This is a genomic window from Larkinella terrae, from assembly GCF_009668025.1.
GTDB lineage: Bacteria > Bacteroidota > Bacteroidia > Cytophagales > Spirosomataceae > Larkinella > Larkinella terrae.
In genome coordinates, this window is record NZ_WJXZ01000001.1 from 288,828 (window position 1) to 750,200 (window position 461,373).

385 protein-coding genes, 2 tRNA genes and 2 pseudogenes (1 of these 389 cut by a window edge) are annotated in these 461,373 nt (G+C 51.3%); 167 read left to right on the forward strand and 222 right to left on the reverse strand.

Annotation, left to right across the window (positions count from 1 at the left end):
* Nucleotides 1-460 precede the first annotated feature (460 nt).
* Both GJJ30_RS01190 and GJJ30_RS01195 read left to right on the forward strand, forming a co-directional pair.
* Nucleotides 461-549, forward strand: a tRNA-OTHER gene (locus GJJ30_RS01190).
* Between the two features lie 222 nt (nucleotides 550-771).
* Complete coding sequence (locus GJJ30_RS01195) at nucleotides 772-1,815, forward strand: trypsin-like serine peptidase (protein WP_170299091.1); 1,044 nt, start codon at nucleotides 772-774, stop codon at nucleotides 1,813-1,815.
* A 117-nt stretch (nucleotides 1,816-1,932) separates the two neighbouring features.
* Here the strand turns inward: GJJ30_RS01195 and GJJ30_RS32500 are convergent, their stop codons facing one another.
* The 13 genes and pseudogenes from GJJ30_RS32500 to GJJ30_RS01255 form a co-directional block, all read right to left on the reverse strand.
* The gene (locus GJJ30_RS32500; protein ID WP_262885356.1) at nucleotides 1,933-2,091 is read right to left on the reverse strand and encodes an SOS response-associated peptidase family protein; all 159 of its coding nucleotides are present in this window, start codon (nucleotides 2,089-2,091) and stop codon (nucleotides 1,933-1,935) included.
* Complete coding sequence (locus tag GJJ30_RS32255; protein WP_262885357.1) at nucleotides 2,045-2,350, reverse strand: SOS response-associated peptidase family protein; 306 nt, start codon at nucleotides 2,348-2,350, stop codon at nucleotides 2,045-2,047. The genes GJJ30_RS32500 and GJJ30_RS32255 overlap by 47 nt, the downstream gene beginning before the upstream one ends.
* A 50-nt stretch (nucleotides 2,351-2,400) precedes the next feature.
* Nucleotides 2,401-3,189 carry a hypothetical protein gene (locus GJJ30_RS01205; protein ID WP_154172316.1) on the reverse strand — a complete coding sequence of 263 codons (789 nt, stop codon included), beginning with the start codon at nucleotides 3,187-3,189 and terminating at the stop codon, nucleotides 2,401-2,403.
* Nucleotides 3,190-4,710: 1,521 nt separating this feature from the next.
* A complete protein-coding gene (locus GJJ30_RS01210; RefSeq protein WP_154172318.1) occupies nucleotides 4,711-5,553 on the reverse strand; it encodes an alpha/beta hydrolase in 843 nt (280 codons plus the stop codon).
* 167 nt (nucleotides 5,554-5,720) lie between these two features.
* Nucleotides 5,721-6,488 carry an alpha/beta fold hydrolase gene (locus GJJ30_RS01215; RefSeq protein WP_154172320.1) on the reverse strand — a complete coding sequence of 256 codons (768 nt, stop codon included), beginning with the start codon at nucleotides 6,486-6,488 and terminating at the stop codon, nucleotides 5,721-5,723.
* Between the two features lie 393 nt (nucleotides 6,489-6,881).
* Entirely contained in the window at nucleotides 6,882-8,843 is a 1,962-nt protein-coding gene (locus GJJ30_RS01220) for a sigma 54-interacting response regulator (RefSeq protein ID WP_154172322.1), read from the reverse strand.
* Nucleotides 8,844-8,852: 9 nt separating this feature from the next.
* Nucleotides 8,853-11,297, reverse strand: a complete 2,445-nt coding sequence (locus GJJ30_RS01225; protein ID WP_310588152.1) for a histidine kinase dimerization/phosphoacceptor domain -containing protein — start codon at nucleotides 11,295-11,297, stop codon at nucleotides 8,853-8,855.
* Between the two features lie 231 nt (nucleotides 11,298-11,528).
* A pseudogene (locus tag GJJ30_RS32260) lies at nucleotides 11,529-11,827 on the reverse strand (integrase core domain-containing protein); the annotation flags it as partial.
* A gap of 78 nt (nucleotides 11,828-11,905) precedes the next feature.
* Nucleotides 11,906-11,974 (reverse strand): annotated as a pseudogene (locus GJJ30_RS32650) (hypothetical protein); the annotation flags it as partial.
* 191 nt (nucleotides 11,975-12,165) lie between these two features.
* Entirely contained in the window at nucleotides 12,166-13,494 is a 1,329-nt protein-coding gene (locus GJJ30_RS01240) for a ferredoxin reductase family protein (protein ID WP_154172326.1), read from the reverse strand.
* Nucleotides 13,495-13,548: 54 nt separating this feature from the next.
* Nucleotides 13,549-14,523, reverse strand: coding sequence for a quinone oxidoreductase family protein (locus tag GJJ30_RS01245; protein WP_154172328.1), 975 nt, complete (start codon nucleotides 14,521-14,523; stop codon nucleotides 13,549-13,551).
* An 82-nt stretch (nucleotides 14,524-14,605) separates the two neighbouring features.
* Nucleotides 14,606-15,184, reverse strand: a complete 579-nt coding sequence (locus GJJ30_RS01250) for a Crp/Fnr family transcriptional regulator (RefSeq protein WP_154172330.1) — start codon at nucleotides 15,182-15,184, stop codon at nucleotides 14,606-14,608.
* A gap of 262 nt (nucleotides 15,185-15,446) precedes the next feature.
* A complete protein-coding gene (locus GJJ30_RS01255) occupies nucleotides 15,447-16,550 on the reverse strand; it encodes an outer membrane protein assembly factor BamB family protein (protein WP_154172332.1) in 1,104 nt (367 codons plus the stop codon).
* A gap of 322 nt (nucleotides 16,551-16,872) precedes the next feature.
* Here GJJ30_RS01255 and GJJ30_RS01260 point away from each other — a divergent pair, with 322 nt between their 5' ends.
* Nucleotides 16,873-19,314, forward strand: a complete 2,442-nt coding sequence (locus tag GJJ30_RS01260; RefSeq protein WP_154172334.1) for an ABC transporter permease — start codon at nucleotides 16,873-16,875, stop codon at nucleotides 19,312-19,314.
* 15 nt (nucleotides 19,315-19,329) lie between these two features.
* On the opposite strand, the gene GJJ30_RS01265 is transcribed toward GJJ30_RS01260, so the two are convergent.
* The gene (locus tag GJJ30_RS01265) at nucleotides 19,330-20,274 is read right to left on the reverse strand and encodes a Vgb family protein (RefSeq protein WP_154172336.1); all 945 of its coding nucleotides are present in this window, start codon (nucleotides 20,272-20,274) and stop codon (nucleotides 19,330-19,332) included.
* A 415-nt stretch (nucleotides 20,275-20,689) separates the two neighbouring features.
* Here GJJ30_RS01265 and GJJ30_RS01270 point away from each other — a divergent pair, with 415 nt between their 5' ends.
* The 10 genes from GJJ30_RS01270 (at nucleotide 20,690) to GJJ30_RS01315 (ending at nucleotide 38,675) form a co-directional block, all read left to right on the forward strand.
* Nucleotides 20,690-22,714: an alpha/beta hydrolase domain-containing protein gene (locus tag GJJ30_RS01270; RefSeq protein WP_310588153.1), complete on the forward strand. Its 2,025-nt coding sequence runs from the start codon at nucleotides 20,690-20,692 to the stop codon at nucleotides 22,712-22,714.
* Between the two features lie 145 nt (nucleotides 22,715-22,859).
* Nucleotides 22,860-26,171, forward strand: a complete 3,312-nt coding sequence (gene treS / locus GJJ30_RS01275; protein ID WP_154172337.1) for a maltose alpha-D-glucosyltransferase — start codon at nucleotides 22,860-22,862, stop codon at nucleotides 26,169-26,171.
* Nucleotides 26,172-26,372: 201 nt separating this feature from the next.
* Nucleotides 26,373-28,574, forward strand: a complete 2,202-nt coding sequence (locus GJJ30_RS01280) for a bifunctional alpha,alpha-trehalose-phosphate synthase (UDP-forming)/trehalose-phosphatase (RefSeq protein ID WP_154172339.1) — start codon at nucleotides 26,373-26,375, stop codon at nucleotides 28,572-28,574.
* Between the two features lie 56 nt (nucleotides 28,575-28,630).
* The gene (locus GJJ30_RS01285) at nucleotides 28,631-29,302 is read left to right on the forward strand and encodes a response regulator transcription factor (RefSeq protein WP_154172341.1); all 672 of its coding nucleotides are present in this window, start codon (nucleotides 28,631-28,633) and stop codon (nucleotides 29,300-29,302) included.
* 45 nt (nucleotides 29,303-29,347) lie between these two features.
* The gene (locus GJJ30_RS01290; protein WP_154172343.1) at nucleotides 29,348-30,703 is read left to right on the forward strand and encodes a sensor histidine kinase; all 1,356 of its coding nucleotides are present in this window, start codon (nucleotides 29,348-29,350) and stop codon (nucleotides 30,701-30,703) included.
* 318 nt (nucleotides 30,704-31,021) lie between these two features.
* Nucleotides 31,022-31,309, forward strand: a complete 288-nt coding sequence (locus GJJ30_RS01295) for a hypothetical protein (RefSeq protein ID WP_154172345.1) — start codon at nucleotides 31,022-31,024, stop codon at nucleotides 31,307-31,309.
* 142 nt (nucleotides 31,310-31,451) lie between these two features.
* Entirely contained in the window at nucleotides 31,452-32,534 is a 1,083-nt protein-coding gene (locus GJJ30_RS01300; RefSeq protein ID WP_154172347.1) for an efflux RND transporter periplasmic adaptor subunit, read from the forward strand.
* A gap of 25 nt (nucleotides 32,535-32,559) precedes the next feature.
* A complete protein-coding gene (locus GJJ30_RS01305; protein WP_154172349.1) occupies nucleotides 32,560-35,766 on the forward strand; it encodes an efflux RND transporter permease subunit in 3,207 nt (1,068 codons plus the stop codon).
* On the forward strand, nucleotides 35,756-37,192 hold the full coding sequence (locus tag GJJ30_RS01310) for a TolC family protein (protein ID WP_154172351.1): 1,437 nt from the start codon (nucleotides 35,756-35,758) through the stop codon (nucleotides 37,190-37,192). The genes GJJ30_RS01305 and GJJ30_RS01310 overlap by 11 nt, the downstream gene beginning before the upstream one ends.
* 88 nt (nucleotides 37,193-37,280) lie before the next feature.
* On the forward strand, nucleotides 37,281-38,675 hold the full coding sequence (locus tag GJJ30_RS01315; protein WP_154172353.1) for a GntP family permease: 1,395 nt from the start codon (nucleotides 37,281-37,283) through the stop codon (nucleotides 38,673-38,675).
* 88 nt (nucleotides 38,676-38,763) lie between these two features.
* Here the strand turns inward: GJJ30_RS01315 and GJJ30_RS01320 are convergent, their stop codons facing one another.
* Nucleotides 38,764-39,456, reverse strand: coding sequence for an MIP family channel protein (locus GJJ30_RS01320; protein ID WP_154172355.1), 693 nt, complete (start codon nucleotides 39,454-39,456; stop codon nucleotides 38,764-38,766).
* 180 nt (nucleotides 39,457-39,636) lie between these two features.
* Nucleotides 39,637-40,320: a 3-keto-disaccharide hydrolase gene (locus GJJ30_RS01325; protein WP_154172357.1), complete on the reverse strand. Its 684-nt coding sequence runs from the start codon at nucleotides 40,318-40,320 to the stop codon at nucleotides 39,637-39,639.
* A gap of 124 nt (nucleotides 40,321-40,444) precedes the next feature.
* On the opposite strand from GJJ30_RS01325, the gene GJJ30_RS01330 reads away from it, so the two are divergent.
* Nucleotides 40,445-40,726, forward strand: a complete 282-nt coding sequence (locus GJJ30_RS01330; protein ID WP_154172359.1) for a hypothetical protein — start codon at nucleotides 40,445-40,447, stop codon at nucleotides 40,724-40,726.
* Between the two features lie 79 nt (nucleotides 40,727-40,805).
* On the opposite strand, the gene GJJ30_RS01335 is transcribed toward GJJ30_RS01330, so the two are convergent.
* Entirely contained in the window at nucleotides 40,806-42,596 is a 1,791-nt protein-coding gene (locus tag GJJ30_RS01335; protein WP_229312886.1) for a family 43 glycosylhydrolase, read from the reverse strand.
* A gap of 532 nt (nucleotides 42,597-43,128) precedes the next feature.
* Here GJJ30_RS01335 and GJJ30_RS01340 point away from each other — a divergent pair.
* Nucleotides 43,129-44,820 carry an ATP-binding protein gene (locus GJJ30_RS01340; RefSeq protein ID WP_154172363.1) on the forward strand — a complete coding sequence of 564 codons (1,692 nt, stop codon included), beginning with the start codon at nucleotides 43,129-43,131 and terminating at the stop codon, nucleotides 44,818-44,820.
* Between the two features lie 13 nt (nucleotides 44,821-44,833).
* Here the strand turns inward: GJJ30_RS01340 and GJJ30_RS01345 are convergent, their stop codons facing one another.
* From GJJ30_RS01345 to GJJ30_RS01380, 8 genes are all read right to left on the reverse strand, one after another.
* Nucleotides 44,834-47,392, reverse strand: a complete 2,559-nt coding sequence (locus tag GJJ30_RS01345; protein WP_154172365.1) for a T9SS type A sorting domain-containing protein — start codon at nucleotides 47,390-47,392, stop codon at nucleotides 44,834-44,836.
* Nucleotides 47,393-47,558: 166 nt separating this feature from the next.
* On the reverse strand, nucleotides 47,559-49,631 hold the full coding sequence (locus GJJ30_RS01350; protein ID WP_154172367.1) for a sensor histidine kinase: 2,073 nt from the start codon (nucleotides 49,629-49,631) through the stop codon (nucleotides 47,559-47,561).
* Nucleotides 49,632-50,430: 799 nt separating this feature from the next.
* Entirely contained in the window at nucleotides 50,431-51,315 is an 885-nt protein-coding gene (locus tag GJJ30_RS01355; RefSeq protein ID WP_170299093.1) for a T9SS type B sorting domain-containing protein, read from the reverse strand.
* 146 nt (nucleotides 51,316-51,461) lie between these two features.
* Nucleotides 51,462-52,031 (reverse strand): hypothetical protein, encoded by a 570-nt coding sequence (locus GJJ30_RS01360; protein WP_154172371.1) that lies wholly within the window; start codon nucleotides 52,029-52,031, stop codon nucleotides 51,462-51,464.
* A gap of 525 nt (nucleotides 52,032-52,556) precedes the next feature.
* Entirely contained in the window at nucleotides 52,557-55,289 is a 2,733-nt protein-coding gene (locus GJJ30_RS01365; protein ID WP_154172373.1) for a glycoside hydrolase family 78 protein, read from the reverse strand.
* A 104-nt stretch (nucleotides 55,290-55,393) separates the two neighbouring features.
* Nucleotides 55,394-55,690 (reverse strand): Dabb family protein, encoded by a 297-nt coding sequence (locus GJJ30_RS01370; protein ID WP_154172375.1) that lies wholly within the window; start codon nucleotides 55,688-55,690, stop codon nucleotides 55,394-55,396.
* A gap of 205 nt (nucleotides 55,691-55,895) precedes the next feature.
* Nucleotides 55,896-56,765: a TIM barrel protein gene (locus GJJ30_RS01375; protein WP_154172377.1), complete on the reverse strand. Its 870-nt coding sequence runs from the start codon at nucleotides 56,763-56,765 to the stop codon at nucleotides 55,896-55,898.
* Between the two features lie 49 nt (nucleotides 56,766-56,814).
* Nucleotides 56,815-59,568: a PQQ-dependent sugar dehydrogenase gene (locus GJJ30_RS01380; protein WP_154172379.1), complete on the reverse strand. Its 2,754-nt coding sequence runs from the start codon at nucleotides 59,566-59,568 to the stop codon at nucleotides 56,815-56,817.
* A gap of 95 nt (nucleotides 59,569-59,663) precedes the next feature.
* On the opposite strand from GJJ30_RS01380, the gene GJJ30_RS01385 reads away from it, so the two are divergent.
* Nucleotides 59,664-60,437, forward strand: coding sequence for an NUDIX hydrolase (locus tag GJJ30_RS01385; protein WP_154172382.1), 774 nt, complete (start codon nucleotides 59,664-59,666; stop codon nucleotides 60,435-60,437).
* 32 nt (nucleotides 60,438-60,469) lie between these two features.
* On the opposite strand, the gene GJJ30_RS01390 is transcribed toward GJJ30_RS01385, so the two are convergent.
* The 5 genes from GJJ30_RS01390 to GJJ30_RS01410 form a co-directional block, all read right to left on the reverse strand.
* Nucleotides 60,470-61,684, reverse strand: a complete 1,215-nt coding sequence (locus GJJ30_RS01390) for an acyltransferase family protein (RefSeq protein ID WP_154172384.1) — start codon at nucleotides 61,682-61,684, stop codon at nucleotides 60,470-60,472.
* Nucleotides 61,685-61,774: 90 nt separating this feature from the next.
* Complete coding sequence (locus GJJ30_RS01395; protein ID WP_154172385.1) at nucleotides 61,775-62,779, reverse strand: glycoside hydrolase family 43 protein; 1,005 nt, start codon at nucleotides 62,777-62,779, stop codon at nucleotides 61,775-61,777.
* A gap of 88 nt (nucleotides 62,780-62,867) precedes the next feature.
* Nucleotides 62,868-64,364 (reverse strand): DUF1501 domain-containing protein, encoded by a 1,497-nt coding sequence (locus GJJ30_RS01400; RefSeq protein ID WP_154172386.1) that lies wholly within the window; start codon nucleotides 64,362-64,364, stop codon nucleotides 62,868-62,870.
* A gap of 4 nt (nucleotides 64,365-64,368) precedes the next feature.
* Nucleotides 64,369-67,116 (reverse strand): DUF1553 domain-containing protein, encoded by a 2,748-nt coding sequence (locus tag GJJ30_RS01405; protein ID WP_154172387.1) that lies wholly within the window; start codon nucleotides 67,114-67,116, stop codon nucleotides 64,369-64,371.
* A 636-nt stretch (nucleotides 67,117-67,752) separates the two neighbouring features.
* The gene (locus tag GJJ30_RS01410) at nucleotides 67,753-68,775 is read right to left on the reverse strand and encodes a S66 peptidase family protein (protein WP_154172388.1); all 1,023 of its coding nucleotides are present in this window, start codon (nucleotides 68,773-68,775) and stop codon (nucleotides 67,753-67,755) included.
* A 185-nt stretch (nucleotides 68,776-68,960) separates the two neighbouring features.
* Here GJJ30_RS01410 and nagB point away from each other — a divergent pair, with 185 nt between their 5' ends.
* The 4 genes from nagB (at nucleotide 68,961) to GJJ30_RS01430 (ending at nucleotide 76,952) form a co-directional block, all read left to right on the forward strand.
* Complete coding sequence (gene nagB / locus GJJ30_RS01415; RefSeq protein WP_154172389.1) at nucleotides 68,961-70,919, forward strand: glucosamine-6-phosphate deaminase; 1,959 nt, start codon at nucleotides 68,961-68,963, stop codon at nucleotides 70,917-70,919.
* Nucleotides 70,920-71,194: 275 nt separating this feature from the next.
* Nucleotides 71,195-72,340 carry an acyltransferase family protein gene (locus GJJ30_RS01420; RefSeq protein WP_154172390.1) on the forward strand — a complete coding sequence of 382 codons (1,146 nt, stop codon included), beginning with the start codon at nucleotides 71,195-71,197 and terminating at the stop codon, nucleotides 72,338-72,340.
* 65 nt (nucleotides 72,341-72,405) lie between these two features.
* Nucleotides 72,406-75,276 (forward strand): M16 family metallopeptidase, encoded by a 2,871-nt coding sequence (locus GJJ30_RS01425; RefSeq protein WP_154172392.1) that lies wholly within the window; start codon nucleotides 72,406-72,408, stop codon nucleotides 75,274-75,276.
* Nucleotides 75,277-75,377: 101 nt separating this feature from the next.
* Nucleotides 75,378-76,952: an FG-GAP repeat domain-containing protein gene (locus tag GJJ30_RS01430; RefSeq protein ID WP_154172394.1), complete on the forward strand. Its 1,575-nt coding sequence runs from the start codon at nucleotides 75,378-75,380 to the stop codon at nucleotides 76,950-76,952.
* 110 nt (nucleotides 76,953-77,062) lie between these two features.
* On the opposite strand, the gene GJJ30_RS01435 is transcribed toward GJJ30_RS01430, so the two are convergent.
* Together GJJ30_RS01435 and GJJ30_RS01440 are read right to left on the reverse strand one after the other, a co-directional pair.
* The gene (locus GJJ30_RS01435) at nucleotides 77,063-78,892 is read right to left on the reverse strand and encodes a RagB/SusD family nutrient uptake outer membrane protein (protein WP_154172396.1); all 1,830 of its coding nucleotides are present in this window, start codon (nucleotides 78,890-78,892) and stop codon (nucleotides 77,063-77,065) included.
* Nucleotides 78,893-78,907: 15 nt separating this feature from the next.
* Entirely contained in the window at nucleotides 78,908-82,048 is a 3,141-nt protein-coding gene (locus tag GJJ30_RS01440) for a SusC/RagA family TonB-linked outer membrane protein (RefSeq protein WP_154172398.1), read from the reverse strand.
* Between the two features lie 463 nt (nucleotides 82,049-82,511).
* Between GJJ30_RS01440 and GJJ30_RS01445 the strand changes: the two genes are divergently transcribed.
* Nucleotides 82,512-83,330, forward strand: a complete 819-nt coding sequence (locus tag GJJ30_RS01445; protein WP_154172400.1) for a DUF6597 domain-containing transcriptional factor — start codon at nucleotides 82,512-82,514, stop codon at nucleotides 83,328-83,330.
* Nucleotides 83,331-83,425: 95 nt separating this feature from the next.
* Nucleotides 83,426-83,866, forward strand: coding sequence for an ester cyclase (locus tag GJJ30_RS01450; RefSeq protein WP_154172402.1), 441 nt, complete (start codon nucleotides 83,426-83,428; stop codon nucleotides 83,864-83,866).
* Between the two features lie 87 nt (nucleotides 83,867-83,953).
* On the opposite strand, the gene GJJ30_RS01455 is transcribed toward GJJ30_RS01450, so the two are convergent.
* The 8 genes from GJJ30_RS01455 to GJJ30_RS01490 all read right to left on the reverse strand — a co-directional run bounded on the left by GJJ30_RS01455 (nucleotide 83,954) and on the right by GJJ30_RS01490 (nucleotide 92,835).
* Nucleotides 83,954-85,426, reverse strand: coding sequence for a transglutaminase-like domain-containing protein (locus GJJ30_RS01455; protein WP_154172404.1), 1,473 nt, complete (start codon nucleotides 85,424-85,426; stop codon nucleotides 83,954-83,956).
* 48 nt (nucleotides 85,427-85,474) lie between these two features.
* Nucleotides 85,475-86,941, reverse strand: coding sequence for a transglutaminase-like domain-containing protein (locus GJJ30_RS01460; RefSeq protein WP_154172406.1), 1,467 nt, complete (start codon nucleotides 86,939-86,941; stop codon nucleotides 85,475-85,477).
* Between the two features lie 34 nt (nucleotides 86,942-86,975).
* Entirely contained in the window at nucleotides 86,976-88,829 is a 1,854-nt protein-coding gene (locus GJJ30_RS01465; protein WP_154172409.1) for an O-antigen ligase family protein, read from the reverse strand.
* A gap of 118 nt (nucleotides 88,830-88,947) precedes the next feature.
* On the reverse strand, nucleotides 88,948-89,121 hold the full coding sequence (locus GJJ30_RS01470; protein ID WP_154172411.1) for a hypothetical protein: 174 nt from the start codon (nucleotides 89,119-89,121) through the stop codon (nucleotides 88,948-88,950).
* Nucleotides 89,122-89,154: 33 nt separating this feature from the next.
* Nucleotides 89,155-90,429, reverse strand: a complete 1,275-nt coding sequence (locus GJJ30_RS01475; protein ID WP_154172413.1) for an RNA polymerase sigma factor — start codon at nucleotides 90,427-90,429, stop codon at nucleotides 89,155-89,157.
* A gap of 50 nt (nucleotides 90,430-90,479) precedes the next feature.
* Nucleotides 90,480-90,830, reverse strand: coding sequence for a YciI family protein (locus GJJ30_RS01480; protein ID WP_154172415.1), 351 nt, complete (start codon nucleotides 90,828-90,830; stop codon nucleotides 90,480-90,482).
* A 54-nt stretch (nucleotides 90,831-90,884) separates the two neighbouring features.
* Nucleotides 90,885-91,337 carry a carboxymuconolactone decarboxylase family protein gene (locus GJJ30_RS01485; RefSeq protein WP_154172417.1) on the reverse strand — a complete coding sequence of 151 codons (453 nt, stop codon included), beginning with the start codon at nucleotides 91,335-91,337 and terminating at the stop codon, nucleotides 90,885-90,887.
* A gap of 322 nt (nucleotides 91,338-91,659) precedes the next feature.
* The gene (locus tag GJJ30_RS01490; protein ID WP_154172419.1) at nucleotides 91,660-92,835 is read right to left on the reverse strand and encodes a CPBP family intramembrane glutamic endopeptidase; all 1,176 of its coding nucleotides are present in this window, start codon (nucleotides 92,833-92,835) and stop codon (nucleotides 91,660-91,662) included.
* Nucleotides 92,836-93,003: 168 nt separating this feature from the next.
* Here GJJ30_RS01490 and GJJ30_RS01495 point away from each other — a divergent pair, with 168 nt between their 5' ends.
* The gene (locus GJJ30_RS01495; protein ID WP_154172421.1) at nucleotides 93,004-94,080 is read left to right on the forward strand and encodes a hypothetical protein; all 1,077 of its coding nucleotides are present in this window, start codon (nucleotides 93,004-93,006) and stop codon (nucleotides 94,078-94,080) included.
* A gap of 12 nt (nucleotides 94,081-94,092) precedes the next feature.
* Nucleotides 94,093-95,589, forward strand: a complete 1,497-nt coding sequence (locus GJJ30_RS01500) for an MBOAT family O-acyltransferase (RefSeq protein WP_154172423.1) — start codon at nucleotides 94,093-94,095, stop codon at nucleotides 95,587-95,589.
* 6 nt (nucleotides 95,590-95,595) lie between these two features.
* Here the strand turns inward: GJJ30_RS01500 and GJJ30_RS01505 are convergent, their stop codons facing one another.
* Both GJJ30_RS01505 and GJJ30_RS01510 read right to left on the reverse strand, forming a co-directional pair.
* On the reverse strand, nucleotides 95,596-95,958 hold the full coding sequence (locus GJJ30_RS01505; protein ID WP_154172425.1) for a winged helix-turn-helix transcriptional regulator: 363 nt from the start codon (nucleotides 95,956-95,958) through the stop codon (nucleotides 95,596-95,598).
* Nucleotides 95,959-96,230: 272 nt separating this feature from the next.
* On the reverse strand, nucleotides 96,231-96,587 hold the full coding sequence (locus GJJ30_RS01510; RefSeq protein ID WP_154172427.1) for a VOC family protein: 357 nt from the start codon (nucleotides 96,585-96,587) through the stop codon (nucleotides 96,231-96,233).
* Between the two features lie 403 nt (nucleotides 96,588-96,990).
* On the opposite strand from GJJ30_RS01510, the gene GJJ30_RS01515 reads away from it, so the two are divergent.
* Complete coding sequence (locus tag GJJ30_RS01515) at nucleotides 96,991-98,130, forward strand: amidohydrolase (RefSeq protein ID WP_154172429.1); 1,140 nt, start codon at nucleotides 96,991-96,993, stop codon at nucleotides 98,128-98,130.
* Between the two features lie 271 nt (nucleotides 98,131-98,401).
* Nucleotides 98,402-99,280 (forward strand): c-type cytochrome, encoded by an 879-nt coding sequence (locus GJJ30_RS01520; RefSeq protein ID WP_154172431.1) that lies wholly within the window; start codon nucleotides 98,402-98,404, stop codon nucleotides 99,278-99,280.
* A gap of 16 nt (nucleotides 99,281-99,296) precedes the next feature.
* Here the strand turns inward: GJJ30_RS01520 and GJJ30_RS01525 are convergent, their stop codons facing one another.
* Nucleotides 99,297-100,265: a sterol desaturase family protein gene (locus GJJ30_RS01525; RefSeq protein ID WP_154172433.1), complete on the reverse strand. Its 969-nt coding sequence runs from the start codon at nucleotides 100,263-100,265 to the stop codon at nucleotides 99,297-99,299.
* 242 nt (nucleotides 100,266-100,507) lie between these two features.
* On the opposite strand from GJJ30_RS01525, the gene GJJ30_RS01530 reads away from it, so the two are divergent.
* A complete protein-coding gene (locus GJJ30_RS01530) occupies nucleotides 100,508-101,233 on the forward strand; it encodes a glucosamine-6-phosphate deaminase (protein WP_154172435.1) in 726 nt (241 codons plus the stop codon).
* A gap of 139 nt (nucleotides 101,234-101,372) precedes the next feature.
* Here the strand turns inward: GJJ30_RS01530 and GJJ30_RS01535 are convergent, their stop codons facing one another.
* Entirely contained in the window at nucleotides 101,373-101,606 is a 234-nt protein-coding gene (locus tag GJJ30_RS01535) for a type II toxin-antitoxin system MqsA family antitoxin (RefSeq protein WP_154172437.1), read from the reverse strand.
* Nucleotides 101,607-101,627: 21 nt separating this feature from the next.
* Nucleotides 101,628-103,556: a hypothetical protein gene (locus GJJ30_RS01540; RefSeq protein ID WP_154172439.1), complete on the reverse strand. Its 1,929-nt coding sequence runs from the start codon at nucleotides 103,554-103,556 to the stop codon at nucleotides 101,628-101,630.
* Nucleotides 103,557-103,693: 137 nt separating this feature from the next.
* Here GJJ30_RS01540 and GJJ30_RS01545 point away from each other — a divergent pair, with 137 nt between their 5' ends.
* Together GJJ30_RS01545 and uvrA are read left to right on the forward strand one after the other, a co-directional pair.
* On the forward strand, nucleotides 103,694-104,773 hold the full coding sequence (locus GJJ30_RS01545) for a ferredoxin--NADP reductase (RefSeq protein ID WP_154172441.1): 1,080 nt from the start codon (nucleotides 103,694-103,696) through the stop codon (nucleotides 104,771-104,773).
* Between the two features lie 245 nt (nucleotides 104,774-105,018).
* A complete protein-coding gene (gene uvrA, locus GJJ30_RS01550; protein WP_310588156.1) occupies nucleotides 105,019-107,916 on the forward strand; it encodes an excinuclease ABC subunit UvrA in 2,898 nt (965 codons plus the stop codon).
* Between the two features lie 273 nt (nucleotides 107,917-108,189).
* Here the strand turns inward: uvrA and tnpA are convergent, their stop codons facing one another.
* From tnpA to aat, 6 genes are all read right to left on the reverse strand, one after another.
* Nucleotides 108,190-108,648 carry an IS200/IS605 family transposase gene (gene tnpA, locus GJJ30_RS01555; RefSeq protein ID WP_154172443.1) on the reverse strand — a complete coding sequence of 153 codons (459 nt, stop codon included), beginning with the start codon at nucleotides 108,646-108,648 and terminating at the stop codon, nucleotides 108,190-108,192.
* Between the two features lie 103 nt (nucleotides 108,649-108,751).
* Complete coding sequence (gene rbsK, locus GJJ30_RS01560) at nucleotides 108,752-109,672, reverse strand: ribokinase (RefSeq protein ID WP_154172445.1); 921 nt, start codon at nucleotides 109,670-109,672, stop codon at nucleotides 108,752-108,754.
* Nucleotides 109,673-109,759: 87 nt separating this feature from the next.
* The gene (locus GJJ30_RS01565) at nucleotides 109,760-110,737 is read right to left on the reverse strand and encodes a sterol desaturase family protein (RefSeq protein WP_229312890.1); all 978 of its coding nucleotides are present in this window, start codon (nucleotides 110,735-110,737) and stop codon (nucleotides 109,760-109,762) included.
* A 150-nt stretch (nucleotides 110,738-110,887) separates the two neighbouring features.
* A complete protein-coding gene (locus GJJ30_RS01570; protein WP_154172449.1) occupies nucleotides 110,888-112,138 on the reverse strand; it encodes a glutamate-5-semialdehyde dehydrogenase in 1,251 nt (416 codons plus the stop codon).
* A gap of 14 nt (nucleotides 112,139-112,152) precedes the next feature.
* Complete coding sequence (gene proB, locus GJJ30_RS01575) at nucleotides 112,153-113,181, reverse strand: glutamate 5-kinase (protein ID WP_310588157.1); 1,029 nt, start codon at nucleotides 113,179-113,181, stop codon at nucleotides 112,153-112,155.
* A gap of 95 nt (nucleotides 113,182-113,276) precedes the next feature.
* Entirely contained in the window at nucleotides 113,277-113,903 is a 627-nt protein-coding gene (gene aat / locus GJJ30_RS01580) for a leucyl/phenylalanyl-tRNA--protein transferase (RefSeq protein WP_154172452.1), read from the reverse strand.
* A gap of 362 nt (nucleotides 113,904-114,265) precedes the next feature.
* Here aat and GJJ30_RS01585 point away from each other — a divergent pair, with 362 nt between their 5' ends.
* The 5 genes from GJJ30_RS01585 to GJJ30_RS01605 all read left to right on the forward strand — a co-directional run bounded on the left by GJJ30_RS01585 (nucleotide 114,266) and on the right by GJJ30_RS01605 (nucleotide 120,715).
* Nucleotides 114,266-114,973, forward strand: coding sequence for a GNAT family N-acetyltransferase (locus tag GJJ30_RS01585; protein WP_154172454.1), 708 nt, complete (start codon nucleotides 114,266-114,268; stop codon nucleotides 114,971-114,973).
* Nucleotides 114,974-115,166: 193 nt separating this feature from the next.
* Complete coding sequence (locus tag GJJ30_RS01590; protein WP_154172456.1) at nucleotides 115,167-116,372, forward strand: argininosuccinate synthase; 1,206 nt, start codon at nucleotides 115,167-115,169, stop codon at nucleotides 116,370-116,372.
* Between the two features lie 87 nt (nucleotides 116,373-116,459).
* Nucleotides 116,460-117,710: a glycosyltransferase family 4 protein gene (locus GJJ30_RS01595; protein ID WP_154172458.1), complete on the forward strand. Its 1,251-nt coding sequence runs from the start codon at nucleotides 116,460-116,462 to the stop codon at nucleotides 117,708-117,710.
* Entirely contained in the window at nucleotides 117,707-118,690 is a 984-nt protein-coding gene (gene argC, locus GJJ30_RS01600; RefSeq protein ID WP_154172460.1) for an N-acetyl-gamma-glutamyl-phosphate reductase, read from the forward strand. The genes GJJ30_RS01595 and argC overlap by 4 nt, the downstream gene beginning before the upstream one ends.
* Nucleotides 118,691-119,008: 318 nt before the next feature.
* Nucleotides 119,009-120,715 carry an AMP-binding protein gene (locus GJJ30_RS01605; RefSeq protein WP_154172462.1) on the forward strand — a complete coding sequence of 569 codons (1,707 nt, stop codon included), beginning with the start codon at nucleotides 119,009-119,011 and terminating at the stop codon, nucleotides 120,713-120,715.
* Between the two features lie 36 nt (nucleotides 120,716-120,751).
* On the opposite strand, the gene GJJ30_RS01610 is transcribed toward GJJ30_RS01605, so the two are convergent.
* Entirely contained in the window at nucleotides 120,752-121,198 is a 447-nt protein-coding gene (locus GJJ30_RS01610) for a LytR/AlgR family response regulator transcription factor (protein ID WP_229312892.1), read from the reverse strand.
* Between the two features lie 229 nt (nucleotides 121,199-121,427).
* Here GJJ30_RS01610 and cysM point away from each other — a divergent pair, with 229 nt between their 5' ends.
* The 4 genes from cysM to lolA1 all read left to right on the forward strand — a co-directional run bounded on the left by cysM (nucleotide 121,428) and on the right by lolA1 (nucleotide 126,822).
* Complete coding sequence (gene cysM, locus GJJ30_RS01615; protein ID WP_154172464.1) at nucleotides 121,428-122,303, forward strand: cysteine synthase CysM; 876 nt, start codon at nucleotides 121,428-121,430, stop codon at nucleotides 122,301-122,303.
* Nucleotides 122,304-122,424: 121 nt separating this feature from the next.
* A complete protein-coding gene (locus tag GJJ30_RS01620; protein ID WP_154172466.1) occupies nucleotides 122,425-123,468 on the forward strand; it encodes a quinone-dependent dihydroorotate dehydrogenase in 1,044 nt (347 codons plus the stop codon).
* 15 nt (nucleotides 123,469-123,483) lie between these two features.
* Nucleotides 123,484-126,003 (forward strand): FtsK/SpoIIIE family DNA translocase, encoded by a 2,520-nt coding sequence (locus tag GJJ30_RS01625; protein ID WP_154172468.1) that lies wholly within the window; start codon nucleotides 123,484-123,486, stop codon nucleotides 126,001-126,003.
* A 189-nt stretch (nucleotides 126,004-126,192) separates the two neighbouring features.
* A complete protein-coding gene (lolA1, locus tag GJJ30_RS01630) occupies nucleotides 126,193-126,822 on the forward strand; it encodes an outer membrane lipoprotein periplasmic chaperone LolA1 (protein WP_154172470.1) in 630 nt (209 codons plus the stop codon).
* Nucleotides 126,823-126,832: 10 nt separating this feature from the next.
* Here the strand turns inward: lolA1 and GJJ30_RS01635 are convergent, their stop codons facing one another.
* The 6 genes from GJJ30_RS01635 to bshA form a co-directional block, all read right to left on the reverse strand.
* A complete protein-coding gene (locus GJJ30_RS01635; RefSeq protein WP_154172472.1) occupies nucleotides 126,833-128,206 on the reverse strand; it encodes a DUF418 domain-containing protein in 1,374 nt (457 codons plus the stop codon).
* A 112-nt stretch (nucleotides 128,207-128,318) separates the two neighbouring features.
* A complete protein-coding gene (locus GJJ30_RS01640) occupies nucleotides 128,319-132,239 on the reverse strand; it encodes a PAS domain S-box protein (RefSeq protein ID WP_154172474.1) in 3,921 nt (1,306 codons plus the stop codon).
* 302 nt (nucleotides 132,240-132,541) lie between these two features.
* On the reverse strand, nucleotides 132,542-133,891 hold the full coding sequence (locus GJJ30_RS01645; protein WP_154172476.1) for a hypothetical protein: 1,350 nt from the start codon (nucleotides 133,889-133,891) through the stop codon (nucleotides 132,542-132,544).
* A 10-nt stretch (nucleotides 133,892-133,901) separates the two neighbouring features.
* Nucleotides 133,902-134,651, reverse strand: coding sequence for an ABC transporter ATP-binding protein (locus tag GJJ30_RS01650; protein WP_154172478.1), 750 nt, complete (start codon nucleotides 134,649-134,651; stop codon nucleotides 133,902-133,904).
* A gap of 184 nt (nucleotides 134,652-134,835) precedes the next feature.
* Nucleotides 134,836-135,525, reverse strand: coding sequence for a phosphoribosylformylglycinamidine synthase subunit PurQ (gene purQ / locus GJJ30_RS01655; RefSeq protein ID WP_124875393.1), 690 nt, complete (start codon nucleotides 135,523-135,525; stop codon nucleotides 134,836-134,838).
* 260 nt (nucleotides 135,526-135,785) lie between these two features.
* Nucleotides 135,786-136,925: an N-acetyl-alpha-D-glucosaminyl L-malate synthase BshA gene (gene bshA / locus GJJ30_RS01660; RefSeq protein WP_154172480.1), complete on the reverse strand. Its 1,140-nt coding sequence runs from the start codon at nucleotides 136,923-136,925 to the stop codon at nucleotides 135,786-135,788.
* 212 nt (nucleotides 136,926-137,137) lie between these two features.
* Between bshA and GJJ30_RS01665 the strand changes: the two genes are divergently transcribed.
* Both GJJ30_RS01665 and GJJ30_RS01670 read left to right on the forward strand, forming a co-directional pair.
* Complete coding sequence (locus tag GJJ30_RS01665) at nucleotides 137,138-138,037, forward strand: geranylgeranylglycerol-phosphate geranylgeranyltransferase (protein WP_154172482.1); 900 nt, start codon at nucleotides 137,138-137,140, stop codon at nucleotides 138,035-138,037.
* Nucleotides 138,038-138,115: 78 nt separating this feature from the next.
* Complete coding sequence (locus tag GJJ30_RS01670; RefSeq protein ID WP_154172484.1) at nucleotides 138,116-138,814, forward strand: TapB family protein; 699 nt, start codon at nucleotides 138,116-138,118, stop codon at nucleotides 138,812-138,814.
* Between the two features lie 129 nt (nucleotides 138,815-138,943).
* Here GJJ30_RS01670 and GJJ30_RS01675 read toward each other — a convergent pair whose 3' ends face one another.
* On the reverse strand, nucleotides 138,944-139,507 hold the full coding sequence (locus tag GJJ30_RS01675) for a hypothetical protein (protein WP_154172486.1): 564 nt from the start codon (nucleotides 139,505-139,507) through the stop codon (nucleotides 138,944-138,946).
* Nucleotides 139,508-139,675: 168 nt separating this feature from the next.
* Here GJJ30_RS01675 and GJJ30_RS01680 point away from each other — a divergent pair, with 168 nt between their 5' ends.
* Entirely contained in the window at nucleotides 139,676-140,056 is a 381-nt protein-coding gene (locus GJJ30_RS01680; RefSeq protein ID WP_154173450.1) for a MerC domain-containing protein, read from the forward strand.
* 16 nt (nucleotides 140,057-140,072) lie between these two features.
* Here the strand turns inward: GJJ30_RS01680 and GJJ30_RS01685 are convergent, their stop codons facing one another.
* The 7 genes from GJJ30_RS01685 to GJJ30_RS01715 all read right to left on the reverse strand — a co-directional run bounded on the left by GJJ30_RS01685 (nucleotide 140,073) and on the right by GJJ30_RS01715 (nucleotide 147,209).
* A complete protein-coding gene (locus tag GJJ30_RS01685; protein WP_154172492.1) occupies nucleotides 140,073-141,167 on the reverse strand; it encodes a cytochrome-c peroxidase in 1,095 nt (364 codons plus the stop codon).
* A 136-nt stretch (nucleotides 141,168-141,303) separates the two neighbouring features.
* Nucleotides 141,304-141,771, reverse strand: a complete 468-nt coding sequence (locus GJJ30_RS01690; protein WP_154172494.1) for an HAD family hydrolase — start codon at nucleotides 141,769-141,771, stop codon at nucleotides 141,304-141,306.
* A 131-nt stretch (nucleotides 141,772-141,902) separates the two neighbouring features.
* Nucleotides 141,903-142,280: a hypothetical protein gene (locus GJJ30_RS01695; protein ID WP_154172496.1), complete on the reverse strand. Its 378-nt coding sequence runs from the start codon at nucleotides 142,278-142,280 to the stop codon at nucleotides 141,903-141,905.
* Between the two features lie 26 nt (nucleotides 142,281-142,306).
* Complete coding sequence (locus GJJ30_RS01700; protein ID WP_229312894.1) at nucleotides 142,307-143,086, reverse strand: MbnP family protein; 780 nt, start codon at nucleotides 143,084-143,086, stop codon at nucleotides 142,307-142,309.
* 37 nt (nucleotides 143,087-143,123) lie between these two features.
* Complete coding sequence (locus GJJ30_RS01705) at nucleotides 143,124-144,320, reverse strand: sialidase family protein (protein ID WP_154172500.1); 1,197 nt, start codon at nucleotides 144,318-144,320, stop codon at nucleotides 143,124-143,126.
* 36 nt (nucleotides 144,321-144,356) lie between these two features.
* Nucleotides 144,357-146,723 carry a TonB-dependent receptor gene (locus GJJ30_RS01710; protein ID WP_154172502.1) on the reverse strand — a complete coding sequence of 789 codons (2,367 nt, stop codon included), beginning with the start codon at nucleotides 146,721-146,723 and terminating at the stop codon, nucleotides 144,357-144,359.
* A 111-nt stretch (nucleotides 146,724-146,834) separates the two neighbouring features.
* A complete protein-coding gene (locus GJJ30_RS01715; RefSeq protein WP_154172504.1) occupies nucleotides 146,835-147,209 on the reverse strand; it encodes a hypothetical protein in 375 nt (124 codons plus the stop codon).
* A gap of 132 nt (nucleotides 147,210-147,341) precedes the next feature.
* Here GJJ30_RS01715 and GJJ30_RS01720 point away from each other — a divergent pair, with 132 nt between their 5' ends.
* Entirely contained in the window at nucleotides 147,342-148,541 is a 1,200-nt protein-coding gene (locus GJJ30_RS01720) for a hypothetical protein (RefSeq protein WP_154172506.1), read from the forward strand.
* Nucleotides 148,542-149,111: 570 nt separating this feature from the next.
* Here GJJ30_RS01720 and GJJ30_RS01725 read toward each other — a convergent pair.
* The 6 genes from GJJ30_RS01725 to GJJ30_RS01750 all read right to left on the reverse strand — a co-directional run bounded on the left by GJJ30_RS01725 (nucleotide 149,112) and on the right by GJJ30_RS01750 (nucleotide 155,072).
* The gene (locus GJJ30_RS01725) at nucleotides 149,112-149,594 is read right to left on the reverse strand and encodes a hypothetical protein (RefSeq protein ID WP_154172508.1); all 483 of its coding nucleotides are present in this window, start codon (nucleotides 149,592-149,594) and stop codon (nucleotides 149,112-149,114) included.
* 72 nt (nucleotides 149,595-149,666) lie between these two features.
* Nucleotides 149,667-150,074: a hypothetical protein gene (locus GJJ30_RS01730; protein WP_154172510.1), complete on the reverse strand. Its 408-nt coding sequence runs from the start codon at nucleotides 150,072-150,074 to the stop codon at nucleotides 149,667-149,669.
* Between the two features lie 74 nt (nucleotides 150,075-150,148).
* On the reverse strand, nucleotides 150,149-150,574 hold the full coding sequence (locus GJJ30_RS01735) for a DUF6331 family protein (protein WP_154172512.1): 426 nt from the start codon (nucleotides 150,572-150,574) through the stop codon (nucleotides 150,149-150,151).
* A 259-nt stretch (nucleotides 150,575-150,833) separates the two neighbouring features.
* The gene (locus GJJ30_RS01740; protein ID WP_154172514.1) at nucleotides 150,834-151,208 is read right to left on the reverse strand and encodes a nuclear transport factor 2 family protein; all 375 of its coding nucleotides are present in this window, start codon (nucleotides 151,206-151,208) and stop codon (nucleotides 150,834-150,836) included.
* Between the two features lie 237 nt (nucleotides 151,209-151,445).
* Nucleotides 151,446-153,542, reverse strand: coding sequence for a M16 family metallopeptidase (locus GJJ30_RS01745; RefSeq protein WP_154172516.1), 2,097 nt, complete (start codon nucleotides 153,540-153,542; stop codon nucleotides 151,446-151,448).
* A 93-nt stretch (nucleotides 153,543-153,635) separates the two neighbouring features.
* On the reverse strand, nucleotides 153,636-155,072 hold the full coding sequence (locus GJJ30_RS01750) for a M16 family metallopeptidase (protein ID WP_154172518.1): 1,437 nt from the start codon (nucleotides 155,070-155,072) through the stop codon (nucleotides 153,636-153,638).
* Nucleotides 155,073-155,263: 191 nt separating this feature from the next.
* Between GJJ30_RS01750 and GJJ30_RS01755 the strand changes: the two genes are divergently transcribed.
* Nucleotides 155,264-155,656: a hypothetical protein gene (locus GJJ30_RS01755; RefSeq protein ID WP_229312896.1), complete on the forward strand. Its 393-nt coding sequence runs from the start codon at nucleotides 155,264-155,266 to the stop codon at nucleotides 155,654-155,656.
* On the opposite strand, the gene GJJ30_RS01760 is transcribed toward GJJ30_RS01755, so the two are convergent.
* The 6 genes from GJJ30_RS01760 to GJJ30_RS01785 form a co-directional block, all read right to left on the reverse strand.
* The gene (locus GJJ30_RS01760) at nucleotides 155,653-156,831 is read right to left on the reverse strand and encodes a cation:proton antiporter (protein ID WP_154172520.1); all 1,179 of its coding nucleotides are present in this window, start codon (nucleotides 156,829-156,831) and stop codon (nucleotides 155,653-155,655) included. The genes GJJ30_RS01755 and GJJ30_RS01760 overlap by 4 nt on opposite strands.
* Nucleotides 156,832-156,909: 78 nt before the next feature.
* Nucleotides 156,910-158,454 (reverse strand): phytoene desaturase family protein, encoded by a 1,545-nt coding sequence (locus GJJ30_RS01765; protein ID WP_154172522.1) that lies wholly within the window; start codon nucleotides 158,452-158,454, stop codon nucleotides 156,910-156,912.
* Between the two features lie 50 nt (nucleotides 158,455-158,504).
* Entirely contained in the window at nucleotides 158,505-159,383 is an 879-nt protein-coding gene (locus GJJ30_RS01770; RefSeq protein ID WP_154172524.1) for a PE-PGRS family protein, read from the reverse strand.
* 173 nt (nucleotides 159,384-159,556) lie between these two features.
* Nucleotides 159,557-160,216 carry a hypothetical protein gene (locus GJJ30_RS01775; RefSeq protein WP_154172526.1) on the reverse strand — a complete coding sequence of 220 codons (660 nt, stop codon included), beginning with the start codon at nucleotides 160,214-160,216 and terminating at the stop codon, nucleotides 159,557-159,559.
* Between the two features lie 69 nt (nucleotides 160,217-160,285).
* Nucleotides 160,286-160,870, reverse strand: a complete 585-nt coding sequence (locus tag GJJ30_RS01780; RefSeq protein WP_154172528.1) for a hypothetical protein — start codon at nucleotides 160,868-160,870, stop codon at nucleotides 160,286-160,288.
* Nucleotide 160,871: 1 nt separating this feature from the next.
* The gene (locus GJJ30_RS01785; RefSeq protein ID WP_154172530.1) at nucleotides 160,872-161,225 is read right to left on the reverse strand and encodes a PadR family transcriptional regulator; all 354 of its coding nucleotides are present in this window, start codon (nucleotides 161,223-161,225) and stop codon (nucleotides 160,872-160,874) included.
* 226 nt (nucleotides 161,226-161,451) lie between these two features.
* On the opposite strand from GJJ30_RS01785, the gene GJJ30_RS01790 reads away from it, so the two are divergent.
* Entirely contained in the window at nucleotides 161,452-163,278 is a 1,827-nt protein-coding gene (locus GJJ30_RS01790) for an ABC transporter ATP-binding protein (RefSeq protein ID WP_154172532.1), read from the forward strand.
* Here the strand turns inward: GJJ30_RS01790 and GJJ30_RS01795 are convergent.
* Complete coding sequence (locus GJJ30_RS01795; RefSeq protein ID WP_154172534.1) at nucleotides 163,275-164,336, reverse strand: zinc-binding metallopeptidase family protein; 1,062 nt, start codon at nucleotides 164,334-164,336, stop codon at nucleotides 163,275-163,277. The two genes, GJJ30_RS01790 and GJJ30_RS01795, sit on opposite strands and share 4 nt — an antisense overlap.
* A 680-nt stretch (nucleotides 164,337-165,016) precedes the next feature.
* Between GJJ30_RS01795 and GJJ30_RS01800 the strand changes: the two genes are divergently transcribed.
* Nucleotides 165,017-165,613, forward strand: coding sequence for a TetR/AcrR family transcriptional regulator (locus tag GJJ30_RS01800; protein WP_154172536.1), 597 nt, complete (start codon nucleotides 165,017-165,019; stop codon nucleotides 165,611-165,613).
* An 11-nt stretch (nucleotides 165,614-165,624) separates the two neighbouring features.
* A complete protein-coding gene (locus tag GJJ30_RS01805) occupies nucleotides 165,625-166,767 on the forward strand; it encodes an FAD-dependent oxidoreductase (protein WP_154172538.1) in 1,143 nt (380 codons plus the stop codon).
* Here GJJ30_RS01805 and denD read toward each other — a convergent pair.
* Both denD and GJJ30_RS01815 read right to left on the reverse strand, forming a co-directional pair.
* Nucleotides 166,764-167,720 (reverse strand): D-erythronate dehydrogenase, encoded by a 957-nt coding sequence (gene denD / locus GJJ30_RS01810; RefSeq protein ID WP_154172540.1) that lies wholly within the window; start codon nucleotides 167,718-167,720, stop codon nucleotides 166,764-166,766. The genes GJJ30_RS01805 and denD overlap by 4 nt on opposite strands.
* A gap of 140 nt (nucleotides 167,721-167,860) precedes the next feature.
* Entirely contained in the window at nucleotides 167,861-168,697 is an 837-nt protein-coding gene (locus GJJ30_RS01815) for a glycosyltransferase family 2 protein (RefSeq protein WP_154172542.1), read from the reverse strand.
* Between the two features lie 256 nt (nucleotides 168,698-168,953).
* On the opposite strand from GJJ30_RS01815, the gene GJJ30_RS01820 reads away from it, so the two are divergent.
* The 5 genes from GJJ30_RS01820 to GJJ30_RS01840 all read left to right on the forward strand — a co-directional run bounded on the left by GJJ30_RS01820 (nucleotide 168,954) and on the right by GJJ30_RS01840 (nucleotide 176,786).
* The gene (locus tag GJJ30_RS01820) at nucleotides 168,954-169,943 is read left to right on the forward strand and encodes a ribonucleotide-diphosphate reductase subunit beta (RefSeq protein WP_154172544.1); all 990 of its coding nucleotides are present in this window, start codon (nucleotides 168,954-168,956) and stop codon (nucleotides 169,941-169,943) included.
* Nucleotides 169,944-170,108: 165 nt separating this feature from the next.
* Complete coding sequence (locus tag GJJ30_RS01825) at nucleotides 170,109-172,121, forward strand: M13 family metallopeptidase (protein ID WP_154172546.1); 2,013 nt, start codon at nucleotides 170,109-170,111, stop codon at nucleotides 172,119-172,121.
* Between the two features lie 182 nt (nucleotides 172,122-172,303).
* Nucleotides 172,304-174,865 carry a DUF5686 and carboxypeptidase-like regulatory domain-containing protein gene (locus GJJ30_RS01830; protein ID WP_170299095.1) on the forward strand — a complete coding sequence of 854 codons (2,562 nt, stop codon included), beginning with the start codon at nucleotides 172,304-172,306 and terminating at the stop codon, nucleotides 174,863-174,865.
* A gap of 88 nt (nucleotides 174,866-174,953) precedes the next feature.
* A complete protein-coding gene (locus GJJ30_RS01835; protein WP_154172551.1) occupies nucleotides 174,954-175,853 on the forward strand; it encodes an NmrA family NAD(P)-binding protein in 900 nt (299 codons plus the stop codon).
* A gap of 12 nt (nucleotides 175,854-175,865) precedes the next feature.
* Nucleotides 175,866-176,786 (forward strand): helix-turn-helix domain-containing protein, encoded by a 921-nt coding sequence (locus tag GJJ30_RS01840; protein WP_154172553.1) that lies wholly within the window; start codon nucleotides 175,866-175,868, stop codon nucleotides 176,784-176,786.
* A 31-nt stretch (nucleotides 176,787-176,817) separates the two neighbouring features.
* Here GJJ30_RS01840 and GJJ30_RS01845 read toward each other — a convergent pair whose 3' ends face one another.
* The 6 genes from GJJ30_RS01845 to GJJ30_RS01870 are packed head-to-tail and all read right to left on the reverse strand — an operon-like array spanning nucleotide 176,818 to nucleotide 184,079.
* A complete protein-coding gene (locus GJJ30_RS01845) occupies nucleotides 176,818-179,700 on the reverse strand; it encodes a glycosyl hydrolase (protein WP_154172555.1) in 2,883 nt (960 codons plus the stop codon).
* 34 nt (nucleotides 179,701-179,734) lie between these two features.
* Nucleotides 179,735-181,408 (reverse strand): sensor histidine kinase, encoded by a 1,674-nt coding sequence (locus GJJ30_RS01850; RefSeq protein ID WP_154172557.1) that lies wholly within the window; start codon nucleotides 181,406-181,408, stop codon nucleotides 179,735-179,737.
* A 5-nt stretch (nucleotides 181,409-181,413) separates the two neighbouring features.
* Nucleotides 181,414-182,424 carry a SpoIIE family protein phosphatase gene (locus GJJ30_RS01855; RefSeq protein WP_154172559.1) on the reverse strand — a complete coding sequence of 337 codons (1,011 nt, stop codon included), beginning with the start codon at nucleotides 182,422-182,424 and terminating at the stop codon, nucleotides 181,414-181,416.
* Nucleotides 182,417-182,830, reverse strand: coding sequence for an anti-sigma regulatory factor (locus GJJ30_RS01860; protein ID WP_154172561.1), 414 nt, complete (start codon nucleotides 182,828-182,830; stop codon nucleotides 182,417-182,419). The genes GJJ30_RS01855 and GJJ30_RS01860 overlap by 8 nt, the downstream gene beginning before the upstream one ends.
* Nucleotides 182,811-183,185, reverse strand: coding sequence for an STAS domain-containing protein (locus GJJ30_RS01865; RefSeq protein WP_438821587.1), 375 nt, complete (start codon nucleotides 183,183-183,185; stop codon nucleotides 182,811-182,813). The genes GJJ30_RS01860 and GJJ30_RS01865 overlap by 20 nt, the downstream gene beginning before the upstream one ends.
* A 30-nt stretch (nucleotides 183,186-183,215) precedes the next feature.
* Nucleotides 183,216-184,079 carry an STAS domain-containing protein gene (locus tag GJJ30_RS01870; protein WP_154172565.1) on the reverse strand — a complete coding sequence of 288 codons (864 nt, stop codon included), beginning with the start codon at nucleotides 184,077-184,079 and terminating at the stop codon, nucleotides 183,216-183,218.
* A gap of 368 nt (nucleotides 184,080-184,447) precedes the next feature.
* Here GJJ30_RS01870 and GJJ30_RS01875 point away from each other — a divergent pair, with 368 nt between their 5' ends.
* The 3 genes from GJJ30_RS01875 (at nucleotide 184,448) to GJJ30_RS01885 (ending at nucleotide 188,140) form a co-directional block, all read left to right on the forward strand.
* Entirely contained in the window at nucleotides 184,448-185,911 is a 1,464-nt protein-coding gene (locus GJJ30_RS01875) for a PhoX family protein (protein ID WP_154172567.1), read from the forward strand.
* Nucleotides 185,912-185,977: 66 nt separating this feature from the next.
* Complete coding sequence (locus tag GJJ30_RS01880) at nucleotides 185,978-187,807, forward strand: cytochrome c peroxidase (RefSeq protein WP_154172569.1); 1,830 nt, start codon at nucleotides 185,978-185,980, stop codon at nucleotides 187,805-187,807.
* Nucleotides 187,808-187,834: 27 nt separating this feature from the next.
* Nucleotides 187,835-188,140 (forward strand): hypothetical protein, encoded by a 306-nt coding sequence (locus GJJ30_RS01885; RefSeq protein ID WP_154172571.1) that lies wholly within the window; start codon nucleotides 187,835-187,837, stop codon nucleotides 188,138-188,140.
* Between the two features lie 27 nt (nucleotides 188,141-188,167).
* On the opposite strand, the gene GJJ30_RS01890 is transcribed toward GJJ30_RS01885, so the two are convergent.
* Nucleotides 188,168-189,286 carry a DUF5005 domain-containing protein gene (locus GJJ30_RS01890; protein ID WP_154172573.1) on the reverse strand — a complete coding sequence of 373 codons (1,119 nt, stop codon included), beginning with the start codon at nucleotides 189,284-189,286 and terminating at the stop codon, nucleotides 188,168-188,170.
* 93 nt (nucleotides 189,287-189,379) lie between these two features.
* A complete protein-coding gene (locus tag GJJ30_RS01895) occupies nucleotides 189,380-190,669 on the reverse strand; it encodes an OmpA family protein (protein WP_154172575.1) in 1,290 nt (429 codons plus the stop codon).
* 347 nt (nucleotides 190,670-191,016) lie between these two features.
* On the opposite strand from GJJ30_RS01895, the gene GJJ30_RS01900 reads away from it, so the two are divergent.
* Nucleotides 191,017-194,898 (forward strand): hybrid sensor histidine kinase/response regulator transcription factor, encoded by a 3,882-nt coding sequence (locus GJJ30_RS01900; protein ID WP_170299096.1) that lies wholly within the window; start codon nucleotides 191,017-191,019, stop codon nucleotides 194,896-194,898.
* 129 nt (nucleotides 194,899-195,027) lie between these two features.
* Nucleotides 195,028-197,967 carry a T9SS type A sorting domain-containing protein gene (locus tag GJJ30_RS01905; protein WP_154172579.1) on the forward strand — a complete coding sequence of 980 codons (2,940 nt, stop codon included), beginning with the start codon at nucleotides 195,028-195,030 and terminating at the stop codon, nucleotides 197,965-197,967.
* 131 nt (nucleotides 197,968-198,098) lie between these two features.
* Here GJJ30_RS01905 and GJJ30_RS01910 read toward each other — a convergent pair whose 3' ends face one another.
* Nucleotides 198,099-199,571, reverse strand: coding sequence for a serine hydrolase (locus tag GJJ30_RS01910; protein ID WP_154172581.1), 1,473 nt, complete (start codon nucleotides 199,569-199,571; stop codon nucleotides 198,099-198,101).
* 24 nt (nucleotides 199,572-199,595) lie between these two features.
* Nucleotides 199,596-199,889: a hypothetical protein gene (locus GJJ30_RS01915; RefSeq protein WP_154172583.1), complete on the reverse strand. Its 294-nt coding sequence runs from the start codon at nucleotides 199,887-199,889 to the stop codon at nucleotides 199,596-199,598.
* A gap of 253 nt (nucleotides 199,890-200,142) precedes the next feature.
* Between GJJ30_RS01915 and GJJ30_RS01920 the strand changes: the two genes are divergently transcribed.
* The 5 genes from GJJ30_RS01920 (at nucleotide 200,143) to GJJ30_RS01940 (ending at nucleotide 202,727) form a co-directional block, all read left to right on the forward strand.
* Nucleotides 200,143-200,322, forward strand: a complete 180-nt coding sequence (locus tag GJJ30_RS01920; RefSeq protein WP_154172585.1) for a hypothetical protein — start codon at nucleotides 200,143-200,145, stop codon at nucleotides 200,320-200,322.
* Nucleotides 200,323-200,362: 40 nt separating this feature from the next.
* A complete protein-coding gene (locus GJJ30_RS01925; protein WP_154172587.1) occupies nucleotides 200,363-200,656 on the forward strand; it encodes a pentapeptide repeat-containing protein in 294 nt (97 codons plus the stop codon).
* A gap of 169 nt (nucleotides 200,657-200,825) precedes the next feature.
* Entirely contained in the window at nucleotides 200,826-201,050 is a 225-nt protein-coding gene (locus GJJ30_RS01930; protein ID WP_154172589.1) for a hypothetical protein, read from the forward strand.
* 76 nt (nucleotides 201,051-201,126) lie between these two features.
* A complete protein-coding gene (locus tag GJJ30_RS01935; protein ID WP_170299097.1) occupies nucleotides 201,127-201,858 on the forward strand; it encodes a Nif3-like dinuclear metal center hexameric protein in 732 nt (243 codons plus the stop codon).
* A gap of 173 nt (nucleotides 201,859-202,031) precedes the next feature.
* Nucleotides 202,032-202,727 (forward strand): class I SAM-dependent methyltransferase, encoded by a 696-nt coding sequence (locus tag GJJ30_RS01940; RefSeq protein ID WP_229312902.1) that lies wholly within the window; start codon nucleotides 202,032-202,034, stop codon nucleotides 202,725-202,727.
* Between the two features lie 34 nt (nucleotides 202,728-202,761).
* Here GJJ30_RS01940 and GJJ30_RS01945 read toward each other — a convergent pair whose 3' ends face one another.
* From GJJ30_RS01945 to GJJ30_RS01955, 3 genes are all read right to left on the reverse strand, one after another.
* Nucleotides 202,762-203,226: a regulatory protein RecX gene (locus tag GJJ30_RS01945; RefSeq protein ID WP_154172594.1), complete on the reverse strand. Its 465-nt coding sequence runs from the start codon at nucleotides 203,224-203,226 to the stop codon at nucleotides 202,762-202,764.
* A gap of 91 nt (nucleotides 203,227-203,317) precedes the next feature.
* Nucleotides 203,318-204,250: an RraA family protein gene (locus GJJ30_RS01950; RefSeq protein WP_154172596.1), complete on the reverse strand. Its 933-nt coding sequence runs from the start codon at nucleotides 204,248-204,250 to the stop codon at nucleotides 203,318-203,320.
* 125 nt (nucleotides 204,251-204,375) lie between these two features.
* On the reverse strand, nucleotides 204,376-205,308 hold the full coding sequence (locus GJJ30_RS01955) for an RraA family protein (RefSeq protein ID WP_154172598.1): 933 nt from the start codon (nucleotides 205,306-205,308) through the stop codon (nucleotides 204,376-204,378).
* A gap of 231 nt (nucleotides 205,309-205,539) precedes the next feature.
* On the opposite strand from GJJ30_RS01955, the gene GJJ30_RS01960 reads away from it, so the two are divergent.
* On the forward strand, nucleotides 205,540-207,012 hold the full coding sequence (locus tag GJJ30_RS01960) for a mandelate racemase/muconate lactonizing enzyme family protein (protein WP_154172600.1): 1,473 nt from the start codon (nucleotides 205,540-205,542) through the stop codon (nucleotides 207,010-207,012).
* An 88-nt stretch (nucleotides 207,013-207,100) separates the two neighbouring features.
* Here the strand turns inward: GJJ30_RS01960 and GJJ30_RS01965 are convergent, their stop codons facing one another.
* The 4 genes from GJJ30_RS01965 to GJJ30_RS01980 all read right to left on the reverse strand — a co-directional run bounded on the left by GJJ30_RS01965 (nucleotide 207,101) and on the right by GJJ30_RS01980 (nucleotide 212,094).
* Nucleotides 207,101-209,020, reverse strand: coding sequence for a DUF3857 domain-containing transglutaminase family protein (locus tag GJJ30_RS01965; protein WP_154172602.1), 1,920 nt, complete (start codon nucleotides 209,018-209,020; stop codon nucleotides 207,101-207,103).
* The gene (locus GJJ30_RS01970) at nucleotides 209,017-210,975 is read right to left on the reverse strand and encodes a DUF3858 domain-containing protein (protein ID WP_154172605.1); all 1,959 of its coding nucleotides are present in this window, start codon (nucleotides 210,973-210,975) and stop codon (nucleotides 209,017-209,019) included. The genes GJJ30_RS01965 and GJJ30_RS01970 overlap by 4 nt, the downstream gene beginning before the upstream one ends.
* Before the next feature lie 62 nt (nucleotides 210,976-211,037).
* A complete protein-coding gene (locus GJJ30_RS01975) occupies nucleotides 211,038-211,724 on the reverse strand; it encodes a DUF1684 domain-containing protein (RefSeq protein ID WP_229312903.1) in 687 nt (228 codons plus the stop codon).
* On the reverse strand, nucleotides 211,642-212,094 hold the full coding sequence (locus GJJ30_RS01980; RefSeq protein WP_154172609.1) for a hypothetical protein: 453 nt from the start codon (nucleotides 212,092-212,094) through the stop codon (nucleotides 211,642-211,644). The genes GJJ30_RS01975 and GJJ30_RS01980 overlap by 83 nt, the downstream gene beginning before the upstream one ends.
* 525 nt (nucleotides 212,095-212,619) lie before the next feature.
* On the opposite strand from GJJ30_RS01980, the gene GJJ30_RS01985 reads away from it, so the two are divergent.
* The 3 genes from GJJ30_RS01985 to GJJ30_RS01995 all read left to right on the forward strand — a co-directional run bounded on the left by GJJ30_RS01985 (nucleotide 212,620) and on the right by GJJ30_RS01995 (nucleotide 217,683).
* Nucleotides 212,620-213,174 carry a DUF4142 domain-containing protein gene (locus GJJ30_RS01985; protein WP_154172611.1) on the forward strand — a complete coding sequence of 185 codons (555 nt, stop codon included), beginning with the start codon at nucleotides 212,620-212,622 and terminating at the stop codon, nucleotides 213,172-213,174.
* A gap of 169 nt (nucleotides 213,175-213,343) precedes the next feature.
* The gene (locus GJJ30_RS01990; protein WP_154172613.1) at nucleotides 213,344-214,210 is read left to right on the forward strand and encodes an alpha/beta hydrolase; all 867 of its coding nucleotides are present in this window, start codon (nucleotides 213,344-213,346) and stop codon (nucleotides 214,208-214,210) included.
* 1,364 nt (nucleotides 214,211-215,574) lie between these two features.
* Nucleotides 215,575-217,683: a peptidylprolyl isomerase gene (locus GJJ30_RS01995; RefSeq protein WP_154172615.1), complete on the forward strand. Its 2,109-nt coding sequence runs from the start codon at nucleotides 215,575-215,577 to the stop codon at nucleotides 217,681-217,683.
* 69 nt (nucleotides 217,684-217,752) lie between these two features.
* Here the strand turns inward: GJJ30_RS01995 and rdgB are convergent, their stop codons facing one another.
* The 4 genes from rdgB to GJJ30_RS02015 form a co-directional block, all read right to left on the reverse strand.
* Nucleotides 217,753-218,328 (reverse strand): RdgB/HAM1 family non-canonical purine NTP pyrophosphatase, encoded by a 576-nt coding sequence (rdgB, locus tag GJJ30_RS02000; RefSeq protein WP_154172617.1) that lies wholly within the window; start codon nucleotides 218,326-218,328, stop codon nucleotides 217,753-217,755.
* A 66-nt stretch (nucleotides 218,329-218,394) separates the two neighbouring features.
* A complete protein-coding gene (locus GJJ30_RS02005; RefSeq protein ID WP_170299098.1) occupies nucleotides 218,395-219,294 on the reverse strand; it encodes an FKBP-type peptidyl-prolyl cis-trans isomerase in 900 nt (299 codons plus the stop codon).
* A gap of 111 nt (nucleotides 219,295-219,405) precedes the next feature.
* Nucleotides 219,406-220,317 carry an FKBP-type peptidyl-prolyl cis-trans isomerase gene (locus GJJ30_RS02010; protein WP_154172621.1) on the reverse strand — a complete coding sequence of 304 codons (912 nt, stop codon included), beginning with the start codon at nucleotides 220,315-220,317 and terminating at the stop codon, nucleotides 219,406-219,408.
* Nucleotides 220,318-220,498: 181 nt separating this feature from the next.
* Nucleotides 220,499-221,515, reverse strand: a complete 1,017-nt coding sequence (locus GJJ30_RS02015) for a DHH family phosphoesterase (RefSeq protein WP_154172623.1) — start codon at nucleotides 221,513-221,515, stop codon at nucleotides 220,499-220,501.
* A gap of 109 nt (nucleotides 221,516-221,624) precedes the next feature.
* On the opposite strand from GJJ30_RS02015, the gene GJJ30_RS02020 reads away from it, so the two are divergent.
* Nucleotides 221,625-222,044: a nucleoside-diphosphate kinase gene (locus GJJ30_RS02020; protein ID WP_154172625.1), complete on the forward strand. Its 420-nt coding sequence runs from the start codon at nucleotides 221,625-221,627 to the stop codon at nucleotides 222,042-222,044.
* 143 nt (nucleotides 222,045-222,187) lie between these two features.
* On the opposite strand, the gene nth is transcribed toward GJJ30_RS02020, so the two are convergent.
* The 3 genes from nth to GJJ30_RS02035 form a co-directional block, all read right to left on the reverse strand.
* Nucleotides 222,188-222,826, reverse strand: a complete 639-nt coding sequence (nth, locus tag GJJ30_RS02025) for an endonuclease III (RefSeq protein WP_154172627.1) — start codon at nucleotides 222,824-222,826, stop codon at nucleotides 222,188-222,190.
* A 133-nt stretch (nucleotides 222,827-222,959) separates the two neighbouring features.
* Nucleotides 222,960-223,196, reverse strand: coding sequence for a hypothetical protein (locus GJJ30_RS02030; RefSeq protein WP_154172629.1), 237 nt, complete (start codon nucleotides 223,194-223,196; stop codon nucleotides 222,960-222,962).
* On the reverse strand, nucleotides 223,171-223,770 hold the full coding sequence (locus GJJ30_RS02035; protein WP_114405445.1) for an RNA polymerase sigma factor: 600 nt from the start codon (nucleotides 223,768-223,770) through the stop codon (nucleotides 223,171-223,173). The genes GJJ30_RS02030 and GJJ30_RS02035 overlap by 26 nt, the downstream gene beginning before the upstream one ends.
* A gap of 435 nt (nucleotides 223,771-224,205) precedes the next feature.
* Here GJJ30_RS02035 and GJJ30_RS02040 point away from each other — a divergent pair, with 435 nt between their 5' ends.
* Nucleotides 224,206-224,898 (forward strand): YjjG family noncanonical pyrimidine nucleotidase, encoded by a 693-nt coding sequence (locus GJJ30_RS02040; protein ID WP_154172631.1) that lies wholly within the window; start codon nucleotides 224,206-224,208, stop codon nucleotides 224,896-224,898.
* Between the two features lie 21 nt (nucleotides 224,899-224,919).
* Here GJJ30_RS02040 and GJJ30_RS02045 read toward each other — a convergent pair whose 3' ends face one another.
* On the reverse strand, nucleotides 224,920-225,306 hold the full coding sequence (locus GJJ30_RS02045; protein ID WP_154172633.1) for a DMT family transporter: 387 nt from the start codon (nucleotides 225,304-225,306) through the stop codon (nucleotides 224,920-224,922).
* A gap of 310 nt (nucleotides 225,307-225,616) precedes the next feature.
* Between GJJ30_RS02045 and GJJ30_RS02050 the strand changes: the two genes are divergently transcribed.
* The 5 genes from GJJ30_RS02050 (at nucleotide 225,617) to GJJ30_RS02070 (ending at nucleotide 231,532) form a co-directional block, all read left to right on the forward strand.
* Nucleotides 225,617-226,198 carry an RNA polymerase sigma factor gene (locus GJJ30_RS02050; protein WP_310588161.1) on the forward strand — a complete coding sequence of 194 codons (582 nt, stop codon included), beginning with the start codon at nucleotides 225,617-225,619 and terminating at the stop codon, nucleotides 226,196-226,198.
* The gene (locus tag GJJ30_RS02055) at nucleotides 226,191-227,519 is read left to right on the forward strand and encodes a hypothetical protein (RefSeq protein ID WP_154172635.1); all 1,329 of its coding nucleotides are present in this window, start codon (nucleotides 226,191-226,193) and stop codon (nucleotides 227,517-227,519) included. Before GJJ30_RS02050 ends, GJJ30_RS02055 begins: the two co-directional genes overlap by 8 nt.
* Nucleotides 227,520-227,655: 136 nt before the next feature.
* Nucleotides 227,656-228,543: a sterol desaturase family protein gene (locus GJJ30_RS02060; protein WP_154172637.1), complete on the forward strand. Its 888-nt coding sequence runs from the start codon at nucleotides 227,656-227,658 to the stop codon at nucleotides 228,541-228,543.
* The gene (locus GJJ30_RS02065; protein WP_154172639.1) at nucleotides 228,540-231,059 is read left to right on the forward strand and encodes a DUF5686 family protein; all 2,520 of its coding nucleotides are present in this window, start codon (nucleotides 228,540-228,542) and stop codon (nucleotides 231,057-231,059) included. The genes GJJ30_RS02060 and GJJ30_RS02065 overlap by 4 nt, the downstream gene beginning before the upstream one ends.
* Before the next feature lie 14 nt (nucleotides 231,060-231,073).
* On the forward strand, nucleotides 231,074-231,532 hold the full coding sequence (locus GJJ30_RS02070; RefSeq protein ID WP_154172641.1) for a DUF2147 domain-containing protein: 459 nt from the start codon (nucleotides 231,074-231,076) through the stop codon (nucleotides 231,530-231,532).
* On the opposite strand, the gene GJJ30_RS02075 is transcribed toward GJJ30_RS02070, so the two are convergent.
* Both GJJ30_RS02075 and GJJ30_RS02080 read right to left on the reverse strand, forming a co-directional pair.
* Nucleotides 231,516-232,265 carry a DUF3291 domain-containing protein gene (locus GJJ30_RS02075; RefSeq protein WP_229312904.1) on the reverse strand — a complete coding sequence of 250 codons (750 nt, stop codon included), beginning with the start codon at nucleotides 232,263-232,265 and terminating at the stop codon, nucleotides 231,516-231,518. The two genes, GJJ30_RS02070 and GJJ30_RS02075, sit on opposite strands and share 17 nt — an antisense overlap.
* 54 nt (nucleotides 232,266-232,319) lie before the next feature.
* Entirely contained in the window at nucleotides 232,320-232,880 is a 561-nt protein-coding gene (locus GJJ30_RS02080; RefSeq protein WP_154172643.1) for an RNA polymerase sigma factor, read from the reverse strand.
* A gap of 207 nt (nucleotides 232,881-233,087) precedes the next feature.
* Here GJJ30_RS02080 and GJJ30_RS02085 point away from each other — a divergent pair, with 207 nt between their 5' ends.
* The 3 genes from GJJ30_RS02085 to GJJ30_RS02095 are packed head-to-tail and all read left to right on the forward strand — an operon-like array spanning nucleotide 233,088 to nucleotide 239,331.
* A complete protein-coding gene (locus GJJ30_RS02085) occupies nucleotides 233,088-234,179 on the forward strand; it encodes a FecR family protein (protein WP_154172645.1) in 1,092 nt (363 codons plus the stop codon).
* Nucleotides 234,180-234,218: 39 nt separating this feature from the next.
* Nucleotides 234,219-237,803, forward strand: coding sequence for a SusC/RagA family TonB-linked outer membrane protein (locus tag GJJ30_RS02090; RefSeq protein WP_154172647.1), 3,585 nt, complete (start codon nucleotides 234,219-234,221; stop codon nucleotides 237,801-237,803).
* 25 nt (nucleotides 237,804-237,828) lie between these two features.
* On the forward strand, nucleotides 237,829-239,331 hold the full coding sequence (locus GJJ30_RS02095) for a SusD/RagB family nutrient-binding outer membrane lipoprotein (RefSeq protein WP_154172649.1): 1,503 nt from the start codon (nucleotides 237,829-237,831) through the stop codon (nucleotides 239,329-239,331).
* 261 nt (nucleotides 239,332-239,592) lie between these two features.
* On the opposite strand, the gene GJJ30_RS02100 is transcribed toward GJJ30_RS02095, so the two are convergent.
* Entirely contained in the window at nucleotides 239,593-240,444 is an 852-nt protein-coding gene (locus GJJ30_RS02100) for an aldo/keto reductase (RefSeq protein ID WP_154172651.1), read from the reverse strand.
* Between the two features lie 147 nt (nucleotides 240,445-240,591).
* Between GJJ30_RS02100 and GJJ30_RS02105 the strand changes: the two genes are divergently transcribed.
* The 3 genes from GJJ30_RS02105 (at nucleotide 240,592) to GJJ30_RS02115 (ending at nucleotide 242,157) form a co-directional block, all read left to right on the forward strand.
* Nucleotides 240,592-241,278, forward strand: a complete 687-nt coding sequence (locus GJJ30_RS02105; RefSeq protein ID WP_154172653.1) for a hypothetical protein — start codon at nucleotides 240,592-240,594, stop codon at nucleotides 241,276-241,278.
* Nucleotides 241,279-241,371: 93 nt separating this feature from the next.
* Complete coding sequence (locus GJJ30_RS02110) at nucleotides 241,372-242,016, forward strand: flavin reductase family protein (RefSeq protein WP_154172655.1); 645 nt, start codon at nucleotides 241,372-241,374, stop codon at nucleotides 242,014-242,016.
* Nucleotides 242,017-242,157, forward strand: a complete 141-nt coding sequence (locus GJJ30_RS02115; protein ID WP_154172657.1) for a DUF2256 domain-containing protein — start codon at nucleotides 242,017-242,019, stop codon at nucleotides 242,155-242,157.
* 12 nt (nucleotides 242,158-242,169) lie between these two features.
* Here GJJ30_RS02115 and GJJ30_RS02120 read toward each other — a convergent pair whose 3' ends face one another.
* Genes GJJ30_RS02120 through GJJ30_RS02130 form a run of 3 tightly spaced genes read right to left on the reverse strand, consistent with a single transcriptional unit; the run spans nucleotide 242,170 to nucleotide 243,626 of the window.
* The gene (locus GJJ30_RS02120; protein WP_154172659.1) at nucleotides 242,170-242,814 is read right to left on the reverse strand and encodes a DUF2306 domain-containing protein; all 645 of its coding nucleotides are present in this window, start codon (nucleotides 242,812-242,814) and stop codon (nucleotides 242,170-242,172) included.
* 38 nt (nucleotides 242,815-242,852) lie between these two features.
* Nucleotides 242,853-243,254, reverse strand: coding sequence for a group III truncated hemoglobin (locus GJJ30_RS02125; RefSeq protein WP_154172661.1), 402 nt, complete (start codon nucleotides 243,252-243,254; stop codon nucleotides 242,853-242,855).
* Between the two features lie 24 nt (nucleotides 243,255-243,278).
* On the reverse strand, nucleotides 243,279-243,626 hold the full coding sequence (locus GJJ30_RS02130) for an ArsC family reductase (RefSeq protein ID WP_154172663.1): 348 nt from the start codon (nucleotides 243,624-243,626) through the stop codon (nucleotides 243,279-243,281).
* 188 nt (nucleotides 243,627-243,814) lie between these two features.
* On the opposite strand from GJJ30_RS02130, the gene GJJ30_RS02135 reads away from it, so the two are divergent.
* The 5 genes from GJJ30_RS02135 (at nucleotide 243,815) to GJJ30_RS02155 (ending at nucleotide 249,271) form a co-directional block, all read left to right on the forward strand.
* The gene (locus tag GJJ30_RS02135) at nucleotides 243,815-246,673 is read left to right on the forward strand and encodes an alpha-L-rhamnosidase (RefSeq protein ID WP_154172665.1); all 2,859 of its coding nucleotides are present in this window, start codon (nucleotides 243,815-243,817) and stop codon (nucleotides 246,671-246,673) included.
* Between the two features lie 63 nt (nucleotides 246,674-246,736).
* A complete protein-coding gene (locus tag GJJ30_RS02140) occupies nucleotides 246,737-248,017 on the forward strand; it encodes an alpha/beta hydrolase family protein (RefSeq protein WP_229312949.1) in 1,281 nt (426 codons plus the stop codon).
* Between the two features lie 89 nt (nucleotides 248,018-248,106).
* Nucleotides 248,107-248,310 (forward strand): hypothetical protein, encoded by a 204-nt coding sequence (locus GJJ30_RS02145; protein ID WP_154172669.1) that lies wholly within the window; start codon nucleotides 248,107-248,109, stop codon nucleotides 248,308-248,310.
* Nucleotides 248,307-248,759: a PIN domain-containing protein gene (locus GJJ30_RS02150; RefSeq protein ID WP_154172671.1), complete on the forward strand. Its 453-nt coding sequence runs from the start codon at nucleotides 248,307-248,309 to the stop codon at nucleotides 248,757-248,759. Before GJJ30_RS02145 ends, GJJ30_RS02150 begins: the two co-directional genes overlap by 4 nt.
* A gap of 26 nt (nucleotides 248,760-248,785) precedes the next feature.
* Nucleotides 248,786-249,271 carry a methyltransferase family protein gene (locus tag GJJ30_RS02155; protein WP_154172673.1) on the forward strand — a complete coding sequence of 162 codons (486 nt, stop codon included), beginning with the start codon at nucleotides 248,786-248,788 and terminating at the stop codon, nucleotides 249,269-249,271.
* A 36-nt stretch (nucleotides 249,272-249,307) separates the two neighbouring features.
* Here the strand turns inward: GJJ30_RS02155 and GJJ30_RS02160 are convergent, their stop codons facing one another.
* On the reverse strand, nucleotides 249,308-250,156 hold the full coding sequence (locus tag GJJ30_RS02160) for an FtsZ/tubulin family protein (protein WP_154172675.1): 849 nt from the start codon (nucleotides 250,154-250,156) through the stop codon (nucleotides 249,308-249,310).
* Nucleotides 250,157-250,482: 326 nt separating this feature from the next.
* On the opposite strand from GJJ30_RS02160, the gene GJJ30_RS02165 reads away from it, so the two are divergent.
* Nucleotides 250,483-251,616, forward strand: coding sequence for an ATP-binding protein (locus tag GJJ30_RS02165; protein ID WP_154172677.1), 1,134 nt, complete (start codon nucleotides 250,483-250,485; stop codon nucleotides 251,614-251,616).
* Nucleotides 251,617-251,631: 15 nt separating this feature from the next.
* Here the strand turns inward: GJJ30_RS02165 and GJJ30_RS02170 are convergent, their stop codons facing one another.
* Together GJJ30_RS02170 and GJJ30_RS02175 are read right to left on the reverse strand one after the other, a co-directional pair.
* On the reverse strand, nucleotides 251,632-253,002 hold the full coding sequence (locus GJJ30_RS02170; RefSeq protein ID WP_229312905.1) for a DUF3748 domain-containing protein: 1,371 nt from the start codon (nucleotides 253,000-253,002) through the stop codon (nucleotides 251,632-251,634).
* Between the two features lie 169 nt (nucleotides 253,003-253,171).
* Entirely contained in the window at nucleotides 253,172-254,038 is an 867-nt protein-coding gene (locus GJJ30_RS02175) for an AraC family transcriptional regulator (RefSeq protein WP_154172679.1), read from the reverse strand.
* A gap of 235 nt (nucleotides 254,039-254,273) precedes the next feature.
* Here GJJ30_RS02175 and GJJ30_RS02180 point away from each other — a divergent pair, with 235 nt between their 5' ends.
* The 5 genes from GJJ30_RS02180 (at nucleotide 254,274) to GJJ30_RS02200 (ending at nucleotide 261,834) form a co-directional block, all read left to right on the forward strand.
* The gene (locus tag GJJ30_RS02180) at nucleotides 254,274-255,872 is read left to right on the forward strand and encodes a sodium:solute symporter family protein (protein WP_154172682.1); all 1,599 of its coding nucleotides are present in this window, start codon (nucleotides 254,274-254,276) and stop codon (nucleotides 255,870-255,872) included.
* 168 nt (nucleotides 255,873-256,040) lie between these two features.
* Entirely contained in the window at nucleotides 256,041-257,012 is a 972-nt protein-coding gene (locus tag GJJ30_RS02185) for a dihydrodipicolinate synthase family protein (protein WP_154172684.1), read from the forward strand.
* A gap of 149 nt (nucleotides 257,013-257,161) precedes the next feature.
* Nucleotides 257,162-259,183, forward strand: a complete 2,022-nt coding sequence (locus GJJ30_RS02190) for an SUMF1/EgtB/PvdO family nonheme iron enzyme (protein ID WP_154172686.1) — start codon at nucleotides 257,162-257,164, stop codon at nucleotides 259,181-259,183.
* A 196-nt stretch (nucleotides 259,184-259,379) separates the two neighbouring features.
* Nucleotides 259,380-260,339, forward strand: coding sequence for a nitrilase family protein (locus GJJ30_RS02195; protein ID WP_154172688.1), 960 nt, complete (start codon nucleotides 259,380-259,382; stop codon nucleotides 260,337-260,339).
* Nucleotides 260,340-260,367: 28 nt separating this feature from the next.
* Complete coding sequence (locus tag GJJ30_RS02200) at nucleotides 260,368-261,834, forward strand: glycoside hydrolase family 28 protein (protein WP_154172690.1); 1,467 nt, start codon at nucleotides 260,368-260,370, stop codon at nucleotides 261,832-261,834.
* 194 nt (nucleotides 261,835-262,028) lie between these two features.
* Here the strand turns inward: GJJ30_RS02200 and GJJ30_RS02205 are convergent, their stop codons facing one another.
* A complete protein-coding gene (locus GJJ30_RS02205; protein WP_154172692.1) occupies nucleotides 262,029-263,198 on the reverse strand; it encodes a sialidase family protein in 1,170 nt (389 codons plus the stop codon).
* A gap of 122 nt (nucleotides 263,199-263,320) precedes the next feature.
* Between GJJ30_RS02205 and GJJ30_RS02210 the strand changes: the two genes are divergently transcribed.
* On the forward strand, nucleotides 263,321-263,938 hold the full coding sequence (locus GJJ30_RS02210) for a trimeric intracellular cation channel family protein (protein WP_154172694.1): 618 nt from the start codon (nucleotides 263,321-263,323) through the stop codon (nucleotides 263,936-263,938).
* On the opposite strand, the gene GJJ30_RS02215 is transcribed toward GJJ30_RS02210, so the two are convergent.
* Nucleotides 263,932-264,396, reverse strand: coding sequence for an Lrp/AsnC family transcriptional regulator (locus GJJ30_RS02215; RefSeq protein ID WP_124875013.1), 465 nt, complete (start codon nucleotides 264,394-264,396; stop codon nucleotides 263,932-263,934). The genes GJJ30_RS02210 and GJJ30_RS02215 overlap by 7 nt on opposite strands.
* Nucleotides 264,397-264,612: 216 nt before the next feature.
* On the opposite strand from GJJ30_RS02215, the gene GJJ30_RS02220 reads away from it, so the two are divergent.
* Nucleotides 264,613-265,575 (forward strand): NAD-dependent epimerase/dehydratase family protein, encoded by a 963-nt coding sequence (locus tag GJJ30_RS02220; RefSeq protein WP_154172697.1) that lies wholly within the window; start codon nucleotides 264,613-264,615, stop codon nucleotides 265,573-265,575.
* An 88-nt stretch (nucleotides 265,576-265,663) separates the two neighbouring features.
* Nucleotides 265,664-266,866 carry a glycine C-acetyltransferase gene (gene kbl / locus GJJ30_RS02225; protein WP_154172699.1) on the forward strand — a complete coding sequence of 401 codons (1,203 nt, stop codon included), beginning with the start codon at nucleotides 265,664-265,666 and terminating at the stop codon, nucleotides 266,864-266,866.
* A gap of 295 nt (nucleotides 266,867-267,161) precedes the next feature.
* Here kbl and GJJ30_RS02230 read toward each other — a convergent pair whose 3' ends face one another.
* Nucleotides 267,162-267,950, reverse strand: a complete 789-nt coding sequence (locus GJJ30_RS02230; RefSeq protein WP_154172701.1) for an alpha/beta hydrolase — start codon at nucleotides 267,948-267,950, stop codon at nucleotides 267,162-267,164.
* A 220-nt stretch (nucleotides 267,951-268,170) separates the two neighbouring features.
* Here GJJ30_RS02230 and GJJ30_RS02235 point away from each other — a divergent pair, with 220 nt between their 5' ends.
* A complete protein-coding gene (locus GJJ30_RS02235) occupies nucleotides 268,171-268,446 on the forward strand; it encodes a hypothetical protein (RefSeq protein ID WP_154172703.1) in 276 nt (91 codons plus the stop codon).
* A gap of 27 nt (nucleotides 268,447-268,473) precedes the next feature.
* Here the strand turns inward: GJJ30_RS02235 and GJJ30_RS02240 are convergent, their stop codons facing one another.
* The gene (locus GJJ30_RS02240) at nucleotides 268,474-269,088 is read right to left on the reverse strand and encodes a Crp/Fnr family transcriptional regulator (RefSeq protein ID WP_229312906.1); all 615 of its coding nucleotides are present in this window, start codon (nucleotides 269,086-269,088) and stop codon (nucleotides 268,474-268,476) included.
* Between the two features lie 440 nt (nucleotides 269,089-269,528).
* Here GJJ30_RS02240 and GJJ30_RS02245 point away from each other — a divergent pair, with 440 nt between their 5' ends.
* Nucleotides 269,529-270,749 carry an NADP-dependent isocitrate dehydrogenase gene (locus GJJ30_RS02245; protein WP_154172705.1) on the forward strand — a complete coding sequence of 407 codons (1,221 nt, stop codon included), beginning with the start codon at nucleotides 269,529-269,531 and terminating at the stop codon, nucleotides 270,747-270,749.
* Between the two features lie 148 nt (nucleotides 270,750-270,897).
* On the opposite strand, the gene GJJ30_RS02250 is transcribed toward GJJ30_RS02245, so the two are convergent.
* Together GJJ30_RS02250 and GJJ30_RS02255 are read right to left on the reverse strand one after the other, a co-directional pair.
* On the reverse strand, nucleotides 270,898-272,793 hold the full coding sequence (locus tag GJJ30_RS02250; RefSeq protein WP_154172706.1) for a YgiQ family radical SAM protein: 1,896 nt from the start codon (nucleotides 272,791-272,793) through the stop codon (nucleotides 270,898-270,900).
* 245 nt (nucleotides 272,794-273,038) lie between these two features.
* Nucleotides 273,039-274,139: a Kelch repeat-containing protein gene (locus GJJ30_RS02255; protein ID WP_154172708.1), complete on the reverse strand. Its 1,101-nt coding sequence runs from the start codon at nucleotides 274,137-274,139 to the stop codon at nucleotides 273,039-273,041.
* A gap of 265 nt (nucleotides 274,140-274,404) precedes the next feature.
* Between GJJ30_RS02255 and GJJ30_RS02260 the strand changes: the two genes are divergently transcribed.
* Complete coding sequence (locus GJJ30_RS02260) at nucleotides 274,405-274,752, forward strand: hypothetical protein (protein WP_154172710.1); 348 nt, start codon at nucleotides 274,405-274,407, stop codon at nucleotides 274,750-274,752.
* 6 nt (nucleotides 274,753-274,758) lie between these two features.
* Here GJJ30_RS02260 and GJJ30_RS02265 read toward each other — a convergent pair whose 3' ends face one another.
* The 11 genes from GJJ30_RS02265 to GJJ30_RS02315 all read right to left on the reverse strand — a co-directional run bounded on the left by GJJ30_RS02265 (nucleotide 274,759) and on the right by GJJ30_RS02315 (nucleotide 285,025).
* Nucleotides 274,759-275,583 (reverse strand): glycosyltransferase family 2 protein, encoded by an 825-nt coding sequence (locus tag GJJ30_RS02265; protein WP_154172712.1) that lies wholly within the window; start codon nucleotides 275,581-275,583, stop codon nucleotides 274,759-274,761.
* A 24-nt stretch (nucleotides 275,584-275,607) separates the two neighbouring features.
* Complete coding sequence (locus GJJ30_RS02270) at nucleotides 275,608-277,275, reverse strand: hypothetical protein (RefSeq protein ID WP_154172714.1); 1,668 nt, start codon at nucleotides 277,273-277,275, stop codon at nucleotides 275,608-275,610.
* Nucleotides 277,276-277,360: 85 nt separating this feature from the next.
* Nucleotides 277,361-277,858, reverse strand: coding sequence for an NADH-quinone oxidoreductase subunit C (locus GJJ30_RS02275; protein WP_154172717.1), 498 nt, complete (start codon nucleotides 277,856-277,858; stop codon nucleotides 277,361-277,363).
* A gap of 8 nt (nucleotides 277,859-277,866) precedes the next feature.
* The gene (locus tag GJJ30_RS02280) at nucleotides 277,867-278,214 is read right to left on the reverse strand and encodes a hypothetical protein (protein ID WP_154172718.1); all 348 of its coding nucleotides are present in this window, start codon (nucleotides 278,212-278,214) and stop codon (nucleotides 277,867-277,869) included.
* Between the two features lie 34 nt (nucleotides 278,215-278,248).
* Complete coding sequence (gene nuoB / locus GJJ30_RS02285) at nucleotides 278,249-278,809, reverse strand: NADH-quinone oxidoreductase subunit NuoB (RefSeq protein WP_154172720.1); 561 nt, start codon at nucleotides 278,807-278,809, stop codon at nucleotides 278,249-278,251.
* 93 nt (nucleotides 278,810-278,902) lie between these two features.
* The gene (locus GJJ30_RS02290) at nucleotides 278,903-279,373 is read right to left on the reverse strand and encodes an NADH-quinone oxidoreductase subunit A (RefSeq protein ID WP_154172722.1); all 471 of its coding nucleotides are present in this window, start codon (nucleotides 279,371-279,373) and stop codon (nucleotides 278,903-278,905) included.
* A gap of 112 nt (nucleotides 279,374-279,485) precedes the next feature.
* Nucleotides 279,486-280,106, reverse strand: coding sequence for a sterol desaturase family protein (locus tag GJJ30_RS02295; RefSeq protein ID WP_154172725.1), 621 nt, complete (start codon nucleotides 280,104-280,106; stop codon nucleotides 279,486-279,488).
* Nucleotides 280,107-280,222: 116 nt separating this feature from the next.
* On the reverse strand, nucleotides 280,223-281,554 hold the full coding sequence (locus GJJ30_RS02300; protein WP_154172727.1) for an NAD(P)/FAD-dependent oxidoreductase: 1,332 nt from the start codon (nucleotides 281,552-281,554) through the stop codon (nucleotides 280,223-280,225).
* A gap of 132 nt (nucleotides 281,555-281,686) precedes the next feature.
* A complete protein-coding gene (locus GJJ30_RS02305; RefSeq protein ID WP_154172729.1) occupies nucleotides 281,687-282,610 on the reverse strand; it encodes a metallophosphatase in 924 nt (307 codons plus the stop codon).
* Nucleotides 282,588-283,349: a 5'-nucleotidase C-terminal domain-containing protein gene (locus tag GJJ30_RS02310; protein ID WP_154172731.1), complete on the reverse strand. Its 762-nt coding sequence runs from the start codon at nucleotides 283,347-283,349 to the stop codon at nucleotides 282,588-282,590. Before GJJ30_RS02310 ends, GJJ30_RS02305 begins: the two co-directional genes overlap by 23 nt.
* Before the next feature lie 8 nt (nucleotides 283,350-283,357).
* Nucleotides 283,358-285,025: a M1 family metallopeptidase gene (locus GJJ30_RS02315; protein ID WP_154172733.1), complete on the reverse strand. Its 1,668-nt coding sequence runs from the start codon at nucleotides 285,023-285,025 to the stop codon at nucleotides 283,358-283,360.
* A 428-nt stretch (nucleotides 285,026-285,453) separates the two neighbouring features.
* Here GJJ30_RS02315 and GJJ30_RS02320 point away from each other — a divergent pair, with 428 nt between their 5' ends.
* Together GJJ30_RS02320 and GJJ30_RS02325 are read left to right on the forward strand one after the other, a co-directional pair.
* Nucleotides 285,454-287,385 (forward strand): tetratricopeptide repeat protein, encoded by a 1,932-nt coding sequence (locus GJJ30_RS02320; protein ID WP_154172735.1) that lies wholly within the window; start codon nucleotides 285,454-285,456, stop codon nucleotides 287,383-287,385.
* 71 nt (nucleotides 287,386-287,456) lie between these two features.
* Nucleotides 287,457-288,083, forward strand: coding sequence for a response regulator transcription factor (locus tag GJJ30_RS02325; RefSeq protein WP_154172737.1), 627 nt, complete (start codon nucleotides 287,457-287,459; stop codon nucleotides 288,081-288,083).
* A 32-nt stretch (nucleotides 288,084-288,115) separates the two neighbouring features.
* Here GJJ30_RS02325 and GJJ30_RS02330 read toward each other — a convergent pair whose 3' ends face one another.
* From GJJ30_RS02330 to ruvX, 6 genes are all read right to left on the reverse strand, one after another.
* Nucleotides 288,116-288,754 carry a Uma2 family endonuclease gene (locus GJJ30_RS02330; protein WP_229312907.1) on the reverse strand — a complete coding sequence of 213 codons (639 nt, stop codon included), beginning with the start codon at nucleotides 288,752-288,754 and terminating at the stop codon, nucleotides 288,116-288,118.
* A 115-nt stretch (nucleotides 288,755-288,869) separates the two neighbouring features.
* Nucleotides 288,870-290,186 carry an adenosylhomocysteinase gene (gene ahcY, locus GJJ30_RS02335; protein ID WP_154172739.1) on the reverse strand — a complete coding sequence of 439 codons (1,317 nt, stop codon included), beginning with the start codon at nucleotides 290,184-290,186 and terminating at the stop codon, nucleotides 288,870-288,872.
* Between the two features lie 84 nt (nucleotides 290,187-290,270).
* Entirely contained in the window at nucleotides 290,271-291,488 is a 1,218-nt protein-coding gene (locus tag GJJ30_RS02340; protein ID WP_154172741.1) for a pyridoxal phosphate-dependent aminotransferase, read from the reverse strand.
* 123 nt (nucleotides 291,489-291,611) lie between these two features.
* A complete protein-coding gene (locus tag GJJ30_RS02345) occupies nucleotides 291,612-292,385 on the reverse strand; it encodes an amidohydrolase (protein WP_154172743.1) in 774 nt (257 codons plus the stop codon).
* Nucleotides 292,386-292,390: 5 nt separating this feature from the next.
* The gene (gene def, locus GJJ30_RS02350; protein WP_154172744.1) at nucleotides 292,391-292,963 is read right to left on the reverse strand and encodes a peptide deformylase; all 573 of its coding nucleotides are present in this window, start codon (nucleotides 292,961-292,963) and stop codon (nucleotides 292,391-292,393) included.
* The gene (gene ruvX / locus GJJ30_RS02355; protein ID WP_154172746.1) at nucleotides 292,963-293,376 is read right to left on the reverse strand and encodes a Holliday junction resolvase RuvX; all 414 of its coding nucleotides are present in this window, start codon (nucleotides 293,374-293,376) and stop codon (nucleotides 292,963-292,965) included. Before ruvX ends, def begins: the two co-directional genes overlap by 1 nt.
* An 82-nt stretch (nucleotides 293,377-293,458) precedes the next feature.
* Here ruvX and GJJ30_RS02360 point away from each other — a divergent pair, with 82 nt between their 5' ends.
* Nucleotides 293,459-293,950 (forward strand): NUDIX domain-containing protein, encoded by a 492-nt coding sequence (locus GJJ30_RS02360; RefSeq protein WP_154172748.1) that lies wholly within the window; start codon nucleotides 293,459-293,461, stop codon nucleotides 293,948-293,950.
* 97 nt (nucleotides 293,951-294,047) lie between these two features.
* Here the strand turns inward: GJJ30_RS02360 and GJJ30_RS02365 are convergent, their stop codons facing one another.
* From GJJ30_RS02365 to GJJ30_RS02375, 3 genes are all read right to left on the reverse strand, one after another.
* Nucleotides 294,048-294,419, reverse strand: coding sequence for a VOC family protein (locus GJJ30_RS02365; protein WP_154172750.1), 372 nt, complete (start codon nucleotides 294,417-294,419; stop codon nucleotides 294,048-294,050).
* Nucleotides 294,420-294,431: 12 nt separating this feature from the next.
* Nucleotides 294,432-294,887: a GyrI-like domain-containing protein gene (locus tag GJJ30_RS02370; protein ID WP_154172752.1), complete on the reverse strand. Its 456-nt coding sequence runs from the start codon at nucleotides 294,885-294,887 to the stop codon at nucleotides 294,432-294,434.
* A gap of 163 nt (nucleotides 294,888-295,050) precedes the next feature.
* The gene (locus GJJ30_RS02375; RefSeq protein ID WP_154172754.1) at nucleotides 295,051-296,013 is read right to left on the reverse strand and encodes a helix-turn-helix transcriptional regulator; all 963 of its coding nucleotides are present in this window, start codon (nucleotides 296,011-296,013) and stop codon (nucleotides 295,051-295,053) included.
* Between the two features lie 193 nt (nucleotides 296,014-296,206).
* Here GJJ30_RS02375 and GJJ30_RS02380 point away from each other — a divergent pair, with 193 nt between their 5' ends.
* Both GJJ30_RS02380 and GJJ30_RS02385 read left to right on the forward strand, forming a co-directional pair.
* Nucleotides 296,207-297,388: a hypothetical protein gene (locus tag GJJ30_RS02380; RefSeq protein ID WP_154172756.1), complete on the forward strand. Its 1,182-nt coding sequence runs from the start codon at nucleotides 296,207-296,209 to the stop codon at nucleotides 297,386-297,388.
* Between the two features lie 206 nt (nucleotides 297,389-297,594).
* Nucleotides 297,595-299,037 (forward strand): hypothetical protein, encoded by a 1,443-nt coding sequence (locus GJJ30_RS02385; RefSeq protein ID WP_154172758.1) that lies wholly within the window; start codon nucleotides 297,595-297,597, stop codon nucleotides 299,035-299,037.
* A 217-nt stretch (nucleotides 299,038-299,254) separates the two neighbouring features.
* Here GJJ30_RS02385 and GJJ30_RS02390 read toward each other — a convergent pair whose 3' ends face one another.
* Nucleotides 299,255-299,662, reverse strand: coding sequence for a DUF3052 family protein (locus GJJ30_RS02390; RefSeq protein ID WP_154172760.1), 408 nt, complete (start codon nucleotides 299,660-299,662; stop codon nucleotides 299,255-299,257).
* A gap of 313 nt (nucleotides 299,663-299,975) precedes the next feature.
* Here GJJ30_RS02390 and GJJ30_RS02395 point away from each other — a divergent pair, with 313 nt between their 5' ends.
* Together GJJ30_RS02395 and GJJ30_RS02400 are read left to right on the forward strand one after the other, a co-directional pair.
* Entirely contained in the window at nucleotides 299,976-300,260 is a 285-nt protein-coding gene (locus tag GJJ30_RS02395; RefSeq protein WP_229312909.1) for an ArsR/SmtB family transcription factor, read from the forward strand.
* Between the two features lie 74 nt (nucleotides 300,261-300,334).
* Nucleotides 300,335-301,426 (forward strand): alkene reductase, encoded by a 1,092-nt coding sequence (locus GJJ30_RS02400; protein WP_154172762.1) that lies wholly within the window; start codon nucleotides 300,335-300,337, stop codon nucleotides 301,424-301,426.
* 101 nt (nucleotides 301,427-301,527) lie between these two features.
* On the opposite strand, the gene GJJ30_RS02405 is transcribed toward GJJ30_RS02400, so the two are convergent.
* The 9 genes from GJJ30_RS02405 to GJJ30_RS02445 form a co-directional block, all read right to left on the reverse strand.
* Nucleotides 301,528-302,820 carry a glucuronyl esterase domain-containing protein gene (locus tag GJJ30_RS02405; protein ID WP_154172764.1) on the reverse strand — a complete coding sequence of 431 codons (1,293 nt, stop codon included), beginning with the start codon at nucleotides 302,818-302,820 and terminating at the stop codon, nucleotides 301,528-301,530.
* Between the two features lie 41 nt (nucleotides 302,821-302,861).
* The gene (locus GJJ30_RS02410; protein WP_170299101.1) at nucleotides 302,862-304,754 is read right to left on the reverse strand and encodes a serine hydrolase domain-containing protein; all 1,893 of its coding nucleotides are present in this window, start codon (nucleotides 304,752-304,754) and stop codon (nucleotides 302,862-302,864) included.
* A 264-nt stretch (nucleotides 304,755-305,018) separates the two neighbouring features.
* Nucleotides 305,019-305,288, reverse strand: a complete 270-nt coding sequence (locus tag GJJ30_RS02415) for a hypothetical protein (RefSeq protein WP_154172768.1) — start codon at nucleotides 305,286-305,288, stop codon at nucleotides 305,019-305,021.
* A 79-nt stretch (nucleotides 305,289-305,367) separates the two neighbouring features.
* Nucleotides 305,368-305,892: a hypothetical protein gene (locus GJJ30_RS02420; RefSeq protein WP_154172770.1), complete on the reverse strand. Its 525-nt coding sequence runs from the start codon at nucleotides 305,890-305,892 to the stop codon at nucleotides 305,368-305,370.
* A gap of 123 nt (nucleotides 305,893-306,015) precedes the next feature.
* The gene (locus GJJ30_RS02425; protein ID WP_154172772.1) at nucleotides 306,016-307,428 is read right to left on the reverse strand and encodes a hypothetical protein; all 1,413 of its coding nucleotides are present in this window, start codon (nucleotides 307,426-307,428) and stop codon (nucleotides 306,016-306,018) included.
* The gene (locus GJJ30_RS02430; protein ID WP_154172774.1) at nucleotides 307,415-307,966 is read right to left on the reverse strand and encodes an RNA polymerase sigma factor; all 552 of its coding nucleotides are present in this window, start codon (nucleotides 307,964-307,966) and stop codon (nucleotides 307,415-307,417) included. Before GJJ30_RS02430 ends, GJJ30_RS02425 begins: the two co-directional genes overlap by 14 nt.
* A 76-nt stretch (nucleotides 307,967-308,042) precedes the next feature.
* Complete coding sequence (locus tag GJJ30_RS02435; protein ID WP_170299102.1) at nucleotides 308,043-309,224, reverse strand: Ig-like domain-containing protein; 1,182 nt, start codon at nucleotides 309,222-309,224, stop codon at nucleotides 308,043-308,045.
* 245 nt (nucleotides 309,225-309,469) lie between these two features.
* Nucleotides 309,470-311,188, reverse strand: a complete 1,719-nt coding sequence (locus tag GJJ30_RS02440; RefSeq protein WP_154172778.1) for a GMC oxidoreductase — start codon at nucleotides 311,186-311,188, stop codon at nucleotides 309,470-309,472.
* 106 nt (nucleotides 311,189-311,294) lie between these two features.
* A complete protein-coding gene (locus GJJ30_RS02445; RefSeq protein ID WP_205880519.1) occupies nucleotides 311,295-311,885 on the reverse strand; it encodes a gluconate 2-dehydrogenase subunit 3 family protein in 591 nt (196 codons plus the stop codon).
* Nucleotides 311,886-312,200: 315 nt separating this feature from the next.
* Between GJJ30_RS02445 and GJJ30_RS02450 the strand changes: the two genes are divergently transcribed.
* The 4 genes from GJJ30_RS02450 (at nucleotide 312,201) to GJJ30_RS02465 (ending at nucleotide 314,500) form a co-directional block, all read left to right on the forward strand.
* A complete protein-coding gene (locus GJJ30_RS02450) occupies nucleotides 312,201-312,851 on the forward strand; it encodes an RNA polymerase sigma factor (protein WP_154172780.1) in 651 nt (216 codons plus the stop codon).
* A 12-nt stretch (nucleotides 312,852-312,863) separates the two neighbouring features.
* The gene (locus tag GJJ30_RS02455; RefSeq protein ID WP_154172782.1) at nucleotides 312,864-313,181 is read left to right on the forward strand and encodes a hypothetical protein; all 318 of its coding nucleotides are present in this window, start codon (nucleotides 312,864-312,866) and stop codon (nucleotides 313,179-313,181) included.
* A gap of 52 nt (nucleotides 313,182-313,233) precedes the next feature.
* On the forward strand, nucleotides 313,234-313,689 hold the full coding sequence (locus tag GJJ30_RS02460; protein WP_205880520.1) for an HMG-box domain-containing protein: 456 nt from the start codon (nucleotides 313,234-313,236) through the stop codon (nucleotides 313,687-313,689).
* 166 nt (nucleotides 313,690-313,855) lie between these two features.
* The gene (locus tag GJJ30_RS02465; protein WP_154172784.1) at nucleotides 313,856-314,500 is read left to right on the forward strand and encodes a hypothetical protein; all 645 of its coding nucleotides are present in this window, start codon (nucleotides 313,856-313,858) and stop codon (nucleotides 314,498-314,500) included.
* Nucleotides 314,501-314,507: 7 nt separating this feature from the next.
* Here the strand turns inward: GJJ30_RS02465 and GJJ30_RS02470 are convergent, their stop codons facing one another.
* The 11 genes from GJJ30_RS02470 to GJJ30_RS02520 form a co-directional block, all read right to left on the reverse strand.
* Nucleotides 314,508-314,942: a hypothetical protein gene (locus GJJ30_RS02470; RefSeq protein ID WP_154172786.1), complete on the reverse strand. Its 435-nt coding sequence runs from the start codon at nucleotides 314,940-314,942 to the stop codon at nucleotides 314,508-314,510.
* A gap of 117 nt (nucleotides 314,943-315,059) precedes the next feature.
* Nucleotides 315,060-315,959 (reverse strand): SDR family oxidoreductase, encoded by a 900-nt coding sequence (locus GJJ30_RS02475; protein WP_154172788.1) that lies wholly within the window; start codon nucleotides 315,957-315,959, stop codon nucleotides 315,060-315,062.
* Between the two features lie 19 nt (nucleotides 315,960-315,978).
* On the reverse strand, nucleotides 315,979-316,692 hold the full coding sequence (locus GJJ30_RS02480; RefSeq protein WP_154172790.1) for a peptidylprolyl isomerase: 714 nt from the start codon (nucleotides 316,690-316,692) through the stop codon (nucleotides 315,979-315,981).
* Between the two features lie 50 nt (nucleotides 316,693-316,742).
* Complete coding sequence (locus GJJ30_RS02485; protein ID WP_154172792.1) at nucleotides 316,743-317,186, reverse strand: GNAT family N-acetyltransferase; 444 nt, start codon at nucleotides 317,184-317,186, stop codon at nucleotides 316,743-316,745.
* Nucleotides 317,187-317,212: 26 nt separating this feature from the next.
* Nucleotides 317,213-318,136 carry a hydroxymethylbilane synthase gene (gene hemC, locus GJJ30_RS02490; RefSeq protein ID WP_154172794.1) on the reverse strand — a complete coding sequence of 308 codons (924 nt, stop codon included), beginning with the start codon at nucleotides 318,134-318,136 and terminating at the stop codon, nucleotides 317,213-317,215.
* A gap of 243 nt (nucleotides 318,137-318,379) precedes the next feature.
* On the reverse strand, nucleotides 318,380-318,949 hold the full coding sequence (locus tag GJJ30_RS02495) for a Crp/Fnr family transcriptional regulator (protein WP_154172796.1): 570 nt from the start codon (nucleotides 318,947-318,949) through the stop codon (nucleotides 318,380-318,382).
* Nucleotides 318,950-318,953: 4 nt separating this feature from the next.
* The gene (locus tag GJJ30_RS02500) at nucleotides 318,954-319,766 is read right to left on the reverse strand and encodes an oxidoreductase (protein WP_154172798.1); all 813 of its coding nucleotides are present in this window, start codon (nucleotides 319,764-319,766) and stop codon (nucleotides 318,954-318,956) included.
* A gap of 346 nt (nucleotides 319,767-320,112) precedes the next feature.
* Nucleotides 320,113-321,015: a 30S ribosomal protein S6--L-glutamate ligase gene (gene rimK / locus GJJ30_RS02505; protein ID WP_154172800.1), complete on the reverse strand. Its 903-nt coding sequence runs from the start codon at nucleotides 321,013-321,015 to the stop codon at nucleotides 320,113-320,115.
* 66 nt (nucleotides 321,016-321,081) lie between these two features.
* Nucleotides 321,082-321,558 (reverse strand): ATP-dependent zinc protease family protein, encoded by a 477-nt coding sequence (locus GJJ30_RS02510; protein ID WP_154172802.1) that lies wholly within the window; start codon nucleotides 321,556-321,558, stop codon nucleotides 321,082-321,084.
* Nucleotides 321,555-322,700 (reverse strand): DNA polymerase III subunit, encoded by a 1,146-nt coding sequence (locus GJJ30_RS02515; protein WP_154172805.1) that lies wholly within the window; start codon nucleotides 322,698-322,700, stop codon nucleotides 321,555-321,557. The genes GJJ30_RS02510 and GJJ30_RS02515 overlap by 4 nt, the downstream gene beginning before the upstream one ends.
* Before the next feature lie 8 nt (nucleotides 322,701-322,708).
* Nucleotides 322,709-323,923 carry a putative sugar nucleotidyl transferase gene (locus tag GJJ30_RS02520; protein WP_154172807.1) on the reverse strand — a complete coding sequence of 405 codons (1,215 nt, stop codon included), beginning with the start codon at nucleotides 323,921-323,923 and terminating at the stop codon, nucleotides 322,709-322,711.
* 164 nt (nucleotides 323,924-324,087) lie between these two features.
* Between GJJ30_RS02520 and GJJ30_RS02525 the strand changes: the two genes are divergently transcribed.
* The 3 genes from GJJ30_RS02525 to nagA all read left to right on the forward strand — a co-directional run bounded on the left by GJJ30_RS02525 (nucleotide 324,088) and on the right by nagA (nucleotide 326,617).
* On the forward strand, nucleotides 324,088-324,636 hold the full coding sequence (locus GJJ30_RS02525; RefSeq protein ID WP_154172809.1) for a hypothetical protein: 549 nt from the start codon (nucleotides 324,088-324,090) through the stop codon (nucleotides 324,634-324,636).
* Nucleotides 324,637-324,699: 63 nt separating this feature from the next.
* Entirely contained in the window at nucleotides 324,700-325,452 is a 753-nt protein-coding gene (locus GJJ30_RS02530; protein ID WP_154172811.1) for a shikimate dehydrogenase family protein, read from the forward strand.
* Nucleotides 325,453-325,459: 7 nt separating this feature from the next.
* Complete coding sequence (gene nagA / locus GJJ30_RS02535; RefSeq protein ID WP_154172813.1) at nucleotides 325,460-326,617, forward strand: N-acetylglucosamine-6-phosphate deacetylase; 1,158 nt, start codon at nucleotides 325,460-325,462, stop codon at nucleotides 326,615-326,617.
* Nucleotides 326,618-326,688: 71 nt separating this feature from the next.
* Here the strand turns inward: nagA and ribD are convergent, their stop codons facing one another.
* Nucleotides 326,689-327,708, reverse strand: coding sequence for a bifunctional diaminohydroxyphosphoribosylaminopyrimidine deaminase/5-amino-6-(5-phosphoribosylamino)uracil reductase RibD (gene ribD, locus GJJ30_RS02540; RefSeq protein ID WP_229312911.1), 1,020 nt, complete (start codon nucleotides 327,706-327,708; stop codon nucleotides 326,689-326,691).
* A 116-nt stretch (nucleotides 327,709-327,824) separates the two neighbouring features.
* On the opposite strand from ribD, the gene prmC reads away from it, so the two are divergent.
* On the forward strand, nucleotides 327,825-328,670 hold the full coding sequence (prmC, locus tag GJJ30_RS02545; protein ID WP_154172817.1) for a peptide chain release factor N(5)-glutamine methyltransferase: 846 nt from the start codon (nucleotides 327,825-327,827) through the stop codon (nucleotides 328,668-328,670).
* Between the two features lie 78 nt (nucleotides 328,671-328,748).
* Nucleotides 328,749-329,723 carry an AAA family ATPase gene (locus GJJ30_RS02550; RefSeq protein ID WP_154172819.1) on the forward strand — a complete coding sequence of 325 codons (975 nt, stop codon included), beginning with the start codon at nucleotides 328,749-328,751 and terminating at the stop codon, nucleotides 329,721-329,723.
* Nucleotides 329,724-330,210: 487 nt separating this feature from the next.
* On the opposite strand, the gene GJJ30_RS02555 is transcribed toward GJJ30_RS02550, so the two are convergent.
* The 10 genes from GJJ30_RS02555 to GJJ30_RS02600 all read right to left on the reverse strand — a co-directional run bounded on the left by GJJ30_RS02555 (nucleotide 330,211) and on the right by GJJ30_RS02600 (nucleotide 341,698).
* Nucleotides 330,211-331,683 carry a GDSL-type esterase/lipase family protein gene (locus GJJ30_RS02555; RefSeq protein ID WP_154172821.1) on the reverse strand — a complete coding sequence of 491 codons (1,473 nt, stop codon included), beginning with the start codon at nucleotides 331,681-331,683 and terminating at the stop codon, nucleotides 330,211-330,213.
* Nucleotides 331,684-331,737: 54 nt separating this feature from the next.
* Nucleotides 331,738-332,361 (reverse strand): Uma2 family endonuclease, encoded by a 624-nt coding sequence (locus GJJ30_RS02560; RefSeq protein WP_154172823.1) that lies wholly within the window; start codon nucleotides 332,359-332,361, stop codon nucleotides 331,738-331,740.
* 33 nt (nucleotides 332,362-332,394) lie between these two features.
* Nucleotides 332,395-333,894 (reverse strand): MBOAT family O-acyltransferase, encoded by a 1,500-nt coding sequence (locus GJJ30_RS02565; protein ID WP_154172825.1) that lies wholly within the window; start codon nucleotides 333,892-333,894, stop codon nucleotides 332,395-332,397.
* Between the two features lie 117 nt (nucleotides 333,895-334,011).
* Nucleotides 334,012-334,959: a glycosyltransferase family 2 protein gene (locus GJJ30_RS02570; RefSeq protein ID WP_154172827.1), complete on the reverse strand. Its 948-nt coding sequence runs from the start codon at nucleotides 334,957-334,959 to the stop codon at nucleotides 334,012-334,014.
* Between the two features lie 51 nt (nucleotides 334,960-335,010).
* Nucleotides 335,011-336,702, reverse strand: a complete 1,692-nt coding sequence (locus GJJ30_RS02575) for a hypothetical protein (RefSeq protein ID WP_154172829.1) — start codon at nucleotides 336,700-336,702, stop codon at nucleotides 335,011-335,013.
* Nucleotides 336,703-336,710: 8 nt separating this feature from the next.
* Nucleotides 336,711-337,451, reverse strand: coding sequence for a dolichyl-phosphate beta-glucosyltransferase (locus GJJ30_RS02580; protein ID WP_154172831.1), 741 nt, complete (start codon nucleotides 337,449-337,451; stop codon nucleotides 336,711-336,713).
* A gap of 5 nt (nucleotides 337,452-337,456) precedes the next feature.
* A complete protein-coding gene (locus tag GJJ30_RS02585) occupies nucleotides 337,457-338,899 on the reverse strand; it encodes a DUF6056 family protein (RefSeq protein WP_154172833.1) in 1,443 nt (480 codons plus the stop codon).
* Nucleotides 338,900-338,914: 15 nt separating this feature from the next.
* A complete protein-coding gene (locus GJJ30_RS02590) occupies nucleotides 338,915-339,850 on the reverse strand; it encodes a DMT family transporter (protein WP_154172835.1) in 936 nt (311 codons plus the stop codon).
* A gap of 86 nt (nucleotides 339,851-339,936) precedes the next feature.
* Nucleotides 339,937-341,013, reverse strand: coding sequence for an LptF/LptG family permease (locus GJJ30_RS02595; protein ID WP_154172837.1), 1,077 nt, complete (start codon nucleotides 341,011-341,013; stop codon nucleotides 339,937-339,939).
* 31 nt (nucleotides 341,014-341,044) lie between these two features.
* Complete coding sequence (locus GJJ30_RS02600) at nucleotides 341,045-341,698, reverse strand: metal-dependent transcriptional regulator (protein WP_154172839.1); 654 nt, start codon at nucleotides 341,696-341,698, stop codon at nucleotides 341,045-341,047.
* 234 nt (nucleotides 341,699-341,932) lie between these two features.
* On the opposite strand from GJJ30_RS02600, the gene GJJ30_RS02605 reads away from it, so the two are divergent.
* The 3 genes from GJJ30_RS02605 (at nucleotide 341,933) to GJJ30_RS02615 (ending at nucleotide 346,492) form a co-directional block, all read left to right on the forward strand.
* Nucleotides 341,933-343,246: an Nramp family divalent metal transporter gene (locus GJJ30_RS02605; protein WP_154172841.1), complete on the forward strand. Its 1,314-nt coding sequence runs from the start codon at nucleotides 341,933-341,935 to the stop codon at nucleotides 343,244-343,246.
* A gap of 174 nt (nucleotides 343,247-343,420) precedes the next feature.
* Nucleotides 343,421-345,364 carry a KUP/HAK/KT family potassium transporter gene (locus GJJ30_RS02610; protein WP_154172843.1) on the forward strand — a complete coding sequence of 648 codons (1,944 nt, stop codon included), beginning with the start codon at nucleotides 343,421-343,423 and terminating at the stop codon, nucleotides 345,362-345,364.
* Between the two features lie 66 nt (nucleotides 345,365-345,430).
* Nucleotides 345,431-346,492 (forward strand): NAD-dependent epimerase/dehydratase family protein, encoded by a 1,062-nt coding sequence (locus GJJ30_RS02615; protein WP_154172845.1) that lies wholly within the window; start codon nucleotides 345,431-345,433, stop codon nucleotides 346,490-346,492.
* Nucleotides 346,493-346,545: 53 nt separating this feature from the next.
* Here the strand turns inward: GJJ30_RS02615 and GJJ30_RS02620 are convergent, their stop codons facing one another.
* The 4 genes from GJJ30_RS02620 to GJJ30_RS02635 form a co-directional block, all read right to left on the reverse strand.
* The gene (locus tag GJJ30_RS02620) at nucleotides 346,546-347,826 is read right to left on the reverse strand and encodes a BamA/TamA family outer membrane protein (protein ID WP_154172847.1); all 1,281 of its coding nucleotides are present in this window, start codon (nucleotides 347,824-347,826) and stop codon (nucleotides 346,546-346,548) included.
* Between the two features lie 150 nt (nucleotides 347,827-347,976).
* Nucleotides 347,977-349,353, reverse strand: coding sequence for a hypothetical protein (locus GJJ30_RS02625; protein WP_154172849.1), 1,377 nt, complete (start codon nucleotides 349,351-349,353; stop codon nucleotides 347,977-347,979).
* 104 nt (nucleotides 349,354-349,457) lie between these two features.
* On the reverse strand, nucleotides 349,458-350,015 hold the full coding sequence (locus tag GJJ30_RS02630; protein WP_154172851.1) for a PepSY-like domain-containing protein: 558 nt from the start codon (nucleotides 350,013-350,015) through the stop codon (nucleotides 349,458-349,460).
* A 201-nt stretch (nucleotides 350,016-350,216) separates the two neighbouring features.
* Nucleotides 350,217-351,383 (reverse strand): PAS domain-containing sensor histidine kinase, encoded by a 1,167-nt coding sequence (locus tag GJJ30_RS02635; protein WP_154172853.1) that lies wholly within the window; start codon nucleotides 351,381-351,383, stop codon nucleotides 350,217-350,219.
* A 183-nt stretch (nucleotides 351,384-351,566) separates the two neighbouring features.
* Between GJJ30_RS02635 and GJJ30_RS02640 the strand changes: the two genes are divergently transcribed.
* Nucleotides 351,567-352,205 carry a histidine kinase dimerization/phospho-acceptor domain-containing protein gene (locus GJJ30_RS02640; protein ID WP_154172855.1) on the forward strand — a complete coding sequence of 213 codons (639 nt, stop codon included), beginning with the start codon at nucleotides 351,567-351,569 and terminating at the stop codon, nucleotides 352,203-352,205.
* Nucleotides 352,205-353,266, forward strand: a complete 1,062-nt coding sequence (locus GJJ30_RS02645; protein WP_154172857.1) for a response regulator — start codon at nucleotides 352,205-352,207, stop codon at nucleotides 353,264-353,266. Before GJJ30_RS02640 ends, GJJ30_RS02645 begins: the two co-directional genes overlap by 1 nt.
* 58 nt (nucleotides 353,267-353,324) lie before the next feature.
* On the opposite strand, the gene GJJ30_RS02650 is transcribed toward GJJ30_RS02645, so the two are convergent.
* From GJJ30_RS02650 to GJJ30_RS02660, 3 genes are all read right to left on the reverse strand, one after another.
* Nucleotides 353,325-354,887 carry an Rne/Rng family ribonuclease gene (locus GJJ30_RS02650; protein ID WP_310588164.1) on the reverse strand — a complete coding sequence of 521 codons (1,563 nt, stop codon included), beginning with the start codon at nucleotides 354,885-354,887 and terminating at the stop codon, nucleotides 353,325-353,327.
* A gap of 396 nt (nucleotides 354,888-355,283) precedes the next feature.
* The gene (locus GJJ30_RS02655; protein WP_154172862.1) at nucleotides 355,284-356,126 is read right to left on the reverse strand and encodes a tetratricopeptide repeat protein; all 843 of its coding nucleotides are present in this window, start codon (nucleotides 356,124-356,126) and stop codon (nucleotides 355,284-355,286) included.
* 81 nt (nucleotides 356,127-356,207) lie between these two features.
* The gene (locus GJJ30_RS02660; protein ID WP_124875949.1) at nucleotides 356,208-356,513 is read right to left on the reverse strand and encodes an HU family DNA-binding protein; all 306 of its coding nucleotides are present in this window, start codon (nucleotides 356,511-356,513) and stop codon (nucleotides 356,208-356,210) included.
* Between the two features lie 142 nt (nucleotides 356,514-356,655).
* On the opposite strand from GJJ30_RS02660, the gene mutY reads away from it, so the two are divergent.
* The 4 genes from mutY to GJJ30_RS02680 are packed head-to-tail and all read left to right on the forward strand — an operon-like array spanning nucleotide 356,656 to nucleotide 361,072.
* Nucleotides 356,656-357,744 (forward strand): A/G-specific adenine glycosylase, encoded by a 1,089-nt coding sequence (gene mutY, locus GJJ30_RS02665; protein ID WP_154172864.1) that lies wholly within the window; start codon nucleotides 356,656-356,658, stop codon nucleotides 357,742-357,744.
* A gap of 53 nt (nucleotides 357,745-357,797) precedes the next feature.
* Nucleotides 357,798-358,343 carry a single-stranded DNA-binding protein gene (locus GJJ30_RS02670; RefSeq protein WP_154172866.1) on the forward strand — a complete coding sequence of 182 codons (546 nt, stop codon included), beginning with the start codon at nucleotides 357,798-357,800 and terminating at the stop codon, nucleotides 358,341-358,343.
* Nucleotides 358,344-358,375: 32 nt separating this feature from the next.
* On the forward strand, nucleotides 358,376-359,707 hold the full coding sequence (gene gldE / locus GJJ30_RS02675; RefSeq protein WP_154172868.1) for a gliding motility-associated protein GldE: 1,332 nt from the start codon (nucleotides 358,376-358,378) through the stop codon (nucleotides 359,705-359,707).
* A gap of 12 nt (nucleotides 359,708-359,719) precedes the next feature.
* Nucleotides 359,720-361,072, forward strand: a complete 1,353-nt coding sequence (locus tag GJJ30_RS02680; protein WP_154172870.1) for a PrsW family glutamic-type intramembrane protease — start codon at nucleotides 359,720-359,722, stop codon at nucleotides 361,070-361,072.
* Between the two features lie 21 nt (nucleotides 361,073-361,093).
* Here the strand turns inward: GJJ30_RS02680 and GJJ30_RS02685 are convergent, their stop codons facing one another.
* Nucleotides 361,094-361,555 (reverse strand): RES family NAD+ phosphorylase, encoded by a 462-nt coding sequence (locus GJJ30_RS02685; protein WP_154172872.1) that lies wholly within the window; start codon nucleotides 361,553-361,555, stop codon nucleotides 361,094-361,096.
* 26 nt (nucleotides 361,556-361,581) lie between these two features.
* Nucleotides 361,582-362,007: an Xre family toxin-antitoxin system antitoxin gene (locus GJJ30_RS02690; RefSeq protein ID WP_154172874.1), complete on the reverse strand. Its 426-nt coding sequence runs from the start codon at nucleotides 362,005-362,007 to the stop codon at nucleotides 361,582-361,584.
* A 209-nt stretch (nucleotides 362,008-362,216) separates the two neighbouring features.
* Between GJJ30_RS02690 and GJJ30_RS02695 the strand changes: the two genes are divergently transcribed.
* A complete protein-coding gene (locus GJJ30_RS02695; protein WP_154172875.1) occupies nucleotides 362,217-363,776 on the forward strand; it encodes a M20/M25/M40 family metallo-hydrolase in 1,560 nt (519 codons plus the stop codon).
* 28 nt (nucleotides 363,777-363,804) lie between these two features.
* Here GJJ30_RS02695 and GJJ30_RS02700 read toward each other — a convergent pair whose 3' ends face one another.
* From GJJ30_RS02700 to GJJ30_RS02715, 4 genes are all read right to left on the reverse strand, one after another.
* Nucleotides 363,805-364,128, reverse strand: a complete 324-nt coding sequence (locus GJJ30_RS02700) for a hypothetical protein (protein ID WP_154172877.1) — start codon at nucleotides 364,126-364,128, stop codon at nucleotides 363,805-363,807.
* Between the two features lie 105 nt (nucleotides 364,129-364,233).
* Entirely contained in the window at nucleotides 364,234-365,217 is a 984-nt protein-coding gene (locus GJJ30_RS02705) for a nucleoside hydrolase (RefSeq protein WP_170299103.1), read from the reverse strand.
* A gap of 33 nt (nucleotides 365,218-365,250) precedes the next feature.
* The gene (locus GJJ30_RS02710) at nucleotides 365,251-366,354 is read right to left on the reverse strand and encodes an LBF_2804 family protein (protein WP_154172879.1); all 1,104 of its coding nucleotides are present in this window, start codon (nucleotides 366,352-366,354) and stop codon (nucleotides 365,251-365,253) included.
* Between the two features lie 79 nt (nucleotides 366,355-366,433).
* A complete protein-coding gene (locus GJJ30_RS02715) occupies nucleotides 366,434-367,732 on the reverse strand; it encodes a Gfo/Idh/MocA family protein (protein ID WP_154172881.1) in 1,299 nt (432 codons plus the stop codon).
* Nucleotides 367,733-367,944: 212 nt separating this feature from the next.
* Between GJJ30_RS02715 and ubiE the strand changes: the two genes are divergently transcribed.
* The 3 genes from ubiE (at nucleotide 367,945) to GJJ30_RS02730 (ending at nucleotide 369,561) form a co-directional block, all read left to right on the forward strand.
* Entirely contained in the window at nucleotides 367,945-368,670 is a 726-nt protein-coding gene (gene ubiE / locus GJJ30_RS02720; protein WP_154172883.1) for a bifunctional demethylmenaquinone methyltransferase/2-methoxy-6-polyprenyl-1,4-benzoquinol methylase UbiE, read from the forward strand.
* Nucleotides 368,616-369,356, forward strand: a complete 741-nt coding sequence (gene porT / locus GJJ30_RS02725) for a type IX secretion/gliding motility protein PorT/SprT (RefSeq protein WP_229312913.1) — start codon at nucleotides 368,616-368,618, stop codon at nucleotides 369,354-369,356. Before ubiE ends, porT begins: the two co-directional genes overlap by 55 nt.
* Before the next feature lie 130 nt (nucleotides 369,357-369,486).
* Nucleotides 369,487-369,561: transfer RNA gene (locus tag GJJ30_RS02730), tRNA-Val, on the forward strand.
* Between the two features lie 166 nt (nucleotides 369,562-369,727).
* Here GJJ30_RS02730 and GJJ30_RS02735 read toward each other — a convergent pair.
* From GJJ30_RS02735 to GJJ30_RS02750, 4 genes are all read right to left on the reverse strand, one after another.
* Entirely contained in the window at nucleotides 369,728-372,457 is a 2,730-nt protein-coding gene (locus GJJ30_RS02735; RefSeq protein WP_154172885.1) for an ABC transporter permease, read from the reverse strand.
* Entirely contained in the window at nucleotides 372,445-372,783 is a 339-nt protein-coding gene (locus GJJ30_RS02740; RefSeq protein WP_154172887.1) for a PadR family transcriptional regulator, read from the reverse strand. The genes GJJ30_RS02735 and GJJ30_RS02740 overlap by 13 nt, the downstream gene beginning before the upstream one ends.
* Nucleotides 372,784-373,136: 353 nt before the next feature.
* Nucleotides 373,137-373,460 (reverse strand): nuclear transport factor 2 family protein, encoded by a 324-nt coding sequence (locus GJJ30_RS02745; protein WP_154172889.1) that lies wholly within the window; start codon nucleotides 373,458-373,460, stop codon nucleotides 373,137-373,139.
* A 28-nt stretch (nucleotides 373,461-373,488) separates the two neighbouring features.
* Nucleotides 373,489-374,280 (reverse strand): SDR family oxidoreductase, encoded by a 792-nt coding sequence (locus GJJ30_RS02750; RefSeq protein WP_154172891.1) that lies wholly within the window; start codon nucleotides 374,278-374,280, stop codon nucleotides 373,489-373,491.
* Between the two features lie 142 nt (nucleotides 374,281-374,422).
* On the opposite strand from GJJ30_RS02750, the gene GJJ30_RS02755 reads away from it, so the two are divergent.
* Nucleotides 374,423-374,809: a winged helix-turn-helix transcriptional regulator gene (locus GJJ30_RS02755; protein ID WP_154172893.1), complete on the forward strand. Its 387-nt coding sequence runs from the start codon at nucleotides 374,423-374,425 to the stop codon at nucleotides 374,807-374,809.
* Nucleotides 374,810-375,047: 238 nt separating this feature from the next.
* Here GJJ30_RS02755 and GJJ30_RS02760 read toward each other — a convergent pair whose 3' ends face one another.
* A complete protein-coding gene (locus GJJ30_RS02760; RefSeq protein ID WP_154172895.1) occupies nucleotides 375,048-375,875 on the reverse strand; it encodes a helix-turn-helix domain-containing protein in 828 nt (275 codons plus the stop codon).
* Nucleotides 375,876-376,245: 370 nt separating this feature from the next.
* Between GJJ30_RS02760 and GJJ30_RS02765 the strand changes: the two genes are divergently transcribed.
* Nucleotides 376,246-377,565, forward strand: coding sequence for a vanadium-dependent haloperoxidase (locus GJJ30_RS02765; protein ID WP_154172897.1), 1,320 nt, complete (start codon nucleotides 376,246-376,248; stop codon nucleotides 377,563-377,565).
* Between the two features lie 384 nt (nucleotides 377,566-377,949).
* Here the strand turns inward: GJJ30_RS02765 and GJJ30_RS02770 are convergent, their stop codons facing one another.
* The 10 genes from GJJ30_RS02770 to GJJ30_RS02815 form a co-directional block, all read right to left on the reverse strand.
* A complete protein-coding gene (locus GJJ30_RS02770; protein ID WP_154172899.1) occupies nucleotides 377,950-378,246 on the reverse strand; it encodes an antibiotic biosynthesis monooxygenase family protein in 297 nt (98 codons plus the stop codon).
* A 53-nt stretch (nucleotides 378,247-378,299) separates the two neighbouring features.
* A complete protein-coding gene (locus GJJ30_RS02775; protein WP_154172901.1) occupies nucleotides 378,300-379,061 on the reverse strand; it encodes an oxidoreductase in 762 nt (253 codons plus the stop codon).
* Nucleotides 379,062-379,169: 108 nt separating this feature from the next.
* Nucleotides 379,170-379,775, reverse strand: a complete 606-nt coding sequence (locus GJJ30_RS02780) for a Crp/Fnr family transcriptional regulator (RefSeq protein ID WP_170299104.1) — start codon at nucleotides 379,773-379,775, stop codon at nucleotides 379,170-379,172.
* A gap of 400 nt (nucleotides 379,776-380,175) precedes the next feature.
* Nucleotides 380,176-380,460 carry a hypothetical protein gene (locus tag GJJ30_RS02785; RefSeq protein ID WP_154172905.1) on the reverse strand — a complete coding sequence of 95 codons (285 nt, stop codon included), beginning with the start codon at nucleotides 380,458-380,460 and terminating at the stop codon, nucleotides 380,176-380,178.
* A gap of 143 nt (nucleotides 380,461-380,603) precedes the next feature.
* Nucleotides 380,604-382,382 (reverse strand): NRDE family protein, encoded by a 1,779-nt coding sequence (locus GJJ30_RS02790; RefSeq protein ID WP_154172907.1) that lies wholly within the window; start codon nucleotides 382,380-382,382, stop codon nucleotides 380,604-380,606.
* A complete protein-coding gene (locus tag GJJ30_RS02795) occupies nucleotides 382,370-382,876 on the reverse strand; it encodes a DinB family protein (protein WP_154172909.1) in 507 nt (168 codons plus the stop codon). The genes GJJ30_RS02790 and GJJ30_RS02795 overlap by 13 nt, the downstream gene beginning before the upstream one ends.
* 57 nt (nucleotides 382,877-382,933) lie before the next feature.
* Nucleotides 382,934-383,332 (reverse strand): DoxX family protein, encoded by a 399-nt coding sequence (locus GJJ30_RS02800; RefSeq protein ID WP_154172912.1) that lies wholly within the window; start codon nucleotides 383,330-383,332, stop codon nucleotides 382,934-382,936.
* On the reverse strand, nucleotides 383,329-383,745 hold the full coding sequence (locus GJJ30_RS02805; RefSeq protein ID WP_229312915.1) for a YHS domain-containing (seleno)protein: 417 nt from the start codon (nucleotides 383,743-383,745) through the stop codon (nucleotides 383,329-383,331). Before GJJ30_RS02805 ends, GJJ30_RS02800 begins: the two co-directional genes overlap by 4 nt.
* Nucleotides 383,746-383,785: 40 nt before the next feature.
* Nucleotides 383,786-384,253 carry a YHS domain-containing (seleno)protein gene (locus GJJ30_RS02810; protein WP_154172916.1) on the reverse strand — a complete coding sequence of 156 codons (468 nt, stop codon included), beginning with the start codon at nucleotides 384,251-384,253 and terminating at the stop codon, nucleotides 383,786-383,788.
* Between the two features lie 52 nt (nucleotides 384,254-384,305).
* Nucleotides 384,306-385,592, reverse strand: a complete 1,287-nt coding sequence (locus GJJ30_RS02815) for a spondin domain-containing protein (RefSeq protein ID WP_154172918.1) — start codon at nucleotides 385,590-385,592, stop codon at nucleotides 384,306-384,308.
* Nucleotides 385,593-385,731: 139 nt separating this feature from the next.
* Between GJJ30_RS02815 and GJJ30_RS02820 the strand changes: the two genes are divergently transcribed.
* Entirely contained in the window at nucleotides 385,732-386,436 is a 705-nt protein-coding gene (locus tag GJJ30_RS02820) for a response regulator (protein WP_229312917.1), read from the forward strand.
* The gene (locus GJJ30_RS02825; protein WP_154172922.1) at nucleotides 386,437-387,906 is read left to right on the forward strand and encodes a HAMP domain-containing sensor histidine kinase; all 1,470 of its coding nucleotides are present in this window, start codon (nucleotides 386,437-386,439) and stop codon (nucleotides 387,904-387,906) included.
* Between the two features lie 272 nt (nucleotides 387,907-388,178).
* On the opposite strand, the gene GJJ30_RS02830 is transcribed toward GJJ30_RS02825, so the two are convergent.
* The gene (locus GJJ30_RS02830) at nucleotides 388,179-390,137 is read right to left on the reverse strand and encodes a right-handed parallel beta-helix repeat-containing protein (protein WP_154172924.1); all 1,959 of its coding nucleotides are present in this window, start codon (nucleotides 390,135-390,137) and stop codon (nucleotides 388,179-388,181) included.
* 359 nt (nucleotides 390,138-390,496) lie between these two features.
* Here GJJ30_RS02830 and GJJ30_RS32265 point away from each other — a divergent pair, with 359 nt between their 5' ends.
* The 20 genes from GJJ30_RS32265 to GJJ30_RS02925 all read left to right on the forward strand — a co-directional run bounded on the left by GJJ30_RS32265 (nucleotide 390,497) and on the right by GJJ30_RS02925 (nucleotide 414,333).
* Nucleotides 390,497-391,759, forward strand: a complete 1,263-nt coding sequence (locus tag GJJ30_RS32265) for a tetratricopeptide repeat protein (RefSeq protein WP_229312919.1) — start codon at nucleotides 390,497-390,499, stop codon at nucleotides 391,757-391,759.
* Nucleotides 391,717-393,009, forward strand: a complete 1,293-nt coding sequence (locus GJJ30_RS32270) for a sensor histidine kinase (protein ID WP_229312921.1) — start codon at nucleotides 391,717-391,719, stop codon at nucleotides 393,007-393,009. Before GJJ30_RS32265 ends, GJJ30_RS32270 begins: the two co-directional genes overlap by 43 nt.
* Before the next feature lie 362 nt (nucleotides 393,010-393,371).
* Nucleotides 393,372-395,357, forward strand: coding sequence for a sigma 54-interacting response regulator (locus tag GJJ30_RS02840; RefSeq protein WP_154172926.1), 1,986 nt, complete (start codon nucleotides 393,372-393,374; stop codon nucleotides 395,355-395,357).
* A gap of 135 nt (nucleotides 395,358-395,492) precedes the next feature.
* Nucleotides 395,493-396,083, forward strand: coding sequence for a Crp/Fnr family transcriptional regulator (locus GJJ30_RS02845; RefSeq protein ID WP_154172928.1), 591 nt, complete (start codon nucleotides 395,493-395,495; stop codon nucleotides 396,081-396,083).
* A gap of 75 nt (nucleotides 396,084-396,158) precedes the next feature.
* Nucleotides 396,159-396,746 carry an NAD(P)H-dependent oxidoreductase gene (locus GJJ30_RS02850; RefSeq protein WP_154172930.1) on the forward strand — a complete coding sequence of 196 codons (588 nt, stop codon included), beginning with the start codon at nucleotides 396,159-396,161 and terminating at the stop codon, nucleotides 396,744-396,746.
* A 61-nt stretch (nucleotides 396,747-396,807) separates the two neighbouring features.
* Nucleotides 396,808-397,032 carry a 2TM domain-containing protein gene (locus tag GJJ30_RS02855; RefSeq protein WP_154172932.1) on the forward strand — a complete coding sequence of 75 codons (225 nt, stop codon included), beginning with the start codon at nucleotides 396,808-396,810 and terminating at the stop codon, nucleotides 397,030-397,032.
* Nucleotides 397,033-397,044: 12 nt separating this feature from the next.
* Nucleotides 397,045-397,614 (forward strand): cupin domain-containing protein, encoded by a 570-nt coding sequence (locus GJJ30_RS02860; protein WP_229312923.1) that lies wholly within the window; start codon nucleotides 397,045-397,047, stop codon nucleotides 397,612-397,614.
* A 17-nt stretch (nucleotides 397,615-397,631) separates the two neighbouring features.
* Nucleotides 397,632-398,201 (forward strand): carboxymuconolactone decarboxylase family protein, encoded by a 570-nt coding sequence (locus GJJ30_RS02865; RefSeq protein ID WP_154172934.1) that lies wholly within the window; start codon nucleotides 397,632-397,634, stop codon nucleotides 398,199-398,201.
* Between the two features lie 328 nt (nucleotides 398,202-398,529).
* On the forward strand, nucleotides 398,530-399,357 hold the full coding sequence (locus GJJ30_RS02870; RefSeq protein WP_154172936.1) for an alpha/beta fold hydrolase: 828 nt from the start codon (nucleotides 398,530-398,532) through the stop codon (nucleotides 399,355-399,357).
* A 167-nt stretch (nucleotides 399,358-399,524) separates the two neighbouring features.
* Nucleotides 399,525-400,409: an antibiotic biosynthesis monooxygenase gene (locus GJJ30_RS02875; protein ID WP_205880521.1), complete on the forward strand. Its 885-nt coding sequence runs from the start codon at nucleotides 399,525-399,527 to the stop codon at nucleotides 400,407-400,409.
* A 55-nt stretch (nucleotides 400,410-400,464) separates the two neighbouring features.
* The gene (locus GJJ30_RS02880; RefSeq protein WP_154172940.1) at nucleotides 400,465-401,292 is read left to right on the forward strand and encodes a DJ-1/PfpI/YhbO family deglycase/protease; all 828 of its coding nucleotides are present in this window, start codon (nucleotides 400,465-400,467) and stop codon (nucleotides 401,290-401,292) included.
* A gap of 142 nt (nucleotides 401,293-401,434) precedes the next feature.
* Nucleotides 401,435-402,073 (forward strand): NAD(P)H-binding protein, encoded by a 639-nt coding sequence (locus GJJ30_RS02885; protein WP_154172942.1) that lies wholly within the window; start codon nucleotides 401,435-401,437, stop codon nucleotides 402,071-402,073.
* 121 nt (nucleotides 402,074-402,194) lie between these two features.
* Complete coding sequence (locus tag GJJ30_RS02890) at nucleotides 402,195-404,489, forward strand: histidine kinase dimerization/phosphoacceptor domain -containing protein (protein ID WP_154172944.1); 2,295 nt, start codon at nucleotides 402,195-402,197, stop codon at nucleotides 404,487-404,489.
* A gap of 492 nt (nucleotides 404,490-404,981) precedes the next feature.
* The gene (locus GJJ30_RS02895; protein ID WP_170299105.1) at nucleotides 404,982-406,355 is read left to right on the forward strand and encodes a TolC family protein; all 1,374 of its coding nucleotides are present in this window, start codon (nucleotides 404,982-404,984) and stop codon (nucleotides 406,353-406,355) included.
* A 48-nt stretch (nucleotides 406,356-406,403) separates the two neighbouring features.
* A complete protein-coding gene (locus GJJ30_RS02900) occupies nucleotides 406,404-407,432 on the forward strand; it encodes an efflux RND transporter periplasmic adaptor subunit (protein ID WP_154172948.1) in 1,029 nt (342 codons plus the stop codon).
* Between the two features lie 6 nt (nucleotides 407,433-407,438).
* Nucleotides 407,439-410,483, forward strand: a complete 3,045-nt coding sequence (locus GJJ30_RS02905) for an efflux RND transporter permease subunit (protein ID WP_154172950.1) — start codon at nucleotides 407,439-407,441, stop codon at nucleotides 410,481-410,483.
* Nucleotides 410,480-412,591 carry a cbb3-type cytochrome c oxidase subunit I gene (locus tag GJJ30_RS02910; RefSeq protein ID WP_154172952.1) on the forward strand — a complete coding sequence of 704 codons (2,112 nt, stop codon included), beginning with the start codon at nucleotides 410,480-410,482 and terminating at the stop codon, nucleotides 412,589-412,591. The genes GJJ30_RS02905 and GJJ30_RS02910 overlap by 4 nt, the downstream gene beginning before the upstream one ends.
* Before the next feature lie 18 nt (nucleotides 412,592-412,609).
* Entirely contained in the window at nucleotides 412,610-413,617 is a 1,008-nt protein-coding gene (locus GJJ30_RS02915; protein WP_154172954.1) for a cbb3-type cytochrome c oxidase subunit II, read from the forward strand.
* A 49-nt stretch (nucleotides 413,618-413,666) separates the two neighbouring features.
* On the forward strand, nucleotides 413,667-413,939 hold the full coding sequence (locus GJJ30_RS02920) for a hypothetical protein (RefSeq protein ID WP_154172956.1): 273 nt from the start codon (nucleotides 413,667-413,669) through the stop codon (nucleotides 413,937-413,939).
* Nucleotides 413,929-414,333: a cytochrome C gene (locus tag GJJ30_RS02925; RefSeq protein ID WP_154172958.1), complete on the forward strand. Its 405-nt coding sequence runs from the start codon at nucleotides 413,929-413,931 to the stop codon at nucleotides 414,331-414,333. Before GJJ30_RS02920 ends, GJJ30_RS02925 begins: the two co-directional genes overlap by 11 nt.
* 514 nt (nucleotides 414,334-414,847) lie before the next feature.
* On the opposite strand, the gene GJJ30_RS02930 is transcribed toward GJJ30_RS02925, so the two are convergent.
* The 5 genes from GJJ30_RS02930 to GJJ30_RS02955 form a co-directional block, all read right to left on the reverse strand.
* Nucleotides 414,848-416,803: a hypothetical protein gene (locus tag GJJ30_RS02930; protein ID WP_154172960.1), complete on the reverse strand. Its 1,956-nt coding sequence runs from the start codon at nucleotides 416,801-416,803 to the stop codon at nucleotides 414,848-414,850.
* A 119-nt stretch (nucleotides 416,804-416,922) separates the two neighbouring features.
* On the reverse strand, nucleotides 416,923-418,230 hold the full coding sequence (locus tag GJJ30_RS02935) for a sialidase family protein (protein WP_154172962.1): 1,308 nt from the start codon (nucleotides 418,228-418,230) through the stop codon (nucleotides 416,923-416,925).
* A 131-nt stretch (nucleotides 418,231-418,361) separates the two neighbouring features.
* On the reverse strand, nucleotides 418,362-418,901 hold the full coding sequence (locus GJJ30_RS02940; protein ID WP_154172964.1) for a response regulator transcription factor: 540 nt from the start codon (nucleotides 418,899-418,901) through the stop codon (nucleotides 418,362-418,364).
* Nucleotides 418,902-419,051: 150 nt separating this feature from the next.
* The gene (locus GJJ30_RS02950) at nucleotides 419,052-419,798 is read right to left on the reverse strand and encodes a carboxypeptidase-like regulatory domain-containing protein (RefSeq protein WP_154172966.1); all 747 of its coding nucleotides are present in this window, start codon (nucleotides 419,796-419,798) and stop codon (nucleotides 419,052-419,054) included.
* A gap of 46 nt (nucleotides 419,799-419,844) precedes the next feature.
* Nucleotides 419,845-421,179, reverse strand: coding sequence for a glycosyltransferase (locus tag GJJ30_RS02955; RefSeq protein ID WP_154172968.1), 1,335 nt, complete (start codon nucleotides 421,177-421,179; stop codon nucleotides 419,845-419,847).
* 431 nt (nucleotides 421,180-421,610) lie between these two features.
* Here GJJ30_RS02955 and GJJ30_RS02960 point away from each other — a divergent pair, with 431 nt between their 5' ends.
* From GJJ30_RS02960 to GJJ30_RS02980, 5 genes are all read left to right on the forward strand, one after another.
* Entirely contained in the window at nucleotides 421,611-422,186 is a 576-nt protein-coding gene (locus tag GJJ30_RS02960; RefSeq protein ID WP_154172970.1) for a cupin domain-containing protein, read from the forward strand.
* Between the two features lie 77 nt (nucleotides 422,187-422,263).
* Nucleotides 422,264-423,616: a hypothetical protein gene (locus GJJ30_RS02965; protein ID WP_154172972.1), complete on the forward strand. Its 1,353-nt coding sequence runs from the start codon at nucleotides 422,264-422,266 to the stop codon at nucleotides 423,614-423,616.
* A 130-nt stretch (nucleotides 423,617-423,746) separates the two neighbouring features.
* The gene (locus GJJ30_RS02970) at nucleotides 423,747-424,802 is read left to right on the forward strand and encodes a sensor histidine kinase (protein ID WP_310588172.1); all 1,056 of its coding nucleotides are present in this window, start codon (nucleotides 423,747-423,749) and stop codon (nucleotides 424,800-424,802) included.
* A 160-nt stretch (nucleotides 424,803-424,962) separates the two neighbouring features.
* The gene (locus tag GJJ30_RS02975; protein WP_154172974.1) at nucleotides 424,963-425,739 is read left to right on the forward strand and encodes a LytR/AlgR family response regulator transcription factor; all 777 of its coding nucleotides are present in this window, start codon (nucleotides 424,963-424,965) and stop codon (nucleotides 425,737-425,739) included.
* A 134-nt stretch (nucleotides 425,740-425,873) separates the two neighbouring features.
* On the forward strand, nucleotides 425,874-426,167 hold the full coding sequence (locus tag GJJ30_RS02980; RefSeq protein WP_154172976.1) for a hypothetical protein: 294 nt from the start codon (nucleotides 425,874-425,876) through the stop codon (nucleotides 426,165-426,167).
* A gap of 308 nt (nucleotides 426,168-426,475) precedes the next feature.
* Here GJJ30_RS02980 and GJJ30_RS02985 read toward each other — a convergent pair whose 3' ends face one another.
* Both GJJ30_RS02985 and GJJ30_RS02990 read right to left on the reverse strand, forming a co-directional pair.
* Nucleotides 426,476-428,479 (reverse strand): sensor histidine kinase, encoded by a 2,004-nt coding sequence (locus tag GJJ30_RS02985; protein ID WP_154172978.1) that lies wholly within the window; start codon nucleotides 428,477-428,479, stop codon nucleotides 426,476-426,478.
* 147 nt (nucleotides 428,480-428,626) lie between these two features.
* Nucleotides 428,627-429,343, reverse strand: a complete 717-nt coding sequence (locus GJJ30_RS02990) for a LytR/AlgR family response regulator transcription factor (protein ID WP_154172980.1) — start codon at nucleotides 429,341-429,343, stop codon at nucleotides 428,627-428,629.
* 162 nt (nucleotides 429,344-429,505) lie between these two features.
* Between GJJ30_RS02990 and GJJ30_RS02995 the strand changes: the two genes are divergently transcribed.
* The 5 genes from GJJ30_RS02995 to GJJ30_RS03015 all read left to right on the forward strand — a co-directional run bounded on the left by GJJ30_RS02995 (nucleotide 429,506) and on the right by GJJ30_RS03015 (nucleotide 432,841).
* Nucleotides 429,506-430,393 carry an SGNH/GDSL hydrolase family protein gene (locus GJJ30_RS02995; protein WP_170299106.1) on the forward strand — a complete coding sequence of 296 codons (888 nt, stop codon included), beginning with the start codon at nucleotides 429,506-429,508 and terminating at the stop codon, nucleotides 430,391-430,393.
* Nucleotides 430,394-430,560: 167 nt separating this feature from the next.
* Complete coding sequence (locus GJJ30_RS03000) at nucleotides 430,561-431,052, forward strand: cupin domain-containing protein (RefSeq protein WP_229312924.1); 492 nt, start codon at nucleotides 430,561-430,563, stop codon at nucleotides 431,050-431,052.
* A gap of 26 nt (nucleotides 431,053-431,078) precedes the next feature.
* Entirely contained in the window at nucleotides 431,079-431,606 is a 528-nt protein-coding gene (locus tag GJJ30_RS03005) for a hypothetical protein (protein ID WP_154172984.1), read from the forward strand.
* 53 nt (nucleotides 431,607-431,659) lie between these two features.
* Entirely contained in the window at nucleotides 431,660-432,127 is a 468-nt protein-coding gene (locus tag GJJ30_RS03010; RefSeq protein WP_154172986.1) for a lipocalin-like domain-containing protein, read from the forward strand.
* A gap of 12 nt (nucleotides 432,128-432,139) precedes the next feature.
* Complete coding sequence (locus tag GJJ30_RS03015; RefSeq protein ID WP_154172988.1) at nucleotides 432,140-432,841, forward strand: hypothetical protein; 702 nt, start codon at nucleotides 432,140-432,142, stop codon at nucleotides 432,839-432,841.
* A gap of 530 nt (nucleotides 432,842-433,371) precedes the next feature.
* Here GJJ30_RS03015 and GJJ30_RS03020 read toward each other — a convergent pair.
* Together GJJ30_RS03020 and GJJ30_RS03025 are read right to left on the reverse strand one after the other, a co-directional pair.
* Nucleotides 433,372-434,160, reverse strand: coding sequence for a LytR/AlgR family response regulator transcription factor (locus GJJ30_RS03020; RefSeq protein WP_154172990.1), 789 nt, complete (start codon nucleotides 434,158-434,160; stop codon nucleotides 433,372-433,374).
* Nucleotides 434,161-434,242: 82 nt separating this feature from the next.
* Nucleotides 434,243-436,006: a histidine kinase gene (locus GJJ30_RS03025; protein ID WP_170299107.1), complete on the reverse strand. Its 1,764-nt coding sequence runs from the start codon at nucleotides 436,004-436,006 to the stop codon at nucleotides 434,243-434,245.
* A gap of 339 nt (nucleotides 436,007-436,345) precedes the next feature.
* Here GJJ30_RS03025 and GJJ30_RS03030 point away from each other — a divergent pair, with 339 nt between their 5' ends.
* The 6 genes from GJJ30_RS03030 (at nucleotide 436,346) to GJJ30_RS03055 (ending at nucleotide 442,222) form a co-directional block, all read left to right on the forward strand.
* Entirely contained in the window at nucleotides 436,346-436,684 is a 339-nt protein-coding gene (locus GJJ30_RS03030) for a hypothetical protein (protein WP_154172994.1), read from the forward strand.
* A 35-nt stretch (nucleotides 436,685-436,719) separates the two neighbouring features.
* Complete coding sequence (locus tag GJJ30_RS03035; RefSeq protein ID WP_154172997.1) at nucleotides 436,720-437,349, forward strand: cupin domain-containing protein; 630 nt, start codon at nucleotides 436,720-436,722, stop codon at nucleotides 437,347-437,349.
* Between the two features lie 118 nt (nucleotides 437,350-437,467).
* Nucleotides 437,468-438,316 carry an alpha/beta hydrolase gene (locus GJJ30_RS03040; RefSeq protein WP_170299108.1) on the forward strand — a complete coding sequence of 283 codons (849 nt, stop codon included), beginning with the start codon at nucleotides 437,468-437,470 and terminating at the stop codon, nucleotides 438,314-438,316.
* A 130-nt stretch (nucleotides 438,317-438,446) separates the two neighbouring features.
* Nucleotides 438,447-438,857, forward strand: a complete 411-nt coding sequence (locus GJJ30_RS03045; RefSeq protein WP_154173001.1) for a RidA family protein — start codon at nucleotides 438,447-438,449, stop codon at nucleotides 438,855-438,857.
* Between the two features lie 393 nt (nucleotides 438,858-439,250).
* Nucleotides 439,251-441,491 (forward strand): CocE/NonD family hydrolase, encoded by a 2,241-nt coding sequence (locus GJJ30_RS03050; RefSeq protein WP_154173003.1) that lies wholly within the window; start codon nucleotides 439,251-439,253, stop codon nucleotides 441,489-441,491.
* 191 nt (nucleotides 441,492-441,682) lie between these two features.
* A complete protein-coding gene (locus GJJ30_RS03055; protein ID WP_154173005.1) occupies nucleotides 441,683-442,222 on the forward strand; it encodes a GNAT family N-acetyltransferase in 540 nt (179 codons plus the stop codon).
* A 278-nt stretch (nucleotides 442,223-442,500) separates the two neighbouring features.
* On the opposite strand, the gene GJJ30_RS03060 is transcribed toward GJJ30_RS03055, so the two are convergent.
* The 4 genes from GJJ30_RS03060 to GJJ30_RS03075 all read right to left on the reverse strand — a co-directional run bounded on the left by GJJ30_RS03060 (nucleotide 442,501) and on the right by GJJ30_RS03075 (nucleotide 445,159).
* Entirely contained in the window at nucleotides 442,501-443,103 is a 603-nt protein-coding gene (locus tag GJJ30_RS03060) for a dihydrofolate reductase family protein (RefSeq protein WP_154173007.1), read from the reverse strand.
* A gap of 67 nt (nucleotides 443,104-443,170) precedes the next feature.
* On the reverse strand, nucleotides 443,171-443,596 hold the full coding sequence (locus GJJ30_RS03065; RefSeq protein ID WP_154173009.1) for a YybH family protein: 426 nt from the start codon (nucleotides 443,594-443,596) through the stop codon (nucleotides 443,171-443,173).
* Nucleotides 443,597-443,951: 355 nt separating this feature from the next.
* A complete protein-coding gene (locus GJJ30_RS03070) occupies nucleotides 443,952-444,722 on the reverse strand; it encodes an SDR family oxidoreductase (RefSeq protein WP_154173011.1) in 771 nt (256 codons plus the stop codon).
* Between the two features lie 71 nt (nucleotides 444,723-444,793).
* Nucleotides 444,794-445,159, reverse strand: coding sequence for a helix-turn-helix domain-containing protein (locus tag GJJ30_RS03075; RefSeq protein ID WP_170299109.1), 366 nt, complete (start codon nucleotides 445,157-445,159; stop codon nucleotides 444,794-444,796).
* Between the two features lie 184 nt (nucleotides 445,160-445,343).
* Between GJJ30_RS03075 and GJJ30_RS03080 the strand changes: the two genes are divergently transcribed.
* The gene (locus GJJ30_RS03080) at nucleotides 445,344-445,772 is read left to right on the forward strand and encodes a VOC family protein (protein ID WP_154173015.1); all 429 of its coding nucleotides are present in this window, start codon (nucleotides 445,344-445,346) and stop codon (nucleotides 445,770-445,772) included.
* Between the two features lie 137 nt (nucleotides 445,773-445,909).
* On the opposite strand, the gene GJJ30_RS03085 is transcribed toward GJJ30_RS03080, so the two are convergent.
* Genes GJJ30_RS03085 through GJJ30_RS03115 form a run of 7 tightly spaced genes read right to left on the reverse strand, consistent with a single transcriptional unit; the run spans nucleotide 445,910 to nucleotide 458,076 of the window.
* Nucleotides 445,910-447,184, reverse strand: a complete 1,275-nt coding sequence (locus GJJ30_RS03085) for a polysaccharide pyruvyl transferase family protein (RefSeq protein WP_154173017.1) — start codon at nucleotides 447,182-447,184, stop codon at nucleotides 445,910-445,912.
* A gap of 52 nt (nucleotides 447,185-447,236) precedes the next feature.
* Nucleotides 447,237-448,538 (reverse strand): polysaccharide pyruvyl transferase family protein, encoded by a 1,302-nt coding sequence (locus tag GJJ30_RS03090; protein ID WP_154173020.1) that lies wholly within the window; start codon nucleotides 448,536-448,538, stop codon nucleotides 447,237-447,239.
* A 10-nt stretch (nucleotides 448,539-448,548) separates the two neighbouring features.
* The gene (locus GJJ30_RS03095) at nucleotides 448,549-449,859 is read right to left on the reverse strand and encodes a polysaccharide pyruvyl transferase family protein (RefSeq protein WP_154173022.1); all 1,311 of its coding nucleotides are present in this window, start codon (nucleotides 449,857-449,859) and stop codon (nucleotides 448,549-448,551) included.
* Nucleotides 449,860-449,865: 6 nt separating this feature from the next.
* Nucleotides 449,866-452,112, reverse strand: coding sequence for a polysaccharide lyase family 8 super-sandwich domain-containing protein (locus tag GJJ30_RS03100; protein WP_154173024.1), 2,247 nt, complete (start codon nucleotides 452,110-452,112; stop codon nucleotides 449,866-449,868).
* A gap of 48 nt (nucleotides 452,113-452,160) precedes the next feature.
* Nucleotides 452,161-453,606, reverse strand: coding sequence for a RagB/SusD family nutrient uptake outer membrane protein (locus GJJ30_RS03105; RefSeq protein ID WP_154173026.1), 1,446 nt, complete (start codon nucleotides 453,604-453,606; stop codon nucleotides 452,161-452,163).
* A 14-nt stretch (nucleotides 453,607-453,620) separates the two neighbouring features.
* Nucleotides 453,621-457,067 (reverse strand): SusC/RagA family TonB-linked outer membrane protein, encoded by a 3,447-nt coding sequence (locus tag GJJ30_RS03110; protein WP_154173028.1) that lies wholly within the window; start codon nucleotides 457,065-457,067, stop codon nucleotides 453,621-453,623.
* A 22-nt stretch (nucleotides 457,068-457,089) separates the two neighbouring features.
* Nucleotides 457,090-458,076, reverse strand: coding sequence for a FecR family protein (locus GJJ30_RS03115; RefSeq protein WP_154173030.1), 987 nt, complete (start codon nucleotides 458,074-458,076; stop codon nucleotides 457,090-457,092).
* A gap of 143 nt (nucleotides 458,077-458,219) precedes the next feature.
* On the opposite strand from GJJ30_RS03115, the gene GJJ30_RS03120 reads away from it, so the two are divergent.
* Together GJJ30_RS03120 and GJJ30_RS03125 are read left to right on the forward strand one after the other, a co-directional pair.
* Nucleotides 458,220-458,807: an RNA polymerase sigma-70 factor gene (locus GJJ30_RS03120; protein ID WP_154173032.1), complete on the forward strand. Its 588-nt coding sequence runs from the start codon at nucleotides 458,220-458,222 to the stop codon at nucleotides 458,805-458,807.
* Nucleotides 458,808-459,463: 656 nt separating this feature from the next.
* Nucleotides 459,464-461,373, forward strand: partial view of a hybrid sensor histidine kinase/response regulator transcription factor gene (locus GJJ30_RS03125; protein ID WP_170299110.1) — the 5' portion only. Its footprint extends 1,999 nt past the window's final position; only the first 1,910 of its 3,909 coding nucleotides appear in the window; the start codon lies at nucleotides 459,464-459,466; the stop codon falls past the right edge of the window.

Here is a 461,373-nt window from a genome sequence, read left to right on the forward strand (position 1 = left end):
GAACATAAGGCATGTTCCAAATACCATAACGGATGTTCCATTTTGCTAAACCGGACCAAAAATCGCCGGAAAAGAGGGCGGCATCCGGGGAGAAAAGCCCTTTGGAGCCACTTGACGGGGTATTCTGAAAAACCCTTTCTAAAAAGATTTATCTAAATCGCTAACTGCGATGAACGGTACCGCTACAACGGCAAGCGATTCAAAGTCTTTCAGCCTCACCCCGACGGACATCCCTTGTTCTCCTTTCGGCATGAGTTTACTATCGAAAATGGACAGGTTATTTAGCCTGTGAAGGCAATACCCGGAAGTTAGTCGCCGACGGTAACGAAGCCTACATCATTGCCGGCACGTTCGGCGAAAGCAGTACTAGCCATAATGGAAAGGCAATACGTTGGCGGGCGTTCGAATCGTTCCAGGTGTGCCATTTTGTCGGCGTTGTTGATCCAAAAGCTGTTGATTCTGTTCTGTGGCTCAATTGGTAGAGCGTCTGAACGGTTCGCCGTCGCGGTTTGGTTCAGAAGGTTTCAGGTTCGATCCCTGACGGGACAACATACAGAGAGGTGGGTGAGTGGTTTAAACCACCCGTTTGCTAAACTGACAGGCGGCAACATCTCGCGGACGGTCGGCCGCTGCCGTTCAAATCCCGATCTCTCAAACAATTACGGTTACCGAAAGATAAAAAACTCCTAGAATTTAGCCCACATTGATGCTATCTTTTCAATGCCGACTAACGTCAGTAGAATCGTAAGTTCAATAAAAGATAAAACAAAGATGGGATCCAGACGCAGAGATCGTGATAGGAATCGGAATTGGGATCGAGAAAGGCCAGAGGCACCGCTCACCATTGATCAGGAACTTAAAATTGGCGACCAGATCGGTGAGCCGAATTGGTTTGAACTAAACCGGTTGCGCGATACCAACAAGGAGTACGCGAAGCCCGCCGGAAGTGTGGCGCTCGACGTAAAAATGCTGGAGAATAAGAGCCTGCGTTCCATTGACGACTGGTCGCCGAAGAACGCCGAGGTGATTGTCGGTGGGCCGCGTTCACTCGGGCGTCCATCTTCATATAGGCTCCGTAGATTCAATGGAACTCCAGTCGAACCGGCGGTATTCACTCAGATATACGACGGCGAGAGTCGACAGGTCTATTCGACGACGAGTGCACCTTGGGTCCGGGTCGGTCAGCTGGTAACCAGCCTCAGCGGTAGTGGTAGTGCAGCACTGGTTGGCAAGTCGACTATCCTGACTGCATCGCATGTCGTCAAGAACTCCTGGTCTCCGGGTGGCCCGGTTATGGGTAGTGTCACCTTCACGCCTGGCATGTTTGACGGCACGTCAGTGCTCGGTCCGACGTGGACAGCAAACGTTATTGGCATCGCGGCTTGGGAACAATTCGTGGGTCAGGACGGCTATGATATGGCCATCTGCCAGCTAGAACAGCCGTTCGGAAACTGGCTTGGCTATTTCGGTTGTCGTACCTACAACGACGACTGGGAGGATCTGCACGCCTGGGCGCATGCTGGCTATCCGTATGATCTGAGTGTAACTGGGAGCCGTCCTTGCTACGAGCTCGGGATTTCTGTCCATGACGACGACAGCGATAGTTACGACACATTAGAGCTTGAGACTCGTGCGGACATTGCGAGCGGTCAATCCGGCGGTCCGCTGTGGGGGCGTTGGGAGAACGGAGGGCGACAGATCATCGGTACCCTGAGTGGCCGCGAAGACAACTTCGCCGAGGAAAAAAATAGTCTCTTTGCGGGCGGTAACGGCCTAATCAATCTCGTAAAGTGGGGCCGGGACAACTGGGGCTGACATTCATTTAATGAAAACGTCTTTCGAAATGCAGAGCACTAACATGACAACGTAGCTATTTTGTCGAGTCCAGGCGATAAAATAGCTTTTACGATATTCGAACTAATCCATTGTAAGTCATTTTTCAATCACCTCTGCCTTCATCTGATTCTCATCCAGCGGGTGCATCATCCCGATAATTTCGTCTTTAGTCAGTTTGGGGTCGAGCCAGCGTCGTTCCTCCTCCCGACTAAACATCATGGGCATTCGCTTTTTGGTGTTGTGAATAAATTCCATGAGGGGATTGGCGGCCGTTGTGACAATTGAAAAGGCTTTTCGTCGGCCAGCCGGATGTAATAGGGAATCTTCTTGCCATCCGCAGGCGCCATTCATAAAAACCGTCAACCAGCAGCAGGCAGCGCATTTTGGTAATACTGTCCCGGAACGACGGCAGTTCAAAAATGGTGTATTCACGAGCATTCAATGTCGCTTTCGCAATTTCTGCCGCCTTTAGATGACACTCTCCTAGATCATTCGGCCGGTTGTTTGCTTCCATTGGCGGTCATCTTCAGCCACCTTCAGGTAGTTATCCTTTTTGCGGACTGATCATTCGCCAGTCTTGTCATTTAGATTGTCACCCTGATCCAAAGCAGGTGCTGGAATTCTTTCCAGATGCTTGCGCCAGAATGTTCCAATTAATTGAGCCTCTTCCCGCGTAACAACTCTATTTCCCTTGCCCTCGACGTAGATATTGATATTTTCAATATGTATCTCTTGCTTTTCGTCGGGCTTGGTCAGATCATGTATTGCCATTAAAATGGTTACTACGTTAGCTAGAATAGTCGAAACTTCAATGATGCCGTTGAGCACTTTTCTTACTGGTATGCTTTTCTGGATATTTACGTCAGATTTTGTATAGTTTGGATAGCCCGTCTCCTTGTTTTCAGCGATAGCACTTAAAAAACCCTCAGCTCTGCCCGCAAGAGAGCATACCATCTCCATCAACATCTTGATATTATTGTAAATCTCGTCGGTCTTGACTGCACAAGCGTGTTTAGCCGATTCGATTTTATCACGAACATAATTTAGAAGTTCCTGAGCAGGTGGAGGGCCCTGGTAGTTAAGGTGGCGAAGAATCGCACTGTTGACCGGTACAATAATATCTTCGAAGTCTTTTTTGGATATGGTTTGTTGCTGGGATTGCTTTTCATTATTCCGTACCCATTCCCAGAAGGTATCCTCAACAAGCAAATGGTTGAGGCTTTTACAGGCCAGCGCGCTTGCTCTAACCAATAAGAAATCAACATGCCTATCGTCAAATCCATTTTTTTCGCGATCTCTCAGTAGGCTTGAAAGTTCATTCAAATCTTTTACGTACCCTTTGTATTTTAGCATAGTAGGGAGGATTTAAGACCAAACTTTAGAGTAATTGATATTAGGCATTAGTAATTTGCCCAATATCCTGAAAGAGAGGGAATTGTACAAGTCTCTCGATAAACGGTATCAACATTTCAATCAAAATAATTTGCTTTGTTCGCTCTTTAACTGTGTAGCTTTTTTTCGAGCCGGACAATCGTCTCTCTCAGGCATCCAATCTGGTACTAGGCAGCTATGGGCTTATATTGCCTAACTATATCCGCGGACCTGTAGGACTTCTTATCGGGCTGGCAGAACAACTTGGCAATAAATAAGTAGAGTTATTTTTGGCAATAATCTCGTAGGTTCGGTCGATTTGGAAAGAAAAATGTTGAATGTAAGAAATGCAGCACTGCAAAACATTTAATTTTTTCTCGTTTGTGCAGCCGTATCGCCTGGATAGCCTGGAATAGTTTGCCCTTTGCCGTTTTAAAGCCTGAGCGGTTCAACTCAACCGCGATGATTGCAAAGGCCTTGCTATGGCCGGAGCATCTCGATAATACATCCAGTCGTTAATGGTAAATGGCTAGTGTTTTTCATATCGCGGCACAGCAAAATTACTTTTGCCGGTTTTGCCGGTAAGCCACCTAACGTTTGTTGAAAAAAATGGGTCAGAGGGTGATTTCTCTGACCATGACCAAACCAAGTAACCTGTAATAGACACCTTCTGAACAAATATTTTCGCATTCGTCCCCTAATCCGTCCCCTCCTATTAAAATTAAACATTAATATATTGAATATCAAAGCATTAACCCTGATAGTTCAACTCCCGTAGGAGGCTCATTTTTCAAAAGGCTAACTCAGTTCAGAGCAAAAATGCTCAAAATGACTGAGTTAGCCTTTTTCGTTTATCAATCCTAATCATTACTAATACGGTTTTGTAAAGTAAAGCCGTCACTAATTCCGTCACCTTGCATTGAGAATTTCCGTATCTGGTAGTGACCAAACCCGGTACTGTCCATGAAACGATTACCAAGAAGTCGGTAAAGTTGATGCTCAACAATGCACCTTCTGACCAGCCGACGACTATTTTCCTGGTTTGTCGTTATGATAATAAACGGTTTTTGACTTCGACAGGTCAGACATTCTTCCATCTGACTGGAATGTCTACAGATAACGGGCCATGAACAAGAGGCTTCAGCGTCAAACCAATGCGCAGTTGGTGCGGCAGCGATCGGCGCTACTGAAAGTTCTCAATCTTCTCAACTAGCTCAGATGCTGTTCGATTCTGAAACATCAATCAACACCTGGATAAGGCGCTGGAATGGATAAAAAAGGTAAAGACCATTGAGGCAAAGATCGAAAAACTGCATGAATCCATTGACCGATTTGTTCAAGAGGCCTACTCTGGCAAACGACTCAATGCTAAAAGCGAGGTCCTCCCGGATTTGCAATGCCCACTTTTTAGGGCCAAGGTCAATTGTCTAATAGACTTCTGCCGTCATCGGACATTATAGGGTTACATATCTCTTCACCAAGCCCGTTTGGAAGCAGTTTATATCAGTTCGTTCGTTTGTTTAGCCAATTGAGAATATCGGTCATGACAACCTCCTTGTCCAGGTCATTCAGTAAATCGTGATAATGTCCCTCATATAATTTTAGCGTTTTATCCGTGGACGACGCATGATCATAAAAATACTGACTTCCGGCAGGCCTGGTTGCTTTGTCGGCACTACCGTGAAGAATCAGCAGGGGGAGTTGGATGGTAGCCATTTCGGTCTTCAACCGTTCGTCAGCAAGGGATAATTGCTGTACGGTTTTCGTCGGCTGAACTTCATCGGCGATGAGCGGGTCGTTATTCATAAAATCAACGACGGCCTGATCGCGGGAAAAATCTTCGTTTTTTAACCGCAGCACATGAGCGTGCGGAAACACGTGGCTCAGACCCCGTAAAACGGCCACGGCGAAATCGGGGGCAGGTACCTGAAACGCGAAACTTTCGCAAATAAACCCGCTGAGCTTGTTCTGATGCTCCAGGGCATAAATACAGGACAAAACACCGCCTGCACTGTGCCCTAGTAAAAAGATGGGTAACCCTGGATGAGCCGCTTTTGCAATGTCTATTAACTTATCAAGCTCTTTAACAAACTCCTCATAGTCAGCCATGTAATACCGTTCACCGTCTGATTCTCCCCTGCCCGGAAAGTCAATCCCGTATACGTCATACTGCTGGGCGGTTAGCTGTTCGGCCGGCCATTGAAAATAGCCGCTGTGCGAATTAAAGCCGTGAGCAAACACCACTACCGCTTTGGGCGTATCAGCTGCTTTCCAATGTTTATAAGCGACATTCAATCCTTGTTCCGAAATGAACGTATTTGTCTGTACTGGGTTAAGGGCGTGCATACGCTTTGCGGGGTTTGGTGGCTAAAAACTACTGATTCACTGGGTACATTATCCGTATAAAGCAACCATCCTGCGAAAACTAACCAATCCATTTACACCCGAAAAATAGTAACCGGGTATATCAGGGATTGGTTAATTCTATCCAGGTTTAAGCGAACCTGTTCAGCTTAGTTAACAGCCTGGCTGGCCGCTTCCAGAATCACCTCCAGAACCTGGTTGGGTTTAGACAACATGGCTACGTGGCATGATTTCAGAATAGTTGTTTTGGCCTTTGCCCGCTGAGCCATTAAGCGTTCCAGATCGGGGTTGATGGTCTTGTCTTCCGAAGCCACAATATACCAGGAAGGTTTCTGTTTCCAGGCCACTTTACTCGCCACCCCCTTAAATACGTCTGGGGAAGTCGGCTGTTGTACCGCAAAAACCAACTCCTGTTCCTGCGCCGAAAGATCATTGGCAAATACCTTCGATATGCCTTCTTTGGTAAGACTAATGAACCCACCTTCTGCCTGAAAAAAGGAGGCAAGTTGGGTCGGTGCCGCTTGTTCACTTAATGAGGGAACCGTTTCATCCTTTTCGGGGGCGTAGGCCGCCACATAAACCAAGGCTTTTACCTTTGGATGATCGCCGGCTTCCGTGATCACAAACCCTCCCCAGGAATGACCAACCAAAACGACATCACCACCGGCAATAGCGATAGCCCGTTGGGTAGCCGCAATATCGTTCTCGAGTGTGGTAGTCGGGTTCTGTACGGATATAACTTTAAACCCTCGGGCAACCAGGAGCGGGATGACTTTGTTCCATGACGATCCATCGGCCCATAAGCCATGCACAAAGATAATAGTGGGTTTTGTTGCTTCCATTTTTTTTGTCTGAGCGTTTGAAGTGGAAATAGATACGATTACCGCCGATAATAGAAGTAGGGCTGCGATTTTCATAAGATGCTGGTTATTAAGTGGAAGAGATAGTAAGGACGATCACAAACAGGTTGCCAGTTGCCGAACGGTTGTCCGAACGTAAGTATCAACAGCTTGGCCCTCCCTGTTGCGAAAAACGGATGTCGTTTGGGCTTTTCCTGAATTCATGAAACGTATTGTAAACAGCTTGTCCTTGATAAAAAGGGCTGCAAACAATTTCGTACCAGAAAATCATTGAGAAGAAGAAAATATGAGCAATTGACGTAATTAATTAATTTTCAATGCTTTGGGCTATTTTATTGAAGCGCTAAAATAAAAAACGGAACCTTCCCGCTCCACTATTTTTGGAGGCTATAAAATCCGACTCCTAAACTTTTGGAGGGGATATGAGCAGGCATAACCTGTAAGGTCCTGTCAGTTGCCTAAATCGCCCCGCTGAATACCTAACTTCGCTAGTCTGGCTTCCAGAGTTGTCGGCTTTATTTTCAGTAATTCGGCGGCCCCATTGGCCCCCCGTATAAGGCCGTTCGTTTTTTTGAGAACGGAGATAAGGTACTCCCTTTCTGTCTCCTGCTGGATGCGCCTGACATCCCCGAGTGTTTCGATCTCAGCCTTGCCGGCTGCTCGGTCAGCTGTCCCCAAGAGGCTTTGCTTTAATTCCAGTTCAGATTGACCGTCATTGAGGATCACCGATCGTTCCAGTACATTCTCGAGTTCACGAATGTTTCCCGGCCAGCTATACGCCTGCAATTCGGCTATCATGGCGGCCGATAGACCGTTGAAATTCTTCTTGAACTCGTTGCAGAACCGGTTGGCAAAATAAACGGCCAGGGCTTGTATATCGCTTTTGCGTTCGCGCAGGGGCGGTAAGGTGATCGGAAACACATTAAGCCGATAATACAGGTCAAGCCGGAACCGGCCTTCGGCCACTTCACGTTCCAGATTTCGGTTCGTAGCGGCTACAATGCGCACATCGACTTTCCGGGGCGACTTGCTCCCGACCGGATCAATTTCCTTTTCCTGTAAAACCCGCAGCAACTGCACCTGCATGTCCAGCGGCATTTCGCCGATCTCGTCTAAAAATAGCGTCCCTTCATGAGCTTGTTCAAACTTTCCTTTTCTCTTTTCGATAGCGCCGGTAAAGGCACCTTTCTCATGGCCAAACAGCTCGGACTCGATTAGGGAAGCTGGAATGGCGGCACAATTCACTTTGATGAAAGGACCGTCTCGGCGTGCAGAGAGCGAGTGAATGGCCTGGGCGATGCTTTCTTTTCCGGTACCGCTTTCGCCAAGCAGTAACACTGACGTTTTGTACGGCGCCACCTGCGTTACCAGATCTAAGGCGGCCAGCAAAAGCGGATGATTCCCGATTATGCGTTTAAATTCAGAAACAGTGCCCTGGTGATCCTCGGCTTTCTCCTGCTGCCTATCGGCCGACAGCGGCATCGTGGATGTGAAGGATGGGACAGACCGGACTAGTTTTTCGGTAACGCTGGTCAAGCCGCTTCCGAAATGAGTCAACGCGGCCAGGTGACTTTGCGTGTACAGGGCAGGCCGACGACTATAAAACGAATAATGAACCCAGGAGCCATTGCTCAGAGCAACTGGACATACCAGATAGGATTCTAAGCTGAACGTGTTTAACCAAATCGTTTGCATTGGCGTCACGGGGGCAGCATCGGTCGTGACTCCGTTGTAATAAGTAGCCACAGAGGGAGCTATATCGCTGTTTTCCTGCATTGTGGATAAGGCGTCGCTTTTTAAACCGGAGATTGTTTGTAGCTCTTCCTTTCCAATAAACTGATATTCATCAAACCCAACGCGCAAATAACCGTAATCACTACCCGAAAGTGGCCGGGTTTCGCACACGATGAGATCAAACGGTATAAACGGTCGTAGGGCCCGGGCGATCTTTAAAAACGTCTGCTTACCGTCCGAGTCTTCCTGGCTAATCTCCAGCAGTTGTTTTTCCAGCAGTGCTTCCTGCTGCCATTTTGATTCGAGCTTATTCTTGTGGAGATACACGGCAATATCCAAGGCCACCAGCAAATCCTTCTCCCTGAATGGCTTGACGAGAAAGCCATAGGGTTCCGTTTTTTTCGCTTCTTCGAGTATCTTTTGGCTTGAATTGGCGGATAAATAAACAAAGGCAATGTTTTCAGCCTTGAGTTTTCGGGCCAGATCAATGCCCGATTCGCTTCCATTCAACCGGATGTCCAGCAGCACGAGGTCGTGTTTATCCCGTTGCAGATTCTCATAAGCCTGCTCAGCCGAAGTGGCGATACCGCTCACCGTGTAGCCGGCCTTCCTTAAGAGTAGCCGCAGCGAATTGGCTACCACAAACTCGTCTTCAACAATCAGAATCCTGGTGCTCATAGCCGTTGGTTACGAAATGTTTTCGGGCAGGTTTGTCGGCGAGTAATGCCTGCTTACGGGAATAAACCGGACGGTCACAAGCACACCGGTACTGCTTTCAATCGTGAAGGACCCGTTCAACTGCCTGGCAAGCCCCTGCATCAGCTCAAGGCCAAGGGAATTTGACTCCTTTGTGTCAAGACTTGTGGGGAGGCCAATGCCGTTATCCGCAATTTTCAATACAAAATAATCGGGTCCGTCGTGCTGTAGCTCGATACGCACAACCCCTTTCTGACCCTGTAGAAAAGCATGTTTCATGGTATTGACAATACTTTCGGTGACGATCAGCCCCAGCGGAATTGCCTGTGATACATCCAGGAATAAGGGCTCAATCGTCTGTTTGAACGTAATCTGGCCGCCCTCATCGAAGCTCTCCTGCAAATAACTTATCAGCTCGTTGATGTAGTCAGGCATGGACAGGCTAGACGTATTTTCATCCTGGTAGAGCTTTTGATGAATCAAGGCCATCGCCTGCATCCGGCGCAGGCTGTCCGTTACGGCCAGTTTGGCTCTTTCATCCTGCAAATACATCGATTGTGAATAGAGCAGGCTGGTTACCATCTGAAGATTGTTTTTAACCCGATGATGAACTTCCTTCAGCAACCATTCTTTTTCTTTGAGGAGTTTGTCCTGCTCGGTAGTCAGTGTTTCCAGGAAATTATTTTTCTGATCCAGTTCCCGCTGATTCGCGACCAGTTTGCTGTTCGTTCGTTGTTTGATGATATACCGGTTGACTAAGAGCGCGATAATGATCAGTAGGAGTACCAGACCCGCTACCACTATATTTCTGGTCCGGTGCGCCTGCTCCGTCCGCAAACGCTCCAGCTGATTCTGGCTGTTGAGTAACTGGATATCTTTATCTTTTTTCTCAGCCTCATATTTCACCAGTAATTCCTCGGTTCGTTTTCGCTGTTCATGACTAAACAGTGAGTCGGTAAACTCGTAACTATGCTTCAGGTGCCTGATCGCGTCCAGATGACGCCCCTCTACAGAATCAATTTTGAACAGATTATAATAATAATTATCCTTAGCCAGTATATCAAATGAAGATATGTAGCCTTTCCCCCGCTCAAGATAGTCCCTCGCTTGCCGGGTTTTCCCGATTGTGCGGTAAAAGGAAGAAATCTGAAAAAATGCCGCTGGAAATTCGTCATGAACATATTCCACCGGAAATTTTTCCGCCATCGTCAAAAATACCTGGTAATTGGTTTCCGCAAGACTGAACTTCTTTAAACTCTCATAGGACCTTCCCAGCAGCAAGGCGAAATGCATCCTGTGAAAGTGCGTGTTTGGCGGATAGAGTCGCTGGGCTTCCTTTAGCAGCGATAAGGCGTCTTTGGCTCTGCCCATGTCGTTCAGCGTCAGCACTTTGCCGATCAGCGCACTGTACCAGAATAATCTTGTTCCAGATGACCGATGCTTCAACCCTTTATCGTACCAGAACAGGGCTTCATTCAACTTCAGAAGCCGTGCATACACTTGCCCCCTTCGGGTGTAAAAGTAACTGATAAAGGTAGAATCGGCTCTGGAGGCCAGGCCTGCCAGACTTTTGTTGGAATAGGTTAGCGCATCAGTCTGCGTTCCTTTTCGGGAAGCCAGCCAGGATAAGGCATCGTAGGGGTATTGCTGTTGTCGAAAGTTGATCCGGGCCTGGAGGTTGACAATCGTGCGTAAGTAATCTTCGGCTACCTTATATTTTTTAGCGACAAAGTATTCAATGTTTATCAGAGACAGGGTTTCTATTTCCTTTACTTTATCATTGACTTTCCGAAAAATGGCCAGGGCTTTTTCAAATTTCTTAAGCCTCTCAGGGTCTCCGTAATGAAGTTGTTCTCCGGCGCGCAGGAGCAGGTTGGCGGATGCCCGTTCGTTTCCTGCCCGATCGCATCGGGCGATCAGGTCATCGAATACGCGCTGACCCTCGGTAGCAAAGCCCGACTGATGAAGCCAGTAAGCCCGGAGTGTCCTACTGGCAACCTGCCATTGAAGAGGTGCTTTCTGACTCAGCCGTATAGCTTCGTCGATGTATGTTGAGGCCTGATCGAGGTCGGCCTTTTCGGTGCCCGGCTTAAAAACAAAGTAACTGCCCAAGTCCAGCAATAACGGCAGCCGTGCTTCCTGCCGCAGTTTGCTGAGCAATACGCTGGCATCTGCTACTTTTCCGACATCCAGCAACCGGCTCCCCACAGTCGGTTTTCCGTCGCTGTATGCCTCATTGTAAGCCAGCAGCGGGCTTAACTGATACACCTTGCAGGGAATCTGTATCGAACTGTCCATATCCAGTTGCCCCTGACTAACCGTATGGATGTATTGCGCTGTAATGCGGATCAGCAATCGCTGTCTGGCCACGTCGTTGTACTCCGCCCGGCTACGTTGCGCCCTGGCGTAATAGCCAGAGATGGCAACGATGACCACTGTGCATACGATAAGTTGTCCAGGACGTGTAAGGAGAGACTTACAGTTCATCAGAAGCGGATAAGTATGTCGACATAATCAAACGTATCTCACTATCAATCCCATCAGTTAAAGGTAATGACTAAACAGACAACTAGTAGGTTGAGGATTCTCCGTTTTTCAAAAGCCTCTATACTCTTCAACTGTGATACATATTGTTTGAGGTTGAGGTCCTCCCGAAAAGCGTACCGGTCAAAGATTGAGGATCAGACGTTCATTTGTTGATTTTTCATTCCCCTCTCCAACCGACCGGCGGCCCGGCTCATTTGGCGTTAGTCCTCCGAGTGAGCTATGGGGTCGGAAGTTATTGTATTCCTGCCGCCAGTGTTCAATTTTTTCCTGAGCATCTTCCAGCGACAAGAACCAGTGAGCGTTCAAGCACTCATCCCGGAAACTGCCGTTAAACGATTCAATAAAGGGGTTATCAGTGGGTTTGCCAGGACGTGAAAATCGAGCGTCACCTTATCATCATACGCCCATTTATCTAAGGCAAGTAAATTCACTGCCGTTATCAACCGCCGGGCGGCCCCGTTCCAGTTGTAATAGGTAGCCACGCTAATCCCCATTTTGCGGCATATTTCTGCCACAGCCACTCCAGTCTCAGATTGCTTAAGAGCAAAGACAATGGCTCCGGCCACCCGGTTGCGCTTCAGTGAACTTTGTTTTCTTCATGACGATTTGTTTGATTTAAGTTAATCCAAATCGCCCGATTTCTCTACTTCAGACTGGAACGCTTTTCCGGGGGGACGTCAAGATAAAGTTTGTAGATTATGCTTGCACTGTGAAGGTCAGGAGAAGAAAGACAGTAACTATGCTTTAGCGCATTGCTTTAGCGCATTTCGAATCGGTCAAAGTGAAATCGGCTTTCATCGAAATTGTAGCTTGAAAGTCCTTTCAGAAGGCATTCGGCAAAAGAAGAGGGACCACAAAACCAGATATCGGTATCTTCTAAACTGCCAACCGACTCATGTAATAAATCAGCGGTGAGATATTCTTGTTCCAGGGAATTCAAATGATAAAACTGCACTCCGGAGCGCCTGCATAATTCCTCTAATGAATCCGGAAACATGACGGACTTTTTACCTCGCATAGAATACCAGAAATCAATAGGCCCGTCTGTTCCACCACGCGCAGATAAATAGTCCAGACGTGCCATAAATGGCGTTATGCCAATGCCACCTGAAACCCATATTTGCCTGGTGCTTCCTATTTTGAAGGTAAACTCGCCATAAGGGCCTTCAATAATGATGTGCGCTCCGATTACGGCATGATTGGCCAGATCAGTCGTAAAATCTCCCAGTGACTTGATGGCAAACCGCATGGAGAACGGATCATCTCCTGAGGATGCGATCGTAAACGGGTGTGGTTCGGGGTCATTTGGAAAACGCAAAAATGCATATTGCCCTGGTTCATGTTTAAATGGTTTTTGAAGCGAGAGCCGCAGATCGAGTATCCCGTCGGCATGATTATAAATCTGATCAATTGTCGCTCGTGTTTTGCGGGGAGCGCCGATCCGTTGAAACAGACAGAGTAAGGCAGCGACCACGCCAAGGGTGATCAATACCAGTAACAAATAGCCCGCTGGTGTGTCCAACCAATGTTCTTTAAGTTGAGCAGTTGCTCCGTGAAATGCCGCGAGCAAAAATAAAACGGGAAAAACCTTATGTGTTTTGCGGAACAACCGGTAAGGAATTTTCTTGAACAACGCGATAACAACCAAGACAACTGAACCGTAAAAAGCGAATTCCGCCATTGTCACACCTGCCTGGAAAAGCGTGATTTCCAAGTCAGAAAAACGGGAGCCGTCGGTCAACTCGCCCGGATTGGGAACCAACCCCAGTTCAACCAGCCACTCGGGTACAAGCTCGCATAGCCAATGAAAAATGAGTACTAACGTCGTACCTATTCCCGTCCATTTGTGAACAACATAGGCTTTGTCCAAGCCTTTCATAAGCCCGTTCATCCACGGCGTGCGTATGGAAATGACCATCGATAACACCATCAGTGACATTGCCGAGACGCCTGTCAGAAAAACAAGTTGTTCTCGAAGTTCCCATCCGTCAGGGTGCGAAATAAAATGTGCAGGGCCGGGTGATAGGATATAAATCACACCAGCCCACACCAGTGCGCCGGTGATCCATTTCGTTGATAAACTCATGTGAACCTGGGGATCAGATAAAAGACGAATCGATTTTTGAATAGGTGATACACCCTAGTTAAGGGTAACAACCAGCCGTTTTCCGTCTGTTAACGGAACATCATAGATGGATTCAATTTCAGCCAGGGGAACTGTCACTGTTTCAATGTGAAGTTTGTCGTTTGTGGCCAATTGAAACATTTCTGGCAGGATCACTGTAAAGAGTTTTTTAACATCCTCACGGGTCCAACTTCCAAGCCCCGATCCGCTAAGCAATAGATTTACACTGCGCAAATTCGCAGCTGATAAAGCAATCGTATCACCAGCCACGCTACCGACCGACACAAATCGGGTTTGCGCCGTAAAGTTTCCCTTACCTTTCAATGCGAGAAACAGCAGCTCTGCCGAATGGCCCCATAAATAGTCGATGATTACATGAATGGGAGTAAGCTGATGTACGGCCTGAATTTGGGCGATGAATGCTTCGTCAGACTGCTGCAATGAGATTACTTCGTTAGCGCCTAAGGTGAGCAACGTCTTCAACGATTCCGGATCGCGACCTGTTGCGATTACTTTTTGGGCCCCGTAATATTTAGCAATTTGAACGGCAACGCGACCTGTAAAGCCGGTGGCTCCGTTAATTAATACGGTGTCGCCAGGCTGCATATCGGCGCGAAACCGCAGCCCCATGGCCGCTCCGATTACAGCATTTGGAAGGGCCGCGGCTATGACATGATCCAAACCCTGTGGCACGGTAACCATCCGATCTTTATCTACAACGGCATACTCGGCGGCCATACCACCGACGCCCAATGCATAGACACGTGTCCCGTCGGCTAACAAGCCAACGCCATCTCCACCTATGATCCGGAAGTCACCAGCCTTCTTGGTACTCGAATAATGGGTTCCGCTTGCCCGACTTCGGTCAACATGCTTAATGGCAGCAGCCAGCATCTGGATCAGTACTTCGTCTTCATTTTGTATCGTAGGATTGGGAACTTCTCTATACTCAACCCCTCCGGTTTGCGTATTTATGACGGCGGCTTTCATCCTGCTTACAGTTAAATTGTAAGGCAAAATTAGGGGTCAATCCTGTAGTCAAACGATAACATTTGTTATCAAATACTATCGTTTACGATGCTTTTCGGGCAATTCTTGCCTTGATCCGGCTGAGGTGAACACTGCTTATTCCCAGGTAGGACGCGATATAATGTTGCGGGACGCGCTGGACCACATAGGGTTTTTGTTCCAATAGGTTAAGGTAACGTTGTTCAGGCGTGTCGCGAATAAAGGAAAGAAAATGGTGCATGTAGTTGATTGTTCGTTCGAACATCGTATTTAGGATTTGCTTTCGCATGGCCGGTATGGTGATGACCTCGTTTAAAATCCTTTCAATATCGGTCTTGTCAATCCACCAGAGAGTGCAGGCTTCGACTGTTTCAATGGAAAATTCACTGGGTAAGCCTTTTGTAAAGCTTTCGATCGAAGACACGGTGCTATTCTCAAAGAAGAACTGAAAGGTGACATCAGTGCCATTCTTGTCAAATGAAACGCGCAGACAACCTTTTTCAATTAGATAAGCTTTGTGTGAAATGTCACCTTCTTTTAAGAGGATTGTTTTGGGGGCCACCTGCATGCGCTTAAAACAACTTATATAATCATCCCATCTGTCGTGTAGTAAAGGGAAGTTTGCTTTTAATCGTTCCAGCATTGAGATTGCTTATTTATCCAAATAACTTTATACAACTTCAGTTTACGCAGATAATTGGCAAGCTGCAATGGGTAATATAAACAATAACTCGCAAAAACTACATAACAAAGGATTAATCAGCCTACGAGCGTAAAACTTCAAAATCAACTGATTAGCCTTTTTAATAGTAAGCCTTCAGTGATGACCTGATCGAGTACTCAACAACCAGAACCGGGTTTAGGCTGAAGAGTCCAGACAGGATCCGTACGGGCGGGCAAGCCGTTTAGTTGCGGTTACCCCAGTGGACAACGGCCCCGGTTTTGGTCACCACGCAGGGGCTGCTTTGGGTTTCTGCATTACTCCCGCCGGTGAAGAAAGACCATTTGCCAGTACCGGTGGCCGCATCCACTGCATAGAGCTTGGTGGGATCGCCGTTCAAATAAAGCACTCCGTTGCTCACCGTCGGGCTGCTGATATTTTTACTACCCGAAACCGACAGGTCCCATTTTTTGGTACCCGTGGCCGCATCCAGGGCATAAAGCTTGCCGTCAGCACTGCCAATATAAACCAGCCCGTTGCTCACCGTCGGGCTGCTATCAATCCTCCCTCCGGTCGTAAAATCCCATTTCTTGGCGCCACTGCCAGCGTCCAGAGCGTAAAGTTTTTTGTCACCGCTCCCGACATAGACGATGCCGTCGCTCACCATCGGGCTGCTGCTTACATCACTCCCGGTCGTAAAATCCCATTTTTTGGCACCGCTGATCGCGTCCAGGGCGTAAAGCTTCTTGTCACTACTGCCTACGTAGACGATTCCGTTGCTCACCATCGGGCTGCTATCGATTCTGGCTCCGGTCGTAAAGTCCCATTTTTTAGTACCGATAGCCGCATCCAGGGCATAGAGCTTCTTGTCAACGCTCCCTACATAGACGAGTCCGTTACTCACCACGGGGCTACCCGGTATATAATCTCCGGTCGTAAAGTCCCATTTTTTGGTCCCGGCCGTCGCATCCAGGGCGTAGAGCTTCTTGTCATAACTCCCTACATAGACGATTCCGTTGCTCACTACCGGGCTGCTATCTACAAAACTGCCGGTCGTAAAGTCCCATTTTTTGGCGCCGGTGGTCGCATCCAGGGCATAGAACTTTTTGTCACCACTTCCGACATAAACGAGCCCGTTACTCACGACCGGGCTGCCAAATACCGGAGCTCCGGTGGGAAACTCCCATTTTTTGGTGCCGGTAGCGGCATCCACCGCATAGAGCTTCCGGTTTTCACTACCCACATACACCACGTCGTCGGTACTGGCGTTAGGATCCTTTTGCTGACAGGACAGCAGGCAACCCATCAGTCCGAGGGCAGCCAGTAGGGAAAACAGGATGTTTTTCATTAGGGTTGTGATTTTTTTTCACCCAATATAATTCGTTGGCTAACTACTTGTTACAGGTATCTATTTAGCGGTTTTTCGCAGAAAGGTCAGTGGCTCAAAAAGGCCTTTGAACGTCATTGCTCCTTCGTCCCATTTTTAGCCCTATTTACCCCATTTTTTCATTCGGCTTGTGCCAGTCCGGTATTTTGCGGTAGATTACCCGTGCCTGCTTCGATAAGAAGCAGGATAGGCTCGGAACTAATCTACTGCATCGATGCCTTCCGGTTTTCCGCAAGGTAACTGGTGCAAATTCCCAAACTTGTTAACCTTTTTCAACCGGATCATGATCGGAAGCTACATCAAAACATCGAGACGCAACTTACTGCGCAATAAGCTGTTTTCGGCCATCAATGTCGTTGGCCTGGCCATCAGCATGTCCGTCGGGTTACTGCTGATCGCGTTCGTCCTCGACCTGCATTCATACGACAAGTTCCACAAAAACGGGGAGCGAATCTACCGGATCACCAACGTAGTGACCGAAACTAGTAAACAAAGCCGGTCGCGGCCCGGCGGCAAGTTTGCGACCACCTCCCTGAAAACCGGTAAGCTGATCCGGCAGAAAGTGACCGGCGTGGAGGAAGTAGCGATTTTACGCAACGACTTTTCGCAGGACGCGAAGATTGGTAACAAAGTCCTGCCCATCAAGGGTTTCTGGGCGGACCCGTCGCTCTTCAAAGTGTTTACGTTTCCGATGCTGGAAGGCAATCCCGAAACGGCGCTGAAAGATCCGTACTCGATTGTTCTGACGGAAACGGCCGCGAAAAAGCTCTTCGGCAGCGACGACGCACTGGGCAAAGTGATCCGGTTTGATACGCTTGATTACCAGGTAACCGGCGTTATGCAGGACGTTCCGTTCTTTTCGCACCTCAGTTTCGAAGCGCTGGTCTCGCTGTCGACAGCCGAGCAGCTCAACCGGAAGAACCTCAACTTCGCCAACTGGACCAACATGTCGTCAAACTTCGTGTACGTTCGGCTGACCGAAACCGCCGACCTGGCGTCCATCCAGTCGCAGCTTAACGCTGTTGCCAGGGAGGAAAACCGGGCCGACGAGAATACGAAAATTCAGCTCGAGCTGCTTCCTTTGTACAATATCGTGGTCGGAGAAAGTTTCCGGGCCTCGGAGGGCGGGCCGGGCTCCGTGGGTCCGCACATGCCGCCGGTGGTGCTCTGGCTTGTTGGCGGGCTGGCCCTCGTGGTGATCCTGTCGGCCTGTTTCAACTACACCAATCTTTCGATCGCCCGGGCCCTGCGCCGTTTCAAGGAAGTGGGTCTGCGCAAAGCAATCGGTGCCGGCAAGAATCAGGTCCGGCAACAGTTTCTGGTAGAAGCCATCATGATTTCCCTGGCCGCTCTGCTGCTTTCCTTCATCCTTTTTCTCGTTTTGCGGCCACTGCTGATCAATCTGGCGCCGGAGATGCAGGGCATGGTGAAGCTCGCGCTGACGCCGTCGATGGTCATCGCCTTTCTCCTCTTTTCGGTCTCCGTGGGCGTTTTGGCCGGTTTTCTGCCTGCTCTGTTCTTTTCGAAAGTCAGCGCGATCAGTGCGCTCCGAAATGTATCGACGGTGAAAGTCTTCAAACACGTCAACCTCCGGCGCGCTCTGGTGGTGATTCAATACACGCTCACCCTGATCTTCATCACCACCACCGCCATCGGCTACGTGCAGTACAAAAACATCCTTTCGTTCGACCTGGGATTCAATACCGAAAACATTCTCAACATTCCGATGCAGGGCAATAAACCCGATGCCTTTCTCAACGAACTGCGGGAGATGCCGGAAGTGACGGGCGTATCCCGGTCGATCATCGTCACCAGCGTCGGGAATGCCTGGGGCGGTTTTATCAAATACAAAGACTCACGCGACTCGGCGCTGGTCATGACCAACAACGTCGATGAAAATTACCTGGCGCTGCACGAATACAAGCTCATTGCCGGTGGAAATTTCAGGGCTAGGCCCACAACCGCTAAAGCCGCAACAGAAGTGATCGTGAACCAGCAATTCCTGAAACGATTTAACATTGCGGGCAATGATCCCGGGAAAGCCATCGGGGAGGAAATCACGTTCACCAATTTCAGCGTAAAGGGGCGCCGGATGACCATCGTTGGCGTCATGAAAGACTTTCACTATGGTAAGGTCGACAATCTCATCGAGCCGGTTGCCTTCATGTTCTGGACACCCGAAGACCAGGCCACCCTGAACGTCAAAATTCAAAGCGCCGATCCGCTGGCCACCCGGGCCAAAATCGAGTCGGCCTGGAAGAAAATCGATCGTGTTCACCCTTTCAAGGCTAAATTCTTTGACGAAGCAATCGAAGAAGCCTACAGCGAATTTTCCATTCTGATCAAAATCATCGGTTTTCTGTCCATTCTCGCCATTTCGATCGCATCGATGGGCCTGTTCGGCATGGTGGCCTACACGACTGAAACCCGGCTGAAGGAAATCAGCATCCGCAAAGTGATGGGTGCCAGTTCGGGCAACCTGATCTACTTATTGAGTCGTGGTTTTCTCATTCAACTGGCGATCTCGGCCCTCATCGCGCTGCCCGTCACGTACCTTTTCTTCGAAAAATTTGTGCTCACCAACTTTCCGTATCACACACCTGTACGAATCATAGAGTTGTTCGTTGGCCTGCTGGCGGTATTGCTGGTTGCGTTCCTCCTGATCGGATCGCAGACGATGAAGGCGGCCAAAAGCAATCCGGCGGACGTTCTGAAGAACGAATAGCGGTCCAATACTTGATCAGGGAATGGTTACACGGGATATGCTAAAGGGTAAAACCGGTGGTGTTGGTCCCGAACGACGGTTGAGCTGGCCATTGACCACCAGAAAATAAGGCCCCGCTTTGGCCATCGTGGTGTTAAACAGCAAATTATCGCCAAAACCGGCACCGACAGTTCCCTGCAGATAATCACCGCTAAGCGTTACCGGAAAAATCTGATTGGTTACGTTTCGGGAAACATACAGGGTTTGGTTTTCCAGCCACAATCCATCCCCGGCGTTCACGGGCGTGTTCAACTGGATTTCAGCAATGGCTTTCGTACTGGTATCGATCCGGTATAGTTTTCCGGAAGAGGAAATGACCACGATCAGGTAGTTTCCGTCGGCGGTCAGCACAATGCCGTTGGCATTGACGCCCGGTGAGGTATACGGAATCTGCTGATCGGTAAACGTCAGCCACTGCTCCATGTCGCCCGGCTGGGCCAAGGCTACACTGGTGCGGTAGAGTTGTTTATTCTGAGAATCCGTAAAATACACGTATTTATCGTCCAGAATGCAGTCATTGATAAAACCGGTTGCCGCAAAAGCCGACAGGTCCCAGTTCTTGAGTAAAGTCCCGTCCGGATTGAGCACCTGGATTTTATTCTGCGTACCTCCGCAGACCCACAAACGTCCTTTTGAGTCGAGTTTTAAGCCGTTGCAGGTTGGGCGGTTTTGGGCGGCACCGGCGGCAAACAGGCTGGTCTCACCAGTCTGAACATTCACTTTCAAAATATCGCCATTGCCGATGCTGCCGGTATAAAAGAATCCCTGGCTGGCATCGTAGGCAATTCCTTCCGGGAAAAATGTGTCACCGGGAATGGGGTACGTTTCCTGCTTCACTTCGATTGGTTGGACAATATGGTCTCTAAAACAGGCACTGCAAACGGCCAGAAGCACCAGTAACAGGGAGAAAGAACGGTTCATAATGTGGATGAGTTAGCGATTATTCATCCAGTAACTGCCAACTCCGAAAAGCGTTTGGATTCCGGCGCTGAATCTTAGCAAAACCGCTGAAAACATACTGTACGGCCTTTACCGATGCATTTATTCTAGAAGTATTAATTGAGAATCCGGGGATTCTGATACCATTTTCGGTAATACATGGAGATTTTATGTGGCGGCAGGAACCCGTTCCTGGGCAATCGGCCGGAACTCCGATCCGACTCTCCGAATACTCATTTTAGTTGGCTATTCTTTTCGTAAAAACGATAAACCCTAAACCGCTTTTAATGAATTTATCCGCCGGAATTAATTTGGATTCAGCCCGTTGGTCATGGGTATGATCGACCGAAGGACGTCTTTTGTTGACAGTCTTGTTCGACCGTAACCTTCCCGCGCAGTGATCTTCCGTCTGAGTCAATCGCTTCTTTTCCTGTTGGTTAGCGCCCTGGCCGTGCAGGCCCGGATTGTCCGCATCGAGATTAGCAGTCGGCAGACACCTACATTTGAGGGGCGCGTGTTCGGGTCGGTGGGCGCGTATGAAAAACTGCGCGGAAAAGCGTACGGCGAGCTTGATCCGAATCTGCCGCAAAATGCCGGGATCACCGACATTCGGCTGGCCCCCCGCAATGCCCGGGGAATGGTCGAATACGCAATGGATATTTACATTCTGAAACCGGTTGACCTCAAAACCGGTAATCACAAACTCTTTCTGGAAGTCAACAACCGGGGCGGCAAACTTTTCGGCGGATTAAACAACAGCACCGGCGGCAACGACCCGACAACGGCGGCCCAGGCCGGGGAAGGGTTTCTGATGAACCGGGGCTACACGCTTGCCTGGAACGGCTGGGACCCGTCGGCCGCTGCCGTCAATAACAACCTGACCATCAGCATCCCCGTTGCCCGGCAGGCCGACAGTTCTGCAATTACCGGGCCTTCATACGAGTACATTTCCTTTGACAATGCCACCACCGGTTCCTACGCGCTGGCGTACCCGGCGGCTAATCTCGACAAATCCCGGGCGGTTTTAACGGTTCGCGATCAGTTGCAGGATGCCCCCACCCCGGTTCCGGCCGACGGCTGGGAATACGTCAATGAACGGACCATTCGGCTGACACCCGCCGGAGCGGCTTTTCGGCAGAGTGCGGTGTATGAGTTTGTTTACCTCGCCCGCGATCCCATCGTTGCGGGCATTGGCTTTGCCGCCACCCGGGATTTTGTGTCGTTTCTGCGTTACGCCAAAACCGATGATTTTGGCCACCCGAACCCACTGGCGGACGATGTTCAGTACACGTTTTCGTACACGCTTTCGCAGCCCGCGCGGTATCTGAACGATTTTCAGACGCTGGGTTTCAACGCCGACGAGCAAAACCGGCGCGTGATCGACGGCATGGAAAACTGGCTGGGCGGAGGCAGTGGCATTGGCCTGAACGTGCGGTTTGCCCAACCGTCGCGCACCGAACGCAACCGGCAGAATCACCTGTATCCGGAAGGCGTTTTTCCGTTTGCTTACCCGGTTCTGACCGATCCGCTTTCCGGGAAAACCGCCGGGCGCGGAGCGGCCTGTTCCGCTACGAATACCTGCCCGAAGGTTTTTGAGATCAATTCGGCCAACGAATACTGGGTGAAAGCCGCTTCGCTGCTGCATACCGACGGGCAGGGAAACGACCTGCCCGATCCCGAAAACGTGCGGTTTTTTCTGGTATCGGGTGCCCAGCACGGCACCGGGAACGCCACTTCTCAGGGCATCTGCCAGCAATTGCAGAATCCGACCAATGCCGAACCCCTGCTGCGGGCGCTTTTCGTTGCGCTGGACGAATGGGTGACGAAAGGCACCAAACCACCCGAGAGCGCGGTTCCGCGTCGGTCGGATGGCACGGCGGCCGTGGCGGTTTCCCAACCGGGCCGACAAACCGGGCTGGTTCCGCGGGCGGAGCTGGGTTGGCCCACGATTCCGGGCGTGATGTATACCGGTCTGATTACCACGCGCTATCAGCTCGATTTCGGTCCGGCTTTCGCGAAGGGCATTGTGGCGAATTACCCGCCCAGTGTAACCGATCGACCGGTTTATGTAAACTTCGTATCGAAAGTCGATCAGGACGGAAATGAGGTGGCCGGAATTCGGCTGCCGCCGGTTGCAGTGCCGGTGGCAACAACCACCGGCTGGGCGCTGCGTCAGGGCGGTTTTGCCGAAAACGAAGGTTGTGAGGGGTCCGGGCAATACATTCCGTTTAAAACCACCAAAGCCGAACGGCTGGCGGCCCACGACCCGCGTCTGTCGTTGCAGGAACGTTATCCGACGCACGCCAGTTACGTCGAAGCAGTCCGGAAAGCCGCCCAGAACCTGGCCAAAAAGCGTCTTTTGCTGGACGAAGACGTTCAGAAATACACCAAAGCCGCCGAAGCCAGTCTTGTTTTGAAGTAAAAATGGCCCCGCAAAACCGGCTAATTCGTCGTCTTTAACTGAATTTAGCAAAACAACTCGCTCCCGTACAGGTTAAAAATATACGCATCCTCGGTCTGGCTGCGGAATTCATTGTAGTTGAACCTGGAACTTTGAAGCGAGAAATATGGTGACGAAAAAAAAAGTTTTAGACGATAAACTTCATTGGTACAAAGACGCCGTCATTTACGAGTTACATATTAAAGCCTTCCGCGACAGCAGCAGCGATGGCATCGGCGACTTTCAGGGATTGCTGGAAAAGCTGGATTATTTGCAGGATTTGGGCGTTACGGCCATTTGGGTTCTGCCTTTTTATCCCTCACCCCTGCGCGACGACGGTTACGATATTGCCGATTATTACAGCATCAATCCGTCGTACGGTAACATCGAGCAGTTTCAGGAATTTTTGCAGGAAGCCCACAACCGGAACCTGAAAGTCATCACGGAGCTCGTTATCAATCATACCTCCGATCAGCATCCGTGGTTTCAGCGGGCCCGAAAAGCCCCGAAAGGATCGCCTGAACGAGATTATTACGTCTGGACCGACGACCCCAACCAATACAAGGATGTCCGGATCATTTTCCAGGATTACGAAGCTTCCAACTGGACCTGGGACCCCGTGGCGCAGCAATATTACTGGCACCGGTTTTTTCACCACCAGCCCGATCTGAACTACGACAATCCGCTGGTGCAGGAAGAAGTTTTCAAAATTCTCGATTACTGGTGCGCGATGGGCGTCGACGGTTTTCGGCTCGATGCCATTCCCTATCTTTTTGAGCGGGAAGGCACCAACGGCGAGAATCTGCCGGAAACTCACGCTTTTCTAAAGAAACTGCGGGCGCACGTCGATAAAACTTACCCCGAAACCGTGTTGCTGGCCGAAGCGAATATGTGGCCGGAAGACTCGGCTTCGTACTTCGGCGACGGCGACGAATGCCACATGAACTACCATTTTCCGGTCATGCCGCGCATGTTCATGGCCGTTCAGATGGAAGATCGATATCCGATTACCGACATTTTCGACCAGACGCCCGAGATTCCGGAAACCTGCCAGTGGGCGATTTTTCTCCGGAATCACGACGAGCTGACGCTCGAAATGGTGACCGACGACGAGCGGGATTACATGTATAAAATGTACGCCAAAAACCCGAAAGCGCGCATTAACCTGGGAATCCGGCACCGGCTGGCTCCACTCATGGACAACGACCGGCGCAAGATCGAGCTGCTGAACAGCCTGTTGTTTTCGCTGGCCGGGACACCGGTTTTGTACTACGGCGACGAAATTGGAATGGGTGATAACGTCTATTTGGGCGACCGCGACGGCGTTCGGACCCCGATGCAGTGGTCGCCCGACCGAAATGCCGGTTTTTCGGTTACCAATCCGCAGAAACTGTATCTGCCGGTCATTCTCGATCCGGCCTACCACTACGAAGCCGTCAATGTGGAAACGCAGTGGCAAAATACCTCTTCGCTGTTGTGGTTTACGAAACGGATGATCAACATGCGGAAACGCTACAAGGCGTTCGGTCGGGGAAATCTGACGTTTCTGAACGTTGAAAATCCGAAAGTACTGGCGTATACGCGCAGCTACGAAGACGAAACGCTGCTGATTGTGGTCAATCTGTCCAAGCATTCGCAACCGGCGGAAGTGGATCTGAGCAATTACAAGGGATATCGGCCCGTGGAGGTGTTCAGCAAAAACCGCTTTCCGCTCATTCAGGAAAACGACACCTATCCATTTACACTGGCACCCTATGATTATCAGTGGTTTGTGCTTCAAAAAGTGCATTCCGATGTCGATCTGGAAAGTACGCTTCCGTCGCTGACGCTGACCAAATGGGACGACCTGACCTCGCTTAAAGGACGGACGGCACTCGAAAACGACGTTCTTCCCGGCTATCTGTCGAAAGCCACCTGGTTTATCGGCAAGGGGCGCGAGATCGATAGTTTCACCATTGCCGATCAGTCGATTATTGAGCTGGATGACAAAACCGGTACGCTGCTGCTGGTGGAAGTTTCGTACGAACAGGGACTACCCGAACTGTATCAGGTTCCGGTAACGTTCGTGCAGGGCGACCGGGCCAGCCAGATCACGACGAGTTGTCCGCAGTCGGTTTTGGCCAGATTAAAGCTCGGCGAGGAAGAAGGTTTGCTCTGTGACGCGTTTTTTACCGGCCGCTTGCAGCAAATGCTGTTTAGCAAACTGACGGCCAGTCAGGCGGTTTCGGCCAAAAAAGGCAAGCTGGTGTTTACGGGCAATGAAGCCCTGAAGAAATACGAACCGGCGGCCGGGGAGATCAAGTCCAAAATGCACACCTCCGACCGGGAATATACGGCCATTACCTACGACAACCGGTTTTTCCTGAAAATGTACCGGAAGGTGGACTGGAACATCAATCCGGATGTGGAAATAACCCGGTTTCTGAGCGAAGAAGCCGGTTTTGAATACGTTCCGCCGTTCATCGGGACCATCGAGTGGCAGTCGGAAAAAGGTACGATTGCGCTGGGAATGATGGAAGATATGGTGGAAAACCACGGCGACGGCCACGGTTTTATGCTGGAACGGATTCAGAACTACATCGAGCGGATTCTGGCCCGGAGCAAGGAAACGCTGGCGTCCATCAGTCGGCAGGGAAGCTGGATCGAACCGCTCGGCTTGGAAGACCTGACCGCCGAAAGCCGGGAATTGCTGGGGAGTTCGGCTTCGGAACAGGCGCGGTTACTGGGCATCCGAACCGCCCAAATGCACCTGGCGCTGGTGTCGAAAACAAACAAAGATTTTACGCCCGAAGAATTTTCCCTGCACTACCAGCGGTCGCTGTTTTCGGGCATGCAATCGCTCGTTCGGGAAAGTTACCAGAGTCAGCATAAAAATCTGAAGAACCTCCCGGAAAGCAGCCAGCAGGAAATCGAAGACATTCTCGACAAAAAGCAGGCGGTTCTGGACGCCATGAAGCGGATTTACGATCACAAGATTGACGCCTTAAAAATCCGCATTCACGGGAATTATCACCTGGGGCAGGTGCTGCTGACGGGGAAAGACCTTGCTATTCAGGACTTTGGCGGCAATCCGCTGCGGAGTTTCAGTACCCGGCGGATCAAACGGTCGCCGTTGCGGGATGTAGCCGCCATGATCCGGTCGTTCTATTACGTGGCCTACGAAGGCGTCCGGTCGACGAGTCAGGTCCCGAAAAAAGAGGTCGAAAACCTGCTGCCGTACGCCGAATGGTGGGCTTTTCAGCTCAGCCAGATTTTCATCAAAGCGTATTTCGATACGGTTCAGGAAGGCGGTTTTTACCCGGAAAACAAGAACGATCTGCAAGTTATGCTGGAAGCTTATTTGCTGGAACGCGCCATTTTTGACCTGAATTATGAATTGCAAAACCGTCCGGATCATGTACTGGCACCGGTACGGATAATCAAAACCATTATTGAATAAGTACGAATTTTAAGGCATACAGTTATACAGGAAAAAACGTTCTTATATAACTGTATGCCACTATTTTACTCCACGCTCTTCTCCTATTTTCAGTCGTAGAAACCCGGATTAGAATTCCTCAAATTACCCGGCTTCCCGAACCATTCTGCGCCGAATAACCTTATTTAAGTACTCAACCTGATTCGTATAAAACCGTACGTTATGAAGAACAATCGACTCATTATCGTATCCTATCGGTTACCTTTTGCTTTCGAAACCGTTAACGGCAGCACGACCTTAAAAGCTTCATCCGGCGGGTTGGTAACGGCAATGAAATCGCTGGATTTTAGCAATGCGGCAGAAAAACCGGTTTGGGTGGGGTGCGCCGACTTTTCCCGCCGTACCTGGGAAAAATACAAGCATCTGGTCAACAGTGATTTTGAATACATCCCGGTTTTTTTAGATCGCAAAATTCAGCAGGATTTCTACAACGGTTTTTCCAATTCCGTCATCTGGCCGCTTTTTCACTATTTCACGACCTATGTGGATTACCAGGAAAAGGATTTTGTGGCCTACCAGAAAGCCAATGAAGCCGTGAGCGAAACCCTCGCGCAGTTGATGAAACCGCAGGACATTGTCTGGGTTCATGATTATCATTTCATGGGTTTGCCCAAACTAATCCGCGAAAGGCAGTCTGATGCAACCATTGGTTTTTTCCTGCACATTCCGTTTCCTTCCTACGAACTGATCCGGATTTTGCCCCAGAAATGCAAAGAATACCTACTCACTGGTCTGCTTGGGGCCGATTTGATCGGTTTTCATACGAACGATTACAACATCCATTTTCTCCAATCCATCCAAATCAACCTGGGTGTTCAGCACAAAATCTGGAAAGTCAATTACCAGAACCGGTTTATTCAGTCGGATGCGTTTCCGGTCGGGATCAATTATTCGCTCTACCACGATTCCTACGATAACGCCGATGTAGTGGAAGAGCGGGCGGCTTTGAAAAACGCCTACAAAGGCAATAAAATTATATTTTCGGTCGACAGATTGGATTATACCAAGGGCGTTATGCAGCGGCTCGACGCGCTGGAAGCATTTTTCCGGAAATACCCCGAATGGACCGAAAAACTGACTTTTATCCTGGTGGTGGTGCCTTCGCGAGATGAAATTCTGAAATACGGTGAGCGGAAAGTCATGATCGAGCAGGCCGTCGGCCGGATTAACGGAAAGTACGGAACCCTGATCTGGCGACCGATCGTTTACCGCTACGGTTCGGTGCCTTTTCCGCAACTGGTGGCCCTTTATACGGCCTGCGATGTAGCCCTCATTACGCCCATTCGCGACGGGATGAATCTGGTGGCCAAGGAGTTTGTAGCCTCCCGCAAAGACCACCAGGGCGTGCTGATTCTCAGCGAAATGACCGGTGCCGCCAACGAACTCAGTACGGCTTTGCACATTAATCCGTTCGACGAAAACGACGTGGCCGACAAGATGCGGATTGCGCTCGAAATGGAACCGGAAGAACAGGCCCGGCGAATTGCCATCATGCAACGGCGGCTGAAAGAATACGATGTAAAAAAATGGGCGAACAGTTTCGTCGAATCTCTCCTGAACATGCACAGCGCACAGCAAGTCGAACCGACCCCTTTGTTGAAACTCGAAACCAATTTCTCGCTGCAGGAACGCTACGCCCAGGCCCGGTCGCGGTTGCTGCTGCTCGACTACGACGGCACGCTGGTGAACTACAAAACGAAACCGGAACAGGCTGCCCCTCCGCTCGAAGTCATCAACGTGTTGGGGCGGCTGGCGAGTCGGCGGGAGAATTACGTGGTGATTATCAGCGGCCGCGACCAGCAAACGCTTGACGAATGGCTCGGTTTCCTGCCCATCGACATGGTGGCCGAACACGGCTCGTACATCAAACAGCAGGGCCTGTGGCGACGCGATATCCTGGACGACGGTTCCTGGAAACAGATCGTCAGCCCGGTTTTGATCGATTTTGTGACCCGCTGTCCGGGTTCATTTGTCGAAGAAAAAAGTCATTCGCTGGCCTGGCATTACCGCAGTGCCGAATCGGAAACCGGTTTTGTTCGTTCCCGCGAGCTGATCAATACGCTGGAAAATCTGCTGCCGTACCAACTGCGGGTGATCGACGGCAATTGCGTAGTCGAAATCAAAAGCACGGAAACCGATAAAGGCAAGGTTGCCAAGCAGTTATCCCTGGCTCGGCCTTACGATTTTGTGCTGGCCATCGGCGACGATCGCACCGACGAAGACATGTTTTCGGCCCTGACGCTGGAAAACCAGTATACCGTCAAAGTTGGCCCCGGCACCACCAGTGCCGCCTACCGGGTCGAGGGCGTTCGCGAAGTGCTGGGTTTATTAAAAGACTTCACATCGGAAACCGTACCGCAGTAGATTGGCTCCCTTGCGTATCTTTGCACCATTGGACCCGCACGAATCAATATCTTTTCATGAAAATCCTTTTGGTTGAAGACGAAGAGCGGCTGGCCTCCTTTATTCGCAAAGGGATGCTGGCCGAAGGCTTTGATGTCGACGTTGCTTACGACGGCCAGATTGGTCTGCTGTTGTTTCAAAAGGAAGTTTACGATATTATCGTCCTGGATGTCAACCTGCCGCACATGAACGGCATTGAGCTTTGTCGGCTGATTCGGTCGGAAAACGAAACCGTACCCGTTCTGATGCTGACGGCTCTGGACAGCCTGGCCGACAAATCGGATGGTTTCAACGCCGGAGCCGACGATTACCTGGCCAAACCCTTTGAGTTTCAGGAGTTGCTGCTGCGGGTCCGGGCCTTGACGCGACGCAACAGTTCCCGACAAAAGCAGATTTTAAGGCTGGCCGATTTGGAGTTAAATCTGGATACTCAAACCGTCACCCGGGCGGGCAAGCCCATCGACCTGACCACCCGCGAGTACGCGCTGATGGAATACCTGATGCTCAACAAGGGCAAAACCATCTCCCGGATCGAGATCAGCGAGCGGGTCTGGAATCTGAACTTCGACAGTAACACCAACGTTATCGACGTATATATCAGCTATTTGCGCAAAAAAATTGACAAAGGTTTTTCGCCCCGGCTGTTGCATACCATCGTTGGCATGGGATACGTTCTCCGGGAGGGGTAATTCCCTCTTTTGCCCCGAAAACCGGCTTTTTTTTTAACCATTTTCATGCTCATTCGAAACCGCCTGACGATCATTTTCACCTTGCTGGCAACGGCCATTCAGGTTACGCTGTCGCTGCTGGTGTGGTATTTCTATTCGCTGTACCGGCAGGAGGAGTTTTACAGCCGACTGGAAGGAAAAGCCCGCGTTACCGGCCGGGTGCTGATTTCCCGGCGGCATTTGCACGATGATTTTTTCAAGAACATGGTCCGCACCGACCTGCTGTCCATCGTGGAAGAACGGATCAGCATTTACGACAGTCGGCGCCATCTGGTGTTTACCAACCGGCCGGTAACAGAATCCGATTTTTACAAAGAAAAAATACCGCAGCTGGCCACCAATTCGCTGCTTGAATTCAAAAGCGGCCACCTCGAATCCATCCTGATTCCTTACGAAAACCGCGGGCAGCGGTTTTACATCTTTGCCTCGGGTTACGACCGCATCGGTTTTGCCAAGCTCGCAACCCTGCAGCAAATCCTGATTCTGGCGAATTTGCTGGGTTTTACGCTCATTGTACTGGCCGGCTGGTATTTTTCCGGGCGCGTGCTGAAGCCCATTTCCCAGATTGTGGATGAGGTGGAACAAATTACCGCCGTGGATTTACACAAGCGGGTGCACGAAGGAAACCGGCGCGACGAAATTGCCCAGCTCGCCATGACCTTTAATCAAATGCTGTTTCGGCTGGAAGATGCGTTTGTTTCACAACGGAGCTTTGTTTCCCACGCTTCCCACGAACTGCGCACCCCACTCACCAATACCTTGGGTACGCTCGAAACCTCCCTGCGCTACGACCAGAATCCGGCCGAATGGCGCGAAAGCATGGAAGTCGCCGTTGAAGAACTAAAAAAAGTTATTTCCCTGACCAATAGCCTGTTGGGACTGGCCAAAGTTACCGGCGGCACCGTGGCGCTGGCGCCGGTTCAGGTGGACGATTGCCTGCTGACCGCCATCGAACAGGTCCAAACCAAGTATCCGGGCCGGAGTCTGCCCCTTCAGTTTACGACGGGTGAGGAAGATTCGCTCGCCGTGAAAGGCAATGCAACGCTGCTGACCACCGCGTTTCTGAATGTGCTCGACAATGCCTGCAAATATTCCGGCGAAGCGGTTTCGGTGGAATTGCAGGCCAAAGAAGATCAGATTACCGTAACCGTGACCGACCAGGGGCGCGGTATTACCGAAGCCGATACCGCTCACATTCTGGATCCGCTGTACCGGGGAAAGAATGTGGCGGGCGTGCCCGGTTACGGTATTGGGCTGGCCATTACGCAGAAAATTATCGATTTTCATCAGGGCTTCATTCAGATCGCATCCAAAGTCGATCAGGGAACTTCCGTGACCATCCGCCTGCCGAGTCTGGCTTAATCTTTCTAATTTTTTGCGTTTACAGATCACCGGAAGGTGAGAAAAGCTTATTATGCAACAAATGTGAGTAGACGGTATCTTGTCACATTAACATATTAAATAGAACTTTTTCATTATTGCAATTTTCCCAGAAAGCGGTTTTTTCTAAAATATTCTTCAAATCTTCCAGATTTAATCAATTTTACGGAGATAATCCCGAAATACTGCTTGAGGAGCCGCAAAGCGGTTTTAAACTTTTCTAATATCTTCTAATTTCCTTTTCATACCATTTTAATGTCTTAGCGATTGCTTTGTCTCAAAGCAACACAGACATTAGCTATGCATCGCCGGAATTTCCCCTCCATTTTGCTCTACGGCTTTGGGCTGGCACTGGCACTTTCGCTGGTGTTCAATGGCTTTCTCCTGTATCAACAAAACCATCGAAGAAGCCTTTCCGAATACGAGTTGGATCACTCTGTCAATCTCCTGGATCACGACGAATTTCAGCAACAGTTGTCCGACTGTATGCGCGCTAACCAACAGAAAGACAGCTTAATCCACCAATTGGAACACCCGCCCAACCCGACCGGTTCGGCGGTATTGGGTCAGCATCCTGGTTCAAATTAATGAGTCCCTAAACCGTAAACCACCGACCGGAAGTCGCCGTTTGAAGCCCTTCACGCCAACACAATAAACCAAACCGAATGGGCTTTCGCCCGAATCTTACTTACTAATTGTCAGTTCAGTTCCGCTAAAAAATAGAATCAAAATGAAAAGATTTCTCATGTTCCTCAGTTTGTGCGGCTTGTTGTACACGACAGGTTGTACGCACAAAGAGGAAGAAAAGGAAGAAGAAACCAAATTTTTGGTTACCAATCCGCTAAAAAATGACACGACGATCACAAATCAGTACGTGTGTCAGGTTCGGTCGATTCAGCACATCGAATTAAGAGCCCTGGAAAAAGGCTATTTACAGAAGATTTTTGTGGATGAAGGCCAGGTTGTGCAACAGGGACAAATCATGTTTCAAATTCTGCCGATCCAGTATCAGGCCGAACTCCAGAAGGCGCAGGCTGAAGCCAATTTTGCGGAAGTTGAATACAAGAATACCAAATCACTGGCCGATAGCAACATTGTGTCGAAGGCTGAACTGGCCCTGGCGAAAGCCAAACTGGACAAGGCCAATGCCGAAGTAACCGTCGCGAAAGTCCACCTCGGTTTTACCGAAATCCGGGCGCCCTTTACCGGCATCATGGACCACTTTTATGTGCGGGAAGGAAGCTTGTTGAACGAAGGTGATTTGCTGACCACCATCTCCGACAACAGTAAAATGTGGGTGTATTTCAACGTTCCGGAAGCCGAATACCTGAATTATAAAACCCACGCGCAGGAGGAAAACCTGGACCACGTCAACCTGCTGATGGCTAACCAGCAGGTGTTTGATTATCCCGGCGTGGTGAAAACCATCGAAGCCGACTTTAACAACGAAACCGGTAACATTGCTTTCCGGGCGACGTTCCCGAATCCGAAAGGGCTGCTCCGGCACGGCGAAACCGGCAATATCCAGATGACATTGCCGCTTAAAAACGCCCTGATCATTCCGCAGAAAGCCACCTTCGAAGTGCTGGAAAAGAAATACGTGTACGTGCTGGATAAAGACGACAAGATTCGGTCACGGGAAGTAGCCATCGCAGCGGAATTGCCGCACATTTTCGTCATTAAAAGTGGTCTGAAACCGGATGACAAAATCCTCCTGGAAGGCTTGCGTCAGGTGAAGGAGAACGAAAAAATCCACTACAAGTTCCTGAAGCCGGATTCGGTCATCAACAATTTAAGTCTCTATGCCGAATAATCAGCGATTCTAAACAGCAGAAGACATGTTTAACAAATTCATACGCCGGCCCGTATTCGCTATCGTGATTTCAATCATGATCGTCTTTATTGGGATCCTGGCGATCAGACAGTTACCTATTTCCCAATTTCCGGATATTGCGCCGACCACCGTCAATATCTTTATTGCCTATCCCGGTTCCAGTGCCGACGTTCTGGTGAAATCCACGCTGATTACGCTGGAACAGGCCATTAACGGGGTGCAGGACATGCGGTACATCGCGACGGATGCCACCAGTGCGGGGGAAGCCACCCTCCGGATCATTTTTGAGCCCGGCACCGACCCGAACGACGCCGTTATCCGGGTGAAAACCCGGGTGGACCAGGTGATGCCGCTGCTGCCCGAACTGGTTCAGCGGGAAGGGGTTATTATTACGCCCATCCAGCCTTCGATGTTGATGTACGTCAACCTCTACTCCAAGGAGAAGAGCATGGACGAAAAATTCCTGTTTAACTACGCTACCGTTAAAATGATCCCCGAAATCCAGCGGACCCGGGGGGTTGCACGGGCGCAGATCCTGGGTAGCCGCCGGTACGCCATGCGGATTTGGCTCAACCCCGACCGCATGCGGGCGTACAGCATCTCCACCGAAGATGTAATGAAAGCGGTTGGCGAACAAAGTATCATTGGTCGGCCGGGTCGGATCGGGCAAAGCTCCGGTATTGCCGCCCAGTCCCTGGAGTATGTACTTACCTACAAAGGACGATACAGTGACCCGAAGGAGTACGAAGATATCATCATCCGGGCCAACGCGCAGGGGGAAAGTATTCACCTGAAAGATATTGCCACGGTTGAATTGGGAAGTGAGTTTTTTGACATTTATTCCAACCTGGACGGCCACCCGTCGGCCGCTATTGTATTGCGGCAAAACTACGGCAGTAACGCCAGTGAGGTTATTGAAGAAGTAAAAAAGAAGCTCGAAGTGATGAAGGAGTCCTTTCCTCCGGGCATGGATTATCAGATCAGTTATGACGTTTCCAAATTTCTGGATGCGTCGATCGAGCAGGTAATTGACACCTTACGGGATGCATTTATTCTCGTCGCGCTGGTGGTTTTCGTGTTCCTGGGCGACTGGCGGTCCACGCTGATCCCGATTCTGGCGGTTCCGGTTTCGCTGATCGGGGCGTTTTTCGTGATACAGGCGTTTGGGCTTTCCATCAACCTGATTACGCTCTTTGCCCTTGTGTTGGCCATTGGTATTGTAGTCGATGACGCCATTGTGGTGGTGGAAGCCGTGCACGCCAAAATGGAGGAAGAACCGCATCTAACGCCCTTTGGCGCGGTCAAAAAGGTATTAGGCGAAATCAGCGGAGCCATTATCGCCATCACGGCCGTCATGGTTTCGGTATTCCTCCCGATTTCCTTCATGTCGGGTCCGGTGGGTACGTTCTACCGGCAGTTCTCGATTACGATGGCCAGTTCCATTGTGATTTCGGCGCTGATCGCCTTGACACTGACCCCGGTTTTGTGCGCCATGCTGTTGAAAAACCACCACGGGCACGTCAAAAAGAAAAACCTGTTGGACCGCGCGATTGGCAGTTTCAACCGGGGCTTTGATAAAATGACCGGCGGATACGTCGGTCTCCTGAAACGGATCGTCAACCGGCGCGTTGTTACGTTCCTGGTCCTGGCCGCTTTTTGCGTGGGAATTGTCTATGAGAATCAGATTCTGCCTGCCGGTTTTATTCCGAACGAAGACCAGAGTACGATTTACGCCATTATCCAGACTCCTCCCGGTTCGACGCTGGAAAAAACCAATGAGGTTTCCCGGCGTCTTCAGAAAATCTGCGAGGAAGTGCCGGGCATCGAGTCGGTTTCTTCCCTGGCGGGTTACGAGATCATGACGGAAGGTCGGGGTTCCAACGCCGGTACTTGTCTGATCAACCTGAAACCGTGGTCGGAGCGCGATCACAACGTGAAGGAGATCATGGAAGAACTGGAGGTAAAATCCAAAGGACTCGGCGCGACGGTCGAATTCTTCGAACCACCAGCCATTCCAGGCTTCGGTACGTCGGGCGGTTTTTCGATGCGTCTGCTGGACAAAACCACCGATACCGATTACCGCGAATTCGATAAAATCAACAAGGATTTTATGGAAGCTTTGGGCAAACGGAAAGAGCTGACCGGTTTGTTTACCTTTTTTGCCGCCAACTATCCGCAGTATGAACTGGAAATCGATAACAAACTGGCCATGCAGAAAGGCGTGTCGATCGGAAAAGCGATGGACAACCTCAACATCATGATCGGTAGTACGTACGAACAGGGTTTCATCAAGTTCAACCAGTTCTTCAAAGTATACGTACAATCTGATCCGAGCTTCCGACGGCTGCCGACGGATCTGTTGAAGCTGTTCGTAAAGAACGAAGCCGGTGAAATGGTGCCCTACTCGTCGTTCATGCGGCTGAAAAAAGGCCAGGGTCCCAACGAAATTACCCGGTTTAACCTCTACAACTCGGCGGCTATTCAGGGACTTCCGGCCAAAGGCTATACCACGGCGGATGCGATTCAGGCAATCCGGGAAGTGGCCGCCAAAACGCTGCCGAAAGGCTACGACATCGCCTTTGAAGGTCTTTCCTATGATGAATCGATTCGGGGTAATGAGTCGCTGTATGTGTTCCTGGTGGTGGTAGCCTTCGTCTACCTGGTGCTGGCCGCTCAGTACGAAAGCTTTATCATTCCGCTGGCGGTTTTATTCTCGCTGCCGGTCGGGATCTTCGGTTCGTTCCTATTGCTGAAACTGATGGGGCTGGAAAACAACATCTACGCCCAGATTGGTCTGATCATGCTCGTCGGTCTGTTGGGGAAAAACGCCGTACTGATCGTCGAATTTGCGGTGCAGAAGCGCCAGCAGGGCGACACGATTCTGAACGCAGCCATCGAAGGAGCCAAAGTTCGTTTCCGTCCGATCCTGATGACGTCCTTTGCTTTTGTGGCCGGTTTGATTCCGTTAATCATTGCCAAGGGCGCCGGAGCAATTGGTAACCGAACCATTGGTGCATCGGCCATGGGCGGCATGCTTTTCGGAACCGTTTTTGGGGTCATCATCATCCCTGGCCTATACTATATATTTGGCAAATTGGCCGATGGAAGGAAGCTGATTAAGGGTGAAGAAGATGACTCGTTGACCGACAATCTGGTCCATTCAGTAGACAGTTTTCCCCAACTTGAAGAAAGTGAAGTCAATGAGAAATAATAGAATCTTGAATGGGCTGGGGGTTGTGTTTGCCATTACCCTGCTCAACGCGGCCTGTACCGTCCCGCGCGTGGTTTCGAAAACGGAGAATAAAAACGTACCTGCGAGCTACAATGACTCGCAGGACACGACGAATTCCGCCAGTACGAAGTGGCGGGATTATTTTACCGACCCCAATCTGGCGGCCCTGATCGACACTGCGCTGTATAACAACCAGGAATTAAACATTACGCTTCAGGAAATTGCGATTTCCAACAATGAAATTCTGGCCCGCAAAGGGGAGTATTTACCGTTCGTAACGGTGGGCGGTGGCTCCGGCGTCGAAAAGGTTTCCCGCTACACCAGCCAGGGTGCCGCCGACGCCGTAACGGACATCAAACCGGGCAAGGCGACGCCGGATGTATTGCCGAATACCTACGTGGGTGCCTTTGCGAGTTGGGAAGTCGATATCTGGCACAAACTGCGGAATGCCCGGAAAGCGGCCGTTTCAAATTACCTCGCTTCTATCGAAGGGCGGAATTTCCAGGTCACGAATCTGGTATCCGAAATCGCCAATTCGTATTACGAACTGCTGGCGCTGGACAGTCAACTGGAAATCATCCGGCGCAACATCGACATCCTGAACAACGCGCTTTCGATCATCAAACAGGAAAAAGAAGCCGCGAAGGTAACCGAGCTGGCCGTTCGTCGATTTGAAGCGGAAGTTTACAAAACGCAGAATCTGCGGTACGACATTCAGCAAAAAATTGTGGAAGCCGAAAACCGGATCAACTTTCTGGTGGGGCGGTATCCGCAACGCGTTCAGCGCAACTCCCAGAATTTTGTCGAGCAGCCCCCGGCCAGAGTCAGTATCGGAACGCCGGTGCAATTGCTGGAAAACCGCCCGGATATCCGCCAGGCCGAACGCCAGCTGGAAGCGGCCAAGATCAGTGTCAATGTGGCCCGGGCCAACTTCTATCCTTCGCTGCACCTTTCGGCTTCGCTGGGTTTCATGGCCTTCAACCCGATTTACCTGTTCAATGCGCCCGAATCCCTGATCGCGTCGCTGATCGGCGATCTGGTGGGGCCGGTTGTCAACAAGAATGCCATTACGGCGACGTATAAAAGTGCGAGTGCGAAGCAAATTCAGGCCGTTTACAACTACGAGCGCACGGTTTTGAACGCGTATATCGAGGTGGTCAATCAGTTGTCGAACATAAATAACCTGGAGCAGAGTTACAGCACGAAAAATAACCAGGTGCAGGCGCTGACGCAGTCTACCAGCATTTCGCTCAAGCTTTTCACCTCCGCCCGGGCCGACTACATGGAAGTATTGCTGACCCAGCGTGACGTGCTCGAATCCCGCATGGAGCTGATCGAAACCCGCATGCGGCAAATGAATGCGCAGGTCAACATGTACCGCGCATTGGGTGGTGGCTGGCGGTAATACCGCAACGTAGTTAGGTACAAAAAAAGGGCAGTAAAATACAAGGGTTTTATTCTTTGGTAGGGTGATACGTCAAGCAAACCCACCGATGGATGTCCTCCTTGTTTTACTGCCCTTGGCTTTTTTGATTTTTGTAGCCTACCGGGGATTTAACGTCATCTTGTTTGCGCCGGTTGCCGCTTTGCTGGCGGTATTACTAGCCGATCCGGCGCTGGTTCTGCCGTTTTTTTCGGGTGTTTTTCTCGATAAAATGGCCGGTTTTATCAAGCTCTATTTCCCGGTCTTTATGCTGGGGGCCGTTCTGGGAAAACTGATCGAAATGGCGGGGTACGCCAAATCCATTTCGGTGGCGGTTATCCGGTTGATTGGTAAAGACCGGGCCATTCTGGCGGTGGTGCTGGTCGGTGCTATTCTGAGTTACGGCGGAGTTTCCCTGTTTGTGGTCGTCTTTGCGGTTTATCCGTTTGCGGCCGAACTCTTCAAAGCCAGCGACATTCCCAAACGACTGATTCCGGCCACGATTGGCCTCGGCGCGTTCACGTTTACGATGGATGCGCTGCCGGGAACCCCTCAGATTCAGAACATTATTCCGACTACTTTTTTCAATACCGATGCCTGGGCCGCTCCGTGGCTGGGCGTTTCGGGCAGTATTTTCGTCCTTGCAATTGCTCTTTCTTATTTACAATGGCAACGAAATCTGGCGGTTAAACGGGGCGAAGGGTACGGAAAAAACCACATCAATGAACCGGAAAACCGGGATCAGAAGGCTTTACCTTCCATCTATCTGGCGGTTTTACCACTGCTTATCGTGACGGTTTTTAATAAAGTCTTTACGTGGGGCATTCCACAGGTCTACGGAAAAACGTTTGACTTTGCGAGCCTGGGGATGGACGCGATACCGGCCATCGACATTTCAAAACTGACCGCCGTCTGGGCCGTCGAAGGAGCGCTGATTTTGGGAATAATTACCGTGCTGGTTTTTGCATTTCGGGCGATAAAAACCGGTTTTACGACCGGACTGAATCTGGCCATTGGCGGTGCGTTGCTGGCGACATTAAATACGGCATCCGAATACGGTTTTGGGGCGGTTATCGCGGCTCTTCCCGGTTTTAAAGTGGTGAGCGCGGCAATTGCTTCGGCCTTTACAGATCCGCTGATCAACGAAGCCGTTACGACGACAACGCTCGCCGGCATTACCGGTTCGGGATCGGGCGGTTTGAGTATCAGCCTGGCCCTGATGGGTAAAACGTATCTGGAACAGGCCACCCAACTCGGAATCGACCCGGAAGTGCTGCACCGCGTGGCGGCAATGGCCTGTGGCGGTATGGATTCGCTGCCGCACAACGGCGCCCTCATCACGTTGCTGGCCGTCACCGGTTTAACGCACCGACAAGCTTATAAAGACATTTTTATCCTGACGCTCGTCAAAACCGCAGCGGTCTTTTTTGTCATTGCACTCTATTATTTGTTCGGGCTGGTCTAGAAACAGGAAGAAGGGAAAAACGAAATAAGGGAAAAAAGGCGAGGCAACTCCTTCTCTCCTTTACATCCCTTTTCCCTTCTTGCCTTTCTTAATTTTCAAAAACGCTCTTATGGACTAATGCGGCCACCACACCACCAACGATGGGAGCTACAATGAACAACCACAATTGTTTCATGGCCAAACCGCCCGCAAAAATCGCCGGGCCAAAGCTTCGCGCCGGATTGACGGACGTTCCCGTGACCGGAATTGCCACCAAATGGATCAGAACCAGCGTCAAACCAATGGCCAGACCGGCCATTGTGCCATTGCCAAAGCGGGATGTCGTGTTGAAAATAACCGTTAAAAACAGGAAGGTCATCACGGCTTCGGTAATAAAAGCGGCAGTCGTATTATAAGCCCCGAGGTAACCCGGCCCCCAGCCGTTGGAGCCCAGTGCCCATTCGCCCAGCGTAAAACCGGGGGCACCATCTTTAATCAGATACAGAACGCCCACGCCCAGCGTAGCACCGATAAACTGGGCAATAATGTAGGAAACAGCGTCACCGGTTTTTATTTTTCCTGCCACCAGCATTGAAATGGTGATGGCCGGGTTGATGTGACAGCCCGAAATTGGCCCGATGGCGTACGCCATTACCACCACTGCCAGCCCGAAAGCAAATGAAATTCCCAAAAGACCGATTCCGGCGGGACCAGTAGAAGAAATGCCGGAAATGGTGGCGGCCCCGCATCCAAAAAGAACCAGCGAAAAGGTGCCGACGAGTTCGGCCAACGGCTTTTTCATACGAAAGTTTCGAGTTTAAGAGAAAGGATTATTTTAGTTTCTCTTTTGACCTTGAAACCCGTATAAAGTCACAGAAGAAAAAGGAATGATAAATATTAAATGATGAATGGTGAATGTAAAAGTGTCGGACTAGAAAAACTTTTACATTCACCATTCATCATTTTACATTTATTATTCCCTTTATTTCAGTTCTTTAATCTTCATATTCTTGAAGTAAATCGGAGCACCGGCGTGTTTGCCCTGGAAGCCGACATAGCCTTCGTTCGGTAATTCGGCCCAGGGTTTGTTAAGCCAGTTCGGGATGGTCGAACCGTCGGGGTTGTTTTTGCCGGACGTCCACAGGCTCATGTCGATCTGGTTGACCAGCTGTCCGTTGAGCAAAACCGTAACGTTTTTTCCCTGACATGTGATCGTGTAGCGGTTCCACTCGCCCGCCGACTTAACGACTTTGGGCAAAATAGCGGGTTTATGACCAAAAAACGCTCCGCACTGCCACGAAGCCGGAGCTTTGGACCACTGATCGCTGTAGTCGTCGGCAATCTGAATTTCCACCGAGTTCGGAATAAAATTGGCGGTATCGCTGCAATAGACGAAAACCCCGCTGTTGGTACCCGGCGCGTTTTTAAATTCGAGGTCCAGAATGAAGTTTTTATACGTTTTTTTCGTCCAGATCGGAATGTCCTGCGTGGCCGTCAGCACGCCGTTCTCGACACTCCAGATGCCTTTCGGAAAACCGGCATCGGACAAATCAGCGGCAAAAAGCGGTTTCCAGTCTTTACCGGACGTATCGGGATGTTTCTGGGCAGTTTGGGCAAACGTCAGACCAGTCAGTAAGCAGCAGATCAACAGGAGAATTTTGTTCATGGGTCAATTGGTTACAAAATAGATTAGTCCCCCGAAGTTGCCGGTCTTTTTCGAAAAAGAAAAGTTTTATTAAACCATCCGGCGGTACGGGTGTTTACTATTGACCAATCAACGTTCGAAAAACATGGATAAGGCACAGAAATTTGAGTTAATGAATAAAGTCGTTCGTGAACTGGAAGACCTCCAAAACAGCCAGACGGCGCTGATCACCAAAATCAGTCAGATCGAGGTCGACAACATGAACGGTCTGAACGATTCCTTTCTGGAAAAACAACTGGACGATATGCACGCTAAAATTGCGGACAATGTCGATACCATCAATACTATTTTCAGTCACTTTGAAGGCACCCGCGACGATTTTGCGAAAGCAAACAACCTGGGGGCAGAAGCCGAAGAATCAGTATAGAAAGCAATAAATAAAAGAGGTGAGACAAGAGAAGTGAGAAAAACTTAAAGATATTCTCACTTCTCTTGTCTCACCTCTTTTATCTATTTACTACCTCGCTCACCGCCGAAACGCCGTTTTCGTTGAAACTTTCAATCGCGAAATAATACGGCACTCCGACGTTCAAGGCTCGCAATTCCAGCTTATTCGGCTGATCGTTCCAGATCTGATACGTTTGATACAGCTTATCCTTGGCGATGCCCCACAAAATATTGTACCCCACGGCGCCGGGGACTTTCTCCCACGAAATATCGGCATTCCGCTGGTCTTTTTGCCGCACCACGGCCAGCTTGGCGGGCGTCGCCGGGGCTTTTCCCAACCCGTTGCCAAACACCCGAAAACCGTTGATCGCAACGTACGGCCCGGCGGTATAGACGTGCTCATACCGCACATACCGGGCGCGAACCGGCGCAGGCAGTTCAACGTAGGCACAGGCCCGGTCGCGTTTGGGTTGTTCGGTCAGGTCCGCAATTTTAGTCCACTTTTTTCCGTCTCTTGACGCATACAGCCGGAACTGCGTATAAACCGTAGAGTCACTGTCGAAAACCGTATTCTTGTGATCCACATAATTAACCTGCACCGCCCGAACATCGTGCTCGGCACCGAGATCGGAAGTCAGGGTTTCGCCCGGTTTGTTTTTCGTCGGGACCCAAAACGTACGCGGATTTTCATCCACGGCCAGTTCGGCACGCAACGTATCCAGTGTCGACGAAGCCGTGACCGGTTTTTTGTAATTCAGCAACATCCAGCCGGTAAACAGTTCGTTACTGTTCGTCCACTTTTTCGTGGTCAGGTGGTGCGGAAAATCGCCGAAACGCGTGTTGGCATATAGCTGATCGTCTTTGTCGAAACCGGCGGGATGCATCACAATCCGCCGTTCCATGCCCCAGACGATGCCCAGCCAGGTGGTACCGGTATTCCAGTAATTCCCGAAATGATCCTGAAACGTATTGCCATGACCGGTACCGGTGGCGTAACCGCCCGGTTTGTAGGCAATGGGGTTGTAAGGGGCGTATTCAAACGGCCCCAGGGGATCTTTTCCGACGTAGGTTCCGTTGGCGTACACGTTGTATTCGGTGCCCGGTGCCCCGTATTGGAGGTAGTATTTGCCGTTGTATTTAGTCATCCAGGCACCTTCCGTAAAGGGTTTGATCGGATCGGAATGGTTCGGCCCGAAGCGTTCCCAGCCATGTTGCCACGGATCGAGCCAGAACATCGGCTGATAGGCTTTCGACGGTTCGGGATTCAGGTAGGTCAACCGGCGACGGTGATCGAGTTCGGCACCAAAAATGGGGTACACGTTCGAAGAACCCCAGTACATGAACCACCGGTCGGTATCGGGATCATGAAAAAGTGCCGGGTCCCAGGGGCCGATGTCTTTGGGCAGGCGCGGAAGCCAGCGGTTGTAAAACTTCAATTTGCCCTTTTCCGGCTCGGTCGAATAAAAAATCGGCCGTTGCTCAAACGTTGACTGGAACAAAAACAGCGTATCGTGCACCGACAAAGCCGCCGGAGCGCACATGTCTTCCATCGGCCATTTATCGGGCACTACGTACTGCCAACTGACCAGATCCTTTGATTTCCACCAGCCACCCGATATGGTTACAAACAGGAAATACTCACCTTTGTGGTTGATAATCACCGGGTCGGCGCCGGAACGGTAGGAAATCCGCTCGTTCAACTGCTCAAAATTATACCGATAGCTGATGTCCATCGGATTGCAGTACGTCCGCTGCTGAGCCAACACGGACGGTATTCCGAACCAGGCGAGGCAAATCCACAGCGTATTGATCAGCACGGTTTTTTTCATGACATTTTCTTTCGCTTCCATTTCATCCAATCCTGCTGTCTTTGTTCTTGGACCCGGTTTGCGTTAGCCAAAACAGTCCCAAGGGGACAAAGTCTTTGCAGGCAGAATGCTAAAACAAATTGAGTTCCAAAGGAACGACATCTCGTTCATAAGGCTGGCGGGTCAGATGTCGTTCCTCCGGAACTCTAAAAGCAAACCGCTTCTTACTGAATAGCCAATCTGGTAATATTATCTTATTAGTTAGTAATAAAAGAACAAAAAAAAATACCAACTGAAGAATATTTAAAAAAAGCCCTCCAAGCTTAATACATTAATTATCAGACTATAATCTCACCTATATATTTACTCAAAAATGAAACAAAAGCAATAAATCAAGGGTTTTAACAGACAAAACGATTAACTTTTGGTGCTTTTATACGCACGTTTTTTGCCTGAAGTATCAAAATGGTTTCTTTGATTTTGTATTGTTTGTTCCTTGGCAACGGCACTTTAAAGGCCATCGTTTATTGAATGGACAATAGACTTCAGTGGTAGTAGCTGAACTGTCAACGTTATGTATAAACTGGCCGAATTTCCCTTAAACTATGAACAGGACCTGGTTTTGGTGCATAAACGTGCCCTAAAACTGGGTGAACTGGCCGGGCTTCCGCTGATGACCCGAACCACTTTTGCCACGGCAGTTTCTGAAGTTTCGCGCGATGCCCTGCAGTACGGTATCGACGCTTCCCTGACCCTGGGTATCACCCCGGAAATTGAGTCCAAGCGGTGTATTGTAGCTAAAATCAACGACCACGGACACCAAATTGCCAGACAAAAAAGCAAACGACTCGATTCGGCTACCCGGCTGGTCGATGATTTTAGAATTTCGAAATCCGGAAACGGATTGGAAGTTCGGTTGTATATCCGGTTTCCAGCCAGTCAATGCGTGAATGAGGACAACATTGAGCACTGGAAAAAACAATTTAATACCGAATCGACCGAATCGCCAAACGACGAAATCAAGCGTAAAAATAGTCAGTTGCAGGATCTGGCCGAGCGGTTTCGGACGAGCGAACGGCAATACCAGCTCTTGACGGATTCGCTTCCATTCCTGATTTTTACGGCTACTGCGGAGGGTAAAGTCCTGAATGCCAACAACTGGCTGAAAAAATATACCGGTGAGTCGGTGGCCCAGCTCAACAAAACCAAATGGGCAACGGTCATCCACGAAGATGATGCGGACGATTGGTGGAGTCACTGGGGCGCAACCGCTCCGGCCGGCAATACGTTTCGGACTGAGATCCGAATCAGAAATGCGGAAACCGGTGCGTATGCCTGGCATCAGGTGACGGCTACGGCCTTACGGGGCGAGAAAAATACGATTCTCTCCTGGAGTGTGGTCCTGATGGATACTAATGCCCAGAAAATGGTTGAACGCACTCTGAAAGACAATCAGGAGTTGATTGAGGCCAAACAGAAACTGGAGCAATCCCAGCACGAACTGAAATTGAATATCGGTGAATTGAATCGCAGCAATCAGGAACTGGCCGAATTTGCGTACGTAGCTTCCCACGATTTGCAGGAGCCACTGCGGAAAATTCAGTCGTTCGGCTCCTTGCTCGTTGAGCAATTTACCCATGAATTAAGTCCACCCGCGCAGGACCTGGTTCATCGGATGCACGTTGCCGCCGAACGGATGCACGTGCTGATCAAGGATTTACTGACGTATTCCCGGCTGAACACGCATCATCAACCTTTTAGCCTGGTCGACCTCAACGTCCTGCTCCAGGAAGTGCTGGAAGATCTGGAGATGACCATTCGCGAAAAAGAAGCCCGAATTGAGTTTAAATCATTGCCGAAGATCCAGGGGAACCCGGTACACCTGCGGCAAATGTTTCAGAACCTGCTCTCGAACGCGATGAAATTCATGTCCCCGGATCGAACACCACACATTCGGATTTTTGCCCAGGAAGTATCTATTTTCGAGATTCCCGCCCCCATGCGGCAGCGGGAGCCGTCGTATCTAGCCATTAGCATCGAAGACAACGGTATCGGTTTTGATGAACGCTACCACAATCGAATTTTTCAGCTTTTCCAGCGACTTCACAGCAAGGACCAGTATAGTGGCACGGGGATTGGGCTCACGATCTGCAAAAAAGTGGCCGAAATGCACGGTGGGACCATTGCGGCTCTTTCGCAACCGGGCCAGGGAACAACCTTTACGGTTTATTTACCTCAAAGTGTGGTGGTTACCGTTGAGAAATAAGCCCGTAAGGTCGCTAAAATTTAATAAAACACTGACTGACCGGATCGCCCTGATCGGGTTGAACAACCAGCAGATACGGGCCAATGGGAAACCGCTGTACATCCAGTCGGGCTTCCGTAGAATGGGTTTGCGTGTCCAGAAGCAAAGCCCCGGCAATCGAATAGACCTTCAGGCGCCCTCCCGCAGTGGACATTTGCACGTGTAATTCGGTAACAACCGGGTTAGGGTATATTTTCACGAGATCCTGCGACTGTTCGTTGCCATCAGAAAGGCAGGACGCTGTCGCCACTGATGCGTGGTTTACCCGGTCCAGGGCTACATCGCTCACATCCCCCGAATTGGTCAGACGATGATTACAAACCAGGGTGTTGTAACTGCCGCTGTTCAAGTACAGGCCGTGGTCGCAGTTGATCGCCGTGTTGTTCTCGAAAATGCTTCCCAAAATTACCGGAATCTGCTCGTCCACGTAATTCGCCGTCGGGTGATATTCCAGGTAATTCAAATACCCTTCCGGAAAATTCGCATCCACCACCGCGGGCACGTTCGGCACTCCCCCCCGCACTGTGTTGCCCCGGACTTCCAGCCCCACTACCGAGGTTCCAAACGTCTTTGCCTCCCGGTGTTGAACGGAATGTACGCCAATGAAAACGCCGTTGCTCCCGTCTGTATTCAACACCGAATTGCCAATAATCTGGTTGTTATACATCGGGATAAACTGCTGACGGCCATTGTATTGCTGCTGAATCGGCGTCAAATCGATCGAACCGCTGTTGGTCAAGGTATTGTTGACCACCGCCACATCCGCCGTCGCGTTGTGGTAAAACGTGATACCCCGGCGGTTTCCCTCCAGCCGGTTGCCCGACACCAGCCAGTTGCGCGAACCCCAGTTGAAAATCGCGTAATGACTTCCTGCGCCCGGAATCACATCCCAGGCCCGGTCCAGTTCCAGCGTTTTACCGCTCCGGCGGGTAATGCTGCGCCACTGGCCCATGCCCTTTCCGCTGACGATGGCTACGACCGGCAACCGCCGAAAACCGCCCCAGTTTTTGTTCTGGTCTTCCAGCGTAGTAGCCGAGGCTCCGGTGACGGTTCCAGCTTCTTCGTCAATACGATCGCTCGCTCCGCCCTCGCTGATGATGGTTTCGCCGTCGTTGCTATTTTGGGCCGGACCGTTGATAACCTTGAATTCGTTGTTGAGAATGGCCAGATTCTGCGTAAAATTGACAATCAGCACGTGGTGAATAGTCGTGGTCGGGTAGCGGGCCGAACCGTCGCGATACACCCGGTTATTTTCAAAAACCCCCTCATGCGTTTCGTTCAGATTCAACCCATCGACGGCATACGTGAAAGTATTGTCCCGAATCACGAAATTACTGCACCCGTTCAACTGAAGTGGGCCGTGGTAATTAAAATTATTGTCGACGCCCTGGTTAATGTCGGTATTGGCAATAACGAGTTTCTCGCTATTGGCCAGCCACAGCCAGTCGCTGCGGTTGAGGTCGAACCGCACCCGCTGCAGAAAAATCTCCGTGCCCTGTCCCCGGCTGCTGTTGAGCAAAGGGCTACCGGTTTCGTCCACGTTCAGGAAAGATAAATCGGCCAGCCCAGCCTGCCGAACCGTTGGCCAGTCAAGCCCGATGTGCGCCACATTCGTTTCGTAACCAAACTTGATGATCGTCTGGTCTTTCCCCGCTCCCTGAATCACCACCCGGTTACGCATTTGCAGGTATTCAAAGTTCGGATGAAGCAGTTTATACGTACCGGCGGGCAGATAAACGATGCCGCCCCCATCGGCTGCCGCCCGTTCGATGGCTTGTTGAATAGCGGGCCGATCGTTGGCCTGACCGTTTCCGACGGCTTTTAGGTTCAGACGGGGATCGGTTTTGACGTTGTATACATTATTATAGAAGTCGAGTTTGGTTGCCCAGCCCACTCCCAGCTGGAAAAAATCCGCTCTGGGCGAGGTGGCCGTGAGTATCAGTCCCATCGTGGTCGCGTTCGTCGCACCAGCCAGACCGTTGGTCAGTTGCACGTTATAGTTCCGCCCAAATGGCAACGTGCTGGGAAGTTTTAAACTAAGTTGGTAGGCATTGCTTTTACTGGAATCAACCGAAGCTTCAAAGACGGCAGCGGAACTCTGATCGACCAGCCGCACGCGGGGCATCACGCCGGGAAACTGCAGATTACGGCCAAAAATGCGCACCGAGCCGCCGGGGATAACCTCGGGCGAATCGAAATGCATGCCTTTGGCCTGGTTGACAAAAACGCTGGGGCTTCGTTGGCCCTGATCCTCCACCCAGATTTCGTAGAGTTCCCGATTGAGTTTAGCCGGAATCTGCACGGTCGCGTGGTTGGCGCTCTGCACCAGAATGGGCAGGGCTAAAGGGGTAGTAGCGGTTCCGGAAAGCAGGAACGCTTTGACCGTGGCGCCGAAGTTCCCCTGCAGGCTGACGGCTTCGCCGGGTTGCGCCGTAGGGCTGGCATTAAAAATAACGGTTTGGGCAAAGGCCGTTTGAAAACCGCTATAACTTCCAAGCAGAATGAATAATAGAACGAGTAAACGGTGGGTCATTGAACAAAAAGATTTGCATCTCACATCGCGCGTGTAACGAATTCCATTGGCAGGCAAATTCTTGAAGTTCTAACCACCCGAACTACCTGAATTTACCCGCTTCTGTAAAAGTACACATACGCGACCACAAAATGCTGAGAATCTTGCACGTACTACCCACGGTTTTTTACGTTAGAGGCAATTCGATGTAAAAAGTGGTTCCCCGGTTTTCTTCACTTTCAAACCAAAGTTTACCCTTATGGGCTTCGATGATCTGGCGGGAAATGGCAAGCCCCATACCGAACGGTTTTTCGTTCCAGGTTCCGGGCCGTTGCGCTTCGGTGAACAGCTCAAAAATGCTATCCTGCAAGTCTGCACTGATGCCAATTCCCTGGTCTTTTATGGATATCTGAACGAGATCAGCCAGCTTTTTCATCCGAATCGTGATCGTGGTTTTGGGCTGACTGAACTTGATGGCATTGGTGAGAATATTGCTAACAACCTGCCAGATTTTCTGGCGATCTACAAAAAGATGAATGATTTCCGTTTTAAGATCAATCGATTGCTTCTTTTCAATGGCTTTCAACGTCAGCATCGCAACACAGGACGTTAAGAGTTCCTGCAATTCGACCAATTCTTTTTTATTGAGCTTAACCGTTCCTTGCAGCAGGCTGTCGATCAGACTAAGGGAGTTCGCCGAAGACGACTTGATCATTTCCAGAAAAAACCGTGGTTTACTGGTTTTTGTTTGCTCATCCAGCAGCAGATCGGCGGCCATGCTGATAGCCCCAATCGGCGCCCGCAGATCATGCGCAACAACCTGCAGCAAGCGCGTATTTTCCTGCTGACTTCGTTCCAGTACAGTTAAGGTAAGTTGAAGCTGAGCATTTTGACTGGTAATCTGCTGATTCAAAGCCGCCAGCTCACGCAGGTTTTTGCGGGTTTTCCGCCAGCTATACCCAATCAAAAAGGCAATGACGACGGCCATAACTGTAATTGTAACCGTTCCCAGCAAATAAAAGCGGTTCAGTTCTTCTTTTTTATTTAACAGCTCAAGTTCATGTACATTCTCCATTTTCTGTAAAGCCTGATCCAAACGCGCAAAATTCCGTTGAGAATTTTCCGCTGAATCTTTCATTGCCATATAGTCCTTCAGGTATTTCTGTGATTTACCGATCTGGTTTACTTTTTCCCAATATTGCCATTCCAGATTATACCAGCGTAACTCAGCATCCGGATGAGTTAAAGTGTCGAGCGAAATCCGCAGATCCTGAAGCACTTTATGAGCTTTTTCCAGTTGATTATCAATCAAATAAATTTCAGAAAGCGTGGCCTGAGAAAACTGAGCATCTCGGTTGGCACGTCCTTTCTGGCTATTAATCAGTATACTCTCCTTCGCCAGGAATTCCGCCTGTTTAAAGTCTTTTTTCTTCTTATAAACAACCGCCAGATTGCCTAAAATTACTCCTCTGGCTACCGATATATAATCTCGTCTATTAGCATATTTTTTTTCATTTAATCGAATAAAATGCAGAGCCTGATTGTAAAAATACATCGCAATATCGGTTTTATCCAACGCCGAATAACATAAAGCGATATTACACAAATAACCTTGCGGATTCGCAAACATATCGTCAAATCCTGATGTCTCTGTACATTTTATAACTTCATCATAGGCATGTTTATACAATGTAGCCGCCGAGGTATAATCTCTTTCCGAATATTTTATATTTGCCATTCGAGAAGTAAATTGACTATTCAAGCAGCTATCTACAGCTTCCTCTACCAACATTTTTCCCCGGTGTAAATAACTAAATGCCTCATCGTACTTTTTTTGATGATACAAGGCCTCTGCTCGTAATAAATGAAGACGAGCATACTCTTTTTTATATTTCTTCTTGTTATCACCTCGATCAATTAGATAAAACATACTGTCGACATAGCTCTCACATTTATCGAAATTAGACTTATAATAAGTCGATTCATAGAGCCCTCTCAAATAATCATATTTACTAAATAAATCCCGAAAACCGGCTTCCGGAAAATGAGCATAAGCAGAGTTCATAAACTGCTTCGCCCCCTCATTTCCATATATCTTTTTTACAGCATCTGCCTGGCGGATCAAACTATCAACTTTATCCGGGTGATTAACATCTTTGACCAAGTCTTGATCGCAGGAAATGGCATTAATCAGGAGAGATAGTATTATTAATTTTATGTTATAGAATGAATTAATTTTGTTTTTCTTAATTGGATACATGGAATTATATTCTAATCATAAAAAGTTAAAAATTTCATCTTACTATTCGGGCAATAAACTTCAAAAAACCACGATTATGTTAAAATTTAAAATCATTCATCATTACAAATAATCTCCTAAAATAAAAACACCACTGTTACTCCCTGTACATTCGTTAAAAAATGTTCCATTTCAACAAAGCCACTTTCGACTGAAAATGACAGGTGCTACTAAGGCGGTTTTACAAGACGCCGATTCACCAAACCGTATGGTAGAGATGCGTTTGAGAATGATCTCGATTTATTCTCAAAGTACGGATATATAAACATGACAATCCTGTCAAAACACTGAGGTAATCCCGCCATAACGCAGAAAACAGAAAGTTTTGTGAAGCAATTTAACAGGCAGAAACCAGAAGAGGGTCTGATGAGAGACTTACGACGGAGATTATCGCAAGTGATCACAATTCAATGATATCGGAGTTAAAATCTCTTGTTAGCTTACTCAGCTACTAACGATCATTCGAGTGGTTTCGGTTTGATGACGAATCTTCAGCGCCATCCCGGGCGGATAACCGATAGTCCTAAACGTTCGATCAGTATGGTTTTTATTCGTATTTGGCAGCGGTTTTTCGTTGTTCAATCTGGTCGGGAAGCCAATCCAAATGTGAATGATGAAAGAATCAGTAAGCAAAATAAAAAGCAATCAAGTGGACTACCCTTATCGCGGCATCCTTGATTGCTTTTATTTTTAATTTAATTGATGAGGTAACTTTAAGCGGTATTCAGTCAACTATCCTCAATTATAATAGAAATATGGCTTAACGTGAAAGAGTAAATGAACGGGTAAATTTCCGACCATCGCTCAGCCGAATGCTATAGAAGTAGGTTCCGGTTGGTAAATTTTTATTGTTATCACGGCCATCCCAATCATTCTGATAGTTTTTCACTTCGTAAATCACTGTACCATTGCGATCGAATATAGTTATTTCTGCAGTTAGCTTACCTAAATTTCGAACTATAAATTTATCATTCAGACCATCACCATTCGGCGAAAAACCTTCTGGTATTACCAGTTCACCTTCCGATTCCGGATTTGTTCCAGTGCACAGTTCAGCCAACGATTTGATAGTCAGATTTTCAAATACACCGCCAGCTTTTGCGACATATGTATCATAATCAAATTCGGTCGTATTTTTCTTTAAAACTATTTCACTAAGCCCAGTTACGGGAAAAGATTTGTCATCATTCCATTCAATAACCGTCCCGGTTTTCGACTTTAAATCAACCAAATCAAACTGCAGCGTGGCAACCGAAAGCCAACTTGTTCCTACCGATGCGGCATTATGTTCCGAACCACTATAAATAATATTGAGCGAAACGATTCCTTTGGTTGCCCGTTCGGCAGACCCATTTAGCGATAAAGGATTGTAATTAAGGCTGGGATTCGACCCTGTGCTGGTAAAATTGACCTGATCAACGATGGCCGGATTTTTAATAAGCTGGGCGTCGTACGAAAAACGAAAATTAGCGTTTCCCATCAGAAATGAACTACTTTCATCGTGCGCTTTTACCTCAACGGCGACGAGCAATTTCTGACTGGAACAATCCACTTTTTTAAGTTGTAAACGCACATCGAAACGACCATTTTGAGCTTTGGCAATGAGTGTCGAACAAACCGCTAATAGAAAAAGAAACCGTTTCATATTCATTGATTTTGTTAAATCCTGGTCAATAGTCAGATTCGAATAAACAGCGGGCCAACATGAACCGTTGGCCCGCTGTTTTCCTTAATGTGGTACTTTAGAATAGCGACCGTTATTCTTTTTCCACAACACGCTATCGGAGAAGTTCACATCCGCATCCATGTTGAAGTCACCATACTTGTACTGATCGAAAATACCGCTTTCGTCCTTCCACAATTTGGAAAATCGGCGGGTTTATCGGTGTGCCATACAATCGGAAAGCAGTTATTCTGAATTAACTGGGTATTGACAATGTTGAACTGAATCGTCGTGGTCGTGATCCAGTTGGTTCCGACGAGTGCCGCACCGGTTCCTGAACCGCCATACGTGGTGTTCAGCGAAACCGTGCCTTTCGTGGGGCCGAAGGTGCTGCCGTTCAGATTCTGAACGCCGTAACGCGCATCACTGGCGGGCGCCTGACTGGAAAAATTTTCCTGCGTCAGAATGGTGGGGTTATTGATGATTCGCGGGTCGTAGTCGAACCGGTAATTGGCATCACCCATGAGAAACGTGCTGTCAGCGCTACTGGCTTTCACCTGCACGTTGATCACAGCTTTTCCGGTGTTGCAATCAATGGTTTTAACTAAAAAGCGGACGTGGAACCTTCCATGCTGCGCAAACGAAGTGCTTACCAAAAACAGGAGAAGACCCACCAGGAGGTAGAATTTTTTTTTCATATTCATCAACGACTTACTGCTACAATTGCTATAACCCCAACTTGACTTACAACTCGCTTAACCCCTCCAAAATGAGTCCTGACGCATTTCTGGATGTCCGTTACGCGCGACTTTGTTTATGTAGACTGCTGATCCCAAAAAAAGTCACACTCGATTGGAAACTAAGAGTTGAAGAAGAAAAAACCGGGGCTAAAAAGTGCGGATTACGACCGGTGGGTGACCCTTTCGGTCCGGTTTGGCGAGAGGAAAAACCAAAAAAATCCCCGGTGAGCGATCGAGTAGTAAATCGAATGCGGGTACTTTATTACTGCAGATACCAGGCCGACTCCCGACAGGTTGGCGCAGGGTGTTCCTGTTCAACAAAGCTGGCTACCATCTCTATTATAAAAGCCCGGACCATCCATCCGGGCTCTTTCACGCCTGATCCATCCACGACCGCCCGCGCATTGCCCAACCTGGTTGAACGGAGGAAAACGGAAGAAATAAATGTACAATACGCCAGCGGAAAGAACTTCCGGGCAAGCGTTACTTCCCGACCGGCGCACTGAACCGGTATTTGCCGGAACCGACTTTCAACACGACATACGCGCCTTCCGTCCCCGACACCTGCACCCCTTTGACCGACGCCAGCGCAGCCCCGCTTTCAGTAACGACATCGGCGCTGGTTGCCGGAACGTACACCGCTGCGGTGGTATTGGCCGGGATTTCGATCGTCAGCAGCAGTTGATCCCCTTCCCGTTTCCAGCCCGACGCAACTTTTCCGTACATCGACTCAAACGTGGCTTCCGCCGAGCTCAGCCCACCGCCGGGGTGCGGTTTGATGATCGTTTTTTTATACCCGGCCTCCTGTTCGTCGGTGTCCAGCCCGGCCACATCGCGGTAGAGCCAGTCGCCGACTGCCCCGTAGGCATAGTGGTTGAACGAGGTCATGCCGGGGTCCTGGAACGTGCTGTCCGGTTTCTGCGAATCCCAGCGTTCCCAAATTGTGGTGGCTCCCATTTTTACCGGAAACAGCCACGACGGATACGTATCCTGCAGGAGGAGTTTATAGGCCACGTCGGTTTTGCCGAACCGGGTCAGAACGGGGGTCAGAAAAGGTGTCCCTAAAAAACCGGTGGTGAGGTGGTAGTTGTAACTTTTGATGTTGGCTTCCAGCCGGTCGACGGCCTGTTGCCGCCGGTTTTCGGGCAACATATCGAACTGCAACGCCAGAATGTAAGCGGTTTGCGTTTCGGAAATCAACCGGCCCGAAGCCGTCATGTATTCCTGCTGAAAGGCGGTTTTTACACGTTGCAGCAGGTTTTCGTAGTCATTCACGTCATCGGTTTTCCCCAGCAGCTTCGCCGATTTGATCATCAGGCCGATGGAATACGCGTAGAAACACTGCGCCACCATATAATTATCGGTGATCGCCGATTTCTGCCCAACCATGCCTTTGGAGTCATCGACGCGGTAGGAAAGCCAGTCGGCAAATTGAAATCCGGTATTCCAGAGGTCATTTTTAGCCTCATTCCGCATGTAACCAAGGTAAGCTTTCATGCTCGGATACTGGGTTTCCACGATTCGTTTATCGCCGTAGACCACGTACATATTCCAGGGAATGATGATGCCCGCGTCGGACCAGCCAGCCGCACCGACGGGTCGGCCGAAGAAAGTACCTTTCAGAATGTCCGGAATCACAAACGGAATGGCACCGTTGTCGTATTGCTCGGCCGCAACGTCTTTGAGCCATTTGGCAAAAAAGTTGTTGACGTTGAAATTGTAGGCCGCCGTTCGGGAAAAAACTTCGGCGTCGCCGGTCCAGCCCAGCCGCTCATCGCGCTGCGGGCAATCCGTCGGCACGTCCAGGAAATTCCCTTTTTGCCCCCACTGAATATTTTTCTGCAACTGATTGACCAGCGGATTCGAACTGGTAAATGTGCCCGTCGGCTTCATGTCCGAATACAGCGCGATAGCCGTAAAATCCGCCGGATTCAGCGGGCCGCTGATGCCTTCGACCCGAACAAACCGAAAACCGTGGAAGGTGAAATGCGGCTCAAACGACTCGCGGCCCTGCCCCATTATAATATAGGTGTCCTGAGCCTTGGCGTTGCGCAGGTTGTCGAAATACAGATTCCCGAACTTGTCGAGCACCTCGACGTGCGACAGCACGATTTTGTCCCCGGCTTTTCCCGACACGGTCATGTTGACCCAGCCCACCAGATTCTGCCCGAAATCCAGCACCTGCTCGCCTTTGGGCGTCGTCAGGACCCGGATCGGTTTGAAGGTTTCGTGCTTCCGGATCGGTTCGTGATTGGCCGCAAAGACAGTGGTTTTGGTGAAATCCTTCACGACGGCGGCCGACCATCCGGCCTCATTAAAGTCGGCCGATGCCCAACCGGTTTTTTCCAGCCGGGCGTCGTATATCTCTCCATCGTAGATTTCCGACATTAGGATGGGCCCCAATGCCACTTTCCACGAACCGTCCGAACCGATTTTTTCACTACTGCCGTCGGCATAATGGATCACCAGTTGAAACAGCAGAGCGGTTTCGGTGCCGTAGGTCTGGGTTTTCTTTTCCCAGCCCAGTTCGCCCCGGTACCAGCCATTGCCAACCCGCACGCCGACAGCATTTTTGCCGCTTTGGAGGTGCTTCGTCACATCGAACGTCTGGTACAATAACCGCTTGTTGTAGGCCGTCCAGCCCGGCGTCAGGTAGGCATCGCCCACCCGTTTTCCGTTGATGTACGCTTCGTAAACGCCTTTTGCGGTGATGAAGGCCGTGGCCGATTCGATCTTTTTAGTGGTCGAAAACTGCTTCCGGAACTGGGGAACAATGCCGTAAGCTGTATCGGCTTTCAGTCCCGACGAAATCCACTGCGCCGAAAACTCCTGCGCCGGATTGAGCAAACCCATCTGCCAGTTTGCCGGTGCCGACCAGGCCGACTGGTTGCCCTGATTGTCCCACACCCGAACCTGCCACGAATACCGCTTCCCCGATTGCAGCGATTTTCCGGCATACAGCACGTGAACCGACGTTTCCGCCAGTATTTTCGACGAATTCCAGACGCTGTTTTTCCCTTCTTTGACCTGAATCTCGTAGGCGGTTTGTTTCACCTCCCGCTTATCGGAAGTCAACGCCCAACTGAAACGCGGTTTTTCCACATCCAGCCCGACGGGACTGGTCTGGTTTTCGGTGCGCAGGTTGGTCACGCTGAGTTGCGCCCATGCGGTCAGGCTCAGCAGGAAGAAAGCGCTGAAAAACGACGTTTTTTTCATGAGAATAGAGATAAATAATCCGGCTAATTCAGTCTTTTTGGGCAAAAACCGGTATGGCAAATAACGCAACGAACAGGCTCAGCAGGAATCGGATTTTCACGATTTTATCCGGGGTAAGGCGTGTAATCGATTTCCAGAAACTCCGCGACTTCGTTGACCCAAAACCGCTGCACAAACTGAACATGGTCAGGATGGTTGTTGTAGTGATCGTACACTGCCGGATTGGCGAACTCCATCGACAGGCCAAAATCGTACGGATTTTTCGAGCTGACCTGCTTCAGGCATTCGAAGTTTTCGACCCCGGCAATTGCACTCAGTTTGCGGGCTTCATGCAAAAAATGCTGTTCTTCCGCCGAACCGGCGGGGTGTTTCAGTTTGAAAACAACGGTATGACAGATCATAAAGCGGTTAAAGATTGATTCACTCCCAAATTAAAGGGGAGAAGCGGTTATAGGGAAGTTTCTGGTCGCGTAGCGACCGAACAAATTGGGGAGGTGTTCGGACTCTACGCGACCAGGTGGAATGCGTATCCAAGATCTTTCTACAAACATTGAGTCGCTATGCGACCGGAAACCGCTCCAAAATCAAGGAATCTCTAACAAAGCCTCAACCCCAGCTTGCTTTCTGGATGTTGTCGATGCTGATTTTGATGCTTTCCAGCGGGGGGCGCTTGCAGACGTCCTGCTCCACAAAATAGTGCTTCATTCCGGCCTCACTGGCTTTGGCAAAGATGGCGGCAAAGTCAATCGAACCCGTCCCGACTTCGGCAAATTCCTTTTCCGGCGTTTTGGCCATGTCCTTGACGTGCCAGAGCGGGAAACGACCCGGGTATTTGGCAAAATAATCGGTCGGATTCTGACCGGTTTTGCTGATCCAGTACAAATCCATTTCCATCTGGACAGTCGTATTTTTCAGAATCAGTTCATACGGCATCTGGTCGTCCACACGCTCGTTGAACTCAAAATCGTGGTTGTGGTACCCCAGCGTCATCCCGGCTTTTTTCACCACTTCCTGTCCTTTCCCCAGCAGATCGACCAGTTGTTTGTAATCGTCCGGCTTGCGTTCGTCGGGAAACAAAAAGGCAATAATCACGTATTCCTGCCCGATGGCGGCCGCATCATCCACCACCCGTTGCCAGTTGCTGGTGAGTCCGTCCATGCCTTTCACCTGCGCCGAACGCGCCGTCAGGGTGTGACCGCTGGGGGCTTTCAGGCCGTTATCTTTCAGAATTTTCAGGTATTCCGCCGGGGTTTTCCCGAAAAATTTCCCGCCGTTGTACCCAAAATTTTCGACTTCCTTATACCCCAGCTTGGCAACCTGCGCCAGGATGGGTTCAATTCCCTCTTTCTGAATCTGCTCCCGAAGTGTATAGAGTTGAAGACCAACGGGTTTAACTTTTGCCGCACAGGCATTTACTCCAAGCACCGAGAGCGCCCCGAGTCCTAACGAGGTTCCAAGAAAGTTTCTGCGATTCATGTTTATCTGGTTTGTTGTAATGGATGATCTAAAACAAATTGTAGCTGAGTTACGGAATAAACTGCACGGTTACCGGAACAAAAAGCATCCCCTTGGCAACTTTATCATTTTTAAAAACAAAATACAGATCGTGCGCTCCGCTGGTTGGCGTCAGTTTCGCCTTTACCATCTCAGCCTTAAACATCGCGGCCCCGGCATGTTCCCTGGCGGGAACAATCTCGTCGGTTTGCGCCACCAACGGACCCGTCGGCGAATCCAGCCGAACCTCGATTCGCCCGCCCACCGGGCTAATCTGCGACGGCGTGCTGACGGCAAAGGCCAGCTCCCGAATGCCCGTCAGGTCAAGCTGGTTGAATTTCACGTACGTATCCGACGCCTGAACAATGACGTTGGGATACGGCTGAGCGCCCATTTTAAACAGCATGATGTTCTTCGACTGGCTGTCGGCCGCGCCCATTGCCACGGTCGGATTGCGGAGCGACAGCACGGTTTCGGTCGTTTGCGCCGGTAATCCATTCGCGCCTTTATCGGTGTACGACGCCCGGAACACCAGGTTTCCTTTGGCCTGCTCATCGAGGGCGTATGTGCCCTGAATCGGCAGGGTCGGGCGGACGGTTTTCTGGTTCGACAGCGTCAGAATGTATTTCACCATTTCACCGACATCGGCCGGAGACAGTTGCGGGTGCGCCGTCATGATCGCATCGCCCCAAACGCCCCCGCCCCCTTTGATAATCTTGTTCGACAGGCTCGCTACGGCATTCGCATCGCCTTTGTACTTCCGGGCCACCTCCACAAATGCCGGGCCGACCGATTTTTTATCGACGAAATGACACGCCTTGCAATCGCTTTTTTCCATAAGACTTTGTCCGGTGGATAAATACTCAGCTTCGGCGTATTTATGACCGGATTCGGCCGGGGCCGCGCCTTCGTCCTGATAAGCCGCCCGAACCGCCACCTGTTGGGGCAAAATGCGGCCATTCGCCAGGCTGCCATCTTCTTTGTCTGAAACCGTCACCTGGTAATCAATCGGTTGCCCGGAAAAATAAAAACTCCGGTTGCCTTTTGTCAGCAACGAAACCTGCGGGGGCTGGTTGCCCGCCATAATCCCGATTTCCCGGGTTTCTTTCAGTCCTTTGGCGTCGGTCACGGACAAAACCGCCTTGTACTGACCCGGTTTTCTGAAGGTAAAAACCGGATTCGCTTCGTTGAGCACGACCGGCTGACCACCGGTTTTCGGACTGATTTTCCACTGATACGTGAGCGGATCACCGTCGGCGTCCTGCGTTCCGGCCGACGATAAATGCACCGTCAGCGGCACCGCACCGGCTTTCTGATCGACGGTGGCCTGCACGGCCGGTTTGCGGTTGCCGCCGTTGTATTCGATCCGCACCAGCCGGGAATCGTCATTCTGGGTGAACCAGCCCGTCCCGTATTCCAGCACGTACAGATCGCCGTTGGGGCCAAACGCCATATCGATCGGGTGGCTCAGCGGCAGGTCAGGCAAAAACCGCTCGATGTTGGTCATATCACCTTTTTCGTCGAACGAAACCGTCAGCATCATGTCCCGCATCCACTCGAACAGGAACAGTTTACCGTTGTAATAGTCGGGAAAAGGTCGTTTCGCGTTCGGAAAATCGGACTTGTAATAAACCGGTCCGGCCATCGCGCTGCGACCACCGCTGCCCATGATCGGAAACTTTTTGCTTTCGGAGGCCGGATACGAAATCAACGCCGGTTGGGCCGCCGGTAAGTCCCGCAAACCGGTGTTGTTCGGCGATTCGTTGACCGGATGCGCCGGATCGAAAACCGGTCCGGATTTGTTGGTGGCGAAATCCACCTCGTTGTAGGCTTTGTTGGCACCCACAAAATAGGGCCAGCCGAAATTTCCCGGCTTTTTGGCCTGATTGTATTCATCCTCGGCCGTTGGTCCGACATTGACCGAATCGACACCGGCGTCGGGCCCTACATCGCCCCAATACAAATAACCGGTGTGTTTATCGACCGAAATCCGGTACGGGTTGCGGTGGCCCATCGTGTAAATTTCGGGGCGCGTTTTCGGAGTTCCTTTCGGGAAAAGGTTGCCGTCGGGAATGGTGTACGAACCGTCGGCTTCGGGATGGATGCGGAGCACTTTACCCCGCAGATCGTTGGTATTTCCGGAGGATTTCTGGGCATCCCAGGGGCCGCGGCCCGGCCGCTCGTCGATGGGGGCGTAAAGCGTTGCGCGCGGGCTGGTGTTGTCGCCCGTCGACAGATACAGATTACCATCGCGGTCCCAGTCGATGGAGCCGCCCGTGTGGCAGCACTGTTCGCGCTGGGTGATCACCTCCAGCAATACCTTTTTCGACGCCAGCACCAGTTCATCCCCGCGCAGTTCGTACCGCGTCAGAATATTCTTATCGACTCCGGGTTCGGAATAAAAAAGGTAAATCCAATGATTCTGATTAAACTTCGGGTCCAGATTAAGTCCCAGCAAACCGTCTTCCGCTTCCGTTTCAACGCCTTCCTTGTCCTTGTATTTGGTACTGACCGGAATGGTCGCAATCGTTTTGAGCTGCTTCGTCGCGGGCGTATATAGGCGAACCGCCCCGTGCCGTTCGATGAACAAAACCCGCTCATCGGGCAAAACCGCCATTTCCATCGGCTCATTCAGTTTTTCAGCCAGCACCACTTTGGTAAAGCGATTGGGTTCGGGAGCTTCTCCGCCAAAAGTCCGCAGGGGCCGTGCCGAATACGCCCACAATCCAATCGCGCCCACGCCCAAACTTAAAACCAGAACGGTTGATTTTAGTGAAGAAATCATTGGTTTCTGCTATTAATGCGTATTTTTAACACAATGATACAGTATTTTTTCATTGTGTCTATCTTACACACTATAAATAATTTAATTTTTTCAGCATGGAGTCCAGAAAAGAGGCTGATTTACTGACCAAATGGGATGGCAGCGCGTTTGTCCCCCACGTTTCGATTGATCTCGTCATTTTCGGTTTCCACGACGGCCAGTTGAAAGTGCTGCTGCTGCACTGGCGAACGGGAACGGACTGGCTCCTGCCGAGCGGTTTTATTCACCACGACGAAAACATGGACGACGCGGCCCACCGGAGTTTGCAGGAGCGCACCGGTTTGCAGGCGGTTTTTCTGCAGCAGTTCCACACCTTCGGCGAAGCCGTTCGGTTCAAGCATTTTACGAAACAGGAAACGATGATCCGGCTCGGTTTTCCGGGCGATATTGACGAACCGCTGTTCCGGCGGCACGTCTCGATCGGGTATTATGCGCTGGTGGAATTTTCGGAGGTGGTGCCCACGCCCGACCAGTTTACGGACGAATGCCGCTGGTGGGACGTTGATGAGGTACCGCCCCTGCTGTTCGATCACAACGACATGATCAAACTGGCGCTGAAAACGCTCCGGCGGCAGCTCAGCTACCAGCCCATCGGCTACAATTTATTGCCCGAAAAATTCACGATGCCCGAGTTACAGCGGTTGTACGAAACCATTCTGGGCCAGCCCCTCGACCGCCGGAATTTCCAGAAACGGGTGTTAGGCTACGATATTCTGGAACGATTGGAAGAACGAAAAACCGGTGGCGCCCACAAAGCCCCGTACCTGTACCGCTTCGATAAAGCCAGGTATGAGAAAGTCCTGGAAGATGGAATGAGTTTTGTAGGCTGAGGTAGCGTCCAGAGGAACGGCGACTTTTCACTTCAAAAACCGGTCACAGCCGCCTGATCCGGTTTCTCTTTTTTTCGGCCACTCCACGGCCAGAAGCGGTTAGCCGTTTGCAGCCCACGGGCGTAGCGACGTTCCACGAACTGAAATAGCAACATGGCCGCGAACAGGCAAACCGGAAACATCAGCAGGCGGGTTACGGCGCCGTACAGCAGGTTTCGACCCGGCAAAAAGTTCGATACGGCAAAGTTGAGCAGGTGAATCACCGAGACATGGGTGAGAAACAGCGAAAAAGAACGCTCGCCCAACCAGACGAATAAGGGGCGTTCAAACAACCGCTTCAGGCGGTTTTCCTGGAACATCAGGACGATCATTCCCGCATACACCAGACCACAGCCTGCATATCCAAAGGGCAAAAAGAACCAGGAAGCCGCAATTAACAGAATCCCCGCCAGAATGAACAACACAGCTTCTTTCGGATTACTGTCGGAAGCGGCCAGGTATACGCCCAGCAGAAAACAGATGGGGTAATCGATGAACTTGTAGAAGATAAGCCGGGTGGCGTGGTAGGAATAGATATGAGGGTGAGTGGCGTCCAGATATACCTGTGCGCAGGTGGTGAGTAGCAGCGTCAGGGTGATGAGTAGCCATAGCCTGCGATACGAAAACCGCCGGGCGGCCGCGAATCGGTGGATAATGACGGGCACCAGGATGTAAAACAAGATTTCAATCTGCAGGCTCCACCAGGCGATGTTGAAATAGACCCCGTCGAAGTTGAAGATGAATGCCTGCTCGACCAGTTCGCGGAAGGAAAAGGGCAAAAGTTCCTCCGAATACCAGGTTGGAAAAGCGAGAATCACCCAGACGACAGCCGCCCCGAACACCAGTGCTGCGGCATAAGGCGGATAAATGCGCCGGAACCGCCGGTAATAGAAGTTCTTCACGTCCAGCCTGCGCCCGGAACGCAGGTAGGGCCGCAGCAGCACCACGCCACTCAGCACAAAGAACAGTTCCACGCCCGATTGCGTGAAGGTAAGCAGCAAAAAACCGGGTACCGACCAGCCGTGCTGGTCGAGGAAAGCGACAATATGAGTCGTAAAAGTATGATGGATGACGATCAGCAGCGAGGCAATACCGCGCAGCCCGTCGAGGAAATGAAATCGTTCCGTGTTGGATGGCATGAATACGTAATGGATGGGCAAGCCTTTTTTGACTCCGTTGACAATCGTAGAAATGGCTACAAAAGTCATGCTCCATTTTTCGGTATTCAGAATAAGTGGAATGTCAGGTGTTCCGTGGTGTGAAGAACCTGCTTATGGCCCCAAAAGTGGCCCGCTGCGTTACGGCAGATACGGTTTTCCAACCACCAGTTTGTCGCCCGAAAAGTCTACTTCGAATAAATGAGGGTAGCGCATCGTCCGGCCGTTGACGCTTTTATGGCTGTGCACGGACATCAGCCATTTGCCCTCCAGCGTCTTGAACAGCATACCGTGGCCGTAATTCGGGGGCGTAATCGGTTCTTTTTCCTGTACCCAGGGACCATCCAGCGTGCCACTTTTTGAGTAGGCAACGCCCTGCGTGTACACGTCGTAGATCCAACTGGTCCAGATCATGCCCAGCCGACCGGTTCCGGTGCGGAAGAGCCAGGGACCGTCAGTCACTTTGTTCGGTGCAATCTTGGCTTTGTCTTTCGAATTTTCCCGGCTCCACGGGCTGTCGCTGGCCCGAAAAAGCAGTTTGCTTTCGCCAACCGAACCGCTTAAATCCGGCTTCAGCTCAATCTTTTCGATGGTTCCATTGAGGTTCTGCAGCCATTCGTAGCAATACACCATGTACGGTTTTCCGTCAGTATCGACCCAAAAAGTACCGTCCAGCGTCGGTTTATCGGCGGGCAAATACATCGGATCTTTCATTGGCACGTACGGCCCCTCAGCTTTGTCGCTGACCAACACGTGGCTGGCCCGGCGCTCAATGATGTTTTCGCCAACCGTGTCAATTTTCACCGCCCGGTTGGTGAAGGTGGCAAAGTAGTAGTATTTGTCCTTGTACTGGTGCAGTTCGGCGGCCCAGATCATCGGCATAGGTCCCATCCAGGAGTTGGGATCCGTCTGCGCGATGGCAACCGGGCCGGTCCATTTTTTCAGATCTTTGCTTTTCCAAAGCATACCGCCGGTACCGGTCATGTAGTAAGTGGCGTTTTTTTTATCCGCCAGAATACACGGGTCACTCAGGCGAATGGAATCCAGGGGAACGTCCTGCCGAAATACCGGCACCCGGTTTTGCGAAAAACCGGAGGTCAGCGCACCGACAATCGATACAGCCAGCAAGAACGCTTTTTTTACCATTGACTTTTGATTCAGACATTCAAGGCTCAAACCTATCAGGTCTTCGAGACCTGATAGGTTTGATAGTCAGCATACCGTAATCGAATCGCTACGCCAAAACCGGTTTGACGACCTTCCCCGCCACGTCCGTCAGCCGGAACGGGCGACCCTGAAACTGGTACGTCAGCTTGGAATGATCGAAGCCGAGCAGGTGCAGAATCGTGGCCTGCAGGTCGTGCACGTGGACTTTGTCTTTCACGGCATAATACCCGATCGGGTCGGTTTCGCCGTAACTAAAACCGCGTTTCGCACCGCCACCGGCCATCCAGACCGTGAACGCATCCAGGTGGTGGTCGCGGCCCATGAACGGCAGCGTCTGGCCGTCGCGGTTTTCCTGCATCGGCGTGCGGCCAAATTCACCGCCCCAAACCACCAGCGTTTCGTCGAGCAAACCGCGCTGTTTCAAATCCTTCAGCAAAGCCGTTACGGCCTGATCGGAAGCAGTGCATTTATCGCGCAAACCGGTTTCAATCGAACCGTCCTTGCTGGTGCCGTGTGTGTCCCAACCCCAGTCGAACAACTGCACAAACCGTACCCCACGTTCTACCAACCGTCTTGCCAGCAAGCAGTTACGCGCAAACGAACCTTTGTTCGGGTCGACGCCATAGGAATTCAGAATGTATTCGGGTTCGCTCTTGATGTCCATCGCATCCGGCACCGACATCTGCATCTTGAACGCCATTTCGTACTGCGAAATCCGGGTCAGAATTTCCGGATCTTTCACGTCCTCGTACTGCTGACGGTTCACTTCATTGATGGCTTCGATGGTTTGCTTCCGAATGTCGCGGTTCATGCCCTGCGGATCGGAAACGTACAAAACCGGGTCGCCGTCGGTGCGGCACTGCACGCCCTGATAAACCGTCGGCAGAAAACCGCTGCCCCAGACCGACTTACCCGCATCCGGTTGTTTACCACCCGACGCCAGCACGATAAATCCCGGTAAATTATCATTTTCGGAACCCAACCCGTACGTCACCCAGGAGCCAATGCTGGGGCGGCCCAGCCGGGCGGCACCGGTGTGCATCAGCAACTGCGCCGGAGCGTGGTTGAACTGGTCGGTGTGCATCGATTTGATGAACGTGATCTCGTCGGCGACGGTCTGCAAATGCGGCAGGTAATCGGAAATCCAGGCACCCGACTGGCCGTGTTGCGCAAACTTGCCCTGCGGCCCGAGCATCTTCGGAACGCCCCGGATGAACGCGAATTTCTTGCCTTCCAGCAACTCCTGCGGACAGTCTTTGCCGTGGTATTTCACCAGTTCCGGTTTGTAGTCGAACAGCTCCAGCTGCGACGGCGAACCGGCCATGTGGATGTAAATCACTCGTTTAGCCTTCGGCGAAAACTGCGATGGACGGGGCGTCATCGGCTCGCCCGATTGCGACGGAGCGGCCGCCGTTTGCGCTGTTTTCTTATCGAAAAAACCGCAACTGGTCAGCGCCGAACCCAACGCCATCGCACCTAGCCCCGTGGTGCAGGTGTGCAAAAAATGCCGCCGGGTTTCGCGTTGCAAAGCCGCTTCCTGAAGTTCTTTAAGGAGTTTGTTCATCGGTTTATTCTTTCGTAATCACTTCATCCAGATTCAACATCGTATTGGCCGTCACGGTCAGAGCCGCCAGTTGCGGAGTCGCTTCTTCGCAGGCCAGTAACTTTTGCGCTTCTTTCGGATTTTGACGGTAATAGGTTTCGGTATTGCGATACAATTTCGTTAAAACCGCCAGCTTTTTCGGTGCCAGATTTCGGAGCATCACCAGCCGAAAACCGGCCTGAATCTGCTGTTCCGGCGTATTTCCGCGTAATTTCATTGTCTCGGCCAGTCGCTGGGCGGCTTCCACATACACCGGATCGTTCAGCGTCACCAGGGCTTGCAGGGGCGTGTTGGTCCGCAGCCGCCGAAGCTGGCAAAACTCCCGACTCGGGCTGTCGAACGTAATCATCGACGGATACGGCGCGGTGCGTTTCCAGTAGGTATACAGCGCCCGTCGGTAGCGGTCTTCGCCCTGGCTCAACAGCCATTTTTCTCCACTGTACGGTGACTGCCAGATACCGTCGGGTTGGGGCGGCATCACGCTCGGACCGTAGAGTTTGTTACTGAGCAAACCGGTTACGGCCAGTGCCTGATCGCGAACCTGCTCGGCCGCCAGCCGGACGCGGGGGCCGCGGGCCAGCAATTTATTGAAAGGATCTTTGGCCAGTAAATCGGGCGAAACGTCGGATTGCTGACGGTATGTGGCCGAAATGACCATTTTCTTCAGTAATTTCTTGACGCTCCAGTGATCGGTTTCCATGAAATCGGCGGCCAGCCAATCGAGCATTTCGCGGTGCGTCGGCGGAATGCCCTGTGTACCAACGTCCTCGACGGTTTCCACAATACCGGTTCCGAACAACTGTTCCCAAAACCGGTTGACCGCCACCCGCGCCGTCAGCGGATGCTCGCGGCTCACCATCCATTTCGCCAGACCCAGGCGGTTTTTGGGCAATTCCTTCGCCATCGGTGGCAGCGATTTCGGCACGTCGGGCTTCACTTCCTTGCCTTTCACCAGCCAGTTTCCACGTTGAAAAACGAATGTTTTCCGGGCCAGATCGCCGGTTCCGTCCTGCATGATCGGCGTTGTTTCGGGCCGGGTATTCAGGATTGCCATCAATTTCAAATCCATTTCGCCCAGTTCGGTTGCCGGTTGACCGGGCAATGCAGACTGAAACGACACCCACTTGACCTGAACCCAGTCTTTCGGCTCATCGGGATTCACCAGCGTCATGTACAGATCGTGTCGTCCCGAAACCGCCGGGAGCGCAAAAATCATGGTGGTATCCCGGCCGTTGGTAGGCGTTGGCGTGGCCAGTAAAACCGGACCGGTCAGGCTATCCTGGCGCAGGGTAAAAAAGGCTTTTTTAACCTTTGTACTCCATTGCATGATCAGGCGGTTTTTGCCCGTTAGATCGATGTTTTTCATTCGGCCGGAACCACCATCGCGAACCCCGAAAAATTTGGCATCAATCAGCGATGCGTTGACGTATTCGTCGAAGTCGTGCGAATTGATTTTCGGCTCGGTAATCCGGACAAATTTCATCATGTCCTGCGCCTGTTGGGGTTGTTTCGCATGGCCCTGCAACCAACTATTCAATTCCGCCACTTTCAGCGAATCGTCCTGTTTGTAAAACCGCAGCGTCGGCGTTTCGGTCGTCACGTCCTCGTCGCGGGAGTTGTTGAAGAACGCCAGGTATTTGTAATATTCTTCGTTGACAAACGGGTCGTAGGGATGACTGTGGCATTGCACGCAGCTAAAGGTCGTTCCCTGCCAGACATCCCAGGTCGTATTGACGCGGTCGATGACGGCGGCCACCCGAAACTCTTCGTCCTGCGTTCCGCCTTCGTCGTTGGTCATCGTATTCCGGTGAAACCCGGTCGCAATCAGTTGATTATCCGTCGGCTTTGGCAGTAAATCCCCAGCGATTTGTTCAACGGTAAACTGGTCGAACGGTTTGTCCTCGTTGAAGGCTTTGATGAGCCAGTCGCGATACCGCCAGATGGTACGGCCCGGGTCCCGTTCGTACCCTTTTGTGTCGGCGTAGCGCGCCAGATCGAGCCACATGCCCGTCCAGCGTTCGCCGTACGCCGGTGAGGCCAGCAAGCGATCAACCACTTTTTCATACGCGTTGGGGGACTTATCGGCCACAAAATCAGCGACTTCTTTTTCCGACGGCGGCAAACCGGTCAGGTCGAGCGACACCCGACGAATCAGCGTGGCGCGGTCGGCTTCGGCAGACGGTTTGAGGCCCTCCGGTTTGAGTTTGTCGATGACAAAATGGTCGATTTCATTTTTTGCCCACTTCAGTTCGTCGTTTTCGACGATGCCCAGCCGCGACCAGAACGTCCCGATTTTCGGCACATCCGGTTTTTCGACGGATTGGTACGCCCAGTGATCCCCCCATTCGGCACCCTGGTCGATCCATTTCCGCAGCAGTTCGATTTCTTCCGGTTTGAGCGGGGGCGCTTCGAGTGGCATCCGCTCGTCGTGATCGGTGAGCGTCAACCGGCGGATCAGTTCGCTGGCATCGGCGTCGCCGGGCACAATGGCCAGTTTGCCGGATTTGGCGGGCGCCAACGCTTCGTGCTTGAAGAGGAGACTGTAATTGGAAGCCTTCTTGACACCCCCGTGACAGGCAATGCAATTCTTGTTGAGCAGGGGCTTGATTTGGGTATTAAAATCCACTTTATCCTCGAAAATTCCGAGGAACGAAGAGAGTGTAAGCGCAACCACCACGGCCAACCCGCCAACTACCAGGAGTTGAGGTTTCATACGTCAGGATTCAGGTTTCAATTGATCAACTCTTTATAAAGAGTTTGCAACGGGTAATGTACTGTATTCTACTACAAAAATTATAAATTTTTCGGACTTATCCGCGATAAAATGCAGGAAAAACTGCAGTTCCGCTCCCCCAAGCCCGAAGTCCAGCCGCAATCCATCACCATAAGACACAAATAATCGCAGAATAGACCAACCCTAACGGGGTTGACCGTGGATAACCCCGGATGAAATCCGGGGACAGGGGAGCATGACAAGTGACGGTAACAATCGTAAAATAGACCAACCCCAACGGGGTTGACCGTGGATAACCCCGGATGAAATCCGGGGACAGGGGATAGGGGACAAGGGGAGCAGGACAAGAGCAAGCTCAGGATACCCCAACCCCGACGGGGTTGACTCAGCTATGGCTGGTCTAAACAGTCAACCCCGCTGGGGTTGATGCATGATGGATTACTGGTTGCGCTCCGGCCTCTGTCCCCTGTCCCCTGTCCCCTGTCCCCGGATTTCATCCGGGGTTATCCACGGTCAACCCCGCTGGGGTTGGTGCCCGATCGATTGCTGGTTGCGCTCCCCGAACTTTGTTCGGGGTTATCCATCGGCAAGCCCTTCGGGCTTGGGGTAGCTGCGCTAGCGGACGGCCGGTTCGAGCAGATGGAGTGTTCCGGCGTCGGCGTCGATTTCGGCCTCGATACCCAGCGGAACCGTGAATTTGTGCGTGATGTGGCCAATCATGGCACCGGAATAAGCGGGCTTTTTCAGCGGGACGATGTGGTCGCGGAAAACATCTTCCAGGGTGAGCGAACCGTAGCCTTTGCCGGGTTCGCAGTCGGTGCATTTTCCGAAAACAAAACCGCTGATCTGATCGAGCACGCCCGCCAGTTTAAGCTGCGTGATCATGCGGTCCATCCGGTATACATCTTCGCCAATGTCTTCCAGAAACAGAAGGCAGCCGGTCCAGTCGGGTAGGTATTTCGAGCCCATCAAATGACTCAAAACCGTCAGGTTTCCGCCCACTAACCGGCCGCGTGCTTTGCCGGGATGCAGCGTCATCACCCGGTCTTTGACCTGCGCCAGCAAGTCGCCCTTGTCGTGCGGATTTTCCATCAAAACCGCCTGGGCATCCACCAGCGTTTGCCGGAAATAATTGACGGTAAATGGGTTGAACGTCGCCGATCCCACCGCGCCGTGCATCGTGACCAAACCGGTTTGGGCGTAAATGCCCAGCAGCAAAGCCGTAATATCGCTGTAGCCCACCAGAATTTTTGGGTTCCGCCGAATCAGATTGTAATCGAGCAGCGGCAACAAACGGGCGCAGCCCCAGCCGCCGTGCATCGCCATGATGGCGTTGACGCCGGAATCCGCAAACATTGCGTTGAGATCGGCCGCGCGGTCGGCGTCGGTTCCGGCGAGGTAGCCGTAGCGATCGAAAACGTGTTTGGCAATAACGGTTTTGAAGCCCAGCGCCTGCAGGGATTCAACCGCGATCTGCACGGTTTCGTGCGTGAAAGCCGGAGCCGCCGGACCCACCAGCGCGACGGTATCACCCGGTTTCAGCCGGGGCGGTTTGATGATCGAAACCGGCGGACGCAAAGCCGTTGAAGCTGCCGCAACGGTGAGGGTTTGCAGAAAATTTCGGCGGGAAAACGACATGTTTGGCGGGAGCAGTAGGACGAATGAGACAAAAAACAGTACAAGATAAGGCAGAATACGCAGCGATTCCTTACTTTAGAAGGGATTCGTGCATTTTTAAAAAATTTTAAAATATTTTTATTGGTGTTACGAAGAAGTATGCCGAATTTTGCCGCACCGCACGAACCACATTCTACTATTTCGTTATGATTTCTGAACCTTCCGTTGTTGAAAACGCGTCGGGTCGCAAACCGGGCGAGCCAGTCCAGTCGGCCATCACGTATGAAAAAATTCCAACGCACATTTACGCCGATGCGAAAGATGCGTCCCGCGCCGTAGCCCAGGAAATTGCGGCCCTCATCCGCGAAAAGCAGCAGCAGGACAAATTATGTGTGCTGGGTCTGGCCACCGGCTCATCCCCTAAAACGGTTTATGCCGAGCTGATCCGGCAGCACCGCGAAGAAGGTTTGAGCTTTCGTAACGTGGTGACTTTCAACCTGGACGAATATTATCCGATGGAGCCCGATTCGCTGCAAAGCTACGTTCGGTTCATGAAGGAACATCTGTTCGATCACGTCGACATTCCGGAAGGCAATTACTTTATTCCCGACGGCACCGTTCCGGCCAATAAAGTGGCCGAGTTCGGCCGGTCTTATGAAGACCAAATCCAGTCGTACGGTGGTCTGGACTTTCAATTGCTCGGGATTGGCGGAAACGGTCACATCGGTTTTAACGAACCGGGTTCGCTGATCAATTCGCACACCCGCCTGATGATGCTCGATCATTCCACGCGGGCGGCTGCAGCCATGGACTTCGGCGGTTTGGCTAAAACCCCGAAAAAGGCCATTACGATGGGCGTTAGTTCCATTCTGAGCGCCCGGCGGGTCGTACTGCTGGCCTGGGGCGAGCGCAAAGCTCCGGTGATCCGGGCGGCTCTCGAAGGAACCGTCACTGAATCCATCCCGGCATCTTACCTGCAAACCCACCCGAACGCCCTGTTCGTCATCGACGAAGCCGCAGCTTCGGATCTGACACGTTTGCAAACGCCCTGGCTGGTCGATACCGTGGAGTGGGATAACCGCATGATCAAGAAAGCGGTGACTTACCTGTCGCGCACGCTGGGCAAACCGGTTTTGAAACTGACCAACAAGGATTATAACGACAACGGGATGAGCGACTTGCTGGCTCAGGTGGGCCAGGCATACGATCTGAACATCGACGTTTTCAACCAGTTACAACGTACAATTACGGGCTGGCCCGGCGGCAAACCGAATGCCGACGATACGAAGCGCCCCGAACGGGCTTTACCCGCCAGCAAACGCTGCCTGATTTTCAGCCCGCACCCCGACGACGATATCATTTCGATGGGCGGAACGTTCCAGCGGCTCCACGATCAGGGCCACGAAGTTCACGTGGGGTACCAGACCTCCGGTAACATCGCCGTTGCCGACGACGAAGCCCTCCGGTTTGCGGACTACGTCGTGGATTTCAACGAGAAATTCGGCATCGACAGCCCGGAAGCGACCCGGATTTTCAAGGATGCGGCTGAATTCCTGCGCGTGAAAAAAGACAGCGAAATGGATACGGACGAGGTTCGGTATGTCAAAGGTCTGATCCGGAAAGGCGAAGCAAAATCGACCTGCCGGTTTGTCGGAATTCCGGTCGAAAACGCTCACTTCCTCAACATGCCCTTCTACGAAACCGGTAAGGTGGAGAAAAAACCGCTGGGTGAAGAAGACATTCAGGTGGTGATGGATGTCATCAAAAAGGTGAAACCGCACCAGATTTATGCCGCCGGTGACCTGGCCGATCCGCACGGAACGCACAAGGTTTGTCTGGATGCCATTTTCGAAGCCGTTCGGCGGTTGAAAAACGAGGATTTCATGCAGGATTGCTGGGTGTGGCTCTACCGGGGCGCCTGGGCCGAGTGGAATATTTACGAAATCGAGATGGCCGTGCCGATGTCGCCCGACCAGTTGCTGCGGAAACGGCTCGGAATTTTCAAACACCAGTCGCAGAAAGATGGCGTGGTGTATCAGGGAACCGATTCGCGCGAGTTCTGGCAACGGGCCGAAGAGCGCAACCGGGCCACAGCCGGACTTTACAACCAGTTGGGCCTGGCTGAATACGAAGCCATGGAAGCCTTCGTCCGCTGGCATTTTTAAGGTACCCACCGGATTTATTATAATCGCTTGAACGCTGCCCCTTCTGCTTCAGTTGGGGCAGCGGTTTTTTAGCACCTTTGGGAATTGATACAAATTACCAGCCCGCGGTTTTAACCGTGGGGAAAAACGGACGGAGAATTTTGCTCCCAACCGTTTTAACGGTTTTGAAATTCTGAAACCGTTAAAACGGTTGGTATATTACGGTTGCGTTTCTGGCGAACCCACGATTGAAATCGTGGGCTAACAGTAAATTCCCTACCGTTTTCAATTTATTTATGCAACAAACCAGTTCTTCACGCACGGACATCAACCAACCCAGGGGTACGGTCCGACTCCTGTCCCTTGATACTTTCCGGGGAATCACCGTAGCCGCCATGATTCTGGTCAATAACCCCGGCGACTGGGGGCATATTTACGCCCCGCTCGGGCACGCGCACTGGCACGGCTGGACGCCCACTGACCTGATTTTCCCCTTTTTCCTGTTCATCGTTGGCGTATCGATTTCGTACGCTTTGCAGAATAAGGAAAAACCCGGGCTGGCCGGAAAAATCGTGAAGCGGAGCCTGATTCTGTTTGGGTTGGGATTGTTCCTGAACCTGTTTCCGAAATTTGATTTTATGACGGTCCGGATTCCGGGCGTGTTGCAGCGGATCGCTTTGGTGTATCTGGCGTGTTCGCTGATTTACATTAAAACCGATACCAGAACGCAGGGCTGGCTGATTGCGGTTTTACTCGTCGGCTACTGGCTCCTGATGACGTTCGTACCCGTGCCGGATTTTGGGCCAGCCAACCTGGAGCCTGAAACCAACCTCGGCGCCTGGCTCGACCGGACACTGCTCGGTGGGCCACACCTTTGGAAAACCGCGAAAGTCTGGGACCCCGAAGGCTTGCTGAGCACGCTGCCCGCTATTGCCACCGGTTTGTCGGGAATTCGGGCCGGAACACTCCTGAAAAGCAAACGATCCGAAGCCGAAAAAACCGCCTGGCTGTTCGTCGCCGGTTGTCTGGCGCTGCTGGGCGCGTACATCTGGAACGGTTTCTTCCCGATCAATAAATCGCTCTGGACCAGCTCGTTCGTGTTGCTGACCTCCGGTCTGGCGTTACAGGGGCTGGCGCTCTGTTTCTGGCTAATCGACGTGCAGGGGTATAAACGCTGGACCAAACCGTTCGTTGCGTTTGGCGTCAATGCCATCACGGTTTTCTTTTTATCGGGTTTGATTCCTCGCCTTCTGAATATGATCAAAACGCAGCAGCCGGACGGAACGGAAATTGGCGGGAAAGAATGGCTGTATCAGACCTTTTTTGTGCCGTATTTCGAAAGTCCGTACAACGCGTCGCTGGCCGGAGCGCTGACGTTTGTATTGATCTGGTTTGTCATCTTATACGTGATGTATCAGAAAAAAATCATTATCAAAGTATAAATAATACCACTAATTTCGGGTTAAATACGGGAATGCGCTAAAAACCGTATCGCCAACCTGACACGATGAACAAGATTCTTGCTACCGGACTCTGCCTGGCTTTGCTGGTATCCGGTGCGAATGCCCAGAAACCCGCCAAAACCGGTCAAAAAAAAGCCGCTGTTCCTTCCAAAGCTGCGGTTGCGGCCGGTATACCCGCTGAACTCAAACAGCCAATTCCGTTCGATCCGGACGTAAAAGTGGGCAAATTACCCAATGGACTGACGTATTACATCCGCAAAAATGCCGAACCCAAAAACCGGGCGGAGTTGCGGCTGGCCATCAACGCCGGGTCGATTCTGGAAACCGACGACCAGCAGGGGCTGGCGCACTTCATGGAACACATGGCGTTCAACGGCACGAAGAACTTCCCGAAAAACGAGCTGGTGAGCTTTCTGCAATCGTCGGGCATCCGGTTTGGAGCCGACCTGAACGCGTCGACCGGTTTTGACGAGACAGTTTACCAACTGCCCGTCCCGACCGATTCGGCGCGCCTGTTTGAGCGGGCGTTTCAGATTCTGGAAGACTGGGCGCATAACGTGACGATGGACCCCACCGAAATCGACAAGGAACGCGGGGTGATTCTGGAAGAAGCCCGCTCGGGGCGCGGGGCCGATCAGCGGATGCGCGAAAAGTATTATCCGCTGATTCTCAACAACGCCCGCTACACCACCCGGCTGCCCATCGGGAAAGATGAGATCATCAAAACCTTTAAACCGGAGGCTCTCCAGCGGTTTTACAAAGACTGGTACCGACCGGATCTGATGGCCGTTGTGGCCGTCGGCGATTTCGACGTGGCGCAGGTCGAAGGAATTATTAAGGAGAAATTTGGTCGGATTCCGGCGGTGAGTAATCCGAAACCGCGCGTGGAATACCCGATTCCGCCCCACAAAGATACCAAAATCGCGATTGTAACGGACCCGGAGCAGCCAAACACGATGGTCCAGATCATGTACAAACGCCCCGAAATCAAGGAAAAAACCCTGTACGACGTTCGGGAAGCCATCAAGCGGGTGCTGTTCAATTCCATGATCGGAAACCGGATTAACGAACTCACGCAGCAGTCCGACCCGCCGTTTCTGGCCGGATACAGCAATTACGGCGGTTTTCTGGGCGATCAGGATGCGTTCAGTTCGTACGTCGTTGCCAAAGATGGGAACGTAAACCGCGCCGTTACGGCCATTCTGGACGAAAACGCCCGCGTCGACCGGTTTGGGTTTACCGAAACGGAGCTGGATCGCGCCAAAAAGCAGTACCAGAAGTATGTGGACCGGGCGTATCGGGAACGCGACAAAACCCGCTCAACCAGCTACGTCGGCGAGTACGTCGAGAACTTTCTGCACGGCGACATCCCGGTCAGCATTTCGTTTTACAACGATTTCGTCAAAAAATACCTGAATGGCATTACCGTCGGCGACGTCAACAATCTTGCGAAACAGTTCATTACGACCGAAAACCGGGCCGTTGTGATCATGGCTCCCGAGAAGGACAAGGCCAAATTGCCAACGGAAAAAGAGATATTAGCCCTGATCGACAACGCGGGCAAAAGCCTTACGGCCTACGTGGATAAAACGCTGGACAAACCGCTGTTGCCGACGTTGCCCGTGGGCGGCCCCGTAACGAGCCAGAAAGAAATCAAGGACATCAACGTCACGGAGTGGACGCTCCGAAACGGCGTGAAAGTGGTGCTGAAACCCACGGATTTTAAAAACGATCAGATTATTTTTTCGGCCAGCAGCCCGGGCGGCACCTCGCTCTACAACGACAAGGATTTTGAATCGGCCCGGTTTGCCTCGACACTTACGCAGATGAGCGGGATCGGTGAATACAGCCAGATTCAACTGGGTAAATACCTGACCGGAAAAACCGTCAACGTCTCGCCCTACATCGGCGAAACGACGGAAGGGTTCAGTGGCAGCACGACGCCCGATGACCTGGAAACCGCGCTGCAACTGGTGTATGCCTACTTTACGGCGCCCCGGAAAGACGCCGACGTGATTAAGGGATTTCTGTCGAACCAGAAAAGTTTTCTGCAGAATCAACAGGCAACGCCCACGCCCCAGAAGGTTTTTCAGGACACGGTGCAGTCGTTGCTGGGGGCGTATAACTACCGCCGATTGCCCATGACGCCCGACCGGCTGGATAAAGTGGACGTGGACCGGGCCGGGACGATTTACAAAGACCGCTTTGCCGACGCCAGCGATTTTACGTTTTTCTTCGTCGGAAATTTCAATGAAAAAGACATCAAACCGCTGATTGAGAAATATCTGGGCGGTTTGCCGGTGACGAACCGAAAGGAAAACTACCGCGATCTGGGCATCCGGATTCCGGCGGGAAAAATTGAAAAATCCGTTACGAAAGGACTGGAACCACGCAGCATCGTTCAACTGGTGTTCAGCGGTGATTTTGTCTGGAATACGGATAACACCACCCAGGTCGATGCGCTCGCCGAAGTGCTGGAAATCAAGCTGATCGAAACGCTGCGGGAGGAAGAAAGCGGGGTTTACGGCGTGAGTGTCAGCGGGGCATACGCGAAAATACCGGCGCAACGCTATACCTTCCGCATCAGTTTTGGTTGCGCGCCCGAAAACGTGGACAAGCTGATTGCCCGCACCCTGGCCGAAATCGACAAGCTGAAGCAGAACGGTGCCGAAACTAAGGACATCGACAAGTTCAAGGCCGAAACCCGGCGCGAAACCGAGCTGCAACTGAAGCAGAACGGTTTTTGGCTGGGCTATCTTTCAAATCAATACTTCAACAACGACGCCCCGGACGAAATCCTGCACGAAGCGGAGTTTCTGAAACAGGTAACGCCCGAAAGCACGAAACAGGCCGCCAATCTGTATTTTGGCAAGAATTTCATCAAACTGCTGCTGGTGCCGGAACGAAAACAGTAGTCATCAACCCGGCACGAGCACGCTACCAAAAATTTCCCTGCTTTTGGTTAGTAGAAAAGAAGTGGCATGATTTGCCGATGGCCCGAATTTGGTTTTTGTATATGAGACACCTGATCCCATTTTGTATTTTATTCTATTTCCTGATTTCATGTACGGCCAAAAAGCAAAATCAAAATGACAAAATTGAATTTGAAGAACCACCGGTTTCGACGCTTTCGGGGAAAGAGCTCGCGATGGCGCACTGCGGGCGGTGTCACGCGTATGTAAGTCCCGACTTATTACCCAAATCGAACTGGCGGGATGTTCTTCCGGCAATGGGGCACCGGATGGGGATCTACAGCAGCGGTTTTCGTCCCGACAGTTTATTTGATCCCGGCGAAAGTGGCACCGTCGTGCGCGATGCCGATATCTTTCCGGAAAAGCCTGTTCTGGCCAAAGCCGACTGGCGCAAAATTGAGAACTATTACCTGGAGAATGCGCCGGACACCCTCGCTCCTCCCCTGCGCAAAAGCCCGATTCGAATCGGTCTGAAGCATTTCAAATACCGGGAACCCGCCTTTTCGCACCGGCCTTCGCTGACCACGATGGTCAAAATCCTGCCCAAAAATCGGGGGATCGTCTTTAGTGACGGCAAAAGCCGACGGAATATCCTAACCTTTTTAACCCCCGATCTCAAGGAAAATTACAGCCTGCCGCTGGAATCGACGCCGATTCATTTTTACGAAAAACCGGATGAATTACTCCTGACTACGGTTGGAAAAGGCGTTTTCCCCACGGATGCGTCCGACGGCGCGCTGCAACGATTCACAAAAAATGGCGCGGGCTATCAGGCGGGGGCGGTGGCCATTTCCGATTTACGACGACCGGTTTTTATGGCTTACGGCGACCTGAACAAAGATGGGCGCGAAGATGTGGTGGCCTGTGAGTTCGGCAACCAGACCGGCCAATTGGCCTGGTACGAAAACAACGGCAGCGGAGGCTACACGAAGCGGGTTTTGCGGGAAAAACCCGGTGCCATTTCGGCCATTATCAGGGATGCCAATCACGACGGCCTGCCGGATATTTATGTGCTCATGGCGCAGGCCGACGAAGGCGTTTTCCTGTATGAAAACCGGGGAGCGGGTCAATTTCAGGAAAAGCGGTTGCTTACTTTTTTACCGCTCAATGGCTCCCAGCACATTGAACTGGCCGATTTCAATAAAGATGGTTTTGACGATATCGTCTACGTTTGCGGTGATAACGCGGATAAAACCCCGATCCTGAAGAACTACCACGGTATTTATATTTTCCTCAACGACGGAAAATCGCATTTTAAACAGGCGTTTTTCTACCAGCTGAACGGGGCTTACAAGGCGATGGTGCGCGATTACGACCTCGATGGTGACCTGGATATTGCGGCCATTTCGTTCTTTCCGGACTATCTGCGCTACCCGGAAGAAAGCTTTATCTATTTGGAGAACAAAGGAAAGCTGAAATTTGACGATTACTCATTTCCCGAAGCCGCCAACGGACGCTGGGTGGTGATGGATGCCGGTGACATGGATGCGGATGGCGATATCGACCTGGTTTTGGGTTCATTCGTGTATTTTATTCCGCAGGGCGACACAACCGGACTAGGCAAAAAATGGCTGACAACCGGGCCTTCGGTCGTGGTTCTGGAAAACACAACTCGCTAGATTTTACCGGAATACGTCATATAATTTCCTGCAAACAGCAGGGCCACTAACCCAAGTGCAATTTCAACTTAGCTAGTGGCCCTACTGAGAATCAGCGCATTAAAACTGTTTTATTTGATTTCCGTCAACGGCGCGATGTTCTTCTCAAAACCGGCATAACCCTTGTTCTGGTTGATGATTCCTTTCGAGTTGCCGTCGATGGCGTTCTGCGGAACCGGCCACAGAACGTGGTACGGGCTGATCTTGTATTCGTCGCCGTGGCGGGTAACGACGCCTTTGTTATAGAAATTGCTTTTTTCGATCACCCGGTCGTAGAAAAAGTTATTGTCGGAGAAGTTCTCCAGCGAATACGTTTTTCCGTTGTAAGCGGGTTTACCGGTTTTGGCAAGAATGTAGGCGATGCGGGTCAGCTCGGTTTTACGGGGTTCCTCGAAATAAAGCTCGCGCGCCCGTTCGTCCAGAATGGTACCAATGTTGATCGCCGACGGTGCCAACGGAGCCGCACCGGCCCGTGCCCGAACTTCGTTCAAATCCTTGGCGGCATTGGCCAGATCACCTTTCCAGAAATAAGCTTCGGCCCGCAGCAGGTAAGTTTCGGCCAGCCGGAACACGTACCAGTCGGTATGCCCGCCGGTGGCCTGCACGCGCTCCGGATCGGGAATAAACAGTTTATAAGCGGGCCAGTCGAACCAGCAGCGGATCGTGTCGATGGTCAGTAAAGCTCCGGCATCGGTCCGGAGTTGCAGGTTCTTACCATAAAACGAGTCTTTCCCTTTGATCGCCGGGTTGTTATACACCAGATCCTGCATCCGCATCCAGTTGCCGGGCGCGTGACGCAAATCGTTTTTGTCGTCCCAGACGCTGTGTGTCGAATACCAGGTGGGCCGAACCCGACCGATGCCGCGACCCACTTTGTTGACCTGATCGATCTCGATGGCGTAGGTATCGATGGTGCCCCGGTTTCCGTTGGGCGTGTTGATGTTGTTGTGCCAGAACGGAACGGTATTCCGCATCAGCTGAATCCCGCCATCGGCGTTTCCATCGAGCAGAAGGCGGTCAATCACCATCATCAGACCTTCGCGGTTGGCCGCAATCGATTTGTTTTCCGGCCGGTGCAAATCCCAGATCACGTTTTTGGTCGCATCGGCCTGATTCACACCAAACCGGGCTTTCATCAGGGCGTGCGTGCCGCCGTCGATGACGTTAGTGGCCGATTTGATCGCGTCGTCGAACAGACCCAGCGACAGGTTGATTTTCGTCAGCAAGTGGCTGACCGATCCTTTGTTGACGGTTCCCTTGTCCATCACGGCCGGAACCCAGCCTTCGGCCTGTTCCAGATCCTTCTTCATCCGTTGCAGGATAACCTCCCGTTTGGTCGACTGGTAATCCAGTTTGGGCGTGCTCACCTCTTCCAGAATCAGCGGCACATCGCCAAACTGGTGCGTTAACCGGTAGTAACGGGCTGCGCGGTGGAAATACGCCATACCCAGAATCTCGTTCTTCTGCTGCTCGGAAGTATACTTCGGCTGGTCGATCCGGGTGATGGCGGCATTGGCGTACTTGATTCCTTTGTAACCCTCGCTCCAGTACCAGCCAATTTTGTTGTAATCACCATTGTTCAACTGGGCGGTCGGCGTAATCTGCAGGTTCATGTTCTGCGCCGGGCCCGATTTATCGGTCGTTCCTTCAACGGCGATATCCGAGAAAATGGCTTCCGTTACCATCGGTGGCGCATCGCCGTACCACTCGATCCGCATGTTTCGTTCGCAGGCCACCAGCGTAGCCCGCAAACCGGCGGGGTCGTTGAACGTGTTTTCGGGAGCAAAAAACGAAAGCGGTTTGGGTTCCAGCCAGGATTTGTCGCAGCTGGTCAGCGTGGCCGCCAGGAAAATGGTTCCCAGCACAACGCCCCGCTTGGTACTGATATAGTGACTTTTCATGAGTTCTGAGAGGTTTTACAGGGTAATATCAATTCCAGCCGTCAGGATGCGCGGAACCGGTACGTTGTTGCCGTCGCTGTCAGGTTCAGCATCCCAGTAATTCCACTGGGGAGCGTAGTAGCCCACGTTGCGGACCGACGCAAAGAATTTGATGTTCTGGATGCTGGCCTTCTGCACCAGGGATTTCGGCAGGCTGTAGCCCACGGAAATGTTGTCGAGCCGGATAAACGAGCGGTATTTGTAAACCCCAAAACCGGTCGCCCCCCCTTCGCTCGAATACAGGCGGGCGTAGTCGTTGATCGGGTTATCGGGCGTCCAGTACGGCAGAATGTAGGAACTGGTCCGGTCCAGAAAACCGTCGATGTTTTTGGCCTGGTTGAAAGCGGCTTTGTGACCCCAGTACGAATACAGCACGAACGAGACATCGATGCTCTTGAAGAGTTTGAACTCGTTGCGCAGCGTCCAGCGGAAGCGCGGGTTGGTCCAGCCCTGAAACACTTTGTCGGCGTTGGTGTATTTTCCGTCGTTATCCACATCCCGGATTTTGAAGTCGCCGGGGCGCACGCCGTATTTCGTGGCCTGCTCTTTCTCGCTGGTCTGCCACACGCCATCCACCTGGAAGTTCCAGATTTCATCGATCGAGTGACCGATAAACCAGCGGTTGGCGACATCATCGATTTCCTTGCCGTTGGCGTCTTTATCGCCGTAGAGATGCACGATCTTGTTCCGGTTCAGTTGGAACGTGGCCATCGACCGCCAGGAGAAATTGGGCCGGTCGAAGTTCACCGAGTTCAGGCTGAATTCAATCCCCCGGTTTTGCACTTCGCCCAGGTTGTCCATGACCCAGTCAAATCCAACGACGTTTGGCAGCGACCGCTGCACCAGCAAGTCTTTCGTCGAGGATTTATAGAATTCGACCGAACCGTCAATCTTGTTGTTCAGAATACCGAAGTCAAGACCCAGGTTTAGCGAAGACGTCCGTTCCCATTTCAAATTGGGGTTTTGCATGCGGTTTACGTACAACTGGTTGGCTTGATAAACCGTCCCATCCTGTTTAACGTAAAGGTATTTTCCGGTGGTCAGATCGGACAGGGCGACGTAGCGGCCAATGTCCCGGTTTCCGTTGCTACCCCACGACAACCGCAGTTTTCCGTAGTTCAGCCAACTGCTTTTGAAGAATTTCTCGTCGGTGAACACCCAGCCCAAAGCCGCCGAAGAGAACAGCGCGCGCGGATTTTTCTGGCCGAAGGCCGAATAACCGTCCCGGCGCGTCGACAGCGTTACCATGTAGCGGTCTTTCAACGAATAGAACAGGCGCGCCATCAAACCGTCACCCGTGCTGTATTCGTCGTTGCTGGTCACCGTCGGGCTCGTTCCGGTGCTGATCCCGTGATAACCCAAGGCGTCGGTGGGCAGAAAGCCCTTGTTCGTCATGGTGTTATCCCACTTCTGGTATTTCTCGGCGTTAGCCAGCAGGGTAACGTCGAAGTTGTGTGCGCCGAAGGTTTTGTTCCATTTCAGAATGTTGTCCACCTGCCAGTAATAAACTTTGTATTCCTGGCGGCTGGCCGTTCCGCCGGTGGCGGCATAATCCGCGTGTTTCGACGAAATGGCGTTGAATTTCTCGTAAAACTCGTAGCGGGGCGTAAAGTTGACGCGGTACGTAATGCCGAACGGCAGCGTCACCAGACCAAATAAGGTGGTGTTCAGCGTCGTGTATTTGATCTTCTGATCCGTCAAACTCAGGTTGTAATATGGGTGGTTCCCGCCACTGGCTTCGTTGTTCGGGCGCCATTTGTAGGTACCGTCGTCGTTCAACGGCGTTCCCCAGGGCGAGAGCGTCCGGGCGAGGTTATAATCCACCACCACGGGGCTTTCGTCGCGGTCGGAGAACTGGGTCGTTACGCCAACGGACAGAAATTTGCTGATTTTGGTTTCCAGATTCAGGCGCCCGCGAACGGTTTTAAACCGGTCGTTGTAGAGCATCCCCTTGTTATCCAGATACCCCAGCGAGAAGTAGTAATTCGTGCCGTCGTTCCGGCCCGAAACGCTCACCGTATGGTCCTGGCGCATGCCGTTCTGGAAAATCATGTTGTACCAGTCGACGCTCCGGCCTGCCTTGTAATTCTCAATTTCGATGGGTTGCATCCCCAGCCGTTGCAGCCAGACGGTCGTCGGATCGCCCTTGGAACCGTCGTAGGCCAGCCACTGGTCCGTTGTCACCCCCGCCGGAAGGTTCGCCGGATTGTCGAACTGACCCGGTTTATAGGTGGAGTTGATGTTTTTCATTACATCGCTGCGCCACGAAACAAAACCATCCGGGCTATACACCGGCTGATTCCGGCCCACGCTCGCCATCCCGATGTTGGTGTTGATGTTGATGGTCGGTTTGCCCTCTTTTCCTTTTTTCGTCGTAATCAGAATAACCCCGCTGGCGGCTTTCGCTCCAAAAACAGCCGCCGAACTGGCATCCTTCAATACGTCGATGGTTTCGATGTCGTTCGGGTTGATGTCCGACAGCTCGCCGTAATAAATCGCGCCGTCCAGCACCAGCAACGGGCTGGTGGCGGCATTGAGGGAGTTGCGACCCCGCACCAGCAGGCTCCCACCGCCTTTGGCCGATGGCGACATCCCAACGCTCAAACCGGCCACGTTCCCGCGCAGAATGTCCTGCACGGAGTTGGGGTTTTCGTTCTCGAGTTTGGTGGTGTTAATCTGCGAAACCGCCCCGGTCAGGTCCCTTTTTTTCTGCGTTCCGTACCCGACGACCACCACTTCATTCAGCATTTTCTGGTCGCTGGCCAGCGTCACATCGAGGATGCTCAGGTTGCCAATGGGTTTTTCCTGCGAAACATAACCCACCGCCGAAAAGACCAGAATGGCGTTGTCGTCGTTCACTTTGAGCTGATACTTGCCATCGACATCGGTGTTGGTTCCGATCGTCGTGCCTTTGATCACCACCGTAACGCCGGGAATCGGGCTGTTGTCTTCCTGGGTTACGACCCTGCCCGTGATGGTTCTCTCGGCAAATCGCCCTGAAAACGGGCGTGAATAGGTAGCTGAAATAGCTGAAGCGAACTGGCAGGAAAGCAGAAGTACAATAAACAGACTCCTGCACCACCCCTGCCGAAACAGGAAGGTAAATTTTAAGCCCATAAGATGCTAGTTTTAAGATTGATAATAATTGGTGCTTGGACTGCCGGATAAAGTCAAAATAACCGGTCGACTTACTGACATTAATTTCCTTAGATCGTAGCGTATCGTGGATATTATCGGACTAAAAACAACGTATTGGGGGCAAAAAAGACTGAAAATTAGCTCCTTTCGGGCAAAATCAGGAACTATAAATTTTTGATTTTTTTATATAATTTTTAGCGAATGGCCCTCCTTCCTTGCAAAAAAGCCTCCGCTCCGTTCGCTGGTACGTTGCCAAAACCGGCTCGTATTCCGACAGCGTTTTGCCTCCTGTTTCAGACATTCAATCGGCACCCGGAAACGCGACTTCCCGGTTAACTACCGGCTGTAACTCACCCGTTATTAACTCCCGGCTACCTTTTGCTAAAACGCAGGGCGGTTTTGGGCCAAAAATACGTAACTTGGTCTGATCCAGCGTCATACTATGTTTTACAGAAAATACCAACCGGCTCCCCATCTGCGTCCTTTTGTTGAATGCTACTACATTTGGGAAAACGCACAGTCGTTAACGCAGCCTATGACGGTTGAGTCACCCCCAAGCGGCTACGGCTCTCTAGTGTTTAACTACGGAGATTCGTACGGGCTCCACACCCAGAAACGTGGTACTACGTTAGTACCAACCTCCTTTTTATGCGGACAATCTACCAGTAGTTATCAATTGGAATTGCTTGGTCAGATTGGTATGGTTGGCGCAGTATTTCGGCCCGCAGGTTTGAACAGCCTGTTTGGGTTGCCGATGTACGAATTTACCGACGAGCGCGTCGAGCTGGCCGCCGTTCTGGGCGACCGGATCAAAACCGTTCAGGAACGTATCGCCGAGCCCAATACCACCAGCGGACGGATTCAGTTGCTGGAAGCGTTTCTAACTACCCAGCTAGCCCGGTCTGGTGCCGAAACCGATCGCACCGATTACATCGCCAATCGGATTGTGGAGCAGCGCGGCATGATCAATATCAACGAGCTGATGGACGAACTGTACGTTTGCCGGCGGCAGTTTGAACGGAAATTTCTGTTGAAAGTGGGCGTCAGTCCGAAATATTACGCCCGCATCCGGCGCATCAGTTATCTGTGTGCGCAATTGGCTAATCAGCGCTGGAATGTAAACGACTGGCACGATGTCATTTACCGCGCGGGCTATTACGATCAGTCGCATTTTATTCGGGAGTTCAGCGGTTTTATGGGCCGCAATCCCTCCCTTTATGTACGAAACAACGTCGAACTGGCTAATTTTTTAAAATCGTAACCAGCGGTTTTACCAGGTTCCGTAAAATGTCGCATTTATACAATAAGCCCAGCGGGTCGTCGGGTAATTTTGACCATCATTTAACACGAAATGTCATGAAAACCGCACAAACTGAATCCATTACCGACCTGACCCGCAAAGGCACCAGCATTGAATTTTTTTCGGCTTATCAGGAACGCGATATCGAACGGATGATGGCCCTGTTCGATCCAAACGGCGAATTCTGGCTCATGCCGCTCGGCCCCGATCCGCAGGGCACCATCGGCGACCTGGGCCGCAACTTCTGGACGGGCGTCATCGGCGCTTTTCCCGACATCGATAATACCGTCGATAAAGTAACCGCAGATGGCGATAAAATCGTCTGCAATATTGCTTTATTTGGCACCCAAACCGCCGACTTTGCCGGTATTACCAACAAAGGTCTACGGTTTAACAGCGACCATATTTTTATCTTCCGCTTCAACGAAGATGATAAAATTGTAGCTGTCGCCATTGACTGGGACCACGCCAGTTTCCAGCACCAGTTGGGGAACTAGACAAGAGAGGATAGACAAGAGAATAAAGACACCCATTTTGGGGTCCTGTCTTTACTCTCTTGTCTATCCTCTCTTGTCTGCCCGAATTCACCACCAGATTTGCCGGTTGTTGGTGTACGTGAAAAACCGCTCCGTATTCTTCGGGTTGTCGGGCAGTAACCGATACAACGCTCCCGCCGGAACGTTCTCAAACCGCAGCGGATTCGTCCCTTTCTTCGGTTCGCCCGCCTGTTGCCAGCCGTTATCCCAGTAAAAAAGCCGGTAGGTCTGCTCGGCCAGCGGCACACTTCGTTTCTGATCCAGGCAGATGCTATCCATCGTCTGAAAAAGCGCCAGATCGGCCCGATTCAGCGAAAAAGCGCCAATTTCTTCCGTTAATTTCGAGCGGGTATAAGCCACCGGAACGGCGGTTTTTCGCTGTAAGTCAGGCTGGCACATCACTTTCCGACCCGTTTCTTCGTCCAGGTAAAAAGGTTTGTCGATGGCCGTAATTCCCTTTCCACCCCGGTACGTACAAGGCAAATACACCACTCCTTTCGCCATTTTCGAAAACCGGCAGCGGTTTTTCTCGGGCTTCGACCAGAAAACCGGTACCCATTCCCCATTCGAAAATGTGGCCAGATACACCATTTCCGGCTCCGCATCGAGTTGGAGTTCAACGTCAGCGACCGGAAAATACTGGTCGGTTACGTCGATCACCCGGTCGAACCGGAGATGATACGGAATATCGTCTTCATCGCTCAACAAATGGGGCAGCGTGGCCTTGTTGACGGAATAGGTTTTCCGAAACACTTTCGCCGAGCGTCTCATTTCGTGGTAGGTGAGCAGTGGATCATAGTCGGCAGGAAACGCCGGATATCGCTCGCAGCCCATAAATTTAGTCCACGAATGATTCGAGGTGACCATTACATTCCAGGCGTGGGGGCCGCCGTTGCTATTGCCCCACATCGGTACAAAATCCGTGGTAACGGCCATACCCAACGCCCGCAGCGGATACTCGATCACGGACGTCATCAGCCAGCAGTCGCCTTCTTTATTTTTGGCCATTTCCTCCCACGACCGATAGCGCGCGGGTTTGGCGTTCATGCTGTATTTCAGCTCTTTATAGAACGCAATATTAATGTATTTACAAATGGCGATGTTCCGGTCGTCGGCCCGTTGAAACGTGTCCCGCAGCGCGCCGAATTCGGTGAGGCACTGCTCGCGCCAGGGAGTCAGCGGTTCGTTGGCAATGCGGTAGGGCAGCACGTATTCGCAAAAATCGGCGAAGGTCAGTGAGCCATCCTGCAACTGTCCGGAAGCATTTTTCAGGGCCAGGTCGATATTTTTAATGAGGTAATCGGCATCGACGTTTCCAATATCGTCCGTTTCGGATTCGCCGGTCGAATTTCCATCCATATGCTCGATCAGAAAAACCGCCGATTTGCGCTGTAGACTATCGCCCGGCGCTGCATAACGCGCCAGAACATCCTGCAATAATTTGTCTTTTACTTTTTGTTTATCACACGAGCAGAAAATAAAGGAGAGGAATAAGACAGAAAAATAAATAACCGATTTCATGAAAAAACAAATTGTATTAAATGGAAAGAGAAGCGCACTTAACTTCATTTACAACCAGGTTTGCTTCCCGTTTGAATAAGTAAAAATCCGTTCTTTATTCGTTGGATTTTCGGGTAATAACCGATAGACGGTGCCCGAAGGAACATTATCAAACTGCAGTGGACGAGTTGTATTTTTCTTTTGTTTTCCCGCAAACTGCCAGCCATTATCCCAATAAAAAAGGTTATAGGTCTGATGCTGAATGGGCGGACTCCATTTTAAACCCATGCAGATACTGTCCATTGCCAATACAAAATCCAGTCCTGATTTACCCGAGTTAAACACATCAAGTTCGTCAAATGCCATGGATTGAATCGTTTTAATAACAATCGATGTCCTTTTGTTCAATTCCGGTTTGCAGATTACGGTTTTGCCCAATGAATCAATATACACTGGATCTCCGAACGGTTTTGTGCCATCACCCGATGAATAGGTGCTTGGTATATACAAGAGTCCCCGTGTCATATTCCGGAATACATACCGGTTATTTTCGGTTTTAGACCAGAAAACCGGCGCCCAGTCTCCGTTCGAAAAAACAGATAGATACGCAATTTTAACGGCCGGATTATCAATCTTCACCGCGATGTCGCTAACAGGAAGATACTGGCTGGTAACGTCAATCATGCGATCGTATAAAAGTTGAGCAGGAATGTCGTCCGAATCATCAATCAGGTGTGGCAACGTCTCCTGGTTGATGGAATAGGTTTTTCGAAAAATTTTGGGTGGGTACCGCCGGGCATTGACAATGCCAAACGGATCATATCGGCCGGGCGGAGTTTCGCAGCCCATAAAAGGCACCCATTTTTTATCCGATACCCGGAGCGCATTCCAGGCATGGGTTTCGCCGTTATTATTTCCCCATTTTGGTATAAAATCCGTTGTTACGGCAATTCCCAGCGCCCGCAGGGGGTAATTAAGCAAACTCGTCATTGCCCAGCAATTTCCTTTTTTATTCTGCATCAATTGTTGCCAGGATTGATATTGTGCGGGTTCGGCAGTGGGCGAATACGCGAATCCCGGGGTAATTTTAGCATTGATATTCGCGGTCAAATCCATGTTTTTGGGTTCGGCCAATCGAAACGTGTCGAGCAGGAATGCAAATTGTTTTTGGCCCTGCTCGCGCCAGTCGGTCAGTGGTTCATTGGCCGCCCGGTACGGCAATACGTATTCACAGAAATCGGCGAACGACAAGGTACCATCCTGCAGCTGGGGAGACGCGGCTTTTAAAGCCAGATCAATGTTTTTAATGAGGTACTCCGGGTCGACATTGCCCAGATCCTCGGTTTCGGATTCACCGGCGGAAAGGCCGTCCATCTGGTCGATTAAAAAAACCGCCGACTTGCGCTGGAGACTGTCACCCGGCAATTGGTAATGGTCCAAAACCGCCTTTAATAACTTTTCCTTCTCCGCTTTTTTATCGCAGGAAAAAAGCAGGAATGAACTACCTAACAGCAGAGCGATAGCGACTAATTTCATAGATAAACGATGAGTTTTGAACAAAATTCCGCAATCAATTTGGTTGATTCAATAGCTTTTTCATCTCCTCCATAATCTGCCGGGAAGCCGGTGAAGAAACCGGAATCGGCATCTTAATGATGTAATCTGCAACGTTTTTTGCCGAAGCGAAATCGCCCGTTTCAACGTACATTCTGGCCAGTAAATACCGGGGATAAAGGCGGTTCGGAATGATTGAAACGGCTTTTTTATACGCTTTCTCCGATTGCGTATACTGATTCAGTTTCAGGTACGCATTACCCAGATTCATATACAGAAATGGATCGGAAGTATAAGCTGACGCTTTTTCAAGAACCGTTGCACTTTGTTTAAATTTCCCGGTCATATACAAGGCTTTTCCGTAGCCTAGCAATACTTCGGGCTGCCTGGGCGATTGAGCGAAAGCTGCGCGGTAGATATCCGCCGATTTTTCGTAGGAATGGCTGGATAATAAGTCCCTGGCCTTTCGCCAGTCGGCTTTGGCTTTGATTAAATGAATTTCATTTTTCAGCACCAGAATCATCAGATAAATAGCACTAACGGCTAAAATCTTCACGCCGGGCAAATGACCAGCCAATTTTATATTTTCTTCTTTCGACAGAAAAGAAATGATTCCGATAAAAAATAAAAAAGAGAGCCAGATGATTGGCACTTCGAAAGGATACGAAAAAAAACCAGCAATACTTAACGACACCAAAGCCCCCAGCGATCCGATGAGGAAAGGTGATTTTGTATGAATTTGTCGAAAACCATTCCGAAAAGTTAAAATCAGAACAGCAACAAAAATGATCAGCCCAACCAGGCCATTTTCAATTAAAATCTGGAGGAAATCGTTAAACGCGTACGGCACATAATCGGCCCGCTCAACCAGCGCCGGATTGTTCAGGCGCGTTTCCATAAACTCGCTTTGCAAATTCCCAAAGTGGGCCTTGAATTGCTCAAAACCAATTCCGAAAAGAATATTCCTGTTGAATAAACCCGAACCCACGCGCCAGACCAACGCCCGGCCGTCGGCAGATTCCGGTTTAAACTGGTAAAGCAGGTACGATACGGCAAAAAGAAGCAGAAGAATCGTTAAGGAAATACCGAGCCTCCCGGCGGTTTTTATTTCTGCATACAAGGCCAAAAATTCGGTTTTATATCGTATATAAATCACTACTGATGACCCCACAATCGCTCCAATCCAGGCTGAACGGGACTGCGTGGCCGGTAATATACAGCTGATTCCAATGAGTGAAAGCCAGCTCATTAGGTTGAATACCTTGGCTAAAACCGGTGGCGTTGGTGGAAAAAGAACGATTGCCAACGAAAGAATAAAAACCGGACTTAAAAAAATGGCGTAAGGTCCGGGATTTTGAAATGTACCAGTCAGGTTAAATAGTTTATGATGGCCGGATTTGAAGCCAAGAATTTGCAGTTCACCGTAGACAGCTTCAATTAAACCGATCGAAATAAGCAGCAAAAAGCAGCCATATTTCACGTAGACGCCAAACTGCTTATGGAAACAGAGTTGTTTAATCAGCAGAACAATTACAATGGAAAGAATAAAGAGAATTAAATTTTCATTGTATTCTAAACCGAGTGTTTTAAAATTAAAAAAAGTATAAATGGCATAAATTAAAAGTAAGAAATCGACCTGATTAAGATTGATTGTAAACTTATATATAGTTGCATAAATAAAAAAAGCAATAACAAAAAGGGCGGGTATAATATAAAAGAAGTGCGCCTTTATATTTAGAAAAGAAAGATCGCCAAATTGAATAAATGGTTTAACAAACAAGGAAGCCAGGAAAGTAACACACAACAGGAAAATAAATAAATTACGCCAACTATCAGCCGTTTTTTCAGTTTGTCTGCTTAAGTCCCGCATACCAATTTTAAATTCCGAATATGTAATCAGTTATATCTTTCGTGTTTTACTCTGTATTAAATTAAAAACTCAAGATTGGTCAACTCGCTGAAAATGAAACTGATTTGTACACTCAATCTTAATAATCATCAAACTCCGAAAGCAATTCCAGCGTTGATAACTCCAGGAAACTCACCGATTGTTTCGGGCGGTTATTGAGGTACATATTTACCGTTGAAGCCAGGACGATTAGCCCAATCAGAATGATTTTTAACCAGATGCGGTTTTTTAAAGACAGACGGTTTCCTCGCATGCAATGTACTGATTAGACTTCTGTTATTCACTTTCAGGCACACATTCCGGTATTGTACGTAAAAATAGACGTTGTTTTTGCAATCAGCCGGTTAATATTCTTGCTCATGGTTGCTTTATCGGCGTTCGAACTGGCCAGTTTCAAAGCGGTTTCGAAATGCTGCAAGGCCATTTTATCATCAATGTCGGTATATAAATGCCCCAACAGGGAATAATAAAAATGATTTGTCGTGAGTTTTAGCTTTTCGGCTTCCTGAATCGCTTCCTTTTTTCCCCTGGTTTTGGCTACGGCAAACGTCCGGTTTAAGGCGGCAATGGGTGAATATTCTAAAATTAATAAGTTATTGTAAAGTTGCAGGATATTCTCCCATTTTTCATCCGTATTTTCTTTGCGGGTATGCCAGTAAGCAATTCCCGCTTCCAGATGAAACTTCGACACCTGATTTCCGGTCGACGCTTTATTTAAAAAATAGGCCCCGCGATCAATGAGTTCTTTGTTCCAAAGCGCTTCGTCCTGATCCTCGTATAAAATAGTTTCGCCATTCTCGTTCGTTCGGGCATCAAACCGCGACGAATGAAAGCACATCAAGGAAAGTAAAGCACTGGCGGCCGGTTTATTCGTGGTCTCGTTCTCGACCAGCAAATGCGTCAGCCGCATCGCTTCGGCGCACAGATCTTTGCGTAAAGTGGTATTCTGCGAAACCGAATAATAGCCTTCGGAAAACAGCAAATAAAGGGTCGTTAAAACCGTTTCCAATCTACTGGTAATTTCCGATACTGTCGGTTGCTCAATTTTTATTCGGGCTTCTTTCAGCTTTTCCTTGGCGCGGTTGAGTCGTTTATATATGACTTCTTTATTGGTTAAAAAAGCGTCCGCAATTTCCTGAATGCCAAAACCGCAAAGCAAATTCAACGCAAGTGCAATCTGGGATTCGTTGGAAATACACGGGTTGCAAACGGTAAAAATCATCGCCAGCTGGCTATCGGCAATGTTTTTATGCGACAAATCAATGTCCAATTCTTCGGCTTTCGGAGCCGTATAGCTCAAATCGGCCGAAATCTTCTTTTCAAAAAGGGAATGCCGCTTTAAATAATTCCTGGTTTTGTTTTTAGCAACCGTATAAAGCCATCCGGTCGGATTTTCGGGCACGCCCTGCATTCCCCAGACTTCGGTAGCCGCCAGAAACGTATCACTGACAATGTCTTCCGCAACGGCAATATGCTCAATACCAAACAAATAACAAAGCACCCCAACGATATTCCGGTATTCGGTTCGAAATAGGTGGGGCAAAAGAATCCGTTCTTCCATGCCTTCAAAAAAAAGTGCCTTTGTAAAGATACAAAGGCACTTCGTTTAATTTACTGAGCCGGTGGAATGGCCATTCGCACCTCCACGACGGCTCCCCACTGAATGATCGGGCAGCCTTTGGCGATCTCGACGGCTTCGTCATAATCAGCGGCTCGGATCAAAAATAAACCACCCAGCGATTCCTTGATTTCGGCGTAAGGACCATTCAAAACCGTATTGTTTTGTTTGACAACCCGGCCGTCGGTATCCCAGCGTTTGGGCGGAGCGACCAGCTTGTTTTGGGCGGCAATACCGCCAATCCAATCCTGAAAAGGCTTAATGGCAGCCTGCATTTGTTCGGGCGAAGGGCTGGCGTCTTTGCTGCTCAGATCCCGGTGAATCGCCAACAGGAATTCGTTCATAATGCTGTTTTTATTTGAATGGAAGGTTTTCCAATGGGAAACTTACTCGTTGCATCAACCGAACTGGCCCACCTCGTAAGTTCCCGGCGTGTTCGGGAAAGCCAGATTCAGGCGGTTCCAGGTGTTGATGGTCGTAATGGCCAGCGTCAGATCGATCAGTTCTTCATCCGTAAACTGTTCTTTGGCCTGCTGGTAAGCCGCATCCGGCGCCGTGCATTGGGTCACGGCTTCGGCCCAGGCAAATGCGGCCCGTTCGCGCGCTGTGTAGTAAGGCGATTCCCGCCAGGCGCTTAAACCGTACAGCCGCTGCTCGGTTTCGCCTTTGGCCCGCGCATCTTTGTAGTGCATATCCAGGCAGTAGGCACAGCCGTTGATTTGGGAAACCCGGAAATAAATCAGCTCCTGCAGGGCTCGTTCAACGGGTGATTTTTTCAGATAACCGCCAATACCGTAAAGCGTTTTCAGGGCGCCCTGCCCCTTTTCGTGGAAATTCAGTCGTTGTTCCATTTTGAAATGATTCAGTTGTTAAAACCTATTGACAACCGGGTTTTCAGATTTGGACAAACCGATCAATTTTTTTTGAAAATAATTCCAGTGGACCGTTTCAGGTCGCATAGCGACCAAATGTTTGTAACCAAATCCCGTCAGCGCGAATTTCCGGGTCGCGTAGCGACCGAATGTTTGTAGCATATTCCATCGACGCGGAATGATTGGTCGCGTAGCGATCAAACCGGGCTTGTTGTTCGGTCGCTACGCGACCAGTATTGGGGAGATTGGCGATAAGTCTACAAACATACGGTCGCTAAGCGACCCAAAAATTATGGAAGGATTATTTCAAACTGTCCAACTGAAACAAAAACTCCGACGAATTGACCAGCGTGTGGACCAGGGCCGCGTAAAAGACATTTTTGGTTTTGATGTACGTATACCCGTACCCCCAACCCGCAATGCTGGCCAAACCGACAAAAACCAGCGAGCCTGCGTGAAAATGGACCAGTCCAAAAAACACGCTTGTGATTGCCAGCGAGGTGTACGGACCGGGCAAAACCGACTTGTTTTCAATGAAATAAGCCGCCAGAAAGAGTAAAACCGTAATCAGCACCGGCACCCAGAGCAGGGCCGGATGCATCAGGTAACCTGTCAGCAGCGACAGCAGAAGAAAAACGGCAAAGCCCCACGTCCAATAGGTTTTCCACCCGCCGGATTCCGTTATTTTTCGCGCCAGCAAATTCTGCAAGATCCCCCGCAGAAATACTTCTTCGAACAAAGCCGTACCGAAGAAAATCCGCACCAGTTCTCCGACCGCAACGGGAATCAAACTCAGGGAAAGAGGTTCGTACCCGCCGGTTTTCAGAAAACCGCTGGCCGTCGCAATTACGGTGGTCAGGGCAATGAACGCCAGCCAGACGACGATGGCGGTGCGCAGGAATTTCCACTTGAAAGTCGAAAAAAAACCGATGTCGGGCAGGTTGCGGATGGTGCCGAAACTATAAACCGCCGTCAGAATCAGCACAAACTTGAGCACCGTACTAAATCCGGACCCGTTGAACGGCAGGTTGGTTTTGGCCCCGAACGAAATCGATGTGGCCGGAATCAGGAAGAGGAAATAAAGGATAAAATCGGTCCATCGGACGGGTTGATGCGGTTTTTTGTAGGCCAGAAAACCGAGTGCCGGAAACAGCAGGTAAAAGAAAAACAACGCGGCCGAACCTTTAAACGGCGAGTGCCCGTGAAAGCCGAGATACGCATACAGCAGGCCGGTTAGCAAAACCGGTAGCGCAACGGCCCGCTCCGGACTGCCAGCGGTTTTCTGCTTCAGTTGTTCCGAGACTTGTGGCTGGCCCAGGGTGAACGTCAGAAAGAAAAGAGCGATAAAAAAGGGACTGTCCAGCAGCAGTTCGGTGAGCGGCAGTTGCCGGTTGAAGTACAGGAACAGGGCAAAGAAAACCGTGGTTAAAACCGCACCCGTTCGCAGTTCCCGGAAATAGATCGCAGCGTTTTTCATCTTCAGTCAATTCGTTCCTGATAACTACGAAAAGAAAACCGGATGGGCTATTGCGCAGGAAAAAAACCGCCATTGTAACCGATTAATAAATAATATGCATTTGCGTGTTTCCTCCTTCGTAAATTATTTCGACTAAGCTGATAGACAGTAAGATATAAATCAATGCACATGAATTCACTTTCAAAAGCAGGCATCCTGACGCTGATTTTTGTGCTGACTTTCGTAGTCGGCTGGGAGTTGTACTGGCGCAGTCAACATCTCGCTCTTTCGTATAATGACGACGAGAGTCTCTGGGCGCACACCCGGAAAGAGATTTACCAAACCAGTCCGTCGCGGCCGGTTTTGATCGGTTCTTCGCGGGTTAAATTTGACCTCGATCTGGAGGCCTGGCAGCGCGTCACCGGCGAAAAACCGGTGCAGCTGGCGTTGGTCGGAACCTCACCCCGCCCCTTGCTGAACGACCTCGCGAACGATCCAAACTTTAAAGGAACGGTGATCATCGACGTGACCGAAGGGCTTTTCTTCACGCCCGATGGCTCGTTTCCGGAACGGGAAGCCACCAAACGGGTTGAATTTTACCCCAAATGGTCGCTTTCGCAACAGCTCAGTTTCCACATTAACCACCTGCTGGAAGACCATCTGTACTTCCTCGACGAAGAACGGCTGTCGCTGCAACCCTTGCTGACGGATCTGCCGGTTCCGCCCCGACCGGACACCTGGGGCGGCCCCAAATTCCCGAAGGAATTTGTCGTTAACCGGTTCGACCGGCAGTCCACGATGACGGACGCGATGGTGGCCGATACGTCCATTCAAAATAAAGTAAAAGCGATGTGGCTGGAAATTGGTGGACACAGCCCCAAACAAGGGGTCGACGGGCCGCTGCTAACGGCCATTTTAAACTCGGTGAAACAGTCGGTCGATCAGATTCGGGCCCGGGGCGGCAAGGTAATTTTTGTCAGGATGCCGTCGGACGGGCCGTTCCACGAAGCCGAAAAAATGGGTTATCCCCGCGAAAAATACTGGGATCGGCTGCTGGCGCACACCCAAACGGCTGGTATTCATTTTGAGGACTACCCGGTTTTGTCCAAATACCAGTGCCCGGAATGGTCGCACCTGGCACCGAAAGACGCGATCACGTTCACGGAGGACATTATACCGATTCTGCAGCAGAAAACCGGCTGGTTCATTAACCGGAACGGGGCCAAAACACCCGCCACAACGGCTTCTCTTTCCAATCACCAATAGCTCCAAACGATCATGGTTTTCAATTCCTACAGTTTTGCCCTCTTCTTCGTTCTGCTGTTGGTGCTGCACAATTTGCCTTTGCCGTGGAAGGTAAAAAAGATTAATCTGTTGCTGGCCAGCTATTTATTTTATTCACTCTGGAATCCGCCGTTTATTCTGCTGCTCTGGCTGTCGACGGTGGTGGATTTCTACGCAGCCCGGCTGATCGCCCGCGAACAACGGCCCATGCCGCGCAAACTGCTCCTGACCATCAGTCTGGTGCTGAACCTGGGTATGCTGAGCTATTTCAAGTACGGCGGTTTTCTGCTGGAAAATTTTACGCTGTTACTGTCCTCGGTCGGGATCGCTTTTCAGGCCACCAAACCCGATATAATCCTACCGGTTGGTATTTCGTTTTACACTTTCGTAACCCTGTCGTACACGCTGGATGTCTACCGGCGAAAAACCGAGCCGGAGCCGTCGTTCCTGAATTTTGCGCTGTTCGTGACGTATTTTCCGCACCTCGTCGCGGGTCCGATTGTCCGGCCCGAAGACCTGATTCCGCAGTTTAAGGAACCGCACCGCGCCACTACCCAGCAGATGACCTGGGGTTTGTTTCTGCTTTCGCTCGGTTTGTTCATGAAAGTGGTGGTGGCCGACACCTTGCTGGCCAGCTCCGCCGATACGGTTTTTGGCGTTCCTTTTCCGGTACAGCCGCTGGATGCGTGGATGGGCGTGATGGCTTTTTCGGGGCAGATTTTCTGCGATTTTGCGGGCTATTCCACCTGCGCCATCGGGATTTCGCTGTGCCTGGGATTCATTCTGCCCGACAATTTCCGGTATCCGTACGCAGCCATCGGTTTTTCCGATTTCTGGCGTCGGTGGCACATTACGCTCTCGACCTGGCTGCGCGACTACCTGTACATTCCGCTGGGTGGAAACCGCAAAGGCAACGTCAGAACATATATCAACCTGATGATCACGATGTTGCTGGGCGGTTTGTGGCACGGAGCGTCCTGGAATTTCGTGATCTGGGGCGGTTTGCACGGTATCTTTCTGTGCGCAGAGCGACTCATCCGGGAATGGACCGGCCGACGCCAGCGGAGTTTTGCCGGCAAGAATCAGGCGGATCCGGGACTGACCGGGTCGATGGCGCAGGCGTCGATGGTACCGGTTTCGCTGAATGGAAAGTTGGGCAATTTCGGGCTGGCGCTGTTAACGCTCCTGCTGGTCGATATCACCTGGGTGTTTTTCCGGGCGCCCGACTTCGGCAGTGCGATGAAGATTCTGCTGTGCATGTTTGGCGTTATTCCGAACGGCCCGGCCATGCTGACTTCGCTCGACATCCTGAAAGTCAGCTCAGTAACGGTAGTGTTGATTAGCTGTCACTGGCTGATGCGCGATTCGTCGCTGGTGCAGTTGGGGAAACGGATGCCGTGGTGGCTGCTGAGTCTGGTCTGGACCGCCATGCTGATTTTGCTAATTCTGACTCAGAAAACCAGTAATTCGTTCATCTACTTTCAGTTCTGAAAACCGTCACCTCGACTGAATGCGCGCCCGGTGTTGAAGGCCCCATTCCGCCATCGCCTGAATCAGATCGTTCAGTGAATTGCTGTATTCCGTCAGTTCATACTCAACCAAAACCGGGGTGGAAGGATATACATGACGAATCACAAACTCGTTCTGTTCCAGCTCTCTGAGTTCCTTCGAGAGCAGTTTCGGCGTGATGCCTTCGACCCGGCGCTGCAGGTCCTTAAACCGTTTGGGACCTTCGCGCAACGCAATGATGATGGGCAATTTCCACTTGCCGTTCAGCACGTACAGAGCGTCGCGCACCCCGCCTAAACTCCGCGTGCACTCCTTACTGGAATGAATCTGTATTACTTCTTCCGGTACCATACGTAAAAAGGGAATGCTGAATTTAATGCGAATCAGGAGATTATTCTCTTATTTAAGTGCCAGCGGCACGTAATAATTGTAGAAACTACATTGATCTTGCCGCTCCAGCGTGCCATCGGTACGCAACCAAAATTATATTGCGTACCGATGGCACGCTTTGAATACGCAGAAATCCGGTTTTTCTACAAACATTAGCCCCCTACGGGGTCAAAAAATCTCATAGACCTTTTAACTAACACATCTGCTTTTTTGCAAATCTCTAATCGCTTCTCTTACTCCGTGAACTCCAGCAATTCAATCCGGTTTTCGAACGGGTCGTGAAAGAAAAACCGCTGCCGTCCGTCAATCTCGGAGGAATACGTGAGCTCGATGCCGTGGTTTTCCAGTTCCCGCTTCGCTTCGTCCAGATTGGTGATTTCAAAAGCCGGATGGCGCTTGGAATACGGTCCGGGCGGTTCTTCGCGGAAGTGCAGCTGAATGTCGCCGATCCAGAACCAGAGGGCTGCGCCGGGGTGTTCGCCCGGAATTTCTTCCAGGCCCAGCAATTGCCCGTAAAAAGCTCGCGCTTCCTCTTTTTTTCCTTCCGGGATCGAAATAAGAATATGGTCTAACCGTTTGAAATGAATCATCTTATCCGTTTGAATTTGACCTACATACCTACTAACAAAACATTTTTTGAGGTCGCATAGCGACCGAATGTTTGTAGAAAACAAGAATGATTCCTGTCTTCCTGGTCGCGTAGCGATCTAACGGACTCTTTTGTCAGATCGCTACGCGACCAAAAATAGAATACGTTTTGGATTAAGGCTACAAACATTGCGTCGCTACGCGACTGAAAGCAACCCCAAAGCTTCGTCAATCTTTTAGAATCGTCAATAAACCGCAAAACTAATGATTCGCTCTGATGACGCAAGTGGTGGTTCATTTGGGCCGCCCTGATTAGGCAAACTAAAAAATCGTTGAAACTTTTCGGGCAGTTTTCTCTAACTTGAACCGTACCGGTTTTAGTCGCGGCCCTATTTCCCGAAACGTATGCCTTTCGAAAAGTCCAATCCATTTGTTGCGTTCCGCCGGGAATTACATCGGTTTCCGGAGGTATCCGGTCAGGAATTTGAAACCCAGCAGCGAATTAAAGCCTTCGTAAGCGCGTTTTCGCCCGACCAGCTATCGGAAGTGGGAAAAACCGGTTTACTGCTGCAATACGGGCTGGACGCAAACGGCCCGGTCACCCTGATTCGGGCGGATATCGATGCCTTACCGATTCAGGAAGTCAACGATTTTGAACACAAATCCCGCACCGCCGGGGTTTCGCACAAGTGCGGCCACGACGGCCATACGGCCATTCTGAGCCGACTGGCCGCCCACCTAGCTGAAAAACCGTTGCGGAAAGGCCGCGTTTACCTGCTTTTTCAGCCCGCCGAAGAAACCGGTCAGGGCGCCGAAGCGGTTTTGAACGATCCTGATTTTGCCGCCATTCGGCCCGACCGGGTTTTTGCGCTGCATAATTTGCCGGGTTTCAAACCGGGAACGATCGTTTGCAAGTCCGGCACGTTTACGTCGGCGGTTCAAAGCCTGATTGTGACGTTTACCGGAAAAGTGTCGCATTCGGCGGAACCCGAAAAGGGGATCAATCCGGCGTATCTGATGGCGGAATTCACGCTGAAAAGCCGAACGCTGGTGAATGCCGACAGCCGCTCCGAAGACTTTGCGCTGATCACCCCGGTTTACACGACGCTGGGCGAAAAATCATACGGGATTTCGGCGGGCTACGGCGAGGTTCACCTGACGTTGCGGACCCGAACCAGCCCGAAAATGGAACATTTGACCAGCCAGTTGCTGAATATTCTGTCGATCCTCAGCGCCCGAACCGGCATCGAAATTGAAACCGCCATCACCGAAGTTTTTTTCGCCAACCAGAACCACATCGATGCGTTTGAGCAGATCAAAGCCAGCGCCGGGAAGCTCGGTTTCGAGTTTCTTGAAAAACCGGAACCGTTTAAATGGGGAGAAGATTTTGGCCTTTTTACCCAACACTTCAAAGGTGCGATGTTCGGCATCGGCGCGGGCGAAAACAGCCCGGCCCTGCACAACGACGACTACGATTTCAACGACGACCTGATCGAGCCAGCCGCCCGCCTGTTTCGAGAATTGATCGACATTCAGCATGGGTGACGGTTTTCAGTCTTCGGTTTACAGTGGCTGACGCCTGCTTTTGACTTATTTCTCATTTAGCCATAAGCTGGACGCGTCAGCCACCGAAAGCTGAAAACCGTACCCCGTCACCGAATAATCAATTTAGAAAACCGCTTTTACCTTTCCCTCAAAAGTTGTCCTTCCCTGGCAAACTATCGTTTAACTTATTGGCAATTACACATTTAAGAGATTTTGTTCGGAAAACCGGGTGAATACCTTTTTCCTACTCACTACGCTAAAAGAAATTGTCATGGTAAAGAAAGTCCTCAAATGGGTCGGCATCGTCGTGGGTGGCCTGGTGGTTTTGCTGCTTGCTTTTTACGCCTTTGTTTATTTCCAAACCGAGTCGCGGGCGAACAAACGGTATGACGTCAAATTGCAATCGCTCACCATTCCCAACGATTCGGCGTCTTACGCGCTGGGCAAACACATTGCCGGCATCCGGGGTTGCGCGGAATGCCACGGAGCCGATTTCAGTGGCCGGGCTTTCTTCGACGCCAGCACGCCAATCGCGGTTTTATATTCCTCTAACCTGACCAGCGGAAAAGGCGGCATTTCCTATACCGATCAGGACTGGGTCCGGGCCTTGCGGCATGGTTTGGGGAAAGACACCAAAACGCTCTGGTTCATGCCGTCGCCGGAAGTCAGCGCTCCGCTGTCGAACCGGGATTTGGGGGCGTTGATTTATTACCTGAAGAGCCAGCCGCCAGTCGATAAAATCCATCCGATCAAAGAAATAAAACCATTGGGGCGGTTTTTGGCCTTTACCGGCGACTTGCCGCTTTACCCCGCCGAAGTGATCGACCACGAGGCCCAGCCCGCTGAACATGTACCGGCCGCGGTGGATGCCGTCTACGGAAAATACCTGGCCGTTACCTGCTCCGGTTGCCACGGCGCCGGTTTCAAAGGTGGCCCCGGACACGGCCCCGGTGAACCGTATATCGCGGATCTGACCCAAACGGGCAAAGTCGGCAAATGGACATCGGACAATTTTGTTACCGCCATCAAGACGGGAAAAACCCCGGATGGGCGCGTGATTAACGAATTTATGCCCTGGAAATATTTCGCCACCGTGTACACCGACGACGAACTGAGAGCGATTTATTTATACCTGCACGAATTGAAGTAACAATCTGAAAACTATATCATTCATCCCCAACCGATTTCGGGGCCGCTGGATATCCGCCAGCGGTCTGCGTTGCTGCGTTTGCATATCGACCGGCACCGGAATCAGGTGGCCGATTTGCGGGCGATGATGGCGGTTTAGGCAAATCCGGTTTTCCAACCGGCGGACGATACGGCTGAAACGGAATCTTCAGCAGGTTGCCAATTCGGGTGTGTTCGTGCGTATCCAGATGAGTATCAACGCCATAATTAATTTCCTTGCCGTCCATTTCGGCGTAGGACCCAAACAGCCGGTCCCAGAACGGGAAAATATTTCCGTAATTGGTATTGGTTTGCGGCAGAACATAATGATGGTGGACGTGGTGCATGTTGGGCGTCACGATCAGCCAGCCGAGGGGGCGGTCGAGCCAGCGCGGGAGTTGAATATTGGCGTGATTGAACTGCGAGACGAGCACCGAAAGCGCCTGATACAGCATTACGACGCCAATGGGCGCTCCGGCTACCAAAACCGCTAAAGTCGTGAAAAAGAACCGAAAGACACTTTCGCCGGGGTGGTGGCGATTGGCCGAGGTCGTGTCCAGGTACCGATCGGTATGGTGAATCAGGTGAAATTTCCACATCCATTTGACGTGGTGCTGGAGCCAGTGAACGCACCACGCTCCGACCAGATCCAGGATCAACAACCCGGCGACGACCTGCGCCCAAAGCGGCAGACGCAACCATTGCAGAATACCAACCTTCTCGGTCACCACAAAATCGCTGGTTTTCAAGAGAATAAACGCCAGAACGAAATTGACGAGAACGGTTGTCAGCGTAAAAAAGAAATTGATTCCGGCGTGACCAATTTTGCGATAACCGGTCTCCGACTGCCCAAAATGAAACAACGGAACCGCACTTTCGACCAGCCAGAAGAACGTAATGCCGCCGACCAGAATCAGGCTGCGGTGCGCCGACGGAATCGTTTCAAAATACTGAATCAACCGCTCCATACGCATTTAAACAATTTAAAAAGTCAATTTCCTCTTTTAAAATTACAAAAATGAAACGCGAAAGGCAAAAACCGGTCGCGCGAAAACCGGCCTCCAAAGCCTCATTGCTGAAAGCAGGTCTAAAATTCTGTGGTTTTGAGTTGGTCGGCCAGCTTTAGTTGCGAATTGGAAATAGATTGAAGCGGTTTTGCGGAGAAACGATTGCTACGCCGTATTTTAGCGCGCAAACTAGCAAACAATCCATGGACTTCCAGATTTTCCCCGATTACGAAACCCTCTCCCGTCATACTGCCCAGCACATTGCCGCTTTATTGAATCGCAAACCCGATGCCCTGATTTGTGCCGCTTCCGGTGATACGCCTGTCGGAACCTACCGCGCGCTGGTTCAACTGGTGAAAAACGGCGAAACCAGCGTCGACCGCTGTACGTTTGTGGGGCTGGACGAATGGGTTGGTTTGGGGCCGGAAAGCGAAGGAAGCTGCGCGAATTACCTCCAGCGCGAACTGTTCGGACCGCTCAACGTCCGCCCGGAGCAAATTCGACTGTTCGATGCCAAAGCCGCCGATCTGGAAGCCGAATGCGACGCGATGACCCGGTTTGTGGACGATCGGGGCGGTTTTGATCTGATTCTAATCGGTATCGGACTGAACGGCCACATTGCCCTGAACGAACCCGGAACGCCGTTTAATCTAAAAGCCCACGTTTCTGAACTGGCCGAAACGACCATCGTCGTCGGGCAGAAATACTTCTCTGAACCAACGCCCTTGACGCAGGGTGTGACGACCGGTTTGCAACAATTGATGGACGCCCGCGAAGCCATCCTGATCGCCAGCGGCAGCAAAAAAGCCCCTGCCATCAAAACCGCCCTGGAAGGCCCGGTCACCGAAGAATTTCCCGCCAGTATTATGCAAACGCACCCGAATGGATATGTGTGGGTGGATGAAGATGCGGCTGGGGATAGGAATTAAAATTTTCTTCTTTCGTTCACTATGCAATTCTTTGATCAAAGAATTGCATAGTGAACGAAAGAAGAATCTGGAAGGCAAGAAAACCGAAAAGTTATTTTAAGAAACGTTTGCCTTTCCATGAAATTATTTCCAAAAGTATTCAGGCAGCGGCTTTGGTAATGTTGATAATCTCAAGTTCGGCTCCTTTCTGGTAAACCGATTCTGCTTCTTCAAGCATTTTTTTGGTAATGGAGGAGTCGAAATAGCGTTCTCCGCAATTATCACAAATCTGTGCCGGAACTTCTTTCAAAATGACCAACGAGCCGTTCTTTTCCAATAATACGGTTGTAGTACCGGGTCGGGTCGTACCAACTTTGCAGGTTAAACAAGTCATTGTTTACGCTGTACTTTGAGTCTAATTCCGCTCCACCGTCACCCGGGCGCTGCCCATCGGAATGCCGACTCCGCACGAGCTTTTTAAAGACGTAATGGTATACTCCGCCGAGTTGGTGGGTGCTACCGTCAGCACATACGGATTGAGGAAGGTTCCGTTAACCTGCGTGCCGTCGGACAGCACGAACGACCAGGGCGGCAGCCCATTTTTGAACGCTACCCGTACTTTCGAAGTCTGGCCGGGCCGGATGGTGCCTTCCCCCGCCACAATGGCCTGACTGACGTTCGGAGCCAGCATTTTGATCGTCGTTTCGGAACCGGCCACCGCCGGGCTGGTCGAGCTCACGCGCAATCGAACGGTATTGAGGGTGTCTTTCAGGTATGCCGGTGTAATGGCGGCTTTCAGAACGCCATCTTTGTACGTCGTTGCCAGATTGACAAACCGCCCGCTCGTGTCAGCAACCTGCACCACGTACTTGTTATTGGCATAAAACCGCCCCGTCGTTGTAAACGGAATCGTAATTTCGGAGCCGTGGCAGATCGTCCGGGCCGACAGATTTCCGGTTGTGATGGTCGACGGCGGAATGTTCACCTTGACGAAAGCCCGGCCGCTGAATTCCCCTACCCCACAAGCACCACCGGCCGACGTAATGGCGTAACCCGTCGGATTGTTCGGCGTCACGCGGATTGTGTGCGGGCTTTTGGTGATGTTATTTTCGTACGTTCCGTCGGTCAGCAGCACAAACCACGGTCCGCCCCCGCCGAAATCGATGTTCAGTTCGGCGGTTTTCCCTTCTTCAATTTTGATGGTGTCGTTCCGTAAAACCGCCACCGCCTGAGCCGCTACCGCCAGATTTTCGCTGTTGCTGCTGATGGCCGGAAGCGTGGCCACCACCCGAATTTTGTACGCTCCTTTGGGCGAAATGCCGTACGGCAACCGTGCCACCAGCGGACTCGCAGTACCGGAACCCGAAATGGTGGTCCAGTTGTTCGTCGAATCGGCGATCTGGGCCACAAAACCGTTCCCCGCCTGGTATTTTCCGGTGGCCGTAAAAGCCACCTGGAAGGGGGTGCCGGTACAAATCCGGTAGCCGCCGGTTGGCGCTTTAAGGACTATTTCGGGATTCGGATTTTCGTTCACGTTGACAATAATTTCGCCGGAAACTGTACCGCTTCCGCAGGGGCCGCTAACATTGACGACTTTGTAAATCGTTGGTTTGGCGGGCGTTACGGTTACTTCGTACGGCGTCGTCATGGTATTCTGCACCTTCGTTCCGTCCGACAACGCAAAAGACCACGGCCCGTGACCGCTCAGCGCCACGCGGAACGTAGCCGGTTGGCCGGGCAAAACCGTCACCGCATTACTGCCGTCGGGAAGTTCAATGCGGGCGCCCGGCGGGGGCAGAACCCGGAGGGATTGTAGCGTGCCGTTCACCACCGGATTGGTGGAAGCCACGCGCAGGTTGTAGCGACTACCGGCCGCCGTAGAAACCGGAATCACGCCCGCCAGCGTGCCGTTGCCGAAAGGTCCGGCTTTGGTAGGTTCGCTCAGGTTGGTCGCTTTTCCGCTGGCGTCGACCAGTTGCAGCACAAATTTGTTATCGGGCGAAAACCGCCCGCCCGACGAGGTGTAGGGCACCGAAACCGGCGATCCGGCGCAAACCGCCAGACCGTTTAAATCTCCGGTCAGGACTTCGGGCAGGGCCACTTTGTGGCTATCCGCTTGCGCACGCAGGGCCGCCGTGTCGATCCGCATGGTGGTATCCCGCTGAAACATAGCCTTATATGCGCTGTCTTTCAGGAATTTTTCATAAAGCGAATCTTTCCGGATTATAATCAGGGTATCAGTCGAAGCGGTTTGCCGACTGGCTTTCCGGCCACCGCCCGACGCTCCGATGGTGATGATTCCAACGATCCCCAAAACGATACTCAACAACGTAAATTTATTCATGCACCTGCGGTTCAGCTTCAAAATCGGATGTTCTTTCCGTTAAGTTAACGAACTTTGTCTAAACGGTTTTTAAAATGCAAAGTTCGCTAACTATAACGGAAAGTTTGCAGCCAGTAGTACAAAGTTAATAAGCTCGCATGAACGAGGAATTGATTCATCTCCAGGTATCCGAAATAATTCGGGAAACGCACGATACGAAAACCCTTCTTTTGCAGCCCACCAATGGGCAATCGATTCGGTATCAGGCCGGGCAGTTTCTGACGCTTTTGTTTTATCACCTGGGCCACGAAGTCCGGCGGTCGTATTCGCTGAGTTCAACGCCGGGCGACGCTTCGCCGGGCAAACCGTCGGAACCTCTGAGTCTGACCATCAAACGGGTTGAAAACGGGGAAATTTCCCGGTATCTGCTCGATCATTTGCGGGCTGGCGATACGCTCACCAGCTTGCCGCCAACCGGCCGGTTTACGCTGGAAACTGATCCAGATCAGCAACGGGATATCGTTCTGATTGGTGCCGGAAGCGGCATTACGCCCCTCTTTGGTATTCTGAAACAGGTGCTGCGCGATGAGCCGAAAAGCCACGTTACGTTACTCGATTGCAATACCAGCGAACGAAACATTATTTTTTCCGCCCAGCTCGAAACATTAAAAGCCCAGCATCCCGAGCGGTTTCAACTGATCCATTTGCTCAGCCAGCCGTCGGACGACTGGCGGCAATCGGGAACCATCCGGCGGGGGCGTCTGAACAACTGGCTGCTGGAAAACATGCTGCCGGAGTTGACCCGGTTTACGCGGGATGCCGCGCGCTGGTACATCTGCGGGCCGTTTCCGTTTATGCGGATGGTGCAGATTACCCTGATTTACGCCGGGATTCGGCTGGATGCAATCAAAAAAGAGAATTTTGTCATCGAACCCGTTACGCGAACCCCACCGCCGGAACTGGCGAAAGATCACCGGATTCTGTTGCGGTACCGCGGCACCGACTACGACATTGATGTTCCGGCGTACAAATCGGTTTTGCAGGCGGCTTTGGATCACGGCATTCCGTTGCCGTACAGCTGCAAAGGCGGGCGGTGTTCGAGTTGCGCAGTTCGATTGAAAGCGGGCGAAATCCACATGACGATCAACGACGTACTGACCGAGCGGGACCTAAGCAACGGCTGGGTGCTGACCTGCACCGGCTATCCGGCGTCGGAAGGCGTGATACTGGAAGTATAGTCCCAAACCCTGACAGCGGTCGAAGACCCTGTCAGCGGTTGAAAACTTGTCAACGACAAACTTTCGAGAGAAAGTAATCAGAAAGGCTCTCTTACATTCGGAGGTTCTTTCTTTCATGTGTTGAAGACTTTTCAGCGGTAAATTGATGCAAAACCGGTTTGTCCGAAACCGCATGTTTTACTTTACCTTCTCCGAAACTTCACGCCCAGATTTTCTGTTAGATTTAAGAATAAGGCTTTCACAACGTGACCGAAAACAACACCCCCGCCCGCACCGCCGGGCTGACCGACATTGACCTGACGGGCTACGAACAGATTGAGGTATTAGGTGCCCGCGAACACAACCTGAAAAATATTGATGTAACCATTCCCCGTAACAAACTGGTGGTGGTAACGGGAATTAGCGGCAGCGGCAAATCGTCGCTGGCGTTCGATACGATTTATGCCGAAGGACAACGCCGGTACATGGAAAGTTTTTCGGCCTACGCCCGCTCGTTTATTGGCAACATGGAGCGGCCCGATGTCGATAAAATCAACGGATTGAGTCCGGTTATTTCCATCGAGCAAAAAACCACCTCCAAAAACCCGCGTTCGACGGTCGGTACCACCACCGAAATTTACGACTTTCTGCGGTTGCTCTACGCCCGCGCCGGGGAAGCATTCTCGTACGTGACGGGCCGGAAAATGGAACGGCAATCGCAGGACCAGATCATCGACACGATTCTGGCGCATTATTCCGGCAAGAAATTGACGCTGCTGGCGCCCATCGTCCGCGGCCGGAAAGGGCATTACCGCGAGCTGTTCGTGCAAATTGCCAAACTGGGTTACGCCAAAGTGCGCGTTGACGGCGAAGTGGTAGACATTGTACCGAAAATGCAGCTCGACCGGTATAAAGTCCACGACGTAGAAATTGTGATCGACCGGATCGTGCCCAAACCGGAAGACCGGTATCGCCTGAGCCAGTCGGTGCAGACAGCCCTGAAACAGGGCAAAGGCGCGATGCAGATTCTCGACGAGAAAAAGCAGCTGACGTATTTCTCCCAGAACCTGATGGACCCGGAGTCGGGCATCAGTTACGACGAACCCTCGCCGAACACGTTTTCGTTCAATTCGCCTTACGGAGCCTGCCCGGTTTGCAACGGTTTGGGGCTGATTGAAGAGATAACGGAAGAATCGGTTATTCCCGATAAGTCATTAAGTATCAGCCGGGGTGCCATTGCGCCACTGGGTGAATACCGCGAACTCTGGTTTTTCCGGGAAATTGAAGTTATTCTGAAAAAATACAAACTCAGCCTGACCACGCCGGTTGAAAAATACCCGCCCGATTTGCTGCACGCGTTGCTGTACGGCACGGAAGACGAAGCGACGATGCCGTCGAAAAAGTTTCCGGGTCAGGATTACTACAATTTCAAGTTCGAAGGCGTCATTACCTTCCTGAAACGCCAGCAGGAAACCGCCGACGCGGCCGGGCGCTCCGACAAAATTCAGGAGTGGCTGAAGGATTTTACGGTGATCAAAACCTGTCCGGAATGCGAAGGCGCCCGTCTGAAAAAGGAATCGCTCTGGTTTCGGATGGACGGCAAAAACATCTCCGAACTGGCGCGGATGGACATTTCGGATCTGTCGGACTGGATGACTGGTCTGGAAAAACGCCTGTCGAACCGCCAGAATGTGATTGCTAAGGAAATTCTGAAGGAGATTCGCAAACGGATTGGTTTTTTGCTGGACATCGGCCTGGATTATTTGATGCTCGACCGGCCGTTGCGAACGCTCTCTGGCGGAGAAGCGCAGCGCATTCGGCTGGCCACGCAGATCGGCACCCAACTCGTTGGTGTTCTGTACATTATGGACGAACCCAGCATCGGTTTGCACCAGCGCGACAATGTCAAATTAATCGATTCACTGAAAAATCTGCGCGATTTAGGCAACACGGTTTTGGTCGTCGAACACGATAAGGACATGATGCTCGAATCGGATTTCATTCTGGACATTGGGCCGGGAGCTGGTCGGCACGGTGGCCAGTTGGTGGGTTCCGGCACACCCGAACAGTTTCTGCAGAACGGCAGCACGACGGCGGCTTATCTAAGCGGCCGACGGGCCATTGAGGTTCCGAAAGAACGGCGGAAAGGCAACGGTAATCAACTGATTATCAAAGGGGCCACGGGGCATAATTTAAAGAATGTGACCATGAAGCTGCCGTTGGGTCAGATGGTTTGCATCACGGGCGTGTCGGGCAGCGGGAAATCGTCGCTGATTCACGAAACGCTGTTCCCGGTTTTGAACAAGCATTTTTATAAATCGAAACGCGAGGCTCTGTCGTTCAAATCGGTCGAAGGGCTGGAGCACCTGGACAAGGTGATCGAGGTAGATCAGTCGCCCATCGGCCGGACGCCCCGCTCCAATCCCGCGACGTATACCGGCATGTTTTCCGACATCCGGACGCTGTTTGCCGAACTGCCCGAAGCCAAAATCCGGGGGTACAAACCGGGGCGGTTTTCGTTCAATGTCAAGGGTGGCCGCTGCGAAGAATGCGAAGGCGCGGGCATGAAGAAAATCGAAATGGAGTTTTTGCCCGACGTTCACGTGATGTGCGAAACCTGCAAGGGCAAGCGCTTCAACCGAGAAACGCTGGAGGTCCGCTTCAAGGGAAAATCCATCGCCGATGTGCTGGACATGACCGTCGAACAGGCGCTGGAGTTTTTCACCAGCCAGCCGAAAATCCTGCGGAAAGTCCAGACGCTGAACGACGTCGGGTTAGGCTATATCACGCTCGGCCAACACGCCACGACGCTGTCGGGCGGGGAAGCGCAACGGGTGAAACTGGCGGAAGAACTGTCGAAAAAAGACACGGGAAAAACCATGTACATCCTCGACGAACCGACCACCGGCCTTCATTTTCAAGACATTGCCCATTTGCTGGATGTGCTCAACAAACTGGCCGACAAGGGTAATACGGTTTTGATTATTGAACACAACCTGGACGTCATCAAGGTTTCCGACCACCTCATCGACATGGGGCCGGAAGGCGGAAACAAAGGCGGTAACATCGTTGCCGAAGGCCCGCCGGAGAAAGTCGCGAAGGTGAAAGGAAGCTATACCGGGAAGTTTCTGGCCGCGGAGTTGGCGGCCGGGAAAAGCCGTTGAAACGGTTTTTGAAATCTGGCTTGTTGCAATGCGAGCCTAAATGTGATGATTCGAAACCGTTGAAACGGTTTTTGGTAAATGGGAATGTATACCGATGAACCCACGGTTTAAACCGTGGGCTGGTAAAAAAAATTTAATTCTTAGTTAGACCATGTAATTAGATTGCGCCTGCCAAAAGTCATAATTGGCAGATTTATACCAGCAAATAACTATCAGCCCACGGTTTGAACCGTGGGCTAAAGACCGGCCATTCTTATTGTACCCGAAACCGTTTTAACGGTTTATTTCCCCGTTATCTGGGTCAATTATTAGTCCGTAATTTTTCATAAACTGGGAATACTCTTCGGCAAAGGTCATTTTTCGATGGTGTTGTTCCTGATTAGCGATGTATTGCCGCACCCGTCCAATCTGTGATTCACTAATGGAAAAGGCTCCATAGCCGGTTTGCCAGGCGAATTTTTCCGGAATCAGATTTTGTCGGTTGATTTCGTGGGAGCTGCTTCCTTTGACATGCTTCATCAGATCCGAAATTGCCACCTGCGGATTCAATAGAAATAGAATGTGAATGTGGTCTTCGACGCCATTGATGCAATCTACATAACAGCCTGAAGCAGTCAATTGCTCACGAATCAACGGGTACAGAATCATCCGGACTTTTTTTTGAATCAGCGGTTGTCGGTCTTTCGACGAAAAAACCGCGTGAATCCATATCTTGGTTTTGGAATGCGACATGACGAAAATGGCAGAAACCAATTTTATCCATAGACGGCTCACTCGCCATTTCGTCACATTATAGGATCACAATAATAGACCAGACAGCACTAAACGATCAAATTTAATTAGGGGATTTGGGTTCATCGACCTCATTCCGATCCGGCATCGACGCCTGGGCGCCCATACGGGTTACCGAAAAAGCAGCCGCTTTACAGGCAAAGGCAACGGCTTCGTCCAGCGGGCGGTTTTCTGACAGGGCCACTGCCAGAGCGCCATTGAAACAATCGCCCGCAGCCGTGGAATCGACCGCCGAGACGGCCGGGGCCGGAATCAGCCGGGCCACAGTATTCGTGTGCAGGTAGGCTCCCCGCGAACCGAGTGTAATCACGACATTCGGGATTCCGGCTTCGTGGAACTGCTGGGCGGCTTTTTCGGCCGTCGCTACATCGGTCACCCGAATACCGGTCAGCAACTCTGCTTCGGTTTCGTTGGGTGTAATCAGGTAGAGATACCGAAAAAGAGCCGGGGAAAGCGGTTGGGCCGGAGCCGGATTCAGAATAACCCGCAGCCCTTTTTTGTAACTCTGCCGGATGGCGCGTTCGACGGTGGGCAGCGGAATTTCCAGTTGAATGAGCACCAGGGACGAATCCGGTAGGGCATCAACGGCCTGACCGACTTCATCGGGCGTTAAATTGCCGTTGGAGCCGGGTGCCACCGCAATGCAGTTCTCGCCCGCAGCATCGACGTTGATGAGTGCCACCCCGGACGGATTTTCCGGATCGGTAAAAACGAAGGAGGAATCGATGCCTTCGCGCTGGAACTGCGACAGCGCCTGCTGGCCGAAAATGTCATTGCCAACTTTTCCCACAAAAACCACGGAAGCGCCCAGACGGGCGGCTGCAACGGCCTGATTAGCCCCCTTTCCGCCGGGATTCATCAGGAATGTGCCGCCAATTACCGTTTCGCCGGGCACCGGCAGCCGATCGGTTTTCACCACCATGTCGGTGTTGGAACTGCCGATGACGCAGATTGCTGTATTCATAGGAATGTAGGAATCGTCTGAAACCCAAATATACCTTGAATTGAGGCAACTCTACCGGCTGAACGAAGGGGAAAAGTTGAACGGTTTTTAACGATCCGGGTGAGAAACCGTCGATTCGGCAGAAGTCGATTGAAGTTTGCCAACACCGCTCAGATCCTGAACGGGTTGTAATTCGCCAATTACCTGAATGTCAGCGTCCGACTCATCCGCTTCAATGCCGATGCCCAGTTGCTGGCGCATTTCGTCGGCGGTCAGGCTGTGACCATCGTGGCTCCAGCCGGGCGGGGCCAGCAGGTATTTGATCTTCTGACCGAACGGCCCCGGTATACGAAGGTCGTCTACCAGTTTTTTCCATTCGTGAAAAACCAGGTTGCCGGGCGAATGATCCGTCAGGTTGGTAGTCAGACCGTAGCGGACGGGATCGGTCGGTTCTTCTTCGGCAAAGGTACCAAACAGGCGGTCCCAGATGATGAGCATCATGCCCATGTTCCGGTCGAGGTAGCGAACGTTGGAAGCGTGGTGAACCCGGTGGTGCGAGGGCGTCACCAGAAACCACTCCAGAAAACCAAGCCGCTTAACATACTGAGTATGAACGATAATTCCGTAGATCTGCGTCGCCGAATACATGAAAACGATGTCTTCGGCCCGGAAACCCAGCAGCGCGATCGGCATAAAATAGATAAACCGGTAAATCGGCTGAAGCACGGAGGAGCGGAAACCAACCGTCAGGTTGAATTCTTCCGACGAGTGGTGCGTGACGTGAACCGCCCAGAACAGGCGGCAGAAATGATCGACCCGGTGCAGCCAGTAAAAGGCAAAATCTTCCAGAATGAGCAGCGTAAGCCAGTAAAGCCAGGGCGTTGAAATTTCTGTAAGACGGAATTGATACACCCACACCAAAACGCCCACATAGAATCCCCGAACCAGCAAATCGACGCTCATATTGAGCAGGGTCAGGTAGCAGTTCTGCAGAAGCCCTTTTATTGAATAGTAAGAGCGATGCTGGTAATAGCTCAACAACATCTCCGCGCCAATGATGAGCACATACAGAGGTGTGGAGAACATCAGCAGCAAAGACTCCCTAAATCCGACCATTTTTATAAGTTACGATGACTACGTCGCAAAATTACTGCTTTGATTGACAGTTTTTCCGGGACTCCTGATTAGAAATTCATTAAAAATGAATCAAACCACTGGAAACGAGAGAGGTATTGCTTACCAGCGCACCTGTCCATCGCCCACGACGACCCACTTTTCGGTCACCAGCTTTTCGAGCGCAAACGGTCCGCGGGCGTGTAATTTCTGCGTTGAAATACCAATTTCGGCACCCAGCCCAAACACCCCGCCGTCTGTAAAACGGGTAGAGGCATTGGCGTAAACGGCAGCCGCATCCACTTCATTCAAAAACCGGTCGATGGCTGCCGGATCGCGGGATACAATCGCTTCGGAATGGCGCGACGAATACGTCTGAATGTGCGACAGGGCATCTTCCAGACCATCAACCACTTTGATAGCGCACTTATAATCCAGGAACTCCCGGCCAAAGTCGCTCAGCTGAGCCGGTTGGAGCGCCGGATAATCCGCTGACGCTAAGATAGGATACGCATCCTCATCCGCAAAAACCTCAACGTTCCATTTGGTTAAGCCGTCGACCAGCATAGGTAAAAAAGCCTCCGCAACGGCGCGATCGACCAGCACGGCATCCAGCGAATTACAAACCGACGGACGCGACACCTTTGCGTTGATCACAATGTCCCGCGCTTTTTCGAGGTCAGCCGTTTGTTCCACGTAGGTATGGCAAACGCCCGCACCGGTTTCGATTGTCGGCACCAGCGAGTTTTTCCGGACATACTGAATCAGCGAATCCGAGCCGCGCGGTATAATAATATCAATGTAGCGGGTGGCCGTCAGCAGTTCGTTGACCACGGCCCGGTCGGGCGGCATAAGCGCAACGGCGGCTTCAGGAATATCAAATTCCGCCAGCACCCGGTGAATCAGGTCCACCAGCGCCTGATTGGAATGGTGCGCTTCCTTCCCGCCTTTCAACACGCACGCATTGCCCGACCGCAGACTCAGCGCGGCCACATCCAGCGTGACGTTGGGCCGGGATTCGTAAATGACGCCAACCACGCCCAGCGGCACCGCCAGTTTGCGCAGTTGCAGCCCCTGTTCGATGGTTGTTTCCAGTAACACCTTGCCGCTCGGATCGGGCAAAACCGCTACCGTCCGCAGGCTATCCGCCAGATCCTGAATCCGCTTTTCATTCAGCAACAACCGGTCTTTTTTCGGGTCGGTATCCGGCATGGCATCCAGATCTTTCTGGTTTTCAGCCAGGATGGTTTCCTGATTTTCCAAAACCACATCCGCCAACCGATTGAGCAAAGCGGTTTTCTGTTCGGCCGACAAACGCCGGACAAATGCCGAAGCAAACTTCGTTTCCTGAAGAAGAGGAGTTACTGCATTCATACAATCCACTGTTTTTACAAAAGTACAATATCGTTGGCATTTGCCACTTCAACATTCTGCTGGTTCAGTTGCGGCAGTAAATCCGACGACGACAGCCGGGCGCGGGCCACGGCCACAGTTGTGCCGTTTTCGTCGCAAATCTCAACGACTTCGCCAGCCGCAAATTCGCCGTCTACTGCCCGAACACCAACCGCCAGCAAACTGTTCCGCCGACCCAGAGCCGCCACCGCCCCGGCGTCGATGAGCAACGTTCCGGCGGTCAGACTGCCGCTTCCCAGCCAACGTTGCCGCGACGAGGGCGAGCTGACCTGCGGGGTAAAAGCCGTACCGGTTTCGCCCCGCAGCGCCCGCAGAATACCGTCGGGCTGTTTCAGGCCAAAAATCGCTACCCGAATGCCCATGCGCGTCGCCAGCTTGGCAAAAGTCAGTTTAGACGCCATGCCGCCCAGCCCCAGCGCCGATTTTTCATCCCGGACAATCCCGAAAACGGATTCATCGACCTGGTTGACCGTTGGAATAATGTGCCCGTCTTCATCCAGCAAACCGCCCACCGAGGTGCAAAGCATTAGGGTTGACGCGCCAAAACCGACGGCCATGAGGGTCGCTAGCTCGTCATTATCCGAGAATTTCAATTCGCGGTCGCTCACGACATCGTTTTCGTTGGCAATCGGAATAATGCCGTTTTTCCACAATTCCTGCACGGTTTCTTTCAGTTGCAGAAACTGCTGCCGGTCGGCGAAGTGGTGGCGTTCGCAGAGCGTTTGCGCAATCGGAATGTCGTATTCGGAAAAAAACCGGTTATAGACATTGAGTAACAGCAGATTACCGACGGCGGCTGCGGCTTTTCGCTGGGCCATTTCGCCCCGGTAACCGTCAATGAGCCCTTTTCCGGCCCCAACCGCCCCCGACGATACCAATACAATGTGGTACGAACGACGCAATTCGGCGACCTGCCGGGCAATGTCGGCAATCACGGCTTCGTTCAGCGAACCGTCCGGCTGCGTAATCGAGGCCGTACCGAATTTAATAACTAAAACTGACACGCTTGAACTGGGATTAAAAAACGAAACTGAAAGACGTTGCGGGTGATGAAGTGAATGCGGGGCAAAATTACGAAACCATCGGAGGAATCCGGGATTTAATCCGCCTGATTCTTGAAAAGATGCGCCAGAACCGGTTCGGCGAAGGTGGCCTTTTTTTGCAGTGTTTGCTTCAACAGCTTCATGTATTCCGGTCGCGGGATTTCAATGGCACCAAACCGCCGGACATTATCGTTGATAAACTGCGTATCCAGCAGCTCGAATTGTTGTTTTCGCAGGATTTCGATCAAATAATGAAAGGCTACTTTGGAGGCATTCGGAACTGTATAAAACATTGATTCGCCGAAAAAAACCGCCCCCAGCGCAACGCCGTATAAACCGCCGACCAGTTGATTATCAATGTAGGTTTCAACGCTGTGGGCCATGCCCATCCGGTGCAGATCGACGTAGGCTTCCACGATTTCTTCCGAAATCCAGGTGCCGTCGTTTTCGGAGCGGGGCAGCGCACATTTACGCATAACCTGCTCAAAGTCAGCATTTATACGTATTTCAAACAGCCTTTTATTCAGAACGGGCCGCAGGGATTTGGCAGGTTGGTAAGTGTCCAGCGGAATAATGGCGCGGGGATCGGGCGAGTACCAATAGAGCGTATTGTCCGTGTCGGCCATCGGAAAGATACCATTGATGTAGCCATAAATCAGGTCATCAGAGGACAGACGATACATGAAGATTCTCAAAAGTTCGCACAACAAATATATAAAAAAACTCATTGTAAAAAATCCGCAGACGGCTGAACCATTCTGCAAATTTTTCGTTATTCTATTGCACAATCGGAACAATTCTTTTATCATTGTCCCGCTTTTCGGCAATCACATTAATGGCAACACCCGTCTATATACCGACATTCTACCACACAACGCCATTTCGGTTCAGGTCCGAAAGGACCCGACCTTGTTGCTTGCCTATGCGGTGAGCATCCGCTCCTGCGGCTCATTTCTTTCCGAATTTCAATAATCAACAAACTTTTTTGATCACAGATCCAACCGGTTTTTGCCGGAAAAGGGTGCATTCATTCGATCAAACGACAATGATTCCAGAAGTAAACAACGATACTTATATAGTGCAGGTCGCTGACGAAAACCATCTTCAACTGGCCGAAACGATTTGCAGGGAAATGGAGGAAAGCGCCAAGGCGCGGGGTACGGGCATTGCCAAGCGCTCGCCTTTGTACCTGATGGAAAAGATGTTGGAAGGCAAGGCGATCGTGGCCACCACCAACACCGGCGAATGGGTGGGATTCTGTTACATCGAAACCTGGCAACACGGCAAGTTCGTGGCCAATTCGGGCCTGATCGTGCACCCGGAACACCGCAAAAGCGGTATTGCAACCCGTATTAAAGACGAGGCATTCAAACTGTCCCGCCGAAAATATCCCGACGCCAAGATCATCGGATTAACGACGAGCCTGGCGGTGATGAAAATAAACTCCGATCTGGGTTACGAACCAGTGACGTTCAGCGAGTTACCGGCCGATGATGCTTTCTGGAAAGGGTGTTCGAGCTGTGTCAATTACGACATTCTGACCCGGACCAACCGGAAACACTGTCTGTGTACGGGCATGTTGTACGACCCTGAGCAGCACAAGAAATCGGAGGAGAAAAACGAGAAGTGGAATTTCCTGAAAGAATCGAAGCTGTACGAACGCTGGATGCGCATCAAACAACGCATTCTGATGCGTTTTCAGGATCGTCCCCGTGTGAGGAAACCCGAGCGTGAACTGGAAACCGTCGGGTAAGGAAGTCATTGTAAAGGTATTCAAGTGATTTTAAGTCCCTTTCGGCGGTTGGCTGGAAGGGATTTTTTAGTTTTGCATCTTGAGCGGAGAGCATAGGGGTTTGGGCATAGGGTCGAAGTGAATTAACCCTCTACCCTATGCCCAAACCCCTGTGCCCTCTGCCAATTTTCCATACGTTCCATAGTTCACCGCGATGTCTCAGCAGAAAAAAGTAGTTCTTGCGTTCAGTGGAGGTCTCGATACCTCGTTTTGCGTTAAATATTTATCCGAAGACCTGGGGTATGAAATTTACTCCGTTCTGGTCGATACCGGCGGTTTTTCGGCCGCCGATTTAAAAGCCATCGAAGAGCGGGCTTATTCGCTGGGCGTGAAGCAACACACCGCCATCGCCAAAACCGATGATTACTACCAGCAGTGTCTGAAATACCTTATCTTCGGTAACGTCCTGAAAAACAATACGTATCCGCTCAGTGTTAGTGCCGAACGGATTTTTCAGGCCATCGCCGTAGCCGAATACGCCCGAGAAATCGGTGCCAACGCCATTGCCCACGGAAGCACGGGCGCGGGCAACGATCAGGTCCGGTTTGATATGGCCTTCCGGATCATTGCCCCCGATGCGGAAATCATTACGCCGATCCGCGACCTGCGGCTTTCGCGCGAAGCCGAAATCGAATACCTCAAATCGAAAGGCGTTGAGCAGGAATGGCACAAAGCCGCCTACTCCATCAACAAAGGGCTCTGGGGAACCTCGGTTGGCGGTCGCGAAACGCTGACCTCCAACGGTTTTCTGCCCGAATCGGCCTGGCCAACGCAGGTGACGAAATCTGAACCGGAACAAATTACGCTGCACTTCAAAGCGGGTGAATTACAGGGCATTGGCGCTGAGCCCGTTGGCGATCCGGTTCAGGCCATTCAACAACTGGCCGAACTGGCTGGACCGTTTGGCATTGGCCGCGATATTCACGTAGGTGATACCATCATCGGCATCAAAGGCCGGGTCGGTTTTGAAGCTCCGGCTCCGCTCATTATCCTGAAAGCGCACCACGCCATCGAAAAACACGTGCTGACCAAGTGGCAGCAGTACTGGAAAGATCAACTGGCCAACTGGTACGGCACGATGCTCCACGAAGGCCAGTTTCTGGACCCCGTGATGCGCAACATCGAAACCTTCCTGGCGGATACGCAAAGCCACGTGACAGGCAAAGTCCACGTGCTGCTGGCTCCGTACCGTTTTCAGGTGCTGGGCATCGAATCGTCCTACGATCTGATGGCCTCATCTTTCGGCAGTTACGGCGAAATGAACAACGCCTGGACCGGCGAGGATGTCCGCGGCTTCTCGAAAGTGATGTCGAATCAGTTGATGATTTACGGAAAAGTGACAGAGGCTAACAATGAATAATGAACAATGAACAATGAACAATGAACAGGCTAATGCGTCCGTTCATTGTTCATTGTTCATTGTTCATTATTCAATATTCACAGAATATTGAACGTAATCATCGACGCCAGCCTTCCGGGTATTGGCTTTTACCATCGCCAGGCCAAAACCGGGGTGAGTCGGGTGGCGGAGCAATTGGTGAGGGGACTTCTTGAATCGAAAGACGTTCAGCTTTCGCTGGCGGCCCCGACGCACCAGGCCGAAACGTTGCGGTATGCACGGGAAACCTTCGGTGCCCAGGCTCCGCCCCTAGTCAATCGCCCGACTGAACTAGGTTGGGCGAAGCTGGAAAATGCACTGCTCGGGCCGTTTGCGCCCCAAAGTCTGCCGTCGAAAGTCATTCGGGAGGCTTTTTACCGAACCCGAAAAGCGCTGAAGAGCGAGCAGGCCCGGTTTTCAGCGGAGTATTTGCCGAACCAGGCAATCTATCATTCGCCGTTTTTTGCCATTCCGGCCGACATTGGAAAAATGCCCAACCTTCGGAAAGTGCTGACGATTCACGATCTGATTCCGATTCACCACCCCGAATGGTTTCCGGCGGGCGAACGCGCCGTAAAGGATGCGATTACGAACCTGCCAGCGGATGCACACATTGTTACGGTTTCGGAAGCGACGAAAGCGGATTTTTGCCAGCATACCGGTTTTGATCCGGCCCGCGTCACCCCTATTCACCTGGCCGCTTCCCCGGATTTGTTTTTCCCGGTAACGGACAACAGTCGAATCAAAGCGACGCAAAACCGGTTTGGGTTGGGCGACGAGCCGTATCTGCTCAGTCTGGCTACGCTCGAACCACGCAAAAACCTCGATCACCTGATTCGGTGTTTCGTTGCACTGGCCGAAAGCGGTGACTTACCCAGGGAAGTAAAACTGGTTCTGGTTGGCACGAAAGGCTGGAAAATGGATCAGATTCTGGATGAAATCGCGAAGCAGGAAAGCATCCGGTCGCGGCTGGTTTTTACCGGTTTTGTACCCGACGAAGATTTGGCCGCCATCTATTCCGGTGCGCTGGCCTTCGTTTATCCTTCCCTGTTTGAAGGGTTCGGCCTGCCGCCGTTGGAAGCCCTGCAATGCGGTTTGCCGGTGATTACTTCGAATGTATCATCGCTGCCCGAAGTCGTTGGCGACGCGGCCCTTCAGGTGTCGCCCACCGACACCGACGCGCTGGCGCAGGCGATTCTGTCGGTCGTTCGATCATCGGATTTACGGAAAGAATTAGCAATCAAAGCCCTTCGGCGGGCACAATTGTTCTCCTGGGAACGTTTCACCAACGAGCACATCAGGCTCTATCAGAAATTATGACTAAAGTAACTATCGGGATTATTGGCGGAGCAGGTTATACGGGTGGCGAATTGCTGCGTATTCTCCTCAACCATCCTAACGCAACCATCGCTTTTGTTCACAGCAAAAGTCAGGCGGGAAAACCGGTTTATAGCACCCACACCGATCTGCTGGGCGATACGGATTTGACATTTTCGGGAGAAGATACCCGCGAGCTGGTCCATCAGGCCGGGCTTTCGGTGATTTTTCTCTGTTCCGGCCACGGCGAATCGGCGAAGTTTTTAGCCGAAAACCCCATTCCCGACACCTTGAAAGTGATCGACCTCAGCACCGATTTTCGCGACGAGTCGAACGGTTTTGTGTACGGTTTGCCCGAACTCCAGCGCGACCGAATCCGGTCGGCCACCAAAATTGCGAATCCGGGCTGTTTTGCCACCAGCATTCAACTGGCCCTCTTACCACTGGCGCAGGCCGGATTGCTCACCGACGCGGTGCAGGTCAGCGCCATCACCGGCTCGACCGGCGCGGGTCAGTCGCTCAGCGCCACGACCCATTTCACCTGGCGGAACAACAACGTTTCGATTTACAAGGCGTTTACCCACCAGCATCTGAAAGAGATTCGCCAGAGTCTGAATGCCCTGCAACCCGGTTTTGACCAGGCCATCCATTTTGTTCCCTACCGGGGCGATTTCACGCGTGGTATCATGGCGAACGTCTACACGCCTTTTTCCGGCAGTTTGCCCGAAGCCCGCCAGCTTTTCGACCGGTTTTACCAGGATCATCCTTTCACACACATCAGCGATGCCCCGGTGGACGTGAAGCAGGTTGTCAATACCAACAAATGCCTGATTCACCTGGAGTTACACGACGGCCAGTTGCTGATCAGCAGCATTATCGATAACCTGACCAAAGGCGCGTCGGGGCACGCCGTTCAAAACATGAACCTGCTGTTCGGTTTGCCGGAAGACACCGGTTTGCGACTGAAAGCCGTGGCGTTTTAACGTACCCGCTACTTCCTTTTTTGCGTCAGTTGTTTCTTCCATACGGCCAGTTATTGACTCCGGCTAGCCGGGTTTCTTCCAAACGCCGATCTTTGTTGCACTAGAGACGATGGCCTTTAGCGCAACAAAGATCGATGAACCTTCCTGCCAAATTCAGCAGTACAAATGTATCCGGCGATTGCAGGGCCACTTTGAGCTCAACACTCGTTCATGCACTTTAGAAAGCGTTTTTCACGTTAATTTAACACGGACTAAAGTCCGCGCGTACATAGGCGGTTTCGAGTTTTGTCTTATTTTTACAAAAAACATTCTAATCCCATGGAAAACCCGTCAACGGCAAAACCGTACCCCTGGCTGAAACAGTACCCGAAAGGGATGCCTGCCGAAATTGATCCTGATGCCTATCCCTCGTTGGTTGAACTGATTGATGAAGGATGTCAGCGGTTTGCTGATAACGGGGCTTATGCCAACATGGATAAGGTGTTGACTTTCAGGGAAATTTATACGCTTTCCGGGCATTTTGCTTCGTACCTGCAAAACGTTCTGAAGTTGCAGAAAGGCGATCGGGTGGCGATTCAAATGCCCAATCTGTTACAATATCCGGTTGCGATCTTCGGAATTCTGCGGGCTGGTTTGGTTGTCGTCAATACCAATCCACTGTATACGCCCCGCGAGATGCAGCACCAATTCAAGGATTCGGGTGCCAAAGCGATTGTTATTCTCGGCAATTTTGCCAGCAATCTGGAGAAAATCATTGATCAGACCGATATCAAACACGTCATTATTACCAACGTTGGCGACCTGCTTGGTTTCCCGAAGAAGCTGATTGTCAATGCTGTCGTCAAATACGTAAAAAAACTGATCCCGGATTATCACCTGCCGCAAGCCGTCTCGCTGAGTAAAGCGCTAAGCCAGGGAAGTCGCCAGCCACTGCAAAAAGTCAACGTAGTGGGTTCGGATATGGCGTTCGTGCAATACACCGGCGGAACAACCGGCGTGTCGAAAGGGGCCGTACTGACCCACCGCAACATTGTTGCCAACACCGAAGCGGGCAGTAAATGGATGCAAATCGACCTGATGGGCGTTGAGCAATGCATTATTGTTGCCCCGCTGCCTTTATACCACATTTATGCCCTGACGGTCAACGCGATGCTGGCCCTCAAGAGTGGCTGTCTGAACGTTCTCATTACCAATCCGCGCGACATGAACGCCTTCATCGACGAACTGAAGAAATACAAGTTCAATATGTTTGTCAGCCTGAATACGCTCTATAACGGTTTGGTGAATAATCCGCGCATCAACGAAGTCGACTTCAGCAACCTCAGGATTTCCTCAGCGGGTGGTATGGCGTTGCAAACGTCGGTGGCTGAACGCTGGAAAAAACTGACGGGCAACACCATCGCCGAAGGCTACGGCCTTTCCGAAACCTCGCCCATTCTGACGTCGAACCCCTGCGACGGAACCGCCCGGCTGGGTACGATCGGTCTGCCGCTGCCGAGTACCGAACTGAAAATCATGCAGGAAGACGGCACCGAAGCGCCGATGGGAATGCCCGGCGAAATCTGGGCCAAAGGACCACAGGTTTTCCCCGGTTATTACAATCGTCCCGACGAAACCGCGAAGGTGATGGAAGGCGAGTATTTTAAAACGGGAGACATCGGCGTGATGGACGAAGACGGTTTTTTCCGGATCGTCGATCGCAAGAAAGATATGATTCTGGTGTCCGGATTCAACGTCTATCCGAATGAAATTGAGGACGTTATCGCCCAGTGCCCGGGGGTTCTGGAGGTAGCCTGCATTGGGGTTCCCGATGATAAATCAACGGAAGCCGTCAAAATTTTTGTGGTCAAAAAAGATCCCAACCTGACGGCGGAGGATATTCTCAAGTACAGCAAAGATCAACTCACGAACTACAAACGGCCCCGGCACATCGAGTTTCGGGCGGAATTACCGAAAAGTAACGTTGGCAAAATTCTGCGACGACCGTTGCGCGACGAAGAACTTGCGAAACTAAATAAAAAGTAGTAGGACAGAGAGCGGTTGAAAAACCGCTTTTTTCTTTCATGCCATTGCGTAATGCGCCGTCAGGGGCAGAAATTCCTGCTGAAATGCGATCACTAATTTCATGAATTGGGTGGTTTTTCGACGCGAAACTTCAATTTCAAAACCACTTGTCAGACAAGTAGTGACGCCTTTATCCGTTCGAATCTCCTGGAGATACAACAGGTTGATGATGCTCTTTTTGTGAGGTCTTACAAAAATTTCCGACGGCAGCCGGCCTTCCAGTTTTTTTAGGGTCAGCGACACGATCATTTCCGAACCGTCGCTGAAGTGTACTACCGTATAATTTCCTTTGCCTTCCAGCCACGTAATCCGGTAAGCCGGAATTTTCCGACGCTGCCCCCAAAAAGGCAATGTAATGTCCGGCAAGTTCAGATGGCGAGTTACGGATTGTAACTGGTATTCGGAGTACGAATTTCTGGGACTGGAATGGATCTGTAATTTCATATACGTAGCTGTTGTATATTGAACTTTTACAAAAATGGGTTTTATTTTTGTATAAAAGCAAGGTTTTTTCAACAAATTATACTGAAACAGCAAAAATATTTTCACTTTTTCTGTTTTTTTCTGTTCAACTTATCTTCAACAACGATTTCGGTAACATTTAAACCGGCTGCAACTTTGAAAAGCGGCTTTGTGTTCCCTTCAGATAGCATACTTTTTCCGGCAACTATTCATGGCAACTTTATTAGACTTTGTTGGCAACACCCCACTCGTTGAATTAAAGCACATTAACCCCAATTCGGGTGTCAAATTATACGGCAAAATGGAAGGTCATAATCCGGGCGGCAGCGTCAAGGATCGACCGGCGTACAGCATGATCAAAGGCGCCATTGATCGGGGCGACCTGAAACCGGGGACGAAATTAATCGAAGCAACCAGCGGAAATACCGGCATTGCCCTGGCCATGATTGCCCGACTTTATAATGTTGAAATTGAGTTGGTTTTACCTCAGAATTCGACCCGCGAACGCATCCTTACCATGCAGGCTTTTGGCGCGAAGGTTATCTTGATGGAAACCATGGAGAGCGCCCGCGATTATGCCGAAGAACAGGCCAATTCAGGCGATTATTTTCTGCTGAATCAATTTGCAAATCCAGACAATTACTTAGCGCATTATCGCACAACCGGGCCGGAAATCTGGAAAAATACTCAAGGTAAAATTACTCATTTCGTTTCTGCTATGGGTACCACCGGAACGATCATGGGAACGTCGCGGTATTTGAAGGAACAGAATCCGGCCATTCAGGTAATCGGCTGCCAGCCTTCGGAAGGTTCGCAAATACCGGGTATCCGCAAATGGCCCCAGGAGTACCTTCCCAAAATTTACGAGCCCAGCCGCGTTGACCGCGTGATTGAAATGTCACAGGATGATGCCACCCGGATGACCCGCCGACTGGCCCGGGAAGAAGGCGTTTTCGCCGGTATGAGCAGCGGGGGAGCGGTTTTTGCCGCTCTCAAACTGATCGAGGAACTGGAAGAAGGCGTTGTCGTTTGCATTATCTGCGACCGGGGCGACCGATATTTGTCATCCGATCTATTCGACAATTAACCAGACAGGCCGGAAGCGGCCCCTCCGTTTCCGGATGACTACCGGGAAATAATTTTTTCCGGTAGTCATTTATCCATCCAGCCGCTTGCACAGCATCCGCGGAGTTCTGTACATTTGTGTTATGTACAAGCGCGTCGTCCTGCCTCTCCTCTTTCGTTTTGATGCTGAACAGATTCACCATTTTGTTACTTCTTTCCTGAAAATTTCACTGGCCATTCCCGGTTTTCGCTGGCTGGCCCGGCAATTGTTTACCGTCGATGATCCGCGGCTGAAACGGAAATTGTTTGGCATTGAATTCAAAAATCCGGTCGGTTTGGCCGCCGGTTTTGACAAAAACGCTGAATGGGTGGATGAACTGGCGTGTCTGGGTTTCGGATTTATCGAAATTGGCACCGTAACTCCCCGCCCCCAGTCGGGCAATGACCGCCCCCGGCTTTTTCGTCTGAAAGCCGATAAAGGGCTCATCAACCGGATGGGTTTTAACAACGAAGGAGCGAAAGCAGCTGCCAACCGGCTTCGTAAACGCAGTTCTGGTCAGCAACTCATCATTGGAGGGAACATTGGCAAAAACAAACTGACACCGAACGAAAACGCGCTGGACGATTACCTGGCCTGTTTCCACGATTTATTTGATACCGTCGATTATTTTGTCGTCAACGTTAGTTCGCCGAACACGCCAGGGCTGCGGGCGTTACAGGAAAAAGAACCGCTTACGGCTTTGCTGCAGCGTTTGCAGGACGAAAACCGGCAAAAACCGGTGGCGAAACCGATTCTTCTTAAAATTGCGCCCGATCTGACCGACAGTCAGTTGGATGATATTATTGAGATTGTTACCACCACCCGCATCGACGGGATTATCGCGACCAACACGACTATTAGTCGCGACGGATTGCAGACCGATGCCACGACCGTTGAAAAAATAGGCATGGGTGGCGTCAGCGGAGCGCCGTTAAAACAACGTTCGACGGAAGTGATTCGTTATCTTTGTCAACAGTCGGGCCACGCGTTCCCGGTTATCGGGGTTGGTGGTATTATGACGGCGGAAGATGCGCTTGAGAAATTGCGGGCCGGAGCCAGTTTGGTGCAGGTCTACACGGGGTTTATTTACGAAGGCCCCGCGTTAGCTAAAAGGATTTGCAAAGTATTGGCAGAAGAGGTAGTTTAAGGCAGCTAAAAAGAAATGACTCAACCCATCAACCGACAAAACACCGTTCGGAGCGAGCGGCCAAAACCGAAAACCGCGCCGGTTTCGATGAAATGGCCTACCTGGCAAGCCGACCGCAAGTCGCAGCTCGCCTTCGGAGGGTTGCTGATTCTGCTGGCCATTGGTCTAACCGTGGCTTTCTGCTCTTACCTGCTCACCGGCCAGGCCGACCAAAGCGTCCTGAGTAAAGTTACCGACTCGTCCCTGCGCGAATCGGGAACCGAAATGCGAAACTTCCTGGGCGTGCTGGGGGCTTACATCGCCCACGTATTCATTTTTCGCTGGTTCGGTTTTTCCGCCCTCGGCATACCGGTTATTTTGTTTTTGTCCGGCCTGAAACTGGTTTTTAATTTCGAACTGCTGCCGCTGGGCCGAACCACCAAGGCCGTGTTGTTCTACATGACCTGGATCAGCGCCCTGGCTGGTTACATCGTTCTGGCCACCGATTCCATCGGACAGGGCAGCGTCTGGTGTGGCGGTATTGGCTACGAAGTAAACGTCTGGCTCTATAACCTCATTGGTTGGGGCGGAATCGCCATCATCGGTTTTGCCCTGTTTGTATTCCTGATTTTTTTCTACGGAATTACGAAATTACCTTCGATCGCTTTGCCGCAGCGACCCGTTTCGGCGCCCCGGCCATCGAATACGAATACGGTTAACGAGGAAGAAGAACCAGAAGAGGAAGAGGACGAAGACGATGTGGATGACTTTATTGACGTCAAGCCGAAGTCGAACAGCGTACCGAAACCGGTAGAGCCCCCGGTTTCGGAAACCACAGAACCGCTGAACGGCCACGAACCGGAAGTAAAACCGGAAAAAATAAACGGGTCGGGCACTTCGGCCGCTTCGGTTAAAAAACCGCTCACGTTTACCATCGCCGATACCACCCCGGTTGAACCGGCTTCGGAGCCTTCCCAACCCGTGGCGGAAGCCTATGCCGGGCCAACGGACGAGGTTGATGAAGATGCTTTAAAACTCCACGGACTGTACGACCCAACGCTCGATCTGCCCCGGTATCAGTTCCCGACGATCGAACTGCTGACGGAGTATCCGGAAAATAAAAAAGCGCAGGTGTCGGCGGAAGAACTGGAAGCCAACAAGGATCGAATTGTTGAAACGCTACAGAACTACGGAATTACAATCGACAGCATCAAAGCAACAATCGGGCCTACCGTGACGCTGTATGAGATTATCCCGGCAGCTGGCGTCCGGATTTCCAAAATCAAGAGCTTGGAAGACGACATTGCCCTGAGTTTAGCCGCCCTCGGTATCCGGATTATCGCGCCGATGCCGGGTCAGGGAACAATCGGGATTGAGGTGCCGAACAAAAACCGGGAGATGGTGGCCATGCGGTCGGTGATGACCACCGAGAAGTTTACCAAAAGTACGTTCGAGTTGCCGGTGGTGATGGGAAAAACCATTTCCAACGAGATTTACGTAGCCGATCTGGCCAAAATGCCCCACCTGCTCATGGCCGGAGCCACAGGACAGGGGAAATCCGTTGGGTTGAACGTGTTGCTGACCTCGCTGATTTATAAAAAACACCCGTCTCAGCTCAAGCTCATTCTCGTCGATCCAAAAAAGGTGGAATTGACGCTGTTCAATAAACTCGAACGGCATTTTCTGGCCCAGTTGCCCGACAGCGACGAGCCGATTATTACCGATACGAAAAAGGTGGTCAATACGCTCAATTCGCTTTGTATCGAGATGGACAACCGCTACAATTTGCTGAAAGACGCGCAGTGCCGGAACCTGAAAGAATACAACGCCAAATTTATCCAGCGTCGGCTAAACCCGGAAAAAGGACATAAGTTTTTGCCGTACATCGTGCTGGTGATCGACGAGTTGGCCGATCTGATGATGACGGCGGGCAAGGAAGTCGAGCAACCGATTGCGCGACTGGCGCAGTTGGCGCGGGCCATCGGTATTCACCTCGTTGTGGCTACGCAACGCCCTTCGGTGAACGTCATTACCGGTTTGATCAAAGCCAACTTCCCGGCGCGTTTGTCGTTCAAGGTGACGTCCAAGATCGACTCACGGACCATTCTGGACACGGGCGGAGCGGAACAACTGGTCGGTATGGGAGACATGCTGTTCTCGTCGAACTCCGATATTGTCCGGCTGCAATGTCCGTTTGTCGATACGAACGAAATTGAAGACATCTGCGATTTTGTGGGCAGCCAGCGCGGTTACGATTCATCGTATAACCTGCCGGAATTTGCCGGTGACGACAGCGGCAGTGTGGAAGAACGCGAAGTGGATCTGGAAAACCGGGATCCGATGTTCGACGAAGCCGCACGGCTGGTGGTTAACCATCAACAAGGCAGTACTTCACTCATTCAGCGCCGGTTGAAATTAGGGTATAACCGCGCGGGTCGGCTCATCGACCAGTTGGAAGCAGCCGGTATTGTGGGTTCATTTGAAGGAAGTAAAGCGCGTGAAGTGTTGATCCAGGACATCAATACGCTGGAAGAGCTTCTGAAAAATATGAATTGAGGGAACCGAAAAAGTGGGAGGAGCGGCTAACGGGAAGCGCGGTAAAGGAAAGATCGCATCCCGTCAGCCGCTCCTCCTTGCATTCTTTTATTAAACTTTTTGAATTAAATCTTGTCTACCTACGAAACGGTCGGCAACTTTGCAGACAGTTTTAAAAACGAACCCAGGCTTACATAAAAGAAAATAAACATGAAGAAATTAGCCTTGCTATGGGCATTGGTTGTGGGATTGTCGCTGCCATCGATTGCGCAAAAGGACAAGAAAGCATCGGATGTTCTGGACGCGATGAGTGCCAAATATAAAGCATTGAATTCCTATAAAGCGTCCTTTACCTATACCGGCGACGGCAGCAATTACAAAGGAGAATTAACGGTAAAGAAAGTGGCTTTTCGCCTGAAACTGGCCGGTCAGGAGGTTTTCACGGATGGCAAAACGATGTCTACGTATATCAAGGAAACCAACGAAGTAAACGTACAGGATTATGACGCCGGAGCCGCCGGTGATTTTAACCCGACGAAGATTTATTCCATCTACAAACAGGGGTATAATTACAAGTACATCGGCGAACAGAAACAGGGAGGTCAGGCAGTTGACGTGGTGGAGTTAATACCGGAAAAGAAAGGCACTCAGATTGTTAAAGTACAAATTTCGGTCAACAAAGCCGACAAACAGATAAAGGGCTGGAAATTGACCGACAAAACCGGTAAAGTAACCAGCTACACCATTGACAAATTCACGCCGAATGTTGCTGTACCGGACAGCTACTTTGTTTTCGACAAATCGAAATACCCCGGCGTTGAAGTGGTTGATCTGCGATAATTGTAATCGGTCAGGCTTGTATACTGGAAACGACGGTTTCTGAATCCGGCTGCGAAATCCGGAAGGGTTGTCGTTTCCAGTATGTCAATGAACGCCAGGCCCATTCCAGCGGCCCGAAATAGAAAAACCGCAACCACAACGAACTGAAAACCAGCTGGAAGGCCCAAACACCAGCGACGACGTAAAAGAGTTGGTAATACGTCAGCCGGCCGAAATTTCCCAAACCGTACCCAAAGAAAATGAAGGTGCAGATGAGCGTCTGCATCACGTAATTGCTGAATGCCATCTGCCCAACGGCGGCTAGTGCGCCCGTCAGCCAGCGCAGCCAGCCCGATTTATAGATGATCATGATCAGGCCGACATGACCCAGCGCCATTGTCACCCGGCGAATGTCGTAGGTCATGCGGTTTGGAGGCAAAAAGTGACTATCCAGGTAACGTCCAAAATCGCCGTGCGCGAGGGTAGTTTCCTGGTGCACCCACCAGCCGAGCGGAATGCCAATCCCGTAGCCAATCAGCAGCATGGCGAGGTAACCGCGCCGTCGGAGCCGACCGGTGAAGACTCCCAGTTTGTACAGCGCCATTCCCAGAAACATCATTCCGATGACATCCCAAAAATAAACCTCGTACATAACCGATGACTGAATTTTGGTGTTGATGGGTAAATAATAGGCCCAAACCGTCGGATAACCGGAGCGTACATTTTTAATTTCATCGTTGATCTTTTTCTGATCCGGTTTACCATTTTTCACGACGGTTTCCCAGGCTTTTTTATCGTCTTTCTGCTTATCGGTTAGTTTCTTTTTCTGTTTTTCGAGCGCGACTACTTTCAGATAAGCTTCCCGTTTCCCCCTCATATCCTGAAACCGCAGGTGGCCTTTAAAGATGAGCATTCCGAAACAAACCAGACTGGCCAGCAGCAGGTACCGGGGTGCCAGTTTGCGAAAGGGAAAGAGAAATAAACCGCAGAGGCCATAGGCATACAATATGTCGCCCGTCCAGAGCAGAACGTACGCATCGATGACGCCGAACAAAACCATCCACAAAATCCGGCGGTAATAAATATCGGCGATTGACAACCCAGCCGAATGCTCTTTTCGCGTAGTCAGTAGAATGACACCTGCCCCGAAAAGCATGGAAAACAACGCCCGCATTTTACCGGAAAACAGGATTTCGATGACCTGATGGGTCAGGTAATTCGCATCGCCGGGGTGATCGAACTTCAACGATCCAAGGATTCCTTCCGGCAGTCCGAAATACGGAATATTCATCATCAGGATGCCCAGCAAAGCCACTCCACGAATTACATCGATGGAGCGAATGCGGTCGGCACGGTCTACCGGGCGCGGGGTTTCCGCCGTTGCGGTACTAGCAGGAGTTTCCATGTACGACGGAAATTGGCTTGAAAATCAGCTTCTTTGGGGTAATTAGCTACGAATCTGACACAAATCCAACTCCCGAATGGGTGATTTTAGGATTCGGTCGTACGGTCGGAACTCATTCAGATAATGGTTTATGCATTTCCGTCAGTAAGCCGAGAATCAGCTTAATTTCCGAATGAATACCTTCCAGCAATTCATTGACTTTTTTATTGTCAAAACTTTCCATGTACTCCAGCGTGCGGGCCATATTGGCCAGATTCGCCATTCCGGCACTGGCCGCCATTCCGTAGAGTTTATGACCGGTGGCTTTTAATCCCGCCAAATCCGTTTTTTCCGCCTGTCGGACAATCGCGGACATGGACTTTTTCAACTCATTCCCGGCCGCTTCAACCAGTTCGCCAACAAATTCGTCATCGTAATCGGCCATTTTCCGGATCGTTTCCGGGTTAAAGTGCGCCGTTGGCTCATCGGAATCCGGCGGTTGCGGAACGGTTTTCGGCTTGGGAACCAGCCATTGATCGAACAGCAGACTGATCGATTTTTCAACGATGGGTTTGGTCAGAAAGTCATCCATACCGGCCTCCAGGCATTTTTCCCGTTCGCCTTTCACCGTTCCCGCCGTTAAGGCGATGATTGGAACACGTCCCTCCAGCTCCATTTCCCGGATGCGTTGCGTGGCCTCGTAGCCATTCATCAGCGGCATCTGAATATCCATCAGAATCAGATCCGGTTTTTCCCGACTGTAACATTCCACCGCTTCCAGACCGTTGGTGGCTTCCAGAATCCGGGCTTTTGGAGCGATTCGGCCCACAATTACTTTTGCCAGCAACTGATTGATTTTATTATCCTCCACAATCAAAACCTTCACCGGCGTCGTCGCTACCTCGGTTTGCGGATTAAGCGGGCTCGGGATCGGATGATCCTTCGGTTGCACCAATCGCTGCAATGCCTGATACAACTCATTCATTTTGATCGGTTTCACCAACCGCTGCGGAATTTCCAGTTCTTCGCAGGTCCGAATGATTTTCTCGTCATCGGCCGAACTGTGCAGCAAGACAATGGGCTGTTCTTTCGCCGACGGGTAAACATCCGTTCGTATTTTGCGGATCGTTTCCAGCCCGTCCATGAACGGCATGTGGTAATCCATCAGAATGACGTCGTACTTTTTTTTCTGCGCCAGCAATTGAAGCGCTTCAAAACCGTTGCCGGCTTCCTTCACGCCAATCCCTTTCGGGACTAATAATTGCCGTACAATCAGTCGATTGTGTTCATTATCATCCACAATCAGAACGTTTCGGATCGATTCAATACCCTGCCAGACTACACGACTGCCCGGCTCGGTTTTAAAGCGGATTTCGAAGAAAAAGCAACTGCCTTCGCCGGGGGTACTGGTGAGTTGCAACTGGCATCCCATCAACCCCAGCAGTTTGTTGGAGATGGTCAGCCCGAGCCCGGTTCCGCCGTATTTTTTCGTGGTAGACGGATCGGCCTGCGAAAACGCATCAAATATTTTTTCCTGCATTTCCGGTTTAATCCCAATACCGGTATCGCGTACCTCAAACCGAAAATCGACATACTCTGCATTCGGGTCGCTGATGGCCGAAATTTTGAGTTCAATTTCTCCCTTTTCGGTAAACTTCACCGCATTGCCCAGCAGGTTAAGCAGCACCTGTTTTAAGCGCACTGAATCGACAAAGACCAACCGGGGTAAATCGGCGGTAACATTCAGCAGCACTTCAATGCCTTTGTTTTGGGTCTGATACGTAATAATATCCGCAACCTGGCTGCTGATTTCGTAAAGATCCGCTTTTTCAATGGCCAATTCCAGCTTACCGGCTTCTATTTTGGAGAAATCCAGAATGTCGTTGACAATGCTCAGCAACGCATTGGCGGATTGGTTAATAATGGACAAATACTGCTCCTGCGTTGAATTGAGCGATGTTTTTAATACTAAATCCGTAAAACCGATCACCCCATTCAGAGGTGTCCGGATTTCGTGACTCATGTTTGCCAGAAATTCCGATTTGGCGACGCTGGCCTGCTCGGCCAGCACTTTGGCTTTTTTCAGTTCGTCCCGTTGCAAACAAATTTCGGTAATGTCCTGCGTAAACATCATGATACCGCCGATTGAGCCATCGAACTGATACCAGGGTCTGACTTCCCAGCGCAGAAACTGGTCATGATCCCATCCGTCGGGCCGCCAGATATCTTCGTTGTTTTTTTCCACGGCCCCTTCTACGCAGCGTGCATGAATGGCCTTCCATTCATTCGACATATTCGGAAAGACGTCATAATGGGAAACGCCAATGACACTGCCCGATAAGTGATATTCTTCCATCCAGCGATGGCTGACGGCAATGTATTTAATCTCCCGGTCGAACATGGCTACGGCCGCCGGGGCGTGTTCGACAAAAGCCGCAAGCCTTAATTTTTCGTTGACTAACGCCTGTTCCGCTTTCTTTTTTTCGTCAATATCCTGAATGGTGCCATACAATCGCCGGTATTTTCCGTCCACAAATTCGGGTGTTCCCAATACCCGAACCCAGGCGGGCCGCCCGGTTGTCGTAACGATCTGAAGTTCCAGATCATAGGGAATATTTTCCTGCCGGGAACGCGTAATGGCTTTGATGATCTGTTCGTGATTTTTCCCTCTGAAAAAGGAAATTGCCGACTCATAATCCGGAACATAGTTGTCCGGAACTTCATGAATGGCTTTGGTAACCGCCGACCAGTAAACCTTCCTTTCGGACACATTCACTTCCCAGGTTCCGATTCGGGCAGCTACGTTGGTTTGCTCCAGCATTTCCTTCGTCCGATTCAAATCAGACTCCAGTTGGTGCCTCCGGGTAATATCAATGGCGTTGCCGATGACGAACGTATCGCCGTTCAGTTCTTTTTCCAGAATATTGTTGAACAGCCAGATCAGCTGCGACCCGTCTTTGTGCAGCGTATGCATCAATCCGCTGGCTTTTCCGGTCTGGCCGATGGTTTGCAAATACCGGGTGAGCCCCTCCTGCTGTTCCTCCGGAGCAATGTCGAACAAACGACGACCAACTAATTCCTGCGGCTCATACCCCAGCGCATGCGCGCCCGCGCTGTTCACCGTCAGTAATTTCCCCTCCAGATCGTGGATGCACATCAAGCCCTGGGAGTTTTCGAAAAACGAGCGAAACCTGTTTTCTGACTGGTGCAACTGAAGCTCCCGTTGCACCACCTCGGTAATGTTCCGGGCAATGGCAAACAGGTAACCCGTGGCGGGTTCGGGTGTGGCCACCCACTCAAGATGGCAATACGTGCCATTTTTACACCGGAACCGGTGGAAAAAATTGACGGTTAGCATGCCCGATGCCAGCTTGTCAATTTCCTGTTGGGTGGTCAGCAGATCGTCCGGGTGAACCAGATCGAAGAACGAAGTGCGCAACAGGTACGATTCGCTCCACCCCAGCACCTGGTGAAAAGCCGGATTTAGTTTTTTGAAAAAACCGTCTGTCCCGGCCACACAAATCAGGTCGTTGGAAAGCGCAAAAAGATTTCCGAGGTATTTCAGCTCCTGCTTTTGCCGGTGTTCCACAATCATCTCGATTGCTACGTCGGCCAGTAACCGCAGGGATTTGAGCTGGCTTTCGGTCAGTTTCCGGGGAATGCGATCCAGCACACAAAGCGTACCCAGGTTGTAGCCATCGGGATCGGTCAACGGATAGCCCGCATAAAACCGGATGTTGGGATTGGAGGTTACCAGCGGATTTTCTTTAAAGCGGACATCCATCGTGGCATCTTCCACCTCCATGAGCGCATTATCCATGATCGTATACCGGCAAAAAGCGATATCCCGACTGGTTTCCGGATCATCGAGACCAATGCGGGATTTGAACCATTGGCGCTTCTCATCCAGCAGGGAAACCAGCGAAATAGGGACTTCACAAATCAGAGAGGCCAGTTCGGTCAGCCGGTCAAACTCTTTCCCCGGTTGCGTATCCAGGATTTGATAGCGGTATAAGGCACTTAATCGTTCCGTTTCGTTTGCGGGAATTGGCATGGCACTTTATGCGTCAAAAAAACTACCATAATGAATAGCATTTTTTAGGCCAAGTTACCAATATACGTAATCCGTATTCATAAATTAATCCGGAGTAAGAATCTCGCTCCGGAAAAGCCGTTCTATTCATGAATTCAGGACTACAGAATGCGTAAAAAACTGATTATTATTACTTTGTCTAATATCAAATTAAGTTTACCCAAGCGTCTTTTGAGCAGCTTTAGTAGCTGCTATTGGAATAAGGATGACAAATACTTGTATAATCTAAGTTTAGGTTGTTTCTGCGGTCGCTTTTTGAGGGGCTACCCCCGGTTTTTAAATACACTTTCGTACGTTTTGTAAATGAGGTCTTTATCGCCGGGAAGAAATCGGCCGAACAAATACCAGACAACAGCCGATAAGCCAAAACAAAGTAACAAAGTAGTAACAACGGTTTTCAGCGCCAGGGCCGTCAGTATAATCAGGATAAAAGCGGAAAGAATACTCCATCCGTTTACATTATTTTTAACCTGCCCAAAGTTTAGGCTGTTATGAACGAAAAAAGCTTTATAAAGTGAGAAGATCAACCCATTCAAAATAAGTAGGAGCGTAATAATAAGATAAAACAAGGCAAATTCAAGATTCAGTCGCCTTAAAAAAATGAGAACGCCTATCGTCACAATCAGGTCAATGAGAAGCGGTAATGCGATCAATTGCAGATACATTCGGTAGATTTCCGAGCGTTTTCCGAGGGCTCGATTGATCCATAATGCCGGAAAAAAGCCCCAGCTATTATTGGCAACGTAAGTGAATAGGATCAGTGGGGAAACGTATAACATGAACACTAAATTAGTCATCAGAAACTCGCTGGTTAATGTTTTTCCAGTTAAGGAAAGGAAGATTGCTTTCATTAATACACCAAAAGCGAACGCTTTCCGGGCTTTTGCATTATTGATAAAAGCGGTGTAAACCGGGGATAGAATGCTAATTCTCAACACTGAACTCATTGTATCTTTCTGTTCTTCCGTTGCCCGATCCACAAAATATAAAAGTGTACATTGGCTGACTAAACCTAGGGTCAACGCGCCTGATAAAGTTGTGTTCTGAAGACGCCAATGCCAGACAAGAAAACCGATAGTCAGACTCAATAACAACCAGCTTATCAGAAATAGCACCTGTTTGCGATGGGCCGATTCAAGAAATGCTTTTACCAATTGCACGAAGACCATCACATTTCCAAGCAACAGGAGCGAACAGACTAAATGCAGGTTGGTATATGTATTCGAGAACACATTTAGAATGAAGTAGGGAATAACCGTACCGACAAAGGATACTGTAAAGATGTCATAGAACACATTCGCCAGCCACAGCTCCCGGAAACGAATCGGAAACGCGCTCGAAACCAGTTTTGACCGTTGCTGATAGGCCGGAAAGAACTCCATAAATGCCCAGGTACCGCAGACAAAACCGTTGACTGTCAATATTAAATGGACCGGATTGATTCCGACCCTGTCGTTAGTAGCCGCCACATCGATCAACCAGCCAGCAACGCCCGCGCCCAACGCCAGTGTTACCAGATAAACGATCTGTAGGACCAAGCCAGCGATCGACTCTGCGTTTTTGAAGTAATTGATAAACCGCCTGCGAAGAGCGAAAAGAAGTACCGGCAACATAGTTCGGTGTTTAAATCCAGTCAAAGGTGGTCTGTTTGGTCTTCGGAGCTAAAAGCTCAAATAGCGCTTCGCTAATTACTTTCGTCCCCTGCTCGGTAAACTTCGCCAGTTCACCGTTAAATTTGATTTGTGTATCGTCCAGCACCAGAATGCGGCTGGCTATCTCCTCAATGTAACTCAGGTCGTGCGAAGCGATCAGAATGATGCGGTCAGCCCGGCGATAGGTTTGCAAAAAAGAAATCAATTGTCGGACGGCTACCGGATCAAGGCCTGCAAACGGTTCGTCCAGAATCAACACCGACGGCGTGTTCAGAATCGCTCCGCAAAGGCTGATTTTTTTAATCATCCCGGTTGAATACTGGCTGATCTTCTTTTTCAGAACGCTGGCATCATCAAAAAAGAAATTGGTCAAATCAGTCGAGCGTTTTTTAAACGTTGACTCATCGAGCCGATGAATCAGACCTTTAAAACGCAGGTAGTCCGTTCCGGTAAATTCCGGAACCGGCGGAATGACGTCAGACACAATCCCCAATTCTTCTTTAAATGGAAGACGATCACCCGTCAATTCTTCGTCGTTGAAAAAGAATTGCCCGCTATCGGGAGCGATCAGGTCGATCAGGCAGTTAAGCAGAGTCGTTTTTCCGGAGCCATTTTTACCCAGTAACCCAACGACATCTCCGCCCTGAAAAGCCAGATTGATAGAATCGAGAACGGTTTTCTGGTGATACGATTTGCTGAGGTTGCTGATGACAAGTTCCATCGGAGTGCGGTTTGCGGGATGGGCAAAGGTGGTGTCTAGTTGTCAGACGTTGATTTGCTCAAAAAGTCACATCAAAATTTCCCATGTTTTGTCAACTAGATAAAACTCGGTTTCCTAATGGCTCCAAAACAAAAAAGCCGGTCACAATGGCCGGCTTCCCATATTCAATTATCAGATGTTGGCTTTACACCAAAACCGTATTCAGCAACTGCTCCAGGATCAGCCGACCGTCGGTATTGCCCAACAGCGGATCGGCGGCCCGTTCGGGGTGGGGCATCAGGCCGAACACGTTTTTGCGCTCGTTCGACACGCCCGCGATATTGTCCAGACTGCCGTTCGGATTGGCTTCGTCGGTGATGTTACCGGCTTCGTCGCAATAGCGGAAAATGATCTGGTCGTTGTCGTTCAGCTCATTCAGCGTATCGGCATCGACAAAATACCGGCCCTCGCCGTGGGCAATGGGGATTTTATAGGCTTTCTCGTCCAGTCCGGCCGTCAGCAAAACGCTTTTCGACTGCGGACGGAGGTAGATGTTCTTGCAGACGTATTTCTGGTTGGTGTTCCGCAGCAGAACGCCCGGAACCAGCCGTGCTTCGGCCAGAATCTGGAAACCGTTACAGATTCCCATCAGGTAACCGCCCCGCTCAGCGTGTTTGATCACCTCATTCATAATGGGCGAAAACCGGGCGACAGCGCCTGTGCGCAGGTAATCACCATAGGAAAAACCGCCGGGCAGAATGATGAAATCGCAACCCTGAAGATCGTGGTCTTTGTGCCAGAGTTTAACGACATTCTGCTTCAGTTGGTCACGCAGCGCGTCAACCGCGTCGTCGTCACAATTGGAGCCGGGAAATACTACTACACCGAATTTCATACGTTCTTGATTTGTTGCAAAGGTAATACTTGTCAGCTAAAAGTCAGTTTATCGTTTCCGGTTTATCGTTTAGCTTTGAAGCTGCTATCCTGATTTTCAACAAGTACAGTACTTATGTCTGATAACTCTCATTCTTTCGTTTTCTGCCCCTAAATCCCCTAAAGGGGACTTCTTAAATCCGGATGTTTTTTGTCCAAGTCCCCTTTAGGGGATTTAGGGGCAGAAAGCGAAAGTCCTACAGTATAAACCCTAAACTTCAGTTACAAAACCAGCGCCTGGCTTTCCAGGATCACTTTTTCGTAATAGGCTTCATACCGGGGCAGAATGCGGGAAATTTCAAACTCCTTCGCCCGCTCCAGCGCGTTGTGTTTGAAGGTCGGCAAATTGGCATCGTCCAGAATGTAGAGGGCATTTTGCACCATATCGTCTACATCGCCGACATTGCTCAGAAAACCGGTTACGCCGTGGACGTTCAGTTCGGGCAAACCGCCCGCGTTCGACGTGATCAGCGGCACTTCGCAGGCCAGCGCTTCCAGAGCCGCCAATCCAAAACTCTCGTTTTCGGAAGGCATCAGAAACAAATCCGCCACCGACAGGACTTCTTCGACGGCGTCGAGTTTACCTAAAAACCGCACGTCGCCGTAAATGCCCATGTCGCGGCACAGCTTTTCGATCCGCGCCCGCTCGGGGCCATCGCCCGACAGCAGTAATTTACTGGGAATTTCCTGATTGATTTTATTAAAAATATGAACGACATCGTCGATGCGTTTCACCCGCCGGAAATTCGAGGTGTGAACGATCAGTTTTTCGCCGTTCGGGCAGATCGCCATCTTGAAATGGTCTTTTTTCTGGCGCTTGAACCGGTCGAGGTCGATAAAATTCGGAATCACTTCAATATCCCGCCGAATCGGAAACTGGTCGAGCGTTTCCTGCCGGAGATGTTCCGAAACCGCCGTGACACCGTTCGACTCGTTGATGCTGAACGTCACCACTGGTTCATACGACGCATCTTTACCCACCAGCGTGATGTCGGTTCCGTGGAGCGTGGTCACAAACGGGATATGCCGCCCCTGCGACCGCAAAATCATCTGGGCCATGTAAGCCGCCGACGCGTGCGGAATGGCGTAATGAACGTGTAACAAATCCAGCTTTTCGTACTGCACCACGTTCACAATCGAACTGGCGAGCGCCGTCTCGTAAGGTGGAAACTGAAACAGCGGGTAGGTCGGTATATTTACTTCATGGTAAAAAACGTTCTCGTTAAAAAAATCCAACCGGGGTGGTTGCTGGTAGGTAATGAAGTGAATTTTATGTCCAGCTTTTGCCAGGGCCTTCCCCAGCTCCGTCGCCACAACACCACTTCCCCCGAAGGTCGGGTAACAGACAATGCCAATTTTCATACATCAGAAAAGTGCTTGAGAATGTGAAGGATCGGAACGGAAAAGAGCGGTTTTTCGGCCATTTTCCATTTCTACAAACCTTCAATCAATGTCCATAACATCAATTCCGATCAATTGTGTTCACGGATTCGATCAGACGGAGAAAGATTTTACCGAGGTCGCGGTTTCAGCCCGGAAACCGTATCTTTGATGAATAGAATCTCTTTACGGCTATGACCCCAAAAGTCCGGAGCCAATCGGCCCGTGCGGGTAATCCGCCATTCTACGTCTACGTGCTGGGTTTCCTGCGGCTGATCCGGGTGCAAAACCTGCTGATCATCGTCGGAACGCAATATTTTGCGCGCGTTACGCTCATTGGCCCGCGCGACAACTGGACCGGTTTATTGCTGGACCCCCAACTCTTTTTACTCTCACTCTCAACGGTTTGCATTGCGGCCGCCGGTTACATTATCAACGATTATTTTGACATCAAGATCGACATTGTCAACAAACCGGAGCGGGTCATCATCGGGCGGTATCTGAAACGGCAGATTGCGATGGGATTGCATCAGGCCCTGAATTTTCTGGGTGTGGTGATCGGTTTTTACCTCAGCAAATGGGTGTTTGTGGTTAACGTGCTATCGGTGACGTTACTCTGGTTTTACTCGGCCAAATTCAAACGGCAACCTTTCATCGGAAACTTCATCGTGGCTTTGCTCACGGCTTTATCGCTCATTGTGCTGGCGGTTTATTACCGGCAACAGGTGGATTTGCTGCTCATTTACGCCTTGTTTTCGTTCGTGATCACGCTGGTCCGGGAAATCATCAAAGACATGGAAGATGTGAAAGGTGACGCCCGCTACGGCTGCCGGACGCTGCCGATTGTCTGGGGGCTGCGCCGAACCAAACAATTGCTCTACATTATCATCACAACCTTCATTATTTCGCTGTTTTCGATTGCGCATTCGCTCCGGAACGAGCAATTATTCTGGATGTTCGTGATTCTGCTGGTGCCGATTGCCTGGCTGGTTTACCGGCTGGTGCGGGCCGACACCCGGCGGGATTTTTCTTACCTCAGTTCCCTTTGTAAACTGATTATGCTGATTGGCGTCGTGAGTATGGCGTGGGTATAACATCCGTTCGCTCAATTAGATGCTTTGGTCCGGCAAAATCTCCGTAGTTTTAGGCTGACACGAATCCCATCCTTAAGTATGAAACCGCTGTTTCTCCTACTCATCTGCTGCCTTGCCCCATTCGTCCTTAACGCTCAGGATTGCCTGGGCATGAAATTCAAAACGGGAACCAGCTACGAAATGCAGTCCTTCAGTGCAAAAGACAAACTCGTCGGACGGATGGTGTATACCATCAAAAGTGTGAAAACCGAAGGCGGTTCCACCTTGATTAATGTTTCGGTGCAGTCGTTCGACGACAAAGACAAAGCGTCTCCGGAAATGACCGTCAATTACACCTGCACCGGCAACGAGCTCATTGCCGATTTGTCGGGCATGATGCTGGCCACGAACGAAGCCATGAAAAACATGGAAGTCCGCGTGAAAGCGAATAAGCTGATTTACCCCAAAAGTCTGAGTGAAGGCAGCAAACTACCCGACGGCGAGCTGGTTGCCGAAACGTATAACAATGGTGCCAAAATGATGGACATGGACTTTAAAGTCGTCAACCGGCAGGTCGAGAGCAAGGAAAGCCTGACCACGCCCGCCGGTACGTTCAGCGTTTACAAGATCAATTCCGAGATCAACATGACCAACCGGGCGATGGGCATCCCGATCCGGGCCACATTCCGTTCCATCAGCTACCGCGCCAGCGACGTCCTGTTCGACATCAAAACGGAAACGTATTCCAAGAACGACAAACTCCGGAGCTATACGGTTTTGAGTAAACTGAGTAATTAATGAAATGACCATTGACGATTGACGATTGACCATTACCTGTCGGCGCTAGATAGTAAATCTATCTATATCTATGGTCAATCGTCGATGGTCGATGGTCAATGGTCAATAGTCGATTGTCAATCGTCATTTTCACTGCACCGTCAGGTCAAAATCCACGTTGACGTCGTCGCTGCCCGGTGTGGGTGTGCCATACTTCGCGTTCGGCTGGTGACGCAGTTGCACTTTTAATTTCCCCGTACCGGCTGCGTTCGTTTTGAGCGTTCCCTTCAACCCAATGGGCAGGTTTTTGGCGTCTTTATCGCCGTAAGTATACGTCGCCAGCGTGGTCGGATTGGGCGTGAAGACAAACAAATGCTCATTGCTTTTTTCGGCGACTTCCTTCGAAACATCGTCCACCGGCGTTTTGCTTTCGTCCAGCAACTCCACGGCCAGATCGTAAGTTTTGTTGGCTTTCAGCGTAATCTTGTCAAATTTCGTCGGGGCCTGGCCCCCATCGCCGTCGGTATCGCGGTACGAAAACGTCTGTGTTGTCGTGGTTCCCGATTCCGTAAATTTCAGGTTAACCGTGGTGATCAATTCATTTTCATCGGCCGGTTCGGGCTCGTCAGCCTTGTCGTTACAACCCGCTACCAGCGCCATCGACGCAACCAGCGCTACCATCCACAACCCGCGACGTGTTCGTATTGCCTTCATTTTTGTTACTGTTTTAGCTTTTTCGGTCGACAATTTTTATCGACCCGGTGGCAAAAATAGATATTCGCAACAACGTTGCAAAAATAAATGCAACATAATTGCAAATAATCTTGTTCAGTACGGAACCATGCACTTATTTTGCATTGTCCAATGAAAAAACAGGCTGCTATGAAACTGGAGGTACTAAACAGAAAGGCGGATTACATCGGAATCAGTGGGTCGGTATTGTGCATTATTCATTGTATGATTACGCCCATTTTGCTGGTCTCTTCCTCGTTTCTGACCAATGATACGGTGCGGTTTGGCTACCTGAGCCTCGATTACGTTTTCATTGGCGTCAACATCGTGGCGGTTTATTTTGCCACCCGGCATTTCACCACGCCCGCCATCAAAGCCGGTTTGTGGTTTTTTCTGAGTGTTTTTGCCGTTGCTATTTTGCTCGAAGAGGTGAGCGAAACGTTTGAATACCTCGGGTATGCGGCTTCGTTAGGACTGGTTTTGACGCACCTCATCAACATCCGGTTTCACCGGCTGCGGCACTCGCATTAAAAACCCAATTTTTCGATCAATCCGGCTGGAAACGGCGATCTTTCATAAAATCGCTGTCGGTCAGGGTTCGCAGGAAAGCCGCAATGTCCGCCTTTTCGTCGGTGGTAAACGAGAACCCGGTTTTTCCGTTTTTCTTCAACAACGGGTCCAGTTGGGGCGTATCCTGCACGTCGTTCATGTAGTGATCCAGCACTTTTTCCAGCGTCGTGAAGCGGCCGTCGTGCATATACGGTGGGGTCAGTTCGACGTTCCGCAGGCTCGGCACCCGGAATTTATTGTAGTCATTCTGATTGAGCGTAATCTGATACCGTCCCAAATCAAAGTCCTTGCTGTTAGCGAGTTGCATCCGCAATCCGTTGTTCCGGTAACTCTGATCGGTAAACTGCTCACCCGCGTGACAGGCCGAACAATTCTGTTTGAACAGGGCCAGCCCGCGCAATTCCTGGTCCGTCAGGGTCGCACCGGCTTCTTTCCGGATGTATTTATCGTACCGGGATGTGGCCGAAACCATCGTCAGCATAAACTGCGACAAGGCTTTCAAAAACCGCTCGGTCGTTACTTCTTCCGTTCCAAAAGCCGCTTTGAACAGCGCCGGATACTGCCCGCTCGACCGAACTTTCTTCAACACATTCGCCAGGGAATCGCCCATTTCGACCGGGTTCTGAATCGGCGAAATGGGCAGTAAGTCGAGGTCGACAATGCCGCCATCCCAGAAAAACGCCTGTTTCCAGGCTACATTCTCAATGCCGGGGACGTTGCGGGTACCAATTTTATCGTTAATGCCGTGGCTCAGCGGATGGTCGGTATGGGCAAAACCGGCAAAGGGAGAATGGCAGAAGGCACAGGTAATTTTACCGTCGCGCGACAGAATCCCGTCGTAAAACAGCGTTTTTCCCAGCGCAACACCTTCTACCGTGAGCGGATTTTTGGTGAAATCGTAATGCGGTTCCTCAAAATTAGCCGGTTTTTTCCAGTTGTAAGGCGTCGCCTTAAACTCAACCGGTTTGGGCTCCGGTTCGGGGTCACCCTTCCCGGAATCGTTCTGACAGCCGATCGCGAAGCCATAGAAAACAATTGCCGCCACTATTCCCGCATGTTGCCAACGCGTCATATCAATCTACCTCTACGCCCGAATTTAGAAAGCTAATTTACTACATTAAAACGTCCGAACGCTAATTAACGTATGACGGACTTCCCTGCTCCTTTCCAAAAGTATGCCAATTGTTACCCGAATTACCCAACTGGTCTCATTCTTTCAGATACTTTTCGGCATCGGCCATCTTGTTCCGCATCCGCTGGCTCAGGCTGGTCACTTTCAACTGTTGACTTCTCAGGTACGCCAGACCATTTTTCTCATCCAGTTGCTGCAGCGTATCGCCCTTATACTGGTGCATCCAGTCCGTCATCCGGTCATCGGTTTCCTTCAACTCCCGAATGATCTGCCAACCGCGTTCCTGCTCCTTGCCAGCGTTTTTTTGCACTTTTAACGAAACATCTTCCTGAAGTTGCATCAACGCGCCCATCCGGTCCATCAGGCTGTCGTGAACCGCCAGCACTTCCTTTTCCAGATCAGCGACCGGCCCCGGCAACGCAGTCTGAACGGACGAATCGGGGTGATGGTGGTGATGGGTTTCGGCCTGTTTGTTGGATTCACAAGCCCCGTTGAACAAAACCAGAAAACCTATTACTAAAACCGTACTTATATCATTCTTCATTGGTAACCAGCGATTTATCTGAAAATACAAAAATCCTACAGCGCTTTTTACCCGCACAAACCGGATAAAAGGCATACCGCCTGACCGCGTCCATGCGGTCAGCAGTCATTCGATTGCCTGTTGATTTTGCTTTACCGACAGGGCGGATGCATGACATCGGCTAAAGGCGCCGAATAGGAAAGGAGTTGATAAATGAAGCTGGCTTTTGTGCACAAAACCGGTACCCTGGGCCGGAACGCAAACCACAAAAGGGGCTGCGCATACAATTGAAGAACGGGCGTGTTCTGCACCCGTTCGTTGGTTTGCTGATCCTGTTTTTCCTGCTGCGCTTTCAGCCGTTTCGCGAGGTAACATTGTCCGTCGCAATGCAACTCGGGCCGGGAGCGGTTTTCGCACAACACCCGGGCAATGTACTCCCTGTTGAGCTGGAAATAGGCAATCGTTCCCCACCGACTGAACGTCGGCAGCAGAACGGCGAATAACCAGCTAAAAAGAAGTAATTTCCGCATAACCACGGACCGCCGAGCGGCCCCGTTCAATCAACCTGAACCGTACCGACACTGAACATGGTCGCGTAATTATTCGCGACGTTCCGGGAGGAATCTGACACCATGATGTCCGGGCTTTTCGCAATACTGAGCGGTTTGACTCCGTCGAACAGTTTCAGTACGTCCGCCTTGATCTGAACATTGGTTTTTCCATTCACAACCACCTGGGCAGTTTGCGGGTTGAACGCCAACTGAATGGTTTTCAGGTTATTGATGGTTTTGGTTTTATACCCGCCAAACAGGCCGATGTGGTACATAAAATTACGGCTTCCGGTCGCATCAACCGGCGCTTTGGCCGAAGTGCCTTCCAGTTTCAGGAAAATATAGCCCGAATTCCAGTCCCAGTACATGCCCGACGCCAGACCGCCGGGGTCCAGCGCGCCCGTCCGTTTTGCGATATCCATCGTATTCCGCAGACTATCCACCCCGACGACAAAGTCGATGCCCGTATATTCATCTGCGGGAATATTACGGAGCAAAATCGACTGGGAGGCCGCGTTGCTTTCCATTACCAGAAAATAACTGCTGTCCTGCGGCACTACGTACGACGAGCCATCCGCCTTTTTTAACTTGATGTTACTTACGAAGTAGTTCAGTTTCGTAACGGAAAAAGGCTCACCGCTGCCGTTCGTATAAGTCGTTCCATCGAGTTTTAAGTCACTGGCTCCGACCACGTTATCAAATCTCAACTGAACCGAACCGTATTCCGGTTCCAGCGGATCATCGTGGCAGGCAATCAGAACCAATATGAAGAAGAATACGCTCATAACTGAAAGAAGGGAGTTTTTCATAATTCAACGTTGCTTAAAATGACTCAATCCATCTGCTTACTATAACGCTGTTTTGCTGGTTTTTCTGCTGTTCATACGCGACTAAAAGCCCTTTTTTGGTCGCCAGCAGCACTGGGAAAACCGCATTCACGTCCGTCGGTGTCAGGTAAGTAATCGGCGAAGCCGTGCCGTTGACAATCTTCCGCATGCCGATCCGCGAAATAAACCGACTCTCGCCAGCCGCGTTTTTCAGTTCCATCGACTCATCCCACACCCACACCAGTTGCCCGTTGACTGAAGCCACCTGAGGGTGCTTGGTCCGCTCGGAAACAATCCCCGAAACCAGTTGCGTCGAGCCCAGCTTCGCCAGTTTAATACCAGGCATTTTTTCGCCCCCCGAAAACCAGGTTACGAACAGATCGTTGCCAACCTGCGCCACGTCGGGGCCGGTGTGCGGACACGCATTCACTTTCCACTGGTCGTTAAAAACCACTTTCGGGCTGGTGAACGTCCGTCCGCCGTCGGTCGAAACCGCGTGACTGATGTCCCGCGCGCCGTCGTCCAGCAAATCGCGGTAGGCAACGTGAATCTGGTTTTTCGCATCGACGAACACGTTGGTCCGGCAGCACTGGCAGGCGTTGTCGTCCACCAGAACCTCCTTCCCAAAACCGCCCCCCGCCAGGGTTTGGGTAAACTTCACGGTCCGGCCTTCCTTGCTGGCGGCTTTTTCGTCGAGCCACACAATCCCGATTTCGCCATTGGGCAAGCGGTTCAAGTTGCTGAACGAGTGGCCTTTGCCCGCAGTCACGTCGCGGTGGACGGCTTTGGGGTCGGTCCAGGTTTGGCCACCGTTGGAGGAGGTTACAAACAGCAAATCTCCGGCGCGGGGGGCGTCAGTTGTCGGACGTGACACTTCAAAAGTGGCCAGAATCGTGCCGTCTTTCTTAAACGCTACTTTCGGCATGCCTTCGGCGTGGGTCGAAAAAACCGCCGGTGAATTCACCCGGTTTTTCTCGCCGAACGTCCGACCGCCGTCTTCCGATACGGCAAAATAAAAATGAACCTTATCGCCTTCTTTTTCCGTCCAGCTCAACACCGGGTTGTTCCGGTGATCGGTAGTCAGGCGCGGGGTGGCCCCGACAAACTGCGGATTCGAAAGGCGGATCTCTCTGGCGGGCCGTTCGGCGAATCCAAACAACAGGACGGCGGCAATGAGAAGGATGTTTTTCATGGAAATAAAGATTTTCGGTTGGGGGCGCTATTATTGTTACTGTTTAGAAAAATTGTACTGAATTCCGCCCACCAGCGTCCGCGGAGCCGCAGGCGTGTAGGTCGTCCGGTCGGTGGCGTTGTTGCCGCGCGTGGCCGAGGTTGCGTAGAGTTCGTTGGTGGCATTCATCAGGTTGGCAAACACCTCAAACCGCTTCAGCGCATAACCGGCCCGCAGGTTGACGACGCTGATGCCTCGCCCGCCAAACGCGCCCCGGTCGTTGTACGAAACCGTATTGACCTGATTCTGGTACCACGAACTGATCCGCTGCCATTCCGCCGAAATCCGGAAACCCTTCACCCAGCGCGGTTTATAGGTCAGTTCGGTATTGGCCACCCAGCGCGGAGCCTGCGGCATATCGAACCCGTTCACGTTTTTCAGGGCATCCGACGCGCGGGTGCTCAGCGCAAAATCGATAAACCGGTGGACGGAATTGGTGCCACCAAACCGGAAAAACCACTGGCTCGACGGGCGGTACGTCAAACTATACTCAACGCCCCGGTGCAGCGTCTGGCCCGCCGACTGGTAATCGGTGCTGTTATCGGGCAGGCGGATGTTGAGCAATTCGTTGCGACCATCCATCTGATAAAAAGCCACATCAACGTACACCTTCCGGTTCAGGAACGAGGCCCAACCGCCGACTTCGTAGTTATTGAAATACGCTGGCTGCAGATTGTAATAAAACAGCGGATCGCCCGGCTGAACGTTGACGCGTTTGGTAAAAACCGAAGTCAAAACCGGTGGCGAAAAACCCTGACTGTAATTTGCGTACAAACCCCGATCGTGACCCAGATCATACGTTAAACCGACTTTGGGCGTAAACCGGCTGTAGTCTTTCCGGCCGGTGCTTTTGTCCAGGTAATTGTCGTAATCAAACGCCATCCGGTCAAACCGCCCACCCAGCGAAATCCGCAGTGCAGGCAACGGATTCAGGTCCAGTTGTGCGTAAACCGCCGAGTTGTGAACGTCGGCGGAATAATCAGCCAATTGAAGGTCAGTACGTTCCTTCACCAGCTTATACTGTTCCACCGATTTTTTATCGGGCCGCAACTGAGCCTCCAGATCGATCTGGTAGGCATTATAGGTCGTTGGTGATTCGTCAATCACCAATCCGGCTAGCAACCGGCTATTCCAGAACGGCAACCGCTGGCTGTGCTGGGCAACCAGCCCGTAACTAGTGAATGCATTGACGTTGATCTGGCCTGTCGCTTTGGTAGCGCCACTCGTCCAGCGGATGCCGTAACTCGGATTCTGTCCAATTGAATTGTCGCGATAGAACGCCGTTACGAAGCTTTCGGAGCCGTTTTTCCAGGCATGATCGAGCGTCAGCCGCGAGCGAACAGCCCGTACTTTCCGGTACGTAAAATCGGAAGTCGACGTATATTGCCGGTTGTAAAACGCAATGCTGTCGACGCTGCCGCCGGTTTGCGAATAATAATCGTTGTACGAAAACGTGCCCGTCAGTCGCGTCCGGCCGGTAAACGCGTATTCGGCCCGGCCATTGAACGACACCTTGTCGTAGTCGGAACGGGTCTGCCAGCTATTGCGTTGCCGGGCAAAAAAACCGCCCGCGTAAACGCCCAGCTTCCTGGTCAGCATGCCGCCCCCGCCGTATTGAATGCGGCCGTAATTCCACTGATCGCCTTGAATACCCAACCGAAACGTCGGCACGGCCGTCGGTCGCTGCGTGATGAAATTGATGGCACCCCCGACGGCTTCCGGGCCATACAGCGACGACGCCGGACCTTTCACAACCTCCACCGAACTGATGGTGAAGATGTTCATTTCGATCAGCGCATTATGGTTAAACACGCCCATCGGCCGGATCGGCAGACCGTCTTCGAGGTACAGGAAATAGGCATTGGTCCCGAACGGCTGCCGGATGCCCATGCCGTGCTGCTCGTTGTTGTAATTGAGCATCACCACGCCCGGTGTTTTGTTGATCAGATCGGTCAGCAAGGTCGGCTTGGTTTCGTCAATTAACGTGGGCGAAAGCCGGGAAATGGCCACGGGCGCTTCGGTCCGTTTCTGCGCTTCGCGGTTGGCGGTAACGACAATCGTTTGCAGATTTTCCACGGCGGGTTCCAGCGCAATGCGCAGCGGTTTATCCGACGGTTTCAGTTCCTGCGACTGAAAACCGACCGCCGAAATCACCAGTTTTTCGGTGGCCGTATGGAATGAAAACTGACCATTGGCATCCGTAATGGTACCGGTTTTATGATCATCCGACGAAACCGTCACGCCCGCCAGGGGCTCTTTGGTTTTGGCGTCGAAAATAGTGCCTTGTATACTCGTTTGGGCGAACGCCCGAAAGGGTGTCATTACCACGAAAACCGCAGCAATGAGCCGGTATAAAAATGTCATGATTACGTTCAGGTTTGATCAAATGGAAGAATGAACCGCTGGACAAAACCCAGTGGTCTAAACTTTCTACACCTGAAAGGTCTTCAAGACCTTTCAGGTTTTTATCTCAAATCAAACCTGAGGAGGTTGCAGCCAATGAAGCAGTGGAGAGGAATAGGATTTCAGCAGATAATCCGGCAAATCGGCCGAGCGGTTTGGGGTAACCGGTTTAAATGAAAACGGCACCTCAATCTGGCAATACAGCTGAAAATCCGGCGTTTTCTGGACGCGTTCGGTGGTAGCCTTATCCTGCTGTTCCTGTTGGGCGTTCAGGCGTTTGGCCAGGTAACATTGCCCGTCGCAGTGCAACTCCGGTTTGGCGCGATTTTCGCAGAGGACACTGGCAACGTAGTCTTTGTTGACGTGGTAATACGCAATCGTTCCCCACTGGCTGAAACTGGGCAGTAGGGTGGCAATCAGCAGGATGTAAGCCAGAACGGTGCGCATACCATTTTAAAAACCGCACAATAGTACAAAAAAATGTTGATACTGGCGAGTTGTTACCTATTGATTAAAATGGTAATAATTCGTTAATTCGCAAAGCCGACCGTATAATATATCGTAACTACTTTTCCTAAAATGACATTATTACGTAATGCACTAATTTTTAGTGTATTTTATTTGTTTTCCTTAGCCGGTTTTTCGCAGTTGGCCGCTGTGGAAACCACCGCTGAGGTACTCGCTCATTCGTCTTCTTCCTTCGCAACTGCCGCGCCGGTAAGCCGCCAGCGTATCTCGGTTGTGGTGGGGATGGAACAGCAACTTTTTCCTTCCTATCTGCTGGCCCGAGCGACGGTCACTCCCAAAAACAAGACCTATAAACTGGGCGACGGCGACGGCAACGTGGCGATTCAGGTTCATAATCCCGGCGTAAACAAACCCGTTCGGGTGGAAGTCGGCGCAACGCCCTTCAGCGAAGCAACGGTTTTTGAAGGAACGATGCGGGAAGAAGGCAAAGACTACGAAATTGCGCCCCGGATCCTGTGGAATTTTGAAAAGTTACGCGGTTTGCTGCAACCGACGCCGGTAAATTTTACAGTTACTACCTATATTGACAACGAAAAAGTGGGCCATCGGACGGTTGTGGCCACCATGCGCTCCGTGAATGACTGCCCGTATTATTGGGAAGACGACGAAACCGGTACCGGCGATCTGGATTTGAATTACATGTACGTGGCCTACATCAACGAAGACGATCCGGTGGTGGACGAGGTGTTGACGCAGGCGCTGCAAACCGATATTGTGGACGGTTTCGACGGCTACCAGATGGGCGACAAAAAACGCGTCGACGATCAGGTTTTTTCCATCTGGTTTGCGCTTCAGAAACGCGGCATCCGCTACAGTTCGATCTCGACCAATTCGAGCACGGGCGTTTCACAGAACCTCTACAGCCAGCGGATTCGGACGATCGACCAGACCTGGAATAACCGGCAGGCCAATTGCGTCGACGGCATGGTGCTGATGGCGTCGGTGCTGCGCTCGATTCACATCGACCCGGTTCTGGTGCTGATGGCCGACCACTGTGTGCTGGGCTATTACCGCGACGCCGAACACAAAGATCTGGCCTGTCTGGAAACCTCGATGATTGGTGACCTGGATTTCCGAAAAATCAGATCTGCGAATCGCCTGAAAGCTTCGCAAAAACTATTTACCGAAGCCCGCCAGCGCGCCCAGCGGCATTACCGAAGCTCGAAAGAATCGTTCGACAAAGACCCCCGCTACCGGTTTATCGTCGTCGCCGACGTCCGCAAATCCGGCATCCGGCCGATTGGAAGGTGAGCGGTTTTCGGTTTATGGTATACGGTTTTCGGTGGGCTGACGGTACGCTGAGGTTTCCAGCCCAGACTTCGTTAATTCCATTTCGGACACAAAGTCGGTAACCTCAGCTAATAGCAAACTACCTGGTTCGATGACTAATAAGATTTATAGCCAGGTGTAGTACGATAAAAGCAACTACAATATGGAGTCTTCGTAAAGAAATGGCTGGAATTAGAAGGCAAATGGCTGCCATTATCTTTCCAAGATTTACAGAATTCTTTATGCCAAAATAATTTTCAAATTCAAATGTGTACAGGTAGAAAATCAGACATCCAACGCCTGCACTAAGAATAAATACGATCCAAAACCTATAGTCATTTTGCGATAATGACCCTTCGATGTAATTCTCGTATTTAATTCTGAGACTCTCTGCCAATTTGCTTACGTTCATGGTACGATCATTTACTTCGCTCAGGGAAGAACAATAATTGTTCTTCCCTGAGCGAAGTTATCTTCTGGAAAGCCCAAGAAACGGGCCATAGCTCCTGTGGATAGCGGTCACCCACAACAGGCGAGCGACAACGGAAAAAATTAAGAAATAAGTACCCCCCATTTGGCTATAACCTGCCTCAACTCCTTTGGTTTTTGGGTTCCAATTAATAATTTGCTGCCCGTTTTTTTGTAAATCAGTAACCCGCTATTTCCTTTTGCGTTGTAAACCGTTCCATACTGGTTGGAATATCGAATGCCATAACCTACGAAATTATACGTAATAATTTCCGCTTTTAAGACATCATTACGATCTATCTGTACATTGATAAAGGGAGTATACCGTATTGCTATTTTAGTGGATGTAACCGTTGTTTTGAGTGAAGCCAATCCCAAAAAGGCTATTAAGCCAAACGGGATAAGGCTTGAGATTACTAATCCCGCATTGGACACGGGTTTATCCCCGAAAGGCTGGCCCACTATCATCTGTTGAATAATTCCCCACACCCAGATTCCAGCCACGCCAATTAGGAGTAGCCATAGCCACCACTGTGTCATTCGTTGAACCTCTTTATATTCCACCATGTCTGTTGTATAAATCTGATAACTCTCGAAAAAGGATCAAACCCGTATGAAACGCAGAATAACCGAAGAAATTCATCTTCGCATTAGCGTCACTACCATATTGATACCATAGGCACATTGTCCTACCAGAAAAACTACTACACTCAGGGCCAGCCATTTCGTACCTGCCAACGTGTTGCTGTCCAATAAAGGCAGTTCAACAAGAATCAGCACACCAATAGTCAGCAAGAGATGGGTTACTGTAAGAGTACGGTTAAGGGTTTTACCGGTCAAACTTACTAACCAATAGCCGAATCCAATTGCCAACAGAAATGCTGATCCGACCAGCACGAAGTATGGGTTGCTGATCACGAAGTAGGTATCATAGAGCTGAAGATCGAAGGTACGCTGGCTAAAAAGAAGACCTGTAAAAACGAAAGCCGGACTAGTCAGCCAACTAATCAGATACGGTTTGCGAAAAGCAGTTCTTGTTTCTTCCATAGGTTGCTACGATGGGCAGACGCACAGTCAAACGTATTTAGCTTTAATTTCTTTAGTGTTACGATTGTTCCATTTTAAAGCCACTGTTTGACTTCTGTTATCAAATAATCAATCAGCACTAAAAAGGAAGTTCGTGCAAAAGAATGATTGAGTCGACGAAAGCCGATTATTTCGGCCTCGCTATGAAGTACTTCTTCTTTTATTCTCTCTAGCTGTTTGACGAGCGTCTCAATATAAAGTTCTTTGATAGCCTCAACGATCGCTTCTGGCCAAAAGTCAAAAGCGTCAATTCCACAGCACCCAGCCACGCAGAACGTTTCCAGATTATTCCAAAATTGACTTAATGGACTTCTTACGTTACTGTATTTAAAGGTAATATCGCTGGAAAAAGGGCCTAATTGTTCTTTTATTTCCAGTACAGAATCAGTACCGCAATCAGAATCAAGTAAATATATCTTCTTTTCCGGGCCTATCGAAAGAGTTTTTAATTGGGTTACCATAACCATTTTTAATAGCAATATTTACTTGTACAAGCTTTTGTAATCGCAATCGAAGTCAATTCGATTCCGTTACTTCTACAAGCTCAAGGCAAAACAGTTTGCCCAAGCAGACTGTCCAGGGGCATTCCTTGTTGAGAGGGTGCGCTGAGTTGCTCTAACTTCGAACGGGTAATGCCCGGCCACAATTTACTATACCCACTGCCAAAATCTTCTTCTAATAGCGCATAAAACCTATTTTCAGCATCCGGCTGATACCGAATCAATTAGCAGGGCTATCCAGATAGAGATATAATTCTTTAATGACGCCGTTTTCAATAATGGCAATATCCATTCCGGTGGCGGCAGGTGCCGCATGAGCTACGCCAAGTGTCCAGGTGACACAACTAACGCCGTGATTGATTACGGCAGGTTTGGTCAAAGTAAATACGAATTCAGGTGGCCACTGGCTTTGCAGCTTTTTTATGAGTGAATCAATTTCTTCATGGCCTTTGATGGCTGGCCCATTATCGGTTTCGTAAAAAACAATGTCGGCTGCATAAATCCGTTTCATCATTTCCATCCGCTGCTGATCGTCGCGTTCACTCCAAACTTTCAGGAGACTGTCTTCTAATAAATGTACCAGGGTATTATCCATCTTTATTTTTTATCTAATGCTCTGACCGATCAGGGAAATTGAAAAAACGCAGCAAATCTGCCTAAATACTTTGTTACGAAATCAGTGATTCCCTGAAGACAGAACGGAAATGTAAATAGAATTATGGGGCAGAAAGAGCAATCTCACATAAAAAATAGACGGTTTTCGGATGATTGACGTCTTATGAATGCGTCAGCCAACCGAAAACCGTATACTGAAAACCAAACCCGCAAACCGTTACTGCACGGTAAACTCCTTATCGTCCAGCCCCGTGTTCACCACCAGCGACTGCGTTTCCATCTTCATGGTCATCGGCCCGAGGTTTTGCGTCAGGGTGTTAGGAAATTTAACTCCGTTCACTTCCTTGTAATTGCTCAGGCCGGTGTTGACGGCCATTTCACCCTGCGGGCCCTGCTCGATGGCCGTATACTGTACTTTCAGACCGGTTTCGACGTCGTAAAACTCCGAAATGGTTTTCTTGCCTAGCGTAACGTCAACTTTGTAGGCATCTTTGCCATTGATTTTCTCCGTTCCAACCAGGGCGGTTTTTGCCCCCATCGTCGCAAACAGCAGTTCAGGGAAAATGGCGTTTTTCAGAATCTCAATCTTGGCTTCGTCGTCGACGGAAGCTCTCGATTGGCCCCCGCCCCCTTCTTCTTTTACTTTCACCCCGTCGGAGGTAACTTTTTGCACCACCTGACCCATTGCCATCACCGATAGCTTAAACTTGGTCATGCCCTTTTGTTTGCTTTCGATATCGACCTTGGTGCCCTGCACTTCCGTCGTCATTTTCTGCGTCACATCCGTAATTTTGGCAATCGCATCCTTCCCGCCAATCGCCGTTAGATACTTATTGATCACCTGATCAGCTGAAAGTCCGGCAGGCACGGCCGATGTCGTCAGTTTACCCGGGGCCGGAGCTTCGACTTTATTCCCGTTCAGGTCATAATAGACAATGTCGCCAAACCGCTTCAGTTTGTCGGCAACTTCTGACGCTTTCCCAACTACCACAATGTAAGCGTGTTCCGGATCGATCAATTTGTTAGCCGACGCTTCCACCTGATCGACGGTAACCGCATCGACATTTTTCAGGTAATTGGAGAAAAAGTCCTCCGGCAGGTGGTAGCGGGCGGTATTGATCGCGAAATCGGCAATCGTTTCCGGATCTTCCAGCGTAAAAATGAAATTTCCGGCAAAGGTGTTTTTTGTACTTTTCAACTCTTCCGCCGACGGTTTCGAACTCCGAATACTTTTCAACTCGTTGATAAATTCACCCACTGCACTGTCGGTCACGGCGTTACGGACGCTGGCATTGGCCCGGAATCGTCCCACCAGCCGGTCGCTCGTCAGGGTCGAATAGGCCCCGTAGGTATAGCCGTGTTTTTCGCGCAGATTGTTAAATAAACGGGCATTGCCACCGCTGCCGCCCAGAATGTCGTTCGTCAGGCTGGCCTGGATCGACTCGGTCGTATACGGTTTTAGCTGCACCGGATGCGTAATATACACCATCGACTGCACCGAACTTGGCTTGTCCACCATTACAATGGTCGTTTTGGCGGGCGGTTTTGGCATTTCGTAGGTCGGTTTCGGAACTTCGCCCGGTTGCCATTTGCCAAAGTATTTCTCAACCATCGGGCGCGCTTCTTCCGGCGTAATATCGCCCACTACAGCCAGATAACCGATGTTGGGACGGTAATAGGTTTCGTAGAATTTCCGGCAATCGTCCAGCGTAATCCGGTCGACGGTTTCTTCGGAATCCGGTTCGCCGTACGGATGATCTTTGCCGTACACCAGAATGCTGCTTACGCGGGTGGCAATGGCCGCCGGATTGTCTTTCTGCGACGCCAGCCCCGATTTGGTCTGCTTTTTCAGTTTATCCAGCTCTTCCTGCGTAAACTTCGGATTCAGCACCACGTCCGACATCACTTCGAGCATTTTCGGCGTGTGTTTTTTCAGCGACATCGCATAAACGCCGGTCGGCGTGGTGTTCAGACTCCCGCCAATGAAATCCACGGCCTCGTCAATCTGGTCTTTCGTCCGGGTTTTGGTACCGGTTTTGATCAATTGACTGGCAATGCTGACGTAACCGGCCTTTTCGCCTTCGCGGATGGGCAGGTAATCGAACAGCAGACTGAAGGCCACGCGGGGCAGTTTATTGTTCTGGACCACAAATACTTTCAGTCCGTTTGCGAGCGTGAAGGAAACCGGTTTTCCGATTTTAATCGCCGGAGCCGGCGCATCGACGGGTAATTTGGTCCGATCAAGCGTTTGGGCCTGCGTCGACAGACCGAGGGCCATCAGCCCCGCGGCCAATATATATTTTGCTTTCATCATTTTTGTTTTAGAATAAAGATGTGAGATCAGAGAAGTGAGATTCTCAATTGGTGAATTTGTCTATCCTCTCTTGTCTATTCTCTTTTATCTCAATTATTTCCCCTTATCTTCCTTCTTCGGCTCCATCGCCTTTGGCAGGTAATACAAAACTACCCGGTTTTCCTTCGTAAGGTATTTGTTGGCCACCCGACGCAGGTCTTCTTTCGTTACTTTGTTGTAACGCGCCAGTTCCGTATTGATCAGGTTGGCGTCGCCCAGGTACATTTTGTAGTTCGCCAGGCTCTCGGCAATACCGGCGACGCCCGCGTTCTGGTTCACAAAATTGGTTTCGATCTGGTTTTTCACCTTCTGGAATTCAGCGTCGGACACCAGGTTTTTCTTCACTTTTTCGATCTCCGCGTTCATGCCCGCTTCCAGGTCTTCGGCTTTTACGCCCATGTTGGCAATCCCGATGGCGATGAATAAACCGGGGTCTTCGGTCGAGAGCGGGAACACACCGGTTTGCACGGCTTTTTGCTGTTTATCAACCAGTTCCTTGTTCATCCGGGAACTTTCGCCCGCGGCCAGCAAGGTTTGCAAAACGTCCAGCGCGTAATAATCCGGATCGCCCTGCGCGGGCATGTGGTAGGCCTGAAACACGCCCGGCAGCGAAACGTTGTCGTACACAATATCCCGAACTTCGGCTTTCTGCACTGGTTCTTTCACATTCGGGCGATACGGCGTTTTCGTTCCTTTCGGAATCTCGCCGAAATACTTGTCAATCAGCTTCTTCGCATCTTCGGGATTGATATCACCGGCAATTGACAGAATGGCGTTACCCGGAATATAAAACTCCTTGTAGAAATCGCGAAACTCGTCGATTTTGGCCGCATTGAGGTCTTCCATCGAGCCGATGGGCGCCCATTTATACGGGTGAACTTTGAACGCATGGCTCAAAACCTGCGGAAAAAAGCTCCCATAAGGCTGGTTTTCGTACCGTTGCCGGCGTTCCTCCTTTACGACTTCGCGCTGGGTTTCAACACCTTTTTCGTCAACCCGGGCGTGCAAAAGCCGCTCCGATTCCATGTATAACCCCAATTCCAGCTTGTTGGAAGGCAGCAGTTCGTAGTAGAACGTCCGGTCATTGGACGTATTGGCGTTCAACTGCCCACCGGCACCTTTGACAATCTTCATGTATTCGCCCCGCTTGATGTTGTCAGACCCTTCAAACATCAGGTGTTCGAAGAAGTGCGCAAATCCCGACCGGCCCGGCTGTTCGTTTTTCGATCCCACGTGGTACATCATCGTCACGGCCACCAGCGGTGTCGTATTGTCCTGATGCAGAATGACATGCAAACCGTTCGGCAGATCGTATTCGGTGAATTTGATGCGCGCGGCAGGTTGTTCGGCTGGTGTGGAAACGGGGGCTTTCGAAACCGCTGCGGCCGGTTTGGCTGCGGGCCGGGTGGGTGCGGTTTTCCTGGGCGTTTGCGCCACCGCCGACCAGAGCAGGCACTGGCTTAACGCAACATAAAGCACGGTTCTTTTCATAAATAGTTTACTAAAATGTAGAATATGTTAACTCCGGTTCGCCGGTCATTTTCAAATATACAATGTTTTTTATAGCGGGAAATAGTTCAGAAATTGTTGGTTGTGAAAGTTTGTTAAAAGGCTGGAAATGAAGGGTGAACGGTTTGGTGCTGTAAGATGGGGCACTTTCAGCGAATTCCGATAAATCGACGATGGCTATTTCTCCGGAAGACGGTATCTTCGTTTTTCGAAAACCGCTTATGATCGTCGTTCGGGTGCCGTTTTTGTGGGTGAGTGGCATGGCCTTATTTCCGTTTGTGCTGGTTCGGACGAAACGGCCGGATGCGGTTTTGCTCCACCACGAACGCATTCACCTCCGGCAACAACTCGAGTTAGGAGTCATCCCGTTTTACGTCTGGTATCTGCTGGAATACCTCGTCCGGCGCTGGCAGTTCCGCGACCATTACGAAGCTTATCGGAACATCAGTTTCGAACGGGAAGCGTTTGAAAATGAGCACGATCTAACGTATTGGAAGACAAGAAAGTGGTACGGTTTTCTGAATTACCGAAACCGTACCCATGAACCGCCGGGCGGCCCCGTTTAAAGCGGTTCGGTTTCTTTATAGCTGATGACGCCCGCCATCATCACGAGAGCGGTTAGCAGCACCACGGCCATCAGAATGCCGTCGCGGAAACCAACCAGTTTGAGATTTTCCGGAATACTGAGGTACAATAAAATCGTAATCAGCCCGCGAGGGGCGATGAAAACCACCGGATTGATGCTGCCCGGCAACGATAACCGCAGAATGCCCGTCCGGACGCTGTACAAAATCAGCAGCAACAAGAAGCTGACAATCAACGCATCCGGTTCAATGAGTGTGTAGACATCGGACGCGTACCCAAACAAGAGGAAGAAAAACGTTCGGACAATGAATGCCCCTTCGGCGGTCAGGTTTTTGAACTGATCCAGTTCTTTTTCAAACAGATCGTTCTTGAAAATCCGGTCGAGCCGACCCCGAATGAAGAGTTCGGTGTTGTTCAGAAACAGGCCAAAAACCAGAATCAGCAGCAGCGGAGAAAGCTGGTAAATCCGGCTGACGGCGTAGACGAGGAAAAGAACGGAAATGATCGGCAGGAATTTGATGTGATGATTGATTTTACTGATCAAATACAGCAGAAAAAAGCAGCAGATCAGGGAGAGAATCACCATGATCAGCGTGTCTTTGGCAAACGACAGAATCGATAGAATACCGCCGGACGCGTTGTAAACCAGAAAGTTAAAAATCATAACACCCAGAATATCCGACAGCGAGGATTCATAGACGACAAACTCGCGACTCGCCAGATTCAGGTTTTTACTTCCCGGAATAGCCACGGCGCTGCTGATGATCGCGAACGGCATGGCAGCCACCAGACACTTGAAAAAAGACGCTTCCATCAGCACGTAAAACAGCGCGGCCATGAGCAGCGAGGTCACCAGAATGGACGAAAGCGACGCCCAGAATGCCCGCCGAATCATGCCCAGTTTATCGCCCGTCAGTTCCAACTCCAGCGCACCTTCCAATACGATCAGAATCAGGCCCAGCGTGCCGAGCGTGGGCAAAATGGTATCGACGTACGGCAGTTGAAACGCGAAATAATTCGTGACCTGACGCAGCAGCATGCCCGACGCCAGCAGCAAAATCACCGACGGCGTTTTATAACGACTACTCAATAAGTCGAAAACATACGAAATCAGAACCGATAAACTGAAGATGATAATCAGGTACGAGGTATCCATGCCAGCGGATTTCGGTACAAAAACCGCAATATACGGTTTTCAGTCTTTCGGTCGGCAGCTACGGGAATTGCCAACCCGTTAAATCAGGTCTGTTGCAATTTTGGCCGACAGCAGACAGAGCGGAATGCCGCCCCCCGGGTGAACGCTGCCGCCGACAAAATACAGATTCCGAAACTGGTGCGAAAAATTGGCGTGACGCAAAAAAGCCGCAAACCGGTTGTTGGAACTGTTGCCATACAACGCGCCCTGCGAACTCGAAGTACGGATTTCGATCGAACGGGGATCCAGAACCGATTCGCAAACGATCAGGGAAGACACCTCGACGCCCAGATTTTGGCTCAGTTTTCGAATCACGTTCTGCCGGGTTTTCGCAATCAGTTCGTCCCAATCCTGCCCGGAATTATTCGGCGCATTGATCAGCAAAAACCAGTTTTCGCAGCCCGCTGGCGCATCGTCGGGTTTATGTTTCGACGTGATATTGAGGTAAACCGTTGGGTCGTCCAACAGGGTTTTCCGGTTAAAAATAGCCTCGAACTCAGCGCGGTAATCGCTGCTGAAAAAGATATTATGCAGTCCCAACTCCGAAAATTCGCGCCGGATTCCCCAATAATAAATCAACCCGGAACTGGACTTCGGCTGCCGCAAAATCCGCTCCGGCTGCCGGGCGTTCGGCAATAACTTGCGAAATGCGCTGACAATGTCCATGTTGGAAACGACGACGTCGTAAGCGTTGGGCAGCGGGCATGGGGCAGAGGGCGGTGAGTCGGGAGTGACCAATGCATCTTTTTCCCTCTGCCCCATGCCCTCTGCCCCATGCCCCATGCCCTCTGCCCGAACCCCAACCACCCGGTTTCCTTCCGTTACCAGCTCCGTAACGCGGGTGTTATACAGAAACCGCACCCCGAGTTCTTCCGCCAGCCGCACCAGGCTATTGGTGATGCCAATCATGCCGTCTTTCGGGAAAAAAGCGCCGATGTTGTATTCCAGATGCGGAATGATGTTCATCGTTGCGGGCGTCTGGTAGGGATCGGAGCCGTTGTAGGTCGCGTACCGGTTGAAAAGCTGAACCAGTTTCGGGTTCTGAAACCGCTGTTCGTTGGCCCGGTTCATGGTTTTGAAAACCTCCAGTTTGGGCAGATTCCAATACCCGTGAAGCGCGTCGCGGTTGAACCAGGTTGCCAGTTTATGCAGCGAACGGTGCAGAAAAAGCTTTTCGGTAATCGCGTATTTAGCCGCACTGTCGTCCAGGTGCGCCAGCAAATGCCCGGCGGGTTCGCCCAGTCGGGTGGCGACTTCCTTCGCAAACGCGTCGCGGTCGGCCCAGGCCGTTAGTCGCGTGTGGTCATCCCAGAAATAGCGGCAGGTTTCCGCCAGCCGGATGTAGTTGAATTCGTTTTTGGGATTGCGACCGGCGAGCTGAAACAATTCGTCCACCAGCTGCGGCATCGTAAACAGCGACGGCCCGGCGTCGAACCGAAAACCGTCCTGCGAAAAACCGGATAATTTACCGCCGGGATATGCATTGGCTTCGAACACATTGACCTGATACCCCTTGACCGCCAATCGGATAGCGGCTGCAATTCCGGCAATTCCGGCTCCAATAACGGCAGCGGTTTTGGACAAAACGAGTAGTATTTATAGTGGAAAAACGGTTGCCTTTCGTCTTCGATCCACTATAACCGTTTGTAATAGTTTAAAGTTACGGAAGCCTGGTTACCTTTTTCGGGCAGGGTGTAATAGCCATTGCTATTCTTATCGAAACAAATCGCTTCGCTCTGCGTCCCGATGGGGTCGGTTGCCAGAGAAGTGTAACTGTTTTTTTGCAAGGCATCCGCCAGCGACTGACCGCTTTTCCGGCGCCAGTGATACGCCCCCAGGTACGATATCAGGGCGATTTCGTTGCCGTCGGCCGAAACGCTCCCGCCCGTAATCAGGTTCAGCGGCAATTCGCCGTAATAATCCGCCTTGATGACATCGGTTGTGCTTTGGGGATAGGATAATCGGTACATGTGCACTTTTTCTTCTGCCTTGCTGACAATCCAGAGATCGCGGGTCTGGGGATCAAGTAAAATCGCTTCGGCGTCGCGCGGGCCGTCGGAATACCGAAAGCTGATTCGCTCGATACCGGTGATATTTTCGTTCGTATTTTTCGGTTCGGGAAACCGGTAAATGTAGCTAACGTCGTTTTGCTTGAGGTTATCGCCGATATCGGCCATGTATAGGTACGAAACGCCACTTTGTGGTCCCGGCCCAATTGCCAGATCTTCCCAGTCGCGGTTGGAAATGCCTGCCAACGGAAACCGCTTTTCCAGTTTGCCGTCGGTGGTCATCAGGTTGATTTCGGCCGGATTACCACTGTCTTCTTCCACCCACAACCGCCCGTCCATCGTGCTGCTGGCCACGATTCCGGATGCTTCATCGACCAGCCCCGGCTGAACGGGAAACTTCTCCGGACTGGTCGAAAACTTGTCGGATTTGGAAGAGCCGGGCGAAATGATCCCGCAGGAACTGAGGAAAAGAAGCAGGCTGAGAGCCAGATAACGGTAGTGCATGCGGTTGGTTGCGAGCTTGTACGCTACAAATAACGTGAAAACCGGCGCTTCTGATTGGCGCACCACTGATTTTTTGTGTAAACGTACCCACGGACTGTTAGTCCGTGGGGTCCCGTCATATACGAACACCATGAACTAACAGGCTCACACGGACTAACAGTCCGTGGGTACAATTAGGCGGTTTTATAGCGGAAATTTTCGTTGTAAACTTGAACGAAACTGAACAGATAGACAATCACAATACATTCCAAAATACATAAAATAGTGGCATGCGTTTGAAAAAAATGCACCTTAGCTGCACCTTCCCCTTGAAATGAAATGCTAAGCGAAGCATGAAAAATATTCACAAAAAAAGCCACACGTGCGTTTAAATGTGTCCATATAATCTTACGGCTATCGCTACCTTGCCCACGCCTTTTTAAGTAGGAATAATATAAAATTCCTATCGGAGTCAAGATGGTAAAATAGATACCAGTTAGAATAAACCGTGCCGGAATCAAGGGAGTTATATAATGAAGTAATACTCCAATTAAAACTGTCGTCACAACCGTCGGCCAACGGAAATAACTCTTCAAAATTTCCAGATGCCGGGCTGAGATTTGCTTTCTGATATTCTTTTCAAAATCGCGCTGAATGGCGTTCAAACCGGCGCCCGCACCCAACTCCGCCCAGGCATACGAACTGGCTTGCTCAAAATCGTGCCCTTCCGCCATTTTCTGCTCGGTCAGCGTGGCATAATGGTCCAGAAGCTCGTTTTCGACTTCTTCGTATTCGATGTGAGCCAGCGTACGGAGATCCTGGCGGAGAATGGCAAGTTGGTGTGGCGTCAGCATGGGCGAAGATTATACGGTTTTTACCCGTTTTTTGGTGTATTTCATAAAGAGCTCCAATGTGCTCATCTCTTATAAAAAGAACACCATACAAATCAGCGTCGTAAAAACCGGGTGAAATCCCTGAACCAATTTTTCGGGCAAAAACAGTTGCGAATAATAGCCGATAAACAAAGCAGAATTTAGCCCCTGCAATCCCATTCGGCCAACACCGGATTTATTCCAGTAAGCCAATTGCCGAAATGCCAGAATATAAGAAAGGGCAAGGATGACCAGAAACACTCCGCCCAGGTATATGGATTTTAAAAAGAGCGGATACGTCGCGTTTAAAAGATAAATGGCAATCGTAACAAAAACCGTCAGATAAAGTCGTGGAAATCGAAAATAACTACCCAGAATCGATTTAAAATTCCGGAAATATCCCCGGCTTTGGTTCGTGTAGTAATCCTCTTCCATCTTCAGCAATCCCTTTCGCCCGCCGAATCCTTTGTGAATATCGAGAATGGCGAGTTCAAACGGAATACCGCTGGCTATTCGTTCTTCTACGCCATTCGCGTAGTGGTCGGCCAGTTCGGCAATCAGGTCTTCGTTGAGCAGCCAGTTGTCTTTCCGCAGGTGGCGGTCGATCGCCCGGAGTTGGTCGGTGGTCAGTGTCATGTCAAATAGCCGGTTTTAGCGGGTCCAGTCCTCGATTCAAAAGCCGTTGCAAGTTTTCCAGCATAACGCCCAGTTCCGAAATCCGGCTGACGGCTTCGGTATGCCCTTCTTTCGTCAGCGAATAATATTTCCGCGCCCGGCCTTCCACCACCTGCGTCTCAGTCGTCAGCAAACCCTCCGCTTCCAGTTTGTGTAACGCCGGGTACAGCGCGCCCTCCGTAATGGTCATCTCGCCCGCCGTCAGGGCCTTTACTTTCTGCGTGATTTCGTAGCCATACATGCGTTCCTGCTCCTCGAGTAATCTCAGGATTATGACGGACAAACTTCCTTTAAGTAACTGCTGATTGCTGCTCATGAGGACAAGTATACAAATAAAAACAATATACCTAAGATTCTTAGGCTATGATTATTGTGATTAATTTTGATTGCGGTGAGGGGAATCATTAGGCACGGTGTTCTGCCATAATTGAACGATGATTCACCATCCCCATTATCGGAATCAAGTTAATCACTGTAATCATAGTCCATCACTCCAATCATAGTCCATCACCGTAATCATAGTCTGTGTATCTTTGCACCACATGAAGACCTATTTTCGCTTACTTTCCTACGCTCGACCGCTGGGCCGCTTTCTGACGCCGTTTTTACTGACGTCGTTGTTAGCCAGCGTGTTCGGCGTGTTGAACTTTACGCTGCTGATTCCGTTACTGGACGTTCTTTTCGATAAAGTGGACCCGGCCAAGTTGCAGGCACTCCTCAACCAACCAGCCCCGAAGTTGTCATTTGACACCACGCCCAGGGAAATCTTTCAATATTATTTCGCGCATTTTTTCCGGCAATACGGCAAATTGGGCGCCCTGCAGTTCGTCTGCGTGATCGTGGTTACGACGGTTTTGCTCAACAACGTTTTCAAGTACCTGTCGGTCCGGCAACTGGAAGGATTCAAGGCCCGGATGGTGGCGCGGTTGCGGGAGACGGTTTTTACCAAAGCCATTCAGTTGCACCTCGGTTTTTTCTCGAGCGAACGCAAAGGTAACCTCATTGCCCGCACCATCACCGACGTGCAGGAAGTCGAGAATTCCATCGCCAACAGCCTTTCGGCGGCTTCCAAGGAGCTTTTTCTGCTGGTTGCCTACGTCATTACCCTGTTCAGCATTTCGGTTAACCTGACGTTTTTTGCCTTGCTGGTCATCCCGGTTTCGGGCGGTTTTATTGCCATGCTCGTCCGGCGGATGAAGCGGGATGCGCAGGCCGGGCAACAGCGGCTAAGCGGGATTCTGAGCCTCCTCGACGAAACCTTCGGCGGCATGCGCGTCGTGAAAGGCTTCAACGCCGAACCCTTCGTGACCCAAAAATTCCAGACCGAAAATGATGGTTATCGCAAAGCCGTACGGTCACTGGCCAACCGGCGCGAGCTGGCGTCTCCTTTTTCTGAATTCATGGGCATTTCGGTGGTCGCCATTATTCTGCTTTACGGCGGTTCGCTCGTCCTGACGCACCAATCGGATCTTTCCGCTTCGGACTTCATTACGTTTCTGCTCATTTTCTCGCAGGTAACGCGCCCGGCCAAGGAAATTTCCAACGCCTTCAGCGGATCGCAGCGCGGGATTGCGTCGGGCGAACGCGTGCTGGAACTGATCGATACCGTACCGGTTATTCAGGATAAACCCAACGCGGTTGAACTGCCCGGTTTTAAACAGAAGGTTGAGGTTCAGAATGTTTCCTTCGCCTACAACCCCGATCGACCGGTTTTGAAAGGCATTACGTTTACGCTCGAAAAAGGAAAAACCATTGCGCTCGTCGGTTCGTCGGGGGGTGGAAAATCGACGATTGCCGACCTGATTCCGCGCTTCTACGATCCCTCCGAAGGCCGGATTCTGATCGACGGCGTGGATTTACGGGATTGCACGATGCATTCGCTCCGCAACCTGATGGGCATCGTGACGCAGGAAAGCATTCTGTTCAACGATACCATTTTCAACAACATCGCGTTCGGCAGCACGGCCACGGAAAAAGAAGTGATGCGGGCGGCCGAAATTGCCAACGCCCATGCGTTTATCATGGCCCAGCCGCAGGGCTACCAAACCGTAATCGGCGACCGGGGTGGCCGGTTGTCGGGCGGGCAACGGCAGCGCATCAGCATTGCCCGGGCGGTTTTGAAAAATCCGCCCATTCTGATTCTGGACGAAGCCACTTCGGCGCTGGATACCGAATCGGAAAAGCTGGTGCAGGAAGCATTGACCCGGCTGATGGCCAATCGCACGACACTGGTGATTGCCCACCGGCTCAGCACGATTCAGCACGCAGACGAAATTCTGGTGGTGCAGAACGGCGAAATCGTCGAGCGCGGAACGCACCAGGATTTGCTGGAACTGGAGGAGGGTTTTTACCGGCGACTGACGGTTTAGTAGCTTTTCCGGGCCTGGTAACAAACCCGGTGGATAAAACTCAGCTTTTCCATGACGCCCGGCGGAATCACGAACGGGTACAGATCCGAATGGCCCATGCTGCGGTTTAAGTTGTTCATGGCAAACGACAACGGCCCCCACAAATCCATCAGCGTTTTGAAATCTTCGGGATCATACGGGTCGATTTTTTCTTCCTGAACGACATTCATCGAATCAATAACCGACTGAAATTGAACGCTTAACCCAAAGGCATAAGCGGTTTCCAGCGTATCCAGAATGTGCAGGTAATGCGCCCAGGTTTCGGCCCAGTCTTCCCAGGGGTGGGCGCTGGCGTAGGCGCTGATGTAGTTCAGATTCCAGCCCGCCGGAGGGCCCTGCTGGTAATGGTTCCGCAGCGCATCCTTGTAACTCTGGCGCTCGTCGCCAAACAGCTCGCGGTAATTGTCGATTCGGTCGGAGTTCCGGATCAGGCGATCCCAGTAATAATGACCTATTTCGTGCCGGAAATGGCCCAACACGGTTCGGTACGGCTCGTCCATTTTCTGACGGGTCATTTCCCGCTCAATGTCGTCCGCTTCCACAATATTGATGGTAATCAAGCCCCGCATGTGGCCGGTTCGGACGCGTTTCTGGGTGCCGTCGGCCAGAAAATCAAACGAAAGTCCGCGCTCCGGATCGGCCGATTTGCCGACGATTGGCAGTTTCATGCGCCGGAGCGAATAAATCAGGCGGTGTTTGGCGGTTTCAATGACTTTCCAACGCTGCAAATACGCCGGTTTACTCAAATTGGGAATCGTTCTGTTCAGCTTACAGGCTTCGCAATACCGTGAGTGACCGTCTTCCACCAGCCAGTTACAAACACCGTACTGGTGATTGGCGCAAAAGCGGTAAAGCGTTTCGTCCCGACCGTAAATCTGGAATGTCTCGGTATCCTGCGCGACCAGCGGCAACAATTCCAGTTCGCGGGCCACAAAACCGAGTGGATATTCGCAGTGCGTACACCGGCTATTCTCGAAATAGTTCGGTTCTCCGCAATGCGTACACTTAAAATGTTTCATACCTAAACAGACAGGAATAGTACGTTTCCAGTCCTAAATTTTCAGCTAAGTAATTGATCCGGTTCAAGTTTATTGATTTACAAAGCAAACTATAAAGTCAATTGACCATAAACCGGTTAAGTGCCACAGGCCCGACATGTTTGTAGAAAATTAGATCGCTTGTGTGATTTATAATTTCATAAAATCATAGAAACGACTTACTGACAGTCTGAACACGCCAAATTATTTTCAACTTTATTTGTAACGCCTTCCCGATAAAATGGTTCGCTTTCCGGTGGTTTATCCTGCGTAGGAATACAAAAAACCGGCCAGACTCAAAAGTCCTTACCGATTTGTAGTCAGCAAGTTACTACAATATCTAACGAAGAAACATTCAAAACCAGGCCAGCACGGCGTCTGTCAGCGCAGCGGGCTGGGTAGCGGTTGCGCCAGCAGAACCCAGGACGGCAACTCGTCGTCTTTTCGGGCATCGTTTGTAAATCAAAGGAAAAGAAAACCGACTGTCAATTATTTGAATTATAAAATTATATACTGGCTATCAATCAGTTAGTACCTATTACTATTTACGCTTTGCTGGTTACACCGCTAAAGGAAACAAGTAAATTTATAATTATTTTATTAGTAAATAAACGTTTACTTATTTACCTTTGTTACTTCACTGAACCTCGAAAAAGCGCCTGATGCGACCGAAGAATTTAGCGAAAGAAGAAGCCATCCGAACCGTTGCGCTGCAAATCATTACGGAGGAAGGGCTGGAAAATCTGAGCATGCAACGGCTGGCCAAAGCCGCCAACGTTTCCCCGCGCACGATCTACATCAAGTACGAGAACAAGGAAGATTTTCTGATCAAACTCTTCATCGAAGAAGTGCTGGGGGCGTACGAACAAGCGGTTTTGGAAAACTTCAGCCCGGAGCTGGGTTTTGCCGAAGGCGTGAAAAAAATCTGGCTAAACACATTTCAGTATCTGACCCAAAACCGCCCTTCGTTTGCTCTGCTGCAGTACGGCAAATCCTCGCCTTTGCTGAATCAGGCTTACCAGAAAGCCGGTATCCGACAAGGGCAGTTCTTTGCGCCGATTCACCGGTTTCTGGAATCGCACACGGCCGCCGGTTTGATCCGGAATTTCCCGCCCGATGTCCACCGAGCCCTGCTGTTTTCGCCCCTGCTTGACCTAATCAGTGAGTATTTTGATTACCAGTCCCGCCCGACGCAACTCATCACGGAAGACCTGGTGCTGGCGTGCTGCGAAGCCGTAACGAAAGGAATGTTGACGTAAAAAACAAAACCATGAATGCGATTAAAAAGAAGAAAATAGCGGTCGTGGGCGGTGGCCCCGGCGGATTGACGCTCGCCCGGTTGCTGCAACTGCGCGGGGCCGACGTAACGGTTTACGAACGGGATGCCCACAAGGACGCCCGGCCCAAAGGCGCAACCTTGGATTTGCACGAAGAATCGGGCTTGCTGGCGTTGCAGGAAGCCGGTTTGATAGCTGCGTTTCGGGCGAATTACCGACCCGGCGCTGACAAACTGCGGATTGTCGATAAAACCGCTACGATTGTTTTCGACGATCACGCCAACGCAACCGACGAAGCCACCCGGCCGGAAATTGATCGTGGGCCGTTGCAGACCATTCTCCTGGAGTCGCTACAGCCCGGCACGGTGGTTTGGGACAGTCAATTGATTGCTTTATCTCCACAAAATGACGCCTGGCAACTGGAATTTAAAAACCGCCCGTCGGTCGTTGCCGATCTGGTGATTGCGGCCGATGGCGCCAACTCGAAAATTCGCCCGTACATCACGTCCATCAAGCCATTTTATTCCGGTATTACGATCGTGGAAGGGGCGATTTATCAGTCGAAAACCGCCAGCCCCCGCGTGCACAAGCTCCTGAATGGCGGAAAAATCTTCGCGATGGGCGACGAAAAAAGCCTGATTGTCAGCTCAAAAGGCGACGAAAGTCTGGTTTTTTATACGGGCACAAAAACCGCTGAAAACTGGAGTCGGGAAAGCGGAATTGATTTTTCAAACAAAGCGCAGGTGCTGGCCTGGTTCAGAACCGAATTTGCGGATTGGGACGAAATCTGGCAGGAACTGTTCGAAAACGCAAGTACGGATTTTGTACCCCGCCCGCAGTATTGCATGCCGTTCGACCAGACCTGGGACGCTTTGCCGAACCTGACGATGCTGGGTGATGCTGCGCACCTGATGCCGCCGTACGCGGGCGAGGGCGTTAACATGGCGATGCTGGATGCGCTCGAACTCAGCCAGTGCCTGACCAGCGACGATTTTCCGGATGTTCAGTCGGCCATTGCCGCCTACGAAAACCGGATGCGGCTCCGGGCCAGCGAAACCGCCCGCCAGACGATGGAATCGACAGCGGCACTGCACGCGCCGGATGCGATTTCTTTCCTGCTCGCAGTGATCAGTTAGTCCGGTTTTGCCTCGTTCTGCGCGATGAACTGGGTGATGAATCCATCGAAAGGCCCGTCGACGTTGAACCCCAGTCCGAGCGCCCGGCTGTTGTCGATGGCGCCCGGCCAGCTGCTGACAATGGCATTGATGGCCGGATCGGGCCGGAATTCGACCCGCGCCCGCGTTTCTTTGCCCGCAATCCGTTCCAGCGAGTCGAGCATTTCCTGCACCGTTACGCCCACGGCGGGCATGTTGACGGTGCGCCATCCGCCGAAATCTGCGCCCGCCAGCGTCGCGCCTTTGAGAATATTTTCGATGATCGTATCCGGACTTGCCAACAAAACGGGCAGGTCGGGCGAGACGGGACAAACCGCTTTTTCGCCGTTGATCGGTTCGCGAATGATGCTGCTCAGAAACGAAGAGGCTGCCAGATTGGGTCGGCCGGGCCGAACGCAGATGGTTGGCAAGCGTAAAACCCGCCCATCGACAAAATTTTTCCGGCTGTAATCGTTGATGAGCAATTCGGCAATCGCTTTCTGGGTGCCGTACGACGACTGCGGAGTAACCACCGTTGCTTCATTGATGACGGGCGGCAGCTGACCGCCGTAAACCGCCATGCCGCTGGCAAACACAAACCGGATGCCCGGATGCTGATGGCGACACGCTTCCAGCAAATTCCGGGTCGTATCGAGGTTCACTTTCCAGCCCAGATCAAATTCTTTTTCGGCCTGACTGCTCACGACCGCGGCCAGATGAAAAACGAAACCGGTTTCGGGCTGGATCAGTTTTTGGGCCGCTCCTTCTTTCGACAGGTCCGCCTGAAGACAGCTTATCCGGTTGTCATTTCCCGGATTGTCCGGCAGTACAATATCGACCAGTACCAACTCATCGAAGGCCAGTGAGCTCTTCAAAAGTGCTTTCGCCAGCCGCTGGCCCAGAAAACCGGCTCCGCCCGTAATAATGATCTGCATAGATTTGTAGCGCTAATCGGGAAATACGGTAAAGAGCGGGAAGTCGGCGGTTTTTACTCGAACAGAAGGCTATTCATTTGTCCAAAAGTCAATCGCCCACCGGTTTTTGTTCGGGACAAGAACCGGAGCGGTTTCGGGCTTTAATTCGAACGGGAACGGTTTGATTCGGCCGCAACCCGGCCCGAGGTGTAGGTGTGCCGACTCCGCAACTCCCGTAGTTTCGCGTATTTCACCACCGGATACATCCCTGAAAACAGCGACCAGATAAAACCGGGGTAGCCGTTGAGGAAATTGCGCTTGATCAGGTATTCTTTGATGAACGTAATCGGAAACCGGAAAATCATCTGGGTGATGAACCCCCGTTTTCCCCGGGCCTGCAGGTCGTGCGCTCCGGCGGTGGTGTAGCGATTGAACTTCTCGAAATACTCGTGAATGCTCCCGTAACTGTCGTGCAGCATGTGGTTCGTCAGCTTGCCAACGGTGCCGTTCAGCACCACGTCTTCGTGCACCCGGGCGGTGTTGTAGTTGCCAAACCGCTTGTCGAAAAGCCGCAGGTGGGGCATTTTGTATTCACCCCCGTACCGCATCAGCCGCCCCAGAAAAACCAGCGAGATCGGCACCTCGAACCCCCGGAAGGAAAGTCGACCGGTTTCCACTTCCGTGAGCCGAAGCTGGATTTCCGCCCGGAGTTCATCGGTCATGATTTCATCGGCGTCGACCACCAGCACCCAGTGGTTGCGGGCCTGGTTCACGGCAAATCCTTTCTGCGAACCGAAACCGTCGAAATCGCGGTGGAGCGTGCGACAACCGAATTCCCGGGCTATCGAGAGGGTTTCGTCGGCGCTGCCCGAATCGACCACCACAATTTCGTCACACCAGGTTAACGCACTCAGCACGTCCGGCAAAATGCGGGCGGAGTTGAGCGTAATCATCACGGCACTGACGAAGGGCGGGCTGGGCACAGGCATTGAAGACATAAAAGACTCTTTAAATCGAGATGGCGGTACAAATGACTGTTTTTCAATGCAAAAATCAAATTTTAGCAGATTTCCAAGAAGTTATTATTTCGTTATTTCAACAACTGTTTGATAGCTATGTAGTTATTCCATAAGCGGTTGGCGATTTACTTTCACCACACATTTTTTCGATTGCATTCCTCCGGTAATCCGATAACTTTGTTAGCTCGCTTTTTAATTTTCTGCTCGTTACTCATACAAATAAGTCAATAAGCTCATGGCTCAACCTGAAGCAATCGAACCGATCTTACAAGATGATCCGCTCCGGTTCGTTCTTTTCCCTATCCGGCACCACGACATCTGGAAAATGTACAAACAGCACGAAGCGTCGTTCTGGACAGCGGAAGAAATTGACCTCTCGCTCGACCAGCGCGACTGGGAAAATATGAACGACGGAGAGCGGCATTTCATCTCCAACGTCCTGGCTTTTTTTGCGGCTTCCGACGGTATCGTCAACGAAAATCTGGCGGTCGGTTTTCTGTCGCAGGTGCAGTACGCGGAGGCCAAATGCTTCTACGGTTTTCAGATCATGATGGAAAACATCCACTCGGAAACCTATTCGCTGCTGATCGATACGTACATCAAAAATCCGGTCGAGAAAGATAAAATGCTCCGGGCGGTTGATACCATTCCGTGCGTGAAACGGAAAGCGGAGTGGGCCATGCGGTGGATAGAAAACGGCACGTTTGTAGAGCGTTTGCTGGCGTTCGCGGCTGTGGAAGGTATTTTCTTCTCCGGCTCATTCTGCTCGATTTTCTGGTTGAAAAAACGCGGTCTGATGCCCGGTCTGTCGTTCTCGAACGAGCTGATTTCGCGCGACGAAGGGCTGCACCGCGATTTTGCCTGCATGCTCTACACGGATCACATCAAGAACAAACTGCCGGAGTCGGAGGTGTACGCGATGATCAAAGATGCCGTCAGCATCGAGCAGGAATTCGTCAGCGAATCGCTGCCGGTTTCGCTCATCGGGATGAACGCCGATCTGATGAAGCAATACATCGAATTCGTGGCCGATCACCTGCTGGTTTCGCTTGGTTTGCAGAAGGTCTATAACTCCACCAATCCGTTCGATTTCATGGATATGATTTCGCTGCAGGGCAAAACCAACTTCTTCGAAAAACGCGTGGGTGAATACCAGAAAGCGGGCGTCATGTCGTCTACGAAAGAAAAAGAAGACCAGAAAATTACGTTCGACGCTGATTTTTAACCGGTTATATAATCCATTACCAAATGAGCCTGCCGGTTTTTCCGACAGGCTCATTTTTTTGGAAGGCGTTGGATTCCGTCAACCGGAATTGGCTCATTTACAATTTATCCCGATAGTTAGTACCTTAAAGGCCGAAAACCCGTCAATCTTTATCAAGTAACAACCATGAAAATAGTAGGGTATTGCGCGCTGGTTCTGTTACTGGCAGGAGCCTGTCAGCACGTTTCGGAAACCAGACGGGTTGTCATCACCGGAATTGATACGACCCGAAAACCGGGGGATGATTTTTTCACGTACGTCAACGGCATCTGGTCCGATACCGCCCGTATACCGGCCAGTCAAACCGGCGTCGGTTCATATTCTTTTCTGAATTACCCGCAGCGCATTCGGTTGCAGGGCATTCTGGACAGCCTTTCTGCCAGCCAGAATCCGGCCGGAAGCATCGAACAAAAGGTGGGCGACTTTTACGCGTCCGGCATGGACACCGTCGCGATCAACAAACGCGGGTACGAACCCATCAAACCGGTGCTCGCCCGCATCGATGCTTTGACCGATGTGCCTTCGCTGCTGAAGCTGGTGGCCGAAGAACAGAAAACCGGCGATGGTTCGCTGATCGGTTTTTCGGTTGGCCCCGACGACAAACAGAGTACGATCAACATTGCGCAGTTTTACCAAACCGGAATCGGTTTGCCTGAAAGAGACTATTACTTCAAAACCGATTCCTCGACGCTTGCGATTCAAAACGCGTATAAAAAATACCTCAGCCGCTTATTTGAGCTGACCGGGACGGATGCCACGACGGCGGAGAAAAATGCAGCTACTGCCTACGCCATTGAAAAACAGCTGGCCACCGCCCACCGGACGAATGTGGAGCTCCGGGATGTCAAGGCGAATTACAACAAGCTGGCGGTGGCGGTTCTGGCCAGAAAACACCCAACTCTCGGTTGGTCGAGCCTGTTAAACAACCTGGGCGTCAGGGCGGATTCCGTCAACGTCGGACAACCGGCGTATTACGACCAGTTGAATAAGCTGTTGAAATCGGTTTCCCTCAACGATTGGAAAGTGTATTTAAAAGCCCACGCGCTGACTAACTACGCGAATTTCCTGAGCCAGCCATTTGGCGATGCGGCTTTTGCGTACACGAAAATTCTGACCGGTCAGGCGGTGAAGAAACCGCGGGGCGAGGAAATGACGCAGGCGGTTGATAACTCGCTGGGCGAGGCCCTGGCTCAGGTGTACGTAAAAAAATATTTTCCGGAAACCGCCAGGAAACGAATGGCGGTTTTGGTCGACAACCTCAAGAAAGCTTTTGAAGCCCGCATCAGCCGTCTGAATTGGATGAGTGATTCCACCAAGGCCAAAGCGAAAGAAAAGCTACATGCGTTCACGGAAAAAATCGGTTATCCCGATAAATGGCGGGATTATTCGAAAGTGGACGTCAAACGCGATGCTTATTTTGAAAACCGCCTGTCGGCCACAAAAAACGAATACCTCTACAACCTGGCGAAAGTCGGGCAGCGGGTCGACCGAACGGAATGGCTGACGACTCCGCCCACGGTAACGGCGTACAACAATCCTCCGCTCAACGAAATCGTGTTTCCGGCGGGCATCCTGCAATCGCCCTATTTCGATGTGTACGCCGATGATGCGCTGAACTACGGCGGCATCGGCATGGTGATCGGCCACGAAATAACGCACTCCTTCGACGATCAGGGCGCCCAGTACGACAAAGTGGGCAACGTCAAAAACTGGTGGAACAAAGCGGATTTTGCCAAATTCAAAGCGAAAACCCAGCAGGTCATCGATCAGTACAATTCGTTTACCGTTCTGGATTCCGTTCACGTCAAAGGTGCTTTGACCGTGGGGGAAAATACCGCCGATCTGGCCGGGGTTGCCATCGCGTACGATGCCTTTAAACTGACGGAACAGGGCAAAGACACCACGAAACTGGACGGTTTTACGCCTGATCAGCGTTTCTTTATCTCGGTAGCCCGCATCTGGCGCGTCAAAACCCGGGATGAATATTTGCGCATGTACGTCAACACGAACCCGCACTCCCCGGCCAAGTGGCGGGTGAACGGCCCGTTGATGAACTTCACGCCGTTTTACAAAGCATTTCATGTGCAGCCGGGCGATAAAATGTATAAACCCGAAAACGAACGGATAACGGTTTGGTAAGGGTGGGGATCGCTTATTTCCCCCACTTTTACCAAACCGTACCCCTGCCGATTGATCCCGTTTAAATACCAATTCAACCGGCGAAACTTACCGTTCAGTCAAACCATCCTGCTTGCGCGTAGGGGTAAAGACCTCCTGCGCGGTCAATGCTGTACCTACCAACAGTAAACAACAAGCAGGAAATGCATTCACGTTTTAATTCCCTCGTTCCCGGCTTCAGCCGGTTTTTTACGCTTACTCAGCTGATTCTTTCGGGATTGCTTCTGACGGGCCGTCCAACAACCGGCCAACCGGTTTCCGGTGCTCAAACGCTTTCGGGCCGCATCACCGAAACGCCGTCCGGAGTCGCCGTTCCTTTTGCTTCGGTCGCGGTGAAAGGCAAAGCCATTGGCACCGTGGCCGATGAAAATGGCCGGTTTACCCTAACGCTGACCCAGCGGGCCGACTCGCTGCTGGTTTCGGCGATGGGTTACCAGCCAACCACCATAGCAATCAACCCCGCACAAACTCTTGAAATTGTGCTAAAACCGGCGGCAACGCAGTTGAATGAAGTCGTGATTCGGGCGGGCGAAAATCCGGCCTATCCAATCCTCCGCAACGTCCATGCACATCGGTTTAAGAATGATTTCCGGCAGACCGGGGCGTATGAATACCAGGCTTACAGCCAGCTTTCCATCAGCATCAGCCAGATGGCCGAACAGTTCCGCCAGCGAAAACCGGTGCAGGCCATTCTGCGGGCCATCGAGCAGAAACAAGGCGGAAAACCGTCGGCTAACGTGCCCATCTTTTTCTCGGAAACCGTTTCGCAGCTCTACGCCCGGCGCCAGCCGGAACGCCAGAAGGAGCAAATTCTGAAAACCAACATCAGCAGCGCCGGTTTGACCGACGACAGTTTCATTGCGCTCTTTACGGGGGCCGGTTTTAACACGCTCAATTTTTACCAGAACACCGTCAGTCTGTTCAAAAAAGAGTTTGTGTCGCCCCTGGCCGGGCACGGACGAACGGCCTACACCTATTTTCTGGCCGATACCGCGCTGGTCGGACTGCATCCCTGCTACGTCATCGACTTTGATCCCAAAAACGAGCGTGATCTGGTATTTAAAGGAAAAATATGGATCGACACGCTCAGCTATGCCCTCGTACAGATAGAAGCGCAGGTGGGCGCGGCCGCCAATGTCAATTTCATCAAAGCGATTGCCATTCAGCAGACGTACGAAACCGCCAGCGACACCTCAACTGTCTGGTTTCCGGAAGTTACCCGCCTGACAATTCAGGCGAGCGAAATCGTCCGGAACACGTTCGGCGCCACGGTAGAATACCTCACCACGGTTCGCCAGCCACGGCTGGGAAATCCCCGACCCACCGATTTTTTTGACAGCGAGGTGCAGCTGGCCGAGGATGCCAAAGCGGCTTCGGCGGAATACTGGCAGGCCCAACGGCAGAGCGTACCCGAAACCGCAGCCAGCGAGGAGACGCGCGCGCTGCTGGACACGGTGCGAAACCTGCCGGTTTTCAAATTCGTCCGGCGGTCGGGCCAGTTTGTGCTCAACGGCGGCTATGCACCACTCACCAAAGGCGTCGATATCGGATCGGTTTTTTCGCTCTGGGCCTATAACCGGATCGAAGGACACCGCCTGCGGCTGGGACTACAGACCAACAATGACTTCAGCCGCAACTGGCAACTGTCGGCGTACGGGGCCTACGGAACCCGCGATCAGGTCTGGAAGATGGGCGGAGAAATCAATTTCGTACCCACCCGCCACCCGCTGACCCTGATTACGTTAAAGAGCAGCTACGACCTGGAACAACTCGGTTTTCGGACGGAGGATCTGGCCGACAATCCGTTTCTGCGGACCACCAGCCGGTTTAGTCAATACCGACACGCGTACTACCAGAACGAAACGAGTTTGTCCGTTCAACGCGATTGGAGCGCCGATTTCATCCAGACCGCCGGTATTCGCTACCGTCACATCGACCCGCTTTTCCCTTTTGCTTTCCGCCCATCTCTTCAGGATACGCAGCAAACGGCGCTCAGTTCCAGCTTCTGGGGCACTGAAGCCTTTCTGGAACTGCGGTATGTCCCGGGCCGGATTCCCAGCCGTCGGGTTACAAAACGCCGGATTCAGCGCCGGGCCACCGAAACCGCTCCAATCATCAGCCTCCGCTACACCTACGGCACGGCCGCTTTCGACGGTGGTTCGTTCGGCGGGTACCACAAATGGCAGTTTCAGCTGGATCATACGCTGCGGTGGGGGTTGTTCGGGCGGACGCAGTTCACCGTTCAGGCCGGTTTTACGCCCTCCACCCTGCCCTATCCGCTGTTGCAGGTCCACGTCGGCAACCAGTCGCCGTTTTACAACCGCAACGCGTTTAACCTCATGAATTACGCCGAGTTTGTCAGTGACCGGTACGCATCGGTTTCGCTGGAACACAAATTCGAGGGTTTGCTCACCAACCGGGTGCCGCTGATCCGGCGGCTGGGCTGGCGCAGCTTCGTCAATTCTCGGGTGTTATGGGGGAGTTTAAGCCCGGAAAACCGCAACCTGATGGCCACGCACGATGCCTCCGGCCGGGCGCTGGCCCCGATTTATTCGCTCCAGCGTGATCCGTACGTGGAGGTCGGCTACGGTTTCGAGAATATTTTCAAACTGGTTCGCGTGGAAGGGATTCACCGGCTGACCTACCGGCAACATCCGAATGTGACGCCGTTTGCCGTTAAGGTATCGTTCCAGTTGGGTCTGTAAATCCGTATATATTGACACGAGAAGCATAGATTTTGTTACGTCTCCGGCTGGGTAATTGGCGACTTTTGTACCTGTAAAAAGCAATCGTATGAAAATCATTGTCACAGGTTCATTAGGACACATTAGTAAACCGCTCACCGAAGAGCTGGTACAAAAAGGACACGACGTAACGGTCATCAGCAGCAATCCGGAGAAACGGGATGCGATTCAGGCCATGGGCGCGACGGCGGCAATTGGCTCCGTTAAAGATGCCGGTTTTCTGGCCGGGGCGTTTAAAGGGGCCGATGCGGTCTACACGATGGTGCCACCGGTAAGTTACTTTGATCCCAATCTGGACCCGATTCCTTATTTCCGGGCAATCGGCACCAATTACGCGGAAGCCATTCGCCAAACCGGCGTAAAACGGGTGGTGAATTTAAGCAGTTGGGGCGCCCATCTGGATCACGGGAACGGCGGAATTGCGGGCGCTCACCACCTGGAACAGATCCTGAACGAACTTCCCGACGAGGTAAGCCTGACGCACCTTCGCCCGACTTCGTTTTACTACAATCTTTTTAGTTTTATCCCGGCCATCAAAACCGCCGGGATCATGGCGGCCAATTACGGTGGGGAAGACCGCACTGTCCTGGTAGCGCCGTCGGATATTGCCGCGGTCGTGGCCGAAGAACTGGAAACCCCGGCCGTGGGGCGCTCCGTGCGGTATGTGGCCAGCGACGAGCTGACCTGTAACGAAGTAGCCCGGATTTTAGGCGAAGCCATCGGCCAGCCGGATTTGCAGTGGATCGTGGTCCCGGCCGAACAGGTGCTGAGCCGCCTGGAAACCGCTGGCATGCCCCCGCGCATGGCCCGAAGTCTGGTGGAATTGCAGGCCGGACATCACAGCGGCCTCATTGCGGAAGATTATTACCAAAACCGGCCGGCCGTGTTGGGCAAGGTGAAAACAACGGAATTTGCCCGGGAATTTGCGGCCGCATTTCATCAGAAATAAGGATATTGCAGGATGATAAACCAGCCGCCCCATCACATCCGCACCATCAGCGAGTTCCACCAGTTCCGGCAATTGCCCGGACCGGCGCATCCGCTGGTTAGCGTGGTCCAGTTTGAGCAGATGCGCGAAATGGCCCCCAATCGCCCCCGGAGTTGGGTGCTGGATTTTTACGCCATTGCGCTGAAACGGAACTTTGGTGCCAAATTAAAGTACGGCCAGCAGGTCTACGATTTCGACGAGGGCATCATGACCTTCATGGCACCGGGCCAGAAAATCGGCATCGAAGCGGGGTCGGATGAGCCGCTGGAGCATTCGGGATGGTTACTGATTTTTCATCCCGACTTCCTGTGGCACACCCCGCTCGCGACAACGATCAGGCAGTACGAGTTCTTCGATTACGCGGTGAATGAAGCCCTGTTTCTTTCCGAACCGGAAGAAACCATCATTACCGGTATCATGCAGAACATCCGCCAGGAATACCACACCCACATCGACCGGTTTACCCAAAACATCATTATTGGGCAGCTGGAGGTACTGCTGAACTACGCCCAGCGGTTTTATCAGCGTCAATTTACAACCCGTAAAATCAGCTCCCACGACATTCTGACCCGGCTCGAAGACCTGCTGACGGACCGGTTTAAAAGCGACGCAGTGGCCAAAAATGGGCTACCAACGGTTTTGGACATTGCCGAAGCCCTGAACGTTTCGCCCAATTACCTGAGCGGTTTGCTGAAAACCCTGACGGGAAAAAGCACGCAGCAGCACCTGCACGATCGGATCATTGCGAAAGCCAAGGAAAAACTTTCCGGCACGAATTTATCGGTGAGCGAAATTGCGTATGAACTCGGTTTTGATTACCCGCAGACGTTCAGTAAACTGTTTAAAGCCAACACCCAGTTGTCGCCGGTTGAATTTCGCCAGTCCTTTAATTGAGAAAACCGACGAAAACCGGTTGCGCCCGAACTCACGGTTCCTGAGCTACCTGAAGCCGCACCGGACCTAACAGACCCGACTTTTCCAGTTTCCAGTCGGGCCGGACCGTCACATTTGTCCGGGTCAGTTGTTGTTCTTTGGATTTGTCGCGGTCGCCGATGAGTCGGTTTCGCCAGCTATTGATCACCTCGATTTCCAACTGATTCCCCTGAGCTTTCACCGCATTGCCCAGCGCGACCCGGAATGGCGGGGCCCAGACGATGCCGAGGTCGTTCCCGTTCAGCCGAACCCGGGCCACGCCCACGTCCTGAATCGCGCCCAAGTCCAGGTACAGGGGCTGGCTCCCATTGGCGGGGAGGTCAAACGTTTTCCGGTAAGTAGCTTTGCCCGAATAAAAATGAATTCCCGCTTCGGGCCGGTCCGTCCAGCTGATCAGCGTATCAAACGTGACGGCTGCCGAACGTCCTGCCATTAGTTTCGGACTGACCCAGGCGGAGTCAAATTCCACCTGCCAGGCACCTGTCAGCGTTTGTACGGGCCGGTAAACCGGTGAATTCTGAGTCGCCGTGCCCTGTTGCGTCGGCGGTATGGTTTTCCGAAACACGACGAACACGGAGCCATACGGGTCGAGAGTCAGCGGCACGGTGGTTTGATCCTTCGTTTGCTGGAAAGCGGCTGCCGGTTTTACTTCACCCGTAACGGGATTCCAAAGTTCGGGCTGGCGTCCTGCGGTGCGGAACGTCGCCCTGAATTGAGCCGCGTTGGGGTTCTGGTTACTGATAAAATAGATATCGTTCCCGTTCAGCGTTTTATGAAAATAATCAACCGAATCACGGCTGAACAGCGCGTCCGGTTTCACCCCATCGGCCAGTAATACCTCGCGGGCGGTTTTGCCCCAGATGATGCGGCCGGTACCGGTTTTATGCTCCCCGGATGCCGTCGCGGCCTGCCCCCAAAGACCGTCCGCAATCGCCTTCCGTTCCGATTCACTCGCCGGATAACCGACCAGACTGGCGGTCGAAACCGGCTTGGGACCAATCACCGTGCCGCCCGCTTTCACGAGTTCGGCCACTTTTCGCAGGGCTTTCAGCGATAAGATCCGATGATCGGGCAGTACCAAAACCCGGTAAGACAATCCGTGGGGCAGCGCGATCCGGCCATTTTTCACGCTCAGACTCAGTAACCGGTCTTCATTGATGACGTCATAGTCGAAATCGGGTAAGGCGTGGGCGGGGTCGTCGGCCTTCTGCCGGGCGATATTCGGAACGTGATCGCCGTAGTAATACAAAACATCCGACACGGATTGGCCCTGCTGCAGAATGTACTGGCAGCGCGTCAGGTACTGAATAAAGCCGCCGGAAAGATCCCACCAGGTAACGTTAGGATTGAAATGCGTACCGGCAAAATACTCCTGGCCGGGCAAGCCCATTTCTTTCGGGGAGCAGGTGAAGGTATGCAGGTAAACCAGATTCAGACCCGCGCAAAATTCGTGATCGGCGCTGGACTTCATCGCCGACCAGATGACATCGTTCCAGTGGGGGCCGATGGTTGTAAAGGATTCGGCACCCACCAGCGGTTTGTTATAAATATGGGCCGCACTGGCCGCCTGTTTGACAAAAAACCGGTTGACCGGCGTGGGCCGGTGGGGTGAGGGCGACCAGAATTCGCTCATCATGATCTCACTGTACCCGTAATTCTTGAGTCCGTCGAACGGTCCGGCGTGCGGCCCCGCCGATTCGGGTTGCAAACCGATGCCATACGGCCGCGATCGCCGGGCAAAAACCGCATAGTGGTTTTCGGCTACGCAGTCGCTGATCGTTTTACGCAGATCCGCCAAAAACCGGTTACTCATTTCGCGGTCTCCGATAATTTTTCCGGCCACCACTGGCAGAAACGGAACGATGTCATACCCGCGTCGTTTCCGGAACTCCTGGGCAAACTGCTCGGTCCAGTTGCAGCCCCCCGCTTCCCAGCTATCGGTTTGCAGGTATTTCAGGGTCTTGCCCGCCAGCGGGCCGATCAGCTTCAACATCGGCTCGACGTGCGTATCCCAGTACCGGTTGAAGGTTCGGGCGTTGAGCGGATCGAGCACGGCGCCCTGCCATTTTCCGCTGGACGTCGAAACCTCAGCCCCGGTGGGTGTGTAGCCAAACCGCATAATGGTCCATTCACCGGCGGGAACCTGCCAGTCGAGCCTGCCCTGCGGACTCAATTTAGCGGTCAGATTCTGAACGGTTTTCGGTGAAGCGTCCGCTTCGCCGGGCGTTGCGGTCGTATCGGTGAGCAGGAAGCGCGTATCGGGTGCGGAGCCGCCTAACTCAATCGTACCGGCTTTGGCCGCCAGATTTTTGATGGGCGGATGCGTGTGAGCGGGCTTGGGAAACGCCAGCACGGCCACCTCGCGGTAGTAGTCGTCCTTCGTCGCCGGTTGCGGCAATTCCTGCTGGAAGTGCATTGGCCCTTTTACGGTTATTTCCGACCAGGTCAGTTTCTTGGCGGCTTCGGCGGGGGTAATATCCGGACCGCCCAGATTCCAGCCACTTTGGATGCTCATGCTGAGCACCAGACCGAGTCGGTCGGCTTCCCGAACGGCATGGAGGTATAATTCGCGCCAGGCCGGGGAGCTAAACAACGGTCCTTCGGGAACCTGGCTATTGCCCCGCTGTTCGGCACCGCCCGCGTCGAAAATACAGGCCCCGCTGAACCCTTTGGCTTTCATCGCTTCCAGATCGCGGGTAATGGCGGCTTTGGTCACGTTACCGTTCAGCCACCACCACCAGCAGCGAATGCCGTAGGTAGCGGGAGGAGCCGCAAATGTCGTTTCGGAAAGGTTTCGGGGAGAAGGGGCCGGTTGGGCCACCAATGTCGATTGGAACCAGATCAGGAGAACCCAGGAAGCGAGTAATTTTCCCATAGAAAAAGTATGCGACGGTCAAAAAAAAGGTTCGTTACCGTTCAACAGGTAAGTAGATCACAAACGTGCTACCCTGATTCGGTTCGCTGCGTACTGTGAGATAACCCTGGTGATTGTCCGCAACTTTTTTACAGATCGCCAGGCCCATTCCCGTGCCCTCGTACTGACTGTGCCCGTGTAAACGCTGGAATAACCGGAAAATGCGATCTTCAAATTTCTGTTCAAAACCAATCCCGTTGTCCGCAACCGAGATAGAAACGTAAGAAGATGAGCCAGTTCGGGGCACAAAAGCGGGCAGTTCCCCGGCAGTTAGTACCGAACCCGCCACCTGGATCACCGGTTGTTGGCCGGATTTGGAAAATTTCAGGGCATTCGACAGCAGGTTCTGAAAGAGCTGCCGTAATTGCAATGGATCGCCCTGAATCGCAGGCAGTTCGGCGGCAACGATCGTGGCCTTTTTCTCCTGAATGCTGGTTTCAAGATCAATGAGGATTTCCGAAAGCAACTGGTTCAGGTTCAGTAATTCAAAAGGCTGTTGCTTGGTTGTCAACCGGGAGTACGAGAGCAGATCCTTGACCAGTACTTTCATCCGGTTGGCAGCCGTCTGCATCCGATTGATCAAATCCGTACCGGTATGGTCCAGTTGAGGGGCGTACTGGTTGACAAGAATTTCACCGAACGCCTGGATCTTCCGCAGGGGCTCCTGCAAGTCGTGCGATGCGACGTAGGCAAACTGGCTTAACTCCGCATTGCTGCGGTTCAATTCACTAACCGTCGCCTGGAGGTCGCGCTCCGACTGTTCCAGCTTTGTTTTGGCCTGCGCCAGTTCTTCCTTTTCCTGGATCGTTTGCCCCACAATTTTCTGGGCATGAATATTCACGACAAAACCGGACCAGGCGGTTACTTTTACCGGTTCGTTTTTGACCGGTACGGCCGAAAACAGGTGCCATTCGTAAGCCTGTTTGGTCTGTTCTTTCAGCCGACATTCGTAGAGGAACGGAAGGCTGTTATCGGCCTTTCGGACCCATTCCTTCCAGAAATCCGTAAAATCGTCGGGATGCATGACCTTCGCCCATCTGGTCTGGTTCAGGGACTGAATGGAAAATCCCGTGAAATCGGTCACCCAGGCGTTGGCGTACAGGAGCTGACCCGCCTGATTGGCGGTAAAAATCATCAGCGGCAGCGAATCGGTTACGCGTTTATAATGCTGCTCACTGTCGTGCAGTCGCCCGGCCAGTTCCTGCAACTGATCGTTTTTCCGCTTGATTTCATCATAGGTTGATAACGGCTGATCGACCACGAATTGCGACCGCCAGTTCGCAAACCGGTCCGTGCTGATTTTACGGGAACTGGGCAAACCGCAGTACAACGTAATCCGGCTGCCGACGTCGGTCGTGGCAATTTCCAGTTTCTCGACCAGCCGCTGAGCGTATAACAAACCCTGGTTGAGCGGATTGGCCACCGGCAGATGCTCATCTTCCACCGTGACCACCAGGTACTGTTTTTTCGGAGAAATTAACGCACTGAGCGTGAGTTGCGGCCGGGTCCCCAACTCAATGGCATACCGGGCCACTTCCGACACCGCCGTGGCAAATGTCGTTTGGGCCGCTAAGGACAAACCCGCCAGTTCTGCCAGTTTCATGGTCCGTTTATGGGCCAGAATCAGGTCCATCTCGTTGTCGAGTGATACTTTAGCAAGGTCCTCCATTGATTTTATAAACGCCCGATAAATAAAGAGATGTCATCCGTTTGCCGGTTATAATCTTTATACAAGGCAGCGGCCAAAATTGTTAGATCATACCGTTGGATGGATGGATATTTAGAATGATCCCAGCGGGACTGCACTCCATCCGAACACATGACCAGCAGTTGCCCCCGCTCGACGGATAACGTGTGGTTGTTCATCGTACCGGGCACGTTCATGCCAATAATCCCGTTGTAAGACAGGATGTTTTTTGTGGTCATTGGACCGATGAGCCGGGTCGAGATGTTGCCCACGCCACACCAGCTCCATTGCTGACTCGCTACCTCATAAACCGCTACGGACCCAACCAGCCCCCGGGTTTTGTTGACCGACTGGTGGATAAACCGGATGATATCGACGGGCCGGTGGTGCGGACAGGTGCGAAAGGCCTTAATCGCTTCCTGAACCGCGCGGTGAGCCTCGGGGCCGTGGCCCAGCCCGTCGCCCAGCAACAGTTTGATGTAGTCCGGGGTCCGCTTGACGTAACAGCCGTCTCCGCAGAACGTTTCACCCGATTTGGGTACCAGCAGGGAGCGAAATTCGATACCGCCAGCCGGTTGCAGGTCACTCGCGGGGTTTTCAAAGACCCGGGCCAGGAGGATAGTTCCCCAACCTTTGATGGAGTACAGCTGGAACTGGTCGGCCAACCGTTTGATGGACCCCAGACCGGTTCCCATCGTGCCGGTCGTCGACATGCCATCCTGCATCATTCGGGCCGGATCGGCAATGCCCGGCCCGCTGTCGATGCTGATCAATTCCAGCCCGGCGCTACTGGCGGTTTTAAAGTGCCGGACCAGCATCTCACCCCCTCCGCCGTGTTTGACCAGATTTGAGGTCATTTCGGCAACAATCAGATCAATCTCACTTAAACGTTGGGGACGAAATCCCACCTGACTGGCAATTTGGCTGATTCCTTTTTTGGTGAGTGCCAGATAACTCCGATCGGTAGCCTGAAATCGCACATGCGGGGAGTTATCCATTTTTCCATTTTAAAATCATGACGGTGGTCCCCTGACCAACGGTACTTTTGAGGTCAAATTCATTGACCAACCGCTTCGCACCCGGCAGTCCCAGACCCAGGCTTTTGCCGGTGGAATAGCCGTCCTGCATCGCCAGATCGAGGTTTGCAATACCCGGTCCCTTGTCCGCAAAGGTGAGCCGAACACCGGATTCGCGCCCCTTACTGACGATTTCAATCAGCACTTCGCCCCCACCGGCGTAGCGAAACATGTTACGAACCAGTTCGCTGGCTGCGGTGATGAGCTTCGTCTGATTGACGATTCCCATGCCGATTTTAACTGCTGCTTCTTTAACGCGGTTTCGAAACGGAACCAGGTCCTGTTCCCGCGTAATGGACATGGAGTCCTTACTCAATGTCATCAGCATCGTCGTCGGCCATTTCGTAGTCCAGATCAAGCTTGGTTTGCAACAGGGCCATTCCTCGTTCAACGTCGAGGGCCGTATGCACGCCTTTTAATGATAAACCAAGCTCGATCAGCGTAATGGCGACGGCTGGCTGCATACCGACAACAACGGTTTCGGCATCCAGCACACGGGTCATACTAGCGATGTTACCCAGAATCCGACCCATAAATGAGTCGACGATTGATACGGCCGAGATGTCGATGAGGACACCCCGGGCGCCGGTTTGGTGGACCTTCTGGACCAGATCAGCTTCCAGGTTCAGGGCCAGACGGTCGTAGAGATCAATTTGAATGGTGACCAGTAAAAATGGTCCCATCCGAAGGATAGGTATTTTATCCATATTTCATTAAAAAGTCTTCTTCTCGACCTCCAACCGCCTGACAACCATGCGGTTCATGGCAAACGCGTGTTTAAGCGCACTGGCTAATGAAGCCTTGGTAACGATGTTCGACAAATCGATTCCCAGGTGAACAACGGTCTGGGCAATTTCGGGGCGAATACCGCTAATGATGCATTCGGCTCCCATTAACCGGGTGGCGCTGACGGTTTTGATCAGGTGCTGGGCGACCAGCGAATCGACGGCAGGAACCCCGGAAATATCCAGAATGGCGATGCTGCTGCCGGTATCCACAATTTTCTGAAGCAGGCTTTCCATCACGACCTGCGTCCGCGAACTATCGAGCGTCCCGATGATGGGCAGGGCCAGAATGCCTTCCCAGATTTGAATCACCGGAGTCGATATGTCGCTGATTTCCTCGGTTTGCCGCAGAATGACCTCCTCACGGCCCTTGATAAACGTTTCAAACGTGACCACCCCTAAACTGTCGAGCAGCCGGTTTATTTTCAGAACGGCCGTCAACAGCTCACCGGTATCTTTTATTTCCTGCTGGAGCAGTTCCAGAATAGCTTCTTTCAGGCTGAAAATGTACAAACCGGTTTCGCGGGGCGTAAAACCCTGCTGAGCGCGGGCAAGGGAAATACCGGAAAGGATCTCAAAAACCTCGTCGAATTGATTGGATTCGACCTGATCAATGTTCTCCTCCGTTATATTTTTAGTCAGTGCCCCGATTAAATCTTCGGATTGCCCCCGCAGCTCATCGTTCGTCATTAAATCGTCCCGAAGGTTCTCACTGGCTAATTGTTTCTGAATCCATAAATCAAGCAGCCGTGCTTTGTTTGATTTGAGAAGTTGGGAGACACTACTGGCCATGAACGCTAAATTTGAAGGTGAAATTTGTCAGGTACAATATTAACAGAATATTTTAATATGCTTCTTATGTTACCAAAGTAGGCTACTCTGAAAACCGGACTCGCCGGCCCGGCCTCTGCAACCGGAATCCTCGAAAACCCATCCGCAAAGGCAAATCCCTGACGGAAACGAAGCAAAATTCAGCGTCCATACGTTGCGGTTTAACCGGCATTTCCGATCAAATTTCTGCCATACTCTTTTCAAACTTTAATGTTATGTTAATTCTTCCGGCACCGACTTCTTCGAGCCTTTATCTACAGGTAATCCCCGAGTAACAGGCAAGCGGGTTCTTTGTGATTCAATAACCTATTTCACTTAGCATCTGATTCATGAAAATTTCTCCACGCTGGTTTTCCACCAAAGCTTCGGCGCTGGTGGCATTGGCCCTGTACGGCTGCACCCTCCAGGATCACGTTCAACAGCCTTCGGAGGTTGCCCTCAAAAGTCACTCGGTAACCCCGACATTGGTTAAAAAACTGCCCGGTTTTGAAAATCTGGACGTGTTTGCCCTGCTCAGTTCGGATGACAAACTGGACCAGTCACCGAATTACGTCTTTGGCGGATCGGCCGACGGTGCCGGTTTGCTCAAAAATAACGACAATACCTTCACCTTTCTGGTCAACAACGAAGACAATTTTGCCGTGTCCCGGCTGACGTTCGACAAAACCTTCAAACCGGTTAAAGGGGAATACCTGCTCAATTCAGACGGGGCGCAGTGGCGGCTTTGTTCGGCCACCATGGCCACCCCCGAGGAACACGGTTTTGGTCCTTTGTTTCTGACCTGCGGTGAAAGTGGCGAAGAATCCCGTATCCACGCCCTGAATCCGTACGGTGATCCGGCTTCGGCGGGCGTTACCAAAGAAAAACCGGCTCTGGGTCGTCAGAGCGCCGAGAATGCCGTGCCGCTGCCCAAAACCGCCTTCCCGGGCAAAACCGTCATCATCATTGGCGACGATGACAGCGCTGTTTACGGCGGTCAGATTCTGGTGTACATTAGCAACACGGTGGGCGATCTCGACAACGGCAGCTATTACATCATGCGCCGGAAAGACCTGAACCAGAAGGAGATGAACATGAAAGTCGGTGAATTTCACGACGTAGAGTTCATCAAAATCGAGAATCAGGCGACCTTGACGGGGTTGCAGATCAACCAGAAAGTTGACGAACTGAAAGCCATCCGTTTTGGCCGGGTTGAAGACGTCGACTACCGGAAAGGCAGTGCAGCGAATGGCCGGGAAGTTTATTTTACCGTAACGGGACAAAACAATACCGGAGTCAACGCCGATTATTCCCGTTCGAAATACGGCCGTATTTACCGCCTGAAACTGGATGCCAGCGATCCGACCAAGGGTAAACTCGAAGTCGTGATCGACGGCGACGACCGCAACGGAATGGCCAAAACCTTTCAGGACCCGGACAACATTCTGGTTACTGAAAACTACGCTTACATTCAGGAAGACCCCAACGGATACGGTGACGAAACGCACGACGCCTACGTCTACCAGTATAACCTGAATACCGGCGCGCTGAAAGCGGTTTTCGAGCTTGATCACCGCCGGAATCAGCCCGATGCCGCCAAATACAACGTGGGTGGCGTGTCGAAATTCGGCGATTGGGAAAGCAGCGGAATCATCGACATTTCCGACATCATCGGCGTTCCCAACACCTTTGTTTTCGGGGTTCAGGCGCACACCTGGACGGACGACAAATACAAAGGCGTCGATGGTGGTTCGAAACGGACCAGCGAGAAGCAGGCCAGCCAACTGGTTATCGTGAAAGGTCTTCCCCGTTAATTTTTTCAACTCTACTCAGTCGATTCCTGCCGAAGTCTTTCGGCAGGAATTTTTCATATGCCCAGCATGAAACGTATTGCGATCATCGGTTTTGTGGCGTCGGTTTTGCTGGCGACTTATTTTGGTTTTCAGCGGGTTAAGCAACCGGTTCTGACGCCGGTTGAACAGGTGACGGCGCAGTTTCAGCGGGATGTTGCCGCGCTGGATTCGGCGGTCCGGTTTTTGCAAACCGTGGTGAAAAAGGGCAGTACGTCGTCCCGGCAGGCGGCTTTTCGGCAGGCCCGCTTGCGGTGGAAACAGGTCGAATGGCTGGCCGAATACTATTTCCCGGCCACCGCCAAAGCCATCAACGGCGCGGCCGTGCCGGAGTATGAGGAGTCCGATGCCAAAACGATTGAGCCCGAAGGGTTTCAGGTCATCGAGCCGCTCTTATTTCCCACACCGGACCCGCAGCAGGCCGACGAGTTGGCCCGGCAAACCGCCACGCTGGTGGTCAATGTCAAGCGGTTGGTCATCGTTGCGCAGAATAATCCAACCACCGACGCCCATATTTTTGATGCGCTCCGGCTGGAAGTATTCCGAATCATTACGCTGGGAATCACCGGTTTTGATTCACCCGTTGCGCTGCATTCACTCCCCGAAACCCAAACCGCCCTCCAAAGCCTGGAGCAGTATCTGGCTTATTATCAGCCCGTTTTACTGACAAAAAGGGTGTCGATCGCGGATTCCCTACAGGCGGTTTTCAGACAAGCGCCAAGCCGGTTGAGGTCGAATCCGGATGCTTTTAATTCGTTCGATCGGCTGGCCTTTATTACCGAAATCGCGAATCCCCTCAGCAGCCTTCTGCTGGACGCCCAGAACGCACTGGACATTAAACCTTTCCAGGAATCACGCGGGCTGCGTTCCGACGCCCGGACGCTTTTTGCGGCCAATGTGTTTGACGTCAACCATTATACGCCCGGAACGGATTACCGGACGACACCCGGGCGCATTGCCCTGGGCAAGATGCTGTTTGCGGACCCCATTCTGTCCGGCGACGGCCGTCGGTCGTGCCTCAGCTGCCACCAGCCCGAGCGGGCTTTTACGGACGCGATGCCCCAAAACCGTACCCTGGATGGCCGCAAGGCGGTTTTACGCAACACCCCAACCCTCTGGAATGTTGGCTTGCAGCGGGCGTTGTTTGCGGATTCGCGGGTGGCATTTCTGGAAGATCAGGCCACGGATGTGGTTACTAACGTGAACGAAATGCACGGTTCGCTCGAAAAAGCCGCTAACCTTTTGAAAGCCAATCCGGTATACACCCGGCAGTTTGCCGCTTCGTACGCCGACGGCATTACGCCGTTCACGATTCGCAATGCCCTGGCCAGCTACGAGCGTTCGCGGGTCAGCCTCAACAGCCGGTTTGACCGGTATGTTCGGGGAGAGCGGGCGGCTTTGGATGAGCAGGAAATCCGGGGCTTCAATCTGTTTGCGGGAAAAGCCAAATGCGCCACCTGCCACTTTCTGCCCCTGACCAACGGGCTGGTTCCGCCCCATTTTGAGAAAAGCGAAAGCGAGAATCTGGGAGTTCCGCAACGGTTCGTCCAGAAAGGCGCCGTGCTGGATGCTGATTTGGGCAAATTCAATCACACGGGCGGAGAGATTCACCGACGTTCCTTTAAAACGCCCACCGTCCGGAATGTCGAATTAACCGCCCCGTACATGCACAACGGCGCATTTCAGACGCTGGAAGAAGTCATTGATTTTTACGATCAGGGGGGCGGAAAAGGACTCGGCCTGGACCCGGAATTCCAGACCTTACCCGAAGACCGGCTCCAACTGACCCAATCGGACAAAGCCGCCTTAATTGCCTTCCTAAAAAGCCTGACTGATTCAAAATCGGCTACGAATCTGTAAATTGCCCGTCAAAAAATGGGTAGAAAGATGGCGATCATAACGAAGATTTACAACCAATTGCAGCACCAGTTCCAGCAGGGTTCGGGGTTTGGGCCCGCCAACCGACTGATTCAGAACGTCGAACAGAACAGCGCTGGTGAGATTACGGTTGTTTTTAATGGCCTGTTGCTTTTGCTGGAAGAAGTCGGTGGACGAATTATCGTCAAAATACCGGGTGGAGTCCGGAGCGTCAACAACGACCTTCCCGCCGATTTGGGCGAACTGTGTGATCACTTTATTACCCTGGTGAAAGCCGAGGCCGGCAACGTTCCGGTTGATGAAATGCTGGTCTAACGTGCAGCGGTTTTATTAGAGACCGGTTTATGGCCAGTTCGTTATCCGAACGAAATAGGGCCGATACCGATCCGCACTGCCCGGAACGCTGAAATTGTCGGCAAAATCCGACGCGTTGACGCAATACGAAATCAGCAAATCGCCGTTTTTTGACAGTTCAGGATGCACCAGGGCGTTGTAGGTAATTACCTTGCCCGTGCCGTGTTCCGGCGGAACGGTGTAGAGCAGTCTTTTAGCCGTCCAGGGGCCAACCGGGCTGTTGGATTCCGACAGAAACAGCCGCCGGCCGAACACGATTTCCTGCGTGAAAAGATAGTATTTGGCACCGTACCGGAACACGCTGAACTGATCGGAAGCATCTTTATAGATCGAATAATCGTCTGGCTGACGACCCCACTGGCGGCCGTTCCAGTACTGCCAGGTCGCGGTCAGGTCGCCTTTCGGAGCGCGGGCGACGACAACATCCGTCGTGAGGTTGCCGTGAATAACGCCGTAGAGGTAGGTATACCCGTCAGCCGCTTCACAGAGGGCTCCGCCGTAGCCCCACTTCCCCTGGTATTTATTGGCGATCATTTTTTCGATGGCCCCCGTCTTCGGCGAACAGATCGCAATATCGATCGAGGCATTCTTGAAATCCCAGGAACCGGACCCGGTTTTCTGGATATGACTCAGTACGACCTGCAGCTTCTGGTTGTAAACGGTGGCATCCAGTGGCCAATACCAGTCCTTGCCGCCCTGCTGTTTCGCATGAATAAAATAAGTCTGGCCCGCCGTGGTGGTCGTAGCGCCCTGATTGAGCGTCGTAAAGCCGTCGAAGGTTTCGCCCTTTTGAATCATCGTCGAGTTCCGGACCATAACGTTCTGATCGGATGGTCGAGTCCGGTCCGGTTTTACAAGCCCCAGAAACGTATCGCCGAACGTCCAGAAAATACGCCCATCCGGGAGAAGCGTCGAATAAACCCCATCGCCACCGTTCCAGCCCGCGTAGCGGGTAAAAAAATGGTTGTACTGCGTATCGACCCGGGCCACTGGCTCTGAAATGCCCAAACGTGCCCCGGTTTTCAGATTGGGTGAGGAGCGTTCAGGCTGACGGGTCGCCAGGCCCGCCAGCAGCAAACCGGCCAATAGGTACGCAGGAATTTTCATGTTAGTGGATAACTGGTTTCGGGTGATGTTGCCCCAGCGGACCGTCGCCAAACCGACAATGGTTCCCCTAAGCACTCAACCCGTTTCGCGGTTTTATTTGGCACCAAATCGGATAACAACCCGGCGGTTTTTAGCCTTATTTTCTTCGGTCGTATTCGGAGCCGCTGGCGCATCAGAACCCTTCCACGAGGCTAAAAGCTGACCCGGCGAAATTCCTTTTTGTTGTAAATAGGTGGCCACTACCCGCGTGCGGTATTCCGACAGGGTCATGTTTAAATCCCGCCGACCGACGTTGTCGGTATGCCCCGTCAACCGGGCCATTACATCCCGCTGTTTGATCAACTGCCAGGAAATAGAATCCAGCTTCAACCTGACATCTTTCCGCAACGAATAGTCGCTTTGATCAAAGTATAAAACCGTGCTGTCGAATAACTTACCCGCTCCGTCGCTGACCGGTTTTGATTGTGCCGGACGGCTCAGCCGAAACACCCTGAAATTAAAGCCCGGTTTCATCCGGAATGTTTCATTGGCGACAAGCTGCCCATCCGCCGTTGTAGCCAGAAACGTGTAGACCTCCTCCGGTTTAAAAATATTCCATTCAAAAAATGGCACCGGGACATTCATTTGGGAAACCTGGCGCGTATTGCTGGCGTTCCGGAATTCATACTGAAATTTCAGGTTAGCCGGAACCGCGTAGGAAACGGCCAGAACGTTGTAAAGACGTAACAATTTAATTTGGTACAGGGCGTCTTCCGCACCCTGCTGACCGGCAAGCAACTCACCCCGGTACGATTGATAGCCCTCGGCACGAACTTCGAAACGAATCTTCTCCTTGGCGTTCAGGTTAACGAAGGAAGGTACTTTGGCCGAATCGACCTCAACGCATTGGGTGCGGCCTGACAGGGCATAAATGAAGCAAACCGTCGCCCGGATTCTTTTGAATGTCCGCGCGTCCTGCACCCGAAAATACACCATTTCAGTTTTGCTGCTGCGGGAAACCCGGTCGGCAGCCGGGTAGGTTTTGACAACCTGCTGGGAGTCTTTGGCGATTAAAGGCAGATGAATTCTGAACCGGGCACTTGTATCCATTTTTCCACCTATGTTGACCGGCACGGTCGTTGCGGGATAACCGGCGACCTCAAAAGTCAGGGCCTGGGTTGAATCCGCAATCCGAAGCTTAAATTGTCCGCTTGCATCACTTTGACCAACCTGGCTTTTTTTACCGTAACTCCAGGCCGTAACGCTGGCTTTTAAATCCATTCCCGTCGTAACGTCCCAGCACGTGCCCGTGATGGTAATGGTATCTGTTGCCGCTGCTATTTCCGTCGGAAAAGCGTTTGTTGGCGAAAGGCAAAACAGCCAGGAAAGGATAGTCGAAAGCATAACCGCTGGTGAAGATTAGTAAGGATAATTCATGAGGTTTGATTCATTTAAGGAAGCGAATAAAAAATAGAAAACCAAAAATAGCGATTCCAGTGCATTGGATGCCATCGCCCGGTTGAGCCAAACCACAGGCGGATCTGGCCTGCCAGTAGATGCCCCCTACCAGAGCGCTCGTTATTCTGTAAGAGCTTATAAAGAAATGATTTACCTAAAAAAGTAACATAAAAGAATTTGTTGTTACTTTGGACAGTTGCGCCGGTCTGAAGTGCTGTATGAAGCAGAGGTACGTTCCGCTATGCTGGTTTTTTTTAGTCGTTTTTTGGGGATTTTTATGGTCTCCAACGATTTTGCCTGCCCAGACGAACCGACTCCCAGACCCCGAATTGCTCACCGACCGCCAGGGACTGCCCCAGGCGTTCGTACCCGAAATTGTGCAAGACCGGCAGGGTTTCATCTGGATGGCGACCCGCGACGGGCTGGCGCGCTACGATGGCAACCGGTTTAAAGTTTTTCAGCCTGATCCCGACGGACGGCCATCGATTTCCTTCGTCGATATCACCCGATTGATCATCGATCACCACGGAAAACTCTGGCTGATTTCCGAGCGGGGTGACATTGACCAGCTTGATCCGGTTACCGAACAATTTACCCCCATTTCGAAACTCCCGGCGTTTCAAAAGCTGGCGGGCGATTTCTGGCCCATCAGTTTACACATCGATGCAAAGGACCGGTTATGGTTTATGCGCAAAGATGGTCGAATGGCTTCGTTCGATTTACGGTCGCACCGGTGGACCCAATCGCAGTCGACGGTTCCGTATGTCCGCTTTCGAATTTGTTCGGATCGGAACGGCTATTACTGGGTGGTGACCGAAAACGGGATTGCCGGTTTTGAGGAACGAACCGGCAAGTTCCTCCGGTATGAATACCAGCCCGGAAAACCCGGCTCCCTGCCCGATCGGCAAGTGAAGGGGTTGTTTACCCGACCCAACGGCGACTTGATCCTTACTTACGACCGCTTATTAACCGTGCGGGAAGCGTCTACCGGCACCTTTCGCACCTATCCGCTCCCGCCGACCCCGCATCCGAATGGCCACGCCCATTTTACGACCGACCGCCAGGGGGCGGTTTATTTTTCCCGACACGATCAACTCTTCCGCTTCACCGACGCTGAAGGGCCGGTTATGCTGAAGTCCGGCGACCCCGCAGACCCGCTTTCTTACTTAGGTGTCTGCATTGATCAGTCCGATGTGCTCTGGGTCGGCACAACCGGTTCGGGGGTTCGCAAATACGATTTGCGGATCATCCCGTTTCAGGCGAATCGATACCAGGCCAATTTTGTGCCCGATTTAATGAGCAACGGCTGGCTCAATGGTTCACCCAACAATCCGATTCCCTTCAATCCCCGCTTATCGAGCTATAATTTTCGCTACACCTTCGACGGACAGGGGCGGTTTTGGTACAATTCGGGCAGTTCGGAGCTGTACCGGGTCGATTTGAAGGCTAAAAAAAATGAAAAAATTCCGTTCCCGGTCACGTTCCTGAGCCTTGACATTGGGACGATGACCTGTCCACTGACGACTGATCCCGAGGGAAAGGTATGGGCGGTTTTTGACTCCCTGGCATATCGCTACAGTGAGTCGCAACAACGATGGGAAACCTTCCCGTTTCAGCTTCCGTCAGCCATCAGGGGGGAGATCCGAATGCTGACCGTCGATGAAATGGCTTTGTGGCTGATTACCTCCAAACAGGGTTTATGGCGAATAGATCGAAAAACCGGTCAATCTACGGTGTATAAACACATGCCCCAAAACCCGACCTCGCTGACAAGTAACGAGTTACTGAGTATTGCCACCGACCCGGACGACCCAAATCTGCTCTGGATCGGTACGTACGGGAGTGGAATCTGTCTCTTCAACAAAAAAACCGGCGCCTGCCGACGCATTCGGCAGACGGATGGATTGCCCAATAATGTCATTTATTCGGTGATTCCCGATCAGCACGGCGACGTCTGGGCGGGCACGAACAAAGGCCTGACCCGCATCAACCGCCGAACCCTGCAAATCCGGAATTACACCACCGAAGATGGTATTCTGGCCGACGAGTTTAACCGCTACCATTTTGTACACCTGCCGGACGACCAGATTCTGATGGGCGGACTGGAAGGCATTACGGCGTTTTACCCCAGCCAGGTTCAACTCGATCCCTTTCGGCCTAATGTGGAAATTACCAGCCTGCAAATCAACAATACGCTTGTTCTACCCGGTCCCGAATCGCCCCTCCGCGAGCTGCCACCGCAAGCGCTTGAGCGATTGGAACTGCCGTACGATCAGAACTTTTTGACCTTCGAGTTTTCAGCTCTTCAGTTTAACAAGCATACCAAAAACCGGTACCGCTACCAGCTGACGGGCCTCAACACTGGCTGGGTGGAGAATAGCCGCCCCATCGCGGTTTTTACGGATTTACGGCCCGGCAGCTATACATTGCGGCTGAATACCACCAACACCTCGGGCATCTGGAGTCCGCACATCCGAACCCTGCACATTACCATTCGGCCGCCCTGGTGGGCCAGTTGGTGGGCGTACATTCTCTACGGGCTGGTAATCGGCGGAATTGCCTACGCGTTGTTCCAAAATTATGCCAACCGCCTGCGGATGGAGCAGCGGATGCTTTCCAACCAACGGGAAGCCGAGCAGCTCCGGGCGCTCGACGCCATGAAAAGCCGGTTTTTCGCCAACGTTACCCACGAGTTCCGAACCCCCTTGACGCTGATTCTGTCGCCGATGGAACAGCTCCTGCACGAAGAGCTCGAACCCCGCATCCAGCGCCGGGTGTCCGTTGCCGAAACGCAGGCCCGGCAACTCTTGCGACTGATCAATCAGTTGATGGATTTCTCCAAACTGGAAGCCAACATGATGACAATCACCGAGTCGCGGGGCAATCCGGGGCAGTGTGTCGAACAATGGCTGTTGCCCTTTCGCGATCAGGCCAATAGTCTGGAAATTGATCTGAATTGCGACAACCAGATCAGGCAAGACTATTGGTTTGACCTCGACAAACTGGAACAAATCGTCTACAATCTGGTTTCGAATGCCATTAAGTTCACCCCGAAAATGGGGGAAATCCGGGTCAGTATCAGACCGCAGGAACCGGAGTCCTGCGGTTTTATGCTGGATGTCACCGACACCGGTATTGGCATTCCGGACGCCAGCATTCCGCTGATTTTCAACCGGTACTACCAGGTTGATGCCGGAGCCACGGCCATGCCCAATCGCCCGGCCGGAACCGGCATCGGGCTGTCGCTGGTGAAAGAGCTGGTTGATTGTCAGCAGGGTCAGATTGAGGTCGAAAGCCGCGAAGGGTTCGGCACGACGTTCCTGATTCGTTTACCGGGGCGGCTGGCCGAGCCCGCCGAAGAGGCTGAAAAAGCCGAACTACCTTCAACCGACGCCGTTGAGACCGCAACCGACGAAACCATCCAGCTATTACTGGTGGAAGACAACGCCGAACTGACCCGGTTTATCACCGAAAGCCTGCCCGATTCCTACCAGGTTCGCGCGGTCAGCAACGGCCTGGAAGGATTGAATGAGGCCCTGAAATGGATGCCGGATCTGATCATCAGCGATGTGATGATGCCCGTTATGGATGGGTACACGCTCTGCCAGAACCTGAAAACCGACCTGCGCACCAACCACATCCCGATCATTCTGCTGACGGCCAAAGTTTCCTTCAGCGACCGCATCGAGGGCCTGACGCAGGGCGCTGACGATTACATCACCAAGCCGTTCCACGTGCTGGAATTGCAGTTGCGGGTGCGGAATCTGCTCGAAAGCAAGCGCCGGTTGCGCGAACGGATTCATGCCGAACTGACTCAGACGGAAGGGTTTCCAGGTTCGGCCCCGGCCGAAAGCGATCCCTTTTTGGAACAGATTACGGCCCTGCTGGAAGCCAATCTGGATAAATCCGGTTTCCGGGTGGAGGAGGTCATGAGGCAGACCAGCATGAGCCGCATGAGTCTGCACCGGAAGATGAAGACCCTGACGGGTATGTCACCGGGTGATTTTATCCGGTTATACCGCCTGAAACGTGCCACCCAATTACTGACAAAAGGCCATACCATTGCCGAAACCGCCTACATGGTGGGGTTTGAAACGCCCGCCCATTTCTCCAAGATGTTCCGCGCTCAGTATCAGATCACGCCCAGCCAGTTTATGACTCAGGGCAAGGGGTAAAGCCATTTCGTCGGGCTTTTTTCGGTCTGCTGGTACAAAAACGATCGTCGTTGGTACAAAAGCGACAGCCTTTTCGTGACGTCCAGTCTACGTTTGCGCCGGTAGAACACAAACCCATCTACCGTCGTCATGAAAAAACTACTACACCAATTGCGCAGCCGCTGGCGCTATCAACCCGTATTCGTCCGGCTTCTCTACCAGCTTCTGCTTTTCACCCTGACCGTCTCCCCGGCCTTCGTCCGGGGGCAGTGTACCTACGAGGGCGATTCGTATACGCTTGCCTTGGGCAACCGGAAAATTCAATCGGGCGATTTCAACAAGGATGGACAGGCCGATGTGGTCATCTTTGACCGGTTTCCGGCGAGCTTCTCCATTTTCCTGAACAAAGGCGATCAGTCCGGCCAGTTGGCGGCACCTTTCTCCTATACGATCGGCTACTTATCGGATTATGCGGTCGTCGCTGATTTTAACAAGGATGGCTACCTGGATATCATCGCGGGCGTGGACGATGCGCCCAATTCAAACCTGATCCTTTTTCGGAATAAAGCCGACAACACCGGCACCTTTCAGAACCCCGTTACCTACACTTACAACGACCGGATGGAGGGCCTGTTCACCGGGGATTTTAACAACGACGGCTACCCGGATCTGGTGGTCAAAAGTTTCGAAACCGCCCGCGTTCTGCTGAACGATGCCAGCCAGCCCGGTACATTTACTACTCCTTCGCCCTTGCCGCACACGTTCCTGCAATCCGTCCATATAACCGTCGGTGATTTCAACAACGATGGGTTCGACGATCTGATCACTGCGGGTGCGGGCGACGAGAACTTAAAAGTATGGCTTCGGAAAAGCGACGGAACGGATTTTCTGGCACCCGTCGTCACCGGGAATGACAACTACATTGAGCCTCTTTCCGCCGGGGATCTGAACAACGACGGTTTTCCGGATCTGGCCACCAACATCGACTATCAGCTGGCGGTATTGCTGAATGACGGGACCGGCCGCTTTGGCCCGGCAACGCTGTATCCAACCACCAACAGCCCCGAAACACCCCTGATCGGTGATATGAACGGCGATGGATTGCCCGATTTGCTGGTGCCCGACACGTACGATTATTACATGTTTATTTATACGAACAAGCCCACCAATCCCGGAACCTTTGACGACGAATATCTTTCCAACTTTTCGATTGATGACAGTAATGCCGGTTCAGTCCTCCTTGACCTGAATCATGATTCGGCCCTCGATGTTGCGATGGCGAATTCAAGCTCACTAACGACGGAGTTTCAGTGCGTTAATAATGTCGAAATCGATCCATTGACTTCGGAGACGGAGTGTGCAGGCAGTTCGATTAACCCCACCACCCGGACTTCCAACTTTCCGGCGGTTACGTACGTGTGGAGCAGCCAGCCCGCCGGTTTCACCGGCACCGGTGATGCCCCTACCCTGATCACGCCCACGGTCAGCAGTCCCACCATTTTTACGCTCACGGTTGCGGCTTCTTCCGCCGGAGGCTATACCACCCGAACGGCCTCCGTCACGTTGCTGGTGACGCCCAGCTTTTCAGAAGCCCCAACCTTGACCCAAAACGGTTCTTCCAACCTAACGGTTATTCAAAACACGCCCTCTGTTTCGTTAACGGCCTCCACCTGCAGCGGAACAATCTCCTGGACTGGCTCCAACGGAACCAGCGGAACGGGCACAAGTATCTCTGTCCCCACCTCCACCACCGGAACACTGGTGTATCAGGCCACCTGTTCGCAGGGGAAATGCACCAGCCCGGTGGGTTCGGCAACCGTCGTAGTCACTTCCCCGCTGGTGACGGGCAGTTTCGACGGTTTTATCAACGGGGCGGATTGTGAAAGTTTCCGGGGCTGGGCCTGGGATCGCAACAAACCCAACACTCCGGTTTCCATTGAAATTCTGGACGGTTCAACGATCGTCGATACGATTCCGGCGGGCGATTTCCGGCAGGATCTGCTGGATGCGGGCAAAGGCAACGGCAAACATGCCTTTCGGTGGAAGATTCCCGAATCGTTCAAGGACTATAACACGTCCCACCTGCTCTCGGCCCGCGTGACCGGCAGCCAGTTCATCCTGAAAGACTCGCCCAAAGCCCTGATTTGCGTGAGCACTGTGCCCGGAAACAAACCGCCGGTGCCTCCAACCCCCACAATTCTGATTGCTCCGCTGGCGGCTCAGGTCGGCGTTCCGTTCTCGGCGACGCTGGTTCCCTTCACCGACCCGGAAGGCGATGAGATTTACTACGAACTGAGAGGCCTGCCCGCCGGGTTACATCCGGATGAGGTTGAAACCGTCCATTCCCGGTTTATTTCCGGAATTCCCCGGCAGGCGGGTACCTTCCAGCTCACCTACCTGGCGAACGATGCAGCCGGGAACGTCAACAGCATCAGTTTTCCGCTGGTGGTCAATCCGGCTTCCACGACGGCCCCTGTCACCGGGAATTTTGAAGGCTACCTGGACAAAGTCGAATGCGGCACGATTCGCGGCTGGGTCTGGGATCGCAACAAACCCAACGCGCCCGTCACTGTCGAATTTTACTCGAAAACCGCCGGGGGTGCCGAAACCGTCTGGGGCAGTACGGTCGCCAACATCTACCGGGATGACTTGAAAAATGCCGGAAAAGGCAACGGCGCCCATGCGTATAGTTTCACGGTGCCTAATAGCCTCAAAGACGGCGTTACCCGAGTGATCTACGGGCGGATACTGGGCAGTACGTATGGGCTGAAAGATTCAGGAAAACCGCTGACGTGTTCCTCCCCCGCCCCGGCCCGCTTATCGGCCGAAACCGGTTCGGAGCTGCAGGTAACGGTGTTAGGCAACCCGGTTTCGGACCGGATTGAGGTGGAAATTCGGGGCGCCGAAGGAAAACCGCTCCAACTGCAACTGACCGATGCCAGTGGGCGGGCGCTCGACCAGCGGCAGATTGGAGCCGCTCAGGCCGTTGAGCTGCAGCACTTTTCGGTACACCAACAACCGGCGGGTTTGTTAGTCCTGCGGGTAACGAGCGGCCTGAAAAATGTGACTCTGAAAATGCTGAAACGATAAATGAGAGTAAACTGATAAAATAGAAAAGGCGCGGGTTCCTGACCGGCGCCTTTCTTCTTTCAACTCACCTGGAAATACTAAACAACCCGGTTAAAGCATTGGGCTACTACTAAACCGGTTTTCAAGCAACTCTACTTCAACATCCGCTCCAGGACGTTTTTCCCATTCTGATTGTCAGGATTTAACTCGACTGATTTCCGGTACATGCTAATCGCTTCGTCTTTCCTCCCGTTTTTCAACAGGGCTTCGCCGAGGCTGTCATATGCGTTCCAGCTTTTGGGATACAGGCTAACGATGAGCCTGAAAACCTCCAGTGCTTCCTTGACCTGCCCCATCCCATTCATCATCCGGTAACCCCAGTCGTTCAGGTCGTTCTCGGTTGGCCAGCTATTTTTCTCCTTTCTTTTTAGTTCATCGCCAATGGCGAGTGCCTGCGCATACCCACGCTGCTGAAGCTGCATCCGTAAGGCCGTCAACGGATCGGCCAGCGGTATTTCGGGTTTAAAGAAACCGGCCAGTTCATCGATGAATTCTTCCGGATAGGAACCGGACAGATTGGTGAGTGCAATGATGGCCAAATCATCCTCCGGATACACGAAAATCGCCGATACCGATCCGCCCGTAATCATCACCGCGCTGTGGCTGGGACGCGGTTTGGTCACCCAGCCAAGGGCCCATTGGGTCGGATTCCCGTTTTTATAGTTCCCAGCGGTCCACAGCGTAGTGAGCGCCGATTTTGTTTTCAGAAGCTTACCCTGTTGCAGCGCAATCACCCAATGCGCGATGTCTTCAGCGGTACTGTTCAGACCCGAAGCGGCTCGTTTAAACGGCGGATGTTCCCCGTAGCTAGTGATCAGTTTTTCGGAGTCATACGCTTTCCCATCCAGACGCGTTACATACCGGTACGACTGCACCTTATTCGGAATGACATCGCGGGAATCGCCAAAAACCGTTCCGGGCATTCCGACTACGTCAAACTGGCGTTCCTGATACACCTGCGTAAAAGGCCTTCCGCTGAATTTATCGATCATTTTCCCCAGTAACACGTAGTTGGTCTGGTTATAGGCAAACTGTTCTCCGGTCGGGAAATCCATCGGCATTGTCTGCACTTTCGCCCAGGCGGCCTCCTCGCTTCCAACCCCCTGAAGTCCGTACGTGCTGGGATTCAGGATTCGATTGATATCGGGCAGTCCCGAAACGTGCGTCAATAACTGCCGGATGGTAACGGGTCGCCAGGATTCCGGCAGTCCCTCCAGGTACCGGGATACCGGGGCCGCCAGATCCACCTTTCCTTCTTCCACCAATTGCATTATGGCAACCCCCGTAAATGCCTTCGTGCAGGAGTAAATCGGAAAAATGCTGCGATTGGTAACCGGCAGCGAATCCTGAACATTCGCCAGTCCGTAGGAGTTGAGCAACACAATTTTTCCACCTTGCACCACCGCCAGTTGCAGCCCCGTAATCCGGCGTTCCTGCATCTGCTTACGCAGAAATGCGTCGATGCTCTTTGATGCAGATTTAGGCTGACTATATGAAAATGAGCTAATTAGTAAGATAAGCCAGGCCGATAGGCCGATCGAAACAGGAAGTCGGTTGCCGTTCATCAGGTTGAAATTTTCCCGGAAACTTCAATCTGACAAAAAGGTTACAGAATGGGCAAAAAAATGTTTCCCAAAACCGGTCGGGGCGGTTTTTACCTTGTCCGCCCGAAAACCGCTTTCGTGGCAGCCTTTGAATTTCCCGTGTCCATTGCCCAGCAGCAGTGTTCCTTTCGAGGCATCGTGCCAGCCGCCGATGGTTTCCGAAGCGTAGGCGTTGCCGATGAGCAAGGCAGACGGAAAAACGAGTCCATCAACACTGGAAAAAGTCAGGAATAACCCGTATGTCAGGCTGACTGATCTGCCCGGCTGAGAACACCGCATTGAGGTGCGTTACAAATAATTCCGGTTCCTCCCATACCGGCGTTGAAGGCGGACCTCGACGCTCTTTTTTTATTGCATTATTATCAGCAAAACCGCTTATTTAGGAGCTAATTATTCAATTATTTTGTTATTTTAGTGGTCTGTGCTTCATCTCCTTTTCTGAACGAAGTTGCCTCAAGCAGCAGCACTTATGTACAGAAAACCGCTTGGGCGGAGCACCCTGTGCACTCCTATTTTACCGACAACAGATACCATGAAAAAACAAATTGCCCTGGAATTAACCGAAAGTGAAGCGCAAATGCTGGCTTTTTTATTGCACACGGCCACAGATCAGTTCTACGCCAGTAAAGTTCTGCGGGACCGTGCCAAAATCAGCTTAAAAGATTTACGAACTGCTGAAACCGTACGCAGGAAATTAACCCATTCCAGATAATCCGGTAGATAAGCCGCAGGTGCATTTTGAGAACATCTGCATGGCCGGATCGAAAATCACAAACGCCGACCTGAGTGATTTAGAGATTGACGGCGCTCAGTTGGGTGGCGCGTATATTCACAACATTGGAATGCCCCCGGAAAGCCACCCCAACTACGACCCGGCGGCTAGACAAAGGCCGTTACGGTTTGAAAATTGTCACCTGGAGGGCAGCACGCTCACGGGGGGCAGCCTGAAGGATGTGGAGGTAACTGACTGCGCCCTGACCGGAATGCGAATCAACGGAATCCTGGTCGAAAAGCTGTTAGAAGCGTACGCCAAATCAATAGGATAATCCGGCCCGGTTACCCGTTGACGCTGTTTGTCAGAGACGATAAGACCCTAACCTGAATCCACTTCCCTCGCCTTGTTTTTTTAAACTTCTCTGAATGGGTTTAGTTATTCACGAAACTGGTAAAGAATTGCACTTGCAAAACCTATGAAAACGTTTAACTCCAGACCATATGGAAGATGCTATTTTGGAAATTCAGGGGAATTTAGTGGTGGTTAGGGAAATGATGAACCGTTGTGCCGAACATCCCGAACAACTCGACAATCACTTGCTTGGTCAGATCAAGGTACAATTACTGGACTTGATCACGGTTACCGAGCTTTTGATTGTGAACAATCAGGCTCCATCATTCCCACCCCCATCTCTGGATGGTCTATCACCTGATCATCAGAATTAAGGATGAATGAATGTTTTTTAGCAGGAAGGCCCCAAACAACGTTACCCCAAACCGTTTATTGATAAACGGTTTGAGCATGCGACTAGACGAACTGGTTCACTATCTGGCGTTTCTTTTTACAACCGCTGCTTATCCGCCGGAAGAACAGGGCGGGATTTATCACTCTCATCCCGACTCGATTGATCAACCGGTCCGGCGTATCGGACTGGCCCTCGAACCGTGGCCGGGCCTTCCGGACTGGCTTGTCGAAAACCGCATCGATACCCTTTGGCTGCATCGCCCCTGGCACCTCGACCCGGCGGTTTTACCCGAAAACACGACCGTTTTAGCGCACCACCTACCTTTTGATGAGCACTTTACGATCGGTTACAACCGATCGATGGCGGAAGCGGTAGGTCTGCCGTGGACAGTTGCCGAAGGGCCGGAACCCATCGGCTACAAGCAGGCACCCGGTTTGCCCCCCCGCCCGATTGGTATGCTGGGCCGGAGCCCGCAACTGGACCTTGAAAGCTGGCGCAACCAGATTATCGACCTGTTTGGCGGTTATGAAGAAGCCTATCCGGGCCGTCAGTCGGCACCGGACCGAATCGCGGTGGTCGGCGCCATGACGGACGCTCTCATTCGGGAAGCCTCCGATCGGGGTGCCGGGCTTTATATCACGGGGCAATACCGGAAAGGAGCCCAGAGAGCCGTCGATGCAACCGGGCTGACGGTTATTGCAATTGGCCACCGGCGAAGCGAAGAATGGGGGCTCCGGAAACTGGCCGATCTTTTACGGGCGCAGGGGCTCATTTGTTGGGTTGCCTAACCGGTTGAGACTAAAAAGTATACCGGAAGATTGTGTACATTCGTACCGCAAACCGTATCGGGTGCGCGACTGTGTAAACGGAGATGGGGATTAAGCCGTTGGTTTCCTGACCGGTATTGAACTCCAGAGTGCATCTGGAAAAATTAAACAACCTAAAGTGATTTAGAAGTTGCATGACAGAAGCGGTTACTGCCCTGAATCGTCTCGACGTGATCGAAGCTCTGATGCGTCAGAAAAAATTGAAAAATTACCTGGAAATCGGGGTCGCTAACGGCCACATTTTTTTCCGGGTTAAAAGCTCATTCAAACTGGCAGTCGATCCGGCGTTTTCGTTCGACCGACTCCGTCGGGTGGGCAAGGCCATCCTCAATCCGGCGAATCTGGCCAATCAGTATTTCGAGAAAACGAGCGATGCTTTTTTTGCGGAAGATGCGGAGCGGGTCATTGCCACAACGCCCCTGCAACTGGCTCTGATCGACGGCATGCACGAATACCAGTTTGCGCTCCGTGATGTCGAAAACACGCTCCACTACCTCAGCGACGACGGCGTTATCATCCTGCACGACTGCAATCCGCTCACGCCCGGCGCTGCCGTTCCGTACGAGGAATGGGTGGAAGGTCAATGGAATGGCGACGTCTGGAAAACCGTGGTCCATCTGCGCAGCCAGCGCCCCGACCTCAACGTGTTTGTGCTCGATACCGATCAGGGGCTGGGCATCGTGACCCGCAAAAAACCGGAATCCATGCTGGATTTTACGCCTTCCCAAATTGCCCGGTTGACCTACGAAGATTTCGCCCAAAACCGCACCCACTGGCTCAACCTGAAATCCCCGGATTACTTTTATGCGTATTTTGGGATAGAAAAGTGACGATTGACCATTGACCGCCGTCAATCGTCAATCGTCAATGGTCTTCACTCCCCCCCAACACTGCCCACACCAACTCGCTTTCGTAGCCTTTGCTGATGGCGTAGCGGACAAGTTTCTGTTTCAGAACCAGCGGACTTTCGCCCTGGAGACTCCGCTTTTTTTTCTCAAGCAGATCGACGAGCGTCTGACGGTAATCATCCTGCTCGATTTCCTTCATGCCCTGCTCGAGGTTGTAGCCGGTGATGCCGCGCTGTTTGAGGTGCTGCCGGATTTTGTGCCGCCCCCAGCGTTTCACCCGGAACTTGCTGCCCGCAAAGGTTCTGGCAAACCGCTCTTCATTCAGGTAGTTTTGTTCGATCAACCAGGCAATTATTTCCTCAGACTCATCGCCGTCAACGTCCCATTCGTTGAGCCGTTCACGCACTTCCCGTTGCGTTCGTTCCTGGTAGGCGCAAAACGAAGCCGCCCGGCGCAGGATTTCTTTGGTTTGATCGGTCATAGTTGAGAGGAAAGAGGAAAGACGCAAGACAAGAGACGTTTTCTAATTGCAATGATTTCGTCTCACGTCTATCCTCTCTTGTCTATTTCAATCACCAGGTTCGTTTGCTCATCACTTTATCCAGTTCCGGGCGGGTCATGGTGCCTAGTTCCGGGTGCTGGCTCAGCCATTTCAGGAACTCGGTTTTGATTTCGTCGGTCCATTGGCTGTCGATCTGGCCGGTCGTGTAGCGGTTTGATTTTACCATCTCGAAACCGAACTGATCCTTGCGGGCCACGAATTCGCAGGTCGTGACCACCTGTTCGGCCATGTGCGCCGGAACAAACAGAACGCCTTCGCGCTGCGCAATCACCAGATCGCCCGGCAACACCATCGTGCCGCCCATCCGGATCGGCGAATTGAGCCCCATCAGTACCATTTCTTCCAGAAACGACGGATGAAAATCGCGAACAAATGCATTGAAACCCTTGATATTCTGCAACTCCTGCAAATCGCGGGCGGCTCCGTTAAACACGACCCCGTTACCTGTTTTGCTGAAAATCGCGTTGCCGAGTGTGGCGCCGACAAGCGTTCCGCCACCAATTTTACCAAAACCGTCGGCCACGTACACATCGCCTTTGGTCAGCGTTTCAATCGGCCAGGTGTTCGTATTTCCCTTGCGGCCCTGCTTGCTGATGCCACGCTCCTTGATGTTTTTCTCGACATCCGGTCGGCTGGGCATGAACATCGCCGTTACGGCCCGCCCGGCAACCACCACGTCATCGTGAATGAATTTCCAGCCGCCTTCGAACTGATTTGTGTAGCCTTCGTTTTTTAAAACCGTCCAGGCATCGTCGATTCCGATTTTTTTAGCCCGTTCCACCAGCGCATCCGGGATTTTGGGACGTCCGTCCGGAAACCGCTCCCCCTTCCATTCGGACGTTAAAAACACCAGTTCGTCTTTCGGAATGGTTTGCGCGAATGAAATGGGAACAACGAAGACGGTTAAAAACAGAGCGACTAAAGAGGAAATGCTGGATTTCATACGAGGTCAATTATTAATCTGTAAAGAATATCAAATGTAAAATGAGTAATGCTAAATGTAAAAGTGTTGGACTGGAAACTACTTTTACATTTAGCATTACTCATTTTACATTTATCATTTCCTTTTTAATGTTCCTTGGCCAGATAGGCGTCCAGATCTTTTTGGGTGATGGCTAATTTTTTGGGGTATTTACCCACCCAGGCCCGGAATTCATCCTTGATCTTGGGCGACCAGTCGCCGTGAATCTCGCCCGAGGGGTATTTTCCCTGCTGCAAAAGTACGCGTTCAAACTCGTCCCGCAAAGCCGTCATCTCCGAAGCCGAAACCAAACCTTCGACCAGGTGGGCGGGGATGAAAACCACGCCGTATTCGTTCGCAAAAACGACATCGCCCGGAAAAACCGTCACCTCGCCAATGCGGATCGGAGCGTTGATGGACGTTGGCGTCATGTCTTTGATGTACGACGGATCGTGGCCTTTTACCCAGGCATTGAACCCTTTGGTATCTTTCAGTTCCTGCATATCCCGCACCGAACCGTAAAAGATGACACCCTTACCGGTTTTGCCCACAATGGCGTTTCCGAGACTCGAGCCAATCAGCGTTCCGTCTTTGATTTTGCCGTAACCGTCGGCCACGTAGATGTCGCCTTTCGTTAAAATATCGATCGGCCAGATGTTGATCCCGCCTTTCTGCGAACGGCCTTCGGCTTTGCCCTGCTTCCGGATCAGGCTGTCGAGGTCGGGCCGCGTCGGCATGAACTGCGCCGTTACGACGCGCCCGGTCATGGTTTCTCCCGGTTTTAGAATCACCCAGTTTTTTTCGACCTGATTGCGGTAGCCTTTGTTGCCCAGGTAGCCCCAGATTTGTTCCAGCGTGCAATTCTGCAGCCGTTCCAGCACCAGATCGGGCACGTTCGGGCGACCATCGGGCAGGCGGGGTCCTTTCCACTTCGAAGTTAATTCGGTCACGTATTCGACCGATGAACCGATTCGTTGCGCCTGGGCTGCATAGCTTCCCGCCAGGGTAATGGCTACTGCCAGCCAAGTTTTCTTTATCATCACGTTAGTAAGGGTAAGGTTTGACGAGTTAAAGTCAACAGAAAAAGACAACAGAATGAGTTAAATACTGACTTCAACCAGGTTTAGGAAAAAATTGGGTCATAAAACGGAAAAATATGGTTTTTCATTAACTTTCTCAACAAATTGAATTATATCCAGACCGAAATTTGCTTTTCTATGTAAATACCGACTGAATGAAATAGTATTACCTAAATCCATCTATTAAATCGCATGAAAAAAGTTGACCAATTACTTGAATGGATTAAAAAACACCCCGCCCCAACGGCAACCGTTCCCCAATCGGCCCATGCGGTTTCCGGAGTCGATCGACGCGGTTTTCTCCGAAATTCAGCCCTGGGCGGTTTATCGCTCGGTTTGATGTTCGACGGAAGACCGGAGCGCGAGATGGAGTTTATCACCCAGAAAGTCAAACGCGAATCGAAGCCTTCCGAACTGAAAATCACCGACATGCGGGTGGCGGTTTTGCAGGGCGTACCGTTTTCCAGCCCCATCATCCGGATCGACACCAATCAGGGACTCGTCGGCTGGGGCGAAGTTCGCGATGGGGCCAGCGCCAATTACGCACTCATGCTGAAAAGCCGCATTCTGGGCAAAAACCCGTGTAATGTGGAGCAGATTTTCAAGCAAATCAAGCAGTTTGGGGGCCACAGCCGGGCCGCCGGGGGCGTTTGCGGGGTTGAAATGGCACTCTGGGATCTGGCCGGTAAAGCCTATAATGTGCCCGCCTACCAGTTGCTGGGCGGTAAATACCGGGATTTCATCCGGCTTTACGCCGACACGCCCGAGGGCAGGGATTACGACGAGTTTGCCAAGCACATGGTTCGGCGCCGGGATCAGGGCTATACGTTCCTGAAAATGGACTTCGGTATCGGCATGATTGCCGACACACCGGGCATGCTGGTGGGCGCCAAAAACTGGAGCGTCAAACAGCAGTGGAACGACTCGCAGCCCGGCAAAATGGGCAATTATGCCATGACCAAGCACCCGTTCACCCGGATTCAGGTTACGAAAAAGGGAATCGACGCGCTGGCGCTGCACGTGAGCAAGGTTCGGGATATTGTCGGATACGAAACGCCGTTGGCCGCCGACCACTTTGGGCATTTCGACGTCAATACCGCTATTCAGATCGGGAAGGCCATGGAACCGTTCCGGCTGGCGTGGCTCGAAGACCTGGTGCCCTGGTTCTATACCGACCAGTGGAAACAGATTTCCGATGCCATCGATACGCCCACGCTGACCGGGGAAGATATTTTTGCGAAGGAAGAGTTCATCAAACTCATCGACGCCAAAGCCATCGACATGATTCACCCGGATCTGGCGTCGTCGGGCGGTTTGCTGGAAACCAAGAAAATTGGCGATTACGCCGAGGAAGCCGGTATTCCGATGGCGATGCACTTTGCCGGATCGCCGATTTGTATGATGGCCAATGTCCATTGTGCCGCTGCAACGGAAAACTTCGTGGCGCTGGAACACCACGGCGTGGATGTCGACGGATGGGAAGATATTGTTACCGGCATGAAACCGATCGTTGACAAAGGCTTCGTGCGCGTTCCCGAAAAACCGGGTCTGGGCGTCGAATTAAACGAAGACGTTGCCAAGAAGTTCCTCAAAAAAGGCGCGACCTGGTTTGCTCCAACCGACAGCTGGAACACCCGCGACTCCGCCGACCGCGACTGGAGCTAGTTTTTTTAATGAACAATGAACAATTAACAATGAAAAGTTGGGCAAGCCATTCATTGTTAATTGTTCATTATTCATTGTTCATTATTCATCATTCATTCAGTTCTTTCCTCTTCAACAGAATCTGCATCCGGTCGGCTTTGGCGATTTTTCGGCGAAAATCGACGTATTCGGCATACAGCTCCGGTTTGTAAAGTCCGGCTTCCATCACCAGTTTGCGTACGTATTTCACGGTATTGCCCTCCACTTTGGCCGATGCCTCGTAACGACCAAACCGCGAGCGCAGTTGCAGGGGTTCAAACACAAACTCCACACCCAGCCCGGCGGGTAGCTGACAAATCACCGTATCAACATCCATGTAACCGGTCGCCAGCCGGAATTCCGCCGTCCGGTTGTCCGTCTCAATGGGCAGTGTTTGTGTGGTCGAAAGCTGATTCGGCATCCAGAAAAGGCGGTTTCCGCTGCGGGTAGCGCATTGGGGCAACTGAATCGACAGGCGTTCAAGAATCGTTGGCAACGTATTTTTCTGTTCGGTGAACGAGAACGACGAAAGGGTAAAATTGGGAATACTGAATTGCCGGTAAAGCCACTGCCGCTGGTCGTCGGGGTTGGCGGTTCGCATCACCGATTCAACGGTTTCGGCCTGAATACCGGTATACGTCGTCAGCACATCCGCCGTTGCACTCCCCGAAGCCGCCAGCCGCACGGTGACGATACGGTTTTGCCGGTTATCGGCAGGCTGATAAACCGGTGTCCGGACCAGTTTCCCACCCTCCGGTGTCAATAACAGCGCATGCCGGTTATCGGTAAAACTACCAACGTAGCCCACTGGCGAATGCTGGTCCGTGCATTCCAGCCATACGGTATCCTTCGCCAGCGGAACGCACAGAATCATGTGATTAAACCGCGACTCGGGAAAATCGGGCAGCACATCGGGGGTATTGCGGCCTGCGGCTACCACTGCCCAGTAAGACGGGATTCCCACTGCTTTTAGCAGCGAGTAGGTATAATTTGACAACGCTTTACAGTCGCCGTATCCTTTCTCGGCCACCACCGACGCCGGAAAAGCCTGCCAGCCGCCAATGCCCAGCTGAATGCTTACGTAGCGCGTGTGCTGCTGCACAAAACCGTATATTTTCTGAATTTTCGTCCGGACATCCGTTTCGCCGGAAACGAGCTCCAGGGCCTGACGGCGGAGCGGTTCGGGCAACTGATCGCGCCCCTCGTTGAGCTGGTAAAGAAACCGGCCGAAGTTCTGCCAGGTATCCATCGTTCCTTTGCGGGCTTCGAGTTCAAATTCGGTCGGCGCGGTCAGCACACCGGGTCCCAGGGTTGTGAAGTACGGCGCGTAGGGTTCGTGCTCGGCTATTTTTCGCTGTTTTAACTGCCAGGTATACGCCCGGCCATCCGCCTGATTCGTGACCTCGGGTGCCGGTAACTGATTCAATGTTTTGTACCGCAAAGCCTGCCCGGCCGGTAAAATAACCCGAAAGATGGCCGACTCCACCGCCAGTTCGTCGTCGCGCTGCGGAAACCAGCCGGGGTATAACATCGTGCTGGTTGTAGTCACTTCGTAGCGAAATTCAACCGTAAACGGATAATCCGCGTACGTAAATTCGGCTTCTTTCACCCGGCTATCCTCATACAGCGACCCATCACCGACGGCGCTCAAATCCCGTATGTCGCTGCGTTTCAGCCGCCGAATCATTTTTCCGTCGGCTGCGTAGAGCGTGCCTTCCAGGCTGCTGACCTTCGACCGCTTGTTGTAAGGCACTTCCAGTTTGGCGTACGACTGGCCTTCTTTCTTTAAAATCGTAACGGCCAGGTGAACAGTTTCGGTTGCTTCCGATACGGTTTTGACCTGAAACGTATGTTCCTGAATCCGCATCACCGCAGCGGCACCCGCCGATAAATTGGACGGAATGGCCCCAACGGCGAAAGGTTCGCCCGCCCAGGCGGTCAGCTGCACCAGCCAACAACCGACTAAACCGATTAACTGCAGCTTATTCATTGGTCTTTTTTGAGGACAACCTGCTCGGCGTGTTTGGCGATTACCTGGTTATAAAATTCCCGCAAAGCGGCATATTCCTGCGGGCTGAAGATGGCTTTATTAAAAACCAGGCGGCTGGCAATCTGCAAATTTCCGTTGCTGACTTCGGTCATAAACGTAAACCGAACGGCATTGCCCGGTAGCGTCAAGGCGATATTTTTAGGCTTTTCCTCCACCGTATAGCCTTCAGGTAAGGTATAAATGGCAACGTAGGATTTTTCGACGGGTGCCCCCATATCGACCGGAAACCTTCTTTCGGGTGATTTAAAAGGGTTTTGCAGCAAATCGGCAATGGGTAAAGGCCGCAGAAACAAGCGGTTATCGATCCGGCTGACGGCTTCAGCAACCGTTACGTTGCCCTTGATGGTGAATGGCAGCGAACTTGAATCGGCGTTCTGCACTTCCAGCTTCTTCCATTGCCAGTCGGGGTTCCGGCTCCTGAAAGCCTGACGGTATTTTTCCAGACTCACTTCCCGCACATGCCGACGGCTATCGGCGGCCGCGTAACCGGTTTGGGTAACCGTTACCGTTCCATCCAGTTGGCCTTCTTTCGTCATGGTCAGAAAAAAACGTCCGGATTCCCGTCGTTTCTCCACGGGGGTCAGGGGAATCCAGCGCGGTCTCCGCATGTTCACCAGCCGCCCCTCGCCATTCAGGCAGCGCACCGGCAAAACGCCCGGCTGAAGATCGGGTTCGCAGGCATCCAGCAGCAGATCTTTTCCGCCCCAACTGACCACGGCCACCACGTAATCAAACCGCGACACCAGCGGATATTCTTTGCTGAGCGTCCCATTCTGTTTCGTACTCAGAATAACCGGATGCGCTTCCAGCCCCATTTCACGCAACAGCCCCACCAGCATAAGGTTCAGATCCGCCGTATTACCGGTTTTGGCCTCAAAAGCACTTTTAAGGCTGCTTTTCGTATAGATTCCGCGCTGCCGGTTCCAGGTCATTGCCTTCTGAATGAATTGGTGGGCCGCCTTGACCTGTTTCAACGTATCCGGCGATTGGGCGCGTAGGCCCGTCGCAATCTCCTTCAAAAAACCGCTTCGGTTCATGGCCAGCCCAAACTGACCGTCACTCAGCAGCAGTCGGTCCAGATCGTCCCATTTGCGGGCAAAATTCTGGGGACCAATCTGGTTCGGCAGCGTTGTGCGAATCAGCTCAAACCAGACTTTGGCCCGGTAGCCATCGGGCGATGCCATAAAATCCTCTTCCCGCAACGCAACCAGGTCTTTCATGGCCCAGCGGTAGCGAACGTCCCTGCCTATCGTCTGCGATTCGTCTTTCACCAGGGCCTCAAATCCCTGAAATAAAATCCGGTATTCGAAACCGGGGATGAGCGTCAGGTCATACTGGCTCCAGCGAACCGGAATGTCGTGCTGAAAATTCCATTCCCGCAGTTCGAACACAAAGTCGGACGAGAGGGTGTATTTGTATTCAATGACCGAACCTTCGTGCACGTTGGGCAGCGTAAACCGCTGAATGTATACTTTTTCCGTCCGTCGTTCTTCAAAAATGGCATCTTTCGTCAGCCGATTCGTTGTCACCGACCCATCCGGCAGTTGATTGTAGGTAATGCCTTCCAGATCACTGATCTGTTCCTGAAGGTTTGCGTGATGGCGGTAGAAAGGGATTGTTACCGTAGCCCGTTCGAAAGCGCTCTTTTTCAGGATTTTTATCCGGACGTGACGTTCGTAATATACGTAATAGCCCCGTGCATCATTTTTTGTGATAGCAGCCGTGCCAACGTCGGATAATACGACCGCGTCCGCCGATGAATCGGCCGGATAAACCTTCATGTTCAGGTCGTCAAGATTAACCTGACCAAACGTAACATTCTGAGAAATAGCAAAATAAGGAATTAGCCAGCAAACCATTGCCAGCAGACAAGGAGGGAAGCGTAAAGAATTCATACAAGATGGTACGGATAGGCAAATCGTTCAGCGAAACTACACATTAACATTTTATCACACAACTATTCCGCTTTGCCGTAGTTCTTCTCCCCCGCCTTAATCGCCACCGCCAAGTGGTTGTCTTTGGGCGGAATGGGGCACGCGTAACCGTCGCTGTAGGCGCAGTAGGGATTGTACGCTTTGTTGAAATCAATCTCGACTTTTCCGTTTTTAATTTCTCCCAGACGCAGGTCGATGTAACGACCTCCGCCGTAGGTTTCCTGGCCGTTGGTGGCGTCTTTAAACGGCAGAAATAAATAGTCGCGGTATTGGGGCAATCGCGCCAGTTGCAGGCTCCGGTAAATAGTTAGCTGGTACGGTTTTCCTTTTAATTGGAAAGCCAGGACGGCATACTGGACGTATGTTTTTTTCTGACCGTCGTAGGTGGGCAACTCAAAAGGTTCGGCATTGGGCGTGCGCTGAACCGTGGCTTCAACCCGATAACTGGAATCGGGATCGTAGAAATGCAGATTTTTTAAATCTTCTTTTTTTAGCGGACTCTTCGCCGATTTCAGAAATTCGGCTTTGTATTCTTCCCGATGAGCGGCAATGGCGCGGGAATAACTGGTTTGAGAAAAGCCGGAAAGGCTCGCAAATAAAGCGAACAACATTCCGGCTATTCGGTTTTTATTCTTCTGATGCATCAGATGCACCGCTGCGTGGTGTTTGCTGATCTGAAACCAGTTCAAATCCGGAAATACCGTCGCCATAATCATACGGATTGATCGTGAATGTATATTCATGATCCTGGAAATTAAGTCCAATTTTCTGCAGTACACCTTTCAACGGAATGGAGTAGCCACGACCCGTTTTAGCCAATTCAAAAGCTTCAGTGTCACCGGCTTCCGTCGGGATTAAATACAATGCTTTTACCCCTTTCCGGCGATTAACCGTACCTACTTTATAGTAAGGTTTAGACGGATCGATGTTTAATCCTTCCATCAATTTTTGCGGGAAAGCCAGTCGACCGGTTTTGGTTACAGACGTCGTGAATGAAGTCTCTTTCGGGGCTACTTTAGGTGCTTCATCCGCGTTGTCTTCGGGAGAAAAAAAGCGGATTTTGTTCGGTTTTACTTTCATTGGGTGTGTTAAAAAAATGTTTGCGTGCAAATCTATTGAATTCTAATTAATTTCTCTTACAAATATTTAATTCACTTATTATAAATTCTTCGATTTTTACAGCTAATTCAGGTAACCGAACCAGTAGACTAATTCCAACCAATAAGCCTTCATCAGGGGCTATAAGCTGGTTTTAGCAGGAAATACCTATCCAATCCTTTTTATAAATTCACAGTAATTGAAAATAAGTTTCCATAACCGATTAATGCAAAATCCGGAGGACTTACCAATAATGATCCCATTATCATTCTAACGCGGTCTCATTATTTTTCAGGAAAAACCATTCCGATGAATACTAATTCTAATTTATTCTTATAAAAAATAACGGGCAAATACCAGATAACTCGTCAGCTAGCTGGCTTCTACCCTTTCAGTACTGCCTAACTACAAGATTGCCAAGCCCTGTCCCTTTGGATAATTATGCGAAACATTCAGACTGATCGGCGGTTTTAAATTCAGTGTAACAAAAAATAAAGCTCAACGATCATGAAAAAAATAACCTTATTCATGCTGTTACTCCTGGGCGCATGGACATTTCAAGCGTGTAATAGTTCCAGCAACAAAGACAGTGCCGAACAGGCGGAAGAAGCCAATGACAAGAAAGACATGCCCGAAGATGATTCCGAATTTGCGGTAAAAGCCGCCAGCGGAGGCATGATGGAAGTGGAGTTGGGAAAGCTGGCTGAACAAAAAGCCCAGAGCAAAAGTGTGAAAGATTTTGGGGCCATGATGGTAGCCGATCATTCAAAAGCCAACGAAGAATTTAAAACGCTGGCGGCTTCTAAAAACATCTCGATTCCGGCGACACTCAGCGAGGAACATCAGAAACACGTCGACGATTTAAGTAAATTATCCGGAGCCGAATTTGACAAGGAATACGTCAAACTGATGGTCGATGATCATAAAGAAGATATTGATTTGTTCAAGGATGCGTCCTTTAATGCGAAGGACCCCGACGTAAAAGCGTTTGCCGGAAAAACCCTGCCAACACTTCAAAAACACTACGAAGCCATTTCCGCCATTAAAGATGGTATGAAATAATTCGTACAGAATTTTATAAGTTGCAAAAAGGGGCGGAGGATTAACCTTCGTCCCTTTTTATTTTGTCGTATCTTGGGAAGCCGTCGAATCTGAAGCAATAAACCGGTTTTTATAAAACCGGAAACTCCACTTTTGAACGGTTTGAAACGTCCTAAACCAACAAAACAGAATGAAAAAAAACGCTTTACGACTGCTGACTGCCTTTGTTTTATTACCTGCTTTACTGGTGGCCCAAACCGGCAAAGTACTTGACAACCAATCGTTAAAAAGCAGGATTTTAAAGAGCGACCGGAAATTTGCCATCTATTTACCGCCCGATTACGAAACCTCCCAACGAACCTACCCGGTTCTTTACCTGCTACACGGGGCTGGTGACGATCATACGGGCTGGGTCCAATTCGGTGAAGTGCTGCACATTGCCGATAAAACCATCGCCGAAGGCAAAGCAACCCCGATGATTATTGTCATGCCGGATGCCAATACGGGTCGGCGCGGCTACGAGAATGATATAAAAAATGAATGGCGTTACGAAGATTTTTTCTTTGAGGAGTTGATGCCTTTCGTCGAGAAAAACTACCGGATCAAAGCTGAAAAGCGGTTTCGGGCGATTTCCGGTTTATCGATGGGGGGCGGTGGAACCTTTACCTACGCCCTGCACCACCCGGAATTGTTTTCGTCGGCCTGCCCGCTCAGTGCCGCCACCGGCCCGTCGTCGCTCGACGATGCCAAAACCCGCCTGGCTCGCAATAACCAAACCGCTACGGATGACGAATTACAGGCTTATTTTAATCGCCAAAGTGTACTGACGCTGGTCAATAATGTCCCGGATAATCAGAAAAAAGCCGTGCGCTGGTACATCGATTGCGGGGACGATGATTTTCTGTACGAAGGTAACTCACTGGTGCATATTGCGATGCGCAAAAAGGAAATTCCCCACGAGTTTCGGATTCGGGATGGTGGGCACACCTGGACCTATTGGCGGACATCCCTGCCGACGGTTTTAGAGTTCGTTTCGGCGGCTTTCCACCAATTTTGATTTGATAAACCGGCGATTTTCTGAATTAAACGCGGTTTTATGTATGCAGAAGAACTTATCCGGTTACGACATCATTCGTTGATGGATGGATGTCGTAACCGGACAAATGAATTGATTACACCCGTATAAAACTGGAAGAGTCGTAAAATAACTGGCAATGTAATATTCTGGACACCAGCCCATTAAAACCGGTTTTTGTGTCAGCACGTCCTCTTGGCTCCCCGGCGGTTCTGCTCATTCCTGAGCCGTTACAGCAACCGGGCAGCAGCCACCAACTTTCTGTTATTCAGGAACCACGACGGGTTTGTCCCGAAGTAGCAAATCTGCTTATTGGATTTTGATTGATTACAAAAACAGACTGGTAATAAATACTTAATAGACAAATTAAAAAATGGTAGTAGCAGCTAATTTAACTCATTACTGATTTATTTAAATTTTGATTGCTCTAAAGAAAGATATTCATTCAACATTTTTTATATAATCCGAACTGCCAAACTCAACTTGCCTGCCAAAGCCTTAAATAAAACACGTAATAGCTGGAAAGTTAAGCAAGCAGATTGATCATTTTTACACATCCGCTTGGTTGTGAATGCGCTAGTTCTCAATTTACCAATTACTAACTATGTTAAAATTAGTGTTATCCAATACAGCCAAATGGTAACACAAATAAGACCGAAAAACTGAACGGCAAGCAGTTTACAAAGCGGAACGCTTCGCAGTTTTTACGTCAATATTATGTAGTTTTTGATCATTATTATGGACTATTCCGACGTGAGTTAGTTGTACGAAAAAATAATGAATTGATTGAGCTTCTTTAAAAATCCGGTTCTTGCTTTTTTACGGTTTTGTGTTCACTGATATTGTTCTATCGGGGAACATAAGACCTTTTTTTTAGACCCGATTGGTTCTTTATTTCCTATCCTACCTCAAAAAATTGCCAAAATAATCATCCCGAATAATTGCCGGGCTTCAACTTGCAATCCCGGGCGTTCAGCCGATTCCAAAAACCGGTATCCTCTCCCCGGTTTGAACATTTCGATCCATGAGCCAACGCTAAAAAAGTGCGGAATTCGTGGCAAATCATTCCACAATCGCCAGGCCATTTCCTGAATAACCCTACAAACTCCGCCGTATTGGCCTGATTTTTCACATAAAAAGACAAATTTCCTTTTCGGGCAAGATCGTTTTCCTTTCGAAAAGCACGGGCTGTCGATGTTCTGGAACGTTTGGGAAAGTAGCTGATTCAGAAGTCGGACGGTCGGATTTAATTTTGAAAAACCGCTTTTCAGCTCCCGGTTTCTCCTTGTATTTCCGTGAGAAAAAGTGTTATTTTGCGGTTCTATTACTTTTGTGTAAAACGAACAATGGCTTTAATTAACAAGATCAGAGAGAAGTCAGGCCTTGCAGTAGGTATTATTGCGGTCAGCTTGATTTTATTTATTGTAGGGGGAGATCTGCTCGGTTCGCGGAGTCTGTTCAGTGGACAGGATCAAAGCGTGGGTGAGATTGCCGGACAGAAGATTTCATACCCGGAATTTAATGCAAAAGTTGATGAAGCCCGGGCGGCTTACGAGCAACAAACCGGTCGACCCGCTACCGAGCAGGATCAGGTTCAACTCCGCGATCAGGCCTGGAATCAGTTCATTCTAGACATTGCGTATCAAAAAGAATACGACGCGCTCGGTTTGAAGGTAACCCCCGAAGAGCTGGTCGATATGGTACAGGGCAACTACATCAGCCCGGCTATTCGTCAGACATTCACGGACCCCAAAACCGGCGTTTTCGACAAAAATACCGTCATTAATTACCTGAAAAGCCTGAAGACCTTACCGGCTGAGCAGCAACTGGCCTGGGCGAACTTCGAGAAAAACCTGAGCACCGACCGCACCCGGACCAAATACGAAAACCTGCTCCGGTTGACGTCGTTTGTAACCACCGCCGAAGCTCAGAAGGAATACCAGGCCCAGAACACCCGCGCCGATGCCAAGTTCCTGCTGGTTCCGTATTATTCGGTTCCCGATACTACGGTGAAAGTAACCGATAGCCAGTTGCAGGAATACCTGGACAAGCACAAGGATGAATACAAGAGCTTCAACAGCCGGACGATTCAGTATGTAACCTTCCCGGTTGCTCCGTCGAAAGAAGACAGCACAGCGCTGTACGATCAGATCAAGACCCTCGCCCGGGGTCTGGCCACGGCCACGAACGATTCGTCGTATGCCCGCATGAACTCCGACATTCAGGCACCGTTGTACATGACGCTCGGCGAAATGCCCGAACAATTGAAATCGACCGTCGGCACGTTTGCGCCGGGTGGTGTTTATGGTCCTTACAAAGAAGGAAATACGTATTTTATCTATAAGTACAGCGGTACGAAAAAAGACACCAACTTCACGGTTCGGGCCAGCCATATCCTGATTCGTGCTGCCGGTAACGATTCCGCTAAAGCAGCCGCCCGCACCAAAGCCGAAGGCATTCTGAAGCAAATTCAGGGTGGAGCCAGCTTCGAAGCACTGGCGCAGTCCAACAGTGCCGACGGTTCGGCCCAACAAGGTGGTGATCTGGGTTATTTCAAAAATAACAACCAGATGGTCAAACCGTTTCAGGACGCGATTTTCAGCTTCAACGGAACGGGTTTGATTCCCCGTCTGGTCGAAACCGAATTCGGTTTTCACATCATTAAAGTAACCGAAGCCAAAACCAACACGCTCTACCGGATTTCGACCATCGGGAAGACCATTACGCCAAGTCAGGCTACCCGCGACGAAGTGTACCGCAAAGCCGAGCAATTCGCAACGGAAAGCCAGACGAAGGAAGCCTTTGACGAAAATGTAAAGAAAGACAAATCGCTGGTGGTGGCCACGGCCGAACGGATTCCGGAAAACGCGACCAGTGTTAACGCCCTTGGTAACGCCCGTGAACTGGTTCGCTGGGCCTTTAACGATGACACCGACATCAACGATGTTTCATCGGCGGTTGAAGTAGACGACCAGTATGTAGTGGCGGTTCTGACCGGCGAAACCGAAGAAGATCAGGCGACGGTCGATAGCTTCCGCCAGGAACTCACCACGAAGGTTCGGAACCAGTTGAAAGTGGATCAGATCGTGGCTAAACTCGGCAATGCTTCGGGAACGCTCGAATCCATTGCGCAGAAATACGGCGCCGGTGCGCTGGTTGAAACCGTACCCGATCTGAATCTGGCGACCGGTTTTCTGAAAAGCGCCGGTGTTGATCCGGTAGCGGTCGGCAAAATATTCGGTCTGAAAGATGGTAAGCGCTCCAAACCGTTTGCGGGCGACGCCGGTGTTCTGATCGTGGAGACGACTAAAATTGTGCCGGCCCCAACCGTAGCGGATTATACCGTTTACAAAAACCAGCTGAAGCAAAATGCGAGCAGCCGGACCGGTTTTATGATCAACGAAGCGATTCGCGATAACGCCAAGGTGAAAGACCGCCGGGCCAAGTTTTATTAATTGATCGGTCAGTACAAGCATAAAAAAATAGCTTCCCGAACCGGGAAGCTATTTTTTTATGCCCGTTGGTTAGCGGTTTTTCAGAAACGTCACCAGTTTTTCAAACGCTTTTCCGCGGTGGCTGATGGCGCTTTTTTCTTCCATTCTCATTTCGGCAAAGGTTCGGTCGTAGCCGTCGGGCTGGAAAATCGGATCGTACCCAAAACCGCCGTCGCCCCGCGGTTCCGTCAGGATTTTGCCCTCGGCTATCCCTTCAAAGACAAAGTACTCACCATCGATTACCAGCGTAATAACAGTTCGGAAACGGGCAGTTCGGTCGGCTTCACCGGCCAGATTGGTCAGCAACAGGTTCAGGTTTTTCTCGTAGCTGCGCGGATACCCACCGTAATACGCCGAATGAACGCCCGGCGCCCCGCTCAGTGCATCCACTTCCAGCCCCGAATCGTCCGCAAAACAATTGACCCGGTAATTGTCCCAGACGTGTTCGGCCTTCTGGCGCGAATTGCCGGGAATGGTGTCCTGTGTTTCGGGAATTTCTTCAAAGCAGCCAATCTCCTGCAGGGTTTTTAACTCAAACTGATCGCCGAGCATCGCCGAAATCTCGGCCAGTTTATTGGCATTATTGGTAGCAAAACAAAGCGTCATACATCTGTTTAGTAACAAAAATAGGCTGCCTCGTTGAAAAGCAGCCTATTTTTTATGAAAAGACAATTAATTCGCACTAACGATTTCAATATCGAAAGCCAGCGGAGCATACGGCGGAATCGGGGATTTTCCCGCAGTTCCGTAGCCGATGGCAGAAGGCAGCACGATGGTCGCCTTTTCCCCTTCCCGCATTTTGACCAACGCTTCGTCCCAGGCGGCAATAACCGCTCCGGTGCCAACGCTGAAATCAGCCCCGGTGGAATTGGCGTCAAACTGATTCCCGTTCAACAACGTACCTTTGTACTTGATCTTCGCGGTTTGTCCCACCTTCACCAACGCGGAATCGGGATAAGCCTGGGTTAGCAAAAACCGCAAACCGGATGTCGTCTTTTCGGCAGCCGTCAGTCCTTTTGCCACCAGATAATCCTGAATCTGTTCTTCCTCCGTCCGAACACTCACCACTTTTATGTCATAGCGAACGGGCGTATAAGCTGGCAGGAGCAGGTTTCCGCTTTTGTTGTCGGTGGGGTCGTAAGGCGCCAGAATAATGGCTTCTTCGCCTTCTTTCAGCAATTGCAGGCCGTTGTAAAGCCGGGCGGTAATTTTCCCCTGAGTAGGTGCGCCGATGGTGACAATACCCGGTATTTTAGCCGCCGTTTCGGAGCTGTCAACCACGAGACCGTCCAGCCGCTGCTGCACAAAATAATAGCGCATTTCGTCGCCCTCCACCGGAGTCTGGCCGGTAGGGACGCTTTTTGTTTTCACGATATACACACCGGTCACATCATCCTTGACCGCGTTCAGGTTATTTTTAGCAATATATGCCTTGATTTCCTCCTCGTTTTCGCGTCGTTTGCGGTCGTTCAGGGCTTCGCCCGGGTCCGGCGCACAACTCCATTGCGCGATAAATAACCCAATCAGCGAAACGGCAAAGGTCCATTTCTGCCAATTTTTCGTCACTTTCATCTCATTCGTCTTTCTAAATGCGTTCTTTCTTCTCACACGAATCGTTCCCTCCATTTGTAAACAACGAACCCGACACGGATCTGGTATCGGGTTCGTTGACAGATTTGTGGATTACCGGCCGCCCCCTTGTGGCATAGTCGGTGGCGTTGGTGCGGCACCTTTCTTGATGTCGACCAGTTCCACATCGAACATAATCACGGAGTTAGGCGGAATTGCGCCCGGAGCACCTTCCACACCGTAGGCCAGTCCCGACGGAATGATCAGCGTTCCCTTTCCGCCTTTTTTCAATTGGCGAACGCCTTCGTCCCAACCCGGGATAACGGCACCCTGACCCAGCGGGAAGTCAATTCCAGCCTGCGTCTGCGGGTTTTTGTCGGAGCTGTCGAACACCTTGCCATTCATCAGTTTACCGGTGTATTTCACTTTAACCACATCGCCCGAGCCCGGATTGGGTCCCGCGCCGGGTTGCGTAATCACGTAGTAAAGGCCCGATGCGGTTTTTTGTCCGGCCAGTTTATTCTTGGATACGTAGTCGGCGATGGTTTTCTCGTCGGTGCCTTTTTGTTTTTCCCGGTTCGCAACCTGTGCTTTCTGGAATTCTTCCATCGACTGAATATCAATCATTTTGATGGTATAGGCAATGTCGGAACCTTTCGGAATGAACGGTGGCAGCGGTTGCTGCGACCGGGCCGCAATCGAGTCGGCATTGACGTAAATGGTGGCGCTGTCGCCCTTGCTCAATAAAGCCAGACCTTCTTCGAGGCTGCCTTTGAATGTCGATGCCTGCAACGGTTGTTTCACGGGTGAACCGTTCAGGTAGCTGCTACCCAGGGTCGAATCTTTGCTGTTTTTAACCGTTAAGTTAAACGTCATGACGTCGCCGACTTTCGCCTTGCGCGTATCTTCAACATCTTCGTGAAATTTGTACTTCAGGCCGTTTTCGGTTACTTGCACCCGGTTGTTGTCGCAGGAGGCCAGTACCACTACCAGCAGAGAGAGTTTACTAATGGTTTTGAGATTCATGAAATTAGAGTTTGTCGTTCGTAGTTTGGTTTTGAATTTGTGGCTAACTACAAACCACAAACAGTAATTTATTTAAGTTAAATATTCGGTTTAAGGTATTCTGTCTACGGTTTCTGCCGGAACTAACGACTTCGTTATTCGTTATTCAACATTCATTATTCGCTGTTTTCAAGCTGAAAGCCTAAACCGTCTCCAGCAATTGCTCCTGATAAGCAGGCAATACGCTCAACAATTTTTCTTCCGTTTCTTTCAGAGACAGCGTCGTTCGGCCACCGGCTGCGTTTTTGTGACCACCTCCGCTAAAATGCTGACTGGCCAGGTCGCGTACCGAAAAATCACCGACCGACCGAAAGGACATTTTTACCTCATCTCCCCGATCGATCAGAATGGCGGCCATAATCACACCTTCCACTGCCAGCGCCTGGTTCACCAGCCCTTCAGTATCACCGATTTTTGACCGAAACCGCTTCAGTTCCGCGTCCGTGATAGTGATGTAGGCAAAGCGGTATTCCGGCAAAACCACCAGTTTTTCGGCTAACGCATAGCCCGTAAACCGCAGTTTGTCCACGGAAACATTGTCGTAAATCCGCCGATGAATGGGGCTCACTTCAATGCCAATATCGATCAGTTCGGCCACCACCCGGTGCACATCGCCCGTGGTGTTTGCGTGCCGGAACGATCCGGTATCGGTCATGATTCCGGCGTAAAGGCACTCGGCCATCGGCACATCGACGAGGTTTTTATCGCCAAACCGGTCGATCAACTGGAAAATCAGCTGCGCCGTTGCCGCAGCTTTCGTATCCCAATACGCGTAATCGGCAAACGATTCCGGTTCGAGGTGATGATCGATCATTACCTTTTTGGCGCGCGACTGCCGCACCAGCGGCTCCAGGTCACGAATGCGGTTTAGCACCGAAAAGTCCAGACAAAAAATGACGTCGGCCTGCTCGAACAATTGACTGATTTCAACCCGTTTCTTTTCTTCAAAAACGATCACTTCGTCATTTCCGCTCAACCAGTTGAGGTTTTCGGGGTATTCGGTTGGTGCAATCACCGTGACGTGATGGTTGCGTTTTTTCAGATATCCCGCCAATCCCAGCGACGAGCCCATGGCATCGGCATCGGGGTTCTGATGCGTGGTAATGAGCACCGTCTGGGGCTTATCAATCAAATCACGGATGGCGTCGAAGTCTTGCATTTACAAATTAACCCGTTTGGACGGGGCGGTATCAATTCGCAAAATTACGAAGAATTGTTATCTAATCTTTATACCTTTGAAGCCAAATAATATTTTGTTTCACAACCTGATGACGACCAACCGTACATTCACAATGATTAAGCCCGACGCGGTAGCCGAGGGTAATTCCGGTGCCATCATTAAAATGATCGAAGAAGCCGGTTTTCGGATTGTAGCTCTGAAGAAAATCCAGCTCACCAAAGAACGCGCCGGGCAGTTCTACGCGGTTCACAGCGAGCGGCCGTTTTATGATGGCTTGACGACGTACATGTCATCCGGACCGATCATTCCGATGATCCTGGAAAAAGACAATGCCGTGGCTGATTTCCGCAAGCTCATTGGCGCGACCAACCCGGCTCAGGCCGAAGAAGGAACGATCCGGAAACTGTTTGCCAAGTCGATCGAAGCCAACGCCATCCACGGTTCGGACTCGGACGAAAACGCGAAAATCGAAGGTGATTTCTTCTTCGCGGGAGTTGAGCAATATTGACCGGTGATTACGGTGATTTGAATGATGACAGTGATTAAATAAATTAGAAGTAACTGAATTGATGAGTATGATCCGCAAAGGCCGAAAACCCTAAGCATCATTTCAAATTTTTAAAATCACTGTCATCATTCAAATCACCGTAATCATAGTTCGGAATAGTATTTACAAAAATGCGTCAGCGCGCATTCCGAGCACTTTGGCACGCGGGCAATGCAGACATACCGCCCGTGCAGAATGAGCCAGTGATGCGCTTTGGGAACGTACTGGGTGGGAATGTATTTGACCAGCGCTAACTCCACCGCCAGCGGAGTCGTAGCGGTTTTCGGCACCAGACCCAGCCGGTGTGACACGCGAAAAACGTGCGTATCAACGGCCATCGTTGGCTGGTTAAAAATCAGGGAGGTAATCACATGGGCGGTTTTTCGGCCCACGCCCGGCATTTTCTGAAGGTCATCCACTTTGGCCGGTACCTCCGAATCAAATTCCGTCGTCAAAACCTTCGCCATGCCGACCAGGTGTTTGGCTTTGTTGTTCGGATACGACACACTCCGGATGTAACTAAACACCTCTTCAACCGATGCCGCCGCGAGCGATTCCGGCTCGGGAAACCGCTCGAACAGCTTCGGAGTTACCTGATTGATCCGTTTATCGGTACACTGCGCAGACAATATAACCGCCACCAGCAATTCGTACGGATTGCGGTAATTCAGTTCGGTTTCCGGCTCCGGAAAGTGGGTAATGAAATAATCGAGAAACAGCCGAAAGCGTTCTTTTTTTTGCATAAAGCAAAGATAACTCCCTCCGCTTAACTCTGCTGTTCTCAGCTTAACTCCGCGACATAAAAAATTATTTCGCAGAGTTGAGCTGAGAAAATAGAGCTAAGCGGAGAAAACAAAACCCGTCGGCCTGAGGGTATCAGACGGACGGGTTTGTCGCGTAATTTCTCGAAAAATTCAGGATGTTTTGAATCGTACGGTCCGAAGGCGTGCGTTCGATTTTGTTCATCAAACACTTCACTTCGAGCGTATCTAGATAGAAGCTCATTAGCTCCGGTTCTGCCATCAGAGCATCTTCAATGAGAAGATTTTCTTCGGCGGAAGTCTCTTCATAGACATACCGGATTACGTCATCGTTGGTAAAAATTTGTATCATAGTATGGGGAACGTTTGCTTAACTGCTTACGCAAATTAATTAAAGCATAACGCATTCTCCCCAATGCCGTATTGATACTGACTCCGGTTGCATCGGCAATTTCCTGGAAACTCATTTCCTCGTAATGCCGCATAATCAGAACCTGTCGTTGTTGCTCGGGCAACCTTTGAATCAGCTCACGCAGATGTTCATGTGTCTCCTGCCGAATCTGCACCGACTCAATCGAGTCTTCGGCAAATTCCAGCGTATTGAACACATTACTACCATCTTCAAACACTACATTGGGGTAGCGTTTTTCTTTTCTAAAAAAGTCGATAGCCAGGTTGTGAGCGATCCGAATAATCCAGGGCAAAAATTTACCCTCTTCGTTGTACTTTCCCGATTTTAATGTTTCGACGGCCTTGATGAAGGTATCCTGCATTAAATCTTCGGCAACGTACTGGTCCTTTACAATCAGATAAATCGTGGTATAAACTTTCGATTTGTGGCGCTGTACCAACTTCTCGAAGGCTTTTTCACTACCGCGGATGTACAGGGATATAAGCTCACTGTCGCTAACCTGCAATTTGTCCATTTTCAGTAATCAGTTAGGTAACGTAGAGCTTTGTATCGATAGTGTGTGAGCGTTGGGATTTTTAGTGAATGATCTGATTGTTTTTCTCAAAATAAACTATTTTCATTTTATTTTGCAATAGCCGGAGAAATTATTTTCATACTAATCAGTCAAAATACAACACTTTATTGTGCGAATTGTAAAAAAAACTTCAATTCGTAATCATTTCAACATTTCAGCCTTATTCAAGGATTCAATTGTACTTTTTCTACCGGCGTATTGGTTAGACCCAAAATAATGCCAAAGGGTTGAAAACCACATCAAATCTTTCAAAAAATTTTAGCTGGAACTCCTGAAATTTTTAAGCGAACTTTGCAGTACGAATGAATATACGAATTTCGTTTGGTGCCCGATTGAATGAACGTATGCCTTTTTGAAAATGCGTTCTGTGCAGCTATGTATAAACACCTTTTTTTCGATCTCGATCACACACTCTGGGATTTTGATCGCAACTCGACGGAATCCATTTTTGATTTATACGACCGGTTTCGGCTCTCCGAAATCGGCGTGGGTTCGGCGGAAGAATTCAACCGTCACTTCATCAGCATCAACAACCGGCTCTGGTCGGATTTCTACAATAACCGACTGACACACACCGACATCCGGAAATACCGGTTTCGGATGGTGATGGATGCCGTCGGTGTTTCGGACCATTCGGTTTGTGACGAGATGAACGAGGCTTACCTGGAACTGCTGCCCCGAAAACCGCACCTGATGGAATCGGCCGTGGAAGCCCTGGAGTATTTGAAAAACCGCTACGCGCTCCACATCATCACCAACGGTTTTGATGAAATTCAGGCCCTTAAAATGGCGAGTTCGGGCCTGACCGATTATTTCCAGCACGTCATCACGATTCAGAAAGCCGAAGCCAAAAAACCGGAACCGCGCATTTTTGAATTTGCGCTGGAAGCGTCGGGCGCGTCGCTGCGGGAAAGTCTGATGATTGGCGACAATTACGAAGCCGACGTCTGCGGAGCGCAGAATGCGGGCATGGATGTGGTGTATTACAATGCCGCCAGCCTGCCGCTCGAAGGCCCCGCTCCGACCTACGAAATCCACCATCTGAAAGAGTTGATAGTGATTCTGTAATCCGGAATTGCGGGAAAACTGCTACGAAACGTTAACCGCTTTCAGGCCGACCACGCCGATCAGAATCAGGCCCATAAAGCACAATTCCGGCCAGGTCCAGTTCGATTTTAGCCAGAAGACATCCACTAATTTTGTAAAAATCAGGCTCAGCGCCATCCAGACCGCGAAAGCCGTCGACGTAGTGATGGTGCGCATGGCCAGCGCCAGCAAAACCGTGTTGGCCACGCCGAAAACAAAATAAGCCAGCCACGGACCCAGAATGGGCAAACCGCCGTCGAGCCGGTAAAAGGTGGCCCAGCGCAGCGTTTTCAGTTCATTTACCTGCAGAAATTTCACGGAATACGTCCAGCCCATTTCGCAAAAAGCCGCACCAACCAGACTAAACCACGCGACAAAGGATTGTTTCATAGAGAAAGGTTTTGCCGAAATCCAGCTGAAAAAAGGAAATTGTTTATCAAAAAAGTAGCCGGGCAAAACCCGGCTCTTTCCCCCTCTTGGTTTACATAAAACAGAAATAGTATCTTTTCGCCGATTTCGTTCAGAATCCGGCTTACCGGTTTTTATCAACGGGAATTCATGTCGTCTCGAAACCCTTTCCATTTTCCATACGAACTTTTGATGCCCCGCCGTTGCCTGAGATTGAAAAAAAACCAGCGGGCAGGCAACGGTGAAGCCAGGATTACTCGTAGATTACTTTAGTCTAACGCTGTCCGTATCTGTGTTTTTTCGAAGAGGTAAATCGCTGCCCCTGCCCGATATTATTGAAGGATGTCGAAATGGGAAACAATCCGCCCAAAAGCAGTTGTTTGAAGCCTATTACAGCTTCGGAGTAAACGTCTGTTTACGCTATGCATCGAGCCGCGAAGAAGCCGAAGAAATGTTCGACGACGGTTTTTTACGCGTATTGAATAAAATTAGTTACTACGACCCCGAACAACCGTTCGACGCCTGGTTTCGGACCGTCATGGTTCGGTCGGCCATCGATCATTACCGGCAGCACCAGTCCCGAATGGCGCTGACGGATCTGGAAAATGCGTATGATGTCGGGGTAATCGATGATCTGTTTGAACGCATCTCGGCGGAGGAAATTCTGAGTCTGGTACAAAAAATACCACCGGCTTACCGTACCGTTTTTTCCCTCCACGTCGTGGACGGCTATTCGCATCCCGAAATTGCTCAGCTACTGGGTATCAACGAAGGAACATCCCGCTCCAATCTGGCGAAAGCCCGGTTAAAACTGCAGGAACTGCTTATGAATTGGACCACTACACCATCTGTCAACCGACGAAACTATGTCTGACGAACGTTTCGACAAATTATTGAAAAAGAACCTGGAATCGGTCCGTACAACGTACCAGTCTTCGGCCTGGAACCGATTCCGAAAACGGCTCCCCGTCACAGGATTCTGGCCCTGGATGCTCCAGCATGGCGGCTGGGTGCTGAGCGCACTGATGCTAACCGGCTGGATGACAACGCTGTATAGTCTGCACGAAAATCAGCAGGTCATCCGGCAGTTTACCGAAAAAATGGACCTCGCCACCCGACCGGCCCCGGCGCCAGTCGTTGCGCAAACCGCCAAACGGATGGATACCGTGTACGTGGTTAAACGAACCGTGGTGGATCACCGCCATTATTACCAAACGGAACAGGGCCAATGGACGACCAGTCCGACCAAAAGCCCCGCAGAAACTTCTCGGTTTTCGCTTAACAACAATTCACGTTCGCTCAGAAACCGGGTAGATAACCGTGGTTTGATTGCCTCGTCGAAAGTCCGAAACCACGCGGGCCGTTCGCTGAAAAACAAATCGGCCAATCGACCACCAGACGCACCCAACCAAACCGCTGGCCGGGAGGTTGTTGCGCCCGACTCCGCAGCGGCTTCTACGCCGATCAGCCTTCCCGAAAAAACCGGTTCTGTGGCCGATTCAGCAGCGGCTGAATCGGTTTCGCCGGTGGTTGGGATTAAGGCTCCGCAGGCCCCGGTCACGGCGGCAGTTGCCCCCAAAATCCGGCATCCGTTCCGGCTTTCTTCCCTGCATCCCCGCGTGGGCGTCGAGAGCATGGCCACCCTGAACAGCATTGGCTTAGGTCCTGCGGTAGAGGTTTTTCCCGACGCCAATTTAGGTATATCCATCGGCCTGCAAGCCAGCCAGTCGAGCACCGAAAACCTGCAGGCGCTGCGTGATTTTAACGAGGCTACGGGTCAGGAATTTATTGAAGTATATCGGCCGTATTTACCAGCTCAGTTTAACCGCATCACCAATATTTCCATTCAAACGTCTGTCATCAGTTTGCCCATTAGCCTGAAATATTACGTGCCGTTGCGACGCGCCTGGTCGCTGTTTATTCAGACCGGCACCAGCTTTGATCTATCTGCTTATCAGCAGGTTGACTTCGACAGCTATTTATACAGGCAACCGCGCCGACATACGTTTGAAACCGATACCGAGTCGCGGTTTTTTCACAATTTCATGTTAGGTGCCGGTATTCAATACCGACGACCGCGCATTTCGGCCCAGTTGTCGCCGTATTACCTGTACGATTTCCGCAGCACTCTGAATACCGCCAAAGGCAGTAATCTGGGAGCGCGGGCGTCCGTCTGGATCGACTTATTTAAATGAGATTAAATTGAGTAATTTTTGTAACTAAATTTGATAATTTTTTTTTGAATCAGGCAACGTTTGCCGTTCAAAGGTCCGTAAGTAATTATAACTGTCCAGCTACCATCTCCTGGCGTTATCATGAATCACGAACCGTATGCATCCCGTAACGCAGTACTTTGCCCACGTGCCCGATTCACACCGGATCGGGCTATTGATTTTTACCATCGCCCTGTTCTGGCACCTCGAAAACCGGCAAGATTGGCGACTCGATTTCCGCCGGTGGCGTCACGCGTTGACCAATGCCCGCTTCACGCTGGTGGATGGGTTGGTTCAGGTTTTTCTCGGGCTTTTGTTGCTAAAAGAACTCGATTGGATCGACACCCATAACTGGGGCCTGGTGCGGCATCTCCCCTTCGCCGACAATTCGTTCGTTCATTTTATGGCCGTTTTTCTGATCCTCGATCTGCTGGAGTATTGCTACCACGTCGTCATGCATCGTTACGGATACCTGTGGCGATTTCACGCCGTTCACCACGCAGACCCGCACGTCGATGTGTCAACGGTTTTGCGGGAGCATCCCGGCGAAACGTTCATCCGGCTGACGTTTTTGCTGTTGTGGGTTTTGGTTACCGGCCCCGCATTCTGGGCGCTCATGGCCCGGCAGTTCATCCAGATCATCGCCAACGTCGCAGCCCACGCCAACTACCGCCTGCCCGAATCGGTTGACCGGGTGGTAAGCTATGTGCTGGTTACTCCGAACGTTCACCACGTGCATCACCACATGGAACAACCATATACCGACAGCAATTACGGCGATGTCCTGAGCATCTGGGACCGGCTTTTCGGAACCTACAGCACGCTGGCCGTCGATAAGATTGTTTTTGGCCTCGATACGCATCCCGAACCGACCGACGGGGCGTCTTTTAACCATTTGCTGCTGCAACCGTTCCAGCCCGGTGTTGCCGATGAAGAATTCCCTTCGCCCGAAGTCTGGTCACCCGAAGTGAACCCGGTATCCGTTTCTGCCGAATCGGCCCGATGAACCGCTGGCTGCTTCTGGCCTGGATGGCCGGATGGGGAACACTCTCTAAGGCGCAACCCAAACCGGCTTCCTCCCCGCTGATCAACGTCCGGCTGACGGACGCAGCAACCGGTGCGGCCGTACCGTTTGTGAGCGGGTATCTCAAAAAGGGGAAAAACGGCAACGCGTCCGACGAACTCGGCCGGTTGAGCCTAACCGTCCGGTACGAATCCGATACGCTGATCCTCTCGCAGGTCGGCTACGAAACCGCCCTCATCCCCGTCACGCTCGCCCGGGTCGACACCATTCGGGTCCGGCTGAAGGCCATTACCGGTTTGTTGCAGGAAGTGACCGTCACGGGGTACCACGATCCGGGCAAAGCGCTGATGCGCCAGATCATTGCCCACAAACGCACCAACGATCCGCAAAACCGCAAAGCCTGGCTGCGCGAAACGTACGGACGAATGGAGGTCCTGATCGAAAACCTGTCGGCCAGCCGGGCGGGTACGTTCATGGGTAATCTACAGCAGGTTTACCAGCATTACGAGCACGATACGGCTTCGATGAGTTCGGTACCCATTTTTTTCCGGGAACAGTACAGCCGTGAACATCATCGGCACTCGCCCCAAAGCACCGCATCGTACGTGGTTGCCGAACAAAACCTGGGGCTGAAAACCGATGAACTCGCCAGTAAACTCGAGCGGTTTATTATTCCGTTCGACATCTACGACGGCGTTATTCCGATTCTCAAGCAATCGTTTGTCGGACCGGTTTCGGATCTGGGACTGGCCTATTACGCCTTTTCTCCGCCCGACACCCTAATCGATAACGGGATGAACACGTACCGGTTGCGGTTTCATCCGAAAAGAAAACACGAAAACACGTTCGAAGGAACGCTGTTGATCGACGCCGACAGTTACGCCATCCGGCAGGTGGACCTGGCGACCAGCCCCGGCGTAAACATGAATTTTGTCCAGCAACTGCTGGTCCGGCAGACGTTTGCGCCCCTGACCGACGCAAACCGGGAAACCGTGTGGCTCATGACCGAAAACAGCCTGAACTTTGCGTTTAAAAATGGGCTGGCGCTGCTCGGAATTCCCACCCGGGAAGATTCGACGAGTCGACAGATACACCTGATCAACACCACTAGTTACGCGCAGTACCAGATCGATCCGTCCGGCGTTACGGCAGCCAATTTTTTCCCGACGGCCCTCGAGCAGGCGACCCCAAAACCGTTCCGGGACGAGTACCGGCTCCGGCCCCTGACGATGCACGAGCAGGCGATTTATCAGGCCGTCGATTCCCTGAAAAATACGCCCCGGTTTCGCAGAACGACCCGCATGGCCGCGTTCATCGCCAGTGGCTATTGGGAAGTCGGCAACCGCTGGCGGTTGGGGCCGCTCAGTTCCATCATGAGTTCCAGCCGCATCGAAGGCCTGCGGTTTCGGACCAGCATCTGGTCGATGGAAGGGTTCGATCCGAACTGGTGTTTCTGGGGGTATCTGGCGTACGGCACCCACGACCGGCGGTTTAAAGAGGTGTTTGGCGTCAAATACGTGCCCGACCGAAACCGCTACCGCAAGTACGAAGTGACGTTCAAGAATGACTACGATGCGCTGGTAGAATACGACGATCAGCTCGACAACGACAACCTGTTTACGCTGGCTTTACGCAAACCGATTCCCGCTTTTCAGAATTTCATGCGGCAGGTCCGGCTCAGCCACGAGCGCGATTTAAGTCCGAACTGGTCGTCGAAGCTATACGTCAATTACGGTTCGCTGTCGCCCTCGTTCCGGTTCAGCTATCTGCCGTCGAGACGGGTGGAAAACCCTTCGGACACGTCCCATCGGCAATTGCACGTCCTGACGAACTCCGAAATCGGCGTCTATTTCCGCTACGCCCGCAACGAGCGAACGACCATTCTCAACTACGATAAAATCCGGTTGAACAGCTGGTATCCGGTCTGGCAATTTCACGTAGCGGGCGGTGTACCGGTTTTCAGGAATACGTATTTCGATTACCTGAAATTCAGCGTCAGTCTGTCGCAAAATCTGCCGATGCCGTTGAAAGGAACCTTGTATTATAACCTGACCAGTGGGGCGGTTTTGGGGACGGTGCCGTTGTTACTGCTGCACATTCCGCGGGGAAATCCGTATTTCGTTGCCGATAAATATGCCTTCAACGGCATGAGTCCGTACGAATTTGCCGCCGACCGGTACGTAAGTCTGATTACCCGGTATTCGCTGGGCGGACTGATCCTGAACAAGATTCCCCTGCTCAACCAGTTCGACCTGCGCGAACGCGTGACGGCCAATTTTTTCTGGGGCGATCTGGCCCAGACCTGCCGGAATTTCAATCAAATCAATTCATTCAAAACCACGGGGCGCACGCCCTACGCGGAGGTGGGCGTTGGGGTCGAAAATATTTTCAACCTGTTTTCCGTCGACTGCATCTGGCGGCTCAACCATTTGACGTCCGCCAATACCGCTCACGCGTCTCATTTTGGCATTTATACCGGAGTCCGAATCCAATTTTAATTACCTACCGTACGATGAAGAAGCAAAAAATCCCTGGGTGGTTTCTCTTACCGGCGCTGTTGCCCCTGCTGACGGGTATTTCAGGCCCTATGTCGCCCAACCGGATTGTGGGCGTTTGGGAATCTGCCGACAAAGACCTCCGGATTGAGATGCACGAAGACAAAGATCACCGGTTTTCCGGACAGATGATCTGGTTTTATTGCCCGCCCGGAACGCCAACGATGGAGCAATGTCTGGATTCCGAAAATCCGGATCCAGCCTTACGCAGCCGCTCCTGGCTGGGCCTGCGAGTCGTCGAAAATCTGACGTATCAGGGCGAGAACAAATGGGGTGGCGGTAAAGTATATGACCCGAATACCGGCCATACGTTCGATACGGAAGTGCGGCTGGTAAAGCCCGATCAGCTCAGCGTTCGGGGCTACTGGAAATTTGTCTGGCTGGGCCGCAGCCTGCAGTTCAGGCGGGTGCAATAAAAGCCGTTTCGGTTTCCAATGGCAGCGGTTTGCCGTTAAACGTGCCTTCGCTGTTCACAACCTGAAACCGGGCAAATAATTCTTCGGAATACCACCGCTTTTCGCGCGTCCGCCGAACCACTTCTTTGTGGCCGCTTTGGCGATACGCGAATTGTTCGATCACTTTTTCGTTCTTCCAGACACTGATCGTGCATTGCTGCAAAACCGGCTTTTCACCCACGCCGATGGCCAGCAGCAGGTCGTTGGCGTGGGTTTTCAGCCGTTGCCGAACCTGCGGAATGTGTCGCCAGAAATCGGGCAAAGCCGCCAGCCGAATGGTAGCGCGGGTCAAAACCGCCACCGGAAAACCGCCCGAACGCGGGCTGGCAGCGGTTTCAAAGGGATTTTGGCCATCCCAGGCGCCGTGCGAGCGGATGGGATTCAGGTAGAGCGTGCCGGTTTCTCTGGTTTCCCCGCAAATGCTTTTCCAGCGATCGGATTCGAAAAAAAGCCGGGCGGTTTTTTCGTCCGTCCAGACACCCAGAAAAACATAGGCCGACAAATCCGGGATCAGGCCGAAATTCCGCCCGCAGCCCATCATTTTCTGAAACCGCAATCCTTCGGCCTGAAACGGAGTCATAATCCAGCGGCCCATGTTGGCAAAAGCCCGGTACCAGCGCCGGGGCGGATACCGCAATAACGTAAAGGTGACAATCACGTGAAAAGCACTTTGAATCTGTACAAACAGATACAACTAGTCAGACCGTTTGTTTGATTTTATTTAGCAGGAGGAAAAACCGGTCGCCGATTAAAGCAGTAAGGTGTGCCAGCCGTCGCGCAGCTTGTTCACCGCCCGGTGGAGCAGATTGGCCACGGACTGGTAGTTGAGCCCCATCACTTCCGCGATTTTATCGTTGGGCAAAGCCGCAAAAAATTTCAGGTGAACGGCTTCCTGCTGGCGGTCGGTCAGGGTTTTCAGCAGATTCTCCAGACGGCTGCGCTGGTAGGCCGACAGTTCCGTCCGGATCAGTTCGTCTTCAAAGCTTTCCTCAAAAAACGACCCTTCCAAAAAATCGTCTTCCATCGATTCCGTATACCCCCGCCGGATGGATTCTTTGTAGAGTTTTCGCCGTAACGATTTGAAGAGATAGACGCGCACGTATTCCGTCTGGGCAATGTTCCGGCGGTAGGCCCAGAGTTCCACAAACAGATCCTGAATGCCATCCTTGAGCACATCGACGTCACGGGTAAACTTGGACCCGTAGTGGTATAACGGCCGGTAAAAACGCCGGATGAGTTCTTCAAAAGCCAGCTCATCCCCAGCCCGAATCCGCTCCCAGAGATCCGGATCGGTCAGTTTAGTTTCCATTGCATCGGTGGACAGGACATTAAAATAGGTTTACGCGGTTGCTTTCACAAGTCATTATCTTCCCAAATTAGTGGATTATCTGTAAAAAATAGTAACAAGTCGAGAAATTTCCTGCCAACAAAAAAATCGCACGAAAGTGGGTATCAACCTGAAAAAACGTTCTATCTCCCAATATCCACAGAGCTCCGGGAACCGTACCACCTCATTATGCAGGCGTATCAGCATTACAAAGCCGAAGATTTTTTAACCGACGATTTGTTCATCGCCTGGGTCTATAACCGCGACGCAGCGGCTGCGGCTTTCTGGTCCGACTGGATGGCGCAGGCGCATCCGAACCGGGCCGAAGCGCTGCTCGCCAAGGATATTCTGGAAGCGTTGAACATCCCGGATGCTGCGGTTACCGAAGCCGCGCTGGCGGACGAAACCGGTCAGATCATACGGCGAATCCGGCAACCCACGCACCAGAAAATGCCGGTTTTACGGCGCGTATGGTATGTGGCTGCGGCCGTGGTTCTGCTGCTGGGCGTCAGTTGGTTCGTGTGGCGAATCCCGCAAAAACCGCTGGCGCTGATGGCACTGCTGCCGACGGCTCAATCCGGCGACGGCGTGGTGGAACAGGCCAACCGGACCAGCAAACCGGTTCGGGTGACCTTACCGGATGGCAGCACGGTTCGGCTGCAGCCCAACAGCCGGATTCAGCACGTCGCCGGTTTTGGTCAACAGGTGCGGGCGGTGGTGCTGACAGGCGAAGCGTTTTTCGAGGTGGTTCCGAATCCGAAAGTTCCGTTTCTGGTGTACGCCCGCGACGTGGTGACGCGTGTCGTTGGAACCAGTTTCACGGTGAAGGCCTACGACGAAAACCCGCAGGTGACGGTGGCCGTACGGACCGGGCGCGTGACGGTTTATTCGCGGAAAGAACTCGAACAACACCGGAATGCGGCCAAACCGGAAGTAACCGGCGTCGTTCTGACCCCGAATCAGCAGGTGGTTTTTAACGCAAAAGAGGAAGTTTTCCGCAAGGAACTGGTTGAAAATCCGGTTTTTATCGCCAAAGATGCGGCTTCCGTTTCCTTCGATTTCGACGATGTGCCGCTGGCCGAAGTATTCCGGCGGATTGAAGAAACGTACGAAATCGACATCGTTTACAACGAACAGCTTCTGCAAAAATGCACGCTGACGGCTTCGCTGACCGGCTTGTCGCTGTATGAACAACTGCGACTGATCAGCAAATCACTCGAAGGTTCCTACGAGGTAACCGACGGCAAAGTGCTCATCCTGGCAACCGGATGTGGCGAATAAATCCAAAGTAACAATGCGACACCCCTTATTGAACAAACCATGAAAAAACGACTACTAACCCGACCGTTCGTGTTTTACCTCCGCCGGATGACATACCTGCTCCTGCTGCTGGCCGTCTCGCACACCGGTTTTTCGTTCAGCCCGGACCAGGCCACGCAGGAATTGCTCAGCCAGCGCGTCAGTCTGCAACTGAAAAACAAATCGCTGAAACAGGTTTTGACCACGATTGAAAAGCAGACGCAGGTCAAATTCATTTACGTACCGCAGAACATCCGCGTCGACCGTGACCTTTCGGTAGTCGCGACCAACGAACCACTTTCGGCGGTGCTGGAACGGCTGTTTGCACCCCTGGCGATTACGTACGAAGTTTCCGAAAACCGCATTATTCTGACCAAAGGCAAAACCGGCGAGATTCTGCCCGCAGAACCCGCGGCCACCGTTGCCGCGCTGGAACAGGCGGTTTCAGGCACGGTTTCCGACGACAAAGGCGAGAGCCTGCCGGGTGTCAGCATCACCATCAAAGGCACCACGCAGGGAACGACGACGGACGCCCAGGGCGCGTTTAAGCTCAACGTGGCCGACGGCAATGCGGTTTTGGTTTTCAGCTTTGTGGGCTACGCCAAACAGGAGGTCACCGTTGGCTCGCAGAGCGTCATTAATGTCCGGCTGCTGCCCGGCGATCAGACCCTGAACGAGGTGGTTGTCACGGCATTAGGGATTAAACGGGAGAAAAAAGCGCTGACCTATGCCGCCGGCGAAATTAAGGGCACCGATCTGGCGCAATCCAACGTCACGAACCTGGGAACGGCTCTGTCGGGGAAAGTGGCCGGGGTGCAGGTGACGTCTTCGGCGGGCGGGATGACCGGTTCGTCGCGGATTGTGATCCGGGGAAACTCCTCGTTATCAGGAAATTCGCAACCCTTGTACGTCATCGACGGCGTGCCGATCGACAACTCCAACCGCCGGGCGATCAGTTCGTTTCAGTTGCAGGGCGGTCTGGACGGTGGCGATGGGATTTCGAACATCAACCCGAACGATATTGAATCCATGACCATCCTGAAAGGCCCTAATGGCGCGGCCCTGTACGGCCAGTTGGGCGCCAACGGCGTGGTGATCATCACGACTAAATCGGGTCGGCGCAACCGCCGTCCGTCTATTCAGTACAGCGGCAGTTATTCCGTCGGTAACGCCCTCGTGAAACCGGATTACCAGAACGAATACGGGCAGGGTTACAACGGTCAGTTCACGTTTTACCGGCAGGCCAACGGCGTGGTGGCGCCGTTCAGCTCGACGCTGACGGGCGGTATTCCGAAGCTGAGTGCGGGCCGCAACCCGACAACGCGCGGAAGCTGGGGCCCGAAAATGCAGGGGCAGAAGATCGAAGATATGTGGGGCGATACGGTGAGTTATTCACCCGTCACCGATCCATACACGGCTTTTTTTCGTCCGGAAAAACAGGCTATGAATACCGTCAGTGTCGACGGGGGCGGTGAAAAAGTGAATTACTACTTTTCATTGACCAACCTGACCAACGACGGTTTTACGCCGACCAACAAACTGAACCGGAACTCGGTAACGGTGAAACTCTCGGCGGATATTGCCAAAGGCCTGAACCTGGACACGAAAGTCAATTACGTCAACCAGTTTGTGAATAACCGCCCGTACGTCGGCGACGACGGTCTGAACCCGGTTTACCGGTTTTTGTACGTGCCGCGGAGTCTGAACATGGATGGCCTGAAGCGGTATGAATACACGGCCAAAGACATTCGCTACTCGCAGGACCTGGGCGGCAACGGTTTTTTTGTCGGCGGTGAGAAGATTTTTGAAAGTAACTCGGTGACTTCCAACCCATTCTGGACCATCAACAATACCCACAACGAAGATACCCGCGACCGGATCATTGCCTACGCCAAACTGAATTACGAGCTGGCGAAAGGCATCAACGTCCAAGTTCGTTACGGAACGGATTTGTACTATGAACGGCAGTTTGGCTGGAAAGCCGTCGGAACACGCATTTCGCAAACCGGTGACGTTTTCGAGAACGTGGAGTACAACAAAACGGAAAACGTGGATGGATTGCTGATGATTAACAAGGAAGTTGGTGATTTTTCAATCAACGCCAACTTTGGTGCCAACCACCTCAGCAACAAATACCGCATCACGGGCAATGCCGGAACCCAGCTCAGCATTCCGGGTCTGTACGCCATCGGCCGGACGGTGTTGAACACGCCCCGGCTGGGTGTGGCCGAATCGGTCATCAACTCCGTTTACGGGCAGGCCAGCGTTGGTTTCCGTAACTATTTGTTCCTCGATGTGTCGGCGCGGAACGACTGGTCGTCGACGCTCCCGGTCACCAACAGTTCGTTTTTCTACCCATCCGTTGGGCTGAGCTGGGCCGTAACGGACGCGATTCCGCTCAATATTCCGGCGCTGGATTACTTCAAAGTGCGGGCTTCGTACGCCCAGGCTGGCCGCTCGGGCGATCCGTATTCAACGCTGGGTTATTATGGTCTGAATGCCAACACCTTCCTGAATCAGCCGCTGGCAACTTACACCAGCACAGTTGTCGATCCGAATCTGAAAAACGAGTTGAAAACCTCCTACGAAGCCGGTGCCGAATTACGGTTTTTGAAAAACCGCCTGAACCTGGATTTCACGTATTACCATTCGGTGACGAGCAACCAGATTTTGCCGATTGTCATCTCGCAGTCAACCGGTTACAGCAGCAAGTTGACTAACGCCGGTCGGATCGAAAACAAAGGGATCGAGTTTCTGATTGCGGGAACGCCAGTTAAACTCGCCAACGGTTTTTCCTGGGATCTGGGCTTCAACTTCTCAGCGAACCGCAACAAAGTCCTCGAACTGATCGACGGGGTGAACGAAATCGTGGTGGGTTCCGACCGCAACATCCGCGTCGTAGCCGCACCGGGCGAGCCCTACGGCCAGTTGAAAGCGGCCGATTATGCCTGGCTGAAAGACGCCAATGGCAACCGCCTGATCGACGACAAAGGCTTGCCGATTGTGCAGAGCATCGGAACCGTCGCTATTGGCAACGCAACGCCCAAATGGATTGGCGGGATTACCAACAGCTTCTCCTACAAAGGATTATCGCTGAGCGGTTTGATCGACATCCGGCAGGGTGGTCAAATCTTCTCGCAGGGACGCGTACAGGAAGCCGCTTACGGAACCTCGAAACGCACGCTCGAAGGCCGGGAAGGCGGTTTGATCGCATCCGGTATCAAGGCGCGTCGGGAGGGAAACCAGTGGATCAGCACGGGTCAGCCCAACGATATTCCGACAACCGCTCAGGCCTACTGGAACCGCGTGGCTTCAGACAAAGGCTTTGCCGTTGCGGAAGAATTTCTGTACGACGCCAGCTACGTTGCGATCCGCGAACTGCGGCTTTCCTACCAGCTTCCGGCGTCTATTCTCAAGAACAACAAAGTGGTCAGAGGAGCCTCGCTGGCGGTTTATGGCCGCAACCTCGGGTATCTCGAACGGCATACGGACGGTTTTTCTCCGGAAAACTCGTCCATCAACGTCAATTCCGGCACGATGGGAATGGAACAACACTCGCTGCCACTGCTGCGAACCGTTGGTGTAGACTTAAACCTGAACTTCTGATCGGAACCCAAACTGCATCGAAAACATGAAACGTATATCCAAAAAAATACTGCTTCCGGTCCTGGGTCTGATCGTCAGCGCATCGGCCTGTACCAACAATTTTGAGGAACTGAACACCTCGCCCACCCAGCCCCGCAGCGTTCCGGCCGAATACCTGTATTCGCAGGCGCAACTGAACGGTTTTCTGGCCGACGGCACCAACTGGTGGCAGGTCGGCTCGTGGGTGGAACAATGGGCCAGCGGATCGCTCTCGGCACCTTCACAATACCTCGAAGACCGCGACATTTACGAAACCAACAACTGGACATCGCATTACGAACTGATCAAGAACCTCGCGCAAATCCGGTTACAGGTTCTGAAAGGGCAGGAAGGCACCCCGAACGGGCGGACCAAACTGGCGATTGCCAAAATCACGGAAATTTATTTCTGGCAACGCATGACCGATTTCTGGGGTGATATTCCGTACACGCAGGCCGGTTTGCCCGACGATAACCTGATTTTGTTACCGAAATACGACAAGCAGGAAGACATCTACAAATCGTTGATTACGGATCTGGATGCGGCTATTAGCCAACTGACTGCGACGGATGTGTCGTACGCCAATGCGGATTTTGTTTACAAAGGTGACGTTACCAAATGGCGGAAACTAGGCAACTCCCTGAAACTCCGGCTGGGCATGCGGCTTCGCTACGCGGATGCGGCTTTGTCGCGAAAAACCGTTGAGGAAGCCCTGAAAGCGCCCCTGATTGAAAGCAACGCCGACAACGGCGCCATGCCGACGGTGACTCAGGATGGTAATCCGTTCGGTTATCACCCGATCATTGGTGGTTACAACGGCAGTAAAGAACTGAACCAGATGGCCGCTCCGTTTATCGATATGTTGCTGGCGAAAAACGACCCGCGTCTGCCGCGCATTGCCGAGCCAACCGAGAATTCCAAAAAAGCCGGGAAACCCATTTACCGGGGATTGGGCGTTGCGCTGGGCAGCAGCGTGATCATCAACCGCGATGATTATTCGTACGGCAACATCGCCATTTACAACGACCGGAAAGCGACGTTCCCGTACGTTTTTCTGGCGTATTCCGACAACCTGTTTTTCAAGGCCGAAGCGGCTTTGCTGGGCTGGGGCGGACTGACCCCGGCGCAGGCCGAAGGTTTCTACCAGGCCGGTATTCGGGCCGCGATGCAGATTCAGCCGTATTCCATCGCCGAAGCCGACATTGCCGCCTACATCGCGCGGGAAGGAAAGCTGACGGGTACGTCGGAGGAACAACTGGAGCAGATCATGACCCAGAAGTGGCTGAGCCTCTTCATGCGGCATTACGAAGCGTTTGCCGAATGGCGTCGGACGGGTTACCCTAAATTAAAACCGGGTCCGAATCCGGGCACCACCAACGGCCAGATTCCGCGCCGGGGCGTTTATTCGAGCACCGAACGGCTGCGGAATGCCACCAACTACAACGAAGCGTCGTCACGCATGGCGAACGGCGATACGTACCTGAGCAAGGTTTGGTGGGATAAGAAGTGAGTTTAAAGGGAATGATAAATGTAAAATGATGAACGCCAAATGTAAAAGTGCATGATCTGGAAACACTTTTACATTTGGCGTTCATCATTTTAGAGACTGTCAATATTTTATAATTTTCCCTTTCTTCGCTTTGCCCCCAACCCCCTAAAGGGGGCTTTGAAATGCCGATTAAAGCCCCCTTTAGGGGGTTGGGGGCAAAGCGAAGAAAGGGAAAATCTGAATTTTAGCCAGTTTCTTACATTTGAAATTTATAAACGGTTTTCACGCCGACAACGCTGCAAAGTCTTCGTCCGACAGCTCGATCTGATCCGCGGCCAGGTTTTCTTTCAGGTGGTCCAGCGAGCTGGTTCCCGGAATCAGGAGCATGTTCGGTGACCGTTTCAGCAGCCAAGCCAGCGCAATTTGCGAGGTTGTCGCCTGGTGTTTCTCCGCAATTTCCCGAATTTTACTGGCCAGTTTGTTCGGTCCCGATGCCAGCGGGTACCAGGGGATAAAGGCCATGCCACGCTGGATGGTATACTCCAAAACCGGCTCCCACTTCCGGTTGCCGAGGTTATACAGATTTTGCACCGACACAATAGGCAGCACTTTTTCGGCCCGCTCAATCTCTTTAATCCCGACTTCCGACAAGCCGACGTGCCGGATTTTCCCCGCCTGAACGGCTTCCACCACCGGTCCGAGCGTTTCTTCTACCGGTATTTCCGGGTCAAACCGGTGGAGTTGCCAGAGGTCGATGCGCTCCAGTTTCAACCGCTGAAGGCTGCCGTCGATCGCCAGTTGGATGTGTTTGGGATTGCCGTTGATCACCCACTGGTTCGGGCCAGTTCGGTCAAAACCGCCTTTGGTGGCAATCAGAAGCCCTTTCGGGTACGGATGCAGCGCATCGGCAATTAATTTTTCATTGGTGTGCGGGCCGTACGAATCGGCGGTATCGATAAAATTCACGCCCGACTCCACCGCCAGTTGCAACACTTTTTTGGCCGTTTCGCGATTGGGCGTTTCGCCCCACACGCCATGACCGGTCAGTTGCATGCCGCCGTATCCCAACCGGTTGATTTCCAGCTCACCCCCAATTTGGAAGGTCCGAGCCCCCTGTTCTGTCGTCTTGCTCATTGCGTCTTTTATTGAATGAATCAGGAACAACACAAGATCGATTGGCTTCTCGTTCCAATCCAGCGCAAAAAATTAGGCTACGACCCTTCCAACCAAATTCAAAAACCGGGAGTCCATGTCGGTAGTATCATACAACCTCCTTTTCCAATGAAAAACTTTTTAATTGGCTCCGCTTTCCTGTTAACCGTAGTAACCGGCTGCCAAACAACGGACACAGCCGTTACCCCCGAAATTTCCTCAACTTCGGTAACGGGCCACATCATCGGACGCGACAGCCTTTACACCGGGAATTACCTGGGTCTGGTGGTCAATGACGAAGCCGAAAATGTGTACAAAGTGGTTCAAACCCTTCAGCAGACCAAAGGCGTTACCTACCTGAACATCGTCAGTAATTTTGCTTCGGACTTTGCCCAGTTGCGCGAACGCATCCCCCTGTACCAGTATATGCTGCTGGACCAAAACCGGGGCACGGATTCGGGTGTGCAAATCAATCTGGAAGCCGATCAGATCAAAAGCATTTATTTAAACAGCGGCACAAAGCTTACGCAATGGCCCGCTAATTCAAAAACCTCCTCCATTCGGGTGGGCGATACGGCCGGTTCGCTGTACGAAAAACTGGCCAGCATCCGGCAGGTGAGCGCCTATGCCACTACCTTCGAGCGCATTCTGCTGCTGACCAAAAATCTTTCCAAACCGTATGATCCGGCCATGCGGCAGTCGCCCCAGTGGTATTTTGCCTACACCACCGAGCCCAACCGGATGGACGAAGTGCAGATCCATTTCAAGGATGGCAAGGTCGATCACATCTACGTGACCCACTACCAGACCAGGTAAAACCGGTCACCTCACAAACTTCAGCATCTGCAGGGACCAGATAACGCAAAATGCGTTCTACCTTTAGTGGCTATTTTTAAAACCAAACTGGTCATGCACCTGACAAAAGAAGCGATTGCAACTACCGAACGAATCAGACGTTTAAACCTTATTAATTCCGTCACCGGCATCAAACCGGCTAACCTCATTGGCACAATCTCGGAGAATGGCGAATCGAATCTGGCTATATTCAGTTCAGTGGTTCACCTGGGCAGCAATCCCGCCTTGCTGGGGTTTATTGTACGACCCGACCGGGAAGCGGGTCAGCATACTTACGACAACATTCGCAAAACCGGATTTTATACCATCAACCACGTTCAGGAATCGTTCATTGAACAGGCACATTACACATCCGCAAAATTCAAACGGGACGAGTCGGAGTTTGAAAAATGCCAGTTTACGGAAGAGTATCTTCCGGATTTTATCGCCCCTTTTGTAAAAGAAAGTCGGTTAAAATTAGGGATGAAACTTCGGCAGCTTATTCCGATCGAGCTGAACAATACGGTGTTGGTCATTGGCGAAATTGAGCACCTGATCGTACCGGATGAGGCCGTGGATCAGGAAGGGCACCTTGATTTGAGCCGGATTTCGGATGTGGGCATTTCGGGCTTGAACAGTTACTACAAACTGGAAAAAATTGCCCAGTTTCCGTATGCCCGCCCGAAAGACTTACCCGATTTTTCCGGAGAAAATAACTAGATGAAAAAGCAGGATTTACCCACCAAAATCTGTCCGGTTTGTGGAAAACCGTTTAGCTGGCGAAAAAAATGGGAAAATGTCTGGAGCGAGGTTAAATATTGTAGTGAACGATGCCGACGAAACAAAAATACTGCGGTATAAGATGTTTCTGATTTAGCCGTTCCAGACAGCATTGGCGTTATTGGCCCGACTTCTTCGTGTTATCCACCATTCCACAAAAAGGAGGTTCAGCACCCAACACAACCAGGCGACGATGGGATACGCCACCGAAAACGGCAGTTGAAAAACCGCCAGTTCGAGCGGCAGAATAATGCGGAGCGTTACGGCCGCCAGCGTTGCCGCGTAACTCCGGAACATCCACTCCTGATGGCTGCGGATTTGCCCCCGGCGAATGGCGCGATACGCCCGAAAAGTCGTGTAAAACCACGCAATCGCCAGGCAACCAAAGCCCAGGGCCGCCACCCAGCCCGTGCTGGCAAACCAGGCCGAACCGAACGCGCCCACGCTGCCGACCAGAATGCTGAACACGTAAATCTTGCCCAAAAACCGGTGTAACCTGACCCGGCGTTGCCGGAGTTTTGTGGAAAACTGAAACGGTCCGAGACTCAGAGCGATGGCTCCCAAACCGACGTGCGTGAAGAAAACCGTCCGCCAGAACAGATTGTCGAGCGGTTTGGAAGATAAAAACCCGGGTTGACTACCCGGCAGAAAATACGTTAGGGCGTAGAGCGATACGCCAAAAATGAGGAAATACCCAAAACCGGTGCCGATTGGGCGGAGGGATGTTTTCGTGGCCATCGTTTTTTCGCCTTGAAAACGAAAGGTAACCAATTAACTCAACCGCCCATGTATGAATCGTTGTTGATGTACTCGAATTTATTGTTCCAGACCAGTGCAATCTGCGTCGCCCGCTGCCGAACCTGCTCGGCGTTGGTCCCTTCAAAATGCTCCGTGAGCGTTTCCGAAAACAGTTTCAGCCACCGCTCGAAATGGTCGAGGGTCAGCGTTTGCTTCTGATTGACAAGCAGATGCGGCTGGAACGGATGGCCGTGGTAAGCGTTGTTGCCCAGAATGATATTCTCCCAGAATGCGTACATTTTGGGCAGATGTTTCGCCCAGTCGACCTGAGCGACATCGGTAAAAATCGGGCCGATAAAATCATCTGCCCGCACTTTTTCGTAAAAGGAATCCACCAAAAACCGGATGGCTTCCGGCGAATCCAGCGTTCGTTTGCTCATATCAGCTGCCAGCGCGATTGTTGTTCACTGGGAGAACACATTTTCGTAGGCTTCCGGTTTAAAACCGAGCGCAATAATTCGATTTTCGGCCTCGATCAGCGGGCGACGAATCACCGACGGTTTTTCGATCATGAGCGCGATGGCAGCTTCGGCCTGAGTCGGTTTTTCGGCGTCGGGCAGTTGCCGCCAGGTCGAGCCGGAGCGATTCACCAGTTCTTCCCACGGTTTCTGGGTCAGCCAGTTTTCGATCGTTTTCCGGTCGATTCCCTGTTTTTTGTAATCATGAAACTGGTAGTCAACGCCGTGTTCGGCCAGCCAGACGCGGGCTTTTTTCACGGTGTCGCAATTCGGAATGGCGTAAAGGGTATACATGAAATGAAGTTTACGAAAACGCGAAAGTAGTGAATTTGCATGGAAACGACGATAAGCGGCTCGTCCGCCGTTTCATACGGATTAGTCAGGTATTTTGCAGTAGTTTTATCGATGAGCCTCCCTTTCAGAACTAGCCCGCCAGACTGCCCAAAAGGAGTTTTTTCGGCGCAGAAACCGCTCGTTACCCTATGAAATCTGCTCAACCCGCGACCCATTCCGTAACTGTCCTTGCGCTTTTTGTTCTCCTTTTTTGCCACCAGACCTTTGCGGTTTTGCCCGATCTGAAACCCGTCAACCTGCGGACGGAATACAAACTAAATCCGGTGGTGGATGCGGCCAAACCGCGCTTAAGCTGGGAATTGACGTCGGCAGTTCGGGGCCAGTTGCAAACCGCTTACCAGATCAGGGTTGCGTCGTCACCGGATTTGCTGGCTGCGGACAAAGCCGATCTCTGGAATTCGGCCAAAACCAATGGTAGCGCCACGAATCAGATCGAATACGCCGGCAAACCGTTGGCTTCCCGAACGATTTGTTACTGGCAGGTCCGTAGCTGGGACAAAACCGGTCAGCCCGGCCCGTGGAGTTCGACCGCCCGCTGGGAGATGGGATTGCTGAACAAATCCGACTGGAAAGCAGACTGGATCGGCAACGACCTCACGGCTTTAGGAAAAGGGAAAGTGTATCACTTACCACCGGCGCCGTTTTTCCGAAAGGAAACCCAACTGAAAGCTGCCGTAAAACAGGCCCGCTTATACGTCACGTCGCTGGGGTTATACGAATTTCAAATCAACGGAAAACGCGTTGGAAAAGACCACTTTACGCCGGGTTGGACCGATTACAACAAGCGGGTTTATTACCAGACATACGACGTGACGACCGATGTAAAAACCGGTAAAAATGCGTTGGGCGCTATTGTTTCGGAGGGCTGGTACGCGGGTTATCTCGGCTACGCCCTGCTGATCGGCAATCCGGTTGTGAAGAATTTCTACGGCGATGTTCCGCTTTTGAAAGCCCAGTTAGAAATAGAATACGCCAATGGCGAAAAAGAAACCATCGCGACGGATCAGAGCTGGAAAACGAATCACGGACCGATTCTGGAAGCGGATATTTTAAACGGGGAAACCTACAACGCCAATCTGGAATTCGGGAATTGGAGCCAACCCGGTTTTGCCGATACAAACTGGAAAAACAGCACGGTTTATCCCGACAAAGCGGAACGAAAAATTGAAGTTTATCCGGGTAATCAGATTCAGGTTTTTCAGGAATTAAAATCAAAAACCGTTACGTCTAAAGCGGGCGGAAAGTATCTTTTTGATCTGGGACAAAATTTTGCGGGCGTTGTTCGGCTGCACGTCAAAGGCAATAAAGGCGACACGATCCGATTGCGGTTTGGCGAAATGTTATTTCCGAACGGCGAAATCATGACGGAGAATTTACGGAAAGCACGGGCCATCGATACCTACATTTTAAAAGGCGATAAAAACGGCGAAACCTGGATGCCCAAATTCACGTACCACGGTTTTCAATACGTCGAAGCCGCCGGTTTTAAAACCGCACCGGGCCTCGATGCAATCACCGGAATTGTCCTGACATCGGCCACTCCGCAAGCGGGTTCGCTGGAAACCGACAACCCGATGATCAACAAATTATACCAGAATATTGTCTGGACGCAGCGCTCGAATTATTTCGATATTCCGACGGATTGTCCGCAGCGTGATGAACGGCTGGCATGGACGGGCGATGCACAGGCGTACATTAAATCCGCTACATTTAACAACGATATTGCACCCTTTTTTACCAAGTGGCTGGTCGATTTAAACGATGCGCAGCGGCCCAATAATGCCTATCCCTTATATGCGCCCGCACCCAACGTTCGTAAAACCGATACTTATTCGCCGGGCTGGTCGGAATCGGGAATTGTCTGTCCGTACACGATTTATAAAACCTACGGAGACACGCGCGTGATTCGGCAATTTTGGCCGAACATGGTAGCTTATCTGAAATTTATGGAGGAGAAAAGCAAGGGCGAATACGTTTATAAAGAGCGGAGTTTTGAGGATATTTCTCCCAAAGGCGGCTACGGTGACTGGCTTTCGGTGGGCAAAAAAACGCCACCGGATTTGCTCGCTACGCTGTATTACGGCTACTGCGCTTCGTTAATGGCTGAAATGGCCAAAGCGGTTGGAAAGACGGAAGAATCGGTTTATTACGAGGGTATTTTCAACAAAATAAAACAGGCTTTTCTGAATCATTACACCGATCAAACGGGCAAATTTAAAACGAACAGCTCAGCCTATGGCGACGGCGAAGGGTACGTAATCGAAGGAAAATCAGGCTTTGATGGCCATACGCAAACCGCCTATGCCAACGCCATTTACATGCACATGCTGACGCCGGAACACGATCAGAAAGCCGGGAACTGGCTGGCCGATCTGATCAAAGAAAATGACAATAAACTGGCCACCGGTTTTTTAGGTCTCAAGCCTTTATTGCCCGCACTTTCAGCTACCGGACATACAAAAGAAGCCTACCAGTTATTATTAAGTACGGAATATCCATCCTGGGGTTTTGAAGTTATCAACGGGGCCAACACGATTTGGGAGCGCTGGAACAGCTACATCAAAGGCAAAGGTTTTGAAAATAATTCCGGTATGAATTCCTTTAACCACTACGCATTCGGATCGGTCAACGAATGGTTATTTGGCAACGCAGCCGGTTTAAAAGTGGGCGAAGCTGGGTATAAAACGTTTACGATCCGGCCCGAAATTGCCGCCGAAGGAATCCGTTCGGTGAAAGCCAGTTATTATTCGATGAATGGACTGATTGAAACCGCCTGGAAAAAAGAAGGCTCAACGGTTTCGTTCAAAACCACCGTTCCGGTCAATACGACCGCAACGGTTTTTATTCCGACAACGAATCCGGCGACGGTTAAGGAATCAGTGAAAGCATTAAAAACGAATCCAGCAATTCGCGTTAAGGCATTTAAAGACGGTTATTTACAGGTCGAAATCGGCTCCGGAACTTATCAGTTTACGTCCCAAAACTAAGCGCTTCCAATGGCACACCACCGAGTCGCAAACCAAGTCAGGATTTTGAAAAACCGCCTGCTCATGCTGCTGATGAGCGTCTCGGTACTGGCGCAGGCTCAGACAACTTCCGACGCTTTTCTGCCCGGCGATCTCCTGCCCGACGCCCCCGAACTGGCACCCCGTGGCCGTTTTGCGGTAGGCGTCCGAACCCTGAAACTGGTCCACAAAGCGCAGTTGGATGTGTTGCATACGAAAGATGGAACCAGTCCGACTTACGACCGGCCACTGACGGTGGAAGTCTGGTATCCGGCGCTGATTCCGGCTGGGAAAGCACAACTCGTTACGTATGAGGAGGTTCTGGGCCGCGCCAACGATCCCAAACGGCCGCTGGTTCCGTTTACGTTTGGGGGCCGGGCGCTGCGCGAAGCCGAACCTGATCCGGCCGGGGGCAATCCAGCCGGGGGAGCGTATCCGCTGGTGATTGTGTCCCACGGTTATCCGGGTTCCCGGCTTTTGCTGACGTATCTGACCGAAAACCTGGCTTCTAAAGGCTATGTCGTCGTTGCCATCGACCACACCGAATCGACCTACCGCGACCTGAGCGGTTTTCCGAGCACCTTGCTCAACCGCTCGCTCGACGACCTGTTTGTGCTGAACGAAATGGCCCGGCTGGGTGCCAAAAACGCGAACAATTTTCTGGCGGGTCTGGTCAATGCCGACAACACCGCGCTCATCGGTTACTCGATGGGAGGTTATGGTGCGCTCAATGTCATGGGGGCGGGTTACAGCGCGCAGGCGGTGAAGTTTTTCGGTCAGCTGGCGAACGGCAGTACGGCGTTGCAAACCCGCACCCTCAGCGATCCCGGTTTTAAAGCGTCGCTCGATTCGCGCATCAAAGTCATGGTGGCGTTTGCGCCCTGGGGCATGGAGCGGGGCGTTTGGGACGCCGAAGGACTCGCAGGACTGACCCGACCGAGCCTGTTTATTGCGGGCAGCAAAGACGATGTGTCGGGCTACGAAAAAGGCATCAAAGCCATTTACGAAGGAGCCGTCAACGCCGACCGCTATTTGCTGACTTACGTGAATGCCCGGCACAATGTGGCGCCCAATCCGCCCCCGGCCGCCACGTTGAAACCCGGCCAGCCGCTCGATGATTACCAGCATTTCTCGGAACCTGCCTGGAACGAGCGTCGGATCAACAACATCAACCAGCATTTTGTAACCGCTTTTCTGGGCCTGCACCTCAAAGGACTCGACTACGCGAAATACCTGACGTTGCCCGAAAACGCCAATGACAGCCCCTGGAACGGTTTCAAACCCCGGACGTCGGTGGGGCTGGAAATGCGGCACGCGAAGCCGTGAAGTCGGACTATAGGCATCTTTTGTTCCATATCAATTGGTTGCTCAAATTCCGACAATTGAATTATCTTTATTGAAAAAAAGCTTCAATCATGTTAATAGAGCGAACGGCCAACGAGGTCATTATTCGACTGCCTGCCTCGGTGGACATCACCGGATTGCAGCGGGTTGTGGATTATTTGACCTACAAAGAAGCAACCGCCAATTCAAAAGCGAATCAGGAACAGGTAGATGAATTGGCCAAAGAAGTAAAAAAAGGCTGGTGGAAGCAAAACCGTAAGCGATTGTTGAAATGAGGAAAATAATTGTTGATACCAACATTATTTTCTCATGCCTTTTGAATACGCAAGGCACTATTGGCGACCTGATTTTTAATTCCAATGATATCTTTGAGTTTTACAGCAATGAGTATATGCGTTATGAAATACGCAAGCATTGGGCGAAAATCAAAAAGATTTCCAAGCTCACCGATCTACAGCTTGAGACTTCTTATGACAAGCTTCTGACCAAACTGACTTTCATAAACGAAGGGCTGATTCCTAAAATCATTTGGAGAAAATCCGAGGTTTTAGTGGCTGATATTGACGAAGACGACATCGATTTTGTAGCCTTAACGAAATATTTGAAAGGCAGTTTGTGGACAGGAGATAAAATTCTTTATTCAGCATTAAAGGCAAAGCGTTTTCGCACGGTTTACAATACGGCTGAACTGGTTAAACTCAGAGATAAGGTTGCTGAAAAGTAAATATATCAGCGCAAAATCGGTAAAAGATGAAACCGGTTATTCAATCGCTTTTCCTGCGCAATCTCTTTTTTACGCTGCTTCAACCCGGCATCGTAACCGGTTTAATTCCTTATTTAATCGTCAGAAATCAGTTACGAAGTCTGTTTGCTAAACCGTTCGAAATTCACCATTATCTCGGAATCGGAATCTGGTTTTTGGGACTCATCATCCTGACTGATTGCATCATCCGGTTTGCCACGGAGGGTCGGGGAACCATCTCACCCGCTGATCCAACCAAACGGCTGGTCGTCAAAGGCTTGTACCGGTTTTCCCGAAACCCGATGTACGTGGGGGTAATGCTTGTTTTGATTGGAGAAGCGGTTTTCTGTCCGGCCATCGCCTTGTGGATGTATACGATTTCCGTTTTTATCGCGGTCAGTGTATTTGTCATTACCCACGAAGAACCGCGTTTGCGAAACGATTTTGGGGCCGACTATGAAGAATACTGCCGACGCGTAAGACGATGGATCTAAGAAAATTTCGGCCGCAGGAATTCGATTTTAAAAAAATCAATGTCCCATTGGAGTCCAGAGAAGGATGGTCATTTTAAGCCGATCCGCCAACGCATGGTCCTCCGTGTAAACCGTTTTGAAGAGTCGGGGCAGTGATCCGATCTGGTCGGTAAGCCCTTTTACCAGCGTATGTTGTTCCCGCATACGTACCGGGTTAACCGGACTCCCACTCAGATTCAACAGAATCCGATCAACACCCTGCATTGCAAACGGAAATGCCGCCAATTGGTCGATAATTCCGGCTAAAACCGCTTCACTTCTTTGTTCTCCACCCGCTTCCTCTTCCACAACTGCCATTCGACCCATGCCACGCATGACATAGGCGACGTCCGAAAAATCCACGGTATCCCAACTGGCCCGGCACATGGCAACTAATCCACGAATTGCCCTTTCCATCGAATAAACAGGCGTGTCAACACCAGCAGCCGTGGATCGCACGACGATCAGGCCGTCGCATAAGCTATTCATTCTCTGCAAAGTAGCTTCATCCGGAATGGCCGCGACAGCCAGGATGGCCACACACCGCCGATCCATAGCCCGAATTTGTTGAGCCACCCATGTAGTAGTACGACTTATTCCGTCATCATCCAACTCGGCAACGATAAAGACCAGTTCGGTTGATTCCACTGTTCGACTGATTTCCTCCGTTAGCCGTTGGTCAGCCTGCGCAATCTCTGCTTCGTTCTGAGCCAGCCGTATTTTGACAGGAATGAAGGACGCGTTCAGGGCGGTTACGTTGTCCAGACAAATCACAAACCGGCTATTTTGCATTCCTGATTGGTAGATTTTTTCCAGAACTGCTCCACCGGTTGTACCAATACCAATGATTGTAAAAAAGTCTTCCATTGTCATTAAGTCGACGCTAAACGGGTGATTGTGTACTAAAACCATTCAAATGTACCCTGCCGGGCTGGATTAGCAATTCAGCCCGGCACAAAATACGTTGGTTTTTACTTGCCCTATTTCAACACAAACAACTGCAAAACCGCCCTTTTTCCGTCGTAACGTACCGGTTATAGCCAATCATATCGCCTTTGTTCGACCGGACGATTCCGTTCCAGACTTTTGAGTCGTCTGATGAGTCTGTTCTAAAAACAAGTAAAAATCAAAATTTAGTGATTGTAATCGACAAATTTTAGTTAATTTGTCGATTACAATCACTAAATTAAGAAATGATTGCTCGCTTTTTAGAAAATCAACTTCGTAAACGCTGGGATTCCGGAAAAGCATTGGTAGTGATGGGACCACGGCAAGTGGGGAAAACGACGCTTTTACGCAAACTCTGTGACGAGGAGGGCGCTTATCTCCTGCTCAATGCCGACGAAATCGACGTCCGAAACCAGCTTGAAAACATAAATCTGGCCCGGCTTCGTCAGCTCATCGGCCCAAACCGGGTGGTTTTTATTAATGAAGCCCAACGAGTTCCGAATATTGGCTTGACACTCAAACTCATTACGGATCAGCTCCCGGCCATTCGGTTGCTGGTGAGCGGTTCTTCGTCATTTGACTTAGCCAATGAAATCAATGAACCATTGACCGGGCGAAAATGGGAGTTTCGGCTCTATCCTATCTCGTGGCAGGAATTGGTTGGCAGTATCGGTTTTCTGGACGCCCGGCGACAGTTGGAAACACGGCTTCTCTACGGTTTTTATCCCGAAGTCGTCACCAGCCTTGGCGACGAACGGGCAATCTTGCAACAACTCAGCAGCAGCTATCTCTACAAAGATCTGCTCACATTTGGTGGCATTCGTCGACCCGAACTGTTGGAAAAGCTGCTCGTCGCGCTGGCATTACAACTTGGTAACGAAGTATCTTACAACGAATTATCCCGAACGCTCCAGGTCGACCGGGCCACCGTAGAGTCCTACGTCAGTCTATTGGAAAAAGCCTTTGTCATCTTCCGGCTACAGCCGTTCAGCCGAAACTTACGGAACGAAATCAGCAGCAGCCGGAAGATTTATTTCTATGATAACGGTATTCGAAACGCCATTCTCGCCGACTTCAAACCCCTCAGTTTGCGAGCCGATGTAGGCGCTTTGTGGGAGAATTTTTTAGTCAGCGAGCGGCAAAAAGTACTTCATTATCAGCAAATTTGGGCTAAACCTTACTTCTGGCGCACGCACCAGCAGCAGGAGATCGATTATGTAGAAGAGCAGGACGGAGCTTTACGGGCCTGGGAATTCAAGTGGAACCCCAACGCTAAAATCCGGTTTCCTAAAACATTCACCGAAGCCTACCATCCATCCCAGACGGAAGTTATCCACCCGAATAATTTTGAGGAATTTGTTGGAATGGTGCCCGCTTAGATTCGTTCACTTTTCTTATTTCAACACAAACAACTGCAAAAACCGGCCCTTCTCCGTCGTGATGTACCGGTTATAACCAATCATATCGCCTTTATTCGACCAGACGATTCCGTTATGGGGTTTTGCGTCGTCCGACGAGCGGGGTGTCAGGCGTTTGAATTCGCCGGTCGCTACTTCGGTGATAAACACGCTGTTGTCGGCGGCATAGGCCACCCAGCGGCCGTCGGGGCTGAAATTGAAGGTCGTCTGAATCGAAAACGGTTGTTTGGTCAGTTGCCGGATGGCACCGCCGTTGGGCGACACACCAAATAACTGAATCGTTCCGGCGGCATCTTTCGCCAGAAAACCGATCACCGAGCCGTCGGGGGGCGTCCGGAGCCAGTGCCGGGGACCTTCCGCGCCGTGTTCCGTAAACGTAATCCGGCGCTGCGTCACGCCTTTCGGCGGATTCGGGCGCGTCGTAGCAGTTCCTTCCAGCGGCTGACCGTCAGCGGCTTGTGTGAGGTTGTCGGGCAAATCGGCCACGAAAATTTCCGTAACGGTTTTGCCTTCCTTATTCCGCACATTTCCCTGAAAAGCGATGGCGCGATTCTGCCGTGTACCGTCCGGTTTTACGTACCCATTGCTGCCAATCCATCCCTCGTCAAACGCCTTGTCAATTTCGTCGCTGCCCGGTTTGGGATTTTCGGTCGCCCGGGTGACCAACACCGAAAACAGCTCACCCGAATTGTTTTCCAGCGAACCGTCGTCGGACACGTTCACCTTGCCGAACGGCGCCATGACGCCCACCACGCGCAGATCCTTCACCGCCGGATTGGTTTTGCTCAGTTGATTGATAGGGTAATCGTTGTACGTAAAGCTGATCCACTGGCCGTCGGCGCTCCAGTAGTGCGCGTGCGTACCGCCCCGCAAAGCCCCCGGCGTAAATGGCGGAGTAACATCGCGGGCGTCCAGAAAAATGGGTTTTCCGGGCTGATCGGTGTCGATGGCCACGCCCGTCCGGCGGTCGAAATCGTACGGTTTTTCTTTGTTCGCGTTGCGAATGCCGTGAATAAACAGCACCCGGTTTCGAACGGGCGAAAACGTGGCCGCGCCCACGCCCGGGCCAAACTCAGTCTGGTGTTCGGTTTTGTACAGGGGGCGGATTTCACCGGTTTTCACATTCACCATTTCGATGGCGCCCGTGCCGCCAATGCCGCCGTCCTGGTTCCGGGTGTCGTAAACGATCCACTCGTCGGAGGGTGAAAAAGCCTGATTGTTGTGAATGGTGTGTCCTTTGGTGTCAAATGTCAGTTGGTGTTCAGTGAAATTCATTTTCAAATGCGGTTTAGGAGCGCAGGCCTGAATACCTACGCCAAAGAGAAGCCAGCCGATCCGGGAGTTCATACGATTTACGGTTTTCAATTTTCGGTATACGGAAAAACCGTATACGGTTTACAGTTTACGGTGCGGTTCCCCGCCGGGACTGACGCGTTCCCATTGCGTGCGTCAGCTACCGTAAACCGCATACCGTAAACCGTAAACTATATACCATAAACCCTAAACTTTGTACCATTCACTGAAGATAATTTCGCTTGTATTCGAGGGGGGTAATGCCTTTGACGCGCTTGAAATGGCGGTAGAAGTTCGATAAATTGTTAAAACCGCTCTCAAAACAGATGGCTTCCGCGCTAAGTTTGTTCTCAACCAGCGCCCGGCACGCGTGGCTAACCCGGATTTCGGTCAGAAACTCGTGGTAGGTTTTGTGGGTCATCAGTTTAAAATACCGGCAAAAGGACGTCACGCTGAGGTTGGCAACGGAAGCAATTTCGTCGAGGGTGATTTCCCGGGCGTAATTGGCCAGCGTATGGCTGTAGACTTTATTCAGCCGTACGGTTTCCAGTTCGTTCGATTGGTAGAAAACCCGTTCCGACGTAATTGTTTCCAGTTCATCGGATTGCGCCAGTACTTCCAGAATCGACAGCAACACGATCAGCCGGTGCAGCGGTTTGGCTTCCACCGCCCTGTGCAGCAACTCGGCCACTTTTTCGCAGGTTTCGCCTTTGATCAGCAAGCCTCGCAACGCCTTTTCGTACAGCCGCCGAATGGGTTGGGTTTCAGCCAGATTCAGAAAATCGCGGCCCAGACAATCCGGCCGGAACTGCATCACGATCGCTTCGACCAGATTGTCTGGGTCTTCCCGAAAATAGGCTTCATTACACCGCCAGGTGTGCGGCAGGTTCTCGCCCACCAGCAGCATCTCCCCCGCCGAAAAATTACTGACATCGTCGCCAATAAACCGAACGCCCTCGCCCCGAATCACGTAATGTAACTCCAGTTCGGGATGATAATGCCAGATGTTGCCAAAATTGGCCTTAACGTCGTGCCGGATGCTGAACGAATCCTGGGCGTTGACGGGTACCTTGTAAAAATGCGCCTTCATTCTTCAATCACTCGAATATGATAAATTCGTACATTAACTAGCAAAAACTCCACATCCTAGTTGCCACTTTATGTCGTACTTTTGCCAGTAAAATGAAATAAAATACCTGTGCAGTCATAAAAGTGTGGTCGCAAGCTAAGCAAGAAGCACTTAAAATTGCTGCTGGTAAAAAAATAATTCTTAAAATTTACCGTAACTCGTACCCGATTAAAAACCGGTAACGGAATCGAAATCAATGAAAACGCTTCCCGTTGTAGATTTGCTGGTTATTGTCGCCTATCTGGTCGGGATGGTTGCCGTTGGTGTTTATTTTTCCCGCAACAACAAGAGTGCCGATCAGTTCACCAAAGCCTCCGGCAAGATTCCGGGCTGGGCGATCGGCATGTCGATTTACGCGACTTTTCTGAGCAGCAATACTTTTCTGGGCGTTCCGGGCAAAGCCTTTGGCAGTAACTGGAATTCGTTCGTTTTTAGCCTCGCCATGCCGCTTTCGGCCTGGGTAGCCGCCCGGTTTTTCGTTCCGTTTTACCGCCATACCGGCGAAGTTTCGGCCTACACGCACCTCGAACACCGCTTCGGAGCCTGGGCCCGCACCTACGCCGTCGCCTGCTTTCTGCTAACCCAACTCGCCCGCATGGGCTCCATTTTCTTCGGTATCGCCCTCAGTTTGCAGGCGCTGACCGGTTATCCGATGGCGACCATCATGATCGTAGTCGGTATCTGCATCATTCTCTACACGGTCATGGGCGGCATGGAAGCCGTCATCTGGACGGAGGTGGTGCAGGGCGTCATCAAAACCGCCGGAGCGCTGATCATCCTCTGGCTGGTGATCGACGGCATGCCGGGCGGAGTGAACAAAATCGTTGAAATCGGCAAGGCCAATGACAAATTCAGTCTTGGCAGTTTTGCGCCGAACTTCTCTCAGGCCACATTTTGGGTTGTTTTCCTGTACGGTTTTTTCATGAATCTGAACAACTTCGGGATGGATCAGAATTACGTGCAGCGGTACCACACCACCACGTCCGTCAAGGAAGCTACGCGATCGATCTGGCTGTGCGTTTACCTGTACGTACCGGTTTCGCTGATGTTTTTTGTGCTCGGTTCGTGCCTTTACGCCTATTACATGAGCACGCCCGAACTGCTCGACGCCATTCGGCTGCAGGTTGCGGGCGAACGATTGCCCGGCGGCAGTCCCGAAGCCATCCGGCAACTGGCGGCCACGCTGAGCCCGGCCGAATTTGGTGACAAAGTCATGCCGCATTTCATGGTCAACAAGGTTCCGGCGGGCTTGGTCGGACTGATTGTCGCGGCCATTTTGTCGGCGGCCATGAGCACCATCAGCTCCAGCATGAACGCATCGGCCACGGTTTTCTCGGTGGATATTTACAAACGGTATTTGAACCCAAAGATGACGGACGGGCAATCGCTGCGGCTGCTGTACATCGCCACTACGGTTTTTGGGGTGCTGGGCATGATCACCGGTATTGCCATGATTGGTGTCAAAAGCGTGCTCGACATCTGGTGGATGCTGTCCGGAATTTTTGCCGGTGGCATGCTGGGCCTGTTTTTACTGGGGATGATTTCCCGGCAAACCCGGAATACCGAAGCCATCACGGCCACGATCGTCGGCCTGCTGGTCATCGTATGGATGACGTTTTCGCCCCAGATCCCCGACGAATACGCCTTCATTCGCAGCACCTTTCACCAGAATATGATTATGGTAGTCGGCACGCTGACGATTTTTCTGGTCGGCCTGCTACTGACCCGAATCCGCGGCAAGAAGCGGGAACCGGTGTCGGAAGTCAACCCAAAAGATACGGTTCTTAAACTATAAACTATTGCTAATACCCGTTTTTATCTATTCCTAAACCGCTTAACTAACCCAATTTAAAAGTTTCTTTTCTGTTTCTAAACCCTAACTCATTGCCCAGCCCGTCCTCCACCGCCCTTCCTGAAGGGGCGGTGGGCAGGGTTACGTTCTTTTTTCACTCTTTTTTTCACTATGCCTTCCTCACCATCTCCAGCCGGATCGTTACCACGCGGTTTCATCCCGGTTATGCTCACTCCTTTTCAGGAAACCGGTGCCGTCGATAGCTCGACGCTCGCCCAACTGACCGAATTTTACATCGAAGCCGGTGCTGCCGGTTTATTTGCCAACTGCCTCTCCAGCGAGATGTATGAGCTGACGGAAGATGAACGGCTGGCGGTGACCAAACTCGTGGTCGATCAGACGGCGGGACGCGTGCCCGTGGTTGCTACCGGAACCTTCGGCGGCCCAATTGCCCAACAAGCAGACTTCATTAAGCGTATCTATGCTACCGGTGTACAGGCGGTTATTGTAATCACCAGCCTGATTGCCGATGCCGACGAATCCGATGCGGTTTTTCTGGAACGGATGCACGAGCTGATTGCATTGACCGACGACATTCCGCTCGGTTTTTACGAATGCCCGGTTCCGTATAAGCGCCTGATCAACAGCGACATTCTGAAAGAACTACTCCCCACCGGACGACTCATTTACCACAAAGACACCTGCCTGGACGAAGCCGAAGTGGCCCGCCGGATTGCCGTTGGTTCGGGTTACAAGTTTGGATTATACGATGCGTACATGGTCAACGCGGTATCGTCGCTGCGGGCCGGAGCCGCCGGTTTGTCGTGTATTCAGGGCAACGAATTCCCGGAACTGATCGTCTGGCTGGCCGCTAACTACGACAATGCCGACCGGCAGGATGACGTCGACCGGGTGCAGCAGTTCTTCGTCGATTGCATGGATCTGGTGCATACCGCCTACCCGACCATTGCAAAATACACCCTGCAAAAACGCGGATTACCCATTTCGCTTTACACCCGCCGGGACGTCGGCCTGCTGACGACGGGGTTACAGAACGACATGGACGCGCTGGTCGAAACCGCCAATCAACTCCAACTGGAACTGGGCATTGAGTCGGTTTTCGCGGGAAAACTAATCGAATAAATAAAACCGGATAGGAACACGGCCGGGTCGCCGTTGCGATTGAACGGATGGAACGGATTCGCGCGGATTAAAATCTGTGTAAATCCGTTTTATCCATTAAATCGCAACGGCGACCCGGCCGTGTTCCTATTCTTCTTATTAATCCTTCTATGAAATACTCTTTTCTGCTCGTTTTATCCGTTCTAGGAGCTTTAACCGCCCATGCGCAGGAAACCAATTCCGTTGGCATGAAGCTGGTGCCGATTCCGGCCGGGCGGTATTATAGGGGGTCGGAAGGCGAAGGCGAAAATGCCGACGAAGCCCCCGTTCACCGCGTTACCATCAGCAAGCCGTTCCGGATGGCGGTGACCGAAGTCACGAATGCGCAGTACGAAGCCTTTGATCCGGAACACAAAAAACTGCGCGGAAAAGCCGGTTTTTCGAAAGACGACGACGAAGCCGTCATTTTCGTGAGTTACCCCGAAGCGGTGGCCTATTGCGAATGGCTGAGTAAAAAAGAAGGAAAACCGTATCGGCTGCCGACCGAAGCCGAGTGGGAATACGCCTGCCACGCCGGAACCGTCACCGATTTTTCGACCGGGCGGTTTTTGCCCGCGAGCTACCAGAAAAGTCAGAAAACCGACCGCACGCCCGTCGTTGTTTCGCTGAAAGTGGGCCAGAATCCGGCCAATCAATGGGGTGTGCAGGATTTGCACGGTAACGTCGAGGAATGGTGTTCGGACTGGTACGGACCCTACGAAGCCGCCGAGCAGCGCGATCCGGTGGGCCGGGCTTCCGGTCTGTATCGGGTGACGCGCGGAGGCAGCCACGGCACGCCCATGAACTTCCTGCGGGCGACCAACCGGCTCGCCATGATCCCCGAAGACAAACACTGGCTGGTGGGTTTCCGGGTGGTTCAGGCCGAAAAACCGGTCAGCCAGCCGCTGCCCGCCATTCCGCCGAAAGCCAACGCGCAGAACGTTTCGCAAAAACCGTTCGCCTGGAAAGCCGTATCGGCCACGCAGCCGGTTTTTCTGGAACCGATTCGGTACGTCAACAAACCGGCCTGCGACGCGGGCGTTCCGTATTATTCGCACAACCACCAACCGGCCATTACCTGGGCGTCGAACGGCGATTTGCTGGCCATCTGGTTTTCGACCGAACGGGAATCGGGGCGCGAAATGACGGTGGTTGCCAGCCGCTTACGGGCCGGACAGCAAAAATGGGATGCGCCCTCGGAGTTTTTTAAAGTGCCGGACCGCAACATGACGGGCAGTTCGCTTTTCCACGACGGAAAAGGCACGATTTACCATATGAACGGCGTCGAAGCCAGCGGAGACTGGCAGAATCTGGCGATGGTTTTGCGCACCAGCCACGACAACGGCGCGACCTGGTCGGCCCCGAAACTGGTGGCACCGGAACACGAAAAGCGGCATCAGGTGATTGCCGGTTTGTTCCAGACGCAGGAAGGCTGGCTGGTGCAGGCGTGTGATGCCGACGCGGGCCCAACGGGCGGAACGGCGGTTCACGTCAGCAAAGACGGCGGCAAAACCTGGGTGGCACCGTATACCGATCCGCAAAAACCGGATTACAAAACCGGTGCGTCGGGCGGTTTGATTGCCGGGATTCACGCGGGGGTTACGCAGCTGAAAGACGGCCGTCTAATGGCGCTGGGGCGTAACGACAATGTTTCCGGTGCGGATGGAATCGCGAAAATGCCGATGAGTACTTCGGCGGATATGGGCAAAACCTGGACGTATTCGCCCTCCGAATTTCCGCCGATTGCGGGCGGCCAACGGCTGATTCTACGCCGACTGAACGAAGGACCGCTAATGGTTATCGCGTTCACGCACCATCCCGAAGAGCCCGACGAAAGCAAAAAAGGCATGCTTTTCACCGACGCCAGCGGCAAATCGTTCAAAGGCTACGGTATGTACGCGGCTTTGTCGTTCGACGAAGGTAAAACCTGGCCGGTCAAGAAGCTCCTGACCGACGGGAAATACCGCTACCTCAACGGCGGTGCCTGGACCGGTGCGTTCGAAATGAATGCCACCAACGCCGAACCGCGCGGGTATCTGGCCCTCACGCAAACCCCGGACAATGTGATCCACCTGATCAGCAGCAGCATTCATTACCGGTTTAATCTGGCGTGGTTGCAGCAAAAGATGCTGGCCGAAGCCGCCAAACAATAGCCCAAAAGAATTATCAGCCCAAGGTTTGAACTGTGGGTTTTCGATATTCAAACCAAAATCTCTAACCGTTTTAACGGTTTTGAAATCCTGAAACCGTTGAACGGTTTGAAAATTGAATTAGCCTTATTCCTTACCGCACGGTTAAAACCGTGGGCTGATACTACGCCAAACCGGATTCTGTCATTACTTTTACGTGATGAAACCGCTTCGCATTGCCACCGCCCAGTTTGAACACCACAACGGGGATAAAGCCTACAACCTTTCCATCATTCGCCAACTGGCCGCACAGGCCGCCCAACAGGGCGCCGATGTCATCGTTTTTCACGAGTGCTCGATCACGGGCTACACCCACGCCCGGCATCTGTCGCGCGAGCAAATGCTGGATATCGCCGAGTTGGTGCCCGGCGGGGAAAGCATTCAGGCCCTGACCGCCATTGCCCGCGAACACCAGATTGTCATTCTGGCGGGTTTGTTCGAAAAAGACGACCAGGATCGCCTGTATAAACCGTACGTTTGCGTCGATGAAAACGGGCTGGTTGCCAAATACCGCAAACTGCATCCGTTCATCAATCCGCACCTGCTGCCGGGTGATCAATACGTCGTTTTCGAGATCAAGGGCTGGAAATGCGGCATTCTGATCTGTTACGACAACAACATCATCGAAAATGTCCGGGCGACAACCCTGCTCGGTGCCGACATTATTTTCATGCCGCACGTCACGATGTGTACGCCCTCCACGCGCCCCGGCGCCGGTTTTGTCGATCCGGCGCTCTGGGAAAACCGGGAGAACGATCCGACCTCGCTGCGGCTGGAATTCGACAGCATGAAAGGGCGTTCGTGGCTGATGAAATGGCTCCCGGCGCGGGCCTACGACAACGGCATTTACGTGGTTTTCTCCAACCCGATCGGTATGGACGACGATCAGCTCAAAAACGGCTGCTCGATGATCATCGACCCGTTCGGCGACGTGCTGGCCGAATGTCGCAAGCTTGACAATGAGTTTGTGATCGCGACCTGTACGCCGGAAAAGTTGACGATGGCGGGCGGTTTTCGCTACAAACAGGCCCGCCGACCCGACCTTTACCGCAACATTATCGGACAACCGCACCAATCTGAACAAAAGGTAGTCTGGCTGCAACCCGACCCTTCATCCTGATTTCTATTTTTCCTAAACCCAACTGTTCATGAAGTTTGTTTACACCTTCCTCTTTTTCTTTTTTGCGACGTTTAGCCTCCAGGCCAAAGATTACCCGGTTTCGCTGTTTGGTATTTATTCGGATGGCGCTACGCTCAACACGCGGTCGATTCAATACGCCATCAATCACATTCACCAGAACGGCGGGGGGCGGCTGGTGTTCAACGTCGGGCGGTTTCTGACGGGTTCGATTCACCTGAAATCCAATGTAACATTGCACCTGGAAGAGGGGGCGGTTTTGCTCGGATCGCTGAATCCGTTCGATTACGACCGGCACGTCTGGACTGCCCTTGTATTCGCGGAAAATCAGCAGAATATTGCCATCACCGGCAAAGGCATCATCGACGGGCAGGGGCGTTATCTGGCCCGCAACGTCATCAATATGATCCAGAAAGGACTCATCAAGGACCAGTTTCGTTTCGACCGGCCCGAAGCCGAAGCCCGGGCGGTTTTGATTTATTTCCGGGGCGACCAACGTGTTAAACTCCAAGGTGTTACGCTCAAAAATTCGGCCAGTTGGGTGCAGATTTATGACCAGTGCAAGAATGTACAGCTCGACGGCATTTCGGTCGATAGCAAAGCCTACTGGAACAACGACGGCATCGATCTGGTGGATTGCGACAGCGTGAGTGTGACTAATTCGTACATCGACTCGGACGACGACGGAATTTGCCTCAAATCGCACGACGCGACGAAGGTTTGCGAAAATATTTACGTCCGCAACTGCACGATCCGGTCCAGCGCCAACGCCATCAAATTCGGCACGGCCAGCTACGGCGGTTTTCGCAACATCAACATGCGCCGGATCAAGGTTTACGACACCTACCGCTCGGCCATTGCGCTCGAAGCCGTTGATGGCGGTTTTATCGAAAACGTGGAAATTGATAGTCTGGAAGCCATTAATACGGGAAATGCGATTTTTCTGCGCATCGGCGAACGCGTGAAAGGCAAAAAAGGGCGGCTGGAAAACGTCCGGCTGACCAACATCCGCGTCGAAGTTCCGGCGACAAAAGCGGATGCCGGTTACGAATACGAAGGGCCGATTGAAGACATGCCCCGCAACGTTTCGCCTTCCTCGATTGTCGGGATGCCCGATGCACTGGTGAACAATGTGACGCTGAAAAACGTCGAAATCATTCAGCCCGGGGGCGGTTCGGCCTCGTTCGCCAACGTGCCGCTCACGGCCCTCGACAAAGTACCCGAAAAACCGACGGCTTACCCGGATTTCTCGATGTTTGGCGAACTTCCGTCCTGGGGTTTTTACCTCCGACACGCCCAAAATATCAAGTTTGAAAACGTCCGGCTGATCTGCCAGAAAAAGGATTACCGCCCCGCCGTGGTCCTCGACGACGTAAAACAGGCCAGCTTGACGCCCATGACAATCACCGATCCGGCTCCGAAAAAGACCCCGGTTTTTGTCAACCAGTCCAGCGGGATTACGTTGCCGAAAAAATAATTATGAGCTGATGAAGTGCCAGCGGCACGGCATGTTTGTAGTCAAAAGGCGGTCCGATTCTCCCGCGTGCCTTTAGGCACGCAACAGGTGCAGGAAATGGCGTACCTAAAGGCACGCGGAAGGAATCGGGCTGTCTTTAGGCTAAAAATATCAGTCCGCTACGCGGCCAACAATTCCATAGTTCGCGTTGATACTCACTCAATCAGCCACTTATACGAAAAGTGGGTGTAGACAATCTTACTATACCTATCTTTTTCATACACAATCCCGATGTTGCCGTCTTTCTGAATCACCAGATCGGAATAGGCCGACGAACCGCTGTAAATTTCCCTGCCGCCCGACCATCTTTTGCCGTCGTCGGTACTGACCCGAACCGTGAGGTTCGTCCGGGTTTTCGGACTGTTGGGATTCGAAAACAGTAATACGGTTTTGCGACGGCTGATGGGGTAGTCGATCATGCTGCCTTCGCAAACCGGGTCGGGCAGATCGGTCGCGATCCGCACCGGTTCCCAGCTTTCTCCACCGGTTTTGGAAAACGACAGCAGGCGGTTTTTCACGTCGCCCGACTGGTTCCGGCTGTTGATCAGCAAACCGCCATCCGAGGTTTCGGCGGCTGTGCTTTCGTTGCTGCCCGGATACGCCACGTCTGGCGTCAGTTTCCAGGTTTTTCCGTGATCGTCGGAGTAAAAACCGTGCGCCCGGCAATCCCGAAACTGGGGTTGCTCTGAACCGGCGGTGTGGTTGGCCGCAACAAAAATCCGGCCTTTGTAGCGTCCTTTTTTCATCTGCAACGCGTGGCCGGGCGTGTTGGCGTACCACCGCCAGTCTTCGGGAAACGCATACGCCGGGTTCACGTCGGGCTGATGGGGCTTGGAAACCTGCGTCGTAATGTTCACGGCATCTGCCCAGGTTTGCCCGCCGTCGGTGCTGGTTTTGTACCAGATCTCCCGAATGCCCCCACCTTTGCGCAGCTCGCTTTCCGACATAACGCCGGTATTATAAACCAGAAACAGCCGTCCCTGCGGGAAATTTTTGTCGGCCAGATCGAAAACCGGGGCCGGATTGCCAGCCTGGAGATTCCCATTGTCGGCGGCAATTTGTAGCGGTCCCCAGGTCCGGCCGTTGTCCTGGCTGATCCGCATGACGATGTCGATATCGCCAAAATCATCGCAGTCCTTCCGGCGACCTTCGGCAAAGGCCAGCAGATTGCCGTTGGGCGCTTTCACAATGGCCGGAATCCGGAAACATTTATACCCATCTTCCCCACTCTGAAAAATGGTGGTTTCCGCGACTGGCGGTTTTTGGTCGGGTAAAACCGTCGGGTTGAGCCCTAAACTGATGGCGAGCAGGAACGCGTGGAACATGGTGGTTCAGGAAGGGTCGGATAGCCGAAGATAGGGGGTCCGGTTTTAAAATCCAAGACCGGTTTCGGCGTTAAACGAGACAAATTTGCCTTCATTTCCGGGAAAAGTAGTTCCTTTGAACCATGACAAGCTGGTATTTCATCGACTTAATCGGAACGGGCGTATTCGCCATTTCAGGGGCGCTTTCGGCCCTGAGCAAAAGGGTGTACCACGATCTGTTTGGAATCTCTTTTATCGGATTTCTAACGGCGGTCGGCGGAGGAACGACCCGTGATATCATCATGGGCGCTCACCCCATTTTCTGGATTCGTGACCCCAACTACATCATCGTCATCATGATGGGCGTGGGTATTGCCATCGTCGGCCGACGCTGGTGGTTTGGCCAGCTTCGACGCCCGTTGCTTTTTTTTGATACCCTTGGCATCGGCATTTATACCATCCTCGGCTTACAGAAAGCGTTGAGTCTGAACGTCAATAACTGGGCGGCCGTCTTATTGGGGGTGATGTCGGCTCTGTTTGGCGGTGTTCTGCGCGACACCCTGGTGAATGACATTCCTTTGATCTTTGAAAAACACGTGTATGCCACGGCTTGCCTGACGGGCGCGCTGCTTTACGTGCTGGGGCGAGAGCTGGCGATTGACCCCACTATTAATTTCCTGATTTCAGCCGCCAGCATTACCATCATCCGTCTGTTGGCCATCCGCAACAACTGGACGCTCCCCCGCATCGGCGATCAGTGAATCGGGTAGCCCAGATCGTGCTTGATTTCTTTCAGAACAAAGGTGCTGTTGAGCGTGCCAATGTTCTCAATTTCAGACAGTTTGTACTTCACAAAGTTGTGATACCGTTCCAGACTGCTGACGTGAATTTTGAGCAGAAAATCGACCTGGCCCGCCATGTGGTAGCATTCCTGCACTTCTTCCAGCTTCTTGATTTCTTCCTCAAACTTGTCAATAAACGCCTTGTCGTGGTAGCGCATTGACACCTGGCAAAACGTGGTGATCGGCTGACCCAGCAGGTTTTTGTCTAAAACCGCCACGTATTGTTTGATAAAACCCAGGTTTTCCAGTCGTTTAATTCGCTCGTAAACCGGTGACAATGTCAGGCTCAATTGAGCCGCTAATTCCTTCGTCGTCAGCTTCGCATCTTCCTGCAAAAGCCGCAACAGTTTCTTGTCGATTTCGTCCAGTTGTTCCATCGCCGAAAATTTTTCTACAATCAATTCTTCCTATTCAATCAATACCGTAATAATATCTTCAATTTTTTAACTTAACCACAATATTAACTGATTTATTGAATGAATATCCAAAAATAATCGGTATAAGTATATTTGTACCATAAACAAAAAACGGTTTGGCACTACACTCGACCGGTTTTTGGCAGTGTTAAGTTTACTCTTCAAACAAACTGGAAAATGAAGCGCGAAACCATTCTCGTGATCGGGGCTAATGGCCAGATCGGAACGGCCTTGCTGCCCCGGCTGCAGGCTATTTACGGGACTCGCTCTGTTGTTGCCGCCGACCTGCGACGGCCTGATCAAGAGCAGGGAATTTTTGAACAAATGGACGCCACCAAAGCCGATGAGCTAACTGAAGTCGTTCGACGTCACCGGGTTACGCAGATTTATCACCTGGCGGCCATTCTTTCGGCCAAAGGTGAAAGTGACCCGATCTGGGCCTGGAACCTGAACATGGCAACGCTGCTCAACGTGCTGGAAGTAGCCCGTGTCAACCGGATTCGGAAGGTTTTTGTACCGAGTTCGATTGCGGCTTTTGGCGACGATGCGCCCAAATACGAAACACCCCAGACGGCCGTGCTCGACCCGGCTACGGTTTATGGCATCAGTAAAGTAGCTGCCGAAAACTGGTCGCTTTATTACCACAAACGCTACGGTCTGGATGTGCGCTCGCTACGGTATCCGGGCCTGATCAGCTACCAGTCGATGCCGGGGGGCGGCACCACCGACTACGCCGTCGCGATTTTTCACGCGGCTGTGCAGGGACAACCGTACGAGTGTTTTTTGTCTGAAAACACACTATTACCGATGATGTATATGGACGACGCACTGCGGGCGACACTCGAACTGATGGAAGCACCCGAAAACCGGATCAAGGTGCGAACGTCTTATAACCTGGCCGGGATGAGTTTTACACCCGCCGACCTAACGGCTTCCATTCAGACGTATTTTCCGGATTTCAAGGTCCGGTATAAACCGGATTTCCGGCAGGCCATTGCCGATTCGTGGCCCAAAACCATCGACGATACGGTGGCCCGGCGCGACTGGGGCTGGAAACCGGAATTCGACCTGCCACACATGACGCAGGAAATGATCACGCAACTTTCGACCAGTTATCACACCCTCGTTCCAACTCATTAAAAAACTGCCCCTAAATCCCCTAAAGGGACTTAATAGATTCAGATCAAAGGTCCCCTTTAGGGGATTTAGGGGCAAACCTAAAAACGATATGTACACGATCAGAAAAGAACTCCAACAGGAACTCGACGCGATTCGGGAAGCCGGTTTGTACAAATCCGAACGGATTATTATTTCGCCCCAATCGTCGGTCATTGCCATTCACGGCGGACGTGAGGTTCTGAACTTCTGCGCCAACAATTACCTGGGTCTGTCATCCCATCCCGACGTGATCAAAGCGGCCCACGAAACGCTGGATACGCACGGTTTTGGCCTGTCATCGGTGCGGTTTATCTGCGGAACGCAGGACATTCACAAGGAGCTGGAACGGAAAACCGCCGAGTTTGTCGGCGCCGAAGACTGCATTCTGTACGCAGCTGCGTTCGATGCCAACGGCGGGGTTTTCGAACCACTGTTGAATGAAGAAGACGCCATTATTTCCGACGAACTGAACCACGCATCAATCATCGACGGCATCCGGTTGTGCAAAGCCCAGCGGTTTCGCTACAAACACAACGACATGGCCGATCTGGAAACGCAGCTGAAAGCAGCCGCGGGCAGTCGGCGGAAACTGATCGTGACAGACGGCGCGTTTTCGATGGACGGCACGATTGCTCAGCTCGATAAAATTTGTGACCTGGCGGATCAATACGGCGCGATGGTGATGGTCGACGAATGCCACGCCAGCGGTTTTCTGGGCAAAACCGGTCGCGGAACGCCGGAATACCGGAATGTTTTTGGCCGCATCGACATCATCACCGGCACCTACGGCAAAGCGCTCGGTGGCGCATCGGGCGGTTTTACCGCAGCCCGGAAAGAGATCGTGGACCTGCTGCGGCAGCGGTCGCGGCCTTATCTGTTCTCGAACACGCTGGCTCCGGCCATTGTCGGCGCGTCGCTGAAAGTGCTGGACATTTTACGGTCGTCGACGGCCCTGCGCGACAAGCTGGAAAGCAACACCCGGTTTTTCCGCGAAGCCATGACAGCCGCCGGTTTTGATATTCTGCCGGGCGAACACCCGATTGTTCCGATCATGCTGTACGACGCGCCACTGGCGCAGGAATTTGCAGCCCGGTTGTTGGACGAAGGCATTTACGTGATCGGGTTCTTTTACCCGGTAGTGCCGAAAGGCAAAGCTCGGATTCGGGTGCAGATTTCGGCCGGTCACGAACCGGAACACCTGGAAAAAGCGGTAGCCGCCTTTACGAAAATCGGCCGGGAGTTGGGGGTTATTCACTCCGAAACGGTTGCCTAAGTCAACCCCGCCGGGGTTGTGTCATGCTGACTATCCGATCTCCCCGAACTGCGTTCGGGGAGATCCAGAGTTAAGTCCTTCGGACTTTCCTCGTATCTAACTTTCTTTTTCGTAGTCTAAGGAAAAAGTCAGAACCAAATCCTTAAGCCCGAAGGGCTTAACTATGGATAACCCCGAATGCAATTCGGGGCAAAGAAGTCTCCCCGATTCACCAACCCCGAAGGGGTTGACTCAATTCCTACAGGTTCGTCCCATAATCACAGCGGTTTGAAATTTCAAACCGCTGTGATCGTTTTCAGGCATTTTTAGTAAGCCAATCCAGGATATAATCGGCATCTTCTTTCCAGGTCGGCTGGCCCAGCACGAAGTGGTTGCGGCCCGGAAATTCCTTGTAATCCAGCACGGAACCGTTGGGCTTATACGCATTGAAATTCCGGCGGTTCAGGTGGGCGGGGATAATGGTATCGATCTCACCGGCGGTAATCAGCAGCGGAGCGTGCGGTTTGGCAAAATCGACATAGGCCGCGCTGGTCAAACCACCCCGGGCGACGGTTTTCGATTCCGGGATCGTGTTTTCTTCGTAGGCTTTTTTCTGCTCTTCCAGCGACATGCCGTTCACGAACGCGTATTGCCAGTCTTTGAACGACATCAGGTAGGTTTTCTTCAGGGAAGTAAATAAGCCCAGCACCTTCCAACCGGCTTTCAGGAACGAGAATTCGTACGGAATAATCCCCTGCGGAGCCACCGGATGAATGGCCACCCCGGCCACGCCCAGCCCACGGTTGATCAGAATCTGGGTAATGAGGCCACCCAGCGAGTGGCCGATGATGATCGGTTTTTCGGGTAATTTTTTGGCAAAATTGGCGTAGTAATCAACGAGTTCCGTTAAGGTCAGGGCGGCTAAATCGGTATCGTTCGGCTGGCGGTTGCGGAGTTCGGCCGCGGTTCCGTTTTTGTACGGCCAGGCTGGGGCGTAGGTTTTGAACCCTTTGCTTTCGAAGTAGGCTTGCCACTCCTTCCAACTGGTGTTAACAACGAAGGCTCCGGTGACAAAGAGGACGGTTTTGGTGCTACTGGCTTTCATGATCGTATTGTTTAAGAGTTCTGTTTTTGTCTGTCGTTCAGCGATTTGAACAGGACAAAGGTCCCCACGATCCGGCTCAATAATTTTAACCTGGGTTAAGAAAGCAAATCCGCCCGAAAAAAATCGCTGTTCTACTCTTAAAGTTTCTCCGTAGCGAGTGACTTCCTGCCGATTTTTCCGTCCAATACTACAAAACCGGCCGATTTCTTTCGTCGCCGGTATGCATCACTCACTCGTATTGGCTCATTCAACCATGATAAAGTACACGCTTGTTTTAGCGGCACTGGCCTGTGTGATGGCCCTGGTTTTCATACTGACCAGCGACACGCTGCGTATTCTCAGTGGTGTGATTACCGTCGGCCTGGTTATATGCGCTGGATTCGTTCACTCGGCGGTCCTGGTAGACGAAGATTATAATCCGATTCCGGATGAGCTCGCTGCACGACAAATTACGTTTTCCCGCCTGAATTCTACAGCTTCGGTAAGCGAATATTAAACCAGAAGGATTCAGCGAATCAGGAAGTTAGCGCTGCATCATTCGTTTTCGAATCCGGCTCAACGACGGTCCCTGAATACCGAGGTACGACGAAATGTGGTAGAGCGGAATCGTGTTGTACAGATCGGGGTGCTGCTCAATCAGTTCCAGATACCGCTGCTCGGGCGTTTTAAACAGAAAATCTTCGGCCCGGTCCATCGCAATATTGAACGCCCGCTCGGCTACCAGTCGACCAAAATGCTCCCACTGCTGGGATTGCGCGTAAAGCTGGTTGATGTGGTTGATATGAATGTACAGAATGGTTGAATCGACCATCGACTCCGTGTAGTAATTGCAGGGCGTCTGGTTCACAAAACTCTTGTAAGAAACGACTATCTGGTTTTTTGAAAAGAAGAAAACGTTCTTTTCCTCAGCGGTTTCGCCGTGGACATAATACGTCCGGAAAACCCCGTCCAGAATAAAACCGAGGTGTTTGCAAACGTTCTTGTACTCGTTATAAAACTCCCCTTTCCGGTAGTTTTTCTTTTGCCAGTACGGAACGGACAGGGCAAAAGCTTCCTCATCCATTCCGGCAAACTGGTTCAGCGCATAGCCCAGCAAGTCGATTTCCGTCATTTCCCTTTCGATAAGCAACGTAGGCATTATCAACAGCCCAAGAATGATAATTGAAAAGTTTTTCCTGGAGTAACCAAATTTTATTTGATCAACAGGCAAGCAATCTACCTGAATATACGGAATAAATTTTTACGTGCCATTCTTTTTATCGATGTGGAGTAAGACGAAAGCCCGAAAGGTCTGACATAGGTTAAATGCAATTAGGGATAAAGTCGCATTCTGGTCTCATTGCCCCCGTTGGCATCGATCCGATTAGTAACTTTAGTCAAACCCGTTGGGGTTGGTGCAACGGTAATGATACCGATTGCCCTGAATACAATTCAGAGTTATCCTTTGTCAAGTCCTTCAGACTTGATTTCTACTGACAATCCCCGCAATTACGATCACAAACGGCCACTACATTATGCCCAGAATTGTTACCTTTGCGGCTGATTTCCTGTAACGTTTCACTTGATTGATATAAACCAATGGAGAAAATTAAAGTGGCAAATCCGGTTGTAGAACTGGATGGTGACGAAATGACCCGAATTATCTGGAAGTTTATCAAAGACAAACTCATCCTGCCGTACATCGACGTTGACATCAAATACTACGATTTGGGCGTTGAATACCGCGATGAGACCAACGACCAGGTGACGATCGATGCCGCCAATGCCATCAAAGAATACGGTGTCGGGATCAAATGCGCCACCATCACGCCCGACGAAGACCGCGTCAAAGAATTCAATCTGAAACAAATGTGGAAATCGCCGAACGGCACCATCCGGAACATTCTGGACGGTACTGTTTTCCGCGAGCCCATCGTCATTAAAAACGTGCCACGTTTAGTGACCAACTGGTCGGCCCCGATCATCGTCGGTCGGCACGCGTTCGGCGACCAATACCGCGCGACGGATTTCATCGTGCCGGGCAAAGGCAAGCTGACGATGAAGTTTGAAGGCGAAGACGGAACCGTTCAGGAATACGGAGTTTACAAATTCCAGGGCCCGGGTGTCGCAATGGGTATGTACAACGTCGACGAGTCGATACGCGGTTTCGCCCACGCTTGTTTCAACATGGCGTTGCAGAAAAAATGGCCGCTGTACCTCTCGACCAAAAACACGATTCTGAAGAAATACGACGGTCGTTTCAAGGATATTTTCCAGGAAATTTACGAAAACGAGTTCAAGGCGAAAGGCGTTCATTACGAACACCGCCTGATCGACGACATGGTGGCCTCCGCCCTGAAATGGGAAGGTAACTTTGTTTGGGCGTGTAAAAACTACGACGGTGACGTTCAGTCGGATACGGTGGCGCAGGGCTTTGGCTCACTCGGTTTGATGACCTCCGTACTCGTTACGCCCGATGGCAAAACGATGGAAGCCGAAGCGGCCCACGGAACCGTAACGCGCCACTACCGCGAACACCAGAAAGGCAACCCGACTTCAACCAACCCGATTGCATCGATTTTTGCCTGGACGCGGGGTCTGGCTTTCCGGGGTAAACTGGACGGCAACCAACCACTGATCGATTTTTCGAACGCCCTGGAAGCGGTTTGTATCGAAACTGTAGAAAGTGGTAAAATGACGAAGGATCTGGCGTTGTCGGCTTATCCGGCGGGCACGAAACTGGTGGCCGGTGAGCACTACCTCAACACCGAGGATTTCCTGGAAGCGCTGGATCAAAACCTGAAAGTGAAGCTGGGCTGATTATCCGCTTTCGTATAAAACAAAAAGACCCGTCAGGTTTTCAAAACCTGACGGGTCTTTTTGTTGCCCCTAAATCCCCTAAAGGGGACTTTTGCTTCTGGAGATTCAGCGTCCAAGTCCCCTTTAGGGGATTTAGGGGCAACCCCGTTTATCGTTTCTTTTTCCCTGAGAAATTCCTCGAAAACTTCGGCTTGCCGGGATTGCTTTGCTTCTGGCTGCCCAGCAACCGTTCCAGTAAATCCGGGCGATTGAGTTTGGTAAGTCGGTCGCGAATCCAGTTTTTGTATTCGGGTTTGTACCAGAAAAAATAGTTATTCTGAGTCTTCTTTTCCTCCCGGGTTTTGGCGGTTTTGACCGGTTTCAGCGTATACGGGTGAACCCCCGAATAGTAAATCACCTCGGCCACCGTCATCGGCGTGGGCGTGAAATCCTGTACCTGTTCGAGCTGAAAACCAAGGTCTTTCGTTTCGGCCGCCAGATTGGCCATGTCCTGCTCCTCGCAACCGGGATGCGATGAAATGAAGTACGGAATCAGCGGCTGTTTCAAGTTGTGTTTCTCCGAAATCTCGTCGTATTTCTTCTTGAACGTTTTGAAGTACTTGAACGACGGTTTCCGCATGATCCGCAGCGTATCGTCGGATGTATGCTCGGGAGCGACCTTCAACCGGCCCGAAACATGGCGCGTGATCAGTTGCTCCATGTATTCGTCGTGGTTGCCGTCCTGGTTGTTTTTGTTGAAATCATCGACCAGCAAATCGTACCGCACACCCGAACCGACAAACGCTTTTTTAATCCTCGGATCGGCATCGACCTTGCGGTACAGTTCGGTCAGCGGTTTGTGCGAGGTGTCGAGGTTCGAGCAAATCACCGGGTGAATGCAGCTCGGACTCTGGCAGCGGGCGCAGATCGACTCGTCTTTGCCCTTCATCTGGTACATATTCGCCGACGGGCCGCCCAAATCCGAGATGTAACCCTTGAACTCCGGATGCTTCGTGATTTCGTCGACTTCCTTCAACACCGATTTTTCGCTCCGCGACGCAATGAACTTGCCCTGGTGCGCCGAAATCGTGCAGAAACTACACCCGCCGAAACAGCCCCGGTGCATATTCACCGAGAATTTGATCATTTCGTACGCCGGAATCGGCCCCCGCTTTTTGTATTTCGGGTGCGGCAGCCGCGTGTACGGCAAATCGAACGATTTATCGATTTCGGCTTCATCCATCGTCTTGAACGGCGGATTAATGACCAGCACCTGATCGCCCACGTTCTGCGTAATCCGGTTGGCCTGCCATTTGTTCGACTCCACCTCCACGATCTTGAAATTGGCCGCGTATTTAATCTTGTCGTCCAGGCATTCTTCGTGGCTCGCCAGCGCGACCGTATTCCAGTTATTATAATCGCGCAGTTCGGTACGGCCGTCGTGCAGAAACGACACCTGGTTGATGTTGCGCATCGACGAAAACGGCACGCCTTTCAGCACCAGTTTCAGGATTTCGCGCAGCGGTTGTTCGCCCATCCCGTACACCAGCATATCGGCCCCGGCATCCACCAGAATCGACGGCATCAATTTGTCCTGCCAGTAGTCGTAATGGGTCACCCGGCGCAGCGATGCCTCGATGCCGCCGAGCAAAACCGGTACATCGGGAAACAGTTGTTTCAGGATTTTGGTGTAGACAATGGTCGCGTAATCGGGCCGAAAACCGGCTTCGCCACCGGGCGTGTAGGAATCGTTGGAACGCAGGCGTTTATTGGCCGTGTAGTGATTCACCATCGAATCCATACAGCCCGCCGTTACGCCAAAGAAGTATTTCGGTTTGCCAAATTTCTTGAAATCGCGCAGGTCGTCCTTCCAGTTGGGCTGGGCAATAATCGCGACCCTGAACCCTTCGCTCTCCATGATCCGGCCGATCACGGCGGTTCCAAACGCTGGATGGTCCACGTAGGCATCCCCGGACACCAGCACAATATCCACTTCATCCCAGCCGCGTTTCTCCACTTCCTGTTTCGTCAGCGGCAGCCAGTCGGTTAGGGGTCTTTCCATCATTCGCTCCATAGTAGTTCCTTGAGAACCAACGAAATTACGAAATAATTCAATGGGAGAGGATTAACTTTAAGAGAGAGTGTAACCGCCGGATGGCGAATTATTGCCTCAGAAATCGGACGGTTTGGTAACAAAACAGCCGCTCGGTTTTCAAAACCGGGCGGCTGTCCTATTCTAGTGGGCAGTGTTGTTTTAGCAACTGACGCTATTCGCAGACTCCTTGCTGTCAGCACATTCTGAAGATGGCATCAATTGGAAATGTACTCTACCAACTGATTATCCTTGTTGATAAAATAAGCCTTGTCATTTAAAGCACTACCAACGATCAATGGACTGGCAGTAGCAAATTTTTCCCACAGATTGGTATTTGGTGTAAACCGAATCAACTGACCATCTGAAGTGATGATATAACTGGAATTATTGATAGAAAAAGCTTGATGGGCTCCGGTTAGGTTATAATCGGCAGGTGTGTGAATTATCTTTTTCACGACTAATGATGTACCGTCTGGGCTTTTAGTGGTGGTGTACTCATAAAGTTCGTGGGACAAAACATTATTCCGAAGCTCGTCATATCCATAAAAAGGGTCGAACATGCTTGTTCGATAGGTATCTCCACCACCTATGTAAACCTGGTCATTGAGAGCGAATCCAAAACCATTTTTTCGCATTACTTTGTACTTAATCAAGTTGAACTCTGTGGGATTAGATGGAATATCCGGAAAGGCAGGGCTTCCCAAAATAGTAATATTTACTCGGTTCCAACCTGTTGAAGCGTTATAAAGACCTCCTTCTTCATTCATAAAAGTTGCCATACTATTCTGGGTGCGATACGTTCCCCAAAGCACAAGTCCTCCATTTTGGAGATTAAAAGAAATGGCACCTGTCCCGATTTGGGGGCCCGATCCTGCAGTATTAGGTGGCGAATCAACGGTTTTCCAGTTATCAGTACCAGGATCGTATTCGTAGAAAGTCTTCGAATATTCCTCCACACCAAATGTTGAGGTAAGATCGTGTCCTCCGGTTTGTGCCAGGCCCAGGTATAGTTTTTCGCCAACAGTAAAGTAGCTAAGCCCCATGGTTAACTTACCTGTAAAATCCTTTTTTGCTTTCCATGAATTCGTAGCGAAATCATACTGCCAGAGCTTTGTTAAGAGGTTAGGAAGTTTTTCATCCTGAACCCCCACATATAAACTTCCTTTTAGATTCACCATAAATAACGGATTTGGCGAAGGTAATGGAGCTAGCGTTCGCCAGCCTTCCGGCTGTTCTGGGGTGAGATGGTCTCTCAAGCAGCCTCCGCAAAATAGGGTTAAGGCAAGTAAACAGAGAAAGGTGAAATTTCGTAACATAAAAATGGGTGTGGTTAAAGAATATTGCACATATAGAAAAATAGGCATGTATTGTTGTTTATTTACATGCCTAATCTTTCCAGAAATCACTTATGGGTTCAAATATAAAAGCAGTATTTTTAATTTGTACATGCAATTTAAAAATACTTTTTCGCTCAATTCTCCCTGACTATCTTTTTTACATAAGAAGCATCGAATGTCTCCGGAGATTTTCCCAACCTTTTCCCTCCTTCCTGCGTCTTATAGTAAAACAGTGGTAAACCCGATGAAGACGCTCGTGCTCATTTTTCTCTTAACCGCCTGCCAGCCCAACTCTTGGGACAACGAGGTGGCAGTTAGCCCCGATTGCCCGGATTATGTCGAATGGAAAAAAGCAGCCGAACTGCGCGAAGTGCCGGGTGTGGTGATCAACGAAGCCGAATCCTCGTCAACCAGTACCTGGGTCTACATCCAAACCAGCGACAAAACCCGCTATTTCGCCTGCAATCTTCCCCAACAGGTTCGGAAAACCGGTACGAAAGTGGTTTTTAATGCCGACGAGTTTGCGCCCCCGCCGAACGTCCGGCTGGCGGGGGTTCCGGTTAAGTTGACGAAATTGCGGACTGCGCCCTGATCAGGATTATTGATTGAGCTGGGCAATGACCCGTTGGTCGGCCTGCCGAATCAACTTCTTGACGCTCCGTAAACCACGCAGGATGAGCCGGGTACGGAAATAGAGCACGATGGGCTTCGGAAAATGTTTGCGGGCAAACAGCAGGCTGCACTGGTGGTAACTTAAATTGAAAAACTTCTCTTCGATGCCCGAGTCAACCCCACCCTGATTACTGGCGTGATGAACCAGCGCGGCCGCAGCCACATAGGCCATTCGGCATCCGGCGCGAAAAGCACGCAGGCCAAAATCGGCGTCTTCGTGAACGGCAACCCCGGCGAAACCTTCGTCAAACAATCCGATTTTGTCGAAAACCGCGCGGGAAACCGAGAAATTAGCGCCCGTGATGACATTCACCGGACCGTCGGTCGGGCAGTCGTCCCCCCCTTTGAATTTCAGGTACCACGTTAGCCAGGATGGGCTCGACTGGGGCGGAACGTGCCGTTCGATGATCCGGCCCTGAACCACTTCCAAACCGCTCTGGTGCGCCCGGTAATGCGCCCGCAGGAAATCCGGTTCGAACTCCGTGTCGTCGTCAATGAACACAATTACTTCACCCCGGGCGTGTTGAAGACCCAGATTGCGGGCCGCCGTCAGCGACGGTTTTTCGCTCTTGATGAGCCGAAAGCAATTTTGATGATCGTCCAGAAACTGCCGGGTTACCGGTTTATGCTGGCGGGTTTGATCGACTACAATGATTTCATAATCACGGAAGTCTTGCCGAAAAGCGCATTGCAGGCATTGAACCAACAATTCTTCGCGGTTGTAGGTCGGAATAATTAACGATATGAGCACAAATGAACGGTGAGATGGCTTTCATCATTTTTCCCGAAGGAGTTTTAGGACTTCGTCAGGTTTGGAGGGCAGGGGGGCATCACGCTTGATGAATTTTCCATCCCGGCCCAGCAGCGTAGCCGCCGGAACAACATCGCTCCGCATCAACGCAATCAGACTATCAAACTGGTCTGTTTCAACAAATACGTGCAAACCTTTGGCCTTGTTTTTGGCGACCGACTCGCGCCAGAGTTCGGTCGACGTTTCGCTGGTGCCGACGTAAACAAACAGGATGTCGCGGCTCCCCAATTGCTCCTGAAGGGCGCGGGCGGCCTGCAACTCCAGCCGCGAGGCTTCCACATCGGGCGACCAGGCCAGCACGTAAATCAACCGCCCCTGGGCCTGCGCCTGAAACTGCTCAATCAGCTCTTTACCGTATCGGCTGGAACGCAGGAGCGTTACCCCCGACAAAACCTCCACCGGCTGATTGATCTGCTTGCTGAACTTAGCCGCCACCGCATTGATCGTTGCGCTGTCTTTTACCTCCAGCCGATACAATTCCTCCAGTGAAAGCCGGTAATGCGGATCACCCACCTGCGGCATAATGTGCTGATACAGTAATTCCTGATTTTTCAGCTCGATCGTGGGCAGATTTGTTGCCAGAAAATTTGCTTTCAGGTAATCCAAACCGGTTGTATCCACAACTTTCCGCAAGTGCGACATCCGGGTTTCGTACACCAGCAACTTGGCCAGGGTGTCCTGGTGGCGCTGTAAAATCCGCTGCAACATCGGCATATCACGGTTGGTGCCGGTTCGGCCGGTTTTGAGTTCGTTGATTCGGGCCCGCTCCGTTTCGGAAAGGTCCCGAATATACCGGTCGACCAGATTGGCAAACGTTCCCACCGGAATCCCTCGGCCGTCCTGATCGGCAATGCGGGAAGCTGCGTACAACGAAAACCGCTCCAGGGCGGTCGCCCGCTGAACGGTCAGAAACAAATCGTTGGCCGGGCGCAAATTGCTGATCGGCACATTGGTTTCCAGGCGCGTATCCTGCTCGGCACTGGCTTTGTCGTACAGAAAAGCGGCTACCTCGTATTTGACCCCGGATTTGATATATTGATCTAGCAAGGGCAAAATCTCGTGAGTCTCGCGGTATTTTTCGTAGGTAGTGATAAACTCATTGGTCAGAATCTTCCGGCTGTCTTCGGCCGAACGCCCTTCTACCTTTCTCGTCAGCTGACGACCATCGGCTTTGGGTTTGTTTTTAAATTCAAATACCTTGTAACGAGTCAGTTGATTATTAACCTGCGCATTGGCACCGCTGAACCGGAAAGGGGCGTCAGACAGAAAAAGAGAATCCGCATCGAGCGCAATTTCGATGGTTCCGGCCGAAGCCAGAAAAGCGGTCGAAATCTGGCCAAAATTGAAATACAACTCTTCGTAAGGGTAAACCAGCGGCAAGGTCACCTTGAACGAGCCATCGGGTTCGAGCGGGGCCGGGCGCGCCAGTTCGCGGCTGGCCTGCAAAATGTTGTTGCGCGAAATGGTAACGTTGGGACTTTGTCGGTACAGTTGAATGGTCAGATTTTTGATCCGACCCGACACCGTCACAGAATCCGATTTCAACTGGCCGTAAGCCACCAAAAGTTGGCCCGAAAACAGGAACAGCAGCAGACTAAAAACCGGTATTATTTTATAGCGAAGCGTTGGCATGAAGGCAATTCTCAAGTCCGTAATCCAGAAATGATACAAGTTAAACTGACAATTGCACACTACCAAATGGGATTGCTCTCAGGTTCTATTTCACCTTGATTCCGTGATAAGTCTCCAGGTCCTGATAATCTTTCCGTAGCGGATGGCCCTGCCAGTCGGTGGGCATCAGAATCCGACGCAGATCGGGGTGTCCGGCAAACTGAATCCCGACCAGGTCGTAGATTTCACGCTCGTGCCAGTCGGCGGTTCGCCAGATCGTGCTAACCGTTGGAACAACCGGCAGCGGTTCGCCTTCGGCGTTGCGCGGCACCACAACTTTTAGCATCAGATTGTGTTCGTACGGAATCGAGGTGAGGTTGTAGACGACCTCCATTGTGTTGGCTTGCAGACCGTTATCGATGCCGGTCATGCAAGCCAGAAAGTCGAAGTAAAGCCGGTCGTCGTCGCGCAAAAACCGGCAAAGCCCGGCAATTCGATTCGACTCGACCACCAGAAAAGGCTGCGGATTGGTGGTGTTGGTTTGCCGGATTACGTCGGTGCCGAACTCAGCCACCAGCAGCTCGGCAATTTCAGAAAAAGTCATTCCGCAAGTTAGCGAATGGAAACGACGGTTATTTCGTCGGCTTCAAATTTTGCGCCCCAGCCGCACTGAACGGTTTTCTTGCGGCCCGTAAATTTATAAATGATATTCCCCTGTTTCTGCGGTTCTTTACCCACAAAGCTTTCAACCAGCGCGATGGATTCGGCATCGGGCGCATAGCGAATGATTTTGTTGGGATCATTCCAGTTGAGGACAATGTTGGTTTCACAGGCGTCATAAGCCAGTCCGTTGGGATACAACATCGCATCAGCGCGCAGTTCAGAACCGGTTGGCTCGTCGTTTTCCCGGCACATAGCCATACAAAATACCGTCAGAAGGGTTATCAGGGTGGTTTTCATAAAAGAATGGGTCGATTTTATCCGTATGACCCTTTTATCCTTTGAGAGGTTGGAAAGAGGCAGCTTCCTTTTCCTCCATCGCCAGCAAGGCCGTCGGCGCGGGCTCGTCGATCAGCGAACTGGCCCGGATCTTTTCCTGAAGTTTCAAAAAACCGCCAATCAAGGCTTCAGGGCGCGGTGGACAACCGGGCACGTAAACATCGACGGGGATGATCCGATCGACGCCCTTGACAACGTGGTAGCCATGCTGCCAGTAGGGCCCTCCGCAGTTCGAACACGAGCCCATCGAAATGACGTAGCGCGGTTCGGGCATCTGCTCGTAAAGCCGCCGGATGCGGTCGGCCATTTTAAAAGTAACCGTTCCCGAAACAATCATAACGTCGGACTGCCGGGGCGAAGGCCGGGGAAAAATCCCGAACCGCTCCAGATCATAACCCGACGCGAAGGTCTGCATCATTTCGATGGCACAACACGCCAGCCCAAAACCCATCGGCCACATCGACGACAATCGCGCCCAGTTCAGCAGGTCTTCGGCGGTGGTCAGCAGCACTCCGCCTTCACCAGATTTAAATCGTTGATCGAGTAAGCCGTTCATTATCTTATGGTTTACGGTTTTTGGTTTAAAGTTTATAGTCCAACAGCATCAATCAAGATGCCTCTTTACAACTATAAACGGGAAACTATAAACCTAAACTCTCTTATATTTCTGATTTACTTTTTCATACAGGGAAGCCGGTACGGCGGTTTTTAGCTGCGGTATTTTCGGCTCCGGTTTCACCCAATCCAGAAAGCCTTTTGCCCAGACGTAGGCCAGTCCCAACGCCAGTAGCGCCACAAAAACCAGCATTTCGGTCAGTGCCAGCCAGCCCCACAAGCCATTCGTTTCTTCAATCAAAGCCTTTTGTCCAAAAACCGTGGCCCACGGAAACAGGAAAACCAGCTCGACATCGAACAGAACAAAAATAATGGCAACTACGTAAAACCGCACATTGAACTGAATGTTCGCGTTGCCAACCGGTTCCTCGCCCGACTCATACGTAGTCAGCTTTTCGACATTCGGACGATTGGGCCGCAGCAGTCGGGCAACAAACAAAATCAGCCCAACAAACGCCAGGCCGGTGATGATAAAGAGTAAGATGATACCGAAGTCGGAAAGCATTGACTATGATGGCGGTGATTGACTATGATTACGGTGATTGACTATGATGAAATATGATAAAAAACTAAAGTCGAATCATATTTCATCATAGTCAATCACCATAATCATAGTCTTATTTCATATACGTTCCAAAAACATAATCCCAGAGCGGAGACGAAACGCCGTAATTCCGATCATGGCTTTTGTAATGGTGAACGGCGTGATTAACCCAAAGCTTCTTGAAGAAATTCTTGGGTGGAGCGTACGCATGCACGATGAAGTGGACGAACAGATAGCCCGCATACCCCACTAAAAAGCCCGGGAAAAAGGCGTAGGAAGCTTCGCCCATCAACAGAAACATAATGACAAACAAGGTTCCCCCCACAAAAATAGCCGCAGCCGGGGGCATCGCCAGCCGGGTTTTGTCCTTCGGATATTCGTGGTGAATTCCGTGAAATGTGTACTGGATTTTAGCTTTCGTTGGCGTGTCGGTTTCCATATGAAAAACGCCCCGGTGAACTGCATATTCAACCAGGCTAAAAACCGTCATTCCGGCAAAAAAGAGGAAGATGATCCAGGGCGTCGACATGTCGGTATACGTAAAAGCATACCAGCCGAACAGCGTGGATGTAACCAGATACAGAGTAATTGGAACCGAGATGTGGGTGCGGGATAAACGTTCCAGAATGGGATTCTCAAACAACGTTTTGGTGCCGCTATTTTTGGGTTTGATTTTGGTTATTGTTTGTTCCATACTATGATTAATTAAAGACGCCGAAACGTTGGGGAGCGTACAAGCGTGGGTTGCATACGTGTTATTCGCAAATGTAAACTACTTTTTGACAGATAGTCAACTTATTTGACTGAATCCTATTTTGTAATTAACTGGTCTTCGACTTTTTGCTTGATGGCTTCAAAATTACCTTTCGGCAGCTTCGGTTTGATAATCAGCCGCAACGATTGATCGTCGCTCAGGTAATTCCACGCCCAATTGATCAGGATGAGCAGGCGGTTTTTAACGCCGACAATTGCCATCAGGTGCACAAACAGCCAGACCATCCAGGCAAAAACGCCCTGAAACTTCCAGAAGGGCAAATCAACGACGGCTTTTCCGCGCCCGATGGTCGCCATAGTTCCCAGATCCTTATACGTAAACTCCTCCGGCGATTGGCCTTTCTGCATCCGGATCAGGTTTTTGGCCAGGTGTTTTCCCTGCTGAATCGCCGGTTGGGCAATTTGCGGGTGCCCGTTCGGGTATTTCTCTTCGGTCATCAGTGCAATGTCGCCGACGGCAAAAATGTCCGGAAAGCCCTGCACCTGACTAAACCGGTCGACCAGCAGCCGCCCCCCGCGCCCGATGGTTTCGGTCGGAAAACCGCTCAGCGGATTGGCTTTTACCCCAGCGGCCCAAACCAGGTTGTTCGTCCGGATGGTCGAGCCGTCGGCCATATAAACCAGCCGACCGTCGAAATCCTGAACCCGGGTTTTCAGCCGGACAATCACGCCCAGTTTCTCCAGGTATTGCTGCGATTTGACCTGCGAATTTTCCGACATCGGCCCCAGCAACTCACCGCCGGATTCGATGAGGTAAATTTTCATCATCCGGAAATCCAGCTCGGGGTAATCGCTCGGCAATACAGTTTTTCGCATTTCAGCAAAGGTTCCGCATAATTCGACACCCGTAGGCCCTCCTCCCACTACGACTACGTTCAAAAAACCTTCTTTTTCGTCCAGATTGTCGACGGACAGGGCATCTTCGAAGTTCTGCAACATCCGGTTTCGGAGCGCAATAGCCTCAGAAACAGACTTCATCGGCAAGGCGCGCTCGATGATATTCTGCATACCAAAAAAATTGGTATCGGCTCCGGTCGATACCACGAGGTAGTCGTATTCGATCGGCCCAAGGTCTGTATCGATGGATTTGGTTTCGGGATGAACCGCTGTGACGGTCGTCACGCGGATGTGGACGTTTTTACAGTCCTGAAAAACCGCCCGCAGCGGGAACAGAATGGAGCTGGCTTCCAGCCCGGAAGTTGCCACCTGGTAATACAGCGGCTGAAACTCGTGAAAGTTATTTTTATTGATCAGGACAACCTGAAACTCCTTCCGGCGCGCGAGCTTACGCGCCAGTTTCAACCCGCCAAACCCCGCTCCTACGATCACTACTCGTTTTCGGTCGGTACGTGGGATATTGGGATTCATGCGCGCTGGAGTTAGACCTTTTTGTCAGGATAACTACATTCGTTTGCGTAAGGTTTCAACGTATTCCACTAACCGTTCGTTTTTTTCGCCAAACGACAATATTCTATTTAGTCAATCAGCCAACGGGGTTTGTTACGATTTTACTTCAACCGCTTTACTGTCGGTGGCCACCTTCGCCTTGCCCTGCTCAAACGTCAGATCGATGCGCCCCAGGTAAATTCCGGCAAAACCCACCTGATTGATCAACACCGGCAGCCCGTCCTGGTTCAATACATTGACCGGGGCGTCGAGAAACGTGTGTGTGTGGCCGCCAATGATCAGATCAATATTCCGGGTTTTGGACGCTAGCACACGATCCGAAACCGTGCTATCGTTATACTGATACCCCAGGTGCGACAGGCAGATGACGTAATCGCATTTTTTCTCGTTCCGCAAAACCGCGGCCACCGCGTTGGCGGTTTCAACCGGTTCGACGTACACCGTTTCTTTGAATAACTCTTTTGGAATCAGGCCCTCCGGTTTAATTCCCAGACCAAAAACGCCAATTTTCAAGCCGTCTTTCCTGAAAATCCGGTACGGTTCCGTCCGCCCGTTCATGGCCGTATTTTTGAAATCATAATTGGCGATCAGAAACGGAAAGGCCGCTTTCCCGAACTGCAGGACCATATTTTCCATTCCGCCGTCGAAATCGTGGTTGCCGATCGTACTGGCGTCGTAGCGCATCCGGTTCATGGCCTGCACTTCGGGTTCGCCCTTATAGAGATTGAAATACGGCGTTCCCTGAAACAGATCGCCCGCGTCGAACAGCAGCACATTGGGCTGTTCTTTCCGAATCTGCTCGATCAGCGTGGCCCGGCGCACAATCCCTCCGCGTCCGGCGTTGCGGCTTCCGTCCATCGGAAACGGGTCCAGCCGACTGTGCACGTCGTTCGTGTGCAGAATGGTCAACTGGGTCGATTTCGGTTTGGCGAAAGCTTCCGGGGCCAAACCGCCGATCACAGCGGCCGCCCCGAAAAGTTTCAGAAACTGGCGTCTATTGGATTGTAATGCGTCCATCGGTTGTCGGATTTATGGGTTGACCGGATTTACCAAGCTGCCGGAAATAATCGATAAAAACATCGCGTAGAGTCAGATTAAAATCTTTGCGGGCAACGGCATCTTTCAGGAAAGCCGTTCCTCCGCCCCGGTTGGCAATATAATCACTCATCAAAACCGTATAGGTCTGGTTGGGATCAAATGTTTTTCCATTCGTGAATGCGATGGAAGTCAGCACGTTGTCTTTGATCACGACCCGGATTCCACCCACTACCAGCGATTGCTCATCGGCCTCGCTTTTTACAAAAAACTCAAGAAACTGGCGCAGCATCGAGCCTTTCAGCGTCAGCATCACCAGTTGATTATCAAACGGCATTACTTCGTAAATACTGCCGATCCGGATCGGGCCTTTCGGCAAACCGGTCCGAATACCGCCGTAGTTCAGGTGGGAACAATCGGCGCTGACGCCCACCTTCTGCTGCGCATACTGCAACATGGCGTCGGTGAGCAGGTTGTTGAGCGCACATTCCGGTTTGGCCCGCTCCAGCGGCACCGCCGACACCACCAGCACCTCGTTCATGGTCTGGTCGAGTTGCTGTTTATACGGTTGTAAAAACCGGGCCATACCGCTATCGGCCGGAGCCGCCAGCGAGTCGACCTGAACGCGTTTGTACGACTGGTTCGTCAGGTGATAACCGGTCTGACAGGCCGTCGTCAGCAACGCCAGAACCGGGAGGATAAATGTCTTTTTTAGTCGCATGATGAGCTTTACTCCTGTTGTTTTTGAATGGGTTCCTGGTAAATTCGGGCACCAAAATATTGCAATTCATACGCGAAATTCAACCATCCCTGCGACCGGCGAATGAGCGTGGTCTGCCACTCCCGCGTCGTGTATAACGTGTGCCAGGGGCCGTAGGCAAACCGGTATTTCAGGGGCATATTGAATCCTTTCGCATCCGCAATCCAGCGGTGCTGAACCTCGATAAAATCACCTTTTTCGGTCACCCGGTATTCGACAACGGGCGGGGCTGCATAGTTAAGAAACTGATCAAAGATCGGCCGGAGATCCTTTTCGGTTTCCCGGCACAAGATATCGATAATCTGTTTGGTAGTTACAAACTTATGGTTTCGCTCCAGCGCCACTTTCCGCAGGGCCATAAACCAGATATTGTCGTCGTCGACCACGCAGCGCAGCGAGTGCAGCAGCCAGGTTCCTTTGAAGTAAATATCCGTATCCTTGTGCTGGTAATTGACGCCCCGCGGCCCCATCATCGGGTACTTGTTTTTAATCAGCGGTTTTTGCGTCATCAGGTATTTCACCGCCTTTGGATAGCCGTCCGTATTTTCCACGTAAATGGATTCCATGTAGGTGGCAAATGCCTCGTGAATCCACATTTCGGCCGGATCGATACAGCTCAGGCTGTTGCCAAAATACTCGTGGGCGCTTTCGTGAATGAGGATAAAGTCGAAGCCGAAAGCGTTGTTTTTGTAATTGTTGCCGTAGGCAATGGCGCTCTGATGCTCCATGCCCAAATACGGCGTTTCAACCACCGAATAACCGTCGCGCCAGAACGGAAAATGACCGAAAAACCACTCATACGTATCCAGCATCCCGATCACCTGCTCGAAATGGACGCGCGCTTTTGCTTCATTGTAACGCAGTACGTGGTAATTCAGGTCGAGGTAGCGGTAGTCCCGGCTGCGGTATTCGTCGGTAATCAGCACATAATCGCCCAGATTAAAAGTCACATTGTAGGTGTTGATGGAATAGGAAACCGCCCAGACAAACTCGGTCTGGTTTTCGCCTACGTCCTGTTTCTGCAACAGCCGCCCGTTCGAAACCGCTTTCAGACCACGCGGCACGCGAAACGTCGTCCGCATCGAATCCGGCTCGTCGGACAAATGATCCTTGCAGGGCCACCACGAGCTGGCACCCAGTCCCTCGCAGGAAACACCCACCCAATCGTTGCCCAAACTGTCTTTTTTCCAGGAAAAACCGCCATCCCATGGCGGATTAACCGCTTCGCGGGGCTTTCCGTGGTATGTCACCTTGATTTCTTCGACCGCATCTTTTTCCTGGGCCGCCTTCATGGTTACAAAAATGGCGTTGCCTTCCCGGACATATTTCAGCGATTCGCCCCCCTGCTTGATCGACTCAATCGTCAGATTTTCAAACAGATCGATCTGCATGCGTTTGAACGGCGCCCGTACCCGATACCGGATCGTGTTGCTCCCCGCAATGGATTTCGTGACCGGATCAACCGATAAATTCAGGTCGTAAAAAGTCACATTATAGCAGGTTCGTTCGGGGCGCAGGGAGCCGCGCAGCGAGTCCTGCCGGGTAAAACGTTCGGGTTCAGAAGGTTGCAGAGGTTGTTGAGCCAGAAGGGCAATCGAATAAAAAAAGGCCACCACGGCCACTAACCATTTTCTCATGAATGCACGTTCAATATCTACACAAAAATAAGAAATTAAACTCCGGCAACCAGCATCGTTCGGCAGGGCTGGTCATGAATAAAGAATTTCAATTCCATCTTCGGTTACCTGAAGTATATATTCTTTTCTTTTCGTAAATAATCCCAGCAGGGCCGAATTACAAATCTTCATTCGGTTTCAACTCGCTGACGCCTTCTCCGCAAACGAGATAAACCGGTTTGGGTTACGAGTTTAGTTCGATTGTTTTTTACGGGAACGTGTTTCTGACCGTTAAAAAGCTTATTTTAGTTTTTGACCTTCTTCAACAACCTGTCGCTGATAATCATCGGTCCGCTTCGCTGCGGCCGGTGCGAAACCGTATTCTAAAAGTTTACACAATTCGATTTTATTTCGCTCATCTTTACGATAAAAGATCCGGCCCGTTCGCTATGCAATACCGTCTGTTACTGGCTTTTCTGGGTTATCTGACGGTGCTGAACGGGCGTTTGGCACTGGCGCAGGTGCCTAATTCGCTCGATTCGGTGCGGGTATATCTGAAAACGCACACGGTTCAGGATACGAATTACGTCCGCGCCCTGAACGTCCTGGGTCGGGAGCTTCATTCGGGTGCTGATCCGGATTACGAGCGGGCCGATTCGGTGCTGAAAGTCTCGGAACAACTGGCTGAAAAGCTCCACTACGGCCTGGGGCTGGCCAAAGCCTTTACCAACCGGGCTTCCATTTATTACCTGACCGATCAACCGCAACTGGCGCTGGATTATTTCCAGAAAGCGCTCACAACCGCCGAAAATCACCAGTTACCGCCCCGGTTTATCTGCGGGGCCCTTTCTAACGTCGCTGCGGCCCTCGGTAAACTTCAGCGGTACGATAAGGTGGTGGAAATGGAATTGCGTTCTCTGAAGTTGCAGGAAAAGTATAACGTGCAACCCCGCATTGCGACCACTTACGGCGGCATCGGCAACGCGTTCCGGCAAATGCGCAAACCGCAGCAGGCGCTTCCCTATTATCAACAGGCGCTGCGACTGATGAAGGTTGAAAAAAACACCCGGGGCATGTCCATTATCGAGAACAACATGGGCATCTGCTACGATTATCTGGAGCGGTATGATCAGTCGTTGAAATACTACAAAATGGCCCTCAAACACGCTGAAGAAGCAAAATTCGAGCTATTGCAGGCCGATATTCTGGTAAACATCGGTCTGACGCTGAATTTGTCCAAACGCTCAGCGGAGGCCATTCCGTTCGTAGAACAGTCGCTGGCAATCGGGCGTCGGCAGGAAAATAAAGCGAGCATGGCGACGGCTTATTTCAATCTGGGTCGGATTTACGAGGATTTAAAACAGTATAAACCGGCCGAGGAAAACCTGAAAAATGCGCTCGCGCTGGCGAAAGAAATCGATCACACTGACAAAATAACCAATTATACGCAGGCGCTGGCCGATCTGTACGGCGGCATGAAGAATTTCGAGGAAGCCTACCGGTTTCAACTGGAAAAAAACCGGCAGACGGATTCGGTCAAAACGGTTCGAACGGATGCCGAGGTCCAGCGGTTGGTGGCCGGATACGAAACCGGTAAAAAAGAGGCCCAGATTAAAATCCTCCGCCAGCAGGCTCAGTTGCAAAAAGAAGAACTCCGCCAGCAGCGGTTTCAACGAAACACCTTTCTGATCGGCGGAATATTATTGCTGTTGTTGGGCGGGGCCGTGACGGCCTGGCTGCTCAACCGCGCCCGGCTCCGGCGGCTGGAAGATTCGCTGAAACTCCGCAAACAGATTGCGCACGATCTGCACGACGAAGTGGGCAGCACCCTCAGCAGCATTTCGTTACTGAGCGGCCACACCAACGAACTGCTGCGGCAAAACCGCCCGGAAACCGCTCAGAAAATGGTGAAGAAAATCTATACCGACGCCCGCCAGATTCTGGAATCCATCGATGAAATCATCTGGACGATCAATCCCGGCAACGACTCGCTCCCGCGCATTGCGATGCGGCTGCAGGAATACGCGCAACCGCTGATGGATTCCAAAAACATCCGGTTTTCGTTCGTAACCAATCCTTCGCTGGACCTCGCGCCCATTTCGATGGAAGTTCGCCGTGGCCTTTATCTCATTGGGAAAGAAGCAGTTAATAACCTCGTCAAATACTCTAACGCGACGCAGGCCACCATCCGGTTCGACTACGACAAGGGCCAGATTGTGGTTTTGATTGAAGACAACGGCCGGGGTTTTTCGCCCGACCAGAACACCGGTCGGACGGGCCAGCAAAGCATGCAGCAGCGCGCCCGCGAACTGGGCGGGGAGCTAACCGTGCAATCGGCCCCCGACGACGGCACCCGAATCCGGCTGGTCGTCAACGGTTAATTCATATCTTTATCCGATTTTAGTCTACAAACGGGCGGTTTATTTTTACCGGGCGGTTAACGGTTTTTCCCATGATCAGAGTTTCTATTTTCGACGACAACGATTCCCTGCGTGAAACGCTCAGCCTGGTTTTCGACGCCACCGACGACCTGATCGTGACCGGCCAGTACCCCAACGCCCTCGATGCCGTCGCCTGCGTGCAGCGCGACCAGCCCGACGTGGTATTGATGGACATCGACATGCCCGGCCTCACCGGCATTGAAGCCGTTCGTCTGATCCGGCAAACCAGCTACAACCCCAGAATTCTGATGTTAACGGTTTTTGACGATACCGAACGTATTTTTGCGGCCATCCAGGCCGGTGCGGTCGGGTATCTGCTCAAAAAAACACCCTCGACTAAGCTCATTGAATCGATCCGGGATGTGATGGAGGGCGGAGCTGCCATGACGCCGTCGATTGCCCTGAAAGTGATGGAAGCGTTTCGCCAGCCGAAACCCAATACGTACGCCCTGACGGAAAAGGAAAAAGAAGTTCTGCAGCGGCTCGTGGCGGGGGATTCCTACAAACTCATCGCCGACCACTGCCGCATGAGCATGGGGACCGTTCGGACGCACATCGTGAACATTTACGAAAAACTCCACGTCAACTCCAAATCCGAAGCGGTGGTGAAGGCGCTGAAAACCGGGATGTTTAAATAAGCGAGGTTGTTATGTCTGGTTGCCCGGGCTTTCTACAATAATGTCGATAAGTTTACCTCAAGCCCCGGTAAAACCGCTTCGCCCAAAAGCGGCTCCGTAAATGCTTTGGTTTGCGGTTCGGCATCCGGCCGATAAACCGTGGTTTGTTGCTGGAAAGGATCAATCAGCCAAGCCAGCCGAACACCGTTCTGGAGGTACTTCTCCATTTTAGCAGGAAGCGAATACCGCTCATCCCGATCCGACATGAGTTCGATCACAAAATCGGGGCAAATCCGGGCAAACTTGTGTTTATCGGCATCGGGTACTGAATTCCAGCGTTCATTGCTAATCCAGGCCACATCCGGAGCACGGACAGAGGTATCGGGTAGCGTAAAACCGCCATTTGAATCGGTGACCTTACCTAATTTTGCCATACGGTTCCATATTCCGATTTCAATGACAAGATCAGCATTTTTAATACTCGTATTCGTTCCGGTAGGCATCTGAAAATAGATTTGACCGTCTTCAGCCCGTTCGATGCGTAACTCAGGATTAGCCTTACAGAATTCATAGAATTCATCTTCCGTGAAATGGCCATCCTCGGAAATAAAAGGGGGAATATTTAACGGGAAATACATAAGTCGTTTTTCAGATAGACGCTCAACTGTATTAAAAGTAACGAAAAAACGCAAAAAAGCGCGATTCCGTTTCCGAAACCGCGCTTGCTGAAAGATGAGTTATGAATGATGAACGATGTGCTAAAATGTGAAAGCAATCATCGTTCATCATCCATAATTCAACATTTAATTAGTACCGATACAGCTCCGATTTGAACGGTCCTTCGGTGGTGACGCCGATGTATTCCGCCTGCTCCTGCTCCAGTTTTTCCAGTTTCGCACCAACGTGATCGAGATGCAAAGCCGCTACTTTTTCGTCGAGGTGTTTCGGCAGAATGTATACTTTGTTTTCGTATTTGTCCGAATTGTTCCAAAGCTCCAACTGCGCCAGCGTCTGGTTCGAGAACGAGCACGACATCACGAACGACGGGTGCCCCATCGCCACGCCCAGGTTCACCAGACGACCTTCGGCCAGCACGATGATTTCCTTGCCGTCGATCTCGTACAGATCTACCTGCGGTTTGATCTGGCTTTTGTTCGAACCGTAGTTTTTGTTCAGCCACGCCATGTCGATTTCGTTGTCGAAGTGGCCGATGTTACACACCACGGCTTTGTCTTTCATCGCCTTGAAGTGGCGATCTTTCACGATGTTGATGTTCCCGGTAGCCGTTACGAAAATGTTCGCCCGCGTAGCCGCTTCGTCCATCGTTACGACTTCGTAACCGTCCATCGCAGCCTGCAGCGCACAAATCGGGTCGATTTCGGTCACCAGTACGCGGCAACCTGCGCCCCGCAACGACTCCGCCGAACCTTTACCCACGTCACCATATCCGGCCACAACCGCTACTTTACCGGCCAGCATCAGATCGGTTCCCCGACGGATGGCATCGACCAGCGACTCGCGGCAGCCGTATTTGTTATCGAATTTCGATTTCGTCACCGAGTCATTTACGTTGATGGCGGGCAGGTGCAGCGTGCCATTTTTCATGCGCTCGTACAAGCGGTGAACACCCGTCGTGGTTTCTTCCGACAGGCCTTTGATGCCCGAAATCAGTTCCGGATACACGTCAAAAACCATGTTGGTCAGGTCACCACCGTCGTCCAGAATCATGTTCAGCGGTTTCTTTTCTTCGCCGAAAAACAAGGTCTGCTCGATACACCAGTTGAACTCTTCTTCGTTCATTCCCTTCCACGCATACACCGAAATACCGGCGGCAGCGATGGCGGCAGCGGCATGATCCTGCGTCGAGAAAATGTTACAAGATGACCAGGTCACTTCTGCACCCAGTTCCACCAGGGTTTCGATCAGCACGGCGGTTTGGATCGTCATGTGCAGACAGCCCGCAATGCGCGAACCGGCCAGCGGTTTCGACGGTCCGAACTCTTTCCGAAGCGACATCAGACCCGGCATTTCGGCCTCGGCCAACCGGATTTCCTTGCGGCCCCACTCGGCCAGCGCAATATCTTTAACTTTGTAGGGAACGTAGGTGGATGTTTCTGTAGACATAAATAAGTGAAAGTTAATGTTTTATGAAAAGAAAGAGGTGGACGATTGACCATCGACCATTGACAATGGTCGATGGTCAATCATCTACTTCAACGTTGCCACGGCGTCTTTGATACGCTGAACGGCTTCGGCCAGGGCTTCGTCGGAAGCCGCCGTGGAGATCCGTAAACCGTAGGGAGCACCAAAACCGGACCCGGCTACCGTTGCGACGTGGGCGGTATTCAGTAACCAGGCCGCAAAATCGTCCGAATCGTTGATGGTCGTCGTGCCGTCCGATTTTCCGTAGTAATAGCTGATGTCGGGGAATGCGTAGAAAGCGCCTTCCGGTACGTTGACCTTGAAACCGGGGATTTCTTTCAGCAGTTTAACCACCAGATCCCGGCGACGTTCGTAGGCTTTCGACATTTCCCGGGTGGGTTCCATCGGACCATTCAGGGCGGCCACGGTGGCCCGCTGCGAAATCGAGTTGGTTCCGGATGTAACCTGTCCCTGCAATTTTTCAACGCCGTCGGCAATCCACTTGGCGGCTCCGATGTAACCGATCCGCCAGCCCGTCATCGCAAAGCCCTTCGCAACCCCGTTCACGGTGATCACGCGGTCTTTGATTTCCGGAATGGAACCGATGCTGAAATGGCCTTTATTCGTAAAATTGATGTGTTCGTAAATTTCGTCGGCCAGCACAAACACGTTTTCGTGTTTGGCAACCACTTCGCCAATCGCGCGCAGTTCTTCTTCGCTGTACACCGAACCGGTCGGGTTGTTGGGCGACGCGTACATGACAATTTTCGTGCGGTCAGTAATGGCTTCTTCGAGTTGCTCCGCCGTTACTTTGAAGTCGTTTTCAAAAGCGCCGTTCAGAATGACGGACTTGCCTTCGGCGAGTTTCACCATTTCGGAATAGCTCACCCAGTAAGGCGCCAGAATGATCACTTCGTCGCCGGGATTCACCAGCACCTGAATGACGTTCGCCAGTGAATGCTTGGCACCCGTCGAAACCACGATATTTTCCGGTTTCCAGTCAATATTGTTTTCCCGTTTAAACTTATCTGCAATGGCTTTCCGCAGGTCGGCATAACCGGCCACGGGCGAATAACCGTGGTAGCCTTCGTCGATGGCTTGCTTGGCGGCTTCGCAAATGTGTTTCGGCGTCTTGAAATCAGGTTCTCCAACACTGAGACTGATTACTTTATGGCCCTGAGCGGCCAGTTCGCGGGCTTTTTTGGTCATCGCCAGTGTCGACGATTCCTCCAGCGCGATGATGCGGTCGGCCAACTGAGTGGCGCTTTCTACCGATACAGACATGATGTAATGGGATTGTTCAATAAAATTCCGGGCACAAAATTACTAACTATCTCCTGATAACTGCGTATTATTTAAATATTTATACGGAACGGCCGGGAAATTGAACCTATTCAATTCTTTCTTCTATCCAATAATTTGAAACGCATCAGCGTCCCGATTGGCCGGAAACCGCTCGCGGTACGCCCTCAAATCCTCCAGCGACAGGTTGGTTTGGAAAACCGTTTCCATATCACGTTGCCGGAAAATTACCTCCCCTTTCGGGTCAATAAGGCTCGAATCGCCCGCATATTGGTGGCCGTTTCCGTCTTCTCCGACCCGGTTTACCCCCGCCACATACGCCAGATTTTCGATGGCGCGGGCCTGCAAAAGGGCGTTCCAGGCCAGGCTGCGGGGCGCGGGCCAGTTGGCGACATAGAGCAGAAGATCATAGTCCAGATCCGTGTTTCGGCTCCAGACCGGAAACCGCAGGTCGTAGCAAATCAGGGGGCAGATGTTCCAGCCTTTCCAGGATTTAATGAGCCGTTTTGCCCCGGCGGTGTACGTCCGGTCTTCTTCGGCCATTCGGAACAAATGCCGTTTGTCGTAGACATCGAACGAGCCGTCGGGTTCCATCCAGATCAGCCGGTTGTAAAATTGTCCTTTTTCCTGTACGATGTAACTGCCCGTCACCACGGCCCCGGATTGAGCCGCCATTTGCTTCAGCCAGCGGAACGTCGTCAGATTCATTGGTTCGGCCAGCGGAGCGGCATTCATCGTAAAACCGGTCGTAAACATTTCCGGCAGCACAATGAGATCGGTTTTTTCGGGCAGAGCGAAGATTTTCTCTTCCAGCATTGCGCGGTTAGCCGTCGGATTTTCCCAGTGAAGCGGGGTTTGCAGCAGGGTGAGGTGGAGCATTGGCTCTATTTCGGGAACTTCATTTTATAATCCGCTTTCACGTTGCCGCGCGTAATATCGGCCAGTTTTTTCTTCATCAACTGCCGTTTCAGCGGGGGCAGGTAGTCGGTAAACAGCTTCCCTTCGAGGTGGTCGTATTCGTGCTGGATGATGCGGGCGGCCATGCCGTCGTATTCCTCGATGTGTTCGTTCCAGTCGGTATCGAAATACTGAATCTTGACGATTTCGGGCCGGAACACCTCACCCCGGATCTGCGGAATGCTCAGGCAGCCTTCCTCAAAACCCCACTCGTCGCCGTCTTCTTCCAGGATCTGCGGGTTGATAAACACCTTCTTAAAACCCAGCAGACTCGGGTCCTTGTCTTCCTCCGGTTCGTCTTCGTTAAGGGCGGTACCATCGACGACAAACAGGCGGATGCTTTTGCCGACCTGGGGAGCCGCCAGCCCGATGCCCGATGCGTTGTACATCGTCTCGAACATATCTTCACTGAATTTCTTGACATCGATGCTCCCCTTCTCAATGTCCTTCGCCCGTTTTCGCAAAACCGAGTCGCCGTAAGCTATAATTGGGTATACCATCACCTTTTGGATTCCATGAACGATTGTAAAATGATCACTGCACTCACTTTGTCGATGTTGCCTTTTTCGCGCCGGTCTTTTTTACTGGTTCCGGCGGCAATCATGGCCTGCAACGCCATCGCCGACGTAAACCGCTCATCGTGCCAATGCACCGGAATGTCCGGAAAAGCGGTTTTCAATTTACTGACAAAACCCTTCACCCGGGGCGTATTGTCGGTATCGGTTCCGTCCAGGCGTGTGGGCAACCCGACCACAAACGCTTCGACCGGTTCGCTGGCGACATACCGTTTCAGGTAGTCCAGCAACTGATACGTCGGGACGGTTTCGAGCGCCGTTGCGATAATCTGCAATGGGTCCGTAACGGCCAGGCCGGTGCGTTTCGTTCCGTAATCAATGGCCAGCAATCTCGGCAAAGTAACTTTTGTTAAATGATTTGCAAATATACGGAAATACGTGCGGGGTGTTTATATTCACCGCAAATCCTTCTCCAATCCGATGCCGAAGATGAATTTTTGCCCCCAATGCGCTTCCGCATTGGTTCTGGGTGTGGCCGGAGGGCGCGAACGGCTCGTTTGTTCAGCCGCCTGTGGTTACATTTTCTGGAATAATCCGCTCCCGGTGGTCGGCGCCATCGTCGAGTATACCGACAACAGCGTCATCCTGATTCAAAACCGGGGCTGGCCCGCCGAGTGGTTCGGGTTGGTGACCGGTTTTCTGGAGCCGGGCGAAGAACCGGATGCTGCGATTTTGCGGGAAATTAAGGAGGAGATTGGGCTGGAAGCCGAAATTGTGGAGCGGCTGGGTGTGTACACGTTTTACCAGCGCAACGAAATCATCATCACTTACCACGTCCGGGCCCGGGGCGAAATTCGGATGGACGAAGAAGAACTTCAGGCGTATAAAATTGTACCGATTCCGGAGCTGAAACCCTGGCCGTTCGGAACCGGCCCGGCAGTAAAAGACTGGCTGAAGAACTGGGGACTATGATTACGATGATGAGAATGATAGATTTATATGAAACACATCGAAAGCTATTTCATCATTTGGATCTGATTCATCACCGCAATCATTCTCATCACCGTAATCATAGTCCGTACTTTACCATATCAATCCCGATCCCGTTTGGATCGACGATGGCAAAGTGGCGGTCGCCCCAGGGTTCGTCGCGGAGTTCGATTTCAATGGGGACATTCAGCGACTGCATGTGCGCGTATTCTGCATCCACATCGTCTACTTCAATCGTCAGGTAAACACCTTCGCCCGTAAACGGTTTTTGAAAAACCGGTCGTTGCGTGGGGTGATTCGGCAATAGAAAACTCAGCTCGGCCTGCTGATTGGGCGTGTGGAGCAACAGGTAAAAGTCGTTTTCGAACGTGACGCCAAAGTTCAGGACGGTTTGGTAAAACGCCTTGGTTTCGGTCAGTTTGTCGGTAATAATGCCTGCGTTCAGCTTCATGGCGATGTCGTTTTACAGGATTTGGCGATAAATCTGGGTCACGTTATTCGCCGGATTTTCGAAATCCATGTTGACATACGCTTCCCGGCTCAGCGAACCAATCTGGTAACCGCCCCGCACCAAACCGCTCATGAACGAGCCGTACGTCGCCACCAGGGTATCCCAGCTTCCGTCGTGTTCCGTATAGGCACATTTCCAGCCTTCCAGCTTCTTAAACACCAGTCCGTCAGCCGGTTCACCCTGCACGGCCTGAATCGGCAGTACAATATCGAGACCAAAAACCGTATCCGGTTTGCCATCCACACCCTCGTATTGCCAGATGATCGGGCCGGTAACTTCCAGATCGAGCCGGACGGCTTCGCGGTAGAGATTCCGGGCGACAGTCCGAACGAACGGACCCAAGTCCTTGAGGGTAGTGCGGGTTGAAAAAGCGAGCGTCGTCAGCGGTTTGGCTTCTTTGATTTCCATACTAGAGGTGTTTGAGTAAGGTAATACGCCAAAGTAACTGCCGGGTTGTGACAACGGTATGTCAGTAGTCTTGACCGGGATTTAGCTGATTTTACTGATCATTCTGATGGCTGGCGCATCAATTAAAAATCATTTTTTATCAGTAAAATCAGCTAAAGCTAGGTTAAAAATCAGCTAAATCCCGGTTAAGATAGTATTCCTGCAACTCCAGCACCAGCTCCTTGATCGCTTCCCGGAGCGAATCGGGGGTTTCGACCTGAACCCATTTGCCAAACATCAGCAGCCACCGACCCAGCCCCTGCGCGTAGAGCGTCATAAACTTCATCCGAACGAATTCACCCTGAGTTTCTTCCGAAACGTAGCCGTATTGATATTTCGACTCCTGAATATGCCGGACCACTTTCTTATCAAACCGCACGATCACTTCCACCAGGTTCTGTGTCTGCTGAATTTGTTCGAGGTAAGCCGGTAGCGAAAGCAGGTTCTGACTCGAATACGTGTGCCCGGTATAGTCCAGTTTCCGGATGCGGTCGACGCGAAAATCGCGGTAATCCTGTCGCAGACGGCAAAAGGCGATGAGATGCCAGCCCGCACCGTAGTGATACAAACCGACCGGTTCTACTTCCCGGCGGGTGTTTTGGTCGTTGTAAGCCGACCGATAATCCAGCAGAATTACCTGCCGCTGCCCGATGGCCCGCTGGATTTCACTCAGCAACATATCCGAAAACGGGGGCGTCGTGGGTCGTTTTTCCACCTGAACCCGTGGTTCCAGGTCTTCGAGATGCTCCTGATCCTTACGTTTCAGCACCGATTTGATTTTGTACAGGGCCGACTCAAACTCCGTCCGGATCGACTCGTCCGAAAACTTTTCGATCACTTTGGCCCCAAACAGCAGCGCGCTGGCTTCTTCGCGGGTGAGCATAACGGGCGGCAGGTGGTAATCTTCCAGAAAGTAACCGATTCCCGCTTCGGCCCCAATTGGCACCCCCGCTTCCTCCAGCGACCGGATGTCGCGGTAAATGGTCCGCAGACTGGTCTGGAACCGTTTGGCCAGTTCCTGCGCCTTAACGACGCGCTTGGTCTGGAGGTGTATCAAAATGGCGGTCAGTCGGTCGATGCGGTTCATGGCGGGGCGTCAGCGTTTCTGCAAAGGTAACCAGTCGCCGGTTTTCGGGGCAATCCGGGCCATTTGTTTCACGGAAAGATTTTTTTGAAAACCGCGTGGGGGTATCGTGTCGCCTGGCGGTCTTTAGGACAGATTCGGGAAAAACAGTCACCCGGTTTGATCAACTCATACAACAGTAAACGCACAAATAACCATGAAAAAAGTAGGACTACTTGCCGCTTCATTGATCTGTTTTGCCACGCACGCCTTTTCGCAACATACGGATTCACTGCGCAACGAATTAAATCAAAACCGCCAGAACCGGTATCCCATCCGCCCCGCCCAGCTTGGGTTTGTTCCTCCGTTGAGCACCAACGGCATCGACAACGTCCTGTTTAGCAACCGGTTTTCGCTGAATATCCTGGGCGGCTACGCGGCAGCGCTGGACGGTGTCGAATTCAGCGGTTTGTTCAGCCTGGAAAAAGATTACGCCAAAGGCGCGCAGTTTTCGGGTATTCTTAACGGCGTCCGGAATGAAGTCGATGGCGCGCAGTTCGGCGGAATTGCCAACATCGCCGGGGGACCACTTTACGGGGTGCAGTTTGGCGGCACGGTCAATATCGTCGGCAAAAACGTGAAGGGTGCCCAGTTTGCTGGTGTCGCCAATGTGTCCGGCGGGCAACTGACCGGCGCGCAATTTGGCGGGGTAGCCAATGTCACGAAAGGAAACGTCAAAGGGGCGCAGGTCGCCGGGGTTGCCAACCTGGCCGAATCGGTGGACGGTCTGCAGATTGCGGGCGTTGTCAACGTCGCGAAACGGGTGAAAGGCACGCAAATCGGTCTGATCAACGTGGCCGACAACGTCGACGGCGCGCAGATCGGTTTTCTGAATCTCTCCAAAAACGGCTACCACCGGTTTGAGGTCTGGGCGGGCGACGCGCTGCACGCCAACATCGGTTTCAAAATGGGCGGTAACCGCAAATTCTATAACATTTTCGCCGTTGGGGCAGCCTATCCAAAAAATAATAATGTTCGCTGGAACAGCGTCCGCTGGGGTTATGGCTACGGGATTGGGACCAACCAGTTTATCGGCAAACGCAACCAGATCAGCATCGAGGCAATGTCGTACCAGATTCAGGAAGAAGGCAACCACTGGGATGAACTTAACTTGCTGAATCAGGCCCGGGTGAGCTTTATTTTCCCGCTCCACAACCGCCTGGCCCTGACCGTCACACCGACCTTCAACGTTCAGGTGACGCAAATGAAAACCAGCGAAGGCATCGGTACGGAATGGGTAAAATGGGAAGTTTATGATAAAACGTTCGCGCGCCGGTGGTCGGATGAGCAAACCCGCGTCCGGATGTGGCCGGGCCTGAATGTCGGTATTCAGTTTTAAAATACTGTTGTAGCAAACCCATCAGTAGGGAATAATCAGATCGGTTGAAAGCCCCGTAGCTTCCAACCGATTTTATTGTTCGTTGTCTGATAAACCGAAATACAAACTGGTTTTTCTTCGATTCCTTTCCGGCGATTACAACCTTTCCGGCGTTTCGCGTATCTTAGCTACAAATCGGCTTCTGGTACTAAACCGTTCGTCTGGCTATGAAATCGCTGCTTGCCGTTGCTTTTATCTTTCTGATTTTCAGTTGCCATCCCAAATCCTCCGAACGGGTTCAGCCGGAGCCACCTTCGTCAGAAGTCGGAACTGTGGTCCCCGGCTCTGGAAATAAACCGCTGATTTTGGAAGCAAACGTCGACGGCATAGGCAAAGCCCTGATTTCCGGCCGTTCGATTATTGTGAAGTTGCCCGTTGGATTTACCGCCAAAACCGTCCGGATCGATTACAAAGTAAGCGAAGGCGTCAAGGTGATGAACCCGGCTTCGGGCAGTGAACTGGCCATTCGGGACCTTCCCGCCCGCACCATCTGCATTCAACAGGATGCGTTGGGCAATTGCACGCTTTCGTACCAGCTCGTCATTGAAGCCCCAAGTCCGCTGACGATTTCGGCCGATCCGACCAGTCTGCAACTCGAACTCAACCAGTTTGCCCAGCCTTACGAATTTCGTTTCCAGCTCGGAAACTTACGAACCGACGGAACAGTAACCCGGCGTTTCCAGATCCGGTTTGTCAACAAGGCAACGCAATATGCGTTTACCGGCGAAAACTACATGGTATACGATCGGGCCGGGCAACCGGTTTTTGTCAACCAGTTCAATCAGCCTCCGGCGCCCAATGAAGGTCAGTTGCGAATGACCGGAATGCTGCCGCTGGCGATGTCGCCGGGCGAATACTCGGTCACGATTCAGGTGCCGACCTGCTATTCACCCAAAGCCGACGGGCAGTGTTTTTCGTTTGGCTACGAGTCGGTTGAGCTGGCTACTCCACTGATTGTCAGGGCCGGTTTACCGGTGGTGGGCGTGGTGAATGCAATGCCTTCCGCCAGCAAGGAAGTGTTAATTACCGGACGGAACCTTAATCCAGCCAAAACCGTCACCGTCCGGCTGGCGAATGATTTTACGTCGGCAGTGGTCGCCAAGGCCACGGTTGTGAACGATACGCTCGCCCGACTGGTTTTACCCGCCGGGCAATCCGTGGGGCAATATCAACTGGAAGTGGAACCGGAAGGCGGTAAACCCAACCGAACGCTGTTTGCCATTCCGGCCGAAAAGCCCAGTCCATCGTTTGCGTACGTTTCGGCGGTGGGCGGTTTTGCCGCTACCCAAAACTGGCTGCCAACGCTGCCGGTTTTCAAACGGGGCGAGTCGCTGGAGGTTCGGTATACGTTCATAACGACCGCTTCTTCCTATTCGGAATCCCTCACGCGCACGGTGAAACAGGTTCGGCTGGTCAGCACGACGGATTCGAAACTGACGTATGATTTGCAGGATGGCGCGTCATTCCGCCCATTTTCCCTAGCCACCGACTTTTTTATGTGGAAATGGACCATTCCGGTATCGGTTCCCGCCGGGGACTACGCACTTGTTTTTGAAGATTTCGATGGGTCGGTATCGCTGCCGTATTTTCAGAAGATTCGTGTTCAGTAGATTGAGCGGTTTTATTGAATAGTTGATTATGAGTTGATAAGTGCCATCGGCACGACATATTTGTAGCAAAATCGTCAGTAAACACCTCAGGCGTGCCTTTAGGTACGCAACGGCATTAATTGCGTACCTAAAGGCACGCGTAGTAGCTGATAAATACCTTTCTTCTGCAAACATTAAGCCGCTACGCGGCCCAAAACCACATTTTCCGCGCTAAATATCACTTTCGATCTTTCAGCCGGATGACGAGTTTCAATCCCGACCACTGTTCATCGACGGCGCAGACTTTGACATCGACCAGGCCCAGCGCCAAGGCCGTAGCACGGATCATGTCCTCGGTCAACTCGGTCGGTTGTTTGGCACTTTTCTTATACCACGACACCCAAATCATCCCGTTTGGTTTGATGGCGGTTTTCAAAACCGCTAATTGGGTTTCCAGCCCTTCGGCGGTATTGACGAACAAATGCACCAGATCCAGATTTTCGGCTTGATTCACAAAGGAAATAGTTTGACTACTGTCCGTTCCCAGCAGGTTCAGATAATGGGAAGGCGGATCGATCAGGAAAACCCGAAAACCGTCTTTAAAGCCGAGTTTTTTGTTCAGCGGAGCGCCCGAGTAACCGGTCATTGTCTTCAAAATACAACAATTGAGTGCAGCAAAAGGTCTAACTATTAATCACTTATTCTGCTATTGCTAGAATATTTGAAGAAAGTTAATCAATTTTACAGTACTGAGAGACTGTCTAAAATTCAGATTTTGCCTTTCTTCGGTCTGCCCCCAACCCCCTAAAGGGGGCTTTTAAATGCCGATTGAAGCCCCCTTTAGGGGGTTGGGGCAAAGTGGAAAGGAAAATTATAAATTTTAGACAGTCTCTGAGAACGTATATATTCGTTCTAACGTAATACGGTTACATACCAACTCTGCTTAAAACCGGACGCCAATGTCCTTATCTGGAATGGATAATAAGTTTATTGAAAAGGCTTCGGGCGCTATCGCAGACAAGTACCGGCTGCAAATTTTACTGGCACTTTCCGAAAAAGGCACATTGAACAATTCGGATATTCAGGAAATGACGGGCTTGTCGCAGCCCTGCGTTTCACACCACGTCAAAACCCTGGTCGACAGCGGCTTAGTCAACACGCACAAAGAAGGAAGAAATCAGAATCTGAGTTTAAATAAAGAAGGATTAAAGGATTTGTCGGGCTTCCTGACGAAGCTGACTTAAAAAATTTTCGCTAATACATCCAAACTTTTAAATGTATGGATGCGTTACCCAGCCGAACCAAGACAAACATCGACATGAGTACTTTATTGTTTTCTCCCGCCAAACTCGGCTCTTTAACCCTCACCAACCACATTGCCATGGCTCCGATGACGCGCAGCCGGGCTTTCAATAACCTTCCCAACTATTTGATGGCAACCTATTACGGTCAGCGGGCGTCGGCGGGTTTAATCATCACCGAAGGGGTTGCTCCTTCTCCCAACGGCCTGGGCTACGCCCGGATTCCCGGTCTCTACAGCACCGGGCAGATCGAAGGCTGGAAAAAAGTAACCAAAGCCGTTCACGACAAAGGCGGCCATATTTTTGCGCAATTGATGCATACCGGGCGCATTGCTCACCCGCTGAACCTGCCCGCCGGAGCGGAAGCCGTGGCTCCATCAGCCATCCGGGCGCAAGGCCCGATCTGGACCGATCAGGAAGGTTTGCAGGAAAATACGACCCCGCGTGAACTGACGACAGCGGAGGTGAAACAGACGATTCAGGAGTTTGTGCAGGCGGCTAAAAACGCCGTCGAAGCCGGTTTTGACGGCGTTGAATTACACGGCGCGAATGGCTATCTGATCAAACAATTCCTGAATCCGAACAGCAATCAGCGTACCGACGAATACGGCGGCAGCGTCGAAAACCGCGCCCGGTTTGTCCTGGAAGTTGCCGAACAGGTTGCCCAGGCCATTGGAAAACAGCGGATTGGCATCCGGTTTTCGCCCTACGGACAGTACAACGACATGGGGCTGTATCCGGAAGTAGTGGAAACATATACCTATCTGGCCGAAAAACTGAACGATATCGGCATTGTTTACATCCACCTGGTCGACACGGCCGCGCCGGACGGTGACGAAACCACCCGGCCCCTGATTAAAATCGTTCGTGAGAAATTCAGGAACACCCTCATTCTCAACAGTAAATACACGGCCGAACGGGCGGAAGAAGATCTGCAAAGCGGTTTGGCCGACCTGATTGCGTTTGGCAGTCCGTTTATTGCCAACCCGGACCTGGTCGAACGACTGAGCACCGGTGCAGAACTGGCATCGCCAGACCCCGCAACCTTTTTTGCCGGTGGTGAGAAAGGCTTTATCGACTACCCGGCGCTGGTAGAAGCAGAGGTGTAAAAGAGACGATTGACGATCGACCATTGACCATCGTCGATAGACTGTCAATCTATGTCGATGGTCAATGGTCAATGGTCAATGGTCAATCGTCAATCGTCAATCTAACGTCTCTTGAAATTCTTATCCGCAAAGTTGATGAATTGCTCCCAGTCGTAACGCTTGACATCGTGTTCGCCGGCCCGGATGTGGTAGCGAACGGTTTCGCCGACGGGTTGGTGGATCGGCGGCCAATCGCCCGAACCGATTCCTTTTTTACCGTATAATTGATAAACCGGATCGGTTTTCTGCGCACTGAGAAACTCGCCTTTGGGATCGGCCCATTGGTCGCCCTGCGCACTCGCGACGTACAGCGGGCGGGGTGCAATCAGGGCCAGCAATTCATGCTGATCGAACGGCAGGGCTTCGGGTTTGCCGTTATAAGTGCGGTATTGCAGGCAAAACCAGTATGGAAACGTGGTATTGATTCGTTCGATGGTTTCGCCAAAAACCCGTTTCGACAAGGTTGCGCCACCTTCCCCCGATTCGTTGGCAATCACAGCCGCAAAGCGCAAATCCTGCGCTCCGGCCCACAGAGCGGCTTTTCCCTGCCGCGAATGCCCGACGACAATCGCCCGTCTGGCATCCACCGAACTGTCGGTTTCCAGGTAATCCAGCATCCGGCTCATGCCCCACGCCCAGACGCCGATGGCCTGCCAGCCGTCCTTTTTCTGATTCGTGGGCGGATCGAGTACGGAACGAATACCGGTTTTCCAGCCCTCCGCATGATCCGGTTCCAGATCGCCGTAATAGGCAGTCGCCACGCTGTAACCTTTTGACACAATGAGTTCCAGCGGCCAGCGGGACATCTGCACCCCGCGTGCGGCTTCCGTCGCCCGGTTGTTCACCACTTTACCGTCGGGCCGGTTGGGCAACCAGCGGGTCGAAAGCGCAATGCCGGGTTCGGTGCTGATGCTGTGGTTTCCCATGTAGTTCAGGCCAACAAAAACCGGCGGTTTTCCGGCATCTGGGCGGTTTTTCGGCACATAAAGTAAAAGATCCAGCGAAGGCAAATCCGGGTATTCGGTCCAGACAATGGAAACCTGTTTGCGAATGGCCGTTCCGCCCAGCGCCGACGAATCCACCGATCGGACTTCGTAACGGGTCTTCAGCCGACGTTCGGGCGTTTTTCCGTAAACCTGTTCGGCAAACAGTTTCAGCAATTCCGGGCGTCGGACGCCCGCCCACTGGCGGGCCGTCGTCACCTGTTTTCCAGCAGAAGTTACAAGCGGGTCGGGCAAGGTATACGGTGGAACCTTGTCTTCGTCGTAATTAAAACCGGGCGGCTGGCTGTATCCGGTTACGGCCTGAAAAAGAAAACCGCTCAGGACAATCAACTTCAGAAAATGGGTTTGCATGGTGGTTCTATTGGGTCAATAGTATTTCAAAAAGTCGCTCGTTAATTCCAGGTCCGAACCCCAATCATCCCATACGAAAGCAGGTAACAGGTCACCAGAAAATGAAGAGTCGATAAAATGGCCAGTTGCCAGTAAATAGTCCGATTGATTTTTGCCTTTCGTTTGATAATCAGATTGATGACTGAGCCCGCGGACGCCAGGCCAAAACCGATGGACAACAGCATAACTGATACCGATACATAACTGATCTTTCCCATCAGTTCGAAGACGTCTTTGCTGCCAACCATTCCCATTATCTGCGATAGCAGAAACAGCAGACTGGCGGCTAAAGGCCAAAAAAGCAGACTGACCGTAGCTCTGCTGAACATTTTTCCCCGCCAGTACTGAACCATCCAGATACTGCCAAAAACGATCGAGCCCAGCAGGTAAATCATCCAGCCGATTCCCAGAATAAGCTGCCCAAATGCGATTAAAGGCGAAACCCGCATCAACACCTGACTACCCGCGTGCAAAACCGCTCCCGCAATCGGATCGTTGACCTGCACCAGACTGATTTTGCCGGTTTCCTTCGCTACGTACTGCGTATCGTTGATGGCCAGATGGGTTTCGGCCCCGCTCCCCCAAACGCCCCCGATAAAGACGAAATCGCCGGTGTTCCAGATGTGTTTTACGTTCGTAATCCGCTCCAGGTAATACGTCGTCTCGATGCGGGGATTGATGGGAACGTAATAACCGGAAATCGCTATTTCGCGGGCATGAACGGCCCGGCCCCGGCGGATTGAATCGGCGCGGAGGTGGCTGGTCTGAAAATTCCGGATCAGATTGGTAATGCGGTGCAGGGCGTTTCCGTCGCTCGAGTTGATCATAACTGCGTAGCCAAGCCGGTGCGCCGGGAGATACGCAAAGTCCGTTAAACCGCCATTCATTCCCCCACTATGCGATCGATAGACGAAGCCTTTGTGCGGGCTTGAATAGTTGGCTAACCCGTAGCCGTATTCCAGCCCGGCCTGAGCGCCCGACGAGGTCGAGGGGGTTTCCATGCGTTTTAACGAAGCTTCACTCAGGAGCTGCAGACTGTCGACCCGCCCCCGGTTGATGAAAAACCGCAGCATCCGGGCCATGTCTTCGGGCGAGGCATTGATCGAGCCGGAAGGTCGCATAATGAGATTCCAATACGGTTGCGGTTTGTTGTCAATGTAAAGCGTGACGCCCCGTTGCCGGTATTTTTCGGAAGCAAAATAGGTCATGTTTTCCATGCCCATTGGGTCAAAAAACTGCTTCTGAATATAATTCTCGAAGGGTTGACCGGTTATTTTTTCAATGATGTAAGCGGCTACGGGCGGTCCGGCGTTGCAGTAAGCCATGTGCGTACCCGGCATCCAGCGCGAAATGCGCGAATGGGGATGATAATCAAGGCCCTGCTTCAAGGTGGTTTTGGGATCGTTCAGGGCGTATTCGGTCAGGTGCAGATCGTCCCAGCCCGTCGTATGTTCGAGCAGATGGCCGACGAGAACCGGAGCGGTTTTTTCCCAGGGATTCGTAAATTCAATTTCCGGCACCAGGTCCCGAACCTTGTCTTGCAGGCTAATGCGCCCTTCCTCCTGCAATTTCAAAATGGCCAGCGAGACGAACATTTTGGAAACCGAACCGATCCGAAACATCGTCTTTTCGGTAGCCTTCGCATTCGTTTGCCGGTTTGCCCGGCCCAGGCCCGCTACCCAAACCAGACTATCGCCATGAACCAGAGCTACGCCCACGGCTGGTGTTCCCGTTTCTTTCAGGACAGTTTCAATGGCCGTTTGCAGTTCCCGGACGGTTTTCGGATCATCGGGTTTTTTCTGCCCAACTATGAGTCCAGGAGCAATAAAAAAGAGCACTAACCAGAAGAAGCGGTGACTTTGGGGAAGCAGCGTCATCAGGAACGGGTTTACCATTCCGTAAGGAAGATGCTTCGCCCGTTTACTCGCAGAATCTAAAATTTCAGGCCGAAAAGGTTCTGCAGGCTTTTCAGCCTTTGGAAAACCGTACCAATACGCCGGTTCGTCCATGCTGACCGGTAACAACCGGTTCAATGCCGCCGAAGTTTTGCTCCGGACCTTATCCCATGGCTACGTCGTGACGAACCTGACGGTAATACCATAATCCGGCCAGCGTGCCTTAAAATCAGAAAACCTTCCGGGCCGGAAGGTTTTCTGATTTTAATGACGAACGGTATCTACTTTCATGGCACCGCCCCGCCGGAGCGAATCAGGCCGGGGTTTCTTCGGATTCGGGTCACCCGTCGGGCGCCGGTCTTCGATCTGCCCCCGGCGCATCCGGTCGTCCATTTTAATTTTCTCTTTCTGTTTCGTCGAATCCTGCTGCAGAGCGGTTTGTACCGTCGGAGCAGCTACAAGTCGATCAGAAACCGGTCCCGCAAAGCCGGACGCTGAAATTCCGATCAGGCTGGCAATCAGTAGCTTTTTCATGATCTGATGAGAAAAAAAAGCAGACATCGATTGATGACTGCTTTTCATAGATTACCTAACTGATTCTCTATTAATTGTCTTAAAGCGTATCCCGCTTCATCGTTGAGTCGTTCCGGTTTCTGTTGCGCCGGTTTTTCCGATCATTCTTATTCATGTTCGTTCCGGACTGGTTCATCGTCGGATTGCTTGACGTTGAACCCTGAACGGTGTCGGTTTGATTCGAAGTTGGATCGGTTGAACGGCGTTCACGGTTCATCTGACCCTGCTGCCCCATCTGCCCTTGCTGAGTTTGGTTCTGTGGGAAGGTAGTCGAGCCGGTGGTGCCGGTCGTACCTGATTGCTGCATCTGTGGGTTAGCCGTTGAACCGGTAGGATTTTGCGTCCCTAAAGTCGATTGTCCCTGCGGATAACTAGTCGTTCCGGTACTTCCTGTCGTACCCGTTGACTGGCTGTTGACGCCCTGCGTTTGCGGATTGGTCGTCTGTGTTTGCGGATCTACCGTCGTTGTGGATCCTGTCGAACCGGTCGAGCCGGTTGGGTTTTGCGCTTTGGCGGAGAGGGCAACCGCCACTAACATAGCCCCCATCATCACTACCTTTTTCATCGTTGAGTTTTGTTTTATGATGGTTGTCTAATTGAACCAATTATAAAACTAACTCGGCCTTTCCTAAAGTTGTTCAGGAAAAATTTAAATTTATGAGCCAGCGGGACGACGGTTTGTTCATATTTAAGGTTGCCAACGCAGTCCGACAACCAGGCCATAGCTGTAGGGGCGGACGCTGAAACAGCGCGAATTATCGTTGATTGCGCTCAGATTATAAACAATTCCCGGCTCAATCTGCAACCGTAATCTGTCGGTCAACTGGCGCTCGATTCCGTAGGAAGCCTGCAAAAAAGGTTGCCAGCGTTCTTTGGAATGACCACTCATCAAATACCCGATGCTCCCGCCTGCTGCAATATAATGCCGCAAACCCGTCACCTGACCCGGGTTCAGTTGCAACCGCCCTTCGGCGCTCAGGGCCACATATTGCCAGGTATTTTTTACGTGGCGCTCTTCCGATTTATACAAAGGCGTCAACTTGATGGTTTGAGGATCCACCCATTCCACCCGCGACGAATCCGACCGCAGCGCCCGGGCCGAATACGTCATTTCCTGCTGCAACTTCTGATACGTTGCCCCGACCCGCAATCCAAATTTCTTCGTTAATGGAAATTCCACACCGGCTTCAAACCGGTACCCCTTCCGTGCCGACAGCGATTTTGACGGGCGGATTTTCTCCACCACGACGTTATCATGTTGCATGGGCGTCACCTGCCGAAACGTGTATAACGGCATCAGACTGGTAAAAAAAGACGGTTTTACGGCCCGGCGTTCCGGTTCGATAACCGGTGCCAGGTCCCTGGCGACAAAATCGTCCACGGGAGCAATGATCGTGGGCAGAGCATTAACAGGAAACGCAAGCTTCGCGGTTTTTCCCGCAATGTAATTCCAGGTCAACACCGGTTTTACGAGTTCCGGTGCGGTTTCAGTTTGGGGTAAATGGGGCACTTGGTTGATAGTAAAGGTTACTTCATCGGCACGATACGGTTTTTCGTTTGATTGATTCGTTTTTTCAATTAGTGACAGGTAATCCGTTGCTTGCGGATCAGCTACGCCCGGTTTTGATTTCGAGAAAACCGGTTTTTGCGTTTGATGACCCGTTAAACCGGCAAAAGTCCCCTTTTCAACGGCCGGTCGTTTGGCCAGTGGAACACCGGTTTTCTCCGCCGGGATCGGGAGCGTGTGTTTTTTAGAGGAACTAACCAGATTCGCCACTCGTCCGGCATCGGCAGGGCCGACCGTAACCGCTGCCTGCGCCGTCTCGTTTTTTGCCGTAACCGCCGAAACTGCCGCTGATTTGCCGGGCGTATGGGCCGACAACGTCTTATACTGCCAGACGCCAAAGGTAAGCACACCCAAAATTGCCAGCACACTCAGCCCCCAGCCGAACCGGTTGCCCCAGTTACCACCCGGTTTGGCGACCGGTGGCGGATTAGCTCCCTTTAAAATACGTTCCAGGGCGTCTTCGTTCGGTTCCGAGTCGTAGTTTTCGAGCCGGTTCCGGAAGAGACTTTCCCATTCATCATCAATAGTTGCCATAACTGACAATACCCATTTTTTTCAATTTTTGCTTTAAAACTTCTTTGGCCCGAGCCAGTTGCGACTTCGAGGTTCCTTCCGAAATGCCCATCATCTGGGAGATTTCCAGATGCGTGTAGCCGTCGATGACGTACAGGTTAAAGACCATCCGATAGCCATCGGCCAATTCCTGAACCAGCATCAGTAGCTCCTCGGTTGAAATCCGGGCCAGAATGTCGTTGTGGTCGGTATTGCTGGTTTCCCAGGCTTCTTCGTAGTCCGTTTCCGATTGTTCGTGGTAGTGTTTGTGGTACCAGTTGATGGCCGTATTGACCATCACCCGTTTCATCCAGTTCAGCAGCCGTTCGGGTTGCTCAATGGTGTGTATTTGTTGAAAGATGCGAATAAATCCTTCCTGAAACATATCTTCCGCTTCCGGGCGCGAATGGGCATAGCGACGGCAAAGGCCCATCATCCGGCTTTTGTGACGTTCGTACAAAGCCGTTTGAGCCCGCGCATCGTGGCGTTGGCATGCCCGCAACAATTCTATTTCAGACAAGTGTTTTCTAAAGGATCGACGGTGTTTTTACGAATTACGGCTTTTCCACAGACCGAACCAATACGTATTTCGTAATTTATTTTATGGCAAGACTCACCGTCGCCGAAGATTTATTATTCTTCACGTCCGTCAGCTCATATTTAAATTGAAATTCTCCGGTGTAATTAACGGGCGGCCGATATAGAATCACCCCGTTGGGCCAAACTTCCAGATCAATCCCTGCGGGTTTGTCGGTAATATTTATGCTCCGCAGGGGTGCACAAACCGCATCGTTTCCGAGCGGATAGATAAAAATCATCCGCTTTTTGGGGTCCGGCGAAAGTGTAGCCGCCGAAACCTGCCCTTTGTCGTTGCGGGCCGTTAGTTCACAGGTCGCATCCGGCGTGTTAATCGAAATATGGGCGGTTGCCTCCAGGCAATCGCCGTTCTCGCAGCGCTTGTACGTAAACTCGTCGTTACCGGTGAACCCATTGGTCGGGTAATAGGTAACGATGTTGTTCTTCGAAATTTTCGCCGTACCTTTTGTGGGAGCCTTGCTGATCGTAACCGGCAGATCGGGCCGGGATTTGCAAAGTTGGTCGTTGGCCAGAACCGGAATCCGCAGCGAATCCGTAATGAACCACTGCTTCCAGTACACTTCCTCGTCCTTCAAAAGGATTTTACAGTCTTTGAAAGGATCGCCGACGGCAATTTTAACCGGCGACAGAAACGTGCGGTTTTTCTGCGGGAAAACCGCTTTTACTTTATAAAAGAAGAAATCAAAGCCGTTAAAACCGGCATTCGGCGTATACAATACTTTCCCGTTTTCGACGGTTACCTTGCCATTTTCCGGTTGCTGCTGTACTTCGAGACTGCCCAGATCGACCGTTGCGTCGCAAAACCGGTCGTTCTTCAACACGTCCATCGTCAGGGACTGGTTTTCCGGAATGCGGTAATAATCCGGGATCGGCCCGGCATTACAGGGAATCTGCGCGCTGTCGGGCGCCATGTTGATCCGAAACGATTTGGCTAATTTATTCGTATTGCCCGTACTGACGGCAAACTGGTCTTCGCCGACGACAAAGGTGGAGTGCGGAGTGTAGACCAGCAAACCGCTGCCGTTGAATTTTGCATTACCAAGCCGGGGAGATTGGGTCATGTACAGCGTGGTTACTGCGCTAAGGCCGGATATCGACGTCAGATCAATGGCCACCTGCTGGTCGGGTAGGGTGTAATATTCGATCTCTTCGGTATCCACTTCGCCTTGTCCGGGTGCCATATCCTGGCCGATCCGGTCGCAAGCAACTGTGCCCAGAAGTAATCCCGCAACTACGGTTCTATAAAATCCGAATTTAATCATACTATCGTCGAGACCATGCTCCGAAAGTCATGACAGGCCTGATACCGAAAGGGTTGCACAAATATAATTAAAAGTTAAGAGTGAAGAGTTTAGAATTACGAGTTGCCAAGCATTGGGCAATCAACGCGTAATTCTAAACTCTTCACTCTTAACTTTCAACTCTTTTACAGATTTTGCCGCTTCAGTTCCTGCACGGCGTAGTTGGCCGCGCGGGCGGTCATGGCCATGTAGGTCAGCGAGGGATTGACGCAGGACGACGACACCATAAAACCGCCGTCGGTGTTGAACACGTTCTTCACCGAATGAACTTGGTTGAATTTATTCAAAACCGACTGTTTCGGGTCGTTGCCCATCCGGATGGTTCCCATCTCGTGGATGCCCAGACCCGGCCACGAACCGTTGTCGTTTTTAGTAATGTTCTTCAAACCAGCTGCTTCGAGCATCTCGGCCGCATCGTTGATCATGTCTTTCCGCATCCGCATTTCGTTATCTTTGAACTCGGCATCGAAACGCAAAACCGGCAAACCGTATTTATCGGTTTTCGATTTGTCGATCACGACCTTGTTTTCGAAGTACGGCAGACATTCGCCAAAACCGCCGAGGTTCATCGTCCACGGACCCGGTTTGGTCAGCTCGTCCTTGAACGAAGCGCCGAACCCTTCGGTAGCCGTTCCCCGACCCCAGTTCAGTCGCGATGCGCCCCCCTGGTAGCCAAAACCGCGCAGGTAATCGCGTTTTTGCTGACCGGGCAGGTTGCGGTAGCGCGGCACATAAATACCGTTGGCCCGCCGTCCGTAATAATATTTGTCGCCAAAGCCTTCGTAAACGCCACTGGCGCCCGCCCGGAAGTGGTGATCCAGCACGTAGTGGCCCAAAACGCCACTGTCGTTGCCCAACCCGTTCGGGAAGCGGCTGGAAATCGAGTTCATCAAAATGTAGGTCGACGCCATCGACGACGCACACAGGAAGATAATTTTGGCGTTGAACGTCAGTTCTTCTTTCGTCAACTGATCGAGGACGCGCACGCCCGTCGCTTTTTTCTTCGCATCGTCGTAAATCAGGGACGTTACGATCGAGTGCGGCCGAAGCGTCAGATTCTTGGTTTTCATAGCCGCCGGTAAGGTTGCCGACTGCGTGCTGAAGTACGCGCCGAACGGACAACCCCGGCTGCAGAGGTTCCGGTACTGGCACTGCGCCCGGCCCAGAGCGGTTTGCTGCGGAGTGGCCTTGGTGATGTGGGCAACGCGGCCAATCGTGATCGTCCGCTCCTTGAATTTTTTCTCAACTTCGCCCTTAACGTGTTTTTCGAGGCAGTACATCTCCATGGGTGGCTGGAACTGGCCGTCGGGCAACTGCATCAGGCCGTCGCGCGAACCGCTGACGCCGATGAATTTCTCCACGTGATCGTACCAGGGCGCAATGTCCTTGTACCGAATCGGCCAGTCGGCGCCGACGCCTTCTTTGGCGTTTGCTTCAAAATCCAGATCGCCCAGCCGGTAGCTCTGGCGTCCCCACATCAGCGAGCGACCGCCCGTGTGGTAGCCCCGCATCCAGTCGAAACGTTTGTCTTCCAGGTACGGATTTTCTTTATCGTTCACAAACAGGTAACTGGTAGCTTCCGAAACCGTATATCCTGTCCGGGCCTGCACCGCCTGTTCCTCCGCGATTTCGGACGTCACCCGTCCCCGGTGCGGAAAACCCCAGGGGTCGGTCATGGCGGTTTTGTACCCTTCAATGTGTTTAATGTCTTCGCCCCGTTCGAGCATCAGGACTTTCAACCCCTTTTCGGTCAACTCCTTCGCGGCCCACCCCCCGCTGATCCCCGATCCAACCACAATGGCGTCGTAGGTAGTGGCTTTTATACTATCTATGTTGAGATACATGTTACTTGGAATGAATAATGAACAATTAATAATGAACAAGCTGCCGCACGCGCGACCCAATGACTAATGACTTTCTCTTTCATTATTCATTGTTAATTGTTCATTTTTAGGTTGCCCAGGCTTTCTGGCCCGGTTTCAGATCAACGCACCCCTGGAACCGGCCCGGAACGGCGATGTACGACAACGCCTGGGTAGCACCGATTTCCGAGGTAAAGTACCCATTCAGCGTCAGTGTTTTCAGGGTGTTGAAGAAAGGAGTCGTCCGTTTGTCTGCCGGCATCGAAGCCATGGCTTTCCGCTGTTCGGCGGCCTCGGCCTGGAGCTTCGTCATGATGTCGTTCTTCTGAGTCGTGTCGAGCGCGACGAAATTTTTGCTGTAGGCCGCCTGACTCAGTTCGTTGGTATGTGCCAGTCCGTCCAGAAACGTCTTCTGATCTTTTTGCGGGTAACAGTCTTTCAGGATGATATCAATGATTTCATTGACTTTGGCGGCTTTTGCACCGGGGGTACTGGTCGTGGGGATAATGACTTCGGTCATTTCAGCGACCATCGTATCCTGGTCGGCCGTAAACAACAGAGGCTTTCCGCTAAACGCCCGCTTCGTGGCCGATGCTTCGAGCGTATCCGCGAGTGCAGGCAGCGCCAGGGTGGTCCCCATCAAGGCCGCAACCCGCATCAAGGCATCTCTTCTGTTCATATTATTACGTAAAAGATTAGTGAGATTCAATAAAGTAACGGAATTATCCATGACAAATATACTCAAACGATCGGCTATTTGTACGGTGTTTGGTAGGTTTCGCAATAAATAATGAGGGGATGATTGACCACCGACGATTGACCGCTGACCATTGACGGCTGACGATAGACCATTGACGATGGTCGGCGGTCAATCGTCAATGGTCTATCGTCAATCCTCCCCTTCCATCCTCCCCATTCCACCCTTCATCCCTTTTTTTACGGTTTGGGCACTGCCCGTACAATATCCGCTGTTTTCATCCGACTTCCCTAATGTATGAGAAACGTTGCGCTATCAGCCTCCATCAATCCGGAAGGAACCGACCGTTCCGCTCCCGACGCACGGCAACCCGACGGGGCGGCCGGGATGGTTCAGCGCGAACGTCCCCGCCTGCTGGATTTTATCCGTCGACGGCTCCCGACGCGCGAGGATGCCGAAGACCTCCTGCAGGATGTGCTGATGGACTGGGCCGAAATTGACCGGCGCACGCAGTTGCCCTCGCCGACGGAGCCGCTCACCCAGCCCATCGAACACCTGGCTGGCTGGCTGTTTGCGGTGGCGCGTCGGAAAATTATCGACTGGTACCGGAAAAAACGGACGGTTTCGCTCGAGGATCAATACGCGGGTTATGCCGACGACGATGGCGAACCGCTGCTGATGGCGGGTTTACTGCCCGCCAGCGACGCATCCGCCGACGAGGTGCTGATGCGGGAAGCGATTATGGAAGCCGTCATGGAAGCGGTTTCGGAACTGCCCGACGATCAGCGCGAGGTATTTGTCCGGCACGAACTGGATGGGCAAAGTTTCCGCGACATGGCCGACGAAACCGGTATTCCGATCAACACGCTGCTGTCGCGCAAACGCTACGCGGTTTTGTACCTCCGGGAGCGCCTGCGGGACTTATACGAAGACTGGATCACTAACTAAACATCAAGTACTATGGAATTCATGTGGATTTTAAAAGGATTGGGCTTTCTGGCCCTCGGCATCGGCCTCTTTTTTCTAGTAACGCTGGTCGTCATGCGGCTTTGGAACTGGCTGGTGCCTGCGGTTTTTAACGGCCCGAAAATACGGTTTGTGCAGGCACTGGGACTTTTGTTCCTAACCCGACTGCTGGTGGGCGGTTTTGGTTTCGGTGGGGCGCACGGCGGACACTGGCGCGGCCATCCCGGTTTTGATCGCCATCACGCGGCCGTTTGCCAACCCTACGACAAGTCACCGAATGAGTCAAAAACCGAAAAAACGATTGAACAATAACGGTTGAAAACGAACCATTCAACCATCAAACCATTACAACCATTCAATGAAAATGAAACGCTTTTGGATTAAACGCGTAGTTGGCGGTATTCTATTCGCCTTGGTTTTTATACTGGCGGCTGGCTGGGCCGTATCGAGTCTCTGGAACTGGCTCATCCCGGCTTTATTCGCCGGACCGGTTATCACATTCGGACAAGCTTTAGGTCTGTTGCTGCTGAGCCGGATTCTGGTCGGTTTTCGCGGAGGCTGGGGTGGCCGCCGGTGGGGTGGCGGTGGCTGGGGCGGTGGTCCCCACATGCACCCTGAAGGAGCCTTCTGGCGCGAGAAACTGTCGAATCGCTGGCAGAACATGACGCCCGAAGAACGAAAGGAGTTCAAGCAAAAAATGAAAGAACAATGGAAAGGCGGCTGCGGCCCCGGCCGACGCGGTTTTGGCCGTCGCTGGGAGGACAAATCCGAGCCCGCGCAACCGGGAAATCCCGCTGAGCCAACGGCTACGAATCTTTAATTTTGAGTTTGCTTTATTGAAGTCGGCCAAGAGTTTCTCTCGGCCGACTTTTTTTGTGGTTGGTCATTTGAACGGTCATTTTAAAAACCGGTTATACAATTTTACGGGGCTGCAACATCTGTCGGCCCGCCAATGCAGTATATAATGCGATCAGGAAACCGCCCGTATGAACGTATCGCTGAAACAAACCGCCGTCACCACATTGCTGCTGCTCATCGCCTGGATTGTGGTTGATTTTACGATCGACAAACCCACCGACCACCGGCAGTTCGACGCCCGCGAAGTAGCGCGGCTGGACGCCGACATGTGGCGTTCCTACTATGATCGGCGTCCGGTGAAATTGTTTTTTCAGTTAGCGGAGGTGATGCGGTCGCAATACGGCGCACCGTTCTGGCGGTCGTTTGCCATTGCGTACCGGGCCGGAAAAGCCGCTTTTGTTTTTAAAGACGGGCGAAACCGGAACGAATATAATCAGGCGCTCCCGGAACTGGAACGGTATTTCACCTACCTGAATGAGCTGAGCCAAACGCGTTTTGACGTACCAAAAACAGCCCGGCTTGAGCTGGAATGGTGGATTGTGCGTCGGGAAAAAGACCGGTTTACACCCGCCGACTGGGAACGCTTACTCGCCGAAGAAGCCGGTTTGCTGTATCATCTGCCCGCGGACCGATTCCGAGCGTATGCCCGGTTTCGCACCGAAGCCATGCTTTACCGCGATGCCCGCAACGACCGGATGACTGAAGCCGACTGGCAGCGCGTCCGGCAATTGCTCGACCGGTCGTGGCTGGCTTTTCATCAGGCGGTTCAGTGAAAACCGCTTAAATGGTTTTTTTTGAAATCAGTTTACTGATCGCGACATCATTGATGGAAATGATCTCTTTGGCCGCGATCGCCGGTTCCAGGTCGATCGCGCGGAGGTTTACGCTGATCCCGCCTTTGGGCCGCACCAGCGCGACGTAACGTTTCTCATCGCCGGTTCCGACTTCCCGAAACTCTTTGATCTGGGCGTATTTGTAACTGTACCCTTCTTCCAGACCGGCGGTTTTCTGACCAAACTTCTCGAACGACGTATAAATGTGCTGATACCCGCCCGACGACAAACCGCCCGCGCCAAACCGCACTTTATCACCCGCTTTCAACACAAGGCCCTTTTTTGTCGTAATCGGCCCGCTCACTTTCGTTCCGGAAGCAGGTAACTGCGCCAGGCAGTTCATTGAAAAACAGAAAAGTGCAAAAAACAGGATCGGTTTCATAACGGGTCAGGGGTTTAGTTTTTGGGCGATGGGGCAGAGGGGTAAGAGCATGGGGCAGAGGGTTGCTTCGCAAAATTAGAACGCGTCAGCCAACCCTCTGCCCTTGCCCCTCTGCCCCTATAGCTGCGCGGCCAGAACCGCAATTCCTTCTTCAAAACTTTTCGGTTCATACCCCAGCACGCGACGTGGTTTGTCCAAAACGAAACCGGTGCGCGGAGGCCGTCGGGCCGGTTGCGAAAAGGTCGACGAATCGGCCTGGGTGATGAGCGACTTGTCGAGCTGGAAGAAATCGGCGGTCTGCATGGCCATTTCGTAGGGCGTCAAAAAGTCTTTGCCGGAAATATTAAAAATTCCTTCCGCTTCCTGATCCGCAATGAGCCAGCAGCCCAATGCCAGATCTTCGGCCAGCGTCGGCGTACGCCATTGATCGGTGACCACTTTAATGGTTTTTCCGTCTTCCAGCGACTTTTTCACCCACAGAATAATATTGGTGCGACTCATGTCGTGGGCAATGCCGTAAACCAGAACCGTCCGGGCAATGGCCCATTTGATACCTGAATGAATAACGGCTTTTTCGGCGGCATATTTGCTCCAGCCGTAGAAACTGATCGGATTGGCGTCGGCCTCTTCGGTATAAGGGCCGCTGGCGCCGTCGAAAATAAAATCCGTCGAAACGTGGACCAGAAACGTACTATTTATGCGGCTGGCTTCCACCAGATACTCAACAGCCCGCACGTTCTGCGCCCAGCACGCATCTTTTTCCGACTCGCACTGGTCCACGTTGGTCATGGCCGCTGTGTGAATAATGACGTCCGGTTTGGTCTCGCCAACCACATCCAGCACCTGCTGACGATTGGTAATGTCCATCGACTCGTAGCGATACCCGTCGGAATTTGGCAGCCGATTGGCCCCGCGCGCCGTGGCAACCAGGTCAATACCCGGTTTCTGAGTCAGCAAATCGACTAATTTCTGTCCCAGCAGACCGTTGGAACCCGTAATGAGAATGCGTTTTTTCATATGCGATGAGCCCCTATCTTCACTTTTGGTAGGTATATCCAAACTGTTTCGTAATCTTCTTTTTTTTCATCCACTCGCCCGAAACCGTCATGCGCAGGTCTTTATTGGGGCGATTGAGCGGGTTGGCGGGCTGTTTGGCAATGCTGTCCACCACAGCTAATCCATCAATAACCTCGCCAAAAACCGTGTAGTTACCGTCTAGATGTGGAGTTCCGCCTAGTGTTTTATACACCTGCTCCTGAGCTTCGGTTGGCTGACGTCCTTTCATCTGCGCGATCCGTTCGGTCTGTTTCTGAAAATCCTCGTCGTTCCAGACCCGGCCCTGCACCACGTAAAACTGACAGCCGCTCGACGCTTTTTCGGGATTGTTGTTACGGGCAGCCGCCAGCGCTCCTTTTTTGTGGAATAATTCAGGAACAAACTCCGCCGGAATCGTGTAGCCCACGTCACCATTGCCCAGCATCTGGTCCGCTTTGGCCGTCCGCGACTCCGGATCTCCGCCCTGAATCATAAAATTCTGAATGATCCGGTGAAACAGCAACCCGTCGTAAAACTTCTCTTTTGTCAGCTTGATGAAATTCTCCTTGTGTTTCGGCGTCTGGTCATACAAAATCAGCCGCATGATTCCGAAATCCGTATTGATCGTCACCAGATAATCCTTCCGTTTGGACGGTTTCTTCGCCAGAACCGGCGCGGCAATCAGCAGGGCAATGAGCAGAATACAGATCCGCATAATGATTCGAGTTTTCTCTTTTTTCTCCTGTCTATCCTCTCTTGTCTGAATTACAATTTCAACGCAAAGTGGTGACTGACAATGTTAAACCGCTTGTTGAGGTACAGGCGGTGGGCGTCGTACCGCTGCGGATTGTGGCCGGAATCAAGCGTTACCACACTGCAACCCGCTTTTCGGGCTTCGTCAATCACAAAATCGAGCAGTTGGCTGGCGTAGCCGTTGCCGCGCTGGTCGGGCAGGGTTGATAAATCATCGATGTAGAGGGTTTTTCCGCTAAAAAGCAGATTCATATACCGGTAGCCAATAGCGGCAGGCGCCACGGTTTCGGCCGGATTCCGATCGGAATTATCGACGTAAGCCACGACATACCGGTCATTTTTCTGCATGAACACAATCTGTTCCAGCGCTTTTTCTGCGGTCAGGTGCGGACGCAGGGCCAGCATAGCGGGAATGCAGCGTTGAATGTCGGCTTCAGTCTGAGCAATTTTAATCATGGTTGGAGGATGGTCTGGCCGACAAGTTACAAGTTTTGTCGAACCGCACGCAAGATTTCATCCCCGCCTTTGGCTAAAATACTTTCGGCCAGATCGTGGCCAATTTGCTCGGCATCCGCCAGCGGACCGCTAAACCGGTCGCGCAGCAACTCGCTGCCGTCCAGCCGAACCACGCCACCCGTCAGCGTCAACCCGTCGTTTTCCAGGGTCGCCAGGCCAAAAACCGGTATGCTGCAACCGCCTTCCAACCGGCGTAAAAACGCCCGCTCGGCCTTCAGACAGGCTTCGGTCGGTTCGTGATTGGTGAGCTGGCGAACCATATTCAGTTTATCGATCGGCAAGCTGGCCGCAGCTTCGATGGCTACGCTGCCCTGCCCCACGGCGGGCGTAAAATCCTGAACCGGCAGGTGCTCGGCAATCAGGTCGTCGTATTCCATCCGGTGAACGCCCGCATACGCCAGCAGTAGCGCATCGCACTGGCCTTCTTCCAGTTTGCGCAACCGGGTCTGGAGATTGCCCCGCATGTCGACGGTTGTGATGTGCGGACAAAAATGCTTCAGCATGGCCACCCGGCGCGTCGACGAGGTGCCGACCACAAATTCACGGCCACCCGTCAGCGACAGGCCTTTGTCGTGGCTCACCAGCACGTCATTCACCCGTTCGCGTTCCGTAAAGGCAATAATGGACAGATCGTCGGGCAATGACGATTGCAGGTCTTTGGCGCTGTGCACGGCAATATCGATGGTTCCGGCCCGAAGCTGGTCTTCCAGTTCCTGCGTAAAAACGCCCTTGCTGCCAATCTTCGACAGGGAACGATCCAGAATCTGATCGCCTTTGGTTTCAATCAGCACCAGTTCCGAATCCACGTTGGCGGTTTTCAGCAACCCCTGAATGTAATACGCCTGCCAAAGCGCCAGCTTGCTGCCGCGCGTTCCAATTTTTATGTTCATGGGTTGAAATACCCTTTAAAAACCGTATCAAAAATAAAGGCGGCAAGTTATTCAAGAATTGCTTGCCGACCAACGAAAAGGCAAGCGGGGTTGGTAGGGAAAAACGCTGCTCAATGTTTGAGCGAGTTTGAGGACGGCCAGCTTGTTTTTGATGATCTTATCTTGCGAAGTCATCGTAACTTGATCTGCGAAAGGGTGAAACAAGTTTACGCCATTTCTCAGATTAAGTCTTGACCAGTACAGTTAACGTACATTTTTTCTTATTCTACTTAATGAAGATTGAGTAACGCCTAAATACGAAGCCAAATAAGAAAGTGGAATGCGATTTATAAGTTTTGGGTATTTTTCCATAAACGCCAGATAGCGTGTAATCGCATCTTCTGAAACCAAAGGGCTTCTTCTTTCTATTTTTTGGATTAAAGATTTTTTTACGATTTTGTTCACAATACCTTCCCAACCCACAATTGTGTTCGCAATTTCTTCCCAACTGTATTTGGAAAATACAATGAGCTTACAATCCTCGATAGCTTGTACATAGCCTGCTGATGAAATTTCGTTATCAAAGCTATCCAAGTCCACAACAAAATTATTTTCCTCAATAAAATAATTGGTAATCTCCTCGCCTTTATTGTTGTAATAACAAACCCGAATAATTCCATCTAAAATAAACCCAACTTGTTTTGCGATTTTGCCCGCTTCCGAAAAATAATCGTCTTTACGAAGCTTTAATTCTGTTGCTTTACTTGTAATAAATTCAATTTGCTGTTTATTCAAATTCCCGAACTGCAATATATAATTGATTAATGCTTCCATAATTTTATTTCATTTGGCTCATTATCAATTTGTCAAACACTTTATCAGATAGAAGTTTTCTCAAAAATAGCATGAGTTTAGCTCCGGAAGCACCGACATATCTTGTTTTGGGGTTATTTGCTTCAATTCCTTCTTTGATGAGTTTTGCGATAACAATTGGGTCTGACGCATTTTTTGCAGTTTCCGCATACATTTTACTTACGCCTTTTGCCAAATGGGTATAGACCGTATTGCCCGAAACCCGGTTCAAATATTCAGTTCCAAGACCTGTCATTTCCGATTTTGTTCCGCCTGGCTCAATCACAATTACATCAATACCAAACGACTTAACTTCTTTACGAAGCGCATCGCTCAATCCTTCGATGGCGAATTTACTTGCGTGATACCATACGCCCATTGGCAATGTTACCTTACCACCAACTGATGAAATGTTTACAATTTTTCCGTAGTTGTTTTTTCTCATAACCGGCAACACTAATTGTATCAAACGAGCTACGGCGAAAACATTTACTTCCAACTGATATTTTGCGTCAGAGATTGGCATATCTTCTAAAGCTCCATAATAGCCCGAACCTGCATTGTTAATTAAAATATCAATGCTTCCTGCTTCTTTAATAATTTGATTAACACAAGCAACAAGGCTCTCTTCTTTGCTAAGGTCCAGAGAAATTGGTTTTATGCCGTGTGTTTTTAAGTCCTGCATTTTCTCTATTCTACGTGCTGCACCGTAAACATTATAGCCGTTTTGAGCCAGATAAATTGCAGTTGCTTTTCCAATTCCTGCCGAAGCTCCCGTTACTAAAACCGTCTTTACCATTTTATTATTTTTAAAATAACTTAATGGTGCAAAGCTGTTTCAATAACTGATAGAAGTATTTGTCATTTGGCAAAAAGTGAATTCTGTTGTAAATAAATCGTAATGGTTGCTTTTTAGGTGTCAGTTCCTTGCCTTGCAGGTAGCGGTTTTGGGCTTTGTGCCAAGCTGGGAATTTGGGGAACGCCAGCTTCAAATATAGAACTAAAGGCAAAATAGAATTACAAATGTCCTGCCCATGACTGTCAGCCCTGCTTGCACAAAACCGCTGTTAGCGGCTGAGGGCAACACGTGAATTTCACCGCTGACAGGGGCTTCGACCGTAGCGACGGCCCGGCGCTGTCAGGGTTTACACTCCCACCGTATCGTTTTCGTCCGTAGGAATTTTCTCTTCGATAAATTCAACAATCTGACCGGCGATGTCGATGCCGGTCGTTTTTTCGATGCCTTCCAGCCCCGGCGAGGAGTTGACTTCCAGCACCAGCGGCCCGCGCTGGGATTGCAGCATGTCGACACCCGCCACCCGCAAGCCGAGGGCTTTGGCGGCATTCACCGCCGTCCATTCTTCGTCAGACGACAGCACCACCGATTTGCCGCTGCCACCCCGGTGCAGGTTCGAGCGAAATTCGCCTTCTTTTCCCTGCCGCTTCATGGCACCCACCACCCTGCCGCCCACCACGAACGCCCGGATATCGGCCCCTTTGGCCTCGGCAATGTACTCCTGGATCAGGACGTTGGCCTTCAAACCGTAAAAAGCTTCAATCGTTGACTTAGCAGTTTTGGCGGTTTCGGCCAGCACCACGCCCATTCCCTGCGTGCCTTCGAGCAGTTTGATCACCACCGGCGGCCCGCCCACCAGTTCAATCAGTTGATCGACATCTTTGGGATGTTTGGCAAATACGGTTTTGGGCAGCCCTACCCCCGCTTTCGACAGCACCTGCAAACTCCGCAGTTTATTCCGCGACCGGGTAATGGCCTGGGAACGAGCCGTCGTAAAGACTTTCATCATCTCAAACTGCCGAACCACCGCACAGCCGTAATCCGTCACGGAAGCCCCAATCCGAGGGACAATGGCGTCAATTTCTTCCAGCGGACGGCCTTTGTAAAGAACTTCCGGTTTGCCGCCTTCGATCATGACCTGACACCGCAAATGATCGATCACAACGGGTTCATGGCCATGCTGTCCGGCGGCTTCTACCAATCGCTGCGTCGAATATAATTCGGGATTGGTCGACAAAATAGCAATACGCATATCAATAAGGAAGAAAAGTCGTTTGTGTAGAATCAGGGAAGAACAAACCCGAACTTTTGACCAACGTCAGGAAGTCGGGCTCTGTTGTTTCATTTGGTACGAAACGTTTTGCAGTGATACGTCAACAACAAATTTGTTGCGCAATAGTTTGCGACCTAACAACACCGGGAAGCGCATCGTTCCGCGGTTTGCCAGCGAAAATTCGGCCCGAATCAGTCGTCCCATAATCAGCACGCGAGTCTGAATCACAAACCGCTTTTCGGATTGACCAAATGAATTTTTTACGGTTTTATACTGAAATAAATCGGTGACAAACTGTTTTTTCTTTCGACCTCGCGGCCCCATCAGCGTAAACCGCAGCCGGAAACTGTCGCCGTTGGGCACCAGCTTTACGTCGGTACAATGTAGGGCGGAGGTGTAGGCACCGGTATCGATTTTGGCTTCCACGTCGGTCCAGCCCAGATCCGGAAAATCGATCCGGTCCGAAAAACCGATCACCTGTTTAGGGCGTTCGGGCGAAACCGCTGGCGTCGGTGTTTTCATTTCCCGTTGCGAATCAAGCTACTGAAGGTGAGCGACAAATCCATCATGACCATTTTGGCCCGGACGTTTCGTTCGATGTGAAAAACCGCTTCATTCAACTGGCCAACCATGCTTTCGAGGTGTTCGGGTTCGAGTACTTTGCCAAAATTTTCCACAAACGTACGTTCTTCATCGGGGAGTCGCAACAGTTCGTTGACGCCGTGTTTCCACAAAAACAGATCCCGGCAGAGGCTCAGGCTGTAGTCGAGCAAGCCCCGTTGTTTTTCTTTCCCCAGGGCATCAAACTGATCGGCCTGTTTGACGAGCGCAATCAAATCCTGGCGGTAACAAAACCGCATCCACTCCGCAAACCAGCCGTGCCGGTCCGCGCCCGGTTCGCCCTCGGTTTTTTCGGGTTCTTCTTCCGCCATCCGAATGGCTTCCGACAGATTGCCGTCGGCCAGATACGCCAGCTGGCGGGCGAGTTTTTCGGGCACATTCAGGTGCTGGCGCAAATGCGTGGACACTTCCTCGTCCGTAAACGCCTGCACGGCCACGCGCTGGGTACGGGATAAAATCGTAATCAGCAGTTTATCCGCCTGATTGGTAACCAACAGAAAAAGCGTTCGGGCGGGCGGTTCTTCCAGCAATTTCAACAAGGCGTTGGCCGTAGCGGTGTGCAGGTTTTCGGCGCACCAGATCAGCACAATTTTGTATTCGCCCTCGTAGGCCTTCAGCGACAGTTTGCCCACCAGCTCGCGGGCTTCCTCAACCGGAATATTTCCCTGTTTGATGCCAATGGCTGCCAGCCATTCGTCCAGAACACGGTACGGGTGCTGAGTAACAAACTTGCGCCAGTCGGCCATGAACGTTTCGCTGGTGACTTTGCTGCCCGCCACCGGAAAAACAACCGACAGATCCGGGTGGACCAGCCGGTTCATTTTGGTGCAGGACGGGCAGCGACCGCAGGAATCGGCCAGCCCATCCGGACCTTCCTGCCGGTCTTCGCAGTTAATATAGGTCGCAAACGCCAGCGCCAGTGCCAGATTCGCGCTGCCCGGCGGACCGTCAAAGAGCTGGGCGTGGGCAAGGTGGTTGGTTTGCACGGCCCGCGTCAATGCCCGCTTCGTATCCTCGTGCCCGATGATTTCGCTGAATTGCATAGTTTCCGTTAGTTGCCCGCGTCTTCTCCTCCTTTACTGCGCCCGGCTTCGATCCGGTGCACTTCCCGCAAAACAGCTTCCTCTACTTCGTCGAAAACCAGTCCCCGGCGACCGATGGTTTCGCGGGCCACCTGCAGGGCTTTATCAAGCCGGTAATCCGTAAAGCCTTCAGCACCACCACCCCACGAAAACGACGGAATGTATTTAGGCTGAAACCCGCCCCCAAACACGTTGACATTGACGCCCACCACCGTACCGGTGTTGAACATCGTGCTGATACCCACTTTCGTGTAGTCACCCATCATCAGACCACAGAATAACCGCCCGGTATTTTCAAAACCGCCGGTGGCATAGCTGTATAAATTGACGTTGGTATAATCGTTTTTCAGGTTGGAATTGTTGGTATTCGCGCCCAGGTTACACCATTCGCCGATCACCGAATTACCCAGAAAACCGTCGTGACCTTTATTACTGTAACCGAAAAAAACCGTATTGCTGATTTCTCCTCCTACCTTCGTATAAGGCCCGATCGTGGTGTTGCTCCGCATTTTTCCGCCCCAGTTGACCGTCGCGTGGTCGCAGAGGGCAAACGGCCCGAGCAGCACCGAACCTTCCTGAATGAGTGCATTTTTACCAATGTAAATCGGGCCATTTTCGGCATTCAGAACGGCCGCCCGAATCACCGCTCCCTCTTCCACAAAGATGTTTTCGGGAGCGTAACAGCGCGTGTGCGGATCGGTGATGGGCTGCGAACTGCGGCCCGCCGTCAGAAACTCAAAATCCGCCCGAATCTGATCGGCATTGCTGGCGTAAATATCCGGCAGGCTTTTAATGATCGTCAACGGCTCTTCGAAAACCCGTACCGAAACCGCATCGCCGATCAAAGGAACGGATTCCAGCGGTTTCTCGGAGCGAAATGCCAGCAACAGTCCGTCGGGCGTTACCAGTGCACCGTCCGGCGGCAAACCATTCAGAGCGTCAATCAGGGCATTTGTGGGGCAAACTGCGCCGTTTACGAAAAAACTGTCGTGAATTGGTTGAACGGCATATTTTATTTGCAGGTACAACTCCGTCAGAAACGAAGGCGTTGTTTTAAGTCGGTTGACCCATTTTTCCGTAATGGTCCAGATACCAATCCGTATTTCGCTCACTGGCCGGGTAAAGGTGAAGGGCAATAAAGCCGTGCGGATGGTCGGATCGTCAAATAATATCAGGTTGTACATAAACTATTCAACAGTCTGATTGCAAATATCCGAGTTTAATCGGGAAAACCGACAGACGGTTTTTTTATCAACCGGCATAATTTTTTTGGTGTACCTTTTAAACCATTGTACCGTCTAAATGGTCACTGTACTTAGATTTGCATATTCCACCCATACCACCACGAATGAAAAATATTTTATTTGTGTCCTTGATTGGACTTTTACTCAACTGCGACAACAAAAAGATTGGCATTCCTAAGCTGCCTGGCTGTGGCAATTTCATGGCTTTGAAGAACAAGCAGGAATGGTCGGCGGCTTCAACGGCCACGTTTTACAATCGGGACAGCATCAACGTCATGGTGGAAGAATGCGGCACGTTCCACACCAACGGCGAAGTACAATGGCTCAGTATCAATCAATTACCCGCTAAACCCGGTACTTATTCCCTGCAACCCACCCGCTGGGATGCGATTAGCGGCACGCCCCTTTCGGCCTGGGTCTATACGCGCGTCGGCGACAATACTACCGGCGATCGCTACAATCTGTATACATCGAAAACGGAAAAAAATGAAGTGACGATCGATGCCTACAACCCCACCAGCCGCGAAGTGGAAGGACATTTGAACGCTACGTTCGTCATCGACCCGGACAGTGATTCGCCCGGTCGCTCCCGACCCGACACCATCCGGATTCAGGATGCGATTTTTTCGGTGGTGATCAATGGCGCAATTTAATCGGTTTTTTGGCGGCCTTATCGGTTTTGGTTGTAGCTTTGGGCAACCGATTTCTTCCTTTTTATGCGCCGTTACGGACTGATTGGGTATCCGCTTACCCACTCGTTTTCCCAGAAATATTTCACTGAAAAGTTTGAGAAAGAAGGCATTCCCGACAGTCGGTACGATTTGTTCGAGCTGCCCGACCCAACGGCTTTTCCGCAATTGATCGCTTCGATTCCCGATCTGGTTGGTCTGAACGTCACCATTCCGCATAAACAGGCCATTATTCCTTATCTGGATGAACTCGATCCGGCTTCGGCCGGGCGCATTGGCGCGGTGAATACGATCCGGATTTTGCCGGATGGCCGGAAAATTGGCTACAACACTGATTATTACGGTTTTCGTTTGTCGCTGGAAGAGTGGTTCAACTCCCTCGAAATTGTTCCGGAAACGATTCAGGCACTGGTGCTTGGCAACGGCGGAGCCGCCAAAGCCGTCACAACGGCCCTCACCGATCTGCACATTCGCTACCGGCTGATTTCCCGCCAGCAAAGCGCGGACGCTCTGGCCTACGAAGCCATCAGTCCGGAAATTCTGGAAGAATACCGCCTGATTGTCAACACCTCACCCGTCGGAACGTATCCGAACACCGAAGCCAGTCCGGCCATTCCGTACGGCATGCTGACCCACCGGCATCTGTTGTATGACCTGGTTTACAACCCGGCCGAAACCCGGTTTTTGCAGCAGGGCCGAGAACACGGAGCCACCACGCACAACGGGTTGCCGATGCTGCACCTGCAAGCCGAAAAAGCCTGGGAAATCTGGAATCTATAGGAAAATCATGCAGGAATTTACACTCCGGAACGCGACGGTTTTTACCGGAACCGACGTTTTGACACACACATCGGTTCGGGTGTCGAACGGCCTGATTCAGGAAATTTCGTCGGGTGAATTAACTGGTTCTGAACCAATTGACTTGCAGGAACAGTGGCTGGTTCCCGGTTTTGTCGATCTACAGGTTTATGGCGGTTCCGATTTTTTCCTGAATGAACTACCAACCGCCGAAACGGTCGCCCATATTTACCAGACGCATCTGAAAAACGGGACGACATCGGTTTTGCCGACGCTCTATTCTACCTCGCTGGAGGTCATGCTGAAGGCTATTGCGGCCGTTCGCGCGGTTCGGCAAACGAATCCGAACGGCGTGCTGGGCCTGCACGTGGAAGGGCCGTACGTCAACGCGATCAAGCGGGGCGTTCACAGTCTTCAATACGTTCGGCTGCCTGTCGACGCGGAACTGGACATCCTGTTTGAAGCAGGCCACGATGTGATCCGGATTTTGACCATTGCTCCCGAAATTTTCAGTCCGGAGCAACTGGCGCGGTTGATTGACCGCACGGCGAACACCTCGACGCAGCTTTCGCTGGGGCACAGCAATGCGACGTATCAGGAAGCCACGGCAGCGTTTGCGAACGGCATTACGCTGGGAACGCATCTCTACAACGCCATGCGTCCGTTCGAAAGCCGCGAACCGGGCGTGGTTGGGGCGATTTTTGACCATCCGGCGGTGCGGGCCAGCATTGTTGTCGACGGTTTTCACTGCGACTGGGCCGCGATCCGACTGGCCAAACGCGTGCTGGGCGAACGGTTGTTTCTGATTTCGGACGCTATTTTTGCCAACCCGCCCCAGCCGACCTACGCGTTTGAGGATTTTACGCTGCAGTACGAAAACGGGCGGTATACGAATCACGAAGGGAAGCTGGCCGGTTCGTCCATTACGTTGCTGAATGCCGTTCAGAATTCCATCCACCACGTTGGACTGGATGCCGCCGAGGCTTTTCGCATGGCGTCGACGGTTCCGGCCGAAATCATCGGTCTGGGCGATTCACTGGGAAAAATTCAGCCCGGTTTTGTCGCGAATCTGGTGGTTTTGAATCAGGATCTGGCGGTTTCCCGGGTGTTGGTAAGCGGTCAATTCCAGCCCTCCGTTTCGACCTGAACACCCGGTTTTAAAACAACTAGTTCATCACTTACTGATAAACCGGTTTTTTGCGCTGTCTGATGCGAGATTCAGACCGGTTTGTAGGTCATCAGCCAGTCGTCGCCTACGCGGTTCGTATCGATCAGTCGCCCCCGAATCGGCGGAGCCGCCAGCCCTTTTTCCAACACAACCGGACTTTTAAAGACCCGCGCTTCGTCCCAAAGTCCCTGATTCAGAAAACTTTCCAGTAAAACCGCACCGCCTTCAACAATCACCGACTGAATCTTTTTCTGGTATAAATCAGCAAGAAGTTGGGGAAGAAAATCCGTTTCAGAATCCAGCTGAACATAAGTCGTCTGGCCGACGGTTTCGGTTTCCGGCGGCACAAGTGAATAGACAAGGGTTGATTGAGAACCGTCGAAAAGATGCAGCGATGGCGGCAATTGCAGGGACTTATCGATCACGATTCGCACCGGATTGCGGCCGTTCCAGAGTCGCACGTTTAACTGCGGATTATCGTGCCGGGCGGTGTTGGTTCCCACCAGAATGGCATCTTCTTCGGTCCGCCATTTGTGCACCAGTTGCCGCGACAAGGCTCCGCTGATCGGCATGGGCCGGAAATCGGGCGGGGCCATAAATCCGTCGGCGGTTTCGGCCCATTTCAGCATCACATACGGGCGTTGCCGTTCGATAAAGGTGAAAAACCGCCGGTTCAGTTCCCGGCCCTGATCCGCGAGTAAACCGGTTTCTACCTCAATCCCGGCGGCCCGCAATTTTGCTAAGCCTTTTCCCGCCACCAGCGGATTGGGGTCGTCGTTGCAGACAACCACTTTTTTGACCTTTTTGGCAATCAGCAAATCCGCGCAGGGCGGGGTTTTGCCGTAATGCGAACACGGTTCCAGCGTAACATAAACCGTCGATTCGGGCAGTAGCGACTCATCGGTCACCGACCGAATGGCGTTAACTTCGGCGTGCGGGCCGCCATATTGCCGGTGCCAGCCTTCGCCAATAATGCGCTGATTATGCACAATGACGCAGCCCACCATCGGATTCGGGCTGACGTGCCCACGGCCCCGTTCGGCCAGTTCCAGGGCGCGTGATAGGAACAATAAGTCGTCGATCAACGGTTTTTAGTAACAGTTTATATACTACAAAGTAAAGAAATCGGTAAAAACCGTAAAATCTGTTTAATGAAGGCTTAGATTTACACAAATTTTACGTCCGCATGCTTACAGCCAAGTCGTTATTTGATTCGCTGGTGGGGCAGTTGAAGGGATACCGCCCGGAAGAAGCCCGCGCTATCGTGTTTTTATTGCTGGAACATTACCTCTTGCTCCGCCGAACCGACGTTGTTGCCGGAAAACCGGTACCAGCCACTCCTCCCCAACCGAATTGGGACGAACTCATTCAGCGGCTCAACAACCAGGAACCCGTTCAACACCTCATCGGCACAACGGAGTTTTGCGGGCTGGAGTTTCAGGTGTCACCGGCGGTTTTGATTCCGCGCCCCGAAACCGAAGAACTGATCCGGCTCATTGTGCGGGATTACGCCGAAACCACCGGGCAGTTGAACATGATCGACATTGGAACCGGCAGTGGCTGCATCGCCGTCACGCTGGCCCGGTTTCTGCCACAAGCTTCCGTCGTAGCCTGGGATCTGTCGCCCGAGGCTCTGGAGGTCGCGCAGTTAAACGCCCGGACTTTGTTGGCCGAAGTGGAATTTGAACAACGCGATATTCTGAACGTGGGCGACGAAAAACGCCGTTTCGAGTGTGTCGTCAGCAATCCGCCGTACGTCACGCTGTCGGAAGCGGAACATATGGAAGCGAATGTGTTGCGGTATGAGCCCCATCTGGCGTTATTTGTGGAAGACCAGGACCCGTTGCTGTTTTATAAAGCCGTTGCCGATTTCGGTCAGCAACACCTGAACTTGGGCGGAGCCTGCTTTGTGGAAATCAACGAGCGGTTTGGCCCCCAGACGCAACAGGTTTTCGAAGAACGCCATTACCATAACGTCCAGATTTTCAAAGACATTCATGGTAAAGAGCGGTTTGTTAAGGCAGTTAAATAAATTGAATGAACAATGAATAATGAACTGCTGCACGCAGAGCCCTTGTTCATTATTCATTGTTCATTGTTCATTAATTACATGACTTCATCGGATATCACCTATCATACCAAAATTCGTCAGGTATTCGACGAGATGAGCAAGGTCGTCGTAGGGCAACAGGCGTTGCTCAACCGGCTGCTGATCGGCCTGTTTACCGGCGGGCATATTTTACTGGAAGGCGTTCCCGGTCTGGCTAAAACGCTCACGATCAACACCCTGGCCAAAGCCTTACAGCTTGATTTTCAGCGAATTCAGTTTACGCCCGATCTGCTTCCTGCCGATTTGATCGGAACGATGATTTTTAACCAGAAGTCGGGGGATTTCGAAGTGAAACAGGGACCGGTTTTTGCCAACCTGATTCTGGCCGATGAGGTCAACCGCTCGCCCGCCAAGGTGCAGTCGGCGCTGCTCGAAGCCATGCAGGAAAAGCAGGTGACGATTGGCGAAGAAACATTCGTGCTCGACAAGCCTTTTCTGGTGCTGGCCACCCAGAATCCGGTCGAGCAGGAAGGAACCTATCCACTGCCGGAAGCCCAGATCGACCGGTTTATGATGAAAGTTTTTGTGGATTATCTATCAAAAGATGAGGAACTTGAGGTTATGCGCCGGATGTCGAACCTGAATTTCGATTACGAAGTGCAACCGGTTCTGGACAAAGAAGACATTTTCGCGATCAAGAACGAAATCAACAAAATTACCATTTCGGAAACCCTCGAGCGGTACATCATCGAACTGGTTTTTGCCACCCGCCGACCGCTTGATTACAACCTCCGCGACGAAGCCCGGTATATTCAGTACGGCGTTTCGCCCCGCGCCAGCATCAACCTGAACCGGGCCGCCAAAGCCCTCGCCTACTTCGACCAGCGCGACTACGTTCTGCCCGAAGACATCAAGGAAGTGGCCCCCGATGTGTTCAATCACCGGATTTTGCTGAACTACGAAGCCGAAGCCGACGGTGTCACGACCTTGCAGATTATCGATTCGATTTTACGAAAAGTGGCGATCGGGCGGTAGGACTCGCTTTCTGCTGATATTTTTCGTAAACTGAAAACGTCAGGAAATTTAATAGGTGGTAATGAGTCGATTTAGTGCCATCGGCACGATATGTTTGTAACTCTGATAGCTACCTGGTTTTTTAGCGTGCCTTTAGGTACGCAACCTCAACTAATTGCGTACCTAAAGGCACGCCTATACCCGAAAAAACCGACTTTTCTACAAACACTCGACCGCTAAGCGGCCAATAATCTAACAATTCTTGAATATAAAAAGAGAGGCTATGGTTTCAATTCGCCTAAAAGAGCGTGTGCGAAACGGCGGAATTTTCGTTCCACTTCCGCCAGACTTGGATAATCAGGAAGTCGAAATTGATGCCATCGTGTGATCGGTCATTTCGCCCGTTTCATCGATTTCTCCCCAAACCGCTCAGGCTTTCTTTGATAAAGTGATGGTTCTCTCGACGGAGAATTTCGATGAGTATGACCAGTAAACGAATTGTGCTTAACTACCTCTGCACCGCTTTCCGAATCGCTTCGCCCCAGAAAATGCCCAGCGTAGCGGATCCCTGTTTGTTGGGATGCAGAAAGAACGTTCCCTGCTGACCGGTTTCGTGCTGAAAATCGGTGAGGTAATGCGTTTTGAAATAGTTAAATCCCTGCGTATCGCCCACGTACACCTGCCTCGGATGGGTTTTACCGTAATCCGCGACCAGTCCATCAATTTCGGGGAAGTACGTCTGCAACCGATCCAGTCCTTCCTGCAGGTATTTCGAGCGGTTATAGGTAGTCGGGCTGTACCAGATGGGGTGATGAAAAACCAGCTTACAGCCCGGATTGGCTTTCAGCAAGGTGTCGGCAATGGTTTTCAGATTGGCGCGGTACGATTCCGGCGAAACCGGCGAACCGTTGGGCCCCTGCACGGCACTGTCGTTCGTACCGAGAATGATGGAAAAAACCAGTTGTCCGACCTCTTTCCGGAAGGTTTCCGCGGCCAGCGCCACTTTGGAGAAAGATTTATTGGTTACCGGCAGAAAATCGACGGTTGTGTAACCGCTTACCCCCTGATTGGAAAAGGCAACCCCCTCAATTCCAGCCTGTTGATTCAGGTACGCCGTAGCCAGAACCGGCGGAGCTTCGGTCTGGCGATCTTTCAATCCGGCGCCCGCCGTGATGCTGTTGCCGATGAAAACAATATTCAGCTTTTGATCCGTTGTGAGAGCGGTTTCCGACGCATTTTGAATCCCCGCAGCGACCCGTTTTTTTACTAAGTTATTGACAGTCGGCTTCTTCCGCAGTTGGTCCCTTTTTTCCAGTTCGGCGGTAATAACCGGTATCCAGCGTTTCTGCCCTTCCCGATTCAGGTGTAAACCGTCGGCCAGAAACAGCTCGGCACGGTCTTTCCCGTCCGTCAGCGGAACCACGTCGACGTAATACAGCCCGTCGACTTTTTCAGACAGTTGTTTAATTTGCTTATTGAATTGATCGCCCTGTTTCTTAAATTTTTCCCGGGCTGGCGAATGGCGGTTTGAGACAAAATAGACTTCCGTCAACGGGTTTGCCTGCCAGATACGCGCCAGGAAGGTTTTGAAGTTTTTAACAACGGTTTCGGGAGCATCTCCTCCCGCCAGATCATTTCCCCCGCAGGAAAACACGATGCGAGCGGGGCAATGCGGCAGAATAATCCGATCCATCACCCGCAGCACATCCGGAATGGTAGCTCCGCCAAAACCCCGGTTTACCGGCTGAAACCGGCTGAAATCCTCTTCCAGCGCTGGCCCCCAAAGCCGCCAGGTCGAACTTCCAACAAAAAACGTGGAACCGGGAATGGGCGGATCGTTGACCGCCCTGGTTTCGTACGCTTTGATTTCTGACTCAAAACGCGGTTCCTGCGCCAACAATCCGGCGTTGGCCGAAACCCAAATCAGAAGTGTTAATAAAAAGAACTGCGTGAAAAGGCTTGCAGAGCGGTTTTTCTTCATTTCCGTAATCAATGCTTGTGGACAGGAGAGTCGTCAAGGCACTGATCCTACTCTTTATTTCGTGTAATTTGCCAACTCCAGTTCAAAACCGGTTAATACATCTTCGCCCGACAACACTTTATCAAAGCCATTTACAATCTGGATTTCACCGTTGGCCCGAAAAATATAAGTAGTTTCCGTTTTGGGATCGATCAGCCAGGCCAGCCGACAACCGTTGGCAATCCAGACATCCGCCATCTTGCTTCTGGCCATTTTCAACGAATCGCTGGCGGATACCAATTCAATCACAAAATCAGGACAAATGGGTGGAAATTGCTCCTGTTCGCGTTCGGAAAGTTCGTTCCACCGTGCTGAACCGACCCAAGCAACATCCGGTGATCGGGTACTGCCATCAGGTAAATGAAAAGCTGTCGACGAATCAAACACCCGACCATTTTTCTTCTGACGATTCCAAATTGTTACATCAGTATTTATCTCTGAATTCAGAGAGCCTGTTTTTCCTCCGGTGTTAGGCATAACAATAATGAGTCCGTCGGCTTCGCGCTCAAACCGGTAGTTGGCGTTGTCCTGACAGAAAATGTAAAAATCTTCCTGTGTTTTGATCTGCCGAAGCCAGAACGAGATTCTTCCCGTTTCGTCGTCTACTGCGGATGGGGCAGGAATTGGCAGCGTTTCCATAACTTAATCGTTGATTTAGTCAAAAATAACGATTTAAAACTGGAAATAAATGAATTGATTCGAGGTGAAGACGCCGAACAGATACGAGAGAAAACAAATCAGTGGAAACAGGATGAAGAATAAACCGGTGCTGCGCGTCGGAATAGTCAGGTAGAATTTCTCCTTCGCGAACAAAACCGCCACCAACAAAACACAAAACCACATTTCAACTGAATTGAAAGGCGTATGGAGTGGTCCGTCGAAGGGCGTGGTGATGATTTTGCCCAGAATATGAAACGCATTTTCGACCGGGGCTTTGTGGTTTCGGAAGAATACCCAGGTCAGCATGACCAGCACAAACGTCAAAATGAGTTGCAGGAGTTGGTACAGCTTATTCTCTTCCGGCAGCCGGATGCCCGCTTTAGCCAGTGCTTTGTCGCGCCAGCCCGCCAGGAGTTGATAGGCGCCGTGTAATCCGCCCCAGATAATGTAGTTCCAGCTTGCGCCGTGCCATAACCCGCTGACCAGAAACACAATAAACACATTCAGATACCGCCGTGACGGACTGACCCGGTTGCCGCCGAGCGGAATGTAAAGGTAATCGCGGAACCAGGTGGAAAGCGAAATGTGCCAGCGTCGCCAGAATTCGGTAATGGAAAGCGAAAAATAGGGCGTCTTGAAATTGTCCATCAAGGTAAAGCCCATCGTGCGGGCGGCTCCGATGGCAATGTCGGAATACCCGGAAAAATCGCAGTAGATCTGAATCGAAAAGGCCAGCGTGGCCACCAGCAGCGTCAACCCATTCTGCTGCGTGGGATTGTTGTAAGCATGACTGACGATCTCCGCCATGCGGTCGGCAATGACTACTTTTTTGAAAAAACCGAACGCCATCTGCATCAACCCGGCTTTCAGGTTTTCGAAACTGAAATGAAAATGGGTGTGAAACTGGTGCAAAACGTTCTGCGGCCGCTCGATCGGACCCGCCACCAACTGCGGGTAAAACATGACATAGAGCGCGTAAATCCCGAAATGCTGCTCAGCCTTCTGGTTTCCACGATAGACCTCGATCGTGTAGCTCATCGCCTGAAAGGTGTGAAACGACAAACCGATCGGCAAAATCGCGTCGACGATGCCGAACGAGGTGGTATTCGGCTGACCAAACAGCGTCAGCACTTTGTTGAGCAGACTGATGGCTTTGCGGCTGACAAACTGGGCCGGACCGTCCAGGTTGGCCTGGTCGAGCAGCCAGACGAGGCTGTCGGTGAAAAATCCAAAATATTTAAAGAATGCCAGAATACCGATGTTTGAAATCAGGCTGATAATCAGCAGCCATTTTCGCGAAGAACCGGGTCTGGTTCGCTCCAGCCAGATCCCGGCGTAGTAGTCGATAACGATGGTCAGAAACAGAATCAGGATGTACGTCGGCTTGAAGACCATGTAGAAATAACAACTGGCCAACAGCAACAAAACCCATCTTCCGCGCCACGGCAGGCTGTAATACGCCAGCGTTACGACGACAAAAAACAATAAGAACTGAAGCGAATTAAATAACATTTAAGACATTAGATTAGAGAGGATAGACCATTGACGATCGACCATTGACAATAGACAAGCGGTATTCCTGGTTTTTGTCAACGGTCAATGGTCAGCCGTCAATGGTCAATCGCACAATCACGACTGGCGTTCTTTTTTTCGGATGATTTCCCGGACGATGTACAGTGGGCGGCCTTTACTCTGGAAGAAAATCCGCAACACATATTCACCGATCAATCCCAGGCCGATCAACTGAATCCCGCCGAAAAGAATAATGGTGAACAGCAGGGCCGTGAAGCCTTCCGGTACGCCCCCGAAGAAGTATTTTTTGATCAGTACCTCAATAAAATACAAAAAAGCGATCCCGATGGAAATCATGCCCAGGTTGGTCACGAACTTGATCGGAAATTCGCTGAAGTTGAAAATACCGTTGTAGGCCAGCCGACGCAGCATTTTGAAGGTGTACTTGGCTTCGCCGGCCACGCGGGCGTCGCGCTCGTATTCCACGCCGATCTGCTTGAAACCGATCCAGCTGCGCATCCCGCGAATGAAGCGGCTTTCTTCGGGCATCTGGTTCAGGACGTTGGCCACCCGGCGACTGATCAGGGAAAAATCCCCGCTGTCGAGCGGAATATCGACGTACGAAATGGTTTTCATGAACCGGTAAAACAGGAAATAGGCGGTTTTCTTGAAAAAACCCTCTTTCCGTTTCTTCCGAACGGCGTAAACGACATCGTAGCCTTCCTGGAATTTGGCGTAAAATTCACCCAGCAACTCGGGCGGGTCCTGAAGGTCGCCGTCGATGATAAACAGGGCTTCGGTTCCTTTGGCGGCTGCCATCCCGGCCGTGAGGGCAATCTGGTGGCCGTAGTTGCGGGCCAGAAATACGCAGTGGTAGCGGTCGTCGGTCAGGGCCAGTTGCTGCATCAGCTGGGCGGTATTGTCGCGGCTACCATCGTCGATCAGGACGACTTCAATCGGTAGGGACGAACTGTCCATCAAGGCGTTAAGTCGCGAAACGAGGTGTGGAAAGGAGTCCCGTTCGTTATACAGTGGGGCGACGATAGAAATCAGTGGTTCAGACAAAGCGGTTCAATTTGGTTCATTACCAGGTTACAAATTTATACAATAACCGGCTTATTCAACGACTACAGTTCGGTCAGTATACTTAACGGTAGAACGGCCTTCCGACTGCACGATGTAGAGACCCAGCCGGTACTGGCCCGGTTGTATCATTTGTTTGGGAACATCTACGATAAAACCGGGAATGACCCGAAACGGATTGCGGTCCGACGGGCGGTTTTTAGCCGCGAACCGCAGATACGTACGGTTTTCCGATTTCAGAATCAAATAAATACCGCCGTTGTATCCCGATGGATAAGTTTCGTCTTTATCGGTAACATTGATGTACGAACTGCCATCCGAAACCACCCAGGAAACTTTCTCCAGGGGCGTTGAAACGGGTTCGAACACGCGCTGTTCGTCCGACGAAACGCTGGGCGAAGGCAATTGATACCACCCGCGGTCTTTCATTATTTTCAGGTTATCCTCGATGTAGTCCGCAAAAGCCGAGTTCCGGCTGGCGCCAAGCCCGATCTGGTTGTACCGCTGATTAAACGATTGCACCTGCATGAGCTTGCGGTTTTCCGCGACGCGCGGCACGTTCACAACGTACGAAATCAGGTTAACCAGAAAAGCCGCGCCGAGAAAAACCGGAAGCCAGCGCCGACGGGCGGTTTCGGCCGCAGCATGACGCCCCCGCAGGTTGATAAAAATGAGGTAACCGACCGACCACAGCACTAGAATATACGTCCGGTAGGTTCCCCAAAGTACCATTCCAAAATCGAACCGAACCCGAAACAGGGCTACAATGGCGGTATTGGTCACTAAAAAAACGGCCGTACCGAGCAAAAAACCGTTCCAGTGGGTCGGCGGTTTGGCGTTGAAAAATACCAGACGAATGGCCCAGACGCCCAGAAAAATAACGAGCACCAGACCAGCCGCGAAGGGCAGCACAAACCGCCAGGTCAGCGGCCAGGTGGGTATAAAATCGAAGAGACTGCCGGTGAATATCAAAAAACCGCTCAGGATCTGGAATGGGTGCGCCAGCAAATATGTGAACCCTTCCGTATTGCCCTGCTGAACGGGATACCCCAGGAAGTAGAGGTAAACGGCCAGGGCCGCCACTGCCAGCCAGCCTCCCAGGCGCAACCACTGCTTCTGGTAAACCAACACGGCAAAACCGCCCGCCCACACCAGCATTCCGTTGCCATTGCAGAACGTGGCAAAAAAACCCAGCACCAGGGCCAAGCCAAAACTGACCGGCGCGTTTTTCGCCAGTTGGTAGAGCGCCAGCAGAATCATCATGATCGTGGCGATGTACTGCAGGGTGTATACCGCCGTGAACGTCAGCAGGTTATTCTGGGCATTGAAAAGCAGGAACGGCACTGGCAGCAGATACCACCAGGGCAAGCTGGCCCGGCGAATGGTCCGGTAAAACAAAAACAGGACAACCAGCATGCACAGGTTGCCGATCAGCATGAGCGAATGAAAATTAATGGTGCCCGTCAACAGGTAATAAAGCCAGACCACCAGCCGGGACAGCACAACGCGGTGTTCGTTGTTGGGACGGAGCAGCGCGCTCCACTTTTCGGTCCAGGTGGGGGCGTCTAAAAACCGGTGCAGAAAATACGGAATATTCTCAAAATCATCGAACCAGGGAATGTCGAAACTGTAGCGGAAGAAGTAAACGAAAAACAGCAACACCGGCAACACCAACACCCCCCCGGCAATCAATGGATTTTCAAGAAGTCGATAAACGCTTTTCATGCTGGTATTTACGTGCGGTAGGTTCGGTAGATTTTGTATAATTCGACCGGCATCTGGAACATATACGACAGCTTGACCCGCGAATCGCTCTGCTCGATCCACTCCCGCAGCGGCATTTCGGCCACAAAATCACCCAGATTCGTTCGCCCGAAATGCTGAATAAGCCGGGCTAAAATCTCGACATCGAACAACCAGGGGCTGATGAAGGGGCTTTTGAAAGCAACCGGAACGATAGCCCGCCGGAATAATTTGGCTCCGCATTGCGTATCATAAACCGGCAGTTGCAGAATCAGGCTGATTCCGGTGGCAATCACCCGGCCGATGTAATGCCGCTGGGTGTTGCGCTGAATATGGGTGCCGAGGTGCTGAATGCGTGATCCCATGACCATTTGCCGGCCCGGGTTGCTGTCCAGATAAGCTTCAAGATCGTTGATGGCTTCCAGCGGAGTAGCCAGATCGGCGTCAAAATAACCGATATAGTCGACGGCGGACGATTCCTGCATGTGAAGCATTCCGGCCCGGACGGCCCCGGCTTTGCCCTGGTTCTGTTCCAGATGAAGGACTTCGTTTTGTGCCGGATTACGTTGCGCCAGATGTTTCAACACCGCCAGCGTCTGGTCTTTACTGCCGTCGTTGACGAAGCAAAACCGCACATTCGGGTGACGTTGCTGGTATTGTAGAAACGTGTCGGAAGGCAACCGACTGGCTTCGTTATAGCAGGGAATGATGATGCAAATGGTGGACGACATGAATATTACGGCTTTTTTGCCGTTAACGAGTCCAAAATAACCACTTTTTTTCCATAATACCCGGCTTCGCAGCGGTTCCACAAATGTTGCGGGTCTGCGGGGTCGATATCATTGTTGAATAAAGTCGGTGGTGTGGCGCTCAAAACCGGTAAGTGAGCCACCTCAATCGCGGGGTCATTGAGAATGCGCTGGCGGTCGGTCATGTCGCGGTTGTAAGCGGCCGCCCGGCCCGACAGCCAGTCGCCATAAATCTGGCGTAACGAGTTGCTTTTGTAAACATTGGCAGCAATCCAGAGCGCGGCAATGCCGGTTATCCAGACCGATTGGGCCATTTTCAGGCGCCGGTCGAACCAGATCCGGCGTTCGGTATGAACGACCCAAACCGTAATGACGTAAAACCACCCCAGCAGAAAAAAGGTATAGGTGACGTTCATCACGCGGGGGGCCGGGGCAATGCCAATGCCGTAATACGACGGAAAAATCAAACCGCCCAGTAAACCCAGCCAGAATAAGACGGCCAGCAACGGGTGAATCATAAAAAACCGCCGGGCGGGATGATCGGACCGGGCCAGCCGCCGGACAATCGGAATCCAGAGAATGCCCAGCAGCAGGACGGGCGTTTTAATAACCCATTCGACTATTGCTCCAGCCAGATAGCCAAAGGCGGCACCGGTCGAAAACAGAAAATCACCACTGTGGGGATTGCCGCCCATCCGAATGGCGTTTCCGGGTGCCCGGAATAAGAGCCAGGTCGAAAACAGAGCCATCACCAGTAAACCGACCAGAAACCAGTCCAACCGGCGAAGAAACACCAGTTGATAACCCAGCAAACCGCCCAGCACCAGCAATACCCAAACCAGATTGGTTTCACTGGACCCGACAATGGCAAAAACCAGGAAACACGCCCAGATGGTCGTCAGCGTTTTCAGCGGTTGGTGCCGAATGGAATACCAGCGGATGATAACCGTAAGCAGGTAAAAAGAAAAAATGGTCGGAATGGTGTAGGAGGCCACGGCGGCCAGCCAGAAAAAACTCTCGACGGGACTGGGTAAAACCAGGACGTACAAAAAGAAAATCAGGCCGACGGCAATCAGGCGCGTCCCGATGAACAGCGTGGGCAGCAGTTCGCTCACGAGACTATACAGCGACGCAATCCAGGCAATGACCAGCAGCGCCGGAATAAACCGGTAGGCATCGTACCAGCCCCAGACCAGCGGGCTAGCGTGAACGACCAGGTTGGAAAAATAACGTCCGGTCCAGCCGTCGTAATAGAATTTCTGCCCCTGCCAGATGCCGTATTTCAGGGCCGTATCGGCAAAACAGAAGTCATCGACGGCAGACGGGTGGTTATAGAACGAAAGAATCAGCAGCGGAAGCAACGCCAATCCAAACAGGAACAGAGCAACGGCGTTGCGGAGCGGGGAAAGATTCGTAATGGATTGCTTCATTCGCTAATCAGTAACTTAAGGATAATCAGTGCGGGTTGTTCCACGACTGATTTCAGTTGACGTTGCGGCCGTTTTCGAACGGGTTAAAACCGGATAAACCAGCACGGCTACCAGAATAATCAGCGTACCGGCGTAAAAACCGCCCGTCATCCGCTCGCGGTCGCCAAAAAACAACCACGCCAGCATGATGCCATAAACTGGTTCCAGGTTAACCGTCAGATTGACCATGAACGCCGAAAACTTCCGCATCAGCCATACCGCGGCCGAATAGGCATATACCGTACAGACAAACGCCAGAATGGATATCCACAGCCAGTCGGTTGGCTGGGGCCACAACGCCGACGGTTTTTCCAAACCAAGCGCCAAATATAACCCCAGAAACAGCAGTGAACTACCACATGCCCCCGACATTTCGTAAAAGGTTATGGTCATCGCCGAATACCGCCGGGTGAACTGGCTGTTGATAATGGTGAAAATGGACGCCAGCATGGCCGAAAAAACCGCCATCGACAGCCCGAGCGCCCGGTCGATTTCAAAGCGAAAAATCAGGTATAAACCCGCCATGACGACCACGCCCAGCACGATTTCGAGCAGTTTGAGCCGTCGGCGAATGAAAAGGGGTTCCAGCAAACTCGTCCACAACGACCCGGTGGCCATGCCCGCCAGACAAACCGACGCGTTGGCTACCCGGGCGGCTCCGAAGAAAAGCGTCCAGTGCAGAGCGATGACGGCTCCCGTTGCCAGCAGCTTGAATCGATCGGCCGAAGAAACCGCGCCCATTTTTTTCTGTAAAAAAAGCAAAACACCCAATCCGACAGCCGCCAGCAACGTCCGATACACCACCAGCGTCACCGCCGACACCGAGATCAACAGCCCCAGGATGGCCGTAAAGCCCCAGATCAATACCAGAAAATGCAGGTGCAGGTAATCGGTAGTTGTTGGTCGGTTCATGAGCTTGGGGGTGAGGGCATGGGGGTAAGGGCATGGGGCAGAGAGTTATTTTTACCCTATCCCTTACCCCCATTCCCTCTGCCCCGTCACCTTGGAATGGTATTGTATAAAAGTACACCGATGGCGGTGAAAACGATATTGGGTAGCCAAACCGCAACAATCGGATTCAGATTCCCCGATTCGGCAATGCCTTTGGCCAGCATGAAAAAGAGCAGGTAAACAAACGCCAGGACAAACCCCAGCGCTACCTGCCAGCCAACGCCCCGGCGGCTTTTCCGGGCCGACATAATAACGCCGATGGCCGTCAGAATGATGATCGCAAACGGGCGCGTCTGCCGGGAGTATTTCTCCAGCAAATACGTTTCGACGCCGTCGGCACCCCGGCTGCTGAGCAGGTTGATGTAGTTGTCCAGCTCCGAAAACGTGAACGTTTCGTAAAGGCTGAAATCACTGTCGAAATCGGACGGATAGAGGTTAAGTAACGTATCTACTTTGGTCCCGTGCGTCAGTTCTTCCTGCAAGCCTTTGATCGTTCGCACGCTGTAATCGTATACCGTCCACTTCTTTTTTTCCGGGCTCCATTCGATGCGGTCGCCCGCCATCTTTTGCAGAAGCTGGTTGCCCTTCACCTGTTCAAGGGTAAACTTATAACCGGTATTGCTCTGATTATTATAGCTTTCCAGATAAGCATACACGTTGGGCGCTACCTTGATGTGAATATTCCGGCCCGAATAGGTGTAGGGATCTTTGGTGTATTTCAACTCGAAAGCGATCCGGGTCTGGTTGGCCCTGGGTACCACCCACCCCACCAGGAAATACGTAATGATGCTGAGAATCAGTGCACCTATGCCGAACGGCAGCAGCAAGCGAACAAAGCTCATCCCGCTGCTCAACATGGCAATGATCTCCGATTTGGCCGCCAGCCGGGAAGTCATGAAAACCGTAGCGATGAACACCATCAGCGGGCTGATGTAATTGGCCCAGTACGGAATGAAATTGAGGTAATAATCGAACAGGATTTTGTCGCCGGGCGCTTTGTGCTTGTAAAAATCGTCCACTTTTTCGGTGTAATCGACCACGCAGACGATCAGCACGATGACCATTACAACAAAGAGGTACGTCAGCAAAAACCGTTTTAAAATATACCAATCGAGGAGTTTCATGCAAGTTGGTTAAAGTCAGACCGGCCAGTGGCTAATTGACTAATAAATTCCGGGCCACTTCATTACTGACAAACAACGTTTTTTCGTGATTAATCTGCACCGAAACGGATTTATCGAACGCGTTGACATCCTGCACCAGCACGCGGCAGCCCAGATTCAGACCGGTTTTGTCGAGATGCTGCAGAAATTCGGGGGAATGTTCGAGGACGCCCATCACCTGCACTTCCTCCCCGACCGTTACTTCCGACAATTTGGTGTATTCCACGGTCGGCATATGCCCGGCCGGGCTCGGAATCGGGTCGCCGTGGGGATCGAATTGCGGATACCCCAGAAAAGCATCCAGTTTCTGAACCAGATCTTCCGAACGGATGTGTTCGAGTTCCTCGGCCATTTCGTGCACTTCATCCCAGCCAAAACCCAGTTTTTCGGACAGAAACACCTCCCAGATCCGGTGCCGGCGAATCACTTTCAACGCCAGCCGTTCACCTTCTTCCGTCAACCGAACCCCCTGGTACTTTTTATAATGAATCAGTTGTTTTTCCGCCAGTTTCCGCAACATATCCGACACCGAAGCCGCCTTGGTGGCCGTCATTTCGGCCAGCGAATTGGTCGTTACTTCCCCTTCCTGACGCGCAGACAGGTAGTAAATGGTCTTCAGATAATTTTCTTCCGTGAATGAATGCATAGGTGCAGGGCAAATTGGTCATTCGCCCAATCTCTATTTGCTACAACAGGAAACGACAGATGACCGATTCATCTGCTATTCCTGCACACAAATTTAGATTTTTATTATCGTTCAAAAAATTTTTAGACTAGTCTAAATTTTTATTTAGAAACATTTGATATATTTGTTGCGTTATTTAGAAGAATAGTTTTGTAGCAGTCTAACGCTATGGTAACGAATGAACCGACCACAAGAATGGCAAAAGGATGGAAGTCCGATAATTTAACCAAATCATTGCCAGAAGTTCACGCCAGCATTCCCGTTCCGGAAACCGGTTCGTTTTTGAAGCGATTGATGGCTTTTGCCGGGCCCGGTTTAATGGTGGCTGTCGGGTATATGGACCCGGGTAACTGGGCAACCGACATTGCCGGTGGTTCGCGATTTGGTTATACCTTATTGTCGGTTATCCTGATTTCCAACCTGTTCGCAATGCTTTTGCAGCACCTGTCGCTCAAGTTAGGCATTGCCACAGGCCGGGATTTGGCGCAGGCCTGCCGCGATCATTACAGCCGACCGGTTTCGGTGGCCCTGTGGGTGTTGTGCGAAATTGCGATTGCAGCCTGCGATCTGGCCGAAGTCATCGGTTCGGCGATTGCGTTGAATCTGCTGTTCGGCATTCCGTTGGCCGTTGGCGTTTGCATCACGGCCCTGGATGTCCTGGTCCTGCTGTATCTTCAGCACAAAGGTTTTCGCTGGCTGGAAAGCATTGTTGGCGCGCTGATTTTTGTCATTTTGCTCTGTTTCGCATACGAAATCATCCTGGCTCAACCCGCCGTTGCGGCCGTTTTGGGCGGTCTGGTTCCGCATAAAGAAGTCATTACCAATCCCGACATGCTCTACATTGCCATCGGGATTCTGGGCGCGACGGTGATGCCCCATAATCTATATCTGCATTCCAGCATTGTCCAGACCCGCGATTTCGCCCAGACCGAAAGCGGCCGCCGAAACGCCATCAAGTTTGCAACCATCGACTCGACGTTGTCGTTGTTTCTCGCTTTTTTCATCAACGCGGCCATTCTGATTCTGTCGGCTGCCGCTTTCCACACCTCTGGGAATCACCAGGTTGCCGATATTACCGATGCGCACCGCCTGCTCGATCCGCTGCTGGGAGCCACGCTGGCCAGTGTGGTGTTTGCCGTAGCCCTGCTGGCGTCGGGCCAGAACTCGACCCTGACCGGCACCCTGGCGGGGCAGATCGTAATGGAAGGTTTTCTGGACATTCGGCTCAAACCCTGGCTCCGTCGGCTCATTACCCGCCTGATCGCCATTGTTCCGGCGCTGATCGTTACGGTTTTATACGGCGAAAAAGGCACGTCAGAACTGCTGGTTTTCAGCCAGGTAGTGCTGTCCATTCAACTGAGTTTCGCCGTTGTGCCGCTGGTTTTGTTCACCAGTGATAAATTAAAAATGGGGATTTTTGTCAATCCGCGCTGGCTGACGGTGCTGAGCTGGGCTGTGGCCGGACTGATCATCGTGCTGAACGTGGTGCTGCTGGCGGGTACGGTTTAATGGAGAAAACCGGGATATAAAATAACGAAAGCAGGAAAGAAGAAAGTCGATGCGGTTTGGATAAAAGGATGGTCGCTCCTTTTTCCGGTTCGTCATCAATTTTCTCCTTTTTTTAGCGTTATCTTTACCCGGATTTCACCAGCCGAACCTGAATTAGCACGGCGTTTATTCTCTATGGAAGATAAAAAACACCTGGATAAGGTGACAGCGGCCGGTCTGCTTGTTGCACTGGGTATTATCTACGGCGACATTGGCACCTCGCCACTTTACGTGCTTCGTGCTGTGGTAGGTACCAATCAACCGATTCAGGAGGATATTGTCAGGGGAGCCCTTTCCTGCATTTTCTGGACCATTACTTTACAAACGACCGTCAAATACGTCGTTCTGGTGCTCAGAGCCGATAACCGGGGTGAAGGTGGGACATTTGCACTCTATGCGCTGGTCCGGCGACACGCCCGCTGGCTGACGATTCCGGCCATCATTGGCGGCAGTTCCCTTTTAGCTGACAGCATCATTACGCCCCCGATCTCCGTTTCGTCGGCCATTGAAGGCTTGCGTATTCTCTACCCCGACATTCCGACGGTACCGATTGTGCTCGGCATTCTGGCCTTTCTCTTTTTGATCCAGACGTTCGGAACCAGCGTGGTCGGCACGGCTTTCGGCCCGATTATGCTCCTGTGGTTCACCATGTTAGGCACTTTGGGCGTGTTGCAGATTACCAGTGATCTGTCCATCCTTCAGGCTGTCAATCCGTTATACGTCTATCATTTTCTGAATGATTACCCCGGCGCTTTCTGGTTACTGGGAGCGGTTTTTTTATCAACAACCGGGGCCGAAGCGCTTTACGCCGATATGGGGCATACCGGCCGGGGAAACATCCGGATCAGTTGGATGTTCGTGAAGGCCTGTCTGTTGCTCAACTACTTTGGTCAGGGCGCTTACGTGGAAAGTCTGGCGGGCCAGCAACTCGGTGAACGCAATCCGTTCTACGGTTTAATGCCTGAATGGTTCCTTTTTGCCGGTATCGTTATCGCTACCATGGCCACCGTTATCGCCAGCCAGGCCATGATCACCGGTGCTTTTACGCTTATCAGCGAAGCCATCCGGCTTAATTTCTGGCCCAAAGTCCGGCTTCGGTACCCGACCAATAAGAAAGGACAACTCTATGTTCCGAGTATCAACTGGCTCCTCTTCGCGGGTTGCGTCGGAGTGGTGCTTTACTTTCAGGATTCCTCGCGGATGGAAGCTGCATATGGGCTGGCGATTACACTAACCATGCTGATGACGACCATTCTGTTCAGCTACTACATGTATTCCCACAAGTTCAACGCGTGGTTCGTGATGCTGTTCCTGATTTTTTACCTGATTGTCGAAACCAGTTTTCTGGTGGCGAATCTGGCGAAATTCACGCACGGCGGTTGGGTATCAGTCCTGATTGCCGGGGTTATGGCGGCCATCATGATCATCTGGCTCAGTGCCAATAAAATCAAGCTGCGTTTAACGGAATACGTCAAAATTGACCAGTACATTCAGCCGTTTAAAGAACTTAGCCGGGACATCAGCATCCCAAAATACGCTACCCACCTCGTTTTCATGAGCAACGCGGCCCGGGCGGCCGAAATTGAGTCGAAAATCATTTATTCCATTTTCCAGAAACGACCGAAACGGGCTGATATCTACTGGTTTATCCACGTTGATACGACCGACGATCCGTACACGATGGAATACAAAGTGAACACGATTGCGACCGACGACGTCTACAAAGTCACCTTTCGGCTCGGTTTTCGGATTGAGCAGCGGATCAACCTCTTTTTCCGGCGGGTTATCGAGGACATGGTGAAAAACAAGGAAGTGGACATCACCAGCCGGTACGAATCGCTCAGCCGCCAGAATGTCATCGGCGATTTCCGGTTTGTGGTCCTTGAAAAATTTCTCTCCTTCGAAAACGATCTCCCCCTGCGGGAACGGATTGTGATGGATGTTTACTTTTTCGTAAAAGGATTTACAACTCCCGAAGACCGCTGGTTTGGCCTCGACAGCAGTGCCGTGAAAATCGAGAAAGTGCCGCTGGTTATCCGTCCGGTCGAGAACGTCAAACTCAAACGAATCGACACCTAATGTTCATACACTACGGATTAGAACATTCACAATTAACTAATCCATAGCTGATTAACCTCCAATTCAATGAAAATACTGATCACCGGCGGAGCCGGTTTTGTTGGTTCCTCACTGGCCTTGTCCCTCAAGTCCAATTACCCACACTACGAAATTTTTGTTCTCGATAACCTCAAGCGAAAAGGCTCCGAACTGAACGTCGCCCGCTTGACCAAAGCCGGTATTCAGTTTGTCCACGGCGACATCCGGAACAAGGAAGATTTCGATCCCATTCCGCCCGTCGATACCCTGATTGAAGCCTCGGCCGAACCGTCGGTACTGGCGGGGTTGACCGGAACACCGGATTACCTGATCAACACGAATCTATTTGGCACGGTCAACTGCCTCAACTTTGCGCTGAAGTCCAAGGCCAACGTCATATTTCTTTCCACCAGCCGGGTTTACCCCATCAAGGCCATCGAAACGCTCAATTTCGATGAACACGAAACCCGGTTTGTTCTTTCTGATAACCAGCCCATTCCGGGTGTTTCGTCGAAAGGAATTGCCGAGAATTTTCCGCTCGACGGTGCCCGTTCGCTGTACGGTACGACCAAACTGGCGTCGGAACTGATCATTCAGGAATACCAGGAGTTTTTCGGTCTGAAAACCGTCATCAATCGCTGCGGGGTCATTACGGGTCCGTGGCAGATGGGCAAGGTCGATCAGGGTGTGATGGTACTCTGGATTGCCAAGCATTATTTCGAGCAGAAACTGGCGTACATTGGCTACGGCGGGACTGGCAAACAAACCCGGGATATGCTCCACATCGCTGATCTTTACCGACTGATCGACTGGGAGTTACACAACATCGATCAGGTCAACGGTGAAATTCTGAACGCGGGGGGCGGCAACGAAAGCAGCGCGTCTCTGCAGGAATTGACGAAAATCTGTCAGGAAGTAACCGGAAAAACCATCCCGATCAGCAACATTGCCGAAAACCGGGCCGCCGACATCCGGCTTTACGTGACCGATAACACCAAAGTAACCAAACTGACCGGCTGGAAACCGGAGTTGGGAATCAAAGAAATCGTAACCGACATCACGAAGTGGCTCGACGAAAACCGGGAAGCCCTCGAGCCGATTTTAAAATAAAACCGTTCCGGGCAGCGGAAATAACCGCTGCCCGGAACACTTCATTTGCCTTTCTAAAACACCTCGCCCAGGTTAAAATAAATCCCCCGCGAGCCCCTGGTGCCAACGCTGTAGTCAAGAGCCAGATTCGTGCGCGACAGTTTGTTCATCCGAAACCGGAGGCCCAAACCGGTTGCCGGGGCTACGTGGCCGAACTGGAGCTTTTGTTCCGGCGAGGCTGCGCTCGTGCTGGTGTTGCTGACGGTTTGCGAATTAACGAAGACAACCCCGCCCAGCAACCGGTTGGCCGTGATACCAAACCGAAATTCCGTCTCCATATACAGCAGATCCTTGCCCCGGTAACGGCCCTGAATATAGCCGCGTCCCATGTTGCCGTAGGTGTCCCAGGCCGTGGCCGGCAAATCCAGAAAGGGCGGATTTCCGTTGATTGTCAGCGCATTGTATGACCAGAATGCCAGAACATTTTCCGGTTTACGCGTGGAAAGCGATACATATTTCCGCAGGTCCAGCAGCATCGACTGGTAGTGCGTATCGCTGCCGAGCCAGGTCACGTTATCCCGAAAAATGACGCTGATGTATTCTCCGCCTAGCGGACTGATCGAGTTGGGGCGGTTGTCGTACAGCAGGTTGAGAATCGGCCCGGACGAAACCGAGCGACCCGTTATCCCGTACGGATACCGCGAAATGGCCGTCCGTTCGTGCCGGGCGTCCCAGCTTTTAATGTTCCAGTGAAGGTCGAGTTGCAGTCCCAGACCACCGTACAGATTCGGGGCAATGCGCCGAAGCAGCGTCGCGTGGGCCCGCAGGTAGTTGTAATCCATGTTGATCACATGGTCGGTGCTGGTGTTCATCCCCAGGCCGTAAGTGGGTTGCGGGTAGTGCATCAGCCGCAGGTCGGACGTCAGGTTCCAGGTATTGTGGGGAAACCAGTAATTCAGCGTGCTGGTAAGCAACTGCTGGTTATTGGCCGTGTAGATTACCGACGAAACGAGGGTCGAGACATTGGCCGATGGTCGTCTTATGGCGATATTCCCCAGAACCTGCGCCTGGAAACTGGTTTGAATCGAATAGCCAACCTGCGGAATAATCCAGACCAGCGGCCGTCCGGCCTGCAGTTTCGTTGTGTCGCGTTCCTTCAAAAACCGCCCCGGAAGAACCGCCCGCAGCAGATCCAGAATGTCGCGCTGAGGGACAGCGGGCCGGTCGGTCGTTACGGTCGAATCGGTTTGGGTGGAGTCGACCCCGGCGGTTTGGGCAATGGATTCGTTCAGACCGCCTGATAACCAGAGCAGTAAGAGAGCGAAAACGTATTTGGCCGCTTTACAGGGGTACATCTCAGACAGACACAAACGAATTGATTTATAAAATAGATACGAAAACCAGGCGGTTTTCGTATCGAAAAGCGTGAATGAATTGGGTAAAACCGCAACCGGTTTTATTGACAACAAATCAACTGCAAAACCGGTCGCAATTTACATTATTTTTTATCGACGGCCGCCGTGGAAACCACCTCCATGAAAACCGCCACCGCTAAATCCCCGGTTGCTGAAGCCGCCCCAGCCCTGGGCGTGGTACACATTGGCGCTGGGGTGACTGAACGTACTAACCCGTGCCCCGGCCTGATTCAGGGTTCCGGCCGGGCGGCTGAACGCACCGGGCGAGGTCAGGAAATTGAGCCGCCCGCCCGCATTGGGGTTATAATGCTGTTGGGCCACCCGCATAAAACCGCTGTTGACCGACCCCAGCACCCGGTTTTGAGCCACATTGTGCTGGTAATAATTCCCAAACTGGCGGTAGAGATGCGGATAGCTGCGGTAGTAACCCCGGTTGAAAAACCAGTTGGAAAAACCGTAGGTCGGAAAACCGTATAAGCCGTACGTACCCAGACCAAAACCAAATCCAAAACCGGCCCAATACGCCCCCGGATACCACAGCGCCGAACCGTACCAGCCCGGGTACCCGAACCAGTAGGAATACGGATTGGCGAAATAATTATACGTGTAGGTCGTCGTGGGCGTGTTGTCGGCGGGCACGGGCGGGATGATATACCCGTTGCTTTTGGCGTAATCCTGAGCCGCCTGATTCAGTTCCTGTCCGGCCTGCGGATTATCCGCGAGTTCCTGCTGGAATGCCGACACTTCGTACTGATCCTGAACGGACAGGCTGTCGTGCAAAGCGGTCAGCTGCTGAACGAGCGCCGATCCTTCGGCCCGGTATTGATCGCCCAACTGGCGGGTCAGATCGAGGTGATCGGTGAGCAGAGTCATCACATCGGGCAGGCTGATCAACTGGCGAAACGCGTCCTGCACCGGCGCATCGAGCGGTTGAATGATCTGCCCGAACGTTTGCCCGGCCTGCTGGTTGAGCTGATCGGCCTGAACCAGATCCGCGTGGTGGTTGTGATATAGCTTCCAGGCTGCGGTTTTCAATTCGTCGGTCGCATTTTTGGGCAACAGATTCTCCACGGCTGCCGTACTCAGGTTTGAAGGTTCGGTGGCCAGCGTGTGCAACACGTCGGGATACCGGGTCAGTTCGTAAAACCAGCCTTGCTTGGTCTGATTAAAACCGCCGACGAGATTTTGAAACGCCTGCTGCGTCTGGGTGCGGCTTTGCTGAAGTTGACTCAGGATTTGCGGATATTGGCTGGCCGACAAAATTGCCTGGCGGACCGTTGCGCTGTACGGAGCAATCGATGCCGCAACGGACTGGTCGTGACCGGTTTGTGCAAAAACCGCCGGTTGGAAAACACAAAACAGGAGGCTCAACAGGAGTATAACCCGTGACGGCCAGCTTCTATTGAACAACACGACCGGATCGACTGCGTGAGGGGCGGTGGTGGGGAAATTCAGATTCGTTTTCATGGCATGTATCGGTTAAAACCGGGTGCGGTTGCGAAAACGGACACCCTGAACCCGCCATTCCGCCGGTGTTGCGCGGCCAAATGGCGGGTTGAACACGAACTCAATCAGACTCTGATTTTTTTGACTTTACGCAAAACCGTTCCGTTGCTGTCGAAAAACACTTTTTCCCGTGCTTTGCCTTTCGCCAGTTCGACGCGGTAATAGTTAGAGGAAGATTTACCATATTGGATTCGTTCCTGATCGCCCACGATTTTCCAGTCCGCAAACTGATTGCTGATGGTTTTGGTAACGGCATCCGGAAGAAGCGCCTGTTTGACGATTTCCTTGAAACTGAGCAATTTGCCGTCTTTGTTATAAACCGCAGTGTAATTCAGCGTCGGGCTGTTGGCGGCTACCCGGTAATACAGCATTTCGATGTTTTCATCGGTGTTTTTGTTCTCACTGACCGCCCATTCGTGGCCGTACAGGGCGTGTGGCAGAAAGGCCACATCCGTGACAATCGAGTTGGGAAAATCGGCTTTAACGGCATCCATCACCTGCTGCGGTTCTTCGCCTTTCTTGACGTGGGTGATGGTTACGGATTGATCTTCCAGAGGGCTTTGTGCCTGAGTGGCTCCAATTGACAAGCCGGTGAGTAGCAGGGCAATACTTAACGTTTTCATGGTTGTTTAAGAATTAAATGGGTGACGATTGGTTGACTGAAACAAAGGTCGGCGCTGGCGACTCCCCGCAGCCTGCCCGTCGGCAGGAGTTTTTACTGATTGTGGTCAGGGTTTGAGGTAGAGGCCGTGGGGGTAAGGGCAGAGGGGAGTTTGGCGGAGCGTGTTTGTTCTCAGGGTGGAAAGGGAAGCGGTTTTGTGAATTTAACGCGGGCGGGTGGGAAGACGCAGGATGAACGTGGCTCCGGCGTTGGGGCGGTTTTCGTAATGGAGGCTGGCGCCAAGCTGGTCGGCGTATTCTTTGGCGATGGACAACCCCAAACCGGACGACGATTCTCCCGCCGTGGGCCGGGGACTCAGCACCGCAAACCGCCCGAAAAGCCGGGCCTGCTCGTCGACAGGAACGCCGGGGCCTTCATCGGCAACACCAATCTGGAGGGCGGTTTCGTCCGAATGCACCGTCAGCCGGACGGTTTTGCCGCCGGGCGAAAACTTGATGGCGTTGGAAATCAGATTTTCCACAATTTCGGTGAGGTAAGCCGGATCGGTAAACGCCCGCCCTTCGGCTTGTTCGCTCAAAAACCGCAGACGAATGGCCTTGCGCTCGGCCAGGTACGTAAACCGGTTGAGGAGTTCGGCCAGCAGGGGCAACACGTTCAGGTCGGCGAACTGGGGCGCGTTGGCGTTGCGCTCGATGCGGTTGACGTCCAGCGTTTGCTGGATCAGTTCGCCCATGTGCCGGGCGGTTTCGTCTATTTCCTCCACCCATTGCGCTTGCCGGGGCGTCAGCGTTTCGGCGGTTTTGCGGAACTTGGCCGCCAGCATTCGGAGGTTGGTAATGGGGTTTTGCAGGTCGTGCGCTACCACGCCAATGAAGCGGTTTTTGGTCTGGTTGAGCGCGAAAAGCTGTTCGTTGAGGGAATTCAGTTCTTCGTTTTTCTGAAAAATCTGATCTTCCAGAGCCTGCTGCACGGTCAGATCGAGTACCACCGTGCGGGTCATCAGAAACCGGCCGTCTTCGTCGTAAATGGCGGTGTCGTTGAGCAGAATCGGAAAATGGCTGCCGTCCTGCCGTTCAAGCGTAAACCGGAGGTCTTTCACCACCCCGGTTTTCTTGAAAAGCTCAAACTGTTCCGTGAAAAAAGCCCGCTGGTCGGCAGGCAGCAGTTCGGAAAAGAAACGGCGGCCAATCACCTCCTCACGCGTGTAGCCCAGCCACCGGAGTTCGGTTTCGTTGATGAGCAAAAACCGCCCGTCGGCGTCCAGCGAGTGGTAACCAACCGGCGCATAATGGTACAGATCCTCCAGCACAACCGGTTCGAGTTGCTGGAACAAATCGGCAGTAACCGGCGGGGGCGAAGACGGTTTCATGGTTGACAAACTACGGTGTTACAAGTTAACTTACAACGACCATACGCCAAAATTAACGCAGCCGTGGCAGATGGCGGGCCGGGCGACACTTTTGATGATGCCAAATAGAAAATAGTACTGACGGTGGTCAGTACTTCACCCGCCAATCCTGTTTATTTTTGTGTATGCCAAACCCTCTACGCCATGTTAACCGACGCTACTCTCGGCCGTTTGTTCACCCTGTTTACCAACGATTCCGACTCGTTTTTCGGAATTTTTGACCGGGCCACGCTGCGGCCGCTGCAGATCAATCCGGCGGGCCTGGCGCTGCTCGATCTCGATTCGCTGGCGGATTATTCGGGCAGGTATCCCAACGGTTTTATGAAAGACGGTTTTCGGCCGGACGAATTCTCGGACCGCTTCGAACCCCTCTGGCGCGACGGAAGCTGGCGGGGGCGGGTCGAATGGCGACGGCATTCGACGGGCGAGGTTTTCTGGGTCTGGACGCGAATGATGGTCGACGAAGCCGACGAACAGGGTTATCTCCTGATTCTGGCGACCTTGCTTGATCAGGAATACGCACTGAGCCACCGGAAATCGGAGTTTATTTCGGCCATTTCGCACGAGTTTCGCACGCCCCTGGCCATCATGCAAACGGCGGTGGCCCTGCTGCCCCGGCTCGATCATCCGCAGAAACAACAGCAGCAGAGTCTGGCTATTCAGGCCCAGATTCAGCATCTGACCGAGTTGCTCGATACCTTGTTGCAGCAAGCGTTACACGGCGAAAAACTGTCCGCCCACGAAGTTCACGAAACCGCCAATGGCTTAAAAAATACGAACTGATGGCCGCCCGAAAACTATTGCTGATCGAAGATGAACCCCAATTGCGGCTCAATACGGCCGATTTGCTCGAGCTTTCGGGCTACCGGGTGCAAACCGCCGGGTCGGGCAAGGAAGGCGTGCAACTGGCCCTGACCGACAAACCCGATCTGGTCCTGTGCGACGTCATGATGCCCGGCCTGGACGGCTACGGCGTGCTGCAGATTTTCAGTCATCATCCGGATCTGATGGCAATTCCGTTTATTTTCCTGACCGCCAAAGCCGAGCGTGCCGACCTCCGGAAAGGTATGGAACTCGGGGCCGACGATTACCTGACCAAACCGTTTGGCGAAGCGGAACTGATTGGCGCGATCGAAACCCGGCTGCGGCTGGCCGACCAACGGCGGTCACCGGCCAATACGGCTCATACGCTGGGCGATTTTCTGAATGACGTTCAGCACCGTGACGGCCTGGCTTCGCTGGCGGCCAACCGCGTTGGGCATCCGATCAAGCGCCGGAAGGTCATTTATGCCGAGGGCGACGATCCGACGAAGATTTATTTCGTGCAAAGTGGCAAGGTCCGCACCCAGCGCGAAAACGCCGAAGGCAAGGAACTGGTGACGGGTTTGTACGGCCCCGGCGATTTTTTCGGCTATACCGCCCTGCTCGAAAACCGGTCGTATGAAGACACCGCGCTGGCGCTGGAGGACTCGACGCTCTGTTACATTCCCAAAGACGATTTTCTGAATCTGCTGTTTTGCCACGCCGACGTGGCGCGGTCGTTCATCAAACTCCTCGCCAACACCATCGCCGATCAGGAGCGGCAGTTGCTGGGCCTGGCCTACAATTCCCTGCGGAAACGCGTCGCCAGCGGTTTGCTGAAATACGTCCGGCGGTTTCAGGCCGAATCCGGCACCGCTCTGACGGTTTCGCTCACCCGCGAAGAATTGGGCATGCTCTCCGGCACCGCCACCGAATCATTGATCCGCACGCTCGGAGACTTTCGGGACGAAGGCATCATTGATCTGCGCGACGGCAAAATCGTTGTTACGGATCCGGGCCGGCTCGAACGGCTGAAATGGTAGCTAAACGCAGAAAGCCACCTTTTCAAGTGGCTTTCTGCGTAAAAACGGGAGACTGAAATTAGGTGGCTGCCACCTCAATCTCTTCGCCCTGTTTGTTATAAAACTTGAATTCGTTGATACCGAACGAACTGTCTTTGATCAATTTGACCCAGGTTTTGTGTTTCATAAACCACTGCATCTGTTTCGAATACCAGCCTGCTGTGTAGTACGCGTAGAGGTAGGGATGCATCATAATCTGCACACCACGCTCGTTCTGGCGGGTCAAAATATATTCTAAATTCTGTTCGATCGCATCCGTAATCAGGATACTGGCCTGAATGGTTCCGGTGCCGCCACAGGTCGGGCAAACTTCTTTGGTAACAATGTTGATTTCCGGACGAACGCGCTGGCGGGTAATCTGCATCAGCCCAAACTTCGTCAACGGCAAAATCGTGAATTTCGAGCGGTCAGTTTTCATTTCTTCCCGCATCACGTCGAAAATCATTTTCTTGTTATCGGGTTTCTTCATGTCGATAAAATCGATGACGATGATTCCACCCATATCGCGCAGCCGGAGCTGGCGGGCAATTTCTTTGGCAGCTTCCTTGTTTACGCTGACCGCCGTAGCCTCCTGATCTTCCTCAGAATTGGATTTGTTACCGCTATTGACATCGATAACGTGAAGCGCTTCCGTGTGTTCGATAATCAAGTAACCGCCCCCGTTCAGGCTCACTGACCGGCCGAACAGCGACTTGATTTGTTTTTCCAGCCCGAACTGTTCGAAAACCTTCATCTTGTTGTTCGAATAGAACTTGACGATTTTCTCTTTTTCGGGGGCGATGGTGTGTATGTACGTTTTAATTTCATCGTACATCTCCCGGGAATCGACGGTAATGCTGTCGAACGACTCGTTCAGCATGTCGCGGAGGATGGACGAAGCGCGGTTCATCTCACCAATGATCCGGTCGCGGGGTTTGGCGTCGCGCAGGAGAGCGATCCCTTTTTCCCATTTTTCGAGGGAATTGGTCAAATCGCGGTCCAGTTCTTCAACGTCTTTTCCCTGAGCGACCGTCCGGACGATAACGCCAAAATTTTGCGGTTTAATCGACGACATCAGGCGCATCAGGCGCGTGCGTTCGGCTTTATCCGTAATTTTTTTGGACATATTGACCGTATTGGCAAAGGGTACCAATACCAGATACCGCCCCGCGATGGAGATATCGCAGGATAAGCGCGGGCCTTTGGTCGAGATGGGTTCTTTGACAACCTGCACCAGAATGGGTGCGTTCTTACCCAATACCTTATCAATTTTCCCGAGTTTGTCGATCTCGGGTTCCAGCTTGAAATTATTCAGCCGGCCGGTATTGGTCCGTTTGGCGATAACGTCTTTCGTGAATTTGTTAAGCGAATTAATGTTGGAGCCCAAGTCCAAATAATGCAGAAATGCATCTTTTTCGTAGCCAATGTCGACAAATGCCGCATTGAGGCCCGTCACTAATTTTTTAACTGTTCCTAAGTAAATATCGCCGACGGTAAAGCTGCTGTCCGACTCTTCAACGTGATATTCCAGCAGTCTTTTGTCTTGCAAAAGTGCTATCCGATCACCTTTCTGAGTCGAACTAATTACTAATTCGTTACTCACAAGATGAATATGCGGTTAAGAGGCCTGAAAAATATATAAAAAGGCCGGGCAATCGGTTCGTTGGCATCCAGTTAAGTTCCTGGTGCACAAGCGAATAAGTCCTCCGATTGGCCGGCCCGTATGGTAACACCCCGCCCGCAGGCGGCTTACCTATTTTTTCTTATGGCGATTCTTTCTCAGGCGCTTCTTCCGCTTGTGGGTAGCAATCTTGTGACGTTTTCTTTTCTTTCCGCAAGGCATAATGGTAAATATGTTAAATGATTAAAAATGGCTGAATGGATTTATGGTTGGAATGGTTGGATGGCTTAAATGGTCAACATGGCTGGATTAGTAAATCCTTTACCCATTACAACCCTTTTTAGCCATTTAATCCATTAAAACCATGTCCCGCTCAGGTTACAAATTCTTTTCCAGTTCTTTCACTGCTGCCTGAATCGTCGGGTCTTTTTCCCGTTCTTTCACTTTAGCCAGCAATTTTCGAGCCTCTTCTTTGCGACCCATCTCGCTCAGGCTGATGGCCAGGTAAAACTGCGCTTTGGTATTGTCCGGATGACTGGCCAGAATAGCCTGAAACCGCTCTACGGCCCGGTTATACTGCCCGGAACGCATCGACAACAGGCCCATATTGAACAGCCCAAGTTCGTTCGTCGGATCTTCTTTCAGCACATCCCGCAGCAGCATGATTCCTTTCATCGGCGTGTCCGTCGTTACGTACGTCATCGCCATATTGGCTTTAGCCGCCAACAGATTGGGGTTGCTGTCGAGTGCTTTCTGGTAAAAATCCCGGGTCTTTTTACCGAAGTCTGCCAGTTTCTGATTATCAACGGCAAACCCGTACGCTTCGTAATACAAGTCGCCGGTTCTGAGCACGTTCGCTTCGGTTGGAGCGAGTGTCGCCAGTTGTTCGGAAATCCGGGCTGCGCTGTCGAACCGACTCACTTTCCGGTATGCCTGAATCAACTCCTGACCGACAACCGGTTTTTGCTTGTCATCTACCGACTCAAAACGGCTGCTTAATCGGTTCAGTTCCTTCTGCTGTTCGGGCGAAAGGCTGGCTGTATGCAAATCCGAACGGTCGGTGCGTAGCACCGCCGAATCGCGAACGGCCGTAGCCGGATCGGTGGTCCGTTCGTTGGTCAGTTTCCGGTCCTCGTTACGAACAACTACATTCGGCAGACTGTACAGGCCCACCGTCAACAGTACGCCCACACCGATGACGAGAAATATAGATTTGTTCATGTTAGCAGACATGAGAAATTAGACAAGAGATACGAGATTATTCTCTTGTCTAACATCTCACCTCTTTTGTCTTCCTAATGATTAAGCCGAAACGTTTTCGTTCCGTTTAACCTGGGTTTTAACCTGCTCAACAAACACTTTAGCCGGCTTGAAGCTCGGGATGAAATGTTCGTCAATAACCATCGCCGTGTTCTTGGAGATGTTCCGGGCCACTTTACGGGCTCTCTTTTTGTTGATAAAACTACCGAACCCTCTCACGTAGATGTTCTCATTCTTCGCCAGATTATTCTTGATCACGGTAAAGAACGTCTCAATGGTGTGTTGAACATCTGCCTTGTCGATTCCTGTCTTCTCGGCAATTTCTGCGATTACGTCTGCTTTCGTCACGTTCGTACTAAACTTTAAGGTTCAATCAGTTGTTGAAAAAAAAGCCTCTCCAAATTGGGAGCACAAAGGTAGATTTTTCCTGTTAGAGAAAAAACACTATTCTTTGTTTTTTCTTCTCAACGACACCAAGTTACGAATTGTTTTGGATTGGTTTTCAGACTTAGACGACTCAAAGACCGGTTTTGCCACCACCTTGACGGGGTGGTATGAACACCACAAGCGGGACTTGCCCTGGCGGCACACCCGCGACCCGTATTCCATCTGGTTATCAGAGGTTATTCTCCAGCAAACGCGGGTAGCGCAGGGCCGTCCGTACTACGAACGCTTCCTGGCGGCTTATCCCACGGTCCAGTCCATGGCCGGGGCCGACGAGCGCGATTTGCTGCGGCTCTGGCAGGGCCTCGGGTATTATTCAAGGGCCCGGAATATGCACAAAACCGCTCAGTACGTGGCCGAAAAACTCGAAGGGCGGTTTCCCGAAACGTATGCCGGTTTGCTTAAGTTACCCGGTATTGGCCCCTACACGGCGGCTGCCATTGCCTCGTTTGCGTTCAATGAAAAAGCAGCCGTTGTAGACGGAAACGTATACCGCGTTCTGGCCCGGGTTTTCGGCATTGACGTGGACATTACGACCAATAATGCCAAAAAAATCTTTTCGGAACGGGCCAACCAACTCATTCAGGCGTCTGATAATCCGGCTACCTACAACCAGGCTATCATGGAATTCGGCGCCATTCAGTGCACCCCGGTTTCACCCGACTGCCTGATCTGTCCGTTGCAGCAGCGCTGCCGGGCCTACCTGACCGGTCGGCAGCGGATGTTACCGGTTAAAAGCAAGAAAACCGCCGTCCGCGAACGTTTTTTTAACTACATTGTGATCCGTCAGGGCGACCGTATCGCGTTGAAAGAGCGCACCGCGAAAGACATCTGGCAGCATCTCTATGATTTTTGCCTGATTGAAACCGAAGAACCGATGGAAGCATTCCGGGAATTACCGGAAGGAAAGGTTCTGAACTGGGTTCTGCAGGAGGGAATTTTGAAGGGTTTATCCGACGAACGAACCCACGTTTTATCCCACCAGAAAATCCGGGCGCGGTTCTGGCTGATCGAGGTTCCGGAGGGTCGGGAAGTACAGTTGCCGGAAGGTTTAATTTTTTGTAAACCATCTGATACAGAACGGTTACCAAAGCCAATTTTAATTGCTGACTATTTGAAAAGTCTTCAATTTTGACTACTTTTACTTATAGTAATTCAGTCTCCATTCATCATTTTATTTACGGTTTTATGGCAAGTATGAACAAAGTGATTCTGATTGGCAATGTGGGCAATGATCCCGAAGTACGCTACCTCGATGGCGGGTCGGTTGTTGCCAAATTCAGCGTTGCCACCAACGAACGCTACACCACCCGCACCGGAGAGCAAGTCGACCAAACTGAATGGTTTCGGGTCGAAGTTTGGAATGACCAGGCAAAAACCATTGAAAAATACGTCAAAAAAGGAAATCAGATTTATGTTGAAGGCCGTCTGAGAACCGAATCGTATACCGACCGCGAAGGCAAAGAACGGTTCTCGCTGACGGTTCGGGCAACTACGTTCCAATTCCTCGGTGGCCGTCAGGACGGTGGCAGCGACAGCGGAGAATCCTACGCCGAATCCGCTCCGCGGGCCGACGTATCGGCGCCCCGGCAGCAGGCAGCTCCCGCCCCTGCGCGCCCCGCAGCGCCCCAACCGGCACCCGCTCCGGCCCGGCAGGCAGCTCCGGCAGCCCGGAAACCGGAACCGGTACCCGATGATCTGAATAACGCAGGTGACGACGATTTACCGTTCTAGACCCGCGCTTTTGTTCACCAATAAGCAACTACATGGATAGTGATCCGCCGGTGCTCCAGGTCGATACCTGGAGCACTTATCTTAGTTTTTATGGCCCTTATGCGGGCATTCTGATTGTGTTACTGGCACTGGCTGCTATTGTTTCCGCTTCGGAAGCCGCTTTTTTCTCCCTTTCCTCCGACGATCGTGCGTTTTGCCGCAACAGCGACAGCGCAGCCGAACGACGGATCATGAATCTGCTCGACCGGCCCAAGCGGTTGCTGGCTTCCCTCCTGATTTTCAATAATTTATTAAATCTCGCCATTGTTGTCATCGTTACGTACCTGGTCTGGAAACTGACCCAGTTCGACCCTACTTCCGGCTGGGTCCTGGCCAGTTTAACGGTCGTATTGACGCTGACGATTGTGTTGTTCGGGGAAATTATCCCGAAAGTATATGCCAGCCAGAACAGTCTGTCAGTGGCTCGGCGAACCGCCCCGCTCGTGGCGCTGGCGTCGATGCTGTTCCGGCCGCTATCGGTTTTGCTGGTGAGCCTGACGAATGTGATCGATCAGCGCATCCGCCGTCGGGGTTACAAGGTTTCGATGGAAGAACTGAATCATGCCGTTGAGCTAACCAGCAGTGAATCAACCCAGGAAGAGCGCGAACTGATCAAAGGCATTGTCAATTTCAGCAATCTGACGGCTAAACAGGCCATGCGGTCGCGGGTCGATATCACGGCTTTCAGCGAAACGCTGACATTTACGGATTTGATGGCGCAGATTAGTCAGTCCGGTTATTCGCGGGTGCCCGTCTACAAAGCCTCGCTGGATGAAATTGAAGGAATTCTGTATCTCAAAGATTTACTACCCCACCTCGACAGCGACGATTCGTTTCAATGGCAGACGCTGATCCGACCGGTTTTTTTCATTCCGGAAACCAAAAAAATTGATGATCTTTTGCAGGATTTTCAGAAACGGCGGGTCCACATGGCCATTGTTGTGGACGAATACGGCGGCACACGCGGACTGATTACGCTGGAAGACATCATTGAGGAGATTTTTGGGGACATCAACGACGAATTCGACGAAGAAGAACCCATTCCGTTTCAGCGGATCGATGAGCGGACGGTATTGATAGAAGGAAAAATTCTGCTGACGGACGTTTGCCGCGTATTGAACGTCGATATTTCGTATTTTGACGAAGTCAAAGGCGAAAGTGAGTCACTGGGCGGTTTGTTGCTGGAATTGTTCACCCGCGTACCCCAAACCGGCGATGAGGTGAGCTACTCCGGATTTACGTTCAAGGTTCTTTCGGCCGATGATAAGCGCATTCAGAACGTCGAAATCACCCAAAAAGAGATAACTCAGTCAGCAAGCTCGTAGCTCAGTCGTGCTATGCATACCCATTCTCTACCGCCCGATCTATTCATTTTTCAGTGTTATGCCGGTCCGGATGCCGGAAAAACCATTGCCTTATCGCCCCAGTTGCGTTTGCTGTTGGGCAGTGGCAACCAGAGCAGCTACCGACTCGATGATCCGTACGTAGCTGATCAGCACCTGAATCTGTTTTTTGACGGAAACCAGGTTCAGTTCCACACGGTTGACAATCAATACATTCGACTCAATGGCGCGCCCGGAATGGCCGGAGCGGTTACGCTTGGAGTTGACAGTCTCCAGATCGGAACGTCCCTCTGGCGATTGACGAAATCGCACCCATCTGCCACTTCCGAAAACCAGTTTGCTGAACCCTACCAGCGGTTTTCCAATTTTGCCGGGATCGATCAGCTCGACAAGGATTTTAGCCTGAAAGCCATCTTTGCCCGCATCGGCGAGAAACGAACGGACGACGACATCGAAAAAGCGTTTACCGTTGGCACGCGCGAAACCACTCCACCCCTTTCGAGCATCGCTGCCACCTGGCCCCAGCCCTGGCTTTTTGGCCGGATGGCCACGGCTTCCTTGCTGATTTTCTGGGGTTTATACATCGGTGCCGCCCAATTCAGTAACATCATCGTCATTCCCGGTTTATTGTTCATCGGTGCATTTGCGGTCCCGTTTGCCTGCCTGATTTTCTTCTGGGAAATGAACGCGCCCCAGAATGTCTCGCTGTACCAAACCGTCAAACTGCTGTTTACGGGCGGTATTTTATCCATTCTGATTTCCCTGCTCTTTTTCAGCAACGTCGGTTTTCTGTCCAGTTGGTTGGGGGCTTCGAGCGCTGGTATTGTGGAAGAATCCGGAAAGCTGCTGACGGTTCTGGCACTGATGCGGAACAAGCAGAAATTCCCCTGGATTTTGAACGGTTTACTATTTGGCGCAGCCGTCGGAACAGGCTTTGCCGCCTTTGAATCAGCGGGTTACGCCTTTGTCGCCTTACTGGAGTATGGTTCAGTCGACGTGGCGCTTGGTAACATCGTGGTGCGGGGCATTATGGCTCCGTTTGGTCACATTATCTGGACGGCCATCACGGCGGCTGCGGTCTGGCGACTGAAAGGATTCGGCAAATTTCGGTGGGAATTGTTGCAGGAAAAATCGTTTATCCGGCTCTTTCTGCTCGTGGTGGTGATGCACATGCTCTGGAATGCGGGTTTCGATCTGCCGCTGCTGCCGTCCATTTTCGGTATTCAATTCAAACACATCCTGCTGGGCGTGCTCGGCTGGGTCATTGTGCTCAGTTTGATTCAGGAAGGTTTGAAACAGATCAAAAAAGCGCAGCAAGAGGGAACCGGCAGCCCGGTTAGTTACTGATCTCACAAAAGAGTTATGTGTTTACCGCGCTTCATACAGCCGGGAATCGATCAGAAAAGGCTCGTTTTCAATGATTTTGATTTCATCCCGAAAGCCCGGAAAAAGTGTGTGTATTAAATAATTGGTTGAGCGCGTGATAATGGCCGATGGCACTGAAACCGCTACCGTAGTTGGCTCTATCAACCAATCCAGCAAGTGGTTTTGCAGCCGATCATATTGCTCATCCGACTGCCAGTCTGCCGGTAAATCCTGTAAAAGGGTGGTTTGTATGCTCCCGGAAATTTCCAGGACCAATAAATGAAACCGGGGTATCTTCTTCGGATTAAAATGAACCAGTACTTCTACCAACGCGAGTTCCGGAGTAGCCGCCGTGTATAGAATCGGATACCCCTTCGGATTCCAGCGCCCACCCGCTTTACGTGCCCCTTCGCCCGATAAAGGATCGGCAATGTATTCACTTTTGTACAGACGGTAAACTAACATAGAAGAGTGTGGAGCAATCTGTCACATCAGGAGAAAACACCGTGCTCAATGCGCGTTAACACGTCATCGGCCAATGTAAAACCGCTAATCGTATGCAGAAGCTCCAGCGGAGCTTTGTGTTTCAATTCGCGAAGGGGATGCCTTAGCCAATCGGCCAAATCATCAGCCTGACTATCAAACACTTTTAAGCCATGAGCCGCCAGGTTTTCCAGTAGCAAAAGCCGCTCGGAAGTTTGCGTATCCAAACGTCCCTCCTGCCGAAACCGGTGTAAAGTTCGTTCGGCTATCTGCAAAATCACTGCCATTTCCTTTAGCGACAACCCCAGCAAACGCGCAGCCTGGTCAACCCGGCTCGCGGCAACTCCTTTCTCGGCCTGGTCAATAATGGCAAAACCGGATATGGGATAAAGGGGATAAGCGGACTGACCGGATAACTGAGTTGATGTAGCCATAAGAAAAAACAAGTAGATACAAAGATAACTGTCTTTTTACAATTGATCAACTGCAAAAAGGCAGTCATACTTTTTAATGATAAAGAATAGTTAATTTCCACACTTAATTATTCATAGATCGAATTGTAATTAGCAAACAATCAATCGATTAGAATGGACATTCGTGGCTCAAATGAGTACTTTAGTAACACAACCTAAACGTTTCTTTTATGAAAAGGCAATTGTTGCTTTTATGTGTACTGACCGGTTTTTCGCTGGTGGCATTCGGACAGAATGACAAACCGGATTTAGCCGTGGTCAAGAAAATCCGGGAAGAGGGGCTGACGCGCTCCAAAGTGATGGAAACCGCCTTTTACCTGACGGACGTCAACGGCCCGCGCCTGCAGGGACCCGGTTTTATGAAAGCCGCCAACTGGTCGAAAAACAAGCTGGCCGAGTGGGGCTTGCAAAACGCGAAACTCGAACCCTGGGGTGAATGGGGCAAAGGCTGGGCCCTCGAACGCAGCTATCTGGCCATGACGGCTCCGTATTACAAAACCATTATTGCTGTGCCGCGCGCCTGGAGTGGCGGAACCAACAACCTGCAACAGGCTGATATTCTGTACATCGACGAGTCGGACACGACGGCGCTGGAATCGTACCGCGACAAACTCAAAAACAAAGTCATTCTGCTTCATCAACCCTTTGCCATCAGCCCTTCTTTTAATCCCGACGCCAGGCGGTTTACCGAAGAAGACCTCGTAAAAATGTCGAAAGATGAATCGGCCGCCCGTGGCGATTCGTCGTACCGCAGCCTGATTGCGTCCATGCGGACCCGGAATGCGTTCAACCAGAAAATGCGCAAACTGGCCAAACAGGGCGGTGCGCTGGCGATTCTGAACACCTCGCAACTGAGCAAAGACGGCACGCTGTTCGTCAGCGGTGATTTTGCCAATGCCGCCAGTGGGGTGGCGCACGACGAACTGGCCGACCTCACCATTTCGGTGGAAGACTATCTGACGCTGAGCCGGATGGCCAAAGCCGGGATTCCGGTGAAGCTGGAACTGGATGTGAAAACCAAATTTTTCACGAACGATACGAAAGGCTACAATGTCATTGCCGAAATACCGGGGTCGGACCCCAAGCTGAAAGATGAAGTAGTGATGCTCGGCGCCCACCTCGACTCGTGGCATTCGGCCACGGGCGCGACGGACAATGCGGCCGGTTGTTCGGTCATGATGGAAGCCGTTCGGATCATCAAAACGCTGGGATTGAAACCCCGCCGGACGATTCGGATCGCGCTCTGGAGCGGAGAAGAGCAGGGTTTACACGGTTCCAAAAATTACGTAACGAAGCATTTCGTTGATCCGGCCAACCCCAGCAAACTCACGAAAGAAGGAGAACAACTGGCAGCTTATTTCAACGTCGATAACGGAACCGGTAAAATCCGGGGTATTTACCTGCAGAATAACACGGCGGCCGGACCGATTTTTGCGCAATGGCTGGAGCCTTTCCACGATTTAGGGGCGGCAACCATCGCTCCCAAAAGCAGTGGAGGAACCGATCACGTGTCGTTTGATCGGGCGGGTCTGGCCGGTTTTGGCTTTATTCAGGACGGCATCGAGTACAGCACGCGCACGCACCACACGAATATGGACACCTACGATCACCTGATTGCCGACGATCTGAAGCAGGCATCCACCATTGTAGCCTCGTTTGTGTACAACGCAGCCATGCGCGACCAGAAAATACCGCTGAAAAAAACTACTGTGGGCGACGCGGGTCGCTGATAAATGCTAATCGGGTTGTAAACAATCGTTACAACCCGATTACAATACTTTCAACGAGTAAAATCAGAAAGGCAACGGCCGAAATAATCAGACCCCATTCTTTGATGCGGGTCAGCAATTTCCGGCTTTCGACCTGGCTTTGAAACAAGCCGATAATGTGTTCAGCAATGTCGGCAGTGGCAAATAAGCTCGCAATTTGCAGTAAATGCCAGGCGTAATCAAACCCGTCGACCGACTGTTGCCAGACAATGGGTTGAACGAAGAAATAGATCATCAAGATCCATTCCTTGATTCCAAAACGGGTAATCCGAAGCTGAATCCGGCCGGCGAGGTTGGTGAAAATCTGTCTCATTCGGGTTGCTTAGTACGATGGGTACTTCAAATTTAGCAAACATCGTGCAATTTTTTGCAGACCCGGATCACAAAAAAATCCAACTAGCTTTTTTCGCCCTCCTCGTTATTTTTTCGTAGGCTGGTGCATCATCAGGGTTTCAATTTCTTCGGTTACCTGCGCAACCGGCATTTTTTCCGTCAGGTAATAGTGGGTTCCGTTGGGGTCGTCCTGCCAGGAATTGTTGCCGCCGTTGATAACAAACCGACCGCGTTTCAGGCCGTAATACGGTTCTACGCCCCGAATCGCGACCAAAACCGCCGTCTGATCCCAGCTCATCCGGCCGTCGTTATCCTGCTTCGCTTTGGGCATACAGAGGGCAAAAACGTCTTTCACCGGGCTTTTCAACGCTTGATTAGCCACCAGCCGCGGACCGGTTTTGATTTGTTTTCCGATTTCAAAACCGCTGAAAATAACCGGCGTCGGCCAGTTGGCGAACGCCTTTTCGGAAGCCACCGAGTCTTTGTAGACGTTGAATTCCCGCCCTTTCGGAAAAGCACCCGCCATTGACACTAGCTCTTTCACCTTCTGTTTCACCAGCGCTTTTCCGTCCAGTTTCGAATACTGATCCGGTTTGGAATCCAGCAGATTGGCCATATTGCTGAGGAAACCTACGGTTACGATGGTAACGCTGCCGTTGGGTTGTTTGGCCAGAATCCGGCGGTACGTCGTCACGGCATCGGGCGCGTCGTTGCTCGACTGAATTTTGTGCGGATAGGTAGCAACGAGCATTTCGGGCCATTTTTGCCAGGCCGGATCCACCACGCCTGGCCCTTTGGTAACGCCAGTTGGCAGGTTCGGACGGCCAAAGTAGGTGTTCAGCACGTCGATCGTCGGTACCACCAGCTCGTGTTTATTGGAAGCAATCACCGCCAGCGGCCGGGCTTCGCCTTTATCGGCCAGTGCGTGTAAAACCGCCATTGCGCCTACGTCGTCGTAATCGGGTCCGATGTCGGTATCTAAAATAATGGAAACCGTTTTTTTAGGGCGTTGCTGGGCAGTGGAAACGAAGGCTGCAGCCACCAGCATCAGGGTCAGGAAGGCTTTCATCGAAAAGGGTTATTTGCGAACGAATTTCCGAAATTACACCCACAACCCGTCCCCTTTCACAAAATTTCTGCACATCGCTTTCACGTCGGCTTCCGAAACCGTCAGGACGTGCGCATTCTGCAATTCCAGGAGTCGTTTACGCTCCAGCGACGACAGGTGACCGTCGATGAGAATACTGAAAATAAAAAACCGCTCCAATCCGTGCCGAACGGTGTTCGGGCAGTTGGCCAGTTGTTGCAGCAATAAGTTGTTTCCGGCCGGAGCTGCTCCCACCGGCTCGGATGAAAACCGGTTGCTAATGGCCTCAACCAGTATGAGATGGGGATAATTATCGGGTTTCGGTGAAACCGCAGCCTGTTGTAGCACGCCGGGAAGCAATTGCCGGAAGGTCGGTTCGCGCCCAAATTCTTCGGCCAGTTCATTGATAAATTGCCGGATAGTCAGCGGAGCCATCACCCGGATTTGGGCATGCTTCAGGATGCGAAAAGTCGCCCAGCAAATCCAGCCCACAGTCACCAGCGAACTAATCAGAACGGCCGTAACCGGGGAGACAGCCTCTCCGCCCCAAAACCGTATCGCCAATTGAAGCATGCCGTTACTGACCAGAATCAACAGCAAAACCGTCAGTAAAAAACCGGACAACGTCCAGGGCAGCAAAGGCCGGGGAGTCAACCGCAGCCGGAACGAACCGCGCTGATTCGCATTTTCGGCCAGCTGGTTCATGTGCCGGGCGTAAGCCGAATCGTGAAACCGGGGAAACTGACACGTCATTTCAATCAGCCGAACCGCACCGGTGTGGAGCAGAATCAAGGCATGAAGCAGCAGGTAAAGGACCAAAACCGCAAACAGAATGCTGATCAGTGGCCAGTCGCCAAAAGCGGTATGCGTCTCGGCAAACCATTTCGCCCAGAGCACGTGCGGCAGGTAAAACACCCAGATAGCAACCATACTCAGCACCGAAGCCACCAGCATCGTTGCGCCTTTGATCCGGAAAATAGCCTGCCGTTCCGTTTCGTTCAAAACGAACGGCTCATCGGACGGGTGATCGGTGTGCATGGCACGGGCCAGATAGCGAAGTGTAGTCCGGCCTGTGGTGGTCTGGTCGAAATCACCAGTAGAATCGGTTGAGTCGGACATGAAAATAACAGCTTGCTTCTACTATAACTACATTTGGGGGCAAGCTGTTTTAGGTATCCGCGGCCCGGCTGCTGATTCGTTAAACCGGGTATTTCCATTCGCCCCGGTAATCGCGGCTCAGGAGTTTATTGGCTTCGGCATCGCCCTTGATCAATTCTTTTTCGCCATCCCATTCGACACTCCGTCCCAGCTTATACGACAACATACCCAGCAAGGCCATATTGGTAGAACGGTGGCCTACTTCGATGTCGGAAATGGGTAAGGTTTTGGATTTAATAGCTTGCAGGAAATTATCCCAGAGCTGCGCAATGTTCTGATCGTCTGGCTTGTTCAGTTGCGGATCCTGATGAATGACCGGTTTTTTCGAATCCGCCGGGTAGAACGTCCAGCCGTCGAGCCAGCCCATGTGAAACGTTCCTTCCGTACCGTAAAAGTAGGTTCCGACGGCCTGCTGCGGGTGTGTTTTTTCGGCATTATTTCCGGCAAACGTGCGGTGTTCCCAGACAGCCGTAAAGCCTTCAAATTCGTAACTGGTCACCTGATGGTCGGGTGCGTCGGTATTATCCTCTTTGATGGAGCGGCCGCCGGTGGTAAAGACTTTTTTGGGGTATTTTTCTTCCGTCCACCACAAAATCTGGTCCATCCAGTGAATGCCCCAGTCGCCGAGTGTGCCGTTGCCGTAATCCAGAAACTGCCGGAAACCGCGTGGGTGCATCGAAGGGTTGTAAGCCCGCAACGGAGCCGGTCCGCACCAGAAATTCCAGTCCAGTTCTTTCGGAGCTTCCTGATCCGGCACTTTCTGACCCGGTCCGCCCGCGTAATGAACGAAGGCCCGCGCCATACCGATTTTACCCGCTTTCCCCGACTTCAGAAACTCCATCCCGGAAACGTTGTGCGGAGAAACCCGCCGGTGCGTTCCAACCTGGCACACTTTCCCGGTTGCCCGCGCCGTCCGGACCATCGCCCGGCCTTCCTTGATCGTATGTCCGACCGGTTTTTCCACGTAGACGTGTGCGCCCTGCTTCATGGCTTCGATGGCAATGAGCGGATGCCAGTGGTCGGGAGTGGCCACAATCACGATCTCCGGTTTTTCACGGGCGAGCATTTCGCGGAAATCACCGTACATTTTCGGCTTATCGCTGGTCAGTTTGCTGAATTCTGCCGTGGTTTTGGCCAGTTGCCGCTGATCGACGTCACAAAGGGCCACCAGCTTCGATTGTCCGGCCTGCATGGCGCACCGCAGAATGTTATTGCCCCACCAGCCCGCTCCGACCAGGGCCGTGCGGTAGGTCGATTGCTGCGCGAGGGTAATGAGCGGGCGAGTGACGACCGCTGCACCGGCCAGCGCCGATGTTTTCAAAAACTCAGAACGGTTCATAACAATGAAGGGAAGAAATAGTCCGTGAAAACTACGGAATCTGGCAGCGAATCACAAACTTTCTGACAAAGGGCCGTACCTTTGTTATCTATGGTTCCAATGGTTGGATGGTTAAAAATGGTTGAATGGTTCCAATGGTCCGTTATTCGCTCTTTTAACCATCTTCCCCTTTTTAACCATCCAACATTCTGAAATTTTTCAGCCTAAAGGTTATGGCCGTCGTTCCTTACAAAGATAAAAATACCAGCAAGCGCGAGCAGGTCGAAGAGATGTTCGATTCGATTTCGCCGAAATACGACTTGCTGAACCACCTTCTCAGCGCCGGAATCGACATCAGCTGGCGGAAGAAAGCCATTCGGTTGCTGCAGCCGCTGGCGCCCAGACAAATCCTCGACATTGCGACCGGCACGGGTGATTTTGCCATCGAAGCCCTGAAGCTGAATCCCGAGAAAATAACCGGTGTCGACATTTCGGAAGGTATGCTGGCCATTGGTCGGGAAAAAATCCAAAAACTCGGCGTTGCGGACAAAATCGAGCTTCGCTCCGGCGATTCGGAAAGATTGCCCTTTGCGGACAATGTTTTCGACGCCGTCATCGTTTCGTTTGGTGTACGCAATTTTGAAAATCTGCTCAAAGGGCTGACCGACATGCACCGCGTTACGCGGCCGGGTGGCACCTGTCTGGTTCTGGAGTTTTCGAAACCGCGCCAATTTCCATTCAAGCAATTTTTTAGTTTTTATACGAATCGTTTTCTGCCGTTGATTGGCCGGTTGGTGTCGAAAGATGCTTCTGCCTACACGTATCTGCCCGAGTCGATGCAGGCGTTTCCGGACGGACCTGATTTCATCCGGGTTCTCGAGCAGGCAGGATTTACGCAAACACAATGGATACCTCTTACATTTGGCATTTGCTCTATTTACATCGGAAAAAAAGTCTAGCGATTTGTTTGCTGCTGGCGATGCTGGCCCCGGACCTGCGGGCGCAATCGTCAATGAAATACCGCCGGATTCACCTGGAAGATTACGACGACAAACCAATCCGGTACGGTTTTTTCTTTGCGGCCCCCGCCACCCGTTTCAACATCAAATACAGCGATGCGTACGTGAGTGCGGATTCGGCGCACCAGCTTTATTCGCCCAGTAAAGTCGGTTTTCGGGTTGGTTTCGTGATGAGCACCATTTTGAGCGAGCATTTTGACGTTCGGGTCACGCCCGCCGTATCGCTTTACAGCCGCTCGGTGGACTACAACTATCCGGGCGGAACCAGCCGCAAGGAAGTGCGCGAATCGACCTGGCTGGAGTTTCCGGTTTTGCTGAAATACAAATCCAAACGGCGGATGAATTCGCGGATGTACCTCGTCGGCGGGGGGGCGCTCGGCATCGAAACCAATGTCCGTCGGCGCGAAACCGCCGGGGCAAGCCGTCTGCTGACCAAAAACCGGGACCTCACGGTGGAATACGGCATCGGTTTCGAGCAGTTTTTCGAATTCTTCAAGTTTGCACCCGAGATCCGGTTTTCGCACGGTCTGGTCAATCTTTTTGAACCAAACCAGGGCAACACGGCCAACATTGGTCTTCAAAAACTGCGAACACACACGGTGACGTTGTATTTAACGTTTGAATAAACCGCCTGACGCTGAATCGGTTGCAAAATAAGTTGTTTTTTTTTGGCTGAAAGCTTGCAGAATGCCTTTTGAAGCCGCTATATTTGCACTCCCAAACGACGACAAAAAAGGCCGTTAGGAAATAAAAAAAGGGAGTTTAGCTCAGCTGGTTCAGAGCATCTGCCTTACAAGCAGAGGGTCGGCGGTTCGAACCCGTCAACTCCCACGTTGAAAATCAAGCACTTACAAATCGATGTAAGTGCTTTTTTGTTTTTGGTTTAAATAAATTGCGAATCTGTCAATCTTGAATTCAGCCGTCCCGATAGATTTTTTTCTCTCTTCAACAATCGGACCCCACGTTCATTGCATCCGATCCTGTTGCAAGTGGTTTCTCAGTCGCTTCGCAAACTCTTCACTGGATTGACTAAAGCAGCTTTAATGGCCTGGTAACTCACCGTCAGTAACGCAATGAGCAAAGCCAGCAGACCCGCCAACGCAAACATCCACCACTCCAGGGCAATGTGATAAGCATATCCCTGTAGCCATTGGTCAGCGGCCCACCAGGCGATCGGAAAGGCGATTCCATTGGCCATTAACACTAATTTAAGAAAGTCGCCCGACAGCAGCGCGGCCAGGTTGACAGGGCTGGCTCCCAACACTTTCCGTACGCCAACTTCTTTGATGCGTTGTTCGGCGGAATACGTGGCCAGGCCAAATAGGCCCAGACAGGCGATAAAGATGGTGGCTAGTGCGACGCCAATCAGCAGGGTCTGGCGCCGGGCGTCTTCCTGATAGAAGAGCGCCAGTTGCTGATCCAGAAAATGATATTCAAACGGCTCATTCGGATCGGCTTCCAGCAGCACGGCTTTCAGCTTTTCCAGGGTTTGAGAAATACCCTGGGCATCAATACGCGCCGTGTAATAGTCAATGACATGGATCGGATTTTGGTTGTAGGCCAGGACTAACGGCTCAACCCTGGTCTTCAGGGACTGAAAATGAAAATCCTTCACGATTCCGATGACCCGCGCTTTGAAAGGCGTATTGTCGGGGCTAACCGGCTGAAACCCGCTTCCTCCTGACATTGCTGGAATCTCCACCAATTGGTCGGACGGTTCGGTAATATGCAACCGGCGAGCCGCCGTTTCATTGAGCAGTACCGACGTGGAATCCGTTGGATTCACAAAGTTGCGTCCCGCCAGAAGTTTGATTTCAAACGTTTTGAGAAAGTCTTTATCCGCCCCAATCAAATAAGCGATTTGGGGTTCATGTGCTTTTCCTTGTGTGTTGATTTTAACGGTTCGATACGTTTTCCATTCACCCGGGACTCTCGAGGTAACCGATACGTTTTTTACCGAAGGGATCTTGGCCATATCGGCTTTGATTGTCTCGAACCGGTCTCGAGCGGTACCCGTATTGACATCAATAACCACCAGCAGATCTTTGTTGAATCCTAAATTAGCCGTGTTCAAAAACCGCACCTGCCAATAGAGCACAATGGTACCGATAATCAACACGGTAGAAATGGTAAACTGAAAAACCACCAGGGCTTTGCGCACACTCAGGCTACCCCGCTGGTTGAACTGCATTCCCTTTAACAGGAGCGCCGGCTTGAACCCCGACAACAGCAGGGCGGGGTAACTGCCCGACAACACCCCAATCAGCAGGGTAGCGGCCAAGGTCATCAGCCAGATTCGGTAATCAGTGCTGAACCCCAGCGTAAGTTGTTTTTTGACAAACTGATTGAAGAAGGGCAGCATGACATTAACCAGCACCAGGGCCACGAGCAATGAAAAAGTCGTCATCAGCAGGGCTTCCACCAGGAATTGATAGGCCAGATTGCTTCGTTCAGCCCCAATCGACTTACGAACGCCAATTTCCTTTAAGCGGTTGGAAGATCGTGCCGTGGCTAAATTCATGTAATTGATTCCGGCAATGCACAGCACGAACAGCGCGATAAACGAGAAGATTCTAAGGTAAAAAGGACTTCCCTGAGCAATGGCCTCCACGTTTGAATTGCGGGCGCCATCGATGATTCCTTCCGAGTGGAGGTGAATATCCTTTAGCGCCTGTAAGCTAAAGGACAGCATGGTGCCTGGCTCGGGTTTAAAGTTGGCCAGCACCAGCTTCGTTAGTTTAGCTGAAACCGTTTCGGAACTTGTATTGGGTTTGAGAAGAAAATACACGGAAAAATCAGTGGACGCCCAATCACTGGATACCGTCTGCCTGTAATAATCAGTATTCCGATACGAAGCCTCAGACACCAACAAATTGAAGTCGAAACTCGAATTGGGCGGGTGATTTTTCAGAACGCCGGTCACCTTCAGCGGAGCGTCCATATGGCTAAACCGGAGCGTTTTCCCCAGTACCTGGATAGTGCCAAACAACCGCATGGCTAACTCTTCCGTAATAGCGATTGAATTGGGCTCCTTTAAAGCCGTATGTTTATCGCCCAGCACGAGAGGAAAATCAAAGATATGCAGGAAATTTTCGTCGGCATTCGTAACGGTTTCTTGAAAATTCACCGGGTTTTCGGGGTTGATCAGATTCGCCCGCCCGATGCGGGCCAAGCGCGTCGTGTTTTCAATTTCCGCAATAGTTTTCCGGGATTCTGCGGCCAGTTTATAACTGCCAGCAGCAACGGTGGTAGCCTCGCCTTTGACGCTTTTATACTCAACGACCCGGTAAATTCGGTTGGCGTTACGATGTTGTTGATCGAAGGTCAGCTCATCGAACAGGTACAGTCCGATGAGCAAAAAACAGGTAACCCCGAACGTAAGCCCGCCGATGTTGAGGGCTGTGTAGAGTTTGTTTCTGCTCAGGGTTCGAAAAGCGATTTTAAGGTAGTTGCGTAACATAGTGGGATGTAAACTAAAGGGTTGGGAATCGTCACGAGATTGTGAGCTTGTAGACCCGGAAAAGGGCCGAATCAGCCGCAGGACGGCCAGGGCATAGCGCCAGCGGGCTGCCGGCAAGCCGACGGTCTTTACCCAGTAGGCGTACATTTCCAGCAGATCACCTTGTAGCTCATCTTCCAGGCCAGCCGGGCAGAAGCGACTCAGTAACCAGTCAGCCCAGCGGGGTGGCCGCGCTGGGCGCCCGTTCTCATCGGTTAAGCGCCCCATAGTTGTAGCACTGGCGTTGGAATCTGTTCCCACAACTGACTTCGTACTTGCCGAGACTCGATCAGCGCCCGTTGTCCAGCCACTGTGACGGTGAACAGGCGTTTCTGGCGCCCGCCCCGGTCGGTGGTGGCTCCTCCCATCTGAGAAGCGACAAACCCTTTTTCTTCCAGCCGCTGCAGGGTGGTGTGGACCGTGGGAAAGCTGATGCTGCGGTTCATCTGCTGGTCAATGGTCTGGGTAATGGCGGCACAGTACGCTGCCTCTTGCAGAGCAGCCACTGTCAGCAGGACGACTTCCTCCAACTCCCCTAAAAACGCTCGTTTCATAACCAACGGGACTATGATTAGTATAGCATTTGTCGTACAAATGCTGGGCCAAACTTCCCAACTAAGCCTGGAAGCCTTTACAGGGGGTTTTTCTAAATCAGCCGGTGCTAAATTGTCCACTATTGGACAAGTGCTGTACAGAAGCGGACAGTAGTTCAGTACCTCCTTAAACGGCCATAAATGGATGTATTACCTGAGATTGCTTTCGTCCTTGTTTGAAAATAGTGCTTCCCGCTTTGCGGTAAACCAGTTTTAGATAACGGATACGATAAAGGCTTGACACACCTGATCAGACACGGTTTTCGCGACCTTTTTAACAGGGTTCTGCGAGACACACCTATCTACTTTGCTTGTTATCCTGTAATTTTCAATGATTGTATCCATTCATCAGCTATCTCTAAATGATAACTCAATACGACAGGACTTCCGTCAAAATCTCCTGAAACTTCTACTTTTAAAAGACTTTCCGTTTCATTTTCTTCAAAGCTTATTGGCTTCATTGTAGCCTTGTAACGCTCGTTGGCATCCGCAATCCAATGCGCTATTTCTTTTCTTCCATTATGTGTTTTGCCCTCATCAAAAACGACGGCTGTTTCGGAAAAACAAGTTGCATAGCCAACGCTATCAAAGTTGTTTTGTGCTAGTACTAAATCGGCTACTACTTTGGGTAAATTCATTTTTTTGACTTTTAATAGTTGAATAGTATTAAACTGTTGGTACCGTACCACCATCAATTACAAATTCAGTTCCTGTCAAATAATTGGCTCTTGGTGAAACCAAAAAGCCAACGAATTCGGCTACTTCTTCCGGTTCGGCGGGCCTGCCGTACGGTATTCCACCCATTGCATCCATGACACGTTGCTGCGCTTCTTCTACGGTACTATTCGCGTTTCTTGCAATTTCGCCCAGCCAGGCTACCGATGTTGTCGTATTGATCCATCCTGGCGAAACAGTCAGTACCCGAACACCCTTGGGGGTAACTTCATTGGATAAGCTTTTACTGTAATTGATCAATCCGGCTTTGGCAGCGGCATAGGGCAACGTAGATTCAAACAGGGGTAGTTTGCCTTGAATGGAAGCGATGTGAATAATAACACCACTTTTTTGATCGATCATTTTTGGTAAAAATCCTCTATCCAGTCGAACAGGAGCAAGCAAATTCGCTTGTAGGGTTGATTCCCAGTCTTCATCCGTTAATACGGTAAAACCACCAGCGGGTGTTACTGAAGAACCAAGGTTGTTGACGAGGATGTCCAGCCTGCCATAAGTTGATAACACCTCGCTGATTACTTTTTGTGATCCTTCTGCCTTACTTAAATCGGAGGGAATGAAATGCAACTTGCTGTTTTCTTTTTCCGGTGCGTTTCTTGCGGTAATAATAATCGTTGCACCCGCTTGTAAAAGCCTTTCTGCAATCGCTCTTCCGGCGCCTTTTGTACCTCCGGTTACCAAGGCAATCTTGCCTGATAATTCATTATTGAAATTAAACTGTTCCATTTTATTGACCCACTTTTAAGAATTAACTATGGGGCAAAATTGGAGTATAAAAGAAGGTAAGACAAGTACGGCATTACGATTCATATAGGGATAAGTTTTTCCCCTATTGCACAAACCGGGACATACATATTAATTTTGCAATATGTATGAGCGAAAAATAATACCGAACTTGAATTGTGGACTTGACCTGATCGGTGAGGTACTTTACGGCAAATGGAAGATACGTTTGCTTTGGTTTATTAATGAGGGATATAAAAGACCAAGTGAGTTGCAGCGTAAAATACCGGATGCCTCACGCAGGGTTTTGAATATTCAATTGAAAGAATTGGAAGAACACGAACTGGTTACGAGAAAAATTTATCCCGTTGTCCCGCCCAAAGTAGAATACAGCCTTACCGAATTTGGTAAGACGTTAATTCCCGTGATTGCTGCATTAGGTCAATGGAGTGATGAACACGAAACCCGTTTGCGGAATGTGATTTTGAAACAAATTGTAGGTTCTGATTTGGATGTACCCCTGATTAATTAATCTGTTCATCAACGGTGGTCCATTGGCAGCAGGGAGACGGCACAAACTTTGTCTCACAGAACGCCCCATTTTTGGAGCATATTCATAGCGCCTGTTCCTTCGTTTCAGAATATGAAGCGTTTTCTGAGAAAGTCCCTTGTAATATTAGAGTTGATTAGTTTAATCCCTGGCTAACTCAATACGTAGCATACGTTCTTGCTTTGTCAACCTAATAAATTGTTGGCTAGAAAGGAAGTTGTCAATGAAAGCATTTAGAAAAAAAATCCTCTACCTCATTCATGCTATTTTTATAACTGGAAGGTGAACGGCCGGAAAAGGCCACGAATTCTTTGATAAAGTGGGCCTGATCGTAATAATCTACATTGACCAACCCAGTTTGCCATCTCCAATCCGGTTTTTCAAGCAGTTGGTTGCGGACTCGTTGAAACCGCTGAATACGAAGGTACGTTTTAGGGGAAATGCCCAGTTGCTCTTTAAAATGACGCAAGAGCGTACTCTCGCTGCAATAAAGTTGTTTAATGAGCTTATCAATCAATACCGATTCGGGTTCTTGCTGAATGAGTTGTTCAAACCCCTCTACCAACCCCGCCTTTGTGGGTTTGCTGTTGATGTGCCGAAGTAAAAATTTTTCCGTCAGACCAAACCGTTGGGCCGTTGTCTGGGCTTCACCTAATTGGTTATATAATCGAAGGGCTTCTGGCCCAATAACCGCCTGTAAATCATAGAGTGCAGTATCCGACAAATTGATGGCATACAAGGGGATTTGCCACATTCGATGAAAACCAGTGAGGGTAAACTCTACGCCAATATGTAAATGAGTCCCTTCCAGGATATTGGTAACGGGCTGCGTGAGGGGCGTAATCAAATTTGTGGCATTCGCCTGAATAAGTTTATCACCCCGTTTTGTTTTGAACGGGGGCTTCAGATTAAACATGAAGTGAGTAGTGGCGGTACAACAGTCAGGCTGATGGATCACTTCACCCATCGGTACGTCCATTTCAAACTCCCAAATTCGGTTAACAAAGGGCCTTAGCAGGGGACTAAAGGGATATTCAACGTACTTCATATCCAGTTGCTTAGCTATTTTTCGAAAGACTAATATGGCCTTTTTAAGATAAATATGGAAATGGTTCAGCGTAAAAATTTTAACCGTTATTCATGGCTCATTCGCCAGAAACTTCAATTCTTTTTTAGGGATGAATTGAGTGAATAGTTATTGGGTGGCCTAAGCTTTCAGTCAGTATTTCCCCCTTCATGCAGCCCCTAAGAATGCTGGTGTATTATCGGTTTCCCCAATTCTGCCGGAACGAAATTGACGTTTTTTTACAATACCAGAGGATACCACCGATTTAACTTTACATCGCCCTGATTATGGTGCTGTTAATCTACGCACAAGCCGAACAAAAGGGCACAGTTTCACCTAGTGTACATGAAAAATGAACCGATCTACCCTCCCCCAACGCTTCGTGCGATCCTCCATTTGCTTACTCGTTTGTCTCCAATTGGTAAGTTCCTGCCAGGATCACCGCCCGCTTACCCCTTCGGTCTTACCGGCCGACGTAGCCCATGCCTGGATGCAGATGCATATCCGGCTGACTCTGAGCACCACCGGCTACAATTCCATCGTTTCCAACCGCTCGTTTGGCTATGCAGGTATTACTATGTATGAAGCTGTACTCCCCGGCATTGAAGGCAGCACGTCCCTGCTGGCCCAGATTGGCGGAAATTCCCTAACGCCCAGCAAAAGTTCCGAGCAGTACTATTGGCCCGAAAGCCTCAATGCAGCGATGGCCAGCCTGACCAGGCAGTTCTTTGAAAGTACATCGGCGGCTAACCTGAAAAGCATCGATTCGCTGGAAACAGCCTATAAGGCTCATTTTCAAGTCGCTACCAGTCCTGAAAAACTATTGAATGCCGAGACATACGGTCGGCAGGTAGCTGATGCGATCTTTGAGTGGTCTAAAACGGATGGTGGCCATCAGGCTTATAAAAATGTGATTGACCCCACCTACACCTCCCCGGTCGGGCCTGGCTTTTGGGTGCCTACGCCCACGGCATCCCCCATTTTACCACACTGGGGTAACAACCGGACGTTTATTGCCAACAGTGCCGTCAGTTCGCAGCCTGGGCCTCCTACCGCTTACTCCGAAGACCCCGGTTCTGCTTTCTATGCGATGGTAAACGAGGTCTATATGACTTCACAATCGCTCACCAAAACGGATACGATCACGGCGAGGTTTTGGGCCGATACGCCGGGCAATCTGAATGTTCCAGCCCACGCCACCAACATTTTGTCCCAACTTTTGGTAACGACCAACCAGGACTTGTTCAAAGCCGCAGCTGCCTATGCCCGGCATGGCATTGCTCTGAGCGACGCAGCCGTCTCGACCCTCAAAACAAAGTACACCTATAATCTGCTTCGGCCATTCACTTACATCCGAAACGTGCTGAAAAAGAGCACCTGGAACCCCGTCATTCCAACTCCGCCCCACCCCGAGTATTCGGCCGCTCACGCGGTGGTATCGGCAGCCAGTGCGGCCGTACTGGAAAAGCTGTTTGGTGACGGCTACAAGTTTAGTGACAACAGCTATGCATCGAGTTATGGTGTTCGGTCCTACAATACGTTTCAGGAGTATGCCCAGGAAGCGGGCCGTTCTCGGCTGCTGGGCGGTATTCATTACGGCCCATCCATTAGCACGGGGCTGACCCAGGGAGCTAAAGTTGGTACGATGGTTAATCAACTGACGATTAAATAGCCAGCCAGGCTATCCCCGCCAGATGACCGTTTGGGAGACCATTGCTGGAGGGTGACTTTGAGAGTATGCCGTTGGGTACCTATGCTAGCTGCTTTTGCCAGACCTACCTCCTCTAATTAAGGGAAAAAATCCGGTTCAACAGCGATGCCAAATCCGGCTATGAGTTGTCTAAACTGCACTTCATAAACTCCAGCTTTAATGCCAGTGCATTATGCAAGCCAAAGCACAAAATTTCCGGCTATACACTGTTTCACGAAACACCCCATTTTTGAACCATAGTCATAGTGCCTATTCTTTCATCTCAGCATATGGAGCTTTTAAGAGACCAAAGTAAAAGCAGGGATCAGACGAATGCCTGAACCCTGTTAAATGGCATCTCTACTTCTACAACGGAATTTCGAAAACCATATCTTGTGTTGGACGAAATGCTTGAATCTGTTGGGCAATTGGAGAAAGGCTAGCCAGTTCCCTGACGAACCGTTGAAAATGCTCGGCAGATTCCCAGCTAGCATAATTGATCAAAACAGTTCCTACCTCATTTTGATGAATTTTGGCGGATATAAACCCTGGAAAGCGGCTGACTTCTTTTTCAAAAAAATCCCGGATAAGGGAAATCAGTGTATCAAGTTCGCCATCTTTCAGCTCAAACCGGACAATTACATTTAGCGGTTTATTTTTCATGGTTCACCAGGTCAAAGAGTGTACTAATTGTGTTTACTCAATAGAAGTGTCAATTAAACCAGATCGCCAAAACCGCCCGTGACAAAATGATCATGTCCAGTAACGTAGGAAGCCCGCTCTGAAACCAGAAAGGCAATCATCTCGGCCATTTCCTGGGCCGTACCCACCCGGCGAAGAGGTATTGCCCCAAATAGTTGGTCTACTGTGATACCCATGCCGGTGGCTAGTAATTCCCGGCCTTCATCTCCTCCCTCTGTTTTGATGGCACCAGGCGTGACCAGGTTGACCCGTACCCCAGCAGGGGCCAGCTCTCTGGCCAGTGACCCTGTATAACTATCCAAAGCGGCTTTAGCCGCTCCATAATGGGCCAAAAAACCATGAAAGGGCAGCTGGCCTCCGGCCGATATGTTCACAATGGCCCCCGAACCACTTTGCCGAAGGGCTCCTAACAAGGGCTTTGTTACCCGAACGGCGCTCATAAAGTTGATCATCAGCGAGTCCAGCCAGTCCTCATCGGTAATCGACTCAATGCCGGGCAGGATGGGCGAAGTAGCTCCCACATTATTAACCAGAATATCCAAGCCACCCAGAATGCTTAATGCTTCCTGGGCGATAGCCGATGCGCCAGATAAGGTTCTGACATCACCTTGAATGAAGGTTGCCCCGGTGGGCGTCTGTTCGTGCCAAGAGCGGGCCGCAACAGCGACAGTAGCTCCACCATCAAGTAAGCGCTGCGCCGTGGCTGCTCCAATGCCCTTTGAACCGCCGGTAATCAGGGCTTTTTTGCCTTCGAATTCAGTCTTGTAATCGTTCATGCTGATCTGGTTTAGCCCGTTTAAAATTAACGCAGCAAAGTTCAGCCAATGCCTTGACGTGGCCTGTGAAGTAGCTTACTAAATGAATGTGAACTAGTTCACATTCGGTTACTTGCGCTTATCCGGCATCGCTTTTTGCTGGCGGATTTTGGAAAGAAATTCTCGGCTCATGCCCAGGTAGGAGGCAATGATGTAAAGCGGTATTCGCTGAAGCAGCAGGGGATGATTTTGAGCAAATTCGTCGTAGCGTTCTTCCGCCGTCAGGCTTAACTGAGCGATGACTCGTCGTTGAATGTTCAAGGCAATCAATTGCGCTCGTCGCATCATGGCGACTGAAAACTGGGGTATTTTATCCAGTAATAGCTGTTCATGCTCATAACTCCACTGAATAATGGTACTTTCTTCCAAGGCTTCCACAAACAAGGTTGCTGGCTCCTGCAACAGGAAGCTGCCGGGGTCACCAATCATCCCATCATCAATGGCTAATGAAAGTGTATGCTCCTGACCATCAGCGCCCACAACATAAGCTCGGAACGCCCCTGCCACCACAAAGGTGCGGTGGGTAGAGATGAATCCAGGTTGCTCAATGTACTGTTTACGTTTGACCTTTTTTATGCGAAGCATGGAAGTGAACAATTTCTGGTCTTGTTCGGTGAAGGTGATGTGCTGAGCAATGTGGTGAAGGATCGACGAGAAATCGGGCGTATTTTCCATAATCAAGGGAGCGATTGATCTGTTAGGAGAACGAATGGGTCCGTTGAAATCGTACCGTCTCGTTAAAGGCCCCATTTTTGAAGTAAATTCATAGTACCTATTCCTTCATCTAAGAATATGGAGCTTTTTTGTGAGACGATTAGCTATTAACAACTGGCAACTTCGGTTAATAACATACGAACGGCTCAATTTGACCTGCGTCACGATGGTAGGGCTAATGATCAGACCGAAAATAGGTCTGATCATTTTGTCGAAAGTCGATATAAAGCTTCGGATACTGTAAATAGAATCAGCGATGAGCCCCGGGTTCCTGACGAATCGATAGGTATACAAACCAGCAGGCTCGGTTTAAAAACCGAGCCTGCTTTATTTACCGCTATTTGACTAACTCACTGATTTCCTACTGATGCAATGGCTCAGTGATTGAAACCGGGTTCGCTTCGGCTTTATAAAGTCTTGCCTGATAACCGTCACTTAGACCGACAGCTATCCATAAAATATCGCCTACAGTGAACTCTACACCGGAGAAAAAACCATATTCGGGTGTTCGAAACAGATTCTCGCCGTGAGGTATTAGCCGAAACCACTCTTGGTCACCCCTCTCATTAAATTCATGCGTAGCGACATATTGCAAGACATCCCCTCGTGTAAGGGTCGGAATGGGATTGTTTACTTGGCTAGCCATAACTGTATTATTTAAAGAAATTATTTATCTATATAACGAAATGGGAGCATCAAAACGTTCAAAAAGTGTATAAAAATGGGTGACATTTTCAGATATGATTTAGCTGATGGTCATCATACGGCTCCAGTGGTTTTCAGGATTTGTCATAGGTTATTTAGTAAATTAAGATGCCTGCGATGCGCCCGTATGATCTGATGTCCTTCCTGCCAGGTCATCAGTCGCTGTCGGCCACTTTGTCTATTGCTCATGCTAATCTGAGCGGCAAGCTGCCAGTGTCGGACGATTTCTTTCCAGGCGAAAAAAAGCGAATGCCCCGGATCATACATATGCGTGGGCTCACTGCCGGTGCCGTTTAATTCGATGATGGTGAAATTCTTACCGGCTTCCAGTTCCTCCCAGCTTTTAAAACGAATGTCCAGTCGGCCGAAAAAAAAGCCCGGGATTTGCCGACAAATGTGATCGATGGTTGCCGTTAATTCCGGCGTACTGCGGTTTGTCAGATCGGTGAATTTGGCACCCCGGCTGTGATTGCCATACGGAACAAGAGTAAGGGTTTCACCCGCCCTCGGTATGCTCTGTAACTGGTTGCCGTAGGCCCTGACTAATGCCGGAAGTTGCAACACGGCGCGTTGATTTTCCAGTAAGAGCGTTAGCAACGTGCTTTGGCCATCACCCGTCACCCGTAAAAATTCTTTTCCGACAATCCCCGAAATGTGCCCGGTACCTGCATCCGGAAAGCGGTAATAGAAGATGCCAACTTCATTTTCGTAGTCAATGTATGACTGCAAAAGAAAATCCACTTGGCTGGCAAGGCGATAGGTTTCCAGCTCTTGGGGAGTTCTCAGGAGTTTTACCTGCCTGCCGCGTTCCCCGATATCCGGTTTGGCGATCAGCGGAAAGTCCATCGATTGCTCCGCAAGCAGCTTACCAATGGAACTGGAAGCCAAACCCGCCGGGCAAAGCACCGTTTTCGGATACGAACCCGGCGGGAGCAACGGATAGATATCGCTTTTACGCTCATGAATAAAGCCCGAATAGGCGATGCCGGGATTGGCCGCACTGAAAAACAGCAGCGACCGGGCCCGCAAACTCAGCCAAAGCCACAGCGGCACGAGCGGCAGGTACAGGCACTCAATCGGCCAGTATTCCCAATCGCGCAGGCGGATAAAAAACCTTCGGGCTCGCCAGTAAAAGCGGCTAAAATCGGGTACGGCCGGGTTTATTGGTTCGGACACCCGGGGCGTTACGTCGGAACCCAGGTCGTGGTAGTGAATAGTGGCCCGACCGTGGGTAGGTAGCTCCAGGGACGTTATACTCACTGTGCTTATGTTGGGATGACTGCGGGCCGGGCTGGTTTCATACCTAAGTTCGGGAGAAAGGTGGAAGGTCAGCACAACCGATGACGTTAGCCGAGGTCTCCGCGACAGCCAGTTTTCCAGGAGCGTTTCGCGTTCCTTTTGGACAGAAGCTTTATAAAGTGTCGACGACGACCAGATATGTGCCCGGTCCAGGTCCAGCTGGCGGATGTGTTTTCGATTCCCATCCCAGGTGCAGTGCAGCAGGTTTCCACAAGCCAGCAGGATAAGGGTAAATGGTTCGATGCCTTCCAGATCGATCGTGCGAAAAGAAGCTAAAGGCTCTTCCGACCCGGTAATGTCAAGCATAATCTGCCCCCGGCTTTTGCGGTACTGCGGTTTGCGAACATGGTTTTGAGAACCCCCATTCAGCAAAACCGCAGCGGAATGTCTATCCCGGAGGACGATCCAGGTGCCGCCCGCCAGGGAATCTTTGGGATAAAGAAGGTTCCGATTCCCTGTCTGGTGCGCAGCGGGAGGCAATGCCTTTGGACGGTCCTTGTGCTCGTCGCGGCTGGAGGTGATCAGCACACCGTTGCCGGTGGGAATATAAGTTACGGTGCACATTGGGCCTGGCGGTATTGGATGGTAGAACCGGCAATGCCAAAATGATCCGGCAGCCGAATATCCGTCAGTACCTGAATTCCGATTTTGAGAAGCGCCATGTGATGCACCGCATGTTCAAGATTGTACAGCAATTCCCTCTCGTAGTTGGTCTTGATCAGATGAGTGATATCCGACGACCGTATTTTATAGGTCAGTTGCAGCACCTTGTTTTCCGGTTGAAGCCCGGTCACAATTTGCTGCAGTCGCAAAACGGCGTAGTCACGCCCGGTTTCCAGCTCTTTCTCGCGTTTTCGGGCATCATAATCCACCAACCCCGTTTGGTATCCCACCTCCAGCTCCTGATAGAATTCAACAACGTGCCGCACGTGTTCGCCGAGCGAAACACCTGACAACACCGCCAATCGGGCCGTATAGTGGGTCTCTTTCAGCACGGAAAGCACATCGGCAATCTGTTCGAGCACGGCGGTTACCGATTCGATGATCTGTCTGTTCATGGTAGACGTATTGGGGCGGTTAGTAAAAACCGTGCCTCGAACGGCACGGTTTGATTTTCATGGTTTTTGCGTATGGAGGCCTGAGAGAATATCCCGTTGCTGATAGGCGAGGGTCAGACAACTGCCCAGCACCAGCAACGCGTAGATGAACAATTGACCCGAATCATCCTGTACCACGATACCCAGCCGGAAAATGTGCATGAATACCGCCCCGGTCATGACACCGATACCAATTAATGCACCGTAAGCGGTCGTTCGGGGAAAGAGGATGAGCACGGAAGCAATCAGCTCGAAAATACCGACCAGAATGCGGCCCCACGGCTCCATCCCCACTTTTGAAAAAATGTAAACAGATTCCGGGGCAGCGGTAAACTTGAAATACAGCGTTTGCAGCATGATACCGGCAGCTACCACCCGGAGTAGCCAGAGCCAGGTATCGTTTGGCTTGGTCGTCATTTTTCCTTATCCTTAATCAATGGCCACTGTTCGTCCGCTTTTTTAATCAGCTCTTCCCGATTCTTCGACCAGTTGTTCTGCACTTTTTTATTGTAGTTGAAATAGAGCTTGTCATCGACGATCGTCCAGGTGTCGGTGTCGGTGGGCGCTTTATGCCCCTGGGAAGTGCCATAAGCGCAGTAGCCGCCGTATTGTGGTACGTATTTGTCTGGGTTAGCCTTAAATGCTTCCAGGTTCGCGCGGCTGGCAAAGAGCCAGTCAGAACCTTTGTAGGCATACGTGAGGCTGTCGGCACCGTCCACGGGCTTCGCTTCTTTAAAAAACGCCACCACGTCGTATCCCTTAATGGCCTTGCCATCGGGAGCAAATATTTCGGATTGCTGGGCGCGCGCGGTCAATGTAGCGAGGGTCATTGCCAACGCAAAAAGGAATTGGTTCATAAAAATGGGGAGATTAGGGGATGAATTTGGTCCAGTTCTTATCCGCCTGGGCTTTCAAACGGGCTTCATCCTGGTTCCAGGTGTTGAGGGTATTTTTGAAATATTTGTTGTAAAAAAGGTAGAGCTTGCCATCCAGCACCTTGAACGTCTCCGGGTCGACTTCCACTTTTTCTCCTTTCTTACCCATCGCATAAGCACACCAGCCGCCAAATTGTGGTTCATAGCGCATGGGATTCCGGGTAAATTCGTCGCGGTTTGCCCGTGACGAGAACTGATAGGTTACCCCGTTGTAGGAGGTCACTAAATCCTTTTTTCCTTCTACGGCCTGATGCATGGTAAAATAGGCCACCGGGTCGTAGCCCTGGATCGCCAGACCGGAGCTTTCGAGGTTATACTGTTTTTTGCGTATTTCCGTCGTCTGGGCAAAGCTGGTGCCTGCCGACAGGATAATGCAATAGAGGATTGCGATCTGTTTTTTCATTAAATGGGTAGTTTAAACAATGGCCCGCAGACGGACGCTGCCAAGTTGCCGGTTATTGTAAGGTGACTTTAATGATACTGCCGATGGCCGGTAGCGTCGTGAATGGGTTGGGATTAGGCACCGGCGCGATGGCTTTGCTTTCGGTGAGTGGTGTTCCGGCCAAGTTGAATTGCGTGATCCCGGCCCCCGGGAACTGGTCAAGCGCAGTGCCGTTGTCGTATAAGGCGATGGATCCCGAAACATCGCCGGTGGCGGTGCCATCGAGGTCGTTACCGCTGGTGGCGAAAAACCAGTCGTTCGAAAAACCGTACATGGTCGCGATTGCAATGCGGTCTCCCGGTGCAAGCATCAGCGGCTGCGTAACTTTACCACCCATATTGCCGCCGATCTTTGGCAGGAGGACAGTGCTGGTCGGTTCTTTCAATACGTATACATTCTTAATGCCCGGTTTATTCTTCAATGCAGCCGCCAGTATATCAGCATTGCCTTTCTGGGCGAGGTCTTTCAAGCCTTCTCCCCGGTCGTTTTCGCCGGGTTTGTAAAATGGATTTTCAGCGCCGTTATAAACTACCACCAGCACCGGAGACAGCGGGGTGAAAATGCCCGTCTGGGCGGTAAGCAAGGCGCTCAACGGTCCATTATCCCCGGCTTCGGCAATACGGGTTAACGCTTCGGTGGTCGCTTTTCCATTGGAATAAACCGGTTCGGGCAAGAGCAGATTTCCGCCAGCTACGTATGAAATAGCCCACACGCCGGGGCTGAATGGCGTTTCATTCGCCGTACCGCCCGATTGGTTTTTGAGGGTTATCGTAAACATCGAATTACCGTCATAGACGAGCGATACGCCCATCAATTGGGAAGCGGGTAAGAATGTATGCCCGTAGTCGTCGGTTCCTTTCACTTCTTTGATGCTCTTCGGGGTAGCTTCGGCGGTGCCCGGATGCACGAGCGCCATGCCGGGTGTGGCGTTTACCCGCGTGCCATTATCCCAAAGTTTGATCTGGGCCGAAACATCACCGGTCAGGGGTGTTCCGTCGTCGCCGTACAATTTGATGCCCGGATTTTCGGGAGCAAAAAACAAGTCATTGCTCCATCCGTACATCGTAGCGAAGGTAAGGCGCTGGTTTTTTGCGGCCGAGAAAGAGAAGGATACAGACTGCCCCGGAAGGATTACGGGTGGCATTCCGGGCCCCTTGAAGGTGCCCGATTCTACCAGCGGTTTACTGTCGAGCACATTCTCGATGGTAATGCTTTTAGCCATCGTTTGCGGTTGATGGTCATTGATGCAGGAGCTTACTAGTAGGGCTGTAAGGGAAAGCCCGAGCAGTGATTTAATCATCTGTGGTGATGTTTAGCCTATTTGATGGATGCAAAGCAAAAAACACGATATCCCACAGCCGTTACGGAATTATAACAAAAGTATCACGGTGGCACTCCGAGCGGTTTTATTTATAAACTTTGCAGAAAATCAGTGGGTAATGGATATAAAAAACGTATTGATCATTGAAGATGACAACCCGATCACCGAACTGCTGACCCTCCATCTTGCGGATCTCGGCTGCAAGGTTGTCAGCGAAAAAAACGGACTGACCGGTCTGTCACGTACGATGGAATCGGCATTTGACCTGGTGATCCTGGACGTGATGCTTCCGGGGCTGAACGGTATGGAAGTGTGCCGGAAGATCCGGCAAAACGACCGCCAAACACCCATCCTCATGCTAACGGCGAGGTCGGAGGAGATCGACAAAGTAATGGGTCTGGAAACCGGCGCTGACGATTATCTGACCAAGCCGTTCAGCGTCCGCGAATTCATCGCCCGCGTGCGTGTTATTTTCCGCCGGAGTGAAGAAAAAGCCCGGTACAGTACCCCGCTGGCCCCCCAGATCAGCATCGCCGGGCTGGAAATCGACGTTGACAAACGAAAAGTCCTGCTTAACGGCGAGCGCATCGAGCTTTCCCCCCGCGAATTCGACCTGATCGTCCTGCTGGCATCCAATCCGGGCCGAAGTTACAGCCGCAAACAACTGCTGAGCCTGGTATGGGGGTATGATTTTGAGGGCTATGAGCATACGGTCAATACGCATATTAACCGGCTGCGAGGAAAAATTGAGGCCGACGCGGCCAACCCGTCATTTGTATTAACCACCTGGGGCATCGGCTACCGGTTTAACGAAGATCTTTAAATGTCTGTAAAAACCATCCGGGGAAATCTGCTTTTCTGGAAAATCAGCGCCGTTTTTGCAAGTCTCTTGCTGGTGCTGGCCCTGGTATTCGTCCTGATCGGCTCGCGGTTTTCCAAATCGTACTATATGACCGCCCACCAGCAGTTATATGGCGATATTGCCGGTCACCTGGCCACCATCACCCAACCCATTAAGAATGGCCGCCCCGATACCACCGTCACGCACGACATTATCCATTCGACCATGGTGGCCAATCCAAGCGTTGAGGTATATCTGCTCGACACACTTGGCAATATCACCGATTACGTCGTACCTCAGGCCACGGTGCAAATGGCGAAGGTCGATATGGGCAAAGTTAGGGAGTGGCTTGCTTCGGATATCGGCAAGCGGCCGCTCGGCGATAATCCCAAGCGTCCGGGTGAGGAAAGTATTTTTTCCGTAGCGCCCGTGGTTGAGAATGGCAAAGTCGCGGGCTACGTATACGCGGTATTGGCCAGCGAGAAACAGAAAGAAATTCTTGGTGCGCTCAATGAAGACCTGAATTTCCGGCTGGCACTCTATATATTTTTTGCAGCCTTACTGGGCGCGTTCGTCGTAGGAGTCGTTACATTCTTCCTCATTACCGACAGTCTGTGCAGCATTGCCGGCGTATTCAAGAAGTTTCAGGACGGTGATTATGGCGCGCGCATCAGTGGATTTGCCAAAGGTAATCTTGGGGTCCTCACCGCCACATTCAACGAAATGGCCGATGTGATCGTCGACAATATTGAAAAGGTCACCGTTACCGATCGCCTTCGCCAGGAGCTGATTGCCAACGTTTCTCACGACCTACGGACGCCCCTTTCGATCATGCAGGGTTATACGGAAACCCTGCTGATCAAAGGCGACACGTTATCCCGGGCGGAAGCAGATCGGTACCTCACGATTGTCCACGAAGGCACAATAAAGCTTTCGGGGTTGGTCGACCAACTCTTCCAGTATGCAAAACTTGAAGCAAATGTCGTGACACCTCAAAAAGAGTTTTTCCCACTCAGCGAGCTGGTTTCCGATATTGCGAGTGCCTATCAACTGAAAGCCCAGGAACGGAAAATAGCGTTGACACTAGCCATTCCCGGCGGTCTCCCCGCCGTGCTCGCCGACATCGGACTAACCGAAAGGATTTTCCAGAACCTGCTCGACAATGCATTTAAATTCACGCCGGAAGGCGGGCAGATTTCGATTACTTTGACACCCACTGGTGAAGGCGTGTCAGTCCGGGTGGCCGACTCTGGGGTGGGGATTGCCAGGGAATTCCAGGAGCAAATTTTTGAGCGCTATAAGCAGGCCGATCTGCTTGGATCGAAGGAGAAAGGCACAGGGTTAGGGCTTGCGATAGTCCGTAAAATCCTGGAACTGCACCAAAGCTCCATTCGGGTTTTCAGTGAAAAAGGCACCGGTGCCGTCTTTGAGTTCGAGCTATGGGCGGTTTAAATTACTGATGATTACTCTTTTAGCTTGACTAGAGAGGTAGCTGGCCCGGCTACGGGTAATAACAGACAAACCCTGTATGACCAGGGGAAATGAACTGAAATAGTCATTCACGGATGAGGTCGAATTATTTCAAAAAACTACTTTGGAACTGACATTTTGAACCAAACAGGCAGGTTATATACCTAGAGATAAGGGCGGGTTCAGAAAGGAATTATAGCCCTTCCGAGCGTAACCGGTATCGGATAGTGGTGATACACTAAGGCAATACCGGATCAGCGGTAGAACTCCTGCCCCTGATCGAGGCCGCGTACTCCGTAGATTACAGGAGGACTACCTACTTCGAGTGCCCCCAAATCCGGCGCTTTTCCGGTGAAGTTATCATTTACGTTAGCAATAAAAACGCCTGCATCAACCGCTTTCCCGTTGGGATTGAGTTTGAAATTTAGATCTACCGCGTGATAAACAGGACCCGGCATATTACCCAATGGCGAACCTGCCTTTGCTTGAAACGGTTTTTGAAGATCCTCAAACACATCATAATCGACCGTTATCCCATGGGCTTCCAAACCACTTGCTTTGGTAAGACTCGTCAATGTCTTAAATCCGGCCTGTTCCCCAGTGGGTGACAACCAACTAAATTGATTTTCAGGACTTTCAGGGCCTTTATTTGGCCGATATCCATTATAATCAGCCACTGAATAGGCTGTGGTAAAGGGGAAAGCAGCCACGCTCACCGGCCCGTCTGTCCCAAGAATTAAATTATTCCGGTAGTTTGAGTTAGGGTATTTGGAACCGGCGTTGCTTTCCGTAATGAACGTGTTATGATAAGCAGTGAGACCCGGCACTCCTCCGTGAATTTTAAGCGCCCCGCCCAGAGGTACATTATAGAGGATGTTCCTAATGTAGTAGGCAGGGCCACCAAATACGGGTTGAGCACTTATGCCATTCTCGGCAGCGTTCACTCCCCGATTCCGCATGATGCGAATATTGTGTACACCACCGTCCGCTTCAATAAAGTCATCGACCATCAGGTGTAAATCGTTGTTGTAAATATCGATCGAAACCGCTTTTAGCGCCTGTTCTTTCTCCGGGGTGCCATACGTTGAGATACCGATGCCATCGTGGAAGAATGCAATGGAATTATGAGCAATGACATGCCCGGGACCATACACCTTGATACCGTAGTAAGAATCCAGTAGATGCGTCCCGTAAGGAATTAGGCCCTCCCGGTGAGCAGACCAGCCATACAACCGATAACGATCATCACGGCCAAGAAGGACGTTATCCTGAATCAGAAAGTTTTTTGAACCGGCATATTCGGTCACAACCCCCTCACCGACATTCTCAAAACGACAGTTCCGTATGGTCAAATCACTTGCTCCGGCCAGATGCTTCCGGCCGGCATCGAAAACTCTGCCGGCATTTCGAAAGGTAAGCCCCTGAAAAATATGATGTTCGGTGGCCATGACATTAAATAGAATGGCGGCTCCTGCTCCATCAAAAATAACCTCTCCATCCCCGGCGGCTTCAATGACAATCGGACGCTCCGCAGTGCCTTTGGCCGTGAAAAAATACGTACCGTCGAAGGGAATATTATGCCAATCCGGATAGTTAAGAAGAACCCCCTGATAGAGTCCACCGTGTATTTTAATAATATCTCCAGGCTGCACCACATCCTCAGCAACCACATTCCAATCCCCCTTTGTGTTTTCGGAACCGCCGTAAGCCGAAACCAGACCCGGGTAATTCGGCTTTTCTTTCTCACCGGTATAATACTGGGAATAGACATGCCGTACCCTTCCTCCCCGGGCAGCCTTAGGCTCGGTGCGGGTGGCAACGTTGATGACTTTAACCGCTTCCCCTTTGACCCCATCTGGGTCTTCTAATGTAAAGCGAGCCTCATATCGGGTACTGGGTTTAACGTCCAAAATACTTCCGGCAAACATAGGAGGTGTTGTGTAATCAATTCCCGCCCTTTCAATATGTTCCCCCCCAATCCTGAGGAGTGGCATTCCCTTTATCCATTCGTTGTCCGATCCCGCGATTCGATATTCGACCTTTACGGTGGCATTGCGGTTATCGTCACCAGCGATGTACCATTCAAACCCCAAATTTTCAAGTGTTGGGGGTTCAACAATAAATTTTTGGCCCTGAACCTTGTTTTGGGCTGGTGAAAGATGCGGGAGAAGAAAGAGTAGGACGACAAATCCAGCGATCAGGTTCTTTAACATGCTTCCTTTAAAGGGGATTTTTTTACGCCCTCCCTTCGAAAATAATACTTTTGCATTATTTTATTTTAGGTAGTCCTAAACTTGTAATGATTAGATTGTAATTATTTTTTTGGCTACCCCAAAGTATCCCGACTGCGGCAAATTATTAATCATCTTTACTTTTCAGGACTACCTTGTCTTTTTTGGGCCGACTTTCTGACCCTAGGTTTGTTGTTTTTCAACCAAAGAGAAGGTTTGGAAAGGTAAGTAACCATGACTGGTCAGTTAAGATTCGGCATTTCTTAACAAGTTGTCCTTACGTCAATTAGTAGTAAGTTAGTAATCAATATGTAGACGGATTTTATCAATTAACCAAAATCGTGCAAATCACTATTAGCTGTCTGCTTATGTTAATAAAAAGATTGCGCTATTTGCTGCTCATGGCAGGCCTTGTCTTCATTACCTCCGTCTCTGCTCAATCGCGAAAGGAAGAACGTGCCTCAAACACCCCTCCCTACAGCGATGTAGCAAAGCAGCGATTGTTGATCCGGATTACCGCCCATTATATCCACACAATCAGCCAGGGGCAGATCGATATGGACAGCGCTGTGCGTATCCCGTGCAAGCTGTATGGGCTGAGTCCGCTCCTGGTTTACAACGAAGGATATAGCGATGGAAAACCATCCGCAGCATCCAGCTTGCTGGATGCCGGGAAAGTGGAAACAGCCAGAGCATTGCTTACCAGGCTGCGCGACGAAGCCCGACTGCGGTTATTGATCGAACTTGGCAGCTACCTGGTTTTTAGACCTGGCACGGCCAAAGCCGATCTTCAGGAAGCTTCGAAATACATCAACGAAGCAATCGAGATCAGTACGAATAAAGCGAATCAATGGAAAATTGAGGGCCTTACCTTGCAGGCATTCCTTTTGGAGCAATCCGGTTTAACGGAAGAAAGTCAGGAAAAATTTGCTCAGGTTGTGACGCTGGCCGGGCAAACCGAAAATAGAAAGGCGCTGGCTCAAGCTTTGTTAAATGCCGGACGATCCTATCATTACGGCCATCCGACCCGGCTTTCAAACTTTGAAAAAGCACTTTCTATTTTTCAAACACTTCAGGCCCGGGAAAAAGAAATTGAAACCCTATCGGAGATCATCATTGAACATTTTGCTTTTAAACGCTTCAAGGTTGCCGAACAACTTATTCGCAAGACACTTGACCTGGAGACCCGCATAAATTTCCATCATCGGCAATATGCTTATGATGCTCTGGCATACCTGGCATTCCGAAAAGCGGCTTACACCAATTCCATCTTTTACTCCAACAAAAGCCTGTCAAGCCTGGCGTCAAAAGCCGATTCGGTTTTCATTGGTCTCTTCTATACGCGTCAAGCCAACGCGTATATCCACCTGCAGAAATTCGATGAGGGATTGAGTTGGCTTACCAAAGCTCTGGAGAATCAATCGGCTGAAACACGATTGTATTGGTACAAGGCCTTTCTGACCAAAACCCAGGTGCTCAGCAATATGAACCGAGGAGCTGAAGCGTTGCCCTTACTCAAGGAAACGGGAAGTCGATACCCCCCATTTCGCTGTTTGAAAAGATGTATTTTTCGGTTTCTTTGGGGGAAGCGTATCAAAATCTGAAACAATTTCACCGCGCAGAAATCCACTACAACGCCTTTTTAACGATGGCGGAGAAGGTTCCACCTGAATACATTTATACCGAATTTCCGTATTCTTTTGCCCGGATTTCAAACTTTTACCGGATTATCGGTAAAACAAAAAGAGCGAGAGAACTCCTTGCTCATGTAAAAGACAATACGATCGATGCCGTAATAGGAAAAACGTGGTATTACGAAAACCTCTTTCGAATTGATTCAACCGAAAAGCGGTATCTGGATGCCATCAAAGACCTTCAGTTAAGCATCGTCTATCAGGACACAGCGTTCAGTAACGAGCAACGAAAAAACGCCGATGAATTGCTGGTGAAATATGAGGCTGAAAAAAAAGACAAAAATATTGAATTGCTCAACAGCCAAAACCAGTTGCAGCGTATCCAGGCTGAGCAGGCAACTAAAACAAAAAATATTACCCTGGGCGGGCTGGCGCTTCTGCTCATCATTATCGGATTGTTATTCAACCAATACCTTATCAAACAAAGAAGCAATCGTGAACTTGAGATAAACCAACGGGAGCTGGAGGCTAATCAACGGGAGCTGGATCAAAAAAATAGTCATTTAGAAACCCTGAATGCTGAGCAGAATAAATTGCTCAAAGAAAAAGAATGGCTGATCAAGGAGGTACACCACCGGGTCAAGAATAATCTTCAGATGGTCACCAGTCTGCTACACTCACAATCCGCTTATCTGAAAGACGATGCGGCTGTGCAGGCGGTCCGGGATAGCCTTCGGCGGATGCAGGCCATGGCCCTGATTCATCAGAAGCTGTATCAGGATGAAAATACATCGACCATCTTCATGCCGGAATACATCCATGAACTGGTGCGCTACCTTCACGAAAGCTTTAAGACGGGCAACCGGATCGTTTTTAAACAAATGATTGAACCGCTGGAACTGGATGTTACGCAGGCAATCCCGCTGGGGCTGATCATTAATGAGAGTATTGTGAATGCCATCAAGTATGCCTTTCTGAATGAACAGGAGGGTATTGTGCGCATTCGCCTGCAACGCGACGGGGCGACTCATTTGTTACTCGACATATCGGATAATGGGATTGGCTTGCCAGCGGAACTTGACTTGCGCGAGCTTAACTCGCTGGGACTTGAATTGATCCAGGGTTTAGCCAGGCAATTGAATGGCAGCTTTACGATTGAAAATAACCACGGTGTGCATATATTGATCCGCTTTAGAGCGTCGCTCGATCCGCTGCTCTAAACCTCAACCGGAAGTTAGACCGAGCCTGATCGACCGGAAAAAGCCGCTCAAAGGAGTTGACATCGCGCTCCTGACAACGCTGCCAGCTCAAGCTCCGACTATTCCGGAATTTAGGATCGTTAACTCCGATAATTTCGGACTGCCGCGCCCGTATCATTTTTCAGTGCCGACTAATAAAAACAACAAACATCTGATTTTTAATCAGTTATGTAATTAAATTTTGTTGTTTTAAATTTTGTCAGTAAATGGCATGTAATTGGGTATTGGATTTAGTAAGCCGCTGGTAACCGGAGCCGGTTTAGCATGTCGAATCAGTATACCTCAGTCAAAGCCTTGCTTCAAGCGTATTGGAACCAATTAGTATGGAAGACATCAAGGTGCTCATTGTGGAGGATGAATTCCTGGTCGCCAATGATCTGCGGGTCATTTTGAAGCAGGCGGGCTATCGGGTGACCGGTATTGCGGCAACCTTCGAAGAAGCTAATGAGAGTCTGCAAAAGCAAACGCCTGATCTTGTCCTGCTGGATATCCGGCTGAAGGGTAAGTTATCGGGTATCGATTTCGCCCGGAAGCTACGGACTGAAAATATTGCCTTTATTTATCTGTCGGCCAATTCAAGCCAAACCGTCTTGGAGGAAGCCAAATCAACAGACCCGTATGGGTTTCTGGTCAAGCCATTCCGGGAAAAAGATCTGCTGGTGACGCTGGATATTGCCTGGTATCGCCACCGGCATAGTCAGGAATCCAACCTGCGGCAGGAAAAGCTGTTGCAAAAACAGCTGGCAGAAATCAATCTTGAAACCGCCGGGGCGGAACAAAGGTTGCTGAAGATGGCCCGGGTCATCCAACCGTACATACCCTTTGATTTTATTGCCGCTGGCCCCAGGCCGTTCACCGACGGGCCATTCCGGGATATCGGTTATTTACGCGTCGGATTTGATGAATACCAGTTCATTGGGGCCAAAGAATTACAAACCATCACCGGTCTGGACCGAGACGCCCTTGCCGGACGAGTGAAAAACAGCGATTGTGATGCGACCATTTATTCGGATGGCCTACCCAAACAGAAGCCCGGCGCTTATTCGCTGCAGAAGACCTTATTTGATTCGTTGAAGCTTCAGTCTTATATCGTGTTTCCTGCCACAACGGGAAATGAGCAACCGGTTCGTTATTTTTTTTACAGTCGTAAACCGGATGTCTATACCCCTGGTCATATTGCCTTATTAAATCGGTTGAAAACGTATTTGAATCCCGTCGTTGAAAAGAAGGCTTATCATAAAATTTTGTCAATTCCGACGGAAAATAGGTACGGTTTTGCCACGGAGCAAAACAGTGGCGGGGCGAAATCTCCGGGCCTCCATTCGGGATTCCATCGGGGATTCAATAACATTATTGGAAGTCATCATCTTTTACTGGCCTCACTGGATCTGGCGTCGCAGGTAGCTCCTTACAGCACGTCGGTTTTAATCCTCGGAGAAAGCGGAACCGGGAAAGAAAAAGTGGCGCAGTTTATCCACTCACTTTCTCCCCGGGAAAGCGGACCGTTCATCAAGGTCAATTGCGCGGCCATTCCGGCCACATTGATCGAATCGGAGTTGTTCGGCCATGAAAAAGGGGCTTTTACCGGGGCAACGGAACGACGAAAAGGGCGGTTTGAGCAGGCGGATGGAGGAACCATTTTTCTGGACGAGATCGGCGAATTGCCGCTGGACATGCAGGTTAAATTATTGCGGGTTTTACAGGAAAAGGAAATCGAATATGTCGGCAGCAGTTCCCCCCTTAAAGTGAATGTGCGCATTGTTGCGGCCACCAACCGAAACCTGGAAAAAGAAGTTGCCAACGGTACCTTCCGGCTGGATCTGTATTATCGTCTGAATGTTTTTCCGATTACATTACCCCCGCTGCGCGAGCGAAAAAGTGATATTGAAGCCCTGGCGGTCTATTTTGCCAACAAGTTTTGTCAGGAATTCCATAAGCCTTTTACCGGTATTGCGGCATCCATGATGGAAGAAATGGACGCGTATCATTGGCCGGGAAATATCCGGGAACTCGAAAATGTCCTGGAGCAGTCGGTTATTCTCAATGACGGGCAATCTAAACTGGAATTAAAGCGGAGTCTGACCGGTACCACGGCGGAAGTATCCGGTAAAACAACCATCGAAACGTTCGAGGATGTCAAGTATGTGCAACGGGAAACCGAAAGAGACTATATCCTATCCATTCTCAAACGAACCAACGGGCGGATTCGGGGCACCAATGGGGCTGCGGAATTACTAAACATGAAACCGACGACCCTGGAATCAAAAATGGCGAAGCTGGGCATTAAAAAAGAGTTTTTCACGAATTGACCCGGCGATTTACAGAATGGTCGATAAAGAATGCCAGAAATAGTACCTCAAAGGCGGATACTGATCTCGTCGGTCAACAGCGAGGTCCGGTTGGTGGAGCACCGTGTATAAACCGGTTTAAAAAACAAACGGAGAATGAAATCAGAAACCGAATTTTTCCTGAATTCGATTCGGCAGCGTTGTCCCTCCATTTCGGAATTTGAGCTTTCACAGTTCGCGTCAACGCTGACCTTTCTGGAATTAAAAAAGAAAGATTTCTTTCTGCAATCCGGTGAAACTCAAAAAGTACTTGGATTTATAACGAGCGGTTTAATTCGATCTTTTTTTGTGGATCCGGAAGGGAATGAACGAACGGTTGGCTTCTACGCGGAGGGAGATTATGCCACCCACTATCCGGCTTTTATTGCCCAGCAACCCAGTCGTTATTCGATCCAGTGCCTGGAACCGACGACCTTCCTGGGTCTTTCGTTTAACGACCTGCAATGGAACTACCAACAGTCACCAAACTTTGAAAAATATGGCCGGTTAATCGCCGAAGAAATCTTAAAAAGGCAGCAAGCCCGGATCGAGAGTTTTGTATTTCAAACGGCCGAAGAGCGTTATCTTGCTTTTATCAAACAGGATCCCACGTTATTCAACCGAATCTCCCTGTCCCACCTGTGCAGCTACCTGGGTATCGAACGACAAACCCTCACCCGGATTCGCCAGAAATTAGCGCATCACTAGTTTTTGACACAAAAGTGTCAGGTACGCCTTCTGGATTCAGTTCACCTTTGTACCATCAACTAACGATGAACAACAATGGCAAGGAACATAGTACTCATCCTGGGGCACCCATCGGAAAACTCCTTTTGCAATGCCCTGCTGGAGGCCTACCAAACCGGGGCAGAACAGGCCGGGGCCGTCTGCCAGACCATCACGATATCCAAACTGAATTTTGATGTCAACCTCGCGGACGGATACAGAACCGGAGAAGCACAACAACTTGAAGAGGATTTGATTCGATCACAGCACCTTCTGCAATGGGCCGACCATGTTGTGCTGGCTTATCCCAACTGGTGGGGTTTTATGCCGGCCATTACCAAAGGGTTTATCGACCGGCTTTTCCTGCCCGGTTTTGCCTTTAAACATCATTCCGGAAAACTATTTCCGGAGAAGCTCTTGCGGGGAAAAAGCATGCGGTTGCTGGTCACGATGGATACCCCCAAATGGTGGTTTTATCTGATTTATCGAGCCTCACAATACCAGATTCTGAAAGATATCGTGTTTGGCTACGTCGGTTTTGATCCCATCCGGTTTTCCACCTTTGGGTTTATGCGGAAATCGACCGACCACCAACGGACAGCCTGGCTTAGCCAGGTAGAAAAATTAGGCCAGCAGTTTAAATAAGGCCGATGAGCGGTGCTTATTGGCCGACAGACGCACTATCAATTCCTTCAAATCAATTGCTATGACCAACCAAGTCAACTGGGGCACCCGTGCCCCGATCAACCCTAAAAGAGGGTTCCGAATTCACCTGCTGGTTTTCCTGCTGGTAACGCCCGCTATCTGGCTCGTCTGGTACCTCACCGACCGGACCTATCCGTGGCCGCTGTGGACGACCCTTGCCTGGGCAGTTGGGGTGCTGTTCCATTACCTCGGTGTGTTTGTTTTCAAAAAATCAGAAAACCGCTAAAAAACAACAGATATGAGTCTGCAACCCAAACCATTCCGACGCATCGTGACGGGTCATGATGCCGACGGAAAAGCCATCATCGTGTCCGATGCCCCGCCCGTCCGCTCGCAATTGATCGGCGGCCCCGGTGGCCCAACTTTCTTCGAAGTATGGCATACGCTGGAAACACCGGCTTTTATTCATTCTCAACCTGACGATACGGACGAGAGCGGATTGGTATTGCCCCCGCCGAAGAACGGAACGCGCATCCGGGTGATTGAATTCCCGCCGGAAGGCGAAGAAATCCGGAAACTTACCGGAGCCGATGCGGCCGCCAAATTCAAGTCGATGGGCGACGAAAAAGCGTCGACCTCCGCAGCCGGGGCCCCGCACCCCCTCATGCACCGGACGCAAACCGTCGACTACGGCATCGTGCTGGAAGGGGAAATAACCATGATTTTGGACAAAGGTGAGACGACCATTCGGCCGGGCGATATCGTCATCCAAAGTGGGACCAATCATGCCTGGGCGAATCGCTCCAATGACATCTGCCGAATGGCCTTTGTGCTGATCGACGGTCAATTTACCAACGATACTCTTTAATGCTAAAAAACTAAATCATGCGTCTTCAACCCTTACCCCCCGATGCGCTTAGTCCGGAACTCCGCTATGTCCATGACGAGATTGCCAGCCTGATTGGCAACAGTCAGAGCCAGGTAACGATGATCGATGCTCAGGGAGCACTGCTGGGGCCTTTCCCACCCATGTTGCATTACCCTCAATTTGGTATACCGGCCCTGAGCTTTATCCGAACCCTGGATCAGCACGCTACGCTCGACAAACGAGTCCGGGAAGTCGCCATCCTTACCGTAGGAAGTGCCTTCGGTGCCCGCTTCGAGCTGTACGCCCACGAGATCATGGCCGAAACATTTGGGCTATCTGCCAATGGTGTTGCAGCACTAGCTGCTGGTGTACAGCCCGCTGATTTAAGCGAGCCTGAAACCATTGCGTATATAATTACCCGTTCGCTGGTTTCGGGGCAAATTGTACCCGGTTCAACGTACCGACAAGCTGTCAATCTGCTGGGGCAGGATGGGGTTGCGGAACTCTTCTTTCTGGTAGGCAGCTATTGCCTGATTGCCATGATTCTGAATGGTTTCGACATGCCCGCGCCGGAAAACCGGGAATAAACCGTTTCCAACCTTCGTATTTTGATCAGGTAGTACAGGAATCGTATCTATCAATTCATGCGCACGGGTTAATCATTAATAAGCCGCTTTTCAAAGTCATTGACCGATCGTACCCGTTAAAAAATAATTCCGCTGCTGTTTTTTGACACATTTGTGTCAGGTAAACGTTCGAATTAGCGCCCACCTTTGCCGTGTCAGATTTACACCAGATTCTTATCTGTTCTGACAGAATCCCTAAAAAACTGGCCCCCACAGGAAATTATAATTGCCCTGTCTGAGCCGGGTTTACGATGATTTTAATCCAACAATCAATTAACAATTAAAGAAAATGAAAACGACCGTTTCGCTGCTGTTATCAACAGCCGTTGCTCTTTCGGCACTTGCCTCATGCGGTAAAAATGATGAAGTTCCTGCCGCCAATCCACAGACCTATGTGCTGGTTCATGGAGCCTGGCAAGCTCCCTATGTGTGGAATGCCGTCCGTTCCGACCTGATTAAAAAAGGTAACCAGGTCGTTGTAGTCGAGTTGCCCGGTCATGGCACTGAAAAAACTCCACTGCATACGCTTTCGCTGGATGTCTACCGGGACAAGGTTATTGATGCTATGTCGAATGTGAATGGTAAAGTTATTCTGGTCGGGCATAGCATGGGTGGGATGGTGATCACCAATGTGGCCGAGAAAGTGCCCGCCAAAATCAGCAAGCTGGTTTACATCGGCGCTTTCCTTCCGGCGTCCGGGCAATCGCTCGAAGAGCTATCCCAACTTGACCCAGGTTCTAAATTAGGCCCTTCTCTGGTACTCTCAGCCGATCATTTGTCGCTGGATGTGAAAAAAGAGGATCTGACCAATCTCTTTATAAAAGATGGCACTCAGGCGGATAAAGATCTGGTAGTTAGCAACTACCGTGCTGAACCGTCTATTCCCTTTGGTAATAAGGTGACGCTGACAAAGGAGAATTTCGGTGCCGTAGATAAGGTATATATCAAGACCCTCCAGGACATCGTGATTTCTCCCGGTTTTCAGGATAGCATGATTGCGAAAGCTGGCATCAAAACAGTGTATACGGTCAACACAAGTCACTCCCCCTTCCTGGCTCAGCCGCAGGCAGTTTCTGAGCTGTTGCTCAAGATCGGACAAGAACAAACTTTAAAGTAAAACCGCAGGAACGGCCAATCATTGCCTTGGTTGGTCGTTCTTACGACTATTTAAAATTTAAAGTCATGGCAACTGAACTATCAGTCCTGTCGGAAAGAATCATGACCGTCTTTACCGCATTATTCCTCCTAGGTACAATGAATGTATGGGGAGAACCTGGTCATACAATGAGGAAGAAAATTTGGTTCGTGGCAACCAGCCATGATCAAAAAGGAAATACCGGAGAGTCCACCGGGTTTTACCTTTCGGAAGTATCCCACCCCTGGGATGAGTTGGTCAAAGCTGGTTACGAAATTGATTTTGTTAGCCCGAAAGGTGGCAAAGCACCGATTACCGGTTTTGACCTGAACGATCCTGTCAACAAGAAGTCTGGGGAGGATAAACGCTATCGCTCCAAAACCGATGAGTCGGTGGCGGTTCTAACCCGGTACGAAGTGAAAAAAGAATACCGGAACCTGTTCCGGAAAGCCATCCGCCGGTATGTCAAGCGGGCCAGGGCCCGGGAAACGAACATCATGGCCGAGGCATACCGGGAACAGGACCATTCATCTGTGCTATGGGTCGTGGAAAGATGGAGCAGCCAAAGCGATTTTAACCGGATGCGGGCGGGTTCCCGGTACAAACTGCTCCAACTCCTGGCCGGAAAAAAACTGAACCAGCCGACCCGGGAAATCGCGATCAAGGACCTGGAACCGGTTTCGAAGAGCGACTGGCGCCGGGTACCGGAAAAGCAGGATAAGCCCATTACGATCATGTTGTTTGTGGATAGTCAACCCGGTACGGAAGCCAATTTTAAAGCCGTGTACCATACGGCCATGCCGCAATTCCGGGCAGAACCCGGGGTGATCAATTACCAGCTTTCGCAGGTGGAAGGCGACAACGCCCGGTTTGTCACCTACGAAAAATTCAGAAATGAAGAAGCCTTTCAGTACCATCTGAATTTTCCACCGATTCAGCCGGTGATCGATTACCTGAACACCAGCATCAAACAGCAACCGTTTCAAACCGGCCTTCACCGGCTGATCGAATTTGCACCCATGAAACGGAAGTAAGAATACCCCTCCCAGTGTGAATTATCAACTTTAAAAACCATCAAAAAACACAACAATGAAAACGATCCATCAAATCATTCTGGCCAGTGCGGTAAGCCTGCTGACCGTCGTCCCGGCAGCCGCTCAGGTCCGTGTTAAAACGGCCTCCATCAGCGACCATGAGCTTTCGGTCTTGAACCAGTTGGCTTCCCCTTCGGCGGTGGTCAATATGCCGGTATCGCAGCTCTTGAACGCGCCGGGCAACGAGGCCCTTCGGTCTTTCTTTTTTACGCCCATCCAGGATTCAACGGTGTTGAAAGGAAAAAAAAATGCCGTGATTGCCGCCGACGGTTTTGAGGAAATTGAACTATTGGGGCCCGTCTGGTATTTCAAAAAGCTGGGGGCCACGGTCGAAATTGTGGCACCCAAATACGTCCCGGCACCGGAGCGCTACGGTCTGATGTATCCCGAACAGGCGAAAACCCACATCATGGCCATCCAGTATTTGCAGCCGGTAGGCTGGGTGAAATTCGACCGCACCGCCAACCAGGTTAAGGTGAGTGATTACGATGCGGTTTTCATTCCCGGCGGTGCCTGGAACCCCGATAACCTGCGAAACGACAAAGACGTCATTTCGTTTATCCGGGACTTCAACAAATCCGGGAAATTGATTGCCGCCATTTGCCACGCCCCCGTTGTGCTGGCTTCGGCCGACATTCTCAAGGGCAAAAAATTAACCGGCTACTGGAATATCCAGGTGGATCTGAAGAATGCCGGGGGGACGGTGCTGGAGCAGCCCGTGGTTACCGACGGCAACCTGATTAACAGCCGCCACCCGATCGACGTGGCCGATTTTTCAAGAGCCGTGGAAAGCTGGCTGGTGAAAAGTAACCTCCGGAATTAACGCTACAAATTGCCTTCTCCAATTCGGGCACTCATTCGAGTCCGAACATCCGGGAGGAGTTATCACAACTGCGGGCGGGCTTGTGGCACGGATCTGTTTTTCCGGAAAGAAGAAACAAACTGTTGGGCTAAACCCATGAACGATGAAAGCGCTACTCATTGGAGCAACGGGAGCAACGGGTAAAGACCTGGTGACAACTCTATTGCAGGATTCATACTATACTGAAATCGTGACGTTTGTACGCCGTCCTACCGGCATCACTCATCCCAACCTATTCGAGGTGGTCACGGATTTTGACCAGCTGGAAGAAGTGTCGGGTTTCATCAACGGCGATATCTGGTTTTCCTGTCTGGGAACGACACTGAAAACGGCAGGCTCAAAGGAGAATCAGCGGCATATCGACTATGAAATTCCGGCAAACTTCGCCCGGATCGCCAAAAGAAACGGTGTTTCAAGGGCGGTTTTGCTCTCGGCCTATGGGGCTTCGGCGACCAGCAATGTGTTCTATTCCAATATCAAGGGCCAGTTGGAAGATACCATTGGCCACCTGGCCTTTGAGCAGTACATCATTTTCAGACCGGGGCTGTTACTACGGAAGGATTCGGATCGTTTCGGAGAGCGGCTGAGCGCCGGGGTGTTAAATTTTCTGAATGGGTTGAAAGTACTTACGCGGTTTCAGCCCTTGCCAACCTCAACGCTGGCGGCCAAACTGGCAAAAGCGCCTAAAATTCTCCCCGCCGGAACGCACGTGATTGAATTGGACCAAATCGCCCGGTTTTGAAGGGTTGGATTGGTGAAGCTCTTGCCTTTGACTGGCTGGCTAAAAATCAGGCGTTTAACTGACGGTAAAAAGCCTCTGGGCTTATAGCAAGGTAGTAAGAATTTGTAATTCCGCTTAGCCCATGAAACGATCGCTCATTTTTCTACTGATTTCGGGACTGTCGCTGGTTCATTACGCCCATGCGCAATCAGGAGTGGAGTTAAATCGCTCAAAAGAGATCAATCAGGTAAAGCGCGAACTCCAGATTAGTAAATTCGATACCAACCAGGCCAGGCTGTTGTTGAAGCTGGCGCTGATATACCTCTACAAACCGGATGAACAGGCGAGTGACCTGGACACGACGCTCAAGCTGATTCGGCAAGTCTACGCCATAAGCCGACACTTACATTACACGAAGGGGTTGGGTAATGCCTATTTGTTTGGGGCTCAGGCTCACCGGGAGAATGGAAATTCAAAACTGGGCCGAAAATTTGCCCAAATGGCGTTGACCATTTTTACCCGCATTTCGGCCGATGCCGAAAAAGCAATGGCTTATTTGGAAGTTTCCAGAAGTTACGGAATTAGTCAGGAAGAATTCCCATTTCGGATTCAGAATCACGAAAAAGCTCTGCTCCTCTTTCAGAAAACAGGCAACCGGGAACGGGAAGCCGTCACTTTGAAGGAATTAGGTGAGTTCGAAAATTTAAGTGGATTCAGAACAAAGGCCCTTCTCCATCTGAAGCAGTCTCTGGCAATCTACCAGGTCATTGGTGATGCGCGTGTACAGGAAGTTTACTGCTTACTTGGACAGGTTAGTTCAAAATTAGGCGATTTCAGAAGCGGTGTCAACTATGGCCTGTTAGCGCTTAAAACGGCCGAAGCGGTCGAGGATACTACGATGCTTTTATGCACAATCTATAACCACCTGGGCATAACGTATCACTTGTCTAAAGATTCAAAAGCGGCCACTAACTGCTTTAAAAGCGCCTTACGAATAGCGCAACAGTACCATGACATTCCGACCATCCAACTGCTCACGGGGAACTTGACCTCTACCAGCAGCGATTATGCTCAAAACATACGGTTATTAAAATCATTGGAAAGACATTCTTCTCCACTCGATAAAGAGTTACAATTTATGATTTATACTCGATTGGTTGGTAACTACAGCAAGCTACGCCAATTTAACTGGGCGCAATTCTATTGTGACCGATTTGAAAAATTAAGACAGGAGTTAGGTAACCACGATAAATTGGGCTATGTCACCCTATATCTCAATGTTATATTTTTTTACATTGACACGCACCAATACCGGAAAGCTCACTCGTTGCTGGATGACCTAATCGAGTCAAGTAAGACTAATCATTATACGTCATTTCATATTGCACTTTACCAAGCTTGGTTTAAGTTAGATTCAGCGCAACGGGATTATCCTTCCGCCATTGCCCACTATCAGCGATATAGCTTCCTGAAGGATTCTGTGTTAACCGAGACAAAAAATCAGGATATTGCCAGATTTCAGGTTGAATTTGAAACCAGCCAAAAAGAACAACAACTGCTGCTAAAGGAAAAAAACATTCAGTTACTTACCAATCGAAACCAGGTACAGCAAGCTACTCTGGAACGCAATGCCCTCCAGCGCAACAGCACCATTGGCGGGGCGGTTTTGCTGCTCCTGCTTTTGGGGCTGACCTACAACCGCTACCGGCTGAAACAACGAACCAACCGGCAACTGGAAGCCAAACAGTTTCTCATCGACCAGAAAAATCAGGTGCTGCAACAGGTAGTCGAAGAGAAGGAGAACCTGCTGGAAGAGAAAGAGGAATTACTCGAAGAGCGGGAATGGATGCTGCGGGAAATTCATCACCGGGTCAAGAACAACTTACAGGTTATTTCCAGTATGCTCCACTCCCAGGTGGAATTTCTCCACGATCCTGTTGCACTGGCGACCCTGCGCGAGAGCCAGAACCGGGTGCAGGTGATGGCCCTGATTCATCAGAAACTTTACCAGACCGACAACCTGGCCCAGATTGGCATGCGGGATTACATTCACCAGATTGTCGAGTACCTGATCGAATCCTTCGACCGCCAAAAAACCGTCAGGACCGTCTGTGAAATTGCGGACGTAAATTTTGATGTGTCGCTGGCCACACCCCTGGGGTTGATTATCAACGAAGCATTGACCAACTCATTGAAGTACGCCTTTCCTCAAAACCGCCACGGAACGGTATGGGTGATCCTGGCCGCTTTGGAGAACCAAACCTACCGGTTGACCCTGCGCGATGACGGGATCGGTCTGCCAGCCGACTTTGATGTGGCTTGTAGCAACACCCTGGGCCTGACCATGATTCGGGGCTTGAGCCGCCAGATTGAGGCCGACCTGAGCATTAAGCAGCTTGGTGGGGTCGAAGTCAATCTGATCCTGAAAGAACAGTGAATGGCCCGTACCATGGCTCGACTCCGAATAATTAGGAATTTTGTGATCGTTACCTCCGAACGTATCGGAGACCTGTTCGTGCCCCCTTTCTTGCCCATCTTTAAAGTCGGCACTAATCAACTGACTATCAAGACATTGAAAGTATTGTATCCATTTTTAGTGTTTATCACCTCAGATGGCATGTGATTGGTTACTAGAGTCAACAAACCACCATAGGACATAAAACGACCACCCGTGACAGCCCTTTATTCATGGGCTAGATGATGCTATATTCTCTTGAAGTTCTTTAAACGACCTGGTTCATGGACCATTCACACGAGTGGACCACCTTATTCAGGAAGCAGTTTAAAACGAAATTCAAAAATTACGTATATACACGACCGTTCTTCAGGTACGGTCTCTATTGTTCCTTTCAAAAATAAATAAACCAGTCTGCTTAAGCAGATTGGTGAAATAGAACTTCTTGTTTTGTAATAACCGGTGAATATGTTGATGGCTAAACTATTGGGAAACTTTTGGGCCTATCTGACCTTGACGTGGTTCACGTTCTTTCACGCGGATACCTACGGGCAGTCTTCACTAGACGGTTATATCCGGGAAGGACTGGCGAACAACCTGGTCATCCGGCAGAAGAACCTCACGTTGCAGCAGGCGCAACAATCATTGCAAATTGCACGCAGCTACTTCCTTCCCTCGGTGAGTTTGCTGGGCGATTACCTTTCCGCCGAAGGAGGCCGAAACATTGCCATTCCTGTCGGCGACTTGTTAAATCCGGTGTATTCGACACTCAATCAGCTCATTGGCAATCCCGCTTTCCCGACGATCGGGAACGTAAAACAGAATTTCCTTCCCAAAAACTTTTATGATGTCCGGCTTAGGACCTCGGTGCCGCTGATCAATACCGATCTCTATGGAAACCGGGCTATTCAGAGCCAGCAGATCAGGATGAAGCAATACGAACTGGAGGTGTACAAACGCGAGTTGGTGGCCATGATCAAAACCGCCTATTTCCATTACCTCGCGGCCACACAGGCCGTCAGGATTTACGAAAGCGCCAGGTTGTTGGTCAACAAAAATGTTGAGGTGAATGCCTCGCTGCTCAGGAACGGAAAAGGATTGTCGGCCAACTACCTGCGCTCCAAAAGTGAAGCGGAAAAAATTACGGCGGAACTCAATGGTGCCCGCAACAAACAGACCAACGCCCGGAAGTACATCAACTTTCTGCTTAATAAGCCGCTGGATACCGAAGTCGACGAAACATTCAGCCAGGGTGAACCCACCTTACTGGACACGGCTTCGGCCCACACCGGCAACCGGGAAGAGTTGCTTATCATACAGACGGCTAAAGAAATTAACGAATCCCAAATGCGCATGAGCAAACTGGCCCGCCTGCCCAAAGTGAATGCCTTTCTCGACCTGGGTTCGCAGGCATATGACTGGCGATACAATGAACAGTCGCGCTACTACCTGCTGGGGATTCAGCTTACGGTTCCTTTGTTTCAGGGGTTTCGCAACACGATGCAGATCCGGCAAAACGGCCTTGAGCTTGAGAAAACCGGGCTCAACCTGACCTATACCCAAAATCAGTTGCAGATGGCAGCAGAAGTCGCCGGAAATGAGCTGGTTACCGCGAGCCGGAATTATCTGGCTTCGCGCGGACAGTTGACATCGGCCCAAAGCTATTTCACCCTGATCGAAAAAGGGTATCAGCAAGGCGTGAACAGCCTGATCGAATACCTAGACGCGCGTAACCAGCTTACTTCCTCGCAACTCCAGCAATTGATTCGCTGGTTTGAGATGCGCATGGCGGAGGCCAGGCTTGAACGGGAAACCGCTTCCTACTCATTCGAGAAAGATCTCCCTTAACGATATAGTACTATGAAAATCAACCATTTAACTTGCGCCATCCGCACAATGGAATGGACCGCGCTTGCCATCTTGCTACTGTCGTGTGGCCGTAACGAAGAAAAACGCGGTCTCCCGAAAACTACCGAACGGGTTCCGGTCAAGGTCATGGCACTTGTGCAAAGTAAGCAAACCCGGATCGTATCCACATCGGGGCAGTTGACCACCGATGACGAAACGATCCTGTCCTTCAAAACCGGTGGGGTCGTGAACGCGGTACTCGTAAAAGAAGGCGACCCGATCAGGAAAGGTCAATTGCTGGCCACGCTGAACCTGACCGAGATCAATGCCCAGGTGGCGCAGGCCCGCAAGGGGTATGAGAAAGCCCAGCGTGACTTCCAGCGGGTAACGAATCTATACCAGGACAGCGTGGCGACGCTGGAACAATGGCAAAACGCCGAGACAGGATTTTTTGTGGCCAAAGAACAACTGAATACGGCCAGTTTTAACCGCAGTTTTTCAGAAATTCACGCTTCCGCCAACGGATACATTCTCCACAAATTTGTCAACGCGGGTCAGGTGGTGGCAAGCGGGAGCCCGATTCTGCTGACCAATGGTGCAACGCCGGGAAAGTGGCTCTTGCGAGCCGGTGTCAGCGACCGGCAATGGGCAATGATTGAAGCCCACGATGGAGCTCAGGTTCATATTGATGCCTTTCCGGACCAAACATTCCAGGCCAGGGTGATCCGTAAATCAAAACGGGCCGACCTGCAAAGCGGAGCCTTTACGGTTGAGTTGGAAGTGAACAGCAAGAAGTTCAACCTGGCGACAGGCATGTTTGCCGCTGTCGACATTCAATCCGGCGCGTCGGAAAGTACCTGGAGCATTCCGTATGAAGCCGTCCTCGACGGGAATGACAATACCGGTTTTGTCTTCGTCACGAATGACAACAAAACGGCAATCCGGCAGCCAGTCACTATTGAGTCATTCAATGGCCAGACCATCCGCATCAGCAAAGGGCTGGAGAAGGCACAGTCCCTGATTATATCCGGGAGCAGCTATCTCACCGACGGTTCGCGGGTTCAAATTGTAAAGTAAGCAAGCATGAAGATCTCGGAATTCGCCGTCAGGAATTACCAGTTCACGCTCATCCTGTTTTTGATGACGATTGTGGTCGGGCTAACTACCTTATTCACCATGCCCCGCAACGAAGATCCTGAATTTATAGGCCGTCAATATGCCGTAGTGGTGGTGTACCCTGGCACCAGCCCGGAAGATATGGAAGAGCTGGTCGTGGACCCCATCGAGGAGAAAGTCAACGAACTCGATGACATCAAACGAATCCGTACCACCATTCAGGACGGGCTGGCCGTGGTGCGCGTGCAGTTCAGGCATGAGGTCGACCCGGACGAAAAATACCAGGAGCTGGTTCGGGAAGTGAACGGACTCCGGGCCGAGCTACCTGCCGACATTTTCAGTATCGAAACACAAAAATTTCTACCGTCGGACGTGAACATTATTCAGGTGGCGCTCCTCTCGGAAAATGCATCACGGTCGAGCCTAAAGTTTCACGCCGAAAAATTGAAAGATGAGCTGGAAAAAGTACCGGCCCTCAAGAACGTCGAGATTCAGGGGCTTCCTGAGCAGATTGTCCGAATCGAATTACGGTTGGAAAAAATCGCCCAGATGCACATTCCCCTCGCTGCCATTGCCGGTAGTATTCAAAGTGAAATGGCCAATATTCCGGGGGGAAGTCTGGAGGCCGGTTCGCGCTCGTTTAGTGTAAAAACCAGCGGGAACTACAAATCGCTGGAGGAGATCAACAACACCATCGTTTACTCGGCCAACGGAAAAGATATTTTGCTGAGTGACGTCGCCAGCGCGTATAGCACCTTCGACGAAGCCCGGCACATCACCCGGTTGAATGGCCACCGGGCTGTCTTTTTGGTGGCAGCACAGAAAGCCGGGCTGAACATCTCCCGCACGCAAACAATGTATAAACCGGTGCTGGAAAAATTCACCAAGACGCTGCCAGCGAACATCAGCCTAGTGCACCATTTCGATCAGGCCGACAATGTGAATGGCCGCATGGCCGGTTTGGGGAAAGACTTCCTGATCGCCATTCTGCTGGTATCGATCACCCTGCTGCCGCTTGGATTTCGGTCGGCGCTCATCGTGATGATGTCTATTCCCTTATCCCTGGCCATTGGTCTTGTGTTGCTGAATTTATTCGGGATTAGCCTCAACCAATTAAGTATTGTTGGGTTGGTGGTTGCCCTGGGGCTGCTGGTCGATGACAGCATTGTGGTTATTGAGAACATCGAGCGTTGGATTCGCGACGGTTATCCGCCCCGTGATGCCGCCCTGAAAGCCACCACCCAGATTGGTCTTGCCGTGGTCGGATGCACCGTTACCCTGATCATCGCGTTTATGCCGTTGGTGTTTTTGCCGGAAGGGGCGGGCGATTTTATCCGAAGCCTACCGATGGCGGTGATCATGACCGTGCTGGCTTCCATGCTGGTATCGCTCACAATCATCCCGTTCCTCTCCAGCCGACTATTGAAACATCATGCCCAGGAGGGCGGCAATATTTTTCTGCGCGGATTACAGAAACTCATCCACGGAAGTTACGCGCCGTTGCTCGACAAGGCCCTGAAACATCCGGTGATCACGCTGGTGGTGGCAGCCTTGCTATTCGGCGGTTCGCTGCGGCTCTTTCCGGTGATCGGTTTCACCTTGTTTCCAGCATCGGAAAAACCGCAATTCCTGATCAACGTTATCACCCCGCTTCAAACCAACCTGACAAAAACAGATGCGGTGGCGCACGATATTGAAACGATTCTGGACGACGTGCCGGAAGTGAACTATTACGCCACCAATGTCGGCAAAGGCAATCCCCGGATCTATTACAACGTCATGCAGGGGAGCGAACATACAGATTTTGCCCAGTTGTTTGTTCAGTTGGATACGCACACGCCACCCGACCGAAAACTGGCGATCATCCACTCGCTCCGTGACCGGTTCGACCACTATCCCGGTGCCCGGATTGAAGTGAAGAACTTCGAGCAGGGACCACCCGTACTAGCACCCGTGGAGATTCGTCTGTCGGGCGATCATCTGGATACCTTACGGGCCTGGGCAGGTCGGGTCGAAGCGATGCTGAAGCAGACCGAGGGGATCATGTATGTAGACAATCCCATCAGTAACCTGAAAAGCGATGTACGCGTAGCGATCAACCAGCAGAAATCCCGCATGTTAGGCATCAATACCGTGGATATCGACCGCACTATCCGGCTTGCCGTGGCCGGTTGGAAAATGGGGAGTTTCCCGGATGCGGAAGGCGACAAATACGACGTCATCCTGACCACGCCCCGAAACGAACGCGTTACGCTGGCCTCGCTGAGTAACCTGTTTGTCAATAACCGTCAGGGGGCAGCCGTTCCTCTTGAGCAGATTGCCTCGCTGAAACTGGAGGCTTCACCCCTAAGTATTGACCATTACAACAAAACCAGAACCGTATCGGTATCGGCCTTCGTCCAGAAAGGGTATCTGAATGACCAGGTGATTCGGGACGTAAAGGGCCAGATGGATCGATTCAACTTGCCATCGGGCTATACCTTTATGATGGGGGGCGAGGTTGAGGCAAGCAGCGATTCCTTCGGTGGGTTGGGGGTTATCATTACCGTCACGGTGTTCCTCTTTATTGCGGTACTGGTGTTGATGTTCAAGACTTTCAAGAGTATGCTGATTGTGTTGAGCGTGATCCCGCTGGGCATTGTTGGGGCGGTGCTGGGTTTGCTGCTCACGGGTAATTCACTGTCATTCGTGGCCATCATCGGTCTGATCGCCCTGGCCGGTGTTGAGGTAAAAAACTCAATCCTGCTCGTTGACTTCACCAATCAGTTGCGGGAGCAAGGCAAATCGGTCGATGAGGCCATCCGGGAAGCGGGAGAAATTCGCTTCCTGCCGATCGTGCTGACTTCACTTACGGCCATTGGCGGTTTGTTGCCCATTGCGCTTTCCCCGAATCCGCTGATCGCGCCACTCGCTATTGTGCTCATCAGTGGGCTCATTAGCTCAACGCTCTTATCCCGTATTGTGACCCCCGTCGTGTATAAACTGATTCCTCCTAAAGTGGATGTGCTATGAATACGAAACGTAAATCCTGCTGTAGCGTCGTACCCCTGTTTCTGCTGGCCAGCCCGGTCGTAGCGGCCGATACTGGAATGGGTCTGGTGATGTGGTCAATAGTACTGGTGGCTTTTGTGATCGCACTGCTCATTCTCTGGCTGGCTATTCAGACGAAGAATGTTATCCGCAGCTATTTGACCGGCAAAAGCGAGCCGTCTCAGCCTTACGAAAACTACCTGACGAACTTACAATCCGACGAAATTCAGGTGTTGCTTGACATGCAGCGTAAGTCAGATGCCGTAAAACGACCTGGCCAGATGGCTGCGGTCTTATTCGCATCCGGTCTGTTGGCTCCTTTTACTGCCCAGGCACAGGCAACCGGCTCACTGCTCAGTCAGGAAGGCATTTTGATTACCATTTTCCTGCTTGTGATCCCAATGGTGATCGGAGTTTTTATCCTGGCCGTAAAAATCAAAAGCCGGTTGAACCAGCTAAAAAACCGGCATCAGGCAGCACAGGCCCGGCAACTGGCGGGTTTTGTGAAGCGGATGCCCTTAGCGGCTTCTATACCGGAACTTCTCACGCGTAAGCAAGCGCTTGACTTCAGGCTGACCAACCAGGAATTGGCCGGAAACGAGCCGCCATCGGATGCCAAAGGGCTCATTGGCAACGTTCAGGTTGAGGTGAACCCTCCTTTTGTAGCCCGCAAGAAAAAGGCGATTCAACGCCCAAAGATCGATCCTGAACTGGCGCGGCTGATCAACTGGTTTATCGGGTGTGCCGGGTTCTGGCTTTTGTTGGGCACAACGGTCGGCGAATACCTGGGCATCAAGTTTGTAGCCCCGGATGTCGATGGGGTCAGTTGGCTCAGTTTTGGCCGACTACGCCCAGTGCATACCAATTCCGTTTTTTGGGGCTGGGCATCGCTGGCCATGTTGGGATTAGGGCACTACGTAGTCCCCCGTGTGAGTAATACATCACTGTACAGCATCCGATTAGGCTGGTATTCACTCATCCTGATCAACGTGGCCGTCCTAACAGGGACCTTGTTTTTGATGGGCGGAATCAATAACGGGGGTGGGGAATATCGGGAGTACATCTGGCCGGTCATGCTGAGCTTTTCCATAGGACTTTTCCTTACGTTGCTCAATTTTTTCCAGACTGTCGGCACCCGAACCACCACCGAGATTTACATTTCCAACTGGTACATCATCTCGGCGATTCTGTTTGGGATTACGATTGTCCTGGTTGCTTATCTGCCTTTCTGGCAAAACGGGTTGGGTGAAACCATCATCCAGGGGTATTATATGCACCAGGGCGTAGGGATGTGGTTCATGCTTTTTACGTTGGGCATCGTGTACTACTTTTTGCCGCAGCAGCTTAACCGACCGATCTATTCCTACAGTCTGGGCATCCTGGCGTTCTGGGCGCAAATCCTTTTTTATACGTTGATCGGTACGCATCACTTCGTGTTCAGCGCCATTCCGTGGTGGCTGCAAACGCTGGCCATTGTCGGCAGTGTGGGCATGGTAATTCCGGTGGTGGCCGGTACAACCAATTTCCTGATGACCTTCCGGGGCAGTTGGCATAAGCTTGCCGATAGCTATACGCTACCGTTCTTCCTGACGGGTGTCGTCTTTTATTTCACCGGATCACTGCAAGGGACGGCCGAAGCCTTCCGGTTTACCAACCTGGTCTGGCATTTCACTGATTTTACGGTCGCCCATTCGCACCTGACCATGTACGGGATTATCTCCTTCCTGCTTTGGGCCTCCATCTACGCCCTGGTGCCGCGCTTGACGGGTCAGGAGCCTCCTCAGATTACTGTGGGTGTCCATTTCTGGCTGGCCCTGCTCGGTCTGCTGTTTTACACGGTTCCGCTGATGTATGGCAGCACGTTACGAGGCCTGATGTGGATGGAGGGAAAGCCATTCATCGAGAGCGTGGTACTAATGGCCCCTTACTGGCTCTGGCGGGCGATCGGCGGCTCGTTGATGTGGCTGTCACACGTATTCTTTGCGTATAACCTCTACCGCATGCTACGGATAGATACGACGTTTAGCGTGCGTGATGCCGCTTTCGACCAGTTGAAGGCCGAGTATTCCGATGCTGAATCAACCAGGTGATGTATACCCAGAAAACGTATGTACTTCTTCGATAATCCTACCAAATTATTTGGCATCGCTTTAGGCCTGTTTCTAGTCTTAACGGCTTTTGTCGCCATTATGCCCGCCATGACGAATCAACGGAACAATGCACCGTTGCCGGGAAGCGTCCAGCTTAGCGAAGAAGCTCAAAAGGGTAAGGCGTTGTTTATTGCCAATGGCTGCGTAGCCTGCCATACCCAGCAGGTCCGCAATGTAGCGATGGACCAGGTTTGGGGTGAACGACCGGGGTTGCCTGCTGACTATGCCCAGATGGAGCGAACGGATTTCTGGCGCAATACCGCCACCCTTATGGGCACCGAACGAACCGGCCCCGATTTGACCTCCGTGGGCACTCGCCAACCCAGTAAGGAATGGAATCTGGTCCATTTATTCAACCCCAGGATTGTGGTTAAGGAATCGGTTATGCCAGCCTATCGGTGGCTGTTTGACACCAAACCGGAAGCCGCTGCTGGTGAAACCGTCGTCAGTATACCCGACTCATTCAAGAGGAGTAAAGGCGTGGTCGTAGCTAAGCCGGAAGCGCTGCAACTGGTCGCTTACCTGCAATCGCTGAAACAGGCAAAGCTGCCCAATCCGTCGGACGTTCCGGCGTTTCTGTACGAAAAACAATCAGCCGCGCAAACGGGCTCGGCTACAGGTCAAAGTACTTTGCCCAATGGTCAGGCACTATATGCTACTCACTGCCAGGCCTGCCATCAGGAAAATGGAGAGGGGTTAAAAGGAGCATTCCCGCCGTTGAAAGGCAGCCGGATTGTCCTTGACCCCAATCCAAAAATGATGCTGGCTATCATTCTGAAGGGGTATGACGCCAGGCCGGAATTTGGCGTTATGCCCGCTGTGGGCACCAATGCCAATCTGAAACCGGAAGAAATACAGGCAATTATAAATCACGAGCGAACCAGTTGGGGAAACAATACCACCAAAGTGACAGCCGCCGAAGTAACCAGACTGATGGAGGCTATCAAGGGAGATTCAACTCAGTAACTTGCTCTGAATCAAGTTCGACTTGTACAGGATAACGAATAGCGAAATCATGAAAAAATACGGTATCCTCCTGATCACACTAATCGTTGCGCTCCCTGGTCTAGCCTGCCCGATTTGTGACGAAAACCAATCCAAGGTGCTTGGTAGAATTACACATGGCACCGGACCCGAAAGCCAATGGGATTATGTCATCATTGGCGTTATGATGTTGATCGTCCTGCTGACCCTTTTCTTCTCGATAAAATGGCTGCTTTATCCCGCAGAAAAGGCTGATAATCATATTAAAAGACGCATTCTAACCCTTTCGACCGATGCAGGATAAGAGCACCGTATACGTCTTCATCGACGACGGCCCTCAGCCGGTGGCCGTACTAGACACACCAGTGCGCTTCGAGCTGGACACCCGAAAGCTCATCGACGGCAAGCACACCCTGAAGATCATCAGCAAAGACCCATCTGGCAAGGAAGGCATACGACTGATTCCTTTTGAAGTCCGGAACGGTCCGGCGATTGTGTTAGAAGGTATTGACGAACATGCGGTGGTGGATGGAGTCGTCCCGCTGATGATTAATGCTTATGGCAAAGGGGACCAACACAAATTTTTGATTACTGGCAGTGAAACACCCCAGAGTATCCCTGCCTGGATTTGGATTCTGCTCATCAGTTTTGCCGGATGGGCGATCTTTTACCTGATCCGGTATTTCCAGTTGGCGTAGCCTCTAATCAATTGGCCTAATTCAATCTAATAACTTAAATCCCAATTATTGCCATGAAATCCAGTTTTGCCTTTGTAGCTGCTTTTGTGAGTATAGTACTTGCGGATCAACGTACGCACAAAGTTACACGCTGACAGTTGACATCAGGCCGTTTAGGGCCATCAATTTTTTTATAGACGAAAACAACAACAGCAAACTGGATAAAAGCATTTCAGGAAGAGACTCAGCAAAACGGCGGAGGTGAAGGCCTCTGCTGCCAAGAAGTTGTATCTTGATGGCAACAGCCGGGAAATGATCATGCCCCAGTTAGGTATTCTCAGGTTAATATACATTATAAGGTTGCGCAGGGAACCCTGTTCATAATTCTGCAACATTCTGTTGCAGAATTATGAACAGGAAACATTAATTATTCTTGAAAAGCAGCCGATATGGAACCCTTTTTCTTATACACTATTGAAAATTACCTGGGGTGTCATCTTAAGGTTTAATTGGATTAGAGCCTAAAACTGTCTGTTTATTTTAGCAAATACGAATGAATTATCACTTCAATAGAGGGATCGAAACCCGCTAGCCAACGTGCTTTTTGGTGAATAGTAATGTGTGTCATCCGTTTATTTCTGACATGTTGTGAAGTCAGAAACTCTTGGGCGTCTGCTAAGTTATCGACTCGGGAATTGACTAAAATCCCTTTCTCCAGTAGCGCAGGTACTGCCCGATAGCTTAATGAGGAATTGTTTTCAGTATGAAGTGTCATTAAAAGCTGCGGTGGTTGAAAACATACATTTAAAATGTTACCGAAAAAAGTATACCGAGTCTTTGCAAAAAGAACATGCAATACGGAGTCCGTGTCTGGCAGTGAAAGCTTCTCACCCAACTGAATCTGAACGGTTGTCTGCCGTATGAGTGCTAACTGTTTCGTTTCCCGATTCTTTTTTAAAAACAACTTTTGGGATGTCTGAGCAGCAACATGATACCGTTGCAAAATAGCCAGCATCGTTTGTGTTTCATCGGCCAGCGGGTATTTTCCATCAATCGATTCATAGTTATAAATAATCCAGTCTGGAGCCGTCTTTGACAGGTATTTTTCCCGGTTTTTACGATCTAAGTATTCATTATAAGCTTGATAGGATCGTAGAGTTGGGCGAGGATTATATACCAATCCGTTAAAATAAACTTCTGATACATCCGTGGGAATCACATCCGTCGTTTGATTGCCGATTCTTTGCCGGATCGAAAAAGGTATGGTTGGTTGCGGATCGGGGTATTTTTCCGAAGCCGCCCTTTTAAAATAATGAGTCACGAATTGTAGCTTCTGGGAGAAGATCGTTGCATAATTTACCGGTATATCCCCGAAAATGGGTACGAAAAACAGTTGATAGAAAATACAATTTAAAAGGAGATACATGAAGAATGTTTTTCGAACCCATTCCTCCTGAACACAGACCACGATTATCACTATTAGTAGACTGGACTGTTTGATAAAAGCGGTCATATGTCCTTCATCCGCTCTCGTAAAAGCATATTTTAGCACAATGAATGACAATATTAGTGTCCAGAAAAGGGCAAATAGCGTATTGAATTGTTCTTTTTTTGGTCTATTTGTCAATGAAACATGTTTAATCAGGTACGATATCGCTGCTATGAATTGCAAAGAATACAATCCGTATGAAAATGCAGCCAGACGTAACTTGTGCTCAGGAAATATCGCTTGTGATTCATTATAGCCATTGACCACGTAGAAACTGGAAACAATATACTCGATCAAATCAGTTTGAAGCAAATATGCTCCTAAAACCAGTAGCAAGCCTAAAAGACCAAAAATTGTCAAAAATTGAATCAGGTTTATCCTTTTGTTCAGGTAGAGATAGTATAACAATGAAACCATGAAGCCGATGGCAATAAGTCCAAAATTAACCTTCATGAAAAAGTTGATGGCACAAACAATTGTCAGACAACAAAGTAGACCAATGTTGGCGGAAGGATGAAAGATTGAGCGGATTCCCCAATAGACGACGATGTAAAACCAGGTAAAGTGAATCCATTCGCCCCACATGCTGTTGACAATGGCCCAGATCGGAAAATAAGCGCACAAATGCCAAGCTTTGAGGGGATTAGGAAGAAAGCTGTACAAGAGGCAAGCGACATTAAGGGCAAAAAAGGTATCTACCAACAAAAGTTCGATCGGGTGTGTGACGATGACATACCGCTGAAGCCACCGGCCCAAAGGGCCGTAGGTAAAAATGATATCCCGCCCCCAGGTGAGTTTTTTCTGGTGGATCAGTTCCAGCGCAATTCGCCATGAGTTATCGATGCCTGCGGTTGGGACATGGGCAAAATCAAGATAAGGAAAGGTGAGCAATAAAAGTAGTGCCACGAAGCTATACTTGATGGTCAGGCTCTCAATCTGAGTATTGATGAGTTTGTTAAAGGTGCTCTGGGCGGAACGATGGTAGATGGTGGACGATAACATATTGATTCAATGTCTTTGTTGTGGGATAGACAGCATTCAGAATTGATCTTTTTGCATCACATACAAGGGTGGAAAGCTTACCTAAAAACAGCCGAATCATTAATGCCGTAATAGAATAATCAGGTGAGTCCTTCTAACCTGTAAACCCGATGCCGGTGTTTGTCTTCGTCCCCCCTGAACTCCGTCACTGAAATGAAAAGAGCATCGGACTGATTCTGAGATAAGTTTACCAGACGAACTTCATTTTTGGTACCATCAAAATCCAGCACTCGGGTCCACGTCTTCTCGTTGTCTTTCGTGCACATGATCAGGCTTCTGGCATTTTCTGATAGGCAACTATACGATGCCGCCCAAATCTCCGTTCCGGAAAAAGATTGCCGGGTGACCATATTCATAACGGGACTACGGCGGTAGGGATCGGGTATAACCAGCTTTTGAAATTGCTTGGCATCGGCTGTTTTAACGATAAAATTGGTACCCCCCAAATAGTCGCTACCGAATAACACGCCCCTGTTTGTTTCCGCCATGGACGTATAACCACCTGTCTGATGATGGTATTTTGTCAGTAAACGCCAATTCGTTTTTTGATCGCTACTTGCTTTGATGTCCGCGAAAGGTGAATTCACCCATAATTGCTTTTTATTATCACCATCGGTTAACAAAACCGCATTTAATTGGGCGGAGTACTTCACCAGATGGATGTGTTTATTGACACCCTGCCGAATCAGGAAATCCGAACTTTCCCAGGTAGCTCCGCCATCGGTTGACGAATAAAGAAAGGCAAGGTTCTGCCAATTACTTCCCTGCCAGATCGAGCCGTATTCGCCAATCATCAGCGATCCGTCCGGCAGTTCGGTCATTCCATTATTGAATAAAAAATAACTGATAACGGAAGAAAGCCGTAACACCGGCTTAAAGCTTGCCCCCTGGTCAACGCTTCGGAAAACGACACCACTTGAGCAGACGAATAGTACGTTTTGCCGATTGATAAAAAGCGAGGTAACCGGATGCGAAAATTCGTACACGAGGCTTGCCGATTGACTTTGGTCATCGCTGCAATACAACGCATTTCGATGCGAATAGCGGCTTCCTAACCATAAACCATCGGTGGTTTGAAGACAAAATTTCCAGTCGATGGCAACTGCCCGGAAACATAAACCGTTTTCCCTTAAAAATGGGCTGGTGAAGGAATCGGTTTGGTTGTCAGCTTCATTTGTGATGGATAAACAGGCATAGTCAGTAAACTGGAGGTACTGATTACTAGCCTGGTAAACATAAAGCCGATGACTGATTTCCCAAAGAATAAAAGAAATCAGTTCCCTTAATTTACCGACCCGGTGAATGTCCAGGAGAAATCGCCAGATGTGCCTGATCACATCCGGCTTCGGGGTTCTGAGCAGGGTAAAATACTTCGATGAAACGTCCATGATCTCGTGTTTTGAGGGGCCAAAATTGCCATTTTAAACACGTTCAGGCTGTTCGATTCGGGGCAGATATCGTCAATTTGGGGGCATTTTACCTGGAAAAGGCAAAAGCAATTTACTTTTCGCGAAGCGGGCTACAAATTCGGTTGGGGTTTGCTGGTAAATCTACTTAAAACCGTTGTAAAATGAGAGGGCTTGCTGAATCCAGCCAGATCTGCCGTTTCGGCCACATTGTGACCAGCTTGCAACAGCTCGGCAGCTTTCCGAATTCGATACCGCCGGATAAAATCGCCGGGTGCCAGTTGGATCATACTCTGAATCTTGCGGTACAGCGTCTTTCGGTCCATCGCGAGTTGGTCGGCCAGCCAGTATACTCCGATTGAGGAATCATCCAGATGCTGATCCAGCAGCGTATAAATCCGAACCAGGAACGGATCGTTGCTAACCTCTGGGATGGGCGCCGATACTTCAGCCGTCAACGTACCTTCAACATCGAATAGGCCGGGCAGCAAAAATTGCCACCTATAATAATCACCTAACTTCTGCTGCCTGGTAATTAAGTTTTGAAGCCGCAAATGCAGTTCAGCCATGTTAAAGAGCTTAGCTAGGTATTCGTCGTCACCGAGCTGGAGCCTTTCGATCCGGCTGGGCTGAGCAGTCTTAGCTGTCAACATCACGACGGCGATATGAGCGGTGTCTTTGTGGTTTTTGACCAGTCGGCATAATTCAATTCAATCCCATCCAGGCGGGGCATCATTACATCCGTCAGAACAATATCAGGTATTTCAGCCTGGATTAGTTCCCAGCCTTCCTGGCCGTCGACCTTAGTCGGTCACTTCAATCTCCATTTCGTAGATATCTTCGATGTAGTAACTCGATTTAAAAACCGTCGTAACCGACCCGGCAAATTCCTGATTCGAGTACAGAATACGGACGTACAAAGGCTGGTTGGTGGAAATCTGCCGGGCCGAGACCCGATACTTTCCAATCGGTACGCCCTGGGCCGAATAATAATCGGTGTGGAAGGTGAGGGTTTCACCTTTTGTCCCGTCAATCAGCGCGATAGGTTCCAATTTGAATTCAATATCACCCGTGTTGAGGCTCGTTCGATTGGTGACCCGTACCGTTCCGCCGTAGAGCCCATCATCGCCAAAATTGCCGGTTTTATCGCCCCACAGCTTCAGCTGTAAGTTTTTAACGGCTCCTTCATCGGGCGTAAAGGTGCCATCGTCTTCGGTAAACAGCGGCAGCTTATACACTTTCCCTTCAAAGGTCATTTTAACTGAACCACGCACGTAAAAGGCACCGATGCCGGGTTCATTGGGAAGGCTGATTTTGTAATTCCCGTTCGCATCCGTCGTACCCACAACGCTTTTATTGTACCAGATTGCACTGTTGGCGTTGATGGTAGCCCCCGCCAGCGGGCGACCCTTCGTATCGACCACGTGGCCCTTGATAAAGCCAGCCTGGACTTTTCCCGGATTTGGAGCAAGAACGTCCGGATTTTTGGTACAGGCCACCAGATTAAGCAGACCGACCAGCAGCAGAAAATGCATTTTCGTATTCATCATGATTTGTTGTTAGAAAAGAAGAAAAAGAAGTGGATCAAAAACCGGCTCAGACCCAGGCGATTGGCTGCTTTTCGGCGAATGGAATGGACGATTGATCCAGCAGTTCGGCGATGTACTGTTCACACAGCCGGTTGGGGTCATACTGCTTAAACTCCGCGCTGAGTCGCCGAACATTGATCCGGTAATACGGGTCGCGAAGGACCTGCTCGACGCTCTTTCTGATTTGAGCGGGGGTAGGCGTCTCGGTTTTCAGGTTAATACCCACTTTGAAATAGCCAACACGCGCTGTAATCTCGTTTTTGCCTTCGTGGATGCCTGCAGCCACCAGCGGAAGACCGTGTTGCAGGGCCAGCATCGTTCCGCCAAAACCGCCGTTTGTCACGTAGACATTCGCGTACGGCATCACCGAGTTAAAGTCGATGAAGTCCTCAATGATCACGTTGGGTTGCGGGTAACGCTGTCGCAATTCTTCGGTCTGCGAGCCCCCGGTGGTGACAATGATCAGCGTGAGGGGATCCGCTTTGAGCGCTTCCAGAGTGGGAATAATGATCTTTTTCGGATCGCGTTCCACTGTGCCCTGCGTCACCAGCACGACGCGTTGATACAGCTTAAGTTTGGCCGTATGCCTGAATGGATGGCGAACTTCCTGCTGGTACGGGAGCAGAGGACCCACAAAGCGAATCGTGGGGCTAAGGTCCGGGCGGCTGTATTCAAAACCGGGGGTACCACTTTGCAGGTATAAATCCGGCTGGCGGGTGAGGGCATCGAAAACAAAATCGGTGGTTGGGGATAAGCCATGCTCAAGCAACACGTTGTTATAGACGTCGGTACAGGGTTTGAGCAGAAAATTCGTGACCATATAACGTAGAAAATTCTGCTTCAGTCGTCCCAAAACCGTGTTTGAAGGTTCCATACCCAACCCGGTAGGTGGTAACGCTTTTGAACTTTCACCCAGCGGCCCAATGCCGATCGATACCAGCGGTACGTTCAGCAGCTTTTGGATAATTGGCCCGCCCGTAAAAGCCGCATCGCAAAGGAGCAGGTCGAACGGAAATTCTTCGTAAATGGCCTTGACGTCGCTGACGAGTTCGGGAGCCCGTAGAAAAAAGACATTGTTGAGATCGAAGCGCAGGCGCTTGATTGTTCCTTTCATCCGCAGCCGTTGGGGAAACTCGGTGTCCAGGTTAAGTTGATTGATTTCCCGGGCTTTCCGGAACGGATAGAACGGGATGCCCAGCGTACGGATTTTGCTGGCATAACTGGCGCCAGTGTACCAGCGGACATCATACCCGAGCTGTTGTAAGTGTTTGGCAAGACCCGTCAGGGGATTCAGGTGGCCGTCCAGGGGCATGGTGGCGATCAGAATTCGATTGCGTTTCATTGAATTGTTGTTTTTGTTGTTGATAAATCGTCGTGACGTTTACTCTTCGACAAAATTCTGATCCCCAACCCATTTTTGAAATTCACCCCTGTCTGGAGCATCGTTCCGGGGTATTGGAGCAGCCTGAGCCTTGCCTGAAGCAGCCATCCGGATTCTCAAGGCATTGCCCCTAGATGACCTTGATTAGCCCGCTGTTAATTAGTGAAGTAATTCACCGCCCAATGATCCGCCCACAGCGGATGGATTATTGGGCGGTGAGTTGACCCTCCTGCCTTTCTGGCTGCTTCGGTCATTACAAGTGCTGCTTCGAACAGCCCCGACCGATGGGCGCGCTTTCCGCTCCTTACTTTTGAATGATCGACAAAGGACAGAAACCGGTATCGGGTCTGCATTTAAGTAGTTGAATCTCCTCACAACCACAATATCGAACCATGACAAAGCCACCCCGTGCCGGACCGATTGCCCCGCGAACCATTACCAACCCCATCCTGAAAGAGGCTACCATCTTCCTGGAAATCAGCCGCGAGAGCGGTGGATGCCACACTCTGGTTGACGTTTTACTTTCGCCCGGAGCCGGAAATCCGATGCATTACCACGACGATTTCTCGGAAGAGTTTACCTGTCTGGAAGGCGAATTGAGCATTCAGTTCGAAAAGCAGGTGATTCGGTTGCAACCCGGCGAATCGGTCCTGGCCCCGGCGCAAAGTAAGCATCGCTTTTTTAACCAATCCGGCACATTCTGCCGCTTCCAGTGCCGATTCACACCGGGCTTTCCGGGCTTTGAGCAAGCGTTACAGATTTCGTACGGACTAGCCCGGGATGGAAAAACGACTGCGCGAGGGATGCCGAAAAATCCGTACGCAATCGGCTATCTGGTGCTGATCAGCCGGACGTATCTGACTGGTGGTATCGCGCTGTTTCAACCCCTGCTTACCTGGCTGGGTCGCCGGGCAATCAAGAACGGCGTTGCGGCCGAACTGCAACGACGCTACCTGACGGTCTGGTAATCGACCAGACCCGGAATCCGTATTTCCTGATTATTTTTTAACAACAATTAATGAACCATTCCATCCTCGTTTTACCCATGAAATTCATTTCGTATGCCATTACCTTTTTGGTTGCCGGTCTGCTGGCCTGCCAGAAACCAACCGATGTCGTCAGCCCGGTTGACGGTACGAATCCGTCAGATACGACGAAAACCAGGCCAACGGCGCATTCGGGCGTAATTTATGCCCACGGAACACCCGTAGGGCAACTGACCCAGAAATCAATTGGCCCCGAAGGCGGCACGCTGGCTTCGGCAGATGGCACGCTCACGATGATCGTTCCCGCCGGAGCGGTTGCCCAGGCTACGACTTTCAGCGTGCAGCCGGTGACACCCACCTTACCGGGACTCCTTGGCGGGCAATCGTTCCGGCTCCTTCCCGAAGGGCAGACGTTCGCCCAGCCGATTAAACTCCAGTACAAATACCAGACGGATAGTCTGGACGGCACATCGGCCCAGGCCCTGTTTCTGGCTTACCAGGGCAACGATGGCTACTGGAAAGCCCTGCTCAACACGGAACTGGACGAAACCGCACAAACGCTTACTGTCCGTACCCGGCATTTCAGCGACTGGGGTGCCTTTGCCGAATACACTCTGGAGGCCACGCCCGATGTTCTGTTTGCGGGTCAGACGGCGGAGCTGACATTGAGTGGCTATTACTTAGGCGAGGTATCCCCGCTCACACCGGATGAGATTACAGTAGAGCTTGCTCAGCGAAAAACGCTGAGTGATCCGGCCAACATCCGAAACTGGCGGGTGATTGGGAAAGGGCACGTCGATCCCGGGGCATCCCGTACGACCGCGACCTACACGGCTCCCGCCAATCTTCCCCAGGGCCGGGAACTGGTTTCGGTGGAGGTGTATAACATCCTGCCGGCCAGCGTGCCGCCCCGGAAAGGCGATACCGGCAAGGTCGTGTTACTGAAAGCCATCTACATTGAAGGCACGTATTTCCGGCTTACCATCAATGGGCAACCGTACGACTGTACCGGCTATTTGGGCATTCGGGATGTGATGGGTATTTCATTTATGGCCAACCTGGACAGCGGCAACCTCCTGAATTTCAGCATCCACAGCTCTTCACTGAAAACCGGGACGTTTCCGTATTCCAAGGGAAAGCCTCAATTGGGTACGTTGGATGGCAAGGCCGACGTCTACCTGACAGACGGCGGTATTCCGTTCGAAAGCTTTTACGATACCTGCGAGAGTTCGGGCCTGATCGCTTCGGCAGGAAGCGTTACCATCGGCTCCGTCGAGGTGGTCAATGGGGTGAGTTACGCGCGGGGTTCGATGACCTGCAAGGCCTACTTCATCACCGGTAATTGCCCGGGTCGGGACGTCCGAACCCGAACCATTAGTGCGGAGTTCAGAGTCCTGGTATCGGATATATAATAATCCTGATGGGCTGATCGCTTCCGGTGCCAACTCGATTCGTTCAATTCGACCGATCATCCGGTATTTTTGACTAGCGCGGCTACTCAATAAAGTGTTATCTTCGTCATCCTACATCTTTTTCCTGACCGTGAAACAGTGGGCTAAGTTCGACCGCTTCGACTTTCTGATTTATCTGATCAATTACCCAGGGCAGATCATTGGCAATTACGTCATTTTCGGGCCCCGGTATTTTCAGGACTTTTCGTTGTTTACGGCCACCACCCTCGTTATTAATCTCTGCTGTCTGGTCACGTTCGTTCAGTTGACGCTCTGGATGAAATACATGCGGTTTCGCTTCAGCGCAACCGACCAGTTTGGGCAGCGCTTGTTATATTCCATGTTGATGTATGTAGCCACCACAATTGTCCTGGTGTTGGCGGTGTGCTGGATCTATGCCCGCATTGGCTATCCCTGCCCGCCCGAAATCATTCCCTGGCTTTTGCTGATCGGGATAACCTCAAATATCATCTCCGCGGGTTGCCATGAGACGATTTTTACCTACAATCAGTTGCGCCAGAGCACGCAGCGGGAATACGCCCTGAAACAGTTGCACCTGCAGCAACAGATGGAAGTATTGAAGCAACAGGTTAACCCCCATTTTCTGTTTAACAGCCTCAACTCGCTGCTGGCCCTGATCCGGAAAAATCCAGTGCTGGCCGAACGGTTTACGGAAGAACTCAGTTCGGTCTATCGCTACGTCCTACGGGCCAACGGCAGCGACCGGTCCGCCGGTGCGGGACTTGACCAGAATCTGACCGATCTGACCTCGGAGCTGGAATTTATTCATTCCTATTCCCACCTGCTCCAAACCCGCTACGGCAATGGCTTCGAGTTAAGCATCCAGGTCGATCAACGGTTCAATCGGTATCAACTCCCGCCATTGACACTGCAGCTGCTGATCGAGAACGCCGTCAAGCACAACGTGGTATTAACCAGTAAACCCCTGCGGGTTGAAATCCAGACGGATGAACTGGCGAATTTACACGTTCGTAACAACCTGCAACCGAAAAAACAGGGTGTCCTCTCCAACGGCATGGGGCTGGCCAACATCATGGCCAAATACGAGATGCTGGGCCAGGCCAAACCGTCGGTGCGGGAAGAGGCCGGGCAGTTTGTCGTGGCCCTGCCGCTGATACCGGTTTGATTCCCGTTTGTGACTCGCCACTTTCCGGTTGCTTAATACTAATTTTAGACTGGTTTGAACATCCTAATGGTCAGTTCAGACCGCATTTTGTTCCTTCACCGGCGCCAATCCGCTTCCTTTACTTTTCAAAATAAACGAGCCAGCTTTACCCTACGATCCCATGAATGTAGTATTAATTGAAGACGAAGAATTGGCGGTTTTTCGGTTAACCGAACTCCTTTCGGAAGTAGCCCCGCAGGTGAAGGTGGTTCAGACAATCCCCAGTGTTGAAGCGTCGGTGGCCTACCTGAAAACGAATCCCGATCTGGACCTGATCTTTATGGATATCGAACTGGCCGATGGGCAGAGTTTCGAGATCTTTGAGCAAACACCGGTTACGGCCCCGGTCATTTTCACCACTTCCTACGATGAATACGCCATCAAGGCGTTCAAGGTCAATAGCATCGATTATTTACTGAAACCCATCAAAAAGAACGAACTGTCTGCCAGCCTGGAGAAATACGAGCAGCTTCATCTTCGTTCGCAAGCCCAGCCGATTCAGGTAGTAGCCATTGATGCGCTGGTGGAACAATTGCGGCAGCAGACCCGAACGGCCGAATACCGGCGTCGCTTTCTGGTCCGGCACCTCTCGCAATGGATACCCATTGAGGTTAGTGAGATTGCCTATTTTCAATACGAAGAGCGGGTTACCCTGTTGCGCACCCTGACAGGTCAGAAATTTTCCTTGGACTATAAGCTCGACGAGTTGGAAGGCATGCTCGATCCGGCGCTGTTTTTTCGGGCCAATCGGCAGTTTATCATTAGCGTCCATTCCGTTCAGCAAATCCATGCTTATTTCCATCACAAGCTCAAGCTGGCGTTGAAACCCGCTCCTGCCGACGAGGTAATCGTAAGCCGGGAACGGGCCACGGATTTTCGAATCTGGATGGGAAAATAACGCATTTCGTGCCTTGTTTCTTCGATCCAATTTTGTGCTGCTTTGCGCACGGAACTGGCCACTTTAGACAGTCGAAACCTTGCCAGCCGCCGATTAGCCCCCAGTTTTGTGCAAAGATAAACGCAAAACTCGCGATGAATACCGTACGCAGACTTGGCCAATGGACCGGCCTCACCCTATTGACGCTCGCGGTTTTCCTGCTGGCAATCTACTTTTTTGTTTCCCATTCCATCCATCAGCGAATGGATAAACACTACACTTTTGCAGCGGAGCAACTAACCATTCCCCAGGATCAGGCTACACTGGAACGGGGGAAGCACCTGGCCTTCATCAAGCCCAGTTTATCCAGACATTACAAACCGGTAAAACGCCGACGGGTCATCAACTCAAGGGGTGTTTCTCACACAGTTTTTGACCAGACATCCTGACCTACCAAAAGCCCCTTTTTGTGTCGGGAATAATTTGGATCAAAAAGGTATGAATTCATGATCGAGCCTGGTTGTTTACGTCCTTTTCCAATGCATTTTATTCTAACTAACCTGTGTGAACTTGTGCACGAATCTTTAAAACAGTAATCTACCTACACGTTTTTACTTCAATATAATGCTGAACAGGCGTTTGTAAACTATCGCACGAACTCACCTGCATCAGCGAAAAAGATACATTGATTCGTGAGATGACAATTTGCGACGGTTAGATGATGCTAAGACCAGACATAAAGCAATATTCGGGCGTTTTAAAAGGCAAGCGAGAAAGTGAGTCGGAATTCAGTGCCTTGATCGGACTCGGACTGGACATCGATTCGGCAGTCAATAGCCTGGGCCAGATCGCGAATCAGGTGCAGGCCTAGTCCGGTTTTTCCGTTGATAGCTACGTCGCTCTTGTACAATGCCTGGAGTTGTTTTTTTGACATACCGGGTCCGTTATCCCGAATAATTAACTCTATCCGTCCTTCTTCACGCCGGGCCTGCCATTGAATCTTGGCGTCGGGCTTGTTCCGCAACGCCTTAACGGCGTTGCTGGTGAGGTTTTGCATGATGGTGCGCAGGTAATCTTCATCGGTAACGACCTTCAGCTCATGGGTCGTCTCAAAGCTGAACTGGACCCCCGTTACGCCTGCAAAGAATCGTTGCAGATAATCGAATAGCGTTTCGACGGAAATCACGTTCACCGTTGGCCTGAACTGTTGCATCTGACTTTTGCTCCACAGCAACATCGACTCCATGGTATCGAGTAGCCCTTCGGCAGCTTCGGTGATTTTTTGTTGATGGCGGGTGGCCTGATCAGGGGTCAGCAGATCGGGATTACTCCGTTGCAAATGCAGAAAGCTAATCAGGCTCGCAACCGGACTGCGCAGATCGTGGCTCAGGATGGCAAAAAAGCGGGTTTTCACCTGATTAGCCTCATCGAGTTCCTGATTCAATTGCCGTAACATCGTGTTGGTGCGTTGGCGGGTTCGACTCTGCCAGTAAAGCAGAACCCCAACGATTAGCAATAGGCCCACTCCGCCTAATAACGCCAACTGCTGGCGTCTTTGTCCGGTAATGGTTAATGTATTAATTTGAAGTTGCTTATCACGCAATTGAATTTCCCGCTTTCCTTCCAGGCCGGCAATCTTGTTTTTAGCCTCCTGCGAATACAGCGAATCCTGCACGGTCTGATACGCTCTGAAATTCTCATAAGCGCCTTTGTAATTGCCCGTCAACGCCTGTAGCTCGGCCAGATTCCCCCGGAAATGAGCCTGATTACCCACTTCACCTTTGTCCGCGCTGAGTCGGATGGCTTCGGTCAGATAGGTTTCAGCCAAACGTAACCGGGCGGTTCGGTCAGTCGGCCGAATCGGGCTTTTGTGCAATGTATCAATACGGGCCAAATCGAAATAGACCATACCCAGGTTGGCCTGATTACTGACAGCCTCCAGATGACGTGGATTGATTTCGTCCCACAACCGTTTGGCTTTCAACGCGTAGTCGATTTTACGGCGGTAATCACCCTGTGTCGCAACGGACAAATTACCGTAGGTTTTTGCCAAGCCGTCTTTGTTGTCCACCTGCTGATGAATAGCCAGCGCCCGCAGGCTGTATTGCTTTGCCCTGGGCCAATCGCCCATCAAATTATAAAGAGCCGCCATACTGTTCAGGGCAACGGCCAGTTCGCGCCGGGCGTTGATGTCAGGATTACGCTGCTTTTGCCGAAGCGCCAGCGCCCGTTGCCCAAATTGCAGCCCTTTCGGGACATTCTTCTGAATCCGGTAAATCTCTGAAATATTATCCAGGCAAAGGCCAATCAGGTAATTGTCGCCAGTAGTCTCGGCATAGTTCAACCCTTCAAAGTAGTAACGGGTAGCGGCCGGATAGTTAGAACGAATGTTTTGCTCGGCTACGCCTAAATTATTGGTCGTGCTCGCCAGATTCCAAGTATCGTTCAGACTTTTGTAGATCGCAATTGCTTTGAGAAAATAATAGCGGCAGGAGTCGTAATTGCCTTTGTCACTGTAAGACCGGCCCACGTAGGAATTGAATACGCCAATGCCCCGTTTCCAGTTCATACGGGTCGTGTGTTGCAGGCCTAACTGACTGTAATACAGCGCCTGATCGGTATTAGTAAAAAACGACTCATCGGCAATAACCCGGTACAGGCGTCCTTTCACGGTATCGTTAGCCGCTTTGGGCAGCTCGGCTACCAGCGAGTCGATCAGCGCACGACCTTGCCTTTGGGCCTGCGCCGGTATCGAAAGCATCAGCAGAAAGAATATAACACGGTTCGCCACGGAATATTTTCTTAGATAGGATTTACAGCCGGTTCCCGGCCGATAACCGCGCGCTGAGAACCGCAACGTTTGGATGAACAGGATTGCTTATTCGTTTGGTCGTTCATCTTGCCAATCCTATAAACCCTGTCTTAGTACGTCCAGCGACGAACGATAGCTGCGTCCTACCGGCAACGTAAATTGATGAGCGCGAACTTGTTGCGCATCAATTTGGTCGATGTAATGTCGCTGAACGGCGTAACTCCGGTGGATCCGTAGAAATGACTGAAACGGTTGATTTTGTAACAGATTTCCAATAGACGACAGCACGGTGTACTGCTGAGTCGAGGTAACGATTCGGGTATAATCTTTTAACCCCTCCAGATAGATAATCTCGTGCAGATTCAGCTTGATCTGCTGATGCCCATCCTTGATAAAAACCGTATCGGCTCCTAAACTTAAGTCGAAGAGTTGCGCTTTCCGAGTTAGTTCAAAAAACGTCTGGATGCGGGCCATCGTGTGGCTAAACCGTTCAGCCCGGATAGGTTTCACTAGGTAATCGAACGCATCGACCGCAAAACTTTCGGCGGCAAAATCGGGGTAGGCCGTAATAAACACACAAACCGGAATCTGTCTCAGACGGCCCCGCAACTCCAGCCCACTCAGTCCCGGCATATCCACATCGAGCAGCAATACGTCGACGGGCCGGTTTTGCAGAAAAGGGAACGCTTCCGTAGCCGATTCGAACACGCCTACTAGGTCGAGCATTGGATACTGACGTGCGTGCGCCAGGGCCGTCAACCGGTCGATTTCGTTGTCATCGACAATCATACAGGAATACGTAGTGTGAAGCATTGGCCGTCAGTTACCCAAATGTATAAGGTTTTGAATGAACAAATCAACCGTTGGCTCAAACGAAATTGCTGTTGGTCGATTCAAACGGTCGTTTGTCGATGAGCCATTGCAGGAGTAAGCCAACGGAAGCAGTTTCGCTTCTGTAAACGGCAATTCTACTTTATGAAAAAGCTCCTGTTATTCTTCCTGCTGACCGGTTGCAGCAACCCATCTGCTGATCCACAACCCGATCCGAACGATGGAACCTCCTCCAATCCATCCACACCGGGTTCCCCGTCAACAGGATCTGCCAATCTGGGTAACGGACAACCGGGCGTCGTCGGCCTGTCGGGTATCGACGCGTGGGACAGACTGGCGGCATCAGAAAAACAGCGCATCAAACGCTGGAATACGCTATTTCTGCATCAGTCCGTCGGGCAGGATCTGGAAGAAGGGGCTAAAGCCAATGGTGTTACGTTCGAGTACTTTGGCGCCAGCGATCTGGTTGATCAAGGAACCGAAGGCAAAGGGCTGCGCGGTGGCATTTTTGTGGATGTAGGCAACATTCCGAACGGCAACCCCTACGATAAAATCCGGGTGTTTAAAGAAGCCGCGCTACGTAGTAAAGCCACGCTGAAAATTGCGGTGTTCAAATTTGGTTATGCCGATGTGCTGGACAACAACCGCGACCAGGTAAAAACCGCTTACAAAACTTTCGTAGACGAACTGCGCCAGCAAATTCCGGGGCTTCAGTTCGTCCACATAACGCCCCCGCTTGTGTACTCCACCACCGCCGAAGAAGGCAATGCCGCCAAAGCTAACGTTGGCCAGTGGATGAAAGATACGTTCAAAAGTACCGACGTCATTTTCGATCTGCAAGCCATCGAAACCAACGACGGAACCTGTCAGCAAGCCAACGTGCCACGGATTTGTCCCGACAACCGCGCCAGCCCCAGCGACCCCTCTGAGGTGAACGGCGTAGATAGCGATGGGCAGGGACATCTGGGCCAAAAAGCAGGTCAGCGTATCAGTAAGGCCTTGCTACTGAGCATTTACAACGCAGGAAGATAGCTCATTGATCATAAGCCAACCGGAGTCAACCCAGTATTTTAGTTATGGAACGTCGTAATTTTCTTTCAATGGCAGCCGTCGCTGGTCTGTTCGCTGGTATCAATCCAGCGAACCTGATGGCCCACCCGCCAACTGCTGATCCGTTGCAACCGTTTTATCTGCCTCCCTTGGAGCCCTTACAAGCGGGCCCTGAAGGGCTGAGTATCCGAACCCGGGTGCGGCAAACCCAGACCAGGGGGCAATTCTCGTGCGTTGAGTTTGCCGTAGCGCCCAAAAAAATGGGACCGGCTCCGCACCTGCATCAAGCGCTTGACGAGCTGATGTACGTCCTGGAAGGGACTATCAATGTTATGGTGGGCGAGAAGGTGTATGACGTACAGGCGGGTGGTTGGCACCTACGTCCGCGGGGTATTGTCCATACGTTCTGGAACGTCACCGACAAACCCGCCGTTGGGATCGACTGCTACTTTCAGCAACCCTTTGAAGACTATCTGGAAGCCTCAATTCACACAATCCCAGAGACAGCCAAAACGCGAGGTTTAGCCATGAATTCTCCGGAAATACAAGCCATGTATCACGACCTCCGCCAGAAATTCGGCCTGGTCAGTTTTCCAGAAAAGCGGCAATCGCTCATCGCCAAATACGGTCTGAACGCGTAACGTAGTTAACCTCTTACTCGCTAATCATGAAAAAATACCTCGCTTACAGCCTAGTAGCTGTTCTGTTTGGCAATTCGGGAGCGGGTTGCGGCAGCAAAAACGCCGATGAGCCGCAGCCACAGCAAATTAGTTCACTGGTAGGCAAATGGGAAGCCATTCGTGCGCTTTATCATATCACCAGACAGGACGGCACTACACTGACCACCGGCCCAGAACTGAAGCAAAACGGCACGGTTATCATCTGGGAATTTTTCAGCGATGGTCGGTTGACAGCAACCGGAGACATTGATGGAAGTACCAAAACCCGTGAAGTACGCTGGTCGCTGAACGCCAAGCACACCAGTGGGATCGGCATTGAGGAGGGAAAACTGACGATTATCGGCAAAGAAGAAAAGGAGTTTGCCCAACTCCTTGGCCAAGCGGGCGATCTTACCTATAACATTCAAACCGTAGACGGCATCAACGGCTCCGCTGTGATGTTGCTGGAATTGGATGCCACTAAAGTTGGCCCCTACAAAAAAAATATCCTGACCTACGTTTACCATAAACTGTAAACCAGTCAGTTGCAAAACCGGGCAAATAACCATTCGGCTTACTACCAACCCAGATGAAACGAATTTTTCTAGATAGGATTCTGCTTTCTGCTCTTGTTCTGTGCCTATCCACCGGTCCGCTGCTGGCACAGAACGTAGTGGGCACGTGGAAACGTACCGCCATGCTTCTGACGGAAGCCAGTGGCAAAACTAAAGACTCGACCCCCGAACTGACCAGGGCGATTCCGTGTACGCCCGACATTACGTATACGTTTCTGGCTGATGGCACGATGAAAGTGACCGTACCAGAGAGTTGCGGACGTATGAAACCGGTCGTCGAACGCATGAACGAAGCGGGTCGATGGTCCATAACGGGCAGCAAATTATGGATCACCGTGCCCGACAAAAGCCTGCCCGACTCCGGTTACAAACTCAGCGTCAGCGGCAACACAATGACCTGGGATTTCGACTACGCGGCTAATCCGCAAATGCCGAATCCGACCAAAGCCAAACGATTGGTTATCAAATATGTCCGTCTGTAAATTATTTTCGTCATGCGTCATTTCCTGAGTATTCTGCTAGGGTCGATCGTCGGTTTTTCGTGTTCAACCCAAACACCTGAACCTGCGCCCGTCGATGCCGACCCGATTAGTGATACGTACTGGCATGGCCTGTTTTCGTACAAGGGTGAAGCTACGCAACGAGTGTTTACGATCCAGTTCAAAAAAAATGGCAGCTTCACCTGGCAGGACATGAACGGCTCGAACTCCGGTACGTGGGATTTCTCCAAAACCGATGATAAAGTGACCATTACGTTTCCGGCTCAGAACGCTCAAACCTCCTTCACCTTGCTGGGCAGCGATGAGTTATCAAGCCCCAAAAACCTCAACCATCTCCTCTGGAACGTAGCGCAATTACGAAAAATCGAAACAAAGATTCTGCAATTGATCCCGCAAAACCTGCCGAAAACCCAGTGGCTGGGCCAATTGTACTCCTACAGTCTGTCTTTTGATGAGGGTGGAGCGGGGAAAGTAAACTGGCGGGGCGGCAGTGCGGCTACGCTGTTCGGAAGTCCGGTGTATACCATAACGGGGCCGGTTATTACGTCTGAAGAAGTAAGCCTGGGCTTATCGAACCGGGGACGGTTTTTCGGAGTGTTCATCAACGACAAAACGCTGCGTGCCAACTTCTGGTTTTATCAGGTTGGGCAGGCACCGAATGAAGTTTACAACGCCGACGATTTCATCAAAAAATAAGCTGCACCTCCCGAAAACGTCCCTTACGGGTATTCGGAAGCCATGCATACCAAGGGTAGTACTACCGTCGATTTTCGATATGATGAGGTTAAACAAAGCTTTTAATTTCAAGGATCGGTATAGCGAACGAGCTTGGTTAAGCATTGCCCTCCAGCTATCATTCCTTAGTATGTAACCCTATTTATTAATTCTTATAAAACTGGTATGTTTGATTCTACAAAACCAAGAGCTACCGATAGCCTTTGTTACAAAAAAACGAGATATTTTAAAGAGTAGCAGGTATCTAATCATAAACCAGGTTGTAGACCTATGGCGGGGTGGCCCGTGCCATGCGATACAGACCCCGTTTACTCTTTGAAAGCAAAAAAAACTTCATTCAAATGTAGCCAGTCCACTCACGTCTGACGTACCCAATTACCGCAAAATCTCCTAAAACGCTCCCTATTCTGAGACGAAGGAATGGCGCTATGAATTAGATATAAAAATGGGCGATTAATTAAATTGGAAAACTAACTAAATGAGGAGCTTCACTATACCCACCCAAACCGTTCCAGGAGTCGTTCTTTTTGCTGACGCGATACGGGAATAGTGCTGCCATCGCTCAGCACCAGATAGGTACCTTCCCCTTTGACCAGTCGTTTGATATGGCCCAGGTTAACGATATACTGCCGGTGAACCCGCAGAAAGTTGCGGCTTTCGAGTAGTTCCTGCACATCGCCCAGGGTTTTGGAAACCAGGTACTTTTCGCCATTATCCAGTACAAAATGGGTATAGTTGCTGTCCGATTCAGCGTATAGAATCTGGCCCGTATCGACAAACGCCAGGCCATTGGCGTGCGGAAGGGCGAACTTAGAGGGAGCCGCTGAATTTCCTCCGCCCGTCGTTGGGTAATGCGCTTTCAGCATTTCCAGCTGCTCATTCAGAATATGGGCGGGAATCGGCCAGACCGACGAACTCCGTTTGACCGCCTGTTCCGCTCGACCAACCGATTTAACCAAATCGATGGTATCGACCGGTTTCAATAAATAATCTAAAGCCGCAAAGCGAAAAGCCTGCACCGCGTACTGATTGTAAGCCGTTACAAAAATGACCTGAAAGGAAATCTCGCCTAATTGTTCCAGCAGCTGAAAACCATTCAGCATCGGCATCTCGATGTCCAGAAACACCAACGCAGGGTGAAGCGAACGCAGCGCCAGGAGTGCTTTGGGGCTTTCGGTAAATTGGCCAACGATCTCTATTTGTGGACAATGTCGCGATACCTGCATCGCCAGTAACTCCACATTGTCGGGCTCATCGTCGATAATAACGGTCCGTAGCATAGTGTAAAGGGTGAATGAGCGAACTAATAAATGAGCCAAAGAACGCGCTCACTGGAAATACGCTCTTTCGCTTTTTCATGCTTTATATTGGAATATCCAGCACGACTTTCGTTCCTAACGGTTCGCCATCGGTTGCCACCAGGTCAACTACCTGCGCCTGGGTCTGGACGTTATGGAGTTGATTGATCATGCGAATCCGATCAGCGGTCACCTGCATCCCAAACGACTTGTGCATTCCAGCCGACTTGCTTTTCAGCGCCCTGGCTCGTTCACGGCCAACGCCGTCATCGGTGATTTCAACGTGTAATAAATGGTCAGTGGATTGGCACACATTTATCTGCACAAAGCCTCCCTCGGCTTTATGCATCAATCCATGCCAGATTGCATTTTCAACGTAAGGCTGAAGGAGTAAAGGCGGAATCTGGACATATTGCTGATCAATTTCAGACGCTACCTGGATCATGAATTGAACTTTCTGCTTGAACCGCATGGCTTCCAGCTCGATGTAAAGCTGTAAGGCTTCCAGCTCATTTTGTAATGGAACACGCTCGGAACGAGAGTTCTCCAGAACCAGACGGATCAGGCGGGCGAATTTGGTCAGGTATTCAGACGCTTTGTCGGCTTTGTTCTGGAGGGTGTATAACTTAATCGAGTTGAGGCAATTGAATATAAAATGCGGGTTCATCTGGGCCCGTAACGTCATCATTTCGGTATCAGCCAGTTTCTGCTCGAATTCCGTTTCGAGCTGTCGCAGCCGCTGGGCTTCGAGTTTGCGATTCTGGCGATTGGCCCGGTATAGAAAATAAGCGACCAGGATAGCAATCCCTAACAGGCCCACCAGGGCATAAAGTTTGAGTCTGTTTTGGTAGTCGAGTTCAGCCGCTTTAAATCGTCGTTGGGTAGCGGCTTCCCGCTCCCGATCCTCATAGGCGGCTTTTTCGGCTTGCCTTACTTTTTCCTGGGTTTTCAGGCTGTCTTTCGTCGCGGTGGCCAGTAAGTGGTATTTCAGCGCTTCGGCGGGATTTGACGCCTGATACAGCTCAAAAAGCAACGTGGCCGTTTGGATGATGTAGATCGTTTCGTTCCGTTCCTGTTGAATGGCCAGCGATTTTTTGGCGTAATACCGAGCGGAATCCAACTGCTGCCGGTCGCGAAAAATCATTGCCAGCCCTTCATACACCTGCCCATTGGGGTTACCCGTGGCCGACGCAATGGCTCGGCGGAAATAGCGCATGGCCAAATCCGGTTGCTTCATTTTGTAATAAATTTTCCCAAACTGAACATCATAGAGCTTATTAAGCACGTTGGGAGAGATATTGGCCTGCTGGCCTTGTTGGTAGGCTTTTTTTGAATAAAATAAGGCTGAGTCGAGAACATTCCAATTGTAATAAAATTGACCTAATATTCGCGATATGGGTGTGACGCTTTCGGGTATATGGTCTTTTTCGACCAGTTGTCTAGCCATCGTATAATAGTACTGGGCTTTCTGAAAATCGAATTTATTGTAAGCATACCCCAAATAGAGGATCGTGGTCAGGAGCGCTTGTGGGTCCTCTAGTTTTTCAGCCAGTTGTTTGGTTTCCATCAGAATCGGGATGGCCTTGTAATAATCCAATTCGACCAGCATAAACCCCAGTTTGTTTCCGCACTGAATAGCGCCCCGGTCGAAGTGAATCTGTTTGGCCAGGTTAAATCCCTGTTGCCCATAATCGATGACTGCCTTCCGTTGGGGCGATACACCCATCAGTTGCTCATAAATCAGCACACGCAGGGTGTCGCTTTTGGTACGCCCCAATTCGCGCTTGAGGCTGTCATGTCGTATAACCTTGACATCTGGTTGCGCCAAAAGATGAGTGGGACAGCAAAAGAGAAGAAGGCAGAATAGACCGTTTTTCATCCGGATTAGCAGTGCATTGCGTAAACAAGATACTGATAAACAGCTTCATTATTTACCTGATCGCGGACGAATGATCTGCTCTTTCGCGTGAGTGGTCACTTTTTTGAGTAAGCCGATTCGTGGGTGGTTTACCGGCTTCGTTCAAAAGTTCGGCGACTGACTCGAAATTCTTTACCACTCGTCCGATCCTCGTTGAGGCTTCTAATTTCAGCAGCTACGTTTGAATCACTAGGCGGCAAACGCCAAGTCTATTTTCAATTCATTTTATAAAAACATCTTCATTGTCTTATGAAAACGCTGGTTTTATCGCTGCTTCTCGTTGGGTCGGCATTAACGACCCCCCTCGTTCAATCAGACAAAGGCGTGATTAAAACCGTCAGGGGAGCGCAAAAACCGCCCTCCGATGCGGTGGATTTCCAAATGCGCAAGAGTTACTGGGCCAAAGTTCCTTATGTAACGTGTATGATTTACGGCAATCGGCCCGTCGGCGAATCCGTCCGGAAACTGCTAAATAACCTCTGGGCTATCTGTAAGCCAACCCCATTCAGGAATCGAGGGGCCAATTGGGCCATATCTATGAAGGAGGAAATGGCCACTGCCAAACTCATTGATAATCAACCGCGCTAATCACAGTATCCATCAAACAAGACCCATTTAATCCAATGGAACGGAGACACTTTTTGACGACCGGCCTGCTGGCCAGCCTGGGGGTACCTTTCACTTCGCTTAACCCATCTGTGGAGTTATTCTCATCGAGCGTGGATCGAAGCCCGCTAAAGCCCTTTTATCTGCCTCCCTCGCCGGAACCCTTAAAAATCGGTCCCTCTGGTGTGGATGGTCGGATCAGAGTTCGCAGCAATCAAACCAACAGGCAATTTTCGTGTGCGGAGAGCGTGATCGGACCCAAAATTATGGGACCCGCTCCGCATGTTCACAAAGACCTGGATGAGATCATGTATGTCCTGGAAGGAACGGTCAGTATTCTGGTTGGCGATACCGTGTATCAGGTCGAAGCAGGGGGCTGGCATCTGCGTCCGCACGGTCTTGTTCATACCTTCTGGAACGCAACCGATAAACCCGCCCGCCTGATTGATATGTTTTTTAACCAGGACTTTGAAAATTTCCTGGAAGAGCTGCACGAACGGCTGATTCCTGACTTGATAAAGCGGGGCGTTCCGCTCACCTCAAAAGAAGCGACCAGCAAGATGGATGCGCTCAATACACGGTACGGGATTACCATGTTTCACGAGCAACGCCAACCGCTAATCGAAAAATACGGCTTGAAAGGCTAACCCCGTTTTCAAATTCTGCCTGAAGAAGCCAACATTTCCTGACAGCAGTCACTGCCTAACAGGCATGGCTTGGCAATTCTATATGGCTATCCAACAGAGTACTCCGACCGATTATTCCATGAAAAAAAGATTCCAAGGCTTGTTGTGGGCAGGCCTGTCGCTGACGATCGTCTGCGGTCCCGTCCGGAGTCAATCGGTGACGGTTGATTCGATCTATTCGTCCATCCTGAAACGAAAAGTGGCGACGACCATTATTCTGCCACCGAACTATACGGCAACTAAATCGTACCCCGTCTTTTACCTGCTGCACCGGTGGGCGGGCAATCACGCTTCGTTTCTAAAAACCAATCTGTTAACGGAATTAAAGGATCGACAACTCCTGGTCGTTACGCCCAGCGCCGATACGAGCTGGTACGTCAATGCTGTCGGCAACGCCACTAGTCGCTATGAGGATTTTATGGTACAAGAATTATTTCCCTACATTGATAAAAAATACGGGGCTAATCCCACCCGCCAGGCGATTGGCGGCTATTCGATGGGCGGATACGGTGCGCTTCAACTCGGCCTAAAACACCTGGAACGGTTTCGTTTCATCGGGGATATCAGTGGTCCGATTAATGCGCCCTTTTACGACGTTCCGCCAACGCCGAGGTCGCCTTTGCCAATTATCATGAATAGTGTCCGGGTCGCCTTTGGGGATCAAAATTCATCGGTAGCTAGGGAATCAAACGTATTTAATCTACTTCAATCCAATCCAGTTTCGCCCCGGCTTTTTGTTTACATGGCGGTCGGCAAGCAGGATGAGTTTGATTTCATGATTCCCCAACACCAACTATTAATCGAAGCGCTGAAAAAGAAACAGGTCCCGTTTGCCTATCAGGAATATGAAGCCAATCACTTTAGCGGGAAGGTGGTCGACGCGTGCTTGCCGGATTTGTTAACTCAATTAACCATCAACCTGAAATAACCTATCGTCAGGATACCGGCATCTTTCCCCAGAAATCCCGCCTTTCATGGATTATCAACCAAGCGTTTTGAAAAAGAATAAATTTTGTAATTTATTCGTCCTAAATAACTGATCGCACCCCTGATTTTCCATGGAAAAGTACTTTCTCAATCCGCCTGAGCTTCCCAATTGGGAGCAATCCTTTTCTCAGATCGTGACGGTGCGGAGCGGCTCCCTTCAAACGATTTACCTCTCCGGGCAAGTCGCGATGGATTCGGATAACCACCTTATCGGGGAGGATGATTTGGCCCAACAAGCAACGTATGCCTTTCAGAACCTAGAAAAAGCGCTGGCTTCCGTCGGCGCATCGACTACGGATGTTATCAAACTTACCATCTATGTAAAGGATTACAAAACAGCGGACGTCCGCCGGATCAGTGAAGCTTTCCGGATTACGTTCCCGCATAAAAACCTACCGGCCAGCACCTGGCTAGGCGTACAGGCGTTAGCGCTGGAGGGTATTTTAATTGAAATTGATGCGATTGCCGTAATGGAAGTCTAGTGTTTGCCGATCTATTGGGCGTAACAACAGTCTTATAAAACGCTCCTATTTGAGACGAAGAAACGTTCCTATGTCTGCTTCTTAAATGGGGCGTTTAATAAGACGTTTTATAAATGTCTAGACGATTTTAGGTTCTCGCTTACTTAAGCCGATCTGCAGCTAGCCCGCCCATTGTGCAGAGCGCGCGGTTAGCGCAACTTACTGCCCATGTAATTCCCTTAAACCTTGGGTGAATATTTTATCCTTTAGGCTGTAACCTCTCGTCGAAGTGGGAGTTACCACTCGAAATCTCTGCACCCTTTAGGTCAGTAGCTGACTGCTGTTCGCTAGCGAGCGTGAGATTTATCGACGTGCAAACTAGTCGCTAATCAGTAACAGCCAGACCAATTACCTATGAGTCAATTTTTTGTCAAGCTTCTTGTGATCAGCCTCCTCTTGGGACCCCATCATTTAATTGCGCAAATGGCGTATAAAGTCCAGGATCACTATACGAAAACCGAAACGTATATTACCATGCGCGATGGTGTCAAACTGTTTACGGCGATCTATACCCCTAAACTAGCCACAGCGACCCGTCCCTATCCAATCCTGTTGCAACGAACCTGTTATGGCATTGACCCTTACGGTAAAAATAATTATCCCAACAACTTAGGCCCATCGATGACGATGATGCAGGAGGGCTATATAATGGTTTATCAGGACGTGCGGGGCCGTTACAAAAGTGAAGGGCAGTTTACCAACATGACACCCGTAACGGTTCACAAAAGTGATACAGACATGGACGAAAGCTCCGATACCTTTGACACCATTGACTGGTTGGTCAAGCACGTACCGAACAATAATGGCAATGTGGGTCAGTGGGGCATGTCTTACCCGGGGTTTTACGCAGCAGCCGGTCTGCTAAGTAACCATCCCGCCCTGAAAGCCTCCAGCCCGCAGGCTCCCGTTTCAGACTTCTTTTTTGATGACTTTCACCATAATGGAGCTTTTTTGGAGAGTTATTTTTTATTATTTCCCTGGTTTGGCGTACCAAAGAAAGACACGACCACCTTTGCCTGGTACGATAGCCCACCGGTTAATACGGCTAAAGTGGTTCGAGATGGCTACCAAATTTACCTGGATCAAGGCCCGCTGACGTTTGCTGACACCTACTATAAAGAGAACGTCTTTTGGCAGGAAACGGTGAATCATCCCAATTATGACGACTTCTGGCGAAAAAGAGCTGTACTCCAGCACGTTCAGCCCAATCTAAAAACGGCCGTTATGACCGTTGGGGGCTGGTTTGACGCCGAAGACCTGTCGGGGCCATTGAATCTTTATAAGACTATTGAGAAGAGAAGCCCCGGCACCTACAATACGATTGTTATGGGGCCGTTTGGTCACGGTGGATGGGCCTATGAGACCGGCCATACCCTGCATAGTAATCTCTATTTCGGCGATAGCCTGGCGAGCTTCTATATGAATGAGATTGAAGCCAAATTCTTTCGTCATTTTTTGAAGGGCGTAGGCAACAACACGGGCTTACCGGAAGCGTACATGTTTGATACAGGCCTGAAAAAATGGAATCAGTTTGATCAATGGCCTGCTGCTCGTATTCATAAGCAAAAGCTTTACCTAAATGCAGCGGGCACATTAGATCAGCAACCCCCTAAAAAGATTGAGTCCGTATCTTACCCCAGCGATCCCATGAAGCCAGTTCCTCACACCGAGGATTTGACATCGACGATGAACTTTACGCCTTATAATTACATGAGCGAAGATCAGCGCTTTGCCGGCCGTCGGCCTGACGTACTGGTGTTTCAAACCGGTACGTTGTCAGAAGATGTGACCCTGGGAGGGGAAATTAAAGCGTATCTGAACGTAGCGAGTACAGGAACCGATGCTGATTTCTTTGTCAAACTGATTGATGTCTATCCCCTGGACGAACCCAATCATGCCTACATGCCCAATAAAAACGTCACCTTGAGTAATTACTGGCAGATGGTTCGTTCGGAGATGATGCCCGCCCGGTTTCGCAACAGCTTTGAAAAGCCTCAGCCACTCCGCGCTGGTCAGAAAACGGCCGTCCATTTTCCGTTGCAGGATGTGCTCCATACCTTTAAAAAAGGGCATCGGATCATGATCCAGGTTCAGAGTACGGCCTTCCCCTTATTCGCGCGGAACCCCCAGACATTCGTGCGCAACCCGTATAAAGCCAAGGCCTCCGATTATGCGAAGGCCACACAAACCGTTTTCAACGACAGTTTTATTGAGGTGGATTTGCTAGCAGGGGCTATTACAGAACATGCCCAGCAATCTGTCTGGAATTTTGAGGACTACCGACCCAGCGTGATTGGCATGGCTCCATTCGAAAACGGGGCTCAATCGGTTAGCACCAGCACATCGGTGGTTACGCTTCGCTTTTCCCAAAAGATGGATACCCGCTATTATAGTTTTGGCAAAGGCCCTTTGGGCCTAGAAAGCATGGCAAGGGTGAAAAAGTTACTGGGTTTTTCGGAGGATGCAAAATCGTTCTCCTTTGAACTTGACGTGAAACCGAATCAGCGTTACCAGTTAGTGATCGGTCAAAGTTTCCGCAATGAGAATGGCGATCGACTCAAGCCTTACCTGATTGATTTTAAGACCAAAGAATAGAGGTCATCAGGCAATACAGCCAGTCTGAACAGCCCTGTTGTAATTTATACGTTCCGGGTGGTGTATATTCCTGAAAAGACTTGAAAACTTTAGGGCGTACCGGCTAGAGAAAAGATAAAATCTCTGTTAAATAGTACATCACAAAACCCTCCTTTTCAGATTTTTGAAATGGATACTCCTACTAATTGAACATGGAACTCAGTACCGAACGGTTGTCAATAGTCGAACTATCATTTCATGACCTGAGCGATATCCATCAGCTCCATTCATTGAAAGAAACCGATGAATTCAACACACTCGGCATTCCAGATTCCATTCAGGTGACGGAGAGTTTACTAAATGAATGGATCAACCAGCAAAAGGCTAATCCAAGGGTAGCTTACCTTTTTCGTGTTCAACTCAAAAAAACAAACCAATTTGTTGGCTTGATTGCCTTAACCTTAGGTAAACTCAACTTTAGAATAGCGGAAGTTTGGTACAAAACATTGCCCGACTACTGGTGTCAAGGTTACACAACCGAAGCGTTAAAAGAGCTGATTAGGTACGGTTTTTCCAGCTTGGAACTGCATCGAATTGAAGCGGGTTGTGCGGTCGGAAATAAAGCCTCGATGAAAGTTCTTGAAAAAGTGGGAATGGTAAGAGAAGGCTGTAAACGAAAGATATTGCCAATACGGGGCGAATGGGTCGACGCCTATTTTTATTCCATCCTTGAAACCGATCAAACGGTATGAGGTAAGACTATATTGCTTCTTTAAATCCTCCCATGTGAGACGAAGGAATTGTCATGTATCGGTTTAATTATTGGGGCGTTTGACGAGGCAGAAAGGGAGGTGAACCGGCCTAAGGATAAACGGTCCTGTACCGGCGGGACCGGCCGTGGCGGTGTCAGTTTGACTTGCCCAGCTCTAGAGTAACCATACTGCATGATGACCCATATCTTTAGCAGACAACCGGTGAAATTTTCTTTCCACGCCTTACGTAGTGCTGCTGCTACGGTAAATTGAAAGCCTTATGCAGGGCTACCCTTTAGTACTGAATAACGCAGATGTGTAACGCCAATCCCCGAGATGACGGTTGGGTTGCCAAGCACATACGGGGTGTTGGCCAGTTGGTCGAAGAGCCGTATACCAGAACCCAGCAGAACGGCAGCTATATCAATCTGTAATTCATCCAGTAAACCCGCGTTTAAGCATTGCTGAATGGTATCCGCCCCATGAACCCCAACAGCCTTGCCAGCGGCCGCAGCTTTGGCTTGCTTGACGGCCGATGACAGACCATCCGTAACAAAGTGTACCGTCGAATTAGGCTTTGGCCAGCCATCAGGAATCGCGTGGGTCAGCACGAAGGCGGGTCCCCAACTATGATTGCCCCCCCATCCGTGAGCCACCTCGAAGGTACGTCTACCCGTCAGAACCGCGCCCAGTTCATGAACAAGACTCTGGTAATGTTGAGCGCTGGCAGGAGAAAGATGAAAGGTCATGGAGTCGGCTCCGCCAGTCTCAATATCTACCTCACCCGAGGAGTACCAATCAAATACTTCAGCTACACCATCTTGGTTGTCAGCCACATAGCCATCCAGCGACATGGACATGATTGCAATGAGTTTTGACATAGTTTTCGTAAATTAGTTAACCCTTGTACCAGATATGCACCTCATCGGTAGGGCCGTCGGGGCAGGCTCAGGGTTTTAGTTCTGTTTTTGCCTCGCCGGTTTCGATATCGTAGGGGTAAGAAACATGCTGATGTATCATTTGCCACTGCCCATCTATTTTCTGAAAGATCCGGGTACCCCGCGAATAACTCTCTATTTTTTCCCGGCCCGGCTCCTGAACCTGCATATGATTCAGGCCCCAAGTAAAGGCTAAATCATCACGTATTAGAATCTGAAGATCAGGAATGTCCCACTGGATCTGGCCAGTCGATACATCAAAACCGCGCTGGCAGACGTCTCGAACAGCATCGATTCCGGTATACTGCAAAGGCGCATCGTGTTCATACGAAACGACATTGGGGGCAATATGGGCCATGACCGCATCAATGTCTTTGGCCGCTGTACCCTGGAACCAATCAGCGTAGATCTGACGAATTTCTTGTTCTGCATTCATAGAATTATTGCGTAAACGATATGAATGAAAATTCCCCGTGTAAACAAGTTCTTTAACTAACCGGCTCAGTGTAAATATGTTTAGTATGCCATTAGGACAAGAAAAGGATCGAAAGTCATGCGCAGTGTACTCGAAACGACCTCACTTATCAATTAAGTGCTTAAAAAGCAGATAGTGACCATCGATTTATCTATTATCAATACACCTTCCTTAAAAAATATGAAGTATTAATCATTCTTTATACAGAACTAGCGCTACTATTCGATCTTTTAAACGATGCTAAAAAGGAGGTGTCTTGTTGAAAAGGTCGGGTAAACCTTGTCTATTCAGGTCTATCAAGCCTCTATCGCACCCGTTATCTGGAACTATACTGGTTTACTGCAAAGCGGGAAGCACTATTTTCAAACAAGATGGCAAGGGATTGACCCGACAACTGTGGCTCCAAGTGCTCAGTAGGTCCATACCCAATTGTTTCGGTAGAATCATTGGTGAGTGCTGAAAAAACGTGATCGCAAAACTCATCCAACTCTACGCCATGCTGTTGGCCTTCTCCCGCCAGATTCGTTAGTACTGCCGGGGGAATGAGTTCGATCACCCGGCAGGAGGTGTTGGCCAGGGCGTGTCGCAAGGTCATGGTATAACTGTGAAGTGCCGCTTTGCAGGCACTGTAAATCGGGGCAAACGGTTGGGGAATGTAAGCTCCTCCCGAAGTGACATTGACGATCCGGCTCGGTTGAGCATGTTTCATTAGCAACGGGATGAGTAAATGATTCAGGTGGATGGGACCCGACAGTAGAATATCAATTTCTTGCTGTCGCTGCTGCCAGGGAGCCGTATCCTGGGCTAAGGAAACCCGGCGCTGAATCCCTGCATTATTGATAATCCAATGCAAGGGACTCATCGTCTGGGCCACATACTGCGCCAGGGCTTCCCGGTCGGCGGGTTGGCCGATATCGCTCACGAAAGTTTTTAAGCCGGGTAATTCAGCAGCAGCCTTTTTGAGTTTATGCTCATCTCGCCCCGTTACCAACACTTGACTACCCCTTTGGAGAAAGCGAGTGGCTAATCCGTAACCAATTCCTTCGCTACCGCCCGTAATGAGCACATTGGTGTTTTTCAAATCCATTTTTCATGCTGGTTGAATCTGGCTCAAAAGTACGAGCGGGCTACTGAATAAAATGGTCATGATTTAAGGATTTAGGTCCGTTCGCGCTGAAAGGCTTTCGGGGTAGTGCCGCTAATGCGTTTAAACCATTTGGTAAATTGGGAGGGCTCAAAATCAAGGATTAAGGCAACCTCCTTCACCTTTCGGTCCGGTTCCAACAGGAGTTGCCTGGCCACTTTTACAATTTCCAGCTGGAATACTCCGCAGGCCGATAAACCGGTCACTTCCTTAATCGTAGTACTCAAATGGATGGGATGAATACAAAGCTGATCGGCGAAATCCTGGATATCTAACATGGTATCGGTTTTCTCCTTCACCAGTTCGGTTAAATGCGTCTGAATCAGTTGAAGGTAGCGTTCGTAGAGTTGAATTGGCTGCTTTTTAGGCGTTGATGGCATAACGATAGGTTTTGGTAGAAGACGGGTTTTGAAGGCACATAACACCAATTGGCAGGCATACGGTTTCTCAAAATACCCTCCTTTCATGACGCACCAAATAGGCCTTCCACAAATCCGTAAAAACCCAGAACAGTAAGTAAAGTCTACGGGTTACTTTAAAATCTATCATAACCGAACCAAAGAAATGCTTTCCTGTACTCCTTTTCTTCTATTTGACGGCAATTGTACCGAGGCAATGACCTTTTATCAGCAATGCCTGGGGGGCGAGTTAACGCTGATAAAACTGGGTGATACACCCATGAAAGAGCAGTTTCCCATAGAAAAACATAACCGGATCATCAACGCACACTTGAAAAGCGGGGCGATTGAACTCTCAGCGACCGACTGGATGGCCTCTCCCATCCTGGAGCCCAAACAGGGCAATACCATTAGCCTTTATCTGGTCGGAGACACCTACCGTGAATTGAAAACGGTTTTTGATAAACTGGCCGAAGGAGCCGATCCGGATAAGCGAACGTTCCAGGATCTGCATCCGGTACCGTTCGGCAGTTATGGTCAATTTACGGATAAATACGGCGTATCCTGGATATTCAAAGGCGAAAAACCAGAATAGTATAGATTGTCAGCAAACGCTCTTTTCATGACGCACCAAAGACACCCGGTTCACTTTTTCTCTGTCAATGGGGATGCTAAAAACGGCGGTCTTAAATTGTTCCTAAGCCGGACTACGACACAGTCGTAAATTTATGATTAGGCAGACAGATTCTTTTTTACAATTGCCATGGTTTCACGCTGACGTTGTGTGATGTATTTTCGGGCCTTCTCAACTTTTGCTTTAGCCGCTTTGGGGTCTTTGGCCATCGCCAGGACCGTCGGAACGATTTTCGCTACGTCGCCGGGCGTGTCCATGTCGAACAGCCAGTCACCCAGGCCAACATCGCGCCACATGGCACCTTTGCTGGTCTGCTCTTCAAACCGGCAAACGATTGCCGGAACGCCCTGGGCAATGCACATGATGGGCGAGTGCATTTCCAGCCCGAACAATCCCGCCGACCGGATATAGGTACTGACGGCTTCATCGGTCAGCCAGTAATGATCACGCCAGACCACGTTCTTTTTTACGTCCTCCGGTAGCGGATCGTAGAGCATTTCTTTGCCGATACGGACCTGGGTTTCGTTTTCGGGCACCAGCAGCACCTTCAGGGGCGTTTGCCGAACCACCTGAATGATGGCTTCCCGGATGGGTGCGTTGTCCTGCTCTTTCATTTTGTCGTTATACGCCCGTTTGGCTTCGTTGGGAGCCTGTTTTTTCTGGGGCAACTCCCACCAGGGCGAGAACCGGTATTGGGGGATGGCACACAGGAATTTGCCGGTTTCCAGGTTATGTTCCCGCAAAAACGCATCCGCTGCTGCGTCGTTCCGAACATCGACGGCAAAAGCACCATCGGGGCAAAACTCCATGATGGGGCAGTTTACCCCGTTTTTCTTCGCAAACGCCAGCGAAACCGAGTCGCGGAAATACGCAAACCGGGCTTTGCTCAACAGGCCGATATCGACCGGATTGAATTTGCTGCGCTCTTCGGGGAAGCCATAAACGCCGGGAAACGTAATGCCGTAGATGCCGTAAGGTTTACCGGTTTCCTGCACCCAGCGTTCCAGGTCCTTGCGGGCAACCAACTGCGGACCGGAGCCATGGAGCAAAAAACCGCATTCGGTAAATGCTCGGGCAACCTCGTCGGGCGACTGAATAATGGGCACGTTTGGAAACCGTTTACGCAGCATGGCTTCCACGCCATCGCCCACGTTAACTGGCCAAAGCCGCACTTCAACGCCGGGCAGGTATTTTTCCAGCAGCGTCAGCACACCGGGGGTATGGCCGATGTCGCCAATATTGGCGGTTTGCCACGAGGATCGAAGCAGGATCGGTTTGGTAGCCAGATTGCTCGCTTTCAGGCCAGGGATCATCCCCAAAAGGAGACTGGCCAACGGAGGGACCTGCTGCAGAAAAGCGCGTCGGTTCAGCATGTTTTAGGAAATCATTATTTGAATAAAAAATGCATTGATTACGGAATTGCGGCTACGCCATTACCTGTTTCTTCACATAGCCCATCGTTTCGCGCTGCCGTTTTTCAACGAACTGACGGGCTTTGGCCGCTTTCGCGCGGGCGGCTTTGGGGTCTTTGGCCATCGCCAGAACCGCTGGCACGTACCGCGCGATGTCTTCTTCTTTGTCAAAATCGAACAGCCAGTCGCCCAGACCAATATCTTTCCACATGGCGCCTTTGCTGGTTTGCTCGGCAAACCGGCCAACGATTGCGGGAATCCCGTTGCCGATGCACATGATCGGCGAATGCATTTCCAGCCCGAACAGACCTGCGGACCGGATATAGGTACTGACGGCTTCGTCGGTTAACCAGTACCGGTCGCGCCAGACCACTTTCTTCTTTACATCATCTGGTAACGGATCGTACAGTATTTCTTTGCCGAGTTTGACCTGTGTTTCGTCTTCCGGACAGATCAAAATTTTGAGGGGCGTTTGCCGGACCACCTGAATAATCGCTTCCCGCAGAGGGGCGTTGTCGTGTTCCCGCATGGCCTGATTCCGGTCGTGCCGGGTTTGATCGAACGGGGTTTTCTTGCTCGGGATTTCCCAGTAGGGCGTAAAACGGGTCCGCGGGATCACGCACATGAACTTGCCCGCTTCCAGCCCGTGTTCGTTCAGGAAGGCCGTGGCGACCGAATCGTTCCGCAGGTCGACGGCAAAGGCCCCGTCGGGGCAGAATTCCATCACGGGATTATGAACGCCGTTCTTTTTGGCGAAATCCAGGGAGATGGAATCCCGAAACAGGGCAAACTTCGCTTTGTTCAGCATCTCGACGGCCTGCGGATTGGGCGTCACCATCGCTTTCGGGTCGGGGCTGTAGACCCCCGGAAACGTAATGCCGTACACCCCGAACGGTTTTCCGGTTTCTTTATCCCACCGAACCACGCTGCTGGTTGCCACCAGCGAGGGGCCGGAACCGTGCAGCAGAAACACGCATTCTTTAAACGCCTGCTCGATTTCCTCCGGCGTTCGGATGATCGGTACGTTCGGAAACCGCCGACGCATCAGGGGTTCTACCCCGTTGTCGAGGCTCGACGGCCACAGCCGCACTTCAACGCCGGGCAGGTATTTTTCCAGCAGCGCCAGAACGCCCGGCGTGTGCCCGATATCGCCAATGTTGACAGTTTGCCAGGACGAACGGAGAATAATCGATTTTTTGTCGGCCGGACGGTCTGAGGCCGATTGCGCCAGCGCCGGAATAGCGCCAAGAAGCCCGATCAGTGCGGGCGTTTGTTTGAGAAACTGACGACGGGTTGAGGTACTTAGGCTGTTCATATTGACTAATTTACGACGCTAATTTAACGAGTTTACGCACGACCTGCATGGACGCTTTTTGCCGCTCAGCGACCACCAGCATGGCTTTTCGGGCTTTTTCTTTCGCCTGTGGATAGTCCTGGTGAATCTGCATCAACGTCGCGTTCATCGTTTCCGCCGACGTCTTGTTGATATCGAACAGCCAGTCGTTCAGCCCAATGTCGCGGAACATCCAGCCCTTGCGCCCGTGCCAAAGGGCGCGGGCGTGGATAACCGGGACTCCCAGGGCCAGGGCCATGATGAGTGAGTGGGGTTCCATGCCAACCAGGGTGTGAGCCCGGGCGAAAACCGACATCGCTTCGTCGGCGCTCCAGAATTGCTCGCGGAAAACGACTTTGGCTTTCACCTCATCGGGGAGGGTGTCGTAGAGCAGCGTACGACCGTATTTGGTTTCTTTAAGCGATTCGGGAGCAATCAGGACCTTCAGCCCGGTTTTTCGCACCCAATTGGAAATCAGCTGGTTCATCTTGGCCATCCAGTCAAGGTTTTCGGCTTTCTGCTCCGGGGTTGGCTCGGCGGGGTTTAGCAGGTTCCCTTTACCGGCGCCATCGAGCGGGGGCGTGTTGGTTCGAATGACGACCGTTAGAAATTTGCCCGCTTCCAGCCCGTTCTGCTTCAGATAAGCCACCCCTTTTTCTTCATCGCGCACGTCGATGCCAAAGCAGCCGTCCGGCCCGAATTCGAGCACCGCAGGTTTGAACTTGTTTTCGTTCAGGTACTTGAGCGATTCTTTGTCGCGGGTGTAGATAAAGGCGGCCTGGTTCAGCACATCGCGGTAGATCAGGTCGGCGGGTGACGCAAATTTGTCAAACGACTGCCCATACAGCCCGAACGGAATGTTTCGCTCGCGGCAGTAGAGCATCGGGGCCAGATGCGACATCGTATTGCCCCATTCGAAATTGAACAGACCGTAATTCATCGACATACCCGAATTGTGGATATACAGACTGGCTTCATTGAAGGCTCTGGTGACCGGGCTATCGGGCTTGTCTGGCTCAAACCCACCGGAAATCAGCCGAACTTTCGGGAAATTCTTAGCGACCAGTGCTTCGGTTACGGGGCGGGGAGCCGCGTGCCACAACAGAATCTGGGCTTCGGGCACATACCGTTCCAGCAACCGCAGCGTGCCCGGTGTGTGTCCAATGTCGCCAATGTTCTTGTCATTCCACGACGACTTGAGCAGGATGATCGGTTTTGCATCCGGACGTGATCGACGGAGGGGAAGCGCGGTGGCGGCCATCGACAGGCCGGATAGTTTAATAAAATGTCGGCGTGAGGTCATACAGCATCAGGCTTTAGGAAAGTTTTGAACCAGTGACCGGCCCGCTTCTGCCCCCTCCGGAAAGGTGAAGGTCGTCACGATGGGCTGTGCGGAAGCAACTGTATCCTGCACCCGGACCAGCACCTTCCCGGCCCGGTGCGTCGGGTTTCCGACGGCGAGGGTCCAGCGCCCGTTGGCGGTTCGTCGCCATTGGACGATACAGGGTTGATCGACTTCCAGTTTGCGCTGGTCCGGCAACACCAGCGCACCGGGTTTCCAGAAGATTCCCTGCACAAGGTCCGGGGTAGCAATGGCCTGTAAGGTGGGCGTATTGGAAACGATGGTCGGCGATTTGGTTTTGCTGAAAGCAGCAATGTCGGAAGGTGCCAAACCGGGTGCCACCACGTAGCTGTACTTGAAACCTTCTTTTGCGGCATTTTCGTGTTCGATCCAGAGACTAAACACCTCCCCCTCAACAGCCGCGGGCGGATGGGCGGGGTCCTCCCGGGCATCCCGGTGCGGAGCCGTATTGAGCGTTTTCCACGGAGCCGATTTGCGTTCGGTGCGGATGCGCAGGTTCGACGGCTGCGGAAACAGGTACGTTACCCCGTCGTGGTGAACCCAGCCCGCCGTTTTGTGTGTATGGGTTTCGTCGGCGGCTAAGGCAGCGGTGTTCATGCTCGTCGTGACGGGGCCTTTCGCCCAGCACTGGTTCACACTCGTTACCACGGGTAAGGTGGAATCGTAGGATTTGATGGCGGCCCCCAGGCACACAACTACCTCATCCAGGAAAAACCAGGCCTTCAGCGCGTGCAATCCTCCCCGATGCACCTCCATAGCGGCTGCGCCTGACGTTCCATCCGAAACGCCACCCGCCCAATCGCTGCCGCCGTACGAACCGATGCCCCAGCTATGCAGCGGCAACGGGACGGCCGGATTATAGACACAACTCACCCCCGGAATCCGGCGCCAGTCCCAGAGCGGGAAAATATCCCGGTATTCCTCTCCGGTCTGCATCAGACACATCGCCCCATCGCCCAGGTGATAGCCCAATTCGTTCTGTTTCCCGCCCGACTCGTGGCTATACACCCGGCGCGACGACATTCGGGCCGAAGCATGAAAACCGGGTCGGTTGTGCGCCATGTAGTCCGACATCCAGAATAACCGGTTGCCAGCGGGAGCGGTTTTGGCTTCAGTCTCACCCCGTAGTCGTCGGGCAAACGCCTGGAGTTCAGCCTGGCGCTTGCCGCCGAAGGGGATGAGGTGGTCGCAGGCAGCTTTGGCCCCGAAACCGGAATCATGATCGGGGCCGTGCTTCAACGGCCAGGCCACCATCCGCCCCACGGTGGTAAAATCAAGCGAACGGCCCCGCGTCAGGGGCTGCAGCCCGTCAAGGACGTAGCGGGTTAGTGTTTCCAGTTTGTCGGGCGCAAAGGCGAAAGCGGTTTTATGCAAGGCGAGCGCTAACGCCGTTGCGTCGCGGGCAAATCCAAGGCCGTAGAGTCCCCCGGAATAAAACTGGGGACCGTGCTGGTGGAAACTGAAATCAACCTGAATGCTTTCGGACCGACCCGGCCCAATTTCCTGCTCTGCCTGTTTGGTGTAGCGGGCGACGTAAGCCGGATCATTCGCTAAACAACCGGCCATCACCTGAATGGTGGCTTCATGCATCAGGTTTTCGCCGGTCGCCGGAGAGCCGGAATAGTCCAGTACTCCATCGGGACGCACGCAGGTTTTAAGGATGGTTACAACCTCCGCTTTTTCAGAAGCGGACAGTTCGTTCCCCATTATCAGGGCGGCCTGTCCCAGCGCTAAAGGCGATCCAATCTGATAAAACCAGCCCGCCGAGGGGGGATGGGGCTTGCCCAGCCATACGCCCAGTGACCGGTGCAGGGCGTCGGCCAATTGGGTGCGTTGCGAGCCGGTGGCCGCGTAAAAGGCTCCGGCCAGTTTTAGGATTCGGGTGCAGTGGCCGTATCGCTTGACCCCTTCGTGTTCGGGTTTGAACTGCGCTTCCAGGTCGGGCCAGTGACCCGTCGGATCCAGGGTACGGAGCAACTGATCGACACTGATCCAGTTCGCTTCCGGCGCGATGACCAGGGACTGGTCGGCCATTCGTTGCCGGATAAGCGCCAGTTCGGGAAGGGCATCCGTCGTGCCAATCCATTGGCTCAGGCTGAATGCCGGCCCGGCCAGCCCCAGGCTCCCCACCGCGCCGGTTGTCGATTTAAGAAAGGTACGACGGTTGAACAACCGTTTATTTACTTCGTGCATGTTTCTGGGTAGTAGAAGCCGTGTTTACGGAAGAAAACATACTGACGATCAATAGCCCGGATTCTGCACCAGTTTCGGGTTCGCATCCATGTCGGTCTGCGGAATCGGAAGCAGGTTGTGGAAAGGCTGAATGGTGGCGTTTCGGTTAAAGCTGTTTTCCGCTTTAACGGCTTCCACCAGCCGGTTGGTGCGAACCAGGTCGAACCGTCGGCTATTTTCACACGCCAGTTCCAACCGGCGTTCGAGCCAGACAGCCTCTCTGAACTGGGCAGCGGAAAGCCCTTCGAGTGGCATTAATCCGGCCCGGGTCCGCACCCGGTTCAGGGCTGCGTACGCTTCGGGGGTTGGGCCATTATTGGCTTCATTCAGGGCTTCGGCCTGCATCAGCAACACGTCGGCAAAGCGGAGGATGGGAATACTGGTCCCTTCCCCGCCGGAGGTTTTGGCGGTTTTATCCCACAATTTCTGGAACGAAACCGCTTTGGTCGGGTCCGGGTCGGTCACCGAGAGGTTGGTCGTTACGTTATTGTATACGTACGAGGTCAGGACGGTAACGGCTTTCCGCTTATCCGCTGCGGTGTAGGCATTGAACAGCGACGCACTCACGCGGGCGATCCCCGCTCCGCCACTGGGATAGATCAGCGCCTGCCGAACCCCGAAATTACGCCCAATGCCGTGGCCCCGCACATCGGTTATGTATTGCACCTCGAAGATGTTTTCGCGTCCGCCCCGGGCCGACAGCGCAAACGCATCGGCGAAGTTCGCGTAGAGATCATACACCCCCAGATCAACCACTTCCTTCGCTTTTGCGGCCGCCTGGGCCCAATACGGTGAATTGGGAGTCGTACCTGCTCGGGTCAGATATACTTTGGCCAAGATCCCTTTGGCCGCTCCCTGCGTGGCCCGGCCCGTTTCGGCGGCTGAATAGCTCTTGGGCAATACGCTCTCGGCCTCCTTCAGGTCGGCTTCAATCAGGGCGTAGATATCCGCCACCGGCGATCTGGCTATTTCCAGGCCATCCAGGGAAGCCGTCTCGGCTGTCACTAAAGGAACATCACCGTAATACCGGACCAGGTTGAAGTAGTGGAGGGCCCGCAGGAATTTTGCCTCGGCTACGTACCTTTTCTTGAGCGCTTCGTCCATCGCAATGCCCGGTAACCGATCGATCACGGTGTTGGACCGGTTGATTCCCCGGTAGGCGGGTACGTAAGCTCCAATCAGCGAATTGGCCGGAGTAAGGTTGTACCGCCAGAGTAGCGGGCGGTTGGCGTCGCCCGTCAGAAACGGAATGGCATCGTCGGTCGTGGTGATGTCAATGTTGGGGTCGAGGTTCCCAATGGCGTTGTAACAGGCCCCCAGTGCCGCCCGGGCATCATCTGCATTTTTGTAATAGGTGGCATTGGTGAGGTTGGTCACGGGCGACAGGTCCAGCTGGCTTTCGCAACCGAACGCCAGAAACGCCGGAATGGTGAGTAAAAGACGAATATTTTTCATGAACGCAGGTCGGTTTAGAGTTTCAGGTTCAGGCCAATTAATAAGGTTTTAGCGGCTGGATACCCGCCATAGTCAATCCCCTGGCTGAGCGACGAGCTGCCGTAGCGATTGACTTCCGGGTCGTAGCCTGTATACTTGGTGAACGTCAGGTAATTCTGAGCCGCCACGTAGACTTTGACCGACGAGAATGCTGCCCGATTAACCCAGCGTGTCGGCAGCGTATACCCCAGCGAAATATTTTTCAGGCGCAGGTAAGAACCGTCTTCCACGTGCAGGCTTGACAGCAGCCGCGATCCGCCGGCAGCATTGGCGCGAGGAATGGTATTCCCGCCTTTGGTGGGTGTCCAGCGTTCCAGCACCCGCGCCGACTGGTTGTTCCCGCCCGTCAGGTTAATGAGATCGAATGTCGCATAGTTGATGATTTCGTTGCCACTAGACCCCTGAAAAAAGAGATTCAGGTCAATGCCTTTGTAGGAAAAGGTATTGTTGAAACCCCCGAAAAAATTGGGATTGGCATTACCGATGATATCCCGGTCCAGGTCGCTGATTGACCCGTCGCCGTTTATATCTTTATAGCGAAGGTCACCCGGTTTTGCCGTTTTCTGCGCCGAAGCATCTACTTCAGCCTGGGTCTGAAAGATACCGTCCGTCACCAGACCGTAGAAATTGCCCAATGGGCTGCCTACCCGCAGCAGAATCGGGTTCTGCCCCGTGTTGGAGATGGTCGCGTCGGAGCCGGTTCGAAACTCCTGTCGGCCATCGAGGGTCAGGATTTTATTCCGGTTGAACGAAATATTGAACTCCGACGTCCAGCGGAAACCGCCCCGGTCCACGTTGATGGTGTTGAGGGACAGTTCGAAGCCCGTGTTGCGAACGCTACCAATGTTTTTGAGCGTGTTGGCAAAACCGGACGAGGTGGGCACGCTTACACTGAAGAGAAGATCGGAGGTCAGCTTGTTGTAGTAATCCGCCGATACCTGAAGCCGGTTGTTGAACAGGCCTACATCGAACCCGACATCGAATTGCGCGTTTTTCTCCCAGCGCAGATCGGGGTTGCCGATGCCACCGGTTGCGGCACCCACCTGCAAGGCTCCCCCGATGACGTAGGGTGCCGACGCAATGTTGGCTAAGTACTGGTAGTTCCCGATTTCCTGATTTCCCGATAAGCCGTAGCTAACCCGGATTTTAGCATCCGACACGCCCGACAGGTTCTGCATCCACGGCTCGTTGGCCAGTTTCCAGGCAAAAGCTCCCGACGGAAAGAAACCGAATTTGTTCGCTGGACCGAAGCGGCTCGACCCGTCACGACGGCCGGTGAGCGTAAACAGAAAGCGGTCTTTGAACGAGTAATTGACGCGGGCCAGGTACGAAATGAGTCGCCATTGACTGGCCCCCGTGCTCGGAGCCACCAGCGTAGATCCCGATCCTAAGTTATTATACAGGGCGAAATCATTGGCAAAGGTGTTCGCGTTGGCATCCACCGATTCCGAATTGATTCCCTGAAAAGTGTAACCAACCACGGCGTTGACGGTGTGATCGGTACCCAGTTGTCGGCTAAAGTTGAGGGTATTCTCGTTCAGCCAGTTAATGGATTGCGTCGAACTCACCGATCCGCTGCCCCCCAGACTAGCCCCCAGCGTGGCCAGCCTGGTAACGTAAAAATTGTTTTTTGAGGTCTGTAAATCCGCCCCGAGGCTGGTTCTGAACGTCAGCCCATCCACGATTTTTACATCCAGGTAGGTGTTGGCCAGCAACCGGATCAACGAGGTCTGGTCGGTAAATTCGTTGACCATGGCAACCGGGTTGTCGGCACCCAGACCGTTGAGTACGCCCACGTTTTTATAGTAGGTACCGTCGGCGTTATAGATGGGAAAGGTTGGGGAGAAATTGAAAGCAGAAGCGATCACGCCGTCGACGGCCCGGTTGCCGGCCGTCTCCGTTCGCGGGCCATTGCTGACCGTGTAAGCCCCCTGAATGGTCATCCCTATTTTAACCCGCGACGAGAGTTCGTTGTCGAAGTTGGTGCGCAGGGTGTAGCGCTTGAAACCGGAGCGGGGAATGATCCCATCCTGATTGAAATAACCGGCCGAAATCGCGTACCGGGCCGTAGCCGACCCACCCGCCACCGAAAGCTGATGGCTTTGGATGGGCGCATTCCGCAGGACGGTGCGCTGCCAGTCGGTGCCTTCACCCAGGGTGCTGGCCAGCGGCCGGTCGGCGGAACTGCCGTCGAAATACGGTTTGCCGCCGTTGTTGGTCTGGGCTTCGTTCACCAATTCCGCAAACTGGCGTGCATTGAGCAGTGGAATAAGGTAGCGGGGAGTTTGGTTTCCATAGTAGCCATCGTAACTGACAACCGCCTTGCCGGTCTTCCCGCGTTTGGTCGTCACGAGGACGACTCCGTTGGAGCCCCGAGAGCCGTAAATGGCCGTCGCCGACGCATCTTTCAGCACTTCGATACTCTCAATATCGTCCGTATTGATCGAGTTCAGGTTTCCGGTCGGGAAACCGTCGATCACATACAGGGGGTCGTTGCTGGCGTTAACCGACCCCGAACCCCGGATGCGAATGGTGGAACTGCCGCCCGGCCGGGCTGAATTCGTTACTACCTGCACCCCGGCCGCCCGGCCCTGCATCGCCCGGTCGAGGGAAGCAATCGGGGTGGCTTTTATGTTGGCTTCACCCACCTTGGCCACCGAACCGGTCAGATCCGATTTTTTGACCGTACCATAGCCCACCACGACGACTTCGTCCAATGATTTTTCATCGGCTTTCAGTCGAACGGTCAGTGTCGATTGCGAACCGACGGATACTTCCTGTTTTTCGTAGCCCACATAACTGAAAACCAGCACGACAGCTTCGTTGGGAACCTGAATCCGAAAGGCTCCGTCTTTGTCCGTCGTGGTTCCACGGGTTGTTCCTTTCTGAATAATGCTGACGCCCGGCAACGACTCGTTCCGGGCGACATCCGTCACAGTTCCACTGATGGTCCGATCCTGGATCAATGACGAACCCGTTGGAAATGCCGCCGACGCGAACGATTGCTGCGGTTGCGTCTCTGCATTCGTGGAGGCTGAGGTGACCGGTTCAGCGGTTTTGGTTTCGCCGGTTGACTTTGTTTCCGGACGTTTCCGATCCCGGCTGTAAATCAGGTACGAATGCGGATTGTTTTTTTCAACCACCAGGTTGAACGGGGCCAGCAGGGTTTGCAACGTACGCTCCAGGGATCCCGATGCGTTGGTGACCGGCGCCACAAATTTATCTTTCAATTCCCGGCGGTTGTAATCAAAGACAACGTGGTGCTGTTTTTCCAGATTTTTCAGGACATCGATTAAAGCCTGCTGATTCTGGCGGTTTGTTTGCTGCGAACGGGCCGATGCCAGGGCCACGTCCTGACCGATAGCGGGCAAACCGGAATGCAACAAACCGATGACGGCCCAGATAAGTACTCGTGTTTTCATAGGGGTAAAGGATAGAAACTGACTACTCAATGATGTAATGATCGCCGTCGAAGGTGACGGTGACACCGTAAATTTTTTCGATTTTGCTCAGTACCTGCTTCACATCATTGGCCGGAATTGAACCGCTGAATAATTCACGGCCAACCGTTGGATTGCGCAACTCCACTTGCAACCCGTGACTGTCCCGGATTTCCTGAAGCACTTCAGAAACAGGCTGATCGGTGAAAAGCAGGATGGATGTTTTCCAGGCGAGTTCGCGGGGGAGATTGGCCCGAATGGGCTTTAATTGCCTTGTAGTCTGGGTGTAACGAACTTCTTCGCCGGGTTGCAGCGTGTACGTTTTCTGGGCGGGGTCGGTCACTTTAACTTTTCCTTCCTGCAAAACAACCTGCGTCGTACCCCGGCGGTTTTGTACGTTAAACCGGGTACCTAACACCTCGATAGCTACCTGATCGGGTGTATGAACGACAAACTTCTGGTGATTGCGGGTGTGTTGGACCCCGAAAAAAGCTTCGCCTTCCAGCCAGACATCCCGTTGGCCGGTTTCGGCCCAATCGGCCGAAAACCGCAGGGATGAATTGCCATTGAGCGTCACCACCGACCCATCGGGCAATTCCACCGTACGTTGTTCGCCAAAAACCGTCCGGATGGTTTGTGGCCCGGTCAGGTGTTGATAAAACAGCAATCCCGAAACCAGCAGCACAACTGCGGCAGCCGCCCAGCGTACGACTGGAAGTTGTGACAACCGCCCGGATTTAGATACCAACGGAACGGTCTTTTCAGGTTTATTCGTTGCCTTTTCGTCGAGCGGTTTTTCGTCGAGTTGCTGCCAGATGCCCGACAACATCGTGTTGCGGAGAGACTGACGTTCTGTCTCGGAAAGCGAGCGCAGGTAGGAATCATCATCGGCGAAATGTTTCCACCAGCTTTCTAATTGTCGCTTTTCTTCATCGGTTGCCTTGCCGCGTACTAGTTTGCGGATCAGGCTTTGAAGGTATTGCTTGCCCATGAATTCAGTTGGGGATGTGATTGTAAGTAGGACAACTCACCCCAACCCCTAAACCGAATCTTACCTTTTTTAAAGATTTTTTTGAGGGATTCCAATTCCAAAAAAAAACATCTACCTTCAACTTTCGAACTAAACCGCATGCAATGTCCAGGTGGTCTTTACCCGATAGCGCAACCGAATCGGAATGGCTGCAGGCCCTGAAAAGGGGTGATCGGAATGCTTTTACCCAACTCTATGATTTCTACTGGCAGCGTCTTTTTACGGTAGCCTACAATTACACCCGATCCCGGGAGACGGCCCAGGAACTGGTTCAGGAAGTTTTTATGAGTTTATGGGTAAAGCGGGAAGAACTGGTGGTGCGAACCAATCTGGAAAGTTATCTGTATGGCGCCATCCGGTTCCGGCTGTACGACTTGCTGGATAAACAGAAAAGCGCCAGTCTCTATGCAGATTATGCGGCCTACACCCAGACCGCGGCCGAAGAAACCACCGAACAGCAACTGGCCTTCGCCGAAACCACCGCCCTGATTCAGCAACAAATCGATGGGTTTCCGGAAACCACGCGGCAGGTTTTCCTGTTAAGCCGCTTTGAGGGACATTCCGTTGCCCAGATTGCTGAAAATCTGCATCTATCGCCCAAAGCCATCGAATACCACATTACCAAAGCCCTTCGACTGTTGCGACTGCATTTGACGGACATCTGCCTGTTGGTTGCTATATTTGGGTTGTAGGTGAATGGGCAGAGCAGTTGAACTTTATTTTAAACCAACCTGTCGCCAGGTGCATTTCCGTCAAAATGAAGGCAGGTTTGCGTCTATTTGCCCATTTTCTGAACCGAGATTGGTTGGTAGTTTTCGGTGAGAATGAAAAGGCTCAGAAAGCTATACTATTTTAGTCGGACAAGACACAGGGTAAATTGCAACGTTGATTTGCAAAACGGTTTGTGTTGAATTGGTAGAAACAAGATTTTGAATACTAAATAGCCACGTTTCCGTCCCCGGAAAATCCTTCCCTCATCTGACCTATTCGACCAGTAAAGCAAACCCAAGATTAGGTAGTACCGGGTAGATACCTAATTAATTTTACTTATTCCAAAAAGGCCAATTTATTCCTATTTATTCCCTATTGTTAGTATCTTAGATGCTAATACTTAATGCTATTATTCGTTGCCTGGTATAAAATCCTTCCCTTTACTAGTTACCCGAGAATCCGGTCTATTTCGAAACTGATGCGCCCGTTGACGTCTTTTGAGGGTTCATGGAGAACCCGTTATGAGTTGTTTTATCCGTTTCCTGCCTGTTATTATCGTGTATTTGGCCTGCTTATTGGCTGGTGGCTCCCGGTGCTGGCAGCCTTGGCGCAGCTCCCTCCCCAGTCTAACAAAAGTTTGACCACCACAAATGGGTTGCCTCACAATTCCGTTACGGGCGTAGAACAGGATAAAACTGGTTTTCTCTGGATTTCTACCGCCGACGGACTGGCCCGCTACGACGGCCGAACCTTTAAAGTTTTTCGGCACCGCCCCGGCGACAGCACTTCATTAGTCGATAACGAAATTGTTATGTTCGAGAAAACCCGGACGGGCTCCTTTCTAATTACGGCCTCAAACGGCAGTTTCCAGCTTTTCGACCCACGCACAGAGCGGTTTACCGAAGTGCTGAACGAGAAATCATTAGCCCGGCAGGGAATTCGAATCACCAAGGGGAAACTGAGTGCAGATGGGCGGTATTTTTGGGGATTAATGCCGGGCCTCCGGCTTATCCGCTTCGATTTACAGCGAAAAACTACTCAATTCGTTGATGTGGCCAAACTGACGGGCCTGGCAAACGTCCCTTCCGATTTTATCTTAACCCCTGATGGCTACCTTTATGCGGAATGCGATAGTAGGCTGTTTCAGCTAAACACAAAAACCGGCGAAAGTCGCCTGATTTGTTACCCCTTCAATAGCCCGCCGGTACACTACTGGCCGATTGATTATCACCAGATCGCGCTGGCACCCCGGGGAGAAATTGCCGTGTTCGGTTATCAGGTGATTGCGCTCTACAACCCGGCCCTGGGTCGTTTTCGGACCATTCCCATCCCTGACTGGTTCCTACAAAGAGACACCTGGTATCAATTAAAAACACTGGCCGACAACCGCTTGTACGTTGGCTACGACAATCGGCTCTACCGTCTGGATGCCAACGATCAGCTGGTGCGAATTCCCCTGCCGGCCCCGACAAGTCAACAAACCTCCCCCTGGTTGCTCGACCGCTCGGGTGTCCTTTGGGTTGGGGGCCGGTCAACAGGTCTGGCCCGGATCGATGTGCGGCCCCAACCATTCGGATTCGCTCCCAGACAGAAGGCATTTGGTAAAGATTTGCTGGAACAGGACCTGGGCGTTTCACTGCCCGGCAATTATACGGTCTGGGATATTGACCACTGGCCCCGCTACACATTTGGCCCTAATCGGGCAGGCTATTTGATTGACACACAACATGTCTATGAACACAAACCGGGCCGAGATACCCTGACCGAACTGAGGGCCCTTCACATGAATGCTGGCGAGCCCTGTTGTAAGCTCTGTCTAAAAGTGAGCCGCCGGGGACAGGTCTGGTTTTACAGCAACTCGTGGGGGCTGATTGAAGGTGATCCGAAAAGCGGGACGAAGCAACTGTATCCGAACAGTCGATTGCCGCTTATCTCCTCCACTCCGGGCCATGATGCAGCTGATATTCAACCGATTGGCCATTCCATCTGGGTGGGGTCGCAGTACGGTTTTGGACTTTTTCGTTACGATATCACCCGGAAACGCTTTGATAAGCCCCTTCTCAATAATCCAAAATCAACGAATTCGCTGCCCATCAACGCCATTAACTGCCTGAGTGCGGACCCGACCGATAGCACCGTGTTATGGATTGGAACGCCCGGCGGAGGGTTATGTCGCTTAAATACCCGTACGATGGTATTTCGGAGAATGGGCGAACCGGAAGGTTTTCCCAATGGTACCATTTTAAGCATCGAAACCGACGGTCAGGGAATGATCTGGTGTTCCACCAATCGGGGACTCGTACGAGTGAATCCTAAAACATTGACCTGGCGGCACTTTACTGTCGATGACGGACTACACGAAGATTCATTTCTGCAAACCTCGTCGGCCCGTCTTCCCGACGGTCGCTTGGTATTTGGCACGCCAAAGGGCCGGATTATTTTCGATCCGCTGGCAGTTCGTGACCAGATCTACCAACCGCCCATTGTTTTATCGTCCTTACTCATCAACAATAAGGTCGTCGACTCAAACTCTCCCGAAGGCCGGAA

Bases quoted from the DNA above. Each gene is read 5' to 3' on its own strand.
- GJJ30_RS01195 (WP_170299091.1), top strand. From the start codon at position 772: ATGGGATCCAGACGCAGAGATCGTGATAGGAATCGGAATTGGGATCGA.
- GJJ30_RS32500 (WP_262885356.1), bottom strand. From the start codon at position 2,091: ATGGAATTTATTCACAACACCAAAAAGCGAATGCCCATGATGTTTAGT.
- GJJ30_RS32255 (WP_262885357.1), bottom strand. From the start codon at position 2,350: ATGGAAGCAAACAACCGGCCGAATGATCTAGGAGAGTGTCATCTAAAG.
- GJJ30_RS01205 (WP_154172316.1), bottom strand. From the start codon at position 3,189: ATGCTAAAATACAAAGGGTACGTAAAAGATTTGAATGAACTTTCAAGC.
- GJJ30_RS01210 (WP_154172318.1), bottom strand. From the start codon at position 5,553: ATGCACGCCCTTAACCCAGTACAGACAAATACGTTCATTTCGGAACAA.
- GJJ30_RS01215 (WP_154172320.1), bottom strand. From the start codon at position 6,488: ATGAAAATCGCAGCCCTACTTCTATTATCGGCGGTAATCGTATCTATT.
- GJJ30_RS01220 (WP_154172322.1), bottom strand. From the start codon at position 8,843: ATGAGCACCAGGATTCTGATTGTTGAAGACGAGTTTGTGGTAGCCAAT.
- GJJ30_RS01240 (WP_154172326.1), bottom strand. From the start codon at position 13,494: ATGAGTTTATCAACGAAATGGATCACCGGCGCACTGGTGTGGGCTGGT.
- GJJ30_RS01245 (WP_154172328.1), bottom strand. From the start codon at position 14,523: ATGAAAGCCGCCGTCATAAATACGCAAACCGGAGGGGTTGAGTATAGA.
- GJJ30_RS01250 (WP_154172330.1), bottom strand. From the start codon at position 15,184: ATGCTGGAACGATTAAAAGCAAACTTCCCTTTACTACACGACAGATGG.
- GJJ30_RS01255 (WP_154172332.1), bottom strand. From the start codon at position 16,550: ATGAAAAACATCCTGTTTTCCCTACTGGCTGCCCTCGGACTGATGGGT.
- GJJ30_RS01260 (WP_154172334.1), top strand. From the start codon at position 16,873: ATGATCGGAAGCTACATCAAAACATCGAGACGCAACTTACTGCGCAAT.
- GJJ30_RS01265 (WP_154172336.1), bottom strand. From the start codon at position 20,274: ATGAACCGTTCTTTCTCCCTGTTACTGGTGCTTCTGGCCGTTTGCAGT.
- treS (WP_154172337.1), top strand. From the start codon at position 22,860: ATGGTGACGAAAAAAAAAGTTTTAGACGATAAACTTCATTGGTACAAA.
- GJJ30_RS01280 (WP_154172339.1), top strand. From the start codon at position 26,373: ATGAAGAACAATCGACTCATTATCGTATCCTATCGGTTACCTTTTGCT.
- GJJ30_RS01285 (WP_154172341.1), top strand. From the start codon at position 28,631: ATGAAAATCCTTTTGGTTGAAGACGAAGAGCGGCTGGCCTCCTTTATT.
- GJJ30_RS01290 (WP_154172343.1), top strand. From the start codon at position 29,348: ATGCTCATTCGAAACCGCCTGACGATCATTTTCACCTTGCTGGCAACG.
- GJJ30_RS01295 (WP_154172345.1), top strand. From the start codon at position 31,022: ATGCATCGCCGGAATTTCCCCTCCATTTTGCTCTACGGCTTTGGGCTG.
- GJJ30_RS01300 (WP_154172347.1), top strand. From the start codon at position 31,452: ATGAAAAGATTTCTCATGTTCCTCAGTTTGTGCGGCTTGTTGTACACG.
- GJJ30_RS01305 (WP_154172349.1), top strand. From the start codon at position 32,560: ATGTTTAACAAATTCATACGCCGGCCCGTATTCGCTATCGTGATTTCA.
- GJJ30_RS01310 (WP_154172351.1), top strand. From the start codon at position 35,756: ATGAGAAATAATAGAATCTTGAATGGGCTGGGGGTTGTGTTTGCCATT.
- GJJ30_RS01315 (WP_154172353.1), top strand. From the start codon at position 37,281: ATGGATGTCCTCCTTGTTTTACTGCCCTTGGCTTTTTTGATTTTTGTA.
- GJJ30_RS01320 (WP_154172355.1), bottom strand. From the start codon at position 39,456: ATGAAAAAGCCGTTGGCCGAACTCGTCGGCACCTTTTCGCTGGTTCTT.
- GJJ30_RS01325 (WP_154172357.1), bottom strand. From the start codon at position 40,320: ATGAACAAAATTCTCCTGTTGATCTGCTGCTTACTGACTGGTCTGACG.
- GJJ30_RS01330 (WP_154172359.1), top strand. From the start codon at position 40,445: ATGGATAAGGCACAGAAATTTGAGTTAATGAATAAAGTCGTTCGTGAA.
- GJJ30_RS01335 (WP_229312886.1), bottom strand. From the start codon at position 42,596: ATGGAAGCGAAAGAAAATGTCATGAAAAAAACCGTGCTGATCAATACG.
- GJJ30_RS01340 (WP_154172363.1), top strand. From the start codon at position 43,129: ATGTATAAACTGGCCGAATTTCCCTTAAACTATGAACAGGACCTGGTT.
- GJJ30_RS01345 (WP_154172365.1), bottom strand. From the start codon at position 47,392: ATGACCCACCGTTTACTCGTTCTATTATTCATTCTGCTTGGAAGTTAT.
- GJJ30_RS01350 (WP_154172367.1), bottom strand. From the start codon at position 49,631: ATGTATCCAATTAAGAAAAACAAAATTAATTCATTCTATAACATAAAA.
- GJJ30_RS01355 (WP_170299093.1), bottom strand. From the start codon at position 51,315: ATGAAACGGTTTCTTTTTCTATTAGCGGTTTGTTCGACACTCATTGCC.
- GJJ30_RS01360 (WP_154172371.1), bottom strand. From the start codon at position 52,031: ATGAAAAAAAAATTCTACCTCCTGGTGGGTCTTCTCCTGTTTTTGGTA.
- GJJ30_RS01365 (WP_154172373.1), bottom strand. From the start codon at position 55,289: ATGAAAAAAACGTCGTTTTTCAGCGCTTTCTTCCTGCTGAGCCTGACC.
- GJJ30_RS01370 (WP_154172375.1), bottom strand. From the start codon at position 55,690: ATGATCTGTCATACCGTTGTTTTCAAACTGAAACACCCCGCCGGTTCG.
- GJJ30_RS01375 (WP_154172377.1), bottom strand. From the start codon at position 56,765: ATGAATCGCAGAAACTTTCTTGGAACCTCGTTAGGACTCGGGGCGCTC.
- GJJ30_RS01380 (WP_154172379.1), bottom strand. From the start codon at position 59,568: ATGATTTCTTCACTAAAATCAACCGTTCTGGTTTTAAGTTTGGGCGTG.
- GJJ30_RS01385 (WP_154172382.1), top strand. From the start codon at position 59,664: ATGGAGTCCAGAAAAGAGGCTGATTTACTGACCAAATGGGATGGCAGC.
- GJJ30_RS01390 (WP_154172384.1), bottom strand. From the start codon at position 61,684: ATGACTTTTGTAGCCATTTCTACGATTGTCAACGGAGTCAAAAAAGGC.
- GJJ30_RS01395 (WP_154172385.1), bottom strand. From the start codon at position 62,779: ATGGTAAAAAAAGCGTTCTTGCTGGCTGTATCGATTGTCGGTGCGCTG.
- GJJ30_RS01400 (WP_154172386.1), bottom strand. From the start codon at position 64,364: ATGAACAAACTCCTTAAAGAACTTCAGGAAGCGGCTTTGCAACGCGAA.
- GJJ30_RS01405 (WP_154172387.1), bottom strand. From the start codon at position 67,116: ATGAAACCTCAACTCCTGGTAGTTGGCGGGTTGGCCGTGGTGGTTGCG.
- GJJ30_RS01410 (WP_154172388.1), bottom strand. From the start codon at position 68,775: ATGTCGTTTTCCCGCCGAAATTTTCTGCAAACCCTCACCGTTGCGGCA.
- nagB (WP_154172389.1), top strand. From the start codon at position 68,961: ATGATTTCTGAACCTTCCGTTGTTGAAAACGCGTCGGGTCGCAAACCG.
- GJJ30_RS01420 (WP_154172390.1), top strand. From the start codon at position 71,195: ATGCAACAAACCAGTTCTTCACGCACGGACATCAACCAACCCAGGGGT.
- GJJ30_RS01425 (WP_154172392.1), top strand. From the start codon at position 72,406: ATGAACAAGATTCTTGCTACCGGACTCTGCCTGGCTTTGCTGGTATCC.
- GJJ30_RS01430 (WP_154172394.1), top strand. From the start codon at position 75,378: ATGAGACACCTGATCCCATTTTGTATTTTATTCTATTTCCTGATTTCA.
- GJJ30_RS01435 (WP_154172396.1), bottom strand. From the start codon at position 78,892: ATGAAAAGTCACTATATCAGTACCAAGCGGGGCGTTGTGCTGGGAACC.
- GJJ30_RS01440 (WP_154172398.1), bottom strand. From the start codon at position 82,048: ATGGGCTTAAAATTTACCTTCCTGTTTCGGCAGGGGTGGTGCAGGAGT.
- GJJ30_RS01445 (WP_154172400.1), top strand. From the start codon at position 82,512: ATGTTTTACAGAAAATACCAACCGGCTCCCCATCTGCGTCCTTTTGTT.
- GJJ30_RS01450 (WP_154172402.1), top strand. From the start codon at position 83,426: ATGAAAACCGCACAAACTGAATCCATTACCGACCTGACCCGCAAAGGC.
- GJJ30_RS01455 (WP_154172404.1), bottom strand. From the start codon at position 85,426: ATGAAATCGGTTATTTATTTTTCTGTCTTATTCCTCTCCTTTATTTTC.
- GJJ30_RS01460 (WP_154172406.1), bottom strand. From the start codon at position 86,941: ATGAAATTAGTCGCTATCGCTCTGCTGTTAGGTAGTTCATTCCTGCTT.
- GJJ30_RS01465 (WP_154172409.1), bottom strand. From the start codon at position 88,829: ATGCGGGACTTAAGCAGACAAACTGAAAAAACGGCTGATAGTTGGCGT.
- GJJ30_RS01470 (WP_154172411.1), bottom strand. From the start codon at position 89,121: ATGCGAGGAAACCGTCTGTCTTTAAAAAACCGCATCTGGTTAAAAATC.
- GJJ30_RS01475 (WP_154172413.1), bottom strand. From the start codon at position 90,429: ATGGAAGAACGGATTCTTTTGCCCCACCTATTTCGAACCGAATACCGG.
- GJJ30_RS01480 (WP_154172415.1), bottom strand. From the start codon at position 90,830: ATGAACGAATTCCTGTTGGCGATTCACCGGGATCTGAGCAGCAAAGAC.
- GJJ30_RS01485 (WP_154172417.1), bottom strand. From the start codon at position 91,337: ATGGAACAACGACTGAATTTCCACGAAAAGGGGCAGGGCGCCCTGAAA.
- GJJ30_RS01490 (WP_154172419.1), bottom strand. From the start codon at position 92,835: ATGAAAAACGCTGCGATCTATTTCCGGGAACTGCGAACGGGTGCGGTT.
- GJJ30_RS01495 (WP_154172421.1), top strand. From the start codon at position 93,004: ATGAATTCACTTTCAAAAGCAGGCATCCTGACGCTGATTTTTGTGCTG.
- GJJ30_RS01500 (WP_154172423.1), top strand. From the start codon at position 94,093: ATGGTTTTCAATTCCTACAGTTTTGCCCTCTTCTTCGTTCTGCTGTTG.
- GJJ30_RS01505 (WP_154172425.1), bottom strand. From the start codon at position 95,958: ATGGTACCGGAAGAAGTAATACAGATTCATTCCAGTAAGGAGTGCACG.
- GJJ30_RS01510 (WP_154172427.1), bottom strand. From the start codon at position 96,587: ATGATTCATTTCAAACGGTTAGACCATATTCTTATTTCGATCCCGGAA.
- GJJ30_RS01515 (WP_154172429.1), top strand. From the start codon at position 96,991: ATGCCTTTCGAAAAGTCCAATCCATTTGTTGCGTTCCGCCGGGAATTA.
- GJJ30_RS01520 (WP_154172431.1), top strand. From the start codon at position 98,402: ATGGTAAAGAAAGTCCTCAAATGGGTCGGCATCGTCGTGGGTGGCCTG.
- GJJ30_RS01525 (WP_154172433.1), bottom strand. From the start codon at position 100,265: ATGGAGCGGTTGATTCAGTATTTTGAAACGATTCCGTCGGCGCACCGC.
- GJJ30_RS01530 (WP_154172435.1), top strand. From the start codon at position 100,508: ATGGACTTCCAGATTTTCCCCGATTACGAAACCCTCTCCCGTCATACT.
- GJJ30_RS01535 (WP_154172437.1), bottom strand. From the start codon at position 101,606: ATGACTTGTTTAACCTGCAAAGTTGGTACGACCCGACCCGGTACTACA.
- GJJ30_RS01540 (WP_154172439.1), bottom strand. From the start codon at position 103,556: ATGAATAAATTTACGTTGTTGAGTATCGTTTTGGGGATCGTTGGAATC.
- GJJ30_RS01545 (WP_154172441.1), top strand. From the start codon at position 103,694: ATGAACGAGGAATTGATTCATCTCCAGGTATCCGAAATAATTCGGGAA.
- tnpA (WP_154172443.1), bottom strand. From the start codon at position 108,648: ATGTCGCATTCCAAAACCAAGATATGGATTCACGCGGTTTTTTCGTCG.
- rbsK (WP_154172445.1), bottom strand. From the start codon at position 109,672: ATGAATACAGCAATCTGCGTCATCGGCAGTTCCAACACCGACATGGTG.
- GJJ30_RS01565 (WP_229312890.1), bottom strand. From the start codon at position 110,737: ATGTTCTCCACACCTCTGTATGTGCTCATCATTGGCGCGGAGATGTTG.
- GJJ30_RS01570 (WP_154172449.1), bottom strand. From the start codon at position 112,138: ATGAATGCAGTAACTCCTCTTCTTCAGGAAACGAAGTTTGCTTCGGCA.
- aat (WP_154172452.1), bottom strand. From the start codon at position 113,903: ATGTATCGTCTGTCCTCTGATGACCTGATTTATGGCTACATCAATGGT.
- GJJ30_RS01585 (WP_154172454.1), top strand. From the start codon at position 114,266: ATGATTCCAGAAGTAAACAACGATACTTATATAGTGCAGGTCGCTGAC.
- GJJ30_RS01590 (WP_154172456.1), top strand. From the start codon at position 115,167: ATGTCTCAGCAGAAAAAAGTAGTTCTTGCGTTCAGTGGAGGTCTCGAT.
- argC (WP_154172460.1), top strand. From the start codon at position 117,707: ATGACTAAAGTAACTATCGGGATTATTGGCGGAGCAGGTTATACGGGT.
- GJJ30_RS01605 (WP_154172462.1), top strand. From the start codon at position 119,009: ATGGAAAACCCGTCAACGGCAAAACCGTACCCCTGGCTGAAACAGTAC.
- GJJ30_RS01610 (WP_229312892.1), bottom strand. From the start codon at position 121,198: ATGAAATTACAGATCCATTCCAGTCCCAGAAATTCGTACTCCGAATAC.
- cysM (WP_154172464.1), top strand. From the start codon at position 121,428: ATGGCAACTTTATTAGACTTTGTTGGCAACACCCCACTCGTTGAATTA.
- GJJ30_RS01620 (WP_154172466.1), top strand. From the start codon at position 122,425: ATGTACAAGCGCGTCGTCCTGCCTCTCCTCTTTCGTTTTGATGCTGAA.
- GJJ30_RS01625 (WP_154172468.1), top strand. From the start codon at position 123,484: ATGACTCAACCCATCAACCGACAAAACACCGTTCGGAGCGAGCGGCCA.
- lolA1 (WP_154172470.1), top strand. From the start codon at position 126,193: ATGAAGAAATTAGCCTTGCTATGGGCATTGGTTGTGGGATTGTCGCTG.
- GJJ30_RS01635 (WP_154172472.1), bottom strand. From the start codon at position 128,206: ATGGAAACTCCTGCTAGTACCGCAACGGCGGAAACCCCGCGCCCGGTA.
- GJJ30_RS01640 (WP_154172474.1), bottom strand. From the start codon at position 132,239: ATGCCAATTCCCGCAAACGAAACGGAACGATTAAGTGCCTTATACCGC.
- GJJ30_RS01645 (WP_154172476.1), bottom strand. From the start codon at position 133,891: ATGTTGCCGGTACTTCTTTTCGCTCTTCGCAGGCGGTTTATCAATTAC.
- GJJ30_RS01650 (WP_154172478.1), bottom strand. From the start codon at position 134,651: ATGGAACTTGTCATCAGCAACCTCAGCAAATCGTATCACCAGAAAACC.
- purQ (WP_124875393.1), bottom strand. From the start codon at position 135,525: ATGAAATTCGGTGTAGTAGTATTTCCCGGCTCCAATTGTGACGACGAC.
- bshA (WP_154172480.1), bottom strand. From the start codon at position 136,925: ATGAAAATTGGCATTGTCTGTTACCCGACCTTCGGGGGAAGTGGTGTT.
- GJJ30_RS01665 (WP_154172482.1), top strand. From the start codon at position 137,138: ATGACCCCAAAAGTCCGGAGCCAATCGGCCCGTGCGGGTAATCCGCCA.
- GJJ30_RS01670 (WP_154172484.1), top strand. From the start codon at position 138,116: ATGAAACCGCTGTTTCTCCTACTCATCTGCTGCCTTGCCCCATTCGTC.
- GJJ30_RS01675 (WP_154172486.1), bottom strand. From the start codon at position 139,507: ATGAAGGCAATACGAACACGTCGCGGGTTGTGGATGGTAGCGCTGGTT.
- GJJ30_RS01680 (WP_154173450.1), top strand. From the start codon at position 139,676: ATGAAACTGGAGGTACTAAACAGAAAGGCGGATTACATCGGAATCAGT.
- GJJ30_RS01685 (WP_154172492.1), bottom strand. From the start codon at position 141,167: ATGACGCGTTGGCAACATGCGGGAATAGTGGCGGCAATTGTTTTCTAT.
- GJJ30_RS01690 (WP_154172494.1), bottom strand. From the start codon at position 141,771: ATGAAGAATGATATAAGTACGGTTTTAGTAATAGGTTTTCTGGTTTTG.
- GJJ30_RS01695 (WP_154172496.1), bottom strand. From the start codon at position 142,280: ATGCGGAAATTACTTCTTTTTAGCTGGTTATTCGCCGTTCTGCTGCCG.
- GJJ30_RS01700 (WP_229312894.1), bottom strand. From the start codon at position 143,086: ATGAGCGTATTCTTCTTCATATTGGTTCTGATTGCCTGCCACGATGAT.
- GJJ30_RS01705 (WP_154172500.1), bottom strand. From the start codon at position 144,320: ATGAAAAACATCCTTCTCATTGCCGCCGTCCTGTTGTTTGGATTCGCC.
- GJJ30_RS01710 (WP_154172502.1), bottom strand. From the start codon at position 146,723: ATGACATTTTTATACCGGCTCATTGCTGCGGTTTTCGTGGTAATGACA.
- GJJ30_RS01715 (WP_154172504.1), bottom strand. From the start codon at position 147,209: ATGCGCACCGTTCTGGCTTACATCCTGCTGATTGCCACCCTACTGCCC.
- GJJ30_RS01720 (WP_154172506.1), top strand. From the start codon at position 147,342: ATGACATTATTACGTAATGCACTAATTTTTAGTGTATTTTATTTGTTT.
- GJJ30_RS01725 (WP_154172508.1), bottom strand. From the start codon at position 149,594: ATGGTGGAATATAAAGAGGTTCAACGAATGACACAGTGGTGGCTATGG.
- GJJ30_RS01730 (WP_154172510.1), bottom strand. From the start codon at position 150,074: ATGGAAGAAACAAGAACTGCTTTTCGCAAACCGTATCTGATTAGTTGG.
- GJJ30_RS01735 (WP_154172512.1), bottom strand. From the start codon at position 150,574: ATGGTAACCCAATTAAAAACTCTTTCGATAGGCCCGGAAAAGAAGATA.
- GJJ30_RS01740 (WP_154172514.1), bottom strand. From the start codon at position 151,208: ATGGATAATACCCTGGTACATTTATTAGAAGACAGTCTCCTGAAAGTT.
- GJJ30_RS01745 (WP_154172516.1), bottom strand. From the start codon at position 153,542: ATGATGAAAGCAAAATATATATTGGCCGCGGGGCTGATGGCCCTCGGT.
- GJJ30_RS01750 (WP_154172518.1), bottom strand. From the start codon at position 155,072: ATGAAAAGAACCGTGCTTTATGTTGCGTTAAGCCAGTGCCTGCTCTGG.
- GJJ30_RS01755 (WP_229312896.1), top strand. From the start codon at position 155,264: ATGGCTATTTCTCCGGAAGACGGTATCTTCGTTTTTCGAAAACCGCTT.
- GJJ30_RS01760 (WP_154172520.1), bottom strand. From the start codon at position 156,831: ATGGATACCTCGTACCTGATTATCATCTTCAGTTTATCGGTTCTGATT.
- GJJ30_RS01770 (WP_154172524.1), bottom strand. From the start codon at position 159,383: ATGCACTACCGTTATCTGGCTCTCAGCCTGCTTCTTTTCCTCAGTTCC.
- GJJ30_RS01775 (WP_154172526.1), bottom strand. From the start codon at position 160,216: ATGCTGACGCCACACCAACTTGCCATTCTCCGCCAGGATCTCCGTACG.
- GJJ30_RS01780 (WP_154172528.1), bottom strand. From the start codon at position 160,870: ATGACACTGACCACCGACCAACTCCGGGCGATCGACCGCCACCTGCGG.
- GJJ30_RS01785 (WP_154172530.1), bottom strand. From the start codon at position 161,225: ATGAGCAGCAATCAGCAGTTACTTAAAGGAAGTTTGTCCGTCATAATC.
- GJJ30_RS01790 (WP_154172532.1), top strand. From the start codon at position 161,452: ATGAAGACCTATTTTCGCTTACTTTCCTACGCTCGACCGCTGGGCCGC.
- GJJ30_RS01795 (WP_154172534.1), bottom strand. From the start codon at position 164,336: ATGAAACATTTTAAGTGTACGCATTGCGGAGAACCGAACTATTTCGAG.
- GJJ30_RS01800 (WP_154172536.1), top strand. From the start codon at position 165,017: ATGCGACCGAAGAATTTAGCGAAAGAAGAAGCCATCCGAACCGTTGCG.
- GJJ30_RS01805 (WP_154172538.1), top strand. From the start codon at position 165,625: ATGAATGCGATTAAAAAGAAGAAAATAGCGGTCGTGGGCGGTGGCCCC.
- denD (WP_154172540.1), bottom strand. From the start codon at position 167,720: ATGCAGATCATTATTACGGGCGGAGCCGGTTTTCTGGGCCAGCGGCTG.
- GJJ30_RS01815 (WP_154172542.1), bottom strand. From the start codon at position 168,697: ATGTCTTCAATGCCTGTGCCCAGCCCGCCCTTCGTCAGTGCCGTGATG.
- GJJ30_RS01820 (WP_154172544.1), top strand. From the start codon at position 168,954: ATGGCTCAACCTGAAGCAATCGAACCGATCTTACAAGATGATCCGCTC.
- GJJ30_RS01825 (WP_154172546.1), top strand. From the start codon at position 170,109: ATGAAAATAGTAGGGTATTGCGCGCTGGTTCTGTTACTGGCAGGAGCC.
- GJJ30_RS01830 (WP_170299095.1), top strand. From the start codon at position 172,304: ATGCATTCACGTTTTAATTCCCTCGTTCCCGGCTTCAGCCGGTTTTTT.
- GJJ30_RS01835 (WP_154172551.1), top strand. From the start codon at position 174,954: ATGAAAATCATTGTCACAGGTTCATTAGGACACATTAGTAAACCGCTC.
- GJJ30_RS01840 (WP_154172553.1), top strand. From the start codon at position 175,866: ATGATAAACCAGCCGCCCCATCACATCCGCACCATCAGCGAGTTCCAC.
- GJJ30_RS01845 (WP_154172555.1), bottom strand. From the start codon at position 179,700: ATGGGAAAATTACTCGCTTCCTGGGTTCTCCTGATCTGGTTCCAATCG.
- GJJ30_RS01850 (WP_154172557.1), bottom strand. From the start codon at position 181,408: ATGGAGGACCTTGCTAAAGTATCACTCGACAACGAGATGGACCTGATT.
- GJJ30_RS01855 (WP_154172559.1), bottom strand. From the start codon at position 182,424: ATGGATAACTCCCCGCATGTGCGATTTCAGGCTACCGATCGGAGTTAT.
- GJJ30_RS01860 (WP_154172561.1), bottom strand. From the start codon at position 182,830: ATGCTGATGACATTGAGTAAGGACTCCATGTCCATTACGCGGGAACAG.
- GJJ30_RS01865 (WP_438821587.1), bottom strand. From the start codon at position 183,185: ATGGGACCATTTTTACTGGTCACCATTCAAATTGATCTCTACGACCGT.
- GJJ30_RS01870 (WP_154172565.1), bottom strand. From the start codon at position 184,079: ATGGCCAGTAGTGTCTCCCAACTTCTCAAATCAAACAAAGCACGGCTG.
- GJJ30_RS01875 (WP_154172567.1), top strand. From the start codon at position 184,448: ATGAAAATTTCTCCACGCTGGTTTTCCACCAAAGCTTCGGCGCTGGTG.
- GJJ30_RS01880 (WP_154172569.1), top strand. From the start codon at position 185,978: ATGAAACGTATTGCGATCATCGGTTTTGTGGCGTCGGTTTTGCTGGCG.
- GJJ30_RS01885 (WP_154172571.1), top strand. From the start codon at position 187,835: ATGGCGATCATAACGAAGATTTACAACCAATTGCAGCACCAGTTCCAG.
- GJJ30_RS01890 (WP_154172573.1), bottom strand. From the start codon at position 189,286: ATGAAAATTCCTGCGTACCTATTGGCCGGTTTGCTGCTGGCGGGCCTG.
- GJJ30_RS01895 (WP_154172575.1), bottom strand. From the start codon at position 190,669: ATGCTTTCGACTATCCTTTCCTGGCTGTTTTGCCTTTCGCCAACAAAC.
- GJJ30_RS01905 (WP_154172579.1), top strand. From the start codon at position 195,028: ATGAAAAAACTACTACACCAATTGCGCAGCCGCTGGCGCTATCAACCC.
- GJJ30_RS01910 (WP_154172581.1), bottom strand. From the start codon at position 199,571: ATGAACGGCAACCGACTTCCTGTTTCGATCGGCCTATCGGCCTGGCTT.
- GJJ30_RS01915 (WP_154172583.1), bottom strand. From the start codon at position 199,889: ATGCGGTGTTCTCAGCCGGGCAGATCAGTCAGCCTGACATACGGGTTA.
- GJJ30_RS01920 (WP_154172585.1), top strand. From the start codon at position 200,143: ATGAAAAAACAAATTGCCCTGGAATTAACCGAAAGTGAAGCGCAAATG.
- GJJ30_RS01925 (WP_154172587.1), top strand. From the start codon at position 200,363: ATGGCCGGATCGAAAATCACAAACGCCGACCTGAGTGATTTAGAGATT.
- GJJ30_RS01930 (WP_154172589.1), top strand. From the start codon at position 200,826: ATGGAAGATGCTATTTTGGAAATTCAGGGGAATTTAGTGGTGGTTAGG.
- GJJ30_RS01935 (WP_170299097.1), top strand. From the start codon at position 201,127: ATGCGACTAGACGAACTGGTTCACTATCTGGCGTTTCTTTTTACAACC.
- GJJ30_RS01940 (WP_229312902.1), top strand. From the start codon at position 202,032: ATGACAGAAGCGGTTACTGCCCTGAATCGTCTCGACGTGATCGAAGCT.
- GJJ30_RS01945 (WP_154172594.1), bottom strand. From the start codon at position 203,226: ATGACCGATCAAACCAAAGAAATCCTGCGCCGGGCGGCTTCGTTTTGC.
- GJJ30_RS01950 (WP_154172596.1), bottom strand. From the start codon at position 204,250: ATGAAATCCAGCATTTCCTCTTTAGTCGCTCTGTTTTTAACCGTCTTC.
- GJJ30_RS01955 (WP_154172598.1), bottom strand. From the start codon at position 205,308: ATGATAAAGAAAACTTGGCTGGCAGTAGCCATTACCCTGGCGGGAAGC.
- GJJ30_RS01960 (WP_154172600.1), top strand. From the start codon at position 205,540: ATGAAAAAAGTTGACCAATTACTTGAATGGATTAAAAAACACCCCGCC.
- GJJ30_RS01965 (WP_154172602.1), bottom strand. From the start codon at position 209,020: ATGAATAAGCTGCAGTTAATCGGTTTAGTCGGTTGTTGGCTGGTGCAG.
- GJJ30_RS01970 (WP_154172605.1), bottom strand. From the start codon at position 210,975: ATGAATTCTTTACGCTTCCCTCCTTGTCTGCTGGCAATGGTTTGCTGG.
- GJJ30_RS01975 (WP_229312903.1), bottom strand. From the start codon at position 211,724: ATGGCGACGGTATTTCCGGATTTGAACTGGTTTCAGATCAGCAAACAC.
- GJJ30_RS01980 (WP_154172609.1), bottom strand. From the start codon at position 212,094: ATGAAAGTAAAACCGAACAAAATCCGCTTTTTTTCTCCCGAAGACAAC.
- GJJ30_RS01985 (WP_154172611.1), top strand. From the start codon at position 212,620: ATGAAAAAAATAACCTTATTCATGCTGTTACTCCTGGGCGCATGGACA.
- GJJ30_RS01990 (WP_154172613.1), top strand. From the start codon at position 213,344: ATGAAAAAAAACGCTTTACGACTGCTGACTGCCTTTGTTTTATTACCT.
- GJJ30_RS01995 (WP_154172615.1), top strand. From the start codon at position 215,575: ATGGCTTTAATTAACAAGATCAGAGAGAAGTCAGGCCTTGCAGTAGGT.
- rdgB (WP_154172617.1), bottom strand. From the start codon at position 218,328: ATGACGCTTTGTTTTGCTACCAATAATGCCAATAAACTGGCCGAGATT.
- GJJ30_RS02005 (WP_170299098.1), bottom strand. From the start codon at position 219,294: ATGAAAGTGACGAAAAATTGGCAGAAATGGACCTTTGCCGTTTCGCTG.
- GJJ30_RS02010 (WP_154172621.1), bottom strand. From the start codon at position 220,317: ATGAATCTCAAAACCATTAGTAAACTCTCTCTGCTGGTAGTGGTACTG.
- GJJ30_RS02015 (WP_154172623.1), bottom strand. From the start codon at position 221,515: ATGCAAGACTTCGACGCCATCCGTGATTTGATTGATAAGCCCCAGACG.
- GJJ30_RS02020 (WP_154172625.1), top strand. From the start codon at position 221,625: ATGACGACCAACCGTACATTCACAATGATTAAGCCCGACGCGGTAGCC.
- nth (WP_154172627.1), bottom strand. From the start codon at position 222,826: ATGCAAAAAAAAGAACGCTTTCGGCTGTTTCTCGATTATTTCATTACC.
- GJJ30_RS02030 (WP_154172629.1), bottom strand. From the start codon at position 223,196: ATGATACAAATTTTTACCAACGATGACGTAATCCGGTATGTCTATGAA.
- GJJ30_RS02035 (WP_114405445.1), bottom strand. From the start codon at position 223,770: ATGGACAAATTGCAGGTTAGCGACAGTGAGCTTATATCCCTGTACATC.
- GJJ30_RS02040 (WP_154172631.1), top strand. From the start codon at position 224,206: ATGTATAAACACCTTTTTTTCGATCTCGATCACACACTCTGGGATTTT.
- GJJ30_RS02045 (WP_154172633.1), bottom strand. From the start codon at position 225,306: ATGAAACAATCCTTTGTCGCGTGGTTTAGTCTGGTTGGTGCGGCTTTT.
- GJJ30_RS02055 (WP_154172635.1), top strand. From the start codon at position 226,191: ATGTCTGACGAACGTTTCGACAAATTATTGAAAAAGAACCTGGAATCG.
- GJJ30_RS02060 (WP_154172637.1), top strand. From the start codon at position 227,656: ATGCATCCCGTAACGCAGTACTTTGCCCACGTGCCCGATTCACACCGG.
- GJJ30_RS02065 (WP_154172639.1), top strand. From the start codon at position 228,540: ATGAACCGCTGGCTGCTTCTGGCCTGGATGGCCGGATGGGGAACACTC.
- GJJ30_RS02070 (WP_154172641.1), top strand. From the start codon at position 231,074: ATGAAGAAGCAAAAAATCCCTGGGTGGTTTCTCTTACCGGCGCTGTTG.
- GJJ30_RS02080 (WP_154172643.1), bottom strand. From the start codon at position 232,880: ATGGAAACTAAACTGACCGATCCGGATCTCTGGGAGCGGATTCGGGCT.
- GJJ30_RS02085 (WP_154172645.1), top strand. From the start codon at position 233,088: ATGCAGGCGTATCAGCATTACAAAGCCGAAGATTTTTTAACCGACGAT.
- GJJ30_RS02090 (WP_154172647.1), top strand. From the start codon at position 234,219: ATGAAAAAACGACTACTAACCCGACCGTTCGTGTTTTACCTCCGCCGG.
- GJJ30_RS02095 (WP_154172649.1), top strand. From the start codon at position 237,829: ATGAAACGTATATCCAAAAAAATACTGCTTCCGGTCCTGGGTCTGATC.
- GJJ30_RS02100 (WP_154172651.1), bottom strand. From the start codon at position 240,444: ATGAGCAAGACGACAGAACAGGGGGCTCGGACCTTCCAAATTGGGGGT.
- GJJ30_RS02105 (WP_154172653.1), top strand. From the start codon at position 240,592: ATGAAAAACTTTTTAATTGGCTCCGCTTTCCTGTTAACCGTAGTAACC.
- GJJ30_RS02110 (WP_154172655.1), top strand. From the start codon at position 241,372: ATGCACCTGACAAAAGAAGCGATTGCAACTACCGAACGAATCAGACGT.
- GJJ30_RS02115 (WP_154172657.1), top strand. From the start codon at position 242,017: ATGAAAAAGCAGGATTTACCCACCAAAATCTGTCCGGTTTGTGGAAAA.
- GJJ30_RS02120 (WP_154172659.1), bottom strand. From the start codon at position 242,814: ATGGCCACGAAAACATCCCTCCGCCCAATCGGCACCGGTTTTGGGTAT.
- GJJ30_RS02125 (WP_154172661.1), bottom strand. From the start codon at position 243,254: ATGAGCAAACGAACGCTGGATTCGCCGGAAGCCATCCGGTTTTTGGTG.
- GJJ30_RS02130 (WP_154172663.1), bottom strand. From the start codon at position 243,626: ATGTATACCCTTTACGCCATTCCGAATTGCGACACCGTGAAAAAAGCC.
- GJJ30_RS02135 (WP_154172665.1), top strand. From the start codon at position 243,815: ATGAAATCTGCTCAACCCGCGACCCATTCCGTAACTGTCCTTGCGCTT.
- GJJ30_RS02140 (WP_229312949.1), top strand. From the start codon at position 246,737: ATGCTGCTGATGAGCGTCTCGGTACTGGCGCAGGCTCAGACAACTTCC.
- GJJ30_RS02145 (WP_154172669.1), top strand. From the start codon at position 248,107: ATGTTAATAGAGCGAACGGCCAACGAGGTCATTATTCGACTGCCTGCC.
- GJJ30_RS02150 (WP_154172671.1), top strand. From the start codon at position 248,307: ATGAGGAAAATAATTGTTGATACCAACATTATTTTCTCATGCCTTTTG.
- GJJ30_RS02155 (WP_154172673.1), top strand. From the start codon at position 248,786: ATGAAACCGGTTATTCAATCGCTTTTCCTGCGCAATCTCTTTTTTACG.
- GJJ30_RS02160 (WP_154172675.1), bottom strand. From the start codon at position 250,156: ATGGAAGACTTTTTTACAATCATTGGTATTGGTACAACCGGTGGAGCA.
- GJJ30_RS02165 (WP_154172677.1), top strand. From the start codon at position 250,483: ATGATTGCTCGCTTTTTAGAAAATCAACTTCGTAAACGCTGGGATTCC.
- GJJ30_RS02170 (WP_229312905.1), bottom strand. From the start codon at position 253,002: ATGAACTCCCGGATCGGCTGGCTTCTCTTTGGCGTAGGTATTCAGGCC.
- GJJ30_RS02175 (WP_154172679.1), bottom strand. From the start codon at position 254,038: ATGAAGGCGCATTTTTACAAGGTACCCGTCAACGCCCAGGATTCGTTC.
- GJJ30_RS02180 (WP_154172682.1), top strand. From the start codon at position 254,274: ATGAAAACGCTTCCCGTTGTAGATTTGCTGGTTATTGTCGCCTATCTG.
- GJJ30_RS02185 (WP_154172684.1), top strand. From the start codon at position 256,041: ATGCCTTCCTCACCATCTCCAGCCGGATCGTTACCACGCGGTTTCATC.
- GJJ30_RS02190 (WP_154172686.1), top strand. From the start codon at position 257,162: ATGAAATACTCTTTTCTGCTCGTTTTATCCGTTCTAGGAGCTTTAACC.
- GJJ30_RS02195 (WP_154172688.1), top strand. From the start codon at position 259,380: ATGAAACCGCTTCGCATTGCCACCGCCCAGTTTGAACACCACAACGGG.
- GJJ30_RS02200 (WP_154172690.1), top strand. From the start codon at position 260,368: ATGAAGTTTGTTTACACCTTCCTCTTTTTCTTTTTTGCGACGTTTAGC.
- GJJ30_RS02205 (WP_154172692.1), bottom strand. From the start codon at position 263,198: ATGTTCCACGCGTTCCTGCTCGCCATCAGTTTAGGGCTCAACCCGACG.
- GJJ30_RS02210 (WP_154172694.1), top strand. From the start codon at position 263,321: ATGACAAGCTGGTATTTCATCGACTTAATCGGAACGGGCGTATTCGCC.
- GJJ30_RS02215 (WP_124875013.1), bottom strand. From the start codon at position 264,396: ATGGAACAACTGGACGAAATCGACAAGAAACTGTTGCGGCTTTTGCAG.
- GJJ30_RS02220 (WP_154172697.1), top strand. From the start codon at position 264,613: ATGAAGCGCGAAACCATTCTCGTGATCGGGGCTAATGGCCAGATCGGA.
- kbl (WP_154172699.1), top strand. From the start codon at position 265,664: ATGTACACGATCAGAAAAGAACTCCAACAGGAACTCGACGCGATTCGG.
- GJJ30_RS02230 (WP_154172701.1), bottom strand. From the start codon at position 267,950: ATGAAAGCCAGTAGCACCAAAACCGTCCTCTTTGTCACCGGAGCCTTC.
- GJJ30_RS02235 (WP_154172703.1), top strand. From the start codon at position 268,171: ATGCATCACTCACTCGTATTGGCTCATTCAACCATGATAAAGTACACG.
- GJJ30_RS02240 (WP_229312906.1), bottom strand. From the start codon at position 269,088: ATGCCTACGTTGCTTATCGAAAGGGAAATGACGGAAATCGACTTGCTG.
- GJJ30_RS02245 (WP_154172705.1), top strand. From the start codon at position 269,529: ATGGAGAAAATTAAAGTGGCAAATCCGGTTGTAGAACTGGATGGTGAC.
- GJJ30_RS02250 (WP_154172706.1), bottom strand. From the start codon at position 272,793: ATGATGGAAAGACCCCTAACCGACTGGCTGCCGCTGACGAAACAGGAA.
- GJJ30_RS02255 (WP_154172708.1), bottom strand. From the start codon at position 274,139: ATGTTACGAAATTTCACCTTTCTCTGTTTACTTGCCTTAACCCTATTT.
- GJJ30_RS02260 (WP_154172710.1), top strand. From the start codon at position 274,405: ATGAAGACGCTCGTGCTCATTTTTCTCTTAACCGCCTGCCAGCCCAAC.
- GJJ30_RS02270 (WP_154172714.1), bottom strand. From the start codon at position 277,275: ATGCCAACGCTTCGCTATAAAATAATACCGGTTTTTAGTCTGCTGCTG.
- GJJ30_RS02275 (WP_154172717.1), bottom strand. From the start codon at position 277,858: ATGACTTTTTCTGAAATTGCCGAGCTGCTGGTGGCTGAGTTCGGCACC.
- GJJ30_RS02280 (WP_154172718.1), bottom strand. From the start codon at position 278,214: ATGAAAACCACCCTGATAACCCTTCTGACGGTATTTTGTATGGCTATG.
- nuoB (WP_154172720.1), bottom strand. From the start codon at position 278,809: ATGAACGGCTTACTCGATCAACGATTTAAATCTGGTGAAGGCGGAGTG.
- GJJ30_RS02290 (WP_154172722.1), bottom strand. From the start codon at position 279,373: ATGCTTTCCGACTTCGGTATCATCTTACTCTTTATCATCACCGGCCTG.
- GJJ30_RS02295 (WP_154172725.1), bottom strand. From the start codon at position 280,106: ATGGAACAAACAATAACCAAAATCAAACCCAAAAATAGCGGCACCAAA.
- GJJ30_RS02300 (WP_154172727.1), bottom strand. From the start codon at position 281,554: ATGAATCCCAATATCCCACGTACCGACCGAAAACGAGTAGTGATCGTA.
- GJJ30_RS02305 (WP_154172729.1), bottom strand. From the start codon at position 282,610: ATGGACGCATTACAATCCAATAGACGCCAGTTTCTGAAACTTTTCGGG.
- GJJ30_RS02310 (WP_154172731.1), bottom strand. From the start codon at position 283,349: ATGCGACTAAAAAAGACATTTATCCTCCCGGTTCTGGCGTTGCTGACG.
- GJJ30_RS02315 (WP_154172733.1), bottom strand. From the start codon at position 285,025: ATGAGAAAATGGTTAGTGGCCGTGGTGGCCTTTTTTTATTCGATTGCC.
- GJJ30_RS02320 (WP_154172735.1), top strand. From the start codon at position 285,454: ATGCAATACCGTCTGTTACTGGCTTTTCTGGGTTATCTGACGGTGCTG.
- GJJ30_RS02325 (WP_154172737.1), top strand. From the start codon at position 287,457: ATGATCAGAGTTTCTATTTTCGACGACAACGATTCCCTGCGTGAAACG.
- ahcY (WP_154172739.1), bottom strand. From the start codon at position 290,186: ATGTCTACAGAAACATCCACCTACGTTCCCTACAAAGTTAAAGATATT.
- GJJ30_RS02340 (WP_154172741.1), bottom strand. From the start codon at position 291,488: ATGTCTGTATCGGTAGAAAGCGCCACTCAGTTGGCCGACCGCATCATC.
- GJJ30_RS02345 (WP_154172743.1), bottom strand. From the start codon at position 292,385: ATGCTCCACCTCACCCTGCTGCAAACCCCGCTTCACTGGGAAAATCCG.
- def (WP_154172744.1), bottom strand. From the start codon at position 292,963: ATGGTATACCCAATTATAGCTTACGGCGACTCGGTTTTGCGAAAACGG.
- GJJ30_RS02360 (WP_154172748.1), top strand. From the start codon at position 293,459: ATGCCGAAGATGAATTTTTGCCCCCAATGCGCTTCCGCATTGGTTCTG.
- GJJ30_RS02365 (WP_154172750.1), bottom strand. From the start codon at position 294,419: ATGAAGCTGAACGCAGGCATTATTACCGACAAACTGACCGAAACCAAG.
- GJJ30_RS02370 (WP_154172752.1), bottom strand. From the start codon at position 294,887: ATGGAAATCAAAGAAGCCAAACCGCTGACGACGCTCGCTTTTTCAACC.
- GJJ30_RS02375 (WP_154172754.1), bottom strand. From the start codon at position 296,013: ATGAACCGCATCGACCGACTGACCGCCATTTTGATACACCTCCAGACC.
- GJJ30_RS02380 (WP_154172756.1), top strand. From the start codon at position 296,207: ATGAAAAAAGTAGGACTACTTGCCGCTTCATTGATCTGTTTTGCCACG.
- GJJ30_RS02385 (WP_154172758.1), top strand. From the start codon at position 297,595: ATGAAATCGCTGCTTGCCGTTGCTTTTATCTTTCTGATTTTCAGTTGC.
- GJJ30_RS02390 (WP_154172760.1), bottom strand. From the start codon at position 299,662: ATGACCGGTTACTCGGGCGCTCCGCTGAACAAAAAACTCGGCTTTAAA.
- GJJ30_RS02395 (WP_229312909.1), top strand. From the start codon at position 299,976: ATGTCCTTATCTGGAATGGATAATAAGTTTATTGAAAAGGCTTCGGGC.
- GJJ30_RS02400 (WP_154172762.1), top strand. From the start codon at position 300,335: ATGAGTACTTTATTGTTTTCTCCCGCCAAACTCGGCTCTTTAACCCTC.
- GJJ30_RS02405 (WP_154172764.1), bottom strand. From the start codon at position 302,820: ATGCAAACCCATTTTCTGAAGTTGATTGTCCTGAGCGGTTTTCTTTTT.
- GJJ30_RS02410 (WP_170299101.1), bottom strand. From the start codon at position 304,754: ATGGTAAACCCGTTCCTGATGACGCTGCTTCCCCAAAGTCACCGCTTC.
- GJJ30_RS02415 (WP_154172768.1), bottom strand. From the start codon at position 305,288: ATGAAAAAGCTACTGATTGCCAGCCTGATCGGAATTTCAGCGTCCGGC.
- GJJ30_RS02420 (WP_154172770.1), bottom strand. From the start codon at position 305,892: ATGAAAAAGGTAGTGATGATGGGGGCTATGTTAGTGGCGGTTGCCCTC.
- GJJ30_RS02425 (WP_154172772.1), bottom strand. From the start codon at position 307,428: ATGGCAACTATTGATGATGAATGGGAAAGTCTCTTCCGGAACCGGCTC.
- GJJ30_RS02435 (WP_170299102.1), bottom strand. From the start codon at position 309,224: ATGGCACCCGGACAAGGCGAAGTGGATACCGAAGAGATCGAATATTAC.
- GJJ30_RS02440 (WP_154172778.1), bottom strand. From the start codon at position 311,188: ATGTATCTCAACATAGATAGTATAAAAGCCACTACCTACGACGCCATT.
- GJJ30_RS02445 (WP_205880519.1), bottom strand. From the start codon at position 311,885: ATGAACAGAAGAGATGCCTTGATGCGGGTTGCGGCCTTGATGGGGACC.
- GJJ30_RS02450 (WP_154172780.1), top strand. From the start codon at position 312,201: ATGAGAAACGTTGCGCTATCAGCCTCCATCAATCCGGAAGGAACCGAC.
- GJJ30_RS02455 (WP_154172782.1), top strand. From the start codon at position 312,864: ATGGAATTCATGTGGATTTTAAAAGGATTGGGCTTTCTGGCCCTCGGC.
- GJJ30_RS02460 (WP_205880520.1), top strand. From the start codon at position 313,234: ATGAAACGCTTTTGGATTAAACGCGTAGTTGGCGGTATTCTATTCGCC.
- GJJ30_RS02465 (WP_154172784.1), top strand. From the start codon at position 313,856: ATGAACGTATCGCTGAAACAAACCGCCGTCACCACATTGCTGCTGCTC.
- GJJ30_RS02470 (WP_154172786.1), bottom strand. From the start codon at position 314,942: ATGAAACCGATCCTGTTTTTTGCACTTTTCTGTTTTTCAATGAACTGC.
- GJJ30_RS02475 (WP_154172788.1), bottom strand. From the start codon at position 315,959: ATGAAAAAACGCATTCTCATTACGGGTTCCAACGGTCTGCTGGGACAG.
- GJJ30_RS02480 (WP_154172790.1), bottom strand. From the start codon at position 316,692: ATGCGGATCTGTATTCTGCTCATTGCCCTGCTGATTGCCGCGCCGGTT.
- GJJ30_RS02485 (WP_154172792.1), bottom strand. From the start codon at position 317,186: ATGATTAAAATTGCTCAGACTGAAGCCGACATTCAACGCTGCATTCCC.
- hemC (WP_154172794.1), bottom strand. From the start codon at position 318,136: ATGAACATAAAAATTGGAACGCGCGGCAGCAAGCTGGCGCTTTGGCAG.
- GJJ30_RS02495 (WP_154172796.1), bottom strand. From the start codon at position 318,949: ATGGAAGCATTAATCAATTATATATTGCAGTTCGGGAATTTGAATAAA.
- GJJ30_RS02500 (WP_154172798.1), bottom strand. From the start codon at position 319,766: ATGGTAAAGACGGTTTTAGTAACGGGAGCTTCGGCAGGAATTGGAAAA.
- rimK (WP_154172800.1), bottom strand. From the start codon at position 321,015: ATGCGTATTGCTATTTTGTCGACCAATCCCGAATTATATTCGACGCAG.
- GJJ30_RS02510 (WP_154172802.1), bottom strand. From the start codon at position 321,558: ATGAAAACACCGACGCCAGCGGTTTCGCCCGAACGCCCTAAACAGGTG.
- GJJ30_RS02515 (WP_154172805.1), bottom strand. From the start codon at position 322,700: ATGCAATTCAGCGAAATCATCGGGCACGAGGATACGAAGCGGGCATTG.
- GJJ30_RS02520 (WP_154172807.1), bottom strand. From the start codon at position 323,923: ATGTACAACCTGATATTATTTGACGATCCGACCATCCGCACGGCTTTA.
- GJJ30_RS02525 (WP_154172809.1), top strand. From the start codon at position 324,088: ATGAAAAATATTTTATTTGTGTCCTTGATTGGACTTTTACTCAACTGC.
- GJJ30_RS02530 (WP_154172811.1), top strand. From the start codon at position 324,700: ATGCGCCGTTACGGACTGATTGGGTATCCGCTTACCCACTCGTTTTCC.
- nagA (WP_154172813.1), top strand. From the start codon at position 325,460: ATGCAGGAATTTACACTCCGGAACGCGACGGTTTTTACCGGAACCGAC.
- prmC (WP_154172817.1), top strand. From the start codon at position 327,825: ATGCTTACAGCCAAGTCGTTATTTGATTCGCTGGTGGGGCAGTTGAAG.
- GJJ30_RS02550 (WP_154172819.1), top strand. From the start codon at position 328,749: ATGACTTCATCGGATATCACCTATCATACCAAAATTCGTCAGGTATTC.
- GJJ30_RS02555 (WP_154172821.1), bottom strand. From the start codon at position 331,683: ATGAAGAAAAACCGCTCTGCAAGCCTTTTCACGCAGTTCTTTTTATTA.
- GJJ30_RS02560 (WP_154172823.1), bottom strand. From the start codon at position 332,361: ATGGAAACGCTGCCAATTCCTGCCCCATCCGCAGTAGACGACGAAACG.
- GJJ30_RS02565 (WP_154172825.1), bottom strand. From the start codon at position 333,894: ATGTTATTTAATTCGCTTCAGTTCTTATTGTTTTTTGTCGTCGTAACG.
- GJJ30_RS02575 (WP_154172829.1), bottom strand. From the start codon at position 336,702: ATGAAAAGCGTTTATCGACTTCTTGAAAATCCATTGATTGCCGGGGGG.
- GJJ30_RS02580 (WP_154172831.1), bottom strand. From the start codon at position 337,451: ATGTCGTCCACCATTTGCATCATCATTCCCTGCTATAACGAAGCCAGT.
- GJJ30_RS02585 (WP_154172833.1), bottom strand. From the start codon at position 338,899: ATGAAGCAATCCATTACGAATCTTTCCCCGCTCCGCAACGCCGTTGCT.
- GJJ30_RS02590 (WP_154172835.1), bottom strand. From the start codon at position 339,850: ATGAACCGACCAACAACTACCGATTACCTGCACCTGCATTTTCTGGTA.
- GJJ30_RS02595 (WP_154172837.1), bottom strand. From the start codon at position 341,013: ATGAAACTCCTCGATTGGTATATTTTAAAACGGTTTTTGCTGACGTAC.
- GJJ30_RS02600 (WP_154172839.1), bottom strand. From the start codon at position 341,698: ATGCATTCATTCACGGAAGAAAATTATCTGAAGACCATTTACTACCTG.
- GJJ30_RS02605 (WP_154172841.1), top strand. From the start codon at position 341,933: ATGGCAAAAGGATGGAAGTCCGATAATTTAACCAAATCATTGCCAGAA.
- GJJ30_RS02610 (WP_154172843.1), top strand. From the start codon at position 343,421: ATGGAAGATAAAAAACACCTGGATAAGGTGACAGCGGCCGGTCTGCTT.
- GJJ30_RS02615 (WP_154172845.1), top strand. From the start codon at position 345,431: ATGAAAATACTGATCACCGGCGGAGCCGGTTTTGTTGGTTCCTCACTG.
- GJJ30_RS02620 (WP_154172847.1), bottom strand. From the start codon at position 347,826: ATGTACCCCTGTAAAGCGGCCAAATACGTTTTCGCTCTCTTACTGCTC.
- GJJ30_RS02625 (WP_154172849.1), bottom strand. From the start codon at position 349,353: ATGAAAACGAATCTGAATTTCCCCACCACCGCCCCTCACGCAGTCGAT.
- GJJ30_RS02630 (WP_154172851.1), bottom strand. From the start codon at position 350,015: ATGAAAACGTTAAGTATTGCCCTGCTACTCACCGGCTTGTCAATTGGA.
- GJJ30_RS02635 (WP_154172853.1), bottom strand. From the start codon at position 351,383: ATGAAACCGTCTTCGCCCCCGCCGGTTACTGCCGATTTGTTCCAGCAA.
- GJJ30_RS02640 (WP_154172855.1), top strand. From the start codon at position 351,567: ATGTTAACCGACGCTACTCTCGGCCGTTTGTTCACCCTGTTTACCAAC.
- GJJ30_RS02645 (WP_154172857.1), top strand. From the start codon at position 352,205: ATGGCCGCCCGAAAACTATTGCTGATCGAAGATGAACCCCAATTGCGG.
- GJJ30_RS02655 (WP_154172862.1), bottom strand. From the start codon at position 356,126: ATGAACAAATCTATATTTCTCGTCATCGGTGTGGGCGTACTGTTGACG.
- GJJ30_RS02670 (WP_154172866.1), top strand. From the start codon at position 357,798: ATGGCAAGTATGAACAAAGTGATTCTGATTGGCAATGTGGGCAATGAT.
- gldE (WP_154172868.1), top strand. From the start codon at position 358,376: ATGGATAGTGATCCGCCGGTGCTCCAGGTCGATACCTGGAGCACTTAT.
- GJJ30_RS02680 (WP_154172870.1), top strand. From the start codon at position 359,720: ATGCATACCCATTCTCTACCGCCCGATCTATTCATTTTTCAGTGTTAT.
- GJJ30_RS02685 (WP_154172872.1), bottom strand. From the start codon at position 361,555: ATGTTAGTTTACCGTCTGTACAAAAGTGAATACATTGCCGATCCTTTA.
- GJJ30_RS02690 (WP_154172874.1), bottom strand. From the start codon at position 362,007: ATGGCTACATCAACTCAGTTATCCGGTCAGTCCGCTTATCCCCTTTAT.
- GJJ30_RS02695 (WP_154172875.1), top strand. From the start codon at position 362,217: ATGAAAAGGCAATTGTTGCTTTTATGTGTACTGACCGGTTTTTCGCTG.
- GJJ30_RS02700 (WP_154172877.1), bottom strand. From the start codon at position 364,128: ATGAGACAGATTTTCACCAACCTCGCCGGCCGGATTCAGCTTCGGATT.
- GJJ30_RS02705 (WP_170299103.1), bottom strand. From the start codon at position 365,217: ATGAAAGCCTTCCTGACCCTGATGCTGGTGGCTGCAGCCTTCGTTTCC.
- GJJ30_RS02710 (WP_154172879.1), bottom strand. From the start codon at position 366,354: ATGTCCGACTCAACCGATTCTACTGGTGATTTCGACCAGACCACCACA.
- GJJ30_RS02715 (WP_154172881.1), bottom strand. From the start codon at position 367,732: ATGAACCGTTCTGAGTTTTTGAAAACATCGGCGCTGGCCGGTGCAGCG.
- ubiE (WP_154172883.1), top strand. From the start codon at position 367,945: ATGGCCGTCGTTCCTTACAAAGATAAAAATACCAGCAAGCGCGAGCAG.
- porT (WP_229312913.1), top strand. From the start codon at position 368,616: ATGGATACCTCTTACATTTGGCATTTGCTCTATTTACATCGGAAAAAA.
- GJJ30_RS02735 (WP_154172885.1), bottom strand. From the start codon at position 372,457: ATGGGGCGCTTAACCGATGAGAACGGGCGCCCAGCGCGGCCACCCCGC.
- GJJ30_RS02740 (WP_154172887.1), bottom strand. From the start codon at position 372,783: ATGAAACGAGCGTTTTTAGGGGAGTTGGAGGAAGTCGTCCTGCTGACA.
- GJJ30_RS02745 (WP_154172889.1), bottom strand. From the start codon at position 373,460: ATGAATTTACCCAAAGTAGTAGCCGATTTAGTACTAGCACAAAACAAC.
- GJJ30_RS02750 (WP_154172891.1), bottom strand. From the start codon at position 374,280: ATGGAACAGTTTAATTTCAATAATGAATTATCAGGCAAGATTGCCTTG.
- GJJ30_RS02755 (WP_154172893.1), top strand. From the start codon at position 374,423: ATGTATGAGCGAAAAATAATACCGAACTTGAATTGTGGACTTGACCTG.
- GJJ30_RS02760 (WP_154172895.1), bottom strand. From the start codon at position 375,875: ATGAAGTACGTTGAATATCCCTTTAGTCCCCTGCTAAGGCCCTTTGTT.
- GJJ30_RS02765 (WP_154172897.1), top strand. From the start codon at position 376,246: ATGAACCGATCTACCCTCCCCCAACGCTTCGTGCGATCCTCCATTTGC.
- GJJ30_RS02770 (WP_154172899.1), bottom strand. From the start codon at position 378,246: ATGAAAAATAAACCGCTAAATGTAATTGTCCGGTTTGAGCTGAAAGAT.
- GJJ30_RS02775 (WP_154172901.1), bottom strand. From the start codon at position 379,061: ATGAACGATTACAAGACTGAATTCGAAGGCAAAAAAGCCCTGATTACC.
- GJJ30_RS02780 (WP_170299104.1), bottom strand. From the start codon at position 379,775: ATGGAAAATACGCCCGATTTCTCGTCGATCCTTCACCACATTGCTCAG.
- GJJ30_RS02785 (WP_154172905.1), bottom strand. From the start codon at position 380,460: ATGGCTAGCCAAGTAAACAATCCCATTCCGACCCTTACACGAGGGGAT.
- GJJ30_RS02790 (WP_154172907.1), bottom strand. From the start codon at position 382,382: ATGTGCACCGTAACTTATATTCCCACCGGCAACGGTGTGCTGATCACC.
- GJJ30_RS02795 (WP_154172909.1), bottom strand. From the start codon at position 382,876: ATGAACAGACAGATCATCGAATCGGTAACCGCCGTGCTCGAACAGATT.
- GJJ30_RS02800 (WP_154172912.1), bottom strand. From the start codon at position 383,332: ATGACGACCAAGCCAAACGATACCTGGCTCTGGCTACTCCGGGTGGTA.
- GJJ30_RS02805 (WP_229312915.1), bottom strand. From the start codon at position 383,745: ATGACCCTCGCTACATTGACCGCGCGCGCCCAGCAATCCGAAATATTT.
- GJJ30_RS02810 (WP_154172916.1), bottom strand. From the start codon at position 384,253: ATGAAAAAACAGATCGCAATCCTCTATTGCATTATCCTGTCGGCAGGC.
- GJJ30_RS02815 (WP_154172918.1), bottom strand. From the start codon at position 385,592: ATGATTAAATCACTGCTCGGGCTTTCCCTTACAGCCCTACTAGTAAGC.
- GJJ30_RS02820 (WP_229312917.1), top strand. From the start codon at position 385,732: ATGGATATAAAAAACGTATTGATCATTGAAGATGACAACCCGATCACC.
- GJJ30_RS02825 (WP_154172922.1), top strand. From the start codon at position 386,437: ATGTCTGTAAAAACCATCCGGGGAAATCTGCTTTTCTGGAAAATCAGC.
- GJJ30_RS02830 (WP_154172924.1), bottom strand. From the start codon at position 390,137: ATGTTAAAGAACCTGATCGCTGGATTTGTCGTCCTACTCTTTCTTCTC.
- GJJ30_RS32270 (WP_229312921.1), top strand. From the start codon at position 391,717: ATGTATTTTTCGGTTTCTTTGGGGGAAGCGTATCAAAATCTGAAACAA.
- GJJ30_RS02840 (WP_154172926.1), top strand. From the start codon at position 393,372: ATGGAAGACATCAAGGTGCTCATTGTGGAGGATGAATTCCTGGTCGCC.
- GJJ30_RS02845 (WP_154172928.1), top strand. From the start codon at position 395,493: ATGAAATCAGAAACCGAATTTTTCCTGAATTCGATTCGGCAGCGTTGT.
- GJJ30_RS02850 (WP_154172930.1), top strand. From the start codon at position 396,159: ATGGCAAGGAACATAGTACTCATCCTGGGGCACCCATCGGAAAACTCC.
- GJJ30_RS02855 (WP_154172932.1), top strand. From the start codon at position 396,808: ATGACCAACCAAGTCAACTGGGGCACCCGTGCCCCGATCAACCCTAAA.
- GJJ30_RS02860 (WP_229312923.1), top strand. From the start codon at position 397,045: ATGAGTCTGCAACCCAAACCATTCCGACGCATCGTGACGGGTCATGAT.
- GJJ30_RS02865 (WP_154172934.1), top strand. From the start codon at position 397,632: ATGCGTCTTCAACCCTTACCCCCCGATGCGCTTAGTCCGGAACTCCGC.
- GJJ30_RS02870 (WP_154172936.1), top strand. From the start codon at position 398,530: ATGAAAACGACCGTTTCGCTGCTGTTATCAACAGCCGTTGCTCTTTCG.
- GJJ30_RS02875 (WP_205880521.1), top strand. From the start codon at position 399,525: ATGAGGAAGAAAATTTGGTTCGTGGCAACCAGCCATGATCAAAAAGGA.
- GJJ30_RS02880 (WP_154172940.1), top strand. From the start codon at position 400,465: ATGAAAACGATCCATCAAATCATTCTGGCCAGTGCGGTAAGCCTGCTG.
- GJJ30_RS02885 (WP_154172942.1), top strand. From the start codon at position 401,435: ATGAAAGCGCTACTCATTGGAGCAACGGGAGCAACGGGTAAAGACCTG.
- GJJ30_RS02890 (WP_154172944.1), top strand. From the start codon at position 402,195: ATGAAACGATCGCTCATTTTTCTACTGATTTCGGGACTGTCGCTGGTT.
- GJJ30_RS02895 (WP_170299105.1), top strand. From the start codon at position 404,982: ATGGCTAAACTATTGGGAAACTTTTGGGCCTATCTGACCTTGACGTGG.
- GJJ30_RS02900 (WP_154172948.1), top strand. From the start codon at position 406,404: ATGGAATGGACCGCGCTTGCCATCTTGCTACTGTCGTGTGGCCGTAAC.
- GJJ30_RS02905 (WP_154172950.1), top strand. From the start codon at position 407,439: ATGAAGATCTCGGAATTCGCCGTCAGGAATTACCAGTTCACGCTCATC.
- GJJ30_RS02910 (WP_154172952.1), top strand. From the start codon at position 410,480: ATGAATACGAAACGTAAATCCTGCTGTAGCGTCGTACCCCTGTTTCTG.
- GJJ30_RS02915 (WP_154172954.1), top strand. From the start codon at position 412,610: ATGTACTTCTTCGATAATCCTACCAAATTATTTGGCATCGCTTTAGGC.
- GJJ30_RS02920 (WP_154172956.1), top strand. From the start codon at position 413,667: ATGAAAAAATACGGTATCCTCCTGATCACACTAATCGTTGCGCTCCCT.
- GJJ30_RS02925 (WP_154172958.1), top strand. From the start codon at position 413,929: ATGCAGGATAAGAGCACCGTATACGTCTTCATCGACGACGGCCCTCAG.
- GJJ30_RS02930 (WP_154172960.1), bottom strand. From the start codon at position 416,803: ATGTTATCGTCCACCATCTACCATCGTTCCGCCCAGAGCACCTTTAAC.
- GJJ30_RS02935 (WP_154172962.1), bottom strand. From the start codon at position 418,230: ATGGACGTTTCATCGAAGTATTTTACCCTGCTCAGAACCCCGAAGCCG.
- GJJ30_RS02940 (WP_154172964.1), bottom strand. From the start codon at position 418,901: ATGTTGACAGCTAAGACTGCTCAGCCCAGCCGGATCGAAAGGCTCCAG.
- GJJ30_RS02950 (WP_154172966.1), bottom strand. From the start codon at position 419,798: ATGATGAATACGAAAATGCATTTTCTGCTGCTGGTCGGTCTGCTTAAT.
- GJJ30_RS02955 (WP_154172968.1), bottom strand. From the start codon at position 421,179: ATGAAACGCAATCGAATTCTGATCGCCACCATGCCCCTGGACGGCCAC.
- GJJ30_RS02960 (WP_154172970.1), top strand. From the start codon at position 421,611: ATGACAAAGCCACCCCGTGCCGGACCGATTGCCCCGCGAACCATTACC.
- GJJ30_RS02965 (WP_154172972.1), top strand. From the start codon at position 422,264: ATGAAATTCATTTCGTATGCCATTACCTTTTTGGTTGCCGGTCTGCTG.
- GJJ30_RS02975 (WP_154172974.1), top strand. From the start codon at position 424,963: ATGAATGTAGTATTAATTGAAGACGAAGAATTGGCGGTTTTTCGGTTA.
- GJJ30_RS02980 (WP_154172976.1), top strand. From the start codon at position 425,874: ATGAATACCGTACGCAGACTTGGCCAATGGACCGGCCTCACCCTATTG.
- GJJ30_RS02985 (WP_154172978.1), bottom strand. From the start codon at position 428,479: ATGCTTTCGATACCGGCGCAGGCCCAAAGGCAAGGTCGTGCGCTGATC.
- GJJ30_RS02990 (WP_154172980.1), bottom strand. From the start codon at position 429,343: ATGCTTCACACTACGTATTCCTGTATGATTGTCGATGACAACGAAATC.
- GJJ30_RS02995 (WP_170299106.1), top strand. From the start codon at position 429,506: ATGAAAAAGCTCCTGTTATTCTTCCTGCTGACCGGTTGCAGCAACCCA.
- GJJ30_RS03005 (WP_154172984.1), top strand. From the start codon at position 431,079: ATGAAAAAATACCTCGCTTACAGCCTAGTAGCTGTTCTGTTTGGCAAT.
- GJJ30_RS03010 (WP_154172986.1), top strand. From the start codon at position 431,660: ATGAAACGAATTTTTCTAGATAGGATTCTGCTTTCTGCTCTTGTTCTG.
- GJJ30_RS03015 (WP_154172988.1), top strand. From the start codon at position 432,140: ATGCGTCATTTCCTGAGTATTCTGCTAGGGTCGATCGTCGGTTTTTCG.
- GJJ30_RS03020 (WP_154172990.1), bottom strand. From the start codon at position 434,160: ATGCTACGGACCGTTATTATCGACGATGAGCCCGACAATGTGGAGTTA.
- GJJ30_RS03030 (WP_154172994.1), top strand. From the start codon at position 436,346: ATGAAAACGCTGGTTTTATCGCTGCTTCTCGTTGGGTCGGCATTAACG.
- GJJ30_RS03035 (WP_154172997.1), top strand. From the start codon at position 436,720: ATGGAACGGAGACACTTTTTGACGACCGGCCTGCTGGCCAGCCTGGGG.
- GJJ30_RS03040 (WP_170299108.1), top strand. From the start codon at position 437,468: ATGAAAAAAAGATTCCAAGGCTTGTTGTGGGCAGGCCTGTCGCTGACG.
- GJJ30_RS03045 (WP_154173001.1), top strand. From the start codon at position 438,447: ATGGAAAAGTACTTTCTCAATCCGCCTGAGCTTCCCAATTGGGAGCAA.
- GJJ30_RS03050 (WP_154173003.1), top strand. From the start codon at position 439,251: ATGAGTCAATTTTTTGTCAAGCTTCTTGTGATCAGCCTCCTCTTGGGA.
- GJJ30_RS03055 (WP_154173005.1), top strand. From the start codon at position 441,683: ATGGAACTCAGTACCGAACGGTTGTCAATAGTCGAACTATCATTTCAT.
- GJJ30_RS03060 (WP_154173007.1), bottom strand. From the start codon at position 443,103: ATGTCAAAACTCATTGCAATCATGTCCATGTCGCTGGATGGCTATGTG.
- GJJ30_RS03065 (WP_154173009.1), bottom strand. From the start codon at position 443,596: ATGAATGCAGAACAAGAAATTCGTCAGATCTACGCTGATTGGTTCCAG.
- GJJ30_RS03070 (WP_154173011.1), bottom strand. From the start codon at position 444,722: ATGGATTTGAAAAACACCAATGTGCTCATTACGGGCGGTAGCGAAGGA.
- GJJ30_RS03075 (WP_170299109.1), bottom strand. From the start codon at position 445,159: ATGCCATCAACGCCTAAAAAGCAGCCAATTCAACTCTACGAACGCTAC.
- GJJ30_RS03080 (WP_154173015.1), top strand. From the start codon at position 445,344: ATGCTTTCCTGTACTCCTTTTCTTCTATTTGACGGCAATTGTACCGAG.
- GJJ30_RS03085 (WP_154173017.1), bottom strand. From the start codon at position 447,184: ATGCTGAACCGACGCGCTTTTCTGCAGCAGGTCCCTCCGTTGGCCAGT.
- GJJ30_RS03090 (WP_154173020.1), bottom strand. From the start codon at position 448,538: ATGAACAGCCTAAGTACCTCAACCCGTCGTCAGTTTCTCAAACAAACG.
- GJJ30_RS03095 (WP_154173022.1), bottom strand. From the start codon at position 449,859: ATGACCTCACGCCGACATTTTATTAAACTATCCGGCCTGTCGATGGCC.
- GJJ30_RS03100 (WP_154173024.1), bottom strand. From the start codon at position 452,112: ATGCACGAAGTAAATAAACGGTTGTTCAACCGTCGTACCTTTCTTAAA.
- GJJ30_RS03105 (WP_154173026.1), bottom strand. From the start codon at position 453,606: ATGAAAAATATTCGTCTTTTACTCACCATTCCGGCGTTTCTGGCGTTC.
- GJJ30_RS03110 (WP_154173028.1), bottom strand. From the start codon at position 457,067: ATGAAAACACGAGTACTTATCTGGGCCGTCATCGGTTTGTTGCATTCC.
- GJJ30_RS03115 (WP_154173030.1), bottom strand. From the start codon at position 458,076: ATGGGCAAGCAATACCTTCAAAGCCTGATCCGCAAACTAGTACGCGGC.
- GJJ30_RS03120 (WP_154173032.1), top strand. From the start codon at position 458,220: ATGTCCAGGTGGTCTTTACCCGATAGCGCAACCGAATCGGAATGGCTG.